278 protein-coding genes, 4 tRNA genes and 6 pseudogenes (2 of these 288 cut by a window edge) are annotated in these 461373 nt (G+C 40.4%); 104 read left to right on the top strand and 184 right to left on the bottom strand.

Features of this window, described 5'->3' with window-relative positions:
- From H9L23_RS08310 to pbpC, 3 genes are all read left to right on the top strand, one after another.
- Positions 1-4425, top strand: partial view of an alpha-2-macroglobulin family protein gene (locus tag H9L23_RS08310; protein WP_187594517.1) — the 3' portion only. It extends 1167 nt beyond the left edge of the window; the window shows 4425 of its 5592 coding nt (coding positions 1168-5592); its start codon lies off the left edge, out of view; its stop codon occupies positions 4423-4425.
- Positions 4426-4630: 205 nt separating this feature from the next.
- On the top strand, positions 4631-5044 hold the full coding sequence (locus tag H9L23_RS08305) for a hypothetical protein (RefSeq protein WP_187594516.1): 414 nt from the start codon (positions 4631-4633) through the stop codon (positions 5042-5044).
- A 72-nt stretch (positions 5045-5116) separates the two neighbouring features.
- On the top strand, positions 5117-7498 hold the full coding sequence (pbpC, locus tag H9L23_RS08300; RefSeq protein WP_187594515.1) for a penicillin-binding protein 1C: 2382 nt from the start codon (positions 5117-5119) through the stop codon (positions 7496-7498).
- Between the two features lie 285 nt (positions 7499-7783).
- On the opposite strand, the gene H9L23_RS08295 is transcribed toward pbpC, so the two are convergent.
- Together H9L23_RS08295 and H9L23_RS08290 are read right to left on the bottom strand one after the other, a co-directional pair.
- Complete coding sequence (locus H9L23_RS08295; protein ID WP_187594514.1) at positions 7784-8476, bottom strand: lysoplasmalogenase; 693 nt, start codon at positions 8474-8476, stop codon at positions 7784-7786.
- Positions 8466-9683, bottom strand: coding sequence for a sterol desaturase family protein (locus H9L23_RS08290; protein WP_187594513.1), 1218 nt, complete (start codon positions 9681-9683; stop codon positions 8466-8468). Before H9L23_RS08290 ends, H9L23_RS08295 begins: the two co-directional genes overlap by 11 nt.
- A gap of 194 nt (positions 9684-9877) precedes the next feature.
- On the opposite strand from H9L23_RS08290, the gene H9L23_RS08285 reads away from it, so the two are divergent.
- The gene (locus H9L23_RS08285; RefSeq protein WP_187594512.1) at positions 9878-10228 is read left to right on the top strand and encodes a hypothetical protein; all 351 of its coding nucleotides are present in this window, start codon (positions 9878-9880) and stop codon (positions 10226-10228) included.
- Between the two features lie 492 nt (positions 10229-10720).
- Here H9L23_RS08285 and H9L23_RS08280 read toward each other — a convergent pair whose 3' ends face one another.
- Both H9L23_RS08280 and H9L23_RS08275 read right to left on the bottom strand, forming a co-directional pair.
- Positions 10721-11251 carry a metalloprotease family protein gene (locus H9L23_RS08280; RefSeq protein ID WP_223191061.1) on the bottom strand — a complete coding sequence of 177 codons (531 nt, stop codon included), beginning with the start codon at positions 11249-11251 and terminating at the stop codon, positions 10721-10723.
- Between the two features lie 15 nt (positions 11252-11266).
- Complete coding sequence (locus H9L23_RS08275; RefSeq protein WP_187594511.1) at positions 11267-12310, bottom strand: tetratricopeptide repeat protein; 1044 nt, start codon at positions 12308-12310, stop codon at positions 11267-11269.
- Between the two features lie 201 nt (positions 12311-12511).
- Here H9L23_RS08275 and H9L23_RS08270 point away from each other — a divergent pair, with 201 nt between their 5' ends.
- On the top strand, positions 12512-13087 hold the full coding sequence (locus H9L23_RS08270) for a phosphatase PAP2 family protein (protein WP_187594510.1): 576 nt from the start codon (positions 12512-12514) through the stop codon (positions 13085-13087).
- Here H9L23_RS08270 and H9L23_RS08265 read toward each other — a convergent pair.
- The gene (locus H9L23_RS08265; RefSeq protein ID WP_187594509.1) at positions 13077-13691 is read right to left on the bottom strand and encodes a Crp/Fnr family transcriptional regulator; all 615 of its coding nucleotides are present in this window, start codon (positions 13689-13691) and stop codon (positions 13077-13079) included. The two genes, H9L23_RS08270 and H9L23_RS08265, sit on opposite strands and share 11 nt — an antisense overlap.
- 216 nt (positions 13692-13907) lie before the next feature.
- On the opposite strand from H9L23_RS08265, the gene H9L23_RS08260 reads away from it, so the two are divergent.
- A complete protein-coding gene (locus H9L23_RS08260; RefSeq protein WP_187594508.1) occupies positions 13908-14573 on the top strand; it encodes an HAD family hydrolase in 666 nt (221 codons plus the stop codon).
- A gap of 71 nt (positions 14574-14644) precedes the next feature.
- On the opposite strand, the gene H9L23_RS08255 is transcribed toward H9L23_RS08260, so the two are convergent.
- Complete coding sequence (locus tag H9L23_RS08255; RefSeq protein WP_187594507.1) at positions 14645-15817, bottom strand: aldose epimerase family protein; 1173 nt, start codon at positions 15815-15817, stop codon at positions 14645-14647.
- A 622-nt stretch (positions 15818-16439) separates the two neighbouring features.
- Here H9L23_RS08255 and mgrA point away from each other — a divergent pair.
- Positions 16440-17429 carry an L-glyceraldehyde 3-phosphate reductase gene (gene mgrA, locus H9L23_RS08250; protein ID WP_187594506.1) on the top strand — a complete coding sequence of 330 codons (990 nt, stop codon included), beginning with the start codon at positions 16440-16442 and terminating at the stop codon, positions 17427-17429.
- Positions 17430-17602: 173 nt separating this feature from the next.
- Positions 17603-18544, top strand: a complete 942-nt coding sequence (locus H9L23_RS08245) for a cation diffusion facilitator family transporter (RefSeq protein ID WP_187594505.1) — start codon at positions 17603-17605, stop codon at positions 18542-18544.
- 262 nt (positions 18545-18806) lie between these two features.
- Here the strand turns inward: H9L23_RS08245 and H9L23_RS08240 are convergent.
- From H9L23_RS08240 to H9L23_RS08190, 11 genes and pseudogenes are all read right to left on the bottom strand, one after another.
- Positions 18807-19735: pseudogene (locus H9L23_RS08240) on the bottom strand (NADP-dependent oxidoreductase).
- Between the two features lie 11 nt (positions 19736-19746).
- Positions 19747-21120 (bottom strand): NAD-dependent succinate-semialdehyde dehydrogenase, encoded by a 1374-nt coding sequence (locus H9L23_RS08235; RefSeq protein WP_187594504.1) that lies wholly within the window; start codon positions 21118-21120, stop codon positions 19747-19749.
- 54 nt (positions 21121-21174) lie between these two features.
- Complete coding sequence (locus H9L23_RS08230) at positions 21175-22323, bottom strand: PAS domain-containing sensor histidine kinase (RefSeq protein WP_187594503.1); 1149 nt, start codon at positions 22321-22323, stop codon at positions 21175-21177.
- Between the two features lie 97 nt (positions 22324-22420).
- On the bottom strand, positions 22421-23596 hold the full coding sequence (locus tag H9L23_RS08225; protein ID WP_187594502.1) for a DUF3095 domain-containing protein: 1176 nt from the start codon (positions 23594-23596) through the stop codon (positions 22421-22423).
- Positions 23597-23684: 88 nt separating this feature from the next.
- Positions 23685-24152 carry an RICIN domain-containing protein gene (locus H9L23_RS08220; protein WP_223191058.1) on the bottom strand — a complete coding sequence of 156 codons (468 nt, stop codon included), beginning with the start codon at positions 24150-24152 and terminating at the stop codon, positions 23685-23687.
- A 64-nt stretch (positions 24153-24216) separates the two neighbouring features.
- Entirely contained in the window at positions 24217-24414 is a 198-nt protein-coding gene (locus H9L23_RS08215) for a hypothetical protein (protein ID WP_187594500.1), read from the bottom strand.
- A gap of 103 nt (positions 24415-24517) precedes the next feature.
- Positions 24518-24838 carry a hypothetical protein gene (locus H9L23_RS08210; protein WP_187594499.1) on the bottom strand — a complete coding sequence of 107 codons (321 nt, stop codon included), beginning with the start codon at positions 24836-24838 and terminating at the stop codon, positions 24518-24520.
- Positions 24839-24970: 132 nt separating this feature from the next.
- Complete coding sequence (locus H9L23_RS08205; RefSeq protein WP_187594498.1) at positions 24971-25267, bottom strand: Dabb family protein; 297 nt, start codon at positions 25265-25267, stop codon at positions 24971-24973.
- Between the two features lie 49 nt (positions 25268-25316).
- Positions 25317-28013 (bottom strand): DNA ligase D, encoded by a 2697-nt coding sequence (ligD, locus tag H9L23_RS08200; RefSeq protein WP_187594497.1) that lies wholly within the window; start codon positions 28011-28013, stop codon positions 25317-25319.
- 10 nt (positions 28014-28023) lie between these two features.
- Positions 28024-28197 (bottom strand): DUF3606 domain-containing protein, encoded by a 174-nt coding sequence (locus H9L23_RS08195; protein WP_223191057.1) that lies wholly within the window; start codon positions 28195-28197, stop codon positions 28024-28026.
- Between the two features lie 104 nt (positions 28198-28301).
- On the bottom strand, positions 28302-29513 hold the full coding sequence (locus H9L23_RS08190; protein WP_187594496.1) for a glycosyltransferase family 87 protein: 1212 nt from the start codon (positions 29511-29513) through the stop codon (positions 28302-28304).
- A gap of 281 nt (positions 29514-29794) precedes the next feature.
- On the opposite strand from H9L23_RS08190, the gene H9L23_RS08185 reads away from it, so the two are divergent.
- Positions 29795-30016 carry a DUF3606 domain-containing protein gene (locus H9L23_RS08185; protein WP_187594495.1) on the top strand — a complete coding sequence of 74 codons (222 nt, stop codon included), beginning with the start codon at positions 29795-29797 and terminating at the stop codon, positions 30014-30016.
- A 215-nt stretch (positions 30017-30231) separates the two neighbouring features.
- On the opposite strand, the gene H9L23_RS08180 is transcribed toward H9L23_RS08185, so the two are convergent.
- From H9L23_RS08180 to H9L23_RS08155, 6 genes are all read right to left on the bottom strand, one after another.
- On the bottom strand, positions 30232-31377 hold the full coding sequence (locus H9L23_RS08180) for a serine hydrolase domain-containing protein (RefSeq protein WP_187594494.1): 1146 nt from the start codon (positions 31375-31377) through the stop codon (positions 30232-30234).
- 66 nt (positions 31378-31443) lie between these two features.
- The gene (locus tag H9L23_RS08175; protein WP_246474886.1) at positions 31444-31905 is read right to left on the bottom strand and encodes a VOC family protein; all 462 of its coding nucleotides are present in this window, start codon (positions 31903-31905) and stop codon (positions 31444-31446) included.
- A gap of 451 nt (positions 31906-32356) precedes the next feature.
- Entirely contained in the window at positions 32357-33187 is an 831-nt protein-coding gene (locus H9L23_RS08170; RefSeq protein ID WP_187594493.1) for an aldo/keto reductase, read from the bottom strand.
- Positions 33188-33526: 339 nt separating this feature from the next.
- Positions 33527-34960, bottom strand: a complete 1434-nt coding sequence (locus H9L23_RS08165) for a TolC family protein (protein WP_187594492.1) — start codon at positions 34958-34960, stop codon at positions 33527-33529.
- Positions 34953-38123, bottom strand: a complete 3171-nt coding sequence (locus H9L23_RS08160) for an efflux RND transporter permease subunit (protein WP_187594491.1) — start codon at positions 38121-38123, stop codon at positions 34953-34955. Before H9L23_RS08160 ends, H9L23_RS08165 begins: the two co-directional genes overlap by 8 nt.
- 24 nt (positions 38124-38147) lie before the next feature.
- Positions 38148-39230: an efflux RND transporter periplasmic adaptor subunit gene (locus tag H9L23_RS08155; RefSeq protein WP_187594490.1), complete on the bottom strand. Its 1083-nt coding sequence runs from the start codon at positions 39228-39230 to the stop codon at positions 38148-38150.
- Between the two features lie 677 nt (positions 39231-39907).
- On the opposite strand from H9L23_RS08155, the gene H9L23_RS08150 reads away from it, so the two are divergent.
- From H9L23_RS08150 to H9L23_RS08125, 6 genes are all read left to right on the top strand, one after another.
- A complete protein-coding gene (locus H9L23_RS08150) occupies positions 39908-40510 on the top strand; it encodes a hypothetical protein (RefSeq protein WP_187594489.1) in 603 nt (200 codons plus the stop codon).
- Positions 40511-40542: 32 nt separating this feature from the next.
- Positions 40543-41277 (top strand): AAA family ATPase, encoded by a 735-nt coding sequence (locus H9L23_RS08145; protein ID WP_187594488.1) that lies wholly within the window; start codon positions 40543-40545, stop codon positions 41275-41277.
- A 125-nt stretch (positions 41278-41402) separates the two neighbouring features.
- Complete coding sequence (locus H9L23_RS08140; RefSeq protein ID WP_187594487.1) at positions 41403-41957, top strand: hypothetical protein; 555 nt, start codon at positions 41403-41405, stop codon at positions 41955-41957.
- Positions 41958-42146: 189 nt separating this feature from the next.
- Positions 42147-42761, top strand: a complete 615-nt coding sequence (locus H9L23_RS08135; protein ID WP_187594486.1) for a Crp/Fnr family transcriptional regulator — start codon at positions 42147-42149, stop codon at positions 42759-42761.
- Between the two features lie 312 nt (positions 42762-43073).
- Complete coding sequence (locus tag H9L23_RS08130) at positions 43074-43688, top strand: hypothetical protein (RefSeq protein ID WP_187594485.1); 615 nt, start codon at positions 43074-43076, stop codon at positions 43686-43688.
- 20 nt (positions 43689-43708) lie between these two features.
- The gene (locus H9L23_RS08125) at positions 43709-44572 is read left to right on the top strand and encodes an alpha/beta hydrolase family esterase (protein ID WP_187594484.1); all 864 of its coding nucleotides are present in this window, start codon (positions 43709-43711) and stop codon (positions 44570-44572) included.
- A 31-nt stretch (positions 44573-44603) separates the two neighbouring features.
- Here H9L23_RS08125 and H9L23_RS08120 read toward each other — a convergent pair whose 3' ends face one another.
- From H9L23_RS08120 to H9L23_RS08080, 9 genes are all read right to left on the bottom strand, one after another.
- Positions 44604-45947, bottom strand: coding sequence for an ATP-binding protein (locus H9L23_RS08120; protein ID WP_187594483.1), 1344 nt, complete (start codon positions 45945-45947; stop codon positions 44604-44606).
- Positions 45937-46857, bottom strand: a complete 921-nt coding sequence (locus H9L23_RS08115) for a hypothetical protein (RefSeq protein ID WP_187594482.1) — start codon at positions 46855-46857, stop codon at positions 45937-45939. Before H9L23_RS08115 ends, H9L23_RS08120 begins: the two co-directional genes overlap by 11 nt.
- 61 nt (positions 46858-46918) lie before the next feature.
- Entirely contained in the window at positions 46919-47755 is an 837-nt protein-coding gene (locus tag H9L23_RS08110; RefSeq protein WP_187594481.1) for a hypothetical protein, read from the bottom strand.
- A gap of 24 nt (positions 47756-47779) precedes the next feature.
- Entirely contained in the window at positions 47780-49573 is a 1794-nt protein-coding gene (locus tag H9L23_RS08105; protein WP_187594480.1) for a hypothetical protein, read from the bottom strand.
- A 104-nt stretch (positions 49574-49677) separates the two neighbouring features.
- Positions 49678-50211: a contractile injection system tape measure protein gene (locus H9L23_RS08100; protein WP_187594479.1), complete on the bottom strand. Its 534-nt coding sequence runs from the start codon at positions 50209-50211 to the stop codon at positions 49678-49680.
- 67 nt (positions 50212-50278) lie between these two features.
- Entirely contained in the window at positions 50279-50578 is a 300-nt protein-coding gene (locus tag H9L23_RS08095) for a PAAR domain-containing protein (RefSeq protein ID WP_187594478.1), read from the bottom strand.
- A gap of 19 nt (positions 50579-50597) precedes the next feature.
- Positions 50598-52451 carry a type VI secretion system tip protein VgrG gene (gene vgrG / locus H9L23_RS08090; protein WP_223191056.1) on the bottom strand — a complete coding sequence of 618 codons (1854 nt, stop codon included), beginning with the start codon at positions 52449-52451 and terminating at the stop codon, positions 50598-50600.
- A gap of 55 nt (positions 52452-52506) precedes the next feature.
- Positions 52507-52971 carry a phage tail protein gene (locus H9L23_RS08085; RefSeq protein WP_187594477.1) on the bottom strand — a complete coding sequence of 155 codons (465 nt, stop codon included), beginning with the start codon at positions 52969-52971 and terminating at the stop codon, positions 52507-52509.
- Positions 52972-52999: 28 nt separating this feature from the next.
- Positions 53000-54580, bottom strand: a complete 1581-nt coding sequence (locus H9L23_RS08080) for a phage tail sheath family protein (RefSeq protein ID WP_223191055.1) — start codon at positions 54578-54580, stop codon at positions 53000-53002.
- 335 nt (positions 54581-54915) lie between these two features.
- Between H9L23_RS08080 and blaB3PEDO the strand changes: the two genes are divergently transcribed.
- Positions 54916-55776 carry a PEDO-1 family subclass B3 metallo-beta-lactamase gene (blaB3PEDO, locus tag H9L23_RS08075; RefSeq protein WP_187594476.1) on the top strand — a complete coding sequence of 287 codons (861 nt, stop codon included), beginning with the start codon at positions 54916-54918 and terminating at the stop codon, positions 55774-55776.
- Between the two features lie 128 nt (positions 55777-55904).
- On the opposite strand, the gene H9L23_RS08070 is transcribed toward blaB3PEDO, so the two are convergent.
- From H9L23_RS08070 to H9L23_RS08035, 8 genes are all read right to left on the bottom strand, one after another.
- Positions 55905-56045 carry a hypothetical protein gene (locus tag H9L23_RS08070; protein WP_187594475.1) on the bottom strand — a complete coding sequence of 47 codons (141 nt, stop codon included), beginning with the start codon at positions 56043-56045 and terminating at the stop codon, positions 55905-55907.
- A gap of 171 nt (positions 56046-56216) precedes the next feature.
- Complete coding sequence (locus H9L23_RS08065; RefSeq protein WP_187594474.1) at positions 56217-57224, bottom strand: YncE family protein; 1008 nt, start codon at positions 57222-57224, stop codon at positions 56217-56219.
- A 46-nt stretch (positions 57225-57270) separates the two neighbouring features.
- A complete protein-coding gene (locus tag H9L23_RS08060) occupies positions 57271-60324 on the bottom strand; it encodes an efflux RND transporter permease subunit (RefSeq protein ID WP_187594473.1) in 3054 nt (1017 codons plus the stop codon).
- Positions 60325-60326: 2 nt separating this feature from the next.
- A complete protein-coding gene (locus tag H9L23_RS08055) occupies positions 60327-61253 on the bottom strand; it encodes an HlyD family efflux transporter periplasmic adaptor subunit (protein ID WP_223191053.1) in 927 nt (308 codons plus the stop codon).
- A 2-nt stretch (positions 61254-61255) separates the two neighbouring features.
- Positions 61256-62503, bottom strand: a complete 1248-nt coding sequence (locus H9L23_RS08050; RefSeq protein ID WP_187594472.1) for a TolC family protein — start codon at positions 62501-62503, stop codon at positions 61256-61258.
- A 206-nt stretch (positions 62504-62709) separates the two neighbouring features.
- Complete coding sequence (locus H9L23_RS08045; RefSeq protein ID WP_187594471.1) at positions 62710-63501, bottom strand: phosphatase PAP2 family protein; 792 nt, start codon at positions 63499-63501, stop codon at positions 62710-62712.
- Positions 63502-63566: 65 nt separating this feature from the next.
- Positions 63567-64820 carry a sensor histidine kinase gene (locus H9L23_RS08040; RefSeq protein ID WP_187594470.1) on the bottom strand — a complete coding sequence of 418 codons (1254 nt, stop codon included), beginning with the start codon at positions 64818-64820 and terminating at the stop codon, positions 63567-63569.
- Positions 64817-65494, bottom strand: a complete 678-nt coding sequence (locus H9L23_RS08035; RefSeq protein ID WP_187594469.1) for a response regulator transcription factor — start codon at positions 65492-65494, stop codon at positions 64817-64819. Before H9L23_RS08035 ends, H9L23_RS08040 begins: the two co-directional genes overlap by 4 nt.
- A 358-nt stretch (positions 65495-65852) precedes the next feature.
- Here H9L23_RS08035 and H9L23_RS26565 point away from each other — a divergent pair, with 358 nt between their 5' ends.
- The 6 genes from H9L23_RS26565 to H9L23_RS08005 all read left to right on the top strand — a co-directional run bounded on the left by H9L23_RS26565 (position 65853) and on the right by H9L23_RS08005 (position 73909).
- Positions 65853-66062 (top strand): winged helix-turn-helix transcriptional regulator, encoded by a 210-nt coding sequence (locus H9L23_RS26565; protein WP_246474885.1) that lies wholly within the window; start codon positions 65853-65855, stop codon positions 66060-66062.
- A gap of 361 nt (positions 66063-66423) precedes the next feature.
- Positions 66424-69393 (top strand): SusC/RagA family TonB-linked outer membrane protein, encoded by a 2970-nt coding sequence (locus H9L23_RS08025; protein WP_246474884.1) that lies wholly within the window; start codon positions 66424-66426, stop codon positions 69391-69393.
- Positions 69394-69409: 16 nt separating this feature from the next.
- Complete coding sequence (locus tag H9L23_RS08020) at positions 69410-70918, top strand: RagB/SusD family nutrient uptake outer membrane protein (protein WP_187594468.1); 1509 nt, start codon at positions 69410-69412, stop codon at positions 70916-70918.
- 417 nt (positions 70919-71335) lie between these two features.
- Complete coding sequence (locus tag H9L23_RS08015) at positions 71336-72142, top strand: MlaE family ABC transporter permease (RefSeq protein WP_187594467.1); 807 nt, start codon at positions 71336-71338, stop codon at positions 72140-72142.
- Positions 72143-72152: 10 nt separating this feature from the next.
- A complete protein-coding gene (locus tag H9L23_RS08010) occupies positions 72153-72926 on the top strand; it encodes an ABC transporter ATP-binding protein (protein WP_187594466.1) in 774 nt (257 codons plus the stop codon).
- A gap of 2 nt (positions 72927-72928) precedes the next feature.
- Positions 72929-73909 carry an MlaD family protein gene (locus H9L23_RS08005; RefSeq protein ID WP_317175290.1) on the top strand — a complete coding sequence of 327 codons (981 nt, stop codon included), beginning with the start codon at positions 72929-72931 and terminating at the stop codon, positions 73907-73909.
- A gap of 125 nt (positions 73910-74034) precedes the next feature.
- On the opposite strand, the gene H9L23_RS08000 is transcribed toward H9L23_RS08005, so the two are convergent.
- On the bottom strand, positions 74035-75165 hold the full coding sequence (locus H9L23_RS08000; protein ID WP_187594465.1) for a DEAD/DEAH box helicase: 1131 nt from the start codon (positions 75163-75165) through the stop codon (positions 74035-74037).
- Positions 75166-75382: 217 nt separating this feature from the next.
- Between H9L23_RS08000 and H9L23_RS07995 the strand changes: the two genes are divergently transcribed.
- Positions 75383-75868 carry a PRC-barrel domain-containing protein gene (locus tag H9L23_RS07995; RefSeq protein WP_187594464.1) on the top strand — a complete coding sequence of 162 codons (486 nt, stop codon included), beginning with the start codon at positions 75383-75385 and terminating at the stop codon, positions 75866-75868.
- A 194-nt stretch (positions 75869-76062) separates the two neighbouring features.
- Here H9L23_RS07995 and H9L23_RS07990 read toward each other — a convergent pair whose 3' ends face one another.
- Positions 76063-77391 (bottom strand): putative sensor domain DACNV-containing protein, encoded by a 1329-nt coding sequence (locus H9L23_RS07990; RefSeq protein ID WP_187594463.1) that lies wholly within the window; start codon positions 77389-77391, stop codon positions 76063-76065.
- A 274-nt stretch (positions 77392-77665) separates the two neighbouring features.
- Between H9L23_RS07990 and H9L23_RS07985 the strand changes: the two genes are divergently transcribed.
- Together H9L23_RS07985 and H9L23_RS07980 are read left to right on the top strand one after the other, a co-directional pair.
- Positions 77666-80233 carry an ATP-binding protein gene (locus H9L23_RS07985; protein WP_187594462.1) on the top strand — a complete coding sequence of 856 codons (2568 nt, stop codon included), beginning with the start codon at positions 77666-77668 and terminating at the stop codon, positions 80231-80233.
- 364 nt (positions 80234-80597) lie between these two features.
- Positions 80598-82181, top strand: a complete 1584-nt coding sequence (locus H9L23_RS07980) for a sensor histidine kinase (protein WP_187594461.1) — start codon at positions 80598-80600, stop codon at positions 82179-82181.
- Positions 82182-82466: 285 nt separating this feature from the next.
- Here H9L23_RS07980 and H9L23_RS07975 read toward each other — a convergent pair whose 3' ends face one another.
- The 3 genes from H9L23_RS07975 to H9L23_RS07965 form a co-directional block, all read right to left on the bottom strand.
- Positions 82467-83711 carry an arsenic transporter gene (locus H9L23_RS07975; protein WP_187594460.1) on the bottom strand — a complete coding sequence of 415 codons (1245 nt, stop codon included), beginning with the start codon at positions 83709-83711 and terminating at the stop codon, positions 82467-82469.
- A gap of 89 nt (positions 83712-83800) precedes the next feature.
- On the bottom strand, positions 83801-85066 hold the full coding sequence (locus tag H9L23_RS07970; RefSeq protein ID WP_187594459.1) for an MFS transporter: 1266 nt from the start codon (positions 85064-85066) through the stop codon (positions 83801-83803).
- A gap of 76 nt (positions 85067-85142) precedes the next feature.
- Complete coding sequence (locus H9L23_RS07965) at positions 85143-86804, bottom strand: hypothetical protein (protein WP_187594458.1); 1662 nt, start codon at positions 86802-86804, stop codon at positions 85143-85145.
- A 496-nt stretch (positions 86805-87300) separates the two neighbouring features.
- On the opposite strand from H9L23_RS07965, the gene H9L23_RS07960 reads away from it, so the two are divergent.
- From H9L23_RS07960 to H9L23_RS07935, 6 genes are read left to right on the top strand one after another with little or no spacing between them, the layout of a single operon-like run.
- Positions 87301-88023: an SDR family NAD(P)-dependent oxidoreductase gene (locus H9L23_RS07960; RefSeq protein ID WP_187594457.1), complete on the top strand. Its 723-nt coding sequence runs from the start codon at positions 87301-87303 to the stop codon at positions 88021-88023.
- Between the two features lie 46 nt (positions 88024-88069).
- Positions 88070-88684, top strand: coding sequence for a MarR family winged helix-turn-helix transcriptional regulator (locus tag H9L23_RS07955; RefSeq protein ID WP_187594456.1), 615 nt, complete (start codon positions 88070-88072; stop codon positions 88682-88684).
- Between the two features lie 18 nt (positions 88685-88702).
- Positions 88703-89539 (top strand): phytoene/squalene synthase family protein, encoded by an 837-nt coding sequence (locus tag H9L23_RS07950; protein WP_187594455.1) that lies wholly within the window; start codon positions 88703-88705, stop codon positions 89537-89539.
- A gap of 34 nt (positions 89540-89573) precedes the next feature.
- A complete protein-coding gene (locus tag H9L23_RS07945; RefSeq protein ID WP_187594454.1) occupies positions 89574-89720 on the top strand; it encodes a DUF2256 domain-containing protein in 147 nt (48 codons plus the stop codon).
- Positions 89721-89757: 37 nt separating this feature from the next.
- The gene (locus H9L23_RS07940; RefSeq protein ID WP_187594453.1) at positions 89758-90906 is read left to right on the top strand and encodes an FAD-binding domain-containing protein; all 1149 of its coding nucleotides are present in this window, start codon (positions 89758-89760) and stop codon (positions 90904-90906) included.
- A 54-nt stretch (positions 90907-90960) separates the two neighbouring features.
- Positions 90961-92511, top strand: a complete 1551-nt coding sequence (locus H9L23_RS07935) for a cryptochrome/photolyase family protein (protein WP_246474883.1) — start codon at positions 90961-90963, stop codon at positions 92509-92511.
- A gap of 105 nt (positions 92512-92616) precedes the next feature.
- Here the strand turns inward: H9L23_RS07935 and H9L23_RS07930 are convergent, their stop codons facing one another.
- The 4 genes from H9L23_RS07930 to H9L23_RS07915 form a co-directional block, all read right to left on the bottom strand.
- Positions 92617-92862, bottom strand: coding sequence for a DUF3253 domain-containing protein (locus H9L23_RS07930; RefSeq protein WP_187594452.1), 246 nt, complete (start codon positions 92860-92862; stop codon positions 92617-92619).
- A gap of 10 nt (positions 92863-92872) precedes the next feature.
- A complete protein-coding gene (locus H9L23_RS07925; protein WP_223191052.1) occupies positions 92873-93559 on the bottom strand; it encodes a hypothetical protein in 687 nt (228 codons plus the stop codon).
- Positions 93560-93903: 344 nt separating this feature from the next.
- Complete coding sequence (locus tag H9L23_RS07920; protein ID WP_187594450.1) at positions 93904-94557, bottom strand: hypothetical protein; 654 nt, start codon at positions 94555-94557, stop codon at positions 93904-93906.
- A gap of 446 nt (positions 94558-95003) precedes the next feature.
- Positions 95004-97400 carry a sensor histidine kinase gene (locus H9L23_RS07915; RefSeq protein WP_246474882.1) on the bottom strand — a complete coding sequence of 799 codons (2397 nt, stop codon included), beginning with the start codon at positions 97398-97400 and terminating at the stop codon, positions 95004-95006.
- A 511-nt stretch (positions 97401-97911) separates the two neighbouring features.
- Here H9L23_RS07915 and H9L23_RS07910 point away from each other — a divergent pair.
- Positions 97912-100284, top strand: a complete 2373-nt coding sequence (locus H9L23_RS07910) for a phosphoketolase family protein (protein WP_187594448.1) — start codon at positions 97912-97914, stop codon at positions 100282-100284.
- Between the two features lie 86 nt (positions 100285-100370).
- Here H9L23_RS07910 and H9L23_RS07905 read toward each other — a convergent pair whose 3' ends face one another.
- Positions 100371-101087 (bottom strand): DUF92 domain-containing protein, encoded by a 717-nt coding sequence (locus H9L23_RS07905; protein WP_187594447.1) that lies wholly within the window; start codon positions 101085-101087, stop codon positions 100371-100373.
- Positions 101088-101392: 305 nt separating this feature from the next.
- Between H9L23_RS07905 and H9L23_RS07900 the strand changes: the two genes are divergently transcribed.
- The 8 genes from H9L23_RS07900 (at position 101393) to H9L23_RS07865 (ending at position 106555) form a co-directional block, all read left to right on the top strand.
- Positions 101393-102226, top strand: coding sequence for an XAC2610-related protein (locus H9L23_RS07900; RefSeq protein WP_187594446.1), 834 nt, complete (start codon positions 101393-101395; stop codon positions 102224-102226).
- A 112-nt stretch (positions 102227-102338) separates the two neighbouring features.
- Entirely contained in the window at positions 102339-103211 is an 873-nt protein-coding gene (locus tag H9L23_RS07895) for an AraC family transcriptional regulator (RefSeq protein WP_187594445.1), read from the top strand.
- A 61-nt stretch (positions 103212-103272) separates the two neighbouring features.
- Entirely contained in the window at positions 103273-103665 is a 393-nt protein-coding gene (locus tag H9L23_RS07890) for a nuclear transport factor 2 family protein (protein WP_187594444.1), read from the top strand.
- 444 nt (positions 103666-104109) lie between these two features.
- Positions 104110-104370, top strand: a complete 261-nt coding sequence (locus tag H9L23_RS27175; RefSeq protein ID WP_187594443.1) for a hypothetical protein — start codon at positions 104110-104112, stop codon at positions 104368-104370.
- 57 nt (positions 104371-104427) lie between these two features.
- Complete coding sequence (locus H9L23_RS07880) at positions 104428-104805, top strand: hypothetical protein (RefSeq protein ID WP_187594442.1); 378 nt, start codon at positions 104428-104430, stop codon at positions 104803-104805.
- A gap of 21 nt (positions 104806-104826) precedes the next feature.
- A complete protein-coding gene (locus H9L23_RS07875; protein WP_187591635.1) occupies positions 104827-105345 on the top strand; it encodes a helix-turn-helix domain-containing protein in 519 nt (172 codons plus the stop codon).
- Complete coding sequence (locus H9L23_RS07870; RefSeq protein WP_187595431.1) at positions 105282-106187, top strand: IS3 family transposase; 906 nt, start codon at positions 105282-105284, stop codon at positions 106185-106187. Before H9L23_RS07875 ends, H9L23_RS07870 begins: the two co-directional genes overlap by 64 nt.
- The gene (locus H9L23_RS07865) at positions 106175-106555 is read left to right on the top strand and encodes a hypothetical protein (RefSeq protein WP_187594441.1); all 381 of its coding nucleotides are present in this window, start codon (positions 106175-106177) and stop codon (positions 106553-106555) included. The genes H9L23_RS07870 and H9L23_RS07865 overlap by 13 nt, the downstream gene beginning before the upstream one ends.
- 8 nt (positions 106556-106563) lie before the next feature.
- Here H9L23_RS07865 and H9L23_RS07860 read toward each other — a convergent pair whose 3' ends face one another.
- Complete coding sequence (locus tag H9L23_RS07860; RefSeq protein WP_187594440.1) at positions 106564-107298, bottom strand: Cthe_2314 family HEPN domain-containing protein; 735 nt, start codon at positions 107296-107298, stop codon at positions 106564-106566.
- Between the two features lie 189 nt (positions 107299-107487).
- On the opposite strand from H9L23_RS07860, the gene H9L23_RS07855 reads away from it, so the two are divergent.
- From H9L23_RS07855 to H9L23_RS07845, 3 genes are all read left to right on the top strand, one after another.
- Positions 107488-108261 carry a hypothetical protein gene (locus H9L23_RS07855; RefSeq protein WP_187594439.1) on the top strand — a complete coding sequence of 258 codons (774 nt, stop codon included), beginning with the start codon at positions 107488-107490 and terminating at the stop codon, positions 108259-108261.
- Between the two features lie 155 nt (positions 108262-108416).
- On the top strand, positions 108417-109292 hold the full coding sequence (locus H9L23_RS07850; RefSeq protein ID WP_187594438.1) for a hypothetical protein: 876 nt from the start codon (positions 108417-108419) through the stop codon (positions 109290-109292).
- 14 nt (positions 109293-109306) lie between these two features.
- On the top strand, positions 109307-110401 hold the full coding sequence (locus H9L23_RS07845; RefSeq protein ID WP_187594437.1) for a DUF2971 domain-containing protein: 1095 nt from the start codon (positions 109307-109309) through the stop codon (positions 110399-110401).
- 44 nt (positions 110402-110445) lie between these two features.
- On the opposite strand, the gene H9L23_RS07840 is transcribed toward H9L23_RS07845, so the two are convergent.
- Positions 110446-111201: an RteC domain-containing protein gene (locus tag H9L23_RS07840; protein ID WP_187594436.1), complete on the bottom strand. Its 756-nt coding sequence runs from the start codon at positions 111199-111201 to the stop codon at positions 110446-110448.
- A 182-nt stretch (positions 111202-111383) separates the two neighbouring features.
- On the opposite strand from H9L23_RS07840, the gene H9L23_RS07835 reads away from it, so the two are divergent.
- The 5 genes from H9L23_RS07835 (at position 111384) to H9L23_RS07815 (ending at position 116816) form a co-directional block, all read left to right on the top strand.
- Positions 111384-112037: a Crp/Fnr family transcriptional regulator gene (locus H9L23_RS07835; RefSeq protein ID WP_187594435.1), complete on the top strand. Its 654-nt coding sequence runs from the start codon at positions 111384-111386 to the stop codon at positions 112035-112037.
- A 443-nt stretch (positions 112038-112480) separates the two neighbouring features.
- The gene (locus H9L23_RS07830) at positions 112481-113599 is read left to right on the top strand and encodes a hypothetical protein (RefSeq protein ID WP_187594434.1); all 1119 of its coding nucleotides are present in this window, start codon (positions 112481-112483) and stop codon (positions 113597-113599) included.
- A gap of 15 nt (positions 113600-113614) precedes the next feature.
- Complete coding sequence (locus H9L23_RS07825) at positions 113615-113971, top strand: hypothetical protein (protein ID WP_187594433.1); 357 nt, start codon at positions 113615-113617, stop codon at positions 113969-113971.
- Between the two features lie 114 nt (positions 113972-114085).
- The gene (locus H9L23_RS07820; protein ID WP_187594432.1) at positions 114086-115675 is read left to right on the top strand and encodes a hypothetical protein; all 1590 of its coding nucleotides are present in this window, start codon (positions 114086-114088) and stop codon (positions 115673-115675) included.
- Between the two features lie 79 nt (positions 115676-115754).
- A complete protein-coding gene (locus H9L23_RS07815) occupies positions 115755-116816 on the top strand; it encodes a M78 family metallopeptidase domain-containing protein (protein WP_187594431.1) in 1062 nt (353 codons plus the stop codon).
- 803 nt (positions 116817-117619) lie between these two features.
- On the opposite strand, the gene H9L23_RS07810 is transcribed toward H9L23_RS07815, so the two are convergent.
- The 3 genes from H9L23_RS07810 to H9L23_RS07800 all read right to left on the bottom strand — a co-directional run bounded on the left by H9L23_RS07810 (position 117620) and on the right by H9L23_RS07800 (position 123727).
- Positions 117620-119080 (bottom strand): S41 family peptidase, encoded by a 1461-nt coding sequence (locus tag H9L23_RS07810; RefSeq protein WP_187594430.1) that lies wholly within the window; start codon positions 119078-119080, stop codon positions 117620-117622.
- A 377-nt stretch (positions 119081-119457) separates the two neighbouring features.
- Positions 119458-122529, bottom strand: a complete 3072-nt coding sequence (locus tag H9L23_RS07805; RefSeq protein ID WP_187594429.1) for an ATP-binding protein — start codon at positions 122527-122529, stop codon at positions 119458-119460.
- A 4-nt stretch (positions 122530-122533) separates the two neighbouring features.
- The gene (locus H9L23_RS07800; RefSeq protein WP_187594428.1) at positions 122534-123727 is read right to left on the bottom strand and encodes an AAA family ATPase; all 1194 of its coding nucleotides are present in this window, start codon (positions 123725-123727) and stop codon (positions 122534-122536) included.
- A gap of 294 nt (positions 123728-124021) precedes the next feature.
- Here H9L23_RS07800 and H9L23_RS07795 point away from each other — a divergent pair, with 294 nt between their 5' ends.
- Positions 124022-125230: a hypothetical protein gene (locus H9L23_RS07795; protein WP_187594427.1), complete on the top strand. Its 1209-nt coding sequence runs from the start codon at positions 124022-124024 to the stop codon at positions 125228-125230.
- Positions 125231-126420: 1190 nt separating this feature from the next.
- Here the strand turns inward: H9L23_RS07795 and H9L23_RS07790 are convergent.
- The 4 genes and pseudogenes from H9L23_RS07790 to H9L23_RS07775 all read right to left on the bottom strand — a co-directional run bounded on the left by H9L23_RS07790 (position 126421) and on the right by H9L23_RS07775 (position 130695).
- Positions 126421-129138 carry a carboxypeptidase-like regulatory domain-containing protein gene (locus tag H9L23_RS07790; protein WP_187594426.1) on the bottom strand — a complete coding sequence of 906 codons (2718 nt, stop codon included), beginning with the start codon at positions 129136-129138 and terminating at the stop codon, positions 126421-126423.
- 9 nt (positions 129139-129147) lie between these two features.
- Positions 129148-129992: pseudogene (locus H9L23_RS07785) on the bottom strand (GLPGLI family protein).
- Between the two features lie 85 nt (positions 129993-130077).
- Positions 130078-130347: a hypothetical protein gene (locus H9L23_RS07780; protein ID WP_187594425.1), complete on the bottom strand. Its 270-nt coding sequence runs from the start codon at positions 130345-130347 to the stop codon at positions 130078-130080.
- A 69-nt stretch (positions 130348-130416) separates the two neighbouring features.
- A complete protein-coding gene (locus H9L23_RS07775) occupies positions 130417-130695 on the bottom strand; it encodes a hypothetical protein (protein ID WP_187594424.1) in 279 nt (92 codons plus the stop codon).
- A 138-nt stretch (positions 130696-130833) separates the two neighbouring features.
- Between H9L23_RS07775 and H9L23_RS07770 the strand changes: the two genes are divergently transcribed.
- A complete protein-coding gene (locus tag H9L23_RS07770; protein ID WP_187594423.1) occupies positions 130834-131181 on the top strand; it encodes a helix-turn-helix domain-containing protein in 348 nt (115 codons plus the stop codon).
- 751 nt (positions 131182-131932) lie between these two features.
- Here the strand turns inward: H9L23_RS07770 and cysC are convergent.
- The 49 genes and pseudogenes from cysC to H9L23_RS07515 form a co-directional block, all read right to left on the bottom strand.
- Positions 131933-132541 (bottom strand): adenylyl-sulfate kinase, encoded by a 609-nt coding sequence (gene cysC, locus H9L23_RS07765; RefSeq protein WP_187594422.1) that lies wholly within the window; start codon positions 132539-132541, stop codon positions 131933-131935.
- A gap of 258 nt (positions 132542-132799) precedes the next feature.
- Positions 132800-132991, bottom strand: coding sequence for a UDP-galactopyranose mutase (locus H9L23_RS27055; protein ID WP_187594421.1), 192 nt, complete (start codon positions 132989-132991; stop codon positions 132800-132802).
- Positions 132992-133172: 181 nt separating this feature from the next.
- A complete protein-coding gene (locus H9L23_RS27050) occupies positions 133173-133292 on the bottom strand; it encodes a UDP-galactopyranose mutase (RefSeq protein ID WP_187594420.1) in 120 nt (39 codons plus the stop codon).
- A gap of 1 nt (position 133293) precedes the next feature.
- Positions 133294-135153 carry a biosynthetic peptidoglycan transglycosylase gene (locus H9L23_RS07750; RefSeq protein WP_187594419.1) on the bottom strand — a complete coding sequence of 620 codons (1860 nt, stop codon included), beginning with the start codon at positions 135151-135153 and terminating at the stop codon, positions 133294-133296.
- Between the two features lie 20 nt (positions 135154-135173).
- Complete coding sequence (locus tag H9L23_RS07745; RefSeq protein WP_187594418.1) at positions 135174-136052, bottom strand: polysaccharide deacetylase family protein; 879 nt, start codon at positions 136050-136052, stop codon at positions 135174-135176.
- 65 nt (positions 136053-136117) lie between these two features.
- Positions 136118-137926, bottom strand: coding sequence for an ABC transporter ATP-binding protein (locus tag H9L23_RS07740; protein ID WP_187594417.1), 1809 nt, complete (start codon positions 137924-137926; stop codon positions 136118-136120).
- A gap of 97 nt (positions 137927-138023) precedes the next feature.
- Positions 138024-139634 carry an MBL fold metallo-hydrolase gene (locus H9L23_RS07735; protein WP_187594416.1) on the bottom strand — a complete coding sequence of 537 codons (1611 nt, stop codon included), beginning with the start codon at positions 139632-139634 and terminating at the stop codon, positions 138024-138026.
- Positions 139635-139660: 26 nt separating this feature from the next.
- Positions 139661-140305, bottom strand: a complete 645-nt coding sequence (locus tag H9L23_RS07730) for a 4'-phosphopantetheinyl transferase family protein (RefSeq protein ID WP_187594415.1) — start codon at positions 140303-140305, stop codon at positions 139661-139663.
- The gene (locus H9L23_RS07725) at positions 140283-141008 is read right to left on the bottom strand and encodes a thioesterase II family protein (protein ID WP_187594414.1); all 726 of its coding nucleotides are present in this window, start codon (positions 141006-141008) and stop codon (positions 140283-140285) included. The genes H9L23_RS07730 and H9L23_RS07725 overlap by 23 nt, the downstream gene beginning before the upstream one ends.
- 46 nt (positions 141009-141054) lie before the next feature.
- Positions 141055-142482 (bottom strand): condensation domain-containing protein, encoded by a 1428-nt coding sequence (locus H9L23_RS07720; RefSeq protein ID WP_187594413.1) that lies wholly within the window; start codon positions 142480-142482, stop codon positions 141055-141057.
- Positions 142421-143017 (bottom strand): class I SAM-dependent methyltransferase, encoded by a 597-nt coding sequence (locus H9L23_RS07715; RefSeq protein WP_187594412.1) that lies wholly within the window; start codon positions 143015-143017, stop codon positions 142421-142423. Before H9L23_RS07715 ends, H9L23_RS07720 begins: the two co-directional genes overlap by 62 nt.
- Before the next feature lie 9 nt (positions 143018-143026).
- Positions 143027-143905 (bottom strand): glycosyltransferase, encoded by an 879-nt coding sequence (locus H9L23_RS07710; RefSeq protein ID WP_187594411.1) that lies wholly within the window; start codon positions 143903-143905, stop codon positions 143027-143029.
- A 28-nt stretch (positions 143906-143933) separates the two neighbouring features.
- A complete protein-coding gene (locus tag H9L23_RS07705) occupies positions 143934-145391 on the bottom strand; it encodes a trehalose-6-phosphate synthase (RefSeq protein ID WP_187594410.1) in 1458 nt (485 codons plus the stop codon).
- 58 nt (positions 145392-145449) lie between these two features.
- A complete protein-coding gene (locus H9L23_RS07700; RefSeq protein ID WP_262892391.1) occupies positions 145450-151425 on the bottom strand; it encodes a non-ribosomal peptide synthetase in 5976 nt (1991 codons plus the stop codon).
- A complete protein-coding gene (locus H9L23_RS26860) occupies positions 151398-152258 on the bottom strand; it encodes a condensation domain-containing protein (RefSeq protein WP_187594408.1) in 861 nt (286 codons plus the stop codon). The genes H9L23_RS07700 and H9L23_RS26860 overlap by 28 nt, the downstream gene beginning before the upstream one ends.
- Positions 152195-153490 carry a condensation domain-containing protein gene (locus H9L23_RS26855; RefSeq protein ID WP_187594407.1) on the bottom strand — a complete coding sequence of 432 codons (1296 nt, stop codon included), beginning with the start codon at positions 153488-153490 and terminating at the stop codon, positions 152195-152197. Before H9L23_RS26855 ends, H9L23_RS26860 begins: the two co-directional genes overlap by 64 nt.
- Positions 153448-156219 (bottom strand): non-ribosomal peptide synthetase, encoded by a 2772-nt coding sequence (locus tag H9L23_RS07685; RefSeq protein WP_187594406.1) that lies wholly within the window; start codon positions 156217-156219, stop codon positions 153448-153450. The genes H9L23_RS26855 and H9L23_RS07685 overlap by 43 nt, the downstream gene beginning before the upstream one ends.
- Entirely contained in the window at positions 156216-157958 is a 1743-nt protein-coding gene (locus H9L23_RS07680; RefSeq protein WP_187594405.1) for a condensation domain-containing protein, read from the bottom strand. Before H9L23_RS07680 ends, H9L23_RS07685 begins: the two co-directional genes overlap by 4 nt.
- Positions 157916-159724 carry a non-ribosomal peptide synthetase gene (locus H9L23_RS07675; protein ID WP_262892385.1) on the bottom strand — a complete coding sequence of 603 codons (1809 nt, stop codon included), beginning with the start codon at positions 159722-159724 and terminating at the stop codon, positions 157916-157918. Before H9L23_RS07675 ends, H9L23_RS07680 begins: the two co-directional genes overlap by 43 nt.
- A 29-nt stretch (positions 159725-159753) precedes the next feature.
- The gene (locus H9L23_RS07670) at positions 159754-171837 is read right to left on the bottom strand and encodes a non-ribosomal peptide synthetase (RefSeq protein WP_262892390.1); all 12084 of its coding nucleotides are present in this window, start codon (positions 171835-171837) and stop codon (positions 159754-159756) included.
- A gap of 59 nt (positions 171838-171896) precedes the next feature.
- Positions 171897-172904: a condensation domain-containing protein gene (locus H9L23_RS27045; RefSeq protein ID WP_394355254.1), complete on the bottom strand. Its 1008-nt coding sequence runs from the start codon at positions 172902-172904 to the stop codon at positions 171897-171899.
- Between the two features lie 66 nt (positions 172905-172970).
- Positions 172971-176176: pseudogene (locus tag H9L23_RS27040) on the bottom strand (amino acid adenylation domain-containing protein); the annotation flags it as partial.
- A complete protein-coding gene (locus tag H9L23_RS07655; protein WP_187594400.1) occupies positions 176173-183624 on the bottom strand; it encodes a non-ribosomal peptide synthetase in 7452 nt (2483 codons plus the stop codon). The pseudogene H9L23_RS27040 and the gene H9L23_RS07655, both read right to left, overlap by 4 nt.
- An 81-nt stretch (positions 183625-183705) precedes the next feature.
- Positions 183706-185556, bottom strand: coding sequence for a non-ribosomal peptide synthetase (locus H9L23_RS07650; protein ID WP_187594399.1), 1851 nt, complete (start codon positions 185554-185556; stop codon positions 183706-183708).
- 137 nt (positions 185557-185693) lie between these two features.
- Positions 185694-186992: a condensation domain-containing protein gene (locus tag H9L23_RS07645; protein ID WP_187594398.1), complete on the bottom strand. Its 1299-nt coding sequence runs from the start codon at positions 186990-186992 to the stop codon at positions 185694-185696.
- A 115-nt stretch (positions 186993-187107) separates the two neighbouring features.
- On the bottom strand, positions 187108-191199 hold the full coding sequence (locus H9L23_RS07640) for a condensation domain-containing protein (RefSeq protein ID WP_187594397.1): 4092 nt from the start codon (positions 191197-191199) through the stop codon (positions 187108-187110).
- 48 nt (positions 191200-191247) lie between these two features.
- Positions 191248-191658, bottom strand: coding sequence for a phosphopantetheine-binding protein (locus tag H9L23_RS07635; protein ID WP_187594396.1), 411 nt, complete (start codon positions 191656-191658; stop codon positions 191248-191250).
- Complete coding sequence (locus H9L23_RS07630; RefSeq protein WP_246474950.1) at positions 191616-192923, bottom strand: non-ribosomal peptide synthetase; 1308 nt, start codon at positions 192921-192923, stop codon at positions 191616-191618. The genes H9L23_RS07635 and H9L23_RS07630 overlap by 43 nt, the downstream gene beginning before the upstream one ends.
- 176 nt (positions 192924-193099) lie before the next feature.
- Positions 193100-195040: pseudogene (locus H9L23_RS26550) on the bottom strand (condensation domain-containing protein); the annotation flags it as partial.
- Between the two features lie 44 nt (positions 195041-195084).
- Positions 195085-197727 (bottom strand): non-ribosomal peptide synthetase, encoded by a 2643-nt coding sequence (locus tag H9L23_RS07620; protein ID WP_187594393.1) that lies wholly within the window; start codon positions 197725-197727, stop codon positions 195085-195087.
- Between the two features lie 111 nt (positions 197728-197838).
- On the bottom strand, positions 197839-198729 hold the full coding sequence (locus H9L23_RS07615) for a sulfotransferase domain-containing protein (protein ID WP_187594392.1): 891 nt from the start codon (positions 198727-198729) through the stop codon (positions 197839-197841).
- 23 nt (positions 198730-198752) lie between these two features.
- Positions 198753-199712 carry a Rossmann-fold NAD(P)-binding domain-containing protein gene (locus H9L23_RS07610; RefSeq protein ID WP_187594391.1) on the bottom strand — a complete coding sequence of 320 codons (960 nt, stop codon included), beginning with the start codon at positions 199710-199712 and terminating at the stop codon, positions 198753-198755.
- Between the two features lie 53 nt (positions 199713-199765).
- Positions 199766-199921, bottom strand: a complete 156-nt coding sequence (locus H9L23_RS27035; protein ID WP_394355253.1) for an acyl carrier protein — start codon at positions 199919-199921, stop codon at positions 199766-199768.
- A 438-nt stretch (positions 199922-200359) separates the two neighbouring features.
- Positions 200360-204219, bottom strand: a pseudogene (locus H9L23_RS07605) (type I polyketide synthase); the annotation flags it as partial.
- Positions 204206-207157 carry a non-ribosomal peptide synthetase gene (locus H9L23_RS26840; RefSeq protein ID WP_187594389.1) on the bottom strand — a complete coding sequence of 984 codons (2952 nt, stop codon included), beginning with the start codon at positions 207155-207157 and terminating at the stop codon, positions 204206-204208. The gene H9L23_RS26840 and the pseudogene H9L23_RS07605, both read right to left, overlap by 14 nt.
- A gap of 86 nt (positions 207158-207243) precedes the next feature.
- Positions 207244-210009: pseudogene (locus H9L23_RS26535) on the bottom strand (beta-ketoacyl synthase N-terminal-like domain-containing protein); the annotation flags it as partial.
- A gap of 49 nt (positions 210010-210058) precedes the next feature.
- On the bottom strand, positions 210059-211741 hold the full coding sequence (locus tag H9L23_RS07580) for a carbamoyltransferase N-terminal domain-containing protein (RefSeq protein ID WP_187594388.1): 1683 nt from the start codon (positions 211739-211741) through the stop codon (positions 210059-210061).
- Between the two features lie 11 nt (positions 211742-211752).
- On the bottom strand, positions 211753-224058 hold the full coding sequence (locus tag H9L23_RS07575; protein WP_187594387.1) for a non-ribosomal peptide synthetase: 12306 nt from the start codon (positions 224056-224058) through the stop codon (positions 211753-211755).
- Positions 224055-228548: a MupA/Atu3671 family FMN-dependent luciferase-like monooxygenase gene (locus H9L23_RS07570; RefSeq protein ID WP_187594386.1), complete on the bottom strand. Its 4494-nt coding sequence runs from the start codon at positions 228546-228548 to the stop codon at positions 224055-224057. Before H9L23_RS07570 ends, H9L23_RS07575 begins: the two co-directional genes overlap by 4 nt.
- The gene (locus H9L23_RS07565) at positions 228508-235029 is read right to left on the bottom strand and encodes a non-ribosomal peptide synthetase (protein WP_187594385.1); all 6522 of its coding nucleotides are present in this window, start codon (positions 235027-235029) and stop codon (positions 228508-228510) included. Before H9L23_RS07565 ends, H9L23_RS07570 begins: the two co-directional genes overlap by 41 nt.
- Positions 235026-235649 carry an acyl carrier protein gene (locus H9L23_RS07560; protein ID WP_187594384.1) on the bottom strand — a complete coding sequence of 208 codons (624 nt, stop codon included), beginning with the start codon at positions 235647-235649 and terminating at the stop codon, positions 235026-235028. Before H9L23_RS07560 ends, H9L23_RS07565 begins: the two co-directional genes overlap by 4 nt.
- Before the next feature lie 224 nt (positions 235650-235873).
- Entirely contained in the window at positions 235874-237004 is a 1131-nt protein-coding gene (locus H9L23_RS07550; RefSeq protein ID WP_187594383.1) for an AMP-binding protein, read from the bottom strand.
- A 131-nt stretch (positions 237005-237135) separates the two neighbouring features.
- Complete coding sequence (locus tag H9L23_RS07545) at positions 237136-237630, bottom strand: UpxY family transcription antiterminator (protein WP_187594382.1); 495 nt, start codon at positions 237628-237630, stop codon at positions 237136-237138.
- Positions 237631-239148: 1518 nt separating this feature from the next.
- Positions 239149-241368, bottom strand: a complete 2220-nt coding sequence (locus H9L23_RS07540) for a transglycosylase domain-containing protein (protein ID WP_187594381.1) — start codon at positions 241366-241368, stop codon at positions 239149-239151.
- A 1425-nt stretch (positions 241369-242793) separates the two neighbouring features.
- Positions 242794-244032, bottom strand: coding sequence for a site-specific integrase (locus H9L23_RS07535; protein WP_187594380.1), 1239 nt, complete (start codon positions 244030-244032; stop codon positions 242794-242796).
- 260 nt (positions 244033-244292) lie between these two features.
- A tRNA-Pro gene (locus tag H9L23_RS07530) sits at positions 244293-244366 on the bottom strand.
- Between the two features lie 54 nt (positions 244367-244420).
- Positions 244421-244494 (bottom strand) — tRNA-Pro (locus H9L23_RS07525).
- Positions 244495-244590: 96 nt separating this feature from the next.
- Positions 244591-244680: transfer RNA gene (locus H9L23_RS07520), tRNA-Ser, on the bottom strand.
- An 82-nt stretch (positions 244681-244762) separates the two neighbouring features.
- On the bottom strand, positions 244763-246769 hold the full coding sequence (locus H9L23_RS07515) for an HD family phosphohydrolase (protein ID WP_187595430.1): 2007 nt from the start codon (positions 246767-246769) through the stop codon (positions 244763-244765).
- A 190-nt stretch (positions 246770-246959) separates the two neighbouring features.
- Between H9L23_RS07515 and H9L23_RS07510 the strand changes: the two genes are divergently transcribed.
- The 9 genes from H9L23_RS07510 to H9L23_RS07470 all read left to right on the top strand — a co-directional run bounded on the left by H9L23_RS07510 (position 246960) and on the right by H9L23_RS07470 (position 257615).
- Complete coding sequence (locus H9L23_RS07510) at positions 246960-247817, top strand: SPFH domain-containing protein (protein WP_187594379.1); 858 nt, start codon at positions 246960-246962, stop codon at positions 247815-247817.
- A gap of 3 nt (positions 247818-247820) precedes the next feature.
- The gene (locus tag H9L23_RS07505) at positions 247821-248342 is read left to right on the top strand and encodes a hypothetical protein (RefSeq protein ID WP_187594378.1); all 522 of its coding nucleotides are present in this window, start codon (positions 247821-247823) and stop codon (positions 248340-248342) included.
- Between the two features lie 2 nt (positions 248343-248344).
- The gene (locus tag H9L23_RS07500; protein WP_083505516.1) at positions 248345-248512 is read left to right on the top strand and encodes an Arc family DNA binding domain-containing protein; all 168 of its coding nucleotides are present in this window, start codon (positions 248345-248347) and stop codon (positions 248510-248512) included.
- A 583-nt stretch (positions 248513-249095) separates the two neighbouring features.
- Positions 249096-250271, top strand: coding sequence for an acetyl-CoA C-acyltransferase (locus tag H9L23_RS07495; protein ID WP_187594377.1), 1176 nt, complete (start codon positions 249096-249098; stop codon positions 250269-250271).
- 39 nt (positions 250272-250310) lie between these two features.
- Positions 250311-251207 (top strand): hypothetical protein, encoded by an 897-nt coding sequence (locus H9L23_RS07490; RefSeq protein WP_187594376.1) that lies wholly within the window; start codon positions 250311-250313, stop codon positions 251205-251207.
- Positions 251208-251306: 99 nt separating this feature from the next.
- The gene (locus H9L23_RS07485) at positions 251307-252968 is read left to right on the top strand and encodes a peptide MFS transporter (protein WP_187594375.1); all 1662 of its coding nucleotides are present in this window, start codon (positions 251307-251309) and stop codon (positions 252966-252968) included.
- 38 nt (positions 252969-253006) lie between these two features.
- Positions 253007-254641: a peptide MFS transporter gene (locus H9L23_RS07480; RefSeq protein ID WP_187594374.1), complete on the top strand. Its 1635-nt coding sequence runs from the start codon at positions 253007-253009 to the stop codon at positions 254639-254641.
- A gap of 64 nt (positions 254642-254705) precedes the next feature.
- The gene (locus H9L23_RS07475; RefSeq protein WP_187594373.1) at positions 254706-256187 is read left to right on the top strand and encodes a peptide MFS transporter; all 1482 of its coding nucleotides are present in this window, start codon (positions 254706-254708) and stop codon (positions 256185-256187) included.
- Positions 256188-256853: 666 nt separating this feature from the next.
- Positions 256854-257615: a polyprenol monophosphomannose synthase gene (locus H9L23_RS07470; RefSeq protein WP_187594372.1), complete on the top strand. Its 762-nt coding sequence runs from the start codon at positions 256854-256856 to the stop codon at positions 257613-257615.
- Positions 257616-257763: 148 nt separating this feature from the next.
- Here H9L23_RS07470 and H9L23_RS07465 read toward each other — a convergent pair whose 3' ends face one another.
- The 6 genes from H9L23_RS07465 to H9L23_RS07440 form a co-directional block, all read right to left on the bottom strand.
- Positions 257764-258273, bottom strand: a complete 510-nt coding sequence (locus H9L23_RS07465; protein WP_187594371.1) for a YdeI/OmpD-associated family protein — start codon at positions 258271-258273, stop codon at positions 257764-257766.
- A gap of 245 nt (positions 258274-258518) precedes the next feature.
- The gene (locus H9L23_RS07460) at positions 258519-261530 is read right to left on the bottom strand and encodes a DNA polymerase III subunit alpha (RefSeq protein WP_187594370.1); all 3012 of its coding nucleotides are present in this window, start codon (positions 261528-261530) and stop codon (positions 258519-258521) included.
- A 2-nt stretch (positions 261531-261532) separates the two neighbouring features.
- A complete protein-coding gene (gene dinB / locus H9L23_RS07455; RefSeq protein ID WP_187594369.1) occupies positions 261533-262843 on the bottom strand; it encodes a DNA polymerase IV in 1311 nt (436 codons plus the stop codon).
- A 1549-nt stretch (positions 262844-264392) separates the two neighbouring features.
- Positions 264393-266354: an OmpA family protein gene (locus H9L23_RS07450; RefSeq protein WP_187594368.1), complete on the bottom strand. Its 1962-nt coding sequence runs from the start codon at positions 266352-266354 to the stop codon at positions 264393-264395.
- A 43-nt stretch (positions 266355-266397) separates the two neighbouring features.
- Positions 266398-267369, bottom strand: a complete 972-nt coding sequence (locus tag H9L23_RS07445) for a PorP/SprF family type IX secretion system membrane protein (protein ID WP_187594367.1) — start codon at positions 267367-267369, stop codon at positions 266398-266400.
- Between the two features lie 59 nt (positions 267370-267428).
- Complete coding sequence (locus H9L23_RS07440) at positions 267429-291293, bottom strand: Calx-beta domain-containing protein (RefSeq protein ID WP_187594366.1); 23865 nt, start codon at positions 291291-291293, stop codon at positions 267429-267431.
- Between the two features lie 789 nt (positions 291294-292082).
- Between H9L23_RS07440 and H9L23_RS07435 the strand changes: the two genes are divergently transcribed.
- Positions 292083-292256, top strand: coding sequence for a hypothetical protein (locus H9L23_RS07435; RefSeq protein ID WP_187594365.1), 174 nt, complete (start codon positions 292083-292085; stop codon positions 292254-292256).
- Positions 292257-292284: 28 nt separating this feature from the next.
- Here H9L23_RS07435 and H9L23_RS07430 read toward each other — a convergent pair whose 3' ends face one another.
- The 7 genes from H9L23_RS07430 to proS all read right to left on the bottom strand — a co-directional run bounded on the left by H9L23_RS07430 (position 292285) and on the right by proS (position 317837).
- Positions 292285-292932 carry a response regulator gene (locus H9L23_RS07430; RefSeq protein WP_187594364.1) on the bottom strand — a complete coding sequence of 216 codons (648 nt, stop codon included), beginning with the start codon at positions 292930-292932 and terminating at the stop codon, positions 292285-292287.
- Between the two features lie 112 nt (positions 292933-293044).
- Positions 293045-294019, bottom strand: coding sequence for a PorP/SprF family type IX secretion system membrane protein (locus H9L23_RS07425; RefSeq protein WP_246474878.1), 975 nt, complete (start codon positions 294017-294019; stop codon positions 293045-293047).
- A gap of 11 nt (positions 294020-294030) precedes the next feature.
- A complete protein-coding gene (locus tag H9L23_RS07420; RefSeq protein WP_187594363.1) occupies positions 294031-312783 on the bottom strand; it encodes a DUF7507 domain-containing protein in 18753 nt (6250 codons plus the stop codon).
- 523 nt (positions 312784-313306) lie between these two features.
- On the bottom strand, positions 313307-313921 hold the full coding sequence (locus H9L23_RS07415; RefSeq protein ID WP_187594362.1) for a Crp/Fnr family transcriptional regulator: 615 nt from the start codon (positions 313919-313921) through the stop codon (positions 313307-313309).
- A 119-nt stretch (positions 313922-314040) separates the two neighbouring features.
- Complete coding sequence (locus tag H9L23_RS07410; protein ID WP_187594361.1) at positions 314041-314892, bottom strand: TIGR02757 family protein; 852 nt, start codon at positions 314890-314892, stop codon at positions 314041-314043.
- A gap of 216 nt (positions 314893-315108) precedes the next feature.
- Positions 315109-316248, bottom strand: coding sequence for a cystathionine gamma-synthase (locus H9L23_RS07405; RefSeq protein WP_187594360.1), 1140 nt, complete (start codon positions 316246-316248; stop codon positions 315109-315111).
- Between the two features lie 116 nt (positions 316249-316364).
- Positions 316365-317837 (bottom strand): proline--tRNA ligase, encoded by a 1473-nt coding sequence (gene proS / locus H9L23_RS07400; RefSeq protein WP_187594359.1) that lies wholly within the window; start codon positions 317835-317837, stop codon positions 316365-316367.
- A 199-nt stretch (positions 317838-318036) separates the two neighbouring features.
- Between proS and H9L23_RS26960 the strand changes: the two genes are divergently transcribed.
- Both H9L23_RS26960 and H9L23_RS07390 read left to right on the top strand, forming a co-directional pair.
- Positions 318037-319053, top strand: a complete 1017-nt coding sequence (locus tag H9L23_RS26960) for a hypothetical protein (RefSeq protein ID WP_187594358.1) — start codon at positions 318037-318039, stop codon at positions 319051-319053.
- 21 nt (positions 319054-319074) lie between these two features.
- Positions 319075-320613, top strand: coding sequence for an OmpP1/FadL family transporter (locus H9L23_RS07390; RefSeq protein WP_187594357.1), 1539 nt, complete (start codon positions 319075-319077; stop codon positions 320611-320613).
- A gap of 50 nt (positions 320614-320663) precedes the next feature.
- Here the strand turns inward: H9L23_RS07390 and H9L23_RS07385 are convergent, their stop codons facing one another.
- The 5 genes from H9L23_RS07385 to H9L23_RS07365 form a co-directional block, all read right to left on the bottom strand.
- A complete protein-coding gene (locus H9L23_RS07385; RefSeq protein WP_187594356.1) occupies positions 320664-323045 on the bottom strand; it encodes a hypothetical protein in 2382 nt (793 codons plus the stop codon).
- Between the two features lie 145 nt (positions 323046-323190).
- Entirely contained in the window at positions 323191-323850 is a 660-nt protein-coding gene (locus H9L23_RS07380) for a response regulator (protein WP_187594355.1), read from the bottom strand.
- On the bottom strand, positions 323843-324628 hold the full coding sequence (locus H9L23_RS07375) for a sensor histidine kinase (RefSeq protein ID WP_187594354.1): 786 nt from the start codon (positions 324626-324628) through the stop codon (positions 323843-323845). The genes H9L23_RS07380 and H9L23_RS07375 overlap by 8 nt, the downstream gene beginning before the upstream one ends.
- Positions 324595-325251, bottom strand: coding sequence for a hypothetical protein (locus tag H9L23_RS07370; RefSeq protein ID WP_187594353.1), 657 nt, complete (start codon positions 325249-325251; stop codon positions 324595-324597). The genes H9L23_RS07375 and H9L23_RS07370 overlap by 34 nt, the downstream gene beginning before the upstream one ends.
- 9 nt (positions 325252-325260) lie before the next feature.
- Positions 325261-326091 (bottom strand): hypothetical protein, encoded by an 831-nt coding sequence (locus tag H9L23_RS07365; protein ID WP_187594352.1) that lies wholly within the window; start codon positions 326089-326091, stop codon positions 325261-325263.
- Between the two features lie 366 nt (positions 326092-326457).
- Between H9L23_RS07365 and H9L23_RS07360 the strand changes: the two genes are divergently transcribed.
- From H9L23_RS07360 to H9L23_RS07350, 3 genes are all read left to right on the top strand, one after another.
- A complete protein-coding gene (locus H9L23_RS07360; RefSeq protein ID WP_187594351.1) occupies positions 326458-326775 on the top strand; it encodes a hypothetical protein in 318 nt (105 codons plus the stop codon).
- Between the two features lie 66 nt (positions 326776-326841).
- Positions 326842-327216 (top strand): hypothetical protein, encoded by a 375-nt coding sequence (locus tag H9L23_RS07355; protein ID WP_187594350.1) that lies wholly within the window; start codon positions 326842-326844, stop codon positions 327214-327216.
- Positions 327213-328097 (top strand): hypothetical protein, encoded by an 885-nt coding sequence (locus tag H9L23_RS07350; protein ID WP_187594349.1) that lies wholly within the window; start codon positions 327213-327215, stop codon positions 328095-328097. The genes H9L23_RS07355 and H9L23_RS07350 overlap by 4 nt, the downstream gene beginning before the upstream one ends.
- Before the next feature lie 38 nt (positions 328098-328135).
- Here the strand turns inward: H9L23_RS07350 and H9L23_RS07345 are convergent, their stop codons facing one another.
- Together H9L23_RS07345 and H9L23_RS07340 are read right to left on the bottom strand one after the other, a co-directional pair.
- Positions 328136-329971 carry a UbiD family decarboxylase gene (locus H9L23_RS07345; protein WP_187594348.1) on the bottom strand — a complete coding sequence of 612 codons (1836 nt, stop codon included), beginning with the start codon at positions 329969-329971 and terminating at the stop codon, positions 328136-328138.
- A gap of 105 nt (positions 329972-330076) precedes the next feature.
- On the bottom strand, positions 330077-330556 hold the full coding sequence (locus H9L23_RS07340) for a Dps family protein (protein ID WP_025142845.1): 480 nt from the start codon (positions 330554-330556) through the stop codon (positions 330077-330079).
- Positions 330557-330839: 283 nt separating this feature from the next.
- Here H9L23_RS07340 and H9L23_RS07335 point away from each other — a divergent pair, with 283 nt between their 5' ends.
- Entirely contained in the window at positions 330840-332363 is a 1524-nt protein-coding gene (locus H9L23_RS07335; RefSeq protein ID WP_187594347.1) for a muramidase family protein, read from the top strand.
- Entirely contained in the window at positions 332360-333010 is a 651-nt protein-coding gene (locus tag H9L23_RS07330; protein WP_187594346.1) for a uridine kinase family protein, read from the top strand. Before H9L23_RS07335 ends, H9L23_RS07330 begins: the two co-directional genes overlap by 4 nt.
- 188 nt (positions 333011-333198) lie before the next feature.
- Here H9L23_RS07330 and H9L23_RS07325 read toward each other — a convergent pair whose 3' ends face one another.
- The 5 genes from H9L23_RS07325 to H9L23_RS07305 all read right to left on the bottom strand — a co-directional run bounded on the left by H9L23_RS07325 (position 333199) and on the right by H9L23_RS07305 (position 339324).
- Positions 333199-333858, bottom strand: coding sequence for a CoA transferase subunit B (locus H9L23_RS07325; protein ID WP_187594345.1), 660 nt, complete (start codon positions 333856-333858; stop codon positions 333199-333201).
- 78 nt (positions 333859-333936) lie between these two features.
- Positions 333937-334641 carry a CoA transferase subunit A gene (locus tag H9L23_RS07320; RefSeq protein ID WP_187594344.1) on the bottom strand — a complete coding sequence of 235 codons (705 nt, stop codon included), beginning with the start codon at positions 334639-334641 and terminating at the stop codon, positions 333937-333939.
- 295 nt (positions 334642-334936) lie between these two features.
- On the bottom strand, positions 334937-336025 hold the full coding sequence (locus H9L23_RS07315) for a PQQ-dependent sugar dehydrogenase (RefSeq protein ID WP_187594343.1): 1089 nt from the start codon (positions 336023-336025) through the stop codon (positions 334937-334939).
- Between the two features lie 350 nt (positions 336026-336375).
- Positions 336376-338754, bottom strand: a complete 2379-nt coding sequence (locus H9L23_RS07310) for an endonuclease MutS2 (protein WP_187594342.1) — start codon at positions 338752-338754, stop codon at positions 336376-336378.
- A gap of 6 nt (positions 338755-338760) precedes the next feature.
- The gene (locus H9L23_RS07305) at positions 338761-339324 is read right to left on the bottom strand and encodes a DUF4296 domain-containing protein (protein ID WP_187594341.1); all 564 of its coding nucleotides are present in this window, start codon (positions 339322-339324) and stop codon (positions 338761-338763) included.
- Positions 339325-339393: 69 nt separating this feature from the next.
- Between H9L23_RS07305 and H9L23_RS07300 the strand changes: the two genes are divergently transcribed.
- The 4 genes from H9L23_RS07300 to H9L23_RS07285 all read left to right on the top strand — a co-directional run bounded on the left by H9L23_RS07300 (position 339394) and on the right by H9L23_RS07285 (position 343162).
- The gene (locus H9L23_RS07300; RefSeq protein ID WP_187594340.1) at positions 339394-340095 is read left to right on the top strand and encodes a YggS family pyridoxal phosphate-dependent enzyme; all 702 of its coding nucleotides are present in this window, start codon (positions 339394-339396) and stop codon (positions 340093-340095) included.
- Position 340096: 1 nt separating this feature from the next.
- A complete protein-coding gene (locus H9L23_RS07295; protein WP_187594339.1) occupies positions 340097-340564 on the top strand; it encodes a GNAT family N-acetyltransferase in 468 nt (155 codons plus the stop codon).
- A 1-nt stretch (position 340565) separates the two neighbouring features.
- Entirely contained in the window at positions 340566-341828 is a 1263-nt protein-coding gene (locus tag H9L23_RS07290; protein WP_187594338.1) for an aspartate kinase, read from the top strand.
- Positions 341829-341974: 146 nt separating this feature from the next.
- Positions 341975-343162, top strand: a complete 1188-nt coding sequence (locus H9L23_RS07285; protein ID WP_187594337.1) for a class I SAM-dependent methyltransferase — start codon at positions 341975-341977, stop codon at positions 343160-343162.
- A gap of 472 nt (positions 343163-343634) precedes the next feature.
- Here the strand turns inward: H9L23_RS07285 and H9L23_RS07280 are convergent, their stop codons facing one another.
- The 4 genes from H9L23_RS07280 to H9L23_RS07265 form a co-directional block, all read right to left on the bottom strand.
- Positions 343635-343832, bottom strand: coding sequence for a cold-shock protein (locus tag H9L23_RS07280; protein WP_029276380.1), 198 nt, complete (start codon positions 343830-343832; stop codon positions 343635-343637).
- 211 nt (positions 343833-344043) lie between these two features.
- Positions 344044-344679: a peroxiredoxin gene (locus H9L23_RS07275; RefSeq protein WP_187594336.1), complete on the bottom strand. Its 636-nt coding sequence runs from the start codon at positions 344677-344679 to the stop codon at positions 344044-344046.
- Between the two features lie 163 nt (positions 344680-344842).
- On the bottom strand, positions 344843-345937 hold the full coding sequence (locus H9L23_RS07270; protein ID WP_187594335.1) for a S1C family serine protease: 1095 nt from the start codon (positions 345935-345937) through the stop codon (positions 344843-344845).
- 8 nt (positions 345938-345945) lie between these two features.
- Positions 345946-346512: an RNA polymerase sigma factor gene (locus tag H9L23_RS07265; RefSeq protein ID WP_187594334.1), complete on the bottom strand. Its 567-nt coding sequence runs from the start codon at positions 346510-346512 to the stop codon at positions 345946-345948.
- 204 nt (positions 346513-346716) lie between these two features.
- Here H9L23_RS07265 and H9L23_RS07260 point away from each other — a divergent pair, with 204 nt between their 5' ends.
- From H9L23_RS07260 to H9L23_RS07235, 6 genes are all read left to right on the top strand, one after another.
- Positions 346717-346935, top strand: a complete 219-nt coding sequence (locus tag H9L23_RS07260; RefSeq protein WP_025142863.1) for a hypothetical protein — start codon at positions 346717-346719, stop codon at positions 346933-346935.
- A gap of 146 nt (positions 346936-347081) precedes the next feature.
- On the top strand, positions 347082-347300 hold the full coding sequence (locus H9L23_RS07255; protein WP_184464707.1) for a hypothetical protein: 219 nt from the start codon (positions 347082-347084) through the stop codon (positions 347298-347300).
- Between the two features lie 131 nt (positions 347301-347431).
- Complete coding sequence (locus tag H9L23_RS07250) at positions 347432-347653, top strand: hypothetical protein (protein WP_187594333.1); 222 nt, start codon at positions 347432-347434, stop codon at positions 347651-347653.
- Positions 347654-347793: 140 nt separating this feature from the next.
- Entirely contained in the window at positions 347794-347991 is a 198-nt protein-coding gene (locus tag H9L23_RS07245) for a hypothetical protein (RefSeq protein WP_183764586.1), read from the top strand.
- A gap of 115 nt (positions 347992-348106) precedes the next feature.
- Positions 348107-349453 (top strand): adenylosuccinate lyase, encoded by a 1347-nt coding sequence (gene purB, locus H9L23_RS07240; RefSeq protein ID WP_187594332.1) that lies wholly within the window; start codon positions 348107-348109, stop codon positions 349451-349453.
- Positions 349454-349540: 87 nt separating this feature from the next.
- Positions 349541-350092 (top strand): NifU family protein, encoded by a 552-nt coding sequence (locus H9L23_RS07235; protein ID WP_025142868.1) that lies wholly within the window; start codon positions 349541-349543, stop codon positions 350090-350092.
- Between the two features lie 190 nt (positions 350093-350282).
- Here H9L23_RS07235 and H9L23_RS07230 read toward each other — a convergent pair whose 3' ends face one another.
- The 5 genes from H9L23_RS07230 to H9L23_RS07210 form a co-directional block, all read right to left on the bottom strand.
- Complete coding sequence (locus tag H9L23_RS07230; protein WP_187594331.1) at positions 350283-351071, bottom strand: inositol monophosphatase family protein; 789 nt, start codon at positions 351069-351071, stop codon at positions 350283-350285.
- Between the two features lie 59 nt (positions 351072-351130).
- Positions 351131-352279 carry a prolipoprotein diacylglyceryl transferase gene (locus tag H9L23_RS07225; protein ID WP_187594330.1) on the bottom strand — a complete coding sequence of 383 codons (1149 nt, stop codon included), beginning with the start codon at positions 352277-352279 and terminating at the stop codon, positions 351131-351133.
- Positions 352280-352721: 442 nt separating this feature from the next.
- Entirely contained in the window at positions 352722-354044 is a 1323-nt protein-coding gene (gene mtaB / locus H9L23_RS07220; RefSeq protein ID WP_187594329.1) for a tRNA (N(6)-L-threonylcarbamoyladenosine(37)-C(2))-methylthiotransferase MtaB, read from the bottom strand.
- A 161-nt stretch (positions 354045-354205) separates the two neighbouring features.
- A complete protein-coding gene (locus H9L23_RS07215) occupies positions 354206-354772 on the bottom strand; it encodes a UbiX family flavin prenyltransferase (RefSeq protein WP_187594328.1) in 567 nt (188 codons plus the stop codon).
- 444 nt (positions 354773-355216) lie between these two features.
- Positions 355217-355864: a Crp/Fnr family transcriptional regulator gene (locus H9L23_RS07210; protein WP_187594327.1), complete on the bottom strand. Its 648-nt coding sequence runs from the start codon at positions 355862-355864 to the stop codon at positions 355217-355219.
- 291 nt (positions 355865-356155) lie between these two features.
- On the opposite strand from H9L23_RS07210, the gene H9L23_RS07205 reads away from it, so the two are divergent.
- Positions 356156-358003: a PAS domain-containing sensor histidine kinase gene (locus H9L23_RS07205; RefSeq protein ID WP_187594326.1), complete on the top strand. Its 1848-nt coding sequence runs from the start codon at positions 356156-356158 to the stop codon at positions 358001-358003.
- 15 nt (positions 358004-358018) lie between these two features.
- On the opposite strand, the gene H9L23_RS07200 is transcribed toward H9L23_RS07205, so the two are convergent.
- Positions 358019-358243, bottom strand: a complete 225-nt coding sequence (locus tag H9L23_RS07200) for a cold shock domain-containing protein (protein ID WP_187594325.1) — start codon at positions 358241-358243, stop codon at positions 358019-358021.
- Positions 358244-358627: 384 nt separating this feature from the next.
- Here H9L23_RS07200 and H9L23_RS07195 point away from each other — a divergent pair, with 384 nt between their 5' ends.
- On the top strand, positions 358628-358828 hold the full coding sequence (locus tag H9L23_RS07195) for a DUF3606 domain-containing protein (protein ID WP_187594324.1): 201 nt from the start codon (positions 358628-358630) through the stop codon (positions 358826-358828).
- Positions 358829-359048: 220 nt separating this feature from the next.
- Here the strand turns inward: H9L23_RS07195 and H9L23_RS07190 are convergent, their stop codons facing one another.
- The 5 genes from H9L23_RS07190 to H9L23_RS07175 all read right to left on the bottom strand — a co-directional run bounded on the left by H9L23_RS07190 (position 359049) and on the right by H9L23_RS07175 (position 365421).
- Positions 359049-359369: a hypothetical protein gene (locus H9L23_RS07190; protein WP_187594323.1), complete on the bottom strand. Its 321-nt coding sequence runs from the start codon at positions 359367-359369 to the stop codon at positions 359049-359051.
- A complete protein-coding gene (locus H9L23_RS26835) occupies positions 359359-359490 on the bottom strand; it encodes a hypothetical protein (protein WP_262892384.1) in 132 nt (43 codons plus the stop codon). Before H9L23_RS26835 ends, H9L23_RS07190 begins: the two co-directional genes overlap by 11 nt.
- Positions 359491-359793: 303 nt before the next feature.
- Positions 359794-360657 carry an OmpA family protein gene (locus tag H9L23_RS07185; RefSeq protein WP_187594322.1) on the bottom strand — a complete coding sequence of 288 codons (864 nt, stop codon included), beginning with the start codon at positions 360655-360657 and terminating at the stop codon, positions 359794-359796.
- A 72-nt stretch (positions 360658-360729) separates the two neighbouring features.
- Positions 360730-363243, bottom strand: coding sequence for a beta-L-arabinofuranosidase domain-containing protein (locus H9L23_RS07180; protein ID WP_187594321.1), 2514 nt, complete (start codon positions 363241-363243; stop codon positions 360730-360732).
- Between the two features lie 192 nt (positions 363244-363435).
- Positions 363436-365421, bottom strand: coding sequence for a sialate O-acetylesterase (locus H9L23_RS07175; RefSeq protein ID WP_187594320.1), 1986 nt, complete (start codon positions 365419-365421; stop codon positions 363436-363438).
- A 216-nt stretch (positions 365422-365637) separates the two neighbouring features.
- Here H9L23_RS07175 and H9L23_RS07170 point away from each other — a divergent pair, with 216 nt between their 5' ends.
- Together H9L23_RS07170 and H9L23_RS07165 are read left to right on the top strand one after the other, a co-directional pair.
- A complete protein-coding gene (locus tag H9L23_RS07170) occupies positions 365638-365952 on the top strand; it encodes an RNA recognition motif domain-containing protein (protein WP_025142881.1) in 315 nt (104 codons plus the stop codon).
- A gap of 187 nt (positions 365953-366139) precedes the next feature.
- Positions 366140-367393 (top strand): Na+/H+ antiporter, encoded by a 1254-nt coding sequence (locus H9L23_RS07165; protein WP_187594319.1) that lies wholly within the window; start codon positions 366140-366142, stop codon positions 367391-367393.
- A gap of 401 nt (positions 367394-367794) precedes the next feature.
- On the opposite strand, the gene H9L23_RS07160 is transcribed toward H9L23_RS07165, so the two are convergent.
- From H9L23_RS07160 to H9L23_RS07150, 3 genes are read right to left on the bottom strand one after another with little or no spacing between them, the layout of a single operon-like run.
- Positions 367795-369471: a sodium/sugar symporter gene (locus tag H9L23_RS07160; RefSeq protein WP_187594318.1), complete on the bottom strand. Its 1677-nt coding sequence runs from the start codon at positions 369469-369471 to the stop codon at positions 367795-367797.
- Positions 369472-369509: 38 nt separating this feature from the next.
- Positions 369510-370661 (bottom strand): galactokinase, encoded by a 1152-nt coding sequence (locus H9L23_RS07155; RefSeq protein ID WP_187594317.1) that lies wholly within the window; start codon positions 370659-370661, stop codon positions 369510-369512.
- 12 nt (positions 370662-370673) lie between these two features.
- Positions 370674-371735 carry a UDP-glucose--hexose-1-phosphate uridylyltransferase gene (locus tag H9L23_RS07150; protein WP_187594316.1) on the bottom strand — a complete coding sequence of 354 codons (1062 nt, stop codon included), beginning with the start codon at positions 371733-371735 and terminating at the stop codon, positions 370674-370676.
- A 160-nt stretch (positions 371736-371895) separates the two neighbouring features.
- Between H9L23_RS07150 and H9L23_RS07145 the strand changes: the two genes are divergently transcribed.
- A complete protein-coding gene (locus H9L23_RS07145) occupies positions 371896-372594 on the top strand; it encodes an NUDIX hydrolase (RefSeq protein ID WP_187594315.1) in 699 nt (232 codons plus the stop codon).
- An 80-nt stretch (positions 372595-372674) separates the two neighbouring features.
- Positions 372675-374486, top strand: a complete 1812-nt coding sequence (locus tag H9L23_RS07140) for a glycoside hydrolase family 15 protein (RefSeq protein ID WP_187594314.1) — start codon at positions 372675-372677, stop codon at positions 374484-374486.
- A gap of 1 nt (position 374487) precedes the next feature.
- Here the strand turns inward: H9L23_RS07140 and H9L23_RS07135 are convergent, their stop codons facing one another.
- Positions 374488-375258, bottom strand: coding sequence for an SDR family NAD(P)-dependent oxidoreductase (locus H9L23_RS07135; RefSeq protein WP_187594313.1), 771 nt, complete (start codon positions 375256-375258; stop codon positions 374488-374490).
- A 234-nt stretch (positions 375259-375492) separates the two neighbouring features.
- On the opposite strand from H9L23_RS07135, the gene H9L23_RS07130 reads away from it, so the two are divergent.
- Complete coding sequence (locus H9L23_RS07130) at positions 375493-376020, top strand: OmpA family protein (protein ID WP_187594312.1); 528 nt, start codon at positions 375493-375495, stop codon at positions 376018-376020.
- Positions 376021-376394: 374 nt separating this feature from the next.
- Here the strand turns inward: H9L23_RS07130 and H9L23_RS07125 are convergent, their stop codons facing one another.
- The 3 genes from H9L23_RS07125 to H9L23_RS07115 all read right to left on the bottom strand — a co-directional run bounded on the left by H9L23_RS07125 (position 376395) and on the right by H9L23_RS07115 (position 383739).
- Positions 376395-376682 (bottom strand): SelT/SelW/SelH family protein, encoded by a 288-nt coding sequence (locus H9L23_RS07125; RefSeq protein ID WP_187594311.1) that lies wholly within the window; start codon positions 376680-376682, stop codon positions 376395-376397.
- A gap of 672 nt (positions 376683-377354) precedes the next feature.
- Positions 377355-382205, bottom strand: a complete 4851-nt coding sequence (locus H9L23_RS07120) for a chemotaxis protein CheB (RefSeq protein WP_187594310.1) — start codon at positions 382203-382205, stop codon at positions 377355-377357.
- A gap of 4 nt (positions 382206-382209) precedes the next feature.
- A complete protein-coding gene (locus H9L23_RS07115) occupies positions 382210-383739 on the bottom strand; it encodes a GAF domain-containing protein (RefSeq protein ID WP_187594309.1) in 1530 nt (509 codons plus the stop codon).
- A 339-nt stretch (positions 383740-384078) separates the two neighbouring features.
- Here H9L23_RS07115 and H9L23_RS07110 point away from each other — a divergent pair, with 339 nt between their 5' ends.
- Entirely contained in the window at positions 384079-384495 is a 417-nt protein-coding gene (locus tag H9L23_RS07110) for an SRPBCC domain-containing protein (protein ID WP_187594308.1), read from the top strand.
- Here the strand turns inward: H9L23_RS07110 and H9L23_RS07105 are convergent.
- Positions 384470-385585: a PepSY-associated TM helix domain-containing protein gene (locus H9L23_RS07105; protein ID WP_187594307.1), complete on the bottom strand. Its 1116-nt coding sequence runs from the start codon at positions 385583-385585 to the stop codon at positions 384470-384472. The genes H9L23_RS07110 and H9L23_RS07105 overlap by 26 nt on opposite strands.
- Before the next feature lie 3 nt (positions 385586-385588).
- Positions 385589-387940: a TonB-dependent receptor gene (locus H9L23_RS07100; RefSeq protein WP_246474877.1), complete on the bottom strand. Its 2352-nt coding sequence runs from the start codon at positions 387938-387940 to the stop codon at positions 385589-385591.
- Between the two features lie 161 nt (positions 387941-388101).
- Between H9L23_RS07100 and H9L23_RS07095 the strand changes: the two genes are divergently transcribed.
- From H9L23_RS07095 to H9L23_RS07080, 4 genes are all read left to right on the top strand, one after another.
- Positions 388102-388893, top strand: coding sequence for an SDR family NAD(P)-dependent oxidoreductase (locus H9L23_RS07095; protein WP_187594306.1), 792 nt, complete (start codon positions 388102-388104; stop codon positions 388891-388893).
- Between the two features lie 953 nt (positions 388894-389846).
- The gene (locus H9L23_RS07090; protein ID WP_187594305.1) at positions 389847-390653 is read left to right on the top strand and encodes a phytanoyl-CoA dioxygenase family protein; all 807 of its coding nucleotides are present in this window, start codon (positions 389847-389849) and stop codon (positions 390651-390653) included.
- A 158-nt stretch (positions 390654-390811) separates the two neighbouring features.
- A complete protein-coding gene (locus H9L23_RS07085) occupies positions 390812-391501 on the top strand; it encodes a CDP-alcohol phosphatidyltransferase family protein (RefSeq protein WP_187594304.1) in 690 nt (229 codons plus the stop codon).
- Positions 391498-391965, top strand: coding sequence for a GtrA family protein (locus tag H9L23_RS07080; RefSeq protein WP_187594303.1), 468 nt, complete (start codon positions 391498-391500; stop codon positions 391963-391965). The genes H9L23_RS07085 and H9L23_RS07080 overlap by 4 nt, the downstream gene beginning before the upstream one ends.
- A 417-nt stretch (positions 391966-392382) precedes the next feature.
- On the opposite strand, the gene H9L23_RS07075 is transcribed toward H9L23_RS07080, so the two are convergent.
- The 4 genes from H9L23_RS07075 to H9L23_RS07060 all read right to left on the bottom strand — a co-directional run bounded on the left by H9L23_RS07075 (position 392383) and on the right by H9L23_RS07060 (position 397405).
- Positions 392383-393474 (bottom strand): phosphotransferase enzyme family protein, encoded by a 1092-nt coding sequence (locus tag H9L23_RS07075; RefSeq protein WP_187594302.1) that lies wholly within the window; start codon positions 393472-393474, stop codon positions 392383-392385.
- A 115-nt stretch (positions 393475-393589) separates the two neighbouring features.
- On the bottom strand, positions 393590-394942 hold the full coding sequence (locus tag H9L23_RS07070) for a Gfo/Idh/MocA family protein (protein WP_187594301.1): 1353 nt from the start codon (positions 394940-394942) through the stop codon (positions 393590-393592).
- A gap of 136 nt (positions 394943-395078) precedes the next feature.
- Entirely contained in the window at positions 395079-395738 is a 660-nt protein-coding gene (locus H9L23_RS07065; protein ID WP_187594300.1) for a discoidin domain-containing protein, read from the bottom strand.
- 14 nt (positions 395739-395752) lie between these two features.
- Positions 395753-397405, bottom strand: coding sequence for a glycoside hydrolase family 35 protein (locus tag H9L23_RS07060; RefSeq protein ID WP_187594299.1), 1653 nt, complete (start codon positions 397403-397405; stop codon positions 395753-395755).
- Between the two features lie 515 nt (positions 397406-397920).
- Between H9L23_RS07060 and H9L23_RS07055 the strand changes: the two genes are divergently transcribed.
- The 10 genes from H9L23_RS07055 to H9L23_RS07010 all read left to right on the top strand — a co-directional run bounded on the left by H9L23_RS07055 (position 397921) and on the right by H9L23_RS07010 (position 412895).
- Positions 397921-400035, top strand: a complete 2115-nt coding sequence (locus tag H9L23_RS07055) for a hypothetical protein (RefSeq protein WP_187594298.1) — start codon at positions 397921-397923, stop codon at positions 400033-400035.
- A 10-nt stretch (positions 400036-400045) separates the two neighbouring features.
- The gene (locus H9L23_RS07050; protein WP_187594297.1) at positions 400046-400729 is read left to right on the top strand and encodes an SMI1/KNR4 family protein; all 684 of its coding nucleotides are present in this window, start codon (positions 400046-400048) and stop codon (positions 400727-400729) included.
- Between the two features lie 473 nt (positions 400730-401202).
- Positions 401203-401730 (top strand): hypothetical protein, encoded by a 528-nt coding sequence (locus H9L23_RS07045; protein WP_187594296.1) that lies wholly within the window; start codon positions 401203-401205, stop codon positions 401728-401730.
- A gap of 553 nt (positions 401731-402283) precedes the next feature.
- Positions 402284-404098: a type VI secretion system Vgr family protein gene (locus tag H9L23_RS07040; RefSeq protein WP_187594295.1), complete on the top strand. Its 1815-nt coding sequence runs from the start codon at positions 402284-402286 to the stop codon at positions 404096-404098.
- Position 404099: 1 nt separating this feature from the next.
- Positions 404100-404300: a hypothetical protein gene (locus tag H9L23_RS07035; protein ID WP_187594294.1), complete on the top strand. Its 201-nt coding sequence runs from the start codon at positions 404100-404102 to the stop codon at positions 404298-404300.
- 24 nt (positions 404301-404324) lie between these two features.
- Positions 404325-405134 carry a hypothetical protein gene (locus tag H9L23_RS07030; RefSeq protein WP_187594293.1) on the top strand — a complete coding sequence of 270 codons (810 nt, stop codon included), beginning with the start codon at positions 404325-404327 and terminating at the stop codon, positions 405132-405134.
- Between the two features lie 11 nt (positions 405135-405145).
- A complete protein-coding gene (locus tag H9L23_RS07025) occupies positions 405146-408718 on the top strand; it encodes a PAAR-like protein (RefSeq protein WP_187594292.1) in 3573 nt (1190 codons plus the stop codon).
- Positions 408715-409959: a hypothetical protein gene (locus tag H9L23_RS07020; protein ID WP_187594291.1), complete on the top strand. Its 1245-nt coding sequence runs from the start codon at positions 408715-408717 to the stop codon at positions 409957-409959. Before H9L23_RS07025 ends, H9L23_RS07020 begins: the two co-directional genes overlap by 4 nt.
- Positions 409960-410592: 633 nt before the next feature.
- On the top strand, positions 410593-412524 hold the full coding sequence (locus H9L23_RS07015; protein ID WP_187594290.1) for an LTA synthase family protein: 1932 nt from the start codon (positions 410593-410595) through the stop codon (positions 412522-412524).
- 5 nt (positions 412525-412529) lie between these two features.
- A complete protein-coding gene (locus H9L23_RS07010; RefSeq protein ID WP_187594289.1) occupies positions 412530-412895 on the top strand; it encodes a helix-turn-helix domain-containing protein in 366 nt (121 codons plus the stop codon).
- 11 nt (positions 412896-412906) lie between these two features.
- On the opposite strand, the gene H9L23_RS07005 is transcribed toward H9L23_RS07010, so the two are convergent.
- Entirely contained in the window at positions 412907-413401 is a 495-nt protein-coding gene (locus H9L23_RS07005; protein WP_187594288.1) for a DUF416 family protein, read from the bottom strand.
- Positions 413402-413584: 183 nt separating this feature from the next.
- Here H9L23_RS07005 and H9L23_RS07000 point away from each other — a divergent pair, with 183 nt between their 5' ends.
- Both H9L23_RS07000 and H9L23_RS06995 read left to right on the top strand, forming a co-directional pair.
- On the top strand, positions 413585-414391 hold the full coding sequence (locus tag H9L23_RS07000) for a helix-turn-helix domain-containing protein (protein WP_187594287.1): 807 nt from the start codon (positions 413585-413587) through the stop codon (positions 414389-414391).
- Between the two features lie 74 nt (positions 414392-414465).
- Positions 414466-415422, top strand: coding sequence for a nitrilase family protein (locus tag H9L23_RS06995; protein WP_187594286.1), 957 nt, complete (start codon positions 414466-414468; stop codon positions 415420-415422).
- A 150-nt stretch (positions 415423-415572) separates the two neighbouring features.
- Here H9L23_RS06995 and H9L23_RS06990 read toward each other — a convergent pair whose 3' ends face one another.
- On the bottom strand, positions 415573-417954 hold the full coding sequence (locus H9L23_RS06990) for an ABC transporter permease (protein WP_187594285.1): 2382 nt from the start codon (positions 417952-417954) through the stop codon (positions 415573-415575).
- A 334-nt stretch (positions 417955-418288) separates the two neighbouring features.
- A tRNA-Lys gene (locus tag H9L23_RS06985) sits at positions 418289-418361 on the bottom strand.
- Between the two features lie 431 nt (positions 418362-418792).
- Between H9L23_RS06985 and H9L23_RS06980 the strand changes: the two genes are divergently transcribed.
- Entirely contained in the window at positions 418793-419425 is a 633-nt protein-coding gene (locus H9L23_RS06980; protein ID WP_187594284.1) for a Crp/Fnr family transcriptional regulator, read from the top strand.
- A 113-nt stretch (positions 419426-419538) separates the two neighbouring features.
- On the opposite strand, the gene H9L23_RS06975 is transcribed toward H9L23_RS06980, so the two are convergent.
- From H9L23_RS06975 to H9L23_RS06945, 7 genes are all read right to left on the bottom strand, one after another.
- On the bottom strand, positions 419539-420597 hold the full coding sequence (locus H9L23_RS06975; protein ID WP_223191049.1) for a cellulase family glycosylhydrolase: 1059 nt from the start codon (positions 420595-420597) through the stop codon (positions 419539-419541).
- 59 nt (positions 420598-420656) lie between these two features.
- A complete protein-coding gene (locus tag H9L23_RS06970; protein WP_246474876.1) occupies positions 420657-422495 on the bottom strand; it encodes a glycoside hydrolase family 35 protein in 1839 nt (612 codons plus the stop codon).
- A 110-nt stretch (positions 422496-422605) separates the two neighbouring features.
- Entirely contained in the window at positions 422606-424123 is a 1518-nt protein-coding gene (locus tag H9L23_RS06965) for a glycoside hydrolase (protein WP_187594283.1), read from the bottom strand.
- Positions 424124-424147: 24 nt separating this feature from the next.
- On the bottom strand, positions 424148-425848 hold the full coding sequence (locus H9L23_RS06960) for a RagB/SusD family nutrient uptake outer membrane protein (protein WP_187594282.1): 1701 nt from the start codon (positions 425846-425848) through the stop codon (positions 424148-424150).
- 5 nt (positions 425849-425853) lie between these two features.
- The gene (locus H9L23_RS06955) at positions 425854-429027 is read right to left on the bottom strand and encodes a SusC/RagA family TonB-linked outer membrane protein (protein ID WP_187594281.1); all 3174 of its coding nucleotides are present in this window, start codon (positions 429025-429027) and stop codon (positions 425854-425856) included.
- Between the two features lie 233 nt (positions 429028-429260).
- Entirely contained in the window at positions 429261-433385 is a 4125-nt protein-coding gene (locus tag H9L23_RS06950; protein ID WP_187594280.1) for a hybrid sensor histidine kinase/response regulator transcription factor, read from the bottom strand.
- A 204-nt stretch (positions 433386-433589) separates the two neighbouring features.
- Positions 433590-437456 (bottom strand): TIM-barrel domain-containing protein, encoded by a 3867-nt coding sequence (locus tag H9L23_RS06945; protein ID WP_187594279.1) that lies wholly within the window; start codon positions 437454-437456, stop codon positions 433590-433592.
- 802 nt (positions 437457-438258) lie between these two features.
- On the opposite strand from H9L23_RS06945, the gene H9L23_RS06940 reads away from it, so the two are divergent.
- On the top strand, positions 438259-438492 hold the full coding sequence (locus H9L23_RS06940; RefSeq protein ID WP_187594278.1) for a DNA-binding transcriptional response regulator: 234 nt from the start codon (positions 438259-438261) through the stop codon (positions 438490-438492).
- A 158-nt stretch (positions 438493-438650) separates the two neighbouring features.
- Here H9L23_RS06940 and H9L23_RS06935 read toward each other — a convergent pair whose 3' ends face one another.
- The 11 genes from H9L23_RS06935 to H9L23_RS06890 all read right to left on the bottom strand — a co-directional run bounded on the left by H9L23_RS06935 (position 438651) and on the right by H9L23_RS06890 (position 453113).
- Positions 438651-439394 carry an NIPSNAP family protein gene (locus H9L23_RS06935; RefSeq protein ID WP_246474875.1) on the bottom strand — a complete coding sequence of 248 codons (744 nt, stop codon included), beginning with the start codon at positions 439392-439394 and terminating at the stop codon, positions 438651-438653.
- Between the two features lie 191 nt (positions 439395-439585).
- Positions 439586-441880: a S9 family peptidase gene (locus H9L23_RS06930; RefSeq protein ID WP_187594276.1), complete on the bottom strand. Its 2295-nt coding sequence runs from the start codon at positions 441878-441880 to the stop codon at positions 439586-439588.
- 76 nt (positions 441881-441956) lie between these two features.
- Positions 441957-443402, bottom strand: a complete 1446-nt coding sequence (locus tag H9L23_RS06925; RefSeq protein ID WP_187594275.1) for an APC family permease — start codon at positions 443400-443402, stop codon at positions 441957-441959.
- A 50-nt stretch (positions 443403-443452) separates the two neighbouring features.
- Complete coding sequence (locus H9L23_RS06920; RefSeq protein WP_187594274.1) at positions 443453-445231, bottom strand: DUF885 family protein; 1779 nt, start codon at positions 445229-445231, stop codon at positions 443453-443455.
- A gap of 85 nt (positions 445232-445316) precedes the next feature.
- Complete coding sequence (locus H9L23_RS06915) at positions 445317-446219, bottom strand: AraC family transcriptional regulator (RefSeq protein ID WP_187594273.1); 903 nt, start codon at positions 446217-446219, stop codon at positions 445317-445319.
- Between the two features lie 188 nt (positions 446220-446407).
- The gene (locus H9L23_RS06910; protein ID WP_187594272.1) at positions 446408-447649 is read right to left on the bottom strand and encodes an NAD(P)/FAD-dependent oxidoreductase; all 1242 of its coding nucleotides are present in this window, start codon (positions 447647-447649) and stop codon (positions 446408-446410) included.
- Between the two features lie 37 nt (positions 447650-447686).
- On the bottom strand, positions 447687-448688 hold the full coding sequence (locus H9L23_RS06905; protein WP_187594271.1) for a 4-hydroxyproline epimerase: 1002 nt from the start codon (positions 448686-448688) through the stop codon (positions 447687-447689).
- Complete coding sequence (locus H9L23_RS26390) at positions 448681-449352, bottom strand: aldehyde dehydrogenase family protein (RefSeq protein WP_223191048.1); 672 nt, start codon at positions 449350-449352, stop codon at positions 448681-448683. Before H9L23_RS26390 ends, H9L23_RS06905 begins: the two co-directional genes overlap by 8 nt.
- Complete coding sequence (locus tag H9L23_RS26385) at positions 449304-450266, bottom strand: aldehyde dehydrogenase family protein (RefSeq protein WP_223191047.1); 963 nt, start codon at positions 450264-450266, stop codon at positions 449304-449306. The genes H9L23_RS26390 and H9L23_RS26385 overlap by 49 nt, the downstream gene beginning before the upstream one ends.
- 14 nt (positions 450267-450280) lie before the next feature.
- Positions 450281-451198, bottom strand: coding sequence for a dihydrodipicolinate synthase family protein (locus H9L23_RS06895; RefSeq protein ID WP_187594270.1), 918 nt, complete (start codon positions 451196-451198; stop codon positions 450281-450283).
- Between the two features lie 508 nt (positions 451199-451706).
- Positions 451707-453113 carry an aminopeptidase P family protein gene (locus H9L23_RS06890; RefSeq protein WP_246474874.1) on the bottom strand — a complete coding sequence of 469 codons (1407 nt, stop codon included), beginning with the start codon at positions 453111-453113 and terminating at the stop codon, positions 451707-451709.
- Between the two features lie 239 nt (positions 453114-453352).
- Here H9L23_RS06890 and H9L23_RS06885 point away from each other — a divergent pair, with 239 nt between their 5' ends.
- Complete coding sequence (locus H9L23_RS06885) at positions 453353-455719, top strand: glycoside hydrolase family 127 protein (protein WP_187594269.1); 2367 nt, start codon at positions 453353-453355, stop codon at positions 455717-455719.
- Between the two features lie 687 nt (positions 455720-456406).
- Here H9L23_RS06885 and H9L23_RS06880 read toward each other — a convergent pair.
- Together H9L23_RS06880 and H9L23_RS06875 are read right to left on the bottom strand one after the other, a co-directional pair.
- Positions 456407-459172 (bottom strand): DUF5695 domain-containing protein, encoded by a 2766-nt coding sequence (locus tag H9L23_RS06880; RefSeq protein WP_223191046.1) that lies wholly within the window; start codon positions 459170-459172, stop codon positions 456407-456409.
- A gap of 521 nt (positions 459173-459693) precedes the next feature.
- A protein-coding gene (locus H9L23_RS06875) for an aminopeptidase P family protein (RefSeq protein ID WP_187594268.1) crosses the window boundary here: on the bottom strand, positions 459694-461373 show its 3' portion. 96 nt of this gene lie beyond the right edge of the window; 1680 of the gene's 1776 nt are visible here — the last part of the coding sequence; its start codon lies off the right edge, out of view — the gene reads right to left on this strand; its stop codon occupies positions 459694-459696.

The following is a 461373-nucleotide window of genomic DNA, read 5'->3' as shown; positions in this document are numbered from 1 at the left end:
TTCCAAACCAATAGTTACAAAGATGGTAACGAGCTGCGCAGGGTGGCGAAACCTATTTTACAGAAAACTGTACGTTTAGATGAGGATAAAGCACTAAACCTGCACAAAAAGAACCGATTTACACTCGATCTGGATAAAATGATCCGGACTGAACCTGGAGCCATGTACCGTGTTACCATTGCTTTCAGACAGGAATATAACGCTTACAATTGCAAAGCCGGAGTAGAAAAAGGCGATAGTAACGATGAAGAAAGCGAATATGGTGATGATGAAGGCTATGGTGAAAAGATTGATGAGGATGACGATTTCTGGCAGCGTTACAACAATTATTATCCATCAAATTACAGGTGGAATGATAAGGACAATCCTTGTACCCCTTCGTTCTATACCAACCAACGTTGGGCCAGCCGAAACTTAATTGCTTCAAATATTGGTTTGGTGGCCAAAAGAGGAAATGATAATTCAATGCTGATTATCGCAACAGATTTATTGACTGCTAAACCATTGAGCGGGGTTAACCTGGAACTAATGGATTACCAGAAACAGATTATATTTACCACTAAAACCGATGGTGATGGTTTTGCAAAATTTGATTTAAAACGTCAGCCTTTCTTATTAATTGCCAAGAATGGCTCTGAAAGAGGATACCTCAAACTGGATGATGGAAGTTCACTTCCGTTAAGTCGTTTCGATGTAGGTGGTGATGTGGTTCAAAGTGGCCTGAAAGGTTTTATTTATGGCGAACGCGGTGTTTGGCGCCCTGGCGATAGTTTGTTTGTTTCCTTCGTTCTGGAAGATAAACTTAAAAAGCTGCCAGCCAATTACCCGGTAACCATGGAGTTTTACAATCCAAAAGGACAATTGTATAAACGCCTCATCAATGGTAAACCCACAAATGGATTTTACACTTTCAAAACTGCTACCGAAAGTACAGCGCCTACTGGTAACTGGATGGCAAAAGTTAAAGCAGGTGGTGCTACTTTTACCAAAACTTTAAAAATTGAAACGGTAATGCCAAACCGTTTAAAAATTGATTTCAACATTGGTAACAGGGCATATTTAAGCTCAGGTACTTCTGCCGCTACCCTATCGGCCAAATGGTTGTTTGGTGCAGTAGCTCAAAATTTAAAGGCAAAGGTTGATGTGAATTTAAACACTACCGAAACCAAGTTTAAGGGTTTTGAAGGTTTCAGTTTCGATAATCCGACGGTTAACTTCGAATCGCAGTTAAAAACCATTTTTGAAGGTACTTTAAACCAGAATGGTACCGCGCAGATTAATACCAATTTAAATGAGAATAATACTGCTCCAGGTGTATTAAGGGCAAATTTCACCACAAAAGTTTTCGAACCGGGCGGTAATTTCAGTATAGATAATTTCAGTATTCCTTACCACGTGTACAATAGCTATTTAGGCATCCGTGCTGAAAAGGGCGATCGTTTAAGTGGTATGTTGGTTACCGGAAAAGAACATAAAATTGAAATCGTTAATGTAAATACCGATGGAAAATTATTGAGTGGCACCAAAACCGTTACGGTGGAATTATATAAAACCCAATGGCGCTGGTGGTGGGAACAGGATAACCAGGATACTTATGCCAACTTTACCCAAAATCAGTTTAATAAACTGGTAGAAAGCCATCAGGTTAACTTATTTAATGGCAAAGGAAGCTGGAATTTACGTGTTGATGAACCAGAATGGGGACGTTACTTGATTTTGGTGCGCGATGTAAACGGCGGCCATGTTACCGGAAAATCAGTTTATGTAGATTGGCCAGGATGGGCGCAGCGCGAGCAAGGCAGTAACCCTACTGAAGCTTCTATGCTTTCTTTCACCGCCAATAAAGAGAAATTCACTGTGGGCGAGGATATTACTTTAACTATCCCAACGGGTAAAAACGGCAGGGCACTAATCTCTATTGAAAATGGAAGCCGCGTTTTAAAAACTTTCTGGGTAGATACCAAAGCCGGACAAACGCAATTTAAGTTTAAAGCGGAGAAGGAAATGGCACCGAATGTTTTTGCCAATATTACCCTATTACAACCTCACGCACAAACGGTGAACGATTTACCAATCAGGATGTATGGTGCCATTCCACTTTCGGTAGAAGATCCGCAAACCATTTTGAAACCAACAATAAAAATGTTGGATAAAATTAAACCTGAAACGGAAAACACCATAACCGTTGGAGAGCAAAACGGCAAGGCGATGACTTATACCATTGCTTTGGTTGACGAAGGTTTACTGGATTTAACCCGTTATAAAACACCAGACCCACATGGCGCATTTTATGCCCGCGAAGGTTTGGGTGTTAAAACATGGGATTTGTTCGATTATGTTTTAGGTGCCTGGGGTGGAAATTTAGAGCGTATTTTAAGCATTGGTGGTGACGGAAGCATCAATAAAAACCTCAATCCAGCTAAAGCGAATCGCTTTCAGGCAGTAGTTAAATTTATGGGGCCATTTACCATTGGTAAAGGCGAAAGCAAAACACATAAGTTTAAATTGCCTCAATATATAGGTGCGGTGAGGGCTATGGTAGTTGCCGGACAGGATGCGGCTTATGGTTTTGCAGAAAAATCAGTTCAGGTTAAAAAACCGTTAATGGTGCTGGCTACCCTGCCAAGGGTAATTGGTCCGGGAGAAAGTTTTACATTACCTGTAACTGTTTTTGCCACAGAGAACAACCTTAAAAATGTATCCGTACAGCTTCAGGCCAGCAATTTAATTGTTCAGGGTACTAATAAACAGCAGCTTTACTATAAACAAACGGGCGAGCAGATGACTTCTTTTGAGGTAAAAGCACCGAATAACGTAGGTATTGCCAAAGTAAAAGTAATTGCGCAGAGTGGAGCTGAAAAAACAGTTTACGATGTAGAAATGGATATCCGAAATCCAAATCCTTATGTAACCAATGTAGTTTCGGCGACGGTTCAGCCACATACCAAATGGGCGGTAAACTATTTACCAATAGGAATGACGGGAACCAACTCCGGATCATTGGAAGTTTCCTCTATCCCGGCAATCAACCTGGGCAAACGATTAGGCTATCTGATCCAATATCCTCATGGTTGTATCGAACAGACTACCTCCGGTATTTTCCCTCAATTGTTCCTCGATAGATTAAGTCCGTTGAATGAACAGCAGAAAGCCACAACAGAGAAAAATATCAAAGCAGGTATAAACAGAATTAAAGGTTTCCAAACTACCGAAGGGGGTTTATCTTACTGGCCAGGCGAAGGTACTGCTGATGAATGGGGAAGTAATTACGCGGGGCATTTCCTGGTAGAAGCGCAAAATGCTGGTTATACCCTTCCTGTTGGCCTATTGGATGACTTGTTACGTTATCAAAAATCAAAAGCAGCAAACTGGGCTCCAAACAGCAACAATTTTTATGGTGGCGATTTATCTCAGGCTTACCGCTTATACATGCTGGCGCTAGCTAAAAAGCCAGAAATGGCGGCAATGAACCGGTTAAAAGCTTTTGAATATTTATCTGTTGCCGCAAAATGGCGGTTGGCAGCAGCATACAAACTTGCCGGACAAAATGATGTGGCTCAAAATATGATCAGAGGATTGGATACTTCTATTCAGGCCTACAAACAGCTGGGTGGCACGTATGGGTCTGATGTTCGTGATCAGGCCATGATTTTAGAAACCCTTACCCTACTTGGTCAGAAAGCAAAAGCAGCCAGTTTATTGCAACCTTTAGCGGCCAAGCTAGGCGAAAATACCTGGTACAGTACACAAACAACAGCTTACAGTTTATTGGCTATTGCAAAGTTCTGCGGTTCAAATCAATCGGCAAATAAATTGCAGTACCAATATGTTCTGGATGGAAAAACTGCTCCAGTAAACTCGAACCAGTACATTAATAGTACGCCTGTAACCTTTAAAGGCAATACGGCATCAGTTACCAATAATGGAAATAATGTATTGTTTGTGCGTTTGGTTTTAGAAGGACAGCCTGTTGCAGGTCAGAACAACTTCTTACCTAACCGACCTGAGGTTTTGGATATGAATGTGATTTACAAACGATTAAACGGTAAAGTTTTAGATCCAAGCATTTTAAAACAAGGCACTGATTTCTACGCAGAAGTAACGGTAAAAAATCCTGGCAGGATGGGTTATTATGAACAAATGGCGCTAACCCAAATTTTTCCATCTGGATGGGAAATAATCAATACCCGTGTTAACGATAACCAAAGTATTTTGGCCTCATCTCCATTTACTTATCAGGATATAAGAGACGACCGTGTTTTCACTTACTTTAACGTAAGAGAAGGTGAAAGTCTGGTTTATAAAGTGTTACTTAATGCTTCTTATTTGGGTAAATTTTATTTATCAGCTGTGCAATGCGAAGCGATGTATAATAATGATATTTCGGCTACAGAAGCTGGTAAGTGGGTGCAGGTGGTGAAATAGGTATATTTAACCTCGCAGGTTTTTGAAACCTGCGAGGTTTTTATTTCCATAAATAAATTATATTCATTGCTGCCAATAATGCACTAAACACTTAGATATTAGCATCGAGCCATTTCATATTTATGTCAAATAAACGAATTACTCTTTTTACCGTATGCTTTATTTCATTCATAATTCCAGTACGTGGCCAAAATGCCGAAAAAAAATGCAAAAACATGTTTTGGAACAGGCAATAATCAATAAATTATATATAGATGGAAAGTGGACACAAAGTGGTGGAACTGAAACTCATCTCAAATATTTAGGTAAAATTAAAACACAAGGCGGTCAGACATTCAAAATCATGAATTCTATATGGCTCTGGGGTTTATCACATAGGGCAACCTCTCGGATTTTAATTTTTAACAATAAAAATCAGTATATCGGAAATTATTATTTGAATTCAATCAGAGATTTACCAACTGAACTGAAAAATGGAGCATTAATATTTAAAAATTCAGATGTAGAATGTAATAAGAAGACACAAACAATAGTTAATTTCAGAAACGGAATTCCTAAACAATTTTTCAGAAAATGCAATGAAAAATCTGGTGACATTTATAGTTTTGATAAAGAATAAGATCATATGTGTCGGTATCTAATCTTTATGTATACCTTGGAATATAAGTAAGGTTTCTATTACAAAAAACAAATGAACAAAATCCCAAAAGCATTTCTCATTTCTGATCTCATCTGTATTGTCCTGCTTTTGACGTTTTTATTTTCACTGCCTTCAAAACTTTTCAAAACACCTACTTCCTTTGTAATTGAAGCCAGCAATGGCAAATTACTGAGTGCTGCGATTGCCAGCGATGGACAGTGGCGTTTCCCGGTGGCCGATAGCGTTCCGGTAAAATTTAAAGATTGTATTATCGCTTTCGAAGATAAACGGTTTTACAACCACTTCGGTGTAGATATTTTGGCCATGAGCAGGGCTATGCGTCAGAACTGGCGGGCAAAAAGTGTGGTAAGTGGCGGAAGTACCTTAACCATGCAGGTAATCCGCCTTTCTAGAAAACAAGATCGGACCGTTTGGCAAAAGCTCCTGGAAGTAATTTTAGCCTTGCGCTTAGAACTCAAATATTCAAAAGCAGAAATTTTAGGTTTGTACGCTGCCAATGCCCCTTTTGGAAGCAATGTTGTCGGTTTAGAAGCAGCTAGCTGGCGCTATTATGGCCGCGATGCCAAAACATTGTCATGGGGTGAAATGGCTACTTTGGCAGTTCTTCCTAACAGCCCGTCTTTGGTTCACCCTGGTAAAAATTCGACCAGACTAATCAAAAAAAGAAACGATTTACTAGACAAACTTGCCCAACTTCATTACATCGATCAGGCTACAGCTAATTTATCAAAACTAGAGCCTGTTCCGGGTAAACCCATGCCCCTACCACAAAATGCGCCACACTTATTAAACCGTTTTAAAACAGAAAGGGTAAGTCTTAAAATCAACTCTACGAGAATTACCTCCACACTGGACGAAAATATTCAGTTAAAGATAAATACGATATTAAAGCGTTACAACAACCGCTATAGGGCCAACGACATCAATAATATTTCGGCCCTGGTGCTTGATGCCAGAACAGGCCATGTAGTAAGTTATGTAGGCAACATCTATCAACCGGAAAATGCTGATCTGCAAAGTCATGTTGATATGATTAAAGCGCCGCGCAGCCCGGGCAGTACCTTAAAACCATTGCTTTATGCCAGCATGATGAATGATGGTTTTATATTACCACACACATTAATCCCAGATATTCCAACTCAAATAGCAGGTTATTCGCCACAAAATTACGATCTGGGTTACGATGGTGCCATCGCTGCAGATAAAGCACTGAGCCGCTCCCTAAACATCCCGGCGGTAAAAATGCTGCAGCAATACAAATACGAACGTTTTTACGACAAGCTTAAGAAATTAGGAATTGGCACATTAAACCAACCGGCAGATCATTATGGCCTGTCGTTAATTTTAGGTGGTAGCGAAGTAACCATGTGGGATTTGGCCAATACCTACATGGGCATGGTACGCACATTAAACCATTTTAATACTTACAAAGGCCTTTACAATCCTGATGATTATAAACCAGCCACTTATTTCCAAAATGAAAGCAAGGATGAAAAAGATGAGCAACGCAATTCATTTTTAGACCACGGTTCGATTTGGGTAACTTTTAATGCCATGGAAGAGGTTATGCGTCCTGGTGATGAAGGTTTGTGGGAACAGTTTTCATCATCACAGAGAGTGGCCTGGAAAACAGGAACCAGTTTCGGTTTCCGCGATGCCTGGGCTGTAGGTTTAACCCCTAATTATGTAGTATGTGTTTGGGTAGGCAATGCCGATGGTGAAGGAAGACCAGGTTTAGTCGGTATAGAAGCAGCAGCACCCGTTTTATTTGATATTTTTAGATTATTGCCCAACGGAAAATGGTTCGAAACGCCCACCACCAAACTCAAAAAACTTAAAATCTGCAAACAGAGTGGTTACAAGGCAGGAGAATACTGCACAAATGTAGTAGAAGAACTAGTTCCGGTTTCAGGAGAAAAAACAATGGTTTGTCCATATCATAAATTGGTTCATTTAGATAAAACAGGTACTTACAGAGTAACTGATCAGTGCGAAAGTGTAACCAATATGCAGCACAAAAGCTGGTTTATTTTGCCGCCGGCCATGGAGTATTATTATAAAATTAAAAACAGCGATTATAAAAATCTTCCACCTTTTAAAGAAGGTTGTAACCCATCTGGAGGTAACAGTGTAATGGAAGTGATTTACCCTAAAAATAATGCTATAGTATACATTCCATTAGAATTAGATGGTACAAGAGGCAAAATTGTAATTAACGCTGCACACCGAAATTCGAGTTCAAAAATTTACTGGCATATTGATAATGAATATGTAGCTACAACGACTAACTTTCACCAATTGGCCATTAGTCCACCGCCGGGCAAACATACTCTAACACTAGTGGATGAGAATGGAGAACGGCTGGTGCAGGTTTTCACGGTTTTGGATAAGGAAAAAAAAGGTGGAAGGTAGAGGGTGATCAGCTTGAAGGTTCAGGTAATGATATATATTTTTATGTCCTCTACTGCCTTGAGTTTTATAAACCTGATAAAGTGGAAATCCTTTTTAATTTGCAGCCCCCATAATTACACTATCATGCTGAGGCACAGCCTGTCCCGACTTTCGGGAAAGCATCTGTAACCGATACGCTCCTTCCGTATTCAATGCAATGACAGTGCCTGATTAAAAAGATTGGAACGATAGCAGGACTACAGCAACCGATTAGCACAGAACCTTGCTTTTCAAAAAAACAACAAACTATATTTCCGTCCTCGTTACCAATAATTTTCTCTCAATAGTGCCATAAACAATCAAATACTGGGCAATCATGTAAGTAGCCATAATCAGCGCATCGCCTTGTGGAATAGGCTGCGCAAATTTGTTCACAGCTAAAACACTGTCAGACAGCAAGAAAAACAGGGAACCATAAAGAATAAGTTTAAAGCTAAAAATATTCACTTTCCCGTAACGGTTAACAGCCATTAAGGCCATCACACAGATGATAATGGCATACATTAAAACCGGAAACTGCATAATGCCAAGGTGCGGTTGTAAATAGAAAAACAAACCTGAACAAAAAATAGCAAAAGCGCCTACTGCCCACAGAAAATATGGCGTTTTATGGCTTGGGTTGGATTTATGATCGAGCGTAAAGGCCCTGATATAAAAGATATGGCAAACTAGAAAAGCAACCAAACCGAAGATAAAAAAACTTGTCCTGCCGTTTTGCAACATCAGCAATATATCTCCTGCCCATGCGAAAATTAAACCTGTAAAAATCCTTTTATGGAAACGGCCTTTCAAGTTTGTACCCACATAAAGCCATACCAGAAGTACCATAACAATTAATGGTTTAGAAAAGGTACGCAAGCCGGCATTATTGGTATATTCAGCATAGAGTTGAATTACAAATACCAGAAAAAAAATAAATGAAAATAACTTAGTCTTCATTGGGATTAGGATTTGCATTTTGCAAATTAAAGAACCAAATTACGGATATTAACTGGATAGCCACAAAAATTACTTGATACCCGACAGCGATTTTAAAAACCAGCACTAACAAAACGCCAAATATCAGCCTGAAATATTCGAACTTAATTTGCCATGCTTTCTGCTCTAACAAAGCACCACAGGTGATTAAGGTCAATATCGTAAAAAAAGATCCCGATACTACGGCGATGGTTTCCATTTTATGATAGGAGAACAATAGAACAGAACCCGCGGCCAATGCTACTAAAAACTGTATAAGCACATAACCCGTTAACTTGCTTTGATAAACCGGATTATATTTTTGATAAGTTAGCGGATTAATTTCAGGCGCAGACTGAAACCCACCTAAATGTGAAGGAAACCATCCGGGAGGTTTTAAAAAAACTTTAACTTTATCACTTATTTTAGGCGATTGTTTAGCCGTTTTAACCAGGTCATCCCAATAATGCAGGTTTGCCCAAACAGGGTTCCAGCTGGCCAATGGTTTGGTAATGCCATAATAAACTTCTTCTTCCTCTTTTTGAAAAGTCCCGAAAATGCGATCCCAGATAATTAAGGTACCTGCATGGTTCTTATCGATATATTTAGGGTTAGAACCATGGTGTACCCGGTGATGCGATGGCGTATTTAATATAAATTCCAGAAAACCCATATTTTTAATTGCCCTGGTATGGATCCAGAACTGATAAAGCGTATTAAAAGAACTCAGGGTTAAAAACATAATGGGATCGAAACCCACAAGGGCCAACGGTAAATAAAATAGCCAGCTAAACCAACCCTGAAACCAGCTTTGGCGTAAAGCAACAGTTAAGTTATATTCTTCCGATTGGTGGTGTACAATATGCGCGGCCCACAAAGCATTTATCTGATGGCTCATCCGGTGGAACCAGTAGTAGAAAAAATCGACACCGATAAATAGCAGCATCCAGATCCAGACGGTTTTTGGTAATTCAAAAAAGCGCCAATGCTCAAAAATATATTTATAACCAAAAAACAAGGCCGTTTTCATGAAAATCCCGGTAAGCTGCTGCCCTATACCCTGACTTAAATTGGCAATACTATCGTTAAGCCGGTAGTAGTTTAGTTTTTTATAGAAATTATAGGCGAGTTCTATCCCAATCAGGATAAAAAAAACCGGCACAGATAACGCAATGTAATCCACTTTCATACTGGCTTAAAATATTTGGCTAGTGATATGATTACAATTTAGATAATATTCCTGTGAAGATAAAATCCTCTTCATGTAAAATTTATGCGTGTTTAATATTTGTTATTGATTTCTGTCAAATTCAGCTTAACTTTGACTTGCAAAAAAAATGGATCTGGCACTGCTGCGCAATCTGTTTTATTCATCCCATCGATATGAAAAAATTATCTCTCCTTCTGTTTGTATTGGCCACTGCATTTGCAGCAAAAAGCCAAACTTTAGTATTGGCTAAAGATGCAGCCCAATATGTAGGTAAAAATGTAACCATCTGCGATTCGGTTTACAGCACAAAGGGATTGGAGAAATTAACTTTGATTAATTTAGGGGGTGCTTATCCAAAAGAACTGATTACGGTAGTGATTAACAAAGAAGATGAAAGCAAATTTCCATCTGAACCATCCAGCATGTTTATGGGAAACAAAATCTGTGTAACCGGCATTGTGAGCGAATTTAAAGGGAAAAGGCAAATTGTAGTTACTGATCCTAAACAGATTGTCGTAAAATAATAACACATTATATTCTGGTATAATAGAGGTTTTTACAGCTTCTATATAAAGTAATACCTGATCTGCGAAACTGACTAAATTTTCGTTATCTCACGTTTCCAAAACCTCATTACGATGTAACCTTTCGTAGCTAGCAAATGGTTTATATCCCTATCGTGCTCGCTAGTTTAATAGCCTGATCTTAACATGGCCTAGCTACTGGTTTGATACCCAAAGTAAAAACAACCTAAGCTCCTCCCTGTTTAAAGGAGGTAGGCTTCGGCCGGAGCGTTAACACTAAGCTATTATTTATAGAATAAATTTCGGTGGGTGGTGCTTCTTCAGTCGGCAGGAAATTAATCCTGCCAACCTCGTAAGCATAGATATCCTTATTATCTGGTTCGAAGATTCAAAATCCTTTTAATATTTCATAACGGTTTATACATATAGGCATATTTCCTTGATGAATCGTTTTATTTCCTTGATGAATATTTCTCACCACTGTAGTTTTTATTAAACCAAAAATTTAATGATCAGATACGGTAAGCCTAAAGCTACGGCCCCACCATAAATAATATCGAGCCAAAAGAAAGATCCCAATGCACCCGCGTATATGAAACCGACTATAGGAATTACCACAATTTTAGACAACCAGGAAGTAGTTTTTGATTTTACAACCGCATTCCACAAACTGTTTGCATCGCCTGTGCTTGGAAATGCATGCGCACCGATGGAAATGGCCAGATACATCAATAAATAATCTAAAATATTTGCCGAATTGAATTTAAACTGCAGCGCAGCAGAAAAACCTATAACAAAACACAAGAGTGAATTAATAATAAAAGGACCTACAGAAATAAATACAGTTTGATAAACCTTTGGCGCGGGCTCATGTAAAACATAACCTACAGGGTTTTCGGTTCTGAAATAACAAACCTCGAACACCGGAACCTTAAATAACCTGCAAAAAAGCTGGTGGGCAAGCTCATGTACAATTACACCCGGAAAAGTAGCGATACTGATTAATATACCTGGAACAAACATGATTTTATCTTTTAATTACCTATAAATTTCTGAACCCAAAATAATGGGTGATAAACGTTTTGATATGGTGCTATCGCCCGATTGGGCTTCATGGGCCTTTATTTTGGACAAACTCGCCAAACTTGCCTTTTTCCTGCCGGCAAAATAGTCTACCATCGCCGTGGCTTCAATAGCACAGTCATTCTCAGGATCAAGGGCGAGTGCTTTTGAAGCAAAAACAGCAGCATCCTTATCATGTTTCCGTTTGAGTTCAATCCTTGCCTTTTGCGATAAAACATAAATATCTTCGGCGTTAAATGCCAGTAACCGATCGCAAAGTGCCAAAGCTTCATCGTATTTGGCCGTGTTTCTTTTAACAGCGGTTTTCAAACTTAAAGCCTGATAAAAATTAGGATCAACTGCCAAAACCTTGTTTACAATACCATCCACTAGATCATAATCTTTTGTCTCGAATAAAAAGTTGGCAATGTGCGTTTTTAATACAATTTCGTCCGTACTATCAACCATGGCCAATAATTTTTCCTTATCCTTTGCAACGGCAACAATACGTTTATACATTAACGTATCTTTAGGGAACGATTGGGCAATATATTCAGAGGCTGCATTTACCGTGCTCAACAAGGCTTCATCCTCTGTTTTTATATCTGCTACCTTATCAAAAGCGATCTGGTACGCTTCAAAATCAAAATTATAGGCACTTGCTACCATCATATAGGCATTGGCATTGAAATCTTTCGGAAATTTATTCAATACTAAACTCAACTCGCGCTGTGCGGTTATAAAATGTTTTTGATCGATTGCGTTCTCTGCTTTGCCTAAATGGACTGCTGCAGAGATATATTGCTGCGTACGCACCAAACTGATTACCATAACGGCTAAGATGCCGAGCGCGAAAAATTTAATCCATTTGGGGATGGGATATTTAATTAAACTTTTCCGGCAATCAGAACATAAATTAATGGCATAACCAGGTTCGTATACGTTTAACTGACAGTTTGCGCACAGGCTTTCGTTAAAATGGCTTTCTGGCGCACCTTCTGTGGAATGATTTTCCTGCATGTGAGATTCGTTAAAAGAATAAAGATAATATTTTTTAACAATTTCGTCTGTTAAGACGTATACAATTTAAAAAGCCTGATTATTTTTTATTTCTATTGGCATAAAATCCATAGTTTTGAATTTTCCCTGCCTATGAATCTCCTTTTGAAACGAAATACCTTAATTTTTATACTCGCCGTACTCCTTGTATCCTTTGCCACTTTGAGTTTTTTTATCGCGCAACACCCTATTCTCGCTTTTGATATTAAAACTTCACTGTTTATTCAGCAATATCACGCTGATTGGTTAGATAAAGTAATGCTAGCCATTAGTTTTTTTGGTGAACTCCCTTATTCTTTACTTTCTGTTATAATTGTCGCTGCCATTTTTTATTGGCAGAAATATAAACGCGAGAGTATATTTATTTCAACCGTTTTACTATCGGGACTGATTATTTTAGGAATAAAAAATGTGATTAACCGTCCAAGGCCAACTGCATTTTATGTTCGTTTGGTGGAAGTTAACCGTTTTCAGAGTTACCCAAGCGGGCATGTATTGTCCTATACTTTATTTTTCGGTTTCCTGATTATCCTGATGAATACTTCGAAAAACATCCCGAAAAACACTAAAAACATCGTTACATACCTATCAGCATTTTTGATCGTGACGATTGCGCCATCAAGGATTTATTTGGGCGCACATTGGTTTACCGATACGGTTGGAGGCTTTTTACTCGGCCTGATCTGCCTTTTCCCCTTGTGTTATTTCTATTTTAAGAAAAAGCAGGTTAATCCTTAAGATTTGCTTCAAGCTTTTCCTTTCTCCTGATCCTGCTCAAAGTTTCGATGCGGATGCCCAGGTAACTGGCTAAAAACTTTAATGGCACCCTGAATTTTATGGTTGGGTGGCCATCTTTGAATTGCCTGTAACGTGCTTCAGCAGAAGGGATCCTGGATAAAATAGAGCGTTCCTGCGACATGTGATAATGTATGGCTAAAAGTTTTCTGGCCAATATATTGGTTTCGGGGAATTGTGCATACATTGCATCAATAAGGTGGTATGGAAGTATAAGCAGATCAGAATCTTCTAATGCCTGGAACTGTTCTTTGTAGGTGGGTTTAACGCTACCTGGATTCCGGATACTCCCGATCAGGTGATTTTCATCAATTAACCACGAGGTAATGTCTTTACCTTCATCCACGATAAAGCCACGTACCAAACCTTTAATAATGAAAAACAAACAATCGCCGTGCAGTTCATTTAAACAAGGTAAAATATCATTTTTACGCACAGAAACCCTAAATGTTTCCGCTTTTGCCCGTTCGATTATTTCTTCGCAAAGGGGCTGCAGATCATTTAAATAGTTAATAAGCGGTTCACTTTCATGCCTGGCAGCATCCATAACATTTATCCGTTTTTTAAAACAATGCAAGCTATTACATGTATCGCGGATTTCCAAATACCCAAACGGAAGCAACAGGCAAAAAATTACAACTCAGCAGGCTTTTATTTATTAACATCTCTCTATCTGTAGGGTAAGGGATAATTTAAATGTTAAATTTCGGATTGATGACCCGATTTTAACTTAATCATAAAAAAATCTGATAATTTTGCCGCCATGATAACCCCTAAACCCAAAGCTTTTCTTTTCGATTTAAATGGCACCATGATTAACGACATGGCTTTTCATAATCAGGCATGGCATAACATCCTCACGAAGGATTTAGGCGCCAGCATCAGCTTCGATGCGGTAAAAAAACAGATGTACGGTAAAAATCAGGACCTGCTAGAACGCGTTTTTGGTGTAGGTCATTTCTCACAGGAACAGATTGATCAGATTTCTATTGAAAAAGAACACCGGTATCAGGCCGCATATAAAAAACATCTGGCGTTAATTGACGGCTTGGGCGATTTTATGCAAAAGGCAAAACAATCGGGCATTCAAATGGCGATTGGTTCGGCTGCAATTCCTTTCAATATTAATTTTGTACTCGATAATTTAAATATTCGTTCGTATTTTAAAGCGATAGTAAGCGCCGAAGATGTAGCAAACAGCAAACCAGATCCTGAAACTTTTACTAAAGGTGCTGAAATTTTAGGGATTGATGCCAGCGAATGTATTGTTTTTGAAGATGCCCCAAAGGGTGTTGAAGCGGCACAAAATGCAGGGATGAAGTGTGTAGCGCTTACCACCATGCACACCAAAGAGGAATTTTCGGCTTATAATAACATTATTGCTTTTATAGAAGATTATACCGATCCGGTTTTACAGGATCTTTTCTAAACAGATACGGCCTGTGTTTCCACAGACCGTATACCATGTTATCATCAAGGAGATGCAGGGATTACCAATTGTTACTTGGTAAATTTATAGATTGAACTTGTTTTGTATAATTGCCCGGGTTTTAATACCGTAGAAGGAAATGCAGGTTGGTTCGGAGAATCCGGAAAATGTTGAGTTTCCATTGCAATCGCAGTTCTGAAATCATCTTTCGCTCCTGATTTAAAGGTATTTTTACTCTGCATGAAATTACCACTATAAAACTGTAAACCAGGTTCTTGCGTATAAATATCCATTACAATACCCGATTTATCTCCTTTAACGGTAGCAGCATGAAACATGCCCATCGCTTTAGTCTTATTGAGTACGTAATTATGGTCGTAGCCTTTTCCGAAGGTTAACTGTTCATTTTTATCATTTATACGGGCACCGATAGTTGTGGTTTTGTTAAAATCGAAAGGTGTTCCTGCTACTTTTTCAATTTTTCCGGTCGGGATCAAGGTCGAATCTACCGGGGTGTATCCATCAGCATAAATTTGCACCTCATGGTTTAAAATGGTTCCGCTTCCATCACCATTTAAATTAAAAAATGCATGATTGGTTAAGTTTACCACGGTAGTTTTATCTGTTTTGGCTTCATAGTCCATTTTTAATTCATTATTATCGGTTAAAATATAAGTTACCTTAACATCTAAATTGCCAGGAAAATTTTCATCTCCATCTTTTGATAAATAATGTAATACTAAAGTATTTTCGGCGGGTTGAGTTGCATCCCAAACCACGTATTGATAGCCTTTTTTACCACCATGAAGTGTATTTTGACCATTATTGGTAAATAACGAATAGGTTTTACCTTCAAGCGTAAATTTTCCTTTAGCAATACGGTTGCCATAACGACCAATGGTTGCGCCAAAGTAAGGCTCTGTCGATTTTTCGTAATCGCTTACGCTTTTAAAACCAACCACTACATCTACCAGTTTCCCATCTTTGTTTGGCACCAATAAGCTCACTAAACGTCCACCGTAATTGGTAAAAACTGCCTCCGCATTATTCTTGTTCTTTAAAGTGTACAAAGCAGTTTGTTTACCATCAATTTCTTTTTTAAAAGAATCGGGAACTAATTTAACAACTGCTGCAGCGTCGCTTTTCAAACTATCTGTAGAGGAAGTTTTTTTGGTTTCAGATTGGCATGATGCAAACCCGATTGCAGCCAGAACGCCGAGGCCCGCTAATGATTTTAATTTCATAAAATGGAATACTTGGTTTAGATTTTTTTTATTTTTTTAAATATAAGGATATCACTTAATATTACAAATAAAACGATTTAGATGATTGCAAAGACAGATAGTAAAGAATAATTTACGCGAAACAATACCAATGATACGATTTGTAGAAATGGTGATAACAAAATGTAGAAATTTATAAAGAGAGAATTAATCTGCTCAAAAGGACGATGTCATTAACTTAAAGTGAAAAGATCTTCAAATGCTAATATTAACAAATTCTCTTATAAGGATCGTCTTCTCGACCGAAGCAACGCGAAGTGGAGAGATCTTTGGATTATTGGTCAATTGGAGATTTTAAAGCCTATTGCCTTAAGATTCCCGCCTGCGCGGGAAAGACGATTGCCCTAATGTAATCTGTCAAGTGTAATCTGTCGAAAAACAAATGATTTATGTGTTCGACTATAAAAAGTCTTCAACCAACTGTCTTCATTTATTGGGAAGCTTAGATTAACAACAGTTGTGTGAAGCAATCATTAAACTTACGCTCGTAAATAGCTAAACCAAAACTGGTCGATAATTTTAAGTCATTATTCATTAAAATCCGGTAAAACTGAGTATTATTGCGTGCAATCAAATCCCAAATATGAATCAAAATATATCAGTAGAACGTTACGATAAAATGTTATACCGCCGCTGTGGCAAGAGCGGAATTAAATTACCGGCCATTTCATTGGGCTTATGGCATAATTTCGGACATGTAAACGTTTTTGAAAACAGTAAAAATTTAATTTACACCGCTTTTAATAATGGCATCACCCACTTCGACTTAGCAAATAATTATGGTCCGCCTCCGGGTTCTGCAGAGGAAGTTTTTGGTAAAATTCTTCAAGAAAATTTTAAAAGCTACCGCGATGAAATGATTATTTCGAGCAAGGCCGGATATACCATGTGGGATGGCCCGTACGGCGATTGGGGATCAAAAAAATACCTGGTATCGAGTTTGGATCAAAGTTTAAAACGCATGAAACTGGATTATGTTGATATTTTCTATCACCACCGCCCTGATCCTGAAACTCCGCTGGAAGAAACCATGGCTGCTTTAAGCTTAATGGTTCAGCAAGGAAAGGCTTTATACGTAGGTATATCAAACTACCAGGCGGAAGATGCTGCAAAGGCCATTAAAATTTTAAAAGATAACGGTACGCCATGTTTAATCCATCAGCCCAAATATTCGATGTTCGAACGTTGGGTAGAAAGCGGTTTGCTTGATGTTTTAGAAAACAATGGTGTAGGCTGTATCCCCTTTTCGCCTTTAGCACAGGGACTGCTTACCGATAAATATTTACATGGTATCCCTGCCGACTCGCGGGTGGCTACCAGTGGTGTTTTCTTAAAAGAGAGCAATATTACCCCGGAGAAAATTGAAATAATCGGCAAATTAAATGAGGTAGCAAAATCGCGTGGTCAAAAATTGGCGCACATGGCTTTATCATGGATTTTAAAAGATAATCGCATTACAACAGTATTGATAGGTGCCAGTAAACCAGAACAGATTACAGATTCAATTAAAGCTTTAGATAACATCATATTTAGTGAAACTGAAATCAAATTAATCGATGAGATTTTAGGTTAAAATTCTCAAAATAGTCGTTATCTCGACCGGAGCATCGCGAAATGGAGAGATCTTTGAACTTTGTTAAAGATTTCTCTACTGCGGTCGAAATGACGATCCTATTCGTTTGTACTTTTCAAAACCAAATCAATTAAAAACCGTTTAAGAAATGAATCCTTTACGTTTCTTAAACTATGGCAAGAGCCAATAATTCTATTTACAGCGCACTAGCGGCCAATTTATTAATTGCAGTAACTAAATTCATTGCGGGGGCATTTACCAATAGCTCATCAATGATTGCCGAAGGCATTCACTCAACAGTTGACACCAGCAACCAACTTTTATTGCTCTATGGATTAAAAAGAAGTGTGAAACCACCTGACAAATCACGACCTTTTGGTTATGGTAAAGAGCTGTATTTCTGGTCGTTTATTGTATCCATCATGATTTTTGGTTTAGGTGGTGTGGTCTCTATTTCACAAGGGATTTCGCACATCCGTCACCCGGAAGTTTTAGGCAACCCAACATGGAATTATGTGGTATTGGGTTTATCTTTCTTATTCGAAGGTGCTTCTTTGATCATTGCTATGAAGGAATTTAATAAAACACGTAAAGGACTACCCTGGTGGAAAGCCATTATTAAAAGTAAAGATCCATCTGGCTTTTTAGTACTGTTTGAAGATGGAGCTGCCGTTTTAGGATTATTGATCGTTTTTATATTTATGGTGCTCAGCCACAACTTAAATCTTCCGTTTTTAGATGGCTTGGCTTCCGTATTGGTGGGTACGCTTTTGATTTTTGTTTCCTTTATACTGGCAAGAGAAAGCCGTAGTTTATTAATGGGCGAAGGCTTAACGGCAGAAACACAGCAAAAAATAAAAGAACTGGCAGAAAATGATCAGGATGTGATTACGGTAACAAGTATTTTATCTCAATATCAATCTCCAAAAGAAGTATTGCTGGTGCTTATCCTAACATTTAAATCAGAATTAAATACCACCGACCTAACCACGGCCATCGACAGGTTGAGGGATAAAATAAAATCTGAATATAATGTGATTAAGTTTGTGATTATCCAGCCACAATCTGCTGATGTAAAAGAAAATGATTTTAGTAAGGATATTTATCTGGGGTAGCTTTTTTTTACATTAATGGACGCAAATAAAAAGCAGTTAATATCAAAATGTGATCGTCATTTCGAGCGGAGTATAAATAAGCCGAGAAACTTTAAAGATTAGTGCTATTAACACCACACTATATACAGATTTTAAAAAATTATCATTCTTACTAAGAATAAGGGATCTTAAAGCTTATGGCATTAAGATCCCAATCGAGTTGGGAATGACGATTATTCTATTTAATAATAATTGTCGGACATCCGACTTCCGACTTTATCTCTTAAATTACCTGCAATACAATCTTTCCCCTTGTATGTCCTTGTTCGCTTTCGGTTTGAGCTTGCCTGGCGCTGGTAAAGGGCAAAACTTTTTCTATAATGGGTTTAACTTTACCAGAATCGATCAAAGTAGCTATTTCAGAGAGCTGATCAGGAATTGATTGTGCGGTAAAACCAATCATGTGCACATTCTTTGCCTTTGCTTCTGCTACAAACTCAGGCATTAATGTGGTAATCACCCTTCCCCTGCTTTTAATATATTTAACGATTTGAGTTGCGTTTCTCCCCCTATCGTATCTAAAACCAGGTCAACATCACTTAAAGCAGTCTCAAAATCTACCATTTTATAATCGATTACCTCATCGGCACCCAAACGCTTCAAAAAATCGATGTTGGCACTCGATGCGGTGCCGATTACATAAGCTCCTTTCCATTTTGCGAATTGTACGGCATAAGTGCCTACACCACCAGCTGCAGCGTGAATCAATACTTTTTGTCCGGCTTTTAACAAACCATGGTCAAATAATGCTTGCCATGCTGTTAAGCCTGCCAGGGGCACTGCGGCAGCCTTGGTATGCCCAATGCTTGTGGGTTTAATGCTGATAATGTTGGCCTTTACCACAATATATTCGGCATAAGCACCATTTTTTGTTGGATCAGGTCTGCCATAAACTTCATCTCCCTTTCTAAAAGCACTCACTTTTTCACCTAATGCTTCAATTGTTCCAGAAACATCCCAACCCAGGGTCAAGGGTAATTTTACTGGAAATTTCTCTTTCCTTTGTCCTTCTCTAATTTTCCAATCCACCGGATTTACGCTTGTTGCATGCACTTTAATCAATACTTCATCTGGTGCTGGCTGGGGAACCGGAATTTCATCTATAGATAAAACTTCTGGTCCGCCAAACTTATGGATTCTAACTGCTTTCATATTGGATATAATTATTTAATGTACACGGTTTTAATATTCACGAACTCATGAATACCGAACATACTTAATTCACGGCCGTAGCCAGATTGATTGATGCCTCCAAAAGGCAATGCGGGATCTGATTTAACGCCTTCATTCACAAAACAAGAGCCTGCTGAAAGCTTATTCCGCGCTATATCTTCTGCTAATGATGCATTTTCAGTAAAAACGGCTGCACCCAATCCAAAATTGGTGTCGTTGGCAATGCGGATGGCATCTTCAGTATCTTCTGCGGAGATAATTGCAGCCACCGGACCGAATATTTCTTCATCATAAGCCAATACGCCCTTTTTTACATTAGTTAATATAGTGGGCTGGTAATAAGCATGTTTACCTTCAATGCCGGGGATTTCGCCTCCTAGAACACATTTTGCACCCTGTTCAATACTCTTTAAAACCTGCTGATGCAATTCATCACGAAGATCTGCCCTCGCCATTGGTCCTAAATCGGTATTATTCTGCAAGGGATCTCCAATTTTCTTACTTTCCATTTCTGCTTTGAAAAGTTTGATAAATTGCGCTTCAACTGTTTTGACCACTATGAAGCGTTTCGCAGCAATACAACTTTGCCCGTTATTGATTAACCTGGCCTCCGCACATATTTTTGCCGCCTTTTCCAAATCGGCATCTTCCAAAACCAAATAAGGATCGCTCCCACCAAGTTCCAAAACTGTTTTTTTGATCAATTTCCCTGCTTGTTCGGCTACCTTTTTACCTGCTTCGGTGCTTCCGGTAAGGGTTACGGCTTTGATGCAGGGGTTTTCGATTACCTTTGAAATGGCTTTACTGCTACAGATCAGCGTTTTAAAAACATGCTTAGGAAAGCCAGCATCTTCAATTACTTTTTCTATTTCGATGGCACAACCCGTAACGCCCGATGAGTGTTTTAAAACACCGCAATTACCGGCCATTAAAGCCGGAGCCAAAAAGCGAAACACTTGCCAAAATGGAAAATTCCAGGGCATAATGGCCAATACCACACCAATTGGCTGAAAGCTCACATAACTCTTAGATGCACTTGTTTTTATGGTTTGATCGGCTAAAAATTCAGCACCGTTTTTAGCATAATATTCGCAAACGGAGGCACATTTAAGAACTTCGGCAACACCAGCTTTTAAGGGTTTGCCCATTTCTAATGCCATAAGTTCGGCCAGCTGATCTTTACGTTCGTTTAAAAGTTTCGAAACCTGCAACAATAGCTTTGAGCGGCTTTGAAAATCGGTGTCCCTGTAACTCAACCATGTTTGATGCACCTGATCGATTTTCTGATCAATCAAATCTTCAGTATCTTTCTGGTAAGTTTTTATGATTGCCCCGTTTACAGGGTTTATAGATGAAATGCTCATTTAACAGTAACAAATGAGCATTTAAGATTGTGTTTTTTATTTGAATTTAATCAGCTAAACAACAAGAGGAATGTCAAAATGAAAGGTAGAACCTTCGCCATACTTACTTTCTACCCATATTTTGCCGTTATGGCGGTTAATAATTTCGGCACTGAGGTATAAACCGATGCCAAAACCCGAAATGCTTTTGGTCAGTTGATTTTCTACCCGGTAAAAGCGGTCGAAAAGCCTTTCCACATCTTGTTCCTGAATACCAATTCCGTTATCGGTTACACGCACGTTTACTTTATCGCCAACAACTTCAGATTCAATCCATATAGTGCTGCCCTGCGCCGAATATTTTATGGCGTTACTGATTAAATTTGAAATCACAGACGACATTTTTTCCCGATCGGCATTCACCATTTTAGGTTCACCTTCAATAAAACTGATATGATAGGAAGAATCGATCAAACGGGCATCTTCCACTACATCACAAATAAGTTTATCGAGGTCAAAATCAGACCTGATGAGTTGAATTTTTCCAGATTCAAGACGTGATACATTTAAAAACGAACCGATCATGGTGGTCATCTTTCGGATCTGTTTCTGCACTTTATCCAGCGTAGTAATTAAAAAACCATCTGTTAAAGGTTTACTTTGCAATAGCTGTACATAAGCGCTAATAGAAGTAAGCGGTGTTTTTAACTCATGGCTTACCATGCTGATGAAATCATGTTTCTGCTGGTCTTCTTTAATACTGATCATTAACTGTTCTTCATCCAGGGCCTCACGCTGCAACTCAGTTTCTTTAATAATCTGCCGGGCGAGAACCATATCACTAACATCGCTTGCCGTATGTAAAATACAATATGGCAAGCCCGATTCGTCTTTTATTGCCTTGTATTCGTAACTATAATAAGCGGTGTGCAATTGCCCATCTTTCATGGTTTGAGCCGGAACGGCATCCCCCTGATCAGTAATACCAGTCAACAGCACATTTTTGAGCATATCGATAAACGGTTGTCCTTTCAGTTCCGGTACAGCTTCTTCCAAAGGTTTACCGATAATCGACCGGTCTTTTCCCCAAAAAGCAATCATGGCATCATTTGCCATTTCGATCACAATATCTTCCGAAGTATAAATGGCCGTTGCATCTTTTGATAAAGCAAGTACATTTAATAATTGATCGCTACTTAAAACGCTGGAAGAATGACGGCCCATGGATATTTGAAGATTAAAATGCTTATCGTGATTTACCTTTTGTAATATTTTAGGTATATAACATACAAGTAGCCGTCGTAAATGTTTGGGCGTACTCTTAAATGTTATCCATCTTTTGCATTTTTCCGCGTATTTTTTGTTTCAATATTCCGGCTGCCTGGGTGTAACCTCCTTCTGCCCCATCAACAAAGTGAATGTGATCATCTTCCAGATCCCTTACGTAACATGACATGATTGACTCACCGCTTACATAGAGCGCATATAAAATTTCTTGTTTGTTTTCCAGTATATCCAATTCCTTATGTAAGGCTAAACGCTGTTTTTCCGTTCCGGTAATCACGGTGTTGATCCTTCCATCCATTACCAAAGTATCAGACATGGCCACGAGTTGTTTAAGGTAATTTTTGCCGCGCTCAGTGCGAAAATAGATGTAACCGTAAATATTGATGAACCAGGATTTAACGAGTTCAAAAAATTTAATCTTCCCTAAACGGTGTTTCATTTCCTGCCCCAGGCTATTAAAACTTGTCCTGAAAATTAGTTTAGAAACCGAAATTGGCTGGCGTTTTTCTGGGGTACCATAAATCTGATCGAGGTGACGGATGACCTTACTGAATACTTCTGCCTGCTGCCTGTAATCCTGGGCAATTACAATCAGGGTTACAATTTCTTCGCTATTCTCTGGTGGTTCAATTTTATCCCAACGGCATTGCATGCCGCTTAAATCTATTTCTTCGTTGGCAGTATCGTGACCCGACAATAAATAATCATCCCCCTTTATCATTTTTTCGGCATAAGCCAAACCATCACCCAAAACAATCGGGATTGAAAAGGTTTCGGAGCTATTAAATTTGCAGATCTGAAGGCTATTTCCTTTTGCGTAAATTTCGGCTAAAGGTACAATCCCAACCCTTAAATCGAGATTAAAATTTTCGCGGGTGTTACTCTTATATCTCAATAACGATTTCATCACCTCATCTACAATACCAGGTGGTACGATAAAAGTTGCACCATCACCCCCAAAGAAAAACGGCACCGTAATACTGGCCTTAAAAGCAATATTGAGCACAGCAACAATGCTACCTGTGGCAATAAGATTTACATTTTCGTGCAAACCTGCATTAACGGCAGCTGTAGAACTTTTAATATCAGTGATAATGACATGCCAATCTGCAGGTACATGCCTAAATAGCTGCTTTTTAACCAATAGCCGGTGTAAAGGAATTTTATTTGTTGGAAGATTGGAATAGAAATGATCTTGATTATTTGGCATAGTTCTAATACGACAGTTCTAATATACGTATTCAAAAGCGATGTGTATTTAAAAGCTATAAATTGCACTATTTATGTAGCAAATTCATCTACATGGTCGGTGCTTGTTCGTATATCGTCCATTGCTGTTCCTTGGTTTTCGTTTTCTTTGGCAGGATAATGGCTGAGTTTATAGCTCCTTTTTTATCTTCGGGCGTAAGGTAAAGATCTGTTCCTTTGAGTTTGATGAAATAAATATCTTTTCCGGCAGGTTCAAATTCATATTGCTGATTACTGTTACCTAAGGTTAAAGGCTGTTCCTCTAAAATTAGCTCAGCAGATTTTGGCTGAAAAGTTTTCCCGGTGAATAGATTTTTTAACTGATAAGTGTTATCCTCAACAGCAATAAAGTTCCAGGTCATACATTTCCAGTTCTGCGGTTCATAAGCCACCAATGGCGTTCCATTTTTACCACTGGCATCTTTAACACGAAGCAACATACCTGTAAGCACGTTTTTAATGGCGAAATTCCCTTTAATGCTTTGGGCTAAAATAACCTGATTAACAAATAATAACAAACACAATGTTATAAGACATTTTCTCATAACACGAATATAATCAATTTGTTAAAGGAGGAAAGAATTAAAGAATAATCAGGATGGTACCTGATTTTAGCAGCTTAAAGTAGTAATGATATTCGCCATGACGGTTTATTTTTTCAATTTCACAAACCTTACCGGATTTACCATATTCATCAGCCAATAAATCGCCGATTTTAATGCTATCCAACACATTTACATTGATAGATGCTCTTTTGATTAGTGTAGCGCTTTTTTCCATGAGATTGCCGTTTGTCATACTTACGCAATCCAAAATGCTTTGGTTTTGTAGTATCATAAATTACTTATAAATAAGTAACGAATATACACAATTGTAGTTTTAATTAGCAACACATCAATTCATAAATACGTTTCATGTAGAGGGCCTCATCTATCTTGGTAAAAAATTCGAACCATTCATTTCTTGTAAAAACCAAACTGATATCAGGAAAGGGCGTAGATAAGATCACTACCTGTTTACCATCGGGCCGGTTCTCTACATAATCATCAAAGTTTAGTTTTTTGGTAGCCAGGTAAAAAGCATCAAACTGCTCAAAAGAAAAGTTCATCAGCACACCTGAACGCCATATATTTAACACTTTGCAATTATTGCATTGGGCAATGGTAATGTTTGCATTTTGGGCCAGAACAGTTGTTTTACACATAATTGATAACTTTTGAAATAATCGATAGATTACACAAATATCATATTATTTAGAATAATTCCAAATAATAAAAATCGATTATTTATAAAAGCTTTAAAAAAAATGCCCCCATTTTATTGGAGGCATTTTGTATTATTCTGCGTCGTAAATAACAACCTTTTCAAAATAAACCCTGAATTCGTCTAAGAAAGCTTTGTGCAAAGGGTGAACCTGGTAAACATCATGCGCTGCCAGATCTTCAAAGAACAAAATCAGGCTGAAAGTATAAGTGGTATCTACCACAGCACGCTCAATTGGTGCAGGTACGCCAATATGAAAAGTTTTAACAACTTCAATTTTTTCTAATGTTTGTAAACTATTGCGAAAAGCAGTTTTTTGCTCTTCAGTGGTATCGGCTTTAAGCCAGAATAAAACGTGGTGTGCTATCATTTTTTAATTTTTTTCAAATATAATGAAAGCGGGAAAAGATCATTCATCTTTATCCAAAAACACTTTTTGCTTTATTGATAGCTTTTTTCAAGTCAATACCTTTGCCTAAAACTCCTTTAAAAAGATCTCCTTCAACTTTTAAACGCTCTAAGGCATTAAAAATATTAAAGTCTTTCATTTTCAAGCCGGGTTTTACTTCATCCCAATGCAAAGGCATGGAAACCGTTGCCCCTACTTTTGGCCGCAAAGAATAAGGTCCTGCGATGGTTGCCCCTGGCCTGTTCTGTAAAAAATCAAGATACATTTTACCTTTTCTGGCAGCCACCATTCGTTCTAAAGATGTATATTCAGGAATCTGTTTATGCACCAGGTTCACAATGATTTTAGCAAACATCTGACTCTGGTCATAATCGTATTTAGCATTTAAAGGAATGTAAATGTGCATGCCGGTTGAGCCTGAGGTTTTACAATAACTTGGCACATCAATGGCATCCAATACTTTTTTGGTTTCAAGGGCAGCTTCAACTACCTGATCGAAAGTGTGTTTATCCGGATCAAGATCAATTACGCAATAATCAGGGTTATCGGGGTGCTGTACGCGGCTAAACCAGGGATTCATTTCTATACAGCCCAAACTTGCCATCCATAATAAAGAAGCTTCATCAGTACCTACCAGGTATTCCTTTTTTTCCCCCTCGCCATTTTCATAAGGAAAAGTTTCCGCCCATTCCGGTGCCTTTCCCTTAACATCTTTCTGGTAAAAACTCGGCCCGTGGATCCCTCCCGGAAAACGGTTAAGCGATTGGGGCCGGTCTTTAAGATAAGGTAAAATATATTCAGCAACCTGATAATAATAATTAAACATGTCCCTTTTGGTTACTTTATCTTCTGGCCAATAAACTTTGCTCAGATTGGTAAATTTCAACTCGTGGCCTTTTATTTTTCTCACCTGCGTTTCATCTTTTGGGTTTAATAAGGTTTTGGGTTCTTTTCCTTTAGGTGGTTTTATGGCATCGGTATGTTCCTCTTTTTCTTTAACCTCATCAACAACCTTTTGCGTAGGTTTTTCCTCTTCACGGACTACTTCTTTCGCTTTTTTATCCTCTCTCATACCCTGAAAAGATGGATGACGGAAAACGCCATCATCGGTTACTTCGGTAAATGCTACTTCGCAAACCAATTGCGGTTTTAACCAGGTGGCTTTTGCCTTTGGCGGATTTGGCCTAAACCGCGAAGGTTTATTTACATCAGGGATACTTTCGAAAGGACTTTTATCTATTATAATGGGCTTAAACTGCTCCATCATTGTTTTTTGCAGTTTATCCGAAAACCCGGTACCAACCTTGCCTACATACTGCAATTTTCCTTTTTCATATACGCCCAGTAAAAGCGAACTGAAAGATTTGGAGGTATCGGCATTTTTTGTAAAACCGGCTATCACCACCTCCTGGCGCTTGTGTACTTTAATTTTTAACCACTCTTTCGATCTCCGGTCGGGAGCATAAGTACTATCCGTTTTTTTAGCGATGATGCCTTCCAAACCCATTCTTTGAGCGGCATCAAAAAAATCGACTCCACTGGCTTTGAAAACTTTCCCTAAACGCACACGATCATCATCAGTTGGTAGCACATCATTTAAAATGGCCTGGCGCTCATCAAGCGGCAACTCCATCAGGTTTTTGCCCTCATACCAAAGGATATCGAAAACATAAAAAACAAGTTCCCCATCTGCCTCACTTCTCCAGTTTTGTAATGAACCGAAATTGGATATGCCCCTATCATTCAACACTAAAATTTCTCCATCCAAAACGGCATTAATTTTCCATTCGTTAAGCAGGTCGTAAATGGGATAAAATTTTTCGTTAAATGATTTATTATTCCTCGAAAACAGTTCTGCTTTTCCTTTGTTGATAAAAGCCAAAGCGCGGTATCCATCCCATTTTACTTCGTATTGCCAGTTTGGATCATCAAATGGTTCATCCACCAATGTAGCCAACATGGGCTTAATGTTTTTCGGCATGGCCGATTTTGGTGCTTTTTTAAGAATGGCTTTTACATTAATGCTTTTATCATCTCCTACAGGTTTTGTTTCTTTTTTAACCTTTGGCTCAGGATTTTTTTTTTCAGGCTTTATTTTTTGCTCTTTTCCTTCCTTCCACACCTTATCTGATGTTTTTTCCATCTTTTCGATGGTTTTTCCGGAAAGCACCGATTTATCTTCTTTGGTTATATCTTTTGTGGAGGCATAATCATCTTTGTGTTTGATGAGTAGCCAGCCATTTTCGCCCATTCCATGTGTTTTAACCAGCGCAAATTCGCCGTGAAGTTTTTCTCCATTCAATTTAATTTTTAAAGAGCCTTCATTTAACTGTTTTAACAGATGTTTTTCCTGTGCTTTTTTGCCTTTTATAACCTCAATCGGCTCGTAGGTACCTTCATCCCATACAATCACGGTTCCGCCTCCATATTCACCCTGTGGGATAATGCCTTCAAAATCCTTATAATCGTAAGGATGGTCTTCTACCATCATGGCTAAACGTTTGGTTTTGGGATCGGTTGAAGGACCCTTTGGCACCGCCCAGCTTTTTAAAACGCCTTCCATTTCGAGTCTGAAATCGTAGTGCAGGCGAGATGCATCGTGCTTTTGGATCACAAAGTGTAACTTGCTCCGATCGCGGCTTTTACCTGATTTGGGTTCTGCCGTTTTTGAGAAATCGCGCTTGGCAACATATTTTTCCAGACTCATAATAAATATTTTATTTTTTTAAAAAATCTTCTACCGCGTGGGCAGAGGTACCAACCGTTTGCACTGCTGCTTTTAGTTTATCTTTGCTCACACCAAATTTATTAGACCAATAATCAAGCTCATAACCTTCGTTAATGTTGATCCTACCGCGATCAGCACTCCCGTTTTTTTGTTTATCATCCATAATATTTTTGATTAGATTGCTATAAAACAGCCTGATAACAAAAAAGGTTTTAACATCCATTTTATAACGGACATCAAAACCTCTAAAAAAATAAAAATTTAAACTTAATCTATTAGCGCAGTAACCATTTCGGGTTCTGTTTCTTCTGCATAGGCGAACCTATTTTTAGTAGCGGTATAAATAACCCTAAGCCAAACGAGGAAATAAGGTAAACTGATGATCGCAAGCGATAAAGGATGCGATTTGGCAAAAGCCGGGAATAATAGTAAGGGAAAATTACAGGTAATGAAAAGCAAAACAGGCAACAACACTCTTTTCATGGCTTTATTATTTTCTTTTACATACCATATCCCCACCCCGGTAATGGAAATGATAAAAGTACAATCTTCAGCACCCGTACTAAACAACACCGGGAAAAGTAACACAGAAGATAAAATCATCAGTTGAAACTTTTGTTTTTCAAAATTAGTGATGCGTTTAAAGGGCAACATGAATATCAAAGAGCCAAGCGCCAGGAAAAGAAAATTGGATATTCCGGGTTCATCTAAAAGTTGCCTGAAGAAACCCATGATCGAAATATCGATTCCTTCGCCTAAAACATTGAGCATATTTTTACCAACGAGTGAGTTTTTCCAATCCACATAACAATGCGCCACATAATCAGGCGAAGCAAACAACATGGGCAATAAGAATATAATGAGCGACCATATAATAAGCCATAAAATGAACTCGGGTTTTTTCTTTGCGAAAAAGAAAAACACCAGTCCAACAATACCATAAAGCTTGATAAATGTGCCCAAAACGATACAGAGTGCAGACCAAAGGCCTTTATTTTTGTTAAGAAGTGTGTAACTGAATATCATTAAAGCACCTTCTCCGGCATTAAATTGCTGGTTCAGCATAGATTCGATCAAACAGGGAATGGCAATATAGCCAATCACTACCTTTTGATCCTGAGTTAAGGGCAGGGTTTGGATGGCTTTAAAAAGTAAAAAACAATTAAACAAATTCCACAATAGCAAGCCTACCCAATTGTGAAAAATGGCAAAGGGGGCAATCAATAAGCTAAAAATTGGTCCATAGTGGTTGGTATCGTCATGATAGGCTGGATAATGGGCATATAATGACCTTTCGTGAAGGAGATTTCTAAATGTATTTTCGAATATGAGGTAATTATTGTACCGATGCGTTGCCCACGAATCGATTACAAAAATCAGGGTAATCACAACCCAGATGGATAATACAAAACGATTATCCTGATAAAACTTTTGGCGCAAGGATAGACTTGGAGCGCCGGTTAGAAAATGATTTAGCATTGTAAAAATTATATTACAATACAATAATAATCAGGCTAAATCACAAAAGCAAATGTTTTGTAAGGAAAATGTTACTCTTTTTTAAAGTAAATATTATCCTGCTATAGATATGCTGAAATCTAACATTTTGATGTTTTTTTTGACGAAAATTCATCAATGTTCACCAGTTTTTAACCATCCGACAATAATGTTGATTTATCTGAGAATTTACTGACAAAACTCCAAAACCAAAAGCAATTTATTACTGTTTCTTGAGTATTACTAACCAAAAATTCATAAAAATGGAATATCAAATAAATTCGATGAATGCGAGGAAAGAATTTATCGAAATCGCAGACGAACAAGACCGCAATTATTGGGCTGCCCGCTTAGGGGTAACAGGTGAGAAACTAAAATCGGTTGTAAAAGCCATTCAAAGCATGGAGTTTTCAATATTGAAAGAGTATTTAATGATGGAGAAAATTAAATCTGGAAGTACTTATCAAAGATTTGCAAATCAATAATGGAGAAGATGGATTACAAGATTAACGAAAACAGGAATCTGATAAAAACGGAAAAATTCCCAATTACAGATTGTTCACATTTAATAGATTTGGCTCCTGTGAAAAGTGTTTTTGATGATAAAGTGAAAGGCGATAACATCAATCATCCCAAAGCCTGCATTAAAATTCTAACGGCCTTTTCCAATAAAAACGGCTTGTCAAGTTTACTATAAGCGTTACTTAACGAAAAATTGGTATAAACTGTTAATTGCTGCGCGGCTAAAATCAGGCAAACCATCTGTATAGGTGGCATTGATACCATTGGTGATGATTACGAATCCAAATTTTTCTTTCGGATTAAAAAACATGGTGCTGTATAAGCCATAAGCAGAGCCTGTGTGCCCCTTAAGCTTAACCCCCGGAATAAGGTTATCTGCTGTTCTGATGGCAAAACCATAACCTTCATCATCAGTTAAAGCGGTTTGCATTTGCTTAGCGCTTTTTTTGCTTATAATTTTAACGCCATTTGCGGTGCCATAGTTCATGTGCATGATCATGTATTTAGCCAGGTCGGTTGCAGAGATTTTCATCCCTCCTGTTGGTGAAAAAATAGGCGTGCTATAACCCATCACATAATTTGCAATTTCAGCTCTCCTTGAAGCATAAGCGGTTGGCGAAGGACTATAAGATTTTGTATCAGCATGATATTCGTACAGGCTCACAAAACGGGTGCTATCTAAAGAATCGACACAATAACCGGCATAAAGCCCTAAAGGTTTAAGCACGTGGTTTTTTAAATAATTATCGAAACGCTCGCCCGATTTTTTCTCTATGATGGTTCCGATCAGGTTAAAATTGAGGTTACAGTAATCAAATTTACTTCCGGGTAAATAATCATTATAACATTTTGCCCAATCTGGGTTTTTATCCGGATTAATTACATCGAGGTTTAAATAACCCTGCGAATCGTTTAAACTGGAGGTATGCGATAAAGCCATTTTTAAGGTAATTTTCTGATCAGGAAATTTTGGATTTCTGATTTTAAAACCTACCAGATCACCGAAATCATCATCTAAATGGATTTTTCCCTCCTCTACCAATTGCATGATGGATGTTGCTGAAAAAGATTTCGAAATGGACGCGATCCTAAAAATATCCTGATCGCTTAATGCCTGTTTATTTTCGAGGTTTTTTAAGCCAAAGGAGTGGGTATAAATGATTTTTCCTGCCTTAACCACCGCCACTGAAGCACCAATAGCACTGTATTTCTCCATAACCTGTTTGAAATCAGCTTCTGCTTTTTCATTTTGGGCATTTGAATGTTGCGTTACCACAACAAGTAAAAGGAGTGCAAAAAGATGCTTAAGGCAAGATATTTTCATGAGTTATAGGGCTAGGCACTAAAGATAAGTGATGAGACCAAAGAAAGTTAACACGTAGTAAAAAATTTACTTCGCGTCGTTTACTTCAAGCCAGTGACCATCAGGATCTTTGAAATAAATCTGTTTTACGCCATCAACACGTATGGTAATGCCTTTTTCTTTGCCCGCCCAATCTTCAAAACTGATGTTTTTAGCATTCAATTTCTTTACAAAATCATCAACCGATGGAACACTAAAACATAAATGTCCGTTTTTATCAAATGTTTCATTGCCTTTTGCGCCCTGAATCAAATGTAATTGTCCGGCAGCTCCTAAAGTAAACCAGGTATGGCGGTTATCTTTAAAAGGCTCTGGAATGATTTTCAGGTTGAAAACACTTTCGTAAAAAGTAGTGGCTGTGTTTAAATCGGCTACATAAACAGCGATATGGTTTAAAACTGCAGGTACATTTTCTGTTTTATTTTGCGCCATGGATTTTTGAAATAGTATAGAAAATAAAATGATGGTGGTTAGGAAGACTTTTTTCATGTTTAAATATCCTACAAAATTTTCAATAAATGATAAAATATAAGATTTAACTATGGCTATGAGAAGCTAAGTGAATTTCATCATTGCGTGGCACAGCAAGTGCCGATTTTCAAGGAAATAATCTTAACGGGCCCACTTCTAGCGATCGTTGTAAAGATTGCTTCGTCGGCTAAAAAAGCCTTCTCGCAATGACGATTCCTCGCTGCCTATCAATCAGTTGCTCTCTCCTGTATAAAACAAAAGTCTTAGCGAGACGCTAAGACCAGTGAAGGCGCTAAGTCTAAAAATCACAAGAAAGATCGTCATTGCGAGGAGGAACGACGAAGCAATCTTTGATGCATGAAGTTTCTTCTATAAAGATTGCTTCGCCGGCTGAAAAAGCCTTCGCAATGACGATTTCTCGCGGTTTATCTTTCTGCTGAAAATGACGATCGCGGGGAATTTTCCATTCTTATTGCGCTAAACTTTCAAATTCTGCTTGAGTCAACTCGATTTCTGCGGCTTTTAAGTTTTCTTTTAGATGTTCTACAGATTTTGTTCCAGGGATCAAAAGGATATTTGATGATCTTTTTAATAACCAGGCCAAAGCAATCTGTGCGGTTGTAGCCTTGTGTTCTTCGGCAATGGCTTTAATTTTATCCTCTAACTTATGCGGACCGGAAGCCAAGGGAAACCAAGGGATAAAAGCCAGACCTTGTTCTGCAGTAAAATCTAAAACACTCTCCCACTCCCTGTTGCTAAGGTTATATAAATTTTGTACAGAAACTATAGGCAAAATATCCTGTACCTGCTTAATCTGATCGATGGTAACTTCTGATAATCCTACATTTTTTATTTTACCTTCTTTTACGGCCTCTACCACTGGCGCAAGGGTTTTAGCAATATCCACATTAGGATCAATACGGTGCAACTGCCATAAATCGATTGAATTTACTTTTAAGCGTTGTAAACTTCCTTCAATATCTTCTCTGATTTTTTCTGGCGCACCGTTAGGCACCCAATTGTTTGGACCTGGTCGGTCAAAACCGCCTTTAGTAGCTATAAAAACATCTTTTTGAAAAGGTGATAATGCATCGGCAATAAGCGATTCGTTAAATTTTGGTCCGTAAGCTTCAGCTGTATCAATAAAATTAACGCCATTTGCAACTGCTTCGCGTAAAACCGTTATTGCATTTTCGCGGTCTTCCACTTCGCCAAAAACACCTTTACCTGTTAATTGCATCGCTCCATAACCTAAACGGTTAACTTCTAATTCGCCAAATTTAAATGTTGTTTTTCCCATTTTATTTCAGATATAATGATAAATTCTATGATACAGATAACCGCAGACAAATGGCATTGTTTGCAAAATGAATTTTATGATAAATAAATGAACAAAGGGAAAAAAGGCTATTCCAGTTCGAAACGGAATCGCGAAATACTCAACGTATTTTAGGAATAGGTGTTGGTGAAATTGCGAGAAGACACCCCGTCCTGGCGGACACCCTCTGAAAAAAACCGGAGCAGACACTCTAAAAGAGGGGAATAAAAAAGGCTGCTCCAAATGGAACAGCCTGATTGAATATAAGGATAATAAGACTTCAAAGAATATTGTATTTATTTAATGATTACTGGTATTAACCTAGTTCCATCCGCCTCCCAGGGCGTGATAAATATCTACCACAGCGTTTAACTGTTGTTTTTTGGTTTCGATCAACTCTAATTTCGATTGTAATGCATCACGTTGGGTCATCAACACCTCAAAATAATCTGCCCTTGCCGATTTAAACAAATCGTTCGAAATATCGATCGACTGTGTAAGTGCAGCAACTTGTTTCGATTTCAGGTCGTAACTTTTTTGCAAATTGCTGATTTTTGACATTTGATTGGCGACTTCAATATAGCCATTTAAAATGGTTTTTTCATAATCAAAAACTGCCTGCAACTGTTTGGCATTCGCTGTTAAATATTCTGCTTTTATAGCATTTCTGTTGATCAGTGGTCCGGCTAAATCTCCTGCTAACGAATAGATCAAAGATTCTGGCGTTCTTAATAAATAAGAAGGATTAAAAGCCTGGTAACCGATGGTTGCAGAAATGCCTAAAGATGGATAAAACTGCGCTTTGGCTACTTTAACATCCAATTTAGCTGCTGCAAGTTCGAATTCGGCCTGTTTAATATCCGGGCGGTTAGCCAATAACTGCGAAGGTAAACCTGTTTGCACGGTTGGCGGAACCAGATCGGTAAAATTAGATTTATCCCTGATGATCGGCTGAGGATAACGGCCTAACAGGAAATTAATTTTATTCTCTGTTTCGGTAATGTTCTGCTGAATATCAAATTCTAGACTTTTTGAGCTTAATACTTCTGCCTCAAATTTACGCACAGCAAGCTCGTTAACCCTTGAAGCCTGTTTTTGGATTTTCATCAGCTCTAAAGCATTGCTCTGTAGTTCGATATTCTTTTTTACCGTTTCTAACTGATTGTCGGCCGCTAACAACTCATAGTATGAATTGGCTACTTCGGCAATTAAATTGGTAATGACAAAATTCTTACCCTCAACCGTTGATAGATAGTGGCTAATGGCTGCTTTTTTAGAGTTGCGTAATTTGTGCCAGATATCTGCTTCCCAATTGGCTTGTAAGCCAAAATGGTAGTCAGGCAATACTTCAGGTACTTCTTTACCAGGTGTAATTTCTGTTGAAGCATCACCTGCACCCGAACTGGTATAACGGCCAACTTTATCAAATCCAGCACCTACACCATAGGTTACACTCGGTAAAAGTTCTCCTTTTCTCGCCTTGATTTCATTTTTGGCAATTTCGATATCCTGAAGCGTGATATTCAGCTCCTGGTTATTTTTAAGTGCGGTATCAATCAGGTTGACCAGGTTTGGATCGGTAAAAAAGTTACGCCATTTAATGCTGGCCGTGTTTACTGTATCCTGCGAGCCATTAAAGGCTGCAGGTACATTTTTATTTTCGGAGCGTTGGGCCACTTCTGGCAATTTACAGGCGGTATATGCAGCGCATATCAACACCAATCCAATGCCTTTATAAATATTTTGCTTAAACATTGTTTTCAATTTCTTCAGTTAATGGATGTTCTTCTTCAATTTTGATCAGCTTGTGTTTTGCTGCAATTGTTCCGAATATGAAATATAAGCCCGGGATTACAATTACCCCGAAAATGGTACCGAAAAGCATACCTCCTGCAGCCGCAGATCCGATGGTACGGTTACCGATTTTACCTGGTCCACTGGCAATCATTAATGGAATCAAACCTGCAATAAAGGCAAAAGAGGTCATTAAAATCGGACGGAAACGCACGCTTGCACCTTCCATGGCCGCCTTAAGCACCGTTGCCCCCTGTGCATGGCGCTGCGTAGCAAACTCCACAATCAGCACGGCGTTTTTACCAAGTAAACCGATGAGCATCACCATGGCTACCTGCGCATAAATGTTGTTTTCCAATCCTAATAATTTAAGGAAGAGGAATGCACCAAAAATACCGGCTGGTAAAGAAAGGATTACCGAAAGCGGTAAAATGAAACTCTCATATTGCGCTGCCAAAACCAGGTATACGAACCCTAAACAGATCAGGAAGATGTAAATGGCTTCATTACCCCTTGATACCTCATCTTTAGAGATACCTGCCCAATCGATACCAAATCCCCTGGGCAAGGTTTTCTGAGCTACTTCAGTAATGGCTTTAATGGCCTCACCCGAGCTGTAACCGGGAGCCGATTGTCCGCTGATCTCCGAGGCATTGTACATATTGTGACGGGTAATCTCCGATAAACCATAAACTTTACGCATTTTGATGAAAGCCGAGAAAGGTACCATCTCATCGCGGTCGTTTTTAACCGACAGTTTTAAGATATCCTCTGGTAAAGCCCTGTACTGAGGTAAAGCCTGAACGATTACTTTATATTGGCGATCGTATTTAATAAAGCTGGTTTCGTAATTACTGCCCACAAATGTTGACAGGGTATTCATTGCATTATCGATACTTACTCCTTTTTGTTGCGCAATATCATTGTCAACATCTAACATGTATTGCGGGAAACTCGCGCTGTAGAAAGTAAATACTGATGAAAGCTCTTTACGTTTGTTCAGCTCACGTACAAACTCGTTGGCAACCGTTTCCATTTTTTTGTAATCGCCACTACCTGCTTTATCTAATAAACGAAGTTCGAAACCGCCTGCTGCACCATAACCTGGTACTGCTGGTGGCTGGAAAAACTCGATGGTTGCACCAGGAATAGATTTTGATTTTTCTTCAAGTTCTTCAATAATCTCTGCTGCTGAGTGTTTACGCTCACTCCAATCTTTCAGGTTAATTAAACAGGTACCTGAGTTCGATCCTGTACCTTCGGTTAAGATTTCATATCCTGCCAATGATGAAACTGACTTCACACCATCAATGTCTTCACACATTTTTTGCAGTTTCTCTGCAATCTGGTCGGTACGCTCTAAAGTAGATCCCGGAGGCGTTTGGATAATGGCATAAACCATTCCCTGATCCTCATTAGGAATAAATCCTGATGGTACACTTCCACTTAATGCCCAAACACCCAAACAAAAGGCAACCAATACGCCAAAGGTTAAAATCCTGCGGCTCACTACCTTGCTCAATACCAGTTCATATTTACCCGAAAGTTTGTTAAAACCATTATTAAAACCATCTAAGAAACGGTCAATAATGGTTTTCTTTTTGGTAGAACCGTGATTGTTCTTCAACATAATGGCACACAATGCCGGCGTAAGCGTTAAAGCCACAATACCCGAAAGGATAATGGCCGTTGCCATGGTAATGGAGAACTGACGGTAGAAAATACCCACCGGACCCGACATAAATGCGACCGGAATAAATACCGAAGCCATTAAGAAGGTAATCGCAATAATTGCCCCACCAATTTCTTTCATGGCCTGTTGCGTGGCCTTTAATACCGAAAGGTGCCTGTCGTGCTCCATCTTGGCGTGCACCGCTTCAATTACCACAATTGCATCATCTACCACCACCCCGATGGCCAATACCAAAGCAAATAAGGTAATTAAGTTGAGTGTGATACCGAAGAACTGCATAAACACAAAGGTTCCGATTAAGGATACGGGTACAGCAATCGCTGGAATAAGGGTTGAACGCCAGTCGCCAAGGAATAAGAATACCACTAAACCTACCAGAATAAAAGCTTCTACCAAAGTGTGGATTACCTTTTCGATTGATGCATCCAGGAATTTAGAAACGTCGTAACTGATTTCGTAATCTAAACCTTTTGGAAATGATGCCGATTTAATCTCAGCCATTTTGGCTTTAACATCTTTAATTACCTGACTGGCGTTACTGCCGTAAGATTGTTTCAAAACAATCGCAGCAGATGCTTTTCCGTTTAAGGTAGAGTACAAATTGTAGGCAGAAGCACTAAAATCGACATCAGCGATATCTTTTAAGCGAAGCAATTCTCCATTGGGAGTTGCCCTAACCACTATATTTTCATATCCCTCTTTGGTATTAAAACGACCTGAATATTTTAATACATATTCGAAAGCCTGCGAACGTTTACCAGAACTCTCTCCTGTTTTACCCGGAGAGGCTTCTAAACTTTGCTCATCAAGCGATTTCATTACCTCATCAACAGAGATTTTATATGCCTGCATACGGTCTGGTTTAAGCCAGATACGCATGGCGTAATCCCTGTCACCCAAAATATCGGCAAAACCTACCCCATCAACCCTTTTCAACTCCGAAAGCAAGTTGATATCGGCATAGTTGTACAGGAAGTTCTGGTTCATTTTAGGATCTTTACTATACAAGTTGATGTACATCAACATGTTAGATTCCTCGCGTGTGATTTTCACCCCTTCGCGAACCACTAAAGGCGGAAGTTTATTGGTAACGGCCGCTACACGGTTCTGTACGTTAAGCGAAGCCTGATTGGGATCGGTACCCAGGTTAAATACTACCTGAATTGATGCTTCACCATCGTTACCGGCATCAGAAGCAATATATTTCATCCCTGGTACACCGTTAAGTGCACGCTCGAGCGGAATAACCACCGATTTAATTAATAACTCGTTGTTTGCCCCAGGATACTCTGCCGTAATATTCACTTTAGGCGGAGAAATGGATGGGAATTGTGTTACTGGCAGGTAGCTGATGGCTAATACCCCAAGAAACACAATAATAAGCGATATTACGATAGAAAGGACGGGCCTTTGTATGAATTTACTAAACATAAAATAAGTATGGAGGGGTTTAGATTATTCTGTTTTCAATCTCAATTGTTTCATCACATCCTGAGGCTGCTGGAATTTAAAGGCGATTTTATCATCGTCTTTAACTTTCTGTACACCTTCAAGTAAGATCTTATCTTCTACGGTGATTCCGTCGCCGATAATGTATAAATCCGGCAGCTCGCCTGCAATGGTAATGGCCCTGGAGTGCACTTTATTGTTTTTATCGATTACGAAAACATAAGTTTTATCCTGAATATCGTAAGTTGCTTTCTGTGGGATAACAATTGCATTTTTCAAGGGAACAACCATCTGGATTTTACCAGTTTCGCCGTTTCTAAGCAGGTTATCAGAATTGTTAAACCTTGCCCTGAAAGCAATGTTTCCGGTCTCGTTATCAAATTCACTTTCAATTACCTCCACTTTACCTTTCGATTTTAGCAGTTCGTTATTGGCCAGTAATAAACTAACTTCTTGCTGTCCTTTTGCTTTTGCAGCACTCTGATAGTTTAAATATTCAGGTTCCGATACGTTGAAGTAAGCAAAAACCTGGCTGTTATCTGAAAGGCTGGTTAACAAAGCACCTTCATCAACCAAACTACCCAGTTTTAAAGGAATACGATCGATGGTACCATCAAACGGTGCCCTGATTTCGGTATTGGATAAATGGAATTTTGCCAGTGAGGTTTCAGCATTTGCAGATTGCAGTTTTGCTTTGGCCATCGCCAGTTCGTTTTTGGAAACAATGTTTTTATCAGACAGTAATTTGGTGTTTTCCAGTTCAATTTGTGCAGATTTGGTTTCAGCCTGTGCCTTTAACAATTCAGACTGGGCTGCTTTCGGCATAATTTTAAACAACAACTGACCTGCTTTTACATGCTGACCTTCATCTACATAAATATTTTGGAGATAGCCCTTTTCCTGGGCCCTAACTTCGATATTCCGAACAGATTTAATCTGCGAAACATATTCCTTGGTAAACGAAGTATCCATTCTCAGCGGCGTGGTTACCGCATAAGTAGCTACTTCTTCTTTTTCTTCTTTTTTCGAGGTACAACCCGTTACGTAAAGTAAAGTACACAAGCCTAAGCACATGAGAACTCTTTTCATTTTTTTTCCTTAAATGGTTTAATCTGATTTATTTTTTTCTCTAACTAGTTTCGTTGAGGAGTCTTTTTTTTAGAAAAGCAATCTGCAACCGCGGTGCGGAGACGAATTGAATTCAATAAATGATGGTTACTCAACGATTTAATTCGATAGCGAAATAAATACAGATTTATGAAGTTTAAATGAAGTTGAAATTCATTTTTCCATTCTGAAAATCGTGGTTTAGTGCATAAAGAGCTAATTTATAACCACAAACTGAATATTACGGATGCTTTTTTGCCCGTTTAGAGAATTTATAACCTTTTTTAAATGGTTAAACAATAAAATACACAAAAATGGCTCTTATTTTTGGAAGATCTGAATATTTTAACAATAATGATAAAACGGAATTTATGACTGTTAAACTACAGATTTAATTTTCTATGAGTTTGATTTGGGGTACGCGCTGGTTTGAAAACCAGCGCTATGAAGTTAATTTTATCGATAGGATTATTAGAGATAAAGAGAATTATCAGTAAGTTTTCAAAAATTTGCTTTTCAACAGATTAAATAATTCATGCTATACAACCTATAAAATCGTAGTTTTTCTTTGCGATGGTTTGAAAACCAGTGCAAATGAGGAGAACTTTTATGGAATCTAACCTATAAAACCATCGTATCATGAAACCTGATACCGCTCCATGAAAAAAGTTTCTCCAACCTTAATTTCCATGTTTATTGCTTTTTTGGCTTTGGGCTGCAACTCTACAGATAACACGAAACAATGGGATAACGCACACCTCGACCCGGGATTACCTAAAAACCTGATCTATAATGAAATGAATAAAGAAGAAGAAATATATTCATTTTTCGAAAAACATAACGGATCCAAACGGACCAGTGATGTGAGTTACTTAAGTCGTAACTTAAACGAAAAACAGGATTCACCAGCGTCTAAATTGAATAATTGCAGGGCATATTATTCTGGATCAGATACTTTATTTATTGATATTGGTATTAGCGATGGTTTTACCGGAAGCGGATTAAATATCAAGTATAAAAACAAACGCTTTAATGCCGAAGCATACGAATTTACAGATGTAATTATTGAAGGAGAAGTTAAGCCAAAACAAAAAGTAATCAACCAGAAACTGGTGCTAAATAAGGCAAATTATAAAATCGGCGACAGTTTATTTGGAAGAATTGAATTTAAATCTATTGAAATCAATAATCAGGGTGACACTATTTTACACATCAGTAACGGAAATTTCAGGACCAGAGTGCGCTCATCATTTTCCGATTGATTATATTCGTTAAAGAAAATTACACATCATAAATGCCTTTTTTATCACAGATATTGTTACACCGGATAGCTGACGGAGGTTATACCTCTCAGATTCCCAGCCTGCGCGAAGGATTGCAACTGAACTTAAAAAGCAACGTAACGTTTTTTGTAGGCGAAAATGGTTCAGGTAAATCTACCTTACTGGAAGGGATAGCCGAAAGATGTGGTTTCAGCCTCAAAGGTGGTAACCGCAACCATAATCTCAATGTTGGTCATCGTTTCGAGGGTTACGAATCGCCATTAACCCAGCTCATACAATTATCATGGACACCAAGGAGGATAAATGATGGTTTCTTTATGAGGGCCGAAAACTTTTTCAATTTTGCAAGCTATATTGATGAACTGGCATTAGAAGATAACCGCATTTTAGATGCATACGGTGGTCGTTCGCTACACGAGCAATCGCATGGAGAATCTTTTCTATCGCTCTTTAATAACCAGTTTGAATCGGGTATTTACATCCTGGATGAGCCTGAAGCAGCCTTATCGCCTGCAAGAATTTTAGCTTTTATATCAGTAATTAATCAGCTGGAACAAAGCGGCCGGGCCCAATTTATTATCGCCACGCACTCCCCTATGCTCATCTGCTATCCCGGAGCCAGCATTTATCAGTTTGATGAATATGGTATCTCAGAAATCGGTTACGAGGATACGGAGCACTTTACCCTCACGAAATCCTTTTTGGATAATCCACAGCTTTACCTTCGTCATTTAACAAATAATTAAAACAGTTAGTAATAAAAAAAATTAACCCGTTAAAAATAAAACACTTAGCGGCAAACATTGTATTTATTTAAACGATAATTACCCGGCACCGCAGGCAAGCGTTACCTTTGCAAAAAAATACCATAATGAACAGTACCCAATCAAAAGCGCTCGAACTTGTTGTAGGCATCATAAAAGATACCATTAGCGATATTAAAATTGAAAAAACATCTGCAAGCACCGTTACCCTAAAAGACGGTAACGCCACTATACAATTAACACAACAGGCAGGTGAAAGTGCGGATAAGGAAACGGTTGTGATCCTGGATCCAAAAGATATTATTTACAGTGAAGATCTTCTTCCGGAGCTTAATGATCTTACCTCGGTTATGGTAATTATAAATGGTTTGGATATAGAAACGCACCTGGTTTTTCAGGCGGTTAGAGATTGTTTTGATCAGATCAGCAACAGTTATGAATTTTTGAAAATCTTCGAAAAAGACGTGATCAGAATAAAAAGCGGATTTAAGTTTGGAAGCAACGCTTTTGTTCTTAATGTATTGAATGAAAAAGAGGAGATTTTTGTGAGTGCAGAGTTTGCGGCTTCATTTGATGCAGCGGTTAGGAAAACAGTTGAAACAGACGTAATTAAAGTACAAAAAGCCATTAACAAAATGGTTAAAGAAGACGGCGCAATTTAATTCTCCGCATTTTAAATAAAAAAAAATAAATATTTTGATAGCCCTGTGCAAAAGCATGGGGCTTTTTTTTTGTCGACAAGCCAAAATTTGAAAAAAATAAGAATGTTTAACTTTTTTTACAAAACAGAAAACCCCTTTTAGGAATACTTCGTATATGCGACATCAAACAAACTTATATTTCCGATACGAATGCCACAATTTTCCGCATATCATAACATATTACCACTCATCAAATACTTTGAGCAGTATCATCCACTATCAAAAGGATTTATTGCTGACCATGTGCTGCATTGCAGACGATTACAGGTAAAAAAGAACAAATTTATCCTCTCACCTATTGACCACAATGCATCACTTTATTTTATAACCAGTGGCCTGGTAAGGGGATTTATTAAAGATAACGGTAAAGATATTACCACGAGGTTCAGTTTTGAGAATGAAACCATAGGTGCTATCCACCATCCTGACCAAACCTCCAACCATTCTGTTGAGTACCTGCAGGCGCTTGAAGACTCCGAACTGATCTCGATTCCCTTCGCCCTGATTGATTCCGTGTATTCGCTTTATCCTGAAGCCAATGTAATCGGAAGGAAAATGCTGGCCATTCAATACTATGCTGCTTCGGAGCGGTCTATTTTAGCCAGAATTACGAATGCTGCAAGTCGTTACCAAAAATTTGCCAGTACTAAATCTGTAGCAGTTGACAGGATACCATTGCGACATTTGGCGAGTTACCTTGGCATGCGCAGCGAAACTTTAAGCAGGATAAGAAGCAAAGAAATAAAACCATCAACCCGTAAATAAGGCCATTTTTATCGATGACTAAAAAAAATAAAAATTTAAAAACAAAGTAGCTTTTAGCTGGTTTATACTGTACACCTACTTATTTAGAACATGATCTGCTGCTTTGGTTAGTTGACAGATCAAAAAAAGGTTATCATCCACGATGGTAACCTTTCCTATTTTACAGGATTAATATAGCGCAATTTATTTTTTCTTAACCCACATATATTGAGCTGTTTACCAATCAAAACCGATCTATTTTACAATAAACATTTTTAACTGTAGCATTAGTTGGTCTACTTTCGTTTTACCAACAAATACAAACGCTTAAACATGAAAAAAATCATCGTACTTTTTTTTGCTATCAGCCTCTTTTCTTGTAAAAAAGAAGAAGTATATGGTCCGCTGAAACTTAAAGACGGACAGGAAGTAGAACTTCTTGTTGACCACCGTTACGGCTCGGATCAAGATCTATTAATAAAATTACCGGAAAAAGAACTTGCGGGTGCATCGCTTGTTGGCTTTGACCAAAGAGAAATAGGTTACACCTACCGTGTTAAAGCAAGGTTCCATAATGATGATAATCCGCCACAAGACGCTTCCTCCTACTCTTTTATTTTCACTAAAATTGTGAGTAAAGAACAATATAAAGGAACTGAATCTTTTGATATTCAACTCATCACCTCTTATATCCCAGGTGGCCCGGTGATCAGGCTGAGCAAAACCGGAAATGATTATTATTTTGTTCCTGATAAGCTTCAGTTAACTTATGCAAACAGCACTGTTCAGAGTCAGCTCGAAGAAATTTATCAAAATGTTTTAGAAGTGCGGGCCAACTGGCAAAAAGGACAACTTCCAAAATGGAAAGCAATTAAAGCAACAGTAACGCACGATCCGCAGAAATTTGGTAAAGCTTACCTGGTACAACAGATTCAGTTTACGCCATAAAATCCAATTCAAGATCAATAATGATTAAACCATGCGAGGCAATTCTGGTCAATATGGGTATGATCAACAAAACAAACTATAAGGTACTTAATTTCATAATCCTGGTCTTTATATTTATCTATATACCGGTTTTATTGGTGAGGGGTGAACAGCCAACATCAGAAGTTAAAAAGATGCTGTTGACCGTTGGCGATACAAAGCGCGAAGCCCTGGTTTATATTCCCTCTACTGCAAAAACAAAAATGAGTCCGCTTATTTTTGTTTTTCATGGTCATGGCGGAACAATGGAAAATGCCTACCGAAGCCACCAGTTTGAAAAACTCTGGCCTGAAGCCATCATCGTGTACCCACAGGGATTAAATACGCCCGGACAGCTTACTGATCCGCAGGGAAAATTGCCCGGGTGGCAAAAGGAAGCCGGAGACATGAACGACCGGGACCTGAATTTCTTTGATCAGATGCTGAAAACCCTCCAAACTAATTATAAAGTAGATGATCAACGCGTTTATGCCACCGGACATTCTAACGGAGGTGGATTTACTTACCTGCTCTGGGCTACACATGCTGATGTATTTGCGGCTTTTGCACCTTCATCTGCTGTAAGCAGAAAAGCCGCAGGAAAGCTTAAACCAAAACCTGCCATGCATATTATGGGTGAACAGGATCCGCTGGTAAAACCTGAATGGCAAAAAATGATGTGTAATATGATCTTAAAAGTAAATAGTTGCGATACTGATGGAAAACCTTATGGGGAATATGCCACCCACTATCCTTCTAAAAGTGGGAACCCTGTTGTTTTATATGTTCATCCCGGCGGACATGTGTACCCAAAAGAAGCTGATGAAGTAGTGGTTAAATTTTTTAAGGAAATTAAAAAGAAGTAAGGCCTTACTGGAAATAGCTTTACTTTGTAATTTACTTAGGTTTATTTTCTTTCTGAAGTTCCCGTTTTATGCCTGCAATTAATTCTTGTTCGGTTACTATGGTATCGTTTCGGCTAATCACCAATAAAGCGCAATAACGCAATACGTTAATGATTGATCCACCAGTGAGTTCGTATTCCTCTGCAATGGCTTTAAGATTAATATTTTCATCCAGTTTACAAACCCCTGAAAAGGCTTGTTGCCAAAGCTGATAGCGTTCTTGTACAGCAGGCATAGTAAAATGAATAATGGATTGAAACTTTCTTAAAAAAGCCTCATCTATATTGGCTTTGAGGTTGCTTGTCAGGATAACCAGCCCTGGAAAATCTTCGATCCGCTGTAAAAGATAAGCAGTGTGCTGATTGGCATACCGATCATTGGCAGAATCGACATTGCTACGTTTTCCGAACAATGCATCGGCTTCATCAAAAAACAAAATCCAGTTTTGATGCTGGGCCATATCAAAAATTTCAGACAGGTTCTTTTCCGTTTCGCCGATATATTTGGAAACAACCATAGAAAGATCGATTCTATAGACTTCATGGCCACTTGATTTACCGATCAAAGTAGTGATTAAGGTTTTTCCTGTTCCTGGAGGTCCATAAAATAATGCCCTGTAGCCCGGTTTCAGTTTCCTGGCCAATCCCCAATCTTCCATCAGGGTATGGCCATGCGCTAACCAGGTAGTAATTTCATTAATCTGCGTTAGCACCAAATGATCGAGCACTACATCATCCCAATCCATCGCCGTACTGATTTTTTGGGCAGGGAAAGAAGCACTGTTTTCGGCTATCAGTTTTTTCCCGGTGAGGAAATAATTAAACCAACTTTTGTTTAAACTCAATTGACCGCTTAATAAGGGCAGATGACTTTCTGTTTCGGCAAGATTAAGCACATCTTCTTTATAGAGAACATGCTCCTTTCCGAGCAGGTACATTACCTGGTAACGCATTTCGGGACGGTTTACGGTAAGCAGAAAACATAAGGTTTCGCCTGTTGGTAAAAAGCCGTTATGATCTTTACCGGACACACCCCCAAACTCAGTAAAACCACGATCGTACACTTGGTTTTTGCTTAAAAAAACATCCAGTATTTCAGGACGGAGGTGTGGTGCCATAGCAAGTGCAATGGCCAACCTTGCATAAACATCCAGGTTCCATTTTTTAATAAAATCCGCATAAGGACTGCCGCTGAGGGAAAGATCTGGTATTGAAATTTCAGTCCAGTCTTTTTCATGCCCTTCCTGCACAAAATAGGTGACCATACATTGCCTGATTGCGGCTTCTAACCAATCCAGTTCCTGCCTTAAGGCTGTTAATGCGGTATTATTCTCCATAATTAATCAATAATTTTTCTACATCATCCAAACTGGTATCTGCCCATTTAAAATAAAGCAGTGCTGTGCTGGGATTAAGTTCGTTTGGAGGAAGAAGATCGAGTAAGTTATCCTGCGAATGGGTTCCCATGTTATTGACATATTGATAATCGAAATGAAAATCCTGTTCGTAAAAACCCTGTGCCCATTCATTATGCCCCTCCCATTGCGCAATGAAGTTAGCTGCTAAAGTTTCGGTTTTTTCTTCCCGCACCACCAGCTTTTTCGCTTTATAAAAAGAGGATTTCCGTTTTTCTTCCCGATGATAAAATTCAATGTCTTTTGATTGGATGGTTTTTGAGGAATGATGACCGAAAATATCAACCAGCCCAAAATTTTCCTGATCTGTTACAATTTCCAGTTCTGCCATATTTCCGCCCGAAACGGCCAAGGTCCAATCGGCTGCAGCAGCACTTTCGGTAACCACATAAACTTCCCTGAAAGAATAATGGGTTTGAGTAAGCCTGATGATCAATGTCTGCTGAATGTCGCTCCAATTGAGTATCCTGATTGATTCAGGGTCGCTGGCCTTGAAAATAAAATTCCCTCTTTCGGCAAAGGCAAGGATCTGTTTACTAAACTCAAATTCTCCTTTCAGCGGGTCATTTCCATTTCCCCTGCCTGCATAAGGTTTAGATACGCCATCACTAAAGCTCCAACCCTCTGGATTTAGTTTATTGTGATTCGCTAGCGCTACCTCTTGCGGTTCTATCAACCCATTGCGGAAAATATTTCCGAGTGCGATCATCTGACCGTTCCGGATCTGGAAAAAATCACCTGGATAAACCGTTTTTCCTAATGGCGACACAGGTATAAAGCCATTTGTGCGCATGTAAAAGTTCCGGTAAAAATTTCTGTATACATTTCCCATATCAGATTGACAATATATTTATTTAATCCACTGTTCAAAAAAATAGCGGATGATCATTTAATTAAGAAGCTAAAGCCGCTGCATTGGCTGCCGCCAAACCCGATTGAAGCGATTTAAGTTTAAGCTGTGCGGTATTGAGGTTTGCATTTGCCATATTCAATTGTGTAAGCGTAGCGGAATTAGCTTTATCTGCCAAAGTATAATTCACTTTTGCAGTTGCGGAGGCCTGGTAAAAAAGTTGCTGAAGGGAAGCTGAATGGCTATCATCACCCGATCCGGTAAGCAGTTTTTTTAAGGCGATAGCTTGCATGTACTCCAAGCCAATTGCCTTTTCTGCTTCCATTTCTGAAGCTTGTGCGGCAAAAGTACTTTGCAGGGCCACCAGCGTTAAAGCCACAGCATTACTGGCATCCGTACCAGCTATATTGATCATATTAACCAGGTCATCGGAAATTAATGGGTTCAGCGCTTTTTGCCTTACAATCAGGTTGGCGAGTTTATTAACCATTTCAGCACAGTAAATCAGTTTCCCCATCACCATGTTTATCTCTGCGGCAAGTTTTTTAGTTTGTGAACTGGCTTTAAGCATTTCGTTAAAAGCAATATTGGAGTTGCTTTCCAGCTCGGCACCACGCTGCACCAGTTGATCAATCAGTATTTTGTTGTTATAAGCCTGCGTTTTATTACTGCTTGCAATAGCTAAAAAACTCTGTAAATTATTTGATTTCGTGGTTAACGCGCTAACAACAGACTGATATTTCTCTACTTCACCCTGCGCATCCATTACCTGGATGGCTAATGCATCAAGTTCATTCTTTTTATGTTCAGTAACACCATATTTTTTAACGCGGTGGGCAACAGGTACGGATATATCTTTTGTTGATTTTTGAGTTTTCATAATGTGATATGATTTAGCGATCCGTTAATAATGAAAATAATCTGTTTCGGACATTTCTGACAGGGCATTCAAAAAACACATATCATTTTCTTTTGCAACTGTTGAATAAGAAAGCACTACCGGAAGATACTGTTCCCCTTTAATAAGCTTATTTCCAAAGTTATCTGTGCTATCCGGATTAATAAAAGCAATCCATTGTGTTGCCCCATTAGCCGCAGCATCTTTTTTCTTATGGGCAACAGTATAATTGCCTGTAGAAACCTGTTCGGCTATAGGCACATTAAACAAAAAACCAGGTTTGGCCTTATCTAACCTGGACAATGACGGTATTGCTTCTAAACTGCCAATTTCATTTTCGATGAGAAAATGAGGCGGTTCGATATTAGGCAAACGATCTGAAGCATTCGCACTGACAGGCAAAAACAGACAACGGTATTCAACTTCAACAGCTGCAGGCTCATTACTTTCAAAACTCATAACATGCTCGAATTCAAATAAAAAAGGATCATCAATTAAACCATTAATACTTTTTAAGTATTCTTTTTTAATATTTTCTGCTAAACTGCGTTCTTCATCAGAAAGGTCTTTTTCTTTATAATGTGTAAGCTTAATTGATTTTCCAGCCACTTGTTGCAGTTTGGCTATTAGGATAAATACCTGCGATGGCGCCGATAAATAATCATCGTAAAAATTGATTTTTCTTTTGTAATCGTCGGTAAAAACACCCATTACAAACACCACATAATTTTTACCAGGTTCAATTGGCTCCTGATCTGAATCGGTTACCAAAGCTGCATTTTTATCCGCAGCATAATTGTACACTTTTATCTCTTGCTGTGCTGTTGAAGCTTTAGGCGGCATTACAGCAATGAAGTTACTTTTGCCCGATAACAGGATATTTTCTGCATTAGTGATCGAAAAGGTTTGTTTGTTCTGTTCTTTAACCACCATGATGTAGTATTTTTCTACAGGGTACATGGGATGATCGTTTGGTTTTTCACCGGGAAATGGACTTTGAATCAGGTCAAAATTCACCGAGAAACTCAATGGATCAGTTTCGCTGGTTTTTACATTCAGGTTAAGATTGAGTTTAGCATCGGCAAGTGCATAAGCCGATTTAGTTGCACTGTAGGAGGTACTGACCATTTGCAGCGCGCCTTCATTCAGTTTTTCTGTCGATTGTACCGCGACCATTGCATTATTATGCGTTATCAGTGCCTGGTTAGCCGCATTAAAATCTGCTGTTGTAATTTCTAAAATGGAATTCATTAAATCACTGGTCGTTTTGGCCATATCGAGCACGGCTGACGCGGATACTTCGGCTGTTAAGATAGAAGCTTCCATGGCCAGTTGTGCGCTTACTTCAGCATCGCAAGCGGTTTCATTCAGCAGTTCTCTCGCTTCTTTTGCCAATGTGTAAATATTGCTAACAAAATCTTCGGCATGTAAAATGTTATAAATGCTATCCACATCACCAGCTAAACGAACAATTGCATTGGTTGCCACCTTTACGTTGGTTGCAGAAACAGCTACACTGCTTGTTGATTCGTTAACGTATTGGTTGGCCTGTGTGGCAGCGCCTACAAGGTTTACCAAAACATTACTATCCTTTTCTGCCTCACGCTGCGTTATAACTTTTGTTTTATAAATGTTCGTTGCTGCTACAAGATTCTGTTCTGCCGTAATGGTAGCTCCCTCGGCGTAGTAAAGGTTAAACATGGCCGCATTTACCTGCGATTTAAGTCGCTTTTCTTCAAGATCTAAACCCTGTAAAGTGTTTACGGTAGCTGATCGAAGATTTTCGTTGTAAGCGTTCATAATTTTTATCTTAATTCGTTAAATTAATTTAAGGTACTACACATCTTCAAAAACATAAGTACTAAGATATTTCGCTAGCATTTACCGTTTTTATGCTTTCAATACTAATATGGCCAGTTTACATGGAGGAGCTTATCCATCCATGGGTGTTTGATAATTGAAAATGAAAAAGGAGATCTGTGGATCAAAAGATCATAAGGGTGTTTTTCTACGGTTAATTCCCACCTATCATGTTTCTCAGTAAGCAGGCCATCCCTTACCAGCCAATTCCCTCTAAAACCATCTATAGAAGAACTGCCAATGGCTGGCCAATAACCGATCGCAGCCTTTATTAATCCTTCTATCAATTGGCGATTTTGTGCTGAAATATTAATACCCTCCATTACCGTCTCAGCCAGCGGTATTCCGCATAATAATTTATTGAGTGGTAAAAATGACTCTTCGGTTTGTTCTTGTCCGGTTACAATATATTGCAGATAGTGCACTGCTTCAAGCTGGCTTTCAGCGCTACTGAACTTATGGTTGTGAGTAAGTCCAAGGCGCTCAAAAAGAATGGAAATATAAGCGTTAATTAAAACCAGACCGGCATTTCTTACGCTAATTTCCGCTTTTAAAATGTCATTTTTTTCTGCTGTCATAATGGGTCTAAAGGTCACATTGGTATTTATTACGGAGTCAATAATTTCTATTTTGATTGTTAATGACCTAACCTCCAATCATGACATTAAATGCGCCGAGCGTAATTGTGCCTCCGTGCGCGGTTGCATCACCCAATCGGGCGGCCGGCATTCCACCGATTTTAACGGTTGCCGAACCTTTTACAATGCTATCGGGAGGACCAACACAAACGAGCATGTCGCCCACTCTAGCAGCCGGCAAGCCAGCTATCAGTACGGTAGGCTCGCCAGGCCCAGCAATTGGTCCGCCAACATGAGGTATAGGTGGAACTCCGGGTGTTTGCATTGGACATTCGTGAAAATCAGTTAATCTTGCTGCTGGTGGCATATTTTCTTCTGTTTAATAATTAATTAATCATAATCATGGCGCTCTTCAGGCTCAGTTGCGCCCCACTTTTTATTTCTGCGGTCATTGATCCTTTTGCCGAAAACTCATTGTCGGCTACATGGCTGATGTTCATACCACTTAAGTCAACATCTCCTGTAGGCGCCTTTATGTCTATTCCCTGATTACCTGTAATGTTTACTTTCTGATTTGCCTGGATATTGACATCGGTAGCACTTTTGATCGTAATCCCATCCGCAGACATTACAATGCTGTTGTTGTGTTCGTCCTGAATGGTGATTTTTTTATCCTTATCGCTAAAAATTATGGTATTCTTATCAGGCGTGGCCAAAGTGAGCACCTTATTTTCATCGTCGAATTCGATGTTGATTTTTGATTTGGAAACAATTGCCTTTATGGCGTTTTTTTCGTTCGGGTTAAAGCCTTCGTAAGGTCTTAGCTTTGGACTGCTATACATGCTCCCCAATATCACCGGACTGCGCGGATCTTCATTTAAAAAGCCAAGCACCACTTCATCTCCTACTTCGGGAAGAAAAAAGGCACCTGCGCCACTGCTGGAGTAAAAATTGGCCAATCTTGCCCATATACCCTGTCCACTTTGATCAAATAGAGGCACATCGACCAAAATCCGGTATTGCGAATCAGGATCATCATACATTTTTTTAACAGTACCGTTAAATAAACCACGTACGCCTGGCAACATGCCCGAGGCTGTAGGCGCTACTATATCAGGCTGTTCAATAAACCACTGAGGAGAAAGCCCTAATGAAACTTCAGTTAGCCAGTTCCCTTCAGAAAGGTTATGAACAAGACCAGAAATGAAGTAATCGCCGTTAAACCTATCCCCAATACCATTTAAATTGATAAACTTACCAGGATCAGCCAAACTGTTCCCCTGAAACTTTGCCTCGCCGGTTATTTTTGCATACTCACTCTTTAACATCTGTGCCTTGGCCCAGTTGCTCAGTTCAGCAGTTTCCATTGGTGCTGTGGTCTGCAAATTGTATTCCGGCAGCCCCACAACTTCTGCTAATGTTTTTGAAGAGATATTGCCTGGTCCGGCATAAGTATGTAGTGCATCTGCGCTGGCTATGGCTTGTTGTTTATAATCCCAGGTACTGGCTCTCACACTTTCCAGTTGACTAAGCGCGTTCATATTTGCCCTAAATTCCAGCAAATTATTGCCATAACTTATGCTCAATACCGGGCTAGAATTGGCACCCGGTTCTTTTACTGCAACAGTTCCGTTAAGGGTGGTTACCAAAAGCCCGTTCTTTTCTGCCAACGAAAGTATAAAATCCCAATCACTTACATAATATTGTACCTGTTCTGGCCAAACTGTTGCAGTTCCGCTTACATCGGCTGTAAGCGAAGGATAACTACCAATAATAGCAGCAATTACTTCACTGTCTTTTTTCCCGGCAAAGGTCAAACTCTTTCTGCCTACCGTCATTCTTACGGCCTCATCCCAGCATTCTACTTCAAGGGTTGAACCTACTCTACTATCAATACGGATTGACTGGCCCGTAATAATGCCTTTAAAGATTACGGTGTTGGTTCCATCGTAACCTGCCTCAATACTGATCAGGTTGCCAGGTACGAATGTGGATGAAGAGCTGGCCTGGAATGTTCCGGAATTTGCTTCACCATCAACAATTACAATTTTTGCCGTTGAAACATGGTTTACCCGTTTTTCTACCCGCACTGAAAGCACTCTTATTTCATCAAGTATGTTACTACCTGCAACTTTAATGGTATAAGTGGCTAAACCACCGCTTGGGATATCTGTTGATGAGGCCATTATATTTTGGTCTATTTTTGTTTTAATATCGAGTTCTCTTATTTCTACAGGCATAATGATTAATCAAAAAGGTTAGAAGTGTTATTTTCGCTGTTCTAACGGGTAGCTGTTATCTGCCATTTGTAATGGTCAATTGTTCATGAGCAATTTCCAATGTATCGATGGCTACTTCATTTCCTTCTGATTTTAAATCGGTACTGCTGATTTTGGTTGGCCAGGCGTTATCCAATTGCCATTGCATGGTAATGTTGCCCGCCTCATCAAGAAGTTTAATCAGCACTGTTCTTCTTTTAATCAGGTTCATTTTAATCTCTGCATGCCAATCCCAGAAGGTATTATCATTCACAAAAATCCCGCGTTTCATGGTTACGTTACCATATTTTACCAAACCGGGCATTTTCTCTGTAGAAAAAAGCGGACTGTTGCTTTTGCGGTACTTGATTACCTGGTTTTCGACATCCAATCCGGATACTTCCTGAAATGCGACGCCTTTTAATTCTGTTCCAAGGTCCACTTCAAATCTAAATTTGGGCATGGGCCACGTTGCGCCTTGTGCGCTTCCATCATCAGCCATAATATTGTTTTTATTATTGATAAATCTGTTAACCAGAAACTGTCATTTCCTGTTGGAAAGTTATTACAATGAACTCTGCAGGATGTACAAGGGCTACTCTAACGGCTATCTTCATAAATCCGTTTAAAATATCGTCAGCGGTCATGGTTGTGCCCAAACCGCAGTCTACTGAAAAAGCATCTGCAGCGGTAGCGCCCATTAAACCACCTTCTTTCCAGAGGCTGGTTAGAAAACTACCGATCATCGCCTTCACTGCCTCCCAGGTATTTTTTGTGTTGGGTTGGAAAACATAGGCTTGTGCTGCCAGTTTACACGATTGTTCAATCATGATCATGGTCCTTCTTACCGAAATGTACCGCCAATCCTGGCTATTGCCATCGAGTGTTCTGGCACCCCAAACCAAAATACCAAGGCCATTAAAAAAGCGGATGGCGTTGATCGATTTACCTGAAACAGAATCGACATTAAGGCTACCCTGCTGACTTTCTGATAGGTTGATGGGTAATGATACTGCACCAACGATAGAAGTATTTGCCGGAGCCTCCCATACGCCTTCCAGATTATCAATGGTAGTCATTACCCCTGCCATACCTGCGCTTGCTGGCAGAATGTTGGCCAGTGCCAATACGTTTTTAATGATGGCTGTATATAGCTCGCTGGCATTGATCAGGGCATTGTGATATTGACTTGCCGTTAGTGGTGCTCCCGGAGGACTTTCGATGTTATGAAGAATGGTAGCAGCAATTGGGTTAGGATTTGATGGCGGATTGAGTAAAGGTGCTAACTGCTTCACATCGCCACCAAAAAGATTGGTATAATTGATATCGTTAATCCCCATGATGGAAGTACCGATAAACGGATAATAAGCCGTGCCATAGTTCAGGCCCTGCTGGCCTGTATTGTTTCTGAAAGCTTCAATATCAGCTGTATAATTTAAAGGATCGGGGTTACGGCCGCCAATGATATCAAATATACAAATTGCGGTTTGCATAGCTTCGCATTGTGCAAGCATATCCTGCATGAGCGTTCCATTATCTGCTACCGATAATAATGTAGCTTCGGGACAAATATACATGGTAGGCTCTTGCTCATTGAGTAAAAGCTGAAGCCCTCCTGTTAAAGCAGCCAGTGATACATTCGGGTTAACAATCTGTTTGCCTATACCCATTGGCTGTGCAGATGGTGGTCCGTAAGTACCTACTGATACGATGTAAGCATTGCTGCCACCATTCTGATAAAACAGCTTGATACTGTTGTACAGGTAATAAATGGTCTTGGGATCGGGCAAAATAGCATAGTACAAATCATTTATGACCATGTATTCATTATTTTCCGGTTTGCTTTTTTGCTCAACCAAATAATATTCCGGACTGTACTGTACCGCGTGACTTGCTGGCGGAGCCTGATTGGAATAGCAATATATAGCCTGAAAATCAGCAAAAGAGGTGATTTTTTGCGCCAGATTAATATAAGATTTACCATTATATTCGGCCTGGGGGGTATAACCTATAAATGCCGGCACAGCAGTAGCCACGGGCACCACCGAATTGGGAAAAGCATTTTGCTCATTGATGTAAACACCGGGAGACTTAATGTTTGATTGAATCATAAATAATTTGGCAGTTATAGGGTCTGAAAATAGGTTTAAAATAACAGGATCAGTTTGCATTGAGTAATCAGGCCAGTATTACAGCTATTACTTTGTTTTTTAAAATGTTATTGTTTGGTTGATATTAAAATAGTGCCTGCCCACACCATAATTTCTCGTTATATCAAATATCAGCAAAAGAAACAGAAAGAAGCTAATGATTTAAAGCGTATTTTCACCCTGTTGCTAAAAGGTAAAATACGCAGGTTTCCTTAAAATATCTTTAGCCATACTTTACGGAAAAACATAATTTTAATTAGTTTTGGAGGATCAATCTACATCACTATCCCTGTGCTATGAAAATTAAATTTATTTTTTGCCTCTTGCTTTTTCCGCTCTTTGTATTTTCACAAAATGTACAAGAACCTACCGATACGCCAAAAGAGTGGTCGGCTGCTTATGCCCCATTCCGCATTGTTGGGAATGTTTATTATGTTGGCACTTACGATCTGGCCTGCTACCTTATTACCACTCCGAAAGGAAATATACTGATCAATACCGGACTGCGTTCCTCGGCTGCGCAGATCAAAAAAAACGTGGAACTTTTGGGCTTTAACTTTAAAGACATCAAAATCCTGCTGACCACACAGGCACATTACGACCATTTGGGTGCTATGGCGGAGATCAAGAAACTTACTGGTGCAAAAATGATGGTTGATGAAAAAGATGCCAGTGTGATGAAGGATGGCGGCCGTACGGATTACGCACTGGGTAACGGAAAAACAACCTACGCTCCTATTATACCAGACCTTTTATTAAAGGATGGAGATCAGATCCAGCTCGGAAATACCAGTATTGTAATGCTCCACCACCCCGGCCATACTAAAGGATCATGCAGTTTTATGCTTAAAACTAAAGATGAAACAAGAGACTATTCGGTGCTGATTGCGAATATGCCCAGTATTGTTACCGAAAAAAAGTTTTCTGAAATACCAGCTTATCCGCAAATTGAAAAAGATTACGCCTATACTTTAAGTTCGCTCAAAAAATTATCATTTGATATCTGGTTGTCGTCTCATGCAAGCCAGTTTTGTCTGCACGAGAAACATAAACCTGGCGATAAATATAATCCTACCGCTTTTATAGATCGTGCAGGATACGACAAGGTATTAAACAGCCTTCAGCTCGAATTTGATAAAAAGATTGGCAAGAAATAGTTGCCAGTCTCCATCCTTTGTGCAATCTTTCGAACTTACAAATCGAAGCATAAGAATATAATTTAAATTATATTCTTATGCGCGATTATTCCTTCAGGATGAATACAAGAAAATAATGAGGTTGAATATTAACGCCTGAATAAAATTAAAGCAATCAGTATTATACTCAACAGGATGATAAAAAGTACCATCTTACCCGGAAATCCATCTCCGTTGTCCTCATCTTCTTTTTTATCCTGAGCTATTAAAATTCTTGTCTGGGTTTTCATTAGTATCAAAGTTGTATGACTAAGCCTGAATGAAAAGGATTAAAAAGACAGAACTACATTTGTTGAGAAATATCAACTTAAATCTACATTTCTTCTATAATTACAAGGCCAATTTTAGGTAAAAAACAAGTTATGGTTTAAATCTCAGGTGCTTCCTGCTAAAATTTTAGTCTATCTTCCAAATTCAAGGATTCTAAATGTACCCAATACTCTTTTTGGGCGTTGGGCAGCAACTATACTTTTTTCAAATGTTGCTGTTGGAAGAAAAATATGATGGGTATGCAGATCAAGCGCGATTGTTCTGGCACCAGGTTCTGATCTGAGGGTTTCCTGAATCACGAACTTATCGGCCGAAACTTCTTTAACCACTGTGATCGTCCCATCGCCATTTGAGCTATAAGCCGTTTTAATTACAGGATCGAAAACTACACCATCTGCTCCATCCCCTATCGGTAAAGCGGCAACCTGCTTTCCTGTTTTTGCATCAAGAATAATCATCACCTTATTTGCACATACCGTAAAAAGCCTTGACGTATTAAGGTCAATCGCAAGGCCTGAGGGCTCTTCGCCACCTTTCAGTTTATACCTTGACAGCACTTTATAAGCGTTCATATCAAAACATACAATTTCACCCGTATCTTCAATATTGACGTAAATCCTGCCCTTTCCGTCAGAAACACCTGCTTCGGGTTTTCCTCCCAGCGGAATTATTGACAGTACTTTATCAGTTGTTGGATCGATTATGCTGGCGTCACTACTCTTGCCGTTAAAAACAATTACTTTTTTAGAAAAATCATCATAAAAAGCAGCATCAGGATTTTGGCCTACTTTTACAGTCGCTGTTATCTTAAAATTTTTCAGGTCGAATACCGTACAGGTGCCTGCTCTGCCATTGGTGGTGTAGCCCTTGCCAAACGGAGTGGCTATCACAATTCCATGAACCCCAGGTGTATTGGGAATCACCCCTACCGAATCACCATTTGTTTTGTTTAGTATATTTACCTGGTTGCCATGAGATACATACAGGTTATTGTTCGCATGATCTATGGTGAGGTAATCCCAACCGCCATCGCTCTTGATTTTATGCGTGGCCAACAGATGCATACCTGGCTTTTGCTGTGCAGAAGCGGATATAATAATGCCCAATAGCAAGGCTGTACTTAAAAATTTCTTTTTCATTTTGTTTTTATGTTGAGCTGGTTATGATATAATTAAGGATAGGTTATCAAACATGAACTGATTTATCCTTTTCATCTCTTTCGGTATAAAACCTCCTGATTAAACTTGGCAAGGCAATCAGCAACAACGGTAATGCCACAATAAATCCACCGATAACCGCAATGGCCAATGGTTGATGCAACTGTGCACCCGCTCCTATGCCAAGGGCCAAAGGCATTAAGGCAATAATTGCGCCCAGTGCCGTCATCAGTTTTGGCCTTAACCTGGTCGAAATCGCAAAAGTAATCGCATCGTCCATGCTTTTTTCCTGCAGGGATTCTTTAAACTGCAAAAAGGTAAATACTGCGTTCTCTCCAATAATTCCCACAATCATGATCAGGCCGGTATAACTGCCCACGTTTAAAGGCGTACCAGTTAACAGCAAAGCCAGGTAACTTCCCGAAATACCCAATACCGAAATTAACAGGATTAAAAAAGCGACCTTAAAATCTCTGAAAAGGAAAAGAATTACACTGAACACCAGTAAACTTGAGGCAATTAAAATGGTAAGCAGTTCGGAAAAAGACTGTTGTTGTTCTTTGTAAGCTCCACCATATTCGATATGGTAACCTGATGGCAGATTAACTTTTCGGTTAACCTCCGATCGGATATCTTTCATTACACTTCCAAGATCCCGGTTTTCTAACCTCGCGGTAATGGCGCCAATGGTCTGCAGGTTTTCGCGTTCTACTTCAGCATTACCCGCCTGGAGATCTACTTTGGCCAGATTCTGAATCGGAACCGCCATTCCGTTAGGGAGAAATATTTTAAGGGCAGCAATATCTGATACGCCAAAGTTGCGGCTTCCGGGATAAACCATCCTGATGGGCGAAAGCTGTTGTTTATCATAAAGATCGCCAATTACGTTGCCTTGCATGGCGGTTTGAACCTGCGACTGAAAGGAAAGCGGTGTAATGCCATATTGAGCGAGCATGGCAAAACGAGGATGAATATTTACCGTTGGACCAGACAGGATAATGCCATCAAATACATCGGCTGTTCCGCTTACCTTGGAAACTAGGCCGGCAACCTGTTTAGACAATACCTGCAATTTCTGTTGGTCATTTCCAAAAATTTTCACCTCAATGGGCTGTGTTGAGCTCATCAGGTCGCCCAGCATATCGCCGATTACCTGGCCAAAATCGACAACCAATGCGGGCTGGGTATGTTCAATGTGGCTCCTGATTTCAGAAATCACCTCTTCGGTACTTTTTTTATGATTAGGTTTCAGCTGAATCAGGTAATCTCCGGTGTTGGGTTCGGTGATAAAAAATCCCATCTGCGTACCTGTTCTCCTCGAATAGGCCTGTACATCCGGAATTTTAACAATTTCTTTTTCCACCTCTTTTAATATCCTGTCGGTTTCTTCAAGCGAGGTTCCCGGAGGAGATGCGTAATCTAATACAATACTGCCCTCGTCCATTTCGGGAAGGAAGCCCGTTTGCAGCCTCGGAAAGACCAGCACAATGGAGGCGATAAGCACAAGGATAAACAAATAAGAAATATATGGCCGTTTAGTGAAAAAACGCACCCAGGTCTGCGACTTCACTTCATGAACAATAACTTGTTTTCCAGAGGCATTACTGTGATAATCTTTGGTAAGCAGCAGGTAAACCACTGGCAGGCCGATCCAGGTAACAAAAAACGAGCAGACCAGTGTAATAATCATCGTATTGGTCATCACCTGAAAATAAGATCCTGCCACGCCTGTCATCAGCACAAATGGAACAAAAATGACAATGGTACTGATGGACGAACCCAACATGGCCGGAAAAAGGTAACTGATGGCCTTGCTGATTAAAGGAGCCGTTGGCTTGTCGGGATGCTCTTCATGTGTACGGTGGATCTGTTCAACTACTACAATCGCATCGTCTATAATCAGTCCGATGGCCGCTGCAATGGCCCCCAGTGTCATGATGTTCAGCGAATATCCAATGAAATAAAGCACGATGACGGTTAAACAGAGTGTTACCGGAATCGTAATCAGAATCGTTGCACTGGCTTTTAACGATCGTAAAAAGATAATGGCAACAATGATGGCGAGTGCAAGTCCGATCAATAAACTATCGCGTACACTTTTAACCGATTCGTTAACGAAATCGGCCTGTACATAATAGGGTTTAATGCTCACTCCTGCCGGAAGAATATGTTTTAACGCTTTAACCTTTGCATCCATTTCAGCAGAAAGATCAACCAGGTTTGCATTTGGCTGTTTAATCACGGCAATCAGTATCCCATCTTTTCCGTTGGCATTAATGCGGGTATATTCTACACTCTGCTGAATATTCACTTTTGCCACATCCACTATCCGTACCGTCCGGTTTCCTTTTCTGGTGAGCACCAATTCTTCCAGGTCATTCCTGGTTTTTACCGTGGCATCCGTTACCGAGAGGTAAAGAAAATTGTTATCAGACAAGTAACCATTTGATTTTATAAAATTGGTTTGTGAAAGGGCGGCCGAAATCTGATCGGGAGAGATCCCCAGCGACTGCATCTTCTGTACATCCAGTTCAAGCCAGTATTCTTTTGTTTTTCCGCCAATTACGCGAATTTCCGAAACGCCATCAACCTGTGATAAAAAAGGTTTTACAGTATAAGTGGCTATTTTTTTAAGTTCGGCAGGAGAATAATTATGACTTTCTAAACTGTATCCACTAACCGGAAGAATAGAGGGATTCATTTTTTCTACCGAGATATTTACTCCGGCAGGTAGCGAGGCAGAGATTTTGGCAATCTGCGATTCGATCCGCTGCTGACTTAGGTCGATATCTGCTCCAGGGTTCATGTAGGCAGAAAGCTCGCAGCTACCCCGGCTGGTGGTACTTCTCACCAATTGCAGATCAGGCACCTGTTTTACCGCATTCTCTAAAGGGCGGGTAACAGTAACCACCATTTTATCTACCGGCTGAAGTTCAGCATCGGCTATGATTTTGATCTTTGGAAAAGTAATCTCTGGAAAAAGGCCAGTTTTAAGCTGCGTAAAGGAATAAACACCACCAATGATGATGATGATCAGCACCGCCAGAATGGGATTTTTATGTGAAATAAAGAATTTATTCATGGCTATTGCTGTATTTTCACCTTAGCAGTATCAGCAATACCATAATTTCCGGTCTTGATGATGCGGTCGGTTATTGAAAACCTGGGTTCGAGTACTTCAATCAATGAACCGCTTTCTATCCCCTTTTTCACCTTTACTTTGATAGCGGTTGAATCGTTGATCATTTTCATTACCCAAAACTCATCTTCCGTTTCATTTGATAAAACGGCCGATTTAGGCAACACCTGCGCCTGCGCATGGCTAAGCTTGGTTAACCTCACCCTGGCAATAAGTCCCTGGGGAATATCTTTGCCAGTAGGCACTTTGATGATGTAACGTTGGGTTTGTGCAAGCGAATCAACAGAGGGCATGGTACCTGAAACCGATCCGGGCAGTTTGGTCCCGTCAGGCAAAAGCACATCAAGGCTCTTGTTCTGAGTAATGATCTGATTGAGTTCGTAAGGAAGATCGAGCAGAAAAACCAGGCTGTTGCGGTTACTGACGGTGGCCAGTGCCTCGCCATCCTGAACATAATCACCATTCTGATGGTTCACTTGTACAATAGTACCTGCCTGGCCAGAACGGATATTGGAAACACCCGAAAATTTAAAACCGGGATCGAGTTTGTTTACCGTATTGCCTATGGAACGGGCTTCTTTGGTAATGAGGGTAAAAAGTAAAGTTCCGCTGCCTACCTGCTGCCCAGTTTTTGCACTGGCGCGCTGTACGTAACCATTAATATTAGCCTTTACAAAGCTTTTTTCCAGATAGGCTGAAACTGCCGATAGCTCTACATATTCGGAAAGTGAACTGTCTTTCGGAGTGGTTATTTGCACAGGGGTAACCGGTGAGGGGTTATCAGTCTCCTCTGTAGGTTCACTGCTGTGGCAAGCCGATAGACAGGACATTGCTACCAAAGCACCTAAAATGGATTTTAAATATTTTTGCATGGTTATCTGTTCCAGTAGTTAAATTGATTGATCAGTTTCAGTCGGTTAATATTGGTCTGCCTCAGCAGGTTTTGAGCAGAAAGGTAATTATTAATGGCAATAATAAAGTCCGACACTCTTAAATCTCCGGTATGTAGCAATTTGCTGTCTACATCGATGAGTCCCTTGCTAAAACGAATCTGTTCATTGATTTTCCCAAAAAGGGCATCGGTCTGCACCATCTGCTGGCGGATGAGGTTAAGCTGCTGGTTTTGTTGACGGATAAAAAAATTACGGTAACCCGCAATTGTATTCGACGAAAGGCTCAGTTTATCGTACTGCATTTTCCGTTGGTGGCCATCGTATATCGGCACCGAAAAGGTAAAACCTACACTGGCACCAAAATTTTTATAAGGCTGAAGCACCAGCGACGAATTATAACCGCCATTGGCATAAATACCAAGTTTTGGTTTATAGTTAAGGTCGATGCCGTTTTTAAGGTTCGTATTTTTTAAGCTATCCAGTTCGAAACGCCTGGTAAAGAAACTTTTTTCACCAGCAAATACCACGTTCTGCAGTTGAGGTTCAGCAAGTTTAGACTGAGTGGTATCGGCTATGCCAGCAAGATAATTGAGTATGGCGTAATCGTTTTTAAACTGTAGTTCTGCCTGTTTTAAACTGAGCTGTTGCTGCTGGAGGGTAACCAGAAAGGTCAGGTATTCTGATTGTTTATAGATATTGCTCCGTGTGAGGGTTTTAAGCAGTTTTTCTTCTTTATCCAATAGCGTAACCACTTCACGGTTAAAATCAACCTGCTGCTGACTGGCAAAAGCGGTGATGTATTGATCAATAATTGATCGGTTAAGGTCGAATAACGACAGCTGACTTGCATATTTTACCGAATCGCTCTGAATTTTAATGCCTTCCAGCTGGTTATTGATCTTTTTTTTGTTCAGGAGGTCGTAATTTACATTTAACATGGCATCCAATGCCTGCCCATTGGTAAGCACTTCATCATAACCATAGCCGCGTACCACTGGTGCGTAAAGACCATTGCCTGTGCCGGTTACCTGTGGTTTTGCGCTTGCCCGAACAATCAGGCTGTCAATTCCAGCAGATTTGCGCTGGTTTTCAAAATCTTTAAGTACCGGGCTTGATGATTTAGCCTGCCCCAGATAATAATCCAGGTTTTTTACCGGCGCCTGTGCCCAAATCCTGGTTCCCGAAACAATCAGTAAAATGGTAGCGAGCAGTTTATAGATCATGTTCATTTGTATTGTCTTACTCCTTTCAGGATTTGAATTTCAATTGTTACACAGGCTAAATTAATATTCAATTATGAAGTAATTCTGTAGTTATTTTTTTGGGCTTGTACTTTAAGGAAATAGGTGCGGTAATATAAAATGCACAGGCTATTATATAAAACACGAATGCAATAAAACAAAGTTCAACAGCTCTTGTTATCGTTTTAAAGCGACTAAAATCTACCTGAAAGCATCAGCCCGGTGCTTCCCGGCTGGTGAAAAGGCATTAAGGTAAATTTACCTTCTTTTTTTGTGGTAAAAAGGCTTTTCATATAAGGATAAAGGAGATAGGCGATTTTAGTAGAGGCTATACCGAAACCGGCACCTGCTACCACATCGCTAAACCAGTGTTTGTTATTGTACATCCTGAGTGTACCTGTAGCAGTGGCCACAAAATACCCTGCATAACCAATCCAGGGATTTACATCTTTATATTCCTGATGAAGAAATTCTGCCGCCATAAAGGCCGATGCGGTATGGCCTGATGGAAAAGAATTGGTACCCGAATCATCGGGTCTCTCCCTGCCTATGCCCTGTTTTACAAAATGGGTAGAAACACCCATAATGGCTGCAGAAGTTACGTAAAGCATAGAAGCATCAAAGAGATTATGTTTTCCTTTAACACCTGAAATATTGAGTGCATAAACCGCAGCAGCCGGGGCAAACTGCAAATAATCATCAACGTGTGCGGCAAAAAGCGGATGGTCTTCCTGTAATTCATCCTTAGTACTCACATCGAGCTGTTTGAGCGCACCATGATCATAAACCGCAGCGAAACCATAACCCATCAATACCGCTGGTGCAATAAAGGTAAGTGGCCTGAATTTAGCCTTTGGGATGATATTTCCCGCATACCATCTTGCAGTAGAATCTGCAGGAGCAGCTAAAGCAGAATCAATAACCTGCGCAGAACAAAAAGATAGGGCAGTGATAAAAAATATGGTGGAAAGAATTAATCTACGCATAGCCTTAAGTTTAATTTTAATCAAAACTATGATGCAATTATGAAGCAATCCTGTAGTTATCTGCCTTAAGCTAAATAAATTGTAAAAATATGCAGATTTTCAACTTGACCGTATTCAATACTGAAACCGTAAAGATTACAGATCTGCTTGCTGATGGCCAATCCAAGCCCCATTCCTTCTGATGTTGCCGATTTCGAAAAACGGTCGAACATGCGGTTTTGGATATTGAGTTTTTTACCGGTATTGGATACCATTAGTTTCTCTGCGTTTAATTCGATCAATATCTTTCCACCGCTCATATTGTGCCTTACGGCATTGCTGATCAGGTTATTCAAAAGAATATCGGCCAGGTAGCGGCTCATGGTTAATTTTCGTTCTGACAGCTTTACCTCCACCTTTAAACCATCGCATTCAAAAAGTTCGGAAAACTGACGAATTTTTGCTTCGATTAATTCTTTCAGATCTACCTCCTGCACATCCGAAATAAGGTTGTTTTCGATTTTGGCCAACAATAAAAGCGACTGATGCAATCTCGAAAGTCTGCCCGTGGCCTGGTAAATATCTTCCAGTAATGCGCCCTGCTGTTCGGTAAAAGATTCGGTCTGCAAAAGCGAGTCGAGTTTAGAATTGATTATGGCCAGCGGCGTCATCATTTCATGCGAAGCATTATCGGTAAAACTTTTAAGTTCTTTATAATCCTGTTTCACCTTTTCGGCCATTGCGTTTACTGATCTATTGAGCTCGTTAAACTCATCTATCTTCGTAGGCTCCTCTTTGATGTTATCCATTCGCGTCACCTCAAAAGCTTTCATCCGGTTTAGCACCTGGTAAAATGGCTTCCATAACCTGCTCAACACAAACCTGTTAATCAATAGCAATGAAACTAAAAGTAAAACAGTGATGCCCAAGGTAATCAATAAAATAATCCTGACCAGATCTTCTGATTCTACACGCGATTTTGTGATGGTAACAATTACCGTTTTTCCGTTAAGGTTCACCGTGGTTACCAGGCTTCTTCCCGGCTCCAATTCTTTCTCTTTGGGGTTTAGATACGTGGTATAACTAAATTCGCGGATGTCAGCACTATCGCCTCTAGGCTCGCCGTAAGAAACCTGTTGATCAAGATAGGTGGCCGGCAGCGGCAGTTTCTTATAGGTTTGGGTATATTGCCTGATCTCATTTTCTTCAACCGCAAGGTCTCTATCAAGCTTATTGGTTAATATAAGGTGGATCACCAGATAATAGATGATCCCGGTAATGATTAGCACAATGATGGAGGTGATGATGTTTGCCCTGTTATAACGGCTGGAGAGTTTCATTGGCTGCTAAATTTATAACCAATTCCATAAACAGAACGCAGATAGTCTTTTGCACCTGCCTCGCTAAGCTTTTTCTTTAGGTTTTTAACATGAGTATAAATGAAATCAAAATCATCCGAAAGGTCCATTTCATCACCCCAAAGGTGTTCGGCCATGGCATTTTTAGTGACTACTTTATTTTTGTTGGAGATGAAATAAATTAACAGGTCGAACTCTTTTTTGGTGAGTGCAACAGGCTGATCGTTTACCGTAATTTTCATCGCCGAAACATCAACCTTGATCTCATTAAAGCTAATTACATTATTTCCATCAAAATTCTTTCTTCTTACAATTGCACTTACCCTGGCTTTCAGCTCAGAAAGGTGGAAAGGTTTTACCAGGTAGTCATCGGCACCAAGATCAAGTCCGGCCAAACGGTCATCGAGCGAATGCCTGGCCGAAATAATCAATACCCCATCTTTTTTATTGGTACTCTTCAGCTGGGTCAACAGCTCTAGCCCCTCACCACCAGGCAGGCCAAGATCAAGCAAAATGCAGTCGTAATGGTAAACTGCTATTTTTTCGGAAGCCGAAGCAAAATCTCTTGCGAGTTCACAGATATTGCCCTCACCAGTAAAATAGGCAAGAATACTATCAGAAAGTGCCTGTTCATCTTCAATGACCAAAATTTTCATGGTGTAAATTATTAAATTAAGCCGGCTTTTTAAAGTAAATCTCTTACTTACATTCGCTCATCGTATGTTCAAGCTTGTAGAAATACATTTTTTTTTTTGAAAGCTGGTTTTTCAACCGGTCTTCCACAAACGATTCTGTCCGGGCAATAATTTTTCTTCAGCCTTATCTATGCAGATTAAAGTTAATCGTACAATAATAAAGCTTAATTCTGGAGAGAATCTGTAGGGGTTTACCAGTTGATTTTGCATTTCAGCGGATCGGCGGGAAATACCGCGGGCGGATACTTTGGTATTTAAATGACAAGAAGATTCTTCGTTATGAGAACTTAAACGCCAGCTCAGCGGAATTACAACAAAAATGCTTACCCAGACTTTACAAGATGAATTGGTGAATAGAAAAGTATACCTCGAAGTTCTCCCAAAAGTAGAATATTCCCTCACCCCTGCAGGCGCAACTTATTACCTTAGGCAATGGGCAGAGAAAAGGATTATGGAACAGCCTTCGCAAGGAAAAAAAATAGTTACTCTACTCCATATATATTGTTTTCTACAATTGTATCATCCTTAATTAGCTTTAAAAAGACAAATTAAGACCAAATATTATTTAAATTAATAAATACAATACATACTTACATGTATTACATTTTTAGTAATTTAACAAAAATGAATTCCAGATGATGAGTTAGAGGATCGGGCAATTAAAAAACCCGGTAAGCGGCTAATCAATTCATGAAAATCAATTATTAACTAAACTAAACATCATGAACAATTACGGCAAAAATAAATCGCCCTAGGTTTTAGCGCTCACCTATACAAGATCAGCTAATTTTTCTAACCAAATAATTAAATCAACTATGAACATTATTTTACCAAAAAGCAATTGGGCTGTTTTATCCAACAAACAGAAATTGCATTCTTTGCAAAAACTTATGATGATAAGTTGCTGCATGCTGCTGCTCAGCGCATCAGCTTTTGCACAAAGCGTAGTTAAGGGCGTTGTACTCGACAATGAAAAGATACCAATGGCCGGTGTAACCATTCAGGTAAAACCAGGTACGACCAAGGCGCAAACCGATGTTGAAGGGAAATATGCCATTACTGTTCCAGCAGGAGGCAGCCAGCTTGTTTTCAGCTTTGTAGGGATGGAAACACAAACCGTTAGTATCAATAACCAAACTACAATCAATATCACCATGGCCTCCTTAAATAACCTGGATGCAGTGGTGGTTATCGGCTATGCTTCTGTAAGGAAAAGCGATTTAACCGGTGCAGCAACCACTGTTTCTGCAAAAGATTTTAACAAGGGCCCTTTAAATGCCCCCGATCAATTGATTCAGGGTAAAGTGGCCGGCGTACAGATGATCAACAACAGCGGTCAGCCGGGAGGCGCTTCTACAGTACGCATCAGGGGTAATTCGGCCATAACAGGTACCGGACAGCCGCTTTATGTGGTGGATGGTGTTGCCCTGGACGGCAGATCGGCCAGGCCGTCAACCAATGCTGGTGTTGGAGGCTTAACCGCCAGCGCAGGTACAGGTACCACACCTGATGGCAACCCTTTAAACTTTATCAACCCGGCCGACATCGAATCGATGGAAATCCTTAAAGATGCATCTGCGACAGCCATTTACGGTTCGCGTGCAGCTTACGGTGTGGTTTTAATTACCACAAAAAGAGGAAAATCGGGCGAAACTAAAATTGATGTAAACGCATCAGCAGGTGTTGGAAGTATTGCCAGAAAAGTGGATGTACTAACGGGTGATGAATATAGGGCAGCGCTGAAAAAGTACAACCTTACTGCAGGCGATTTTGGCACCAGTGTTAATGCATTAGATGAAGTGTTGCGTACGGCTTACAACCAAAACTATTCGGTAGGGATTAGCGGAGGTAATAACGGCAATACCTTTAGAGCATCACTCGCCTATCAAAATCAACAGGGAATTATTAAGGCATCGGACTTTAAAAAATATAGTGCAGGTTTTAACGGCAATTTCAAATTCCTGGAGAGCAAAAAACTGGGGTTGGATGTGAACATGATTAGTAACCAATACTTAGAAAACATTGCTCCAATTACTACTGATGCAGGTTTTACAGGCAGTTTAATCAGTCAGGCTTTATCCTGGAATCCTACCCAGTCATTTTATAACCCAGATGGCAGTTTATTTATCGATTATGGCTCAACCACCATAAATCCATTAGCGGCTCTGGCTGCAAACAGCGATAAGGCAAAGGTTTCTACCATTTTAGGAAGTGTATCCCCATATTACAAAATTACGCCCTGGTTAGAGTACAGGATGCTGGCCAGCGTGAATTATAGTACGGGTATTAGGAGGTCTTCTACCAGAAGTACCTTAAATCTTCAGGGTATTCAACCTGATGGGGCGTTTAAAGGTGGTTTTGCCAGTTATTCGAATACCGAACTGTTAACACAACAGTTTACCAATACCTTAAATTTCAATAAAGAAATTGCCAGTAAACTAAATTTAAATGCCGTTATTGGTTATGAATATTCTAATTTTATTAGTAAAGGCGCCATTAATACAGCTACCGGCTTTGGTGATATTGCGGTAGATTATACCGATGCATTTGAAGCCACCATACCGGTTAACCGTACTTTTGTAACCAGTAATGACCCCACAACGGAGTTACAATCTTATTTTGCCAGGGCTATTTTTAATTATGATAGTAAATATATCTTAACAGCTACTTTCAGGGCCGATGGATCAACTAAGTTTGGAGCCAATAATAAATATGGCTATTTCCCCTCTTTTGCTGCTGCCTGGGATGTTAAAAAGGAAAGTTTTTTAAGTGACGCGCAATGGCTTAACCAGTTAAAATTAAGATTGGGCTATGGCAAAACAGGTAACCAGGATTTCCCATCAGGATCTTCTCAACAGCGTTTTGTAATCAGGGGCGTTGATGGTTTAGTGGGCATCAATAACGCCAATCCGGATTTAAAATGGCAGGAAGATAAACAAACCAATATTGGTGTTGATTTTGGCTTCTTAAACAATAAACTAACAGGATCTATTGATTACTTTAATAAAGTTACCTCCGATTTATTGTTTCCTCAGAGCGCCTTCTCACCTGCTGCACCCAATGGTGTAATTACCTGGTATAATTTAGATGGAGAAGTGCAGAACAAAGGGCTGGAAATTAGCCTGAATGCCAATATCATAGATAATGATAAGCTATCATGGTCTTTCGGCGGTAATGTTACTTTTATTAAAAATACAGTTAAAAACCTTACCGGATTAATCAGAACAGGATCATTAAGTGGCCAGGGATTAAGCGGGGTAAATTTAGAGGTGATCAAAAATGGCTTGCCATTATTTGCCATGGTAACCAGACAATACAATGGTTTAGATGCAAGTGGATTTTCTACCTATACAGATGATGGTTTCACCAAATATTACCTTGGAAATCCGAATCCTAAAGCAATTATGGGTTTAAGCACTAGCCTGAGGTACAAAAAATTCTCATTAACAGCCAATTTTAATGGCTCATTTGGTCAGAGCATTTATAACAATACGGCAAATTCGGTTTTAGCCATTTCAAATCTGGGTACGAGGAATATTTCTTCAGCACTCGTTAATTCGGGCATTCAGGAATCATTAGCAAACCCTATTGCCGCTTCATCAAGATATATTGAAAAGGGAGATTATGTAAAATTAGCCAATGCCACCATTAATTATAACATTGGTAATATTGGTAAAGCCATAAAATCACTCAATATCTATGTTAATGGTCAGAATCTGTTCGTCATCACCAATTATACAGGTTTCGATCCGGAGGTAAATGTAAATAAAAGCATCAATGGCGTACCATCAGCAGGCATAGATTATACGGCCTATCCTACTGTCAGAACTTTCAATTTTGGTGTTAATTTTTCACTTTAATTTCAAATATAATCACATGAAAAATAAATATATCATCAGCTTCGTAGCCGCTACCCTTGCGCTATCGGGCTGTACCAAACTAGATGAAAACTTAAATGGCCAGGTGAATTCAGGTGCACTGGGATCAAATGACGTTCCCGGATTAATTACAGCTAGTTATACCGCCATGAGGGGCCCTTACCAGGCACCATGGAACTGGTCTGCCCTGCAGGAAGTAACCTCTGATGAAGTAATTGTACCCACACGTGCAGGCGATTGGGATGATAACGGCGCCTGGCGTGCCCTTCATTTGCATAAATGGGCAGCAGATGATGCCAGGATTTCGGATGTTTTCAGAGATTTAAACAGTATTAGCTACGTAAGCACAAATGTATTGGGTTTTAATCCTACGCCAGCACAGGCCGCAACTGCACGTTTCATCAGGGCATTTTCTGAGTTTTCGGTTTTGGATGGCTGGGGCCAGGTACCTTATCGCGATCCGGGAGAAGGTGTAACCAAACCATCGAGGGTTAGAAATGCAGCCGATGAAATTGCTTATTTAATTAATGAGTTAACCGCCATTATTCCGCTGTTGCCAAATGGTCCGGCGACTGAAGCCAATAAAAATGCAGCCCGAACGCTGCTCATGAAGATTTACCTCAATAAAGGAGCAATTTTAAACCGTGCGGCACCAACTTTCGATCAGGCAGATATGGCCAAAGTAATTTCTCTTGCGGATGAAATTGCAACTGGCGGATACAAGCTTACAGCTAATTATTTCGATAATTTTGCTCCTTCAAACAATACACTTTCTACAGAAAATATTTTCACCTCGCAAAACTCTGCTGGTGTAACGGGCAGCGATTTAGACGGTATGTGGAAATGTACCCTGCATTACAACCAAAACCCCAATGGATACAATGGTTTTTCTACATTATCTAACTTCTACAATAAATTCGAGGCTACTGATACCCGAAGAGGAGGAAATTATACAGGGCAAACCAACATCTCCGGAATCAGGGTAGGCTTTTTAATTGGTCAGCAGTTCGATCAGAAAGGGGTTGCATTAAAAGACAGGAAAGGCAATCCTTTAGCCTTTACCCCTGAAGTGAGCATCATCGAACGCGATCCTAACCACCTGGAAGTTGCCGGGATAAGGGTTGTTAAATATCCCATTGATTATGCCAATACCGGATCAAAAAAACCAGATAACGATTGGGTTTATTACCGTTATGCCGACGTATTGTTAATGAAAGCAGAAGCATTGTTAAGAACCTCTCAACCTGCACCGGCATTGACGATTGTTAACCAGATCAGAACAACCAGAGGTGCTTCGGCATTTACCAGCTTAACATTGGATAACCTGCTTGATGAACGTGGAAGAGAACTTTATTGGGAAAGCTTTAGAAGGCAGGATTTGATCCGCTTCGGAAAATTTCTTGCAGCCTGGCAGGAAAAACCCGCCAGTGAGGCAAAATACCTGGTATTCCCGATTCCGGATAACCAGCTTGGAAATCCAAACCTTGTTCAGAATCCGGGTTATTAAAATTTATTTTTTCATTACAAGATTATCATAAAAATAGATTTGTCATCATGAGCCTGTCGAAGGACTGTTTTAAATATATTAAAACGCTTCAGCAGGCTCAATGTGGCAGTTCTAATCAAAATTAAATTATCATAAAATCACGGTGTGCCCCAAAACACCATCAAAAAAGGATAATCCTTTACAAGGATCATTATTTCTTCCTCTGAATAATTGTTTTTAGATGCTTAAAAGCATTCATCGTTTAGATACAGCCATTGTAAGATTTAACAAAATTTAAAGTTAAAAAAACAAACAATTTGCACACTTTTATGTATAGGTAAGGATATTAAGCTATTGTACATCGGGTTAACTCAAAAGCAAGAAAAAAATAGCCTATAAAACATTGATCAAATAGATGAAAACAGGAACCCAAAAACAATGGCAACAGAGAAAGATTTAAATGCCAATCAAGACGAGCTAAAGCCAGTTGGGCGTTTTGCAGCCTGGTTTATTACACTTTACGACGTTTTTAAATTTATAGGCAGGTTTTTTAAAGAAGCCTTCCTCCCACCTTACGAATTAAAAGAACTGGTGAGGCAATGTTATGAAATTGGTTATCGTTCTGCCCTATTAATTTCCACAACCGGTTTTATTACCGGTCTGGTATTTACGAAGCAATCGAGGCCATCGCTTTCTGAATTCGGTGCCACATCCTGGCTTCCATCACTGGTGGGAATCGCTTTATTGCGGACGCTGGCACCTTTACTTACCGGATTAATTGCTGCCGGAAAAGTAGGATCGAGTATCGGGGCAGAACTGGGCTCGATGAAAGTGAGTGAACAGATTGATGCCATGGAGGTTTCGGCCACCAATCCTTTCAAATTTCTGGTGAGTACGCGTGTACTGGCGGCTACGATAACGATGCCTATCCTAACGTTTTACACCGCTATGGTTGGTATGCTGGGTGCACTGCTTAATGTTTCGGTAAATGAAGGAACAAGTGCCACCACCTTTTTTCAAAGCTCACTCGAAAGCATTACTTATCTGGATATTATTGCTTCTACCGTTAAAGCGATCCTTTTTGGCTTCACCATTGCTATTGTAGGCTGTTATCAGGGCTACAATTCCTCAAAAGGTACCGAAGGTGTGGGTAAAGCGGCTAACTCATCAGTAGTAATCGCCATGTTCCTCATTTTTGTGGAAGAAGTAGTGTGTGTACAGATATTCAGTTTGTTTAATACCTAAGCCATCGGTTATGAAAGAAAAACCATTTACGGACGAAAGCGTCGAAAAAGTAATCGAGATCAAAGGGCTGAACAAATCTTTTGGCAACTATACCGTGCTCGAAAATGCCTCGCTTGATTTATATAAAGGCGAAAACCTGGTGGTTCTGGGCAAATCGGGAACAGGAAAATCGGTACTGATTAAAATTATTATTGGCTTGCTTAAACCCGATTCGGGACTGGTGCGCGTATTGAACCAGGTGGTGGATGAAATCTCCTACGAAGAACTGCTTGCCCTTAGGTTAAGGGTTGGTTTTTCATTCCAGAACAGTGCGCTGTATGATAGTATGACGGTAAGGGAAAACCTGGAATTTCCTTTGGTGCGCAACCGGAAAGACCTGAGCAAAGAGGAAGTAAAATCATCAGTAGAAGAAATGCTGGATGCCGTAGGCCTTTCGCAAACCATTAACCAGATGCCATCAGAACTTTCGGGCGGACAACGGAAACGGATTGGTATTGCCAGAACTTTAATTCTAAGACCCGAAATTATGCTTTATGATGAGCCAACTGCCGGTCTGGACCCGATTACCTCACGCGAAATCAATAAACTCATTAACGACGTACAGGAACGTTACCATACCAGTGCCATCATCATTACCCACGATCTTACCTGCGCCAAAGAAGTAGGCAACAGGGTAGCCATGCTGATTGAACGCAATTTCGACAGAAAAGGCACTTTCGAGCAGGTGTTTAACTCGGGTGATAAACAGGCACAACCATTTTTCGATTACAATTTTATACAATAACCATGAACGAAAACAGAAAAAAAATAACAGTAGGTATTTTCATCGCGATAGGTATCCTGATTTTTGTACTGGGCATATTTACCCTTGGAAGTCAGAAGAAAACATTTGTTAAAAGTTTTACGCTCAGTGTGGTTTTTAACGATATACAAGGTTTAAAAAAGGGAAATAATGTATGGTTTTCGGGTGTAAAAATCGGAACCATCAAAAAAATCGACTTTTTTGGCACTTCACAGGTAAAAGTATTGCTCAGCATTGAGGAAGATGTACATAAATACATCCATAAAGATGCCGGTGCAAGCATTGGCGCCGATGGATTGATTGGTAATAAAATTGTGGTATTAACAGGGGGTAATCCTAAATTTCCTTTTGTTGAAGATGGAGACATGCTAAAAGTGAATACTTCACTTTCTACCGACGATATTATGAAAACTTTGCAGGTAAACAATAAAAACCTGGTGGATGTAACCGGCGACTTTAAAATACTGGCCAGAAACCTGATTGATGGAAAAGGTGCTGCAGGTGCTTTATTATCCGATCAGGAGCTTGCTACAAATTTCAAATCGATGGTGGCCAACCTAAACCGTACCTCTATTGCTACTGCACAAAGTGCCGAACTTTTAGGCCGTTTTGGAAAAACATTGAATACCAAAAACGGACTAATGGATAAAATGCTGACGGATACAGCGGTATTTAAAAAACTGGAACGATCGGCTGCTACCTTACAAAAATCTGTAGAATCGGCATCCAGTTTAGCGGCTAACCTCGATGCAGCATCTGCAAAACTAAAAACTTCAGACAATGCTGCCGGATTGTTACTAAACGACCAGAAAACAGCAGAACAGGTGAGAACAATTATGCTCAACCTGGAAAAAAGCAGTAAAAAATTAGACGAAGACCTGGAAGCTGTACAAAGCAATTTCCTATTGCGTGGTTTTTTCAAAAAGCGGGCAAAAGATTCATTGGCATTAAAAAAACAACAATAGTTTGTTTTAACTTAAAGGCCTGCTTAGCTCATGAAACAAAGCGCTAGGCAGGCCTTCAAAATTTAATATTGTAAAAGATAGAACTGTTATCCGTGATTACTGAATAATATTAATCCATTGTTTAGTTATTTGACGCGTTCACTATCAATCATATCGACCTTTTTACCCATCTTTTTTTCTATTACCTCAAAATGGTGTAATTCATCCGGACTAACCAGAGAGATGGCCTCTCCTACACTTCCGGCACGTCCGGTTCTACCAATGCGATGAATATAATCTTTCGGTGATCTGGGTAATTCATAATTAATGACAAATGGAAGTTGATTAATATCAATTCCTCTCCCCATTAAATCTGTGGCAACCAATATCCTGAGTTTTCCTGATTTAAAAAGATACAAAGCTTCATTCCTGGCCCCTTGACTTTTTTTGCTATGGATAGCTTTTGCATCGAAATTATTTTTACGCAGTTTATTTACAATAGCATCGGCAGTATGAACTGAAGAGGCAAATATCAGTACTTGCTGCATTTCATGATGATTGATCAGATAACGCAAAAACGGGCCTTTCTTTTCATCAGAAACGATATAGGCCACCTGATTAATCTGTTCAATTGAATCTTCCTGAGCCTCAATTTTGATCACCAGGGGATCATGTAACAAAACCTGATGAATCGCTTGAAGATCTGCATTCAAAGTAGCTGATAATAATATGTTCTGACGTTTTTCAGGTAAAAGGGAGATGATTTTATCCACTTCTTCTTTAAACCCCAGGTTAAGCATCTTGTCGGCCTCATCAAGCACTAAAGTTTCGATAAGAGATAAGTATACCGCATTTGAATCTACCAGCTCTAGTAGCCTGCCCGGAGTGGCAATAAGTACATTTACCCCTTGCAGGGCAGTCATTTGTGGATTAATGGAAACACCGCCATATACCGCTAATGTTTTAACAGGAATAGAGAGCCCCAGGCTAAACGTCCGGAAAACTTCTTTTACCTGCTCTGCAAGTTCGCGGGTAGGTACCAAAACCAATACATTAACATGTCTGTTTTTAAGCCTGGGCGCTTTTTGCACGTTCATTAACAAAGGCAAAACATAGCTGGCTGTTTTTCCAGAACCTGTTTTAGCAATGCCCAAAATGTCTTTATTACTTAATATTGCCGGTATGGCCGATTGTTGAATTGGTGTAGGCGCAGTAAAATTCTGATTTGATAATACTTTTAATAAATCTGGTGATAAACCCAGGGCGGTGAATGACATATTATATTTTTTGCTAAAAATAAACAAAAATCATCACTAACTGGATTCTACCTGGTATGCTTTTCGCCTGGAACAATACAAAATGCATCTAAATTACAACTTAAATGAGATTGTTAAATATGCTTATTACCAGCAGTTAACGGATTTTAATCCAAAAACTGCAAACTAATCGCTTTCGGCAACTGTTGTAATTATTTATGCTTTAATCTATTTTATTATGAACAACCACCAGATCATTTACAGTAATCTTCAAGAATTATCCATTAGTAATTATACACTCACCGCGGGTGAGGCAGATATTACCGGCTGGCCGGTAAAGAGCGGCGAAAACCGCATTGGTAAAGTGCATGACTTACTTTTCGACCCAGAAGCAGATACCGTACGTTACGCAATCGTTGCCCTGGATGAAGGCACCACAACGGTAGAAGATAAAAAAATACTTATCCCTATCGGCCTTGTTGAGCTTGACACCAGCGAAAAAGAAATCATTACCCCCGATTTTCACCAGGAGCAGCTGGAAGCCATGCCCAGATATATTATCGGTGAGGTAACTCCAGAAATGGAAGACCACATCAGGATGGTTATCGGCAGTCCTGCCGCATTGAAACTAGAAGAAGAAACAGTAGAAATAGACAGGCAAAACTTCTACCGTCACCACCATTTCGATAAGAATATTTTTCCGCAGGAACGCAGAGATAGCTAAGATATAATCCATTTCTTTTTAGCGAAAGATTCAAAAAAACCTCTTAATCATTTGATTTAGAGGTTTTTTTTCGAGATTTCATTGATTTCAGATTCTTAATTTCTTCTGGAGAGCAGGCTGTTTATTCATGGTAATTGGCAATAAACATCAAATGTAAAAAACAGTAACAGGTTGCCTAAGGTTAAAAATTACGGCTATGCTTTACGTTGCTTTTGGCTCCTTCCGGTCAGGTATTGCTGGGTTTTTATATTCTCCCACATAATCAGTTTATCCTCCACTTTTGAGAAAGCCCTTATATCACCATCCTGCGAGATAACCAATCCGAGCGAAGATGGATGGTTCCAGCAGTAGGCGATCATAGACCGGTGCCTGGTGCCATAGTGCCTGGGATCATGAGGCTCCAGCGACTTAGGCGTTGCGGTTGCCGTAGAAGAAACGTAGATTTTACGTGGCATCTTCTTCGCCCGGAGTACTGCACCGAATCCATTGCTGACCATGCTGCGATTAAACAATACCACTCCATCTACACAGGTTTGCGAAGCTATAAAACTGATCGCACCTTTAATCTCATCGCCTGTGCCCTTTTTATCATAAAAAGAGCCTGTCTCCCGCAGGTATAGTGATTTGCTTACCGATCTTTTTCCTGAGCTCAAATCACCTTCAATTTTACTCTCTGCAACAAAGTTATCAATCGCAGCCCTGGCGTGTGAAACCATTGCCAGGGTCAGACGTTCATAGTGGATCCTGTATTTTACATCTAAATCTGCACTATCATCGGCAATCAGGATAGCACCACCATGCTGGTAGTTCTGTATCTTAAGCAAAAGCCTGGAAAAGGTCTGAATCCAGAGCCCATCCAAAAAGTTTTCCCAGTCGGTATAACTTTCCCCAGGATGATTCTGCTCGATATAATTCTTCACGGCAATTTTCAAAAAATCAGCATTCTTCCTCAACATCTTAGAAATAGGCCCAATGGTTAACACATCCAGGTAACGCTTAACAAGAACATTGTGTTTTAATGTGGCCAGAAGCTCGTAATCAAAAAGCACATTCAGCGTCCCGATATCACTTATAGAAACCTGAAAAAGGCCAGGCTGCTCTGAGCCTGTGTCAGATTCATAGTTCAGAAAATTCTGATAATGCATCGCCTGATCGATCATGCCCCAGATGTAAATGCAACCCTTCTCATCATAATATACCGCAAGCGAAGAGCTGGCAGGATCTGCAGCCTTGGAAAGCTTTGCAAGTGACTTTGTCGTCATCATAACATGATGATCAAAAGCAACGCAGCTCCATCTTTCCGGAACGATATGCCTTGGTGGAGCAGGATCCGGGTTTTTTGGATCGATGAAAGTCACTGTTACCCTGATCAGTTCACTTTCCTCTTTACACATACTAGAATAGAACAAACAGTCAAAAAGATCCTCAAGAACTTTAAGCTCAGGAAGGGTTGAGCTGCTTTTGGTCAGACGGAGCTTATGCTGCACCAGAACTGCCAGATCATTTGGGCGGGAATTTTCCAAGATATTATCGTTTACAAAACAAACAGAAAAAATTAAAAATCGTTTGATGAATAATTTGTTAAATAACTAAGTTAATCTAATCTGAAGATTTTTTCTGCTCCTGATTATTTATGGCCGCCAGTATTGTCCAGTTTCCAGGTAATTCAATATAAGTTTATTAATGAAATGATGAAACGCTTTAGCAAAAAAACAGCTGATGATTTACAGGCTTATGACCAATATGTCTTTAGCCATTGCAATAAAACATTAACTTTACGGGTTTAATCCCAAGTCCATGCCAACTACTCCTCCCTTTCTGGATCCGCTGCAAATTATCGACATATTTTCCCAAATCAAGACAGCTACAGCACTACATATTGGTGAGGATGCCCATATTCAGTTTGCCAATGATGCAATGCTAAGGATATGGGGCAAAGACCGGTCGGTTATAGGCAAACCCCTAAAGGATGCCCTTCCCGAACTAAGAGGTCAGCCATTTATCGAAATGTTCGCAAAAGTGTGGCGTGAAGGGCTGACCATATCAGGTTCAGATACTCCCGCCGAACTTCACGTGGATGGCAAGGACCAGGTATTTTATTTTGATTTCGAATACAAAGCCATTCTTGATGAAAACGGCAAAACGATCTGTACACTACACACTGCCACCGACGTTACCGACCGGTTTCTAAAACAGAGCGCTATGCAGCAGGCGGATGAACATGCAGCTTTCCTAAAAATAGAACAGGCACTCAATGAAGAACTTAATGCTAAAAACGAGGATCTTGCTGCCGCATTGGAGGAAATTAGGGCAACCAATGATGAACTCCATGCAACAAAGGAAAATCTGCAGCTACTAAATAACGAACTGGATGCACGCGTAAAGGAAAGGACAGAAACGATTTCTTTTCTTAATCAGGAACTGGAGGCTTCTAATGAAGAAATCAGGGCATCAAACGAAGAGCTGATGGCCTCAAATGAGGAAATGCTGGAATTTAACCGGCAGCTTACAGTAGTTTATGAAAAACTAAAAATCAGCCAGGATGAGGCAGCACTTGCCATAGATGCTGCAGGTCTTGGCACTTTTGACTTCGACCCTCTTAATAATAGCTTTTCAGCAAATGATATGCTCCGGAAATGGTTCGGAATTGAAGGAGATTCGGTTGAACTGGAAAAAGCACTACAGGTGATAGCAGAAAAAGACAAGGAAAAAGTAAGGGCAGCGATAGCGCATTCACTTGACTTTAACTCGGGAGGAGATTATGAAATAGACTATCAGATCATCAATCCAAAAGACCCCAGGCCAAGGATAATTAAAGCTAAGGGCAAAACACATTTTGATATCGATAAAAAGCCCGTACGTTTGAGTGGGGTATTGCAGGATGTCACAGAACAGGTTACCGGTCAGGAAAAGATGGAGCTCCTGATTAGACACCTGGCAGCCAGCGAGCAGAAATTCCGTAGGCTGATCCAACAGGCACCCGTTGCAATCAACGTTTTTAGGGGGCGTGAACTTATCGTGGAAAGCGCCAACGAAAGAATGCTTGAAATCTGGAACAGAACCGCTGAAATAGAGGGAAAAAGATTTGATGAAGTATTACCCGAGATCGCAGACCAGCCCTTCATTAAAATACTACATGGTGTTCTGGATTCAGGCATACCATATCATGGTCTGGAAAGCAGGGCGGTTATCATCAAAGATAACATCCCACATGAACGCTACTTCAATTTCATTTATCAGCCTATAGAAGAAGAAGGCAAGGTCTCCAGTATCCTGCAGGTAGTTACAGAGGTTACCGAACAGGTAAATGCAAGAAAAGAGATATTAGAGGCCAACACCAGACTGAGCATCGCAATGGACGCCGGCTCTCTTGGATCAACAGAGGTTGATCTGGCAAGCGGTACAATGAAATACAACGAGCAGTTTAAACGCATATTCGGGAAAACGGCAAACGAGGATTTCGTATATTCCGATATGTTCGAGGCGATGCTTCCCCATTACCGAGATAAAATCAGGGAGCTGGTAAGCATTGCCAAGGAAAACCACAGCATATACAAAGGAGAATATGAAATCATGTGGCCTGATGGATCGATCCACTGGATTAGTGCCCACGGCAGGGCGAGGTATGACGATCAGGGAAAACCGGTAAAAATGGTCGGGGTACTTTCAGATATTACAGAACTCAAAGCAGACGAGCAGCGTAAAAACGATTTTATCGGAATGGTAAGCCACGAGCTAAAAACGCCTTTAACATCCCTTACCGGTTATGTTCAGCTCCTGTATAGCAAAGCTCAAAAAAGCGGTGACAATTTTGCCTCCGCAGCGTTAGAAAAGGCCAATAACCAGCTAAAAAAAATGACTGTTATGATCAACAGCTTTCTCAATGTGTCAAGGCTCGAGTCAGGAAAAATCCATATTGAAAAACAGAACTTTGATCTCTCGGGACTGGTAAGTGAAATGGAGGCCGAATTCAAGGTAACAGCCAACAGCCACCATCTCATTTTTGAACAAAATGGAGAAGTACTGATAAATGCCGACCGCGATAAGATCGGTCATGTAGTAACCAACCTGATCAGCAACGCCGTAAAATATTCTCCTGCGGGAACCACAATCAATATTACCTGCAAAAAAGAAGGTAGTAAAGCAATCGTTTCGGTTAGCGATCAGGGTAATGGGATCAGAGAAGAAGATAAGGATAAACTTTTCGAGCGCTACTATCGCGTATCTGATCAGTCTCTTACGATCGCCGGATTTGGAATCGGTCTTTACCTCTGTGCAGAGATAATCAGCAGGCATAACGGCGAAATATGGTTAGATAGCGAACTCGGCAAAGGATCCACCTTTTATTTCAGCCTGCCATTATAGCATTTAAAACAGCCTGTCTTTACAAAAATCCCCTTAAAGATCTCCATATACTTTCGGGCCCAGGCTGTGATGGAACTTAACCGCTATTATTTTTAAATTATGAAATTTAGCATAGAATAACCCTGCTGATTTACAAACCAAAATGACCCTTCCATCCTGGATGCAGGGTTTTACTGTCAGGAAAATTCATTAACGGTACTTTTTACAATCACGCTTTAAGTTGATAACAAAATTAAAAACTATGGTTTCTCTTCTATGAATAGATATGATAATTTTAAATTCCCAAAACATCATTAGCATATTACTGTTAGATTATCATTAAAGATGACTTATAGGACAAGGGTTTACACATAAAATACAACTAATGGGCCAGCAGAATGGGTTAATGAGCAGTGAGGACTTATTGGGAGTGTATAGCTTAAGCAAAACGGCAACTTCAGTACACTGTGGAGAAAACGCAGTGATACAAAGTGCCAATCAGGCAATGCTAAAAATCTGGGGAAAAGATAGCAGTATTATCGGCAAACCCCTTCTGGATGTACTCCCTGAACTAAAAAACCAGCCCTATCCAGAAATGTTCCGCAAAGCATGGATGGAGGGCACTACTTTTACTGGTGAAGGATCGCCAGCTGAATTGGAGATTGAAGGAAAAATAAACACCTACTATTTTGACTTTGAGTATCTTCCGGTAAAGGACAGCGAAGGTAAGGTAATTGCAGTGATGAACAGTGCTGTAGATGTAACCCATCGGGTACTCGAAGAACAGGCTGTTGAAAAAGCAGAAAGTACAGTCGAATCACTAAAAAAATCCCAGCAGGCAAATAAAGCATTGGAAGAAGCCAGAAAAGAACTCCATGAACTGAATGCAGAACTAGAAGAGCGTGTAGAGGGCCGGCTTATCGAACTCTCCGAAAGCGAAGAACGGTTTCGAACCATGGCTGAGGGTACCGAACTGCTGATCTCTGTGGGCGATGAGGACAATAACAGAATATATTTCAATAAACGCTGGGAAACGGTAACAGGCAGAAAGATGGACGAGTTATTGGCTAATGGTTGGGTAGATCTGATTCATCCTGATGAAAAACAGGAATTTATAAAAAAGTACATGGCAAGCTTTAAAGAACGTACCGTTTTCAATATGGAGTTCCGTATGCCTGATAGCACAGGCGAATACCGGTGGTACCTCTGCCAATGTCCGCCCCGCTTCCGTTCGGATGGATCCTTTGCCGGATATATCGCTTCCTGCCTGGACATTACCATGAGAAAAAATGAGGAAATCAGAAAAAACGAATTCATAGGCATCATCAGCCATGAACTCAGAACACCCCTTACCTCTCTTAATGGATTTCTTCAGGTTATGAAAGCAAAGCTGGATGCTATGAATCGCAACCATTTCGAACTCGCCTTGAACAAATCTCAGATCCAGATCAATAAAATGTCTAAAATGATCGCTGGCTTTCTCGACATATTAAGGTTAGAATCAGGAAACATGAACTTCCACCACGAGTCTTTCCGGCTCGATGAACTGCTTCAAGAGGTTGTAGAAGAACTTTCGTTCATGCACAGCACACACAAAATCTCCTTCCAATCAACATGCAACAGTAAGGTTCTTGCAGATCGGAACAAAATCTCTGCGGTGATGTATAACCTGGTCGGTAATGCCATCAAATATGCGCCATGCGATAGTAACATTAAAATATTGTGCACTAAAAACCGAGAGGGCTTAATGGTTAAGGTAATTGATGAGGGACCCGGGATTACAGCCGGAGAAGAAGAAAAAATTTTCGACCGCTACTACCGTACTATGGGCAACCCTACAATTTCTGGCTTCGGAATCGGACTGTTTCTATGCCGTGAAATCATCACAAAACATAAAGGCAATATCTGGGCGGAAAGCGAAAAAGGAAAAGGCGCCACGATCCTTTTTACCCTGCCAGAGCATAGCTAACAAGGTTTAGCTGACGTTCTTGTTTTTTTTACAATGCTTTGATTAACAGAATATTAATACACAAAAATACAAAAAAAAAGAATCCAGTTGTATTGATTTTAGCTAAAAATACGCACAATTTCATCTCAAGCTCCCACCTCATTTTTTATCATCTGATTTTTTTTACGCATTTAAATTTACTATCGGATTTATCCTTACTGTTTTGAGTTGTAATGAATAACAATCATAATTATTGAAGTAAAAATCATTTCCTCTAAGGAATCGCTTTACCATACCATATACGTGCTATATGAAAAGCGAAGCCAGAACGAGCAATAATGGAACTGTCATCACAATGGCCCCCAGCTTTAAAAAGCTCCAGCCATTAACACTCAGGTTCTCCCGGCGAAGGGCGACCAGCCAAAGTATGGAAGCGAGAGAGCCAGTTAGCGAAAGGTTGGGTCCAAGGTCAATACCAATAAGAATAGCGCGTCTGATGATTTCAGGGGGAGCTGAGCTATGTACGATACTGGACGCGGTTAGTCCTGCAGGCAGGTTATTCATCAGGTTACATACTACTGCGGTTATGATGCCGCTTCCCCATGCCGCGCCGGCAACATTGCCCTGTGCATAAGAAGTAAGTAACTCAGATACAGATCGTGTAAGGCCTGTCTTTCCGAAGGCTTCTACGATGATGAACAAACCAGCCACCAATGGCAACACATTCCAGGATACCCCTTTGGCAATAGTTAAAGGAATCCTCCGCGTTCCAATGCATACAATCATAACGGTTACCATGCCAGAGATAAAAGTGGGCAGCCCCAGTGAAATGCCCCAGGCTGAGGAAACGGTCAAAATTACCGCAGATAAAAATATCCCGCCGATGGCAGCTTTTCCACCGCCAGATAATATTGGGATGTTTATATCGGTGCTGAGCGACTCTCTCAATGCTTTACGCTGAAGAAAATAAAGAACAATAAAAGTTGCGATGATGGAAACAATGGATGGAATTAAAAAGCTTGAAAGCCATCCTCTAAGATCGGGAAGATGGGAACCATAGATAACCAGATTTGCAGGATTTGAAATGGGTAGCACAAATGAGGCTGCATTGGCAATAAAAGCGCAGATGAAAAGGTAGGGCAATGGATTTTTCACTTTACTGGCCCTCACTGCTGCGATTACCGCCGGGGTGAGTACCACAGCAGTTGCATCATTGGATAGGAAAATCGTTACGAGCGTGCCCACCAGATAAATAAGAAAGAAAAGCCTGGTGGAAGACCCTTTTGCCAGCCTTGCTGCATGGGCCGCAAGCCAGTCGAACATCCCCTCAATCCTCGCCGTTTCTGCCAGCATCATCATTCCGGTCAGAAAAAAATATACATCTATCCCTTTGCTAAAACCGGAAATCCCCTCTGAAAATTTTAGCAGCCCTGAGAGTAGCAATATGGCCGCCCCGGCACAGGCAGAGATATATTCGGGAATTCCAAATGGCCTGACGATTACCCCTGCTATGGCAAGCAGCGAAATAAGCAGGATAAGGGTTGAAGTCATTATATTATAATATTTAAGGAAAGATAAGAATATTTTGGAACGGTCATTTTTTTTAAAGCTTTAGGATAAGAAAGCCACGGGGGGCTTCACTATTCTGCTATGTCCAACCTTCGGGCAGGAACATTTATGGTTTCTGGCATCATGAAGTAGAAGATAATAAAGGCTGCAAACGCAATGGCCGAGAGGATAAACATGCCATAATTAAAACCAGCATGTGATACGATATACCCGCTAACTACATTGCTCAGTGAGGCACCGATACCAACTGAAGTTGCCAGGATGCCCTGCGCAAAATTATCTTTACCCGAACCTCTGAAAAGATCGGCAACCATTAGTATGGATACCACGCTAAAGATCCCGCCTGCAATCCCATCGAGCACCTGTATACTCACCAGGTACGGAGCACCTTTGTAGAGGGTATAAAGCACTCCCCTGATGGGTAACATCACGAAGGCTAAAATCATCAGTTTTCTCCGCCCTTTTTTGGCCCACTTGCCACTCATAAAGGCTATCGGTATCATAACAGCCTGTGCAAGCACAATACAGGCAGACATGTAGAGCGAAGCATTGCTCCCCTCGTCCCTGCCTAATTCCTGACCAACCAGCGGAAGCATCGCTGCATTGGCAAAGTGGAATAGTATAGCAGAAAATAGCAAAATCAAATACCCCTTATTTTTCAGCATATCCAGCATTCCGGTCTTTCCGCTTTTCTTCCCTGCCACCGGCTCGCTGCTCTGGTGCGAAATATCATTTTCTCTTATCCCCAGGGTAAAAATAATGCTCATTGCACAAAAGATGGCAAGTCCGTAAAAAATCCCCTCATTGTGGGTAAACTTGCCCAGCAGTCCGATGATGACTGCAGAGGCTACATTGCCTGCATGGTTAAAGGTTTGGTTACGGCTAATGGTATGGTCAAACCTGTCTGCACCGCCTATTCCCATGGCCAGAGAAATCAGTACAGGTCCAAAGAATGCCGCTGCTACCCCGATTGCTATCTGACAACCGATTACCGCGTAGAATGCCGGAAAAAAAAGCATACAAAACCCGGCGATACAGATGGTAAGGGTAACGATCACAATCCCTAGTCTTTTCTTATCACTCACATCGCAAAACCAGCCGGCAGGCGATTGTGCGATGACGGTAGCGAGGCTCATTGCCCCAATGGCTATGCCTATTTCGGAAGGATCCCATTTTAAGTTCGACGCAAGATACACGGCCAAAAAAGGACCTAGACCTGTGGCTACGTCAGCTGCAGAAAAATTAAGCCAGTTTAGGCAGTTCAGGCTCCTGGCCTTTGAAGGTGTCGGATTTTCCATATTACTGGCAGTGGTTGCCCTGCCAGGGATTAAAACCAAATTAGAAGGAAAATGTTTATCAACAGGATCTGATATGAGGAAAAATTAATTTCGTTTTATCCATCGCATGGAAATACTACTGATCCGTCATTTTAAGCATTAGCGCATCAGCCTGCGGCTTTATACGAAAAACACTACCATTTGATGGTTTTTCAAAGCTGCCTTTTATGGCCTTCAGTTGATAGGGATGATTTTCGAAGAGATAGTCCGTGTGGTCTGTTTGAATACCGGTAATCGGTAAATCATTTCGATTTGTTGCATTGAAATCGAGAAACCAGCTAGTGAGGGATTTACCTTTAAACTTCACCACGACAGACTTTTCTTTAAGATCAATCTCAAAGCTCCCGTTTTGAACAGGCCACGAAATATGTGCGGTACTCTTTCCCGGATTTGTAAATATTGGATTACCGCCTTTTATGGCTTGCTCCTGCCCCGCGGCATTGTACATAAACATAAGCCCTGCCGGGTTACCTGCCTTGCCCCATAAAAAACCATCTACAACAGGCAGGGTGTAGAAAAAGCTTTGATTGGTTGTAGTTACCGCATTGAGGTATTTATCCGGAACAGTCTCATTAAATAAATGAATATCAGTGATGCGCAGGCTGCTGTTTTCCCATAGCAGATTGATTCTGTAAAAACGGCTATTGTACCATATCGTTTTCTTATCGCTATTACCTAAATCTTTGGTTACCGTAAAAGTTGTTGCCGGCGTTACCTTATATGTTTTTTTAAACCACTGCCCAGACTGGGCCATGGTTTCTACCTTTACCTTGCCCTGTTCCTTAAGCTGCGCAATGATCGGCATTTGTATTTCAAGTCCTTTTTTCATGGCATCCCAGGTAAACGAATTTTCCTGACCTGCCTGCGTGTAATTAAAGCCAAGCGACGGGTCGTTAGAAAAAGTCTGAAAAAACCAGTTGATCCATTGGAGATTACCACCTGCATGGCTATACACGGGTTCGAGGGTTGTTACGGTACTCCCATCAGCGTACTGCCTGATCGGGTCGCTTCCAAGCAATCTAAAAACCGGAACCGGAAGCTGCTTTTCGGCATGTTGTGCAGGCATATATGCATTAACACGGCTTGGATAATAGGCCTGGTTCCAGTATCCGCCCCAAAGTGTAAATCCATCTGTGCCCACCTGGTCCTTACAATTTGCCGATGCCACAATCTTATACTTATCGTACATATAATTTAGCGAATGCGCATCGATAACCCACGAAGCAACAGATTTGGGATAGTACCCAAATATCTTTTTAAAATCTGCAAAATAGACATCGATAATTTTTTCGCGTTCTGCAGGGCTGTATCCTACGGAGAAACCAACGTCAGAATGCCAGTCCCATGAATATTTTCCCCGCCATTTTATACCTGCCTTTTCAATAAGCGGTTGCGGAAGTTCCCACCATGCACCAATTTCGAATGACCCTTTGGGAAGCGTGGATAAGAGTTTTTGATATCGCGGATCCATCAGGGCATCATATTGAAGCAGAAAAGTACCAGGCAGCCTATATTTTTTCATGATTTCTACCTGGCTTACAACTGTCTGATAAAGTACATCCTGGGTAATCCGGGCATCTCTGGGCTCAAGAAGCCTGATAAAATTTACAATGTTCACAATCTTCCGGCCTTCTTTAGGCTCAATATCGTGATGCCCGCCAATCAATGTGAATGATGATAGTGTAACCAAAAATATAAGGCCGATAGTAAGTAGCCGGAATTTGTTTTTACTTTGCATGATATGTTCTGGTATGATAATTATTAAATTAAGGACAAACAGAAGTAGAAATCATTGTTTCAGCCTTTGTTTAAAAACTGAACACAAACACGACGTTCAGCTTGATATGTAAACTTAAATATTTCTATGCACTTAAAAAATAAGAGCGCTGCAATCAATATTTAATTTAAGATTTATAAGAGGCAAAAAATGTGTGCATAAGCATGTTTTTTTTTAAAAAAGAAAGATCAATGCTGTATATCGATGATCTGCCTGCATAGTGAACCAGCTGCTAAAACCCGCCTTCCATTTATTGCCGAGCATAACACAATTGTTCAAATACCCATTTAACCCTGCACTCTGCTTTTATCTTATTCAAGCCGCTATAAACCATTAAATCAGCCTGATGAAACTGATAGCAAGATTCGGCGGATACATGTTTAAAATTTAGTTTATAAATGAACTATATTTTACATATTTTTACATATAAATATATTAATTGAAAAAAAACACGATCATGAAATTTCATCATAAAAACATCCTGATAATAGGTGCAAGTTCAGGTATAGGGCTTGAGCTGGTCCATTTGTTGAGCAGCGAAGGTGCCCATGTTTTCGCCGCTTCCAGAAATCGCTCTGCCAGCTGGCCTGAATCGGTTTCTTATGCTGAGCTTGATGTACTGCACGACATGGAACCACTGTCTTCCTTTTTGCCTGAAGTACTTCATGGATTGGTATACTGCGTAGGAAACATCAACCTTAAACCTTTTAACAGAATAACCGAGAGCGACTTTATAAATGATTTCAGGCTTAATGTGGTTGGGGCAGCCTCATCAATACAGCAGGCACTAAAACCACTAAAAAACAGTGGTTCGGCATCCATCGTACTGATCAGTTCGGTGGCAGCCCAAACAGGAATGGGTTTTCATTCCAGTATCGCGGCATCAAAGGCTGCAATAGAAGGGCTGGCCATCTCCCTCGCGGCTGAGTTATCTGCAAGCCAGATCAGGGTTAATGTGGTTGCACCTTCGCTAACAGATACACCATTGGCCTCCAAACTCCTTAACAGCCCGGAAAAAATGGAGGCTTCCGCGAAAAGGCATCCTTTAGGAAGGTATGGGGCAGCAAAGGATATCAGTGCAGCTATCGGATTTTTATTGTCGGCAGATAGCAGCTGGATAACCGGTCAGGTTATTCCCGTTGATGGGGGGATGAGCAATCTGAAGACCACTTTTCAATAAGATTAAACTTAAAACAGATTACAGACCGGCTTAATCAAAACAAAATATGATGTACAACCTTGTAAATGAACTTTTATCATTGGTTAAAACTTACGAAAATGATTCGTTAAATCCATCTGAAGATTTAAATGCCTTTCGCAGGTGGCTAAACGAACGTGATCCGGGCAAAGCAACATCTAAAAAGCAATCGCCTGTATGGAAGGGTAAGGCTAGCGGCAGGTCGGCAGATAGCGTCATCAACACCTCCCTTGTGCACCTTTACAGATATGCAAAAATGCATGCAAAGGCAGCAATAGCAGGTAGTGCATTTTCTACCCCCGATGAATTTATATACCTGATTACCCTCACTTCGGCCGGAGAAATGAGCAAAACGGAACTTATCAAACAAAACATCCATGATAAGCCTGCAGGGACATTGATTATCAAAAGGTTATTCGACAAAGGTCTGATCGTTCAGAAATCATCCGGTATTGACAAAAGAAGCACGATTGTACAGATTACCGAAAAAGGAAATGATGAGCTGAAGCAGAGCATGGATAAAATCCGGCTCGCATCAGCTAATGTTACAACCCCACTTTCCGGAAATGAAAAGATCGAACTGATAGCCCTGCTTGGAAAACTTGAAGATTTCCACTACGCAAAGAATTTTGAAAAGAATTAATCAACCGATAATACCCACATGAAAATTATCTTTGATAAAGTATCTGCACAATGCAGTAAAATCGTTACCAAAAATTACAGCACCAGTTTTTCGCTTGGCATCCAGTTCCTGAATAAAAAACATCGCGATCCAATATATGCGATATACGGTTTTGTAAGGCTTGCCGACGAAATCGTAGATAGCTTCCATAATTATGATAAAGCGTTGCTGCTCTGCAGATTTAAAAGAGACACATTTGAGGCCATCAAAGACCAGATCAGCCTTAACCCAATCCTTAATGCATTCCAGCAGGTTGTAAATAAATATAAAGTAAAGATAGAGCTCATCGAACTTTTTCTGGAAAGCATGCGAATGGATCTCGGAAAGGAAATTTACACAGAAGAAAAATATGAACGTTATATACTGGGCTCGGCACAGGTTGTAGGCTTAATGTGCCTGCACGTATTTGTAGAGGGCGATACAGAAAGTTATGAACAGTTGAAGAATCCGGCCATGAAATTAGGTTCGGCCTTTCAAAAAGTCAATTTTTTAAGGGACGTTAATGCAGATTTTTACCAGCTGGGCCGGAACTACTTTCCCGGGGTAAATTTGGCTAAGTTTTCAATTGATGAAAAACTTGCCATAGAAAAGGAGATCGCAGCAGAATTCAGGGAAGCGCTCGACGGAATAAAACAGCTGCCAAAATCATCCCGAAAGGGCGTATATCTCGCCTACATTTATTACGAAGAGCTCTTTGAGAAAATCAAGAAAAAAACTGCAGAACAGATCATGGGCGAACGGATCAGGATTTCGAATGCGAAAAAATTTGCACTCATGTTTGGTTCAGTGGTGAGGAGCAGCTATAACGGAATATAAAAGTAAAGACAAACATTGCCTTTAAACATCCGATATGAAAGCCATAAAAAAGCAAAACCTGCCATCAAAAATCTGCCTGGTATGTAACAGACCCTTCAACTGGCGAAAAAAATGGGCAAAGGTGTGGGCTGATGTAAAATACTGCAGCGATAAATGCAGGAACAACAAATCAGCATCATAAATTACTGACAAAAGAAAAATTAACCAAGCGATAGCAAATGAGCGAAACAAAATTCCCTACCGATTATAGCGAGATTTTGAAAAGGATCGAAGATCTGGACCCCTTGCAATATGCAAAAACGAGAAATTTTATAAATGGTGCAGTGAGTTATCTCTCTCCGTATATCTCCAGAGGAGTAGTGAGCCTGAAGCAGATCCAGCAGGAAATTTCAAAAAAAGGATTTGGACTAGATAGGGCCGAAAAGTTTTTGCAGGAGCTCGCCTGGCGCGAATATTACCAGCGTATCTGGCAGGAAAAAAAAGAGCTCATTTGGAAAGATTTGCAGCGGCCCCAACCCGATGTTGAGGAACATGATATGATATTATCGATACTGAAATCGCAGACAGGCATAAGCGCAGTCGATAACGGAATAGGGCTCCTGTACAAAACGGGTTACATGCACAACCACATCAGGATGTATGTTGCCTCTATTGCATGCAACATCGGTAAAACCCACTGGAGCACGCCATCAAAATGGCTATACTATCACCTGCTTGATGGAGATATCGCAAGCAACAATGCCAGCTGGCAATGGGTTTCAGGAGCATTCTCCCAAAAAAAGTACTACTGTAATCAGGAGAATATCAACAACTATACGCAAAGCAATCAGAAAGGCACTTTTTTGGATAAAACCTATGAAGAGCTCCCGCTCATCTCCATACCCGATGTGCTGAAGGGCAGAACAAAACTGCAGTTAAAAACCATTCTCCCAGAAACTGTTTTACCAGAAATAGACATTTACAAGCCGACGATAATTTACAACAGCTACAACCTTGATCCCAACTGGAGAAAAAGTGATAAAGCCAACCGTATACTCCTGCTGGAACCCTCACACTTCTCAAAATACCCTGTAAGCGAAAATGTAATCGCTTTTTTAACAGGGCTTTCCAGAAATATTCCCGGAATCAAGATTTTCAGCGGTGAGCTTTGTGAAATAGCATTACTTTACAAAGAGAGCACAATACCGGCAGAGGAAAGGTTTATTTCAAAAGAACATCCGGCATTCAACCATTATCCGGGCATAAAGGACAGTTATGAGTGGATGTTCCCCGAAGTTACAGGAGAATATCCTTCTTTCTTTAAATACTGGAAATTGTGCAGGCCCTATCTTGAAAAAGATAGGTTAAGTGCTATGGAAAATCAATAAAAATCTGACCGGCAATAACAGCCAAACAAAAGGAACCGACTTCTCCTGATAAAGATGATGAAGAAAAAATACAAGATACTAAGGCTAATCCTGGGCGATCAGCTCAACCTGCAACATTCATGGTTTTCTCAAAGCACCCCCGACATACTTCATGTACTGATGGAAGTAAAAGCAGAGACGGATTATGTATGGCACCATATTCAAAAAGCATGTGCTTTTTTCGCTGCAATGGAGAATTTCGCTGAAACGCTTAATGATAAAGGATTTGAAATCCTGTATCTCCATCTGGATGATCCAGAGAACCACCAGAATTTTTCAGGCAACTTAGCTGCGCTCATCCAAAAATTTGAAATCGAAGAATTTCAGTACCAATTACCCGATGAGTACCGCCTGGACCACGAAATCGAGCGCTTTTGCAATGGTCTGCAGATTAAATACCGCGCTTTTGATACCGAACATTTTTTCACCAGCAGAGCAGAACTGGGCCTTTTTTTTTCGGACAAAAAAGAAATGGTGATGGAAAACTTTTACCGGCACATGCGTTTAAAACACCACGTTTTACTTGATGAAAGTGATGACCCTCAGGGCGGAAAATGGAATTTTGATGCTGAAAATCGAAAAAAACTCCCCAAAAATCATAAACCAAATCCGCCCTTGCTATTTGAGAACGATGTTAGCAAACAATTCAATAAGATCAGAGACGCCGGAATCAGAACGATAGGCAACATCGACCCTGCACATCTGCCCTGGCCGCTTAACAGGACGCAGTCTTTGAAACTTCTGCAGTATTTCTGCGAAAACTGCCTGCAACTATTCGGGACTTTCCAGGATGCCATGCATACCGGAGAATGGTCCCTTTACCATTCCCGCCTATCCTTTAGCCTGAATACTAAAATGATTTCACCAGTTGAGGTGATCAGTACAGCAATTGACTACCGGCGAAACAACAAAAAAGCGGTAGCAATAAACCAGATCGAAGGATTTATAAGGCAAATTTTGGGCTGGCGGGAATACATGAGGGGCGTATACTGGATGAAGATGCCCGGGTTCGGAAAACTGAACTATTTCAATCATCAAAAAAAACTTCCAGAGTGGTACTGGACAGGCAAGACGAAGATGAACTGCTTAAAACATTCCATAACTCAATCACTCGATTTTTCGTATGCCCATCATATACAACGTCTGATGATCACCGGAAATTTCGCACTGCTCGCAGGGATAAATCCTGATGATCTGGATTTCTGGTATCTCGGCATTTACATAGATGCCTTACAATGGGTTGAAATTACCAACACCAGGGGCATGAGCCAATATGCCGATGGAGGACTCATAGGTTCAAAACCCTACACGGCATCGGCCAACTATATCCATAAAATGAGTAATTACTGCGATAGCTGCAAATATGATCGCAGTGATAAAACCGGTGAAAATTCCTGCCCCTTCAATAGCATGTATTGGGACTTCCATGTCAGGAACAGAGAAAAGCTTGAGCATAACCATAGGCTGTTAATGGTTTACAGGATCTGGGACAACATGGACGCTCAGCTTAAATCTTCAGTATTAGATAGGGCAAAATATTATCTTGAAAACCTGAATGAGTTATGATATCAGGAGGCAAAAAACTAGCCGTCTCAGAAATAAATTATCAAAAAAACCGTAAAGGCCGTCATAAAAACAAATAAACATGACAAAAAACCGAATCAGTCTGGGTCAGATCATCTTAATGCGTATAGGTCCTTTAATGTGATTTACATCTACAGGTATCCCCTTTTGCGTGATCACTACTTTATGTTGGTTATGCAGGTCAATTGCAGCATTAACTACATCGCCCATACGCTTACGCCAATCAGATGGAAACAACATGCGGGCAATCTCCGATGGACAGGTGCTTTTTTCAGAGCCACGTTGAGTAGCAGTAGTTAAGATGGCTGCTGATATATCCGGGGATTGTTGCATAGTGTTTAAATTACATACTATGAATTGAATGTTTCCGGTTTTTCAAACCACTATGGATAACGAAGGCAAGTATAATAATACTCACCGCATAACAGGTGTAAACAATGTTCTTACCACTAGGATTAGTATTATTGGAAACAGAAATAGCCATTAATGCCCAGATCCCCACCACTGCAAATTCGCGCAGGTTTCTGGTATAAACCATCATGATATTAACTAATCCTGCTGTGCAGATCATGATAATAGCCCATCCGGCATTAGAAATACCCCATCCCTGCCAACCAATTTTAGTCAGATAAGCAGAAATATTTGCTATAAAAGCTACAGTAATCCATCCCGAATACAACGCAAAAGGCCAGTAGATGAAAAGATATTCTTTCAACGGATGAGCATCCAGCTCCATGCGGGTATTTACAACAATTTTTAGCAAAGAAAAAAGAAGAACACCCATAATCATAACCGAAATACCGGTATAATCATATAACCAGGCAACTACCCAAAGGGAATTCGCCAAACAAGACAGTACAAACCACCAGCCAATTTTTGTTAAGACGCCGGATTTGTCCGGATTTTTCTTACCATTAATTCCTGTATAAATAACAAAACCAAGCAACCCAAGATAAATAAGACCCCATATTGAAAATGCATAGCCAGCCGGCGTAAAATAATTGAAATACCTATCGGAAACCGTTTTCATACTATTGCCATTTAACAGTCCGGCATTGGACAGGTAGTTGACGGCAATTGTTAAGATTAAAGAAAATCCATTGGCAAAAGGAAGAATTTTTTTCGCGTTGTTCATAGTAAGATTATATAATTAGCCTATAAAGTGGAAAATCCAGTTGAAATGCATAATAATTATATGCTCAACACGCCTGGCACAGGATTGTTTGTCATGCACAACACAATCCATCCTACCTATATGCTTACCCTCAGTCTACCTTACTTTTCACTTACCACCACTCATATCCCTAACTGTAACATACAAAATGAATATTTTTATCCAGACATCATCCTGGCAGAAAGGTAAAGGGATCATCTTTAATTTGTGGAAGATAAAGACATATTAAGTTTATGGTCGGGAGTTTTGCCAAAATGAAGGGTGTACCATTCAATGAATTTAGGAGATTTAAACTGGTCATTCCCGTTCACAGCCCTAATGAACCGCTTTGCAGATTTAGTCCCGTCTTCTCCTTTCATGGCCTGATAAAGAACATAATCTACTATAATTTTATCATCTGGCTTCGGTCCTTTGTAAGCCAGTATTGCACCATCTTTTCCAATGATGAACGGTGCCGGATCGCTAATAGACAAAATCTTACGGAATTCGGCCGACGAAGCATCATCACCCAGCCTATTTGTGTTTGATAAGGTATCTGAACCGACATATAGATTGGAGAAAACTACATCTGGATATTTAGCAAAACGTTCTTTCAGCTGTTGATATGATTTTTCTTGATGAGTTGATAATTTCTTATTTCCCAAAACGTATAGATAGACTGTCTTGCCTTTGTACAAATTACCGAATGATTGACCTCTTCCTTCCGCATCTATGATTTTTACATCAGAAATATGAGTTCCGGTGTAATCATTGTAATCTTTAACCAATAATTTGGCGATCCCTTTCACCATCATCGTACAGGAACTACATAAAACGCAAAGGGTAAAAATAAAAAGGTAAGTGGTTTTTTTCATCGTTTTAAAATTTGTTTGGTACTGCCAGGACATATCTGTTTAATGTTTGCAGGAAAGACGATAAGAATTGATTAGAGGTTGCATTAATAACAAAAGAATTTATTTGACCTACCTAAACAACACTTAACATAATGACTTACAGTGTTTTGTGTTTTTTTTCCAGAGAAGTGTGGTCAATCTCTCCCGGTTTATCCATATACAATATAGACCGGTTTTACCGAAACATAGTTTATATTATAAAGCCTGTCAACAAATATTCGCAAGCAAAAAAAGTTTAAGTAAAATTATAAAAGCCATACCTGATTATGATAATCAGCATTCAGACTAAAAAAACATTTGAAAGGGATACATCCCCTCAACATCTATTTGGCGGGGTATGGCTTTTTCTATCCTGCTTTCTATTTAAATTTGTTTTCCAACAATTCCGGCCCTGTATGCTATCACGCTTACTCACCATTGGCAATAGGAAGACTAAAATAAAATGTTGAACCTTGATCCAGTTCACTTTCAACCCATATTTTCCCACTATGCCTGTGAATGATCTCGGCACACAGGTATAATCCGATGCCGAACCCCGCAATGGTACTTGTTTGTAAACTCTGCACCCTGTAATAACGTTCAAAAAGCCTTGGTACATCATGGGCATGGATTCCCATGCCATTATCTTTTACACTCAGCACAACCAGATCTCCTTTTAAAGTGCAGTTGATTTCAATTGAGGTGCCGGATGGAGAATATTTTACTGCATTACTCAAGAGGTTGTTAATTACATGTTCAATCTTGTCTTCATCAGCGTGAACCAGGGTGGCTGTACAATGATTAAAAACAAAACTGTGCGTTGAAACCAGGGTATGGTATTCTTCCACAAGCCGGGAAGTAATATCTGCGATATCAAACTTTTTCCTGGCCAGTTGTATTTTTCCAGATTCAAGTCGCGATATACTCAAAAAACCATTAATCATGGTGGTCATTTTTTTAAGCTGGGTCTGTATTTTATCCAGAACAGGTTTTCCATCATAGCTGCTGCCTTGCCTCGTTTTAAGGTCAAGAAGCTGAACATAACCCGATATCGAAGTAAGTGGGGTCTTTAGTTCGTGGCTTACCATGGCGATAAAATCATTTTTCCGGATCTCATCCTCTTTCTGCGAGGTTACGTCCATAACAACGGCATATATCCTTTCGTTCACTCCATCAGCACCCTGATAAACTTTACCAACAACGCGCATCCACCGCCGCTCACCTGTGGAAAGGTTGCGTATAGCATAGGTGCTATCTACTGGAGCTCCATGATTAATGGCATTTTCCAGGACGAGGTTTACTTCATTTAAAAACTCTGGTTCTACTGAGTCTAGTAACATTCCCCATGAAATATCACCTTGCTGGGGAAGTCCGTAAAGGTGCCGGTATGTGGGTGACATCTCCGCCCTTCCTGTCTTTAGGTCAAGGCTACAGCTTCCCAATCCGCCCGCATCAAAGGCCGTTTTAAGATTTTCTTCACTTTCCAATAATTTCAGATTTGCATCTGAAAGCTGTTCATTGGAAAATATAAGTGCCTTATTGATATACTCGATTTCCAGCAAGCGCTGTTTCTCCTCAGTTACATCTATTCCAGAAAATATGAATCCGTTAAAAGACTGTGTACTGTCAAATCTGGGTATTCCCTTTATCCTGAGCCACCGGTATTCATTTTCTTTGTTCTGCAGTCTGAATTCATTTGTAAACTCCTGTTTGTTTTCAAGTCCATGAAGGAACTTTGCCGTAACCGCTTTCCTATCATCGGGATGGACAAATTCATCCCAGCTAAGCTGCTTTAAGTTATCACGTGCCCAACCTGTCATATCTGCCCAGGAGGCATTGAGATATTCGAGCGCCCCATGCTCATCTGTTAGCGATATAAATATATCGCTACCTTCCGCCATATTCCGAAAACGCTCTTCACTCTCCAAAATAGCCTGTTGTGCAAGAATCTGCGGGGTAACATCAATTGCAATCCCGAGTACTCCTGTCACTTCACCATCATCGTAAAGGGCGCGATAAATCACATCGTAATATCCTGTTTCACTTATGCCATTGCGCTCAAGAATTACTTTTTCCCCATGTAGTTCCAGGGGTTTTCCTGTCCTGTAAACCCCATACAGGACATCAACAACAGGCTGACCTATTATTTCAGGCACACCCTGAAAAAGTGTTTTTCCGATAATATCACGGTCCTTACCCAGAAACCTGAGCATCGAATCGTTAACGATCTCAAAAGTCATATCTTCTCCCCTGAATACCTGCATGGCTACCGGACTATGCTCAATAAGATTCCTGTATTTGCGTTCACTCTGTTCAAGCTCGAGCGTACGTTTCGCCACCTCCGATTCGAGTGAAAGGTTCATCACCTGCAGGGTATCATGTGCAGCACTAAGACGCCTGTTTACTAAATCCAGTTCCCTTAAACTTTCCTCCCTGTCAGCACGGCTCTGTTTTGCTTCGGCCCGGCTCATGATCTCCCCGGTAACGTTTTTTACCGACTGTATGATATAGGAAAGTGACCCGGTATCATCAAACACGGGTACGTGCAGGGGTTCCCAGTAGCGTACGATGAAAGTTCCCGGAATCGAACGGTCAGGAACATCGTAACGCTGTACCGGCATAGCATGCTGCTTTCCCGTAGCTATCACTTTCCTGAGCGAAGATAAAATATTTTTGACCCCATCTGCGCCTTCCAAATCCGGATTACCTGGAAAGGCATCAAAGATATAACTACCGGCAATTGTATCTCTCCGCGTTCCGGTAGCCTCCAGAAAAAGATCACTTGCTGTAAGGATATACAGATTTGGAGATAAGATCATAAACATAGCAGGTGCTGTTTCAAACGCCCTGAGTGTGTCCAAAGAAGGACTATTATTTTGCCCCATTAATTCTCTAAGTGAAAATACCCACGTGTAAATATAAAAAGATGTATCCTATTATCCTTAGCGTGTTTACACCCAGGAAGAATGAAAAACTTTAAAACAGATAAATTGTTTGTAAAAACTTAGCATTCAGGTAATAAATCTTGATTCCTCACCATTCTATATTTCTATAAAAAAAGGTAAAGAAAGCCTTTCCTGTTAATGGTTTTGAAATGCTTAGTGTGTAACAACTGATTTTTGATATTCTTTTCCAGGTGCTGATTCTGCACCTATGGGTGTATTCTTTACTGGCATGAAATTCGGGAATCGACGGAAAGTTAATAAGATAACATAAGAAATTTTCGTCTATAATTTTTTGATGCGATATTCATGAAAAGACACAAAAAAACATGACTTAATGCGAAAAACAATCGCGACCTTTAATCACTACTGCTATCAACCTATTAATAACATTATGAATAACAATGAATTATCATCCGAAACCCTGGCCGGACTGGACGCCTATTGGCGTGCATCAAATTATTTAGCTGTAGGGCAGATATATCTTAGGGCAAACCCGTTATTGAAAGAGCCCTTGCAATCAGAACATATAAAGCGGGTTTTACTAGGCCACTGGGGTACTACACCTGGTCAGAATTTTATATACACCCATCTTAACAGGATCATTAAAAAGCATGACCTGAATATGTTTTATATCTCCGGACCTGGCCATGGAGGCCCGGCGATGGTTGCGCAAACTTATCTGGAAGGAACTTATTCGGAAATCTACCCCGAAATATCACAGGATGAAAAGGGAATGACCAAACTATTCAAACAGTTTTCGTTCCCTGGCGGGATTCCCAGCCATGTTTCTCCCGAATGTCCGGGCTCCATGCATGAAGGTGGCGAACTTGGCTATTCGCTCAGTCATGCATTTGGTGCTGTTTTTGATAACCCGGGACTCATCGTTTCCTGTGTAGTTGGCGATGGGGAGGCAGAAACCGGTCCGCTGGCTACAGCCTGGCATTCTAACAAATTCCTTAATCCGATTACAGACGGTGTGGTTTTACCTATTTTACATCTAAATGGCTACAAAATTGCTAATCCTGCAGTCCTGGCAAGGATCCCTGAGGAAGAATTGAAAGATCTTTTTAAGGGCTACGGCTGGAAACCCTATCTGCTTTCAGGCGATGAGCCTTCTACCATGCACCATCAAATGGCCAATGTGCTTGACCAGGTGATGGCAGATATAAATGAAATTAAAGAGCAGGCGCAAAACGGTAATATAACACGGCCATGCTGGCCAATGATTATTTTACGGACACCGAAAGGATGGACGGGACCGAAAGTGGTAGACGGCCTACAAGTAGAAGGATCATTCCGGGCACATCAGGTACCGCTTTCAGATCCCGCCCATTCGCCGGAACATCTTGCAGCACTGGAAAAGTGGTTGCTTAGCTACAAACCTAATGAACTTTTCGATGAAAATGGCAGGCTCCTCCCGGAACTGGCTGCACTGGCTCCTGTGAACGAACGGAGGATGGGCGCTAATCCACACACCAATGGCGGCATTTTGCTTAAAAATCTTCATATACCCGATTTCCGGGAATATGCCATTGACATTCAGCAAAAAGGTATAACCGGACAGGGTGATACGTTGATTTTGAGCAGTTTTATCAGGGATGTGATTAAATTGAACATGGAATCGAGAAACTTTAGACTGTTTGGTCCAGATGAAACACTTTCCAATAAGTTAAATGCTGTTTTCGAGGTAACCAACAGGCAATGGAATGCCCTTAAAGAGGAAAATGATGACTTTTTAGCAAACGATGGCAGGGTGATGGAAATGCTCAGTGAACACCAGTGCGAAGGCTGGCTCGAAGGATATTTACTAACCGGACGGCATGGCCTGTTTAACTGTTACGAAGCATTTATACACATTATCGACTCGATGTTTAACCAACACGCCAAGTGGCTAAAGGTTACGGCAGGATTACCATGGAGAAGAAAACTTGCATCCCTGAACATACTGCTCGCATCGCACGTTTGGCGACAAGACCATAATGGTTTTACCCATCAGGATCCGGGTTTCATTGATCATGTGATTAATAAAAAAGCTTCTGTTGTCCGTGTTTATCTTCCACCTGATGCCAATTGCCTGTTATCGGTAATGGACCACTGTTTGCGTAGTAGGCATTATGTAAATGTAGTAATTGCTGGCAAACACCCTTCACCACAATGGCTTTCTATTGATGAGGCCACTATACATTGTACTAAAGGTATTGGCATCTGGCCATGGGCCAGCAGCGATGCGGGACAGGAACCTGACCTGGTTATGGCCTGCGCAGGTGATGTGCCTACTCTGGAAATACTTGCTGCAGTAGAAATTTTGAAAAAACATATTCCTGAGTTAAAAATCAGGGTTGTAAATGTGGTCGACCTAATGAAACTTCAACCAGAATCAGAGCATCCACACGGATTGAACGATGAAGAATTTGATTCATTATTTACTTCGAACAAACCCGTTATTTTCTCTTTTCATGCTTACCCATGGCTTATCCATCGCCTTACTTATCGCCGTACCAATCATCATAATATCCATGTGCGCGGATATAAAGAAGAAGGCACCATTACCACACCATTTGATATGACGGTACTGAACGAAACGGACAGGTTCAACCTGGTTATGGACGCACTGAAACGTTTGCCTCAATTAGGGAATAAAAGTGCCTATTTAAAACAGGAAATGGAAGACCAGCTCATCAAACATAAATTATATATCCGTGAACATGGTATTGATATGCCTGAGATCAGAGACTGGAAATGGGGAACTGATCTTTTCAAATAATACCTCAAAAGCGGTTAATAATACTAATTATCTAAAAATATTCAACGATAACCAATAATGGCCAGAATATTCATTCTGGCCATTTATCATAGAAAAAGTAATATCAGGACGACCATCACCCCCATTGCAGCCAACGTATTCAAAAAATTGACCACATCATTCCCGATCATCCCCCTGCGCTCGAGCACTGCCCCCAATACAGAATCAGTGAGATTCCCTACCGTTCCTGCCAATACAATAAATAAAAAGCTAATGTCCCATCCACATCCCAGCGCATAAATGCCCGCAATAATACCGCTGCCACCAATACCGATCAGGGTTCCTTCCAGACTAATCACCCCATCCATCCCGCAACTGTCGGGCCTGAACGAAATAACATTAAAAAACCGTCTTCCATAAACCATACCCAGCTCTGAGGATAAGGTATCAGCTGTAGCCGAGGCAAAAGCTGCTGCCATAGCCGGAAGCATCAGATAATCGAGCCGTGGATAACATAGAATCAGGATACCTGCAACGGCAGCTGCTCCGGCATTGGCCAGTACCTGAAGGGCATTACGGCCTTTACCTGTTTCCTCTCTAAGCGCAAAAGCTTGTTTTTTATGCTTCTGCCAGGAAGTGGCGAAAGAACCCAGGATGAAAAAGGTTGTCATCATCGCAAAACCCGTGTAACCTGCAGCACTAAAAATAATAACTGCCAGTATCCCGCCTGTAAAGGCAGCCGTAACGGTCAGCTTTCTTGCCAGTATGCTGTAGACCATACCTGAAATAATGATGATAGGCAAAAGGATGCCGTTACTAAACATACTACAAATATATCTGAATTATATTTGTGCAAAAGCACATGAAAAATATTAAATCAGTGACAAGTTATCAAGAAACCTGATCAGGAAAACCAAATGGGATAATATTGTAAGCATAGCTATATTTACTACGGAATTTAGTATTGCCAAGAGACCCAATAAAGATATGTTGCGGGTATTTTATTTCCCGGATTCGGGAAATAAAAAAATTAGATTATAATTTTATATCTTCATTGATGAGGTTAGCTATACTGTAACATCCCATAAAGTAGCGGTATCAAAAGTCTAATAAATTAAAACCGAAAAGCATGAAATTTAATTATGTGGCCTGTATCATCCTTTTGCTCTTTTTTTCACGGGCGAGGGCCCAGCCTTACCTTCTGAAATCCACCGACAGCGGGAAAAATTTTCAGTTGAAAATCTATTATGGGACCGAAGGAAAAGGGGCGTTTGTGCAGTACGTTGGACAAAAAGGCATTATCCCTCTTAGGATAAGAACAATGGATATCAAAAAAAATAACGAAAATAATATTTCAACTGTTTACTATAGGTGGGATGAGCTGATTGACGGAAAAATTACCGGAAATTATAGCCTCAGTGAAACAAGCAGAAACATTTCAGGAGCAGTTTATAAACGCGCTAAAGACGGAAAGATATTTAATCTTGAACAGACTGCAGGTGGCTCCCCTGATAACAGACAGGAAGACAGATTATTCATCAACCATATCCTGATAACTTTTAGCCATCATGAAAATACTGCACTAACATTTACATATCAGGACGGGCATAAGGAAACTTTACAGCTTGAAAGCTTTGATAATCCACAGCAAATTAGGCGGAGCCATATAGCCGACTACAATTTTGACGGGTATGATGATGTAGGATTTTCCATCCCGGATGCTGGCATGGGCGTCTATCGGACTTTTACAATCTTTCTTTATGATCCGGGATCAAAACGTTTTAAAAAGCTTAAAGAACCAGCCAGTAACAATGCGAATTGCATCGGGTTCTGTGATGTGACCATTGACAAAAAAAACAGGCTCCTTTCTACCTCATGCCGTGGCGGGGCAAGGTGGTGGAGCGAGATTTATCGGTTTGATAAAGCGAATAAACTGATATGGGTACGCTCGAAAAAAGAGTAGTAATGGCAGTATTGTATTTTACATTTAAATAATACCGGGCTACTACCCGATTTATCACTGGTTTCTTCAGCATATAAGCCATTTTCAGCACCTGATTCTATATTATTACTTTATGAGCAAAAAGAAAGCTCCCATCCCCATTTACACTTTAAACACGCTAAAACATACAGATATCTATCTGCGGCCACTGCATGACTATATTAACAGTCGCCCTCCACTTGAAACCGCGCACAGCGACAGCTATTACATATTTATTTTTCAGCAATCGGGAGAAAGCCATATAATGGTAGATTTCGAAGCAGTTTCTTTAATTGGTCCCTGTGGTTATTTTATCATTCCTGGTCAGGTTCACCATTTTATAGCCTCCAGGAACACCACTGGTTGGATCTTGGCAGCTGAACCTCTGTTAATCGATCAAAATTATCGGGATTTAGCAGAAAAGGAATATGGGAATCAAAAACCAATGGGATTAGAAGGCTCAATCAATTACACATTCGGGAACTGTCTGAAGTCCTTATCAGATTTGCTTGCAAATAGAATGGATGGTCACCTTCAGGTATCACTTTTATCACACATGGTATCGGTATGCGCCGGGCTCTTCATTTCAACTCTACCGAAGGGAAACGATCAGCCACACCCATCTCGCAGTCTTTACCTCAACCAACAGTTCCGGGTATTGCTTAAATCTCACTTCAATATTGAAAAGAAGCCATCAGGATACGCCGGTTTGCTTAATGTATCGCCCAGCTACCTCAACGAGTGTGTAAAATCTGTCTCCGGCAGGCCTGTCAGTTATTGGATAAATCAACAGATTGTGCTTGAAGCCAAAAGACTCCTGGCTTACAGCAAGCTTGATGTAAAAGAAATCGCTTATAAGCTTGGCTATTTGGATGACACTTATTTTATACGTTTATTTAAAAGGTCGAGTGGTGTCTCTCCGGCAGCATTTAGGAAAGCAACCCTATTTAGTCCAGCTTTTACCTGATTCATTACTTATTTTGAACTGTGTTTAGGAACTAATTTTGTATCAACAAATCCTAAAAAAAATGAACAGTTACAAAGAATTGATCAGAAATGCCTTCAAGGCAGTTGTAGAGAATCCAACCTATGACCCGACTACCATCGAAAAATACTTCAGCCGTGATTACCGTCAACATGTTGACGGGGAAGAGCTGGATTTCGATAATTTTTGCAAACATATGAAAGCGCAGAAACTCGCTATCAAATATTCCCTGATTGATTTTCAGACCATGGTGGAAGAAGGTAATATCATCTTTACGAATCACGCTGTCAAAATTCAGACGAATGAAGACCGGCATGCACTTATCCATGTGATAGCTGAATTCAGGGTTAATGATGGTAAGATAACCTATTGCAATGAATTGACTCGTCTCGTTAGTGGTGATGAGCGTGAACGCGACCTGGGTTCCCGCCGGTAAGGTACATAAGTGATTGAAAATATCCGACTCAGAAAATCTACAATGATAGAAATAAGATTTTGGTGCTGGAACAGGTGCTAAATAGGTTGATATTTATAGCACCAAACTGATATGGAATAAAAACAAAAAACCCTCTAATCAATTGATTTAGAGGGTTTTTGACGGATTTTGAATCCTTGTTTCGTCGGGATGGCAGGACGAAAAACTCCCATATAATAAATTGATTATCAGTATTTTAAACCTATATATTTCTAGTGGTGCCATAATAAGGGATTGCCATTTTTGGCCCACTTTTCAGCTTGCAAAACCGCATTTTTACCAGGGCATTTTCCCAAGTCTAAAACTGTTTTAACTGAGGTAAAGTTAATCAAAATAATGCATTTTGAGCTAAATATTTCATCCGTTTTTTGAATCTTAGTAAGACAAAAACTTGGTTTAAAGACAATGGGTAACTACATTATGATTTCAATGAAACTGGTTCTTCATCACTTTTGCCGAAATACCCAAAAAGGGAAACAAAGCAGCTGGAACGCGTTTGCGCAAGGCCTATCAGGAAATCATAGTTTTGAGCCAGCCGGAATAGCTGAAGTAACTAAGCTTAAAAAGAAAGTAATAAAAACAGATAAGCTGTTTTGGGAAATGATAGTCCTGCTTCTATTTGGAGCAGGGCTTTTTTGTTTGTTGTGGAGTCCTAAAAAAGGTTGAATAAGCTTCAATGACATGAATGAGAGGCAAATCCACTTATTTTGGTATTTTTAGTTTATGTTTGATAAAGAAGAATATAGGAAAACCCTAAAAGACATGTCGCCTAACCTGAGCGACGATTTTATTGATCGTCAGATCGAGATCAAAGCCAAAAACCATGCTACACTGAAGAGGGGACCCAATGTGGTGCACCTAGATTATTATGGTGGCATTATTTCTGATGGCGAGATCGTGCAGATCGAAGAAATCCTCAGCCGGAATGGCCTTGAACTGAGCAGGTATGATAAAAGCGGCGTTATCTATGGAAACCTTCAAGATTTTTCCCTTCAGATAGCCATTGCATTCGGACCAACCCTTGTGGTAACATTGATGCAGAGTGCAGTTTGGGATGCTATTAAAGCAGTCACCAGGATTACACTGCCCCCAAAAAGTTAGACACTTTATGGGGGCATTTTTATGAGTAGAAAAATTAAATACGGTTTAGAGTTAAAATTACTGTTGGTAAAACAGGCGATCAATGGAGAAGGTTCGGTTCGTGCTATTGCTAAGGAAAACCAGATTAACCATACGATTTTGGATAAATGGGTTAGTTTTTATAAAGCCTATGGAATTGAAGGATTACAATTGCAGCCACGTCAATACGATGGCGATTTTAAGTTAACAGTAATAGAAACATTAAGAACTGAAGGCTTATCTTTATACCAGGCCTGCATCAGATTCAAACTTCCTTCAGTCAGTATGCTCAGCAATTGGCAAAAGAAGTATGAAAGTGAAGGTGTGGGGGCACTTTTCAAATCATGTAGGGAAAAATTTATGGATGCACCCGATAAAAAATCTAAAAAGAATAATCCTAAACAAACCAGGGAGCAGGAGTTGGAAAAGGAAAACAATTTTTTGCGTGCCGAAAATGAATATCTAAAAAAGTTGTATGCCTTAATTCAGAAGGAAGAAGCAGAGAAAAAGAAAAAGCGCTGATCATCCAGGGATTAAGGCAGAAACACGATCTTAAAATGTTGCTACAGGCAGCAGATATGGCTAGGAGTACGTTCTATTACCACATCCAGAAAAATAAAAAAGCAGATAAATACGATCATCTTAAAATACAGATCAAGAACTTATATGACCAGCATAAGGGCAGATTAGGGTATAGACGGATGGTCTATGCCCTAAGGGAGCTGGGCTTTCATCTCAATGATAAAACAGTTCTGCGCCTCATGAAGTCGATGGGGCTGAAAAGTGTGATCAGGGTAAAGAAATATAAAACCTATAGGGGGCAGTTCGGTAAAGTGGCCGAGAATGTATTGCAGCGTAACTTTAGAGCAGATAGGCCTTTCCAAAAATGGGCAACAGATGTTACAGAGTTTAAAGTAGGCGTACAAAAGTTATATCTTTCGCCTATAATAGATCTTTTTAATGGTGAGATAATAAGTTACAAATTGTCGGAAAGGCCGAATTTTAAGCAAGTAACAGAAATGATCAAAGAAGCTTTTATACGCATACCCAAGCAACAAACAGCGCTTATCTTACATTCCGATCAGGGATGGCAGTACCAAATGAAGGCGTACCAAAAGCTCCTTCAGGAAAAAGCTGTTATACAGAGCATGTCAAGGAAGGGAAATTGCCTGGACAATGCAGTCATTGAAAACTTTTTTGGAACTATAAAATCCGAACTGTTTTACCTGAAAAAATATCAAACCATAGAAGAACTAAAAATGGAAATCAAATCTTACATAAGCTATTATAATAACGACAGGATCAGACTTAACTTAAAAGGAATGAGTCCGGTAAAGTACCGAACTCAAATGTGGAAAAATTAAATTATTTTTGTCCAAACTTCTGGGGGCAGTCCAGGATCAGTTGGGAGGCAGTCCGTTCAAAACTGATCAGGAAGTCGGCAACTGGAGAACTACATACCCCAAATTTTGGGCTCAGGATAATCTTTGAGAACAATCAGGTAAAAGAATTTCAACTTCCGGCAGGTCTGAGTCCTACAGATTACGATAAAGCCATGGACAAACTTTTCGATTTTATTTCCAGACAAAAAGAAATACCTACCCAGCCCCAAGCTATGGCCGACACCATGAAATTCGACACAGAATCAACAGAATGGGGAAAGGTGGATGTAATTGCGGCAATGAAGGCACTGGCTGAGGGGCGCAGAAGCCAAAATGGCCCAACCGAATAAAATAGAGCCTAAATACCACTTATCTTCTGAGGCAATAATATTTTCAAAGTGTCGAGCAATCCCGCGAGTGCGACAAAGGTAGATTCCATGTTATCCCTGATAACAGATGATTTCACAAAATTATGGTTTGCAGAGCCATAAATCAGGCTGTCACCGGTGTGGTCAATCGTGCTACGCGAGTCAGGATAATTGATCGGTGTACGGTGCGTAAAGCTGTTGCGGTATTCAGTGGTCACCTCTGTCAGTACATTAAAATCCGTTATGGCCTTTAAAACTGCCTGATCTGGAATTTTGGCCAAAACGTTTTTAAAAAACAGTTTTGCCACGTCGAACCCCATCGAATAATACACATTTAAAAGCTGCCCAATGGTATCTTTTACCGTTGAAAAATGATAATAAAATATTTCAGCATATTGATCAAACTGTATTCTGTTGATATAATGTTCATGTTCGAAGGCACTTTCATCGTCCGGAAAGCCGCGCATATAATGTACCATGGCATTGTGGTAAGTACGGGAAAGCATGCCGTTCCTGTTCAGCAACACACGGTCCCAATATTGTAGATGGTCATCCCGGTGAACCTCCTTGATACCCTTTTTCATCGATATCAGAGCAGTCATCGGGTATTCCGACATATAGCCGAAAGCATGTAAATCAGGGTTGATATTGTAAATCTCCCGCAGCTCATCCCTACTTGGATACCGATAATCGGAGGCTTTTATTCTAATGGTCTTTCTGGGCATAATTATCGCGTTTTAGTGTTTAAATATAGTATCATTCCATTAAAAACCACATTATAAAATATCCCACGTATGTTTAAAACACCAAACTTTCCGCCATTGACTTGCAGCATCATGTTTGCACTGATGGTGCAAAACCTTTTTTGAGTATCAAAACCTCCTTTGCTATCTTTGAAAATCTAAATTTATTTTATGAACCCTTTTTATGATATCAGTGAGAATACTGAGCTTCCTGAAGACTCACTGAAATTGAGAAACCTCGGCACACAACAAGTATCGATGATTACTGGAACAAGGAGCCGGGGTGGCTGGGGTGAACGGGATAGCTACAGCAGTAAACGTTATTATACCGAAGTTACTGCAGCAGATTATGATAGAGCTTTCGTCACGAAAATCCTCTACACCAGGCCTTCCTATAATATCGACAAGCTATTGGACCACCATTTTCATCATTACCTCCAAAAGACCGGAACAGCCGGTGAACTCTTCATCAGGCACATGCGCTTTGAGGTAAAGGACTTACTCATCGCAAGGAACCCATCAAATGCCTATCTCGAACTTTTTCAGGAATGGCTTGACCAGATTGAACCTAAAAAAAACCATAAAATTATCCCGCAAAATATCACCAACAACAACATCACGGTGGGCAACATCAATGCCCCGACGCAGTTACAGCAGGATTCTGTTCACTCCAATCAGACCCAGCACAATAAAATCAAAAAAGACGAGCTGTCGCAAGTGCTTGAGCTGATCAGACTGGACATCAAAAACATGGATGAACAGATCCGCAAAGATTTCGATATGGAACTTACCTATGCTGCCACGAAGTTGCAGAGAGAAAGAGATATCCAACCGCAATTGATCAATCTTGGGGGATTAATAAAAGATGTGGGTGTCAACCTTTTTACCAGTCTCATATCCGCACCGATTTACGACAGCATCAAGCCATTACTTGGCCTGGGCTAACCAATTAGATTACCAGTCAAACTAACTTCTGTCATGTATCAATCCTGTTAGGGCTCGTCGTGGAGATCCTGCGCAGCAGATCGCAGCTAGAGCCCGGGGCGCAGGCAACAGCAAAAAAACTATTACATTAAGTGCATTAACCAATACATTAATCAATGGGTAAAACAGGAACCTGTCAGCTATGTAAAAAGGAAACGGTGCTGGAATTGAGCCACCTGATACCCAAATTTATTTTCCGGTGGATCAAGGAAACCGGAACAGGCTACATGCGAACTAGCGATAACTTTAATAAAAGGATCCAGGATGGCTTCAAAGAATACTTTCTTTGTGCCAATTGCGAGGATCTTTTCAGTAGCGACGAAAACTATTTTGCCAAAAATATCTTTCTGCCTGTGGTGAAAGCTGATACTAAAGTACTGGAATACGATCACCGGTTTTATCGCTGTGTAGTTTCCATATTCTGGCGCGTGCTAAAGCATAAGATCTTAGCGGAGGAAAAAGATCAGATCTTCTACCCCGTCTTATGTGCCCTGGAAGAGAAGTGGAGGTTAGGATTACTAAATCCAGAATGGAAACCGCAAGATAACAGGCTACACTTGTTATCCGGAGTGGATGTTGTAGAGGTTATAGAGGATGATCCTGTCGAAGTTCCCGAGCTCATGATACAATATATGGGCAGGATGGTAGATGCCGGGATCGCAGATTCAGATACAAAATGTATGCTATTTCTGAAAATGCCGCGATTTTTGTTTATTTATGAAATCTTTGGTTTCGACCAGGTTGATTTCATCCGAACATGCATCAATCCAAAAGGTGGCCACTATGACCGGAATTCTGCAAAAATAACAGACACCGATGTTGGCGGCTTCTTTCTGGAACGGGTAAAAATGGTCGAAAAAATGTTTAATGACATGTCTCCGTTCCAGAGAGAAAAGATCCAGAATTTCACGGACCAGAAACGTAGTGAGGTGCAGGATAAAGATCTCGGAAAAATCCTCGGTTATACACAGAAAAAGTCAAATAAAACCTAATTTTAAATTAACAGATGCCGACACGGAAACTTTATAAATACAGGTCACTTAGCCATTTCCTTTATAAGGAACTTGACTATCAGGAACTTTATTTTGCATCCTGCACAGAACTGAACGATCCGTTGGACCTGCGTACTCAGGTCGAATTTATGCTGGAAGATAAAGAACACATCTCCGCACTGACCCATTTTCTTTTCCGGGAATCAATTGTACTATCGGAAAGCGGTGATGAAACCATCCTGTCAAATACCAGGAAAGTTGTTGCCTTCTGCCAGGACAGGCCCAAAATGGACAATTTCGAAAAAGAATTGGCAGAAAGGTTCACCAAGGCTGGCAAGGACGGTGGATTTATATATGAAGACCAGGCACGTGCACTGACCATGGAAATGGTAAAAAAACAGCATTTCGACTTCAAACTTCACGTAAACGCCTGTTTCGACCGCATCAACCAATTGATAAAAAGATTTCTCTTAAACAGTTACACCAGTTGTTTTTCGAGCGATCCCCTTGCTTTTCTGATGTGGTCCCATTATGCAGGAAGCCACTATGGGATCTGCCTAGAATTTACATTGACAAAAAATGGCAAGTTCCCATTTGAGGAAATGGGAAGACGAAAATTCCTAGAGGGAGGGTACGGCCGTGACCTGGCAAAAGGACAGATTGAAACTATTTCATACGGAGAAAACATCTGGCCGGTCAACTACCATGATGAGGAAAGATGTATCAATTTCTTTGATTTTGCCCCGGTCTTTCTTAACCCTGACGATATCGACCTGCAGCAACTATCTAAATCGCGCTGGCATGGCTTCGCAGACCATTTACAAAATGTTTTTGCCACAAAGAAAAAGACATGGGAGTATGAGAACGAGTGGCGCATTATTGAAGTAAATTTCGCAGGAGAGAAACAGCCGGAAGAGCGGATCAGGCATTATCCTATTGAAGCGCTGACGGGCATTTATTTCGGCACTAATACCCCTGAGCGGGACAAAAAACGGATCTATAAGCTTATGAAAAATAAAGGACATTTGTTAAACTACTGGGAATGCAAACTTTCGAACAGTCAAAAACTTATCTCCCAGCCCTGGGAGGTTCCTGACGAATGGGAATAATTTAGCTTTAGCAATCTATGGCAATTAAGTAAGCCTATTTATGGTCAGGCCGAGTGTTCGCAGAACGCGAGGCCCCCGGGCCGTCCAAAGGACGGCCGCCAATGGATTCCATCAGCTACCCCGGCCTGCCCATTATTGAACTGTCCACTTAATACCAGCGCATATCCCAGTTCTGCCAGATTCACGCTATCCCCGGTCCACTTCAACTCTACCGCCTCTGATCCCGGAACATAAGCCATCGCAGGATTCCTTGCCAGGTAATCCAGCCTTTCAAAAATCCATTCCTTCAACAAACCATAAGCCCGGAACTGTGAAAACAGGTAATCCGCTGGCGTAGAAAACGTCCTGTCAAAATCCGAAATATCCCCAACCAGTAACCCATTACATTCGGAAGAACGCAGGAAATACTCGCTGTCCAGCTCAGCCGCTCCCAGACGGTAATATTCATACGCCAGTGGATGTGACAGAAAAAAGCGCTCCACATAAGCCAGTTCGGCCAGTAAATAAAGCCGCTGCGCTTCCGCATCCCTGTCAGGCATATTCCGTTCGAGCGTATAGCGCTGGATCACAAAAATCTGCTGGCAGTAAAAATCGGGTTTGATGTGCTTAAAAAAATAAACCTCGTCTTCCTCAGTTTCAAAACTATGCTCCACACATAACATGCGGAGTTTCAACAAAGCAGCCCTGATCGGTTTGAGTGAAGATTTCATTTTTTCGAGCGGATCGCCCACCTGGTAGTCAATAGCGTGGAGCTCATCCATAAGCTGCGCCAAAGCGCGCACTGAAAATTCCTTAATCATAGATAATCGGTCTTAGTGAACAAAAAGCGCACGGCCCCTGGCCATGCATTCAGTCCGCAACACAAAAATGAATGCCCAACTGATCAAAATTATTCCGATATTCATTTCTGTATCCCGTCTGACAAGACAAATCTATTTCCTGGATTTAAGAAAAAAGTTGGTTTGAATCACAATCGAACCACATGGAAAACACCCAAAGCGAGGCTACCGAACTGCTTGCTGCATTTTCATTTATTACCCCCATTTCGCAGCCTTTCCAGCAGCGGCTCGCCGAGCAGCTCATCACCGCTAAATTCCCCAGGCGCCACATCCTGCTTCGCCCGGGAGAAACTGCCCGAAACATCTATTTCATCAGAGAAGGTTTCCTGCGAGCCTATTTCCTTGACCGGGACGGCCGCGAATGTACCACCTGGTTCATGGGCAAATATGACCTGATGATATCAGTATACAGCTTTTTCACCCAAAAACCCGCATACGAATACATCGAAGTCCTGCAGGATTCCACCCTGCAATCCATCACTTACCTGCAACTCCAGAGCTATTATGCAGACTTCCGCGAAGGTAACCTGATCGGTAGATCAATGATGGAACGCTATTATATCATGAGCGAGGAAAGAGCAATCTTCTTGCGCTGTAAAACCCCATCCGAGCGCTACGAGCAACTGCTCAAAACCTATCCTGATATCACCCAAAAAACCACCCAGATTATCATCGCCTCCTACCTCGGCATTGGCCGCGAAACGCTCAACAGGCTAAACGCCCAAAGACTAAAAAGTGATCCTGAGCACAAAAACGGTGTCAGAGATGAGCAGTCCAGGCACCCTGAAAAAACATAAAATCAAATATTCCACTATGTAAATCAGCTAACCAAATCAAAAACCATCATGAAAAACTTTAACCTCAAACCCCGTCTAAAGCAACCACTTTTTGCAAACCATGGATCCCTGTCCTGCTTATTACAGGTCCTTACATATCATTTTTTGATATACCTGGTATTTTCACTTGGTTCATGCAAAAAGCCTGATCCCAGCCCTCTGCCCGGCGATAAAACAAATGAACATGAACGGTTATCTGTTTCTAAACAGGAAGCCATACGCTTTATAGAAAACAGTATCACCACCGCCAAACAAAATCCTGCGGATAGTTCCAACCGTTTCCTGAGTAATTTACATCCCGATTATAACAAACTCTACCATAGAAAAACTCCGGCACAGATTCCTGGAACCTTGCCATTAACGGTTCGCCTATTTACCACGGTCAGAAGCTTGGTTACCGCAAAATGCGCATCTTCCTTGATGCTGCAACCAAACAGATATCGGCCGAAATCATCGAGGTACTTCCGGACCCGATAGCCCTGCAACTCGGAAAAATCAAAAACCTCCAATCCTTCACCGGAAAAGTCTTCCGCTACGACCTTGGCTACAGGTTTAAAGGCGGCTCCATAATATCAGCCGGAAAAACCACCGGCGAAATCCGACCTGGGCCTGCCCCTATGAGCGATCTTTTGATGGGCAAACTCCAAAACCCAAACTTAAAAGGTTCCAGTCCCAAAGATCCCCTGATGTTAATCACCGAATCCTGCGGCTGGAGCCAGGAATGGTACATCGACGGCGAAGGTGGCCTTACCATCCACAGCTACATGAGCTGCTCCTATAATTTCTATCAGGACATGATGTGGAGCATCAGCGACGACTTTGGTGGAGGTGGCGGCGGAGGGGAATATTATTATGAATACGGCAGCGGCGGTTCTGGCAGTACAGGTCCGGTAAACCCGGCGGTTCCCGAACCCTCCAACCTTCCCATGGAGGATGCCAAACCCGTGGACCCCAAAAAAATGATGGACTGCTTTTCATTGATCACTACACCAAATGCTGCCTTTACCGTAAGGGTTCTGGTCCTCGAACCCTTTGCCGGCACCAGCTTCAATGTCGGCCCGAACAGTTTCGGTCATGTAGCGATCCAGCTCTCCAAAACCGGTAACGGCCAGACCATTACCCAGACCATGGGACTTTATCCAACCGGTACAGGCATTGACAAACTGGAGTCAAGGGGCCAGATCCTGGACAATGGCGACATGCGTTACGAACTCAGCGCCACCTATGCGGTAACCGGCGAGACATTCGGTAAACTCATCAATTACATTTCTGGCGAACGGAAGGACTACCATTTTACCGACTTCAATTGCGCCAGCTACGTCTACCAGGCCGGCCAGGCAGCAGGTATCCCCATTCCAAACCCCATTACCCCTGTCGGCATCTCAGGCCCCGGCGGCGCAGGTTTTGCCGATACCCCGGCTGGTATGGCGGCGGCCCTGCGCGAACAGAAATTCAAAAACCCTGCGATGGACCTCAACCAGGGAGGGGGAACAATCGGCCCAAGCAAAGGTCCATGTAAATAACATAAACAAATAACCATGAAAAACAGCGAAAACAAAAAACGTAAGGTCCGCAACACCATTATCCTATTGCTCTGCTTCATCGCCATCAGCAATACCTCGCCTGTCCAGTTCTTTACCCTGGACGGCTATCACTACAGGAACGCGGACAGTAGTTTCAGCTATACCGAATATCCCGGCAAAGGCCTTGATTTTGAAACCGGACAGACCCGTTGGGAACGCTTTAAAAAACTAAACCGGCAAAATCCCAACAAAACCCTCTACCGAACTTTCCGGATCAATCCCCTGAAGTTCTGGGAGTGGTGGCAGTTTATTGCACACAACGGGCGCTACCGGCTTCCCTACATAACAAGCGCGGAAACAGCTCAACCTTAAACAATTCAAAATAAACGCAGTACAGTAAATACCTAATAATGGGTATTGCAAAAAACAACTTTAAGGAATAAATTTATTAGCATATACCAAACATCTAAAATGATCTCAAAACCCATGAAACACCTGATCCTATGTGGCACATTGTGCCTTGCCACCCTATCTGCTGTGGCCCAGACCGTAGAATACAAAAATCTTGATTTTAAAAAGGATACCAGCCAGATCAATACCCTTAAGATCAAAACTGGCTCCAGGCTGGGCCTGAAGATCAGCAACATCAACAAAAAACTCTACACCATCAACAATGCGGTAACCCAGACCAGCTACAATGAAACAGCGCCGGGACTTTTTGACCTATTCAGCAAAGCCAAACTGCCAGGGGAAAATGCAGCATCATCCGGTTTTAAATCTGAAGAGTTTAAGCTCTTTACCCCAACACAGATCTCGGATGCCAAACTACCTGCGCCGGTTGCCAAAAAACTCACCGAGCTGGCGGACCTTTATGTTCGCAATGCCGATACCCTGAACAGCAATGACATGAGACTGATCGCCTTTGGGGAAACCTACAAAGAGGTAAGAAATGTCCTGCGATACCAGATGATCCTGAAAGGCCTCCAGAATGACTGCGACAAACCGTTTACCCAACTCCGTACCCAGGTATATGACGAAACCAAAAAGGCCTTTTTAACCTCGACCATGGCCGACGAAGACCGCAACCTGTTGGAAACGCCCGATTATGCCATTATCCCCGGCGTATTGGAACGGTATTTTGACAAACTCATCGAAACGGACATGAGGCCTGCTTATAAGGAGCTCTCCAGCGCATTCGCGCTCAGTAAACGCGAACAGCTTGGCAAAAATGTAACGAAGGCCGCAGCGCTGATCACCGAACTCATCGGCCTGATCGAAAAAGAGAAAAAAACCACCGAACCAGCCAAAGAAATCCTGAAGACATTGAAAGGCGAAAGGGATAATTCGAAACTTTCCCGCCTATACAAGGACAATATGGAACATTATACCAAAACCGATATTACCAAACTCAGCAGTGACATGGAAGCATTCAATGCAACAGCCAGGTTCGAGGTAATCAATGACTTCAAATACTTCAATGAAGGCAACTGGACCTATATTGTAGATCCCCAACCGATCGAGGATGACCTGACAGTAATTACGGTGAATATCAAGGCAAAGGAATCAGTTACCTGTTCCCAGCTGATGAGGAGCTATGTTTACAAGGTACGCCCTAAGGGAGGACTGAAGATCGACTTCAGCACCGGGCTTTTCATCAACTATGGCGGAAACGATTTCAAGGACCAGACCTACCGCTACGATCCGATCGAGGGAAATACCACCCAGCAGAAGATTGTAAAAAACGACGCTAAAAATGCCATATTTCCATCCGTAGGTGCATTGATGCATATCTACAGGCGTACGGCCAGTGATGTTAAACTCGCCGGCGCTTTCGGTCTCTCCACGCGTGACCTGGAACGGATCAATTACCACGCGGGTGCTTCGCTGATCTTCGGGACCAGCAAACGCTTTATCCTTAGCGCAGGGGCAACGCTCACCAAAGCGACACTGATAGCTGACAAATACCAGGATGGGCAGGTAATCGACAAAGCTGGTGCACCCGAAACGATCCCGACCTCATCTTTCAGCAGGTTCGGCTTTTTTGGGGCATTCACTTATAACCTGAGCGCGAAATGAAAAACTTGGCCATTCTTGTCTACATGATCGGACTATCCTCCATTATCCTCCCCGAGCCAGCGCACAGGTCTGGCCGGCGTTGAAGAAACAGGATCCAATGGTCTGCTCATTCAACTGCAGCAATACCTATGAGGAACTCCAAAAAAGATGCAGCGCTACCCTACAGACCAAAATTACCATCGATCCACTGGCCAGCGTCAACCCTTTCACCGAGTTTGATAACATGATCGCTACCCTCAAAGCCGATCCTGCCAACCCATACCCCCTGAGCTACACCTTCAGGCAATGCGAGGCCACCTGTAATGCCGCCAGTACCCTCGACAGGTCCTCCCGCGAGGTGATCTACTACAACCAGGCTTTTCTGGACGGGATCAAAGGCCCGGACACCAAAGTGCGCTGGGCAGTAAGGTGTATCATCGCCCATGAAATCGGCCACCATTTCATGGGACATACGCTCCCTTCAACCCCTGCGGGTGACAGCAATACACGCAGAAAACGGGAAAGGCGTGCCGATTTCTTTACCGGTTTCGTCATCAGCCGTTTTCCGGGGGCTACCGAACAGGATGCCATCGAAGGTATACTCAGCCTTGATCCCCAGAGTTATCGTCCCAGGGATGCGGCGGAAGAAAAGTTCAGCATTTATCCTACCCTCCAAAACCGTATAGCAGCGGTAAAGGAAGGTTTTAAAGCCGCAAACAACCCCAAAGACCCGCTGAGGATCGATATGTTCAAAAAGATTGACAGCGTGGCCAGGATACAGATGGCCAGGAACGGAAGGTCATCCATTTACCATGTGATCGATTTCAAGATGTCAATGGGGGATTTCACCGGGGCGAAACAACTGACCGAGGAACTGCTGTTAAAACCTGACTTTTCAGATAAAGGCCAATTGTGGGAATACAAGTCCATCGCCGATCAGCAGCTCGGTAATCTGGCTGAGGCCATTGAAAGCCAGCGAAAGGCCACCGAGCTGAACAAAAACAATATGGATAAACTCGAGCGGTTGCAATTATTGCTGGACAATGGCAGCCCTGCACAGAAACTGGAATCCAGTGAGATCAAAAAACGACTGGAATCCCGGCAGATCCAACAAAAAATTGACACCAAAAAACTAAAGCAGAAAACCGGCAGGATCCAGTAGAAGCAGAATAAATATTAGGCCAAAGGCTAAAAACCATTTTACACCTTTGGCCAAATGAAATTGTATTTCCTCAACCGTTAAGCATGTCGGTCAGTTCCAAATTAAATCCTGCCAAACCAACCTAAAAAAAACCAACGGACTTATCTTAAACATAACCTTTTCCCATCCCTCCAGCATCCGCATCTTTGCGCCAGTTTAATAGAGATATCCCGGTCTGCCAAAGATCAAATGTTTCATCACATCATGGGCTATCAGAAGTTAGTAATGATTAGTGGCTATTTGCGGTGCCGGCGGATGCTGCACCGCTATGCTCATCCCTTATTGTAAATTAAGGTATCCCGGATGGGTGCCAAGGAGTAATATTTCGACATCGAAATTATTTTGTTTTTTAGGCCGGACAGTTCACGCTGCTCCGGCCATGTTGTTTACACTAAAGTCCGCCGACCTTGAGGCCATAACCTACTTTCCTTGTGATACACCAAGCGAAATCTTCTTACCGGCCTATTAACGGCCAGCGCATTACAGTCTCAGGATAGCACAATTATTGCCCGCCCAACATTTTCTCCAGTGTCTGCTTCGGCCCCTCATTCCAGGGTTAATCACCAGCTGCTTTTTGAACATTGCTATCGCCTTTTTCCTTTGGCCACCTTGCGATAAAGCTTCACCGTGTCCCTTGATTTGTTCACCCCCAAAAAACTACAATCCCCGAGACTGATCATTTCCATTGGCCAATATGTTTATCCGTGCCATAACAAAAACGGTTAGCTGAAAGTATTCCCGGCCAATACCCGATCACCTCCTTTTTACTTTTCATTCAACACCCCGTTTACATAGTCAACCCATTTGTATTTTGGGATACTCCTGTCTATAAAATAATCCGGCTGTATCCCCTTGGCGTCTATTGTGAAATCAGGGATCCGCATACTCTTGGTCAATGAATACCCCAGTTCAAACTCCTTGCAGGGTGAATCTACAAAATACATATTCGAAATATCCAGTACCCCAAATGTGGTCACGCCGAACAATTTCACTTTCCTGCTCTGTTTTGCCGCCAGCAGGAACTGTTCATCCGTACTTCCGTTTCCCTCATTGATAATGATCCCGACATTTTTGGGATAGGCAGATACAGCACCAAGCTTTTCCACGCTGACTACAGCGGAATCAAGGTTAACGAATTCGCCAAGCCGGGCATTTAATTTATCATAGGACGCTTTTGCCCATTTTTTATCTGCCTCACTGGCACCAAATTCCGGCTTGTTGATAAAATCCAGCATCCTTTGGTTGTTCAGTCTGGTAGAAAGGTACTCGACCCCAACGGTGCGTATCGGACCGGTATAAATCAACGGGATCAGACTTTGGTAACTCGCATCGCTCCCCCCGGTACCGCTCCTGATATCGATAATGAGATTGGCCGTTTTCAGGATCTTTGCCTTGTTGGCCTGGACAATACTGTCGATATCCTTTTTGGAACCCGGCTGAAAAGAGGGGATCCTGAGGTAAAGCGTTGTTTTGTTGAGCTCCTCCAGATAGGGCCTGGCGGCACTGAGTAATTTCAAATAGGCAGCAATTTCTTTTTCCTCCCTTAACTCCGGAAATACCCTGTGCAATGAAAAATTACCGATCCTCAGGTTGTCCTTTCCCATGAGCACTACGTCCACTGATTTATTGGCAGAATGGTCGCGCGAATAAAAAACGGAACTGACCGAATCCCTGCCAGGCGTGATTTTAAGTTTTACCTGCCCCCTGCTCCAATTGGGTGCCCCGGACTGTATGATGAACCCTAAATATTCCCCATTGATCTTCTTGATCCCGATCTGATAGGGAGCAGAATCCCAAATCCCCTCATAATCTATCTCCTTTTTTGCCAAAAGATAGGTTTTAAAACTGTCCAGATCAACATTTACCTTTTCCCAGTCCGGAAAAACCTTATCCGAAACGGTCGAAGCCGGTGTATTTCCATTGACCCCGTTTTGGGCTTTGAGCTTGATGGCAATATGGCCCGAGCGGAAAAACGTAAGCCACTCGTACAAAATAGGTGTACAATCCGTTAGGGTTTTCACCGTTCCGGTTTTGGCAAGTATCCTCTGGTTATGCTCTTGGTAGGCCTGCCTGCCCTTGGTATCGATCACGTACTTAAAACCCGCATCGTTCTGCTCAAAGGTACTTTTGACCCACTCAAAATTGGCCTCACAGTTGCAGGCCTGGCCAAAAGCCACGCTAAAACTAAATATGGCTAAAACTGTTAAAAAATAGCTTTTTTTCATATTCAATGGCTTAAAGGCGATGCAAGAGTAAAAATAAGCGCGGTTGTTTATCAATGGCGGTTTGTAACAGAAAAAAAACGCAAAACATAGGATTCCCTTTCCGCTCACTGGAACTCAACATCAAAACCTTTTCCAGCTGCCGGTAAATCCGTTAAAATGACTCAACGTAAATGTGCCAACCATTAAGTCTTAAAAGATTTACAATTCCCCACGATTCTGGATAAAAATAAAGCGGAACTTCGCCTTTTCGGCGAATGTTCCGCTGCTTGAATAAACGCGCTAGGCGAAAAATGTATTAAAATAGTTTGCATGGTTCGACCTGGACCAAACAAATGCGTGGAAAAATCCTGCAACACTTATCTAGCACAAATAGCGAACTAGTGGCCGCCCATCTCCTGATAATTTTTCATCTGCACATATAGTTGCATGGCAGTATCAGCAACTTCGGGTGCTATGTTCAGAAAATAATCCGTAGAACCGGCAATTAATGCTTTGATTGCCTCATATACCGGTCGCAATTCCCTGTCCTTACCACTTTCTTCAAAAACCAGCGCGAGGGTATCGGTAAAACCCAGCTGTGATGCCGTAGCGGCTGCACGCCATAAAGCTTCCAACCTTCCCTCACTTATTTCACCCTCAAACTTAAGCGCGGTCATCCAGTGTTTTTTTGCATCGCCAAGATTATGGTCATAAAGGGCAAAAAGTGCCTGCTGCAAACCCCTTGAAAAACCGTCCCGGCTGAAAAGCTGCTGATGTTGCTCAAATATAGCGAATGCCTCCTCTCTAAGCCCAATCCTGTCCCTTAACAGTATGACATAATCATCAATCACGTCTATATCAGGTTCAGCTATGGAAATCGACTTTTCATAAGCTAATCTTGCCTCCTTGAAATCCCCAATTTTATACTGTAGCAAATTTCCGTAAAAATACCACACCTCATCCTGTTCAGGATCAAGCTTGAGCGCTTTCCTGTAATTCTTCAAGGCAGGATCAATTTGCTTTAAAAATATCTCCTGATGCATCGCAAGTCCCGCATAGGCTTCTGCATAATCCTTCTTAAGACTTATCGCTTTCTTAAAGGCCCATACGGCTTCCTCATGCCTTGCTAGAACGGAAACTGAGGCAGCTAGCTGCAAATATAATTTGGCAGACGGCTTAATTTCTATTGCACGATAAAACACTTTTGCCGCTTTCTGAAAATCTTCTTTGCACGCAGCTAGAAACCTGCCATACCCTGCAACATAGTCAACGTTATCAGGTTCCAGTTCAATGGCTTTCTCATAGGAGATCTGAGCCTGTTCCACCTGACCTTTTTCCCGTTGGCATAACCCCAGATAAAACCAGTAATTAGCAGCATCAGGAGCTAACTGCACAGCAGCCGCAAAGTTATCAAGGGCGTCCCCGCTCTTTTCAGACCATTGGCAACGGCCCAAAAAATAATAGGCATCCGCGGGTGCATCCCCCAGATCAACTACCCTTTGAAGCATATCAATCGCTTTATCGAGCTTGGTACCGCTCATGTAGTAAAATGCCAGTGAATTTATCGCATGGACATATTTAGGATGCAGTTCAACTACCTCCTTCAATATTTCTTCCCCTTTTTCTTCTTTTCCATTTTTGAGATAAAATTCTGCCAATAACCATGGATAGAACGGGTCATCAGATAGGCCAGCTGCTTTGACGTAATTTGTTTCTGCCTCATCAAGTTTCCCTAGTTCCTCCTTTAACCTCGCCATGTGCGAGTGCGCCCATGCATCCTCAGGATCAATATCGAGAGCAGTAGCATAGTGTTTTTCTGCCTGCGAAATATTGTCAAGCTCCTTATACACCTGTCCAAGTTTGACATTCAGATAAGCACTATCGGAAAATTTTTCCATATCGATCATGCACAGGAGCAGTTTTTCCAGTTTTTGGTACTCACCTTTTTCCATCAGGATCTGAATGTAATCAAAAAGCAGGTCGGTATTTCCACTCATGAAATCGGCCAGAACCTCATGCGGAATAATATCCGGATCAAGGTATTTCGAAATCTCTCCCAGGTCGCCCTTCGTTTTTGAAAGGACCTCTCTGTAAATTTCTTCTTCCATCTGGTTGTATTTACCTTTGTTGAAGGCTTTGGAAAGCGCCAGCGCATAGGTAATCCTGTCGCTATCAAGATTTTCCCTGAGCAACTGGATAATACGCTGCTTCTCAATATCCAGATGTTGGGGCGTATAGAAGGTTTCCAAAAAACAGGTAAGGCTTTTCAGGTCTCCCCGCTGTCTTCGGCTGGCACGGCGCATGATGTACCAGATATTGAAAAAACGCTCCCTCACCGCATAATTTTTCACCTTTCCGAGCATCTTGTTTTTTTCAACCGAAAATCTGTTCCCCCGTTCTACCCATCCCTGTTTGATCAAGCGCTCAAGCTGCGAGCTGAGCTGATTATTTTCCAGCCTGGTTGCCCTGCTTAAAGTATCCAGGTCACTGGGATCCCAGTTCAATGCCAGGGCATCGACAATCACCTGTGCCTGTTTGCTGAGCTGTTCAAAATTTGCCTTATAAAGCGGAGTGATTACATCGAGCAAAGCGTTCAGGTTTTCAAAAATCTTATCACTAAGTCCATTTGCGATAAGATGAAACATAAAAACCGCTATCCTAGGATTACCACCCGTGAGGTTGTGCAGTGCATCAAGCTGACCGGTCTTTTCGTATATAGCTTCAAAACTCTTGTCTTCCCCTGTCCGCTCGGCGAGATAAAGCAAAAGTTCCCGCATTTCAATCTGGCTGAGCCTTTCCAGGTAAATGTTGTCGAATGCATCATAAAATGCCGCATCATAGTCCTGGCTTTCCGCAGGATTGTTTGTACTCGCCGCGATAAAAATCGGCGCACCGTTTTCGGTAATGACTTTGCGGAGCTTGAACTGTTCATCGGGAGAAATACCCTCGAAAAGAATGTCAATGTTGTCCAATAGGAAAACCGCACGCCTTCCCATCTTTTTACATATTTCCATAAGGGCATCATAGGCCATTTCAGTAAGCCGTTCTTCATTAGAGACACTATCCATGTCGCGGATAATGGCATCGATCTGATCTGCTTCATCATGTTTCTGCTCAATCTCCAGGCTATCGGCAAGCGCATCCAGGCTGTTGAGCCAGAACTTAGACAGTCTGTCGATGTTATATTGTTCCTCTGGAAACAGTATGGGCACGAACTTGTCACGGAACCGCTCGGACCTGATGGAAATCTCCAGACGTCTCAATAAAGTGCTTTTTCCCATCCCACGGCTACCGATGATCATATAATGCTGGGGAATGCTGTTTTTGGGTTCAGAAAGCACACCATCTTCAAGTTCTTTTAATACCGACCTGCGGGCGATAAAAGTATTCACGATATCTTCCGCACTCCTGGTGTGCGCATTGAAATAGTGCAGGCTGTTTACCGAAATCAAATTATCTTTATTTTTCATTTCTCTATCTCACTTTCATTTTGTACCAAAAATCCCTCAGTAGCGGGGATCTGAAGCTATAATTACCGTTAACTTCTATAATGTAGCCATCACGGTCCAGCATTGCGATATATGAGGCCAATGCATCCTCGCATTTCTGGACGTCCGAAAAACTATTATATAGCAGATCAAAGAGTTTCTTTCTTGAAAGCCCTTTTTTTGATTTACATAAATTCTTGAGTATTACCTTGCAATGGCCGGCATCAGACGATGGCAATTGATCGTCCAGCCTTTCTTCCCATGTTTTAAGCGAAGAGGTATCACGTATAATATTTGCATAGGCCTGTTTTATTTCATCAGATGTCACCGGTTTTCTCATATCCTGTGATTTGATGCGCTTTAACTGTTTAAAATGGGCTTGAAGGAAATAAGGCAGCGGCCAACCGATTACCTCTATTATCTGTTCTGCCACCTCTTGGGAAATTGCCAGACCATTATCGCTTCCTAACTGGATCAAAAACCTGATCGCGGTCGCATCATCAAACGCACTTATGGGAAAGTTCAGGACATCATTGAAAGCGCCTGAAAGTTTGAGCCGTTCTGTAAAAGTATCCAGACCAATGGAGCCACAGAATACCCATCTTATCCCACTGCCCTTTTTTTGCCTGAAAGAACGTAGCCAGTGTAAAAAATCCGAAACGCGTAACGGTCCATCGGATTCCTTTTCCAATCTGGCCAGAAAAAAGGGCAGCTCATCAATTGCTATAAGCATATCTCCGCACCCCTCCAGCAATGCCTCTATGCCATCACGCAGGTCCTTAACTTCTTTGCTGTTATAAGACAGCTTAATATTTATATCGTTTGCCGCTACAGAAACTTCAAACTTCGAAAGCACATTGCCGATCCCTTCAAGCACCCTTTGCCTGTTTTTCACGAACCAGCCTGTTCCATCCTTCTTGAGATGTTCGGTAAACACCTTATAAAATTCAACTTCGCTTCCTAACCCCTGTACGTCGACATAAGTGGATTTCCAGCCCTGGCTATCGGCCTCAGAAAGGAGACGCTTCACCAATGAACTTTTACCAATCCTCCGTGGCGCGGAAATCAGGAGATGGTTTCCGTCTTCCAGATCCGACCAGCTGTCATTCACCTCACTTTCCCTTCCAAAAAAATCCGCTCCTTCAACAGGCGGTCCGACTTTATTATGCAGTTTTGCCATTTGACTCAATGTTAGAAAACAATTATACAAACAAAAAATTATACAAACAAAAATGTTTGTATAATTTTTTGTTTGTATATTAGCTGGAAATGAACGGTACAGTTTTAACGAAATGATTACCCATCCTATACAGTGGCGTTTCGATCTGCCTGTAGGCCGGCAAAAACAGTAGAAAATTTGAAAACAAGATTTTGCCTGCCACTAGCAAAACCAAGTAAGTTGTTGGCAAAAGGCTTTTAGTTTTTAAATTGCAAATAAATTAACCATATATATATATATATATATACTCAGCAAATGAATGATTTAAACACATTCCTATCCGACGCCTTTCAGTACAGACTAAAAGAAAAAGCCTCAGATCAATCCTCCAACCGTTTTGAAAACACGTTGGAAAATTATTACCAATTATTTTTCGAGTCCTTTGACAACCTGGTATCCGCACATAAAGTTAAATATTTTGACCATCTGCCATACCATTCCAAAGATACCTTATACGACTGGATAGATGGTGCTTATAAAGGCTTACAGACCAAAAAAGATGAATTTCAAGAATTTTTTAGTGATTTGATAAAATCCTACCAACTATTCATAGATGGTAAACATTACAAGGCTACAATACACATCTTCGATGTACTTGAAAAGTACGATATAGCAGATGTGATCAGCCCCGGTGAACTCGGGATATTCTACAAGGGCAGAGCCAAGCCTGAAGGTAATGCAAAAATCGGTGAGGACTACTTCTATCATATCCCCTTTGATAAGAGATTCTTAATCGGCAACCAACGTTTCAGTTTTTCAGGTCAGCCCATACTTTACATTGGATCCTCGATATTGGATGTACTCTATGAACTACGCCATTCAGTGGACAATTTTAATGAGATAGCCATTGCGTCATTCGCTTATGATCAAATGATAGAAAACACCATCAACAAAAACACTCAGCTACCTTTCCAAAAATTAAAAATCTATGATGTCAGCAACCATATCCATAATCTGATCAACGGCGTGCTCAACAACCTGATTAGGTCTGGTGGCGGCATTCCAAAGTTCAACGATCCGCTTTATAGTCCAAACCTGAAAGATATTATCAGAGACTTCAAAAAATTCATTCTTACCCAAATCTGTACTTTCAAAAGAACCCACGGGCAAACTTTTATAGAGGAATACATACCAGCACAAATCCTGACAGAGGCCCTTAGAATAAACGGCTATCATGGGGTCAAATTTCCCTCTACGCAATTCGATGGAAAAGATATTCAAACTACCTCAATACTTTACCCCTCAAACATCCAGGCCAACTTAGCATTATTCACCAGCTATTCCTGCAAGGAAAACTATGACCTGGACACGATGAAGTACTTTTTCATCAAACCACTGGATTTTGAAATTTCGGATAAAAAATCGGTTGACGAGTACAACACAGAATATTTAGAATTACAGAATGAGATCATGAAAAAAGGACATCCAGCACTTCAGAACTTGCGCTGGGGATTTCGGCAATAGTAGACAGAGGATTCCGTTCCAAACTGTACACCCGTAGATTAGCCCGACTTTGAGCAGGACATCTTGAGAAGAGTCCCAAATATATCCATTCCTATCAGAACCACCGCAAAAGAAATTTTGTCAATGCTCTGCCTTCCATCCGCACAAAACTCCGCTCCACGGCATCCCGGATATGATTATCCAGTTAATAAAGCTGTTCTGGGGCACAATTACATCCAAAAACCGACAGACAAAAAACTCCAGCAACACCCTTTCTAAAAAAACCATTTTTAAGCGCTTTAGCGCTCCACTGAAGCTGCCTTGAGCACAAAAACAACCATTGAACCAGGTTGGCTTTAAACAAGCCTTAAAACCGCTTAAAATGAGCCGATTGACCACTTTTAAGCGAAAACAGTGGCCATTTTGAACCGAAAAAAGTGGCCACTTTGCAGAAAAACAAGTGGCCACTTTTGGAATAATCCCCAATAAGCGACTGAAAATCAGTTAAAAATATTTTCACAGATCAGATTCATAGTACAAAAAAGCCAGTCTTCAGGCAACAACCGGCTCTACACATGGCTGTAGAAGATAGAATCGGGCTGTTTATTCATATCAATTTTTCTTATTCCTGTTAAGTGTTTACCTGAACTTCTCCTGTTTTTTCTATTTCCTGTAAAACGGTTTTCACCTGCAGTGGTCAAAAGACCTTCATTTGATTAATATTTTGCCAAGGTCTGATGACACATAGATCGAAGATCTTGGTAAAATCTATCCTTCGCCTGTATACGAACTAGCTTATCTTAGGCCTAGGGGTTGATCATTATTAAAATAACAATTGGAGCCAAATTAATTTTTGTATTCTTCTTGTCATTGTTACCAATGTTTGAAGTCATTGAAAGTATGCCAATTATCTGCTCATTTGATAATTCATTAACCTTAAGATTAAGTTGACTATACCATGATTCAATTACAAACTCCGACCGCTTGTCTAGCTTTCGGATCTGACCGGCACGATATCAAAGGATCTATCCTTTTCCGATGTAAAAATATACTTCGAAGAATCAGGAGATGAAAAATAATTCTGGGCAGTTGCCAAAGGGATCGGTCTATCCCCGTGAACAAAGTTTTTGGCAATCATCTTATACCAAGGGCTGAACCCTTGAGTAGTCAGAAGCCTTTTTCCGTTTGGCAGCACCATATGATGATTTAAATCAATGTTTGGCTAAGTGAAAGCGATAATAAACACCTATCAGAAAGGTATTTGGGACCAAGTTATAGCTCTGTGTACTGAACTGGTTCTGCGAAATGGAGTCAAAAGTCAGGCTTTTATTGTTCAAGATATTAAGTGCAGTAAAATTCAAGCTCCAGTCCCTATTTTTCAACTGATATTTTGCTTTCACATCGAAAAACACAAGCTGCTTAAACCTACTGTTCACAGGCAAGAAGTACTGTTCCATATCAAGTTCAAGATTAAACCTGTCCCCAGGTATAAAAAAAATGCTTAACTTATTTTCTATGCTTTCTGTCTTGGCCAAATTCTCCACTATAGCAGTTGTTTTCTGTCTGTTTAAACGTAAGGCAGTGTTTGCATCAAAGCTAAGCCAACCCTTGAAGCCTGATTTGTAACCCAAAAGTAGCGAAGTGGTGTTGAAATCGATCAGGTTGGCAATATTATTGGCCGTACCTGCTATTTTGGTAAAAAAAGAGTTGAAGTCAACAATCAAATTTCCCTTAAAGGGGTCAATATATTTTTCCAATCGGCCATATGCAAGATAATTTGCATAATTATGTTGTGCAGGGTTCTTTGTATAAACCTGATATAAAGGGGTAAACTGCTGGTTAGTAATATAATTTGTCGGATTCGTACTGTAAACGAACCCTGTTGTTAAAAGCATTCTAAGTTTATTATAATCTGCAAGGCTGTAAAAAATAGAAATGCTTTGTCCCCCTTTTTTGACCAGGGTACCTGAGCCCTTTAAAAAATTCTTATAGTTATTCATCCAGTAAACAGGTATGACATCGGTAAGTAACGGCAGGTTGATATTGTTGTTGTACTGTAGGTTTACAGTCCCAAAATTTTCGAGTTTATATCTTAGATTGACCTTATTTAATAGATAATCATAGTTTTCATTTATAAGTTCTGCTGATGGTCCCGCCACTTTTAATTTATAGCGTTCCAAAGTATAGGTACTGTTCACGGTCAGCGACAGATTCGACAAGATATTCCAATCGTACGCCCCATCGAAATAGATGTTTTCGGTTAAGTTATCATAGGTGCCACCAAAACCATCTGCTGTGATTGCACCTCCAGTGTTAAGGCTATATAAAAGTGAATTGAAATTTCTTTCTACATGGTTAAAACCAGCATTAAAAGTTAAAGCTTGTCCATATACCTTGCCCAAAAACCTTGCATTTCCAGAAAACTGTCTTAATGGAAATTTTGAATCTTGATAAATATCCCTATCCCCAGTCATGCCTTCAGGCAAAAACCCCATATAATTTGAGGGATTAATACCTAAATATTGTTTATTATTCCTGTTGTTATACAGGACTTCTACAACAATTGCCGTTTCATCTGCCAAACGGTCGGTGAACTCCAAACGCTGTTCAGTGCTGTAGCCATTTTCAGCTAAGTTCTGATATAAAGGTCCCGTTGCAAGGCGTACTTCATTTTGTTGATCAAGGCTATTGAAGCTAAACTTGCCCACATATTTGAACTGTTGTCGTTTATTGGGTCTATAGGTCAGCGTGAGATTGTAAGCCTGATAAAGCTGCTGTTTATTTAGGTTATTCACCTCGTTGAAAACAACCGGTGGTTGATTATCGATAGCAAATCTGGTATCGTTATACAGCTGCTGCCTATTATTATCATTAAGAAAATATGCAGCTAACTTTACCTCAAGTTTTTTTAAAGGCCTGAACATAAAATTGCCTGAAGCAATTTTGGTATCATTAAAATTATTACGGTTCAGGTCAATTCCTTGATAATATAGGTAAGGTATTTCCACCAACCTGTTATTGGCTTGTAGAACTATATTATCCTCCAAGTTGAACCGCCTTTGGTTGGCTACCGGTTCAGCAATATTTAGCATGGAAAACGGGTTGATACCTACATTGTTTCCCGCCCCTAAGAGTATGCCCTTTAAATTTGGCGAAATTGAAATCAGGTTTACTTTACCCTCGTACTTATCCTTTGGTAGACCGGCGTTCAGATTTACATTGCCGTTAACATTCAGCAGTTTATCTTTTTTTAATTTAAGATTCAAGACCTGTTTGTCAGTTTTGGTCAGCCCGGATAGCAAAGGGTTATCATTGTAGTTGTCTATAGCCTGTATCTTTTCCACCATATCTGCAGAAAGATTTTTTGTCAGCATCTTAAAATCTTTTTCGAACAGATCACCGTCCTCCACCAGCACCCGCTCAACCTGACGTCCGTTATACTTGATGTTGCCGTCTTTATCGACGCTCATACCAGGCAGGCGCTTAATCAGGTCTTCAACCGTCTGCTCGTTTTTTTTGCTGAACTTCTCTACCAAAAAAGTAGTGGTATCGTCCTTCACCCTTACCGTTTGTTTGGCTGTAATATTTACCGGGTCCAACTTGATTACGCTGGGCTGAAGTACAAAATTATAATCTGTTCTTATAGAGTCCAGGTCAATGTACTGGCTTTGGAAGCCAAGGGCAATGCACTGCAGGCCCGGCTTTAGTGCTCCTTCAACCAGACTGATACTATAGGTGCCGTCAGCTTTTACTAATGTGTATTTTGTTTGGGGGTTGCCTTCTTTGGTATACTTCAGTATTATGCTGGCACTAGAAACAGGTTTGCCAGAAGCATCTGCTATTTTTCCTGTGACATTCCGCTGTGCATAAAGAAAAGAAAAGGTAAATAAGGTAAAAAAGATTAAGAGAGAGCAGAAAATTTTAAGCATTTAAATATTCTAGTTTTTATTGAGTTCTATCAAAACGGATCTGCCCCCGCTCTTGGTAATTACTGTATGTCCCGCGGCCTTCATCATAGCATCATGTTTTTCTTTATTTTTGGTGAGATTGGAAGTGTTCAGCTCAACAAATTTAGAGGCAGTTACCGTATCGCCGGTGAGGTTTTCCGGTATCTCAAAACCAGTGGCAGGTATTTCAATTTTTGTGGCTTCGAAGAATATCTCCTTTTTATCATCACTGGCAGCTAAGATAAGACCAGGAAGCCCTCCCAATTTCCAGGGGCCTGTCTGCAGCGGGATCTGGGTAGTAAACCACGCCGTATAGTTGCGCCCCTAAAGCTGCCTACCGCTTTTTGACAGCTATAACTCAATATCACCTTGGTTTCCTCAGAAACCTGCCAGTTAATTTCCGGAACGGTATCAAGGATCAGGTACTTCTCATTTGTGGTGCCTATTTCCTGCCTGGTCAATAGCCTTGAACCATACTTTTTCAGGTAATTGGTTTCCCTGCCTTTAGCATTCGAAGGTACAACTTTACTTATTTCCTTATAAACAAGATCCCTTGCGCCCTTGTTCTTGAACAGTTCGGCTGTATCGATTCCACTGGTGAAATTTACAGTATTCACCGGCCTGCTGATCAGGCTGTAAAGAGATGAGTTCTGACCAAACAACAGCCTATAGTTTGCAACCTGATAGGACGTGGGGGCAACAATACCGCTATCGGTCTTGATATAAGCCGTTCTGAACGCGTATGTTACCTGCCCCAATGCCGGATTGTTTCCTTGGGCAATCGCACCACTGGCGGTGCAGAGGAGCAAGAAGAATATTTTGAATTTTTTAAGCATAATCTGATTGTGATCTAAGATATAAAAAATAAAAGATCCATTAGCTAATTAAAACAAATGGATCTTTAGGAATGTCAACATTTAACTATTGTAAGCCAGCCATCCTGTATAAACAGCCAAGATCTAAGGAGTCAAGAGACCATATTGTATAGCTGATCTGTCCCCCATCGGAATCATATTCTGTATAGGTTGTCGCGGAAATTGTTAAACAGATTTCAGTTTTCTTGTCTTTCAGTTTACCGGCTATTTTTTTAACAGTTTGTTTACTGGAACCGGATTTTACCGTTTTTGTAGCGGCAAATGAAATTGTTGCTACTGAAAACATCAAGGCGAGCATTAATAATAGTTTTTTCATAAAGTTTTGTAATTTAGATGGAATATTAAATTGTTTTTTACAAAATTAATTTTGCATGATCTGATGGGATCAGTACCCATAGATCAGGCTAAGAAGACAGGGACCGTCAATCAAAGCGGTAACGATGTGGTGTTCGCTAACAGTCCCATCGGATTCATAGTCCCAAAAAGTTGTTTCAACAATAGTAACTGGTACGCATGTAAACGTTTCGTTAGTCAACTTTGTTTCTTTTATGGTCTTAACAATTTCCTTTTTAACGGACATTTTCACAGCCTTTGTTCCGGATTTTGCAAATGTTAAACTTGCAAATCCAAACATAACTGTCATGAGGAGCAATAATTTTTTCATAATTTTTTTAGGTTTTTAAAAGATTGAGTTTTTTAGTTTTAAAGTAACATTCCTTTTACTAATTTAACGCCAAATATAGAACTGAACAATCTATATTATGAATAAAATTTAATCCTCTCATAAATAAAAATCTAAATAATGACTCAAATCGGCTTAACAATAAGAAAATTGCGCGAAGAGAAGAACATCTCGCAAGAAAAAATGGCATTAGAACTTAACCTTGCTCAAAGTAACTACGGCCGTTTAGAAAAAGATGACAGAAGATTAACGGTACCGAAACTTTTGAAAATTTCTGAGGTACTTAAGGTCTCTATTTCGGACCTCTTCAATGAAAGAAAAATTACTCATCAGCAAAACAATGATAAGCTTACCATTGCATGTAACGCTGGTCCATTCCATGACCAGGAAGCCATAAAAAAGCTTATCGAGCAATATGAACTTAGGATCAAAGAAAAAGACGAGCTAATTTCATTGCTAAAAAAATAACCTAGCCCTGAAGTATCGTTCTGGATAAGTGGAATTGATCACTTTTAAGACGTAGAAAAAAATGGAGTTTTCCTACCACTCATTTTGCAAGTCTAATTTGATCTTTTTTTTTCGAAACACGGTATAGTAAAATGACAATTCCAGTCAGGTCATTTCTTTTTTTGTATGGTCCAACCTAAATATCGTTAAAAATGGATGCCCTGGCCTTAAATTTAAAGCAAAACGAAAATGATGTATTTTGGCTTACTTATATCAGGGAAAAATTGATTGTAATCAAATAAAAAATAATACGTTTTACCCTGTGGGTTTTTCGTATTTTTTCATTTTATCAACAAAATCCCTTTTTACTGATTATAGAATCTATCGGAATGGTAGCAAAAAATATTACAGAGAGCTTAAAAAGTGGTGACTTGAGCGCAGAATAACTAATAAAGCCTTTATGTGTATTTGGCCTGGCTTCGAAAAAACTGAATGCGGAAGCACATGGGAACTAACGCACCGATGTAATCAAAACATTTTATAAAGACTAGCACTGGGCAGAGGGAAACACACATTTAGGTCAGCCTTGATTCCGGAACACAATGATAGTCCAATCTAAATCGCAAGTTATCGCAAAACCCATGACAATTCTCCAGTAATAATTTATATTCTTTTCTTTTGGAAAGGCCAACTTGGTTATTCCCGATTGCCTAACGGCACAAAACAAAAGTATTAATCAACAGATTATTCTTATCGGAGCAGAATCAGTTGGTTATGGCTTTTTGCCCGTAATAATTGTTTGAACAAATTGAATCAGGATATTTAAAGAGGCTGTCTCACTTAATATCTCCGTATTCAGGGTTAATGAAGTCGATTCTGGAATCTCGAATAGACTATCAATTCCTGTAAAATCTTTTAATTTGCCTTCACTTGACAGTTTATATAATCCTTTTACATCACGTTTTTTGCAAACTTCGATGCTGGCATTAATATAAACTAGATGAAACCATCTTTTTCCTATTATATTCTCCGCAATAGACCTGTCTTCTGAAAAAGGCGATATAAATGATGCTATAACAATAATTCCAGAATCATTAAATAATTTACAGACTTCAGCAGCTCTTCTAATATTTTCTGCTCTGTCTACTTTTGAAAAGCCAAGATCACGATTCATACCCTGTCTAATACTGTCGCCGTCTAATCGATAGCAATTATAAGAGTTATTGAAAAGCCATCTTTCTAAGCTTATCGAAAGGGTAGATTTTCCAGCTCCAGATAGCCCAGTCATCCAAATTGTGAAAGCATTTGCACCATTCCTATTTTCTCGTTGTTCTCTAGTTATACCGCTATCTTGAATAAACAGATTAATTTTCTCTTTCATTATATTATCATTAAAATTCTGAATTGTCCTATATCTAAAATCCGATCTTAATATTAAGATTATTTATAAAAACTTGTCTTCCGTGAGTTTTTTCACTTTTGGCAAATGCGGAGGCTATAACTTGTTGCATATCATAATAGCCATACTCAGTGAACATACCTCCAAAAATGACGCTTGATTGAGTGTTGAGTTACTTTAAGTTTCTTAGACTTATCTGTTAACTTAAATTTGTTTTATCACACAAAGTATAATGAACTTCTAACCTTTCTGATACGGAATTAGGAATTCTTTTTTAATCACTGTATTATCCTGATTTCCAAATTCGAAATGTTTGTGTTCATAAACTAGATTATGTGACTTCTTAGAACCTGTAAGGCTAACCACAGCATTTAATTGATAATCAAAAACATTACAGATAACACATCTTAAACTTAAACTTCTATATTCCAATTGAGGAAATTATGACCAAAATATTCATCAATTTTCCCAGTAAAAAAATTTCTAGCAAAGACGTTAAACTACCTCCTATTTCCGAAAAAGTCAATTCCGAGTTTAACTTCATTCCTGGTTAAAAGACTTCTAATTAAAAAACTATACCTCCAATGGATATAACCTGATATCCATTATTAAATTAATTGTTATTAAACGCAAATCTTACTGGAATTATTTTTATTATGGAAACTGGCAATTTTGAGGGAGACTTTCCCCAATGTTTAAAGGTGTAATGCTTAACTAATTTCTGGCTCGACACATTAGACTTCACGAATATTGATCTCACCCAGATTATTACTAAATATTATTACCTTTTCTAAGTTTTCAATTTCCTCAATACACACCATACCGTTTTTAAGCATCTTTTTTGACAGATACTGAAAATGCCTAAAAAGATTCACTGCTAGTACAGGGCTTTTAATTCTAACCGCATCCAAAAAAAATTTTGGCCTTGGAATTATATATGTGAGTACAAATGATTGAGTGAGTGTTAGTTCGTTAGCTGATTTAGAAAAATAAAAGTTAGAAGCTTCCTCTATTCCATATATATTGGGACCTAGTTCTATAATGTTTAGATAAATTTCTAATAACCTATTTTTTTTAATTTTGAAAACATCTTCCAACAGCCAGGTAATCATATATTCATCAAGCTTTCTGAAGCCATTTTTTTTGTGGTTAAGATATAAATTTCTAGCAAGTTGCATTGTGATTGTACTCCCACCCCTAGAAAATTTACCAGTTGCAATATTGGTAAAGATGGCTAAAGCTAGCCCCTCTGTATCAATGCCTTTATGCACATAAAAATTTGGATCCTCCAGGCAGATAACCGCATCTATGAGACTTTTAGATACTTTCTCAAGGTTAGTATATTTAGGATTGGATTTATCTAGTTGTATCGTTTTTATTAAATGACCGTTATCAAATATTGAATGATAGAACGGGTAGTTTAAGTAGAGTAAATCAAAATCGCCTTTTGATTCCAACACTAATCCACCTTCCTTTGTTAAACTGATAGTTTTATCGTTTGGATTATTCAATAAAAAGTTTAATTCAAAAGTTATTTCGACAGCACCTAAAAAAAATGAGTCTTTCATCTTTTTTGAAAAAAACATTTCAGGAAAGGAGGTCAGAATCTCCAACATCTTTGATTTATTTAAATTCAGGAACAACTCAACACGATCCTGAGAAAGAAATCTATGTTCAAACCCTATATTAATAAATAAATTATTGTACCCAAAACTTGAGATCTTATCGATAAAGAAACCTTTATCATCTTTTTTAGATTTTATATCGAGATGCATATCTTGATTAGAAATTTCCTTATCAGATAAAGCATCCCAATTAATGCTAAAACCTCTTATTACTATATTAACATACAGATATTTTTTTGTTTTACTATATATTTGAAATGATGATGAGATTTTTAATGCATCAATTCTCAACTTGTTTAAATGAACTTTTTCACGACAGGAATTATAAAAAAATATTTCTTTTGCAGTAAGCGAGAAATGAATGCTTTTCTTCAAAGGCATTAGATCACCTTCGATAATTATTCGGCTTGGATCTAAATTGGCAATTTTCACAATTAAATCACAATAGTACTTATGATCTGTCAATTTGAATTGAGCAATATCTGTCTCAATCAGAGTTCTCTTATCTATTACCAGGAATTTCTCAACATTAATAGCCTTAAAACTTAAAACAATAATCTGGGTTAGCATATTATCCACTGAAGCGTAAAAACCCCGCAAAAAGGCTTGCGGATTAAATATCTTTTCGGTTTTTAAGGTGGTCTCACGGTTAGGATCGGATTCAGATTTTATCGATAGGTTACCATTCAGTATTTCTAAATTTAGGATTCGAAATTTATCAGCTAAAAAAAAACCAAATTTCACATGGATTATAATAGTTTGGACTGAAAGCACCATCCCATCCTTAAAATCTTCATAGAGAAAATTGTCTATTTGGATAGCATTAACTTTGACAAATTTTATCCTACTAAACTCGATTTTTTTTTTGTATTTGATTTTGATTTTTGTCGAATACTTCAGTCTTCGGGACTTGCTAAACGAAAAATTTGAAATCAATATCCAAACGAGCAATTTTACTTTGTTTTTCATAACCATCAACTGAGCATAGATTATGCTCTGATTTTTTTGAACAATTCCGAAATTGTAAGAAAGTTTAATTCAACAGAATTTTTCCCAGCTTGGTCTTGCATCCTATCTATATCAGAAACTATCTTTACTAAATCTTCTAAACTTGTGTCATGCGCTAAAACTATTAGAGACCTTTCGCAGCCAAATTCTTTTACACTATACAGATATTGCTCAAACATCCCAAAATTTTGTTCAATAACACCGGCTCTTTTTCTTGCCGTCGACTGGTTTAGAGTTAAATTATCCGCACCCCTTCCAATATTTATCCCCGAGCATTCTGCTTGCCAGCTATTATAAAAAAAACCACCTCCACCAAGCAATGGAAACCCTCTAGGCGCACCTGACCAGATTTTCAAGCCAAGCGTATTCAATTCACTTATCAAATAATCATAATCATTTTTAACTTGAGAAAATTCCATGGGAAGTGGATTTCCATCAATTACGCTGGTAGTCAAAAAATGCGCTTGATGAGTTGGGCATCCCTTTGCAATCAAATATGAAATAATTTCAGAATATTCCCCACCCGGCAAGCGGACAAAGCGTAAGTTAATATTGTGAGCAGACATCTCCGAGAGAAAAATTTTCAAATCCTCTACAGCTGATTTTACTGTCTTGTAAGAGTTAGAACTTATTGGGAACCAATTCATATTATCCTTACTATCATGGATTTCATGGATTCCAATTTCACCTCCCAAACTTTGCAAGGCTTTTAACTTATCAACGTAATTAAATTTCGAAACTTGCTTGCGAGATACAAACCAAGTTACATTTTTGATAGAACGTTCTAAAAGCTCCTCTATAAGTTTTTCGGTGTAAACAGAAGGCCCATCGTCAAATGTCAAAGCAATATTTATCATCATTTACTTAAATTATGTAGCCAAAACGTTATAATCATGTCATGAATTTGTTGTTCTACCACATCTGTTTAACGAAATCCGAGCGCCTGCAGATTAAACAATTCCGCATAATGTCCATCGATCTCCAATAATTCATTGTGAGTTCCCGATTCCTTTATTGCACCATCCATAAGTACTATTATTTTATCTGCTGTTCTGACAGTAGAAAATCTGTGAGAAATTATAATAGAGGTTTTGTCTGAAGACAGCTTTAAAAATCTTTGAAAAGTTTCATATTCCGACTTTGCGTCCAATGCCGAGGTGGGCTCATCGAGAATTAGAAATTGCGCCTCCCGTATATAAGCCCTGGCTAAAGCTATTTTTTGCCATTCGCCGCCTGACAAATCAACACCATTGGGAAATCTTCTTCCCAACAACTGTCCATAATTAATATTAAGTTTTCTCAAAATACTATCTGCCTGACTAGCAACAGATGCTAAAATCATTTTATCAATATTTTTTCGCTCAGCAATATTCCCGATAGTAATATTCTCGCCAAAAGACATCTGATATCTGATAAAATCTTGAAAGATTATTCCAATATTTTTTCTTAAATCTTCAAGATCGTATTCCTTGAGGTTTATTCCGTCTAAAAAAATGCTCCCTTCAGTTGGTTCATACAATCGGGATATCAATTTAACCAATGTCGTTTTACCAGCTCCATTTTTGCCAACCACAGCTACTTTTTCTCCAACCGAAATCGATAAATTTAAGTTTCTAATCGCCCAAGAGTTTGATTTTTTATACTTAAATCCAACATTATCAAAATAAAAACCTATTTTCATTGGAGTGGGAAACATCAAGCCTTTTGCAGATTTCGGTGTTGGTTGAACATCGAAGAACTCAAAGAAATCTTTTAATGAAACTGTTGATTGATATATAACAGAAAATCTAAATAAGATTACTTCCAACTGCCCTTTTAACTTGTTGAAAGAACCTGCCAAAAAAACTAAACCTCCAATTGTAATATGCTGGTTATATGCCTGATAAATTACGTAGATATAACCAATATAATACCCAACAACACTGATGACAGAAAATAATCCCCCCCAAAAAGTTTTACTTAGCAATAATTTTTTATTACTTAGAAAAAATTTATCGGCTATTTTTCTGTAATTCTCAATGAGGTAATCGGATAGACCGAACAATTTAACTTCCTTGATTGTGTCATCGCTTGCACCAAGAAATTGATAATAATCCAAAAGCCTCCTTCTTACCGTTTGCCTTCGATACAGCTTATATAACTTATTATTGAAATGGAATTCGCTTAAGAAAGTTGGAGTTATAGCTATTAACAAGATCAGAGTTGTAATAGGACTAAAAATGATTAGTCCAAATGCCAAAAACAAGACCATTATGATGTCTTGAAATTGGGTAAAAACCTGCGTGACGAGCATAGTCCGCCTCCCTGTTTGACTTTTTGCTCTTTCGAGCTTATCAAAAAAATTTGAATCTTCAAAATATTCAAAATCTAGTTTTGATGCATGATTCATTATTTTTATGGCACTTTCATTTGTAAATAAATCACCAAGCAGGGTATCAGCCAAATTAGTTAGTCTGGAAATAATATCTGCTAGGACAACTAAACAAAATTCGATAATTATCAATTTCCAAAAAGAACTAAAGTAACTCAATTCAGCCCCCTGATTTAACGAAACGATTTTGTCTAGTATAAGTTTACCTACATAAAGTTGTAACAATGGAATCGGCGCCCTCAAAACCCTTAAAAAGGAATTTGCAATCATCAACTTTGGACTGGTTTCCCAAACCATTCTGAAAAACTTCACTAGATAAGACAACGAATTAAATATTCGTCTAAATCTTTTTTCTTTTTGCATAACCCACTACTTAAGGATTTTAATGTTCAATGTAAAATATTATACTCTTTATGTAATAGTCACAGCGAATGGTTCTCAATAAAATGTTGAAATATTTTTATTTATTTTGAGATACCGTTGAATAAAATATTTCTTTTTCTCCAAAGAGCCTCTCTGCAATTATCCCTGCTGATTCACATTCTTTAATAAGAATATCCGATTGAATAATGGGATTGGATTCGGGAGTATATTTTATACTGCTGATAAATTCCAACCAAGGTTCTTGGCCCATTGCATATACATAAACTTCTTTGGGATTAAAAATATTGACAAGACTCATACCTTTTTCCGCATCAGAGCCTGAAAGTCTTCTTGACTGATCTTTATCTCTGGCTAGGTCTTGAGTCAGCAATGGCCCATACAGCCACGATAACGGAGCTCCATCACACTCCATACCAAGGAAAATCACATCAATGTTACCTAATGTTTTGTAAATATGCTCGTATATCTTTGGCTCTACAATTCTAGAATCTGCCACAAAGAGGAAACTAAAATCATCAACCGAAACATGATAGCAAGTCTTCGCAATGATATTTAAGTCACTATGTTCTCCTGTGAAGGGGACTCCAGTTATTACGCAATTCCCCAAATTAATTTGCTCCATATTGTCAACCTCAATCACATTAGTAAATCCAACAGCATTGAATGCATATTTCAAGTTGGGATCTTGTAGGGAACCAGAATTTGTAGAAGGGACAATTATATTTTTAATTTTATGTCTAAGGGGCAATAAAGTTTCAAAGAGAATATGGTCTTGATGATTATGGGTTATAAGAACATAATCGATTTCTTCTGGCAGATCCATATCTGAATAGTGATTAATTTTCGATTCATAGCCGTAATAGCTTATCAATGGATCAACTAAGATGCTGATATTATTAAATTCGATAAGTATACAAGCATGACCAAAGTATCTCATTCTTGCTTTTTCACCGCTATATTTTTTATATGGTGGCGGAGCCTGCTCTGTAAAAAGTGAATTAAACAGGGCTTGTTTTTCATCCGGAATTTCAAAAAGAGAAAATATTTCAGCCAAATCATTCGGGTAACGTTTCATTTTACTCAATAGATCAATATTTGGATGTTTTAGTGGCAGATTCAAATGTATTGTATCTGGATCATCCAATCTTGCAGTACTGAGGCAGAATGGGCGTTCATCATTATCCGTCAACCATAGAGCGATGCTTTGCGTTTCCTCATTATAAAATACACTTTTATAAAGCAGGCTTTCAAATATCCTATAGGAAGGATTATTGTTTAAATCATACACTAATTCAACGTATCCTTTTAGTAGCTCAGGAACATTACTGTATAATTCTTCCACAGAAAAACCTTTTGCGTTATCTTTTAGCATCTGATCTAGCTCTTTTATAGCACTAGCTAATTCAATCAAGTTACCCTGTATCGACAAAGTTTCATCCCTGAGCACTTTCACTTCATCAACTCTTCGTGGCCTATAATCCATAAATGGGCCACCCAACATTTTCGGATTGGATACCGCTGCTTCGTGAATTTGTGGTGCTTGAATATATGAGTTCATAATTTTCAAGTGTCTATTAACTACATTCATAGCGGCGGTTGCAGGAGAAATCAGATGGGACCAAGCGTACCATCTTGAAATCAAAGGTTCAATTACGACATTTGGCTTAAGATAAGTTGTATTTTTCATATGCTTCTGTTATGGTGGAGTTAGTATTACAGTAGTGTTTTTAAATTGACAATATATTTGCTTATATGAATTTGGGGATTACTCTCTAAACAACAGACAAAAGATTCATACTCCTCAGAGATATCAATTCTATGAAAAAACCACTCTTTGTTCAAATAAAATATGGATTTATTAGAACAGTTATATTTTCTAATGTCTATTGTTAAACCAATACCAATAGCCTTCAAAAAAGCTTCTTTTTTTACCCAAATTTCAAAGAAAGCAGACTTAATAGAGGCTGAATTAGAAATCTGGGATATTTCTTGCTCATGAAAAAAATCTATCAATTCATCAAAATTTAGATCGGATTTGAATTCCACATCTATTCCAATTGGCAGATTTGATGTCGCAAAAAGTACTATATCTCCTGAATGGGATATATTGAAATTAATTCCATTCGAGATAAATGGCTTATTATGGATATCCCGGTTCCATGAATAAATCAGGCTTGATTGATTAGAAGAATAAAGATGAGACTTTAACATCAATCTAGATATCAGTCGAGATTTCCTATCATTTAAATTTCTATACCTTCTAATTTCATCTTGCATCTGTGTCGGCAACAATTGCAAATAGGACTCAAAATCAATATCCAAAGAATTATCTAATTCATGATATAATATTTTCATCATAACATTTTCTAATTATTCCAGCAAGAAGTTCAGGATTTTCTCGAATAAAGAAATGTCCACCTTTCATGATTTTAAAATCAAAGGAGCCGCTAGTAAATCTATTCCAATTTGATATTTGTTCACATTTTTCTTCTTGATCGCCCATCATTGCAAAAATTGGAACATCTGAAGCTCTTGTTGAATCAAGGTTATTATTTTCTGCGACTTCGAAGTCAGCTCTTAAAATAGGTAAAAAATAATTCAGAACCTCATTATTTGCGAATATTTCCGAAGGTATCCCTCCTATTTTTTTTAGTTCGCGAATGAACTCACAGTCATCTAAAAGATGTCTTTGTAAATCATCCTTGATACCGGGCCCAGGATTACCGCTGACAATTAAACATACCGGCTTTTTATTAATTCCATTTAACATATCTGTGATCTTCAAACCCAAATATGCACCCATACTATGACCGTAAATTAAAAATTCCTCTTCCTGAACCTGATTGAGAATTAAATTATAAAGGTCAACAGAAACCTCTTCGAATAGTTTTAACAGAGGTTCTTTTGCCCTTTTCCCCCTTCCCGGGAGCTCCAGTGGAATTACATCAAAATCATTTAATAGAGGGATTAAAAACTGGTATGAGTAAACATTTCCACCAGCATAATGAAGGAGAAAAAGCTTAGCTTTCTTCTTTATAAATGAAATGTTTGAATCTATCATTCTTATTTTAAAAAAGTTATATTCACTATAATTTGGATATTTGTGGTTATGCGGTCAATAAATTTCTATCAGAAAACATAACCATTTTCGAAAGCAGAGAAAGATGAAGCGAGCTGATTACTTTTATCATTTCAAAATTATAGTAGGATAAATGGTAAGACCAATTTATTACGTAACAGTTTGAAAATTCAATTACCTCGCATACCAATGGTGATTCAACTCTCGACTTCATTAATGTATTTTTACCTGCAAGATAAATTGGCCCAACCTCTCTTTCTTTGTTGATAAAATTTAAAAACACAAAACTAGAAGTTACTAAATTTAGTTTTTTTAGTGTCTCCGAGTTAAAAACTATCTTATCAATAGAATCGACAAAGTTTTGACTTGCAGTAATGATGGATTCCTTAAACGAGTCTTTCTCATTTAGTTTCGTATGATGAATTAGCTTTCCTATTAAATTCCCTATGATGCTTTGGGTTCTAACCTCATGCCGATTTGAGAAATGAGAAAGTACCACGAGGTCGTTCCGACCAGTCAATCGATGATAGAGGATGTTGAGTGATGTAAGTAGGATACTGAAAACACCAGTATTTATTTGTTTTTTATAAGATTGGAGCCTGGAATATATCTCGCCCTTACAAATAACACTATAAGACTCCCCATCAGGATTTTTCTCGAGTTCAAATCCAGAAAGAAATGTTCGATCTCCCCTCATATAATGTTCCGGAATTAGATTTGGAAAACTCGCAGAAAGTTTTTGGTAGATGACATTATAATCTACTTTCCAGCTGTCCTTACTTAAATCCATGAGCCAATGTTGCAAACTTTCCTCATGGATGGAAATCCTGTGTTCTTTAAAATATGCAGTATAATGGCGTAGTTGTAATTGTTCTTCATCTATTTCAAGAATTGCATTTTGGGTGAGGTGATTATAGAAAGCTAATAAATCTTTTTTGATAATCTCAATTGACCACATGTCGGAAACTATATGATGAATGATTAAAAAAAATTCATAGCCTTCTCCATCTTGATCTATCAAAATCCCATGGAGAAGGGATCCATTCTGGATATTTTTGAGAGAATTTTCTAAAGAATAAATGAAATCTGAAATATTATTAATTTCTTTTTTGTTGTACACTCTTAGTTCATATATAGCACTATATTCGTTGATTTTCTGTTTGATTTTTCCATCAATTAGAGGGAAACAAGTCCGTAAGCTTTCATGTTTCTGAACTAACATTTTAAACGCCATTCTAACATTTTCTACATCACAGTTGGGAAATCTATGCCTTATTTTCATAATACGCGGCTTTTGCTTTTTTTTCAAACTATAATTATAGTGCCAATCTTCAATCTGCTTAGGCGTTGTATCTAATATCATAACATCCATTTTGTCTCTAAATTTTAAGCTCTTATATTTTATGCACATGACAATACCAGCTTCCCCGCTTATTATTGCTTCTTGTAGTTTCAATGGCAGGAAAGTCCTTTTGCAATCCCCTTATTAAGTTTAAATGATTTTTAGCCTCAAAAATGGAGAAAATAAGATATCCGCCTTTATTCAAAAACTCAACATAACGGTTTATAAGTTTGTGAGGATTTTTAGAATAATATAATGATTCATTGAAAATAATCATATCAAACTTGGTAGCTGAATAATAATTTTCCATATCAGCACATATGTATTTAATATTTGATTTCTTGTTAGTGCGTGCTCTTTCTATCGCTACATTCGAAATATCAATCCCAATATATTGATCAAATATGCTATGTTTGGCATTCTTCAGCAATAATCCTGCTCCACATCCAACATCTAAAACTTTGGATTTCTGATTACAATGTTTATCAATTGAATTCCTTACAGCTGCAAAACGACATTCTTCAAGTTCTGAAGCCAAACAATCCCAATCCCCATTTAAATACTGCTCGTTCCACGCCCGTTGTGATTTGAGATTATTATTATTTAAATACCACAGTATTTTCCGAAAAACCCATCCAAATCGAGTCATTATCCATTTTTAAATTTCATCAATTATACTTTCCAGTACATCTAATTTGTCATTTAAGCAAATTGCTGTACATGATAAAAACGTTCTTGAAGCTAAAATTTGATGTTTATTATCAAAATATCTTTTATTTATTTTTTCCTGTTCAAGTTTGCCTCTTGTATCACTATAGTGAGGGTAATGCAGGGACAGGGCAAGTCTATTTAATTTAAAAAAAGCGCCCTTTAAAAACAATCTATACCCCAGATCAATATCTTCAACTCCCCAGTTTTTATCAAAAGCAATGTCAAATTCCCCTACCTCAATTAACATGCTCCGCCTGAGCGACAGGTTACCAGTCCAGCACAATGCCCAGGGAGCCTTTAAGCTCATCAAGTTATCCAGACAAGATTTAAATACTTTTTCTCTTATATCAAGATATATATTTTCAGATTGAATTTTAGCTATTGTATTCTCAATAGCGCTAAGATCAATTTGTTTTAACAATGTTTTGTTATTATCATACTCTTCCTCGACTCCTAGAACAGTTCCTATTACAACACTATTCAAACTACCTTTGTGAGAGGATATATGTTGAGAAATACAATCTTTACTTAGTAAGATCCCTGAATCGACAAAAAATAAAATCTCCCCATTTGCATTTGTAATACCCAAATTTCTTGCTGATGCTACTCTATATCCTTCATCTTCCTGGTAATAATATGAGATGTTAAGAATACCGCTATATTTTTCTACCAATTCTTCTGTATTGTCCGTTGAACCATCATCGGCAATAATAACTTCTATTGTTTCGAGGTCAATTTTTTGATTAGTAATACTCATCAATGTGTGATCCAGCAATCCTTTTCTGTTATATGTTGGTATAATTACACTTAATATTGGGTTCTTCATGGGAATTCTTAAAATATATTACGATTTACTATTTAATTATTTGTTTTGACCAGAAACTGACATCTGATTTCTTAATAGAATTATACATGGTTTCAGCTCTTTCTTTGATTTCTGGAATTGAACTCGATAAAGCGACATTAAAAGCTTGGTCTATGCAGCTATCAGAATATGGATTTGTAATAATCGCACCTTTCAGTTCTACTGATGCACCGACAAACTCAGATAAAATAAGTGTTCCCGATTTCCCTTTTTTTACAGCAATAAATTCTTTACATACCAGATTAGTACCGTCTCTTAATGAAGTAACACACATAATATCGGTTACCGAAAATCGACATAGCATCTCCTGAAAATTAAAGGAGTCAGTCAAATAGATTACCGGAGTCCAGTCGTTACCACCAAAGCGGCTATTAATTTTATTTACAAGCATAAAAACTTTACTTTCCAGCTCATTAAACGCTTTTATGCCACTGGCTGGAGACACTGCTATTAAAGTTAAGGTGATTTTATTATGTATTACAAAATTACGCACCAACAATCTGTAGTAGGCCTCCAAAAGTGTATCAATCCCTTTTATATAATCTAATCTTGAAGCTGCTAATAGACTTACACGTCCTTTTTGTTCTTGACGTAATTCCTCTATCCTTTTTTTACTGGCTTTAAGGTTTAGCATCCGATTTATGTTCTTTTGGCTCGTACCAGGAGGATAGGCATCTAATTCTATAATATTACCATTAAAACTAATCTTTTTAGTCATTTCATGCTCTATCAATGCACCTTTATTCAAAAATCTATTAGGGACCTTAGTTCTCATTTTAATTTTAATTTTAAAATTAGACTTAAGCGTGCTAATGAAATTCTCCACGTACCTTGGAATTGCAAATGTTATTTTATTGCAGGAAAGCAAACTCAGAAGAATTTCATCTCTCCAGGGTAAAATATTAAAAATATCGGCAGATGGAAAAGGAGTGTGTAAGAAAAAAATTATTTTAACAGCTGGATTTTTTTGTCTTATATAAAGGGGGACCAACCATAAGTTATAATCATGAATCCAAATTGTACTTTCGTCGCCCACTTCTATCAACGCAGAATCTGCGAAGCGTTTGTTTATAAGGACAAAATTTTCCCAATCGATATTTTTTGAGTTAAATTTATCTTGTGATGAATGTAAAATCGACCAAAATCCATTTTTTGAAGTTTCGTGATAAAATTTTTCATTTTCCTCTTTTGTTATTAATACTTTTTTTATTCTACATTCTCCATTGTAGTCCTCAAATTTCACTTTCTCATATTGTTCTTTGCCTGACATTTCCGCAAATTCACTTCCCGCAATCCATAACCCACCTTTGATGGAGGAAAAAAAACTCATCAATAGGGGAATTATTCCGTTTGGTTTATTTCCTTCTTTGTAAAAAACTACTTTACCATTTAAAGCTTTCTCTATATAAGGTTGTCTGTGATAAATTACTATATTTTTCTGATCCATAATTTTATATTCGGTATTCAATTTCCCGTTGACTCTGGTATTATATCAGTTTTTTATTTTATTTATATAGTTCTGTATTGTTTTGCTTTTGATTCTCATTTCTGTTTTCCATTAGTATAGACATTTGGAATATTGTTGAATTTAGAAGTAATTCTTTTACTTCCAGCTTATAGCTCATCTTATTTTTTAAAATAACAATAAATTTAATCATAGATAAAGAATCCCCCCCAAGCTCGAAGAAGTTGTCTTTTACCCCAATCCCCTCCTTTCCAAGTACATCCTGCCAGATTGAAACCAGTGCACGCTCCGTCTCTGTGCGCGGAGCAACATACTCCCTCCCGCTGCCAAGCTCAAGCCCCTCTGGATCCGGAAGGGAACGGCGGTCCACCTTACCGTTTGGCGTCAGCGGAAGAGAGGCAAGCCCCACATAATGGCCGGGAACCATGTACTGGGGAAGGATGCCCCCAAGGTAGCCCCGCAGGACCGATACGTCAAGGCCTTCCGAACCCACCACATAAGCGATAAGGTCCTTATCCCCCGAACTGTTCTCACGTGCAACCACAACACACGAATCAACATCCGCATGACCCTGGAGAACACTCTCGATCTCACCAAGCTCGATCCGGTAACCACGGACCTTCACCTGGTCATCAGCACGCCCAAGGAACTCAATGTTACCGTCAGGCAGCCAGCGCCCGATGTCACCCGTAAGGTACATCAGCTCCCCAGCCAGATAAGGGTTCGGAACAAAACGCTCCGCAGTCAGCTCGGGACGGTTAAGGTAGCCCCGCGCTAGCCCCGCACCGGAAACACAGATCTCACCCGGAATGCCGATACCGCAAAGATGGCCCGAAACGTCAAGTATATAAACACGGCTGTTTGAAATAGGACGCCCGATAGGAATCGATGAAACATCTGGATCAACCTTTTCCACTTCATTCACGATGACACCCACGGTTGACTCCGTAGGACCGTATTCATTATAGATACGCATCAAAGAACCGCCAAGTTCTTTCAGTGTTTTTATATGAAAGGATAATACCTGCTCACCGCCAATAATTACGCGGGACACAGTTGATGAACTGAGACTGAGATGCGCTAATACATGGATATGCGAAGGCGTCAGCTTAATACAGTTAACAAAACTATCATCACTAAAAACAGAAGAAAAAATATCCGTAAGTTCTTCATACGAACCATACACAGTTAATATCCCACCCTGCGTTAAAGAACAAAAAATACTCGTTATGGTAAGGTCAAAGGACAGAGAGGTATAAAAACCGAAATTCACCGACTCAAGGCCCTCGAAATAATAACCGTTACTCCAATGAACATAATTGAAAAGACTCGACATCGTGACTGAACAGCCTTTGGCCATACCCGTCGAACCCGAAGTGTAGATCACATACGCAAGGTCATCAGCCCCAGAAACTCCTACAGGGTTCTCTGCCGAGGTATCCAGACCTGACAGCTGGATATCGACAGCGAAAAGTTCGCCCGGAAAAGACTCCAGACCAAAGACATATTCGGTCTGCGTGAGAAGGATTCCGCATCCACTGTCCCTTAGCATGTAATCAATCCGATCCCGGGGATAGTCAGGGTCGATGGGAACATAGGCCCCTCCAGATTTAAGAACACCCAGAATAGAAACGATCAGCAAATCACTGCGGTCCTGAAGGATCCCCACAAGATCGCCCGCACCGATGCCATGGACCTCCCGGAGATAATGGGCAAGACGGTTGGAAAGCATGTTCAGTTCGCTGTAGCTCAGACGCACTGAACCAAAAACTACTGCTGTATGCTCGGGGCAGAGCAGAACCTGCTCCTCGAAAAGATCAACTATACTGCGGTCCCGCGGATAGTCTGAACCTGTCGAATTGAAATCCCCCAATAACAGCGAACGCTCCACAGTACCAAGGTAATCAATATCCCCAACGGGAGCATCCGGACTGGACAACAGGCCGGAAAGGAGATGCTCAAAATGGCCAGACATACGCAACATCGCCGGCTCATCATAAATGTCACTGTTGTATTCAATGGATAAACCAAGCCCTTGAACAGATAAGCTAAAATAAAAAGTTATATCATACTTACTGATACCGCGCTCTATATTTTTATATGGCTCGACATTTAGACTATTGTAACTCAATTCTTTTATTGAACCCCGCTCTCTTAGGTCATGAAAATCCACCAGTATATTGAACAGGGGGCTCCTGCTCATGTCACGCTGCAGGTGAAGTTCTTCCAGCAGCTCATCGAACGGATAGGCCTGGTGCTCATAGGCCCCAAGGCTTACCCCACGGACATGGTCAACCAGTTCAAGAAAACTATCCGAACCCGAAAAACGGCTCCGTAGTGCTACCGTATTCACATAGAAACCGATCTGGTCCTCAAGGTCAGAATGCTCACGACCGGCCATAGGCGTACCTATGATCAGATCGCTCTGGCCGCTGTAGCGGTATAGCAGAACATTAACGCACGCCAGTAGGCCCATGAAAAGCGTAGCGCCCCGTTCCTGGCTCAAAGATCTCAGGCCACTGCTCAGATCTGAGCCGAGCATACGGTGTACAACACCACCATTGTATGTCTTTACCGATGGGCGGGCTCGGCCGCCTAAGAGCTCAAGAACTGGAAGCTTACCCGACAGATGGTCCAGCCAGTAGGAACGGTGTTCCTCATAACGGGAACCCGACAACTCGGCCTGCTGCCAGGCGGCGTAATCCCGGTACTGGATACGCAAGGGAGACAAAGCGTTCTCTTCACCAAGAACATAACTGTTGTAGAGAGAAAGAAGCTCACGGATAAGTATACCCATGCTCCAGCCATCGCTTATGATATGGTGCATCACATAGGTGAAGACCCAGCGGTCCTGCGATACACGGTAAAGACCAGCCCGGAAAAGAGGGCCTGACGAAAGATCAAAGGGACGAACAAAATCGGACTCAACAACCGAATCGACAAAAGAAGCATCTTTTCCCTGAAGGTCCCGCTGCTCAAGAAAGAAACCGCTCTCAGACGAAGTAAGAACAACCTGACGGACAACACCCTCACCATCCTCCCGGAAAACCGTACGCAGGATCTCATGCCGCTCCTGCAGCTGTGAAAAACTGTGAAAAAGACCATCCGCGTTCACCGAACCGCTGAAAACATAAACACCGGGCATATTGTATGCCACATTCGCCTCAGGAAACTGGCTCAATATCCATAATCGGCGCTGGGACGATGACAAAGCATAAGAACCAGATCCGGGAACAGCGGAAATGAAAGAAAAAGAATCCTTTTGGGCCTGCTCAATTAGCATCGACTGCTCTTCAAGCAGCGGATGTTCAAAAAAATCTTTCAGGGCAAGCCGTATGTCCATTTTTTTGTGTATCTGTCCGCTAAGAAGGATAACTTTCAAACTATGCCCCCCAAGCTCGAAGAAGTTGTCTTTTACCCCAATCCCCTCCTTTCCAAGTACATCCTGCCAGATTGAAACCAGTGCACGCTCCGTCTCTGTGCGCGGAGCAACATACTCCCTCCCGCTGCCAAGCTCAAGCCCATCTGGATCCGGAAGGGAACGGCGGTCCACCTTACCGTTTGGCGTCAGCGGAAGAGAGGCAAGACCCACATAATGGCCGGGAACCATGTACTGGGGAAGGATGCCCCCAAGGTAGCCCCGCAGGACCGATACGTCAAGACCTTCCGAACCCACCACATAAGCGATAAGGTCCTTATCCCCCGAACTGTTCTCACGTGCAACCACAACACACGAATCAACATCCGCATGACCCTGGAGAACACTCTCGATCTCCCCAAGCTCGATCCGGTAACCACGGACCTTCACCTGGTCATCAGCACGCCCAAGGAACTCAATGTTACCGTCAGGCAGCCAGCGCCCGATGTCACCCGTAAGGTACATCAGCTCCCCAGCCAGATAAGGGTTCGGAACAAAACGCTCCGCAGTCAGCTCGGGACGGTTAAGGTAGCCCCGCGCTAGCCCCGCACCGGAAACACAGATCTCACCCGGAATGCCGATACCGCAAAGATGGCCCGAAACGTCAAGTATATAAACACGGCTGTTTGAAATAGGACGCCCGATAGGAATCGATGAAACATCTGGATCAACCTTTTCTATTAAATAATTAGTTGAATCAATAGTATTTTCTGTTGGTCCGTAACTATTATATAGCTTACATGAAAGTTTAGATAAAACTGCCGAAACGGTCTTTAACGAAATTTTATCCCCACCGGAAACCAGGTGCTTAAGCGACTTAAGTTTAGAAATTATTTCTGGCTGATCACTGTTAATTATTTCCCCCAGTAAAGCAGGTGGCATATTTATTTTTGTAACACTATTTAGCTCAATAGCATTAACTAAATTATCCAATAAATTCAACTTAAAATCTGAAGAAGCAAGGTAGCATTTTGCACCAATCATCAATGGCAGTAAATATTCTTCAATAGATCCGTCAAAACTAAAGGATCGATAAAAGAACATTACATCAAGGGTAGTAATTTCATAATACTCCTGAAAGTAAATAATCCTATTGGAAAGACTACTGTGTTCAATCATCACTCCTTTGGGATTACCCGTAGAACCCGAGGTATAAATAACATAAGCCAAATCATTCAAACCCGAACGCTTTTTATTATTCAGACAATCTAGTTCTTTCCGACATTCAATAAATTTGAGAATTTGAGAATTATCTAAAATTAACTTACATCCACTGTCCTTTATTATATAATTAATTCGATCATTAGGATAGTCGACATCTATGGGAACATAAGCCGCACCAGATTTGAGAACTCCAAGAATTGAAACTATCATCCAGTCACTCCGGTCTAAGAGAATACCTATAAGATCTCCTCTTCTAATATTGAAATTAATATGGAGATAATTAGCAAGCTGATTCGCTCTGATATTTACCTCATTATATGTTAACGAATTGCCCTCAAAATCAAGGCATAACCCATCGGGACTATTTTTAACTTGTTCTTCAAACATATCGATAACGGTCCTCTTTTCTGAAAATAAATTTGGCGTATGATTGAATGAATAAAGTATTTTTTGTTGCTCTTCTAGGTCTACAAAATCAAAACAACTGATGTCGGCATGAGAGTTTAGGATTAATTTATGAATGATCGCTTTTAGATGTCTGCATAACTGTCTAACTGACTCGTCTGAAAACACATTCTGGTCATAATGAAATTGTATATTAAAATTTGTATTAGGTAAGATTATGAGAGCAAAGTCATAATTACTTGTCTCCATCGTTTTTGAAGACAGAAGTTTAAGTTTTGGTTGTTTTGATTTATTATCGGGAATAATTTCCTGTACGGGGTAGTTTTCGAATACCAGTATATGGTCGAAAAGAGCTCCCCCAACCCCAGACAAAGACTGGATTTCTGCCAGTTGAACATAATGGTGTTCCATCCCGGAAATCGCCTCCTGCTGAACCTCTTTCAGCAGATCCCGGAAGCACATCCCGCCACGGGCACGGACCCTTACCGGGATCGTGTTGCTAAATAGCCCAACCATATCCTCAATCCCCTCTATATCTGCCGGACGGCCCGATACGACCGAACCGAAAACAACATCATCAGTATTGTTATAGCGGCCCAGCAGAAGACCCCAGGCTGCCTGAACAAAAGTATTCTCGGTTACCCCCAGCTCGATGCACAGCGAGCGGAGGCTGGAACGGATGTCCCCATCAATTGTAAGAACCTGCTCTTTTCTGGCACCACCATTACCTTTCTTTGATTTGGGCAATACCGACAAGGTATTATATCCATTCAGATAGTCCGTCCAGTATCCCAGGCTCTTTTTCTCATCGACAGCACCTAGCCATTCTATATATCTTGAGTAAAGGTGGGGACGCCCCAGTTCGGTAGGCATACCTTCCAGTGAATTATAATAAAATCCAAAAAATTCCTTGATCAGTATGCCCACGCACCAGCCGTCCATCAATATGTGGTGGTGGCTCCAGACAAACTCATACCGGCCATCCCCAAGAAAAACAACACTCAGGCGCATCTGTGAGCCCTGATGCAGGTCAAAGCCAAGGGAACGGTCCCCCTCCTTGAAATCCGAAATAGAGAAATGGGGATCCCCGGAAGCATCAATATAACTGAATCCCCCGAAAACGACCTGGCCACAACCTGAAGCAGGCGGTCTCCATAATCCTGCGTAAAGAAAGTACGAAGAACAGCATGACGGGATACAAGGGAACGATAGCTAGATTCGATCTTATCCACATCAAGAAGCCCTTCAACCCGATAGCTCATCTGTTCAAAATAAACCTCAGAAGTAGGCGAAGAGGCCCAGTGATAATATAGCCCCTGTTGAAGGGGGCTCAAAGGATACACATCCTCCAGACCGACAGAACTGTCCAGCTTCAGTACATCCTCTATCTCAAGCCCCTTAAAGGTAAGGTCCACAGGGGTCGGATGATGGCCGGTTTCAGATGATAAGATCCCGATAAGGCTGTTCAGACGTGACCGGTAGGCAGAGAGGAGCCCCTGAATTGTTTCCTCATGGAACTGCTCCCTACTGTAATTAATCGAAAGGTTCATACGGCCATCCACCATAAGACCAGAAACAGAAAGTACAGAATCCCGTTCCCGGTGACCGGAAACAGGGCTGCCATGGTAATCCCCGGAAAAACGGAAAAGAGAACTGCCCTGCCCATTGTCCAGCCCAGAGCCAAAGTCCCCAAGGTAATTGAAGCTTATCCCGGGAGATAGACGGTAGTCACATCCGCACAGATAACGGAGGATGCCGTAACCGATGCCCTTATTGGGAACCCGGTGAAGGCTCTCCTTCACCTCGATAAGCTGACGGACTGTATCTGTACGGTAACCCATATCGAAAACAACAGGGTACATCGTGGTAAACCAGCCCACCGTGCGGCTAATATCCGTATCCCCCCTATATCTTCACGGCCATGACCCTCAAGCTTAACCATAACACGGTCAAGTCCAAAAACATCTGTCAGCCCAAGGCTCAGCGCAGTGAGCAAAATATCATTTATATCGGTACGGTATGAACTATAACACTCCGTAAGCAGGCGCGAAGTCTCCTCCAAACCAAGGGTAAAGGAGCAGGAAGCCCCATCGGAAACAAGATTGCTGCCCCCGGGCTTGTCCATTGGAAGCAGATCCGCACCGGCATCCTCTAACGAAGACCAGTAGGCAGACTCCCCGGACAAGCGCGGACTGAGAGAATAATCCATCTGGACCGATTGCCAATAACCAAAGGAATCAGTTTTAGCTGGAAGGACCAACGCATTGCCCGAGCTGTACTGGCTATAAAGAACCGAAAGATCCTCAAAGAGAATACGCCAGGAAACACCGTCCACAACCAGGTGATGTACCACCAGAAGAAGGCGATCGGAACCGTCGCCCTGAAAAAGACAGGCTTTCAGTAGAGGTCCCGTACCAAGATCTATACCAGACTGAACAGACTCACAGGCTGAAACAAAGGATGCCCCGGGCTCATATGGCAGTATATCCAATGAAAAGCCCTGCTCACTGCCAAGATTCTCCTGAACCCAGCCATGCTCATCCTGAAAGTATACCATACGGAGGCTGTCATGGTGAAGAACAAGGTGCCCAAGGCATGCGCGGAGACCTTCGGGCGAAATAGGCTCACTGCTGCTCAAAAGAACAGACTGGTTATAATGGTGCTTATCCCCAGAGCTGCCTCCAAGGAAATAATGCTGGATAGGGCTCAAGGGAATAACCCCCTGGAAAACCCCCTGGTCTACAGAACGGCTGACAGACCGAACATACAGAGATAGTTCCTCTATGACAGGATAGAGCAAAACATCCTGGATCGTCAGCGAATAACCCTGTTGTTTCAATCGGGAAACCACCTGGATGGATTTTATCGAATCCCCTCCTAAAGCAAAAAAGTCTTCGCGTATGCCAATACCTGCTTTTTTGAGCACGTCCTGATAAACAGAAACCAGTGCACGCTCCGTCTCTGTGCGCGGAGCAACATACTCCCTCCCGCTGCCAAGCTCAAGCCCCTCTGGATCCGGAAGGGAACGGCGGTCCACCTTACCGTTTGGCGTCAGCGGAAGAGAGGCAAGACCCACATAATGGCCGGGAACCATGTACTGGGGAAGGATGCCCCAAGGTAGCCCCGCAGGACCGATACGTCAAGGCCTTCCGAACCCACCACATAAGCGATAAGGTCCTTATCCCCCGAACTGTTCTCACGTGCAACCACAACACACGAATCAACATCCGCATGACCCTGGAGAACACTCTCGATCTCACCAAGCTCGATCCGGTAACCACGGACCTTCACCTGGTCATCAGCACGCCCAAGGAACTCAATGTTACCGTCAGGCAGCCAGCGCCCGATGTCACCCGTAAGGTACATCAGCTCCCCAGCCAGATAAGGGTTCGGAACAAAACGCTCCGCAGTCAGCTCGGGACGGTTAAGGTAGCCCCGCGCTAGCCCCGCACCGGAAACACAGATCTCACCCGGAATGCCGATACCGCAAAGATGGCCCGAAACGTCAAGTATATAAACACGGCTGTTTGAAATAGGACGCCCGATAGGAATCGATGAAACATCTGGATCAACCTTTTCCACTTCATTCACGATGACACCCACGGTTGACTCCGTAGGACCGTATTCATTATAGATACGCATCAAAGAACCGCCAAGTTCTTTCAGTGTTTTTATATGAAAGGATAATACCTGCTCACCTCCAATAATTACGCGGGACACAGTTGATGAACTGAGACTGAGATGCGCTAATACATGGATATGCGAAGGCGTCAGCTTAATACAGTTTACAAAACTATCATCACTAAAAACAGAAGAAAAAATATCCGTAAGTTCTTCATACGAACCATACACAGTTAATATCCCACCCTGCGTTAAAGAACAAAAAATACTCGTTATGGTAAGGTCAAAGGACAGAGAGGTATAAAAACCGAAATTCACCGACTCAAGGCCCTCGAAATAATAACCGTTACTCCAATGAACATAATTGAAAAGACTCGACATCGTGACTGAACAGCCTTTGGCCATACCCGTCGAACCCGAAGTGTAGATCACATACGCAAGGTCATCAGCCCCAGAAATTCCTACAGGGTTCTCTGCACGGTAATCTTCAGAACAGGAAACAAAACGGCTGATCTCATCCGAATCCAGAACAGCACGGCATCCACTGTCCTTTAGCATGTAATCAATCCGATCCCGGGGATAGTCAGGGTCGATGGGAACATAGGCCCCTCCAGATTTAAGAACACCCAGAATAGAAACGATCAGCAAATCACTGCGGTCCTGAAGGATCCCCACAAGATCGCCCGCACCGATGCCATGGACCTCCCGGAGATAATGGGCAAGACGGTTGGAAAGCATGTTCAGTTCGCTGTAGCTCAGACGCGCTGAACCAAAAACTACTGCTGTATGCTCGGGGCAGAGCAGAACCTGCTCCTCGAAAAGATCAACTATACTGCGGTCCCGCGGATAGTCTGAACCTGTCGAATTGAAATCCCCCAATAACAGCGAACGCTCCACAGTACCAAGGTAATCAATATCCCCAACGGGAGCATCCGGACTGGACAAGACTGAAGTTATTAAGGTTAGCAGATGTACTTTGAGACGTTCAATCATAGCGTCTTCATAGATACTGTCGTTATATGCCAGCTTGACAACCAGATTGTCCCCGGGGATTATAACAACGGTAAGGCTATAGTTACTCTGTTCAAATATTTCGAAAGAAAGGAGCGAAATCTTTTCATTAGATGTCTCTTGTCCCTGGGAAATAATTTCCTGTACGGGGTAGTTTTCGAATACCAGTATATGGTCGAAAAGAGCTCCCCCAACCCCAGACAAAGACTGGATTTCTGCCAGTTGAACATAATGGTGTTCCATCCCGGAAATCGCCTCCTGCTGAACCTCTTTCAGCAGATCCCGGAAACACATCCCGCCACGGGCACGGACCCTTACCGGGATGGTGTTTATAAATAGCCCAACCATATCCTCAATCCCCTCTATATCTGCCGGACGGCCCGATACGACCGAACCGAAAACAACATCATCAGTATTGTTATAGCGGCCCAGCAGAAGACCCCAGGCTGCCTGAACAAAAGTATTCTCGGTTACCCCCAGCTCGATGCACAGCGAGCGGAGGCTGGAACGGATGTCCCCATCAATTGTAAGAACCTGCTCTCGGAATCTACCCGGCTTCAATCCTGTTGAAAACTTCGGTAAAGAAGCAAGTGATTTGAATTCTGATAAGTACTTTCCCCAATAGGTAAAGCTTTTGGCTCTATCGATTTCTTCAAGCCATTTTATATAGCTAGAATAAGGTTCTATACGATTTAACTGCAATGACTGACCAGTACTGAGATTTCGGTAGAATTCAAAAAATTCCTTGACCAGTATGCCCACGCACCACCCGTCCATCAATATATGGTGAAAACTCCAGACAAACTCATACCGGCCATCCCCAAGAAAAACAACACTCAGGCGCATCTGTGAGCCCTGATGCAGGTCAAAGCCAAGGGAACGGTCCCCCTCCTTGAAATCCGAAATAGAGAAATGGGGATCCCCGGAAGCATCAATATAACTGAATCCCCCCGAAAACGACCTGGCCACAACCTGAAGCAGGCGGTCTCCATAATCCTGCGTAAAGAAAGTACGAAGAACAGCATGACGGGATACAAGGGAACGATAGCTAGATTCGATCTTATCCACATCAAGAAGCCCTTCAACCCGATAGCTCATCTGTTCAAAATAAACCTCAGAAGTAGGCGAAGAGGCCCAGTGATAATATAGCCCCTGTTGAAGGGGGCTCAAAGGATATACGTCTTCTATCATAATTTTTTGTTTAAAAGGTTTAATTGTTCTACACTCAGCCCCTTAAAGGTAAGGTCCACAGGGGTCGGATGATGGCCGGTTTCAGATGATAAGATCCCGATAAGGCTGTTCAGACGTGACCGGTAGGCAGAGAGGAGCCCCTGAATTGTTTCCTCATGGAACTGCTCCCTACTGTAATTAATCGAAAGGTTCATACGGCCATCCACCATAAGACCAGAAACAGAAAGTACAGAATCCCGTTCCCGGTGACCGGAAACAGGGCTGCCATGGTAATCCCCGGAAAAACGGAAAAGAGAACTGCCCTGCCCATTGTCCAGCCCAGAGCCAAAGTCCCCAAGGTAATTGAAGCTTATCCCGGGAGATAGACGGTAGTCACATCCGCACAGATAACGGAGGATGCCGTAACCGATGCCCTTATTGGGAACCCGGTGAAGGCTCTCCTTCACCTCGATAAGCTGACGGACTGTATCTGTACGGTAACCCATATCGAAAACAACAGGGTACATCGTGGTAAACCAGCCCACCGTGCGGCTAATATCCGTATCCCCCCCTATATCTTCACGGCCATGACCCTCAAGCTTAACCATAACACGGTCAAGTCCAAAAACATCTGTCAGCCCAAGGCTCAGCGCAGTGAGCAAAATATCATTTATATCGGTACGGTATGAACTATAACACTCCGTAAGCAGGCGCGAAGTCTCCTCCAAACCAAGGGTAAAGGAGCAGGAAGCCCCATCGGAAACAAGATTGCTGCCCCCGGGCTTGTCCATTGGAAGCAGATCCGCACCGGCATCCTCTAACGAAGACCAGTAGGCAGACTCCCCGGACAAGCGCGGACTGAGAGAATAATCCATCTGGACCGATTGCCAATAACCAAAGGAATCAGTTTTAGCTGGAAGGACCAACGCATTGCCCGAGCTGTACTGGCTATAAAGAACCGAAAGATCCTCAAAGAGAATACGCCAGGAAACACCGTCCACAACCAGGTGATGTACCACCAGAAGAAGGCGATCGGAACCGTCGCCCTGAAAAAGACAGGCTTTCAGTAGAGGTCCCGTACCAAGATCTATACCAGACTGAACAGACTCACAGGCTGAAACAAAGGATGCCCCGGGCTCATATGGCAGTATATCCAATGAAAAGCCCTGCTCACTGCCAAGATTCTCCTGAACCCAGCCATGCTCATCCTGAAAGTATACCATACGGAGGCTGTCATGGTGAAGAACAAGGTGCCCAAGGCATGCGCGGAGACCTTCGGGCGAAATAGGCTCACTGCTGCTCAAAAGAACAGACTGGTTATAATGGTGCTTATCCCCAGAGCTGCCTCCAAGGAAATAATGCTGGATAGGGCTCAAGGGAATAACCCCCTGGAAAACCCCCTGGTCTACAGAACGGCTGACAGACCGAACATACAGAGATAGTTCCTCTATGACAGGATAGAGCAAAACATCCTGGATCGTCAGCGAATAACCCTGTTGTTTCAATCGGGAAACCACCTGGATGGATTTTATCGAATCCCCTCCTAAAGCAAAAAAGTCTTCGCGTATGCCAATACCTGCTTTTTTGAGCACGTCCTGATAAACAGAAACCAGTGCACGCTCCGTCTCTGTGCGCGGAGCAACATACTCCCTCCCGCTGCCAAGCTCAAGCCCCTCTGGATCCGGAAGGGAACGGCGGTCCACCTTACCGTTTGGCGTCAGCGGAAGAGAGGCAAGCCCCACATAATGGCCGGGAACCATGTACTGGGGAAGGATGCCCCAAGGTAGCCCCGCAGGACCGATACGTCAAGGCCTTCCGAACCCACCACATAAGCGATAAGGTCCTTATCCCCCGAACTGTTCTCACGTGCAACCACAACACACGAATCAACATCCGCATGACCCTGGAGAACACTCTCGATCTCACCAAGCTCGATCCGGTAACCACGGACCTTCACCTGGTCATCAGCACGCCCAAGGAACTCAATGTTACCGTCAGGCAGCCAGCGCCCGATGTCACCCGTAAGGTACATCAGCTCCCCAGCCAGATAAGGGTTCGGAACAAAACGCTCCGCAGTCAGCTCGGGACGGTTAAGGTAGCCCCGCGCTAGCCCCGCACCGGAAACACAGATCTCACCCGGAATGCCGATACCGCAAAGATGGCCCGAAACGTCAAGTATATAAACACGGCTGTTTGAAATAGGACGCCCGATAGGAATCGATGAAACATTACCGGATATCTCATAGGTCAACGAAAAAGTTGTATTTTCTGTAGGACCATAACCATTTATAAGCTTCAGATAAGGATATACTGAAACTAGCTTGTTAATATGTAAAACAGATAGCCTATCTCCTCCCGCAATCAGTGTTCTCAATCCCCTGAAGATTTCAATATCAGCATCAACCAATTGATTAAGCCACCCGGAAGTAAACCACATCGTGTTAATCCCATGAAGGCGCATTTCTTTTGAAAGCTCTACAGGATCTAATAAAACCGACTGCTTACACAACACCAATATACAACCATTTAACAGCATCCCCCAATACTCGAAAATTGTAGCGTCGAAGGAAATTGAACCTGTGGAAAGAAGTACCTCATCTCCCGAGAAATTTATGTAGTTCGTATTTTTTACTAAACGAACCACATTACTATGTTCGGTTAAAACCCCTTTGGCTAATCCAATAGAACCAGAGGTATACATTACATACGCAAGGTCATCAGCCCCAGAAACTCCTACAGGATTCTCTGCACGGTAATCTTCAGAACAGGAAACAAAACGGCTGATCTCATCCGAATCCAGAACAGCACGGCATCCACTGTCCTTTAGCATGTAATCAATCCGATCCCGGGGATAGTCAGGGTCGATGGGAACATAGGCCCCTCCAGATTTAAGAACACCCAGAATAGAAACGATCAGCAAATCACTGCGGTCCTGAAGGATCCCCACAAGATCGCCCGCACCGATGCCATGGACCTCCCGGAGATAATGGGCAAGACGGTTGGAAAGCATGTTCAGTTCGCTGTAGCTCAGACGCACTGAACCAAAAACTACTGCTGTATGCTCGGGGCAGAGCAGAACCTGCTCCTCGAAAAGATCAACTATACTGCGGTCCCGCGGATAGTCTGAACCTGTCGAATTGAAATCCCCCAATAACAGCGAACGCTCCACAGTACCAAGGTAATCAATATCCCCAACGGGAGCATCCGGACTGGACAAGACTGAAGTTATTAAGGTTAGCAGATGTATTTTGAGACGTTCAATCATAGCGTCTTCATAGATACTGTCGTTATATGCCAGCTTGACAACCAGATTGTCCCCGGGATTTATAATAATGGTAAAGCTGTAATTACTATGTCCAAAATTATCAAAAGAAAGGAGCGAAGCTTTTTTATTAGATATGTCTTGTCCCTGGGAAATAATTTCCTGTACGGGGTAGTTTTCGAATACCAGTATATGGTCGAAAAGAGCTCCCCCAACCCCAGACAAAGACTGGATTTCTGCCAGTTGAACATAATGGTGTTCCATCCCGGAAATCGCCTCCTGCTGAACCTCTTTCAGCAGATCCCGGAAGCACATCCCGCCACGGCACGGACCCTTACCGGGATCGTGTTGCTAAATAGCCCAACCATATCCTCAATCCCCTCTATATCTGCCGGACGGCCCGATACGACCGAACCGAAAACAACATCATCAGTATTGTTATAGCGGCCCAGCAGAAGACCCCAGGCTGCCTGAACAAAAGTATTCTCGGTTACCCCCAGCTCGATGCACAGCGAGCGGAGGCTGGAACGGATGTCCCCATCAATTGTAAGAACCTGCTCTTTTCTGGCACCACCATTACCTTTCTTTGATTTGGGCAATACCGACAAGGTATTATATCCATTCAGATAGTCCGTCCAGTATCCCAGGCTCTTTTTCTCATCGACAGCACCTAGCCATTCTATATATCTTGAGTAAAGGTGGGGACGCCCCAGTTCGGTAGGCATACCTTCCAGTGAATTATAATAAAATCCAAAAAATTCCTTGATCAGTATGCCCACGCACCAGCCGTCCATCAATATGTGGTGGTGGCTCCAGACAAACTCATACCGGCCATCCCCAAGAAAAACAACACTCAGGCGCATCTGTGAGCCCTGATGCAGGTCAAAGCCAAGGGAACGGTCCCCCTCCTTGAAATCCGAAATAGAGAAATGGGGATCCCCGGAAGCATCAATATAACTGAATCCCCCCGAAAACGACCTGGCCACAACCTGAAGCAGGCGGTCTCCATAATCCTGCGTAAAGAAAGTACGAAGAACAGCATGACGGGATACAAGGGAACGATAGCTAGATTCGATCTTATCCACATCAAGAAGCCCTTCAACCCGATAGCTCATCTGTTCAAAATAAACCTCAGAAGTAGGCGAAGAGGCCCAGTGATAATATAGCCCCTGTTGAAGGGGGCTCAAAGGATACACATCCTCCAGACCGACAGAACTGTCCAGCTTCAGTACATCCTCTATCTCAAGCCCCTTAAAGGTAAGGTCCACAGGGGTCGGATGATGGCCGGTTTCAGATGATAAGATCCCGATAAGGCTGTTCAGACGTGACCGGTAGGCAGAGAGGAGCCCCTGAATTGTTTCCTCATGGAACTGCTCCCTACTGTAATTAATCGAAAGGTTCATACGGCCATCCACCATAAGACCAGAAACAGAAAGTACAGAATCCCGTTCCCGGTGACCGGAAACAGGGCTGCCATGGTAATCCCCGGAAAAACGGAAAAGAGAACTGCCCTGCCCATTGTCCAGCCCAGAGCCAAAGTCCCCAAGGTAATTGAAGCTTATCCCGGGAGATAGACGGTAGTCACATCCGCACAGATAACGGAGGATGCCGTAACCGATGCCCTTATTGGGAACCCGGTGAAGGCTCTCCTTCACCTCGATAAGCTGACGGACTGTATCTGTACGGTAACCCATATCGAAAACAACAGGGTACATCGTGGTAAACCAGCCCACCGTGCGGCTAATATCCGTATCCCCCCCTATATCTTCACGGCCATGACCCTCAAGCTTAACCATAACACGGTCAAGTCCAAAAACATCTGTCAGCCCAAGGCTCAGCGCAGTGAGCAAAATATCATTTATATCGGTACGGTATGAACTATAACACTCCGTAAGCAGGCGCGAAGTCTCCTCCAAACCAAGGGTAAAGGAGCAGGAAGCCCCATCGGAAACAAGATTGCTGCCCCCGGGCTTGTCCATTGGAAGCAGATCCGCACCGGCATCCTCTAACGAAGACCAGTAGGCAGACTCCCCGGACAAGCGCGGACTGAGAGAATAATCCATCTGGACCGATTGCCAATAACCAAAGGAATCAGTTTTAGCTGGAAGGACCAACGCATTGCCCGAGCTGTACTGGCTATAAAGAACCGAAAGATCCTCAAAGAGAATACGCCAGGAAACACCGTCCACAACCAGGTGATGTACCACCAGAAGAAGGCGATCGGAACCGTCGCCCTGAAAAAGACAGGCTTTCAGTAGAGGTCCCGTACCAAGATCTATACCAGACTGAACAGACTCACAGGCTGAAACAAAGGATGCCCCGGGCTCATATGGCAGTATATCCAATGAAAAGCCCTGCTCACTGCCAAGATTCTCCTGAACCCAGCCATGCTCATCCTGAAAGTATACCATACGGAGGCTGTCATGGTGAAGAACAAGGTGCCCAAGGCATGCGCGGAGACCTTCGGGCGAAATAGGCTCACTGCTGCTCAAAAGAACAGACTGGTTATAATGGTGCTTATCCCCAGAGCTGCCTCCAAGGAAATAATGCTGGATAGGGCTCAAGGGAATAACCCCCTGGAAAACCCCCTGGTCTACAGAACGGCTGACAGACCGAACATACAGAGATAGTTCCTCTATGACAGGATAGAGCAAAACATCCTGGATCGTCAGCGAATAACCCTGTTGTTTCAATCGGGAAACCACCTGGATGGATTTTATCGAATCCCCTCCTAAAGCAAAAAAGTCTTCGCGTATGCCAATACCTGCTTTTTTGAGCACGTCCTGATAAACAGAAACCAGTGCACGCTCCGTCTCTGTGCGCGGAGCAACATACTCCCTCCCGCTGCCAAGCTCAAGCCCCTCTGGATCCGGAAGGGAACGGCGGTCCACCTTACCGTTTGGCGTCAGCGGAAGAGAGGCAAGACCCACATAATGGCCGGGAACCATGTACTGGGGAAGGATGCCCCCAAGGTAGCCCCGCAGGACCGATACGTCAAGGCCTTCCGAACCCACCACATAAGCGATAAGGTCCTTATCCCCCGAACTGTTCTCACGTGCAACCACAACACACGAATCAACATCCGCATGACCCTGGAGAACACTCTCGATCTCACCAAGCTCGATCCGGTAACCACGGACCTTCACCTGGTCATCAGCACGCCCAAGGAACTCAATGTTACCGTCAGGCAGCCAGCGCCCGATGTCACCCGTAAGGTACATCAGCTCCCCAGCCAGATAAGGGTTCGGAACAAAACGCTCCGCAGTCAGCTCGGGACGGTTAAGGTAGCCCCGCGCTAGCCCCGCACCGGAAACACAGATCTCACCCGGAATGCCGATACCGCAAAGATGGCCCGAAACGTCAAGTATATAAACACGGCTGTTTGAAATAGGACGCCCGATAGGAATCGATGAAACATCTGGATCAACCTTTTCCACTTCATTCACGATGACACCCACGGTTGACTCCGTAGGACCGTATTCATTATAGATACGCATCAAAGAACCGCCAAGTTCTTTCAGTGTTTTTATATGAAAGGATAATACCTGCTCACCGCCAATAATTACGCGGGACACAGTTGATGAACTGAGACTGAGATGCGCTAATACATGGATATGCGAAGGCGTCAGCTTAATACAGTTAACAAAACTATCATCACTAAAAACAGAAGAAAAAATATCCGTAAGTTCTTCATACGAACCATACACAGTTAATATCCCACCCTGCGTTAAAGAACAAAAAATACTCGTTATGGTAAGGTCAAAGGACAGAGAGGTATAAAAACCGAAATTCACCGACTCAAGGCCCTCGAAATAATAACCGTTACTCCAATGAACATAATTGAAAAGACTCGACATCGTGACTGAACAGCCTTTGGCCATACCCGTCGAACCCGAAGTGTAGATCACATACGCAAGGTCATCAGCCCCAGAAACTCCTACAGGGTTCTCTGCCGAGGTATCCAGACCTGACAGCTGGATATCGACAGCGAAAAGTTCGCCCGGAAAAGACTCCAGACCAAAGACATATTCGGTCTGCGTGAGAAGGATTCCGCATCCACTGTCCCTTAGCATGTAATCAATCCGATCCCGGGGATAGTCAGGGTCGATGGGAACATAGGCCCCTCCAGATTTAAGAACACCCAGAATAGAAACGATCAGCAAATCACTGCGGTCCTGAAGGATCCCCACAAGATCGCCCGCACCGATGCCATGGACCTCCCGGAGATAATGGGCAAGACGGTTGGAAAGCATGTTCAGTTCGCTGTAGCTCAGACGCACTGAACCAAAAACTACTGCTGTATGCTCGGGGCAGAGCAGAACCTGCTCCTCGAAAAGATCAACTATACTGCGGTCCCGCGGATAGTCTGAACCTGTCGAATTGAAATCCCCCAATAACAGCGAACGCTCCACAGTACCAAGGTAATCAATATCCCCAACGGGAGCATCCGGACTGGACAACAGGCCGGAAAGGAGATGCTCAAAATGGCCAGACATACGCAACATCGCCGGCTCATCATAAATGTCACTGTTGTATTCAATGGATAAACCAAGCCCTTGAACAGATAAGCTAAAATAAAAAGTTATATCATACTTACTGATACCGCGCTCTATATTTTTATATGGCTCGACATTTAGACTATTGTAACTCAATTCTTTTATTGAACCCCGCTCTCTTAGGTCATGAAAATCCACCAGTATATTGAACAGGGGGCTCCTGCTCATGTCACGCTGCAGGTGAAGTTCTTCCAGCAGCTCATCGAACGGATAGGCCTGGTGCTCATAGGCCCCAAGGCTTACCCCACGGACATGGTCAACCAGTTCAAGAAAACTATCCGAACCCGAAAAACGGCTCCGTAGTGCTACCGTATTCACATAGAAACCGATCTGGTCCTCAAGGTCAGAATGCTCACGACCGGCCATAGGCGTACCTATGATCAGATCGCTCTGGCCGCTGTAGCGGTATAGCAGAACATTAACGCACGCCAGTAGGCCCATGAAAAGCGTAGCGCCCCGTTCCTGGCTCAAAGATCTCAGGCCACTGCTCAGATCTGAGCCGAGCATACGGTGTACAACACCACCATTGTATGTCTTTACCGATGGGCGGGCTCGGCCGCCTAAGAGCTCAAGAACTGGAAGCTTACCCGACAGATGGTCCAGCCAGTAGGAACGGTGTTCCTCATAACGGGAACCCGACAACTCGGCCTGCTGCCAGGCGGCGTAATCCCGGTACTGGATACGCAAGGGAGGCAAAGCGTTCTCTTCACCAAGAACATAACTGTTGTAGAGAGAAAGAAGCTCACGGATAAGTATACCCATGCTCCAGCCATCGCTTATGATATGGTGCATCACATAGGTGAAGACCCAGCGGTCCTGCGATACACGGTAAAGACCAGCCCGGAAAAGAGGGCCTGACGAAAGATCAAAGGGACGAACAAAATCGGACTCGACAACCGAATCGACAAAAGAAGCATCTTTTCCCTGAAGGTCCCGCTGCTCAAGAAAGAAACCGCTCTCAGACGAAGTAAGAACAACCTGACGGACAACACCCTCACCATCCTCCCGGAAAACCGTACGCAGGATCTCATGCCGCTCCTGCAGCTGTGAAAAACTGTGAAAAAGACCATCCGCGTTCACCGAACCGCTGAAAACATAAACACCGGGCATATTGTATGCCACATTCGCCTCAGGAAACTGGCTCAATATCCATAATCGGCGCTGGGACGATGACAAAGCATAAGAACCAGATCCGGGAACAGCGGAAATGAAAGAAAAAGAATCCTTTTGGGCCTGCTCAATTAGCATCGACTGCTCTTCAAGCAGCGGATGTTCAAAAAAATCTTTCAGGGCAAGCCGTATGTCCATTTTTTTGTGTATCTGTCCGCTAAGAAGGATAACTTTCAAACTATGCCCCCCAAGCTCGAAGAAGTTGTCTTTTACCCCAATCCCCTCCTTTCCAAGTACATCCTGCCAGATTGAAACCAGTGCACGCTCCGTCTCTGTGCGCGGAGCAACATACTCCCTCCCGCTGCCAAGCTCAAGCCCATCTGGATCCGGAAGGGAACGGCGGTCCACCTTACCGTTTGGCGTCAGCGGAAGAGAGGCAAGACCCACATAATGGCCGGGAACCATGTACTGGGGAAGGATGCCCCCAAGGTAGCCCCGCAGGACCGATACGTCAAGACCTTCCGAACCCACCACATAAGCGATAAGGTCCTTGTCCCCCGAACTGTTCTCACGTGCAACCACAACACACGAATCAACATCCGCATGACCCTGGAGAACACTCTCGATCTCCCCAAGCTCGATCCGGTAACCACGGACCTTCACCTGGTCATCAGCACGCCCAAGGAACTCAATGTTACCGTCAGGCAGCCAGCGCCCGATGTCACCCGTAAGGTACATCAGCTCCCCAGCCAGATAAGGGTTCGGAACAAAACGTTCCGCAGTCAGCTCGGGACGGTTAAGGTAGCCCCGCGCTAGCCCCGCACCGGAAACACATATCTCACCCGGAATGCCGATACCGCAAAGATGGCCCGAAACGTCAAGTATATAAACACGGCTGTTTGAAATAGGACGCCCGATAGGAATCGATGAAACATCTGGATCAACCTTTTCCACTTCATTCACGATGACACCCACGGTTGACTCCGTAGGACCGTAATGATTCATTATCCTAATCCGATTACTCTGAGTCATTATTTTCACGACATCATTAATATCGATCTTTTCACCTCCTATTACCAGTAACTTCAAATTTTGGGCATTTGCAATAATTTTGAAGCTTTCTTCCTTAGAGAGTAAAACTTTTAAAAGAGAGGGTATGATTTTTAGAAAGCCTATATTATTTCCAGCGATATAGTTAGACAGATCAATAGGATTATAGAGCAGGTCTTTTGCTATCACATGAACACTATTTCCAGATAATAAAGCTCCAAAAAGAGCAGTTTTTACTCCGTCAAAATTAATATCAGCTAATAATACCGTATTATAATTATTGTTTTTATTTCTAATAAACCACCAAATATAATTAACTATATTTCTATGTTCTATCATTACACCTTTTGGATTTCCCGTTGAACCCGAAGTGTAGATCACATAGGCAAGGTCATCAGCCCCAGAAACTCCTACAGGGTTCTCTGCACGGTAATCTTCAGAACAGGAAACAAAACGGCTGATCTCATCCGAATCCAGAACAGCACGGCATCCACTGTCCTTTAGCATGTAATCAATCCGATCCCGGGGATAGTCAGGGTCGATGGGAACATAGGCCCCTCCAGATTTAAGAACACCCAGAATAGAAACGATCAGCAAATCACTGCGGTCCTGAAGGATCCCCACAAGATCGCCCGCACCGATGCCATGGACCTCCCGGAGATAATGGGCAAGACGGTTGGAAAGCATGTTCAGTTCGCTGTAGCTCAGACGCACTGAACCAAAAACTACTGCTGTATGCTCGGGGCAGAGCAGAACCTGCTCCTCGAAAAGATCAACTATACTGCGGTCCCGCGGATAGTCTGAACCTGTCGAATTGAAATCCCCCAATAACAGCGAACGCTCCACAGTACCAAGGTAATCAATATCCCCAACGGGAGCATCCGGACTGGACAAGACTGAAGTTATTAAGGTTAGCAGATGTACTTTGAGACGTTCAATCATAGCGTCTTCATAGATACTGTCGTTATATGCCAGCTTGACAACCAGATTGTCCCCGGGGATTATAATAACATTAAGATCAAAACTATTTTCGTTATAAATGCTGGATTGATCAATACAAAGGTCATTCTCAGCATTATCTTGTCCCTGGGAAATAATTTCCTGTACGGGGTAGTTTTCGAATACCAGTATATGGTCGAAAAGAGCTCCCCCAACCCCAGACAAAGACTGGATTTCTGCCAGTTGAACATAATGGTGTTCCATCCCGGAAATCGCCTCCTGCTGAACCTCTTTCAGCAGATCCCGGAAGCACATCCCGCCACGGGCACGGACCCTTACCGGGATCGTGTTGCTAAATAGCCCAACCATATCCTCAATCCCCTCTATATCTGCCGGACGGCCCGATACGACCGAACCGAAAACAACATCATCAGTATTGTTATAGCGGCCCAGCAGAAGACCCCAGGCTGCCTGAACAAAAGTATTCTCGGTTACCCCCAGCTCGATGCACAGCGAGCGGAGGCTGGAACGGATGTCCCCATCAATTGTAAGAACCTGCTCTTTTCTGGCACCACCATTACCTTTCTTTGATTTGGGCAATACCGACAAGGTATTATATCCATTCAGATAGTCCGTCCAGTATCCCAGGCTCTTTTTCTCATCGACAGCACCTAGCCATTCTATATATCTTGAGTAAAGGTGGGGACGCCCCAGTTCGGTAGGCATACCTTCCAGTGAATTATAATAAAATCCAAAAAATTCCTTGATCAGTATGCCCACGCACCAGCCGTCCATCAATATGTGGTGGTGGCTCCAGACAAACTCATACCGGCCATCCCCAAGAAAAACAACACTCAGGCGCATCTGTGAGCCCTGATGCAGGTCAAAGCCAAGGGAACGGTCCCCCTCCTTGAAATCCGAAATAGAGAAATGGGGATCCCCGGAAGCATCAATATAACTGAATCCCCCCGAAAACGACCTGGCCACAACCTGAAGCAGGCGGTCTCCATAATCCTGCGTAAAGAAAGTACGAAGAACAGCATGACGGGATACAAGGGAACGATAGCTAGATTCGATCTTATCCACATCAAGAAGCCCTTCAACCCGATAGCTCATCTGTTCAAAATAAACCTCAGAAGTAGGCGAAGAGGCCCAGTGATAATATAGCCCCTGTTGAAGGGGGCTCAAAGGATACACATCCTCCAGACCGACAGAACTGTCCAGCTTCAGTACATCCTCTATCTCAAGCCCCTTAAAGGTAAGGTCCACAGGGGTCGGATGATGGCCGGTTTCAGATGATAAGATCCCGATAAGGCTGTTCAGACGTGACCGGTAGGCAGAGAGGAGCCCCTGAATTGTTTCCTCATGGAACTGCTCCCTACTGTAATTAATCGAAAGGTTCATACGGCCATCCACCATAAGACCAGAAACAGAAAGTACAGAATCCCGTTCCCGGTGACCGGAAACAGGGCTGCCATGGTAATCCCCGGAAAAACGGAAAAGAGAACTGCCCTGCCCATTGTCCAGCCCAGAGCCAAAGTCCCCAAGGTAATTGAAGCTTATCCCGGGAGATAGACGGTAGTCACATCCGCACAGATAACGGAGGATGCCGTAACCGATGCCCTTATTGGGAACCCGGTGAAGGCTCTCCTTCACCTCGATAAGCTGACGGACTGTATCTGTACGGTAACCCATATCGAAAACAACAGGGTACATCGTGGTAAACCAGCCCACCGTGCGGCTAATATCCGTATCCCCCCCTATATCTTCACGGCCATGACCCTCAAGCTTAACCATAACACGGTCAAGTCCAAAAACATCTGTCAGCCCAAGGCTCAGCGCAGTGAGCAAAATATCATTTATATCGGTACGGTATGAACTATAACACTCCGTAAGCAGGCGCGAAGTCTCCTCCAAACCAAGGGTAAAGGAGCAGGAAGCCCCATCGGAAACAAGATTGCTGCCCCCGGGCTTGTCCATTGGAAGCAGATCCGCACCGGCATCCTCTAACGAAGACCAGTAGGCAGACTCCCCGGACAAGCGCGGACTGAGAGAATAATCCATCTGGACCGATTGCCAATAACCAAAGGAATCAGTTTTAGCTGGAAGGACCAACGCATTGCCCGAGCTGTACTGGCTATAAAGAACCGAAAGATCCTCAAAGAGAATACGCCAGGAAACACCGTCCACAACCAGGTGATGTACCACCAGAAGAAGGCGATCGGAACCGTCGCCCTGAAAAAGACAGGCTTTCAGTAGAGGTCCCGTACCAAGATCTATACCAGACTGAACAGACTCACAGGCTGAAACAAAGGATGCCCCGGGCTCATATGGCAGTATATCCAATGAAAAGCCCTGCTCACTGCCAAGATTCTCCTGAACCCAGCCATGCTCATCCTGAAAGTATACCATACGGAGGCTGTCATGGTGAAGAACAAGGTGCCCAAGGCATGCGCGGAGACCTTCGGGCGAAATAGGCTCACTGCTGCTCAAAAGAACAGACTGGTTATAATGGTGCTTATCCCCAGAGCTGCCTCCAAGGAAATAATGCTGGATAGGGCTCAAGGGAATAACCCCCTGGAAAACCCCCTGGTCTACAGAACGGCTGACAGACCGAACATACAGAGATAGTTCCTCTATGACAGGATAGAGCAAAACATCCTGGATCGTCAGCGAATAACCCTGTTGTTTCAATCGGGAAACCACCTGGATGGATTTTATCGAATCCCCTCCTAAAGCAAAAAAGTCTTCGCGTATGCCAATACCTGCTTTTTTGAGCACGTCCTGATAAACAGAAACCAGTGCACGCTCCGTCTCTGTGCGCGGAGCAACATACTCCCTCCCGCTGCCAAGCTCAAGCCCCTCTGGATCCGGAAGGGAACGGCGGTCCACCTTACCGTTTGGCGTCAGCGGAAGAGAGGCAAGACCCACATAATGGCCGGGAACCATGTACTGGGGAAGGATGCCCCCAAGGTAGCCCCGCAGGACCGATACGTCAAGGCCTTCCGAACCCACCACATAAGCGATAAGGTCCTTATCCCCCGAACTGTTCTCACGTGCAACCACAACACACGAATCAACATCCGCATGACCCTGGAGAACACTCTCGATCTCACCAAGCTCGATCCGGTAACCACGGACCTTCACCTGGTCATCAGCACGCCCAAGGAACTCAATGTTACCGTCAGGCAGCCAGCGCCCGATGTCACCCGTAAGGTACATCAGCTCCCCAGCCAGATAAGGGTTCGGAACAAAACGCTCCGCAGTCAGCTCGGGACGGTTAAGGTAGCCCCGCGCTAGCCCCGCACCGGAAACACAGATCTCACCCGGAATGCCGATACCGCAAAGATGGCCCGAAACGTCAAGTATATAAACACGGCTGTTTGAAATAGGACGCCCGATAGGAATCGATGAAACATCTGGATCAACCTTTTCTATTAGAAACCACGTAGAAAGAGTTGTATTTTCTGCCGGCCCATAAAGGTGTGTTAGCTTAATTTGTTTATTTTGAATCTTAAACTTTTTTACGTGGTTCACAGAAACCTTTTCGCCACCAAAAAATATATTTTTGACATCTGTATCTTCAAGAATTAAATTCTCAGCAAGCACATTAAATAAAGCAGTCGTAACTAAAAATTGGCTTACATTATTGGCTTTAATTACACTTTTTAAGTTATCTAAATCAGTTAAAACATTACTTGGAGTTATGACGATTGATGCACCATTTAAAATAGCTGTAAAAATATCAAACGCAAAACCATCGAAGGAAAAATTCGATAAACTTAAAATAACATCATCTTTTTCAATTAAAATATAATTTGTTTGTCTTATTAAACGCACAACACCCTTTTGTTCAATCATTACACCTTTTGGGGTTCCGGTCGAACCCGAAGTGTAGATCACATACGCAAGGTCATCAGCCCCAGAAACTCCTACAGGGTTCTCTGCCGAGGTATCCAGACCTGATAGCTGGATATCGACAGCGAAAAGTTCGCCCGGAAAAGATTCCAGACCAAAGACATATTCGGTCTGCGTGAGAAGGATTCCGCATCCACTGTCCTTTAGCATGTAATCAATCCGCTCCCGGGGATAGTCAGGGTCGATGGGAACATAGGCCCCTCCAGATTTAAGAACACCCAGAATAGAAACGATCAGCAAATCACTGCGGTCCTGAAGGATCCCCACAAGATCGCCCGCACCGATGCCATGGACCTCCCGGAGATAATGGGCAAGACGGTTGGAAAGCATGTTCAGTTCGCTGTAGCTCAGACGCACTGAACCAAAAACTACTGCTGTATGCTCGGGGCAGAGCAGAACCTGCTCCTCGAAAAGATCAACTATACTGCGGTCCCGCGGATAGTCTGAACCTGTCGAATTGAAATCCCCCAATAACAGCGAACGCTCCACAGTACCAAGGTAATCAATATCCCCAACGGGAGCATCCGGACTGGACAACAGGCCGGAAAGGAGATGCTCAAAATGGCCAGACATACGCAACATCGCCGGCTCATCATAAATGTCACTGTTGTATTCAAGATTAAAAGCAAGGTGATGTCCTACCCAGTAAAATTTGAAGGTCAAGTCAAATTTACTAATCTGATATTGCTTAGTATTATGGTTGGAAATGGAAATTCCTTGTATATTTTTAGAGGTTTCGCTTTCTTCATTTTGCAAAACTACCATAATATCAAACAGGGGGCTCCTGCTCATGTCACGCTGCAGGTGAAGTTCTTCCAGCAGCTCATCGAACGGATAGGCCTGGTGCTCATAGGCCCCAAGGCTTACCCACGGACATGGTCAACCAGTTCAAGAAAACTATCCGAACCCGAAAAACGGCTCCGTAGTGCTACCGTATTCACATAGAAACCGATCTGGTCCTCAAGGTCAGAATGCTCACGACCGGCCATAGGCGTACCTATGATCAGATCGCTCTGGCCGCTGTAGCGGTATAGCAGAACATTAACGCACGCCAGTAGGCCCATGAAAAGCGTAGCGCCCCGTTCCTGGCTCAAAGATCTCAGGCCACTGCTCAGATCTGAACCGAGCATACGGTGTACAACACCACCATTGTATGTCTTTACCGATGGGCGGGCTCGGCCACCTAAGAGCTCAAGAACAGGAAGCTCACCCGACAGATGGTCCAGCCAGTAGGAACGGTGTTCCTCATAACGGGAACCCGACAACTCGGCCTGCTGCCAGGCGGCGTAATCCCGGTACTGGATACGCAAGGGAGGCAAAGCGTTCTCTTCACCAAGAACATAACTGTTGTAGAGAGAAAGAAGCTCACGGATAAGTATACCCATGCTCCAGCCATCGCTTATGATATGGTGCATCACATAGGTGAAGACCCAGCGGTCCTGCGATACACGGTAAAGACCAGCCCGGAAAAGAGGGCCTGACGAAAGATCAAAGGGACGAACAAAATCGGACTCGACAACCGAATCGACAAAAGAAGCATCTTTTCCCTGAAGGTCCCGCTGCTCAAGAAAGAAACCGCTCTCAGACGAAGTAAGAACAACCTGACGGACAACACCCTCACCATCCTCCCGGAAAACCGTACGCAGGATCTCATGCCGCTCCTGCAGCTGTGAAAAACTGTGAAAAAGACCATCCGCGTTCACCGAACCGCTGAAAACATAAACACCGGGCATATTGTATGCCACATTCGCCTCAGGAAACTGGCTCAATATCCATAATCGGCGCTGGGACGATGACAAAGCATAAGAACCAGATCCGGGAACAGCGGAAATGAAAGAAAAAGAATCCTTTTGGGCCTGCTCAATTAGCATCGACTGCTCTTCAAGCAGCGGATGTTCAAAAAAATCTTTCAGGGCAAGCCGTATGTCCATTTTTTTGTGTATCTGTCCGCTAAGAAGGATAACTTTCAAACTATGCCCCCCAAGCTCGAAGAAGTTGTCTTTTACCCCAATCCCCTCCTTTCCAAGTACATCCTGCCAGATCGAAACCAGTGCACGCTCCGTCTCTGTGCGCGGAGCAACATACTCCCTCCCGCTGCCAAGCTCAAGCCCCTCTGGATCCGGAAGGGAACGGCGGTCCACCTTACCGTTAGTCGTCAGCGGAAGAGAGGCAAGACCCACATAATGGCCGGGAACCATGTACTGGGGAAGGATGCCCCCAAGGTAGCCCCGCAGGACCGATACGTCAAGACCTTCCGAACCCACCACATAAGCGATAAGGTCCTTATCCCCCGAACTGTTCTCACGTGCAACCACAACACACGAATCAACATCCGCATGACCCTGGAGAACACTCTCGATCTCCCCAAGCTCGATCCGGTAACCACGGACCTTCACCTGGTCATCAGCACGCCCCAGGAACTCAATGTTACCGTCAGGCAGCCAGCGCCCGATGTCACCCGTAAGGTACATCAGCTCCCCAGCCAGATAAGGGTTCGGAACAAAACGCTCCGCAGTCAGCTCGGGACGGTTAAGGTAGCCCCGCGCTAGCCCCGCACCGGAAACACAGATCTCACCCGGAATGCCGATACCGCAAAGATGGCCCGAAACGTCAAGTATATAAACACGGCTGTTTGAAATAGGACGCCCGATAGGAATCGATGAAACATTACCGGATATCTCATAGGTCAACGAAAAAGTTGTATTTTCTGTAGGACCATAACCATTTATAAGCTTCAGATAAGGATATACTGAAACTAGCTTGTTAATATGTAAAACAGATAGCCTATCTCCTCCCGCAATCAGTGTTCTCAATCCCCTGAAGATTTCAATATCAGCATCAACCAATTGATTAAGCCACCCGGAAGTAAACCACATCGTGTTAATCCCATGAAGGCGCATTTCTTTTGAAAGCTCTACAGGATCTAATAAAACCGACTGCTTACACAACACCAATATACAACCATTTAACAGCATCCCCCAATACTCGAAAATTGTAGCGTCGAAGGAAATTGAACCTGTGGAAAGAAGTACCTCATCTCCCGAGAAATTTATGTAGTTCGTATTTTTTACTAAACGAACCACATTACTATGTTCGGTTAAAACCCCTTTGGCTAATCCAATAGAACCAGAGGTATACATTACATACGCAAGGTCATCAGCCCCAGAAACTCCTACAGGATTCTCTGCACGGTAATCTTCAGAACAGGAAACAAAACGGCTGATCTCATCCGAATCCAGAACAGCACGGCATCCACTGTCCTTTAGCATGTAATCAATCCGATCCCGGGATAGTCAGGGTCGATGGGAACATAGGCCCCTCCAGATTTAAGAACACCCAGAATAGAAACGATCAGCAAATCACTGCGGTCCTGAAGGATCCCCACAAGATCGCCCGCACCGATGCCATGGACCTCCCGGAGATAATGGGCAAGACGGTTGGAAAGCATGTTCAGTTCGCTGTAGCTCAGACGCACTGAACCAAAAACTACTGCTGTATGCTCGGGGCAGAGCAGAACCTGCTCCTCGAAAAGATCAACTATACTGCGGTCCCGCGGATAGTCTGAACCTGTCGAATTGAAATCCCCCAATAACAGCGAACGCTCCACAGTACCAAGGTAATCAATATCCCCAACGGGAGCATCCGGACTGGACAGCAGGCCGGAAAGGAGATGCTCAAAATGGCCAGTCATACGCAACATCGCCGGCTCATCATAAATGTCACTGTTGTATTCAAGATTAAAAGCAATGCCATCCGATAATTCTGAAAAACTAAATTGCAAATCAAACTTGCTGATGATGTTTTTTATTGGCTTATATGAATCTACTAAAAAACCATTAGGCTTTTCTCTAGTTTTCGAAACCTGTCCATCATTACTAAGAACCACCATAACATCAAACAGGGGACTTCTGCTCATGTCACGCTGCAGGTGAAGTTCTTCCAGCAGCTCATCGAACGGATAGGCCTGGTGCTCATAGGCCCCAAGGCTTACCCCACGGACATGGTCAACCAGTTCAAGAAAACTGTCCGAACCCGAAAAACGGCTCCGTAGTGCTACCGTATTCACATAGAAACCGATCTGGTCCTCAAGGTCAGAATGCTCACGACCGGCCATAGGCGTACCTATGATCAGATCGCTCTGGCCGCTGTAGCGGTATAGCAGAACATTAACGCACGCCAGTAGGCCCATGAAAAGCGTAGCGCCCCGTTCCTGGCTCAAAGATCTCAGGCCACTGCTCAGATCTGAACCGAGCATACGGTGTACAACACCACCATTGTATGTCTTTACCGATGGGCGGGCTCGGCCACCTAAGAGCTCAAGAACAGGAAGCTCACCCGACAGATGGTCCAGCCAGTAGGAACGGTGTTCCTCATAACGGGAACCCGACAACTCGGCCTGCTGCCAGGCGGCGTAATCCCGGTACTGGATACGCAAGGGAGGCAAAGCGTTCTCTTCACCAAGAACATAACTGTTGTAGAGAGAAAGAAGCTCACGGATAAGTATACCCATGCTCCAGCCATCGCTTATGATATGGTGCATCACATAGGTGAAGACCCAGCGGTCCTGCGATACACGGTAAAGACCAGCCCGGAAAAGAGGGCCTGACGAAAGATCAAAGGGACGAACAAAATCGGACTCAACAACCGAATCGACAAAAGAAGCATCTTTTCCCTGAAGGTCCCGCTGCTCAAGAAAGAAACCGCTCTCAGACGAAGTAAGAACGACCTGACGGACAACACCCTCACCATCCTCCCGGAAAACCGTACGCAGGATCTCATGCCGCTCCTGCAGCTGTGAAAAACTGTGAAAAAGACCATCCGCGTTCACCGAACCGCTGAAAACATAAACACCGGGCATATTGTATGCCACATTCGCCTCAGGAAACTGGCTCAATATCCATAATCGGCGCTGGGACGATGACAAAGCATAAGAACCAGTTTGAAAGTCAATCTTTGGAATTTTTGTATCAACTGTATGAGTTGAAAGATAATTGATTAGCTCTTCTCTGTATAGCAACACCTCTTTCCTGATCAGATCATCTACAGAATTCTCGTGTGTGTGAATTTTTAGCCGTCCACCTTCAAGAAAGATAGAAATGTTATTTTGGGCTAATTTTAAAATCAAGTCAATTGCGTTCTTCATATCTCAAAAGTATTTCCGTTAGTTAAATCAGACTGTGGTTTTGATAGCCATTGGTTAGCTTTTATAACTTCGCTAAGTTTTTCGATTGTAGGATTTGCGAAGATCTCTTTTACACTAATCTTAACACCAAACGCTCTATGTATAGAGGCAACAAGATTTGCAACTTTGAGACTATGCCCTCCTAAATCGAAAAAACTATTCAAAATCCCTATTTTGGGCACATCCAAGATATTTTGCCAAATGTCAATTAGTCTACTCTGTATTTCGTCACCTGGACCAATAAATTCAATAAGATCATTAGATAATGATATATTTAATAACAACGATCTTTTATCAACCTTTCCATTATGATTTAAAGGAATGCTTGAAACCGGAATAAAAAAATCCGGTTGCATATAATCAGGTAAAAATCTAGTCAAGGATTGATTAAGATATAAGTTAAAAGAACTGAGACTATACCACTCCTTTTTATCTTTACCGATTTGAATTTTCCTAGGAATATTGTCATTAAAAGACTGAGAAAAGGCAAAAATATTATATAGTTTAGTGTTCGTTAAATGTTTACTCTGTTCAACCAAGTAGCTGAAATTTTTCAAAGTCAAAATTTCCCGAATTATGTCGAGTCTTCCGTCAACATCATGAACTTCAATTACAATCTGATTGATTTTTTTCCAATCTTCTTCCGATATCCCATCTAAAACATCTAATTCAGCCATCTCTACATCAATTTTTAAAAGATCTATCTTCGTGATGTTATTTTGAAAAATAACATCTGAAAGACTTTTCAGTTGACATTCGCAAGCTTCAAAATAGAGTTTATCATCAATTAATTCTGCGATCTCTTCTTCATATCTAACACTCAAATCGTTACTATTTCTAAAGTATGTTTTTAGAGTGTTGGGAAGGTCTGCTTCATTAGAATATCTTCCAGAAAAAATACTTGCGTTTGGATAATAATTTAACGCAACTGTTTCACTTTTTCTCGAAATACCAAAATTGAAGACTCGAAAATCACCTCGATACAATTCAGTATTGAGTTTTAATATCTCAAATATTGCAGGGATTGGCTCAAATGCGAATATTTTTAAATTTGGAGCTTGTAGGTTAGCATAAATACTGAATAAACCAACATTTGCACCAATGTCTATTATTGTATTCCCCTCAGAAAGTACAATTCCATGTCTATTATAGATAGCATCAGTAAAAATCTCGTTATATAGGTAATGTAGTTCTGACTTATTAGTGGAATAAAAGGACATTTGATCTACCTCATACAAAATCGGGTTACTGAAAGTGGAGCGATTTTTAACAATTCTATTTAAGGTAAAACAACTATTGTTGTCAGTAACATAATATGCCGCGAGGGCATTAGTGCCATCTTTATCTTTTAGGGTCAAAACTTTGGCCTGCTCGATTTCACTTACATTTGACAGTGCATATTCAATTTCACCCAGTTCGATTCTATGACCCCGGACCTTTACCTGGTCATCAGTCCTTCCTAAAAACTCAATATTTCCATCACATAGCCATCTTCCTACGTCTCCCGTTTTATACATCTTTTGTGCTGGGAAGAAGGGATTGGTCACAAATACTTTAGAAGTCAGTTTTTCATTATTATGATATCCCCTAGATAAGCCAACACCACTTATGCAAATTTCACCAGGAACGCCGACCGGACATAACTGATTTCCTCCGTTTAGAATAAAGATTTGGGTATTCCATATTGGTTTTCCAATTAAAATCTTCAAGTCATCTCTACTTGTATCAAAAAATGTTACGTCAATTGCTGCTTCAGTTGGACCATACAAATTATAGATTGGTGTCATAATTTTGGAATACCATTTCTTTGTTGTTGACAATTTGAGTTCTTCTCCACTAGTGATAACTAAACGTAAACTTTCTAGGCTTCGAACCAGCTTATCATCATTAAATACTGAAAACATAAATGAATCCAAAGCGCTTGGCACAAAATGAATACACGAAATTCGATTTCTCTCCACTAGCTTCAACAGCCTCAAAGGAGATACTATGTCTTTCTTATTACAAACAACCATAGATGCTCCGAAACAAATTGGCATCAAAAGTTCCCAAACCGAAACATCGAATGTAAACGATGTTTTTTGCAAAAAAACATCATTGGAAGTAAAGTTATACTTCTGCCACATCCATTCTATTCTGTTTATGATGCTATTGTGCTGAAGCATGCAGCCTTTGGGACTACCGGTTGAACCTGAAGTATACATCAAGTAAATTAAATCTGTCGGTTGATTTACTCTAGGCAAATCATGATCTGTCCCTGTCTTATCTACAGCCTTAAATCTATTCAGAAAGGACCTGTCAATTATTAATTTGCAATTGGAATCGTCTTTAATAAAATCAATCCGTTCTCTTGGAAAATCAACATCTATTGGAACATAAGCGGCACCTGTTTTTATAACTGCTAAAATTGAAACAATAATCCATTCGCTTCTTTGTAGAGCTATCCCAATAAAATCTCCACGTTTTATTCGATAATTATCTATTAAAAAAAAGGCCAATTGATTCGATATGGTATCTAGCTTTCTATAGCTTAGTTTTTGGGTTCCAAAATGTACAGCAACATTCTCTGGATTTTGAATTACCTGCTGTTGAAAAAGTTCGATCAAAGTTCGTTCATTTGAATAAGGTGCCGCTGGTGGATTGAATCGATATAGTATTTCCTCCTGTTCAGTTGATGATAGATAATTTAAAGAACTGAAGCGTAAATCTGGAGTCAAAATCAGAGCGGATAGAATCGCGGAATATGTCTTACAAAATTTCTCTGAACTAAAATTGGATTTTAATTTTTTGTTTAGACTAACACCGATACCGAATTGCCCCCCAGTGACATTGACCGTAAAATCTAAATAAGTATTCGTTTTACCAAAACTGCCGATCTCCATTTTTGATAACATTTTTTCATTTTCTTTTTCTTCGTGTAGGATATCGTTATAGCTGTGGAAATCGACATAGTTAAAAATCACATCGAAGAATGGATTACCTGATTTCGATGGTTTGTCCTCACCCTTTGCAATTTCTAACAGGCTCAATCTTTCGTAGGCTTTTAGCTCAATTAATTTCTGGTTAATATCAGCCATAAAGGAAGAACAGGATTTGTCCTCATCAAATTTTACCCTGAAAGGAATTGTATTTAGAAAGCAACCTAAGATCTTGTCACTATCCTCACATGTTGGACGCGTATTGGTTACAACACCTGTGATTACTTCTTCTCCGTATTCCAGAACCTTTAACAGGTAAACAAACGCACTTAATGCAACTGATTTGACGCTAATCTTTGATTTTTGTGCAAAATCTGTTATTGCCGCAACAGTATCGCTGTCCACAGAGAATGAGTAGCGCTCCGTCTCCTCCTCACCCGCAAAGATGTCTAAGCGTGTATGCCCTTCCAATTCCTTTTTCCAGAAAGATTTTATAGAAACATTGCTCTTGTCTAGTTCATGTTGGAGTATAAAATCTCTATAACTTGTTTTTAGCTTGTCTGGCCTATAATCAGGTTCCTTTTCTAAACGTAAATATAAATTATTCAGTTCAGTCAAAAACATGGATTCACTCCATCCGTCTATTATCGCATGGTGGGACTGAAAAACAAACACTAACTCATTTTCACCTAAATTAAAAACATTCATCTGCCAAAGAGGAGCCCTTGATATATCGTTAAAACTGCCTATTTCCGCCTTCATAAACTCCTGTATAGCAATTTCCTGTTCTCCCCTTGAAATATCTGATATATTTTCATAGGTCAATGGGATTGATACTTTTTTATAGACGATTTGAATTTCAGTTTCGTAATCTGTAAGATTGAATCCGGTTCTCAAAATAGAATGTTTTTCAATAAGAAAGTCTAATGCGGAAGAGAAACGACCGATGTCAAAATCGCTGAAAATTTTTCTCTGAACCATTTGATCATGGTAAACGCTGGAGTCCCGATTTAAAACCGATCCATATGTCATTCCCTTCTCAATATCGCTCATTGGGTAGATATCTTCTATATTTTCCTTATCTAAAAAGTTATCTACAGAAAGAATTTTAAGCTTGAGCTCTTCAATCCAATTATCGATCTCCAGTAATCGCAGCCCATTATCTTCACGAATCATATGTCCCAGAGAAGACTGATTTAGTATACTCTCAATAGTTCCCCCTTTGTAAACTTCTGATATGCTCAGATCAATATGCATGGTATTACGAAACTCACTTATTATTCGCAGGATCTTTATAGAATCCCCCCCAAGTTCGAAAAAGTTGTCTTTTACCCCAATCCCCTCCTTTCCAAGTACATCCTGCCAGATCGAAACCAGTGCACGCTCCGTCTCTGTGCGCGGAGCAACATACTCCCTCCCGCTGCCAAGCTCAAGCCCCTCTGGATCCGGAAGGGAACGGCGGTCCACCTTACCGTTTGGCGTCAGCGGAAGAGAGGCAAGCCCCACATAATGGCCGGGAACCATGTACTGGGGAAGCATGCCCCCAAGGTAGCCCCGCAGGACCGATACGTCAAGGCCTTCCGAACCCACCACATAAGCGATAAGGTCCTTATCCCCCGAACTGTTCTCACGCGCAACCACAACACACGAATCAACATCCGCATGACCCTGGAGAACACTCTCGATCTCCCCAAGCTCGATCCGGTAACCACGGACCTTCACCTGGTCATCAGCACGCCCCAGGAACTCAATGTTACCGTCAGCCAGCCAGCGGCCGATGTCACCCGTAAGGTACATCAGCTCCCCAGCCAGATAAGGGTTCGGAACAAAACGCTCCGCAGTCAGCTCGGGACGGTTAAGGTAGCCCCGCGCTAGTCCTGCACCGGAAACACAGATCTCACCCGGAATGCCGATACCGCAAAGATGGCCCGAAACGTCAAGTATATAAACACGGCTGTTTGAAATAGGACGCCCGATAGGAATTAAGCGAACATTAGTGAGTTTATCTATAACTTTAAATACTGAAACACAAATACTACACTCAGTTGGGCCATAGGCATTGAAATAGTTTCCGTATTTCGAAAATTCTTTAGCATCTTGTAAATCTGCGGATTCACCAGCAGAAATTAATGTATCGAGAGTTTTGATTTTATCCAAATTAAGCAATCGAAGGTAAGATGGTGGAAGGGTTAGAATATCAATCACATTGACCTGAAGATAATCTTCAAATAATGACGGGTCCAATTTAGTGACCTCTTCGACAACAAAAAGGGTTCCACCCGATGTCAGTATAATAAATATCTCTGAAACAGAAGCATCAAACGACGATGAAGCGAACTGAATCCCCGAAGCTTTTGCCTTAATCTTAAATGTCTTTATTTGGCTTAAAATTGTATTTACAATAGCTCCATGTTCAATCATTACACCCTTTGGGATTCCCGTGGAACCCGAAGTGTAGATCACATACGCAAGGTCATCAGCCCCAGAAACTCCTACAGGGTTTTCTGCCGAGGTATCCAGACCAGATAGCTGGATATCGACAGCGAAAAGTTCGCCCGGAAAAGACTCCAGACCAAAGACATATTCGGTCTGCGTGAGAAGGATTCCGCATCCACTATCCTTTAGCATGTAATCAATCCGATCCCGGGGATAGTCAGGGTCGATGGGAACATAGGCCCCTCCAGATTTAAGAACACCCAGAATAGAAACGATCAGCAAATCACTGCGGTCCTGAAGGATCCCCACAAGATCGCCCGCACCGATGCCATGGACCTCCCGGAGATAATGGGCAAGACGGTTGGAAAGCATGTTCAGTTCGCTGTAGCTCAGACGCGCTGAACCATAAACTACTGCTGTATGCTCGGGGCAGAGCAGAACCTGCTCCTCGAAAAGATCAACTATACTGCGGTCCCGCGGATAGTCTGAACCTGTCGAATTGAAATCCCCCAATAACAGCGAACGCTCCACAGTACCAAGATAATCAATATCCCCAACGGGAGCATCTGGACTGGACAGCAGGCCGGAAAGGAGATGCTCAAAATGGCCGGACATACGCAACATCGCCGGCTCATCATAAATGTCACTGTTGTAGACAATACTTAATCCTAACTTCTCATTGTTATCGACAAAACTAAAAACAATATCAAACCGACTCGTTTTCAAGCTTACATCGTATTTTTCTACATTTAGCTCAGAAAGATTCCTGTTTTCTTCTTTGATTTCATTTAAGACAACCTGAACATCAAACAGGGGACTTCTGCTCATGTCACGCTGCAGGTGAAGTTCTTCCAGCAGCTCATCGAACGGATAGGCCTGGTGCTCATAGGCCCCAAGGCTTACCCCACGGACATGGTCAACCAGTTCAAGAAAACTGTCCGAACCCGAAAAACGGCTCCGTAGTGCTACCGTATTCACATAGAAACCGATCTGGTCCTCAAGGTCAGAATGCTCACGACCGGCCATAGGCGTACCTATGATCAGATCGCTCTGGCCGCTGTAGCGGTATAGCAGAACATTAACGCATGCCAGTAGGCCCATGAAAAGCGTAGCGCCCCGTTCCTGGCTCAAAGATCTCAGGCCACTGCTCAGATCTGAACCCAGCATACGGTGTACAACACCACCATTGTATGTCTTTACCGATGGGCGGGCTCGGCCGCCTAAGAGCTCAAGAACTGGAAGCTCACCCGACAGATGGTCCAGCCAGTAGGAACGGTGTTCCTCATAACGGGAACCCGACAATTCGGCCTGCTGCCAGGCGGCGTAATCCCGGTACTGGATACGCAAGGGAGGCAAAGCGTTCTCTTCACCAAGAACATAACTGTTGTAGAGAGAAAGAAGCTCACGGATAAGTATACCCATGCTCCAGCCATCGCTTATGATATGGTGCATCACATAGGTGAAGACCCAGCGGTCCTGCGATACACGGTAAAGACCAGCCCGGAAAAGAGGGCCTGACGAAAGATCAAAGGGACGAACAAAATCGGACTCAACAACCGAATCGACAAAAGAAGCATCTTTTCCCTGAAGGTCCCGCTGCTCAAGAAAGAAACCGCTCTCAGACGAAGTAAGAACGACCTGACGGACAACACCCTCACCATCCTCCCGGAAAACCGTACGCAGGATCTCATGCCGCTCCTGCAGCTGTGAAAAACTGTGAAAAAGACCATCCGCGTTCACCGAACCGCTGAAAATATAAACACCGGGCATATTGTATGCCACATTCGCCTCAGGAAACTGGCTCAATATCCATAATCGGCGCTGGGACGATGACAAAGCATAAGAATTAGTTTGAAAGTCAATCTTTGGAATTTTTGTATCAGAATATGTATACGTAGCTAACAAATACTGAATGATATTTTGTTTGTTATTCTTAATTTCGTTTATCAAAGATGCACTAGTTTTTCCTTTAGGAAATTTAACAATCAGTTCATCGTTTACTAATTTCAGCAAAACATTATGACTTTTTAGTTTAGTTAGAAGTTCTTTCACCATAGGAATAAAAATTTGATTAGAAATGTTGGGACATCAAGTTCTAGTATGATACCACTCGATAATAGAGTCTTTGAGGGCTTTTCAAAGTTTAATCTCGTCGTAACCATTTCCATGGTCGTCTATTTTTGATGTGTTTAGCCATAGATCTAAGCTAATAGCTTCCATTAAAGCACTAATAGTTGGTTCCATCAAGACTCCTTCAAATTTCAGGTTGATATTGAACCGTTTTCTAACGGCCATAATTAGTTTGGTAATTCTTATACTATCTCCCCCCAATTCAAAGAAGTCATCATTAATTCCTACAGAATCATGCTTCAAGATGCTTTGCCAAATTTCTACCATTGCCATTTCAAGCTCATTTCTGGCAGCTACATATTCTCTTCTCTTTCCTTTGGTTTTTTCGGGTTCAGGTAAATTCCTCTTATCTATCTTACCTGTTGGACCGATAGGTAATTTCTCTAAGAATACGTATTTATTTGGAACCATATAGCCCGGAAGATAACTCAGCAAATACTTCTTGATCTCATTGATATCAAAGAGTTCACTGGTTTCGATATATGCCACGAGTTCCCTTTCCTCAGAGTCCAATTCACTAACAGATACCACTGCCTCATTAATATTATTGAAGCCACGCAAAGCTATTTCAATTTCTTCTAATTCGACTCTGTATCCATTTATCTTTACCTGATCATCTTCCCTCCTCAAGTACTCTATATTTCCATTCGAATCCCATCGTCCTACATCACCACTTCGGTACATCATCCCCTTGCCAAAATAAATATCCTTGAGAAACCTTTCCTCAGTGAGGTCAGGCAGGCCGCGATAACCCTTTGCAACATGCATCCCACCAATATAAATTTCCCCCTCAACTCCAATTGGTGCTAAATTCATGTGTTTATCCAAAATATAAATGTTAGTGTTATCCACAGGTCTACCTATGCTTGCTTTTTCTGGGATCTCTTGGTTTGAAAAACTATAGGTAATACCAGTAACGACATGGGTTTCAGATGGACCGTATAAATTTTGAATCATGACATTTGGATTATTCAACAAAAAATCTCTGATTCCCCCAATAATAAAAAGTTGTTCCCCAGCACAAATAATCCTACTCAACTGATGGTTTAAAAATTCACCTAAAGATCTATCAAAAAAGGTTCTCAAAATAGCACAAGGAATAGAAACTATTGTGATGTTATTCTCTTTTATATATTTCCTCAAACCAAACATATCTGAACGCAGGTAATTACTTAATATATGAAGCTCGCTGCCGGTGCAGAGACTATAGAACACATCATAAATAGACATGTCGAAATTGAAGGAAGAAAACTGCAAATATTTATCAGGTCCATTAGAACTATTGTCTGATATAGCCCAATTAATTAGATTGAAGAGTGTAAGATGGCTCTGTTCTATCCCTTTTGGCTGACCTGTTGAACCCGATGTATGGATTATATATGATGATTGATTAGCGGTAATCACAGTTTTCAAATCCTTTGAATTCTCATTTTGTAAAAATTCATAAGTTGGAAATAAAACAATGTTGGGACAAATATGTGAAAAATCGCTATTTGATGAATCCCTTAGAAGAAAGGTAATTCCACTCTTCTTTATTATCTGTTCTATTCGGATGGAAGGATACGAATCATCAATAGGAACGTAAATACATCCTAGCCTCAATACTGAAAGCATACACAAAACACTCCATAATGAGCGCTCAAGAAGTACTCCGATACATTCACCTTCTGTTACACCTGAAGACAGAATATAGTTACATAATTGGTTACTTTTTACATTTAGCTCTGCATAAGTTAAACGCTCCTCTTCAAAAACTATCGCAACAGAGGAAGGATTAAGCCAAACTTGCTTATCGAAAAGATCCAAAACAGTCATCTTCCCATCATAAGGAATGTAAGGCGGGTTGAACTGATACAATAATTTTTCCCGTTCAGTTGACGATAGATAGTTTAAAGAACTAAGGGATAAACCTGAATTAAAAATAAGAGCTGATAAAATTGAGGAATATATATTACAAAATCTCTCGGCGCCAAAGTTGGATTTTAGCTTTTTGCTTAGATTAACACCAATACCAAATTGCCCCCCGTGACATTGACCGTAAAATCTAAATAAGTATTAGTGCGGTCGTTACCAAAAAGATTAATTGACTCAACATTTTCGTTATCTTTTTCTTCGTGTAGGATATCGTTATAGCTGTGGAAATCGACATAGTTAAAAATCACATCGAAGAATGGATTAACTGATTTAGATGGTTTATCCTCACCCTTTGCAATTTCTAACAGGCTCAATCTTTCGTAGGCTTTTAGCTCAATTAATTTCTGGTTAATATCAGCCATAAAGGAAGAACAGGATTTGTCCTCATCAAATTTTACCCTGAAAGGAATTGTATTTAGAAAGCAACCTAAGATCTTGTCACTATCCTCACATGTTGGACGCGTATTGGTTACAACACCTGTGATTACTTCTTCTCCGTATTCCAGAACCTTTAACAGGTAAACAAACGCACTTAATGCAACTGATTTGACGCTAATCTTTGATTTTTGTGCAAAATCTGTTATTGCCGCAACAGTATCGCTGTCCACAGAGAATGAGTAGCGCTCCGTCTCCTCCTCACCCGCAAAGATGTCTAAGCGTGTATGCCCTTCCAATTCCTTTTTCCAGAAAGATTTTATAGAAACATTGCTCTTGTCTAGTTCATGTTGGAGTATAAAATCTCTATAACTTGTTTTTAGCTTGTCTGGCCTATAATCAGGTTCCTTTTCTAAACGTAAATATAAATTATTCAGTTCAGTCAAAAACATGGATTCACTCCATCCGTCTATTATCGCATGGTGGGACTGAAAAACAAACACTAACTCATTTTCACCTAAATTAAAAACATTCATCTGCCAAAGAGGAGCCCTTGATATATCGTTAAAACTGCCTATTTCCGCCTTCATAAACTCCTGTATAGCAATTTCCTGTTCTCCCCTTGAAATATCTGATATATTTTCATAGGTCAATGGGATTGATACTTTTTTATAGACGATTTGAATTTCAGTTTCGTAATCTGTAAGATTGAATCCGGTTCTCAAAATAGAATGTTTTTCAATAAGAAAGTCTAATGCGGAAGAGAAACGACCGATGTCAAAATCGCTGAAAATTTTTCTCTGAACCATTTGACTATGGTAAACGCTGGAGTCCCGATTTAAAACAGATCCATATGTCATTCCCTTCTCAATATCGCTCATTGGGTAGATATCTTCTATATTTTCCTTATCTAAAAAGTTATCTACAGAAAGAATTTTAAGCTTGAGCTCTTCAATCCAATTATCGATCTCCTGTAATCGCAGCCCATTATCTTCACGAATCATATGTCCCAAGGAAAACTGATTTAGTATATTCTCAATAGTTCCCCTTTGTAAACTTCTGATATGTTCAGATCAATATGCATGGCATTACGAAACTCACTTATCATTCGCAGGATCTTTATAGAATCCCCCCAAGTTCGAAAAAGCTGTCTTTTACCCCAATCCCCTCCTTTCCAAGTACATCCTGCCAGATCGAAACCAGTGCACGCTCCGTCTCTGTGTGCGGAGCAACATACTCCCTCCCGCTGCCAAGCTCAAGCCCCTCTGGATCCGGAAGGGAACGGCGGTCCACCTTACCATTCGAAGTCAGCGGGAGCGTGGACAGACGAACATAATGACCGGGAACCATGTACTGGGGAAGGATGCCCGTAAGGTAGCCCCGGAGAGCCGATACATCAAGACCATCCGAACCCACCATATAAGCGATAAGGTCCTTATCCCCCGAACTGTTCTCACGAGCAACCACCACGCACGAATCAATATCCGCATGCCTCTGGAGAACATTCTCGATCTCCCCAAGCTCGATCCGGTAACCACGGACCTTCACCTGGTCATCAGCACGTCCCAGGAACTCAATGTTACCGTCAGGCAGCCAGCGGCCGATATCACCTGTAAGGTACATCCTATTATAATCCTTGGTGAAGGGATTTTTCTTTTTAGTTCCATGAAAAACATGTAGTGTATAATCCTGCAAACCATTCTTGCTTTGAACGGTATTCTTTATTTTATGAATCTGTATATCATTAATATCAAAATCGATTAAAGTAGCAAGGAGATAATATTTATCTTCTCTTTCATTGTTGCCGGGGGAAATCTTATTTTCTTTTCTTGTATACCTATCAATACTTTGATCCAGTCCATCTTCAAATTCTATTACCGGCAATAATGTTCCTAAAATAAATTCACCGCCTTCTCTAAGCAATAAAGACATGTTTTGAATTAAATTTAAGGGATATTGTACTCTATCTAAAGTTAGTATACTAACAACAACGTCAAAAGAAGCATGAGTTAACCCTTTCTGAGAAAAAAAATCGTTTGACTTACAATCTATTCTAGAACTAATACAATTAATATCTTTTCCTAATAAATTTTGGACAAAGAAGGGGTTAGTATCAATACCTACAATATTTTTAAATCCATGTTTTTGGATGTTTATCAATAATTCTCCATTTCCACATCCTAGGTCAACAATCTTTGATGATGTCGATAATGTAACACCTAGGATTTTTTGTAACAAATCCCATGTAATTCCTTCAGAATGATAATTGTTTAGTTTTCCTTCGTAATAGTATCTTATAAACCCCTGTTTGAATTCCTCATCGTGAAAGTTTTCTCTAATAATTTGTAGGGTTTTCTCTCTTAATTCATGATCAAAGCAATGTCTAACGTCCGAAATAACTTCTTCAACAGTATTAGTTTCAATCAGTTTATTCACTAAATTGATTGTCTCTGTAGCTTTAGATACATTTATTGAACGTAAAGCTATTTCCTGAACAAGCTCATCCTTATCAAAACATATTTCGTTTAAATAGAAATAATTTGGTATAAATGCTTTAAAAGTTTTCTCTGTATCATTAAAATAACCTCTTGCAACACCTGGTCCACTTAAATAGATTCCACCATATGCGTTAATAGGGGCCAAGTTCAAATATGGATCTAAAATATAGGTTTTAAGGTTAAACCTAGGTTTCCCAATGGGCACAGTATCAACGCCTACCTCACCATGCCATACATGTGAGTAAACAGTATATTCCGTCGGCCCATAGCCGTTTATAAAATAACAATTATTTTTCCAGGCATTAAACAGTTCTGCCGAACATTTTTCACCAACAGATATGATTTTGGGATTAGTATACAATTCACGCGGATTTAATTGTTTTAGCAAGGATGGAACTGTTACAACAATATCAATATTATGTTCGTTTATAATGTTTATCAGATTAAAGAATTCACGATTTTCAATAATAATTAGTTCACATCCATTAGTAAGTGACATTATGATTTCTCCAACGGATGCATCGAAACTCAATGACCCCATTTGAGATATCCTATTTCCAATTTTTAAATTAAAATATTTTTTCTGCCAAACCGATAGATCAACCAAAGCTCCATGTTCAATCATTACACCTTTTGGGGTTCCGGTCGAACCCGAAGTGTAGATCACATACGCAAGGTCATCAGCCCCAGAAACTCCTACAGGGTTCTCTGCCGAGGTATCCAGACCTGACAGCTGGATATCGACAGCGAAAAGTTCGCCCGGAAAAGACTCCAGACCAAAGACATATTCGGTCTGCGTGAGAAGGGTTTTGGGGTTTGTTTCCTTTAGCATGTAATCAATCCGATCCCGGGGATAGTCAGGGTCGATGGGAACATAGGCCCCTCCAGATTTAAGAACACCCAGAATAGAAACGATCAGCAAATCACTGCGGTCCTGAAGGATTCCCACAAGATCGCCCGCACCGATGCCATGGACCTCCCGGAGATAATGGGCAAGACGGTTGGAAAGCATGTTCAGTTCGCTGTAGCTCAGACGCACTGAACCAAAAACTACTGCTGTATGCTCGGGGCAGAGCAGAACCTGCTCCTCGAAAAGATCAACTATACTGCGGTCCCGCGGATAGTCTGAACCTGTCGAATTGAAATCCCCCAATAACAGCGAACGCTCCACAGTACCAAGGTAATCAATATCCCCAACGGGAGCATCTGGACTGGACAGCAGGCCGGAAAGGAGATGCTCAAAATGGCCGGACATACGCAACATCGCCGGCTCATCATAAATGTCACTGTTGTAGACAATACTTAATCCTAACTTCTCATTGTTATCGACAAAACTAAAAACAATATCAAACCGACTCGTTTTCAAGCTTACGTCGTATTTTTCGACATTTAGCTCAGAAAGATTTCTGTTTTCTTCTTTGATTTCATTTAAGACAACCTGAACATCAAACAGGGGACTTCTGCTCATGTCACGCTGCAGGTGAAGTTCTTCCAGCAGCTCATCGAACGGATAGGCCTGGTGCTCATAGGCCCCAAGGCTTACCCCACGGACATGGTCAACCAGTTCAAGAAAACTGTCCGAACCCGAAAAACGGCTCCGTAGTGCTACCGTATTCACATAGAAACCGATCTGGTCCTCAAGGTCAGAATGCTCACGACCGGCCATAGGCGTACCTATGATCAGATCGCTCTGGCCGCTGTAGCGGTATAGCAGAACATTAACGCACGCCAGTAGGCCCATGAAAAGCGTAGCGCCCCGTTCCTGGCTCAAAGATCTCAGGCCACTGCTCAGATCTGAACCGAGCATACGGTGTACAACACCACCATTGTATGTCTTTACCGATGGGCGGGCTCGGCCACCTAAGAGCTCAAGAACAGGAAGCTCACCCGACAGATGGTCCAGCCAGTAGGAACGGTGTTCCTCATAACGGGAACCCGACAACTCGGCCTGCTGCCAGGCGGCGTAATCCCGGTACTGGATACGCAAGGGAGGCAAAGCGTTCTCTTCACCAAGAACATAACTGTTGTAGAGAGAAAGAAGCTCACGGATAAGTATACCCATGCTCCAGCCATCGCTTATGATATGGTGCATCACATAGGTGAAGACCCAGCGGTCCTGCGATACACGGTAAAGACCAGCCCGGAAAAGAGGGCCTGACGAAAGATCAAAGGGACGAACAAAATCGGACTCAACAACCGAATCGACAAAAGAAGCATCTTTTCCCTGAAGGTCCCGCTGCTCAAGAAAGAAACCGCTCTCAGACGAAGTAAGAACGACCTGACGGACAACACCCTCACCATCCTCCCGGAAAACCGTACGCAGGATCTCATGCCGCTCCTGCAGCTGTGAAAAACTGTGAAAAAGACCATCCGCGTTCACCGAACCGCTGAAAACATAAACACCGGGCATATTGTATGCCACATTCGCCTCAGGAAACTGGCTCAATATCCATAATCGGCGCTGGGACGATGACAAAGCATAAGAACCAGATCCGGGAACAGCGGAAATGACAGAAAAAGAATCCTTTTGGGCTTTGAGAATATGTTCAATTAGCAGTAGCTTATATTTATTGATACGGAATTTCAAATCCTGATTAATTACTCCAGCTTTCGCATCTACGATCAACCGCCCTTCGCTTACAGATACAATTGCATTCAATGATTTTAAGGTCTGCAAAATTTCTTCTATCCCATCAATATTATTTCTTATCATATATTTAATTATAGATTTGTTAAATAATTATAAAACACCCAATTCAAATTAAAATATGAATCGTTCATTATCAGAAGTTAAACTATTGGTATCGTTAGTATTCTTCAACCAAAACTGAATTTCAATTTTTCGTGCAAATTCATCTAAAACTGGATACACAAGAATTTCATTAAAATTTACTTCTATCCTAAATCTGTTCCTCAACTTAATAATTATTTTGAGTATACTTAAGCTATTTCCCCCAAGCTCGAAGAAGTTGTCTTTTACCCCAATCCCCTCCTTTCCAAGTACATCCTGCCAGATCGAAACCAGTGCACGCTCCGTCTCTGTGCGCGGAGCAATATACTCCCTCCCGCTGCCAAGCTCAAGCCTCTCTGGATCCGGAAGGGAACGGCGGTCCACCTTACCGTTTGGCGTCAGCGGAAGAGAGGCAAGCCCCACATAGTGGCCGGGAACCATGTACTGGGGAAGGATGCCCCAAGGTAGCCCCGCAGGACCGATACGTCAAGGCCTTCCGAACCCACCACATAAGCGATAAGGTCCTTATCCCCCGAACTGTTCTCACGCGCAACCACAACACACGAATCAACATCCGCATGACCCTGGAGAACACTCTCGATCTCCCCAAGCTCGATCCGGTAACCACGGACCTTCACCTGGTCATCAGCACGCCCCAGGAACTCAATGTTACCGTCAGCCAGCCAGCGGCCGATGTCACCCGTAAGGTACATCAGCTCCCCAGCCAGATAAGGGTTCGGAACAAAACGCTCCGCAGTCAGCTCGGGACGGTTAAGGTAGCCCCGCGCTAGCCCCGCACCGGAAACACAGATCTCACCCGGAATGCCGATACCGCAAAGATGGCCCGAAACGTCAAGTATATAAACACGGCTGTTCGATATCGGACGACCGATAGGAATCGGTCCATCGAAATTATCTCCGTCTTCTATAACTGACATAGTTACACAAATGCTACACTCGGTTGGACCATATGCATTATAATATTTACCATACTTTGAAAAATTTAATGCATCTGGTATAATCGCAGGTTCGCCAGCAGTTATAAGTTTCTTAATGGTCCGTATTTTGTTAAAATCGAGAAGGTGTAAATATGATGGGGGGAGTGTCATTACTTCAATTGCGTTGATAGAGAGATACTCAGAAAATAAGATAGGGTTCCGCTTGGCTGCTTCATTCACTATATAAAGTACTCCTCCGCTGCATAGGATAATGAATATTTCTGAAACAGAGGCATCAAACGAAGCAGAAGCAAACTGAAGTCCTGCTTCCTTTTGCTTTATATCAAAGAAAGCCTGCTGAGCAAAGATTGTATTAGCAACGCCCTTATGTTCGATCATTACTCCTTTAGGTGTGCCAGTCGAACCGGAGGTATAGATCACGTATGCAAGATCGGTAGGAATGCATATAGCTACTGAATCTGCGGCGGAAAAACTATCCATTACCTGAAAGAAACGCAAAAGCTCTGTACTGTCTATAACAGTCCTGCAGCCACTGTCTGAAAGTATGTAGGCGATCCGATCAGCGGGATACTCAGGGTCAATGGGAACATAGGCCCCGCCAGACTTTAATACACCAAGAATAGAAACAACCATCCAGTCGCTGCGATCCAAAAGGATCCCAACCAGCTCGCCGCGACGGATCCCGTGCTCTTTACGAAGATAATGCGCAAGACGGTTCGAACGGGCGTTAAGCTCTGCATAGCTGATGCGATCGCTGCCGAAAACAACAGCTGTAGAATCCCCATCAACAATACCTGTTCCTCGAAAAGATCCACGATCGTCTGCTCGGATGGAAAGGCTGTTGAGGTGGCATTGAACTCCCCAAGCAGAACGTCACGCTCTGCCTGGCCAATATAATCGGCCTCACCCACAGCGCCATCAGGAGAGGTTAGCAACTGGCCAAGGAGAAGGCAGAAATGACCAGACATCCGCTCGATGCTTATAATATCATACAAGTCGCTGTTATACTCGATATTCAGGGCTATGCCGCCATCTACCTCAAAGAAGGTAAATGTGAGGTCAAACTTGCTGATTGTCGTCTGGCCTGCCTGGTACGCCGAAACCGTAATCCCAGGAATGCCGCTACCGGCCGGAGAATCGGTATTTTGTAACACGACAGCAACATCGAACAGAGGGTTTCTGCTCATATCCCGCTGCAGGCCAAGTTCCTCTACAAGCTTATCGAACGGATAGGCCTGGTGCTCATATGCATCAAGGCAGACCCCACGCACATCCCCCAGTACCTCACGGAAGCTCTTACTTCCGCTGAGGCGGGTCCGGAGCGCAAGCGTATTCACATAGAAACCGATCTGGCCCTCAAGGTCAGGGTGCTCACGCCCGGCCATCGGCGTGCCAACAATAATATCGTCCTGGCCACTATAACGGTAGAGAAGGATGTTCACCACAGAAAGAAGCCCCATGAAAAGCGTCGATCCGCTCTGGTGGCACAGCGAACGGAGGCTATCCGACAACTCTCTGTCAAGTATACAGTGAACTACACCGCCAGTATAGGTCTTCACTGCAGGACGCGGGCGGTCGCTCCACAGATCAAGAACGGGTAGATCCCCGGAAAGCTGATCCAACCAGTAATCACGGTGCCCGGCATAAACATCCCCCGAAAGGTTAGACTGCTCCCAGGCAGCATAGTCACGGTACTGGATGCCAAGCACCGGAAGATCTGCGGGAATGCCCGTAACCTCGCCATTGTAAAGATCCAGAAGCTCGCGGACCAGAATACCCATCGACCAGCCATCACTGATGATGTGGTGCATCACATAGGTGAACACCCACTCATCATCTCCGGTACGGTAAAGGTGAGCACGCAGAAGCGGACCTGACGAAAGATCGAATGATGTACCAAAGTCAAGTTCGATGAGACCATCCACAGCATCCCGACCAGATCCACGGTGGTCACTCTCGACCAAAGAAAGCCCCAGGAAATCCAGTTCGACAACCACTTGGAGCACATTGCCCTCATCGTCCCCCCGAAAGACAGTACGCAGGATCTCATGACGCTCCAGAAGAGAAAGAAAACTCCGGGACAGTGCCATGCTATCAAGTGCTCCGGAGAAAACATAGGCTCCAGGCATGTTATAGGCAACGTCCGCATTCGTTATCTGACTTATTATCCATAGGCGGCGCTGGGATGAAGAGAGTAGATAACTACCCGTTTTCTCAATCCTACGGATCGGAATGTGCGGCATATTCATATCCTCAGATAACAATATGGCCTGGTGCGCAAGGACTGGATGCCCGAAAAGATCTCCCAGACCGATCTTGATGCCCGTTCTTCTGTGTATTTGCCCGCTTAGCAGCACAGCCTTAAGGCTGTGTCCCCCGAGCTCGAAAAAATTGTCCATGACACCTATGCCCTCACGGCCGAGCACCTCTTCCCAGATAGATACCAGCTCCCGCTCTATATCTGTCGAGGGAGCAACATAATCCATGCCCGTGGAAACACCAAGTCCCGCAGGGTCCGGAAGTGCACGGCGGTCCACCTTTCCGTTACCCGTAAGGGGAAGCGATGCAAGGAGCACATAGTGCCCGGGCACCATGTAAGATGGAAGTAGACCGGAAAGATAGGAACGGAGATCCCCGCTGGAAAGCTCAGAAGAGCCGGTAAAGTAACATACAAGCTCACGATCCGAACCGATGCCGCGAACGGCAGCAACACAGCTCTCAATACCGGGATGTCCAACAAGCACGTTCTCGATCTCGCCCAGCTCAACACGGTAGCCCCTGATCTTGACTTGATCGTCAGAACGGCCAAGGAACTCGATGTTGCCATCAGGAAGCCAACGGCCAAGGTCACCCGTTAGGTACATCCGCTCCCCTGGGAAATAAGGGTCGGGAACAAACCGTGATAAGGTCAGTTCAGGAAGGTTAAGGTAACCCGGGCGACCCCTGCACCACCAACACAGATCTCCCCCGGTACACCGATACCGCTGAGACCACCAAAACCGTCAATTATATAAACCCGGCTGTTCGATATCGGACGACCGATAGGAACAAATTTCTCGAAACCAGAATTGTTGTTCAGTTCAAACATCGTTACACAGATACTGCATTCCGTGGGGCCATATGCATTATAATATTTACCCTGTTGGAAAAAACGTGATGCATCCGATATGATTGCAGGTTCGCCAGCAGTTATAAGTTTCCTAACAGTCCCGATTTTGTCGAAATCAAGAAGATGCAAATAAGATGGCGGAAGTGTCAGTATATCTATCGAATTGGATGAAAGGTATTCACAGAAAAGCACAGGATTCTGCTTTACAGAATCCTCAACTATATAAAGTGTAGCCCCGCTGCACAGGATAATGAATATTTCTGAAACAGAGGCATCAAATGAAGCGGAGGCAAACTGAAGGCCAGCCTCTCCTGGTTTTATGCCAAAAAAAGCCTGCTGACCCAAGATCGTATTGGCGACCCCCCTGTGCTCGATCATCACCCCCTTAGGGGCGCCCGTTGAGCCCGAGGTATAGATAACATATGCAAGGTCCGTAGGAGCACAGGTTACAAAAGGGTTTAAAGAGGGAGTCGACAGACAAGACAGTTGGAGGTCAACGGCAAAAAGCTCACCTTGGTAACCCTCAAGAACGAACATATGTGCCGTCTGGGTCAGTAATAGGCGGCACCCGCTGTCCGAGAGCATATAGGCAATCCGTTCAGAGGGATACTCAGGGTCAATGGGAACATAGGCACCGCCAGACTTTAATACACCAAGGATAGAAACAATCATCCAGTCGCTGCGATCCAGCAGGATCCCAACCAGCTCGCCGCCACAGATCGCGTGCTCATTCCGAAGGTAATGCGCAAGACGGTTCGAATAGGCGTTAAGTTCTGCATAGCTGAGCTGATCTCCGCCAAAAACAACAGCCGGAGACTCCCCCCTCAGCAATACCTGTTTCTCGAAAAGGCTCATAACTGTCTCTTCGGAAGGATAGGCTGTTGAGATAGCATTAAACTTCTCAAGAATAATGCTATGCTCCACATCGCTAACATAATTAGCCGACCCTACAGCAGCATCTGGACAGGTTACCAGCTGGTCAAGGAGAACAAAGAAATGGGATGACATTCGCTCGATGCTCGCAAAATCGTAAAGATCACTGTTGTATCTAAGTGTCAATTTTATAGCATTCTCAATTACAGAGAAACTAAAGACCAAATCAAAGATGGAAGTTTCCTTAGATAGATGGTAATTTGCAACTAAGAAATCTTCAAAACCATGCACAGAAAAACTTTTTACATCAACATCTAGTATTACCTGAACATCGAACAAGGGATTGCGCCCCATGTTGTGCTTTATTCCAAGTTCCTCTACAAGTTTATCGAAAGGATAAGCCTGATGCTCATATGCATCAAGGCAGACACCACGCACATGTCCCAAAATATCACGGAAGCTCTCGCTCCCGTTGAGACGTGTACGGAGTGCAACCGTGTTCACATAGAAACCGATCTGGCCCTCAAGGTCAGGGTGCTCACGGCCAGCCATCGGAGTGCCAACGATAAGATCATCCTGACCGCTATAGCGGTAGAGAAGGATGTTCACTACAGAAAGAAGCCCCATAAAAAGCGTCGATCCGCTCTGTTGACATAAGTTACGGAGACCATCGGATACATCCTTTTCAACCATACCATGTACAACGCCACCGTTATAAGTCTTCACCGCAGGACGGGGACGGTGGCTCCAAAGATCAAGAACGGGAAGTTCTCCGGAAAGTTGTCCAAGCCAGTAATCCCGATGCCCGGCATAAACATCTCTGGAAAGGTTAGACTGCTCCCAGGCGGCATAGTCCCGATACTGGATGCCCAACGTGGGAAGTTCTATGGGAATACCCTTAATCTCGCCGTTGTAAAGTTCGAGAAGCTCACGGAAAAGAATTCCCATCGACCAGCCATCGCTGATGATGTGGTGCATCACATAAGTAAACACCCATTCCTCATCACCTGTACGGTAGAGGTGGGCACGCAGAAGCGGACCTACCGAAAGATCAAAAGGGGAACCGAAGTCATTACTAATACGTCCATCTATTTCTCGATCGATTCTACAATCAGAAATACCAAGACTAAAGGCAATATCAAACAGATTCAATACAACCTGGCATGTATTTCCAAAATGTTCTTCTCTGAAAACTGTACGTAATATTTCATGTCTGCCTATAAGTGACCAAAAGCTATGGGAAAGCGCAGTGCTATCGACCTTTCCAGTAAAAATATATGCTCCAGATACATTATACGCAGAACCAGCCTCAGAAAATTGGCTCATTATCCATAATCGATTCTGGGCAAATGACAATTGATAACTGTCTTGATCTGGAAGCCTTGGAATAGACTCATACTCAAGGATAGATGTAAGATACTCTACTAATTCTTTCTTATAGTGCCTGATGGTGGCTAACAGATGAGACGGAATTTTAAATTGGTCAAAACTAACAAGAAGTTCGTCACCATCAACTGAGAGATCGATTCCATTACCCTTGATTTTTTGGACTAAATTTTTAATATCCATAAAACATTATAAACAATCCTATTTTTTTTGATCTATGAAGTGGATTTCCAGCCAAATAGCATTTAAAAAATCACAAAACTTATTGAATTTTACCAAAATAATTTCACTTTGCTAATCGGGCATATATTCCCTGAGAAGTTCGAACTTTGATAACTGTTTAGTGAATTGCTTTTTATAAGACCGGATTAATTCATCATCATAATACGTACTTCCCTTTCCAGCTTTGCCTATTCGAATAAAATTTCTAAGGATGTCAAAATTTGGTCTAGGTGCACCAAATTTATCTTCATGTAACTTCATATAGTCGAACGAACACTTCTTAAGTATTCTGGGCATTTCGTCTTCATTGATTGATAGTCCACAGAAATCGGCTATCTTTAATAAAACCTCTTCAAAATTAGCTATCAAATCCTCATACTTAATATATAATATATTTAATTTCTTCCGGTTTTCCATCCAGCGTCGAGTATACTCGAACCAATTTTTATGCCCACTATCACCTGCAAAAAATTTATGAAAAGATTCCTGAAAGGTCAAGTTTGGCATCCCCCAGTCTTTGAAATGATGATATTGAGATACAGATGCATCCATACCATTCCGCAAAACGACAATAAATTTTCCTGAAAATTTCCTAGGGAAAAGTCTATAGTCCAAATGCGTTTTAAAAAACATCAAGCTAGATTTGAATTTAATTCTTTGATCACGTTCCATATAGAGTTCAAGCCAAGGGGATATTTCATATATATGCTTAAAATCCATTTCACCATGTGATGTTAACTGATAAAGAATCATTTGCATCCAAGTCGTTCCAGATTTCATGAAAGTAGATATATAGATATCATTTCTGGAAGAAAGATTTAGTTCTTCGAGATACCTCCTATATTTTACTATTTTGCTAAGAGCAGCCAAATGCGCCGAAAAATATCGAATCGGTACTTCGAAAAATTTTAAGACCGACAATCTCATCCTGCCAAACGAAAATTTATTTTTAGCTATAACCATAATTGCATTTTAATTGACTGACACTACAACTTACCTAAAATTTCTTTTAATATGATTTGTGCAGCATATACTCTATTTCCTGCCTCTTTAATAACCAATGAATTTGGTCCATCAAGTATCTCATCTGCAATATCAACTCCTCTTCTTACGGGAAGGCAATGCATAACATAAGCATCATTAGTAAACTTTAGCTTCTGGTTATCAAAAAACCAATCTCCCCCATTGGAGAAGTTTTCACCATAATCGGAATATGAGGACCAACTTTTCACATACACGAAATCTGCGTCGGATAACGCATGGTTCTGATCATAATCAATTGTTGCACCTTCCGTAAATTCTGATTTAAGCTCCAAACCTTTTGGATGTGTAATAACAAAATCTAGAAGACCTTCTCTTTGTGCCCGGCACATCCATTCTGAAAATGAATTGGGAACAGCTTGAGGGAGAGGCTTTATATGTGGGGCCCAGGTAAGCACTACTTTTGGTTTTTTGATTCTTTTATTTTCTTCAATCGTAATTAAATCTGCCAGGCTCTGTAGTGGGTGTAATGTACCGCACTCAAGACTTATTACAGGTACATCCGAATATTCAATAAGTTTCTTTAGGAAATTCTCACTATAATCATCATCTCGACTCTTCATCTTTGGAAGATCTCGGACTGCGATTATGTCACAATATTCCCCAAGTACCGCTGCAGCTTCTTTAATATGCTCACCTGCTATTTCGTCCATAATAACATTGTCTCTAGTTTCTAATGCCCAACAATCTTTTTCCATATTAATAACAATTGTATTCAAGCCTAAATTCATTGCGGCTTTTTGTGTACTGATACGGCTTCTTAAACTTGGGTTCATAAAGATTATTCCCAAAGTTTTACCTATACCTAATTTCGAATCTAAAAGTGGTTTTTCTTTTAGTTCAATTGCATCCCCTACAATCTTGTGGATATCTGCAACATCTTTCACTGAAGTAAATTTTCTCATTTATTTTAGATTTTGATAAAAAATATTATAATTAGGAAGCAGCGGTTGAGTACCTAGCTAATCCTCAAGGTTTTTTTATTGCTACGTGTATAGCTAGAGGTTAGCCCTTCAATTTGAATCGAAATCTCCTTAACATTCTTGAACTCAAAAAGATCCTTGAGAGAAAATTTTATACCGAATTGTTTTGTTATCTGTCTTAGTAAAACCATAGCTTTGAGAGAGTCACCGCCCAAGTCGAAAAAATTGTCTTCAATTCCAATGCCCTGAAAACCAAAAAGGTTTTCGATAGTTTTTATCAATTCTATCTCAACAACGGACTGTGGCTCTACGTAGGTTGATATCTGTTCGGGGCGTTTAACCCTTACAATGCCCTTCAGAATAAAATCGTCACCAGTCTCAGACTTAGTGATATCCAATTTAAAATTTTCATTTATTATTCCATTAGTGCATTCATGCAAAACCGAAATTTCTTCAAATTGTAGGGAGATCTTATATGAATTCAAAAACTCGTCTCCCTTTTCAATTTCCAGCTCATTTGGTTTAAAGGATATTCTGTCAAAACCTATACATTTCCAGTTTTTCAGGGTCCTACACTTTTCTAACATAAAATACTCCATATATGCATTTGCAGACGAGTAAGATGAATGACTAATACCCCCAAGAACAGCCGACAAACTGGATATTATGAGACAGAAATCTAAATTTTTATCTTTGAAAACATCATAGATATTATGTATACCTTGGATTTTGGGTAGAAAAAGTTTTTCGCTGTTTGAAAACCCTATATCCTCAATCAACTCAAAATATTTATGACCCACCTCACCTGCAGAGTGAATTACAGCATTAACTTTAGTATGCAGGCCTTCAACCACTTTTTCTAATTCACCCTTAGTAGAAATATCCGCAGTAACGTATTCTGTATTTGGATTCATACGTTTTAAATACTTTAATCTGTCCAGATAAATACTGCGAAATTTAGAATCAACTCCTTCAGATTCAAGATCAGTTCTACCAATTATAATTATCTGCGCTCCGAAACTATAAATTAAATCCCTCGCAATATTATAACCAACACTTCCTAGCCCCCCAGTAATCAAGATTGTACTGCCTTTTCTAATTAATGATATTTCCTTTGACGGGTTAATTTCAATTGGCTGAAAAGAACGAATCCATTTGCAACCGTTTCTAATACCTATGATCTTTTGAACTTTACTGTCCTCTATAATTCTTAAAAAAGCTTGAAGATCACTACCAAGAAACCGTTTAGACAAATCGAGGTCTATATTGGAGCATAAAACATCATATTCCTGTGGTAATGAATTTAAAATCCCTAGAACCATTGATTGTTGACTATAGATAGCCTCACTTTCAAGTATCCTATGTAGTCGATCGGTAACTATATATAACGACTTAAATGAAATAATACTTTCATTTGCAAACGCTTGCAGCAATTTTACAACATTAAAGTATGTAAAATCTAATGATTGATTTCCATTTTTTACCTCAAGCTCAAATTCTTTTGCAAGTATTGGCCATGAATATATAACATCAGAAATATTAATATAATTTTCTTGCAAGAAAAAATGTAATTTCTCATAATCCTCAACAGAAACTGGATTTATAGAGATTTCATCGGAAGATTTCTGTTTGAAAGTTTCCCCAACTATAACCTCAATTACTCTGTTTTTTAGTCTTAAGCTTTCAATGGCTTTTTGTATCAGCTTGTTATTGACGGAGAAAAACAGATAGATTTTGGATCCCTGGGTCAAGTTGGGTGAAAAAGTTCTATCCTGAGCCCAAATTGGAAAATATACTTTTGCTCCGATTTCTTTTTCCCCAAGTTTATCAAAAAAAAGATCGTTAGAGGAAAGAGATACCTCCGTAGGGAATTTATTTTCTTCAAATGAATATGTAGGAAGAGAAGTTTTATATAAGCCAGTATTATCTTGGGATTGCCAATCGATTTCTATACCTAACTCCCAAAGATCGGCGATTTTACGAGAAAAGTATTTAGAGTCATCTGTCATGAAATTAGACGGTCTTACGAGATTTGTAACATTGTACTCTACTTCAGCGGGGGCATTATCCTTAACAAGGTTAGTGAGAATATTTCCCGCTCCGATCTCGATAAATAATTTTCTTCCTTTTATAGAAAATACCTTTGCGATACATTTTTCAAAATCAACTTCAGTCGTTAAATGTGAAGCCCAATAATCAGCCGATGTCAGTTCCGTGTCCAAAAATCTACTATCTGAAATACCCGAGATATATCTAAATTTTGACTTATGTAATTTTACATTTTCGAATTCGATATTGAAATCTTCCAAGTTTGGTGAATGCTCTGCTGAATGAAATGCATGAGAAACATTTAACAATATATTTGGGATACCTATGGAATTAAGTTTTTGCCTAAGAATCCCAATATCTTCTACGCTGCCTGAAAATACGACCTGAGTTGCGCTATTGACAGCCGCAATTTTAATTCCATTAACGGCAAAAGATGCGGCAACCTGTTTATTCATATTCGCACTCAACATTCCTCCGACTGGCAGTCTACCCATAACTTCTGCGCGCTTAACGACAATTGCTACGGCCTGCTCAAAATCAAATACTTCGCCTATACAGGCGGCGGCATATTCCCCTAAACTATGTCCAAGTATATAATCAGGAGATATCCCGAAAGACATGAGAAGTTTACATAGGGCATATTCAAAAATAAATATCAGGGGTTGAGTAAACTGGGTGTTATTGATTTCATCACTAGTCCCTTGCTCTTGATACAAGACCTTTTTAAAACATTTACCAGTTAGTTTTTTTAGTAGGTCAAAACCTTGGTCCATATGCATTCTGAACAATGTCTCGGTCCGATATAAATCGGCGCCCATATTTCTATATTGGGTTCCTTGCCCAGAAAACATAAAAACAATTTCAGGTTGATTAACGTTACATTTTTTTTGATCGTTATAATTTATTAACTGGTTGACAAGAGAATTCCTGTCATTGAATACAATAGCCTTTCTAAAGAGAAAATCTTGTCTACCTACCTGAAGAGTATAACATAAATCATTCAAGTTCAATTCTGGATATTCGCTGATAAACTTTTTTAAATCCTCAACATTACGTACCAAGGATTCTTTTGTCTTTGCCGATACTTTTAGTATTTTGTAGTTATTCTTTTGGGGTAGTTTCTCAATGATAGGTGTTTCTTCGAGGATCATATGAACGTTAGTGCCTCCAATGCCAAAAGAACTTACTCCAGCTTTAAGCCTATCAGTTTTTTTATTATCCGGCCAATTTATCAGATCCTTATTAATGTAAAATGGTCCTTTTCCAAACTCGATCGCAGGATTCGCAATGCTGTAATTAATTAAAGGCGGAATTTTTTTATGGTGAAGAGATAATGTAGTCTTTATAAGGCCGGCAATACCGGCCGCAACGCCAGTATGACCAATATTTGTTTTTATAGAACCAATTGCGCAAAACTTCCTGCTGTCAACGCCAAATGCTTCATTCAACGCCCTAACTTCAATTGGATCACCTAAAATTGTAGCTGAGCCGTGGGCTTCCACGTAGGAGATTTCATCGCCTGATATCCCCGCAAGTTTATGAGCTCCTTTGATACACATCATTTGACCTTTTACACTTGGCGCCGTATATCCAACCTTATCACTTCCGTCGTTATTTACAAAGCTTGATTTTATGACGGCATAAATATTGTCGTTATCCTTTATTGCATCACTTAATCTCTTCAATAAAACTATTCCTAACCCCTCAGTAAAAATTGTCCCAGATGCTTCGTGATCGAATGATCTGCAATAACCATCTTTGGAACCGACTCCCCAGCCTGATAATAATAGCCACTTTGTTTTATACTCCTCAAGGAAATCCCTCCCGCAAGAGCCATCTGACATTCAAAAGTCAATAAACTTCTGCAAGCAAGGTGTACAGCAACCAATGATGATGAACATGCTGTATCTACAAATATTGATGGCCCCCTTAGATTTAGTTTGTTTGAGGTAATGGTATGTATATTTCGTGCGTTGGAGATCAGGTGCAGATAATATGGATCAATCAAGCTTTCTGCACTCTTAGAATGTACGTACAATTTCCAATTGTCGTTTTCAGATGCAGAAGCGAACAGGCCAATTTTTAATTTATCCCTTTGCGATGAATAGCCTCCGTCTTCTAATGCATTCCAGCTTGATTGTAAAAAATGTCTAATTTGTGGATCCATCAGAGATGCTTCCAGCGGACTATAATCAAAAAAATAATTATCAAAGCAATCCTTATTGATTATCCTGCTGCCCCTATTTATAAAAGGTTTATTAGGTGCACCATTGCTACCAAATTCATTTGCGATTATGTCGTCCGAAGATAAATCCTCTATTAGTTCTTTCCCATGTTTGAGACTTTCCCAAAGCTCTCTGTAATCATTACTTTTAGAGAACTTTGCAGATATCCCAATTATAGCGATTTCTAAGCCATTATATTTGCTAGTCGGATTCATTTGTTTTGAACTTATTTAAGTTAGAAAGGAGTTCGTTGGCTGAGATCTCTTCATCTAGATAAGACGAACTTTTATTTAACAGCTCATCAACAATTGTACGAATATTTACATGCTGAAACAGATCTGTTGGTTTTATCATAAAGTTTAATTGTTTAGACATATGTTTAGCTGCCCTTATAATTTTTAAGGAATCTCCTCCCAGTTCGAAGAAATTGTCCCTGACACCTATTCCCTCACGGCCGAGCACCTCTTCCCAGATAGATACGAGCTCCCGCTCTGTATCTGTCGAGGGAGCAACATAATCCATGCCCGTGGAAACACCAAGTCCCGCAGGGTCCGGAAGTGCGCGGCGGTCCACCTTTCCGTTACCCGTAAGGGGAAGCGACGCAAGGAGCACATAGTGCCCGGGCACCATGTAAGATGGAAGTAGACCGGAAAGATAGGAACGGAGATCCCCGCTGGAAAGCTCAGAAGAGCCGGTAAAGTAACATACAAGCTCACGATCCGAACCGATGCCGCGAACGGCAGCTACACAGCTCTCAATACCGGGATGTCCAACAAGCACGTTCTCGATCTCGCCCAGCTCAACACGGTAGCCCCTGATCTTGACCTGATCGTCAGAACGGCCAAGGAACTCGATGTTGCCATCAGGAAGCCAACGGCCAAGGTCACCCGTTAGGTACATCCGCTCCCCTGGGAAATAAGGGTCGGGAACAAACCGTGATGAAGTCAGTTCAGGAAGGTTAAGGTAACCCCGGGCGACCCCTGCACCACCAACACAGATCTCCCCCGGGACACCGATACCGCTGAGACCACCAAAACCGTCAATTATATAAACCCGGCTGTTCGATATCGGACGACCGATTGGTATACTGCCCATTTGTTCACCATTAATAGCGAATGATGTAGAGAACACAGTGGTCTCTGTAGGACCATAACCATTTACTATATTTAATAAAGGATATCTCCCTACAAGCCTGTTGATATGGTCAGGGGATAGAATATCACCGCCCGCGATAAGTGTCCGGAGTTTTCCAAACATCTCGATATCGAAATCTACCAGCTGATTCAGCCAGCCTGAGGTCAGCCACATCGTATCGACATTCTCACTGATCATTTCGCCGGAAAGACGCGCTGGTTCCAGCAGGATATCGGTTCCGCAAAGTACAAGCTGACCACCATGGGCCAGGATACCCCAGTATTCATAAACACTAACATCAAATGATGTACCTGCAGTACAAAGTAGAGTCTTGTTGCCTTTAAGTTCCAAAGGCCCTTGCGACCTCACAAGATGCGCCATGTTCCGGTGCTCGACCATCACTCCTTTAGGTGTGCCAGTCGAACCGGAGGTATAGATCACGTATGCAAGATCGGTAGGAATGCATACAGCTACTGAATCTGCGGCGGAAAAACTACCCATTACCTGAAAGAAACGCAAAAGCTCTGTACTGTCTATAACAGTCCTGCAGCCACTGTCTGAAAGTATGTAGGCGATCCGATCAGCGGGATACTCAGGGTCAATGGGAACATAGGCCCCGCCAGACTTTAATACACCAAGAATAGAAACAACCATCCAGTCGCTGCGATCCAAAAGGATCCCAACCAGCTCGCCGCGACGGATCCCGTGCTCTTTACGAAGATAATGCGCAAGACGGTTCGAACGGGCGTTAAGCTCTGCATAGCTGATGCGATCGCTGCCGAAAACAACAGCTGTAGAATCCCCCATCAACAATACCTGTTCCTCGAAAAGATCCACGATCGTCTGCTTGGATGGAAAGGCTGTTGAGGTGGCATTGAACTCCCCAAGCAGAACGTCACGCTCTGCCTGGCCAATATAATCGGCCTCACCCAAAGCGCCATCAGGAGAGGTTAGCAACTGGTCTAGGAGAAGGCAGAAATGACCAGACATCCGCTCGATGCTTGTAATATCATACAAGTCGCTGTTGTACTCGATATTCAGGGCTATGCCCCCATCTACCTCAAAGAAGGTAAATGTGAGGTCAAACTTGCTGATCTGATACTCCTTCGTACCATATTTAGAAACAAGAAGGCCGTTAAAATTCCGTTCCAAAACGGCCTCGGTATTTTGTAACACGACAGCAACATCGAACAGAGGGTTTCTGCTCATATCCCGCTGCAGGCCAAGTTCCTCTACAAGCTTATCGAACGGATAGGCCTGGTGCTCATATGCATCAAGGCAGACCCCACGCACATCCCCCAGTACCTCACGGAAGCTCTTACTTCCGCTGAGGCGGGTCCGGAGCGCAAGCGTATTCACATAGAAACCGATCTGGCCCTCAAGGTCAGGGTGCTCACGCCCGGCCATCGGCGTGCCAACAATAATATCGTCCTGGCCACTATAACGGTAGAGAAGGATGTTCACCACAGAAAGAAGCCCCATGAAAAGCGTCGATCCGCTCTGGTGGCACAGCGAACGGAGGCTATCCGACAACTCTCTGTCAAGTATACAGTGAACTACACCGCCAGTATAGGTCTTCACTGCAGGACGCGGGCGGTCGCTCCACAGATCAAGAACGGGTAGATCCCCGGAAAGCTGATCCAACCAGTAATCACGGTGCCCGGCATAAACATCCCCCGAAAGGTTAGACTGCTCCCAGGCAGCATAGTCACGGTACTGGATGCCAAGCACCGGAAGATCTGCGGGAATGCCCGTAACCTCGCCATTGTAAAGATCCAGAAGCTCGCGGACCAGAATACCCATCGACCAGCCATCACTGATGATGTGGTGCATCACATAGGTGAACACCCACTCATCATCTCCGGTACGGTAAAGGTGAGCACGCAGAAGCGGACCTGACGAAAGATCGAATGATGTACCAAAGTCAAGTTCGATGAGACCATCCACAGCATCCCGACCAGATCCACGGTGGTCACTCTCGACCAAAGAAAGCCCCAGGAAATCCAGTTCGACAACCACTTGGAGCACATTGCCCTCATCGTCCCCCGAAAGACAGTACGCAGGATCTCATGACGCTCCAGAAGAGAAAGAAAACTCCGGGACAGTGCCATGCTATCAAGTGCTCCGGAGAAAACATAAACTCCAGGCATGTTATAGGCAGTATTCCCAACTAATAACTGCCCGAGTATCCATAGGCGGCGTTGTGAAGAAGAAAGGACAGACTCTTCTCCAACATTTATCTTTGGTATATATTCCGATTTATTATTCTGGATAAGCTCAAGATTCTTGATAAGCAAAACAAACTCGCCAAAAGTTCTATTAGTAAAGATATGTTCAAAATTTAACCTGATTCCAAACTGTTTCCATACTCCATTTATAAGATTATTAGCGATAAGTGAGTGTCCCCCAAGGCTGAAAAAATCATCATCATCTTTGATAATGTCAATTTTGAGATATCTTTTCCAGAGCTGTTTTATGTAAAATGAAGTATCGATTCTGTCAACGACAAATTTTGTAAGCTTAACAACCGTTGAAAAATCAAACATGTCTTCAAAAGCTAATGAGAGTTCAAACATTGAATTCAATCTTATTATTACTTTTGTAGCCGCAAGCGAACTTCCTCCTAATTCGAAAAAATCATCCTCGTTAGTTGAAGGAAAAAGTTTAGCTTCTTCTTCCCACACCCTCAAAATGATTGACTCAATATCATTAATATCAGAGCTGACACTTTTAATAACTGTATCAGTTGCTTCGGTAATTGGACTTCTAGGTAGTTCTCTTAACCAACAATGTTTCCTCTCAAATGGGTAACCTGGCAAAACAATCTTGTTACCTGGATTCAAGTCCGAAACGTATGACCAATTTAAATTACCACCCAACTTATACCAATGGAGTAAAACGTTCAATAAGGGGTCGGTTAATTGATCTGCTACTATTGTAAACTCCTCACCAAATTTATCATGTTTCTTCAATATTTCCCCTACAACGCTGCTGCCACATAGGTCAATAAAAAATGGATATCCGAATTCTTTTTCACGCAATAACATTTCCTCCGTTCGCACTTCCAAATCATTAATCTCCTGATAATCAACATTATGAACTACTGATAATGCCGTTGCAAGAGATATAGTATCGTTTTCTATCTGTAAGATAACGTCTCCCAACCCAACTGACAAGATCGTCCTCGCATTGATACCGGTTTGTTTTAAAAGCTGTAGAAAACTGTACTCATATGCAAGTTCTAACACCATTGGGTTCTCCGGATACTCAGAGAATGACAAGCATCTTTTGTATACTTCATTGAACAACGGGTAGTGGGCTAAGAGATTGGCCTTATCAATATAGCTAACTGGCTGAAGGGATAGTAACACCGGATTCAGTTTACAATCAAAAGGAAGGGAATGGGACTTATTTTCAATGTATTCGTTTAAAAAAGTTGTTACGTCTTTTTTATTACGAACAATAATTGCTTCTCTTACCTTAAAATGATCGCGACCGACAATCAGTGTATGGCAAAGATCGTGTATGTTTACCATATCAAGATTCATCTCAATAAGCTGTTTGACTTTTCCTCTAACTGCTGCTTTTGAGGTACCTGAAATGAACAAGAGTTGTTGCCTACCGCTGTTTTTGTCTTCCCGTTGAGGTGCCTGTTCGATAATCGAGTGATAATTCGTACCACTTAATCCCATTGAACTCACCCCTGCAATTCGGAGCTTATCTTCTGCCGTTGACCACTCCTCTAGCCTTTCCTGAATTCTAACGGCAGAATTTTGAAAATTGATCAACGGATTGGGTTTCGTGAAATGTAGGTTTTTGAAAAGCTTACCGTTTTTCACCGACAGGATCGCTTTAATAAAACCTGCTATTCCAGATGCCTTTCCTGCATGACCGATATTAGTTTTTATTGTAGATAACGAACAAAAATGAATGTCCTGAATGCTTTTTTTAAATGCTAAGTCTATACCTGCAACTTCGATAGAGTCACCAAGTTCGGTCCCAGATCCATGCCCTTCTATCAATCCAATATCTCGTGGAACTATACCCGCCATACTCCATGATTCTAGAAGTAGCGTCGCTTGAGAAAGACTATCCGGAGCTGTAGGGCTTGCGGACATATTCCCATTGTTATTTCCCGCAATGCTTCTAATAACAGCATGAATATTATCTTTATCGCGTAAAGCTTTCACTAGTGGCTTAAGTAATAAAACAGCAGCAGCTTCTCCAAGTGCCATTCCATCAGCATCGTATGAAAATGATCTTGATCTGCCCTCTTTTGAACTCAATCCTAGGGGATGGGCATTGTTTTTGTTGGGAAATAAGTTAAGACAGGTACTAACAACAAGAGCGTAATCCGAACGTCCTAAATTAATCGAGTCACAGGCTATCTGTATTGCAGAAAGACTAGAAGAACAAGATGTGTCCACTACGATAGAACTTCCCCTCAAATCAAATTTACGACTTATTGCCGCAGAGAGAAATGCTGGGGTATTCCCGGTAACCAATGACGAATTGAATTCGTCAGCATGACGATAATATTCTAAAGATGATACGGAACTTACGACTATTGTATTGCTTCCTTTAAAAAACTCAGGAGCATATCCTGAATTTTCAAAACAGTGATAACTGTTTTCCAACGACAGTCTGATGTGCGGGTCCATTGAAATTGCTTCAATTGGCGCGTAGTTAAAAAAGTTGTAATCAAATTTATCTATATCCTCTAGAAAACCACCAACTGTATAAGTGTCTTTCATATTTAAAGTTGTATCTACTTTCCTTTTTGTAGACAATTCATTTACGGCATCTCCTCCACTACATAATATCCTGTATAAATCGTCTAGATTTTCGGCACCTGGAAACCTACCCGACATTCCAATAACAGCAATCTTTTCAAATTTTGAACTCATATGCGCCTACAGTTTAATTTTTATAATATAGCGTGTTATCACACCAAACATATCTACACATGCCCCACTCGGTAGCTGAATAAACATCTGGAAAAAAGCCTCGTCCGTTAAAGTTGGCACTGGTATTACATATCAACGGAATGCCGCTTAACAAATAATATTCATATATCAATTCAGCCAAAAAAGGATTCTGTAACTTATTGATTGTTTGTAGCCGAGAGGAGTTATCCAAATGCACGATGCCTGGCACCCTATCCTTCCATTTATCTTTTACCTGGTGATCAAACAGCATATAAGGGTCAGGTGTACCTGGCACAAATATCTCACCTGCAAATTGTTCTAAGCATATCGGTGATATCGGCCGGTAATCTTCCCGTAATTTTATTAAGTTAAGTTTTTGCCGTATATCCTTAGCTACGGCGGGAGCTATTATACTTCTGTTCCCAAGAGCTCTTGGCCCCAGTTCCGCTTTTCCACTTAGGACTATTATAGGATCCCCATCGCTGAATAAAAGTTGAGCTAATTGCTTCTTATCAAAAGCCTTACTGCCCCAACCTGAGGTCGGATTGTTCTTGATAATAGTAGGCCCACTATAAACATTCCATTCTAATGACATTTTATTGGATGTTTCAACCATTTTTGCACACGCTACCCCTATGGCACTACCAGAGTCGTTCGGAAAGGGTGGTACGTAGACGTGTTTAAAAATACCAGAATCCCGCACTATACTATTCCACTTAATATTGAGCGCGCAACCGCCTGCCAAGCATAAATTTTGGGGAGCCCTGTCTGTCCGCTTTACTTTCTTTGATAATTTCTCCACCAACATTTTACCCATATATTCGTGAAATGTTCTAAGTATATCTTGATCTTCATAAACGATCTGTTGATTATTTAATTCTTTTTTAAGGTCATTTGCAAAAACATTTGCATATCCCATCGCATTCTTGAAACCCCTCCCAATTAAATCATCAAAGATGTCAAACAGTTGAGGTTTACAGTCTCCTAAAGCTACATATGCCATTATTTTCCCTGCGAGTCCAAGATCATCTTTAGCGAAAACACCTGTTGTTTTAAAAGGATGGAAATGTTGTGAAAAGATGGTATACGTATTCCCTATTAAAAGAAATAATGGCCCCAAATTTACTATCGTATTGGTTTTATATTCAACGTGATATAAGTTTGGAAACATTCCGCCGTCCCAAATCAACACAAATGCATCTTCTCCATTTTGAGCAAAAGGGCTTGTGCAATATGAGCTTAATACATGCCCTGTAACATGTAAGTAGCTTTCGTAAGAGATCTGATGCTGTTTAATTTTCAATCCGTCAAATTTCAAGGGCTCAAGGATATTTCTCTTTAAATTTTCCTCTTGATATTGGGCCACTTTCAATTCGTAGATGTTATTATTATTAAAGATCGAGAGATAATTAAACTCCTTCCCGAGTTTGAGACGAGGTTGTATTGCAAGTTCATCAGGATTATAGCCTCCCCAACCATCTATCACAAAATGGTCTATTTGTGAAATCTCGTATCCCTGTTCATTTAAGATTTCTTCAATTATGGAAGCCTCATCGATCATACTATATCTTGAATTGTTATCTAACTTTTCAAGCTCCATACAAAAGACCAACCTATTATCTTCAATCAAAGCTATAGCACCGTCATGTGTAAGTTTCAATCCGCAAATTCTCATAAAACAATAAATTAAAAATTTCCTTTTTTAAGTATATTTTCATCCAGTTCCAAGTTATTTTTTATCCGTATCAGCTTATTTAGTTGGAAAATTGTTGGGTTACTGAATATTTCATGTATTTGTATTTCATCTAAATAACGCTTTTTGATCTCGCGATATAGATAAATTACCTTTATAGAATTGCCCCCGAGCTCGAAAAAATTGTCCATGACACCTATGCCCTCACGGCCGAGCACCTCTTCCCAGATAGATACGAGCTCCCGCTCTATATCTGTCGAGGGAGCAACATAATCCATGCCCGTGGAAACACCAAGTCCCGCAGGGTCCGGAAGTGCACGGCGGTCCACCTTTCCGTTACCCGTAAGGGGAAGCGATGCAAGGAGCACATAGTGCCCGGGCACCATGTAAGATGGAAGTAGACCGGAAAGATAGGAACGGAGATCCCCGCTGGAAAGCTCAGAAGAGCCGGTAAAGTAACATACAAGCTCACGATCCGAACCGATGCCGCGAACGGCAGCAACACAGCTCTCAATACCGGGATGTCCAACAAGCACGTTCTCGATCTCGCCCAGCTCAACACGGTAGCCCCTGATCTTGACTTGATCGTCAGAACGGCCAAGGAACTCGATGTTGCCATCAGGAAGCCAACGGCCAAGGTCACCCGTTAGGTACATCCGCTCCCCTGGGAAATAAGGGTCGGGAACAAACCGTGATGAGGTCAGTTCAGGAAGGTTAAGGTAACCCCGGGCGACCCCTGCACCACCAACACAGATCTCCCCCGGTACACCGATACCGCTGAGACCACCAAAACCGTCAATTATATAAACCCGGCTGTTCGATATCGGACGACCGATAGGTATACTGCTGCACACACTCCCGATCTCATATGTTAAAACACCAACCGTGGTCTCGGTAGGACCATAATGGTTGATCATTCTTATTTCTCGCCCACAGGCCCTGAGCTTTGAAACATCCCCTAGATCAATCGCATCCCCACCTATAACAAGAAGTCCCAGTTCTCTAGATCTGGCAAGGAGATCAAAACTTTCGACCTCGGATACTAGCAATTTCAGCAAAGAGGGGATAATTTTTAAAAAACCGATGCCATTGTCAAATATATATCTTGTTAGCTTTAAAGGAGCATATAACACATCCCGCTCGACCACGTGCAGGGTACTTCCACTCAATAAAGCCCCAAAAAGTGCGGTTTTTACCCCATCAAAGGTTATGTTCGACAAAAGCAAAGTATTGCAGTTATCTCCGAAATTGGTGATAAACCAAGAAATATAGTTGACCACGTTCCTATGTTCAATCATTACACCCTTAGGTGTACCCGTCGAGCCAGAGGTGTAGATCACATACGCAAGATCCGTCGGAATGCAGCTCAAGATAGGATTTGAAACGGAAAAACCATCCATCACAAGGAAGAAACGTGCAAGCTCCGCACTGTCTATAACAGTTCGGCAGCCGCTATCTGAAAGTATGTAGGCAATTCGATCAGCGGGATAATCAGGGTCGATGGGAACATAGGCACCCCCAGACTTTAGTACCCCAAGGAGAGATACCACCATCCAGTCGCTGCGATCTAAAAGAATTCCAACCAGCTCGCCGCTACGGATCCCGTACTCATCCCTAAGATAGTGTGCAAGACGGTTCGAACGGGTATTTAGCTCATCATATGTAAGACGATTGCTCCCAAAAACAAGAGCTGTAGAATCCCCTTTCAGGGATACCTGTTCCTCGAAAAGGCTCACGAGCGTCTTTTCAGAAGGATAGGCTGATAAGGTAGCATTGAACTCTCCAAGTATAACTGCACGCTCTGCATCGCCAACATAACCAACCTCACCAATAGAACGGTCGGGATGGGATAGCACTGAACTGATAACTTCAAGCAGGTGCTCCCCAAGACGGGAAATAGTTCTATCTGAGTAAATATTGTTATTGTAAGTAAACCTTATACCAAGCTTTTCCCCAGGAACCACAACTACCGTAAGATCAAAACTGTTTTCATTAAACATATCGGTTCGGGATACCAAAAAGCCTTCACTCCCACTTGACGTCGATACAATCTCCCCGATGGGATAGTTCTCGAATACCAATATATGATCAAAAAGTATCCCGCCAGTGCTGCTGCAAGACTGTATCTCGGCAAGTTGCACATAATGATGATCAAGACTGTCTATGGCCTGTTCCTGTACCGCCCTTAAGAGATCACGGAAACTTGTACCGGGCACAGAGCGTACCCGTACTGGTATGGTATTACTGAACAGACCGACCATCTCCTCGATGCCAGCAATATCCGGGGGACGTCCGGACACAACAGAACCGAAAACAACGTCACTGCTTCCGTTGTATATCCCAAGAAGCATTCCCCATACCGTCTGGATAAAACTATTCTCAGTTACACCCATTTCCCCTGACAGCAAGCGGAGCTTATCATACAGCCCGTCACTTATCACAAGAGCTTGTTCTTTACGGACAGGGGGACCGGCCTTTCTCGACTTTGGAACCTCAGAAATACTATCGTACCCCGAAAGATAGCCCCGCCAGTAGGAAATACTGCTTTCCCTGTCGATGGTTCCGAGCCATTTGATGTAATCAGAATAAGGATAGATCCGTCCCAGCATTGGGGAATCTTCAACAAGATGACTATAATACATCTGGAAAAATTCCCGGATCAATATCCCAACGCACCAGCCGTCCATCAGTATGTGATGGTGGCTCCAGACAAACTCATATTCTTTGCTGCCCAGACAAATAACGCTCAGGCGCATCTGCGAGCCTCTGTGGAGGTCGAACCCACGCAAACGATCAGCTGACTTGAAAGAGTCCATCGAGAAATTCTCGTCCCCTGAAACATCAAGATAGTTAAAGCAGCCATCGATGCTATGGCTAACCACCTGTAACAAACGATCCCCATAATCTTGGGTAAAGAAAGTGCGCAGGACCGCATGCCGTGAGACCAGAGTGCGGTAACTCGACTCTAGGCGAAAAATATCCAGCTCGCCATACACGCGGTAGCTCATCTGTTCGAAGTAGGCGGGAGAAGAAGGCGAAGAAAACCAATGGTAATAGAGACCCTCTTGGAGAGGGCCTAGCGGATAAACATCCTCCAGGGTATGGCCACTTCCAATCTCACTTACATCGGGTACGGAAAGCCCCTTGTAGGTCAGGTCAACAGGCGTGATATGCCGCTCGGTTTCGCATGAAAGGATATTGATCATGCTAACCAATTGGGCGCGGTAGCTTGAAACAAACCTTGAAATTGTTTCCTCCCGGAACTGGGCATGGCTATAGGCGACTGAAAGGCTAATCCTTCCGTTCACAAGAATGCCGGAAACCGAGAGCAATGAGTCACGCTGGCGCAGAGGCGACACTGGACTCCCATGGTATTCACTGGAAAAGCTGAAAAGGGAGTCATCACCGTCGCCGCCCACACCAGAACCGAAGTCTCCAAGGTAGTTAAAGCTCACCTCAGGTGATAGGCTATAGCCAGACCCGCAGATATAGCGTAAGATTCCGTAGCCGATACCTTTATTGGGAATGCGGTGAAGAGCCTCTTTAACCTCGATCAGATGACGCAATTTATCGCCTCGGTGCAACATCTCGAAGACAACAGGAAATATCGTGGTAAACCAACCGACTGTACGGCTTACATCCGTATCACTGTCGATCGTCTCTCTGCCGTGGCCCTCGAGCTTTAAACAAACTCGGTCAAGATCGAAGACATCGGAAAGTGCAAGCGACAGTGCGGACAGAAGGATATCGTTAATATCAGTATGGAAGGAATGGTAGCATTTGGTAAGCAGAAGTCTAGTTTCCTCCCTATTCAGAACGAAAGAGAGAGAGGACGCATCGCCTACCAGATTGCTTCCTGAGGGATCATCCAGAAGAAGGACGGCCGGCTTAGAAGAATCCACGGCAGACCAGTATTCACGCTCTATTGCAAGGCCAGCGCTGTGTCCATAGGAAACCAGCTTTTGCTGCCAATACCCAAAAGAGTCGGTCTTCGCTGGAAGAGAAAGGATGGTCCCAGTAAGGTACTGGCGATAAAGCGTTGAAAGATCCTCAAAAAGGATACGCCAAGAGACACCGTCAACAACAAGATGGTGCGCAACAAGAAGAAGGCGGTCTGAGCCACCGTCCCTGAAGAGCACCGCCCGTAAAAGTGGTCCTTTCTCCAAGTCTATCCCAGATTGAACCAGCGAACAGGTCGCCGCGAAAGATTCGCCAGCAATATATGGAAGCACGTCAAGAGAATAACCCTGCGCAGACCCCAGGTTCTCCTGCTCCCAACCCTCTGGGCCCTCCCTGTAGACCATGCGTAGAGCATCGTGGTGCAGGACAAGGTAGCCAAGGCACATTCGAAGGGCCTCCTCAGAAACAGGAACATTGCTATTTAGAAGTACAGAATGGTTGTAGTGATGCTTATCGGGCGAATCATCGGCAAAAAAGAAGAGCTGAACAGGCCCAAGTGGAACAATACCTTGGTAAACACCCTGCTCCGAACTCCGTCCCAATGGCTTGGCGCGCAGCGAGAGATCCCGTACAGTGGGATATAGCATGACATCCTGGATCGTCAGCATATAGCCCCGTTGTTTAAGCCTAGAAACTATCTGGATCGACTTAATAGAGTCCCCACCAAGAACAAAAAAATCATCAAGGGCACCAACAAGCTGTCGTTTCAGCACATCTCCATAGACCTCTGACAACTCCCGCTCTATATCTGTCGAGGGAGCAACATAATCCATGCCCGTGGAAACACCAAGTCCCGCAGGGTCCGGAAGTGCGCGGCGGTCCACCTTTCCGTTACCCGTAAGGGGAAGCGACGCAAGGAGCACATAGTGCCCGGGCACCATGTAAGATGGAAGTAGACCGGAAAGATAGGAACGGAGATCCCCGCTGGAAAGCTCAGAAGAGCCGGTAAAGTAACATACAAGCTCACGATCCGAACCGATGCCGCGAACGGCAGCTACACAGCTCTCAATACCGGGATGTCCAACAAGCACGTTCTCGATCTCGCCCAGCTCAACACGGTAGCCCCTGATCTTGACCTGATCGTCAGAACGGCCAAGGAACTCGATGTTGCCATCAGGAAGCCAACGGCCAAGGTCACCCGTTAGGTACATCCGCTCCCCTGGAAAATAAGGGTCGGGAACAAACCGTGATGAGGTCAGTTCAGGAAGGTTAAGGTAACCCCGGGCAACCCCTGCACCACCAACACAGATCTCCCCCGGGACACCGATACCGCTGAGACCACCAAAACAATCAATTATATAAACCCGGCTATTTGATACAGGTCGACCGATAGGAAGAACGTTGGTAGATGCCAAATCAATTTCATTCAAATCCAATGTGGTTGAGGTAATGGTACATTCTGTAGGGCCATATCCGTTAACAACCTTGACATCATAATCAAGCAATAATGAGATATCAGTTACCCTGATAGACTCAACCCCAGCAATTACTTCTTTTAGGAAGAAATCGGTTTTCTGGGCAAGAAAGCTAGCTATTTCACCAATGTGAAAGGGATGGATGTAGCAATGTGTAATTTTATTTGAATAGAGAAACTCTGCATAATCATTAGGGGAGTAAACCAACTCTCGCTCAGGAATCACTAAATTCCCTCCGCTTAGAAGAGTTCTAAAAATCTCCAGCACTGAAACATCAAAGATATAATTACATGTTAAAGTACAGTTGATAATGCCCTTAACAGAGTAAAATTGCATCAGATTTGATAGACCACGATGTTCAATCATAACGCCTTTTGGGGTTCCTGTTGATCCTGATGTAAAAATAACATATGCTAGATCGGACATCTTATTTGCATAAGATAAGTTCTTCGATGAAAGACTAGAAAGGAAGAACATAAAACGCTTAATTTCCTCTTCATCGATTATAAGTCTACAACTGCAGTCACTAACAATATAATCAATTCTATCTTTGGGGAAATCTGGATCGAGCGGCACATATGCTCCACCTGCTTTCAAAATTGACAATATGGAAATTACCAGCCATTCACTTCGATCAAGCATTATCGCAACGATCTCATTAGGCTTAATACCATAATTATCTCTGAGGTATCTAGCAAACTTATTAGAAATATCATTTAGTTGCGAATAGGACACAGTTCTCGTATCATATGTAATTGCGGTTTTACCTGAATTGCCTTTGAATGACTTATCAAGCAATTGAAGTATGGTATCATTAGGAGGGAATTCTACAAAAGTTGCATTAAACTTTTCCAGTATTAATTTTCTTTCATTATTTGACGTAATTGATATCTCACATAAATTAATTCCCGGATCAACGAGTACAGAGCCTATGGTTGCAAGAAAATGATTCCTAAGAATTTCGATCTGGTCTTTTCCATAAACATGACTGTTAAAATTAAACTGACACTTAATTTCATCATCAGGAACGATGATCAAAGTGAGGTCATAATTGGTTTCGACAGCTATATCTGACGATACCAGTGAAATCTTATCACCAGACGTTTCATTTGCTATATTATCATTTAAACTATCCTGTATAGGATAGTTTTCAAAAATCATTATATGATCAAATAAATCTCTTCCGAGAGAACTCAATGCTTGAATATCTGCCAACTGAGAGTAATGAAAATCTGCAGATTCAATTGAACGTTTTTGGCATCCAATAGCAAATTCACTAAACGTAGAACTTGGTATAATTTCATTTCGAACCGGAACCGTATTGATAAATAGGCCTATCATCTGTTCCACATGCTCAATCGTAGGCGGCCTTCCTGAAACTACCGTGCCAAATAAAATATCGGTTGTATTATTATACCTGCTTAAAACGATCGACCAGACTGACTGAAAGAAAATGCTTTCTGTTATTCCAAGTCCTCTTGTAAGGTGCCTGATTGATAGACTTAAACTTTCTTCGATTGAGAATTTAAGTTTTTCTTCAGTAAAACCTGCTGAGCTTTGGGCCTTCTGTCTTGGCACTCCTGTTACCTCATTGAAATTTAAAAGGTATTTCTTCCAGTAATCAAGGCTCTTTGTCTGATTGACACCACCTAACCAGTCTATATATCGGGAGTATGGAATTGGTAAAGGAAGATCTATGGCCGTTTTGGAAATTACTCCCTGATATATCATAAAAAATTCGGTTATAAGCCTATTCAAGCACCAGCCATCCATTAAAATATGATGATGACTCCAGATAAATTCATGGTGATGGTCATCCAATCTAATTACAGTAAGTCGCATTTGTGAACCACGATTTAGATCAAAGCCCTTTAATTTATCCTTTCTTTTAAAATCATCCAGTGAAAAATCTTTATCTGAGGTGGAATCAATATAAATAAAGTTTGATCCTACATTTTTTACGACAATTTGTAAAATTTCGTCCGAAAGCTCATCAGTGAAGAAGGTTCTGAGCACCTGATATCTGGCAACTAATCTATCGTAGCTAATATTCAAATCTGGAACACTAATCTCTCCCCTTATTTTATACGTTAATTGACCAAAATAGGAAAAAGAATACCTTGAATATAGCCAATGAAAATATAGTCCCTTCTGCATATGGCTCAGCGTATATACATCTTCTATATTATTCTCTTTATTAAACTTCAATAAATCGTCAATGTTTATATTTCTGAAGGTTAAATCACTGGGAGTTACAGAAGCAAAGTCAAATGCGGCAAGATTGTTTATCAAATCCAACAGTCTATTTTCATACGCTTTTGCCAAGCTGTCAATAGTTTTAGTCTTGAATTGTTTACGACTGTAGTTAACAGATAGAGACATCTTTCCGTTTACAATGATTGCATTGAAATAAAGTATGTGGTCCCGCCTCCGCTTCTCTGATACATCACTCCCATGATCATCTTTAGAGAATCTAAAAATTTTGGTATATTCTTCATTGTTGTTTTCCCCATCTTTAAATTCCCCCAAATTATTGAAAGCAATGTCAGTATGGTTTTTGAAATCAACCTCATTTAAGTACCTCAATATACCATAACCAATTCCTTTATTTGGTACATTTCGCAATGTTTCTTTGACCTCAAGTAATTGACGAGTGGGTTCGTTGGAAAATTTCATTTTTAATATGACAGGATACATAGTAGTAAACCATCCCACGGTTCTTGTCACATCCATATCACCATCTATATCTTCTCTACCATGGCCCTCAAGATATATCCCCACGTCCTGCATCTGGAAAGTATCTAGGAGCGCAAAGTTTAGTGCAGTAAGAAGTATGTCATTAACTTCTGTACTATATGCCGAGTAACAATCGCTGGTAAGCTTTTTAGTAGCTATTTCAGTCAGAACAAATGTCAAAATCGAAGAATCTTTCTCCAAACTTCCCCTTTCTTCATAATCCATCGGTATACTATCTGAATGAGCCTGATCGATTGTAGTCCAATAAGTTTTTTCTTTTAATAGGGTAATACTTTTGGCATATTCCCACTGTTGTTTTGACCAGTGCTGAAATGATTCGGTTTTAGCAGGTAACCTCAAGGCTTCATTTGATAAATATTGGGCATATAAAGTAGATAAATCTTGCAAAATTATTCTCCAGGATACACCATCGACAATAAGATGATGAATTACGATCAACAGACGATCCTTGTCCTTACCTTTGAAAATAATAGCTTTAACAAGAGGACCACGGCCTAATGTTAAGCTCTTTTTAACCTTTAATGCAGATTTTCGCACATTATCTTCTTGGTCCGTCATAGCAACTTCCAGATGTACCTTAACATTTCCGTTACCTATGTTCTGAATCCACCCATCTTTTGTATTCCTAAAAGTTATCCTAAGTGCATCATGATGAAGTAAAATTTCATTCAATGAGTTTTGCAGCCCTGCAAATACTATCGGATCATTAAAATCCAACAAGATCGATTGGTGGTAATACTCTTTATCTGGTGAATCATTAGCAAAAAACCTTTTTTGAATCGGAGTCAATAAAATTTTTCCAGTTACAGGATTTTGAATTGAAATTTTATGCTGGAGTAAAACTCTAGAGTTAAGATTTTTAATTTTGGGATAAAGCAGAATATCTTGAATCTTTAATGCATAGTTGTATCCTCGTAATCTGGAAGCGATTTGAATTGCCTTGATACTATCTCCTCCGAGTTCGAAGAAGTCGTCATTAATACCGACACGTTCCCTGCCCAGCACTTCTGACCATATCTTGGTCAGGATACGCTCCAGATCATTACCTGGAGCAACATATTCGGTTCTCGCGTCCCAGGTATCTAATGGATCGGGAAGCGAGCGCCGATCGAGCTTGCCGGTAGCAGTTAGAGGTAGGTTTTCCAAGAACACATATTGATTGGGAACCATATAGCCCGGCAGCATTTCACTTAGGTAACTGTGGAGCATATCCTTCTCCAAATTTGCCGATCCCGTTATATATGCAACTAGATATCTGCTTCCACTCTCTAATTCGTTCACCGTTACCGCAGTTTCCCGAACCTCTGGGTGGCCTCTCAAAACAGTCTCTATTTCCTCTAGCTCGATCCGATATCCATTTATCTTCACCTGAGCATCCGATCTTCCTAAGTATTCGATATTTCCGGCAGCATCCCAACGTCCAATATCTCCACTCCGGTAAACCCGGCCTTTAATTACCGGATTATTGATAAATCGCTCCAGCGTCAGGTCAGGCCGGCCCAAGTAACCCTTGGCTACATTCATCCCTCCTATATAGATTTCCCCCTCCATTCCTTTGGACACAGGTTTCATTCCACTGTCCAGAATGTAGATCTGAATATTATCTATGGGCCTTCCTATACTTGCCTTCTCTGGAACATACCCTCCTGAAAAGCTGTATGAAATGCCCGTGACTACATGTGTCTCGGAAGGCCCATAAAGATTCTCGATAACTACCCAAGGATTATCCCGAAGGAAGTCTCTTAGCTCTCCGTCGATATACAGTTGCTCTCCGGCACACACGATCTTATTTACCCTATGTCCAGAAAATGACCCTACATCCCCATCAAACATAGTTTTAGCTATCGCACACGGAATAGATAGTATGGATAACCCGTTATCAAGGATATAGGTACGGAGAGAATACATATCTGAACGCCTAAGATCACTAATTACGTGCAGCTCTCCGCCAGTACATAATGAATACAAAGTATCGTAGATGGACATGTCAAAGCTAAAGGAGGAGAACTGGAGATATTTTATTACAGGGCTGGGACTACCGTTCCGCATACTCCAACTTATCAAGTTATAAAGAGTACGATGGGTCTGCTCTATACCTTTCGGAACACCTGTAGAACCAGAGGTATAGATAACATATGAAGAGTGTTCCCATTCGATATTGAACCCTAGATCGCTAGTAGAAAAACTGTTAAGACCTGTCTCTAAATCAGAAATGGAAAGACACAAGCATATGTCAGAAAAATTCCTAAAATGTGGCCCCTCTGTCAAAAGTACTTTAGCGCCACTTTCCCGTAGTATCGCCCTGACCCTTTCCAACGGGTAACCTGTGTCTATCGGGACATATACACAGCCAAGTTTAAAGACAGACAGCATCGCGATGACGTTCCAAACAGAACGCTCCAAGAAAACACCAATACAGTCCCCGGGAGAAACAGATGTCATTGAAAGAATATAATGCCCCAGCCGATTTGAGACAAGATCAATATCAGAATAACTAAGAACTTCACCCTCAAAAACCAGCGCAGGAGCATCTGGACTGATAATTACCTGATCACGGAAGAGGTCAACAACCGTTCTCTCACTTGAATAAATAAATGCTGTTGAATTGAACTCCTCAACGACCTCGCGGAACTCATCATCACCCAGATAATCCAGATCCATTATCCGAACATCGGGAGAGTCGATTATGGCGGTCAAAAGTTTATTAAAGTGAGCAACTATCTTTTGGGCAGTTGGTTGATCATAAAGATCTGCATTATATTCAAAATCAATTGTCAATCCTTCAGTGCATTCGATAAAATTGAACAAAATGTCATATTTGCTTTTTCCACTGTTGACAGCCTTGAACTCACTAAAATTAAGGTTATCCATAGCGGGTAATGATTCCTGCGGAATATTCTGTAATGCCACCATCACATCAAACAGAGGGTTTCTACTCATGTCCCGCTGCAGGTCAAGTTCTTCAACAAGTTTATCGAACGGGTAAGCCTGGTGCTCGTATGCCTCAAGGCAGACCCCACGTACATGTCCCAGTATCTCTCGAAAGCTCTTGCTTCCGGCGAGACGTGTACGGAGTGCAACAGTGTTCACATAAAACCCGATTTGGCCCTCAAGGTCAGGGTGCTCACGCCCAGCCATTGGAGTGCCAACGATAACATCATCCTGACCACTATAGCGGTAAAGAAGGATATTCACCACAGAAATAAGTCCCATAAAAAGCGTCGAGCCGCTCTGATAACATAGGTTCTGGAAACTGTCGGATAAATCCCTGTCAAGCATACTGTGAACTATACCCCCGTTATAAGTCTTCACTGCAGGACGTGGACGATCGCTCCAGAGATTCAGAACCGGAAGTTCTCCGGAAAGCAGTCTCAACCAGTAATCCCGGTGTCTGGCATAAATATCCCCGGAAAGGATAGACTGCTCCCAGGCGGCATAGTCCCGATACTGGATATTCAGCACGGGAAGCTCTACAGGCATGCCCGTAACCTCGCCATTGTAAAGCTCCAGAAGTTCGCGAAAAAGAATCGTCATTGACCAGCCATCACTGATAATATGGTGGAGTACGTAAGTTAACACCCACTCCTCGTTATCTGTACGGTAAAGGTGCACGCGTAGAAGTGGACCCGACGAGAGATCGAACGGTAAACTGAAGTCACTCTTGATGACCCCCTCTAAAGCATCCCGATCAGATCCACGGTGGTCACTCTCCCCCAGAGAAAAACCAATCATGTCTACATCAAGAACTACCTGAAATACACTGCCGTCATCGTCCCCACGGAAAACCGTTCGCAGAATCTCATGACGGCTTAGAAGAGAAAGGAAGCTGCGATATAGTGCCCCGCTATCAAGCGCCCCGGAGAATACATATGCACCGTATGTATTATAAGCTTCATTTGCACCAATAAACTGACATAATACCCATAACCTAGTTTGTGATGATGACAGAATAAACCTGCCTTGACTAATGGTGACAGGGATAGTTCTAGTAGATCTGCTTTGAGATTGTAAAAGAATATATTTAAGCAAACCATCTTTATTTGCCTTAATCTTTTCGATCAATTCTTTTTGGAGGATACCCTTAGGAGCTGTAATATTCAATTTCTCTCCTACAACACTTAGGCTAACATTTAATTCTTTTAACCTCAAATAAAGCTCTTCTATCATATTGAAAATGTTTCAAGATCGTTAGTATCAGCTGTTAAATTTCCACCATCCGGAATCAGCCTTAAAATTTCAGCACTTACATTTTCAATTGTTGGTATCTGGAATAGTATCGATGGTGCTAGAGTTACATCAAATTCTTTATTTATTTTAGAGATTAGGCGAATTGCATGCAAGCTATTCCCTCCAATCTCAAAAAAATTATCAGTAATATTAATATTATTTTTCTTCAACAAGTCTACCCAAATATCTCTTACAATGCTCTCCAAGCGATTTCTTGGTTCAGAGACAATAACATTATTCTGAAGGTCAACTCTAGATAATTCTGGCAACACTTTCCTATTAATCTTTCCACTTTTAAATAAGGGGATATTCTCGACCTGATAGTAATGATTTGGAAGCATAGCAAATGGTAATCTGGTTGTTAAGAATTTCCGTAGCTCAGAAAGACTTAACGGCAAATCGGTACTGATATAGGCTATTACCTGATCAACCTCACCGGGTAATCTTTGCAAAACTACTGCAGATTCAATATCACTGAAAGAATTTAATAGATTCTCAATTTCTCCAAGTTCAACGCGATGTCCATTAACCTTAACTTGGTCGTCTTTCCTACCTAATATTTCTACTTCACCATTTAAGAGCCATTTTGCCATATCTCCTGTCCGATAGATCCTATCGGCTACTGTACTAAATTTGTTATTTACAAACTTATCTGAAGTCAAAGCTTCATCTTTGAAATATCCGGCGGACAGCCCAGCTCCTCCGATATACAATTCACCAGCAACACCGATTGGGCACAGATTTCCAGATTCATCTAAGATATAAAACCGTGTGTTTGAAATCGGCTTACCGATGGTAATTTTATCCGCACGGGTAATGTGTTTGTAAGAGGACCAAATTGTCGTTTCAGTTGGCCCGTACATGTTATATAAAATTGGGCCGTTTAACTTCAGTACTCTGTCCGCGAGCTCTGGAGTAAGTCGTTCACCACCTACAATTATATGTTTTAGTGATTTGAGAAATAACAAAGAGTCGTCATCACTAAGCATCAATCGCAGATAAGAGGGCGTGAGCTGAATGGAATTAATATTTGCAGCGCCAGTTATCCCGTCCAGGTCCCGTTTCTGAAACCTTTTTTTCAATAGACTTAGAAATGTCAGATTTTTAAAGGCTTTTTCTTCATCGACGCCAAAATCAACCAAGCATGCAATCTCGGTAACTCCAATTTTTTTCAAACTATTTAGCAGTTCGGTGCAGGATTCTACAGTACCAAATAGCGTATTTGTTTGCCAATATCTCTCAAAAAAAATCTCCAAAGTTCCCTCAATACTTTCCTTGTTCATTTCTTGTTCAGAAAATTCTTCGGACATTTTGCTTAAAAGATTAACACTTGCTTTTAAATACTGCAAAAAAGGTTTATGCACTTCCGATTTTATTTTTTTTAAGTCTTCCCCGACAAAAGTGTGTAGCATTATCGTCACCTTGGCATCATCAACCGAAAAACCATTTTGTATAAGTGAGTTCCGATATATTGAGATATTTTTTTCAAGTTCAATGATATCCTGTCCCAAAAGATGAGTAAGTACATTCGCACCAAGTTTACCTGCAGCCTCAAAGGTTTTCGGATTACCAGTAGTTGTAATCCACATAGGAAGTTTGTCCTGGATAGGTTTAGGAAACACTTCTACCTGTACATCCATCCCAGCACCATTTCTTCTAGTAATTTTATCACCGTTCCATAGAGTTGAAAGAATGTCAATCTGCTGAAAGAAAATCTCCTTTCTTGTATAATAATTTTCTGGAAATAGTACAAAATCATCTGGATGCCACCCATAGGCAAATGACAAACCAATTCTTCCGTTTGATAGATTGTCGACTTGAGACCATTCTTCAACTACCCGGATAGTATCATGCAATGGCAAAACAACACTTCCGGCACGGATCTGGATTTGATTGGTAATCATTGAAATTGCACTAGCTAATATCGCAGGATTCGGAAATATTCCACCGAAGGGGTTGAAGTGCCTCTCTGGCAACCAGACGCTTTTGAACTCATTTTCATCAGCAAAGACTGCAGATTTCTTTATGAACGAATATTTGTCTTTTATTTTATCGGTTTGGGCAGCAAAATAAAACAAGCTAAAATCCAAATACTTATTATTGGCAACATCCAGTTTCGGAAGATCTAATTTATTCTCTTTAATTGTTATTGGTACACCATTACATATTGTCCATAAAAGTTCCAGTATAGAAATATCGAAAGATAATGTAGTCATAGCCAACAGATGATCACCCCCATCCAAAGGCATAACTCTATTCATTGCAAACAAAAAATTTGCAAGAGCAGAGTGCTGAATCATAACACCTTTAGGAATCCCAGTGGATCCTGATGTATAGATCAGATAAGCAATGTCCTCTGGTTTTGGCTTATCAATAGTAATAAAGTCATCTTTAAGTTGCAACTCACCAATAAATTCGGGATCAATCAATTCCCAATGTCCTTCGGGAAGTCGTTTCTTAAAGCTTTTACTAGTGATAATCATATCACACTCGATTTGGTTTAGAATGAGTTTTATTCTTTCAATAGGTTCTTCAGGATCTATTGGAACATATCCGGCCCCAAATTTTAAAACTGCTAAGACACTAACCAGCATGTCAATTCCTTTTTCAATAAATACAGGAATTAGCTTTCGTTTAGAGGAGCATTTATGGTATAGTACACTTGCAAGCCTATCAATGCGACGATTGAGTTCTGAATAAGAAAAATACTCTTCTCCAAAAACAACAGCTTTATTAGCTGGGAAACGGGATACCTGTTCCTCGAAAAGATCCACGATCGTCTGCTCGGATGGATAGGCTGTTGAGGTGGCATTGAACTCCCCAAGCAGAACGTCACGCTCTGCCTGGCCAATATAATCGACCTCACCCACAGCGCCATCAGGAGAGGTTAGCAACTGGCCAAGGAGAAGGCAGAAATGACCAGACATCCGCTCGATGCTTATAATATCATACAAGTCGCTGTTATACTCGATATTCAGGGCTATGCCGCCATCTACCTCAAAGAAGGTAAATGTGAGGTCAAACTTGCTGATTGTCGTCTGGCCTGCCTGGTACGCCGAAACCGTAATCCCAGGAATGCCGCTACCGGCCGGAGAATCGGTATTTTGTAACACGACAGCAACATCGAACAGAGGGTTTCTGCTCATATCCCGCTGCAGGCCAAGTTCCTCTACAAGCTTATCGAACGGATAGGCCTGGTGCTCATATGCATCAAGGCAGACCCCACGCACATCCCCCAGTACCTCACGGAAGCTCTTACTTCCGCTGAGGCGGGTCCGGAGCGCAAGCGTATTCACATAGAAACCGATCTGGCCCTCAAGGTCAGGGTGCTCACGCCCGGCCATCGGCGTGCCAACAATAATATCGTCCTGGCCACTATAACGGTAGAGAAGGATGTTCACCACAGAAAGAAGCCCCATGAAAAGCGTCGATCCGCTCTGGTGGCACAGCGAACGGAGGCTATCCGACAACTCTCTGTCAAGTATACAGTGAACTACACCGCCAGTATAGGTCTTCACTGCAGGACGCGGGCGGTCGCTCCACAGATCAAGAACGGGTAGATCCCCGGAAAGCTGATCCAACCAGTAATCACGGTGCCCGGCATAAACATCCCCCGAAAGGTTAGACTGCTCCCAGGCAGCATAGTCACGGTACTGGATGCCAAGCACCGGAAGATCTGCGGGAATGCCCGTAACCTCGCCATTGTAAAGATCCAGAAGCTCGCGGACCAGAATACCCATCGACCAGCCATCACTGATGATGTGGTGCATCACATAGGTGAACACCCACTCATCATCTCCGGTACGGTAAAGGTGAGCACGCAGAAGCGGACCTGACGAAAGATCGAATGATGTACCAAAGTCAAGTTCGATGAGACCATCCACAGCATCCCGACCAGATCCACGGTGGTCACTCTCGACCAAAGAAAGCCCCAGGAAATCCAGTTCGACAACCACTTGGAGCACATTGCCCTCATCGTCCCCCCGAAAGACAGTACGCAGGATCTCATGACGCTCCAGAAGAGAAAGAAAACTCCGGGACAGTGCCATGCTATCAAGTGCTCCGGAGAAAACATAGGCTCCAGGCATGTTATAGGCAACGTCCGCATTCGTTATCTGACTTATTATCCATAGGCGGCGCTGGGATGAAGAGAGTAGATAACTACCCGTTTTCTCAATCCTACGGATCGGAATGTGCGGCATGTCAAAATTCAGTCCATTGCCAATAATGGAAATGATCAAAGCTTTGTTAATAGTTATAAATTGCTTATCAGACTCCGTAAGTGCATCTGTAAGACCCCGGGCAGATATTTTCGTTCTATCCTCATTAGGAATTATGAAAATCCCCTGCTCTCTAAGTCTCAAAAGTGTAGCAACAACTTCATTTATTTTAGAAGATAATTTCATTTTCCGCATTTCCAATATTTTCATTAGTATTCATCCACTGCATAATCTCAATGTAATCTGATAAATTCTCTATGGTTGGGCTTTGAAAAAGACTTTTCAGATCTATTTTTACATTGAAATCATTTTGGATCCTAGAGATAACACGTATCGCTTTTAAACTGTGACCGCCTATATCAAAAAAGTTGTCAGTAATCCCAAAATTTTTGATATTTAAAACTTCCTGCCAGATCAATACTAATTTTTCATCAATTAAATTTCGAGTAGCCACGTAGTCATTTATGGAAACATTTTGTCGATCAACATCCGGCAATCTTTTTTTATCGATCTTACCATTGCTATTATAAGGTATCTCATCTAACTTTACCCAATGAGCCGGCATCATATAACTTGGCAGGATGGATGAAAGATAACCGATTAGATCAGTTTTTTGGACCTCATCACCGCCAACCCAATAGACCACTATCTCCCTATCTTCTTTCACATCCTGTACAACAGCAACAGCCCGTTTCACTCCAGGAAAACTTTCAACCCCATACTGGATCTCAGAAAGTTCAATACGGTATCCCCTGATTTTAACCTGATCATCATTCCGTCCCAGAAATTCCACATTGCCATCCTCTAGCCAACGCCCCCTGTCTCCTGTCTTATACATCCTTAGGCCCGGCACAAAAGGATTTTCAAAAAAATATTTCTCAGTCAGATCTGCCCGGCCATGATAACCTTTGGTAATACAGTGACCGCTGAGATAAATCTCACCTTCTACTCCAACAGGCAACAGGTTATGACAGCTGTCAAGTATATAGATATGGGTATTGTCTATTGCCTTACCGATAGGTACCGTATCAAGGTCTCTTTTATGAAATCTGTACATAGTACTATACACTGTATCTTCGGAAGGACCATATAAGTTTCGAACCTCAATTTCTGAAGTGTCGATCTCGGATATCAATTTCTTGGAAATCTGCTCCCCCGCCATATTGAGCGCAACGACATTATTCCACTCTATCCCCTCTTCCAGGAGTGTCTTTACCACCGAAGGAACTGTATTTATCATTATCTTCTGATCTATGCCTAAAAAATCAGATATATACAAAGCACTATCCAACAGCCTTATGGACTTACCTTCTACCAATGGAAATAAAAACTCAAAAACGGAAAGATCAAAACTATAAGAGGTTGTAGCGTACATTACCTCGAAAGGAGTATCTGAAAACTCTTTGGCTGACCACTCTAAAAATGCCGCCAGATTTCCACGGCTAACATCTACACCCTTAGGACTTCCCGTCGTCCCAGATGTATAAATAAGATATGCAGAATCATCAGTACCTGTGCCTTCTGGAAGCCAGCTATCCCAAGAATCAGGGATTTCGGATAAGTCAAGATCATCGAGGTGTAATACCCGCCCTTTATAAGAACTCGGAACAACGGCGGAACCGGCCCCGTCAACAATAAGTAGATCAAACGCAGCATCATTAATTATATAGTCTATCCGTGAACTGGGATAGTTTATATCAATCGGGACATACCCCTTTCCAATATTCAGAACGCCAAGTATACAGGCTATAGTCCACGGGGAACGTCCCATTAACAATCCTACAAAAGAACCTGAAGCCGTCCCAAGCCGGGATAGATTAGAGGAAATAGCTGAACTATTAACCCGCAGTTCCTTATAACTCCAGCAAGAATTGCCATAAATGACAGCCTTCCGGTCTAATCGCCCTGAAAATGAACTGCTGAGAAGATCCGAAAGGCCCCTGCCTCCCGAATCGCATATCGGCCGGTTGAATTCTTCTAAAATGACATGGCGGTCGACACTACTCAACAAACCTATAGAACCGATTGCAATATCAGGAAAATCTAAAACCTGACGGAAGATATTGTTTAGCTTTTGTAAAATATCAGAAACAAAGAATTCCTTGAACAGATCTGTATTATATTCCAACTCCAAAGACAACCCTCCGTCCATTACAAACATAAAAGTCAAATCGTATTTGGCTGTCGCCCCATGATTTTTTACAATTTGAAATGCAATATCATCGGAGGATTCGTTAAGGTTTAAGTCCTCGACGTCATCTAAAACCAATAAAATATCAAACAGAGGTGCCCGAGTTATATCACGTTTTGAATCAATGAGGTCAAGCAATACTCCAAATGGCGTTGACTGATGTTCCAAAATCTCAATAAAATCTTGTTTCTGTTTAGCTACAAGGGCCCTAAAACTATCAGTATCATTTAATACAGTCCGGATTGGAAGTAAATCAACAAAGAAGCCCATTTGTTTTTCAAGCTGAGCATTATTTCTTCCAGAAATAGGAGTGCCTATGACAATATCATTTTGATTGGAATATTTATATAAGAGAATATTAATTGCTGATAAAATCGACATAAACAATGTTGAATTAGATTCAATCGCAAATCCTTTCAATTTAGTAAAGATTTCATCAGAAAAGTTCATTGCAGTCACTTCTCCGCAATAAGTCTTAACTGGAGGCCGTTGAAAGCTAGTGGGAAAATCTAATGGTATATTTTGACCACCTAAATATTTTTGCCAGAATGACACACTTTCTTCACTATTATACTGATCAATATTATTTTTTTGCCACAATGCAAAGTCCTTGAAATGAAGTTTCTTGCTGTCATTAATGTTTATTGTCTTTCCCTTACTGATAAGACGATAATAATTTTGAAGCTCTTCGATTAATATATTGATAGATGCCCGGTCACTTATTATATGATGTATATTTAAAAACAAGAAACTTTTTAAATTAAAAGTGATCAAGCTACAAGAAAAGAGTGGAGCTTTTTCTAAATTGAATGTTATTTTAGAGGCGAGTTTTAAAAACCTTTCAAAAGCCACGTAATCACTACAATCCGTTTCAGTCACACTGAAATTAACCTCTTTGGATTCAATGATTACCTGTGCAGGTCCATCTGATGATTCAATAAATACCGTTCTTAATATTTCATTATCTCGTATTAGTTCTACAAAGGCGGCTTCCAAGATTATTTTTTCCAATTTCCCATCGATTGATAGGCAAATTGGAATGTTATAGGCTGATGATGCGTCCTCAAACTTTGATAAAACCCAGAGGCGCTCCTGGGAAAATGATAATGGATAACGTTCTGCAAAAGGAGCTGGTGTTATCTTTCCCAATTGAGCTTTTTTTTTGCTTTCTATTATCTTTGCCTGTTCTTTCAAGATGCAAAATTGAAAAAGCTCATTCAAGCTTACTGTGCGATGAAATCTTTCAGAGATTAACGTTCTTAGCCTTAAGACCTTTAAGCTCTGCCCTCCCAGTTCGAAAAAGTTGCTTTCTGAATTAATTTTATTAGTATGTAGAATATCAGACCATAACTGTATCAAAGAACTTTCTAAGTCTGTATAATTATGTTCAAGCAGTTCATCAAACACCTCAGTTATGTCGGGCAATCTTTTTTTATCGATCTTACCATTGCTATTATAAGGTATCTCATCTAACTTTACCCAATGAGCCGGCATCATATAACTTGGCAGGATGGATGAAAGATAACCGATTAGATCAGTTTTTTGGACCTCATCACCGCCAACCCAATAGACCACTATCTCCCTATCTTCTTTCACATCCTGTACAACAGCAACAGCCCGTTTCACTCCAGGAAAACTTTCAACCCCATACTGGATCTCAGAAAGTTCAATACGGTATCCCCTGATTTTAACCTGATCATCATTCCGTCCCAGAAATTCCACATTGCCATCCTCTAGCCAACGCCCCCTGTCTCCTGTCTTATACATCCTTAGGCCCGGCACAAAAGGATTTTCAAAAAAATATTTCTCAGTCAGATCTGCCCGGCCATGATAACCTTTGGTAATACAGTGACCGCTGAGATAAATCTCACCTTCTACTCCAACAGGCAACAGGTTATGACAGCTGTCAAGTATATAGATATGGGTATTGTCTATTGCCTTACCGATAGGTACCGTATCAAGGTCTCTTTTATGAAATCTGTACATAGTACTATACACTGTATCTTCGGAAGGACCATATAAGTTTCGAACCTCAATTTCTGAAGTGTCGATCTCGGATATCAATTTCTTGGAAATCTGCTCCCCCGCCATATTGAGCGCAACGACATTATTCCACTCTATCCCCTCTTCCAGGAGTGTCTTTACCACCGAAGGAACTGTATTTATCATTATCTTCTGATCTATGCCTAAAAAATCAGATATATACAAAGCACTATCCAACAGCCTTATGGACTTACCTTCTACCAATGGAAATAAAAACTCAAAAACGGAAAGATCAAAACTATAAGAGGTTGTAGCGTACATTACCTCGAAAGGAGTATCTGAAAACTCTTTGGCTGACCACTCTAAAAATGCCGCCAGATTTCCACGGCTAACATCTACACCCTTAGGACTTCCCGTCGTCCCAGATGTATAAATAAGATATGCAGAATCATCAGTACCTGTGCCTTCTGGAAGCCAGCTATCCCAAGAATCAGGGATTTCGGATAAGTCAAGATCATCGAGGTGTAATACCCGCCCTTTATAAGAACTCGGAACAACGGCGGAACCGGCCCCGTCAACAATAAGTAGATCAAACGCAGCATCATTAATTATATAGTCTATCCGTGAACTGGGATAGTTTATATCAATCGGGACATACCCCTTTCCAATATTCAGAACGCCAAGTATACAGGCTATAGTCCACGGGGAACGTCCCATTAACAATCCTACAAAAGAACCTGAAGCCGTCCCAAGCCGGGATAGATTAGAGGAAATAGCTGAACTATTAACCCGCAGTTCCTTATAACTCCAGCAAGAATTGCCATAAATGACAGCCTTCCGGTCTAATCGCCCTGAAAATGAACTGCTGAGAAGATCCGAAAGGCCCCTGCCTCCCGAATCGCATATCGGCCGGTTGAATTCTTCTAAAATGACATGGCGGTCGACACTACTCAACAAACCTATAGAACCGATTGCAATATCAGGAAAATCTAAAACCTGACGGAAGATATTTCTAAAATATCTATAAAACCGTTTAATTGATTCCGGCATAAATATATCTGTCGAGAACTCGATCTCTAAAATAAAATCCCCATCTGGATCTAGTTCGAAATGGAAAGTCAAATCAAATTTTGAAGGCCTTTTAATGTATTTAGTCGTCGGCTTATCCAAAAGATAATTGTCTAAAGTTGATAATTCAAATCCATATTGATTCTTTAGATCGATACTTCCATCTGCAATTGCAGTATTTTGAAATACAATCATTACGTCGAACAATGGGTTTCTTGAGGGATTCCGGATAGAATCCAAATCATCAACGATTTTATCAAAAGGGTAGTTTTGGTACTCAAACATCTTGAAGACATCATTTCTCAGCTCAATCAGCAAATGAATAAATGACTTGCCATAATCAATCTTGGCTTTTAAAGGCAATGTATTTACATATAAGCCAATTTGATTCTCTAGCTCTAACTGACTTCTACCTGACACAACAGTTCCGACAACAATTTCTTTCTGATCCGTAAGTTTATTTAAAAGTATTGCAAGACATGTATGAAAAAAATTAAATAATGTGCAGTTATTTTCAGAGCAGAACTGGCTTACTTCTTTAAACAAAGAGGCTTCAATATGAAAACGGTTGTACATTCCGTTAAATGACCTTACTGGTGGGCGTAGGTAATCAATTGGTAGATTTAGTGGAGGAGTGGTGTCATTGAGAACATTTTTCCAAAATATCGATGAAAGTTGATCATTTTCAGTATTACTACCTTGGATTTTCCAGGATACGTAATCTTTATAGTTAATTCTTAGCGGTGGTAATTTTGTAGACTTTTTCTGTACGATGCATTCATAGAGGTACATTACCTCTTTCATAAGTACTCCGATTGACCATCCATCACTTATTATATGATGGAGACATAAAATAAGGGAATATTTGTTTATGTCAATTTTTATTAATTTTACCTTAATTAATGGCCCATTTTCAAGATCAAAAACATAATAGTTTGCCTTTTCAATCTCCACCAATAAACTTGAAGGAATGTCTTTTACTTTACTGTAGTCATCGGATTCCATGTAAAAATGAAGATCCTGTAAAATGACTTGGTCCACTGTTCCATCAACATCTTTAAAAATAGTCCGAAGACTTTCATGCCTATTTATCACCATCTGGAATGAATCACTTAGTGCTTTCTCCTCGACAATTCCATTTAGATGCAATGCTGAGACAATATTATAGACAGCTTCACCACCTTCAAATTGGCTTAATATCCATATTCTCTTTTGTGCGTTTGATAATGGATAACTTTGTTTTTTCAAAACCTTTTTTATTACAGATTCCTTCGGCTTCCCCACGGATTGCCTCAAAAGTTCTAGTAATTCCTTCTTAGTTGATTTTATCAACTGCATTAAATCGTCGGATATGTTTTCAATTTCACCGATAAGCCTTATGTTTTCGCCATCTATTTTAGCGATTACCTTATTCTCACGAAGCTTGTTTACTATTTCTAAAGGACTCATAGAATTATTTCCTTATCTGCATCATTCTGCTGTTTTAGCCAAAGTAGCGTTTCAATTAAATTGATTACATCACCTATAGTACTATTTAGTAAAAGACTGTTAACTTGTAAATTTATTTGCAAATCGTTATTTATCCGATTAACAAATTCAAGGGATTTCAATGAATCCATACCAAGATGTAAAAGACTGAGATTATCTTGAATATTACTGACTTCACCGGAAAATAAACTGGATACTAGATAACTTTTGATAGATTCTTGATTGCTCAGCTTTAACCTTTCGGAATTCAAGACAAATAAAGACTCCTCCCTAAACATACCTAGCTTTGATCTGGCGATCTTAAAAGTACCTGCTAGATACATGTCGCTGCAAGAATGCCTCATAATTTTGCCGCTTGAGGTCCTGGGAATGCTCCTAGTAGGAGTAATTAAAATATCATAGGGTGCAATATCGAATTGCTCCAGCAGTTCTTTATTAATATCCCGTATCACTGAATTTAAAGACAAACTTTTAATTAACAAACGGCTCAACTCAATGACGATTATCAATTTCTTACCACCCAAATCCACAGAAAAGGCACCAACTCCATTCCTCTTAATTTCACTTTGACCTGCACACACAGCATTCTCTAAATCATAGGGATATAAATTCCTGCCATTTATAATAATTATATCCTTCGATCTACCAGTAATAAATAAATGTGATCTGTAAAAAAAACCAAGGTCACCCGTCTTAAGGTATCTCTTATCATCGACTTCAATGAAGCAGTCTTTTTCATGGTTATTCCAGTACCCAACAGTAAGGCTTTTACCTGCGATACATATCTCACCCTCTTGTAAATCCCCTATAACAAAATCCCCCCCCCAGATATTAACCTAACATGTACCCCACTAACAACTAGTCCAGAGCTAACATATTTTCTAGTAAGGCCTTTTTGCTTAATTGTATAACTTCCAGCTGAAGATCTAGAAGCAGTAATAATACTTGGATATTTAGATTTTTTTTTCCCACTGACCAACAAGGTATTTTCCGCCAAACCATAACATGGTGTGAAAGCACTTTTACTAAATCCACAACGCGAAAAATATCTCACAAATCTTTCTAAAGTCTCGCTACGAACATCCTCTGCTCCATTATATGCTACCTTCCAGCTTTCTAGGTTTAGATCGGCCTTTTCCTCTTTAGTTATATAGTCAACACATAAATCGTATGCAAAATTAGGCGCGCCTGAGTGGGTAGCTCTATATTTAGATATAGCCTTTAGCCAGTTACTGGGCTTTCTGATAAAACTTGATGGAGCGATTGCAACGCAGGTACAACCAATAAATATTGCATGTAATATATTACCTATCAAGCCCATGTCATGATAGAATGGCAGCCATGAAAATATTATGGACTCGCGATTGCAGCCGAATGTATCAGCTATGGAAATTTGATTTTGAATTAAAGCATCATGTGTAATGATTACACCTTTAGGTATCGAAGTGGATCCCGAAGTATACTGTATTAAAGCAATGTCGTTAATTAAAGCACAAGGTATATCGGAAATAACTATGTTATCCTCCAAAGAGTCAGTAGAAATAATAATATTTCGATTGAATGCAAACTGATCGGAAAAGATATTCTCAAGTTTCAGTTTTGTTCCCTCTGTTGTAAAGATCGTATCAGTATTTGAATCTTTCAATATTGCTTTCAAATGAGCCGACTTTCTCGAATAATTTAAAGGTACAGCCGTGATACCCAAATATTGGCATGCAAGAAAACATATAATAAAATCTCTGGCGTCCTCATAAATCAATAATGCTTTTGCATCGGTAATGTTATATTTTTGGAGTAAAAATGCAAGTGACTTAACCGACGAATATAGATTTTCATAAGAAATTCTCTCTATTTCTATGTTGAATTCATCTAAAAAGATAAACGCATCTTTTTCTGGCATCTGTTCAACATGGTTCCTGAGATAATCGATAATCATAAGTAAAGTTGGTTGAAAGTCACACTAGTATGTTTCCGATTATCATCAACCACTGTATTTGTGTTTAGATAAAATAGAGTTACTGTATTTGAGATATTGATACTTTACACCAAAATCTATTTAATTGTAACCTAATTCATTAAAAATTCGGGACTTATATTTAAAATAATGCTCCGCTTCAAAATATCAATACGCACTAATAACTTCGATTCGTTTGTCTTGCTAACAATTTCACAGTTCAACCCCGTGAATGGACCATCCGTTATGATTACGTTTTGTCCTGGCAAGAAAAAATCCTCTGAAACTTCCAGTCCAGATTGTTCATTTTCTAATAATATTAGGTTATTGATAACAATTTCTGGAACTGTAGCTAATTCTCTCCCGATTTTTACAAAACCTAAAACCCCTTCTAGTTCAAGAGTCTTAAAGTAATCAGCCTGATTGCGGATATTGACAAAAATATATCCAGGAAATAATGGCAACTTAACTACTTTTTTTCTATCATGCCATTTCCGAATTTCACGTTTAAGAGGCAAGAAATGTGGAATCTCGTTAGAATCTAATCTAGTAGTAACTTTCTTTTCGTACTTTGATCTTGTAAAGACCAAATGCCATTTTGGAAGCATGTGCATAGGAAAAATATTAACAGCAAGTGAAAACTGGAAGGTATCATTATAATGACTACAAAATGTATAGCTATCGCTACAACCGGTAACAGAAGCTTAGAATTGAGTGCGTTATAATTCGATCTTGTTTACCAAATATAAAATTTCAAACCCGCAATAACAAAGTAAACAATAAAAAAATTACAGAATACTTTCTATAATTTCATATTGGTTAGTCTCATCAATAACATAAGAAAATCACAACAAATAATACATAGCCATACGTCGTTCAGACAGCATTTACATTAAAACATTATTAATATAGCTTTGAAAAAAAATAGATAAACATCTACTTAGGCTTATTAAATCTACTTAGACTTATTAAATTAATATAACGTTTATGTGGAGAACTTTATTACTAATAATTCCTTAAATAGTCTTAGTAGTAATATGACAGAAATTCTCGAAAAGCGAGATCAGAGGATGCAGCTTAATAATTTGAAAAATTTTGATTGAAAAAGTTTAATTCCAGGTATTTATCCTGAATTCTTTCTTACTAGATTTTTTTCATAAAAACTGCAACGCCAGATCAATTACCATAACACAGGTAAAAAATAATCTTGTCAATTAATAGGAGCTTGAGATCCAGAAAGTAAATTGTCTTGACTCAGGTATTACAGTCCTTGTCAAAATTAAATTGTCACATTCTATGTCGGATATAAACCTCATGAAAATAATGTTCTTTAAAGTTTGGAATAATAAGGCTAATCAACCTATAATATGATCTAGACGATTTGAATATCTATACAATTATTAACGACAATATCAGTTTACGAGGGACAGGAATGTGGCTATTTTTCAGGATGTATGCAAATATAATTGAATAGAATATCTTAAAATATACAGAACTGCAGACGACTAATGCGTAAAACATCTTAATCATTACAAGCCATTGACAACATTAGAAAAATCTGATGATGATTTTAATCCTTCTTCTATAAATCTAATAATATTTAGCAAGGGGAATGCTTATGCAGTTATAAGATTTACAGCTAAGTCAAGTGTTACAAGCTTTTACGTCGAAAGGCCAAGATGCGGTTCCTCCTGAACTTGTTGGTCCTCCCCGCTTCAAAAAATATGATCACCGGTTTCCCAATAACAAATAGACTTAACCAATGAATAGTTCAAAAATTTTATGGATTTTTAGGCAATAATGAACTTTACCGATAAGAGTATGGTATTCACTTTTGGCATACTTTCTATTGATTTTCTTTGTAACGAGAAAGATTTTGAGATATTTTAAGCCAAGTGGGAATACTTATAAATATAACAGCACAGGGATATGCCCGAGAATTTATTTATGTCCTAAAAGCTATTAGGAGTAATAGGAAAAAGAAGATAAAAAGCAATCTAAGGCATATTAAGGAAAAAGCAAATATGGCAGATTGATACAATAATAATAGACATCAAAAACTCTGAAGCATTTGAAAAAAATATTATATATTGAAATGAGTTAACTTTGTATTAATTCATACCAATTTAAAAACCTAACTTTTCATCTAACTCTGTTGTTACATCTTCCTGTTTTTGATATTGATCACAATCATACGTAATTGTAACTCCCGATTTAGGAGCTTCAAAATCTGCATGGCTAATTTTTAACGAAGGATTAGCGTAAACACGCTTAATAAAGCCAGCAAATATAGGTAAAGCTGTATTTGCGCCTTCGCCCTGACTAGTGCTGATAAAGTGAAATGCCCGATCTTCACAGCCGGTCCAAATCCCTGTTACTAATTGCGGAGTAATTGCCATAAACCATCCATCGGAGTTATTTTGAGTGGTACCGGTCTTTCCTCCGATTGGGGCGTTCACTTTATACTTATAGTTTAATCTAGATCCTGTACCACCTGTAACCACTCCTTTCAACATTCTGGTCATTACATATGCTACTTCTTCACTCATTACCGGTTTCGGAATGTCCTTTTGCGAGAAAAGCACTACACCATTCTTATCCTCAATTCTAAGTAAATAGATTGGCTTGATATAAATTCCCTTATTTGCGAATGCACCATACGCACCAACCATGTTATATATTGACGAATCAAATGATCCAAGACAAATTGACGGGTACGCTGGTACATCAGGAATCCCCATTTTGGTAGCCAGATTTGCCACAGCCACAGGCCCTACCTGTTTCATTAAATAAGCAGCAATATAGTTCTGAGAATAAGCTAAAGCTTTCTGCAAAGTAATTGATCCCGGTAAAGGCTTCCCAGACGAACCTGGTATATAGGGTTTACCATACCCCTCAATAGTTACCGGAACATTTGGTACTGTATAACATGGCGAATAGCCGTTTTCGATTGCTACAGCATAGGTAAAGGGCTTTGCAGTTGAGCCCACCTGCCTGGTTCCCATTTTAACCTGATCGTACTTAAAATGTTCGTAGTTAATACCACCAACCCATGCTTTTACATGTCCATTGGTCGGGTCCATGGTCATCATGGCATTGCGCAACAACATTTTGTAATAACGTACAGAGTCAATCGGCTTCATCACCGTATCAATATTACCTTTCCAGGTAAAAATGCTCATTTCTGTTTTGGTATTAAAATCGTCCTTAATTTCATCATCAGATTTACCATTTAATTTTAATGACTTATAACGGTCAGACCTTTTAATCCCCTGCTCAATCTGTAAAGTTTTATCCTTAAACGGATTTCTGCCTTTCCAGCTGGCGATAAACTGCGCCTGTAAAATCTTCATGTATTCTTTTTGTGCTTCCTCGGCATATACCTGCATATCATAATTCAATGTGGTATAAATTTTCAAGCCATCGCGGTCTAAATCGTAAGGGGTGCCATCTGGTTTGGTAATGGATTGTTCCTGAAAAATGGTTCTGATATCATTCTTCAGTACAGAACGGAAGTATGGTGCAATACCATCATTAACGGTTGCGGCATTGAAATGCAGGTTTAATGGTTTTTCTTTTTGTTCATCAAATTCTTGTTGGGTTAAAAACTCAGCTTTAACCATTAAAGCCATTACGGTATTTCTACGGTCTCTAGAACGTTCGGGATGGCGGGTCGGCGAATACATGGTAATCCCTTTCTGCATACCAACTAAGGTTGCTGCCTGTGTTAAGGTCAGCTTATCGGGTGTCGTATTGAAATAAACCCTCGCTGCAGATTTAATACCATAAGCCTGGTTGCCAAAATCAACCGTATTCAAATACATGGTAATAATTTCTTCCTTGGTATAGTTACGTTCCAGTTTAACGGCAACAATCCACTCTTTAAACTTGGTTAACACCAGTGAGAAAAAGTTAAGGTTCGATTCCCTAGGAAAAAGATTTTTGGCCAATTGTTGGGTAATTGTACTCGCTCCCTGCTTCTTTCCGATTAAATTATAACCGATAATAGTAAAAGTACGTTTGAAATCTATCCCCGAGTGTTCTTTAAAACGGGTATCTTCTGTGGCAATTAATCCGTTAATTACATTTTCAGAGATATCTTTATATGTAACATTCGATCTGTTTTGAACAAAATAGGTGCCTAATGGCCGACCATCTTCAGCGATAATTTCCGAGGACTGATTACTTTTCGGATGTTCAATATCTCTGAAAGAGGGTAAGGCTCCAAATGCTCCAACTGCTACTAGTGAAATGAATATTGCAAAAATAGCTATACAAGAAACTAAGATTTTCCACAAAAAAAGGCTATATCTTCTAATTTCGGTTTTTGAAAGTGATGAGGCCATCGGCAGAATACAAATTAAAAATGTGAAAGAATAGCAACAAATAATTGGATTTTTATTCCAATAATCGTGTTCAATTCGATCAAATATACGCGGTATATTTCTTTTTATCATAAACTTTCGTGGCTAATATCGATTCCTTCAGGCTGTTATTGACATTTTCTGTCTTGTATTATGAAGTATTTAGTAGCTAAATTCACTATCAGCTAAAAGCTTAGACTTTGGCGAATACGGGGTACCGGATGATTATTTACTGGATCAACCCGTTGCTGGAAGAGGAACTGATACGTACCTAGAAGTATCAGATTTCCAAACTTGGATAGACGGCTTCACGGCTATAACAGTTGAAGTTTTAGAAAAAAGGCTTCTTTGATATTCGAAGACACCAAAACAGCGACTCCAAAAAAAACGAGATAAATAAAGTTATGGAGTAACTGAACTTAACTCCTTGAGGATCGGCTATAGAAAATTTCAGTTTGCAAACTTCATGCAACCTAATGAAAATGGGCCAATTCCTGATTTATGAACTGCCACATTTCCAAAATGGATTTTTTCAATTTCCTTTGATATTTTGCAGGCTATTGACAATATTCAGTCTCTTAAATACCGTATTCTTTTTGAGCCTGATTTTCAGGAACTGTTCCATAACTATATTTTCGACCATATGAAGGTAAGCACTATCCTTTCATATCTATTGTTGAACTTGTCATGACCTATTTCTGTGAGACTAGGGGGTACCATGACACTATCAGTGAAGGGCACCTATGTAAAATAAAGAACAAATAGGATTGCGAATTAAGTGAACTTATTCCCCATATATAGGCGACTAAGACATTTGTTGGATTTTGGTCACCTAAGAAATTTATCCAGAATGTACAGAAATTTTGTACATCCGGGCAAGGAATTCAAAAACCCTTTAGATCAATGGAAAGCTAACGTGTGCTTAATATCTGACACATCGTACTGAATTTACTTGGAGAAAAGTCTGATACGGGTTTCCCTTATAAGCAACTAAACTAAAGTTTGAGGATTTGGAAAGTGTAAAAAATCCCTATTCAAGAAATCTGATTTAGGTGGAGCATGGATTTGTTTAGCAATATTTAAATGACCAGATAATTTTGAAAATTTTAATCGTTTCGCTATTTTTAAACCTAATAATTTGCATTCGAAAAAATAAGAGGTGAGTATTTGGTGCCTTAACGCGAGGAATAAACTACAAAATACTGATTTACAGACAAATAAACCGAAAGGTTCGACTCCCTTCGGCTCCATACAATAATAATAAAGCAAATAGCAAAATATAACCTTCAAAGGTATAGTAACATGCTCATACATAGCGTAAACACAAATCGTTGATTTTAGGAAAAGAGGACTAACCCTTATTCCTAAAATCATTTCTTAATCATTCAAAGAGATTATGAGAACAAATTATTTTAATAGGACATGTTGCGACATCATCAAATGCTTCATCTCGCTCGCAACCTTCTTTTGTTTAACCTTTGAATAAATCTGGGTGGTCCGAATGCTTGAGTGTCCAAGCATGTGAGAAACACTCTCTATTGATATGCCTTTTTCCAGGGTTACGGTTGTCGCAAAAGTATGCCGTGCCACATGAAATGACAATATCTTTGTTATTCCGGCTTTAGCTCCTATCAGTTTTAATTTTCGGTTTGTATACTGATTCGTAGGGCATGGAAAAATTGTCGCCTTATTAATAGATTCAGGATGACATTTATACTTTTGAATTAAATTTAAGGGGATTGGAAGAACAAGTACATGAAATTTTCTTTCAGTAGTATGAAATGTCTTTTGTCTTTTCATTTCTAGCCAAACACCACCATCACTATCATTAGTAAGGTGATTGACAGATAATATATTGATTTCGCTGTAGGCTAGGCCCGTATAACAACTAAATATAAACATATCCCTGATTACTTCTTGAATAGGGTTGGCAAGCGGCAGATTTTTGAGAATATCCAATTCATTATCATCAAGCACCTCCCGGTCTTTGGAAACTATATTTCTTTTAAAATAAATAAATGGGTCTCTCACAATCCAACCAAATTTCAAGGCTAGTCCCATCATCTTTTGGAATCTTTCCATATGCTTCATTACGGTATTATTGGAACAGACCCTTTGTCCTTTATCAGGTGTTTTGGTACGGAGATAAATGCTAAAATCTGTTAAAAACTTAAAATCTATTTTAATTAGCATAATATCTTTTAATTTTTTCTTTTTTAGAAATTCTAAAATAAAACGCTCAGTCGAATAGTAATTTTTCAAAGTTCCTGTTGCTAGAAGTTTTCCTGGTTCCGAAAAATGATACCTTATGAGCTCTGTTAAGGTTCTACCATCCTCCTCTCCTTCAATCTTTGCCCTGATCTTTGCGGCGGTTACTTCCTGCTTCTGATACCGCAACTCATCGTACGCCGCGCCGATTTCGTTTGTGAGTTGCCTCATTCTATCCCGAATAGCATTGCTCACTTGATCAGTACCTCTTAAACGTTGGGATTTTTGATCCCATTTTGATACTTCAACAGTTTTTTTTGTTGCAAAAAAAACAGCCCTTCCATCAACGGTAATTCTAACTGATAACGGAGCCTTCCCAAAGGCTTCCCTGTCCCTTCTAACGAAGAAAGTGACGCTAAAACTGTGGCTAGATTTCATAAAATCTTCTCCTATTTTTTAACCCAAATCTGCACCCAAAAAACAGCTAAAACGGCAACGATCTGGTCTGTTGTCCAAAAATTAATAATTGTAATAAATTTCAGTTTTCGTTGAAAAGACAATGTTAAGAAGAAAATTTGGGTGCAGATTTGGGTTAAAAATGGTTGATATTCGTTAACCCATTATAAACCCAATAAAAAAACAAAACCCCCTAAATGAACCATTTAGAGGGTTTTTGATACAGTTTGTATCTGTTTTTGTCGGGATGGCAGGATTCGAACCTACGACCTCCTGCTCCCAAAGCAGGCGCGATACCGGGCTACGCTACATCCCGAACTTGGTATCGATCTTTTTTGTAATCCTGTTTTAAAAGTGGATTAAACTTTTGTCGGGATGGCAGGATTCGAACCTACGACCTCCTGCTCCCAAAGCAGGCGCGATACCGGGCTACGCTACATCCCGAACTTGGTATCTCCTTTTTTTATTCCCTGTTTCCAGGGGCTGCAAAGTAACGGTTTTAAAATGACATTTTCATTTTTTTTATTACTTTTTTTTTCTTGGCGGAGAGGGCGGGATTCGAACCCGCGGTACCGTTACCAGTACGACAGTTTAGCAAACTGTTCCTTTCGGCCACTCAGGCACCTCTCCTTCTCAACCTCTGTTTTCCGTCCTACCGACGTTGTTTTGAGGTCTGCAAATATAGTAAAACAAGTTATTCTGCAAAAAAAAATTATGATAATTGTTGATAATCTATGCGAACATGATAGATACTCATCAGCATCGTCTTGAATATCAATTTGATAGTTTCAATATCTTTTAGCGTTAAATCGCAATCATCAAGCTGATTTTGTTCCAATTTGTAGTTAATTATGCGTTCAACCAGGTCATTTATGTTCTGCGCATCGGGATTTTTCAGACTTCTTGAGGCAGCTTCGACCGAATCTGCCAACATTAACACACCAGTTTCTTTGCTAAAAGGGATCGGTCCCGGGTAGCGGAAAATGTTTTCATCGACGAATTTTTCAGGAGAATTTTTCAAAAACGACTGATAAAAATAATCAACCCTTGTATTTCCATGGTGTGTTCTGATAAAATCGATAATCGCTTCCGGAATCTGGTTTTTTCTTAAAATCTCAATTCCTTTATGCACATGCTGAATAATAATCTGCGCACTTTGCTCATAAGGCAATTTATCATGCGGACTTACAGCAGTATTCTGGTTCTCTATAAAATACTGCGGATTATCAACCTTCCCGATATCATGATATAATGCCCCTGCCCTTACCAGTACCGAATTACCGCCTATTTTAAAAATGGCAGCCTCGGCAAGGTTTGCTACCTGTAGCGAGTGCTGAAACGTTCCGGGCGCTTTAAAAGCAAGCTCCCTTAACAGTTTATTATTGGTATTGGTGAGCTCAATCAGTGCCACATCTGAAGTAATGCCAAAAATACGTTCGAACAGGTAAATTAAAGGGTAAGCCAGAAGCGACAATAAAACGCTAAAAACAAAAGGAATAAAATTAATCCATTCTATTTCTCGGAAAGATCCTTCACGCAATAAAGCGATCCCCACAAAAGAAACAAAGTAGGCCAATAATATAAATAAGGCCGAAACCAGAAATCTTTCGCGCTTAACAAAGTTTTTAATGCTGAATATCGCCACCATACCCGCGGTAACCTGGTAAAACACAAACTCGAAACTGTTGGCCACAAAAAAACCGGCAATCAAAATTACCAGCATGTGCAGGTAAAGCGCCAAACGGGTATCGAATAAAATCCTGATGATGATCGGCACCACACAAAACGGTATGTAATACAAACTCGGGATCTCCATTTTAATGGCCCAGGTTAGGGCCAGCAACATCCCTGTGGTTACAATCAGTATTAAAGAAAGCTGACGGTTATCGGCGAAAATATCCTTCCGGAAAAGAAAAAGGAACGACATTAATATGGTAAGAATAAAACCCACCAGCACCACCTGACCAAGGTAAACCAGCGCCCTGCTGCCTATGGTTTTCGTCTGCGCATCATAAGTAGCCTTGTACGATTCCAGTTTCTGGTAAATTTCTTCATCAATCACATCGTTTTTAGCTACAATTAACTCCCCCTTTTGCACCATCCCTTTAGTGGTAGAAATATTATTGATGGTATTATCCTGTATGGTCTGCGTTAAACGCTCGTCGAATACAATATTTGGTGTAATATGATCAATAGCCAAATTGGCTATCAAATCGCCCATTACCGGGTTGGGTGCCTTAAAATTACCTTTAAAAAAGTTCAACGCCGTTTCTGCCGTAAATACATCCAGTGTATTTTTTACCTGCGATACGTTATTTTCCAGTAAAGAGAAATCGTAATTTTTACCGCCTGCCTGATGTTTCACATTTAAGCCGATAATTCCTTTTTGATAAATACCCTGAAGTAAACGGTAGGCAGCCGCCTTATACACTTCTTTTTCTTTTTCATCCAATTGCTTCGATTTCCACTTGATGTCGAATTCGTTGGCAAATTCATCTAAAGCGGTGGCCGTAATCCCCTTGTCGTACTGGTAAACCGGTAAAATATCTTTTAGCGCATTTTTTTTATCGGCACTTACCTGAGGGTTCGTTTTTAAAATGGCAAAACTGAAGGGAGAAATCAGATCCTTGTTTTTCCAAACGGCATTTTTTTCAAATTCGTACCTAAATCTCGGTTGTTTCGGAAGGAATAGCGTAATAATGAAAACGGTAAATATCATCATCACATATTTCAGGTTTGATGAATATTTCCGGTAAAGGATTTTGTGGGAATTTCTCTTGATTTTGGCCAAAACGATCTAATTATTGTATTGTCAAAAATAACATTTTTATCTAATATACATTTTAGGGATTTTGTTTGCAATTACCAGATTTTATATTTTACTTTATGATATCAAATTAATATCAATTATGTATCAGGAAAAAATCATCAGCCCACCATCTGGGTATTTAACATTCGCAATAAGCATCGCTTTATTAGTGGCTTCAATTTTCTGTTTTATTTCAGAGATCTTTTTATGGGGAGGAATTTTATTGGCTGTGGATATATTTTTAATCTTCCCGGGCTTTTTAATCATCAATCCCAATCAATCAATGGTATTAACCTTATTTGGAAAATACCTGGGCACGGTAAAAGCCGATGGATTTTTCTGGGTGAATCCCTTAACCGCTAAAAGAAGGTTATCGCTAAAAGCAAACAACTTAAACGGTCAGCAGTTAAAAGTGAACGATAAACTGGGTAACCCGATCGAAATTGCTGCCGTTGTGGTATGGAAAGTAAACGAAACGGCCAAAGCTGTTTTTTCGGTCGAAAATTACATGCAGTATGTAAATATTCAAAGTGAAGCCGCGGTAAGGCACCTGGCCAATATTTTCCCTTACGATCATGCTGAAGGTGAAGAAACCAGCATTACTTTAAAGGACGGGGCCGAAAAAGTGAGCGAGTTATTGGAAAACGAACTGAACGAACGTTTATCAAGAGCAGGGATTGAAGTTTTAGAAGCCAGGATTTCGCATTTGGCTTATGCGCCCGAAATTGCCAGCGCCATGCTACAGCGCCAGCAGGCCACAGCCGTAATTGCAGCCCGTAAATTAATTGTAGAAGGTGCCGTAGGCATGGTGGAAATGGCTTTAGAGAAATTATCGCAAAAGGGAATTGTTGAGCTGGATGAAGAACGCAAAGCCGCCATGGTCAGTAATTTATTGGTGGTACTTTGTGGCGACCGCCATGTACAACCAGTGGTAAATACGGGTACCTTATATAATTAAAATATGGAGTTTGAGGAGAAACATGGCTTAAAGATATGGTGGTTATACCTCGTAACCGGGGTAAGCATATTCCCTGCATTAGCTATACTGATCTTCGATAAAGGCGGACCAAGTTTAGCAGAATTGCAAAAAATGTACTTTGCACCTTTATTGGCTGTATTTCCTCCTTTTTTAATCATTTTTATAGTACAGCAGAATAAGCTAACACTAAAAATAAATGCCGAAGGCTTATCCTACCGGTATTTTCCTTTCCATTTTAAGCCAAGCCATTTGAGATGGATAAGTATTGAAAAAGCCTACATCCGCAAATATGATGCATTTTCGGAATACGGAGGTTACGGCGTTAAAACACGGCTTTGGTTTAAATTTAAAGATAAGGCTTACATTTTAAACGATAAAAACCGGGGATTACAACTGGAGTTTAAAAATGGCAAAAAACTTCTGTTCAGTTCAAATAAAATAGAAGACCTGGAAATGTTCCTCATTAATTTAAAAACGAGGTATAATATACAAGCAATACAATAAGAATGGCGGAGAAAGATAAAAAAGCTTTTGTATTAAGAATTAGTCCTGCTTTATTAAAAGAAGTAGAAACCTGGGCTGCAGATGAGTTTCGGAGCACCAACGGGCAGATCGAATTTTTGCTTACCCAGGCGTTGAAATCGAGGAAGAAGGGTAAAACGAAGGAAGAATAAAACTGCAAATTGTGAATTGCAAACTGAAAATAATATGGGCGTTCCCCAAGGGGCGGGCTTTGCAAGGCTGCGCTGCGCTCCGGTACCGATAAAGACCTGTGAAACAAGCAAGCATACCATAATTAAATAAAAAACAGATGCTTAATCGGTACTGAACCCTTACAATCCCTAACGCAAAACCCATAGCATTAAATTAAACCTCGCAGGTTTTAAAAACCTGCGAGGTTTAATCGCCACCAAAAACCCTTGCCATTGTTAAATAAACCTGATAGAACGGATGCCGGTTTTTTCTATCGGCAAGAGAGATAGCAGGGCTAACCCTCTGCCATTAACACCGAACCACTCATTTTCAAAAAAAATATCGACCACCTAAGCAACCTTAGTACATTTATGTTGTTATGCACAGCTAAAAACTATTCAAAACTTATGATAATCAAACGTGCTAAAATCCATTTCTATACGTTATTTTTAAACTTCGCAGGTTTTGGAACGGCAGATCGTCAATAAGACTGATGAAGACTTTGTTTAATATTTAAAATGCATAACTTAGCGGCCTAACCAAAAATTCATAAAAATTTTGCAAATGAAAGAAGTTGTTATTGTATCAGCTGTAAGAACCCCTATTGGAAGTTTCGGAGGCTCATTAGCCCAATTTTCTGCTACCCAACTTGGCGGCTTCGCTATTAAAGCGGCAATTGAAAAAGCCGGATTAAAACCCGAACAGATCCAGGAAGTATATATGGGCAATGTGTTATCGGCCAATTTAGGTCAGGCACCTGCAACCCAAGCTGCAAAATATGCCGGCTTACCAGATTTACCTGCAACCACCATTAATAAAGTATGTGCATCGGGCACAAAAGCCATTATGCTTGCCGCACAAAGTATTGCCAACGGCGATAATGATATTATTGTGGCCGGAGGTATGGAAAGCATGAGCAATGTGCCTTATTACCTTGATAAAGCAAGAAATGGCTACCGTTTAGGTCATGGACAAATTACCGACGGACTTGTAAAAGATGGTCTTTGGGATGTATATAACGATTACCACATGGGTTCTGCCGCCGAACTTTGCGCTACCGAATGTAATATTAGCCGCGAGGCACAGGATAATTTCGCCATCGAATCTTATAAAAGAGCGCAGGCTGCACAAACATCGGGCAAATTTGCCAGCGAAATTATAGCGGTAGAAGTGAAAGACCGTAAAGGTGAAATTACATTAGTTGATACCGACGATGAACCAACCGCAGTTAAATTTGATAAAATCCCATCATTAAAACCCGTTTTCAAAAAAGATGGAACGGTAACGGCGGCAAATGCTTCTACCTTAAATGATGGTGCAGCAGCTTTGGTTTTAATGAGTGCCGATAAAGCAAAAGAACTGGGTTTAACACCACTGGCTAAAATTTTAGGCTATGCTGATGCGCAACAAGCACCTGAATGGTTTACCACAGCACCTTCTAAAGCCATTCCATTGGCTTTACATAAAGCTAATATCGATATTAAGGATGTTGATTTTTTCGAAATCAACGAAGCATTCTCTGTAGTTTCATTAGCGAACAACCAATTATTAAATTTAAACGATCATCAGGTAAATGTAAATGGTGGTGCAGTTTCTTTAGGTCACCCGCTGGGTGCATCAGGAGCAAGGATTGTAGTTACCCTCCTTTCGGTACTGGCACAAAATGATGGAAAAATCGGTGTTGCGGGCATCTGCAACGGCGGTGGCGGTGCGAGTGCATTGGTGATCGAAAAATTATAATCGTAGGGTTTTACTTATATTTTGGCATTTGATCAGGAAATGAAATACATCAAATTCTATACTCTTTTAATGCTGGGCCTGTTAGGCACTAATTTAAAAGCACAGCAAAGCACCAATAAATTAGGCGTTTTTCAGGATTCGCTCATCAAAATATCGGTAAACGCTGTTGCGTCGCAAAGCGATGCGCAGAAAATGGAATTAAATGGCAGATTTGTAAAAACCCTGGTTGAAGCGCTGAAAACACCAAATTCTTTTTCATTTGCCTTCGATTCGCTTAAAAATGTATCGGTAATTAAATCGCCAGATCAGGCATTCAGGATTTTAAGCTGGTACATGCCGCTAGAAAATGGCACTTACCGTTATTATGGCGCCATACAGATAAATACCAAAAGCGGGCCCTTAAAGCTGTTTCCGCTGATAGACCAGACCGAAAATATAGCCGATCCCAATATCATTACCAACAACCAGAAATGGTTTGGCGCGAGGTATTATGAAATCGTTCCGGTAACGAGCGGGAACCGCCTGCCCTATTATGTACTTTTAGGCTGGAAAGGCAATACACAGGCAACCACTAAAAAGGTGATCGAAATCCTTTCGTTTGATAAAGAAAACCTCGTTTTTGGCGCGCCTGTTTTCGACGGAAAAGAGTTGAAAGGAAAGAACAGGATGATATTTGAATATGCCAAATCGAATGCCATGACTTTAAAAAGCGATCAGAAAGCGGGTATGATTGTATTTGATCACCTGGCATCATTTGATCCGGAAATAAAAGACAGGTTTGAATATTATGGCTCGGACGGTACTTTTGACGGATTTAAAATCATTGGCGGAAAATTGAAACTTCAGGAAGAGGTAACACTCAATAACGATCCGAACGCGAGCGATGAGCTTTATGCCGATCCAAAGAAAAATGTAAAACCTATCAGAAAGTTCTGATTTTAATAGACCTTAACAAATCATTTACCTGCCAGATGGCCTAAAAATTTGCCAGAATGGCCTTCACTCGCTATATTGCGCCTTAAAAAATTTTCTTAAATGCCCACAACAAACCAAACCAAACACCCAAAAGGCTTAAAATTCCTTTTTTTATCAGAAATGTGGGAACGTTTTGGTTACTATTTAATGATCGGCATATTTACGCTCTATTTAAAAGATGTAAAAGCCGGTTTTGCGATGACGGAGGCCGAATCGGCCGATTTATACGGAACTTTTATTGCTTTGGTATTTTTAACCCCCTTTTTAGGTGGCTTATTGGCAGATAGATACCTCGGCTATGCCAAATCGATCATTATTGGCGGTTTGATGATGGGTTTAGGCTATTGTTTAATGGGGGTGCACAGCTTACCGATGCTTTATCTGGCTATGACCCTTGTTATTTTAGGAAATGGCTTCTTTAAACCCAATATTTCTACCTTATTAGGCAATATTTACTCAACCCCTGAATATGTTGCCAAAAAAGACGACGGTTATAATATTTTTTACATGGGTATTAACGTAGGTGCGTTTATCTGCAACTTTTTTGGTGCTGCATTATATATTATGCTCGGTTGGGAATATGCGTTTTTTGCCGCTGGTGTAGGCATGTTTATTGGCGTGGCGGTATTTATTAGCGGACTTAAACATTACCGGGCTTTCGATATTAAAAAAGGCATGGTTGATGGTGATATGTCTTTCCTTAAAATCAGTCTACTCATCCTCCTGCCGTCCATCATCGCAGGGATTATTGGTTGGGTTTTGCCAACCAGATTAATCGGTCACCCTTTAGTGGGTTCTACCAGCACCGATGCTTTTATATTTGCCTGTTTTCCGGTTATCTATTTTTACAGCACTTTATTTTTTAAAGCCAGCAAAGAAGAAAAACGACCTATTGCAGCCTTATTGACCATCTTTGTGGTCGTAATATTATTCTGGGCCGTATTTAAACAAAACGGGACCGCTTTAACCACCTGGGCCGACCGTTATACCGACCGGAGCCTCACCAATACCACCGCAAAAAATACCTTCTCAAACTTAAGTCTATCACAAAATTTAATCTACAAAAAAGACAGCGTGGCACTTTACGATCATGCTTTCCGTTTACAAAAAGTGGATGGTGTGGTGCAAAAAGAATACAATTACCCTGTTTATTTTAAAAATGTACCCACTGCCGAACTGCCTGCCGAAGGTGGCGATGTAGAATTATGGGCTACAAATCTGAGTCAGTCCATTAATCCGGCATGGGTAATCCTCTTAACGCCGTTGGTGGTTGCATTTTTTACCTGGCTACGCAGCAGAGGAAAAGAGCCAAGTACCGCCAGTAAAATTATATTCGGCATCTTCATATCCGCTATTTCGGTACTGGTGATGATTACTGCCGTTTACATCGGCAAAAATGGATCAGAAAAAGTTTCGGTGCTCTGGTTGATGGGTACTTATGGCATCATCACCATTGGCGAACTGTTTTTAAGTCCGATGGGCTTATCGCTTGTATCAAAATTAAGTCCCGTACGCATCACCTCATTAATGATGGGTGGTTGGTTTGTTTCTACCTCCATCGGCAATAAACTATCGGGTGTACTGGCTACCCTGTGGGATACTTACGAAGACAAATCTAATTTCTTTTGGGTAAACTTTTCTCTTTTAATGGCTTCGGCAATCATCGGCCTGGTGTTATTAAAATGGTTAAACAACATCATGAAAGAATACGGCATAAAATAAATTTTATCTCATTCAACAAACAAACTAAAACACTGAATATGACATCAATACCAAATCAATCTAAAGGCCACCCGAAAGGATTATACGTGCTTTTTGCCACAGAGATGTGGGAGCGTTTTAATTACTACGGCATGCGGGCGATCCTTGTCTTGTTTATGACAAAGGCCTTGTTATTCGATAAAGCTTTCGCCTCTAACCTGTATGGCAGTTATACTGGCTTGGTTTACCTAACACCTTTAATTGGCGGCTACATTGCCGACCGTTACTGGGGAAATAAAAAATCGATTATCACAGGTGGTTTAATGATGGCACTTGGTGAGTTTATCCTCTTTTTCTGTGCATCATTGTTCCATAGCAACCCATCCTTATCTACTTTCCTGTTTTTTACAGGATTAGGCTTTATGATTGCAGGAAATGGTTTTTTCAAACCGAACATTTCTTCTCTTGTTGGCCAATTATACCCAAAAGGTGATAAAAGAAGCGATGCAGCTTATACCATTTTTTATATGGGTATAAACGTTGGTGGCGCACTAGGGCCAATTGTATGCGGCTTTTTAGGCGAAACAGGTAATGTGATGGATTACAAATGGGCCTTTTTTGCAGGCGGTGTAGCCATGCTTTTAGGTGTTTTGGTGCAGATCCTCTTCCAGAAAAAATATGTGGTAGCCCCTGATGGTAAAGAGTTAGGCGTTGTTCCGGCGGGAACACCTAAAGCAGCTTTAAATCCTTTGGTTATCGGTTTTGGTCTTGCAGCTTTCTCTGCATTGATGATCGGTTTATTTTATATCGATGCAAAAGTATTCAGCTTTTTAACCTATTTATTGGTGGCATCAGTATTATTTATCGCATTTATTATTTTCTCTGATAAATCTTTGAATAAGATTGAAAAACAGCGTATCCGTGTAATTTTTATTGTTGCCTTTTTCGTAATCTTTTTTTGGAGTGCATTTGAACAGGCGGGTGCTTCGTTAACCTTTTTTGCCGCAGAGCAAACACAAAGGGATTTAGGCTTTTTAACGGTTCCGGCAAGTATTTTTGCGTCGTTAAACTCTATATTCGTGGTCGCATTTGCACCTATTTTTGCCTGGCTGTGGATTAAATTGGGTAAAAACGAACCTGCATCGCCAACTAAAATGGCATTGGGTTTATTCTTACTCGCGCTGGGTTATTTATGGATTGCTTTTGGGGTGAAAGATGTTTCATCGTCAACCAAAGTAAGTATGATGTGGTTAATCGGTATGTATGCCCTTCACACTTGCGGCGAGCTTTGCCTGTCTCCTATTGGTTTATCGCTGGTAAACAAACTGGCTCCGTTAAAATTCGGTTCATTATTAATGGCAGTTTGGTTTTTAGCCAATGCTGCTGCCAACAAATTTGCCGGAATTTTAAGCAGTTTATATCCTCCGGGAACTGCAGAAATTAAACAGGCTGCTGATGCAGGTATTAATCTTCAACCCATCTTATCAAAAACAGTTGTGCCAAGCGCTCAGGAACTGGCCAAATTAAAAGATTTAAAAATTCCATTTGAATATCAATCTATATTAGGCTTCCAGATTAATTCGTTATACGAGTTTTTCATGATGTTTGTAGTAATGGCCGGAATCGCATCGCTTATCTTATTTGCGATTACTAAAAAACTGCAAAAAATGATGCACCAGGATATTTTAGATTAATTTAAAACATAATAATACAGAAAGCCCGGCTCCGATCGGGCTTTTAATTTTTAAACCAATTTCAATGGAAAAAACAGTTTCAATAGAAGAGATTCAGAATTTTGAAGGAAAATACCCTAAACAGCTCTGGCATCTGTCGTTGGTAGAAATGTGGGAACGTTTCTGTTTTTATGGCATGCGCGGTGTACTGGCGTTTTTTATGGTAGAACAGCTGGGTTTAAGCGATCAGAAATCCAACCTGCAATATGGTGCAATACAAGCTTTTGTGTACGCATTTACCTTTATTGGTGGTATTTTTGCCGATAAGATTCTTGGGTTTAGGAAATCGCTGTTTTGGGGTGGTTCGTTGATGATTATCGGTAACCTGGTTTTGGCATTTTCTCCTCACGATCTCTTTTATATAGGTATAACCTTATCCATTATTGGAACTGGCTTTTTCAAACCAAACGTATCTTCAATGGTGGGCGAACTGTACCATGAAAAAGATAACAGAAGAGATGCAGGCTACGGACTCTTTTATGCCGGCATTAATGTAGGAGGTTTATTGGGCGGTGCAATGTGTATTTATTTAGGTAAGTATTATAACTGGCATTTATGTTTCTTATCTGCCGCCCTGGTAATGATGTTTGGGTTAGGCACCTTCATTTTTACTAAAAAACATTTAGGCCCCATCGGAAATTCGCCCTTATTGCACCTTAAAAAATCAAAACAACAGCTATCAGAAATAGCCGTTTATGCAGGATCTATAGTCTGTATCCCATTGATTTATATCATGGTGAAAAACACGGCCTTTACCGATTATTTCATGTATACCATCGGTATTATTGCACTGGTTTATTTCCTTTACGAAACGTTTAGTATAAAAGATAAAACAGCACAATATAAATTGCTGGCGGCCTTTGTATTTATCTTTTGTTATTTCATATTTATGGCTATATCCGAGCAAAGCGGTGGTTCATTGTCGCTGTTTGCAAAAGATAACCTCGATCACAAAATCCTGTTCCTCAATATGGATCCCAACGTGGTTAATAATAGCGCGAATTCTTTTTTTGTGATTGTGTTTAGTCCCATTGTAGGTATTTTATGGTTAGGCCTTTACAAACGTAAAATTGAACCGAATACCGTAGTAAAATTTGGAATCGGTTTCCTTTTACTGGCTTTAAGTTTTTATGTTTTTTATGCCACCAGGTTTTTTGCCAATGCGCAGGGCATTAGTTCGCTAAATGTATTTACGTTTGCCTATTTGTTGTTAACGCTTGGCGAGCTTTGCTTAGGTCCGATAGGGATGTCGATTATTACGAAACTATCGCCAAAGAAAATGTTCGGGATGATGATGGGACTTTGGTTTTTATCAAGTGCTTTCGGGCAGCTGGCTGCAGGGAAGCTTGGGGCAGAAATGTCGAGCATAGATCATGCCTCTTTAACCACCAAATTAATGGCCTATACCGAAGGTTATAAAGCCCTGGCCTTATACTCTTTAATTGCAGGTTTGGCATTGATTATTTTTTCGCAATTGGTAAGGCGCCTGATGCAGGAAGTGAGGTAAGAAAAAGATTCGTCATTTCGACCGCAGTGGAGAAATCTAAAAGGATCAATCTCTATCTTTTAATAGCAAAAATTTTTAATCAGTAGGATTTGAAAACGAGAGGACAGTAATTCCTGGAGGCTTACTGTCCCGCTCTTCGCTCCAATTCCTCGCCCTCATGCTTCGGCCTGCGGGCTTTTCACTACGATCGGGTTTAGGTACAATGGTTCTGTGCTTTAGAATCTAATTCTGCGCAGATTTTAATAAATTCGTCATTTCGACCGCAGTGGAGAAATCTAAAAGATATATCTATGTATTCCATTAGCGAGAAATTCATAATCATTAGGATTTGAAAACGAAAGGACAATAGTTCTTGGCATCTTTAGTACCGCCATTCGCTATAGTTCAGATGAAAAACCGGAAGCTACCGCTGCTGTCGGGTTTAGAAACAATGGTTCTGTATTTTGAAATTCACTTCTGCGGTGATCTGTGAAATCAGCGGGAACAATTAAATTTAGAATCCATCGAAAATAAATCCTAAACTAAGTTTATCAAGACGAATCGTTTGGAATTAATGAAAATTCATGATGATTTCATATTAAATCTTTACTTTCGCCTTTTGAAAGCAAATTGCAACTTATAAATACAAAAGCAGCAGCTTACCTTATTTAAAAAACCACAACAAACGTGTCAGATAGTTTAGTCATCATTCCAACCTACAACGAGAAGGAAAATATCGAAAAGATCATTAGAAAGGTTTTTTCTTTAACCCAGCCTTTTCATGTTTTAATTATTGATGATGGTTCTCCGGACGGAACTGCCGAAATTGTAAAATCGTTACAGGCTGAATACGACGGACATTTATTTATCGAAGAACGTGCTGGTAAACAGGGTTTGGGCACGGCATATATTTATGGTTTCAATTGGGCATTACAAAAGAAATATGCTTACATTTTTGAAATGGATGCCGATTTCTCCCACAATCCTGATGATTTGGCACGCTTACGCGAAGCTTGTGTAAATGGTGCAGATGTGGCCATCGGCTCACGCTATGTTAAAGGTGTAAATGTGGTAAACTGGCCAATGGGCAGGGTTTTAATGTCGTACTTTGCATCTATGTATGTCCGCCTTATTACCCGGATAAACATTCAGGATGCTACTGCTGGTTTTAAATGTTACCGTAGAATTGTCTTAGAAACCATTCCGCTCAACAAAATCAAGTTTGTAGGTTATGCTTTCCAGATCGAAATGAAGTTCACTGCCATTAAATTTGGTTTTAAAGTAGTCGAAGTTCCAATCATCTTCACTGATCGTACGGAAGGCACTTCCAAAATGAGCACGCGTATTTTCAGGGAAGCCTTTTTAGGTGTTATTCAAATGAAAGTTTCGAGTTGGTTCAGGAATTATAAAAGAGAGTCGGGAGTCGGAAGTCCGAAGTCGGAAATCTAAGGTACATAGCTCAAAGTATTCAGTTAATGAGTTATGGCCTATTGGTCATAGTTAATGACTGATATCCTTTTCGCTAAGTCTGTTACTATAAAATTGATCTTTAACCCATATCATTCCAGTTCAAGACTAAGGACTACAGACTCAGGACTCAAGACTTTCCCTGCGATTCCCTCATCATTGTCCCGAAATCCTGTCCTTTATCCATTGCTTTAATCGTCATTACAATTCTTTTGGTTCGGGTGGGTTCTGTTTTCGCCTGGTTAATCCAGTTGATATAGTAGTTTTGATGCGATTTAGGTTGTTTTAAGAAATTCCGTATGAGGTGCTCTTCTTCGGAAAGGCAGATTTCAAGATCCTCGGGCATTTCTATTTTAAAATTTTTATCCTCTTCCAAATATAGCTCTACAGTTGCTCCGGCTTTTTTTTTTAGTTTTTTACGGAGTTCACCTTTTAAGGCAATTATAAAATCGCCTTCGCCCATAGGCATGGTTGCCAATCCGCTTACTTCTAGCTGATCTATTTTTCCTTTTACCCTGAAACTCTTTTTGCAGCCGGGCTTCATTTCACTGGCTAAAGCAGCAGGGATAAATACATAACTCCAGCCGGTTTTTTCGCCCATGGTTTCGAAACGTTCTATTTCCGCTTTAAAGTGGATCATGGTTTAAATATAAAAATTATGTTTTAACTGGTAAACGATAAAATCGTTAAACTATTGATGCTTCTACTAGAGCAGCCGTCATCTCGACTGAAACAATGCGAAATGGAGAGATCTGTAAATAGAAAGAATTATCAGTACGCCCGTCATTCCCGCGCAGGCGGGAATCTTAAAGCGAACGTTTGCATCTACCGTTTTAAGATTGCTTCGTCGGCTGAAAAAGCCTCCTCGCAATGACGATGAAAAGATTAAATCGCCACCGGGTTCATCCGGATATCCAACTTGGCAAACTTTAATACCTCAATGCTCTGGAAGCCAAAATCTTCTACTACTTTCCCTAAAATGAGGTAACAGCCTTTTCCTTTAAAAGGATACATTGGTGTGGTGTTGGGAAAATGGGTGGTATCAAAGAAATCACCGTTGGCATCTAAGAAGGTACCGAACCACATTTTGGTATTTTTAATGGTATGTACCGTTTTTTCGCACACATAATTGCCCACCATCCTCACCGTTTTGCCTAAATGTTTGTGCAAATCGGCGGTCATTACATCGCCACGGTAAGGTGTTTTTAAAAAATTGAACATTTTGTAATTAAGCGGATAACCTAATAATTCCAGTTCGGTATAAGCGTTTTCCAATTCAGAATCCATCAATGCAGGCAGCTGATAAGTTTTGTAGCTTATCTTGAAAAGCTCCGCATGGTTTACCTTTTTCTGTTTAAAGCCAAGGTAATTGTGCACATCCCAAAGCAGGGTTTTACGGTCTTTTCCGGCAAAGCGCAATGCACCCAAGCGGATTAAAATAATGGCCTGTTCGAGAGAAATGCAGCTCCTTTTCACAAAATCTTCAAGATCGAGGTACTGGCCATTCGCTTTACGTTCCTGCGGGATAGTCCTGATATTTTTTTCTTCCAATCCCTGAATGCCGATAAAGCCCAGGTAGGCATCTTCACCTGTTATGGTTACCACCTCATCGCTTTGGTTAACACAGGGTAAATGTACCCTCGCCCCTGTTTTTTGCAATTCGTGTACATAAACCCATCTGCTATAAAAACCCCCATAATTATTGAGCACAGCGACCATAAACTCCATTGGGTAATATGTTTTGAGATACAAACTTTGGTAACTTTCTACGGCAAAAGAAGCTGAATGCGCTTTTGAAAAACTATAACCCGCAAAAGATGAAATCTGTCGCCACACTTCATTAATGAGTTCTTCTGAATGACCTTCTTTTCTGGCCGAAAACTTAAACTTATTTATCAGCTCATCAAAAGCGAGTTTAGAACGGTATTTACCGCTCATGGCCTTACGGAGAATATCGGCATCAGCCAGATCCAGACCTGCAAAATAATGGCAAACTTTAATCACATCTTCCTGATAAACCATTACGCCATAGGTTTCGCTAAGCCGTTCTTTCATCACCTCACAGAGGTACACCACTTTTTCGGGCGCATGATAGCGTTCGATATAGGATTTCATCATGCCGGAACTGGCCACACCGGGGCGGATAATGGAACTGGCGGCCACAAGCGTGAGGTAATTGTCGCATTTCAGCTTTTTTAGCAATTGCCGCATAGCCGGCGATTCGATATAAAAACATCCAATGGGCTGTCCCTGTTTAAGGATGTCATTTAGCTTATGGTCTTTTTTAAAAGCTGGAAAATCATGAATATCAATATCCTTTCCTTTATTTTTTTTGATTAATTGCACTGCCTCCCTAATGTGCCCAATGCCCCGCTGACTTAAAATATCGAATTTTTCGTAACCTATGGCTTCGGCTTCGTACATGTCCCATTGCACCGTTGGAAAACCTTTTGGCGGCATATCCAATGCGGTATAATAAGTAATTGGTTCCTGGGAGATTAAAATCCCACCGGCATGGATAGAGCGCTGGTTGGGCATACTCTTCATGTAACGGTGCACAGCCAATAATTTCTGATAAGTGGCATTAAGCAGGTTTTCGCGTTCTTTGGTAGGATCGGTAAAACTGTCTATTTCTTCTTTGGGCAAACCCATTACCTTACCGATTTCCCTGATGATGGCACGATCTTTAAAAGTACTCATGGTACCCAAAAAAGCAACATGCCATTTAGGATAACGTTCAAAAATATAACGCTGAATCACTTCTCTTTCATCCCAAGAAAAATCGATGTCAAAATCTGGCGGACTGGTTCTTTTTTCGTGCAGAAAACGTTCGAAATAGAGGTCGAGATCGATCGGATCTACATCAGTAATGCGTAAACAATAAGCCACAATGCTGTTGGCGCCCGAACCACGGCCCACGTGATAAAAACCCCGCTCGTACATCGCATAACGTACAATATCGTAGGTAATGAGGAAATAGGCACAGAAATTTTTAAGTTCAATAATCCGCAGTTCTTTTTCCAAACGTTTAATGGCTATGGCATTGTTCTCACCATAACGGCACTTCAGTCCTTTTTCGGCCAGTTCGCGGAGCATTTTTTTATCGCCCTCAAAATCCTCGGTATAAAAAAACTTATTTTTTGAAGAAGGTGTGGCCGTATCTTCGAAATAAACGCTTAAATCGCAGCTATTAATTAGTTTTTGCGTGTTCTGAACAATGAAGGGATACTGCTCAAATTGCTGTGTAAGTTCGGCTTCGGGGATTAGAAATTCATCCGGATCGCATTTTTGTTCTTCAGGTACTTTACTTAAAAGGGTATTGAATTCTATGGCCCTAAAATATTCGTGCAGCCGGTAAGTAATTTTGTCGGCCACTGTAACGGGATGCCACACCAGCAGTTTTTCTTTTCGGGCCAAAAGCGGATGTTTATACAAAAGATTCAGCTGTTTTCCACGGATGCCTACATATTCGTTTGCTTTTAACGTTTGATTAAAAGTTTTATGAAAGGGATAAATGATGTACACATTTTCCATTTGGGGCGGAACTTCTGGCAATGGAATGTTGTAAATATTATGGTGACTCAAAAACTCATTCAGCTCACGCATGCCTTCTTTATTTCTGGCAATCCCCACATACAACAACTTATTATCGATGCGAAATTCGATCCCGGCAACAGGTTTAATCTGGTAAGGAATATTGCCCCTGTGTATTTCGTCGGCTTCTTTGGCAATGCCCTGTTTGTAACACTCGCGAATAAACTCTACTGCCCCGGTTGAGTTGTTGATATCGGTAAGCACCATTTGGTGGATCCCTAAATGCCGCGCAGTAGCAATCAGTTGATCAATGCTCTGTGTACCATATTTCAGGCTATAAGAAGAATGAACATTCAAAAACATAACTATTCGTAAGATTTGCTGCCTGTTATTCCTTTTTCACTCATAAAACTTCTGATTTTAGAACGTTTTCTTACTTCCGGCTCTTCTTCTTCGGTATTTTCGATCAATGTTTTCTTTTTGCGTGGATTATACTTGATTATTTTACCCTTTTCATCGCGGGGTGGCTGGGTAACAATACAGGCTTTAACCACGGCTTCGGCACCATAGTTATTGCGAACTTTATCCATGGCCTGGTAAAGGCTATATTCTTCTTCGGCAATATTATAAAGACCAATCTGTTCGTAACCACTTACCAGGTGCGAAAGTTTTACGCCTACAAGGCGCAGTAACATCCGCTTTGAATATACTTTATCGAACAGGCTATGTGCTTTGCTGATCAAAAAGGAATCGAGTGAGGTATAAGGGATCCGCTCCTGCTGGGTAACGGTTTCGAAATTGGTATAACGTACGGTTACGGTGATGCAGGCAGTCAGTTTTTTCTGGTTGCGGAGCTGAAAAGTTAAACCGGTAACCATACCCGTGATGATGGCTTTCAGTTTACTCATATCCATGGTATCACTTTCAAAAGTGGCCTGTGTACCGATCGATTTTCTTTCGCGGTAAGGTACTACGGGCGCCAGGTCGATTCCGTTTGCTTTTTGCCATAGGCTCAACCCATGCTGTCCCAGAATTTTAAACATGAGCTGTTGAGGAATCTGTGTGAGGGTAAGGATTTCGCGGACGCCCATTTCGCTCAGTTTTTTATAGGTAGCATGGCCGATACCCGGAATTTTATGAATGGCAAGCGGATCGAGAAAGGGCCGTAACTCTGGATAGGTAACCTGTAATTCGCCTCCTGGTTTGGATTCGTTGGTGGCAATTTTGGCTACGGTTTTATTAATGGACAGGCCAAAGGAAATGGGTAACTGCATTTCTTTGATAATAGTTTGCCGCAATTCTGAGGCGAATTTCATACAGCCAAAAAAGCGGTCCATACCGGTCATATCGATATAATGTTCATCGATACTGGCTTTCTCGAACAAGGGGACTTTATCGGCGATGATTTCGGTAATCTCATGCGATGCTTTGGAATATTCTTCCATATCGCCCTTCAAAAATATAGCCTGCGGACAGAGCAGTTTTGCGGTACGTCCGGGCATGGCGGAGTGAATGCCATATTTACGGGCTTCGTAACTGCAGGAAGCTACCACGCCCCGATCGCCTCCACCACCGATGATCACGGGTTTACCTGTTAACTTTGGATTTTTTCTAATTTCTACCGACACAAAAAATGCATCTTGATCCATGTGAATAATCTGCCTTTCCTTTTCCATTTCTGTACAATTGGGATGATTGAAAACAAAAATACTAATATTTTTAGTTTTAAGATGTAAATAAAGATAGCTTTTCTTAACAAGATACTAACAATTTTAGTTTTTAATTCGCTATATGATTAAGTGAAAACCTCATTTCTGACCATTAAGAAGTTAAGAACATTAATCAGAGCCGTCTTTCCCACGCAGGCGGGAATCTTAATGAAAAATACGGGATAGCTAAAGCATTAAGATTTCCAATCGGGTTGGGAATGACGAAACGCAGTGGTGCGTGAGGACACGAACCACGGAAAGATAGTTTAACCATATAAGGCATTTAAGGACATGTAAGTTATTTTATCTACTGAATTATTATTCCATTATCCACTTTACATTTCACATCATTTCTGACCATTAAGAAGTTAAGAACATTAAGTAGAATCGTCTTTCCCGCGCAGGCGGGAATCTTAATGAAAAATACGGGATAGCTAAAGCATTAAGATTCCCAATCGGGTTGGGAATGACGGATCGTGGTGGTGCGTGGGGACACGAACCACGGAGGCTAAGCTTAGACTGACAAATCATGCTCACAACTCTGTTTTCTCTGTGATTTTTCTTTGTGACCTCTGTGGTTAAACCGTTTGCAGTATGGAAGGGCAATCATAGAAAGTAAGATATTCCGTGTTTCTGTGCATCCGTGGCAAAGAATAGGGATCGGCGGGCTAACTCCCCTGGAGTAGAGGCGTTAAAAGTAACGCGGTGGTGCGTGGGGACATGAATCACGGAATTATAGTTATTGAACAGAGTTTTCGACTACCCTCAGACTGACAAATCACGCCGTCAACTCTGTTTTCTCTATGATTTTTCTTTGTGACCTCTGTGGTTAAACCTTTTGCAGTATGGAAGGGCAATCATGGAAAGTAAGATATTCCGTGTTTCTGTGCATTCGTGGCAAAAGAATAGGGATCGGCGGGCTAACTCCACTGGAGTAGAGGCGTTAAAAGTAACGCGGTGGTGCGTGGTGACACGAACCACGGAATTGGCTAAGCTCAGACTGATAAATCATGCCCTCAACTCTGTTTTCTCTGTGATTTTTCTTTGTGACCTCTGTGGTTAAACCTTTTGCAGTATGGAAGGGCAATCATAGAAAGTAAGATATTCCGTGTTTCTGTGCATCCGTGGCAAAAGAATAGGGATCGGCGGGCTAACGCCCCTGGAGTAGAGGCGTTAAAAGTAACGCGGTGGTGCGTGGGGCACGAACCACGGAATTGGCTAAGCTCAGACTGACAAATCACAGCACTCAACTCTGTTTTCTCTGTGATTTTTCTTTGTGACCTCTGTGGTTAAACCTTTTGCAGTATGGAAGGGCAATCATAGAAAGTGAGATATTCCGTGTTTCTGTGCATCCGTGGCAAAAGAATAGGGATCCGGCGGGCTAATTCCCCTGGAGTGGAAGTCTTGAAAATAAAGTGGTGCGAGAGGACACCAACCACGTATGAAACAAAAAATGCCCCAATTTTCATCGGAGGCATGTACTAAAAAATTGAATATATTGTTTCCTTATCTGTGTTTATTGCTTTACGATTTTAAACTCGGTACGTCTGTTCAACTGGTGTTCTGTTTCGGTACAATCTACCCCATTGGCACATTTGTTTAACAATTGGGTTTCGCCGTAACCTTTAGCGGCAATACGGTTTTTATCGATTCCCCTGGAGATGATGTACTGTACAGCAGATTCGGCTCTTTTTTGAGACAGGTTTAAGTTGTAATTATCTTTACCCCTGCTATCAGTATGTGAACCTAATTCGATCCAGATGGTTGGATTATCTTTCATGATTTTAACCAGTTTATCCAGTTCAACCGCAGCATCCGGGCGGATATTCCACTTATCGAAATCGTAGTAGATGTTTTCCAGCCTGATTGCTTTATCAATCACCACACCTTCCAGATACAGGTTTTGGGTAAGTACGCTTGAAGTGGTTAAACCAATGGTTGCCAGGTTTTCTACGTCAGACCGATAGTCTGTTTTTTCTGCTGAAACATTATATTCGGTTTCTTTGGCCAAATTAAATTTATAACCACCGTTATCGTCGGTTTCAGTTTTTAAGATCGATCCGTTTACCTTTGCTAAGGTTACCAGTGCACCTGCAATTGGCTGATTGCTGTTTTTATCAAAAACACGACCTTCTAATTTAAAGGCCAGAATCATTTTCTGATCGATGGTGTAAATATCATCGCTACCTAAACCACCATCACGGTTAGAAGAAAGATAAACGATACCACCTTTTTCGTTCAGGCTAAAACCGAAATCATCCTGTGGAGAGTTAAAAGGATAACCCATATTTTCGACCCTACCAATGCCACCACCTTCTCTCAGGGCCTGATAAACATCTAAACCACCCATACCAACCCTGCCATCGCTGGAGAAATAGAAGTTGTCTTTTTCATCAAAAACCGGACTGCGGTCGTTGCCTTCGGTATTTACCTCTTTCAGGTTAATCGGTTTGCCCCATTCGCCTGCATCAGTTTTTAAACACACATAAATATCGGTACCGCCTAATCCGCCGGGCATGTTCGAAGCGAAGTAAAGGCTGTTTCCATCTTTGGTAATAAAAGGATCACCAACAGAATAATCGTTTACATTATTATAAGCGAATGAAACCGGCTCGCTCCATTTACCATCAGCATCTTTGGTGCTGCTGTAAATTTCTACGTTTACAGTACTGGGTTTATTTTTTACTTTTTCGAGTTCGTTAGAGATGCGTGTTAAGGTAAAATACATGGTTTTTCCATCACCTGTAAAACTTGCCGAGCCTACATGGTATCTTGTCCCGGCTTTAATTGGAAATAACTGAAGGCTATCTTTTGGTGAAGCTTTGAAATACAGTTTCAAATATCCGTTACCTGTCCAGCCATAAACTTGTTTATCAGGTTCTTTCGATCCGTCGAAGCGTAGGAAAGGTCTGCTTTCTTCTGATTCCAGTCCTTTAGCCGATCTATCGGAAGTAAATACTACCCCACCCTGGTAATTAACTGCCCCCCAATCAGACTGGGCACTGTTTAAGGCAACCTGATTGATCAGCTCGATTTTCTTTGGATTTTTTATCCATTTTAGGGCCGAATCGCAGGAAGCAATCCAAACGGCCTGTTGTTTTTCGGATACGTTTTTCTTTTTATCGATGTAATTTAAATACTGAAGTTTGGCTTCGCTGTATTTAGAATTGCTCTGCAGGGCTTTGGCATAACCCAAAATGTTTTCGGGTTTGCTATCGGGCATTTTAGAGGTAATGCCATACCAGCTTTCAGCCTGTTTATAATCATAAACCAGCGCATAAGCACTGGCTAAACGTTCTGCTACGTGTAAGGATTTTTTCTTTTTATAGGCCTGTTCGTATAAATCAATCGCCTTGCTATAATTAAACAGTTCGTACTGTTTATCGGCATCTTTCAAAACATATTGTGCTTTTGCTGAAAAATTGAAAGCGAGTAAACAATATGCAGAAAGGCAGGTACCTATTAAAATTTTCTTCATTATGTTGTTTGGATAATTTAGTCAAAAATACTGAAATACTTGGTTAAAAAACCCTCGGGGTTGCTAACCTGATGTTTGGTTTTATGAATGAATAAGATAGCGAGATCTCATGCGTTCCGCCGCTGTAACCCTGCAAAGGACCAACGGAAAAATCATAACCATAACCAATCCTGATTTTCTCTGAGGGAAAAATCTGAATGGCGGCAACGGCAGAGTTGCGGGGTGTAAGGTCTTTTTGAAGATAACTTTTATCATACAGTTTTACGCCTGTACGGTACGAGCCACCTACCCATAAAAAATCTTTGATCAATAAAAAGGCATTTACATCTAAACTGGTCGGGCCGCCACGATCATCTTTTAACAGGAACGACGGTTTGATCTGAAAATCTTCAGATAGCGGGAATAAAGCCCCCGCAGTTAAATAATAATGTGGTTTTGGCTGTGGGATAAAAGCATATCGGTCGATATTAATATAAGTGGCAATCAGGTTGTCAACCGAGAAACCCGCATAATATTTATCATTGGCGAAATACACCCCTGCCCTGGCATCGGGTACGATTGTACTCTGTACACCTACGGGCTGGTTAGGTTCCGGATTGTTCGGGTTGAGCATTGATCCATCGATACCCAGTTGCACCATCCCTATCCCTAAACCTAAAGCTAACCTCGAACTGCCATCGTCGTTCATCCTGATTCGGTAAGCATAGTTACCATAAATACTCAGGTTGGTTTGTGCACCCAGTTTATCGCTGGCCACCTGCAGCGCAAGGCCTACATTACCGCTGTTGGCAATGGCATCTACCGCCAGCGACATGCTTCTTGGCGCGCCGGTAATGCCCGTCCACTGGCTACGGTAAAAACTGTGTACATTAAGCACTTCTTTATAACCCGCATAGGCCGGATTGATGTAAATTCCGTTAAACATGTACTGACTGTACTGGGCGTCTTGCTGTGCAGATGCGGGTCGCGAAAGCAACAAAAACGAACCTGCTATTAACCATATTAATTTCTTCATTATCTTAATATCTTAATGTTCAACCCGGTTTTATCAACCGGACTGAACTAAGTCTTATCTTATTTTTTAAATGCCCTGATTAATGTGATGTAACCTTTATACACTTCAAACTCATCGCTGTTTGCTTTTTTAACACGCAGCAAGTAGTAGTAAGTACCTTCGTTCAATCCCTCGCCTGTCCAGTTGTTCTGGTAACCTTTGGCATGGAACACTTCATTACCCCATCTGTTTATGATCTGCAATTCGTTGGCCTGATATTGGTTAAGACCAATAATTTCGAAGGTATCGTTAATACCATCGCCGTTTGGCGTAAACAGGTTAGGAATGGTAATGCCCGTGAAGTTAGCCGTTAAGGTTACAGCTGCAACATTGGTATAATATCCGTAAGCATCTTTTACGCGGTAGGTAAATACATCATCACCCACATAACCCGGATCTGGTGTATAAGTTACCGTACCATCAGCATTTACTTTTACAGTACCATGTTTAGGCTGGCTTACAATCTCAACCGTTAATTTATCGAAGGTAGAGTTGCCCGGATCATCATTCGCCAGTACATTAATCACCACTGGTGCATTGGCTACAGTTTGTCCTTTATCATCAACAGCAATTGGCGATTTAGGGAAAGTGGTAACCGTTGGCGTATTGTTCGTTTCTGCTGTTCCTGAAACATCGGTTACATTAACACCGCCCATTGTTTTGGCATTTACGGTTGCGGTATTGGTTACCGTACCTAAATCCTTATCAGCCTGGATTAAAGTGTACACTTCAACATCGGTTACGGTTGCACCCGGAGCAAGTCCGCCGGCAACGGTAATCACCTTGTTGTTTAATCCCAGTTTGGCATCGGTTAAGGTTATGGTATTTAAAGTAATGGTTCCTGTATTCTTGATGGTGAATGTATAGGTTACTTTATTACCATTAAATACCGCCGTTTTAACCAATGCTATCGATCCGGCATTAGGAATCAATGTTACTGTTGGTGTATTGTTGTTCTCGGCCGTACCGGAGATATCGCTAACCGAAACATTGGCTGGTGTTTGACCGGTGATGTTAGCACTGTTGGTTACGCTACCCGCATCTTTATCGGCCTGCGTTAACTGATAAACATAACTATCAGTTACGGTTGCGCCTGGAGCCAGTGTTCCTGGTATCACCCTGTTCAGTCCAAGTTTAGCATCCACCAATGTGATGATATGTAAGGTTACGTTTCCGGTATTTTTAACACTGAAGTTATACGTAATGCTATTTCCATCAGCACTTAAGGTACCGGTTTTAACCAGGGTAATGGTAGATGCCGGAGCGATTACCGTTACGGTTGCATCACCAATAGCCGGTGTATTCGGATCATCAGATTGTTTGCTGATGGTACCACCGTTTGGCGTTTGTGCTGTTGCAGCTGCCTGGTTTGTAAACGAACCATTATTTACCTCTGTTAAGGTAACGGTGTGTTTAGCCGTTACGGTTACACTTGCACCTGGCAATAAGCTTGTTATACCTGCCGGAGTGATAGATCCAACATCGGCACCAGCGTCAGTAACGGCAATATTTGTTAAGGTTACGTTACCCGAGTTGGTTACCACGATGTTGTAATTGATCACATCGCCAACCTTGCTTACCGTGTTGGTAGCCACTTTGGTTAAGCTCATGGCCGGTGCTGCTACCAGGGTTATATTTACCGGGATAGTTACCGTTGTGGTGCCGCCTTTGCCATCGCTTACGGTTATGGTGAAGGTATCGTTACCTACGTAACCCGCAGTTGGGGTGTAAGTATAAGTACCATCAGGGTTCACCACTACTGTACCATGTGCAGGAGCTGTTGTTACCGTGAAAGTAAGTGCATCACCATCCACATCGCTTGCAGTAATGGTTCCGTTAACCGCTGTATTCTGCGGAGTAGTAATTGCTGGTGCAGTTGCCACTGGTGCATCGTTCACCGGGTTGATGGTTACCGAAATGGTTATGGTAACAGTTCCACCTTTACCATCGCTTACCGTTACGGTAAAAGTATCCGTACCGTTGTAGTTTGGAGCAGGTGTATAAGTGTAACTACCATCAGGGTTTACCACAACTGTACCATGTAGCGGCGGCGTGCTTACTGTGAAAGTAAGAGGGTCGCCATCAGCATCGGTAGCTGTAATCTTTCCATTAACCGGGATATCCTCGTTAGTGCTAATGGCTGGTGCAGTTGCTACTGGTGCAACATTGGTTGGATTAACGGTTACGTTAATGGTTACCGTAGTTGTACCGCCTTTACCATCGCTTACGGTTACCGTGAATACATCCGGACCGCTGTAATTATTGGCCGGAGTGTAAGTATAGGTTCCATCAGGATTAACCATCACTGTGCCATGCGCAGGGGCTGTACTTACCGTGAAAGTAAGCGGATCGCCATCTGCATCGGTAGCCGTGATTGTTCCGTTAACCGGTGTGTTTTTATTGGTGGTAATGGCCGGTGCAGTTACCACTGGTGCAACATTGGTTGGATTAACGGTTACGTTAATGGTTACCGTGGTGGTACCACCTTTACCATCGCTTACGGTTACCGTGAACACATCCGAACCGCTGTAGTTATTCGCCGGAGTGTAAGTATAGGTTCCATCAGGATTAACTACTACTGTACCATGTGCAGGGGCTGTACTTACCGTGAAAGTAAGCGGATCGCCATCCGCATCGGTAGCGGTGATTGTTCCGTTAACCGGTGTGTTTTTATTGGTGGTAATGGCAGGCGCAGTTACCACTGGTGCAACATTGGTTGGATTAACGGTTACGTTAATGGTTACCGTAGTTGTACCGCCTTTACCATCGCTTACGGTTACCGTGAATACATCTGTACCACTGTAATTGTTCGCTGGAGTGTAAGTATAGGTTCCATCAGGATTAACCACCACTGTACCATGTGCGGGGGCTGTACTTACCGTGAAAGTAAGCGGATCGCCATCTGCATCGGTAGCGGTGATTGTCCCATTAACCGGCGTGTTTTTATTGGTGGTAATGGCCGGTGCAGAAGCAACTGGCGCCACATTGGTTGGATTAACGGTTACGTTAATGGTTACCGTAGTGGTACCGCCTTTACCATCGCTTACGGTTACCGTGAACACATCCGGACCACTGTAATTGTTGGCCGGAGTATAAGTATAGGTTCCGTCAGGATTAACCACTACTGTTCCGTGTGCAGGGGCTGTACTTACCGTGAAGGTAAGCGGATCGCCATCCGCATCGGTAGCAGTGATTGTTCCGTTAACCGGTGTGTTTTTATTGGTGGTAATGGCCGGTGCAGAAGCAACTGGTGCAACATTAGTTGGATTAACCGTTACGTTAATGGTTACCGTAGTTGTACCACCTTTGCCATCGCTCACGGTTACCGTGAATACATCCGGACCGCTGTAGTTGTTGGCCGGAGTGTAAGTATAGGTTCCGTCTGGATTAACCACTACTGTACCATGTGCGGGAGCTGTACTTACCGTGAAGGTAAGCGCATCGCCATCTACATCACTTGCGGTAATGGTTCCGTTAACCGGGGTATTTTTGTTGGTTGTGATGGCTGGTGCTGTTGCAACAGGCGCATCATTAACCGGATTAATGGTTACCGGAATGGTTACCGTAACTGTACCACCTTTACCATCGCTTACGGTTACCGTGAAGGTATCTGTACCGTTATAGTTTGGCGCTGGCGTATATGTATAAGTACCATTAGGGTTTAGGGTTACCGTTCCGTGTGCTGGTGGTGTAGTTACCGTAAAGGTAAGCGGGTTGCCATCAGGATCGTTAGCAGTAATGCTTCCGTTAACCGGGATATCCTCATTAGTGGTAATGGCTGGTGCAGTTGCAACAGGCGGACGGTTATCGATAATGTTAACTGTAGCTGGTGCGGTATTAGCGGTAATCAATGCATTATTTGTTGTTGCATTCAGCGTTAATATTACCGTTTCGTTTCCTTCGCTGATGTTGTCATCAAGTACGGGAACTGGAAGTGTTACCGAAGTTTGTCCTGCAGGGATGGTGATCGTTGTGCCGATTGAAGTATAATCTGCACCACTGGTTGCCGTACCAATTACGGTGTAGCTAACCTGCGTATCTGTTGTAGATGGATGACTTAAGGTAAAAGTAAACTGACCAGGAGTTGATGGTTCAGCACCATCAGCCGTTGCAGTTACCGTAACTGTAGCCGTTGTACCATCTATAATGTTGATGGTTGCAGGAACATTGCTTACGGTTACCGCAGGGTTGGCCGAACTGCTTAAAGTTGCAATTACGGTTTCTGGTCCCTCTACCAATGCATCGCTCAATACCGGAATGGTAATGGTTGCAGTGGTTTGACCAGCAGGGATGGTAATGGTTTTAGTTACAATCGCGCTGTAGTCGCTGCCTTCTGTAGCTGTTCCACCCAAGGTGTAGGTAATCTGCGTATCGGTAGCCGAAGGATTGCCCAGGGTTACTGTAAATGTTCCATTGATCGGACCACTTTCATTACCACTTATTCCAGGCGTAATGGTAGCTACTGTTACGTCGTTATCTACGATGATAGTAGTTGCCGTGTTTGTGGCAATGGTTATCAGATTATCAGATATATTGCTGATTATAGCGTTAAATGTTTCATTCGCTTCAACCAGGTTATCGTCGATAACTGGAACGGTAAACGTTAAGGTTGCACCCGCTGCTGAACCTGCTGGGAAGGTTAATGTTCCACTGGTTGTAGTGTAATCTAAACCTGCAATTGCGGTACCGTTGGTTGTGGTGTAATCAACCGTAAATGCATTTTGAACCGCAGCACTTAAAGTAACGGTAAAGGTTGCTGTTCCGGCGCCTTCGTTAACTGTTGTAGCGGTTGAGATGCTTACACTAGCCGCATTGTTATCGGCAATGTTAATGGTTGCAGGAACGTTGCTCACGGTTACCGCCGGATTACCAGAGGCCGTTAAGGTAGCAATTACCGTTTCTGTACCTTCTAAAATTGCATCACTCAATACCGGGATAGTAATGGTAGCAGTAGTTTGACCGGCAGGAATAATAACTGTTTTAGTTACAATCGTACTGTAATCGCTGCCCTCTGTTGCTGTACCACCTAAAGTATAGGTAATCTGTGTATCGGTAGCCGATGGCTTACCTAAAGTTACGATGAATGTTCCGTTTGCAGGACCATTTTCGTTACCATCAACACCAGCCGTTATGGTAACTACCGACGAATCGTTATCGATTATGGTGGTGCTTGCCGTGCCTGTACCAATGGTTACCAAATTACCGCTTACGCTGGTAATTACACCATTAAACGTTTCGTTCGCTTCAACAATATTATCGTCGGTAACCGGAACAGTGAACATTAAGATTGCACCCGCTGCAGCACCTGCAGGGAATGTTAAGGTTCCACTGGTTGCAGTATAATCTAAGCCGGCTGTTGCTGTGCCATCGCTTGTGCTGTAAGCAACAGTAAATGCATTTTGAACGGCAGCGCTTAGGGTTACGGTAAATGTAGCGGTTCCGGCTCCCTCATTAACTGTTGGAGGAGTAGAAATACTTACCGTAGCGGCATTGTTATCGGCAATGTTAATGGTTGCCGGAACGTTGCTGGTGGTAATCTGTGGATTGCTTGAGGCCACCAAAGTAGCAATAACCGTTTCTGTCCCCTCTACTACCGCATCAGCCAATACCGGAATGGTGATGGTTACAGTGGTTTGACCCGCTGGGATGGTAATGGTTTTAGTTACAATGGTTGAGTAATCGCTGCCTTCGGTTGCGGTTCCACTTAAAGCATAAGTAATCTGTGTATCGGTAGCCGATGGATTATTTAAAGTAACCGTAAATGTTCCGTTAACCGGACCGTTTTCGTTACCGTTTGTACCCGCAGTTATCGAAGCAATAGAAGAACCGCTATCGGTAATGTTCACTGTTGCAGGCGTAGTGCTTGCAATGATCGAACCGTTATTGGTAGCGGCATTCATGGTTAAGATTACGGTTTCAGTTCCCTCTACAACGTTATCGTTCAATACCGGAACTGATACGGTCGCAGTGGTTTGTCCGGCCGGGATGGTTACCGTATTGCCAATTGGCGTGTAATCCGTTCCGCTGGTTGCTGTTCCATTTACGGTATAAGTAATCTGTGTATCGGTAGTAGAAACATGACTCAGGGTAAAGGTAAACTGACCAGGAGTTGAAGGCTCTGCCCCGTCTGCCGTTGCCGCTACCGTTACAATTGCTTCGGTATTATCGGCAATGTTAATGGTTGCAGGCGTATTGCTTACGGTTACCAATGGATTACCAGAGGTTACCAGTTTAGCAATAACGGTTTCTGTACCTTCTACTATAACATCGGTTAATACCGGAATTGTAATAGTTCCAGTGGTTTGACCTGCAGGAATGGTGATGGTTTTGGTTACAATGTTGCTGTAATCGCCACCTTCGGTTGCTGTTCCTGCCAAGGTATAAGTTAACTGGGTATCGGTAGCAGCAGGATTGCTTAAGGTTACGGTAAAGGTTCCGTTAACCGGTCCGTTCTCGCTACCGTTTGTTCCGGCGGTAATTGTAGCTACTGATGAATCGTTATCGGTAATGGTTACGGTTGCTGTACCATCTGCAATGGTTACCAATCCGCCTGTTACATTACTGATGATACCGTTAAAGGTTTCGTCTCCTTCAACAATGTTATCATCGATAATTGGAACAGTGAAAGTTAAACTCGCACCTGCGGCAGAACCTGCAGGGAAATTTAATTTTCCGCTGGTTGCCACATAATCCAATCCTGCTTTTGCAGTACCATCAGCTGTAGTATAATCTACACTGAAGGCATCCTGTACCGATCCGCTTAAGGTTACAGTAAAGGTTGCAGTTCCGGCAGCTTCGTTAACATTGGTCTGTATAACAGAAATACTTGCCGTTACCGAATTGTTATCGATAATATTAATGGTTGCAGGTATATTGTTAACCGTTACCGCCGGATTATTGGTTCCGGTTAAGGTAACTACAACGGTTTCATTACCTTCTACAACATTATCGCTGATTACAGGGATCACAATGGTTCCGGTGGTTTGACCAGCCGGGAGGGTAATGGTTTTGGTAATGGTGGTATAATCGCTACCCTCGGTTGCGGTTCCACCAACGGTAAAGGTAATCTGGGTATCAGTTGATGATGGATTACTTAAACTTACCATATAGGTTCCATTTACCGGACCGTTTTCGTTACCATTTGTACCTGCAGTAATGCTGGCTACCGACGTATCGTTATCGGTAATGGTTACGGTTGAGGGCGAAGTACCAATGGTAACTACATTACCGGTAATACCGCTTAGTGCAGCACTAAATGTTTCCGAAGGTTCAACCAGGTTATCATCGTTAATTGGAACGGTGAAAGTTAAGGTTGCACCTGCTGCAGCATTGGCAGGGAATGTTAAGGTTCCGCTGGTTGCAGTATAATCAAGTCCTGCTATTGCTGTACCATTTATTGTAGCATAGTTTACGCTAAAGCTATTTTGTACATCGTTGCTTAAGGTAACCGTGAAAGTGGCAGTGCCCGCATTTTCGTTGATTACCGGTGTAGTTGATATACTCACCGTTGCCACATCTGCATCAAGGATGTTGATGGTTGCAGGTGTATTGTTCACCGTAATAGCCGGATTGCTGGAAGCCGTTAAAGTTGCTATTACCGTTTCGGTACCTTCTGCCACCCCATCGGCCATAACCGGAATGGTGATGGTTCCGGTAGTTGCGCCAGCAGGAATGATGATGGTTTTGGTAACCGCACTGTAATCGGCACTTTCTGTTGCTGTTCCGGTTAAGGTGAAGGTTAATGTAGTAGGCGTAGATGACGGGTTGGTTAACTTAACGTTAAACACACCATTTATCAATCCATTTTCGTTTGCGTTGGTACCTGCAGTGATGCTTGCAATAGCGCTGTCATTATCGGCAATGATTACTGTCGCCGGACTTGCGCCAATGGCCACATCAGCACCCTGTACGTTGCTTAAGCCCACCGTGAATGATTCTGAATTTTCAATCAGGTTATCATCAATAATCGGGATCACTACGTTAAGCACGGTACCTGCAGGTGAATTTGCAGGGAATGTTAAAGTTCCGCTTGTTGCAGTATAGTCTAATCCTGCCAGGGCTGTGCCGTTTGCTGTTGTATAATCAACAGTAAAGCTGTTCTGAACCGCTACGTTTAAGGTAACTGATAGGGTAACCGTACCTACTGATTCAGGAACACTTGCAGCATTGATCGAAATACTTACGTTAGCCGTATTGGCATCAAGAATATTGATGCTTGCAGGGGTGCTACTTACAGTTACTGCAGGGTTGTTTGATGTACCCAGGGTCGCAATCACCGTTTCAATACTTTCTGCTACTGCATCGGCAATAACCGGAATGGTAATCATTCCTGTGGTTTGGCCGGCAGGGATGGTGATGGTTTTGGTTACAATTGCAGTATAATCGCTGCCCTCTGTTGCTGTACCACCTAAAGTATAGGTTAGCTGCGTATCGGTAGCCGATGGATTACTTAAGGTTACGATAAATGTTCCGTTAACCGGACCAGTTTCGTTACCGTTTGTACCCGGTGTTATGCTGGCTACAGCTGTATCGTTATCAGTAATGGTAACTGTTGCTGTGCTGGTTGCAATGCCTACCAATGGTGTACTTACGTTACTTAAAGTAGCACTAAAGGTTTCAGATGGCTCAACAATGTTATCATCGTTAATTGGAACAGTGAATGTTAAGGTTGCACCTGCAGGAGAGTTTGCAGGGAAAGTTAATGTTCCTGTTGCATTGGTATAATCTAAACCAGCTGTCGCAGTTCCATCTGTTGCTTTATAATCAACACTGAATGCGTTTTGTACCGCTGCACTTAAGGTTACCGTAAAGGTTGCCGTGCCAGCGTTTTCGTTAATCACTGGTGTGGTAGAGATGCTTACCGTTGCCGAGCTGTTATCAAGAATATTGATGCCCGCTGGTGTATTGTTTACATTAATTAACGGGTTGTTTGTGCTGCCCAGGGTAACGGTAACCGTTTCTGTTCCTTCTACTATCGCATCGGCCAATACCGGAATGGTAATGGTTCCGGTGGTTTGACCAGCCGGGATGGTAATGGTTTTCACAATTGGGCTGTAATCGCTTCCTTCGGTTGCTGTTCCGCCAACGGTATAGGTAATTTGTGTATCAGTTGATGACGGATTACTCAAAGTAACGGTAAATGTTCCGTTAACCGGACCGTTTTCGTTACCGTTTATGCCTGGCGTAATGGTTGCAATTGCCGTATCGTTATCGGTAATGTTAACCGTTGCAGGTGTTGTGCCTGCTGTAATTGAAGGATTGCTGGTTGCAGCAGCCATGGTTAATACCACGGTTTCTGTTCCTTCAACAAGGTTATCGTTCAATACAGGTACACTAACCGTTGTAGTGGTCTGTCCGGCCGGGATGGTTACCGTTATACCGATCGAAGTATAATCCAATCCGCTGGTAGCCGTTCCATTTACCGAATAGGTAATCTGTGTATCAGTAGTAGATACATTGCTTAAGGTAAAGGTAAACTGACCAGGCGTAGATGGCTCTGCCCCATTTGCCGTTGCTGCTACCGTTACTGTTGCAGTGCTGTTATCAATAATATTAATGCTGGCAGGGGTGTTGCTCACACTTACCAATGGATTATTAGCAGTACCCAAAGTTACCACAACGGTTTCGGTACCCTCTACCAAATTATCGGTTAATACCGGGATGGTGATGGTAGCAGTGGTTTGTCCTGCCGGAATGGTTATTGTTTTAGTAACAATGGTTGAGTAATCACTTCCTTCGGTTGCTGTTCCGCCTACTGTATAAGTAATGGTAGTTGGCTGCGAAGAAGGATTGCTTAAGGTTACCACAAATGTTCCGTTTGCAGGTCCGTTCTCATTACCGTTTGTTCCGGCAGCAATTGTAGCTACCGAAGTATCGTTATCAGTAATGTTAACCGTAGCAGGTGTTGTATTTGCTGTAATTGAAGGATTGCTTGTTGCAGCAGTCATGGTTAAAATAACCGTTTCTGTTACTTCAGCAATATTATCATCAATTACCGGTGCACTTACCGTTGCAGTGGTTTGTCCTGCCGGGATGGTTACCGTTGTACCAATTGAAGTATAATCTACACCGCTTGTTGCTGTTCCGCTTACGGTATAGGTAATCTGTGTAGGTGTGGTAGATGCATTGCTCAACGTAAAGGTAAACAGCCCAGGTGTTGCAGGCTCTGCCCCATTGGTGGTAGCCGCTACCGTTACCGTTGCAGTGGTATTATCATCAATATTGATGGTAGCAGGTATATTGCTGATGTTAACCAATGGGTTGTTCGAGTTGGTTAAGGTAGCAATTACCGTTTCTGTACCCTCTACCAGGTTATCGGTTAATACCGGAATGGTAATGGTGCCAATGGTTTGACCAGCCGGGATGGTAATTGTTTTGGTAACGATGGTTGAGTAATCGCTTCCTTCGGTAGCTGTTCCTGTTAACGTATAAGTTAAAGTAGTAGGTTGCGATGATGGATTGCTCAGTGTTACCGTAAATGTACCATTTGCAGGTCCGTTTTCGTTACCCGGTGTACCAGCTGTAATGGTCGCTACCGAAGTATCGTTATCGGTAATATTAACAGTTGCCGGAGTAGTACCAGCAGTAATTGAAGGATTGTTGGTTGCAGCCGTCATGGTTAAAATCACCGTTTCTGTTCCTTCAGCTATATTATCGTTCAATACCGGTACACTTACCGTTGCCGTGGTTTGTCCGGCAGGGATGGTTACCGTTGTACCAATCGAGGTATAATCCAATCCGCTGGTTGCTGTTCCGCCAACAGTATAAGTAATCTGCGTATCGGTTGTAGATACATTGCTTAAGGTAAAGGTGAACAAACCTGGTGTGGTTGGCTCTGCTCCATCGGTTGTTGCGGCTACGCTTATTGTTGCCGTAGTGTTATCAAGAATGTTGATGCTTGCAGGTGTATTGCCTACCGTTACCAATGAACTACCAGAAGCTGTTAAAGTAGCCATTACCGTTTCAGTACCTTCAACCAGGTTATCGGTTAATACCGGGATGGTGATGGTTGCGGTAGTTTGACCTGCCGGAATGGTAATGGTTTTGGTAACAATAGGCGAGTAATCACTACCCTCCGTAGCTGTGCCACCCAAAGTATAGGTGATCTGCGTATCAGTTGATGATGGTTTGCTCAAGGTTACGGTAAACGTTCCGTTAACCGGACCGTTTTCGTTACCAGGTGTACCAGCCGTTATCGTTGCTACAACTGCATCATTATCAACAATGGTTGCCGTTGCCGTAGCATTACTGATAATTACTACCCCGCCAGTAATACCGCTTAATGTTGCAGTAAAAGTTTCGGATGGCTCGGCCAGGTTATCATCAATAATCGGAACGGTGAAAGTTAATGTAGCACCAGCCGCAGCATTTGCAGGGAAATTTAAGGTTCCATTAGTTGCTGTATAATCTGATCCTGCTGTTGCGGTTCCGTTTGCAGTTGTATAATTAACACTAAATGCATCTTGAACAGCGTTGTTCAGGGTTACCGTAAAGGTAGCCGTTCCAGCACCTTCATCAACCGTTGGCGTGGTAGAAATACTTACACTTGCAGTATTTGCATCAAGGATATTGATGGTTGCAGGTGTTGTACTGGTGGTAATCGATGGATTACTTGAAGTACCTAATGTAGCAATAACAGTTTCCGGACTTTCGGTAATGGCATCGGTTAATACCGGAATGGTAATCGTTCCGGTGGTTTGACCAGCAGGAATGGTGATGGTTTTGGTTACAATAGCAGAATAATCACTTCCTTCGGTAGCAGTTCCACCCAAAGTATAGTTAATCTGCGTATCGGTAGCCGATGGATTACTTAAAGTAACCGTAAAAGTTCCATTTACCGGACCAGTTTCGTTTCCGTTTATGCCAGGTGTAATGGTGGCAACCGAAGTATCGTTATCGGTAATGGTTACCGTAGCAGTTGCAGTTGCAACAGTTACCAGGTTGGTACTTACGTTACTAATGGTTGCGCTAAAAGTTTCGTTTGACTCAACCAGGTTATCGTTGTTAATAGGAACGGTAAAGGTTAAAGTTGCACCAGCTGCAGATCCTGCAGGGAAAGTTAAAGTTCCGTTTGTTGCAGTATAATCTAATCCTGCACCGGCAGTTGCTGTTCCGTTAGCTGTTGCATAATCAACCGTAAATGCATTTTGAACTGCTGCACTTAAAGTTACGGTAAAGGTTGCTGTTCCAGCTGCTTCGTTAACACTGGTTGGGGTAGCAGAAATACTTACCGTTGCCATATTGTTATCAAGAATGTTGATACTTGCCGGTGTATTGCTTACGGTTACCAATGGATTGCCAGAGGTAGCCAATGTAGCAGTTACAGTTTCGGTACCTTCTACTATCGCATCGGTTAATACCGGAATGGTAATCGTTCCGGTGGTTTGACCAGCCGGGATGGTAATGGTTTTGGTAACGATGGTAGAGTAATCGCTTCCTTCAGTTGCTGTTCCACCTAAAGTATAAGTAATGGTGGTAGGTTGTGAAGATGGATTGCTTAAGGTTACGGTAAATGTTCCGTTTACAGGACCATTTTCGTTTCCAGGCGTACCTGCGGTAATGGTGGCTACCGCCGTATCGTTATCGGTAATGTTAATGCTTGCAGGTGCTGTGCTTGCCGTAACCGATGTATTGCTTGTTGCAGCAGTCATGGTTAAGATTACAGTTTCAGTACCTTCAGCAATGTTATCGTCCAATACCGGTACCGAAACCGTTGCAGTAGTTTGTCCTGCAGGGATGGTTACCGTTGTACCGATCGAAGTATAATCTGCTCCGCTTGTTGCGGTACCGCTTACGGCATAAGTAATCTGCGTATCAGTTGTAGATACATTACTTAAGGTGAAGGTAAATTTACCTGGTGTATTAGGTTCAGCACCATCGGCAGTACCGGCTACAGTTACGGTAGCAGTTGTATTGTCGGTAATGTTGATCGTTGCAGGTGTATTGCTTACTGTTACAGCAGGGTTGTTGGTATTGCTTAAAGTAGCAACAACCGTTTCGGTACCTTCTACAACATTATCGGTTAATACCGGAATAGTGACGGTTGCCGTAGTTTGACCTGCCGGGATGGTAATGGTTTTGGTAACGATGGACGAATAATCGCTTCCTTCTGTTGCTGTTCCACCCAAAGTATAGGTAATCTGTGTATCGGTAGCCGATGGATTACTCAAGGTAACGGTAAAGGTTCCGTTAACCGGACCATTTTCGTTTCCTGGGGTGCCCGGGGTAATGGTTGCAACCGAAGTATCATTATCGATAATGGTTACAGTAGCGGTATTGGTTGCAATGCCTACCAAAGTACCGCTTACATTACTAATGGTTGCGTTGAAAGTTTCGCCTGGTTCAACTACATTATCATTGATAATTGGAACGGTGAAGGTTAAGGTTGCGCCAGCGGCAGCGCCTGCAGGGAAGTTTAATGTTCCACTGGTTGCTGTATAATCGCTGCCAGCAGTAGCTGTTCCGTTTGATGTTGCATAATTAACACTAAAACCTGCCTGTACCGCATTGCTTAGGGTTACCGTAAATGTTGCGGTACCTGCTGCTTCGTTTACACTGGTTGGTGTAGCAGAAATGCTTACTGTTGCAGGGTCGTTATCGATAATGGTACCGATACCTTCTGCCTGTGTAATGGTAACCGGAGCAGTTGCATTGCTTAAGGTTACTTTAAAGCTTTCAGTACCTTCGCTAACGTTATCATCCGTAATCGGGATCAGAATGGTTTGTGTAGCTCCAGAAACTGATCCGGCAGGGAAAGTAACTACACCTGTTTTAGCGGTATAGTCTGATCCTGCAACGGCCGAGTTATCAGAAGTTGCATAATTGATAGAAAGTGCATCCTGTATGTTTCCTGTTAAGGTTACGGTGAAGCTCATATTGCCAGCGCTTTCTAATGCAGAAACACTGTTAATGGCCACACTTGCAGCATCATCGTCGGTAATGGTTGCTGTTCCGGTTGCACCTCCCGCTGGGATGGTTACTACCGATCCGGCACTTACACTGTTCAATTTAACGGTAAATGTTTCGGCCAGTTCGGCGATGTTATCATTTATAACAGGAATATTGAAAGTTTGAGTTGCACCGCTAACAGAACCTGCAGGGAAAGTTACGCTGCCTGTTGTTGCCGTATAATCAGAACCAGCTAAAGCCGTTCCGTTTGTTGTGCTATAATTTACGGTAAATGCATCCTGAACGTTACCGGTTAAGGTTACGGTAAAGGTTGCGTTACCTGCATTTTCTACTACCGAAATACTGTTAACCGCTACCGTTGCATTATCGTTATCGGTAATGTTTACGGTTGCAGGGGCTGTAGCAGCAATAATTGCCGGGTTATTGGTGGCAGCAGTCATCGTTAAGATCACTGTTTCCGTTGGCTCGGCAAAAGTATCATCCTGTACCAGAACCGGTACAGTTGCAATGGTTTGTCCGGCCGGGATGGTTACCGTTGTACCAATCGAAGTATAATCTGTTCCGCTGATGGCTGTTCCTGTTACCGCATAAGTAATCTGAGTATCGGTTGCAGATACATTACTTAAAGTAAAAGTGAACAAGCCCTGCGTATTTGGCTCTGCACCGTTGGTGGTAGCTGCCACAGTTACTGTTGCAGTGGTATTATCGGTAATGTTAATGGTTGCTGTTTTATTAGCCGGTGTTGGAGTTACCGTTACCAACGGACTGTTGGTAGAAACCAATGTTGCCACTACAGTTTCTGTTCCTTCAACAATATTATCGGTTAATACCGGAATGGTAATGGTTCCGGTAGTTTGACCAGCCGGGATGGTAATGGTTTTGGTAACGATGGTAGAATAATCGCTTCCTTCGGTTGCGGTTCCACCTAAAGTATAAGTAACCTGTGTATCGGTTGAAGATGGATTACTTAAAGTAACCGTAAATGTTCCGTTTACCGGACCGTTTTCTTTACCAGGTGTTCCGGCAGCGATAGATACTGTTGCGGCATCGTTATCAACGATAGTTGCCGTTGCAGTAGCATTGCTGATTACTACTATATTACCCGTAATACCACTTAATGTAGCAGTAAAGGTTTCGTTGGTTTCAGCGATATTATCGTTGATGATCGGAACGGTAAAGGTTAATACTGTACCCGCCGGAGAGTTTGCAGGGAAATTTAATGTTCCGCTGGTTGTGGTATAATCAGAACCTGCTGTTGCGGTTCCATCAGCTGTGTTATAATTTACGCTGAATGCATTTTGAACTGCATTGTTCAAGGTTACCGTAAAGGTTGCCGTACCTGCAGCTTCGTTAACTGTTGGTGTGGTAGAAATACTTACGCTCGAAGTATTGGCATCAATAATATTGATGCTTGCCGGCGTAGTATTTACGGTTACTGCATTGTTCGATGTCCCTAAAGTTGCAATTACCGTTTCTGTACTTTCGGTTAGGGCATCAGGTAATACATCAATGGTAATGGTTCCGGTGGTCTGCCCTGCCGGAATAGTAATGGTTTTGGTTACAATAGTGGTATAATCACTCCCTTCGGTTGCGGTACCACCTAAAGTATAGGTAAGCTGTGTATCTGTTGAAGCCGGTTTGCTCAAAGTTACAATGAAAGTTCCTTTAACTGGGCCAGTTTCGTTACCGTTTATACCTGGGGCAATACTGGCTACAGAGGCATCGTTATCGATAATGGTTACCGGGGCACTACCTGTTCCAATGGTCACCAAGGCACTATTTGTGCCTGTTAATGTTCCATTAAAGGTTTCACTAGGCTCAACCGTGTTATCATCGATAACCGGAACGGTAAAAGTTAAGGTGCTTCCTGCCGGAGAATTGGCAGGGAAGTTTAATGTTCCACTGGTAGCGGTATAATCCTGACCAGCTGTGGCTGTTCCATTGGTTGTAGCATAATTAACGCTAAATGCATTTTGAACAGCTGTGCTTAAAGTTACCGTAAAGGTAGCTGTTCCGGCACCTTCGTTAACACTGGTTGCGGTAGCAGAAATACTAACGGTTGCCGTGTTGTTATCGAGGATGTTGATGGTTGCCGTTTTATCAGCAGGTGCTGTGGTAATGGTTACCAACGGACTGTTAGATGAAACAAGGCTCGCGATAACAGTTTCAGTTCCTTCCACTACATTATCAGCCAATACCGGAATGGTGATCGTACCTGTAGTTTGACCTGCAGGGATAGTAATGGTTTTGGTTACGATGGTTGAGTAATCACTTCCTTCGGTTGCTGTTCCAGCTAAAGTATAAGTAATCTGCGTATCAGTTGATGATGGATTACTTAAGGTAACGGTGAAAGTTCCGTTAACCGGACCGTTTTCGTTCCCAGCTGTTCCTGCTGTTATGGTTGCGATAGAAGTATCGTTATCAGTAATGGTTGCGGTAGCTGTACCAGTTCCAATAGTTACAGATCCTAATCCGCCTGTTACATTACTTAATGTTGCCGAGAAAGTTTCAGTTGGCTCTACTACGTTATCGTTTATAACCGGAACGGTAAAGGTTAAGATTGAACCTGCCGCCGAACCTGCAGGGAATGTTAATGTTCCGTTTTTAGCAGTATAATCTGATCCGGCTTTCGCAGTACCATCTACAGTAGTATAATCAACTGTAAATCCATTTTGTACCGCTGTGCTTAAGGTTACGGTGAACGTTGCATTACCAGCAGCTTCATCATAACTGGTTGGTGTAGCAGAGATGCTAACGGTAGCTGTATTCTTATCAATGATATTTATCGTAGCCGTTTTATCAGCAGGTGCTGTGGTAATGGTTACCAACGGACTGTTAGACGAAACAAGGTTCGCGATAACCGTTTCATTTCCTTCAACTATATTATCAGCCAATATTGGAATGGTAATCGTACCTGTAGTTTGACCTGCAGGGATCGTAATGGTTTTGGTTGAGATAGTAGAGTAATCACTTCCTTCAGTTGCTGTTCCGCCTAAAGTATAGGTAATCTGCGTATCTGTTGAAGATGCATTACTTAAAGTAACGGTGAAAGTTCCGTTAACCGGACCATTTTCATTTCCGTTAACTCCCGAAGTAATACTTGCGATAGATGCATCATCATCGGTAATGGTGCCTGTGCCGGTAGAAGTTGCTATAGTAGTCGGACCTGTACTGATGCCAGAAAGTACAACGGTAAATGCCTCGGTTGATTCACTGATCGCATCGTTCAAAATAGGAACGGTAATCGTTCTGGTTGTGCCTGTTGGCGAGTTTGCTGGGAAGGTTAAAGTTCCTGTGGTATTGGTATAATCTGAACCGGCAATGGCAGTACCATTTGCTGTAGCGTAATTAACTGTTACCTGGTCCTGGATAGCGCCAGTCAAAGTCACCGTAAATACCATGTTGCCGCCGCTTACGTTCTCGGCAACACTTACATTGTTGATTGCTAAGCTCGATGCATCATCATCGGTAATGGTGCCTGTGCCGGTAGAAGTTGCTATAGTAGTCGGACCTGTACTGATGCCAGAAAGTAAAACGGTAAATGCCTCGGTTGATTCACTGATCGCATCGTTCAAGATAGGAACGGTAATCGTTCTGGTTGTGCCTGTCGGCGAGTTTGCCGGGAAGCTTAAAGTTCCTGTGGTATTGGTATAATCTGAACCGGCAATGGCAGTACCATTTGCTGTGGCATAATTAACAGTTACCTGGTCCTGGATAGCGCCAGTTAAAGTCACCGTAAATACCATGTTACCGCCGCTTACGTTTTCGGCAACACTTACGTTGTTGATCGCTAAGCTCGATGCATCATCATCGGTAATGGTGCCTGTGCCGGTAGAAGTTGCTATAGTAGTCGGACCTGTACTGATGCCAGAAAGTACAACTGTAAATGCCTCGGTTGATTCACTGATCGCATCGTTCAAGATAGGAACGGTAATCGTTCTGGTTGTGCCTGTTGGCGAGTTTGCCGGAAAAGTTAAAGTTCCTGTAGTATTGGTATAATCTGAACCGGCAATGGCAGTACCATTTGCCGTGGCATAATTAACAGTTACCTGGTCCTGGATAGCGCCAGTTAAAGTCACCGTAAATACCATGTTGCCGCCGCTTACGTTTTCGGCAACACTTACGTTGTTGATCGCTAAGCTCGATGCATCATCATCGTTAATGGTGCCTGTGCCGGTAGAAGTTGCTATAGTAGTCGGACCTGTACTGATGCCAGAAAGTACAACAGTAAATGCCTCGGTTGGTTCACTGATCGCATCGTTCAAAATAGGAACGGTAATCGTTCTGGTTGTGCCGGTCGGAGAGTTTGCCGGGAAGGTTAGCGTTCCTGTAGTATTGGTATAATCTGAACCGGCAATGGCAGTACCGTTTGCTGTAGCGTAATTAACTGTTACCTGGTCCTGGATTGCGCCAGTTAAAGTCACCGTAAATACCATGTTGCCGCCGCTTACGTTTTCGGCAACACTTACGTTGTTGATCGCTAAGCTCGATGCATCATCATCGGTAATTGTTCCGGTTCCGGTCGAAGTTGCTATAGTAGTCGGACCTGTACTGATGCCAGAAAGTAAAACAGTAAATGCCTCGGTTGGTTCACTGATCGCATCGTTCAAAATAGGAACGGTAATCGTTCTGGTTGTGCCTGTTGGCGAGTTTGCCGGAAAAGTTAAAGTTCCTGTAGTATTGGTATAATCTGAACCGGCAATGGCAGTACCATTTGCCGTGGCATAATTAACAGTTACCTGGTCCTGGATAGCGCCAGTTAAAGTCACCGTAAATACCATGTTGCCGCCGCTTACGTTTTCGGCAACACTTACGTTGTTGATCGCTAAGCTCGATGCATCATCATCGGTAATGGTGCCTGTGCCGGTAGAAGTTGCTATAGTAGTCGGACCTGTACTGATGCCAGAAAGTACAACTGTAAATGCCTCGGTTGATTCACTGATTGCATCGTTCAAAATAGGAATGGTAATCGTTCTGGTTGTGCCGGTCGGAGAGTTTGCCGGGAAGGTTAGCGTTCCTGTAGTATTGGTATAATCTGAACCGGCAATGGCAGTACCATTTGCTGTAGCGTAATTAACTGTTACCTGGTCCTGGATTGCGCCAGTTAAAGTCACCGTAAATACCATGTTGCCGCCGCTTACGTTCTCGGCAACACTTACGTTGTTGATTGCAAGGCTAGATGCATCATCATCTGTAATTGTTCCGGTTCCGGTAGAAGTTGCTATAGTAGTCGGACCTGTACTGATGCCAGAAAGTACAACGGTAAATGCCTCGGTTGATTCACTGATCGCATCGTTCAAGATAGGAACAGTAATCGTTCTGATTGTTCCTGTTGGCGAGTTTGCTGGAAAAGTTAAAGTTCCTGTAGTATTGGTATAATCAGAACCGGCAATGGCAGTACCATTTGCCGTGGCATAATTAACAGTTACCTGGTCCTGGATTGCGCCAGTTAAAGTCACCGTAAATACCATGTTGCCGCCGCTTACGTTCTCGGCAACACTTACGTTGTTGATCGCTAAGCTCGATGCATCATCATCGGTAATGGTGCCTGTGCCGGTAGAAGTTGCTATAGTAGTCGGACCTGTACTGATGCCAGAAAGTACAACGGTAAATGCCTCGGTTGATTCACTGATCGCATCGTTCAAAATAGGAACGGTAATCGTTCTGGTTGTTCCGGTCGGAGAGTTTGCCGGGAAGGTTAGCGTTCCTGTAGTATTGGTATAATCTGAACCGGCAATGGCAGTACCGTTTGCTGTAGCGTAATTTACAGTTACCTGATTTTGGATAGCGCCAGTCAAAGTCACCGTAAATACCATGTTGCCGCCGCTTACGTTCTCGGCAACACTTACGTTGTTGATCGCTAAGCTCGATGCATCATCATCGGTGATGGTGCCTGTGCCGGTAGAAGTTGCTATAGTAGTCGGACCTGTACTGATGCCAGAAAGTAAAACGGTAAATGCCTCGGTTGATTCACTGATCGCATCGTTCAAAATAGGAACGGTAATCGTTCTGGTTGTTCCTGTTGGCGAGTTTGCTGGAAAAGTTAAAGTTCCTGTAGTATTGGTATAATCTGAACCGGCAATGGCAGTACCATTTGCCGTGGCATAATTAACAGTTACCTGGTCCTGGATTGCGCCAGTTAAAGTCACCGTAAATACCATGTTGCCGCCGCTTACGTTTTCGGCAACACTTACGTTGTTGATCGCTAAGCTCGATGCATCATCATCGGTGATGGTGCCTGTTCCGGTAGAAGTCGCAATGGTAGTCGGACCTGTACTGATGCCAGAAAGTACAACTGTAAATGCCTCGGTTGATTCACTGATCGCATCGTTCAAGATAGGAACAGTAATCGTTCTGGTCGTGCCTGTCGGCGAGTTTGCCGGGAAGGTTAAAGTTCCCGTAGTATTGGTATAATCTGAACCGGCAATGGCAGTACCGTTTGCTGTAGCGTAATTTACAGTTACCTGGTCCTGGATAGCGCCCGTTAATGTCACCGTAAATACCATGTTGCCGCCGCTTACGTTTTCGGCAACACTTACGTTGTTGATCGCTAAGCTCGATGCATCATCATCGGTAATGGTGCCTGTGCCGGTAGAAGTTGCTATAGTAGTCGGACCTGTACTGATGCCAGAAAGTACAACTGTAAATGCCTCGGTTGATTCACTGATCGCATCGTTCAAAATAGGAACGGTAATCGTTCTGGTTGTTCCGGTCGGAGAGTTCGCTGGAAAAGTTAAAGTTCCTGTAGTATTGGTATAATCTGAACCGGCAATGGCAGTACCGTTTGCTGTAGCGTAATTTACAGTTACCTGATTTTGGATAGCGCCCGTTAATGTCACCGTAAATACCATGTTGCCGCCACTTACATTCTCGGCAACACTTACATTGTTGATCGCTAAGCTCGAAGGATCATTATCAGCTATATTTACAGTGGCAGTAGCATCAGCTGTTACTGGCGTAATCAAGACCCCATTATTGGCCGAAGTTAATGTCAATATAACATTTTCAGTTCCTTCAGAAATCACATCGTCCACAGGAGAAATATTGATCGTGGCAGAAGTGCTGCCTGCCGGAATTACAACAGATCCAGAAATAGTTGCATAATCTGTAGTATTGGTTGCGCTTCCACTAATGGTATAGTTAACCGTTACAGGGTTGGCATTTACATTTTGAATACTAACCGTAAAAACACCAGGCGTTGCACTTCCTTCAGCAGCATTTGGTGTTGTTGCTACTATACTTGCATAGTTGTTAACCGAAACTGCACTATTATTTAAAATATTATTACACGTTCCTCCCACCCCATTGTTTGCACATTCGGTATCAGGATTTGTAGGAGTTGTAGTTGTTGCAGGATCAGTCGCATCAGGGTCTGTGGTATCAGCTGGCCGCAATATGGTTGCCTTAACTGGAATAGTTGTTCCTGCCAATGCGGTCCCTACAGTTCCAGTTATCGTATAAGTAACCTTCGAACCACTGGTCATGTCCAACTTGGAATTATAAGAAGTTGTTCCCGTAGTTGCCGAACTTTCTGTAATCGTTCCTGCATTTACAACTTTTGCAACTGTAATACCGGTCAACCCAGCAGGGAAGTTAAAAGCAAAGGGAGCGCCAGTAACAGCACTTACACTATTCAGGGCTGGATTAGCATTCGGGCTGTTTTTATTTTCTACAACTACCGTATAAGTAATCTGATTACCTGCATTAACTACTGTAGAAGCTGTAGACAATGTAGTAACGGCTAAATCTGCAACTGCTACGTTAACACTCACAGGTTGTACCGCATCAGCAGAAGGAATATAAGCCCAGGTATCTAGTGACTTAGTATCACCAAAACTTGTTGATCCTGTACCGGCATTGCTCGTACCGCTACCATTCCCTGATGCCAAATAAGTTCCCCATTTGTGGCCATTTACAGTATTTGTTGGTGTCGCAGTACTACTTAATCCAGTTAAATTTGTTACTGGTATGGATGATTCTGTAGAAACGCCAGCATTATCAATTGCCGAATCATCCCAATATACTTTAGAACTGTATATTGTTTCGTTTGTTGAAGCACTGTTTATATTATATGTGGTGTTATTATCTGTAAGTTCAATAATAATTCCTTTTGGATTAATCTCCATATCTATAAAAGGAAAGTGAACTTCAGCAGAAAATAGAGTAACCGTAATAGAGCTTACGGTGGTGCCCGCAGCCAAAACATTACCGGCCCCGTCTTTACCATCCCAATCTACATTATTCAAACCTTGAACAGCACTTCCAGTAATAACCCTATTTGTTCCTGAAGATACCGGAATCGTAATGCGATACGATCCCGCTGTACTTGCAGTAAAACTAATTGTACCTCCTTTTTGACCTGCCTTATTGGGAGTTCCCTCTTTACCCACCAACTGGGTGCCTGTAATAGATGGATTAACAGGTGTATTTTTCAACCAGGTTGTGGTTACACTACCAGTTGTTGCACCACTCACATCATTTAAAGCAACATTCGCTGCTGCATCCTGTGGAAGATCAGAAGCCGGGGCTGAGTAAAATATCTTATGAGTAACATCTGTACCACTATCCTGGATTCGTGGATCTTGAACAGCAGCAGCCACTGTTGCGGCAGTAGAAGAGTTTAAACTTTTAAAAGATGAATTACCATCACTTCTTAAAAAGCCTTTATTATTTGCGAAAAAAGTAAAACCGACTCCATTATTACCATTATTATTAACCCGATAAGCCCTACCATCTTTTGTAAGCACATAGTTAATACCTTGATATCCCTTGGTACTTACAAAGTTGTTACTACTACCATTAGCAGTGGCCGGGAACAATAGTAAATTTAATATATTGGCATAGGCTCTTCCAGGTTTAATTACTCCGGAACTTAAAACAGAGACATCCCATGAAGCAATAAAGGCTGCGTTGGTTCCATCCTGACTCTGCGTCCAGCTTGCATTTGCAAGTACATCAACTGCACCAGTAGTACCTCCATTTGTTGCTGGGGCAATAAAATCTACCCTGTATATACCATCAACAGTAGCTGTTAAATTAAAAGGCTCATATCCAGATGATATACCTGCCAATTCCTGTGCCCTATTATATATTCTTCCCACCGCACTATTTAATGTTGATGAGGCTTGTGTTCCATTAGGTCTGGTAATCACTATTTGTCCAGAGCCATAGCCTTGAGCACTTGAACCTGTACTAATAACCTCTCCATTTTTCGCGTACACATAATGGGTTCCTTTTGTTATAAAAGGCCAACTATTATCTGTTGCAGAACCAAATGTACCCGATTTACTTAATAAGAATGCTCTATTTCCTGTAATACCGTTTGGATATAAATCCCTTGATCCTGAACCATTATTAACATAAGGCCTGATCGAAATTTTACCATTTGCTCCATCACCTCCAAGCCCAACAGTACCAACAGCGCCACCGCCGCCACCACCTGGAATCACTCCTGCACTGCCATTGCCATTATTTGTTCTACCTGCACCACCATTACCACCACCAAATAAAGCTACGCCACCAGTTGGAACACCACCTGCCGCACCATCACCAGCCGAACTTGCCGAAGCACCACCACCACCACTTGTAGTAGTCGTACCAGTACCCCCGGCACCTCCTGCAAATAAATAAGCGCCCTTCGCACCCGTAATTGATCCGCCTGCTCCCCCGGCAGTTGCATTTGTTACTCCTGTTCCTCCATTGGCCAACACTGATGAAGCAGTTGCTGTTGTACCACCAAACCATGTTTGTCCACCAGAAGTTGTTACACTTGTACCTCCGGCACCAACGTTATAACTAATAGATGCTCCGGATGTAACGGTAACAATGCTCATAGAATAACCTCCGGCACCACCACCACCAGATCCACTAGCAGCTGCGGGTGTACCACCTTTACCTCCAGCTCCCCAAACCTCTACAACTATAGAAGTTACACCGGCAGGAACATTATATGTACCGGCGCCAGCAGTTGTTACCACAGTCTGTGCTTGAGCTCCAAGTAAAGAAAATAAACTAATTATGAGTATTACACAAAGTTTGTTTATTAGCTTACTATCAAGAATGGAAGAAATTGGATGCAAAACAAAACATTTACCGAATTTGTTCGTTAAATAATTATTAGTCCTAGAAAAAGCTCGTGCAGGGATACACGAAGAGAGTAAATTTTTATTCATACACGGGATGATAGAGCGGTTGCCTCATTGGGGATAATGCAACCATTAATAGCTATTTGTCGGTTTTAGAACCACATACGTAATTTCAAAACCTATGGTTTTAAAAAAATGAACAAAATGTAAATATTTCACTACACATTATTCATTCTGTTCATTTCTGGCGACAAAGATATATTATTCAGCATCATCCTTTTTACTTAAGTACTTATAAACGTAGTATAAAAACTACAAAAAACACAATATCTGACATTTGTCAAAAAAAATATGTCATTAATGCATTTAAGAAGAGTTTTCTAAAATCCTCTAAATCAAATATGTTTGATTTAGATCAAACAATTGACCACAACCAATAGCTATATAATATTTTTGTCATTTTGATTAGCTATCTAAAGCTTAATCATCAGGAAGAATTTTCCCATACGATTTTAATCGCATCTATTTATTGAATAGTTAAATATCTTTCAATAAAGTCTGAAAGCATGAGTGAAATTGGGTGAAATAGGCAAAAAAGTTTCCAGTCGGAACAAATACATTCTGCCCAACATAAAACTTTAGGTGCTTTAGGCTGTTATATAAATATCAATACTGATTAATATGGAAACGAAAAATAAAGGAAACGAGAATAAAACCAAGGGGAGTTCGAAAGAAAAGGCATCATTTGACCAAAATGGAAAGGGTGCATCAGACAAATTTGGCCAAGCTGGATCAACCCCGAACGAATCAGGAACGGCAGGCGCCGGCACCGTTAATAAGGATAAAAAGGCTTAGAAAAGATAAAAAGAGTAAAATACTCTTTTTATCTTTCGTAGATACTCATCTTTTCAGCAAGTTCTATAATACTTTTTATTTTCAGTTTCTGAAAAAGTCTAAGTTTATATGTACTTACAGTACCCATCTGAAGGTTAAGCTGATTGGAGATTTCCAATACGCCAATACCTTTGGTTAATAATTCTGCAACTTCTAATTCTCTGCCCGAAAGTTTGGTAAAAGGATTATCTGCATCATTACCCAATATGCTATTGAACATATTTTCTTTCACATTTCTGCTCGAGTAGCGGCTGCCAGCTAAAATGGTAGTAATCGCGGTTACAATTTCTGATTCTTCTGCATTTTTAGTCAAATAACCTGATGCACCAGATTTCAGATAAGGAACTGCATAGATATTCTCATTTAAAGATGAAAATACAAGGATTTTAGCATTTGGCTGAACTAATTTTAACTGATCAATTACCTTAAGGTTGTTGCCACCAGGTAAATTAACGTCAATAATAATTAAGCTTGGCGCTTTTTCTGTTTCGATAAGCGCCTGCTCCAAAGTGGATGCATGGATGATTTCAACACCAGGCCAAAAGTCTGATATTAAACCCTTTAAACCACGACGGATGATTTCATGATCATCAGCGATGAGCACTGTAAAAGTACTTACGGCATTTTTTGTTTTCATTATTTATAAGAATATTCTGCAAGTTAGTAAAAAGTTATTTTTTTGTACGCAATTGTAGTAAATTTTTCGCCCAAATGTGTAAATATTATTATACACAATCAAAAAATTTTGTTTAAAACACCCTGGGGGTTGCCAACCTGATGTTCGGTTTAATGAACGAATAAGATAAAGAGATCTCATGTGTGCCACCGCTATAACCCTGCAACGGACCAACGGAGAAGTCGTATCCGTAACCAATCCTGATTTTCTCCGAAGGAAAAATCTGTATGGCAGCGACTGCAGAATTTCGCGGAGTAAGATCACGCTGCAAATAGCTTTTATCATACAACTTTACTCCCGTCCGGTACGAACCGCCTACCCAAAGGAAATCCTTGATCAATAAAAAGGCATTTACATCCAAACTGGTCGGGCCACCACGATCGTCTTTTAACAGGAACGAAGGTTTGACCTGAAAATTTTCGTTAAGTGGAAATAAAGCCCCGGCGGTTAAATAATAATGTGGTTTTGGCTGTGGGATAAAGGCATAACGGTCGATATTGATATAAGTGGCAATCAGGTTGTCGACAGAGAAACCTGCATAATATTTATCATTGGCAAAGTAAACCCCTGCCCTGGCATCAGGTACAATGGTACTCTGTACGCCTACCGGTTGGTTGGGTTCCGGATTGTTCGGGTTCAACATCGATCCGTCAATCCCCAGTTGCACCATACCTACCCCTAAACCTAAAGCTAACCTTGAACTACCATCGTCGTTCATCCTGATGCGGTAAGCATAGTTGCCATAAATGCTCAGGTTGGTTTGTGCACCCAGTTTATCGCTGGCCACCTGCAGTGCAAGCCCTACATTACCGCTGTTGGCAATGGCATCTACGGCCAGCGACATGCTTCTTGGTGCCCCGGTAATGCCTGTCCACTGGCTACGGTAAAAGCTGTGCACATTAAGCACCTCTTTATAACCCGCATAAGCCGGATTGATATAGATCCCATTGAACATGTACTGACTGTACTGGGCATCTTGTTGTGCCGCTACCGGCTGCGAAAGCAATAGCAACGCTCCTGCTATTAAGCCTAATAATTTCTTCATCATATCTCCGCTCATTAATTTTTAAACGCCCTGATTAGGGTGATATAGCCTTTATAAACCTTCCATTCATTACTACCACCTTTTCTGGCGCGAAGCAGGTAGTAATAAGTACCCTCGTTCAGCCCCTCTCCTGTCCAGTTGTTTTTGTAAGCTTTGGTACGGAACACTTCATTTCCCCAACGGTTAATAATGGTTAGCTCGTTTTCTGCAAACTCAGAAAGGCCGTTGATTTCGAAAGTATCATTTATACCATCACCATTTGGTGTAAACAGGTTCGGGATCAACAGGTCATCACCCGAAATGGTCGCCGCATCGGCAAGTACCAGGTTATTGTTGCTCACCGGATCCGGCTGATCTGCTTTTACCGTTGCTGAATTATTTAACACACCTGAAGCCAATGTTCTTGATTTAAAGGTTAAGCTTGCACTCTGGTTTAAATCCAAACTTCCAACCAGCCATACCAAATCTCTTGTTGTAGTAGAATAGGTAGTGGCACCGATGGTAACCGTAATTTCTTTCGGCGCATCGATAATGGTAGAAAGACGATCGTTAACAGTAACCCCTGTTGCCCTGTTCGGACCTTTATTGGTCACTGTAATCTTGTACATTACATCCGATCCTGTTTTGATATCTCCTTTGGTTAACAACTCTTTGGTCACCATTAAATCGGCAGATTGATCTACATTGATGATGGCTTCCGGATTTAAGGTTTTTCCGTTTGGAGCAGTCATAATGGCCACGTTTTTAATGGCATTGTAACTGTTTACATCTGGTGCAACTTTGGCGTCCAGTGTTAATACCGTGCTCGAATTGGCCTGCATGTTAATGGTCCATTTTAAGCTGTTGCCCATCACGGTACCATAACCAGAAACCGAACCTGGCACATAAGTTAATCCTGCCGGAAGTTCGTCGGTAATGGTTACGCCGTTCAATGCAGATCCACCTGTATTCTTAACCGTCAACGAGTAAGTTAAAATTTCGTTGGCCTGCGCTTTGCCATCTTTATTCCCTTTGTTATCAGCTACTGATTTGCTGCCTTCCAGGGCACCTTCAGTAGGAATTGAAACTGCCGGATTTAAGGGCGTTGATGCATTTGCAGGATCGGTAACCGTAGCACTATTGTTGATGGCCAAGGTACCTGATGGTAGCGTTGCATTAACGGTTACTTTAAAATTAACCACCACCTGTCCGTTGGCCGGAATGGTTAAATTATTCCAGTTGAGGGCATTACCAACCAGTACACCTCCATTATTGGCACTTGCACTTACATAAGTGGTATTTGCAGGAATCGGATCGGCAATTTTTACCCCGGTACGTGCGGTATTACCATTGTTTTTAACCGTAATTGTGTAGGTTAATACTTCGCTGGCTTCTGCCCTGCCATTGTTATTGGCATCGGCAACCGTTTTAGTACTTACAATTTGAGGCAACTCTAAAATGGTTGGATAATCATTGTCTTCTTCTGTTCCGGAAACATCAGTAACTGAAGTTCCAGCCGAACTAGTTGCAGTTAAAGTAGCAGTATTCCGTACTGAACTCGCATTTTTCTCTGCCTGACTAATGGTATACACTGCAGTGGCTGTGGCAGTTTCATCAGGTGCTATACTTGAAGGTGCAAAGGTAATGGCCGATGAAATTTTCGGATCAACCAAACTGAAATTGGTCAACGTAACATTACCGGTATTTTTTGCAATAAAGATATAGGTTACCGAATTTCCATCGGCACTTAATACACCTGTTTTAACTAAAGTTAAACCTGGCGCTTCTTTGATCAGGAATACGGTAGGATCGTCTAAGACCGGGGTTCTCGGATCATCAGAAAGTTTGTTCAATTTACCAACGCTGGCAAATTTCGCTACTAAACTGGCCTGATTTACAAACTTACCGTAATCAATTTCCGACTGAACCAGTGTGTGTCTGGCCAAAATCATAGCCGTTTCGGCAGGCTCCAATTTACTGATTACCGATGGGGTAATACTGCCTGCATCTGCTCCCGGATCGGTTACCACGATATCGGTTAAGGTAATATTTCCGGTATTGGTTACCTGGATGCTGTACTCAATGGTTTTTACAATACCCGCACTGTTGGCAACCATTTTGGTAAACCTTACAGATGGATCAGGAATAATTTTGGTAAAAGTTGCATCGTCTGCAGCAGGTGTTGACGGATCATCAGATACTTTTGTAAATGTATTTCCTTTAGGATCTTTTACCGTTGCACTTACCTGGTTGCTAAAACCTCCAGCATTAACATCACTTTGTTTTACAGTATGTTTAGCCGTAATACTCACCGTAGCACCTGGCAATACCGAAGTAATATTTGATGGCGTTAAACTTCCCGCATCTGCATTGGCATCAACTAAAGCGATATCCGTTAGGGTTACATTACCTGTATTTTTAAATACAATGCTGTAATTAATGATATCGCCGGCTTTATTTGCTGTGTTTGTGGCCGATTTGGTTAAAGTAAAACCTGGTGTTGGCGTTAATTTGGTTACGGTTGGATCATTTAGCGCCGGAGTTGAAGGATCATCAGATACCTGATTAATGATATTACCTTTATTATCGGCCACTTTTACTGAAGCCTGGTTCGTAAATGATCCCTGATTCACATCATTTTGAGTTAATGTATGTTTTGCGGCGATCGTTACGCTGGCACCAGGTGCTAAAGTTGAAATATTTGCAGGACTGATCGAACCGGCATCTACAGCAGCATCCGTTATACTTAAATTATTAAGTGTAACCGTTCCTGCATTGGTTAAAGTAAAGGTATAACTGATTGATTCGCCAACTTTTGTTCCGACAGCACTGGCTACTTTGGTGAAAGTAAATTTCGGGCTACCTGAGATCGGGGTTTCGGTAGGATTATCATTCGAATAATCTGTTCCCGAAACATCTGTAATCGCATTTCCAACAGGTGTTTTAGCACTTATAGAAGCCGTATTGGTCACCAAGGCAGCATCTTTATCGCCCTGGGTTAAAATATAAACCTGACTATAGGTAAAGCTTGCCCCTACTGCTAATGCGTTAGGGAAAGTTTTGTTTAAGCCCAATTTGGCATCCGTTAATATAATATTGTTTAGTTCTACATCACCAACGTTTGTAACTTTGAAAGAATAAGTGATGTTATTGCCATCTGCACTTAAAATTCCTGTTTTAATCAAGGCAACTTTTCCCTTTAACAATGGCGTGGTAATGGTTGACTGGTTATTTCCGCTTTCAGGATCGGTTGTTCCCTGAGCTGGTGTTAATGCAACACTATTGGTTAAACCCGAACCTGTAAAACCAGCTGCAATACGACCGTTTACGGTTAAACTCACCTGTTTACCAACAGTTAAATCTGCAGCCAGGGTAAAGGTATTTGCTGTTGAACTATATGTTCCTCCAACGGCATTATAGGTGATATTTTCCAGTCCGGAAGGAAGGTTTTCGGTCAAACCAATAACCTGACCACTTAATAGGGTAGCTGGTCCATTATTCTTAATATTAATGGTATAGCTGATTGTTCCATTACTTTCAACGCCGGTAACATTTGCCGTTTTGCTGATCTGAAGATCTGCTATCCAGTTAGGGATGGTTACCGTTACTACCGCAGTTGAAGATTTGCCCGGATCTAATTTATCGGTTATCTGGTAAGATAAGGTATATACTCCTGGAAGTGTACCCGCAGCAACATTTACTTTTCCGGTTGCTAAATCTAAGGTCACATTTGCATTTGAAGTGGAAATCTGACTGATTGCAATAATTGTTGTATTTGCTTTTGAGTTATTATTATAGGTATCGTTAAACAAAATATTCTCGATGGCCACGCCTCCGGTAAATCCGTTCGCGGTTCCGGCATCATCCTGAGCTAAAATTGTGCTGGTTCCAACCGTTACAGTAACAGTAGCCGTTTTAGTCTGACCTGGGTTCAATTTGTCTTCGATCTGGTAAACAACTTCGTAAGTACCTGCAGGAGTATTTGGAGAAACGTTCACTTTTCCGGTGGTTACATCTAAAGTAACGTTAGGATTGGTAGTTGAAACCTGGCTTAGTTTTACTTCGTTCAAGGTAGCCGGGTTACCGTTGTAAGTATCGTTCAACAATACATTTTCAACTGCTGTTCCACCGGTATAGCCGTTTGCATTTCCTGAATCGGCTGTAGCAACCATTGCAGGAGCACCAACAGTTACAGTAACGATAGCCGTTTTGGTCTGACCAGGGTTCAGTTTGTCTTCGATCTGGTAAACTATTTCGTAAGTTCCTGTCGGAGTATTCGGCGCAACGTTCACTTTTCCGGTGGCTACATCTAAAGTAACATTAGGATTGGTAGTTGAAACCTGGCTTAATTTAACCTCGTTCAAAGTGGCCGGGTTACCGTTGTAAGTATCGTTCAACAATACATTTTCAACTGCGGTTCCACCAGTATAACCGTTTGCATTTCCTGAATCGGCTGTAGCAATCATTGCAGGAGCGCCAACAGTTACAGTAACGGTAGCATTATTCGTCTGACCAGGGTTCAGTTTGTCTTCGATCTGGTAAACAACTTCGTAAGTACCTGCAGGAGTGTTTGGAGAAACGTTCACTTTTCCGGTGGTTACGTCTAAAGTAACGTTAGGATTAGTGGTTGAAACCTGGCTTAATTTTACTTCATTTAAAGTGGCCGGGTTACCGTTGTAAGTATCATTCAACAATACATTTTCTACTGCTGTTCCACCGGTATAGCCGTTTGCATTTCCTGAATCGGCTGTAGCAACCATTGCAGGAGTACCTACAGTTACAGTAACGGTAGCCGTTTTAGTCTGACCTGGATTCAGTTTGTCTTCGATCTGGTAAACTACTTCGTAAGTACCTGCAGGAGTGTTTGGTGCCACGTTCACTTTTCCGGTGGTTACGTCTAAAGTAACGTTAGGATTGGTAGTTGAAACCTGGCTTAATTTAACCTCGTTCAAAGTGGCCGGGTTGCCGTTGTAGGTATCGTTCAACAATACATTTTCAACAGCTGTTCCACCAGTATAGCCGTTTGCATTTCCTGAATCGTTTGTGGCAACCATTGCAGGAGCACCAACAGTTACAGTAACGGTAGCATTCTTCGTCTGACCAGGGTTCAGTTTATCTTCGATCTGGTAAACTACTTCGTAAGTTCCTGCTGGAGTATTCGGCGCAACGTTCACTTTTCCGGTGGCTACATCTAAAGTAACATTAGGATTGGTAGTTGAAACCTGGCTTAATTTAACCTCGTTCAAAGTGGCTGGATTACCGTTATAGGTATCGTTTAATAATACGTTTTCAAAAGCTATTCCACCGGTATAACCGTTTGCATTTCCTGAATCGGCTGTAGCAACCATTGCAGGAGCAACAACAGTTACAGTAACGGTAGCCGTTTTAGTCTGACCAGGGTTCAGTTTGTCTTCGATCTGGTAAACCAGAGTATAGGTACCAGCCGGAGTATTCGGAGCAACGTTCACTTTTCCGGTGGTTACATCTAAAGTAACGTTAGGATTGGTAGTTGAAACCTGGCTTAGTTTTACTTCATTTAAAGTAGCCGGGTTGCCGTTGTAAGTATCGTTTGTTAATACATTTTCTACAGCAATTCCACCGGTATAACCGTTTGCATTTCCTGAATCGTTTGTAGCAATCATTGCAGGAGCGCCAACAGTTACAGTAACGGTAGCATTATTCGTCTGACCAGGGTTCAGTTTATCTTCGATCAGGTAAACCAAAATATAGGTACCAGCCGGAGTGTTCGGTGCAACGTTCACTTTTCCATTGGTTACATCTAAAGTAACATTTGGATTAGTGGTTGAAACCTGGCTTAATTTAACCTCGTTCAAAGTGGCTGGATTACCATTATAGGTATCGTTCAGCAATACATTTTCAACTGCGGTTCCACCGGTATAACCGTTTGCATTTCCTGAATCGCTTGTGGCAACCATTGCTGGTGCTGAAACGGTTACAGTAACAGTAGCATTCTTCTTCTGACCTGGGTTCAGTTTGTCTTCGATCTGGTAAACCAAAGTGTAAATGCCCACAGGGGTATTTGGTGCAACATTCACTTTTCCGGTGGTTACGTCTAAAGTAACGTTAGGATTAGTGGTTGAAACCTGGCTTAATTTAACCTCGTTTAAAGTAGCCGGGTTGCCGTTATAAGTATCATTCAACAATACATTTTCAACAGCTGTTCCACCAGTATAACCGTTTGCATTTCCTGAATCGGCTGTAGCAATCATTGCAGGAGCGCCAACAGTTACATTTACCGTTGCCGTTTTAGTCTGACCAGGATTAAGTTTATCTTCGATCTGGTAAACCAAGGTATAAGTTCCAGCCTGCGTGTTAGGTGCAACATTCACTTTTCCAGTAGTTACATCTAAAGTAACATTAGGATTGGTAGTTGAAACCTGGCTTAATTTAACCTCGTTCAAAGTGGCCGGGTTGCCGTTGTAGGTATCGTTCAACAATACATTCTCCACTGCTGTTCCCCCGGTATAACCGTTTGCATTTCCTGAATCGGCTGTAGCGACCAAAGCAGGAGCACCAACAGTTACAGTAACAGTAGCTGTTTTGGTTTGACCTGGGTTCAGTTTATCTTCGATCTGGTAAACTACTTCGTAAGTTCCTGCCGGTGTATTCGGCGCAACGTTCACTTTTCCAGTGGTTACGTCTAAAGTAACGTTAGGATTAGTGGTTGAAACCTGGCTTAATTTAACCTCGTTTAAAGTGGCTGGATTACCGTTGTAAGTATCATTCAACAATACATTTTCTACCGCAGTTCCACCAGTATAGCCGTTTGCATTTCCTGAATCGGCTGTGGCAACCATTGCAGGAGCACCAACAGTTACAGTAACGGTAGCCGTTTTGGTCTGGCCTGGATTCAGTTTATCTTCGATCTGGTATACCAGAGTATAAGTTCCTGCCGGTGTATTCGGCGCAACGTTCACTTTTCCGGTGGTTACGTCTAAAGTAACGTTAGGATTAGTGGTTGAAACCTGGCTTAATTTAACCTCGTTCAAAGTGGCTGGATTACCATTATAGGTATCGTTCAGCAATACATTCTCCACTGCTGTTCCACCGATATAGCCGTTTGCATTTCCTGAATCGTTTGTGGCAACCATTGCAGGAGCACCAACAGTTACAGTAACGGTAGCATTCTTCGTCTGACCAGGGTTCAGTTTGTCTTCGATCTGGTAAACTACTTCGTAAGTTCCTGCCGGAGTATTCGGCGCAACGTTCACTTTTCCGGTGGTTACATCTAAAGTAACGTTAGGATTAGTGGTTGAAACCTGGCTTAGTTTTACTTCATTTAAGGTAGCCGGGTTGCTGTTATAAGTATCGTTTGTTAATACATTCCCCACTGCTGTTCCACCGGTATAGCCGTTTGCATTTCCTGAATCGTTTTTGGCAACCATCGCTGGTGCTGAAACGGTTACAGTAACGGTAGCATTCTTCGTCTGACCAGGGTTCAGTTTATCTTCGATCTGGTAAACCAAAGTGTAAACGCCCGCAGGGGTATTTGGCGCAACGTTCACTTTTCCGGTGGTTACATCTAAGGTTACGTTAGGGTTAGTAGTTGAAACCTGGCTTAGTTTTACTTCATTTAAAGTGGCCGGGTTGCCGTTGTAGGTATCGTTCAACAATACATTTTCTACAGCAGTTCCACCGGTATAGCCGTTTGCATTTCCTGAATCGTTTGTGGCAACCATTGCAGGAGCACCAACAGTTACAGTAACGGTAGCATTCTTCGTCTGACCAGGGTTCAGTTTGTCTTCGATCTGGTAAACTACTTCGTAAGTTCCTGTCGGAGTATTTGGAGCAACATTCACTTTTCCAGTGGTTACATCTAAGGTAACATTAGGATTGGTAGTTGAAACCTGGCTTAATTTTACTTCATTTAAATTAGCCGGGTTGCCGTTGTAGATATCGTTCAACAATACATTTTCTACAGCGGTTCCACCAGTATAACCGTTTGCATTTCCTGAATCGGCTGTCGCAACCATTACTGGCGCCGAAACGGTTACAGTTACAGTAGCATTCTTCGTCTGACCTGGATTCAGTTTGTCTTCGATCTGGTAAACCAAAGTATAAATGCCCGCAGAGGTATTTGGCGCAACGTTCACTTTTCCAGTGGTTACATCTAAGGTTACGTTAGGGTTAGTGGTTGAAACCTGGCTTAGTTTTACTTCATTCAAGGTAGCCGGGTTACCATTGTAAGTATCGTTTGTTAATACATTTTCTACAGCAATTCCACCGGTATAACCGTTTGCATTTCCTGAATCGCTCGTGGCAATCATTGCTGGAGCACCAACAGTAATAGTTACAGTAGCCGTTTTGGTCTGGCCAGGGTTCAGTTTGTCTTCGATCTGGTAAACTACTTCGTAAGTACCTGCAGGAGTGTTCGGCGTAACGTTCACTTTTCCGGTGGTTACATCTAAAGTAACATTAGGATTGGTAGTTGAAACCTGGCTTAGTTTCACTTCATTTAAATTAGCCGGGTTGCCGTTGTAGGTATCGTTCAACAATACATTTTCTACAGCGGTTCCACCAGTATAACCGTTTGCATTTCCTGAATCGGCTGTAGCAATCATTGCAGGAGCAACAACAGTTACAGTAACGGTAGCCGTTTTGGTTTGACCAGGGTTCAGTTTATCTTCGATCTGGTAAACTACTTCGTAAGTTCCTGCCGGTGTATTCGGCGCAACGTTCACTTTTCCAGTGGTTACATCTAAAGTAACGTTAGGATTAGTGATTGAAACCTGGCTTAATTTAACCTCGTTTAAAGTGGCTGGATTACCGTTGTAAGTATCGTTAACCAGTACATTCTCTACCGCCGTTCCACCGGTATAGCCGTTTGCATTACCTGAATCGGCTGTAGCAATCATTGCAGGAGCGCCAACAGTTACGGTTACCGTTGCCGTTTTAGTCTGACCTGGGTTCAGTTTATCTTCGATCTGGTAAACCAAAGTATAGGTACCAGCCGGAGTGTTCGGTGCAACATTCACTTTTCCGGTGGTTACATCTAAAGTAACGTTAGGATTGGTAGTTGAAACCTGGCTTAGTTTCACTTCATTCAAAGTAGCCGGGTTGCCGTTATAAGTATCGTTTAATAATACATTTTCAACTGCTGTTCCACCAGTATAACCGTTTGCATTTCCTGAATCGGCTGTAGCAACCATTGTTGGTGCTGAAACGGTTACAGTAACAGTAGCTATTTTGGTCTGACCCGGGTTCAGTTTATCTTCGATCTGGTAAACCAAAGTATAAATGCCCGCAGGAGTATTTGGCGCAACGTTCACTTTTCCGGTGGTTACGTCTAAAGTAACGTTAGGATTAGTGGTTGAAACCTGGCTTAATTTAACCTCGTTCAAGGTAGCCGGGTTGCCGTTATAAGTATCATTCAACAATACATTTTCTACAGCTGTTCCACCGGTATAACCGTTTGCATTTCCTGAATCGGCTGTAGCAACCATTGCAGGAGCAACAACAGTTACAGTAACGGTAGCATTCTTTGTCTGACCTAGGTTCAGTTTATCTTCGATCTGGTAAATAACTTCGTAAGTACCTGTAGGAGTATTTGGTGCTACGTTCACTTTTCCGGTGGTTACATCTAAAGTAACATTTGGATTAGTGGTTGAAACCTGGCTTAGTTTTACTTCATTTAAAGTGGCTGGATTACCGTTATAGGTATCGTTTAATAATACGTTTTCAACAGCTATTCCACCGGTATAACCGTTTGCATTTCCTGAATCGCTTGTAGCGATCATTGCAGGAGAACCAACAGTTACAGTAACGGTAGCATTCTTCGTCTGACCTGGGTTCAGTTTATCTTCGATCTGGTAAACCAGAGTATAGGTACCTGCCGGAGTGTTTGGCACAACGTTCACTTTTCCGGTGGTTACATCTAAAGTAACATTAGGGTTAGTGGTTGAAACCTGGCTTAGTTTTACTTCATTTAAAGTAGCCGGGTTGCCGTTATAGGTATCGTTCAACAATACATTTTCTACTGCTGTTCCACCGGTATAGCCGTTTGCATTTCCTGAATCGTTTGTAGCAACCATTGCAGGAGCGCCAACAGTTACAGTAACGGTAGCCGTTTTGGTCTGACCAGGGTTCAGTTTATCTTCGATCTGGTAAACCAGAGTATAGGTACCAGCCGGAGTATTTGGCGCAACGTTCACTTTTCCGGTGGTTACTTCTAAAGTAACGTTAGGATTAGTAGTTGAAACCTGGCTTAATTTAACTTCATTTAAAGTGGCCGGGTTACCATTGTAGGTATCGTTTGTTAATACATTCTCTACAGCGGTTCCACCAGTATAACCGTTTGCATTTCCTGAATCGGCTGTAGCAACCATCGCTGGTGCTGAAATGGTTACAGTAACGGTAGCATTCTTCGTCTGACCTGAGTTCAGTTTATCTTCGATCAGGTAAACCAAAATATAGGTACCAGCCGGAGTGTTCGGTGCAACATTAACTTTTCCGGTGGTTACATCTAAAGTAACATTAGGATTGGTGGTTGAAACCTGACTTAATTTAACCTCATTCAAAGTGGCCGGGTTGCCGTTGTAGGTATCGTTCAACAATACATTCTCCACTGCTGTTCCACCGGTATAGCCGTTTGCATTTCCTGAATCGGCTGTAGCGACCAAAGCAGGAGCACCAACAGTTACAGTAACAGTAGCTGTTTTGGTTTGACCCGCATCTAATTTATCCGAAATTTCATAAATCAACGTATATACTCCTGCTGGAGTATTAGGTGCTACATCTACCTGGCCCGTTGCAACATTTAACTTAACATTAGGGTTTGAGGTAGAAACTTGTGAAAGATTGACATCATTTAAAGTTGGAGCGATGGTAGTTCCATTATAACCATCATTAGCGAGTACATTCGCAACAGCTAACCCTCCTACCAGGCCATTAACATTTCCAGAATCATCCTTAGCTAATAAAGCTCCCGAAGCAACCGTTACTTTTACCATTGCGGTAGAAATTTTAGACGCATCCAGTTTATCGGTGATGGTATAAGTTAAAGTGTAAACACCTGCTGGGGTATTGGTTGCAACAGTTACTTTACCAGTAGCAGGATCAAGCGTCACTTTGCCATTGCTGTCGTTGGTACCATTGGTGATCGTAACGTTTGCCAAAGAAGCCTGCGTTCCACCGTTATAAGTATCGTTGGCAAGTACATCGATGATGTTTGCTCCGCCGGTTACAGCATTCGCTGAACCAGCATCGTCTTTTGCTAAAATCGCACCCGAAGCAATAGTTACTTTTACCGTAGCGGTTGAAGTTTTGCTCGGATCTAATTTATCGGTGATGGTATAAGTTAAAGTGTAAACACCTGCGGGGGTATTCGCGGCAACGCTTACTTTACCGGTTAATGGATCAAGTGTTACCTTGCCATTGCTATCATTCGTACCATTGGCGATGGTAACGTTGGCCAAAGTAGCCTGAGTTCCGCCATTATAGGTATCGTTTGTTAGCACATCGATGATGTTTGCTCCGCCTGTTACCGAGTTCGCTGAACCAGCATCGTCTTTAGCCAAAATCACTCCAGAAGCAACCGTTACTTTTATTGTTGCAGTAGAAGTTTTACTTGCATCCAATTTATCAGTGATGATATAGGTTAAAGTGTAAACACCTGCCGGGGTATTGGCGGCAACACTTACCGCTACAGTAGCAGGATCTAAAGTTACCTTGCCATTGCTATCGTTCGTACCGTTGGTAATAGTAACATCAGCCAAAGTTGGAGCAGTAGTTGTTCCATTATAGCTATCATTTGCTAAAACATTTGTTACAGCTGTGCCTCCGGTTACTGAATTGGCTGAACCTGTATCGTCTTTTGCCAAAATAGCCCCCGAAGCAACCGTTACTTTTACCGTTGCGGTTGAAGTTTTGCTCGGATCTAATTTATCGGTGATGGTATAAGTTAAAGTATAAACTGCTGCAGGAGTATTCGCAGCAACGCTCAATTTACCAGTAGCAGGATCAAGCGTCACTTTGCCATTGCTGTCATTGGCACCATTGCTAATCGTAACATTGGCTAAGCTTGCCTGCGTTCCGCCGTTGTAGGTATCGTTGGCCAGTACATCGACGATATTTGCTCCGCCTATTACCGAGTTCGCTGAACCAGCATCGTCTTTTGCAAGGATGGCTCCTGAAGCAACCGTTACTTTTACCGTAGCGGTTGAAGTTTTGCTCGGATCTAATTTATCGGTGATGGTATAAGTTAAAGTGTAAACACCTGCGGGGGTATTGGTTGCAACAGTTACTTTACCAGTTAATGGGTCAAGTATTACCTTGCCATTGCTGTCGTTGGTACCATTGGTGATCGTAACGTTTGCCAAAGTAGTCTGCGTTCCACCGTTATAACTATCGTTGGCCAGTACATCGATGATGTTTGCTCCACCACTTACTGAATTTGCTGAACCAGCATCATCTTTTGCCAGTATCGCACCCGAAGCCACGGTTACTTTTACCGTTGCAGTAGAAGTTTTACTTGCATCTAATTTATCGGTAATAGTATAGGTTAAAGTGTAAACACCTGCTGGGGTATTGGTTGCAACGCTCACTTTACCAGTAGCAGGATCAAGCGTCACTTTGCCATTGCTGTTATTGGTACCATTGCTAATCGTAACATTGGCTAAGCTTGCCTGGGTTCCACCGTTATAACTATCGTTGGCCAGTACATCGATGATGTTTGTTCCACCAGTTACAGCATTCGCTGAACCAGCATCGTCTTTTGCTAAAATCGCACCCGAAGCAATAGTTACTTTTATCGTAGCGGTTGAAGTTTTGCTCGGATCTAATTTATCGGTGATGGTATAAGTTAAAGTGTAAACTGCTGCCGGGGTATTCGCGGCAACGCTCACTTTACCAGTAGCAGGATCAAGCGCCACTTTGCCATTGCTGTCGTTGGTACCATTGGTGATCGTAACGTTTGCCAAAGAAGCCTGCGTTCCACCGTTATAAGTATCGTTGGCCAGCACATCGATGATGTTTGTTCCACCAATTACAGCATTCGCTGAACCAGCATCATCTTTTGCTAAAATCGCATCCGAAGACACAGTCACTTTTACAGTTGCGGTAGAAGTTTTACTGCCGTCCAGTTTATCGGTTATGGTATAAGTCAAAGTGTAAACACCTGCCGGGGTATTAGTTGCAACAGTTACTGCACCTGTAGCAGGATCAAGTACCACCTTGCCATTGCTATCGTTCGTCCCATTGGTAATCGTTACGTTAGCTAAAGTAGCCTGAGTTCCACCGTTAAAAGTATCGTTAGCCAAAACATTTGCAACAACAGTGCCGCCGGTTACTGAATTGGCTGAACCGGTATCGTCTTTCGCTAAAATCACTCCAGAAGCAACCGTTACTTTTACCGTAGCGGTTGAAGTTTTAGAAGCATCAAGTTTATCGGTAATGGTATATGTCAAAGTGTAAACAGCTGCAGGGGTATTGGTTGCAACAGTTACTGCACCTGTAGCAGGATCAAGTGCCACCTTGCCATTGCTATCGTTCGTCCCATTGGTAATCGTTACGTTAGCTAAAGTAGCCTGTGTTCCACCGTTATAACTATCGTTGGCCAAAATATTTGCAACAGCAGTGCCGCCGGTTACTGAATTGGCTGAACCTGTATCGTCTTTTGCCAGTATTGCGCCTGTAGTTAAGTGAACTGTAACCGTTGCCTGTTTTACATTTCCTGGGTTCGCCTTATCTTCGATCTGATAAACCAAAGTATAATCACCAACAGGAGTACCAGGAAGCACATTAACTTTTCCTGTAGCTGGATCAATGGAAATATTCGGATTTGTACTCGAAATCTGACTAATCGTAACATTGGTCAAAGTAGCCTGATTACCGTTAACCTTATCGTTAGCCAGCACATTGTTCACCGCAACACCACCGGTTACAGCACTCAAGGTACCTGCATCATCAACCGCATAAACACCGGTATTGGTTACCGTCGGGTTGTCGTTGCTTTCCGTTGTACCCGAAACATCAGAAACATTAGCATTTGATGGCGTTTTTCCATTAACGGTAGCGGTATTGCTAACCGTTCCGGCAGCTTTTTCTACCGCAGAGATCGTATAAGATGCCGTTGCTGTAGTGCTTGCTCCCGGTGCTAAGGTTGTAGTACCCAAAGTAATTGCACCGGTAACTTTGCTATCTGTTACGGCAAGATTACTTAAGGTAACATTACCCGTGTTTTTAACCGTAAACAAATAACTGATCGTATTACCATTGATGTTCAACGTGCCTGTTTTTACTAAAGTAACAGCAGGATTCAAAGCAATATTAACATCGGCTATCGCTGTTTTTGCTGTTGGCAGTTCAGTGGTGGTTACACTTGCAGTATTACTGATTTTGCCTGAATTATTGGTTGGCTTACCATTATTGTTTAAGTCTGACTGTAAAACGGTATATGATCCGGCATAAGTCCAAACCTCTCCTTTTTCTAAAATATTATCCGTATTTCCAGTTTTAACGGGATTGTTTAGATTGCCTCCCAGTAAAGGATCGTTAAGCACTACATTATTTTGATTGGCATTTCCTGTGTTTGCAACCGTAATGGTATAATTAATTACATTTCCAGCTTGGTTGACAGCCGCTACATTTGCCGTTTTTGTGATCGATATAGACGAACATACCGGTACATTTACGGTGATGGTAAATGGATTACCAACGCAGGCTCCGGTAACTGTAGCTTTAGGGGTTACCGTATAAATTATAGTTTGTACACTATTGCTTGTATTTACTAAAGTCTGATTGATCGTGTTTCCCGATCCGCTGGCTGCTCCGGTTACATTCGCATTCGAACTTATCGTCCAGGTAAACGACGAAGGAACAGAATTGCCACCATTAGCCGTATTATTGATATTCTCAGTTTGGATATTGTAACTTAAAGTTCCCGCACAATCCAAAGTTTTTGTATCATTAAATCCTTTAGGACTTTGATAAATCGTCACTGTGACCGAAGCGCGGCTTGCACTTTCACAACCATTCACCGTTTGACTTGCGTAATAAGTTCCATTGGCCAAAGCAGTTGTCGAAGTTAAAGCAGTTCCACCAGTAGACTGGGTATACCATTTAACCGCAGTTCCAGTTGACGATAAACTGGCAACTGTCGCATTCGAAATTTCACAGAAAGTTTGATTGCTAGCCGTTGGTGCAGGCGTAGCGGTAATGCTTACCGTAACCGAAGCGCGGCTTGCGCTTTCACAACCGTTAACCGTCTGACTCGCATAGTAAGTTCCATTGGCCAAAGCAGTTGTCGAAGCTAAAGCAGTTCCGCCAGTAGACTGGGTATACCATTTAACTGCAGTTCCGGTTGCAGCTAAATTGGCAACAGTAGCATTCATAATTTCGCAGAAAGTCTGGTTGCTTGCGGTTGGTGCAGATGTAGCAGTTCTTACAATAATATCGAAAGTAAATGTTGCACCAGTACATCCATTATAAACAGGTGTTACCGTATACCTCACAGTTACATCAGCACCTGAAGTATTTGAAAGTGTTTGCGAAATTGGTCCGGCAACTGCTGTTGATTGATTTGAAAAGCCTGTTGCAGTTCCATTGGTCAACGCTGCAGTCCATGTGTAATTCGTGCCGTTTACATTGCTAACTGGTGTAACACTAAATGCAGCTGCCGAACAGATCGTCTGTCCCGTTGCAGAAACAGAAAGCGTTGGCACAACATATACCGTAATCTTAAAAGGATTTCCACTGCACGATGCGTACGTTGGTGTAACCGTATAAGTTGCCGTTTGCAAGGCAGTACCCGAATTGGTTAAAGTCTGATTTACCGAAAGCTGTGCACTGCCCGATGTTCCACCTGTAATATCTGTTGATGAAAGTACAGGAGCAGACCATGTATAAGTTGTTCCATTAGGAACATCAACCGGTGCAAAAGTAAAACTACCTGTTTTACAGATATAATAAGTTTGATCGGCAATTACCGGACGCGGTGTTACCGTAACCGTTGCAGTACCCGAAATTGCATTAGTACAGCTACCACCTGAAACAATTGCCCTGTAAATAGTGGTAATACCAATGTTGGTATAATTTAAAGTTTTGGTGGTATTTGAAATTGCTCCCCAGCTAATGCCATTATCTGTTGATGATTCCCAACGTACTACTGTAGCAGGAGCGCCCGTTAATGTTAACGTTCCGTTAGATCCTGAGCATTGCGTTGCAGATCCCGTAATAATTCCTGTTGAGGTAACCGTTACCGTATGGTTTGCGGTTTTAGTAGAACATGTATTAACTGCTGTAGCCGTGATTGTAGCAGTACCATTATAATTGGCCGACCAGGTTACATCACCCGTTGAAGAATTGATTACCCCTGCATTTGAAGGAGATAAACTATAAGTGATCGAGTTGCTGTTTGTTGCCGTAGCGCTATAGTTGTCTACTCCGGCTCCCTGACACCTGGATGAAGAGGAACCACGTGTAAAGGAAGGGGCACCTAAGGTAGCCATAACCGTTATATTACCTTCGGTTGTAACTGACCCGGATTTAACCGTATAAGTATAAACAGTGTTAGAAAACAACAAGGCAGTGGTTGTTCCAGATATAGTCAATCTTTTTGTAGATGAATCAAAGGTATAACTAACCCCCAATGGCAAATTATCAACTTTTGCGCTACCAGCAGTTGCAGAAGCAGGCATCTGATAAACAATGTCGGTTATCGCACTTCCTGCGCAAACCACCTGAGCATCATTGCCACTAAATAAAGATATTGCAGATGGAGTTACGCTTACTGAAGCTGTATTATTGCTTAAAACCGGATCATTCTGTGGCCCAGTAACTGTAACCGTGTTTTTATAGGCATTTGTGGCGCTTGATGAAACAACCTTTGCGTTGATGGTTAATGTTTTTGTTTCACCAGCTGCCATCGATCCTATCGACCATAGTCCGGTAGAAGGATTATATGAAGTTCCGGTACTGGATGTACTTGAAACGTAAGTATATCCTGCAGGCAATAAATCTGCTGCTGAAACTCCAATTGCATTACCAGTACCAGTAACCGTTCCTGAAGCAACATTCGAATTTTTAACCGTTACCGTGAAAGCAACCGTTGTTCCGATACCGGGCGAAGAATCGCTAACGGTCTTACCTGCAATTATATCAACATTACATAAGGCGACAGTAATAGGCAAAGATTGCGCACTCATTCCGCAATCTAATTTCGATGTAACCGTATATGTTCCTGAAACTGGTGCTACATAGGTGTTACTGGTAGCACCGGAGATGGCTGTTCCATCTAAATACCATTGAAATGGAGCAACACTCGAAGGATCCGCAGTTAACAATGCCGAAGCACAATCGCTTTGCGTAAAAGTCGGTTTCAACGCTTTTTCTGGAAAAGGCGAAAGAAAATTCGACATCGAGAATCCCCCACCCTGCTGAACCATATTAACCGTTAACCTGGCAGTACTGGTTAAAGTAATTACATTTGGTGTGCCTATTTCTGTGTCATCAAAATCAATGATATATTGCCCGGTCGATCCCATTTGTCTTCTGATTCCAACTCCAGCAATAGTTTCGATATTTTTATTGGTATAACCATTATCTGTTGACAGTAAAACCGGCGCAGTAGGATCTTGTAAAATGATATAAGAGAAATAAGGTAGATTCTTAGTTTCGTTTAAGTCACGAAATTTAACCGTCTCTACTCTTTTCGATCCGCCACAGGAAGAGATTGGAGCAAGTGTTGCCACATCTACTTCACATTTTTGTGCGGTACCTGAATAAGCCACCACATTTTTATTGGCTACAATGCGGCTTGCAGAATATACCTGTCCGTCTTGTCCATTGATATTGCCAGCTCCGGCGATTCCATTCGGAAAAGTAACAAAACTACCGGCAGCAACTAAATTATAGGTATTGGTGCTCTGTAAAACACCTGCCGTATTAAAATTGTAAACGGTAATAGATGTATTCGCTTCCGACGCAATTACTGTGGTTTGCTCTGCAATGTTGTTTCCAGCTCCCCTAACTACTACGTATTCATTCCCCAATGACGTTATAGGCGGCACAGGATTACTCGCACTATCATAACATTCAGTAGTGTAAGTTGGAGCATCAAATTGAGCACTGGTGTTCATTACTGCTGGCCCTGATGTTTCCACCAATGACCCCATGTTGGCATTAAACAAATAACTTTGGCCGGCATTTAATGTGGTAGTAGCTACACCATTAATGCTCACCACTGTATTATTTTCAATAGCCATAACACTATAAATCACATTATGCTGCCTGGTGTTATAATTGGGGTTATTGCTTGTATAAATTTCTCCATTCCGGTAATACCCTACTCTGAATTTATTACCTATCGCTGCATCGCCAAAACTGAACAATGAAGAGTTGCCTTTGATATAATCATCATTGCTTTGATCCGATGCTACGTTCCTGATATTTACACTGATTGCTGATGTTCCTTCTACAATAAGCCCAGCCGCATTAATATTGGTATTTAGGTTTAAGTATGGAAAACTGGTAACCGCACCTGCAAAGCGGTATTTTGCCGGACTGCCTGCCACAACATTGTTCAATGTTGTAATTAAGCTCCCATCGCTCTTTTTTACAGTGACAGAAATTGGCGTTGTACTTACCGTTGAAACAATTAATTCGTTAGCAACAGTAAAGTATTGCCAAGGCGCAGGGGCGATATAATGCGTTTTGTAGGTTTGTGCAGTAACAGACGAGACAGAGATAAGCAAAAACACAGATAAAACCATGAATTTAAACCAGGTTTCCTGCTGAAAATCATTAAAAAAGCGTTGTATAAGTTTATTCATTCTGCCCATTGGGATAATAGGGTTATTACTGCTTAAAATTGGTCTCATCCGATGAGCACAAAATCTTCCTAAAAAGCTTGTTTGTTTATAAAAATTTCTCTTTAGGGAATGCAGCAAAATCAGCGCATACACGCTGATTATAAAACACTTTTGAAGAGATAGACACTATAAAAAAACGTTGTTTTTGAGGGCGGCAAAAGTATGTTATTTTTCACACTCTTACAAGTAGCAAAAAGGGCTAAAAAGAATAGCATTTTCTGTACTTAAATTGTCAAAAACTGTCTTTCCAATAATACAAAGTAAACAAAAAAAGAAATTGACTTCCTACACCTACATATCCGACTACCGTTAGCCTGGATGATTTTTTGACAATAATCAACAACTATATAACAACTTGACTTATTTATCATACAGCCAAACAGAAAAACTAAAAAATTGGAGACAAAAAAGGGGTTAAAATGATCTGCCATTTTAACCCCTTTTTATTGGAGAAGAATAAGAAAAATAGGTGATTCGCAGGTTGCTAAATTTTAGCCCTGATTCTGCTCAATGTTTCTAACCTGATGGCTAAAAATGAGGCGATATATTTTAACGAAACCCTGTTGATTAAACCTGGAAAAGAAACCAGAAAACGCTTATACCTTTTCTCTGCCGACGAAATGCGGCAAAGGTAGGCGCGTTCTTCGGCAGAACGGTAATAGAGCTCCATCATCTTTCTGCCCACAATATTGGCCTCTGCAAAGTTTTCGTATAAAAACTCCGATAACACATGTGGTATAGCAATTAAATCTACATCCTCTAAAGCCTGAAGATACTCTTCCGAATCACCTTCTACCCACAGATTACGTATAGTACCAATCACCTCGTTCTCTTTGGCTATCCAGGTGGTAATTTCTGACTTTCCATCTTTAACAAACCCCCTTACTACTCCTTTTACAATTAAAAAAAGGAATTTATTACGGTCGACCGGGGAGACCAGGTATTTATTTTTTTTATAACTGACCGGAAATGTATGCTGATTAATGCGTTTTTCGATTTCAGCATTAAGGGGATGAATTTTTTTAAAAATCGAGACTAGAGGAGAAAAGTTATTGTATTTTTTCCACCTATCTTCATCAGATAAATTAACTGCAAGCATAGAGATAACGATTGGGATAGACTGTAATTATACTGAAAACAGTAGAATTACTAGGTAAGTATAAGAAGATTAGAATTGAAAAAAGAATTTTTTTTGACTTTAATCAATTTTATATATCCCTAAAATACCTTTTCAACACCTAAGCCAAACAACGCAAAATCGTATTTCACAGGATCTTCGGGATCAAACTGCTTTAAATTTTCAGTTAACTCAACTGCTGTTAACCAATCGGTCTGTTTCCGGGTAATTAATCCTAATAGCCTTCCTACGCGGTCTACATGTACATCGCAGGGGCAGATCAGCTCTTTTGGCTTAAGGGTATCCCAGATTCCAAAATCAACCCCATTGTCATCAGCCCTGACCATCCAGCGCAAAAACATATTTAAACGCTTGCAGGTTGATTTCTGCTTTGGTGAAGAGATATGTTTTTTGGTACGGTGTGGAAAATCTTCCAGCGAGAAAAAATAGGCCCTGAAATGGTTCAGTGCCTGCTCTATTGTAAAATGAAGGTCAGCAGTATAACAAACTTCAGAAGAAACTTCTACACTTCGCGTTGTTGAAGAAACCTCCAGGTATTCTGTGCTATAAATATCTTGTTGAGGAATAAAGGCCTGCTCCAGGCTATCAAAGTTTTGATAATGATGTTTAAAAAACGAGATAAAATAGAGCAGATCTGTATCGTTAAAGGTGCGGTGTTTAAAACTCAGCAAACGCTTTAAATCATCATCACTATGGTTGAGCACAAAATCGTGCGGTGCATTATCCATCCGGTTAAGCAACTCCCTACACTTATTGATAATGGTTTTCCGCTGTCCCCAGGCCAAAACCGCAGCAAAAAAACCTGAAATTTCAATATCCTGTTTTTTCTCGAAAAGATGCGGAATACAAACCGGATCGTTTGCTATAAAATTAGGTTGATTATACTGTTCAACTTTGCTATCAAGAAAATTTTTCAGCTCCAGAAATTGCATATAAGTAATTATTTAAACGAAAATAGCAGCACAACATTAGCCACCTAAACCGGATTGAAACGGTATCCTTTTTTGTTTGCAGATTTTAATGAAGCAGGTACTTCAACAAAAAAGATTTAGTGTAAAGCCGGACAAACATTAACTTTAGAATAGAACTGGCTTTACAAAAAAAATAAAAAACCGGGCAAATACTAATCATAATGCCCGGTTGAAATTTTATGCCAATGCCCTTTCGAGATCTTCCAGAAGATCGTCGATATCTTCTACCCCAACACTTAAACGAAGTAAATTATCAGTAACACCAACTTTTTCTCTCTCCTCTTTCGGAATAGAGCCATGTGTCATGGTAGCCGGGTGATTAATCAATGATTCTACCCCACCTAAAGATTCGGCAAGGGTAAATACTTTAAAATTAGAGGAGATTCTGAACGTTTCTTCCAGGTCAGCACCTTTCAGAGTAATCGAAATCATACCGCCAAAACCACGCATCTGCTTTTTAGCAATGTCATGATTAGGATGATCTTCAAAACCCGGCCAATAGATTTTATCAACTTTTGGATGTGTTTTTAAATAGTGCGCAATCCGTTCTCCGTTTTCGCAATGTGCTTTCATTCTTAAATGAAGGGTTTTAATCCCCCTCAAAACCAAAAAAGCATCCTGCGGACCTGGCGTTGCGCCACAGGCATTGTAAATAAACCAAAGGTCTTTATACAACTGCTCATCATTGGTTACCAAAGCGCCCATTACCACATCAGAGTGACCGCCAATATATTTGGTTACTGAATGCATTACAATATCAGCCCCTAAATCGATCGGATTTTGCAGGTATGGCGATGCAAAAGTATTATCAACCGTAAGGATTAAATTTTTCTCTTTGGTGATTTTTGCTACCCCTTCAATATCGATAATCTGCATGGTTGGATTGGTTGGTGTTTCAATCCATACCAATTTCGTTTTATCATTAATATACGGCAACATATTCTCTGGCTTAGAAAGGTCCAGAAAATGAAATTTGATTCCGTATTTAGTATAGATTTTAGTGAAAATACGGTAAGAACCACCATAAAGATCATTCCCGGTAATTACTTCATCGCCCGGTTGCAATAATTTCAGCACCGCATCCGTAGCGCCCATCCCACTCGAAAAAGCCAGACCGTATTTAGCATTTTCTAAAGCTGCTAAACAATCTTCCAAAGCTTTACGCGTTGGGTTGGTTCCCCTCGAATATTCATATCCCTTATTGTCTCCGGGAGATTTTTGCCAATAAGTAGAGGTTTGATATATCGGTGTCATTACAGCACCTGTTGTTGGATCAGGCTCCTGGCCTGCATGTATGGCTTTAGTTGCGAATTTCATTTTTTTTTAATTTGAGATGTGAGACAATAGACATCAGATTTGAGACATGAGATGTGAAATGTGAGATGTGAGATTAGATCTCGTCTCAAATCTCAAATCTCCCCTCTCACATCTAACTAATAAGCTCTTGCGAACAATACTCTCTGAATAGATGGTTTGCCTGAATAAATACAAACACCATCTTCCAGTTTATTATCTAAAGGAATACAACGGATTGTTGCTTTTGTTTCCTCTTTAATTTTTTGCTCCGTTTCTGGTGTTCCGTCCCAGTGTGCAGCAATAAAACCAGCTTTTGTATCCAACAGCTCCTTAAACTCCTCGTAAGAATTTGCTTCCGTAATGTGTTCATCGCGGTAAGCCAATGCTTTGTTGAACATGCTTTGCTGAATATCTTCCAATAATTTTACGATGTAAATATCCAATCCTTCCTGAGGTACGGTCTGCTTTAATTTAGTATCCCTACGGGCAACTTCTACAGTTTTATTCTCCAGATCGCGGCCACCTATTGCAATACGGATCGGCACACCTTTTAACTCGTAATCGGCAAATTTGAATCCAGGACGTTGCGTATCCCTGTCATCGTATTTCACCGAAACACCTAAACCTTTTAAGCGCATGGTTAATTCGTTTACATAAGAAGAAATTCTGGCCAGATCTTCATCACCTTTATAAATCGGAACAATTACCACTTGTATTGGAGCAAGTTTTGGTGGTATAATCAATCCGGAATCATCACTATGTGCCATAATTAAAGCACCCATTAAACGTGTAGAAACACCCCATGAGCTTGCCCATACGTGATCTAACTTACCATCTTTACCTGTAAATTTAACGTCAAAAGCTTTTGCAAAATTCTGACCTAAAAAGTGCGAAGTACCCGCCTGCAAAGCCTTACCATCCTGCATCAATGCTTCAATACAATAAGTATCCAAAGCACCGGCAAATCTCTCGTTAGGTGATTTACGCCCTCTTACTACAGGTACTGCCAACCAGTTTTCTGCAAAATCGGCATAAATGTGCAACATGCGTTCTGTTTCCTCAATGGCCTCCTCAGCAGTAGCATGGGCAGTATGACCTTCTTGCCATAAGAATTCTGCAGTACGCAAAAATAACCTGGTACGCATCTCCCATCTCACCACATTGGCCCATTGATTGATCAATATTGGCAAATCACGGTATGATTGGATCCATCCTTTATAAGTATTCCAGATAATGGTTTCAGAAGTTGGGCGAACGATCAATTCCTCTTCCAGTTTGGCAGTTTCATCAACTACAATATTCCCGTTACCGTCATTTTTTAAACGATAATGTGTTACAACGGCACATTCTGTCGCAAAGCCCTCAACGTGAGAAGCTTCCTTAGAGAAAAATGACTTTGGGATGAATAAAGGAAAATAGGCATTTTGATGGCCTGTATCCTTAAACATTTTATCTAAAACAGCCTGCATTTTTTCCCAAATAGCATAGCCGTTGGGCTTTATAACCATACAACCACGTACCGCTGAATGTTCTGCTAAATCTGCTTTAATCACGATATCATTATACCATTGGGAATAATCGGCTTCTCTACTTGTAATTTCTTTGCTCATGTTATGTATTTGGAACGTAATTTGTGTGTTAAAAAGTGTAAAATTCGATAGCAAATTTATAAATTTATGCCTACAAACGATTAAGAATTAATATCAATTATAATTTAACGTTTTTAGACTAAGTAAATAGTTAAGAATTAATTACTTTTGAAACCTGTTTATCAATATTCGTGAACACACACAACTAAATATAAACACAATGAAACCAATTAAATTTTTACCCATTGTTATGATTGCTGCTGCTGGGTTGGTGGCTTCATGCACTACATCAAAACTGGCTCAAACCAAGCCTGCTGATGATGTTTATAATTCTGTGGCGAAAGCCAGAGAGGTGGAAATGGCACCTCAACCTCAGAACCGACAAGGCCAGCAATATCAGGCCCAGGGTCAGGAAGAATATGATGAATATTATGGCACCAGTAATCCTTATTACGATATGGATTATTCATCAAGGATCAACCGTTTTTATAATGGTTATAGCTTCCAAGGCTATTATGATCCCTATTTCGATAATTATTACTACGGCAGCAGCTACGGACCATCTAATTATTTAGGTATTGGTTTAGGTTGGGGCAACGGTTACGGCTTAGGTGGCTGGGGCGGTGGATTCGGTGGCGGTTATGGCTACGGAAGCATTTGGAATAACCCGTTTTATTACGGCAACTATGGCTACGGCTGGAACAATCCTTACGGCTGGAACTCATGGGGACCTAACTCTTACTACGACCGTTATGGTTGGGGCGGCGGCGGATACTACGGCGGTGGCTGGGGTATTGGCGGTGGCTACTATGGTGGTGGCGTTTATACCAACAGAGGAAATTACAGACCTAGGCCAGGAAGTGATGACAGAGGCGTACCAAGATATGGAAACGGTAACGGAGGAAATGTTGGCAGACCAAGCAGATCTGGTGTAAGCAATCCAAACGGAATATCTTATGCACCAAACAATAATGCAGGCAGACCAGCAAGAAACCAGGGTGGATATACTCAAAACCAAGGTAATCAAAGCGGAAGACCTACCAGGAATGATGGTTATGCACCTCAAGGTACACAAGGCAGCAGACCTACCAGAAATGAAAACTATACTCCTCAACAGCCTACAAGGACCGAGAGCAGACCAAGTTATTCTCCACCACCATCAAACGGCGGCGGAGGCGGTTCTAATGGCGGCGGAGGCGGTGGTGGTTCACGTCCATCAAGAGCAGGAAGAGGTTAATTTTAAAATCTAAACACACAAATGAAAAAAATCATCTTAGCTTCTCTAGTAGCTACAGTAGCTGCTATGGGAACAACATACGCCCAAAGTTATGCGCCTGATGCCTTCCGTTTCTCGCAAACCAATTATGGTAGCTCGGCAAGGTTTAAAGGAATGGGCGGCGCCCAGATTGGTGTTGGTGGCGATATCGGTTCGATTAATGCCAACCCTGCTGGTTTAGGTTTATTTACCAAATCGGAGTTTAGCATCACACCTGAATTTAATTCGGTATCCAATGGTAGTACTTATTTAGGAAACAATACCTCAGCAAATAAAAGTCAGTTAAACCTGAACAATATTGGTGTGGTATTTTATAGTCCAGCTGCCAAAATGAAAGGTGCTGATACAGATAAGGGATTAGTAAGTAGCGTTTTTGGTTTAAGTTATACCCGCAATAATGATTTTTTAAATAACATCAGTTATAATGGAACAAATACCAATACGTCTATCAGGGATTCTTATGCCGAGCAGGCCAATAACTTTGGTACAAGTAACAGTATTGCCGGAGATGCTTATAACAGTTACTTGATTAATAAAAACACACCTACTTTTCCAAATCAATTTTCTGCAGAACCCTACAACAATGCTAATTTTAAGCAAAACTGGGATGAAGCACGTTTAGGCTCTACCTCCGAATTTAACGTGGCTGGCGCGCTAAATTTTGGCAACAAGGTATATATTGGTGCAACAGCGAGTTTTGTAAATGTTAAATATACGAGCGATGCTACATTTACCGAATCTGGTATCCTTAATTCGTATGATGACGATGCAACGTTACCCAATGTACCTAAATACAACGGAAACGAAAATTACAACCTTACTCATTTCAGAAATCAGGAAACTAAAGGTGGTGGTTTCAATTTGAAATTAGGTGCTATTTTCAGACCAGTAAGCGAGTTAAGGATTGGTTTAAACTTCCAGACTCCAACCTGGATGAACATTGAAGATAATACCAGCGAAACATTACAGGCAACTACTGCGGGAAATGCGAATACTGCTCCAACTAAATCAAATAACCCTACTCAATATTATTCATTTACTTATAATTTACGTACCCCTTTAAAAGCTTCGGCTGGTATCAGTTACGTAATTGCAGGTACTGCATTAATATCTGCTGATGTGGATTATGTAGATTATTCTTCAATGCGTTTTTCTGATTCTAACGGATCTGACCGTACAACCATTAATGATAATAATGCTTTTATTAAAGCATCTTATAAAGAAGCGGTTAACTACAGGGTTGGTGCGGAAGTAAAAGTTACGAATGAATTGAGTTTACGTGCGGGTTACGGTGTAAACGGAAACGGTGTTAAAGGTGGTGATAATAAATTTTATCAGGGTCAGTATTACACTGGTGGACTTGGCTATCGCATCGACAACTATTATTTCGACGTAGCTTATCAAAACTACCAAACCAATTTCAGTTCAAGTCCATATTTATTGGATAATTATACAGAACCGGTTGCCGATGTAAAAAGCAATAGAAACAACGTATTTTTAACTTTCGGAGTAAGATTTTAAATATAATAACACCATAAAAAACGGCTTCAGTTAAATAACTGAGGCCGTTTTTATTTACTCCTAACCATAATCTCTTTCTCTCCATAAACCACTCCCCCGTCCGTTACACCCTGTACGATAATTTTAAATGGCCCGGTCAAATCGCCGGTATTAAAACTAATGGGTGTTTCACCGTTAATCATCACCTGATAGTTCCAATAAACTGTTGAAAAATTGATAGGTTCATTTTTGTTGGTAATATCAGATATATAAAATTCTTTTGGAAGATTGATTCCTTTTAGGATGGTAATATTAGGCTTACGCTCTGCCTCCAAACACCCTTGGTAAGTAATTTTACTTCCTTTCCCATCAGAATAAGTTTTACCTGTTACAGGACTACTGTTGCCAGCATCTGCAATATGATTGGGGCAGTTTAGAATGTTATACCTGCAAACATAATCCCCACATTTATTATAAGTTCTTTTGGCGTAATCGGTATTTTGATTGTTTTTAGTAATTACCACTTCTTTAAGTTTGATTCCAGCAGCCGAAGTTATACTTTGAGTACCACTATTCATTACCTCAGCTCTGGTATTTGGAAGTTCAAAATGTTGCTGAACAATATATTTTGCCAATTCCTCTTGCGGATTATTTATGTCAAGCGAGTATAAATCACTCTTATCGGTAACCATTCCCAGCCAAACCGGTATCTTCGGTTCTTTAATTAGAAGGTGATCATACGGAATATTAAATCTTCCAGTACTGTCTGTATCCAGAAAATTAAGGTTTTCTCCTGCTATTGTTGTTAAGCCTACGGGACTGACTAAAGGCTTTTTTCTTCTGGTAATTTTACCATGGTATTCAAAACTCGAAAGCGCTGCTTTTCTATTTAACACTTCGGCTGCAGGCCATTTATAACGGCTCCAGGTTTTAACCAAAAGTACATCATTCAGATAATCCTGATCCACGTACTTTAAACCCATCGGTCGGTTAGGAAGGGATTTTAAATGTTGTTGTAAATAAAAATAATCGATAATATTCTGGTTATTCGCAACTGATATCCTGTTGGCTTGGGTACACGAAACAGATATCAGTGCAGTCAGGGGAGCTTTGTTTTTACCGGTTATATTCAATTTTAAATTCACCTGGTCTCTTGTGCTATATTCATTTTTATCTGTATATAAATCAGTCTGATTAAGCTGATCGTAATGTGCAAAGAAAATCCTTTCGGTCATTGGGCGGTAATTACTGTCGAGAATGGTTACGGCATTTAATCCAATAGGCACAGAATCTAATTTAAACCTTATGTTTTGGGTTTTGTTGGCTGCTAAAATCAGATTGGTGTGTAAAAAAACATCAGCGAAATTATGCACCAGAACATGAACTTTTTGATTGTTATTCGCCTCCAGGTGTAGCCTGAAATCATTTTCGGCTATTGCTGTACCTGCTGTTAAAACAGTTCCATATTTTAATGCCGCAGGTAAATCATTACTGATGCTTTTCTGTTCGCGGCCTAAAAGTTTAACATAATATTTTTTTGATGGCTTTGGGCAGATTGAAAATGAACCAAGCCCCGTAGAATTGCTCCGGAGCGTATCAATCACCATATCATTTTCATATAAAACACCTGTTGCTTTTATTGCAGTGCCTTCCAGGTCTTTAATTTCATAACCTACTTTCGAAGTTAAATGGTCAACCAGGTAACCACCTTCGGGGTAAAATTGAATCTGATAATTGGAACGGTTCCTCACGGGAAGATTAAACTTAATGTGTCTGATATCTTTACCTTTTTTAATAGAAATGTTAAGTTGATTATTATCGGCCGTAATCTTATCAGCAGGAAAATTGATCATCAGTTCGCCGATTATACTACTTTTAGCTGAACCGGTGAGCAATGTTTGTTTGTCCTTACCGATCTGATATTTTATTTCTGCATTTTCAACAAAACGGTTATCACTGGATAAAATTTTTAACAATGCTGTTCCATTTTTGCTCTGTTCATCATAAGCTTTAAAAATAGAAATATTGGTTGTTAATGGATTTACAGTAGTAGATTTAATTGTGATGGGCTGTAAAAATTCGCCATCTGGCTGATTATCCTTTTTAATATTGGTATTCGCCACAAAACGATATGAACCGCCCGGCAGCGAATCAGGCAAGCTAAGTGCACCGAATACAAATCCTTTTTCAATCAGGAATTTATCCTGGATTACGACACTACTATCGCTGTTATTAATTAGTGATAAATAAAGTGTATGGTATTGATCTAAGTTGGTAATGGTTTTTAGCAGATACCCGCTAAACCAAACCTGATCATTATTGGTATAAATATTTTTGTCGAAATGGACGAACAGATTAGATTGAGCCGTTTTTAAGCCATATTGGTTAATATTTAACGCCACACTATCTAGTTTTACATCCTGCGCTTTTGCCTTAACTAATAAAAGCATCATACAGGTGAGGAGAATTTGAAATTTTGAAAGCATATTTGGATGATCTAGCTAAAAATCGAAATTTTTAGCTAGAATCTCAAATTATCTCCAATTAGTGATTTGACATTAAGCACATTTTTTGAAGATTATACCATTAAAAGATATCTTAAATTTTAACTATTCCATGTTTTACTGCATACAATGCCAATCCTGTACGGCTTTTTAACTGTAATTTTTCGCACAAAGAATTTCTATAACCGTCAATGGTACGTGGGCTTACAAACATTTCTGCAGCAATTTCATTGTATGTTTTTTCGGTGCAGGTATATTTCAGAAACTCCATTTCCCTTTCGGTAAGTTTTACAAAGTCTGATATTTTCGAATTTGTAGCTAACGAACTTAACGACTGCATGACTTTCCTCGTTACCAGGTCATTATAAAAATATCCTTTACTAATCACCTCGTCAAATGCACGTTTAAGTTCTTCAGGCTCAGCATCTTTTAACACATAACCTTTGGCACCATTGGTAATCATTTTAATAATGGCAGTTTCTGCATCCATGGTACTTAAAGCAAGTATGTTTACTTCCGGATGATTTGTGCGTAGCCACGAAGCCGTACTATACCCATCCATCTCGGGCATGTTGATATCGAGCAATACAATATCAGGTACATCGTATATTTTTAACTGCCTGATAAAATCTTTTCCATTGCCAGCCTCAAATAAAATATTGTAGGATGGGAAATAGCTGATCAAGGCGGCTAATCCCTTTCTAAATAAGATATGATCATCAACTAAGGCTATATTTTTAATCTGGTCAGACATAAGGAATAGTTAAGGTAATTTTAGTTCCATTATTAATAATGCTGTTGATTGTAGCTTCTCCATTAATCAATGTAGCGCGTTTTACAATATTCTGAAGCCCCAATCCGGTCTCAATTTTCACTTTTTCGCCTGCACTAAAACCAACACCATTATCTTCGATGATGATGTTTAGCTGCTCTGAAAAATCAAATTCAACATTGATTGTGGTGGCCTGCGCATGTTTTAATATGTTTTGTAAACTTTCCTGCACAATCCGGAAGATGATTATTTTCTTTTGTTCTGCAATCTGCTGTTCGTTACCAGTTACCGCGACCTTGCAAACAATAATTCCTGCCCTACCTATGCGTTGTAATTCCTGTTCTACCGCCTGCAACAAACTTAGCTCCTGAATGCGGCTAGTACTTAAACTTTTTGCAATATCACGTAAATCGGTAAGGGCATTACCAACATTTCCTTTAATTTCAGTGATCAATGATTTATCGCTGATTTCATTTTGCTCCAAAATACTCAATTGCAGTTTAGCCAAACTTAGTAATTGTCCAACGTTATCATGTATTTCATCACTTATCGTTTCAAATGTTTGCTCCTGCATTTCGAGTCTCGATTGCAGCAATTGCTCGCCATACTGTTTTTCCAGTTCTCCTCTTTCTTTTGCGTACTGAAATTTCTTTTTCTGAAAATAGAGCATCAGGAAAACGATTGCTATTGATAGGAACAGAAAAATAACTGTAGTGAGTAAAACCGCTAAGAATACTTCATTATAATGGTCTTTTTGCATAAAAAAGCATACGTAAATAAAGAATACATAATAATATTGGTTACCTGAAGGCCAACCTGAAAGTTCATAATCAATGATGGATAATTAACGATCAGAAAATTGTATATCCCCATAAAGGGAACCTGGCAAGAATAAAAAATAATGATGCCAAGTGCTATCCAGAACTCACCACAACTACTGAGGCTCACATTTTCTATAGAGGTTAACAATTGATAGCAGTAAATTAAAGCCCACATAATTGTAAAAGTTCCACCTACCAGAAAAATATAGCTATTCCACTCTGTAATTTTAAATATAAAGAATACTGAAATATACCAAAATGCAGGGAATAAGATCATGAAGAGGGTTATTATCTTTTTTATCCATACCGAAATAATGATTTCCTTAAAAAAACAGGCGTAAACCAGAAACTCGATTAATAGAATGATATTGTATTGAGGTAATACATTCTGACCTTTAATCAGGTTTCTGAAAAATGCTGCGCCAATTTCTACCAATAAAATATAGGGCATCATTAAAATGATGCCCTTTAAATGAACCGGTAAGCTACTACGGAATTTTAACAATCCGGTTATTGCCGCCGCGGCTAGTGATGCGAGATAGATATACGTTAAAATAGGCATGATAATTAATTACATTTGAATATCTAGTGCACCCCTGTTATCATCTCCTGAAGGAGGTGGAGCTGGTATACCGGTATCAAAGGTGTCACTTAAACCTTTATCTCTTGTTATGTTAAGTCTTTGAGCGAACTCTACAGGATCGATATCCTCAATTCCAATATCACCGTTAGCACCTATAAATGTAAAACAAATAGTAAGTCGTTCTCTCCTTTTAAACACAGGAGATTTAGATCCTAAAAAAATATAATCCTGGTTGGTGTATGATGTAAAGCAGATACCAAAACCTTTTACAATACTACTGTGGTTTTTATTTTGATATTCCATTTCTTTGACTGTTTGCGTCATTTGTTCCAAACTAAACCATATATGTTTGGTTTCTTTACAGCCATCTAATCGGTCCTGATGGGATAAAGTTTTAAAAAGATAATCTCTTTTTATTAATTGATAATTATGAACCCCATTTTCAGCATCCACTAAATCAATTGGAACAAAAGTTCCATTTTCAAACTTATAATAAGGTAATTCCTCCTTCTTATCAACGCCAATGGTTACGACAAGAATGAGTGTCAGTTTACCGCATTTACCTTTATTCACTGTACCATCATTAGCAGGAGACGCAAAATACACCCGAACGCCATCTTCTTTTTTAAGATTTTTAATAAGTGGATTAAAAAAATCAATAGCGGTTTTTATATCAGTAAAATCAAGTCTCTTTTCTTCGACTTCTTTTTCTTGCCTCAATCTCAAATCATTGAGCACAGGTAGTTTATACTTGTCAAACCATTCCTGTCTTTTTTTGCTTTCTACATCAGTGATGTAAGTAATTGGTAGAGGTTCCATAGCTTTTAATTTAGGTTTAGATTAATAAAATAACTTATACCTAAATATACACTAACCTTATTTGAATTCGAAAATTGCAAGATTAACAAAACGCTCAACAAACTCATTTTCAAGCAACAAAAACCACCTCAATAGCCTCTACCCTACTTTTCTAATAATTACCCTACATCTAAGTATTTTAAAATACCGCGATTTTACGGTATCCTATTGCGCTTTTCACGCGTATAAATTGCAATGTTTTCACGCTTGATTTGGATAGCCTTTCAAAACTAGCTTTGGTTAAGAAAATGGTTCAATAAAACTGACCATTTTTTGAACCCGATATTAAAAATATGGGTAATTAATCGAAACCTAAAAGCTAAAGTCATGACAAAAAAAGTATTATCAGTAATTAATATTACTTTCGAAATTCTCGAAAAAAATCCTCCTACCTTAGTAATTGAGGCTAATGGCACAGTTAATTCTAGTGGTTGGTTAAATGCACAGCTAAATCCTTTTGTTTATGTTGTCCCTCCGATAGATGGCATATATGAATTTAATTTTGTAGCGAATAAACCTACAGGCATTGTTCTAGAGGTAATTACAGTAATTCATTCTAAACCATTTTTCTGGGATAACTTCCCTCCAGATTTAAAAGGAATTAAAGTATATGCTGAAACAGATGATGTAACAGTAAAACTTTAGACTTTATGCTCACAGTATAATTATACATAGTTTAAAATATTAAATAAATAATTAATCAATTTAAATATGAAACGTAAAATTTATTTATCAGTAACTGATTCTGATATTGATCAACTTAAAACATTTCTTCCCACATTAAAATCAGATAATTTAAATTCATTATTTAATCTTCTAATTGAGAAAGAAGATGTAGATGAATACATCAGGCATTATACATATTTGGCACTTTCAGATATGAGCGGATTTGAACCAAATGATTTCAAGGATAACAGTGATTTAAAATTTGATCTCGGATTAAGCTTATATCAAAAAAGAGCTTTAAAAAATTATTTCCAAAAAATAACTAATGATTTGGGATCTCAAAAAAACATTACTGTAAAAGAATGTGAAGATTTAAAAAAAGTTATGGATTGTTTAAAATTAATTAAATCAAAGTTATGAAAAGATTATTACTCACATCGTTCTGCTTTTTATGTATTCTTTTTACTTATGGCCAGAGTAAATTTATAGACGGTTTTACTTTGAGACAATCCTTTCAAAGCAAAAATGATCAAGCGGAACCAGCTGTATTGTCATTTACAAAACCAAAAGACAAAAGTGCATCTTGGTTAGTTAATGCAGCAATTGGCTATGATTTTCTAAAAGAAAGTAAATCCGTACTATCTTTAAGCCCGTATTTTGAATTCCATAGAAATACTTTAATAGATAAAATCCAAAACAATTGGCAAGCAGGTATTTCTTCTGAATGGCAAAGTAGGGATTTATCACAAAAAAAATGGTCTCCGATATTTATCACAGCTTTTAAATACAATGAAGATAATATTAAAAAGAACACTTCATTTCAGGGTAATTTATATTTCACGCCAGTATTTAAAGGAAAAGCAAAGGACCCTAAATACTTTTGGATCCCTAACAATACCTCCGATTTTGGTAATGTATTCCAATTTCTGTATTCTCCATATATTGGATTAGAAAACGAAAATAGAATCGAAACTAAAGATGAAAATTCAGCCGGTAGCATTTACCGTGCTTTATTTCGCGTAACTTCTATAATTTCACTGCTTCCAAAAGATGAAAATTTACGCGAAAAATTTGAATTTAATTTTGACTGGCAGTATAGATATGATTTAAATGAAAATATTATTGAATTAACGCAGACTGAGCATAATTTCATTACAACAAGTTTCAACTATACATTTTTTCGTTCAGAGGATGGTAAAAAAACATCAAAAATTGGCATTGATTATACAAACGGAGAAAATCCAGCGAAGAATTTCGAGAAACAGTCTTTCTATGCATTAAGCTTAAAAGTTAAACTGTAACATTATTTTAATGACAAATAAGATCAATACTATTTCCATCAAACCACTCCGAACAACGCTCCACCTTCTTTACCCATTTCATCAATCTTAGCCTCTACCACTCCATCCTTAATCAATTCGGGTGCGTGGTGAGGCTTTTTTCGTGCATCGATAATCATAGAGCCCTTACAGCCCCAATGTTTATTGATCGTAAAATCGTTAATACCATAAATATCAGCTGCCGGATTGCTTCGTGTAAAAGCTACCCAAACAAAGTTATCAGTCGTTGCAGCGGTAAATTCAGCATCATCGGCCAATATAATCAAAGGCAGACCAGATAAATCCTGATCAATCAAGGCTATGTTCAGCATTGCAATTTCTGCAGCTGTCTTTTCTGGATTTAAGTATTTATTAGCTGCTAAAACCAAAACGCCTGGCATGGCAATTTTGGGCTGATAAAATGCCTCACTCAGTTTCAGTCCCTCGGGAACATGACTCCACAATTCCCTTTTCTGAGTACCTGCGGCAGCAATTACAACTTTCGAACCGCTGTTTAATCCGTCTCCACTGTAATCCAGCGTATCGATGGTGGTATTGGTATAAAAATGGATGTCTCTTGTTAAATCAATCCGCTCTAATATATGTTTGATAAAATCTTCAATATGATGCGTACTCAGTTGTTGGTCATCTTCTTTCGCCGCTATAAAAAGGTACTTGGCTAAACTCAACTGGTTTTTACCCAGAATGTGGTTGGCAATGGTCAAAATCTCCTGTGGTCTTCTTTCCTTTAAATATGGTGTATAACGTTCGCTACCGATAGCAAAAAGCAAGGGATGAACACCGGCAGCATCTACTGCGTGAACTTCTTTTAAACCATGTATTTCCTGTGGAATGGCCGAACCGGTAATTTCGTGAATTAAGGCGCCAAAACTGGTATCTTCCTGCGGCGGGCGACCAACCACCGTAAACGACCATATCGCATCTTTTTTATGGTACACGTTGTGTACTTTCATTAAAGGAAATGGATGTGTTAAGCTATAATAGCCCAAATGATCGCCAAAAGGACCTTCTGGTTTATTTTCGTTTGGATAAACGGTGCCGGTGATGATAAAATCTGCATCTGCAGAAATACAGAAACCTTCATCATCGTAAAAATAACGGAAGCGCCTGTCGCCAAGAGCACCCGCAAAAGTCATTTCCGACAAACCTTCCGGTAATGGCATTACTGCAGCTAAAGGGTGCGACGGTGGGCCACCAACAAAAATACTCACTTTTAACGGTTTGCCTAAAGCATTTGCTTTTGATTGATGCACCCCTATTCCCCTATGAATCTGATAATGCAAACCGATTTCTTTATCCTGGATATAATCATTCCCCACCAATTGAATACGGTACATACCCAGATTGGCATTTAATACACCAGGTTTATCTACATCTTCGGTATAAACCTGAGGCATGGTAACAAAAGGGCCACCATCCATTGGCCAGTTTACAATTTGCGGCAACTGACTGATGCTTGTTTTTAAAAATTTACTTTTTGCAGAAGGTGTTTTAAGCGGCAAAGCAGATAATGCCGACATGGCAGAACCAGCATATTTAAAAGGGTTTTTTAATGCTTTAATGGGGTCATTTCTTAATGATACCAGTTGCTGAACCTTTGGCAAGGTATCCCTGAAAATGAATTTAGAACGTTCTAAAGTTCCGAACAGATTAGAAACTGCTGGAAAAGGGCTTCCTTTAACTTTTTCGAATAACAGCGCCGGTCCTTGCTTTTCATATACCCTTAAATGGATGGCGGCCATTTCTAAATAGGGATCTACTTCTTCTTTGATTCTGATTAAATGACCATGCTTTTCCAGGTCCGATACACATTCTGCTAAACTTTTGTACGCCATGCCCAAAGATAAATATTTAGATTTCCAATGAAACAAAAAAGCCTCATATAAGCAGATTTTACAATAAAGCTACTTACACGAGGCCTTTAACCTATCAATACCCGGTTATTTTTTTCCGGCAAAAGAACGTAACATCCAGGTATTTTTTTCTTTAAACTGCATAAAACGGTTCACCATATCATTAGAACCATCGTCACCAGCCTCATCAGTTGCTTCTAAAAGCTCTCTTTCCAGTTCAATCAGGTTAGCCATATCATCTAAAATGGCATCAACCATATCAAGATCTTTTAAGCCAATCGTATCAATTTCTTTAATTTTCGATTCTTTAATATAATCAGCAAAGCGGCTATGTGGTGCTTTACCTAAAGTTAAAACACGCTCAGCAATTTCATCGATGGTGAGCTGCGCGTTGGTATATAACTCTTCAAACTTAACATGAAGGGTAAAAAAGTTCTGTCCTTTAATATTCCAGTGGCAGCCTCTTAATTTTTGGTAATGGATATGATAGTTAGCCAAATAATCGTTCAACAGATCTACAACTGGTTTAACTTCTTTTTCGTTTAAGCTTATTTCTTTAGCGTCCATTTTATTATAATTTATGATGTATTTTAATGTGTACCTAACAACTCAAATTTAGAAAAGTTTTGCTCATTTTTGTCTTTTGAACAATACGTTATTTATTAAACCGTTTAATATTCATTATCAATCAAATTACAATTTTATAAACATTTGTTAATGAATAGCATATCGAAATAATGGGGTTAAAGTCATCTTATTTTTACTTAAAAACGAGTAGTATAAGATAAGACGGTTAACAATATTATTCGTATAATTGCTCCCTTTGACTTAGAAATTTAGATAAAAATAAATGCATAAAATATATTTATCTGCTGTAGTGTTATTTGCGCTCAATATTGCAAATACCAAAGCCAACACAGCAAGAGACTCTATCGGTGTAGAAAATAATAAAGGCAAAAAACTGATCGTTCACCAAACCGTAGCAAAAGACACTTATTATTCTATCGGAAGAAGATACAATGTATCGCCAAAGGATATCATGGCTTTTAACGACAACAAATACCTACAGGTTGGCGTGATCATTAAAGTCCCAACCAATGTTCCATTTACAGCTAACGGATCATCAAATACAGAAACAACTTCTTCAACGGCCAATGTGATAGAACATACCATTAAGCCAAAAGAGAATTTAAACATGCTGGCTGAAAAATATGGCACAACAATAAATGAAATTAAAGCTTTAAATAATTTAACAAGCAGCAACCTAAGCATTGGCCAGGTTATAAAAATCCCTGCAAAAAACGGAGAGCAAACTGCAACAGCTAGTCCATCTACTCCACCAGCAAAAAATAATACCGAAGCGCCTATAACCAATACGCAATCTTCAGATCAAACCATGATCGAGCATACCGTTGCACCTAAAGAGTTTTTAGGGAAAATTGCCGAGAAATACGGCACTACGGTTGAAGAAGTAAAAAAAGCCAATAACCTTTCGGGCAATAACCTCCGTATTGGTCAGAAACTGAAAATCCCTGCAACAAAAAACATCGACGAAAATAAAGTAGTTTCTGCTGCTGTTGAAGAAAAGCCGGTACAAGAGAATAAATCCAGTGACACAGCGGGTACGCATACCGTTTTAAGGAACGAAACCATCTTCACCATTGCCAAGCAATATGGCATTACCGCTTATCAGATCAGAACAATGAACAATCTTCCTGATAATGCCATTACCATCGGGCAGGTTTTAAAGGTCCCGGGCGGCATTGTTGCGGATGTTCAGGTACCCAAAGAAAAGCAGGCTGAAACCAAAACAAAAGAAGTACCGGTAGTTACAAAAGACGAAAGTTTTATCCATACTGTAGCAACTGGCGAAAATATTTTCTCAATTGCTAAAAAATACAATTTAACGGCCTTTCAGATCAGAACAGCAAATAAACTGGAAGATAATAACATTAAAGTTGATCAAAAACTAATTATCCCGAGACCACCTCAACCAAAATCGGTAAATGATGCTTCAAAAGAAGAACAGGAAAATGAACCTGACAGCACCATGGTTAAAGACCCTAAACTGCGCCGCGACCCTAGCGTTTATGGCTTAAGCCAGATCGAAGAAAAAGGCACAGCGGTTTGGATTGCTGATCAAGACCTTGATGGCACAAAAATGTTGGTTTTACACCGTACAGCACCTGTTGGCAGGGTAATCAAAATTACCAACCCGATGACCAACCGTACTACATTTGCCAAAGTTGTTGGTAAATTTACAGAGAACGAATCTACAAAAGATGTTATCATTGTAATGACTAAAGCTGTAGCCGATTCATTGGGTGCTTTAGACAAACGTTTTTTCTGCAATTTAACCTATAGTGCTCAATGAGTTCAAACAAAAAGCCTTTTATAATTGGTATTGCCGGCGGTAGCGGATCAGGCAAAACATTTTTCTTAAACTGCTTTCTCCATCATTTTAAACAAGATGAAGTAACACTGGTATCACAGGATGATTATTACATCCCTGCCGGCGACATGACTCAGGAAGAAAACAAGTTATACAATTTCGATCTTCCTTCAACCATTGATAGCGAACAGTTTTTGAGAGACATTAAGCAATTAATGAGTGGTGAAGTGGTTTATAAAAAAGAATACAACTTCAATAACCCATTGGCTGTTGTTAAAATACTGGAAATTAAATCAGCACCTATTATTATTGTTGAGGGTCTTTTTATCCTGCATTTTAAAGAAATTGCGGCTGTATTAGATCATACTATTTTCGTAGATGCGGATGAACAGGTAGCTTTAGACCGACGTATTAAGCGCGATGGTTTAGAACGGGGTTATCCGGAAGATGACGTATTGTACAAATGGCACAACCATGTAGTACCAGCTTATAAAGAATACCTGCTACCCTACCGCGAACAGTGCAATAAGGTAGTAATGAACAATACCAATGAGCCAGATGAAATTATCGCCATCACAGAAGATATTTCGAATGATTTGAGGAATAGTATTTTAGTAGATATACAGTAAATACCAAAGGAGTCAAGCTTTAAAAGCTTGACTCCTTTTTTGTGATGAATCGTCATTCCCAACTTGATTGGGAACCACGAAGTGCTCATGAATACCTTTGAAAACATGAAAACTTATGAATAATCGTAATGCCTTGATAGGTTTACACGATCTGTAAAGCCGTGGTTTGTGTCCCCACAAACCACTAATTAATCCAGTCTCATTTCCGGAATTTCCCCCTCTACAATCAGTCTACCAGCTGTAGATTGCTGTATAAATTCGATACTCACACCAGGTGCGCGCTCCAAAAGTTTAAAACCACCTTCTGGTAAAATATCTAAAACCGCCAGTTCGGTTACAATTTTTTTAATGCATTTCACACCAGTTAATGGCAATGTGCACTTTGGCAATAATTTACTTTCGCCAGCTTTGTTAACATGCTGCATAGCTACAATAATGTTTTTGGCCGAGGCGACCAAATCCATTGCTCCTCCCATTCCTTTTACCATTTTACCAGGAATTTTCCAATTGGCAATGTCGCCATTTTCTGAAACTTCCATCGCGCCCAGAATGGTTAAATCTACTTTTTGTGCACGGATCATCCCGAAACTCATCGCCGAATCAAAAATAGATGATCCAGGTAAAGTGGTAATGGTCTGTTTTCCGGCATTTATTAAATCAGCATCTTCTTCTCCTTCAAAAGGAAATGGCCCCATGCCCAACAAACCGTTTTCTGATTGCAATACCACATTAATTCCTTTTGGAATATAATTAGCTACCAGCGTAGGTATGCCAATGCCCAGATTAACATAGTATCCGTCTTTTATTTCTTTAGCGATGCGCTGTGCGATCTCTTCTTTTGAAAACATAAATTTTAATTGATTGAGTGAGTAAATAATTGAATGAGTGAATGTTCTAATCTCCTATTCGACTTCGGACCGCCGACTTCAGACTTCGGACTTTCTAACCGTTCTCTGTTCAATTCTTTTCTCGTAATCTTTGCCTTGAAAAATCCGGTGAACATAAATACCAGGGGTATGGATATAATCAGGATCCAGTTCGCCAGCTTCTACCAATTCTTCCACCTCGGCGATGGTAACTTTCCCCGCCATAGCCATTACCGGATTAAAATTACGGCTTGTAGACCTGAAAATTAAATTCCCTGCGGTATCGCCTTTCCAGGCTTTTACAATGGCGAAATCGGCATCAAATGCATATTCCATCAAATAATCCTTACCATCAAAATTACGTATTTCTTTACCTTCAGCTACTTCAGTTCCTACACCTGCGGGAGTAAAAATCGCCGGCATGCCATATCCTGCTGCAAGACAACGGGTAGCCAAAGTACCCTGGGGAATAAGGTCTACTTCCAGTTCGCCGCTTAACAACTGTCTTTCAAACTCTGCATTTTCACCTACGTAAGAAGAAATCATTTTTTTTACCTGACGTTGTTTTAGCATTAAACCGATACCAAAATCATCCACACCAGCATTATTGGAGATACAGGTTAAATTTTTGACCTGTTTGCTTACCAAAGCATTGATACAATTTTCTGGAATGCCACAAAGACCGAAACCGCCTAGCATAATGGTAACACCGTCTGATATATCATTGATGGCCTCTTCGGCACCAGATACCACTTTATTTATCATCTTATGAATTTTTGGTTAGTGCGCTAAATTACAAATTGCCATCAAAAATGCAGCAATTATAATTTTAAATCTATTAGGAATATTAATTGATTGGAATTAATCTAAATAACCGTTACCTTTGTGTTGCAATGATTTACGAGAGAGAAGAAAGCCTATTCATATTACCCACAGATCCCGAATTTCAAAAGGGTATGGGTTTTATTTTCAGCTGTACGGCTGAGCACAAAAAATGTTGTGAAAAGTTTAAAAAAGGTAAGCGCTGTAAAAAGTGCCCGGGCAATAAAAAGAAATAAGCTTACTTCGCTATTTCTACAATCTTATCATCACTTCCATTACTGGTGCAGATATAAACTTTCCCTTCCGGCGATTGGCACACAGCTCTGATCCGGCCATAAGTATTCACATAAAAATCTTTTGTTGAGGTAATCTTAGTTTGCGCATCGTCCAGTTTCAGTTGCATTAGTTTAGTTCCTTTCAACACCGCTAATAACAACGAATTTTTAAACTGAGGAATATAATCATTGTTATAATAAGCCAAACCACTTGGTGCAATGGTTGGGGTCCAGTTAATTAATGGCTCTGCCACATTGTTCGAACTACAGAAAGATTGTTCGCCGCTTTCATTACAAAAACCTTTAATATTCGGCCACCCATAATTTCTTCCTTTTTCGATGATATTGATTTCATCATCAGAATCCGGCCCATGTTCTGAAGAAAATATTTTATTACCCACCTGAACTAGACCTTGTGCATTGCGATGTCCTAAACTCCAAACCGGATTATTTGGATAAGGATTGTCTGCAGGAATGGAACCATCTAAATTAATTCTTAAAATCTTACCCGCTAAAGAGTTTATATTTTGTGGGTTGGCCGTATCGGACGCATCTCCCGTACTGATAAACAATTTACCACCACTGATCAACAAACGCGAACCATTATGAATGGAAGCTGCAGGAATCTGATCGAGTAAAACCAATGGACTGCTTAAATTCCCTCCGCCATAAGTATAACGAACTACTTTAGCTTTATAAGTACTTCCATATCCGTAAATTAAGTAAACATAAGGATTGCTTGTAAAATCAGGATGTAAGGCCATGCCCAATAAACCTCCTTCGCCATTGGTACGTACTTCTGAAATGGTAAGTAATAGTGAAATTTGTCCTGTGGAAGGATTTAAACGGCTGATTTTACCTGCTTTTTCAGTAAACCAGATAAAGTTATCTGGTCCATATACCATTTCCCATGGAAGACTTAATCCAGAAGCAACAACTTTTGCTTTTAATTCGACATCAGGTAAGGTACCTGGATCTTCATTACCATTGTCAGTCTTTTTGCAAGTTGTGGTAAATAATACCACAAAAAGGCAGAGTAAGATTTTTTTCATAACCGTAACGTTTTAAAAATAACACAGTTACGGCCATAAAGTTTTGTTTGTGCTGTCAAATGGTAACATCCAACACCAACTAAAAGCAAACTTAATGCGTTCTCCATTACCCTATCGTCAAGCAAGAAAGATTGCTTCACTCCATCGCACATTCCCCTTCTTCAGTTCGCAATGACGAATCTAATCGGAACAGTAAATCGATTTTCCAATCTCACATCTCACATCTCACATCTCACATCTCACATCTCACATCTCACATCTCACATCTCACATCTTACATCTCACATCTTACATCTTACATCTCACATCTTACATCTCACATCAAGTATCTCCTGTCCCAAATCTAACCATCAATTCAAATAAACATAAGTAATCCCATCTCCTCCTCTATCTTGATGCTCATCTTCCATCCTGTTTACCTGGCTATATTTACGCAAATACTCCCTGATCATTTTCCTCAAAATTCCGTCACCTTTACCATGTATCAGTTTAATAGACGGGAAACCAAGCATAATGGCTTTATCCAGGTATTTTTCAACTTCAAATAAAGCATCTTCTGTCCGTTTTCCGCGCAAGTCCAATTCGGCCCTAAAGTCTGATACCGCTTCATTCATACGTCCGGCAAAAGAATGTGCGCTGCTTTGAATCACTTTTTTAGCTTCCCGATTACTTACCTTTTGTACACGGTTTTTCTTCACTGTCGAACGTAGATCGCCAATGGCTAAAATCAATTCATTCCGGTTAATTTCTAAAACTTGTCCAATGGTTTCGCTATCTGTAAATTTAACCAGATCGCCCACTTCAATTTCACCTCCTATAACCACTGGTGCCGGTTTAGGACGCTCTTTTGGTACAGTATTTTTTTCCAGTTCGCGCTGCAGGTTCTGACGGAGTTCTTTAGTTACCTCTTTCTCGGCCTTTTTTTCCTTAATCTCAGCAATGGTATTCTCTACCAGCTTATTGGCGTTTTTAATAATATTCTGCGCCTCTTGCTTTGCTTCTTTAATCAGGATCTTCTTATTTTCCTCTAAAAATGTTTTTAACTTTTCATTTTCAGCAACCAGGTTTTTGGCCTTATTCTGTTGATTGGCCAAACTGACTTTCGCATCGTAAACGTTTTTCTTTTCACGCTCCAGATCAACCAACATCGTATCTACCCGGTTCTGGTTAGAGCCCGTTTTCTCTTTGGCCAGCTGGATCACCTCTTTTGGCAAACCAATATTCTGTGCAATTTCGAATGCATAAGAACTACCTGGTTTGCCCATTTCTAAAATATAAAGCGGTTTCATCTTTGCATTATCAAAAAGCATCGATGCATTTTCTAATCCAGGCGTATTCCCTGCAAACAGCTTTAAATTAGAATAGTGGGTGGTAATTACCCCTCTCACTTTTTTATTGTTCAGCACCTCTAACACGGCTTCTGCCATTGGTCCGCCAAACTGTGGATCGGTACCGGTACCAAACTCATCAATCAGCACCATCGTTTTCGGCGAGGCATGCTCTACAAAATAGCGCATCTTTTTCAAGTGTGCACTGTAGGTACTCAAATCACTTTCTATCGATTGATCGTCGCCGATATCGGCAAAAATGTTTTCAAAAATACCAACTTCACTATTCGCATCAACAGGAATCAACAAACCTGTTTGTAGCATAATCTGGAGTAAACCAACCGTTTTCATGCAAACCGATTTCCCACCAGCATTTGGTCCTGAAACCAAAACCACACGCGTTTCGGCGTCAATATGGATATTTAATGGAGTAACGGTTTTCTTTTCGGCTGCGAAAGAGATTGATAACAAAGGATGCCTCGCATTAATCAGTTTGGTTTTTGGCTCTTTTAACAAACCAGGCATTTCGGCTTCAATATCTAAAGCAAACAATGCTTTTGCACGCACAAAATCCAATTTGGTAAGGAAACCATGATAAGAAAGCAATAACGGCGAATACGGACGAAGATCGTCTGTTAACGCAATTAAAATCTTAATAATTTCGCGGCGTTTATCAAATTCTAAATCGCGTAGTTTGTTATTTAAAGTAAAAACCTCTTCCGGTTCGATGTAAACGGTTTGCCCTGTGGCCGATTCGTCATGCACAAAACCTTTAAGCTTGCGTTTGTTCTCTGCCAAAACCGGGATACACATCCTGCCATCACGGATAGTTAAACTGCCATCGGCAACCCAATTATTGGCAATGGCCTGTTTGTAGATCGAATCCATGCGCTTTCGGACATCTTGCTCAGCTTTAGAAATGGCCGAGGTAATCTCCTGAAGTTCTTTCGATGCATTGGGTTTAATCTTTCCTTTGGCATCAATTACCGTTTCTATTTTACGAAGGATCGTTTTTTCAATCGGTAAATGTTCAAATAAAGCTTCGAGCGTTGGGTAAACTTCTGCCCTTTCTTCAAAAAAGCGTAACACCGAAAAAACGGTTTGCAAGGAAGTATATACCTGAAACCACTCATCCTCTAAAAGATAAGTACCTTCTACCCTGATTTTTTCAACCAGCGATTTAATATCAAAAAAAGTATTAATCTGTAAGGGCTCCTGATTTTGAAGGATACTCTTGAACTCGTTTGTTTGCCGTAAAAATTTATCAATCTGATCAAAACGGTTCATCACCTGCATCTTGCCAACCATCGTTTGTCCCATGGGGCTCAAACAATGTTTGCTGATCAGCTGCCTGATCTCTACAAAACCTAAACGTTCTAAACAATTATCGGGATATAACATATTATTTTATTGTACCGGTGTCGGTGTCGTGGCCGAAACCATTTCCATTGCTCCGGTCTTCTTAATATTAATGAGTGAATCGGCCTGTTTCTTCTTTTTCGCAATCTCAGCTGTAGCTTTTACTTTCGATAAAGAATCTGGTTTCATTTTTTTCCTGATTGCAAGAGAATCGGCCTTAAACTTCTTCGCAATCACCAATGAATCTGCTTTAAATTTTTTCTTTTGAATCATCTTATCCGCTATCTCTACAGCCTTTTTCTGCTGGATTAAAGATTTCTGGATGTTTTTATACATCGGTTCGAGTTCTTTAGGATTGGTATTGTACCACAACAGACTTTTATTATATTCGGCAGAGTCTATACCGAATTTTTTATAAATACCTTTATAATAAGCAGCGGCCACCTTCTTTGCAGAATCTACCACATAGATATTTGCAATATAACCGTCAACAATGTGCATATCAAATAAAATCTTTTCCATCTTATCAGGTTTTATAATGTCGTCAGGTATGCCTGGCTTGCAACCAAACCATAATGTAGCCGTCATTAAAACCCATATTAATCTCTTCATGTTTAATTAAAATATTATTTTTTGCCCAAATTGCGGCAAGGTTATTAATTTTACCAAAAATAGTTATAAATGAGCATAGCTGATAATCTTAAAAAATATAAAAGCGAAGTTGAATCAGATGGGGTAAAACTGATTGCAGTTTCAAAAACACAGCCAATAGAATCAATTTTAGAAGCATACAACGCCGGACAGCGCATTTTTGGAGAAAACCATGTACAGGAAATGGTTGAAAAAGAAGCGCAGCTCCCTAAAGATATCGAATGGCACCTGATTGGCCATTTACAGACCAATAAAGTTAAATACATTGCGCCTTTTGTAAAACTGATACATGGAGTAGACAGCTTGAAACTTCTGCAGGAAATAGATAAGCAAGCCGCAAAAAACAAACGCATAATTGATTGTTTATTGCAGGTTTACATTGCTGATGAAGATACTAAATTTGGACTTGGCTTCGATGAAGTGATTGAATTACTACGTTCGGAAGAATATGCAGCTTTAAAAAATATCCGTGTAGTTGGGTTAATGGGAATTGCCACCAATACCAAGAATGAAAAACAGATTACGATCGAATTTCATGAGTTAAAAGTATTTTTCGATGGTGTTAAAGTGAGTTTTTTCCGTAAAGAGGATTCTTTTAAAGAAATATCAACGGGAATGAGTGCCGATTATAAAATCGCAGTTGAAGAAGGCAGTACCATGGTACGAATTGGAAGCAGTATTTTCGGAAAAAGAGTAATTAAACATTTTAAAAACGATATTTCTGCCAATTAGTATGGATTTTAACATCAGATTTGCAACCGCTGAAGATTGCCCGAGAATATTAGAATTAATTAACGAATTAGCTGTATATGAACGCGCACCAGAAGAAGTAACCGTTACTTTAAATCACTTCATCGATGCCGGTTTTGGTAAAACCCCGGTATGGAAAGCTTTTGTTGCTGAATTAGACAATAAAATTGTTGGTTTTGCCTTGTATTATACCCGTTACTCCACCTGGAAAGGCTGCAGGTTATACCTCGAAGATTTTATCGTAACCGAAGAATTCCGCGGAAAAGGTTTAGGCAAAATATTATTCGAAAAAGTTATAGAAGAAGCCAAAAACGGCAATTATAGCGGTATGGTATGGCAAGTATTGGACTGGAACGAGCCAGCCATCAATTTTTACAATAAATATAAAGCACATCTAGAAAGCGGCTGGTTAAATGCAGCCCTCTCTACAGAACAAATCAAGGCATTTTAATATGGATATTTTTAAGTTTGGAGGTGCCTCGGTAAAAGATGCGGCAGGTGTAAAAAATCTGGCCAATATTGTTCGCGATTATAAAAAAGGGAACCTGCTGATTGTAATTTCTGCCATGGGCAAAATCACCAACAGATTGGAAGACCTCACCCATGCTTTCCTCTCACAAAATGATGAAGCACATGCAATTTTTGAAGAAATTAAACATTTCCATTTCAACATTATAGACGAACTTTTTCAAGGGAAACACCATCCGGTTTATGATGATGTGGCCAATACCTTTGTCGAAATTGATTGGTTGATTGAGGATGAACCTGATAACAACCCCGATTATATTTATGATCAGATTGTATCCATTGGCGAGGTGGTTTCTACTAAAATCGTAGCAGCTTGGTTAAATGAAACGGGAAATAAGGCGCTCTGGGCCGATGCACGCAATTACATCCAAACCGATAATACCTACAAGGAAGGAAAAGTAGACTGGGCAAAAACAAATCAGATTATACAAAGAGATTTAGTGCCGCTTTTAACCGATAATATCATTGTAACACAAGGCTTTATCGGCGGAACAAGTGAAAATTACACCACCACATTAGGTCGAGAAGGTTCTGATTACTCCGCTGCTATATTTGCTTCTTGTTTGGATGCAGCGGCTTTAACCATCTGGAAAGACGTTCCGGGCGTATTAAATGCAGATCCAAAATGGTTTGATGAGACAGAAAAAATTGCACAACTTTCTTACCATGATGCCATAGAACTTACTTATTATGGTGCAACGGTAATCCATCCAAAAACCATTAAACCGCTTCAAAATAAGGGTATTCCACTTTTTGTAAGGTCATTTATCCAGCCAGAGGGTTCTGGAACCGCCATTACCAAAGAGAATAATCCTTTACCAATCCCCTCTTTTATTTTCAAGGTAAACCAGGCGTTGATTTCTATTTTCCCGAAAGATTATTCCTTTATTATTGAAGAAAACCTGAGCAATATTTTTGAGCTTTTCCACAGGCACAAAATCAAAATCAATACCATGCTTAATTCGGCAATCAGTTTCTCGGTAAGTATTGATGATCATCCTGTTCAGATTGAAAAATTGATTAAAGACCTTTCAAACGAGTTTACGGTAAAATACAATAAAGGCTTGGAACTGGTAACCATCCGCTATTACAACCAGCAAACAATTGATCGTGTAACCGTAGAAAAAGATATTTTACTCGAAGTGAAAAGCCGCCATACCTGCCAGATGGTAATGAAAAATAAATAGTTAAAAGTCTCGAGTCCGAGGCCGGAAGTCCGAAGAGATGAGTTCATCTTGATACTTGCTACTTGCTACCTTCTACTTAATACTTGCTACCTGCTACTTAATACCTGCTACCTGCTACTTAATACCTGCTACTATCACCTTAAACAATGAACAACAAACTTTTAGCCATAGCCGTACAAGATTACATCAACGCCAACTTAAATGCCGATGTCAATCAAATTGCTTTAGCTAAAACTCCTTTTGAAGGTATTACTTCGGCAGAATTAGCTACACAGATTACTGCAAAGAAAAAATCAGAAAGGAAATTACCCACCTGGTTCCATACCGAAAATATCTATTATCCCCCTGTTTTATCCATCGAACAAACCTCTTCCGAAATCACGGCAAAATATAAATCAAAACTGGCCAAAGGAGATACTTTAATAGACATTACAGGAGGTTTTGGTATAGACACTTACTATTTTGCTAAAAAAGTAAAGGAAGTAATTCACTGCGAAATCAATCCTGAATTATCGGCAATCGCACAATATAACGCGCGGGCATTAAATGCAAAAAATATCGAATTCAAGGCAGAAGATGGCATTACGTATATTCAAAATACTGCTACCACCTTCAATACCATTTATGTAGATCCGGCCCGAAGAGCAGAAAAGGGCAAAGTTTTTATGCTGAAAGATTGCACACCTGATATTGTAGGCAATCTGGATGCATTATTAAAGAAATCGTCAAGGATTATTGTCAAAACTGCTCCATTGCTTGATATTTCTGCTGGGTTGGCCGAATTAAAACAGGTGAGTGAAATACACATTGTAAGTGTAAAAAACGAATGCAAAGAACTTTTATGGGTAATTGATAAGGGATTCGACAAAGACACTAAAGTAATCGCAGTAACGCTTAATAATGAAGTTGAAAAAGACTTTTCTTTTTACAGGTCGGTAGCAAATGGAACCGTACAATTTGCCGAAAGTCTAAGTATCAATAATTATTTGTACGAGCCGGATGCTGCGCTATTAAAATCAGGTGCCTTTAACTTAATCGGTTCGACTTACGGTATTTCAAAATTACATCCTCAAACACAGCTATTCACTGCTAATATTACTAAAACTGATTTTCCTGGACGTATATTTAAAATTGAGGCCATATTAAGTACTGCAGAACTGAAAAAGGAGACAAATTTAAAAGGAAATGTAATTGTCCGTAATTACCCTGCAAAGCCGGAAGATTTAGTGAAGAAATATAAAATCAAGTCTGATCAGGAGCAGTTTTTGATTTTTACAAAAATTGCCAACGGAGAAAATGTAATTTTAAAAGCGTCGATTATACAGTATTACTAATTGTTATTCTAAATGAATTGGCTGTCATTCTGAACCCAGTGAAAAATCTGTAGCCTATAAAATATTAAATCAAAAACCAGTTACTTTTTTTGGAAAGCAGGTTCAAAAGCTTTTAGGATTCCACAGCCCCCGCTCCCGCTTCTGCCGATGAAAATATCGGCATCTCGCTAAGATCGGGTTTAGCTGGCTTAAATAGTACAATTATTGTTTGTTAAATAAACCCGGCAGACAGCGTTATCCCGATTTGAGTATTATATTTTATCCTTAAATGATTTCAATCGGGATTAAGCAAATGGCGGGACTATCTGACCCAATGTACCACAGCTGCTGCTTTTCAAAAAAAATGTAGGAACTGTTCAGTAGAAATGCCGACGAAACTTTAAGAATGACAAACGAGGCGCTACAAAATACAAAAAGCCCTTCTACCGAAAGGCTTTTTGCAGGGATGAAGAAATAATGATTATATTATCGCTTAAACTTTTTTAACGTTTACTGCCTGTAAACCTTTTCTGCCTTCAGCTACTTCAAATTCTACTGTGTCGTTTTCTTTCAAGCTTTCGATTCCACCTAAAACATCTTTAAAATGTACAAATAAGTCTTTATTGTCTTCTTGTACAATAAATCCAAAGCCTTTTTGAGTGTTAAACCACTTAACTTTTCCGGTTGCCATAAAAAAATAAAAAATTGTATAAAATAAATAAACCTTTTACGCTTTGATCAGCATTTCATTCAACCAATTGACTCTTAAAAATGGGATAAACAATCAGTTAGAGCGTTAATATTGAAACAAAACTATCAAATATAATAATTTACACCTATAATGCAACCCCTTTTTGGCCGTTCAACAAGAATGTTGCGTTTCAAAAAGCATATTACCAAAATTATTTATTCGGTTGAGGTGTAGTACGTAAATATGGCTTGATTACTTTGTGTCCTTTTGGAAATTTAGCCGGAATATCTTCGGTTTTGATGCTGTTAACTACAATTACGTCTTCCCCATCCTTCCAATCGGCTGGTGTAGCCACGCTATAATTGGCGGTAAGCTGTAAAGAATCGATTACACGCAATACCTCATTAAAGTTTCGGCCTGTTGAAGCTGGATAAGTAATCATCAATTTTACCTTTTTATCAGGACTGATAACGAACAATGACCGAACCGTTAATGTTTCTGAAGCATTCGGGTGGATCATATCGTAAAGGTTGGCAACAGTTTTATCCGGATCGGCAATAATCGGGAATTCAACTGAAGTATTTTGCGTTTCGTTAATATCGTTGATCCAGCCTTTGTGCGATTCGGCAGAATCGACACTTAGTGCCAAAACTTTAACATTCCTTTTTTCAAACTCACCTTTTAGCGCAGCCGTTCTTCCCAATTCTGTGGTACAAACCGGGGTATAATCTGCAGGGTGCGAAAACAGTACTCCCCAGCTATCACCTAAATATTCGTAAAAATCGATTTCTCCAATGGACGTATTGGCCTGGAAATTCGGTGCGATATCGCCTAGTCTTATGCTCATAATATGATAATTTTTAAGTTGATTAAAACAAATCTAAACAATACTATAGTAAATACATAGACATAATATGATTTTAAGACCTCTAAATTACAATTGCAATAAAAAACCCTGAAGATTTTTGATCAACAGGGTTTAAGCATATTAATTTGTTTGGGGGTTTTACTTAGTAAGCTTTGATCATGAATACATAATCCTGTATTTTTTCAATCTGCTTAGTGCGTTTTAGGCCAGAAAGCAAACTCTTTTTATTAGCAGAAAGCTTATTTGCACCTAATGAATCCTGAGGGATCGCCCTCATGGCTTCTAAAATGTATTTTGATTTAATTGCAAAAGCTGCACCTTCTGTCTGATCAGGTTTACCGCTGATAATCCCCACTAAATTTCCGTTGTTATCTAAAACTGGTCCGCCACTGTTTCCAGGATTAACCGAAATGGCCACCTGGTATTGAGTGGTATCGCCAATAAAACCATTTTTCGAACTCACATAACCTTCGCCTAATACTGCATCATCTTTTGGATAACCCAAAGTATATACCATTTCGCCAATACTGCTCATGCTTCTTTTAATACTATAAGGTATAGATGATAAATTACTGAAATGTTTATCGCTGATTTTTAAAATCGCAATGTCGTTCTGTGGATCCGTATAAACCGATTTTACTTTAAATGATTCACCTTTACTGTTCTGCACATACAAAGAATCGGCACCATTAATAATATGTAGATTGGTTAAAATATAACCATTGGTAGAAATGGCAAAACCTGTACCGCCGAAGCTGTTCTGTACGCTTGGCTTATCAGATGTGGTGGTATTATTATTAATTTTTCTGATCAGGCTATTTTGCGTTTTTATGGCCTTATTTACCTGATTGCTCAATTGCCTGTAGTGTTCTTCCTGTTTACTGCTATGCTGGATAGAATAAATAGAAACCAGTGAAAGTACTAAAAATGAAGCGGCTACCGCAATTGCAGATTTATGTTTACGCCATAACTGCACCACCCTTGATGGATGCGGCCTAAGCGCATTAGCCAAGCTTTCCACATCAATTTCTGCATGGATCTGGTTCAATTGTTCCTTTAAACGCAACTGCCCGGCAAACGTCCCCATAGATTCTAAAAAGAATTTATGCGAAACTACTTTATGATCTACTGTGGCATCATTACGACGTAACTGTTCAAAAGCTTCAGTTTCCTGTGCATTAAGTTTACCTAAAAGATAATCTTCAATAATTGCATCTAACTCCAAATCGTTTCTCATTTCAATTATTATGGTTGAAAAAATATTTTCTTTAACCTTTGCAGGCATTTATATTTCTGTGTTTTTGCATTATCAGTATTGGTATAACCAAACTTTTCGCAAATATCCTGCATGGATAAATTGTGGATATAAAAATCCTGAATAATGGTTTTACAAGGTTCGCCTAGGTGATCGAGCGCCGATTGCATTTTCACAAAAGCAGCATCTTTTTCTTCATGTTCCTCTACATCTTCCTCTACTGCAAACACATCTTCATAATCGGTAATATTGCCGGCCTTTTTACTATTCAGGCTGAGTTTCTTCAACCAGATACGGCGGCATACCGAATAAATGTAGGTTTTGAGTTTGCTGCTTAGTTCAAAATTACCTTCCTTAATTTTGTTATATAATATAATGATGGCTTCCTGGTAAACATCTTTTGCATCATCTTCATCGCCATTATTATTAAGGATAAATTGCAAAACCATTGCATAATAAGCCTTGTATAACTTGTTAAGTGCATCTTCAGAGTTATTTAGAATACCTAAAATAACCTCTCTATCTGTTGGAACTGAACTCTTTAAACTGTTATTCACTAGTTAATACATTTTTCGGTAAATAGTAACCCAATATTAGACAAAAAAATATTTATAGCTACTATAATTGCTTAATACAAACTTAACGCCATCGGTAACCCAAAAGCCCGATAAAAAATATTTCAACTTTTTTTCTGATTATCGGGTTACCTTTCTACCTTTGCGGCATTAATAAGAAATTAATTACTTTAAAAAAATTCAAAAATGAAAAATGCATTCAAATTAGGCTTTTTAGCTTTAGCTTTATCTTTATCAGTTGTTGCTTGTAACTCAGAGAAAAAAGCTGAAGGTGCTGATACAACTTTAACTGATTCTTCTACTATCGTTACTGATACTACTGCAAAAGATACTACAGTTAAAGATTCTACAGTAAAAGATACTACTGTAAAAGCTACTACTACTACTACTGAAGTTAAACACTAGTCTAACTTTACCATATAAAAAAGGCTTCTGATTGTACATCAGGAGCCTTTTTTATTTTTTTTCATTTTTTTCTATTTTTTCGGGTTACCTTTTTCAATAATGGGTATTAACAGGTAAATTAATTAATTACTTAAAAAATATTCAAAATGAAAAATGCATTCAAATTAGGCTTCTTAGCTTTAGCTTTATCTTTATCAGTTGTTGCTTGTAACTCAGAGAAAAAAGCAGAAGGTGCTGATACTACAGCTACTGATTCTTCAACTGTTATCACTGATACTACTAAAAAAGATACAGTAGTTAAAGATTCTACAGTAAAAGATACTACAGTTAAAACTACTACAGAAAAAACTGAAGTTAAACACTAGTCTAACTTACCCATAAAAAAAGCCTCGCGATGTAAAAATCGGGAGGCTTTTTTATTTTCAGATCAATCATGGGTTACCTTTTACATTTTTTGGTATTAATGGTATATATTAACCCTAAAACATATATCAAAATGAAAAATGCATTCAAATTAGGCTTTTTAGCCCTGGCTTTATCTTTAACAGTTGCTGCTTGTGGTGGTTCAGACAAAAAAGCTGATGGCGCTGATACTACAGTTACCGATTCTTCTACAATTGTTACTGATACAACTAAAGTTGATACTGTAGTTAAAGATTCTACTGTAAAAGACACTACAGTTAAAGCTACTACTACTAAAGAAGAAGTAAAACACTAGTATTTTAACTAAATAATATAAAAAAGGTCGATATTTTTACATCTCGACCTTTTTTATTTAAGAATATCGGGTTACTTTTCAGTCTTTTTTGTATAAATTAGTAATTAATTAATTTTTAGAACCAAACAAATTAAAAAAAAATGAAAAATGCATTCAAAATGGGCTTTTTAGCTCTTGCTTTATCTCTATCTGTTGTAGCTTGTAAATCAGAAAAGAAAGATGGCGGAACAGATTCATCTAAAGTTGATTCTACAGTTGTAGATACTACAGTTAAAGATACTACTGTAAAAGACACAACCGTTAAAGACACTGTAAAAGCTGATACAACTAAAAAATAGTTTTATCAAACCATTTGAAAAAGCCTTAGCATACCTAAGGCTTTTTTTATTTTAAGCATCGAGACCTTAAAATCCATCAATTGTAGTAAATTTGCGCAAAAATATAATCCGCATAATGAATTTAACCTCACTACAAGCTATTTCACCTGTTGATGGCCGTTACAGAAAAACAACCGAAAGTTTAGCTGCTTACTTTTCGGAAGAAGCATTGATTAAATACCGTGTTTTTGTAGAAGTCGAATATTTTATCGCACTTTGTGAGATCAACTTGCCTGGCTTGGAAAGTTTTGACAGAAGTCTTTATGCAGAATTACGTAAAATTCACGAAAATTTCTCAGAAACCGATGCCCTGGAAATTAAAGAAACTGAAAAAGTAACCAATCATGATGTTAAAGCGGTTGAATATTTTATCAAAAGTAAATTCGATGCCCTTTCACTCCAAAACTATAAAGAGTTTATCCATTTTGGTTTAACTTCTCAGGACATTAACAATACGGCCATTCCTTATTCTATTAAGCTGGCTTTAAATGAAAGTTATTATCCGGCGATTAATACTTTGATCGAAAAAATATATGCACTGGCTACAGAGTGGAAAGATATTCCGATGCTGGCACATACGCATGGTCAGCCGGCCTCTCCTACTAAACTGGGAAAAGAATTTTTGGTTTTCGCCGAACGTTTAAGCATTCAGCTGGAAAGTTTAAAATCTATTCCGAACAGCGCAAAATTTGGTGGTGCAACCGGAAACTTCAATGCACACCATATTGCCTATCCTCAAGTAAACTGGGTTGATTTTTCTAACCGGTTTGTAAACGAAACTTTAGGCTTAACCCGTGCACAACACACCACACAGATTGAGCATTACGATCAGTTTGCCGCGCAGTGCGATGCTTTAAAACGCATAAATAACATCATTATCGATTTAGACAGAGACATCTGGACCTATATTTCGAAAAATTATTTCAAACAGAAAATCAAAGCGGGAGAAATCGGTTCATCGGCTATGCCACATAAAGTTAACCCGATCGATTTCGAAAATGCAGAAGGAAATGCAGGCATTGCCAATGCCTTATTCGAGTTTTTCGCCGCTAAATTGCCTATTTCACGTTTGCAGAGAGATTTAACCGATTCTACCGTTTTAAGAAACGTTGGCGTTCCTTTCGGTCACACGCTAATTGCCATTAACTCGACTTTGCGTGGTTTAAATAAAATTTTATTAAATGAAGCTGCTTTACACGCCGATTTAGATGAGAACTGGGCAGTAGTAGCCGAGGCAATTCAAACGGTGTTAAGAAGGGAAAACTATCCGAATCCTTATGAAGCTTTAAAGGAACTGACCAGGACAAATTCAAAAATTAATGCGGCAAGTATTGCAGAATTTATTGAAGGACTGAATGTTACTGAAGAAATAAAAGCGCAATTGAGAACGATTACCCCTTTCAATTACACCGGCGTTTTTTAAGCCGATTAAATTGACGTTAAGCAGACAGCAGTTAAAGGTTTTATTAATGACTTATTGTTAATTTTGTTTATTCAAATTGATTAAGACATGACGATTAACGTATATACAGAACAGACTCCAAATCCAGCTACCATGAAATTCATGGTAAACAAGCTGTTAATTAATGGCAGTGAAGATTTTGCGACTAAAGAAAGTGCAGAACATTCTCCATTTGCTAAAGAGTTATTTAAGTTCAACTTTGTTTCTGGTGTGTTTTTCGCCAGTAACTTTGTTACCATCACTAAAACTGATGATGCTGAGTGGGCAGATATTGAAGCCATTTTAAAAGAATTTGTTAAGGGAGCGGTAGAATCTGAATTAAAAATTAAAGAAGCAACAACTGAAGAAGCTCCGGCTTTTGAGGGTTCGGAAACTGAAATTAAAATCCAGCAGATCCTTCACGATTATGTTCGTCCGGCTGTAGAGCAGGATGGCGGTGCCATTACCTACAAATCTTTTGATGAGGGTGTGGTAACCGTAGAATTACGTGGCTCTTGCAGTGGTTGCCCATCATCTACGATTACGCTTAAATCAGGTATCCAGAATTTATTACAGCGAATGGTACCAGAAGTTACAGAAGTGGTTTCTGAAGCACTTTAAATTGCATTTTTCATAGTACATATATAATGAAAAGGTCCCGGTGTAAACCGGGACTTTTTTTTGTGTGCTCATTTTCCTCATCTCCATCCGATAGCTATCGGATGTGGAGCGACGGAATTGAGAGATCTTTTAACAATGTTTAAAAGATTTCTCCACTGCGGTCGAAATGACGATTTACCTTAACCTTATTTTAAAAATACTGCTTAATCGCAGTTAACATTTCAGCAGTAAGTTTCCCATTGGTAGCCAATATCTCCCTTTTCTCAAAGTAATCATTACCTCCGGCGAAATCGTACACCTCTCCTCCTGCCTGCTGAACAATAAAACATCCGGCTGCAAAATCCCACTGTTGAAGGTTGAACTCGAAAAAAGCATCAAAACGTCCGCAGGCGGTATAAACCAGGTCTATGGCTGCTGCACCAATTCTACGTACCCCATGGCTTTTCTGCATCATTTCGGCCAATAATTTCAAATATTGAGGTTGTTTATCAAACTGGTAGTAAGGAAAACCCGTAGCCAATAAACTCGATTTCAAATCAGGATTAACAGAAACTTTAATTTCTTTCTTATTCATAAAAGCTAAACCGCCTTTGTAAGAATAAAACATTTCTCCCCGGTTTAATTCATAAACTACACCTACAACAGGTAAACCATCTTCGTAAAGGGCTACACTGATGCCGTAAGCGGGTATACCATGGATGAAATTGGTTGTTCCATCTAAAGGGTCGATGATCCAGGTATAGGTTTTTCCTGCCCTGCTAATGGTTTTCTCTTCAGTAATAAAACCTGCATCAGGAATTAATTTTTCAAGGTTTTGAACAAGTTTCTGTTCTGCTGTTTTATCAACATAAGAAACCATATCATTTAATCCTTTGTATTCGATTTTTTGCGCATCAAACTGCATCGCTTCTTTACGGATAAAGTTTCCGGTAAGCTTTACAATCGATATCACTTTATTGCATAGTAATTCGTAATTCATAGCTATTTAACAACCAAACAAAGTTGTTGTTGGATTTTAAATGAATTTATAAAAAAGTATTAAGCGAGTTGATTCTTGTTCCTTAAGGCATAAGCACTTAGTGCAATACCACCAACTACAAGGAAGGTAGAAATCATTTCGGCCTGGGTAAAGCGAAGACCAAAAACATGGTATTTTGAATTTACACGGATCAATTCGATACAGAAACGCTCTATACCGTTTAAAATCATATAAATACCAAACATCAAACCAGGTGCTTTTATTTTATCCCTGATTTCCCACAAGAAGGCAAAAAGGATCAGACAAATAATTACTTCATAAATTGGGGTTGGATATACACCCTGGGCCAGTTCATTACAGAATTTACCGTTACAGCCCGGGATCGGAATGCCTTCTCCTACCACATTATTTGGATATTTGTACGACCATAACCAATCAGGCAGCCACGAAAAGGGTTTTGGATCTGGATTCACAATTCCCCAGTCGCCATCGCCAGCTAAATGGCAACCAATACGTCCAACTGCATAAGCCAACATCATTCCCGGACCACCCACATCAAGCATGTGCAGGGGTTTTATGCCGTTTCTTTTAGCAATGATCAATACAGCTGCGCCACCACAGATTAAACCACCGTAAAAGGTTAAGCCACTAAAAGATAATAACCTTTCTATAGGGTGTTGAACAAAATCATCCCAATACTCTAAATTATCGAAGAATTTAGCCCCTAAGAAACCCCATATCGCTGCCCAAACAATTAGGTTGCTCATGGTTTGATATGGGTGAACGATAACCAACGTTTCTTTTGGTTTATCTAATTTATGCTTATTTTTTTCAGTATAATCCCAGTAAGCAAATAAACCAGCGAAGAACAAACCGCCGATGATATTTCCTTTGGCCGACATGAGTATGCCCTGCGCATCGCTTACAAAAAGCCTGTAATTTAATAGGGCGTAAACCAGTTTATAACCAATAACAAAGCCAAAAAGGCCGTTCATAATCAGTTCTGATGTAGTAGCAGGTTTGCCGATTACTACTGTTTTTTTAATTGGATGAAGTATGCCCAGCGCTTCTTTACGCTTAAGTTCTTTGGTAAAAGCCCAGTAGCCGGCCACAAATGCCAGTGCCACAAAAACACCGAATGTATTAAACGGAAGCGGTAAATTAATGCCGAAAAGGTATTCTAAAAAATGGGAAACGGTAGGAAACATACAAATAATTTGAAGCGAAGATAGTAAAGAAAGACCAAAGCTGAAAGATTAAAGACCAAAGCTGAAATACTAAAGCAGAAAGGCTAAAGATCAAGATCTAAAGTTTGGAGAAAGAGGTAAAAATCAATCTTTTTTATTTAGAAAAGAGAGGTTTGGTATTTTATCGGTTATTGCAGTCCTGCTCTCCACTTTACTCACCCGATTGAAAGAATCGGGATTCGTGCTCGCTCCGATCAGGTTTAATTAACTTATTACAGTAGTGCTTAGGAAATGAACGACCAAAGATATAACATAATATTTGTTGGTCAGCGTGGCATCAAGTCCATCATCCATCTTATATTTTCCATACTTAAGATCCTTCAACTACGCTCAGGATGACAAATCGAGGGAATGACAGGCTATAATTATAGACTTCGGACTAAGGACTTCCGACTAAAGACGCTTAATGATGTGCGTAAACCGTTTCCAGTTCAGCAACTTCTACCTCACCATCGGCAGTAATTTCTAAAAGCTTAACGGCTTTTAATTCGTTAACCATTAGGGGATCGTATTTTGCACGCACTTTCACATAGTTTTTGGTAAAACCATGCATATAACCCGATTTTTGATCTGCTTCGAAGAGTACTTCGCCTTCGCTGCCAATTTGAGATTCGTAAAAAGCCCTGCGTTTTTTGTCAGATAAAATGTGAAGCATTTTGCTGCGTTCGTTTCGCTCACTTCCAGCTACAACACCTTTCATTTCAGCTGCAGCCGTTAATTCGCGTTCCGAATAGGTAAATACATGGAGGTAAGAGATATCAAGCTGATTTAAAAACTGGTAAGTATCCAGAAAATCTTCTTTTGTTTCACCTGGAAAACCAACAATCACATCCACACCAATACAACAGTGCGGCATTACTTCTTTTATTTTAGCTACACGCTCTACATATAAATCGCGACGGTAACGGCGACGCATCAGGCCTAAAATTTTATCAGAACCCGATTGTAAAGGAATGTGGAAATGCGGCACAAATCTTTTTGAAGTAGCCACAAATTCGATGATTTCGTTACTCAAAAGATTAGGTTCGATTGATGAAATACGGATCCTTTCGATTCCTTCAACTTCATCCAAAGCTTTAACCAGATCAAAAAACTTATCTTCCCTCTCGCCGTTACGGATACCGAAATCGCCCAGGTTTACACCTGTTAACACAATTTCTTTCACACCGCTTTCGGCAATCATTTTTGCGCGGTTAACTACATTTTCAATGGTATCGCTACGGCTTGCGCCACGTGCCAAAGGAATGGTACAGTAGGTACAAGGGTAATCGCAACCATCCTGCACTTTTAAGAAAGTACGCGTTCTATCACCGATTGAATAAGAGGCAATGAAATTATGATTTACTTTTTCAATATTCTGCTGATGAACAACAGCTTTAGGCTGTTTGGTTAAATCGGTAATGTATTCAACAATCCTGAATTTTTCTGCAGCACCCAAAACCATGTCAACTCCTTCAATTTCGGCAATTTCCTGTGGTTTTAACTGTGCGTAGCAACCAACAATGGTTACAAATGCATTTGGAGAATATTTTAAAGCTTCTTTAACAACTTTACGGCATTTTTTATCCGCGTGATCGGTAACAGAGCAGGTATTGATTACATACACATCGGCCTGATCCTGAAATTCTACCACTGCATAACCTGCATCGGTAAATAAACGACCGATGGTTGATGTTTCAGAGAAATTAAGTTTACAACCTAATGTATAAAATGCGACCTTTTTCATTGAGCCTGCAAAGATAAGAAATTTGTTTGGAGTTAGGCGATTAAGGCCGCAACACCTCACAAATTACAGTGAGTTAACAAAAGATTGGTTTGGAGTTGGGTGTATGGAAATTTAACAGAGCAGATTGGCTTACTCTAAACTCCCAACTGAAAACTCCAAAATTATTCATTCCACCGGTAACTTTCCTGCTCAAAACCAGCCAGATCCAATACCCTGCTGATTACTGTCCCCGCCACTTCTTCGATGCTTTTAGGCAGACTATAAAAAGAAGGATTAGCCGGACAAATAATGCCACCGGCTTCGGTAACGGTTTTCATGTTGTTGATGTGAATCAGGCTAAAGGGTGTGTCGCGTACTACAGCAATCAGTTTTCTCCGCTCCTTTAATACTACATCTGCAGCCCTTGAGATCAGATCGTTCGATATTCCGTGTGCAATACGTCCTAATGTACCCATTGAGCATGGAACGATGATCATGGTATCGTATTTTGCCGAGCCTGATGCAAAAGGTGCGTTAAAATCGTTCTTATTATAAAAAGTAAAGTTTTTAAAGTCGTTATAGTTTTGATTGCCGAGTTCAAATTGCCAAACCTCTTTGGCATTATCGCTCATTACCACGCCAACGGCTTCAATCTGATCTTTCAGTACCGATAACTGATCGAATAAAACCTTGGCATATATGGATCCACTGGCACCTGTAACTGCAACAATCACTTTCTTTTTTATCATGAAACAAAAATAGGTTTTCTGGAAGGGATTAAAAATAAAAAAGGGCCAGAACATTGTTCTGACCCTACATCTACCTATGAAAAACATACCCTCGAAAGGGTAAGAACAAATATATATAAATTTTTAAAAAAATATAAGCAAGAAATGTTAAATCGTGTAAATGACGTATTTAAATCGAAAACAAAACTTAAAAGCCTGATTAACAACAAAATAATTTTTATTAAAAATATATAAAAATCAATTTATCACACTAAAATGAGGTATTTTAGATAACATTATTGAATAAAATGTATTACAAATCAGTCACTTTTAACATATATGGCAATACATTCAAAATTCAATACCTAAATTCTGTTTATTTTACTTTACATTTTTTTGATATTAAAATAACATTCGGGAACTTATTATTTGAGTAAAATAGACGTCAAAAAATGTTACCAACAGTTATGATGGATGTATTTCTGTAAACTGCATTGCCAGTTTAGACCTGATTCGGCTTAAGGTTTCCAATCGCATACATAAAAACGAAGCTATATATTTTAAAGGAACCCTGTTAACCAGTTCAGGATAGGATTTTATAAACCGTAGGTACCTTTTCTCTGCAGATTGTAACCTCGAAATAAGTGCCCTTTCGCAGGCTTGCAGATAATGTAATTGGGTCATTTTCCGGCTTACATAATTTACAACCTGATAATTGAGGTACAGCAGTTTCGACATGGTATACGGAACAGCTATGGCTACCACATCCTCGAGCGCTTGTATATACTCGTCAGAGGGTTCGCTCTCATCCCAAAAATTACTAACGTTGCCTACAAATTCATTTTCTTTTGCAATCCAGGTGGTTATTTCCTGGTTATCTTCTTTCATAAATCCCCTTGCAATACCATTTATAATAAGGTAAGCGCATTTATCGCGGTGCAATGGTGAGGTGATAAACTTATTTTTTTTAAAGGTTACAGGAAAAGTATGAGAATTGATGATAAATTCTATTTCAGGCGTTAGATCGTGAAAAAGTCTGTATACTTTTATCAGTGGGGAAAAGCCATTAAAAGGTAGCCACTTATCTTCTGAATAAATGTTTTCGGGATTCATGTTTTATCTATTGTGTAACTGCAAACTAATCGTTCAAAAAAGAACGACAAACGAAAATAATATCTACCTATTTCTGAAAACACAGATTTAGGAAAAATGTTTAGCTAAAAAATCTAATATACCTATAAAAATAAGTGCTCTAACCTCTTTTATGATCATTTTATATTGAAAAGTTACATTAATAGCCTACATCTACTACATTTTTGTAGTATAAATATTATGCATTCACAGTAAGTCTGTTGGCAATTAGCAACCTAAAGATTATATTTGGTAAAGCGTCAATTCAATTTTATGATCGATTTAACCTCTTCATTCCTAAAAGCATTATTAAAACATTCTAAAGCACCACTGATAATTTTTAAAATAAAACCGGTATTGGTGGTGGTAGAGCACAATGATGCTTATCAGGCTTTAATAACGCGGATTGGAGGAGAATTAAAGTTTTACGACATTGATGCGATCCCAAATCTCTTATCAAACAGAGAAAAAGATTTACTCAACAAAACGGTACATCACGTGAGTGAGCTTAAAATAAAAAAACGTTTAATTATTCATCCCATTTATTCCAATTCGCCAAATGTAAACTGGGAACTGGAATTTTCGCCAGTAATACAGGGTGCAAACCCTGTTGAGTATATCGTTTGTTCTCTTAAAGAAGTCCCTACCAATGAAAATGACCTGGAACATATTTTATTAGAACTTTCTGAAAGCGAAGCAAGATTCAGGGGCTTTTTTGAACAGGCACCTTTAGGTATGTGCGTATTGCGGGGCAGGGAGTTAATTACGGAATATGCAAATGATAATATTTTAAAACTTTGGGGAAAAACCCGGAAAGAAGTGATTGGTATTGCGCAAGAAGAATCGCGACAGGAGCTTGGCTTACAAAGGCAGATACTGAGCCGCGTGAAGGATATTTTTAAAACAGGTGAACCTTTAACTTTAAATGAGTTAAAAATTTCAACGCACATAGCTGATGGTTATTTTATTGCGATGTACCAGCCGCTAAAAAACGACAAAAATGAAGTCACAAGCATTTTGGTAATTATTAAGGACATTACGGAGCAGGTAAACTTTAAAAAGGAATTACTTAAAGCAAAAGATATTTTAAAAATTGCAATGGATGCTTCGGAAATGGGCTCATGGAATATCGATATTGAAAGCAAAAAAGTGCTGTTATCAGAAAGGGCTCAACAGATTTACGAGCTGGAAAGCAATACACTAAGCCTTGATGAAGCAAAATCGCTGATCAGCGCTGAAAACTTAAGCTTCCTCACCAGCAACATCAGAAAAGCACTACATAACAAGGAAGCATTTAACATTGAATATCAGATTAATATAAACGGGATCAAAACCAAAACAAAGTGGTTAAGAACTGCAGGCAAGGCCTATTATAATGAACAGGGAAAGGGTGTTTACATTGCCGGCGCCGTTCTGGATATTACCGAGCATAAACAGGACGAGATCAGAAAAAATGATTTTATAGGAATGGTAAGTCATGAACTTAAAACTCCGCTGACTGCTCTAAACGCTTATGTGCAACTGTTACAGTTTAAACTTAAGGAAACAGGAAACGATTTTACGACAGAAACACTCGAAAAAATCAATGTTCAATTGAAAAGAATGTGGCTGATGATTGATGGCTTCCTGAATGTGTCATTACTGGAATCGGGCAAAATTCAGCTGAATAAAACAGATTTCGACCTGGTAGACCTGATTAAAACCATTGCTGAGGAAAACAGGGTAATTTTACCAAGTCATTTTATACAGGTAATTGGACCTGAGGGATTGATTGTAAATGCTGATAAGGAAAAGATTGGTAATGTGGTGAACAATCTGATCAGCAATGCAGCCAAATACTCAAAAAAAGAATCTTTGATTGCCATTAAATGCGAAAAAAGAACAGGAGAATTTGTGGTGAGTGTAGAAGATGAAGGAATAGGCATTAAAGAAAATGATATTCCCAAACTTTTTGAGCGGTTTTTCCGCGTAGAAAGTTTAATTACACAAACCATTGCCGGTTTTGGCGTTGGTTTGTATATCTGCGCGGAAGTAATAGAAAGACATCGGGGAAAAATATGGGCAGAAAGTAAATTTAATAAAGGTTCAACCTTTTATTTTAGCTTACCCACTGCAGAATAATTATTGATATCTAAATTATATAGACTGGACTAAAATTTCCTCTTTTTCTACCTCAACATTCATGGCTGATAGACCTTGAGCTGTTAATTGTATATCAAAAGTTACTTTCGAGTTTATTTCAATTTCATTGGGCATTGTGTGCAGACGAAAATGAATATCCTGACCATTTTCGTCCATTATGGTTCCAATGCCATGTTCATTATCAATCCGGATCACTACTCCCCTTCTTTTATCATTCATAAATATTCTTAAAAAATTCGACAATTATAGTTAAAAAATGTATAATTAAAAATACAAAAATATAAATTATTGAATAATTTTACACTATACTAAAACGTTTTCTTTAATCTGATTAATATAACTACATCAATTCTTTTTTCCAATTACCTGTGTAAGGCATAATAGCCACTAAAAATTACTTATCTGTTCAGTATGGTTATAAATGCTATCCAATTTGACCACCGAGAGAGCAGATTTTATCATGACCAGATCATATCAATATCTAAAATCAAACACACGAACTGCAACCCGTTACTATACAGCTTGTTATTCCAAGGATAAAATATTATTTTTACCAAACAAAACGGGCTTGTAATTGTTATATGCTATTAAATCATCCCATCTATGAAAAATCTCAATCAAACCACAGGCATCAAAGAAGAAATTATCCTATTATCTGAAGAAACTGACCGTAATTATTGGGCAAACCGCTTAGGCGTAAGTTCAGAAGTACTGAAATCAGCTGTTAGAGCGACCAGGTGCATTACATTAGACCAGATTACTGCTTATTTGAACCAACAAAAGGAATCGGTTAGTATTTCCTAATTTTTAGAATTTTTTATAAAATTCTTCTCTCGCTGCATGACGCAGAGGCATGATAGTTTATACAGTTCTGACTATTGGGATTGATCGGCATACTTCGGCGAAGTCTATTATTTTTCAAAGCGAGTTAAGGACAACGTCCCTAAATAACTCTAATAAAGATGTTTCAAACTGATAGCGCAGATGGGGATTAAAGCTACTACAATACTTTAAGTACCTATTTTTAATATTTTAACCTAGCCACGCAATAAGCCAATAAATTGGTAGATTCTTTAGAGATCTTTTTACTCCCAAGGGTATCTTTGATATTATTAACTGCATATCCCAGTTTTTCTTCTAAAAGATCGAGCATAGTCATGATATTTTCTGGTGCTACGGTTAATGATAAAATAGGATAATATTTGTTCTCGAGATCTTTTTTCTGCGTATTTGTTGCTAAATCCAATGTCCATTCTTCTTTAGCCGAAAAGCCATATTCGTGCCTGGTATTGTTCAATTCGTACAAAAAAACTTTTGCCTGCACTTTCTGATCGTTATTTACCATTTTTACCTGGTTTTTTGGCGAACGGATCAATTTCAGTTTTTGCGGTTTTACCTTTTCCCGATTGATAATCTGAGGGTGCTTTTTTATTTACACTGGCCTCTTTCTTCTTGTCTCTGCTCATGAATATTTAACATTTATTTTTGGATAAGACCCATCATCATTGCATAAACAATTTGGTGACGGGAATAATAAATACTCATCTAAATAAAAGATTAGCGAATACCGTAATGGTACATCAGTGAGAGAAAAGAAAGTAATAAGATTACTGATATAATCAAATATACATTTATAAATGGCTAAAAGCGTCATAGAATTATAGTTATCCTGATATATTTTAGGCGATTTCAGAATTAATAAAATAAGCAATGCATAAAAAAGGGCTGAAAATTTAATTTCAGCCCTATAATCTATATCAATGATGATTTTATTTTTGCGATTGCTCAGGCGCTTTTCCAATCAGATCCATGAACTGATCTAATTTAGGCGTAATGATAATCTGTGTACGTCTGTTTTTGGCTTTTCCTCCTGGTGTTGTATTGTCTGCAATCGGGTTGAACTCGCCACGGCCACCAGCTGTCAGGCGTTTAGGATCAACCGCATATTTGGTTTGCAATACCTGAACCACTGATGATGCCCTTAAAGCACTTAAATCCCAGTTGTTGCGGATATTGGTCTGGGTAATTGGCACGTTATCTGTATTACCTTCAATCAATACGTCATAAGTGTCGTAATCTTTAATGATTTTAGCGATTTTACTTAAAGTTTCACCTGCTTTATCAGAAACTTCATAACTGCCTGATTTATAAAGCATATTATCAGCTAAGGAGATATAAACCACCCCTTTAAGTACCTGTACGTCAACATCACCAAGTTCTTCCCTGCTTAATGAACGGGTTAAATTATTGGTTAACACCATATTAAGCGAGTCGCTTTTATTTTTGGCATTTACCAGTTGTTTAATGTATTTATTTGAACTGTTAATTTCATCAACCAGTTTAGAGATATTAACGTTACCCTGGTTACTCGAGTTTAAACATTTGTTCAAGGCATCTTGCAGGGCGGTAACATTTGCCCTTTCGGAAGCAATCTGTTCTTCTAAACTTTTAACCCTACTGGTGCTTCCGCTCAGTTCGCGCTGGCTATCCTGGTATTTATTGCTTAATTCCTGGTTTCTTTCTCTCAGTTTTGCGTAAGTATCCTGAAGTTCAGCATACTTTTTATTGCTTACACAACCGGTTGCAAGCGCAAGACCAAAGAGCATTATAGGGATTGATCTGTAAAATTTCATAATTTTATTTTTTTTATGCTAATACGTTAACAAATTTCCTGCCGTAAAGTTTAATATAGCCTTTAAGCCATGTTAAAAAGCGTTAATCTTTACTGAATCGAAACTGGCTAACGCTTTATAAGCCCTTAAGCCAATACTACCTGACTGATACTGACTATCACTTGCAGAAAGAATGGCTTTAGTTGATCCGTTTATAAAAATATCAAATTTATCTCCCTTTGCCACAATTTTTAGGTTGTATATTTTGTTCATTTCAACAGGATATTTTGTGTAGCTTAAAACAATCCATTTTTGGTCGCTTGCTTTCCCCAACAGTACCGTGCCGTCAACCTGGTTTAGGCCTACGTAATAGCCCTGGTAAGCATCCGGGCCGATTGCGGGATTGGAAACCCTGAACATTAAACCAGCATCGCCTGCAGTATTGATCTTTACATCAGCCTGATAGGTAAAATCTTTAAAGTCAGTTCCATTGGCCACATATTTAGAACCGTTGATGCCGTAACCGCCTGAACCGGCATTTGAAGCAGAATTGACCTGCCCGTTTTTCCAGAACCAGCCGCCTCCATAAAAAACCCAATCGGTAGCCATTCCCTGGTCAAAATTTTCAGTCAGGTTTTTACTTATTTTTTTAGGCTCACCAATTACCGGAAAACAACTCAGGCGGATATTTTCAGAGCCGTAAGGGACTAAAGTAATTTCTTCGTCTTTTTCGTTAGAAGCAACCGGACTAAAAGGCACATCAAAAGCAGATACTTTGTTATATGCTAACCCCCAGGATGGGATTTTCCTGGCCTGAACCTTCAATTTTACAGGAGAGGCAGCCGCAATAAAAGGGTTTTCGGGCATAGCGGACTTTTCAACTTTAACCAGGCTGTTTAAATTGTCTTTAGCTAATAACAGGCCATAATTCCATGGTGATGTAGGGTGGATTTCGTAATCGGTAAAACCTGCAACAGGATGTGCTTTGGTTGTTTTATTTTCTGCCGCGATTTCTAATGCATATACAATTGGTCCGCGGCTTACGCTTACCGAATTATTTACCTGTTTTTGCATAGTTACTTCCATTGGGAAGTTCAGTTCCAGTTGATCCTGATTTTTCCACTCGCGGCTGATCGTGAACATGACTCCGGGTTTTACCCCATTTAGTTCTTTTCCATTTAATTTTATGGTCGGTTTAATGCTCCAGGTAGGAACTCTCAGTATTAAAGGAAATGATGCTGAAACGGCAAGACCAACTTTTAACTTAATCTGTTCTTCGAAAGGGTAATTGGTTTCCTCGGTTATTTTTATCTTTTTGTTTCCAGCTACTAAAGTTTCTATTTCCATTGGTCCATAAGTAATTACAGCAAGTCCGCGATCTGGCGTAGCCATCACACTGCTTTTCACAAAATAAGGCCAGCCCATGTGCATATTGTAGCGGCAGCATCCAAAACCGGAATACGGGCTCGAAACGGTGCCAGAACTGTAATCCTGATTAAAACCATGATCGCCATATATGCTTTGCACCTGATTGGGCAAGGTATAATAAGAATGATTTTTAAAATCTCTGCTAAACTGCGCCGGCAAGGCATTAAATGCGACTTTTTCGAGCTGATCGCCTATTTTAGCTTCATGGATAACCTTTGCAGCGGTTTCTAAACTCTGCATCCATTCTACCACAGTACAGGTTTCGACGCCTTCTATACTGCTGGTGCCTGCAAGAAATTCAGTTCCGGAGCCTAAACCTTCCGGCTGACCATGATCGTGCATGATGTGTTGGATCCCTTTTAAAAGCGCATCACGATTGGCAGGCAGATTGTTCAATTGTGCGTAAACAACCGGAAATTTTAAGGCCTGGGCGACGTTAACCATGTGTTTCGGCTGAAAATCATCGCCATAAAAGTAAAATTCGTTATTGGTATAAATATCAATCCAGGGATAAGCCTGTTGTTTTAATTTTTCGACCAGTTTTAGCAGGTCCTTGTCTCCTGTTTTGTTATAAAGCCAGATGGCAATTTCCATATTATCACCAGCCCTTGCCTTGCCCCATTCTTTTAAAGGATCGGCATCGAGATTAGCCAGTTCATACTTAAAATACCTGGAAAGGAAAGGAATTACCCTTTTATCATTTGTAGCCTCGTAATAACTCTGTAAAGCATACATCATAGGCATACGCGGCCACCAGTCTTTCATTTTTGGCGGACCGAACAAACCATTAGGCTGCTGGCTATTTAAGGTCCAATCGATGTATTTTTGTGCTTTTGCTTTTAAAGCAGCATCATCTAAAGTATAAGCTAAAGCCACTAAACCTTTAACGTAGTAAGGCACCCGTTCCCAGCTATTACCATCTCCGCCAAGCCAATCGTTACTTTTACCCAGGTTATCTTTCTCCGGATAGAGTTCTTCAGCCATTCCTGTTGCACCATCGCGCTGCTGCTCCAGCTGTTTTAGCAACCATCCTTTTGCTTTTATACTACCAATGGGTAACTGCACATAAACCTCTTTTTTTAATGGTGTTTTATTAAATTCGGTTAAACTTTGTGCCTGTAAATATGGGATGGATAAACCGGAAATCAGTAAACATAAGGGGATTGCTACTCTCTTCATAAAAGCATTATTGGTTAGATCATTATTGCTATAAAACTAAGAAATATGCCCGAATAATAAAACGATTTAGTAAAAATCTAATTAAACAATTAAAAACCTGGCAATCAAAAATTTAGTCGTCATAAAAAACATAAGCCTAACAATTTATATATGATAAATTGTTGGGCTTTAGAAAAGAGGTCTTTTTAAAATTTATTTTTTGCCGAAAGTGATGCCTTGCCAGGTATCCGTTCTAAATGGCGATGCCGGAAGGCCATCGTTAGCGATAAGATTTGCTACAGGATTATTTCCCCATGCATAGCGAACAGCAACCGGATTTGCAACCTGATCGCTGCTAACGATAACCTGATTGCCCAGGATGCTTGCTTTGGCCCAATGAAATTTCTTATCTGCACCTGCAATAGCAAAACCGGTAAGCGCGGCACCATCTGCTGCTTTTAATCCATTTTCGGTATTGCTAAAAGTTAAACGGATCTGTTTTCCTTCTACTTTAGCCGATTGGTAAACCGGCCCTGAATAATTATTTTTTTGACCATAAGTTTTGGCCAGTGCGATTAAACCCAACCTTCGCCCAACTTCCTGTTTATTTTTAGGATGGATATCTTTTGCATCGCCAATATCGATAATGGTAGCCATTCCGGTATTTGGCAAAGCAAGTGTTTTTTGTTGAGCCTCTCTCAGTTCTGCCCATGCCGATTCAACGGGGGCATTATCTACCTGCATATAATTAGCCAGTTGAACAAAATAAAATGGAAAATCACCCTGCCCCCATTTTTGACGCCAGTCTTTGATCATGAGTGGAAATAATTCGCGGTACTGGTAAGCGCGATCGGCGTTACTTTCTCCCTGGTACCATATAGCGCCTTTAATAGAAAACTGGATAAAAGGATGAATCATCGCATTGTATAACACTGTTGCCCGGTTCGGACCGCTTTCGTCAGCAGGTTTTGGTCCGATGTTATTAAAATTAAGCCCAACTTTATATTTCCAGTCTCCAGCAAGCGAAATTTTTTCTCCCGCATTATTTATTACATTTAAATCTTTGGCATCGCCATAGATGCCGCCACCGCCACCGCTATCAAAAACACGTACAGTAATGATATTTTCGCCCGGTTTGAGTAAATCCGAAGGTATGGTATAACTTCTACCAACGTTATAGCCAACCGTTTCGCCAACTTTTACACCGTTTACATAAGTGATATCGTTATCATCTATGGTTCCGAGATTAAGCTTTATACCACTAGTTTTCCAATTTTCCGGAACACTCACTTTCCTGCTAAACCACAAAATACCATCGAAATTTTTAAGTGCAGCTTCTTCCCACAACGTTGGCAAAGTCATACTTTTCCAGTCTGTAGTTTCAGCTGTAGCCCATTTAAGTTGTCCGGCTTGGTAACCAGAATCCTTTTCGGTGGTCATTTTAACCCAGCTGGCTACTTTTTCGTCGTAAGAAGTTGTTGAAGTGTTTTTAGCTGCTTGCTGGATTTTATCAACTGCAGCAGAAAAATCGGACATCTTTTTAAGCGATTCGGCACTGGTCCAGGCTTCTGCAATGGTTCCGCCCCATGAGGTGTGGATCAATCCGATCGGGATTTTTGTTTTTTGGTACACTTCGCGGGCAAAGAAATATGCTGTTGAAGAAAATTCGGCAATGTATTTTGGACTGCATTCCTGCCAGCCATTGTTGGTTACTTTAGCATCGTTTAATGCAACATTACTGGTAATATGTTCTACCTGTAGTAAACGGATATTGGGGAATTTAGCATCAGCAATTTCTTTTTCATAATTGCTGATTTTTCCCCAGCCAGCCAAAGGCATTTCCATATTGGATTGGCCTGAGCAGATCCATACATCACCAATAAGCACATTGTTAAGCACCAATAATTCTCCATCCGAAATGGTGATGGTATATGGGCCGCCATAACCTGGTGTGGCAACTTTAATTTTCCAGTTTCCATTAACATCAGCAATGGCACCATAATTAATTTTATTCCACGAGACATTAATTTTAACCGCTTTACCAGCAGTGGCTTTTCCCCAAATGGCCGCATTTGTTTTTTGCTGTAAAACCATATTATCGCTAAAAACCGATGGCAACAAAATTTTCGCCTGTAAAAACTGGAAACTGAAGAGTAATAATGTAATTAGATATATAGATTTTAATCTCGGGATGCTCATATTGACCTGTTTTTGGATGACTAGAAAGCGAATTTACATTTTCTGCAGGTCAACACCAATACATCCATCAGCACTTCGCAAATTTATGTTAAAAATGAGGCAAAATTCGTTTAATTGTTTGGGTAAGAATATCATTTTGCTTATTTTGCAGGTCTAAAAGAACAGCTCTGGGTTCAAGATCGAATTTGCCGGACGTTCCCTCAAATTACTGAATTAATGGTTAAGATTTTTATAGGCGGCCTTCCTGACAACATCCAAGAGATGGATTTGGCAATACTGGTTAGTCTTCACGGCAGGGTAGAAACAATTAAAATTGTGCGCGACAGGGCTACGGGCAAGTGTAAGGGTTATGCTTTTTTGGAAATATACAGTCTTCCTGATGCCAAAAACATTGTATCCACTTTAAATGATGAAACTTTTAAAGGCAACGTTATTACGGTTAAAATCTCGGAAGAGGACAGTACGGCTAAAGCAGCTAAACCAAAAACCAACCAGCCTTTTAAAAGTAAAAGACCAAGGTTACAGCGTTAATTTTTCTTTAAAGCTCTTTATTACATCCTTATTCTTTCAATTTTCTTTGCTTTTATAGCAACAAATATTGATCAATATTTGCTTTCTGTTAATTAGTTTTTGACGATAAACTTTTTTATCCGGTTCTAAACCTATATTTTGCCGTCACTGTTCCCATGCCCATTTAAAACAATCGACATAAACAGATATGGAAAATTATGCCATTGTAATATTTATTTTAGCAGTAATGATCGGTTTATCATCCATAGCCGATCATATCAAAATCCCCTATCCAATTTTATTGATTATTGCCGGTATAGCGGTCGGTTTTATACCTTCTCTCCCCCCTATTGATATTAATCCGGAGATTATTTTCCTGATTTTCTTACCGCCGTTACTGTACGATGCTGCCTTTAACATTTCCTTTAAAGAGTTTAAAACCAATATTAATACCATACTTACTTTGGCTATATCGCTGGTGTTTATAACCGCAGTTGGCATTGCTGTGGTGGCACATTACATGATTCCAGGAATGAGTTGGCCGGTATCGTTTGTATTGGGTGCCATACTTTCTGCTACAGATGCGGTTGCCGCCATGAGTATAACAAAGGGATTGGGCTTATCACATAAAACCAATACCATTTTAGAAGGAGAAAGTTTGGTTAATGATGCTTCTGCGCTGGTAGCATACCGTTTTGCCGTAGCCGCAGTAACAGGAACTGCTTTTGTATTTTGGAAAGCATCGTTAGAATTTGCGGTTTTAATGGCGGGAGGCTTTTTGATTGGTATGGTGATGTCGAGAATTTTAGCTTTTATCCTTAAAAGGATACATGATAACCACCTGGCAACCATTAGTTTTATGTTATTGATGCCTTTTGTTACCTATCTAATTGCAGAAGAGGTGCATGTTTCGGGTGTAATCGCAGTGGTTATATTAGGGTTGGGTATTTCGAGATTCAGCAACAAGGTTTTTCCAGAACAGCTTAAAAACCAGTCGAAAAATATTTGGGACATTATTATTTTTTTACTAAACGGCCTGATTTTTATTTTAATCGGTTTGCAGTTTCCCTATGTGTATAAAAACATCAACAGCGCTGATATTTTGCCTTATATTGGTTATTCTTTGGTGATTACCATTGTAGCTTTGTTACTGAGGATGGCACGTGTTTTTCTACAGCGGTTTAACCTTCAAAAGGCTTTTCAAAAAGGAAAACACAAGATTACAGAAGATGCTTTACTGGATTTTAAAAACAGTTTGATCATTAGCTGGTCGGGCATGCGTGGTATTGTTTCACTGGCTATTGCCATTGGATTGCCTGCAACTTTATCAGATGGAAGTGCTTTCCCACAGCGTAATGCTATTATTTTTATTTCGGTTGTGGTGGTACTTTTTACGCTTATCGGGCAGGGGCTTACTTTACCATGGTTGGTAAAGAAACTGGCGACGGAGGATGAAGGATAATTTTGTTTTTTAACCGCAAAGGGCGCGGAGAGCAATACGCAAAGATCACAAAGCTGGGCGACTAATTAATTCCATCATCCATCTTACATTTTCCATCATTTAACCACCGAGTTCACGGAGAAGAAATCACAGAATTCATAGAGATAAATAAACTTTGACAATCTTATAGGCACTGTGCACAAAAGATTGTCAAAGTAATTAATTGGACTTATTGCTTAATCATTAAGGAATCAAGGCAGTTAAGAAAACTTTGACAATCTTACAGGCACTGCACCCAATGATTGTCAATGTAATTAATTGGACTTATTGCTTAATCATTAAGGCGGTTAAGAAAACTTCGACAATCTTACAGGCACTGCGCCCAAAGATTGTCAAAGTAATTAATTGTTGATCTAAATGGCTTACCAATACACGCTGTAAAGGGCAACCAATAAACCGATAATTAATAATGCGCCAACGGCAAAACTGGTTGATGTTTTAAACATTTTTGCATCGATGGCCAGTCCTTTAGCTTCAGCCTTGGCTTTGTTGCTCAATAAACTGATGATTACCATACCAAAGATACAAAATATGAACACAAAACCCATACGATCTAAAAATGGAATTTCGTAAACGCCAACTGCGTTTTTAACTGAGAAACCACTTCCAGATAACCACGAAAGATCGGTAAGGTTAGGTAGAAATTTAAGGAAAATCGAAAGGGCAAAACCACCAATGGTTGCAAATAATGCGGCACCAGAAGTTGTTCTTTTCCAGAAGAAACCTAAAATAAACATGGCAAAAATACCTGGGGAAACAAAGCCTGTATATTCCTGAATGTATTGGAAACCACCTTTTTTATCGATACCCAGGTATGGCGCAATTACTACACCCAGGATCATGGCCACAACAATTGAGATTTTACCAGTTGTTACCAGGTTTTTCTCTGATGCTTCAACATTTAATACTTTCTTATAAATATCCAAAGTAAAAATGGTGGCAATACTGTTTGCTTTACCTGCCAGCGAAGCCACAACTGCAGCAGTTAATGCAGCAAAAGAAAGTCCTTTTAAACCTGCAGGCAGCAAGTTTAACAATACCGGATAAGCGCGATCGGGATTTACCGAACCGCCCTGAATCATTTCTGACTGGAAAGCACCATCTTTATACAATACATAAGCTGCAATCCCCGGAAGTACCACAATAATTGGCATTAATAATTTCAAGAATGCAGCAAAAAGAATCCCGCCACGGGCAGTTTCTAAATTTGCACCCAAAGCACGCTGGGTAATGTATTGGTTACAGCCCCAATAGTTTAAATTCACAATCCACATACCACCGACCAATACACTTAAACCTGGTAAATCGATATAATTTTCGTTATCCGGTTTTAAGATCATGTGGAAATGCTCTGATGCTTTTGAAGTCATTAAACTATAACCTTCGAAAATGCCTGAAGTACCGTAATGGGTAGAAACCAGGTTTAACGCCAGATAGGTAGTAGCTAAACCACCTAAAATCAGAAAAAATACCTGAATAACATCTGTATAACCGATTACTTTCATTCCACCTAGTGTAATAATGATGGCAAAAACAGCAATGGCATACATACAAAAACGCAGATCGAAACCTGAAATACTGCTTACAGCCAAGGCTCCTAAATAAAGGATTGAAGTTAAATTAACCACCACATAAAGTAATAACCAGAACACCGCCATAATCATCGCTACCGTTCCATTATAGCGCTGATGCAAAAATTGCGGCATCGTAGCGATTTTGTTTTTCAAATAAACAGGGATAAAGAATACCGCGACCACCACTAAGGTTAACGCGCCCATCCATTCGTAGGTTGCAATGGCCAATCCCATTTTAAAACCCGAACCACTCATACCGATAAACTGCTCAGCAGAAATATTCGATGCGATTAATGATGCACCAATGGCCCACCACGTTAGAGAGCCTTCGGCGAGAAAATAATCTTTAGAGCCTGTAGACTCAGATTTTTTCTTGTTGTAAATGTAGAGCCCGTAAGCGGCTACAATAACGAAGTAAATTGCAAATACAATGTAATCCTTCGTGTCTAATAAATTGTTCTTCATTGATTTATTTTGGTTAGTGTACCTGAGGTAATTTTATATTAATTGTATAAACTGGTTCCGTTATCGGTTTGTACCGTATAGGCATCTAATTTTAGTCCGAATTCTAACTGGTATTTAGCAGCCAGTTCTTCAACCAGATCAGCAATTTTTTCTTCTTTAACAATGTTAATGGTACAGCCACCAAAACCACCGCCCATCATCCTAGCGCCCAATACCTCATTAAGCGGTTTAACGGCATCAACCAAAAAGTCGAGTTCTTTACAACTCACTTCGTAATCTTTGCTCAAACCTTCATGTGTTTCGAACATCAGTTTACCCAGGCCTTCCAGGTTTCCGTTTTCCAATTGCTCTGCAGCAGTAAGTAAACGGCCAATTTCTTTTACCACGAAACTACATTTGGTGTACACCTCTAAATCTTTCGGTTTAACATAAGTTTCTAACATGCTTAAATCAACATCACGGAGTGTATTTACATTCGGATAATGTTCTTTAACCCAGGCAACCCCTTGCTCGCATTGTGCCCTTCTTTTGTTATAGGCAGAATCGGCCAGTGCATGTTTTACATTGGTATTTAATAGCAGCAGTTTATAACCATCCAGTTTTAATGGAATATAGATGTGTTTCATCGATCGGCAATCGAGCATAATGGCCTGATCCTTTTTACCAAACACTGAGGCAAACTGGTCCATAATGCCGCAGTTAACCCCTGCAAAAGTCTGTTCTGCTTTTTGGGCAATTAAAGCAATATCCATCTTCGGAACGGAAAGCGAAAAAAGCTGATCGAGTGCAAAACCTGTAGCACACTCAACCGCAGCTGAAGATGATAAACCGGCACCTAAAGGCACATCGCCATCGATATAAAAGTTAAAACCACCTAATTTATAACCTCTTTCTTTTAACTGATCAGCCACGCCTAAAATGTAATTGGCCCAGCTGTTTTCTGATTTTTTTAAATCTTTTACAGAGGAAATATCAAATTGCTGATAGCTTTCTGAAAATAAATGGATTTCATCATCTTCTCTTTTTGAAATAGCTACATAAATAGCCTTATCAATAGCGGCCGGCATTACAAAACCACCATTATAATCGGTGTGTTCGCCAATAATGTTAATCCTTCCGGGAGAGCGCACCAAAATCGGTTCAGCGTTGAAAAGTTTTTTAAATGTATTTTTTAAATGTTGTGCATTCATTATCAAATATTTTTAGTCTTCAGTCTTGCTGATTTTATAGTGTACGGTAGACATTTCCTTTAAGCGGTTGGCTGCAAATTCAGGTGTAATATCACGCTGAGGATTCGCCAGCATCTCGTAACCCACCATAAATTTCTTAACAGTTGCCGAGCGCAACAATGGTGGATAAAAATGCATGTGCCAGTGCCATTCAGGGTAATATCCGTTGTTTACCGGCGTTTGGTGCATGCCTGCAGAATATGGGAATGAGGTTTCGAAAAGGTTATCGTATTTGGTTGTGAGTACTTTAATTGCCCCGGCCAATGATTTCTTTTCTGCTTCGCTAAACAATTTGATGCTGTTTACATGGCGTTTGCTAATAATCATGGTTTCATAAGGCCAAACTGCCCAAAAAGGCACCAGTACCACAAAATGATCGTTTTCAAATACAATACGCTCATTTTTTTTCAATTCCAGCTTTAAATAATCGGCCAATAAACTTCTCCTGTGAATGGCGTAGTAAGTTTTCTGACGTTCAGTTTCTTTGGCAATTTCTAACGGTATATCGCCCTGCGACCAGATCTGCCCATGCGGATGGGGATTGCTACAACCCATTATATCTCCTTTATTCTCAAAAATCTGGATGTATTTAATCCAATCGTTTTCGGCAAGGCTATTGAATTCGTTTTGCCAAACATTTACCACTGCGGTGATGGCTTCCACACTCATTTCTGGCAGTGTAAGGTTATGCTTTGGACTAAAACTGATTACCCTGCAAAGTCCGCGCTGATTATTGGCAACCAATAAATCATTCTCGTTCATATTTCCTGCAGGGGTGTCTTCCAACAAGGCTGCAAAATCATTATTAAAGACAAAGCTTTCGGTATAGTCAGGGTTGCTATCGCCATCTGCCCTGCCATTGCCCGGGCATAAATAACATTTAGGATCGTATTCGGGGCGGTTATCGGGTGCTAGCGCTTCAACCTTACCCTGCCAGGGCCTTTTAGTACGGTGTGGGGAAACTAAAACCCACTCTCCGGTTAATATATTTAACCTGGTGTGCGGGTTACTGTCGAGTTCGAATGTCTGGTTCATCTTATATTTTCAATTGGTTAGAAAAAGGAAGTCATTTTACTTCGCCCGTCTAAACCGCCAAATTATAAAATTAATATTAATTGTCAAATAGACAATTAATATTAATTTTTATATTCGTGAAAAATTGAACATATTAAGGCCTTTAAACCTCTTATAAAAAATGATTGAATATTCCAGACAGCCGCATTACCTTGTTGCTGTTGATTGTATCGTATTTGGATTTGATGGCGAGCACCTTAAAATTCTTCTTGTAAAACGCGGTTTGGAGCCCGAAATAAATAAATGGAGTTTGATGGGCGGTTTTGTTGGTGCTGATGAAAGCCCTGACGATGCCGCGAACAGGGTATTAAAAAAAATGACGGGTTTGGAAGGCGTGTACCTGGAACAGCTGCAAATTTACGGCGAACCTAAGCGCGATCCGATAGAACGTACGCTTTCTGTTGGTTATTTCGCCCTGATCGATATCCATAAATATGAAGCGCAGTTAAATGACGATTATGAGGCAGAATGGTTTTTGATCAACGACAGGCCTAAACTGATTTTCGACCATAATGAAATGGTTGCAGATGCAAGGAAAAAACTGAGGTACAAAGCAGCCCTCCACCCCATTTTGTTCGAAATGTTGCCTAAAAAATTTACCATTCCGCAATTGCATATCCTTTTTGAAGAGGTAAATGATACCAAGATTGATACCCGGAATTTCAGCCGTAAGATTACTTCAACGGGATTGTTGATTAAACTAGCTGAAAAAGATAGAACAGGCTCGAAAAAAGGCGCATTTTATTTCAAACTGGATAAAAAGAAATATGCTGCCAATGCACAGGCCTTTTTAAACCTGATGCCCAATCTGAAAGTTTAGGTTTTACTTCTGGTTGTGCTATAAAAGGTAAAACAAAAGCAAAGCATTATTCCTTTGCTTAGGTAGTTTATACCTCAAATATGGCAAAGCACAAAAAAAGACCTTTTCAACCCATAGAAAACTATGGCGTTATCGGCAATTTAAAAACCGTTGCACTGGTTTCGCTGCAGGGATCAATCGATTTTTTGTGTGCGCCAAGATTTGATTCGCCTACCGTTTTTGCCTCCATGCTCGATTCGGAAAAGGGCGGTTATTTTTCAGTTGAACCACAATTGGAAAACTGTACCAGCAAGCAACTTTATTTGCCAGGTACAGCGGTACTCCTCACTCGTTTTTTCGCTGACCAGGGCATTGCAGAGCTTACGGATTATATGCCTTTATCAAAGGAAATAGATTTTCCAAGTGCCATTGTAAGGCAGATCAAAGCCATCAGGGGCAGTATTACTTTTAAAGTTTTTTGCGTACCGAGTTTTGGTTATACCAAAAGTACCCATACTGCTCAGCATGAAAAGGATGAACTGGTATTTTTTTCCAAAGCTGAAAAAATCACGGTTAAATTGAAGGCAGATGTTCCCCTGCACATCAAAAAGGATACGGGTTATGCAGAATTTACGCTTGAGGAATCGGGAATGGCGCATATCATCATGGAAATTATTGATGAAAAGCAATCAGCAGCTGAATTAAAACATTATATCACGCACGGTTACCGCAAAACCGTTGATTATTGGCGGGAATGGATCAACCAGACGACCTACAAAGGGCGTTATGATGAAATCATCAGGAGATCGGCGATCACCCTCAAACTCCTTACTTCAGCAGAATTCGGTTCGGTAGTAGCCGCACCAACTTTTGGACTGCCCGAAACCATTGGCGGGGACAGGAACTGGGATTACCGTTTCACCTGGATCAGGGATGCGGCTTTTACCATGTATGCTTTTTTAAGACTCGGCTTTTTTGACGAAGCTACTGCATTTATGGACTGGATATTTAACCTATGCCAGAAAGCAGACCTTCAACTGGTGTACCAGATAGATGGAAATGCGAAAATAAAAGAAGCAGAAGCGGATCAGTTTGAAGGTTACCATTCATCTAAACCTGTTCGAATTGGCAATGAAGCGGCGATTCAGTTGCAGATCGATATATATGGCGAACTGATTGATACGGTGTATATTTACAATAAATCGCACAAACCGATTACCTACGAATTCTGGACATTGATTGAAAAACAGGTTGAATGCGTAATTAAACAGTGGAAGAAACCCGATCATGGAATCTGGGAAATCAGAAGTGAGAAAAAGGAATTCTTACATACGCGTTTGATGTGCTGGGTAGCATTGGACAGGGCGATTAAAATTGCCGAAAACCGATCGTTCCCCTACCCTGAAAGTGAATGGCACAACATCCGCAGCGAGATTTACGAAGATATTTACCATAATTTCTGGAATAAGAAACTGGGGGCCTGGGTACAGTATAAAGGTGCTACACATGTAGACGCGAGTGCGCTGCTGATGCCTTTAACACATTTTATTTCGCCATTAGAACCCCGATGGCTCTCTACCATGAAAGCAATTGATGAAGAACTGCTGTTGGATGTACTGGTTTACCGCTATAAAAACGGCATGACCAAAATAGACGGATTAGATGGAGAAGAAGGTACTTTTAACCTATGCTCGTTCTGGTTTATAGAAGCACTGGCCAAAAGCGGGGAAGTGGAACGTGCCGTAGAAAACTTTGAAAAGATGATCGGTTATTCCAACCATCTTTTATTGTTTAGTGAAGAATTAGGCAGAAAGGGTGAACATTTAGGCAATTTTCCCCAGGCTTTTACCCATCTGGCTTTAATTAGTGCAGCTGTTGAACTGAATAAACAACTAAGTCGCGAAACTGCATAGTTTATTGTTCTTCGTAGTGATAAGTTAAACCGCCATCCACAAAATAAGTTGATCCGGTAACATAAGCAGCTTCGTTTGAAGCGAGGAAAGCCACCACATTAGCTACTTCTTCCACTTTACCCATCCTTTTTAAAGGAATGTTCTGTAATACTTTTTCCAATTGTTTTTTATCTTCCAATAAATCCTGATTGATAGGTGTAGAAACGGCTCCTGGTGCTACATTGTTGATCCTGATATTGAAAGGGGCTAATTCTGTAGCCAGATTTCTCGTCAGCATTCTCAAACCACCCTTACTGGCACAATAAGCTGCAAAATGTGGAAATACAATTTCTTCATGCACCGAGCTCATGTTAATTACCGTACCTGCTATTTTATGTTTACGGCAATAGTTTACAAAAGACTGGATCCCGAAAAAAACACCTTTTAAATTGGTATCCATTACCAGGTCGTAATCTTCTTCAGTTACTTCCCAAAAATCGGCCTTCTTCTCTACACCTGCATTATTGATCAGAATATCGAGCTGACCAAATTCTTTCACCGCATCGTTTACCAGTTTAATGGCTTCTTTCGCCTTACTTAAATCGGCAGCTAGAAATACCGCTTTCTGTCCCATTTTTTCGATCTGGGCAATCAGTTTTTCACCACGTTCATCAAATTTATGTCCATTTAAAATAACATTACAGCCTTCGCTAGCTAATTTTAAGGCACATGCAGCACCAATTCCCTGACTGCTTCCGGTAATTAAAGCAACTTTATTTTTGAAACGATCCATATCTATATTTTATAATAGATAAAGAAATTTAAGCGGAATATGTTTGAAGAAAATAGCATTAAAACGGTGTTGATTTAAAATAAGTTACCCTAAAATCGACCGGAAATTAACAACTAAATCGTTATGATTAATACAGAAAACATAACTTCTTAAATAAAACACCGTTATACGTGTAATCATTTATTAGTATGTTTGGGCAACAAACACACAATAAACTTAAATTAATCTTAAAACATGAACATTACCAAAAATCTCCTATTTACTACGCTTATTGCTTTGGGTACGCTTACCATGTATTCTTGTAAAACCAAAAAACTGGTGGCAAAACCAGCTCCGGCTCCTGTTGAAAAACCAAAGCCACCTGTTGAAGAGAAAAAACCAGCACCTGAGCCAGAACCAGAAAAACCAGAACCAATTGAAAAACCAAATTTTAATTTAGATAACATCCAGTTCGAATTTAACTCATTTGTGCTTAAAACTTCTTCATTCCCAATTTTGGATAAAGCAGTAATGGAAATGAAAAAATCGCCTGATACCAAATTTGTACTTAACGGTTATTCATCTGCAGAGGGTACCCCTGAGCATAACATGTCGCTATCTATCGACCGCGCAAATGCTGTAAAATCTTATTTTGTTAATGCGGGTTTAAAAAGCGAAAACTTTACCATTGTGGGTCATGGTGATAAAGATCCAATCAGTGCAAATACGACTGAAGAAGGCAGAATCCTGAACCGTAGAACTGAAATTAAGGTTCAGAAGTAAGGATAAAGAATAATTAATAAGACTATTTAAACCCCGCAGATTTTAAAAACCTGCGGGGTTTAAATTTCACAATTTATTACTAAAACCACTAAAATACCTATCAATTTTAGTTTGGAAAGCAGTTGTAGCAGCATTTGGCTTAGTGCAGTCCTGCCACCGCTTCTGCCGCTGAAAAATCGGCATCTCGCTAAGGTCAGGTTTAGTTGGCCGCCATTGTGCAACTATCCATGATCTATAAACCCGATAGAAAGCGGTATTCCGATTTTTCATTGGAATTTAGCAAAGAGCGGGGCTGAAAACCCCTATAAAAAACTGAACTTCCATTTCCAAAAAAAAATCCAGCAGTTTTTTGACTTTAGATTAGTAACCTTAGATTACCCTTGTTTAACATCAGAATGGCCAAGGTTCATACATGGATTCACTTCATCACGGATAAGCTGTTTTAATTCTTTAATCTCCGGAAAGCGCTGCATCTGTTTCCTGTCGAAAATCAATTTTTCATTCACGGTTATTGTAAACACACCCGAGGTTTCACTTGGCAATAAAGTCACGCCTTTTAATTCATCTACAAAAGTTGTTAAAATTTCCTGCGCCATATATGCCGAACGCAACAACCAGCCACATTTGGGGCAATAAGTGATGTTTATGATTGGTTTTTCCATGGATTCTTTTTTTACAAGAATACGTAAAGTAATGGAAGATGTAAGATGGAAAGGGGTGATGAAAGTTAATAATCAATATGCACAAATCAGACAAATGACTTTGACAATCTTTTTTTGCTCAATACCCGGAAGATTTTCAAAGTTTTCTTATCTACCTTAATTCCTTAATGATGAATAAATTAATCAAAAAATTAGGATTCGAATACCTGAAATTTGAGGTGTAAAATAAAGCTGCGATCTCAGCGCCTTCTCTTCGAGCCTTTGAGGTAAAAAATGGAAGAAGTCTGATTAACCTTTATCTTCTCTTTTCCCGATCGGGCCTAAAAATAATATAGAAAACAAATATTCCTGCCAACAGAAAAACAATACCTAAAATTAAATTTGCCCTATCATCCATATTAAAGCAACACCACGATGCTCAAATAGTTGGGATTAATTACACAACCTGAAGGAGTATTTGAGTAACACTGAACAAAATGAACTAAACAAGTTTTAAACTAACATGTTATTAAAACAGAAAAGGGGTATCCACATCCATGTTTACCCCATTTCAAATTACTCCCGTGTTAGAGGAATTATAAAGACATCAACAAAGCACATTTTGTTTGCTTTATCTTGATTATCATACAATAAAAATCTCAATAAGAGGTTAAAATCAATAATAACAACTGGTTATTTCAAACTATTTTCCTTCAATGGAATTTTAAACCAGAATTCAGAACCTTCCCCTTCTTTACTGTTAACGCCGATTTCGCCACCATGTCTTTCAACAATTTCTGCAGAGATATATAAGCCAAGGCCTAAGCCAGAAAAACTGTGCGATGAAGCTTCCACCCTGAAAAACCGATCGAACACAAACTGCGATTTATCTTTAGGAATGCCAATACCGTAATCCTGAACGGAAACTAGCAGGTAATCCTGCTCGGTTTTTGCCCGCACTACAATCTTGTCAGCACCTGGTGAATATTTAATGGCATTGGAGATAAAATTACTCAGCACCTGTTCAATACGGTTACGATCTGCGTGTACCTCCACATCGGTAATTTCCTGTACAATATCATGTCCGTGCATACTCTCCTGCAGGCCATCAATGGCATCTTCAATTACCCCGGCTATATTAAAATCAGAGAAATTAAAAGTCATTTTACCAGCCTGTATTTTGGTTACGTCCAGTAAATCTTCCACCAATGCGGTCAGTTTTCCGATTTGACGGTTCGCCTTATCTACAAATTCATAAATCTTTTCGAATTTCTGCTGTTCAGCCATTCTTAAGGCAAATTGTAAAAAGCCTTTGATACTGGTAATAGGGGTTTTGAGTTCGTGACTGGCAATACTCATAAACTCATCTTTACGGTGCATCAACTCTTTTGTTGCCTGTTGCGCTTTCATTAAATCGGTTACTTCAAAACCAAAGAAAGCAATGCCATCAATCAGGCCCTGATCAGAAAATACCGGATTTAATATAATATCGAACCATTTTTCAACCGATTTACCAGTAGTTTTATTTACCTGATCGATACGGTAAGCATTGGCCACATAAGTTTCGCCAGTTTGCAACACACGCTTTTCAATGTCCAATAGTTCGGACGATTCGAATTTAGAACCATTGCCTATCCTGGAGTGACCGATATAATCGTTCCCGCCATCAAATGTTTTAAAGGCTTCGTTCACAAATTCGTATTTAAGCCCTTTACCCCTGCGAATGGTGATTAATGCAGGTGCGTTTTTAAAAATGCTATAAAACTCGTCCTGTTGTTTTTTTATGAGTTTTTGAAGCTCAATACGTTTTTTCTCGGTATGTTTTTGTTTACTGATGTCAATCACATAAGTTACGGCACCGTTTGGTACTTCCTCATCGAGCAGTGCAGAACCAACTAAAACATCTACAGGAACCCCATCTTTATTAAGGTATTGTTTTTCGAAAGGCGGACAAAAGCCTTCTTCTTTTAATAATTTAGCGGATATTTTACTGATCGGCATAAAAGCTTCAGGGGTAATCTGCATCCAATCAATATTTCCATTTTCGAAATCAGACCGTGTGTAGCCCAATAATTTCAAGAAAATATCATTGGCATCATCTATCCTTCCGGTTTCGGTATTGCTAAACAAAATCCCGATGACATTGGATTCGAAAATCTTTCTGAATTTACGCTCAGTGGAGTTTAGTTTCACCTCGGTATCAACCAGTTTCGAAATATCCACAATAGAGCCTACCATTCGGTAAGGCGTTTGCAGGTCATCCAATAAAATACTTCCACGATCAAGCAATGTAGCATAAGTGCCGTCGGCTTTTTCTAAACGGTACTGTGCAGACCATTGCGTTTCGTTGTGGTTAATGGCATCGTAAACACTGGTTTTTACCCGTTCGCGGTCATCCGGATGGATTTTATCAAACCAAAAGGCAATATTTTGGGTTTCCAAATCTTTTTCATAACCAAACATGCTGGTAAAATTGTCGCTTCGCCACATGGTGTTATGCGCTAAGTTCCAGTCCCAAATGGTATCATTTGTGGCATGCGATACGAGGTTGAAACGTTCTTCACTTTCGGAAAGTTTCATGGTACGTTCTTTTACCTTCAACTCCAGATCAGCGTTAAGCTGACGCAGGTTTTCGCGTGTACCCAATAGTTCGTTATAGTTTTTCTTCAGCTTCTGTTCAGCCAGCTTTTGCTGACTGATATCAGTTATGGTGGCTACGAAACCATCAGACATTTTTACGGCAATGAGCTGGCACCATTGTTCTTTAGAAAGCTGTAGCTCTGTTTCGAGCACTTTTCCGTTTTCTACAACACCAACATATTTATTAAACAGGTTACTTACAGCCAGTTCTGGTATCATTTTTACCAGCCTGGCTCCAGTTAATTCTCCTTTATTTTTATTTAAAATGCTCAGTGCAGAATCATTAAAGGTGCTGCATTCAAAATCTACAATAAAATGTTTGGCATCCCTAACTGCCCTGAAAGCCAAAATACCATTTAAACTGGCATTGAAAACGCCACTGATGATGTTGTTCAGTTCGGTAATTTTCGAAATATCAACGAAAGAGATTACCACGCCATCCACACGCTTATCTTTCCTTAAATAAGGCATAATACGCATCAGGCAGCGGGTACTGTTCTTCAGCTGTACTTCTTTTTCGATGATCTGACCGTTTAACAATACTTTTCTGATATCACCGGTAAAGCTTTCCGCCTTGATATTATTCGAAATGTGCTCTATTGAACGGCCAATATCTGCTTCAATCAGGTTCACCATACTGATGGCAGCAGGGTTAAATTTGCGGATAATCATTCCGGCATCCAGAAAAATCTGACCGATGTCGGTACTCCTGAAATAGTTGTCCAGATCATCATTCAGCTCAATCAGTTCTTTAATTTTAAGCTGATGCTCGGTGTTCAGGGTATGAAGCTCCTCATTAAGGGATTGTAACTCCTCATTGCTGGATTGCAGCTCTTCGTTAGCCGAAAGCAGTTCTTCGTTACTGGATTGAAGCTCCTCATTGGTGGTCTCCATCTCTTCAACGGCCATCTGCAGGTTCGAACGGGTTTCGTTCAGTTCGGCTTCGAGCTCAAAAACATATTCGGATTGCGTAGCATCATGAAAACCGGGCAATGCCAGTTCATCTTTACCGGCAACAATTTCCAAAACATGTTCGGCAAAAACAACCATGGTAAAACCATTGGTATTGGCTGGATCAGACGGTACGACAGAGATATTAACAAATACATTATCCTTAAAACGGATCTTTTTTAAGGCTACTTTTTTATTTTCTTTCCAGGCTTTTCTCAGTCCTGTATTAAGCACTACCGATACCTCTCTGGGTACCATTTTTAAGATATTCAGCTCAATGCTTTGCTCAGGCAGGGATAAATACTGACGATAATCGCCAACAGCATCCTGCATAATATAGCCCTTATCTATAAATACCGCAACATAACCGAGATCTGTAGAAAGAAAATCGGCCAGGCGTTTTTCTAAAGGACTTTGTATAATATCGGTATTGCTTCCTTTTTTACGTTCTTGTCCAAGGGCCGTCCTTGAACCTGTATTATAGGTATTGTAAGTAGAATAATTTATTTTTCCTGTTTTCTGATAGATTTTTGATTTACCCGAAATTTCAGTCAACCCTGCTTTCATTGAAGATGCTGTTTCACTTGATCCAAGGAACAGGTAACCATTGGGCAGAAGTGAAAAATGGAATATCGAAAGAATTTTTTCCTGAAGGATGTTATTTACGTAAATGAGCATGTTCCTACAGGTAACAAGATCATTTTTTATAAACGGTGGCGATTTTATAACATCATGTTTGGCAAATACCACTTGCTTACGCAAACTCGCAGTTACGCTGATGAATTTACCATCCTGTACAAAGTATTTTTTGAACAGACCGGCCGGAATTTCTTTTTTTACGCTAAGCGGATACTGGCCTTTTGAAGCAATTTCGATGCTTTTTTCGTCGATATCGGAAGCAAATATTTTAATTTCGATCTTTTTACCCGAGCGGTCTACACAATCGTTAACCATTGCCGCAACAGAATAAGCTTCTTCTCCGGTGCTACAGGCGCAGATCCAGATTTTGATGACATCACCATCCTCTTTTCTTGATACAATATCCTGTAAGGCATATTCGCTCAGCTGTTTAAAAGCCTGTTCATCCCTAAAAAATTTGGTTACACCGATCAGAAAATCCTGAGCTAAAATTTTCACCTCATGCTCATTCCCGCGCAAAAAGGCCACATAACGGTCTAACTTTTTAATCCCCCTCTCATTCATTCTCCGGCCAATACGCCTGATAATGGTGGGTGTTTTATACAGGTTAAAATCGTTTCCGCTACTATTGTGAACCAGCTTAAATATCTCATCAAGCAGTTCTTCATTTACTTTACCATTTTCGAGAACTTTAACAGGTTCTTCATTCACATAACTAAAAAGTTCTTCCTGCATGCGTGAAGGAACCATTACATGATCGGCATTGCCTGATGCAATGGCTGAATTGGGCATACCGTCGAATTTGGCAGATGCGGGATCCTGAACGATCACCATTCCTCCGTTTTCTTTAATGCTCTGGATGCCTTTAGTGCCATCAGTGCCAGTTCCCGATAGGATAATGGCAATGGCCTTTTCCTTTTTATCTTTGGCCAGGGTATATAAAAAATGGTCTATTGCTGTATTTGGTGCTTTAACCTGCGATTTATCGGCCAGTCTCAACCTCCCCTTTACCAAAGTCATGAGTTTGTTATTGGGGATGATATACACACAATCTTGCTGAATGGCCATATCATTTGCGGCTTCAAACACCTTCATGTGGGTATGTTTGCCTACCAATTCTACCAGTAAACTCTTATAATCAGAAGAAAGGTGCTGGATTACAACAAAGGAAAAACTAGAGTTCGCGGGCATGTGGTCGAAAAATTCGTGAATAGCCTCTAAACCACCTGCAGAGGCACCAATGGCCACAATATATTTATCGTAACGCTTATTCAATACCAGATCCTGCTTTTCCTTTTCCTGCTTTTTTTCCATCAGGTTAATTATAAAGTTGCTTTGTTCTAAATTCAAATATAAAATTCCTCAATGATTCGGCAATCTCCAGTTCATTGTTGTTCCACGGCAATGATTGACCATAAACCGTTTGCAACCAAAGTTTAAACGAATTTCGTGGGTGATAGTTTTTCCCATCCTTATCAAAATTGATGACCTGCTCAGGATCTCCACCCCATTTAATTTCTCTTATTACCTCAGGACGAAAACAGATTACATAATCGCCACTTCTTTCATCAACCGGGATGACCAAAATGCCGCTTCCTATTTGTTCATAAGCCTTGGCTTCTTCATATACTTCGCTGAGGTAGCTACTCGAAAAAACCTTTTCAGTACCTTTTCCTTCAAGCCATAACATCAGGTTATACACTTCGCTTTTATCAGGAGTATCACCAAGGTATTCCAGGCGATTTCCAATCTTTACCACCGCTCCACCAGCATTAAACAAAGAAAGTATATTTAGGTTTTTGTCATCCAGCAATCCTTCGATAATATCATCTTTAGCATATATAAAATCAGTAATGGCAGTTCGCTTTTCTAATCTGGAGGCCGATTGATTATAATCTTCCAGATTTAAAATGGCCGCAATTCTATTCGAAATCTCTACGGAGAGCCATTCGAAAAGATAACGCATATCTACATTGGGGAAGTTTGGCCCGATATGATGACATGAAATCAAACCCCAAAGTTTGCCTTCGCGCAAAACCCTGATCGACATGGACGCGCTTACATTCATATTCTGCATATACTCCAGGTGCACCGAAGCCACACCACGCAAATTACAATCAGAAAGATCGATAAAGGCATTGGTTAAAGGATTGATCACCGGATATAACCGAACAGGTTTATAATTGCGGTTTGGAATAAGCCTGAAAGGATTTTTAAGATAAAGTGCCCTGGCTTGCCTGGGCACATCAGAGGCTGGAAAGGTTTGTCCAAGGTAACTTTCTAAAGCTCCCGAAATTTCTTCAGCAATTACCGTCCCATTCCAATTGGCATCAAATTGATACATCCTAACCCCATCAAAGCCAGAAACTTCCCGCAATTGTTTAATGGCTACCTTACACACTTCATCTAATGTTGAAACGCTTTCCATAGCTGAAATAAACTGCCTTACTTCCTGAAAAACATCCGAAAAGCTTTTTTGTCCATCTTTTAACGAAGCTTCTATTTCAAGTAGGGAATAATCACTTTTAATATGGATCAAACCATCAAATGATAATGATTCGCCTTCATTTTCAATTGCCAAACTCAATGGGATCCTATCTTTTGCCTTGCCATTGATGAGTTTGGTAATATTTTCTACATCATGGCTGCTGATAAAAGAAGACAAATGTTTATTCACCATCTGTGCTGGGGCCTGACCGGTAATGAGGTTCAGGTTTTCGCTGACCTGAATAATGTTCAGGGTTTTATTATCGAGAACCAGCAGGTATCCGTAGTCCTGAATGGAGTTAATGTGGTGTATGGGCAGGTTTCCGCAGAATTCTGCATCATAGTTTCGTATTTCTGACATTTCCGACTATCGTTGATGGCTAAGCTTGTGAGGGGAAAACACAAGATTCCATTTTTTAACAATTATACTGCCAACAAATTTACATTTTGAGATAATTTCTATTATGATCAATTTTCAATGGCATATTATGGCTAAAATATAAATTAAGGGCTTTACTGAAAGAAAAAACGTAGAAATAATATCAAAGAAACAACCTTAAGGAATGTCATTTTAAATCTTATGAAAGACTGAAAAATCCATAAAATCAACTTTTGTACGCAAAACAGCCCTTAATCTGTCTCCAATGGCCGCCTAAAATTAGATTCTTCAGGGCTAACTTTATGGTATAACCTAAAATATATGAAAAGCGAAAATATTTTAACAGCAAGTGTTTCGATTAACAAACCGATTGAACTGGTTTGGAAACTTTGGAATAAAGCCGAGCACATTGCCAAATGGAATGCTCCATCGGCAGATTGGATCAACAAAAAGATTGAGAACTACCTGGTTGAAGGAGGGGAATTTTTATATGCCATGGTTAAAAAAGATGGCAGCGAAAAGTTCGATTTTAAAGGAACCTATACCGAAATTATTTTGCACAAAAGCCTTTCATACACGTTGGATGATGGCAGAAAAACAACCATTACTTTTACAGGAAACGAGCCTGTTAATTTAACCGAAATCTTTGAGCCCGTTACAGGTCTTGATTTGACTATGCAACAGGAATTTTGCCAATCGGTATTGAACAAGTTTAAAGTCTACGCTGAGCAGTTGTAGCCGTTTTCTTTACTGGTTTCTTCCTTTTTTTCCACCAGATGATAAAACCGGTGACGGGTAAGCTCGCCGCAATTAAAGCCGCTAGGAAGGAAACAATTTTGTTAGGCATTCCCAAAAGCCTACCGGTATGCAGGTCGTAATTAGTGGCTTCAATCAAATCAGCCCCGTTAAAATCTTTATACAGTTTCGCCCTTACTATTGCTCCTGTAGCTTCTTCGTAAAAAAAAGTATTCTGATTACGTGCCCATCGGTAAGGGTAGATCATCCTTAACCTAAGTTCTCCCTTTCCACGTACCGAAAAACTGGTAGAAACGGCACCTGGATATTTAATTTTAGCCTCGGTATAAATTTTATTGTAGCGTAAAGGCAACGGATCGATCTGTAAAGGTTTAGCCGCAACAACGGCTTTTCCTTGCCCTAATTTAGTTCCTGTAAAAAAACTTGCTGTATTTTTAACGCTTTTAAAAGCAAAATATAAACCACTTAAAGCAGTAACCAGTAATACAATTGAAGCATAAAAGCCCAATACATTATGCAGATCGTAATTAAGCCTTTTAAAGGAAGCTTTTCTTTTAATCGTTAACGATTGTTTTAATAAACGCATCTGCCCCGGGAACCAAAGTACCAACCCGGTAATGAGCATCAGCACAAAAATAACCACCGACCATTGCATGATAAACTCACCTGTTTTGCCCAGCAATAATGAGGTGTGGATATGTTCTACAACTTGAAGCCAGTCTTCACCACCTTTTTTTACTAGTGATGCATCATAAGGATTAAAATAGTAAACAGCAGCTTTTTTAGTGGTAATTTCTACTGTTGCATTTGGTATGGCATCTTCAATCCTGATTAACCTTAATTTATCTTTTGGAGAAAGTTTTTCAAAACTGGAAATAACCTTATCCAACCCCACAAAAGGCTTCTGCTGAAGCGTTACATAACGGAAATCTTTTTGCGTATAATCCCGGATCTCTTCTTCAAAGATGTAAAGCGCGCCGCTAATGCTGATTATTATTACCACCAGGCCAGTTGCCAGACCTAACCAAAGGTGAATGTTCCTGATGGCATTTTTAAAGTTTCTGTTCTTCATGGCTTAAAAAGCGTAACCCAGGGATAGGTTAAATCTACGTCCATTTCCCCGCACATAATTTACATTGCTACCATAAAACTGAGATATAGCAGGATAATAAACTTTATTCAAAAGGTTTTCTACACCCAGCGATAATTTTAAAGCTTCTGTAAATTGATAAACCGTAGCAATATTAAATAAATTGTATGCCTTTACAGGTCCTTCACCAATAAGATATTTACCAGCCGCATTGGTTTTAAAACGGTCGCGGTTTCCTACACGCATCCAGTTTACATCTACACTGAGGTTTTTAACACCTGAATATTTAAAGTAAACGGTCGTTTTTGATGGCGGGATCCGTGTGGTATTCAGGTACACATCTTTTTCGCCGTTATAATTGCCATCATTATCAACATCGCCTTTTCCTTCAACCTGTGCATAGTTACCTCCAATGCTCAGAGCAGGTAAAACCTGGTAATCTGCCTGGATTTCAAACCCGTAAACACGTTCGGGGATACGCTGAGAAATATAGGTCCCGTTAACCTCTAAAAGATTGGCGCCTAGTTTTGATGTACTGTAATAATATGCAGCACTGAAATTCAGCTTTTCAATGGTACTGCTGAAACCTGCTTCATAGTTGTTTACAATAATAGGCTTGGTTTCTAACTGAGATAAAGTATTGCTTTTTGCCGCCCTCAATACCCTTCCTAACTCGAACACCGAAAATGACTGTGCATAACTCAAAAAAGGGTTAAAGAATTTGAATTTAGAATAACGCGCACCTGCATTAAAAACTAAGGCATTGTAGTTTAATTTACCACCTTGAACAGCAATACTTCCGGCACCATTAGCACCAGTAGCCAAAGTATTAAAATCATCAACATCAATATTGATGTTTTCTACCCTTAAACCTCCCTTAATGGTTAAATCGTTAATCAAAGTTGCAGAAGCCTGTAAATAAGGTGCAAAGTTGACCATATTCATATCAGGCACCCATAAACGGCCATCGGTTAAGCTTTGTGCGGTTTTATCATTCATTAAATCCAAACCATAGTTAAATTGCATCGGCACTTGCGCTGTAAGGTTAAATGGCGTATTTAAATTAACCCTGGCTCCTTTTTTGGTTGAAGTAATGGCTGATTGACCGCTCCCGAAAAATGATGCTGAGTTAGAATAAATGGTATAAAAATCCTGGTAGTATACATTAGCCGTTAAATCGGTTTTACCGAAAATCTGCTGGTTGGTATATTGTAAATTGGCATTGTGGTTAAATCTTGTTCCTTCATCTTCACCCAATCTTGTTCCAAAAATTCCGATGGCCGGCGATTGTCCGTAAACACCATCTTTGGTTATATATTTAGAATGCTGCCTTGAACTGAAATAATTATACATCACCTGCAGACGTTGCTTTGCCGTAAAATTATAACCTAATTTCACGAAACCGTTATAAGATTTAGTTTCTCCCAAACCGTATTCGGGCGAAATCACCAAACCATCCGCATCACGAAAAACACCGGTTTTTTCGAACATTCCGCTTACCAGGTAATCGAATTTACCAGTTTTGCCATAAAGCTGTTGCGAAAAACGGTAACCTATCGTGCTATCGCCTTTTAAATTTCCGGTAATCCCGGCCTGCGTGTAACCCCCGAATGATTTGCCTTTATCGGCTTTTTTGGTAATATAGTTGATCAATCCACCTTCTGCTCCATTTCCATAAATCGCTGTTGCACCTTTAATTACCTCAACACGTTCAATAACCGAAGGATCGATACTGCGGATATCTCTTCCACCAGCCCTTAATGGCGTAGACTGTGGAATACCATCTATCAGCACCAATACATTTCTACCACGCAAAGTCTGACCTGAATTACCAGTCTGATTGGTAGAAAGCCCTAAACCAGGAACACTATAAGAAAGTATATTGGCCAAATTCGGACTAATGGTTGATTGGGTATTTAATTCTCTTGAAGTTAGTACCGTTACAGACGATGGCGTTTGCGATAGCGATTCTGGCCTTCTGCTTGCTGAAACTATTACATCATTTAGTCCTTCACTTTGCTCTTTTAATACAAAAATTACCTTAGCGGTATCATTTAGCGTAACCAATACGTTCTGTTCAAACTGTTCATATCCGGTGATTGAAACCCTAACCTGCTGATTTCCGACAGGTACAGCAACGAATTTAAACGCACCTGTTTTATCTGATGTGGTTTTAAGATGCTGCTTCCTGATCTGAATATTGGCAAAAGGGATGCTGTTTCCCAACGAATCGACAAGCTTACCACTCATGGTTCCTTTATCTGTTTGTGCAAAGAGTGAAATCGATGACAGGCAAAAGAGAATAAGGGCAAGAAATTTTATGTAGGCGTGTTTCATGAAATTTGAAATTTCGGCAAAGCTAACATTATTTAGACTCGTTAAAAATAATAAATCAAAAAAGATGCTTACATGGTGATTAATCGTTCATGCTTTTTAAAATAATTAAGACATAAGTTCTATTTTATTTGATATTTGCGTTAACTGTTTAAACTAAAAAAATGTTGGAAACGCAGATTAAATACGCAATGGTGACGGGAGCCAGCAAAGGCATAGGTAAATCGATGGCTGTAGCTTTAGCCAAACGAAAAATCAATCTTTTGCTTATTGCCCGATCGGCTGATGAATTGAGTACACTACAAACCGAGATCAAAAATCAATATGGTGTTGAAGTTGATATTCTGCCGATTGATCTCAGCCTGCCTGATGCTCCGACAGAAGTGAAAAATTGGGTAACTGGCAAAAATTATGCTGTTTATATCCTCATCAATAATGCAGGTTATGGTTTATGGGGGAAATTTGCTGATCTGGGTTTGGCTGGTCAGCTAGAAATGTGCCGGTTAAATATGAATACTGTTACTTCTTTATCCCATTTGTTCCTTCCAACCCTTTTTAAAGAAAAGCAAGCTTATATCCTTAATGTTTCAAGTACGGCTGCATACCAGGCGGTGCCTACCCTAGCCATTTATTCGGCGACCAAAGCCTTTGTATTATCATTTACGAGGGCATTGCGTTTCGAACTTAAAGATAGCAATGTTTCAGTAAGCTGTTTAAGTCCCGGGCCAGTTGATACGGGTTTCGCCAGCCGTGCAGGTTTAGATGCTTTTAGTAAAATGGCCGAAAAGTTTAACATGCAGCCGGAAGAAGTGGCTGAAATAGCCATAAAAGGAATGTTTGATAAAAAGTCGGAAATTATTCCAGGTTTTACGAACATCATCAGTGTATACGCCAACAGGATTTTGCCAAAGGGATTTATAGAAAAAATGGCGGCTGGGATTTATAAGACGAAATAAGATGGAAATGTGAGATGGATGTTGGAATTAATGACCAATAATCAATTTCCAATTTTCAATAACGCCCGATTCTGATCTCGTTGGGTCACCCTGAGCGAAGTCGAAGGGCCTATTAGTTGTCGATTACTTTGACAATCTTTTGGGCTCAATGCCTATAAGATTGTCAAAGTAATTTACTTAAATTAATGACCAATAATCAATTTCTAACGTTCAATAACGACCGATTCTGATCTCGTTGGGTCACCCTGAGCGAAGTCGAAGGGCCTATAAGATTGTCAAAGTTATTTACTTAAATTAATGACCAATAATCAATTTCCAATGTTCAATAACGACCGATTCTGATCTTGTTGGGTCACCCTGAGCGAAGTCTAAGGACCTATTAGTTGTCAAAGTTATTTACTTAAATTAATGGCTAATAATCAATTTCCAATGTTCAATAGCGACCGATTCTGATCTCGTTGGGTCACCCTGAGCGAAGTCGAAGGGCCTATAAGATTGTCAAAGTAATTTACTTAAATTAATGACCAATAATCAATTTCTAACGTTCAATAACGACCGATTCTGATCTCGTTGGGTCACCCTGAGCGAAGTCGAAGGGCCTATAAGATTGTCAAAGTTTACGCTAATTTCTCAAGAGTAAATAAATGGAATTAATTAGCCACCCAACTTTGTGTTCTTTGCGCCTCCCCTCTGCGTTATTTGAGGTTAAATAAGCCAAACTCCCTGAACAAAGAAAAAATATTTTCAAATATTTCAAATAAAATTCTTTGGAATATTAAAAATATGTTACGTTTGTATTAAATACTACTAATTCTATAGACTATGTCGAATAAAACTAACCTGTTTTATTTTCCTTCAGTACCGAACCACTCGCCCATGCGAATGTGCTGTTGTTGCGCATAATTCTATTTCTCCAATTTATTCTTTTTCCTAAACTTTTAATTTTTTTTACAATGGCCACATCGTATCCAACCTTTACCCTATCTGAACAGTTAACCGAGCAGCAACTTGACTTTTTTAACACGCATGGGTTTATCCATTTCAAAAATTTTATCAAACCAGAAACCGTTTCTTCTATTATCGATGCCTCTAAAGAGGTAGAAAAAAAATGGATCGAGCAAGATATCAAAAAAATAAACGGAGTGCCCATTAAATATGGAAAAGACCTCGACGGCTCGCCGATTGTACAACGTTTCGCTTTTCTTAATCAACAACACCAAACGTTGAGCGGTTTATTGTTGGATCCGCGTTTTAATGCACTGCTTCAGCTGGCTGGTGATGGTGCACGCCTGGGTACCGAAGAAAAAGACGGTATGGTATTTAACCATTATATTAATGGTCCAGACAGCAAATTCAGCAAAATGGGCTGGCATACCGATGGTTTAAGAGACATCTTCTATGGCACCAAGCTAAACCCGATGTTAAATGTAGGCATCCATTTAAGCACCTTAAAACCTGAAAACGGCGGGCTAAAAATTATTCCGGGCACACACAGACAAAGTATCTACCAGATGTTGTTCCGCAAGAAATACTTTTTGGATAATAAACCGGATGCAGAGGAAGTATCGATATTGCCTGAGGCTGGTGATTTAACCATACACGATGGCAGGTTATGGCACAGGGTTGCAGAAGCGGCCGTTCGTGGCGAGGAAAGCAGACGCCGTGTAATATACATCCCGATTATTGCAGGCAAGTATGCACCAAAAAATGAGAATAGTCCGACGGTGTTTTACCAGCGTTTTGCAGGGATTGTAAAATAAATATATGTTATTTGTACTTTTATTCAGTTACCTGATCAGATCAGGGAAGCTAAAGCGGGTAAGCGACTTTTCTAAGGCCATACCGAAGAAAATCAGTTTAAAATTTTACCGACCGGGAACCGCAATAATATTTAGCGTAATACTGGTTGGGGTATAAATTGGAGGATAACATTAAACAGAACGAGGACCATACAAAAGGCAAAAGGGTATTTGCAGATCGGGAACGGACGAATATTTTACGTAAGGGCGAGCAAAGCCTCATTCTTTTTTTATTAAAAAAAGTTCCCGCATGGGTATCTCCCAATATCATGACGGGCATAGGAATGTTTGGGTCTTTAATTGTATTCTCCGCCTTTATTTTAGCGCATTTTTACGATAGAAATTACTTACTGCTCGGAATTTTAGGGTTTTTCATCAATTGGCTTGGCGACTCATTAGATGGTCGTTTGGCTTATTACCGCGAAACACCCCGAAAATGGTACGGATTTGCACTCGATATTATTATGGATTGGCTCAGCATTATCCTTATTGGTTTTGGATATTATTTTTATGCGGAAGGGTTTACCCAGATTTTAGCCTTCCTTTTTGTAGTACTCTACGGCTGGTCGATGATCATTAGTCAGCTCCGCTACAAAATAACAGGGCATTACCAGATCGATTCGGGTCGTTTGGGTCCAACTGAATTGCGCGTAATTATTTCGATTATCCTGATGGCCGAAACCTTTATTGAGGGCAGTATTACCTATTTTGCTGTTGCAGTGGTAGCCTTGTTATTAACGATCAATATCATCGATACCTTTAAACTTTTAAAAGCAGGAGATGCTAAAGACAGGGAGGAAAAAGCATGATCAACTGGCCATCGGTAAAGCTTTTTTTAAAAGCGCAGGTATCGGCATTTTCTGGCGGATTAACCGATTATGGATTAATGATCCTCTTAACTGAGTGGCTTCATATCCATTTTACCATTTCAATCTTAATTTCAGGTACTGTTGGCGGAATTGTTAACTTTTGCATCAACCGTTTTTGGGCTTTTAAGGGCAGTGGCGATTACTGCAGCTCAGCGAGTGGCCAACTCATCCGCTTTTTTACGGTGGTTTTGGGCAGTATTTCACTTAAATCAGGTGGAACATATTTACTACAAAAAAGCCTGAATTTAGACTACAAAATCGGCAGATTGCTGATTGACAGTGTTGTTTCTTATGGATTTAATTATCCATTGATGAAATATTGGGTATTCAAGATTAGTAAATCAAGTGAATTTGAGGATGAAGAGGAATATTTTGACCCGATCGGGAGAGAGCAAAGGGCTTAGTTACTTTGCTACTATTTTTTTGATGATGTACTGTATAATAGCCCTACCATATCTAACTGGCAAGCGTTTGCGCTTTATTCGTTAAAATAAAGCTATTTAAAGGTTAATTTCTTTAAAAAAGTATAACGATAGGCTTTTAAGGAGATGATTTGTCACGATAAATCGTCTTTGCGAATCCAATTTCTCATTGGATGAAGCAATCTCTGTTGTATTATTAAAAGCATGAAAGATTGCTTCGTCGTTCCTCCTAGCAATGACGACTTTTCTATTTAAATCTGTCGATGGTAAAAGTAAAAATTTCAAATTCAACACACCGTTGATTATAAATGTATGTATGTTTCTAATTAATAAAGGTAAAAAGGATGTCCAGCTCAAACGATGAAGCATAAAAAACCGAACACCTTACCTTTTACCTTATCAGTTTAATATTGTTTTAGATTCGCTTAACCTGTCCTGGTTAATTTTCTTTATAATTTCTTCAAATTCAGGCTCTTTTGCAATATATTTATTCAATAAATCGATCTGATTTAAGCCCCTCACCAGGTTATGATCAGCATAATTGGTTTTATAGTAAGTATCACCATTTAAGAAATCGGCTATAAATCTTACCGCCTGCATGTAAATCATAAACTTACCGGCATAAATGAAGAACTGTTTTTCGGTAAAATTTAAAACCGGGTCCATTTCTTCCATATATCCTTTATGTATCGCTGCAAATACATCTTCCCTGATGGCTATTTTACTAAAATCCTTCTCCTCTTCGTTTGCTTCTGATAAATAAGTACGCATCATATCGCCCACGTCGCTTATAAAATAGCCTGGCATCACCGTATCAAGGTCGATAACACATAAGCCAACACCGGTATCTACCTGCAACAGCACATTACTGATTTTAGTATCGTGGTGAACCACACGCAGGTTAAGTGCACCGCTATCTACCATGTGACCGTACTGTTCTTCAATATCGTAATGCCTGATGATTTCATCGATGGCAAATTTCGCTTCTTTTATGCGCTGCTGAGAGGCCTGTTCCAGTGCCGTTTTAAACTGCTCTACACGTAAGGGCAGGTTATGAAAATCTTCGATGGTGGGCTTTAACTTTTTCACATTGAAAGCGCATAACATCCTTGTAAATTTACCAAACTGCTTTGCAGCGTGATAAGCCTGCTCCGGACGGTGCACAAAATCAATTGAACAAGAGTTCTCAACAAAAGGGAAAACGCGGTAAAAATGATCATCAATTACCACAAAATCATTCCCGTCTGAAGTTGATATAGGCGCAACAAACAAATACTTGGGAGCAGTTTGATCCAGGTATTTTTTTATCGTCTCGATATTTTGGGCAATATTTTGAGGCTGACGAAAAACCTCGGTATTTACTTCTTGTAAAATATAGGCTAATTCTTCACTATAAACTTTCCAGGTATGGTTGATTAAACCCGAGCCGAAAGGTTCAATTTTAAATTTTTCTACGTTAAGTCCATAAGCACCTAAGACTTCTTGAAACATAAGATGTTAATATATTTGAATGAAAATTGTTCCAGGCTAATCTAAATTGATATACCCGGATAAAGTTGCGTGTTAAATATGCGGGCAGGCTATAAGGCACTACCCGCAACCGAGACTAAAAGCCGCTATCGTCTAAAGCGAAAGTATTTTTACGGTCTTTCCATTTTCCTTTGGTAAAATCAGGGAATTTTTGTGGCATATTTCCTTCTTTTAACGATTTGGTAGAAAGTGGTGTAATTACGCTCATGGTAACTGAATCATATACATCAATTGGCGTTTGTTTTTTCTGTTTTACCGCCTGGATAAATCCATTAAATACAAACCAATCCATACCGCCGTGACCAGCTCCTACAGCTTCTGCTTCATATTTTTTCCAAAGCGGGTGATCATATTTGGCAAACCACTCCTGAGCCGGATCCCATACATCATCTTTTTTCGATTTATGGTCGATATAAACCGATTTGTTTACATCCATCCAAAGTCCTTTTGTGCCCTGCACCCTAAAACCGATCGAGTATGGGCGGGGCAAGTGGGTATCATGACTTAATAAAACGGTTTCGCCGTTTGCACAGTTAATCATGGTAGTGGTTACATCGCCATTTTTATAATTGATTTTGGCATTTGGGTGGCCTGGCGACATTTCTTCTACGTAAGCCGCCAATCCTTTAGCTTTAGAGCTAAAGGATACCAAACTGGTAAAGCTATTACCCCTGTTGATGTTGGCATACTGCATTAGCGGGCCTACACCATGGGTTGGATATAAATCGCCATCCTGATCGATGTTGAATTGTGTACGCCATTGTGCTTCGCTTAAAGCTTTTGGTCCGTACTCTACCCCACCGCCATAATAATCTTTGCCGTTGTTAAACAGTACGTTTCTTAAATTATGCTGATAACCACCTTCCAAGTGTACCAATTCGCCAAAAAGCCCTTGTCTAACCATGTTTAAAGCAGCCATAACATCTCTGCGGTAGCAAACGTTCTCCAGGGTCATGTAAGGCATGCCTGTTTTTTCTGAAGTATTTACAATATCCCAGTGATCCTGAACGGTTAAACCAGCAATAACCTCACAGCCTACATATTTACCGGCTCTCATGGCATCAACTGCCTGATCGCGGTGAAACTGCCATGGGGTTGCAATAATTACCGCATCGATATCTTTACGTTCTATCAGTTTTTTATAGGCATCTACCCCGCCCGTATATTCGGTTGCAGCTGGTCTGCCTTTCTTAGCAATAAAAGCACGGCAAACTTTAAGCGAGCTTTCCTGGGTATCGCAAATTGCTACAATTTCCACGTCATCCCTTAAAGCACCTTCAGAGATATGGCTCATGCCACGTGCACCTACACCGATATAGCCTAATCTTACTTTTCCACTGTCTGATGATGCAAATAAACTTCCGGTTGGCAGGATGGTTAAACCAGCAGCCGTAAATGCACCATTTTTGATAAAATCTCTACGTTCCATTTGTGTTGTTTAATATTTATTGTTTAGTTTTTTAATTGATCCGGTTATTTCTGAACAAACGTTTTACTAGCTATTATTTCGCCCTTTTTCTTTACAAAACCACTTCATCTACAGTATATTAATCGGCATTTCTATGCTAAAGGTTTTTAAATGGTGCCTGATTAAAATATAATCTGTAATCTTTAATCCTTCCATTTGCATTATCCTGCCTTGGCAGCAATTTTAATCCTTTAATGTTATAACTTTTACCCAGGTCGATTACGATCTGGTGCGGTGGTTTTGGCGATTTATTTTCCCACTGGGTATGCCATATACTGGTAAACTGTAGGTCGAACACATTGGCTGCGTTTCCGTCGTCGCTACCAAGCTCTTCACTATCGGCAAAAATAATTTTCCAATCACTGCGCGGAATTTCATTGCCTTTATCATCAAGCAGTACAATTTCGGCCACAGTAGTATATGGTTGTCCTTTTTGCTCTGATAATGCCTCTAGGCAGAAATACCTGGCCGTAACCGGTTTAAAACTCACCGTTTGCCATTTTTTATCGTTGGCGAAGGCTCCTTCTGCATAAGGTTGCTGCGCTTCGGCTACCCATTTCTGATTGGGCTTGCGGTGCAGTTCGGGCTGTTTCTCATTCACCACATCTAAAATCGGCTGATCTAAAAAGTTGAGCACTGGTTTTTCGTTTCCAAATAGATCGAAAACCACCACTTCATTTTTGCCTTTTTTGAGCCAGCTACCCGGCACCAGCATGGTTTGTGTAGGGCCGATATTCCAGTACCTGCCCAAACACATTCCATTTAACCAAACTAATCCTTTGTTCCATTTCCCATATCGAGGTAAGTATCTTCCAGTTTACCGGCATTAAAACTTCCTTTATAAAAAGCTGCCGCTGCAGGCTGGTTGCTAAGTTTTTCGTAACGCAGAGGAATGTTCACGTCGCCCATCCTGATTGGATAATTTTTCCAGCCTTTTAATGCGGTCTGTTTACCGTTTTCGGCTAAATAAACCTCCCCGTGTATGCCTTTTCTATCGTGCATCTGGTAACCATAGTTTACCCTTCCGGTAGCCTCTACCAAAATCCTCAAGGTACTTTTGGCGGTTCTGGCTGGAATTTCGATGCTGAATTTATTTTTTCTCCGATCCAGCTCACCTATCTTTTTACCATTGAGGTATACCAGTGCATAATCATGAATATCTTTAAAAACCAGTGTAGCTTTTTTGCCCGCAGCCAAAGCCGTTTCGTATAATACTGCGCCAAAATCCTGGTTTAAATCTTCCATTAGCATTGCTGTATCTGCTAATACCGGCTTAGGCAGGTTTTTATCAAGCACAGCAATTGAGGAGAAAATAACCGGCTGTAGTTTTTGTATCTTGTTTGCGGCAGGTACCTCAGGCAGTACCTCCCCTGCTTGCAGGTAACTGGCAAAAAGTTTACGGATGGCATAAAATTTTTCAGTCGCGTTACCGGCCTCATCAATAGGCGCATCATAATCGTAACTACTGGTTTGCGGCAGGTAAGGTGGTGCATTGGCGCCGCTATAAGTACCAAAACTGGTACCACCATGTGCCATATAAATGCTGAAGGATGCTTTCTGATCGAGCATGTATTTCAGTTCATCCACAATGCGCTGGGTATTGCCTTTGTGGTGTGGCCTGCCCCAGCTATCAAACCAGCCCGGGTAATATTCTCCACACATCAGCGGGCCGGTGGGTTGTATAGCCCTTAGTGCTTTAAAATTGGCTTCAGGGTCGCTGCCAAAGTTTACCACCGCAAATAAACCTTCAGGATGATCGTTTTTTAACTGCGAAGGTCCATCGCAATGAAATAAGGGAACAGTAAAGCCGGCTTCTTTTAAATCGGCTTTAATGATGTTCATATAATCTTTATCGTTGCCATAACTTCCGTATTCATTTTCTACCTGCACCATAATGATGTTACCGCCGTTACTGATCTGTAAGGGTGCCAGCTGTTTACCAACGGCTAAAAGGTATTTTTTCGATCTTTCTAAAAAGTATGGATATTGTGTGCGCAAACGGATGTTTTTATCTTTAAGCAGCCACCAGGGGAAACCGCCAAACTCCCACTCGGCACAAGAATAGGGCCCTGGCCTTAATATTACATATAAACCTACCTCTTTTGCCAGTTTACAAAACTCGGCAGCATCGCTCTGCCCTGTCCACGTAAACTGATCGGGCTGTTTTTCGTGCATGTTCCAAAATAAATAGGCACATACGGTATTTAAACCCATGGCTTTGGCCATTTGTAAACGCTGTTTCCACTCGGCCTTGGGTATACGTGCAAAATGCATTTCGCCACAACGTATTACATAAGGCTTGCCGTTAAGCTCAAAAGCATCGGCACCAATGGCAAAGGTAGTTTGCTTTTGGGCCCAGCCATTTACAGTCAGGCTGATTAAAAATGCTATAACAAGTATATTTTTAAGCAAAAAGGCACGCATTTGTTTAGGTTATATTGGAGTTTGTTGATTTGTATTTTTTAAAAGTAGAACAAGCAAATGAGCAAAACAACATAAATATCAGCGCAAACGATTGACTAATTTTTAATCCCACACATTTTAATTAAACCTAAACGGTATGCTGATTTTGCAATTGGGTTTAAACCATTTTTAAAGGAATAAAATCATTTTTAAAAGGCTGGCTTGTTAACGGGGAAATAAAACCAGGATGAAATATCATGGATATTGAGGTTTTTGATATAATCTAATTTAAAAAGATGTAGAAGTATTTCCACTTCGCAACCATAACGGGGAAAATACACCCCTTACCCCAAATTTAATCTATCTAGCCAACCTAAAATCAGATAGTTATTTTATAAAAATTGATCGTCAAAAATGGCTATACAGCGATGAGAAGCAACTATAATAACTTAACGCACTAAAAATAAATCATTTACAACTTAACACCAACAACATCGGCTTCAGTTTTGCCTAGGTATAACAAAACTAACCAAACAATGAAAAAATTAACTCTCTTTAAAAGCAAAGCCATAGCTTGCTTAATTCTAATGTGCCTGGCCCTGGCGCAAGGCTGTAAAAAAGATCTGCTACAGCCAAATTCAAAAGACTTTCAAAATGGGCTTTCTATTGTCGAGGCTAAACAGTATTTCGATGCCAATCTAAAACAGCTGGCAAAATCGAAAAAACTCATGGGTACTGGTTCGGGAGTTCAAGATACTAAAATACTTACACTTGATGATGTAAGGAACAGCAAACAGCCTATCTGGGAAAAAGCCCATCAGATGATGATATCAAACGGGACATCTGTAAAAATCCCCATCGACTTCAACCAGGCTCTTGCAGTGGTTGGAACAAAAAAAGATGTGCTACCAATGAGTTCACTGAACTATCTATTGATGTACAGAGACAGCCTGAAAGAGATACATGCGGAATGGGTATTTCTGCAGCCAGATTCTTTATGGCTTTATGGATCGAGGGATACTTACCACGGTGATGTCTACGTGAGCGAGTGGAACGGAAAGCCTATTAAAAAACTATCCTTTCCACGACATACTTCAGCGAACAAATCTTCGAAGGCACCTGGCGGATCACATGGAAAACTAATGTCGGTTGCAGAGGAGCCTATCCTGGTCCCAGGTGGGAACATATCTATATGCATTAGGTATAGGACTGGCGTATGTACTTGCACCTCCGGCCCATGCGACTGGATGACCTGCAATGTCTGTGGTGTAACATCCTGCGGCAAAAACCTGACGGTATGGATAATAGACGATAAATTCCCTGATGGGCCGGACAAACCGCCTACCACGGGCAGCGGCGGCGAAAGCCCTAGCCCGGGCAATGGGATCGGTGGCGGAGGCTCTCCAAATCCAAACGATTATGTTCCTTTGAACTGTAATCCCGATCCAAACTACGTCGACCCACATATCATAAACGCTGATGGATCAATGAGTGTTCCAGCATGTAGTGATATTCCTATACCTCAATGTGAGAATTGTCCCACTTCAGGACCAGCACAACTAACAACTTTAACCAAATCAGAGTTTTTAACACTTGCCTTGGCTATACAGCCATTTGAAACCGATTTAAGGAATTTTGTTGATAACCCAGCTAACGAATTCGTTGTTGAAAATATGATTTCTTACCTTGATAACAACGGAGGTAATACACAAGAAAATATTGGTTTTCTAAGGTGGTCGATTGAGTATTTAATTGGAAATCCCAATAGTTATAATCAAGCATTTAAAGATGTACTAAACGGTAGATACAACGAAAATTCACCAATCTATATACCCAATAATTTTGATGTTATCTACGATCAACAGTGGTATGATGATGAAGATGAACTGGGTATCATTGATTTAGAACTACTTCAACAAGGGCTCCCCAATACTGATCCCATTCCTGAAGCCTACTATATAAAAAACATGGGTATTGACATGACGCCAGCATCACCTAGAAATGGCCATACCGTTTATGGTAATCCAAGAAATGCAAAATATTTTTGGGACCAACTGATTAAAAAAAGACCCGAAATGTTTAGTAAAGAAAATAGAACCTTTATTCGCAATAATCAATTTAACAAAGTTAATGCCGATGATCAGTGGATCAAGTATAATCCTACACATAAGTCTTACAGGTTTAACCAACTTGTCCACCATCATCACAAACAACGTAACATGGCATTCGCTATTCCAGCCAAGGTGCATCAAAAGTGGACAAGCAGATTACATCTAACAAGAATAAACAACCTATCAAAAGTAAAAAATAGGTTAAATTCACTAGGGCCATTCACAGAATTGTTTTCCATCTTTACTGATATTAGGACCGGCAACCCTGATGCATGGGTAAATGGTTTTGGCGCTACCGATGAAATTGGCAAGTTGTACAAAGAACAGTTACAAAATTTTTATTTTGAAATTATCGATCAACGTGTATTTAAAAATTCAAGCGGTACAGTAATTAGAGCAATTGTTACTTATGATGCTTTTGAAGACTATATTTGGGATGAAGATGAAAAGCGCTACATGGGAGTTTTTAAAATAGCAACTTATGAAGAAGATATTGATGTAACTAATCATCGTACAAATAGCTTAAAAAAATTAAATTAAATTGCCAAACATGAATGAGACAATCGACCGCTTTTTTAAGGCTTATTTCAATTATTCCGATTTTCTGATAGGATATGATCATGAGAAAACTCCCAAACCTATGGTTAATTCGACCGTTAATCAGAACGGGTATTATGAATGGAAACCAATTAATGGAACGCTAACAGTTGCAGATTATTCTAAAATAGAACAAAAATTCCATGTAAAATTCCCTGAAAGTTTTATAGAATGGCATAAGCAATACTTTTTTCTCGATTGTTCTTGCCAACTTATGGGCCTGCCTATTTCATCCCCAACCGAACCTCTTCAGCACATTATTGATAATCTTGATTATGACCTTGCAAAAGAACTTATTGATGCAAAACTGTATCCATTTGGTGACGAGGGTAATGATGCAGGTCCCCTAGTTTTTGATGGCAGGTATGAAGTTGAGGACAATGAATACCCGATTAGGATATACGATCATGAATATGGAGGAGATATGGAAGGATTAAGTGAAATTATCTTTTCATCATTCCCTAAACTTTTAGAATGCTTTATACATTACATACAAGAGTTAAAAACTAGGAAGAATTTTGAGATCATCCCTGATTTTTTTCAGATTGACCCTACTGGTGCAGGTAAAACGGGGGTTGATTATTGGTTAGAGTGGGTAGCAATGGAAAAGGAAAATGATGAAATGTTTGGCGATTGATTAAAACATTCAAGAGGTAACCAATAAACTTTAAATTTTTTTCTGCTGAATGTATACTTTAATTATCTTGATGTGAAAGGTTTAAAAATTATCTATCTCGTAGCATTATCAATCTGCGCAATTCAATTAATTCATTTTCTATTTGGCTCACATAGCATCTTTTATTCAAGTAAAGATGCCATGTTTACACCAGTAAAAGATGGCCGGATAATTTCGATAAGTGCACATTATACTGCCGACAGTAATTATGTCAGACTCCTCAAATTATTGAATAAGCTTAATACGATAGGCTATTTTCTATCTTTGATAGGAGCATGTGTATCCCCTTTATTTTATAAACTAGATAGAAAAACCAAATATATCATTGGAATTGCATCTTTCGTCGCATCACTAACATTCTATTTTATTGGTGGGCACATCTGGAGGCATCTTATTCAAATAAATCATTTTTAATGATATAGATAATGTAGCAAATGAAAATAATTACCTCAATCATATCTTTATTTTTCTTAAATTATTATACCGTAATGAGCCAATCGATAGATAAAAACCTGATGGTGACAGTAACAGATTTTGATCCCAATATTTCTGATTATCTAAAAAAACATCCACAATTAGAAAGTTTAATATTACTTAATCCTGGGCAGACCATTTTTCCACCAGGTAATGTTATGCCAATTAATCCATATTATTATAAACTGACAGAGAAGATTAATGATTTCAAAAATTTAAAGCACCTCAGATTACAGAGTCTGTATGTATTAGATCTTCCAAGTGGCATTACAAAGTGCAAACTGGAAACATTAGCCATTCCATTCTGCCCTGATTCTGATATGGAATCAATTGTAGCTAAATTAAAAAAATGCAAATTTTTAAAAGAAATTGATTTGGTTAGCGTGGTTCTTCCTGATGATAAAATTGCTTTATTGAAAAAAAGCCTACCTCATGTAAAGTTCATTAGTTTGATGGATGATCTTTCTTTCGATGAAATGGAGAATTGAAAGACTGTATAATTGGTTATTTTTTCGTCAAACGTATATTGTCATGTAAACAGGTTGCCTCAATTCAGGCAACCTGTTTTGTTTTAATCCTTTTAGATTTCTGTAAACGCAGATAGGTTACAAGTTGCGGATTAATATCCTATGATTTCAATTCAAATACTTGCATTTTTTATTAATCAGGATTTTATCTTCGATAAGTTTTTCTTCGCAATAGCCATTTTTCATTCAAAATTACACCCAAATTATAGGCTACCTAATTTTAGAGTATGTAGAAGTATTTCCACAACTACAAAACAGAGTGTAGAAATTAGTAAATCACCCAATACATTTTCCAAATAAAAACCAAAGTATTTTGTTTTTATTTATTGCACGGAGATTAAATCAAAACTGGCCAAATAAGCTAAAAAACCAATATTTCGCATAATAAAACTCATTACCTACAAATCCAAATTGCTAAAATTAGATGTCACCAACAAAAATTGGTCAATGTTTTGCCTTAATAACATAAATAATTGCACTTGCATTTTTATTGGTTTTCTAAAATACGCGCCTCATGGAAGACAAACTCATTACCGAAATTAACATCGAAGGCAAAGCCATCGAGCATTTTGACTCGTTCGACCTGCAACAACATTTTAACGGACATCATTATTTCGAACTTCGGTTTAAACACCAGCAATTGGATTTGCCAGGATTAATTACGCTTGATAATAGCCGTGATTTTGTTGGTAAAACACTTACTGCTTCTTTTGGTTATGAAACCGATAAATTGCAGGAATTTACAGGCATCATTACCAAAATATCCCTCGATCAAAGTCATGGCTACCATGGTGTATACATTTTGAGTGGTTACAGCCCTAGCATTTTAATTGACCGTGGAGCTGATCTGGGATCTTACCTTGCTAAAAATTTTGAAGAAATAGTAACACTGCTTACAAAAGATACACCTGAAAATGATCTTAAAATTACAACCAATACCAACCGAAAAGCACCCATTGATTATCTTATTCAATATAAGGAGAGTGACTTTCAGTTTTTAAACCGTTTATCTGCCGAATACCAGGAATGGTTTTTTTATGATGGAAAACAACTCAATTTTGGCAAACCTGATGAACAAAAAGAAATAGAGTTATTTTATGGTCGTGATGTGCAGGATCTGCAGTATGCCATGGAGATTTCACCGATCAAAAATAAAAATTTCGCATACATTGCTGAGGAAGACGAGATTTTGCAAAGTGAAAGCACAGGCAAAACAGATGGTTTGCCTGATTTAGCGCATGCTGTTCAGATAGCCAACCGAACTTTTAGCAAAGCTTTCCATCAACCCGCGATGATCGCTATTCGTACCAATAAAGAAATTAAAACCTATACAGAAAATAACGAGAAAGCCAATGCATCCGAGCTTTTAAAAATCAGTGCCAAAGGTGATAATCCCGCACTAAGCATAGGTTGTATTGCCGAAATCACCATGAGTATTAAACAGGAACTTGCTTTTGCAACCGAAAGTCTGGGTAAATTCCTCATCACAAGCATTAATCACCATATTGATGTGGCTGGTAAGTATCACCATACTTTTGAAGGTTTATTAGCCTCAACAGAATGTATTTTGGTTAAAAATTATAAAAGGCCTAACCCGCTTATGCAGCTGGCTGATGTTGTTGATAATAATGATCCCCAGGGTCACGGCCGGGTTAAAGTAAAATTTAAATGGGAATGCCTTAATAATGATGTAACAGATTGGTTAAGGGTAATTACGCCAGATGCGGGCAGCAGTGCGCAGGTCAATACAAACAGGGGTTTTGTATTTATTCCCGAAATTGGCGATCAGGTGGCTGTAACTTTTGAAGAAGGAAATATTGCCAGGCCTATTGTAATGGGTAGTATTTTCCACGGTTTGAATGGAGCAGGAGGTTATGACAACAATCATCTAAAATCAATTGCAACAAGAAGCGGGCATATAATAGAATTTAATGATACTTCTGGCGCTGAAACCATTACCATTACCGATAAAAGCAATAATATTATACGATTTGATACCAGCTCATCGAGTATAGAAATCAGCGCACCAGAAAACATCAACATTACGGCTAAGAACATCTCTATCAGTGCTGAACAAAACGTTTCAATAGCTGCAGGTGAACACATTTACAGTAATGCAGGAGGAAATATTGCAAGCAATGCTGGCGAAAATCATTCGGTAATGGCCGAAAACATCAGCATGGTTGCCAACGACAACATCAATAAAACGGCTTCTAATATCGAAAAAACTGCAGAACAGATAAATTTAAATAGTACTAAAGATAATATTGAACTGCATAGCAGCAAAGAGATTGTAAACAAAAGCGGCAGCAAAGTTAAATTGTTTTGAGATGGGTACGATCAAATACATCAGCAAAAAAATAACCGAAACTGCAGCAAGCACTAAATGGTCTGCAATCAACGGTGACATTAATTTTAATGCAACAAAAGAGGTGATGCTACAGAGCGGAGATAAGGTTAAATATGATCGGTATGAGCCTGATGAAAATGGCCTGAAAATAGAATATGTGATAAAATCTCACGTAGAATAGGAGATTTTCTAACTAAATGAAAAAATGAGTAAAATTCTCTATAAACCTTTAGAAAAACCCTTAAGCATGCTTTGCAAGGTTGAGATAACCGAGAAAACGGGTAATAAGGAAGATTATTTTTTTAAAACTTTTAGTGTAGAAATTTTTCCACACAAAACTTCTTTTTGGTCTGGAAATCAAAATATAGATATTGTCCGTAAACCAATTTCACCCAACAATTTACCAGATAATAATGCTGATGCATTTGCACAACAGATTTCGGCAGTCCTGTATCAGTTAACCATAAAGCTCGGATTAAACGGGGTACCAAGCGCAGTTGAGAAACAACACGAACTGTGGCAAAAGTGGTTGAATATTAGAGAAAATTTAGCCGATACTTTTACAGGAGATTGGGTTGAACCGGCCCTAACAAAATTGGATGTAAAAATGTTGCCTGGCGAGACCCTCACTCCATACATCATGCAAGACATATTTCTGAATGAATATTTTAGAAATATCTACGATGCTGCTTTTATCGGAAATAATTTCTATTGCAAAAGAACTGTATATGGCTTATGCCCCTCGCCTATCCAGTTTAACGAAAAATGGTTACTTCAGGATTCAGCAACCGGACAATCAATTAAATTTTCAGGCAAATGGGATAAAATCCCTGATCAAGCTGGCTTTGACGATTGGCTTAAAACCAAAACGGATGATCATCTCAGCGAGATCCGCATTGAGGGACTTTATCAGCTGGATCATATAACGGGTTGGTGTAATGCGATCGAAAGCTTTTATACCTTAACAACAAACAGATACAGAAAAACGCTAACCATTACTTTAACAACCAATTAAATATAACCAAAATGAATTGGAGCACAGATCCTGAACCAATTAATGATAAAGATCATATCATTGATATTGAAGTTTCCGATATCCCAAAGGTATCAGGGCAGCCTGCCACACAAGACTCGGCCAGCTCCATACCAAACACAGAAATTACCGAGATTTTGGCATGCCATGGTGCAAAATATACTTGCGATAAAGCGGTCGATTCTTCGCCCAAGCCATTGAAAGTACTTAGCCATAATAAATACGTGATCAACGATAACGGTGAAACCAAACTGATTGCAACCACTTTAGAAAATAAATTGCTCAACCTGAACTTTGGCCAATGCAAAGTACCAGATCCAAGCAAACCCGTACCATGCACGGCCAAACTACAATGGAAAGATTATTATGAAAAAGTAGAACTTCCAAATGGCGCTTATGTGTTAACCGACAAAAGTACGGCAATATGCACGGCCAAAGGCGGAAATATAAAAATTGTACAGCATGGTCAACAGGTTAATATTACTTCGCCTGAACTCGAAAATGCCAATGCAGGCAACTGGGCAGCTGATGGTCCTTTGATTACAGAGGAGTTAATTTATACCACTGCTGTGGCAAAAAATGAGGACGAAGACGGTGCAACCGTAAAATCAATTGCCCCACTAAGCTATGGTAAACTGCAACCGCTCAATAGCCCTGTTACCTTCAAGGCAGCGTTTAACGGACAGCCCAGCGATGCAGAAAAACAGGGTGTAAACTGGGTTATTTACGACGTAAATGGCGAGCCCATGCAATTGCGGAGCGATGCCGGCGAAACCATCACTATCACTTTCAAAAAAGCCGGAACATACCTCATCGAGGCTTATGGCAAAACCAATAGCGATAAAAAAGTAACTAAAACTTATACGGTTAAAGAAAACGGGATCGAAACGGTTAGCACAGTTGATGGAAAAACTAAAGTGAGGATACAGGTACCTATAGAATTCAGGCTTAAGAGCCTTTTTCCAGCCCTGCCTGTACCTGGCGATATCAGCACCATTACCTGGGAAGTAACCAAAACAGGTGGTCCGGGCTTACCTACCCTGTTAACCCCTACCGGGAACATTACACAGGTAATCTGTAATGATGAATGTTCATACATAGTATCAGCCTGTTTTAACGGTGTTCCAAAACAATCAGAGCAAATTCAGGCCATCAAGAACGGGCTTACATCGGTCATCGCTTCTGTTGAAAGCACAAGGATAAAAGAATCGGTCACATTTAGCGTAAAAGACCGCTTTAAGATTTTGCCTGCCCTTCCCGAAGAAGGTGCTGCTGTAAAGTGGATTTGTAAAGACAATGAAGGCAAGCCTGTTGAAGCATTTAAAACCAAAACAGGTGAAACAGTAAGCCATCAATTCGAAGAACCCGGCGAATACACGGTACAGGCCTATCTGGTACAGCCAAGTGCAAAGGTGGTGGTTAAAATAACCGTGGCCCAGCCCGAGCTTATACTTGCACAATGGGAATACCCCGAAGGATGCAAAAAGACAAAAACAGGCTGGGGAGAAAAAAACCACGCTTACCTCAAATTTAAAGCGGCAGAGGGCATTAGCGTTAACCTGGAATACGGCTATATCGATCGTGATGGCAATGCCAGAGCCATACATATCATTAATGGTTTCAAGGTGCCCCAAAACCAGATACTGGATACCGGAAAATATGCTTTTGTACCACATGCCGCCCAATATTCAAAACTGTTAAAAGAAGGAACAGAGTTTTATTTCAAGGTTCATTCTGCCGATAAAAAATATGAAATTTTAAACGGGAATATCCCCCAGCCCCTTCAAAAACTAAAACTGGTTACGGATGAAGAAATTGTAAGCATTGAATTTTTAACCGAAGGTAAAGCAGTTATACAGGCCTTGTACGGCAGTAAGATGAAATGCCGTATCCGCACCCGGAACCTCAGTGCAAAGAACATCTCCGTAAAAATATACCGTAAAGAAAGTCGCTTAGGCATGGATAACCTGAGAAAAGACACGTTGGTACATCATAAAGAATATCCTTTAAACCCTGACGGCATAGTTGAATTTGATTTTACCCTGGCCAAAAGCTGGGAAAAAAGTTATAGCGAAAAACTGCACCGTTTTTATGCCGTGATCGAAGAAATGGAGTTTTTTGGCATCAGCAACACCTTGGTGGCTTTTAAAAATGACGTACCCGCAAATGGTGGTAAGGTGCTGGTGGGGATTGGGAGACAGGAAGGACACAATAGCGGCAGCTGCCCAAGGTGCAATAAAGATATTACCCCTGCAGAATTGAAACAGATATTTGGAGATGCAGATAATGAAATACTCACAACAGTTGCCAATACCTACAATAAATATATGGCAGAACTTGGCATGAATACTTGCTGGGTAAAAGCACATTTCTTTGCCCAGATCAGGGTCGAATCAAGCACTAAATTACATTTAAAAAGTGGTGAAAGCATGAATTATAGTGCTGATACACTCATCAATGGCAACCTGAATAAAAAAACAGGCGAGCGCGACAGTCCCCCGTTTTCTTATTTCACCAAACATCATGAAGATGCTTATAAATACGGGCGGACCAAAGACCATGCGGCGGATCAAAAGGCGATAGCCAATTTAGCCTATGCCGATAAAAACCGAAGTGTAAATAATAGGGTCGGAAATACCCAGGAAGGCGATGGCTGGAATTTCAGGGGCAAAGGTTTGATCCAGCTTACCGGAAGGGAAAATTATACCAAAGCAAATGCCTATACTTTAAAATATGAAAAAACTGATATTCTTAAAAATTCTGACATCGTTTCGAAGGATATTAAAATCGCTGTATTAACCTCAATGGCCTTTTTTAAATGGAAGGGGTTGATAGGGATGAGTAATGGTAAAACTAAGAACATTAAGATATCTATGGGGGTAGGTCACGAGGTTGGGACTAGTCACACTCTAAAACAAAATGCATTTGATGATTTTACTTCAAAGACATTTAAGACTAATCTTTGTACATGGGGCAAGGTAACAAATATGAAACCCAATAAAAATAGAGCCCCTTGGATGGTGTATGCGATAAATGAAATTGGTCAGAAAGCACTTAAAGGGAGCATTAATAATAAAAGAATAACAGAATACTTTAACGCATCAACTAATGGAAAGGGATCAAATGAAGAAACAAATTGGTGTGGGGCATTTGCAAGTTGGTGTTTTTATAAAGCTTCTTACACACCTCCTCCTTTATCTTGTAGGGCTGCGATGTGGCAATTTTGGAAAAAATCTAAACCTATTTATGGATCAGCGGCAGTTATCGATTGGGGTGCTAATGGTTTGGCAAAGCCAAATGGTCTTAATCTTGCTATTGGAGGTGATGGCCACATAACTTTTGTCATTGGGATTAGTGAAGATGAAAAATATTATTACTGTGTAGGTGGAAATCAGGGAGGAACCAAGGGGGCTAGAGAAGTTAGTATTTCGAAATATCCAAAAGCAGTTATTGATTGGTTTGTTATTCCACCAGATTACATACCCGAAAAAAATGAATATAATTTAAAAATTATGCATAATACAACTGATATAGGAACAGAATTCACAACCCGAACTGAAAAATGAAAAGTAACACAAAAAAAACAGCGATATATTTATTAATAATTATAATCTTCTCTTGTAAAAGCGGAAATAAATCTACCCTTAATAAAGATACCAGTAAATTAACAATGGAAATTTTGAAAAAACAAATTGAAGCTGGAGCTTCCGCTGAAAAATTTGAAACTGACTATCCTAATTATAAATACTCAGAACAGGATCTCTTGGCTACCCTACCAATTTTGAAAGAACGATTGAAAGCCAGTGGTTTTAAATTTTTAAATCAAAAAGAATTCATTGACAAAGTGAACTACGTTTTTGGAAGAAATATCGATACAACTTCAAAATATCCTTTTCTCATTTTAAATGCTGAAGATAGATGCAATAAAAAAAAACAGTTTAGCAGAAATGATTTTTCGATCGAATTAAATCCATTTTTATTTTATATCGCAAAAAAAGAAAAACTACTGACAGAACTATATGCATTACCTGAAATTTTTAGTTACAAAGAGGAATCACCAGAGATTTCAGCTTTTGAGAGTACTATGGTATTAGTAAAAACTGATACTGATGGTGAAAAAATCAAAATATATCCTTGGAAGGATATAGAATCAATTAAAGAAAAAGGAGAAAAAAATCTTCAAACCTTTATTCATCGCAACAAATATATCTTTAACAATGATAAAGCTAGCCTTGCCTGGTTATTAAATAATGATAAAATATTTTTGAAGATACTCGCTCTAAATTTTGGTTACGATAAGGATCCGAAAATAAACAAGATGGTATTATCTTCTATCATTAAAGAACACATTAACTCTACAGAATTTGTTGGACAATTCTTTTTTACTAAAGATTGCAACAATATTTTACGTATAAAAAAGAATTTATTAAAGTACGTAGAAGAAAACACCAGCGCTACGGACAATCGATTTATTTATGCACTAGGTTATTATATGTTATCTATTTACTCTGAAGATCTCGATAAAATTTTCGATGAAGACCCCTCCAAAAAATTCACTGCTATAGAAAAAGCAGAAATTGTAGCTAATATTGCCAATATCGAAAACCCTGCTATAGAAAAATATAAATCTCCGGCATCATCTGATGTTTGGAATATACCTGGCTCATCCTTATATAATCTTTCGGTTTCGCATCCCGAGGTAATTAAAATAATTGAGCAGCACAACTATTTCGGCCTGCCTAAAATGAAAGAGATTATAGCAAAATTGCATGAAGAGGCACCACCGATAGGTGCAGATCCTGAATAATGAAAACTTGAAATACATTAAGACAAAAGATATAATTGTCTAGAAAATATCATCATACATTAGACCATTTAATTTAGGAGCCACAAAGAAAAATGTCATTATGTTAGGGTGAAAAAAAAATAATCATTCGGTAGACTCAGGATAGCTTTTTTTTCATTTGACAATCAAAGGTCTTCGCCTACCCGTATTAATTTATCGGGAGGGGCTTTTTGCATTTGCCAAATGCAAAAAGCCCCATCTGCCCTAAACCCGGTAGCAACGGAAATCCTTTTTATTGCCAATAGTATTTTATTACTATACCTGTGGCCTGTTGCGTAAAATTTGCAATAAAAAGATTGCAGTGTATAACGGGGCTACAGTACCCACAGTGGCAGTAATGTTCATTTTCAAATTAAACTGCTCACTAAAATTGAAGCCACCCCATAAAACCTTGCAATAGCTTAACCGCCATAGCAATAAAACCGCCAAACGATAAGCTTAAGGCTAATATTAATTAAATATTAACTTAACAATTTATTAATATCTTTATACGCTAACCAAACCTTCAGAATTCCTTCAGAATTGAAACTTACCTTCGCTGGTTAATATACAAAGCGGGGCAGCTAAGTCAAATACTTTGAATTCAACCTTAAAATGAGCTTTAAACAACAAACCAATAAATTACTGAATAACAGATTCGGCCCCGTTTTTTTAGTTGCCCTGCTGTTATGCGGCATCTCGTTACTTACCCGGCTAAGCTTACTTATCTATAGTGCATCATCTGTTGATTGGTCGGTGCTTAACCTGCTTAAAATTTTTGTTATCGGCTTGTTTTACGATCTGGCTGCAGCATCATTTGCGGTAATACCCATTGTAATTTATTTATGGCTGCTGCCCTCTAAATGGTATGGGCGTAAATTTAGCCGGGTATTGTTGTTTATTTATTTCTTTTTTGTTGTTTTCAGCCTGATTTTTAATGCCATATCGGAATGGTTTTTTTGGGAAGAATTTTCGGTACGTTATAACTTTATAGCGGTCGATTATTTGGTGTACACTACCGAAGTAATCGGGAACATCCGCCAATCGTACCCTATTAACAGCATAATGGTAGCTTTAGTGCTGGTAACGGCCGCAGTTGTTTACCTGTTAAGGCGTTACATTACACAATCAACCCATATAAAAAGCAGCTTTGGTAAAAGGACAAAAATTGCAGTGATGCTATTACTCTTACCGGTTTTTACCTATTTCTGCGTTAGCCATAAACTAAAGTATTTGAGCAAAAACCAGTATGTAAACGAGCTTTCGGGTAATGGCATGTACGATTTCGGTTTTGCTTTTTGGAATAACCAGCTCGATTACAATACTTTTTACAAAACGCTACCCATTAAAAGTGCCGAATCTATATTGGGCCATTTACTTCAGCAGGATAGCAGCCGGACCTTTAAAAATACTTCGAGAACGATTACCAATGCCGGTACCGAAAATAAAATGAATGTGGTACTGATTAGTGTAGAAAGTTTAAGCGCCGAGTTTTTAGGCACTTTTGGCAATACACAGCACATTACTCCCCAGCTCGATTCGCTGGCCAAAGAAGGTTTGCTCTTTAACAATTTATATGCCTCGGGTACGCGCACGGTACGCGGTTTGGAAGCCCTTTCGCTTTGCATCCCTCCTACGCCTGGCCAATCGATTGTTAAACGCCCCGATAATAAAAACCTGTTTACTTTGGGCAGCATATTCCGCAATAAAGGTTATAACAGCCGCTTTATTTATGGCGGTTATGGCTATTTCGATAACATGAACGAGTTTTTCTCTAACAATGGTTATGAGGTAACGGACAGAAGCGCGCTACAGGATTCGGAAATACATTACTCCAATATATGGGGTGTGGCCGATGAAGACCTGTTTACCCTATCGTTACGCGAGCTGGATAAAGACTATAAAAACAACAAGCCGTTTTTTGCACAGATTATGACGGTTTCGAACCACCGCCCTTACACTTACCCTGAAGGCAGGATTGATATTCCATCGCACACGGGTAGAGAAGGTGCCGTAAAATATACCGATTATGCAATCGGGAAATTTATTAGGGAGGCAAAACAAAAACCCTGGTTTTCGAACACCCTTTTTGTTATTGTAGCCGACCATTGTGCCTCCAGTGCGGGTAAGGTAGAATTACCGGTTGATAAATACCACATTCCAATGATTTTCTATAGTCCGGGGCACATTACACCGGGTAAATTTGAAAAACTGACGGCCCAGATCGACATTGGCCCTACTATTTTGGGTTATCTGAATTTTAGTTACGACAGTAAATTTTTCGGTCAGGATGCATTTAAAATGAAAGAGGGCGATGAGCGGGCATTTATCAGTACCTACCAAAGCCTGGGTTACATTAAAAACAATAAACTGGTAATCCTCGATCCGAATAAAAAAGTGGCTACTTATCAACCCGATTTTACTACCGGAAGTGCCACAAGCCTGCCAGCCGATCAGAAACTGATTAACGAAGCGATATCGAATTATCAAATGGCCTCGTACCTGTATCAAAAGGGATTATACGGTTCCGTACCTAAAAACAAATAAACGGCATGAGCATTAATATTGGATTGCTGATATGGAAAGAGATGAAGGCGAAATCCATCAGCAGAGAAGAACTTGCCGAGGCAGCCAGCATTAGTAAACACCGGGTAGGCACTTTACTTAAATCGACCTCAATTGATACTGAAATATTAAAGCGGATTTCGCTAAAACTTAAGCTTAATTTTTTCGAATTTTACCGCAAAGATGAAGACCTGGCCAAATTTGAAATGGATACCCTAATGCAAAACCAGCAGGAACTGAATGAGTTTAAGGCATTGATTAAAGAAAAAAACAGGTTGCTCGAGCTTTGTGATGAAACCATTAAAAGCCAGAAAAAGGTGATTGCCACTTTAGAAAACCTGCGAAAACTGTAAACATTAAGCTTTTATTTGCTTAATTCCAGTTGATTGTCCCACTCTTTGCGTATCTCGGGGTGTTTTAACAATTCTTCTTCACTTAAATCCGTTTCAAGCTCACTTAATTTAAAATCAATGGTATCGGTAATTACACTACTGATATTTAATAAATGGTCTATTTCTGGATCGATCAGGTATTCTAATAGTTCGAACACAGCACAACCGGCATTCAGGGCGTAAGTACCCAATGGATCGGTAAATTCTTCGGTATCAGGTAAAACTTCTTCCAGGCTGCTTAAAAGTTGATTAACTTTTTCTGCGTCAGCTTTATTTCCCATTGAATCTTTAATATAATGGATGCATTCTTTTAATACTTCAGAATTTCCCCAGTTAAATTCCCTATGAAAATCGACGTAATCAATTAAAAGTCTTTCACAGATATTTAAACCAAAGCCAATTAACCTGTTTTTAGGTAAAACCGTTAATTGTTTGCTCAAAAGATCGTAAAACTGGGCAGCATCCATTAATTATATTATTTTGTATCAAATCATGACCATCAAGTAGTTAAGAACATTAAGAAAAATACTTCTTAATATTCAAATACATCAACGTGCCAGGCCGCAAAGATATACGTTATTTCTACAGACACAATTTTATTGCAATTAAACGTTTTGCCTATACTTTGATTCTCTTACATTTGTTTACCTATGCAGTTACCTCCGCATCATTTATTACAGGATTTGGTTAAACATTATTTAATTATAGACCAAAAAATCGGTAAACAACAATCTTACCGGATGTTTTCTGATGGAAATCCAGGTATTGTTTTTCATTTAAAAGATCCTTTTTTGAAATGGAATGAGGAGAATTCGACAGCTGCTCCCCAAGTGCAGAGTTTTGTTTATGGTCAACTGAGCCATTATAATACCATCGTTAGCCATGCCGATTTAAAAATGATTGTCGTGGTTTTACAACCTTATGCCTTATTTACCCATTTAGGCATCGCAGCTTACGAATTAAATGATGATACTGTGCCTTTAAGTATTTTTTTTGGACAGGCAGCGCGTGATGCTGAAGAACAAATTGTGGCGGCCTTATCAACAACTGAAGCCATTGCCATTATTGAACGGCTTTTAATCAAGCGGCTAATTGCATCAAGATACCTCACTACGGATTTTAAGCTGGCTATGCGCAGTATATATGAATACCATGGACTGATTAGCATTGATGATTTACTCCAAACACTCCCCATCACCGAACGACAGCTGGAACGTAAATTCCGTGAACATATAGGTACCTCGCCTAAAAAATTTACAGATACCATTAAACTGCAGCACTTTCTTAAATTACTTCAAAAACAGCCCAATAAGGATAAAATAGCTGATTTGATTTATATTTCGGGTTATTACGATCATGCCCACCTTAACCGCAGCTTTAAAAAAATGACCGGTTTTACCCCCATCCACTATAAACAGGCCCAGCATGTACTGGCCATAAACCTGATGCAGGTATAAGCAAACAGATTGTCGGTTTTATACAAATTTTTCCTGATGGCACTGATTAGTTTTGATCAGTTAAAAAACCAACAATGAAAAATTTTAAAATAGCTACCGTTCAGTTCGAAAACAAGAGTGGCGACAAGGCATATAACCTTTCGATAATTAAACAATTAAGTATGGAAGCAGCAAAGAAGGGCGCACAGGCAATTGCCTTCCACGAATGTGCGATAACGGGTTATACTTTTGCCAGGCACCTTAATAAACCGCAGATGCTAGAACTGGCAGAATTTATACCTGAAAGTAAGAGCATAACCACGCTGATCGAAATTGCCAAAGAATTTAACATTGCTATCCTTGCCGGATTATTCGAAAAAGATGAAAACGACAACCTCTTTAAAGCCTATGTTTGTGTTGACGGAAATGGCCTGATTGCCAAACACCGAAAACTACACCCTTTTATAAACCCACATCTTTTACCTGGTGAAGCTTTTACGGTATTCGATTTATATGGCTGGAAGTGCGGCATTTTGATTTGCTATGACAACAACATCATAGAAAATGTACGGGCAACCACGCTTTTAGGCGCTCAGATTATTTTTATGCCCCATGTTACCATGTGTACCCCCTCTACCCGCCCCGGAGCAGGCTTTGTGGATGCCAGACTATGGGAGCATAAAGAAGCAAATGCTGAACTTTTACGCACCGAATTCGATGGACTTAAGGGCCGCCAATGGCTGATGAAATGGCTTCCTGCACGGGCTTATGATAATGGAATATATGCGGTTTTCTCCAATCCGGTTGGTATGGATGATGATCAGCTCAAAAACGGATGTTCGATGATTGTGGACCCTTTTGGAGATATAATGACCGAATGCAGGTCTTTAGGTAATGAATTTGCAATAGCTGAATTAAGTGCCGATAAACTTACAGCTTCCGGAGGATACCGGTATATCCAAGCCAGAAAACCTGATCTTTACAAAAAGATACTTGGTAAACCGCATGAAAGCAATCAACAGGTTGCCTGGCTTAAAAAGAAAGATCGCTGATCGGTAAAATAAAATACGAATGGATCATCAAGTTAAATCCGATTTGGATCCGCCATGTTGAGCTTGTGGATGAATACTATCGTATGTTGACGTTCAATAATTTAAACCATATAAGCTTAAATGGAGCTTATATCCATTATATGGATAACTTTATCCAGGCTTACTCATATTTAAAGCCTCAACCGGATTGGCTCTTGCTGCTTTATAGGCTTGAAAACCAACAGTTAAAAATGCAACCATTGCTGTTCCCACTATCGAGATGATTATAATCGAAAATGATATGCTTATTCTAAATTCAAAACCAGCAAGCCATTTACTCATTAGATAATAAGCTAAAGGCGCACCAACAAATGCCGCGACAAATACCATTTTCAGAAAAGAAACCGAGAGCAGCTTTATGATATTGCTCACTGAGGCGCCCAATACACGGCGCACACCAAATTCCTTCGTGCGCTGTTCCGCACTGTAAGCCACCAGGCCATAAAGCCCCATACATGAAATAAATATCGCTATGCTCCCAAAGAGGTTGGCCAGTATACCTAAAATTTTCTCAGAATGCAGTTTTTGAGCGTACAGATTGTCTACAAACTTAATGTCGACCGGATAAGCTGGATTTAGCCTCTTTGCCACTGCTGAGATCAGTGCCACGTTCCGGCTCAGACTGTTGGATGGATTCAGACGCATGTTGATATTATTGCTATTGAACCTGTTGAAATTGATGACCATTGGTTTTCCAGCCTGATAAGGCGAATCCCAAATAAAATCTTTAAACACCCCAATTACCTTCAAATCTTTGCCATTCAATTTTACTTTAGTGCCCAGTGGACTTTGAAGATTCATCACTTTTACAGCTGAGCTACTCAGCAAAACTCCTGCTGTATCAGAAGCAAAGTCTTTAGAAAAATCACGTCCCGCAACTAACTCCACTCCGCTTGTCTTCACAAAATCGTAAGTTGTTTCCAAACGGTTAAAAACAATATCCTGTCCTCCTGGAGCCCTATTGGGCCATTCGAAACCCGCGAACCAGTTACTCACACTGGAAAAGCTGCCCGCAGCCTGGTTTACAGCGGTGACAGCACCTGTTTTCAAGACCTCCGATTTAAATACCTCAAATTTGTGGGAGAGCTCTCCCTCCTGCGGCATTTCTGCGAGTAAATTTGCCTGATAACCAATCGGCCTGTTCTGAATGAAGCTAATCTGTTTGTAGATCACAAGCGTAGCGATAACTAGCATAATGGCAAAGCAAAACTGCCCCACAACCAATACCTGTCTTAAATTAACAGGGATTGCGTTTGCCCTAGCGGTCCTTCTTTTTAAATTTTGAATTGGTTTAAAAGCAGACAGGAACAAGGCAGGATATAATCCTGATAATAATCCGGTTGCCAATACCACTCCAAAAATAACCAACCAATACCAAATATTGATATAGTTTATTGTGATTTCTGTACCCAGCAAATTGTTGAACACGGGCAAAGTAAGTTCGACAACAGTTATAGCCAGCAAAACACTTCCCATTGTCAGTACCATAGCTTCGGTAAAAAATTGCATGATTAATGAAGTCCTTGTAGCACCAATAGTTTTCTTGATGCCAACTTCCTTGGCCCTGCGCTCGGATTTCGCAGTCGCCATATTCATAAAATTGATGCAAGCGATTAACAGAATGCCAAAAGCCAGACATACAAACAGGTAAATTCTTTCAATGTCACCACCAGCGCTTTTTCCGTTAACAAAATTGTTGTAGAGATGTGTTTTGGCGAATGGAAATATGAAATTCTCCGCCTTAGTATCTGAACTTCTCTCATTAAATATGCTTTTGATCTTGTTGTTGATTAAATCGACTTTTGATGGGTCATTCACCTTTACCATCACTAACCAGCTGAAGCTGCCCCAATCCCAGTTTTTGGCATTTTCATTGATCTGCTGGTAAAAAGACCAGGGCAGGACGCAATCGAACTTAATGGAAGTATTGCCAGGAAAGTCTTTGATTACACCAGTGATGGTCAAGTCACTTTGATTTCTGTATTTGATGCTTTTGTTGAGCACATTGATCCCCCCATATAACAACTTTGCGGTCTGTTCTGTTATTACGATAGAATTGGGAAGATTAAGCGCAGTAGCAGGATTACCTGCTATAAATTCGTAATTGTAGATTTTTAGTATTTCAGGATCCGCAAATATTTCAACCCGTTTGAAGCTTGTTCTTCCATTGGCAAGGAGCGCCTCGCGGCCTCCGCCGATTCTTGATACCGCATCAACTTCCGGGATTCGTTTTCTGATCTCACCGTCGATGCCATTGCCTGGTGCGCGACCAGTGCTAGTAATTTTTCCTGATGCATCCTGGAAATTGATCATCACCTGATAAACCTTGTCGACATCTTTGAATCCTCTGTCAAAATTCCATTCATAGTTCACGTACAATAGCAGTAAAAGGCAGGAAGCCAAGCCTATTGCCAGACCAATAATATTAATCACCGATGAAGTCTTATTTCTCCAAAGGTTTCGCAAAGCTATTTTTAAATTGAGCCTGAACATGATATTGCAGATTTATCAGTTAAACAAATATAACTAAGCCAACCACAACCAAGTACGTGCCAAGAGAAGAAAATGCATTATACATTTAATGAAGCATATATTTAGATTTATTTATCTATAAAATCGTTCATTATCGAACAACTATTGTACGCCAGCGAACAGTTTAACATTGCACCTTCGCATCTTAAACAATAATTTTTTTTTACAACATTTGAGCTTTTAAAATTTTATAGTTCCATTTTTTCAAACAGATGATCACCGAAAAGAAGTATTTTATTATTTTATGACGGAACACTTGAAACAAAAAAGCCCCACATTTCTGTGAGGCTTTCTGTGATCCCGCTGGGATTCGAACCCAGGACCACTACATTAAAAGTGTAATGCTCTACCAGCTGAGCTACGGAATCATTTATCCCCTTGCGGGGCTGCAAAGATAGAAATTAAATTCATTCGTGCAAAGGATAAATCCAAAATATTTAATAGAAAATTAACGTTAACTAAATAAAATGAAGTTAAATATTTAGGAATCATTACGTTAAACGTGAACAAAAAAAATCGTTATTATCATTTTTTTAGCTACTTTGATCATAAATTAATAAACCCTTAAAAGGAATATGTTTTTAATTGTCCCAAAAATCACTTTTCTATCTGCTCTTATCCCACTTTCCACTGAAGAAACAGCTAAAAAGCGAAATCATCAGCCCTATACGCTGCCATAATTTTTATAAGCCTTATACCAGAAAAATAAATTAACATTCCTCTTGGTTGTAAGGATAATTGTTGACTTTTTTATTTTCATTATTATTTTCACTTTTACATATACATTCGCTTTTCCCTAATGAATATTGAAAATATTTATGGTGAAGATAAATGGGCTGCATTTGGTGGTTTTTCGCCACTTATTACGGTCTTTAAGTCTTACCACCCGCTCAGTCCTGAAATTGAAGACATTATTAACCGTTACACATTTCCTGTCCGTTTTGCTAAAAACAAACACATTGCTTCGCCATTAAAACACAACCGTTATATTTTCCTCATTTTAGAAGGGGCCGTACATGGCTACCTAAAAATGGGAAATAAAAAAATTACCACCTGGATTGCTGCAGAAAATGAACTGGCAGGAACAATCAGAAATTTATGGGAGAATGAAATCTCAGACGAGTACATCGAAACCATCGATCCGGTATTTGCAATTGCCATTCCGCACGTAATGTCTAAACTGCTTTACGAAAATTTCCCTATAGCAAACTACGTAGGTAGGAAGATGACCGAAATTTATTTTCAGGGCGCAACTGAAAGGGCGTACATCTGCAGGCTTCCTACCGCATTAAAACGCTATCAAAGGTTCTTGATTTCTTATCCTCACCTGATTAACCGTGTACCATTAAAGTATGTGGCTTCATTTATAGGCATGCGACTTGAAACACTGAGCAGAATCAGGAAACAAGCCATAATTGAAACCGAAAAATAATATTTTTAATATTGATGTATATAACGTTTGCTCAGCAGAGATTTTATTTTGATCAAGCAAAATCCGTCTCTTAAATCATTATCCGGGAGACGGATTCTTTTCTTTAAATCTTATTATAAACCCCAACCATACCTGATACGGGTTAATCCCGATTGATTGGTGGTAGTTAAGGTAATATTTGTTCCGCTTCCGCCACGGTTCTGAATACTGTAACTGTCGTTATCTCTAAGCCCTGGCCAGTACACGCTGGCAACTTTATCGTTTCTAAATACATTGGTAGAACCAACTATATAGGCAATCTCATTATCGCTACCAACCGAACCGGTATAATTTTTACCTGTAGTCATGGCTGCACCATATTCCGTAACCACAGTACGGCTTGCATAACTTCCAAAACGGCTTCGCCAGTCGGCTTCCCAGGCCGATTGTGTTCTGGTAGCCCAAAATGCATAATTATGCAGGGATAAGAGGCAACTCGAAAAGCGGCTGTCTGCCCCAACAGCGGTTACATTTTCCGAATAGCCGGTACCACCCAAAAGAATCCGGCCTTTGCTTACATTGGGGTAACGGGAAAGCCATTCGGCATAAATAGTGGTTAACTGAGCTAAGGTATAACCATAGGGCTCATTCATAGGTTCGAAATATACATTAGCATTACTTCCGTATTTGTTAACTACGGTTTGCCACATGGCCCAAAACTGAGTGGTATCATCAATAGTACCATTATGAGAAGATGCACTCTCCCAACAAGCCAAAATCACTTTCATATTCTTGCTTAGTGCACGATCTATTGCACCAGTATATGCACCCCACCATGCTTCTGCTACGCTAGGCGGATTAATTGGTAATCTTACGGTATTTACACCCGGCATATTATTTTGAAAACCTGTCAATATCGCATTGGCCTTTGCCGATACTGTGGTATAATTATCACCAGCGGTTAAGCCTGAGGGGATTACCCAGCCATCAACAAAATTGTCGCGGCCATCGGCCCAATTTACACCTGCAATACCCGCAGCACCAACCGATTCTACATTTGCCTTTTGAGCATCTATAACTTCTGTTTTTCCGATATCAGGCGGAGTTTCTGTAATTAATTCTTTCTTTTCACAGCCCATTAAGCACGCGCTTAACATCACGGCCATCATTGCGATTGACGTTTTAATTTTCATAGGTAATGATTTAATATTTGGTTAGTGAGGCGTTAACCAGAAGAAAATCGAAATGTTTTTTATTTTTTTAGTTCATTTAAAATAGGTTTAGCTAAGCTGCTTAATGTATGCTGCGTAGGTTTAAGCAGTTCGAAAACTACAATTTCATTCTTTCCCTTTTCAAGCCACTCTGCAGGTAAATAAATGGTTTGTTGTGGTCCAATAGCCCAATATTTACCCAAATTATGTCCATTAACCCATACCAGTCCTTTTCCCCACTGGCGCATATCTAAATACGTGTCGGCAACTTTTGTTAAATTAAAGGAAGCCGATTTAAGTACCGCCGCAGACTGGCTATTTACTTTAGGCTGTATTTTTTGGTTATCTATTTTATCAAATGGCAGGGGGTACATTTTCCACGACTTAATCTCTTCACCATTAAAAGTTACATTTTTGGTAATCCCTTTGTTATTTTTAAGCAGGTAAGGCCCAAAATTAATCCGACCCATGTTTTCTACTAAAATATCCAATTGCACATTGCCAGCAGGAAGATCAAGCACTAAACTATCCTGATAAAGGCGTCTGTCTAAAACACCTGCAAGTTTTTTATTGATATACACTAAGCCGTAATCACGCAGCTCGTTGATTTTAATTACGCCTTTACGTCCACCTTTTATTGTGCTGCTGTATAATACAAAACCATAAGGCTGGTTAAGGGCTTCGAAGGTTAATGGATTTTCATTTAATTGCGGTTTCCCAATAAGGTTAAAGATGTCTGTTGATTTGTTAAAGGTGATTACAGGCAATGCTGCAGCCGGCTTGGCGGCAGGTACAGCAGGAAGTGTTTGGTTTGCGGGTAAATTCTTTTTAATCGCTTCGCGGAAAAGCTTAAACTTTGGCGTGGCGTTCCCTGCCTCATCTAAAGGGGCATCATAATCATAACTACTAATCTGCGGTTCGTAAGCGGTAGAATCGTTATAGTTTGCCCCATTCATAAAACCTCTGGTTGTACCGCCGTGAAACATATACATGTTAATAGAAATCCCTCCTTTAAGTACGGTATCTAGTTTATTGGCATACACTTTTGGATCTACCTGATGGTGTTTTGTACCCCACCAATCGAACCAGGCCGGGTACCATTCTGGCACAAAATAAGGTCCGGTACCATTGTTATATTTCTTGATCAGCGTTCTAATCTGGGCGGGGTTATCGATACCATTTACACCTGGAAGCAAACCCGCCAAATGACCACCTTCTAATGCAGGAACAGGATCGCAGGTAGAAAGCACGCCATCAAAACCGGCATCTTTAAAGAGCTGGGTATTGATCTTCAGGTATTCTTTGTCATTCCCATAAGATCCATATTCGTTTTCTACCTGTACCATTAAGATGTTGCCACCATGGTTAACCTGCAATGGTGCTAAACGTTTACCAATCTCGGTAAGGTATTCTTTGTATTCTTTTAAATATTGTGCTTCTTTACTCCTTACCTGCAAACCTTTGATGTTCTGTAACCAAAATGGATAACCGCCAAACTCCCATTCGGCACATACATAAGGACTGGGACGAAGCAATACCCATAATCCTTCTTCTTTTGCGATACGTACAAATTCTGCAATATCATTATTGCCAGAAAAATCAAACTGGTCTTTCTGTGGTTCGTGTACATTCCAAAATACGTAAGTACCAATGGTATTTAAACCCATTGCTTTAGCCATTTTCATTCTATCGCGCCATGCTTCTCTCGGTATCCGGGGGTAATGCATTTCGCCTGAGATGATTTGGAAAGGCTTATTATCGAGCAAAAAAACAGAATCAGCAAGTTTGAAAGTATGCGGAGACTGCGCGTAACCCTTAAAGCTCGTTAAACAAGTAATCAGGATTACGAAGGGCATTAAATTTTTAATAATAGGCTTCATTGTGTGTTATCGTTAAGGTAAAGTTTAAGACATGGCATAGCCATATCGATCTAAATACAGTCTTTGGGCGTTAAAATCAAATGGAAATGTAATATTGAGTGCGTTACAAATTAATCACTGAGCACAGTGGTAACCGATTTAGCCGGAATGCGGATTTTTTTAGTGTTTGTATATTGTTTATAAGGCGCCAAACTATATTCAGCAGAAGTAACATAGGTTTGAACCGAATTTTGCAGCCGTCCTTTAACTTCCACATCAAGATCCACATCAGTATCAGTAGTGTTAACGGCTACGGTTACCATCTTTTTATTCTGCAAGTAGGATGATACATAAACCGGGGCAGCTTTTTCGTTTAACATTTTAACCTGAAGGCGTTTACTTCCCTCTTTTATAAAACGGCTGTAATTGCCTAAAGCCCATAACATTTTGCTCTCGTACACTTGCCCGTCGGTTTTATTTTGATCGATATAAACCAGACCATCCTTGTAATCGCCGGTTGATACCGCCAGCCACCATTGCCATGATGTAGCATTTGACAAAACAAGATCATGGTGGATCAACTTTGCAATAAACAAAGCGGTTACCATGCCCAGGTCACGTTTCTCGCCCTTAAGCACATCATCACCAAGCACACAATATTCAGACATCCAATACCTTAAACCTTTTATCCGGGCTACTGCTTCTGCTGTTTTTATACGGGTATTAATAAATTTTTGTTCAGGACTTGTGGTAAAATAACTATGAGCAGAAATTGATTGATCTATATTGGAAAGGTTGCCTACATAATTAGGAGATGAAGCATTAAAGAACTGATATACCTGATTTCCCTTTGTGGTATTTCCATTATCATATAAATAATCGAGTTGCCCTGCCTCTCCTATCTGTATTTTGGTTTTGATCTTATTTTTAGCAAATGCATCATTTACACCTTTATAAAGCTGGGCCAATTCGGTATTGTTATAAGGACAGCCTTCCTGATTGTGCTCATTCCATTTCCACTGTGGCTCATTTGCAGGACTGAGGTAATCCAGTTCTATGCCAGTTGTTTTTTTTATTCCATTAATTGTAGCTACCAGATCGGCAGAAAATTCGGGAAGTTTATTAAAATTCAGGTTGCAGTTACCATCGGTAGAGTATGCTTTTCCGTTTTTGGTGAAAAGTACATTTGGACTATTTACAAAGCCGATAAACTGTTTTACGCCACGGGTTTTAGCAGCTTTTAAAAACCAGGTTTGTCCTGGCATTGCGTTCCAGTCATAACGACCATCTGGCTGCAGAAAAGCGTACTGACGACGCCATTCGTCGCCAATATCGCTTGCCTTACCTTGGGCGGCACTGCCACCACCAATGCTGAAACGCCACATATTAAGGCCAATACCCAGGGGCTGACCCGTTTTTGTAGTTTGGGTACTAAAAAGTAAATCAGCCATCTTATCCTTTTTCGCTGCAGGCCATAATCCGGCAAACTGACAAGTCCATGCATCAGAAGCACCAAAGCCTTCCATGGTCTGGAATGTGATGGACGGATCGATTTCAATTTTTACAACTTCTTGTGCAAAAGCAGTTCCGCCATAAAAAAACATGGCCAGGCAGACAAACAAACGATCAAGATGTTGATATGGCTTCATTATGTACAATTTAATTTCTATTTATTAATAACCCGGGTTTTGCTGTAATTTTCCACCTGAAGCTAAAATCTCTGCCCGAGGGATGGGAAACCAATAATGTTTGGTTTCAAACTTACGCCCATCTAAAGCAACTTTCGGTGTATATGTAAATCCAGTAGCTGTTTTGGTAACAATTACTCCGGCAGCAGGTTTGTTTTCAGTTACATCTGCAATTTTCCATCTCCTTACATCGTAAAAGCGATGTTCTTCGAAAGCAAGTTCTACCCTGCGCTCATAACGAACCGCATCGCGCATTTGTGTCTGGGTAAGTCCAACAGCCAGTGCAGGCATATTCACATCAGGTCTTGCCCTCACCATGTTGATGGCTTGTCTTGCCGATAGTGTTGATCCGGCCGGAACAGCATCTGGGCCATAAGCTTCGTTTGCAGCTTCGGCATAATTAAGCAAAATTTCTGCATATCTAAAATAGATCCAGGGCTGAAAACCTGCATTGCCCCAGGGGTTTTGCAATGGATAGGCATTATTCATGAATTTTTTAAGGTAATATCCGGTTTTTGTGGTATTCCAGTTGTCAATTCCATCTTTACTGTCTTTTCCTCCCGGAATAAAGGTTTCTACATTACGCTCGCGGTATGCTGCGCCATTGTATAAAATAGTTGCTGCAAAACGAGGGTCACGGCCTTTGTAAGGTTCATTGCTATCGTAACCAGAGGTAGGGTCGGTAATCGGTTTTCCATTGGCCATTTCGTAATCGTCAACCAGGTTTTGCATAGGGAGATTTCCACCCCAACCACCATAACCGTTTGGGCCGTTAGCAATTTCCAAATGGGTGTGATTTGCATTTTTGGTAAACAACCTCGCAAAGATAATTTCATTACTTTGGTCGGTTAAGAATAAATTTCCATAACCGCCAGTATATATTCCATATTTATTTAAAGAAATAACGGCCTGGGCTGCCGTAACAGCCGCCTGCCAGGTACCAGCATTATACAATGGACTTGCTGCATATAAAAGTAAGCGGGATTTTAGCGCAAGTGCTGCGCCTTTAGTTGCCCTTCCTACCATCCAGCTGCTGCTATTATCCAAAGGTAAATCTGTTGCAGCCTGGTCTAGCTGAGCTGCCACATAATCTATACATTCTTTAATCGAGGCACGTTGAAACAAAGCCGGATCCTGCAAATTATCGGTCAGGTTGGTAACCTTATCTCCCATCAAAACTACACCTCCATAATTCCGGATCAAATCCTGATAACGGAAAGCTTTAATAAACTTAAGTTCTGCAACCAGTTGTTTTTTATGTGCTGCACTCATGCTAATTTTACTGAGCACTTCGAGCGCATAATTACATTCTCTGATGCTTTTGTAACTCCTTCCCCAATACACACCAGCACTACCTAAATTTTCCGGAGCCAGCTGTCCCCTTTGGATCAACCAGGTGGCATCATCGTTATTATAAATAGATTCATCAGTAAATGAGCTCCACATACTATATTCAAAACCTCTGCCGAAACCCGGCGAAGAACCATCGCCCTCTTTATCCTGTAATCTGCTGGCGATATAACGGTTGGTTACGTATGCTTCAAAAACAGCGGTGTCGGTTTCTATAGCAGCTGTAGAAATCCTATCTGTTGGTTCTACATTTAAAAATTCTTTTTTACAGCCCACAATACTCATAGAGAAAAGAGACAGGCCTAAAAGTGATATATATATTGATTTGTTATTCATGATATTTAGAATTTAATGTTGGCGCCTAAATTAATAATGCGTTGCTGTGGATAAAATTGTCCGCTGCCACTGGTTCCTTCAGGATCGTAATCTTTTACTTTAGAAATGGTAAACAAGTTAAATGCACTCGCATAAAACCTTAATCCCGATATATTGATACGATCTAAGAAACTGGCTTTAATGTTATAGGCAATTTCTACATTTTTAAGCCTTAAGAACGAGGCATCATTTAACCAGAAAGTATTGTTAAACTGCCCACCGCTAATCGCATTCGATGCCCGGTCGGTTACCCTTGGATAAGTTCCGTTCGGATTTGCCGCACTAAACCTGTTATCGGCCCAGCTGCTATAAAAATTACCTACACTACCCGATTCTGGCAAAACGTATTGACTAACCTGCGTTTGCCCTGCCAATACCATCGATACATCAAAGTTTTTATAAGATGCGCCAAGTGTAAAACCATAGGTAATCTGAGGAATATTGCTATATGGTGTTCTGGTTTGGTCATCCGCTGTTATTTTGCCATCGCCATTATAATCGAGGTACTTAAGATCGCCTATTTTAGCGCCACTTACGTGTGGGTAAGCATCCAACTCTTGCTGAGTTCTGAATATACCAATGCTATTGTAAAGCAGATTGGCATTTAATGGTCTTCCGGTTTGGCGCTGATAATCTAACGTACCGCTGGCCTCATCAATAAAAATTACTTTGCTTTTTGCGTAAGTAATGTTACCTGATGCATTCCACTTAAAGTTTTCGCCATTGTGGTTATACCCTAAGGTAGCTTCAAAACCAGCGTTATTAACCTTACCAATATTTTCTGAAGGTACCAGCGGATCGGAACCAAAAGGGTTTACAATTCCTGAAGAACCAGGTAATGATGCATTACGCGTGGTTAGGATATCAGAACGTTTCTGCTGAAAATAAATCGCTTCGATACTGAAGTTTTTGAATAACACGGCATTGAAACCAATATCAAGTTTTTTTGCTACCTCCCAGGTAATGTTCGGGTTTGCAAGTTTAACTAAGTTCACCCCCGGCTGTATGGTTGATGAGGTTGCACCCGGGCTTTGGGCTACAAACCCATTCCCAACCAACACATAATTATCAAAATACTGGAAACCATTTACATTATCGTTACCCAGCGCTCCGTATGAAGCACGGATTTTTAAATTATCAACAAACTTAATGCTTTCGCTAAACCATTTTTCTTTTGAGATTACCCATCCTGCAGAAACAGAAGGGAAATAACCATATTGTTTGCCCTGGGGGAAAATTGATGATCCATCTACACGCAACTGGCCTTCAAAAAGGTATTTATCATCATAGCTATAGGCCAGGCGACTAATAATGCTTCGGCGGTTATAGTTTGTGCTGTAGCCTGAGTTTAAAAAGTCGGTAGCAGCAGTACCTCCCTGAGAAAGCTCAGGCAAGGATGTAGAAAGGAAGTTAAAACGTTGTGCATCGAAATATTCTAAATGATTCTCGCTCTGCTCATAACCCACAAAAGCATTAATGTCGTGCAGGTTAAAACGACGGGCATAATTTAGTTTGATATTTGAAGTAAGCAACGATTCATTTCTGTGACTTTCGGTCAACGTAGCTTTTTGGTTGTTACCCCCGGTAATTACGCTATTATAGGTATTAGATGTAGGATCGTATTGATATAACAGATATGGTTTGCTGAAACTTTTGGTAAACACATTGGATTTATCAGCAGAAAAGAAACCATCAACTGAAAGGCCTTCAACCCCTGGAATAATAAAAGTAGCTCTTAAAATACCGTTTAAAACCTGTGTTGGTGATTTATTCGTTCCGCCTATATCGGTAACCTGCACCGCAGGATTTGCATTTTCTATACCAGTTGTTGGTAAACCATTTGGATAATATGCAGATACAATTGGTTTTGCCCTATAAATAGATCTAAAAACGTCACCAGCTCCTACCTGAGGGAACAATCTGTTTTCTTGCCTGCCTGATACCGATAAACCAACTTTAAGGTACTTAGAAACATTGGCATCTATATTCGTACGAAAATTGTACTGATTGTATTTGGTTACTCCATTTTTATACAAACCATCTTGAGAAACAGTTCCTAACGACATGTAATACTTTACATCTTGTCCGCCACCATTAATGGAAAGGCTGTGTTGGCTTTGTAAAGCTGTTTTTTCTAAGGTTTGGTCAATCCAATCGGTGTTAGGATATAACAACGGATCGGAACCATTACGGAATTTTTCGATCTGATCTGCCGAGTACGACTGATTAAGTCCACCTGAAGGATTTGAATCGAAACTGATTTCGTTCATAATCTGCGCATAAGTTGCGGCATCTGCCATTTTAGGCAATCTTGTTGGTGAGCTGAAACCCTGGTTAAAACTATAATTGATGGTTGGTTTACCCGTTTTACCCTTTTTTGTAGTGACTAAAATTACCCCGTTGGCTGCTCTGTTACCATAAATAGCAGCAGAAGCATCTTTTAGTACAGACACACTCTCAATATCATTGGGATCTAGACGTTCTAATCCACCAATTTGTCCGGGAATTCCATCTACAACAATTAACACGCTGTTGCTCCCGGTTGTAGCCAAACCCCTGATAGTAATGTTCGAACCATCAAAACCTGGTTCACCACTTCTGTTGTTAATTACGACACCAGAAAACCGGCCCGCTAATGAATTGGATAAATTGGGTTGCGGACTCTTTACCAGGTCGGCGCCTTTTACCTGCGATATTGATCCGGTAAGCGTTGCTTTCTTCTGTGTTCCATAACCCACCACTACCAGTTCGTTTAGTGTTTTGGTATCAGCGCCAAGCTGAACATTAATGGTTGTTCTATCACCAACCGTTTGCTCCTGATTGGTGTAGCCTACAAAAGAAAAAACAAGTACGTCTGTTGTGGCTGCAACGCTGATGCTAAATTTACCTTTAGCATCGGTTTGCACAGCTTTTTCGGTTCCCTTGATCTTAACTGCTACACCTGGAAATGTAGCACCAGTTTCGTTTGTTACCGTACCTGTGATTACAATTTCGCGCGCCGGGTTCGTTTTTTCTACCCCTGCAGAAAAGGAAGAAGCGGCTACAGGTAAACTAATGGATAGGATAAATAGAAAAGCCAGGGCTTTAATTTTAAAGAATTTTAAAGGCGAAAATTCCTTCAGATTTTTTTTCTTGCTCATTTTGGTTTGCACGTTTAATATTTGGTTAGCAGACCAGGCCCATACTTTACCTAATAATAGTTTGTTATTAGATTTTATAGTTATAGCGCTGCTTTGTGGAGGTCTAAATTAGTTCCAACAAACAATATCAATGGGGTACAAACAATCCAAATTAGAGGGGTAAACGAACCGAATTAGGGCTGAAATGAGGTTTTAAGCCACATCACAGAAAAATGAGCAACTAAACACGTCTTTTATTTACCTTTTTTAATGGTCGCATTTAACTGGATATTATTGGAAAATGGCTTCCTGAATTTTTTAATGTATTGTGATGGATTCATGTTAAACAGTTTATAAAACTGCTCTCTAAAATATTTAGGATCGTTAATGGCTACCATGTAAGAAGTTTCCTGAATGGTTTTATCGGTATTGATGAAAATTTCGGCCGCTTTTCTTAACCTGATGAAACGGATAAAGCCATTAGCAGACTGACCTGAAATGGATTTTATTTTACGGTACAAATTAGATCTCGATATACCTAAGGCGGTTGCCAGAGTATCGATATTAAAATCAGGATCGATAAGGTTTTCCTCTACAATGCGGATACAGTTATCTAAAAACTCTTTGTACTCGGCAGAGATTTTGGTGTTGTTGGTATTGAGTGTAATTTCGTTATAGAAGTACTTTTGCAGGGCATTTTTACTCTTTAATATACTGGCCACCCTTGCTTTTAAAAAATCCTTATCAAAAGGTTTACTAATGTAATCGTCGGCCCCACCTTCTATTCCTTTAAGTTTAACCTCCGGTGCTGAAATAGCTGTAAGCAGAATAATAGGAATATGAGACACGGAAACATCTTCCTTAATCTTACTGCATAGCTCTATACCCGTTATGCCGTCCATCATTACATCACAGATCACAATATCAGGCAGCAGCTCTTTTACCATTTCATACCCGGTTTCTCCATTACTGGCTTCATAAAGATGGTAATCCATTCTAAAAACCTGTTTCAGGTATTCTCTGATTTCGATGTTATCATCAATAATGAGCAACGTTTTTAATTCGAGAGCAAGCTGGTTATCTACTACCTGTTCTTCTGCAGCTTCTACAATTTTGTTTGCCGTTATTTCATCTTCTATCAATTCTTTAAATAAGGATGAATCTGTATCTACCAATGCTTCCTCCAATATTATGGCGTCCTTAAAATGACTTGTCCCCCTTAGTAAAGCAATATTAAAGGTTGTGCCCTTATTTTCTATACTGGAGTAGTTTATGGTTCCTCCGTGCATTTCAATAAAATTTTTAGCGAGGTATAAACCAATACCAAAACCACCTTTAGCTGATTTGTTCCCAGGATCCTGATAAAATTTTTCGTACAATTTTTCTCCCGCTAAATCTGTGATACCACAACCCGAATCTTCAATACTGATGATCACATTTTCTTTGCTGTTATCTACAATCATCTTCACTGTACCACCTTCTGGCGTAAATTTTATCGCATTAGAAAGCAGGTTAAAAAACACGATTTCAATTTTTTCCCTATCAGCATAAAAAGCAATCACTTCATCGGTACAGCTAAATTCGAGGGTTACATTTTTTGACCGGGCCTGGTGTACAAAACAAAGGAATACCTCTTTGCACAAGCTAACCAGATTTACTGGTGCAACTTTTAACTTTTCGCCATAAGTATCTGCTTTTCTAAACAACAACAGTTGATCTACCAGGCTTAAAAGCCGCTTGGCATTACGGTAAACAATATTTAAATCAGTAGTGTCAACATTATTATCGTTTTTATATAAAAGTTCTTTTACCGGATTGATAATTAAGGTAAGCGGCGTACGAAACTCGTGTGATACGTTGGTAAAAAAAGATAGTTTTTTCTCGCTAAGCTCTTTTTCTTTCTCACTTTCTACATGGGCCAGTTTAATCTGAAATTTTAAGTTAGATTGATGCTCACGATATTTAAGATAGGCATACACTACGCCAAAGAAAGCCAGGCCATAAAGACAAAAAGCCCACCAGGTACTGTACCAGGGAGGTGTAATAATAATCTGGAGCGAATTGCCCTGTATATTCCAGATCCCATCATTGTTTGATGCCCTTACTTTTAGGGTGTATTTACCCGGATTTAAATTGGTATAGGTAACCTTATGCTCGCTGCCACTGTAATTCCATTTTTTATCAAAACCTTCGAGAAAATAAGCATACTGGTTTTTTTCTGAAAGTGTATAGTTTAGGGCTACAAAACCAAAAGAAAGCACACTTTGATCGTAAGGTAAGCTGATGGTCTTCGTCATATAAAGCGGCTGCTTTAATGGAGAATTTTCTCCAGGGAGGATCAGTTTATTAAAAACCGAAAAATCAGAAAAGTAAACCGCAGGAGCTTCTTTATTGTACTTAAGCTGTTGCGGATTAAAATAAACGATGCCTTTATTGCCTGCAAGGTAAATTTCTCCTTTTTCATTTTTACAGATGGCAGCATTTGCATAAACACCATCCTTTTCATCGTAATTTCGAACGGCTTTGGTTATCGGATCAAAAAGTGAAATACCCTGCTCAGTGGTTACCCATAACTTGCCATTATTATCTTCTACCATATCGGTAAAAACATTGCTTGCAAAACCGTTCTGTTTTGAATATATTTCGAAAGTGTTCGTTTTGGCTACATATTTATTTAAACCATCTCGGGTACAAACCCAAACATTTTGATGAGAATCCAGATAAATACTGTTTACAATGTTATTACTGATACTGCCTTTCCTGGAGTTATTGATCAGGTAGTTATTAAATTTTTTGGTTTTAGGATCAAACCGGCTAAGGCCGCTTCCATAAGTACCTATCCAGATATTTCCCTCCGCATCTTTTAAAAGGCAGTACAAATGATTATTACTCAGCGAGGCCAGGTTTTTAGGATCATTAAAATAATGGGTATAACTTTTGGTTTTATCGTTATAGATTTTTAGGCCGGCATCAGTGGCCAAATAATATTCGCCATCATTTACCTCGATAAGATCTCTAAAAACATCTTCATTAAAAAAACTACCAAGTGCCGAACGGTGGTGATGGTGAACAAATTTATTCTCTTTCTCGTCGTAACGGTCGAAACCATTTTCGCCCATTACCCAGAGCCTGCCATTTAAATCGGTAGATAGGTTAATAATGTCAGAACTGGATAAACTATTAGCATTACTGGTATGCTGCAGTTTAATTACTGAACGATTATCGGGATTATATTTAAACAAACCTTTATTTGTACCTACCCAAAAACCCTTGCCATTACTTATAATGGATTTGATTTCTGACTGCCCCAGTGAAAGTGAAACAAAATTAAATTTATACTGATTAAAATCGATTTTGGTGAGGCCATTTTTACCACAAAGCCATATCATACCTGTTTTATCACGGTAAAAACTCCCATTGGCAAAAAACTCGAGGTCATCTATTTTCTCCCATTTATTTAGCTTGGTATTTACCCAGAATATACCTGCGCTTCCACCTACCAGTAATTTTGCTGCACCTAAATTTAAAACACTAAATATTGAAGCATTACCTGTTCCTTTACCGGGATAGGTGGTAAAGGATTCATTTTTTGGATCAAAACGAAACAGGTCGCCTTTCCAATAACATCCAATCCATATCATACCGTCATTATCTATACAGAGTGTCCAGATATCGTTTGGATTTTTTTCATTTGCGATCTCTTTTTGTGTGTAATTCGTAAACCGATGTGTTTTTTGGTCGAATTTATTTAAGCCCTTGCTCCAATTGCCTAACCATAAATTGCCATATTTATCTTCTGCAATGGCATTAACCGATTTCCCCTTAATAGCATATTGATTTTTAGGATCGGGCTGATAAACCTTAAAAGTTTTTGAGTTTTTGTTAAAAAGGTTAAATCCATCATCGGTACCTACCCATAGTTTATTTTTTTTATCGATAAGTATAGACCATACTTTATTATTACTGAGTGAGGTTTTGTCGTTCTCTCTATGGTAAAAACGTTCAAATTTTTCGGTAACCGGATCAAACCTGTTTAAACCATTCATCGTACCTACCCAAAAAATCCCCTTGCTGTCTTCTACTACAGCATTGATATAATTATTGGTTAATGAAGTGCTATCCCCTAAAATATTTACATAAATTTTAAAAGAGTAGCCATCAAATTTACAGAGGCCATTTTCTGTACCCACCCACACGAAACCTCTCTTATCTTTTAAAGCAACTGTTGTACTTTTCGATGGAAGGCCATCGTTAATACCGTAAGTTTTAAGCACATAATGTTCGGGAATAGAAGTTTGATTAACTACCTGAGCATTAACGCTACTAAAAAGCAGCCAAAATTGCACAATAAAACAAAATGCTCTAATTAATCTCATCATTATAGGGGCAAAACTGATAGGGATAGCTGAATAAAAATTGGGGCTGACGTATTGTAAATATACAATTTGATAAATTATTATTTAATGTATTCTATCCTGATGGCAAATGATGCAAAAATAATGCTTTTTCAACATGAATCTAAAAAAAAGAGGCCGGTAAAAACCGACCTCTTTGCACTAATCACTAACTAACTAACTAACTAATTAAAATTTAACTGAATTGAGATTCTTATCTACTAAAATGCCTTCACTAATCTTAAGCCCGAACTGTAGCTTACGTTTTGCTTTAAGCTTCAGGATAAATAAATCGCTGGTTCCGTTTAATGGCTCTTTTGCACCAACATTTACGAAAGCTGGGTATAGAACTTTGTCTCCGCTAGTATGCAGTCTATCGTTAGTAAGGTTATCCATCTGTTTGGTGTTTAAACTCTGAACGCTTACAAAATCATAATCCTGTGCATTGTATGGTAGCGCAAAACTTAAAGCATTTACTGATTTCAGGTTTATTCCTTTTACCTTAATTTCAATAATTTCATCTTTGTTGTAAGCTTGTTTAGGAACACTGATTTCCAGTTTACCCGCTAATTTATCAATTTTGCTGTCGTCTGCCCCACCATCAAGCTGAGTGGCTACCACCGAAATATCGTAAGCATCAATCAGGTTGTTTTTGTTGATATCACCATTGCTGATGTAACCTTCAAAATCGGCATCTCCTTTACGTAATCCGGTATAATTGATGTAAGAAGTTAAATCATTCCGGTCAATCAGGCGGTCGTTGTTGATATCGCCAGGCAGGTAACTTTCTGTTCCCGGAACTTTAAATACATATAATTCGCGACCAGATCCAAAACCACCTACCGCATCGGCAACTGCAATTTTAAGATAACGCGCAGTAGGGTGACCGGCAAAATTAAAGATTTTAACATCCCCATTATTGGCCCACTCAAAAGTTCCGGCGTCAGTCCAGTTTTCTTTATTATTGCTGTAAAACACTTTACCTTTTAACAAGATCCCGTTACCTCTTCCACTGCGTGGCAGGTAATGAAATTTATCCAGTTTATTGATTGATTTAAGATCAATCACCATATCAAAAGGAACTGATTTTACGCCCCATTTAGTATGCCACATATTGCCCTCATCAAAATCGAAAAGGTTGTTAACCTCATCACCACCCTGATTTTCGGCTGTAGTTTGGGCTACAATCCCCTGAATGGCAAACTCTAAGGGATTAGATTTAGTGGTGGCCTTAATTTCGGTCCAGTCAGAATAACCATCCTTATTTACCGCACGTAATTTAAATATATAAGGTGTTTCGGCCGATAAACCATCAAATAACAAGGCCGTATCGCGGATGGTGGTATAATGCATCCCGTTGAAATCGATTTCATAAAAATCGGCATTGTTCACTTTGCTCCATGTTGGGGTAAGGGTATAAGCTTCACTGTTTTTATCAGTGATGCTCGCATGAGCCGGAGCAGTCAACTTACCTGTTGATACACGTTGTTTATTTACAGGTTCAAATTTAAATCCATCTATATTAATGGTTACCGGGTTGACTGTAATGTCGGTCGACTGGATTTTAATTAAAACTTGCGGATTTTTCGTGATCACAACTTTTTCAAAATCGCTTCCTTTTGTAGCAAAACGGTTTAAATTTGGGGAGGCATCGTAGAAATAGACATCAGACTGTTTTAAAAACTCTTCTTTTGAGTTTACTTCCGTCAATTTTATTTTACTGTTTCCAACTTTTGCCGTTAACTTTTTAGGCTTTTCGGTTACATTCACCACTAATTCGGTTGTTTTTTCTTTTATAAAGCCATCAAAATCACCTTTGGTGGCATTAATCGTTATTAATGCATTATTTTTTTGATCTGCTATTGATTCGATTAGTGTTGAAGCGCCTTTTCCTATTTTATAAGCTTCTGTTGCTCCATCATCATCATATTCGGTAAATGAGGTATTTCCAGATGGATAAAGCTCATAAATCCGGTTGGCTTTGTTGATTTCAGAAACATTGTTATTTGGGTTTGTCATTGGGATAATAGCCCCATTTTTCACAAAAACAGGTAATTTCCAAATTGGAGCGGCAAAACTATTGAGGATGCAGTTTCCAGCGTATTTTTCACCAGTAAAATAATCAATCCAGTTTCCTTCCGGCAGGTAAATGCCGTTGCGGATGTCGTTTCCTTTATCATCTGATTTAGTTGCCTGATAAATAGGCGCAACCAGGAAAGACGGGCCATACAAATACTGGTATTGTGTAGAAATACCATTGGTATAAGCATTTGGATACTCGAGGAACATAGCTCTGATCATCGGCAAGCCTGTTAGTGCTTCTTTGGCAATGCTATAAGTGTAAGGGATTAATTCGGATTTCAGTTTTAAGTAATTGCGGTTAATGGAAGCAACAGGCTCGCCCAAAGCATGCGGATATTTCTCATTGGCACCCCAGCCATCCATGTTCAACTGCATTGGGGTAAAGGTTTTCCACTGAAAATCGCGGGTGTTGATGGTTTGATTTTTACCACCGAAAATACCGTCCATATCGGAAGTAATATTTGGCTGACCGGATAAACCAGAACCTAAATAAGTTGGAATGTGGAAACGGATATACTCCCAAACCCCACCGGTTTGATCGCCCGACCAGATGCCTGCATAACGCTGTGTACCTGCCCAGCCATCCAATGAAATGATGAATGGACGGCTACTGTTGCCATAATAAGGCATAATCTGCGCAACATCGGCTACTCCGTTCAACCCGAAAGAATAACCCGCACCCACCCATGCCACATCGGTTTTTAATACGCGAACACCAGCATCCCTGGCTTCTTTAATAATGTCTCGTTGCAATAAGGGGCTTACGCCTGTTTTGGGATGCAGATCGGATTGGGTCCACAAACCGATTTCTACACCATTTTTACGGGCATAATCGCCAAAACTTTTCAGATTTTGAATATTGCCATCCAATGTTTCGGTTTGGCCGTACCCTGCCCCATAACCATCGTTAGGGAGTACCCAGCCCAAAGGCATATCATTTTTCTTATACCTGTCGATCACAGCCCGCGCCGAAAACTGGTAATTGTTTTTTTCGCCATTAAGCGATTCTTTTATACCGCCATTATCTTTTTGGCTTTCCTTATAACGTTTACCATCTTCGAATAACGTTCCTTTTTCGTCTTCTTTCCAAAAATCGCGGTTATAGGCATTTAAATGTCCTTCATAAAAACCGAATTTTGGCAATAATATAGGATTTCCTGTCAGCTGGTAAAAATCGTTCAATAAAGGAACCGCACCATTGTTTACCATAAAAAAGGCATCAAGGTAGCTGGTTTCGTGTGCCAGTTTAACCAATCCTTTTTCTTTAGCACCGAAATTGTAATTTCCTTTACTAAAGGTATACCACATTACGGCATAGCCATTTGTTGACCAATAATAAGGTGTTGGCGAAGCTACACCGCCATCGGTCCAGCTGTTTTGGTTTTCAATAGAAATGGCTTTCCCTTTATGTGAAAAACGGCCATTCTGTACGCCTCCGCCATAAAAATATTCCTGTGGATTTTCTTTAAGGCTCAGAGTTACTTTTCCTTTTTCGAATTGAATGGGTGCAAGCTCTTCTACAGCCACTGTCTGCGTAGCAAGGTTAATAATTTTGATTAAAGAAGTGTTTTTATCGATCAGAACGGTAATCTTGGCTGTAGAAATGAACAATTGATTATTTTCATCCTTAATTTCCAGTTTTGAAACCGGTCTGCGCGGATTTTCTACCAGAATTTTAGCTTCCGGTTTTGCTTCGGGATCACGGATAAATCCACCTGTAGGATCCTGAAAAAGGCGAAAAATATTATCGCCATAAAAATCGAGTGTTAAGCGCTGATCATCGGTAAGCAATAATTCAACTGTGGTCGAATTAATCTTTTTTACATCAGTTACCTTGATGCTTTTTTGAACAGTTTGATTGTTCTTTTGAGCCGTTTCCTGTGCAGATACAAAGCCTGGAAATGCATAAAAAAGTGAAGGAAGTGTAAACAGAATTATGGTTTTAGAGCGTTTGTAAAAGGATTGCAGGGCCATTAAAATTTGATTTGGTTATGTGATATGATTAGCAAGTTTTTGCTGTTAGCTGCTGTTGGCTAAAGTTAGCAATCGTGCGTAAGGAAATGGTGTGTTTTTAAGGACAAACACCGCGCAATCGTTTGTCTATCATGTTTTTTACTTTTAGGTTGGTGCGTAGAGCGCGCAGAGTTTGGCGTTGATTAACTGATGAATGGGTTTGGCGTTTAGGGTCTGGCGTTTGGCATCAATTAACCGATTTAAACAATTAACCAGTTAACCATCCTAAGCGTTTGGCGTCGATTAACAATTAGCAAATGATTTATTTTTCATCATTAAGGAATTAAGGGCATTAAGATTTAACGGGTTAACCTTAGTTGCTTGGCGTTTGGCTTCGATTAACTGATGAATGGGTTTGGCGTCTGGCGTTTGGCGTCTGGCGTTTGGCGTCAATTAACCGATTTAAACAATTAACCGATTAACCAGCTAGGCATTTGGCGTCGATTAACCGATGAACGTGTTTGGCGTTTGGCGTCTGGCGTTTGGCGTCAATTAACCGATTTAAACAATTAACCGATTAACCAGTTCTGCCTCAATTAGACAATTAACCGATTAACCTACCTAAATATTACAATTAGCAGCCATTTATGGCAAGCATTTTGCTTACAGATGCCAAAATCATACTAATGAACCTTTTATCCCCCAACCTTACAGTTGCGTAATCATCGATGATAGCCGCGTAAGTAAACCACTTTTCGAAAATTTCGTTTCTCAAATAGATAAACTTGAACTTAAAGGCAGTTTTACAGATAAAGTGGATGCGATGGCAGCCTTTTGGACTTTCGGTAAAATCGATTTTCTTTTTTTAGATGTACAGATGGATATGTCGGGGATTGATGTAGCCAGGATGTTAAAAAACAGCGTAAAATATGTTGTAATTTTAGGTTCACAAGGCACACAAGCCATTGATACGTTTACCAATAAGTATAAATTTTTACCAAAACCGCTCGATTTTAAAAAATTCTTAAACGCTATTGAGCAGTTGGTTTCGGGTTAGTCCAAAGTCGGGAGTCGATTATCCGTGTAGAGCAAATAAGTTAAAGGAGAAAGACCAATTAAATAATCAATAATGGTTAATAACCAATTATCAATGACCAATTTCCAAAGAACTCATGTACAAATGACTAATGACCACTGAACCAGTGAACCATTGAACTAAATATCCGAATAATCAGTAGGATAGATAAATTTGGTGTCGTTTTTTGAAACATTGTGCTGATACTCAGGCATAGCAGATAGTTTTTTCCAGTAATCATCTGCAGAGAAAGCCTTCCAATGCTCATCCCTATCGGCTTTATTTTCGAAAGTGGTGAGGTACATCAGGTTGGGCATACGACTACCAGAAATTACCTCTCCATAAAATACAGCATTAAAATTAAGCCGCTTAAACAAACCTATTTCATCGCCTTTATTAAACATTTGAACTTTGTTATGGTAATACTTTTCGGTTGGCGATTCGTAACTCCTTAACTCATAAACCCGATCTTTCATTGGTGATTTTAACTTGGGTAACATAAAAACAGGCGCACCTTCAAAAGCTTTTAAAACGACAGACTCTAATCGCTCATAAGGCACATCGTTATATACCGCATCTAAATAGGTTTTGCCATCAATACCATATTGCTGATCTTTTGCCAGTTTTTTATCAAGCTCTAAAATACCATTGAATGATTTTAAAGGGATAAATACATAAATAAGTTTTTCTGTAACTGCCGTCTGATCGCTCACAATTGGCTTAAATACGCCCACTTTGGCAACCCCCGAACGGTGGAGTGCCGGTAAATAAGCATGCTGCAAATATTCATCAACCGTTTTTTCCTGCGCATCGTTTTTTAGATGATAAATTTTAATCTGATAGAAATCTACCTTATCCGCATGAGCAACAAATGCATTAAACATTAAAAAAAACAAAAACAAGCAGGGTACTTTGATTTTTGGCAACATATTTACTGATGATTAGAATTATTTGGCACTAATGTACCAATTATCAGTTAAAAAGGAACCAATGACCAGTGAACCAATAAACTAATGACTAATGAACCAATGACCAATTAATCAATGACTAATGACTAATGAACCAAAAAACCTTTCTACTTTGAAACATTCGGATTTGGCGGTTCGGCATTAAGCAGGTGTTTCACAAAAAAATCGCGTTTACGCCTGCGGCCGTATACTCCTCCATCGCTATGGCCCATGCCCGGGATACTTAAGATGTCGAAATTTTTATTGGCTTTAATCAATGCGTCAGCCAGCCTATAGGTAGATTCTGGTGGTACATTTTCGTCAGCTTCGCCAACAATCAGGAGTAAATCGCCCTGTAATTTAGCTGCATTTGTAATGTTGGATTGTTCTTCATAATGTTTTGCTACAGGATAACCCATCCATTGTTCATTCCACCATTGTTTATCGATCCGGTTATCGTGACAACCGCATGCAGAAACAGCCGCTTTATAAAACTCAGGATGAAATAATAACGCTCCTGTTGAACTTTGTCCACCGGCTGAGGTTCCATAAATCCCTACCCTGGTAATATCAGCATTTGGATATTTTACAGCCATTGCTTTTAACCATAATATCCGGTCAGGAAAACCTGCATCGGCAATGTTTTTCCAACACACATCATGAAAAGCTTTAGATCGGTTAGCCGTGCCCATTCCATCTATCTGTACTACAATAAAACCCAATTCTGCTATGCTCTGCATTTCGCTACTAGGAAGAAAGTTTTTAGGTACAAAACTATCGTGAGGACCTGCATAAATATTTTCGATAACCGGATAGGTTTTGTTCGCATCCATTTTTGATGGGAAACAAACGATGCCCCAGATGTCGGTTTTACCATCACGTCCCTTAGCCACAAAAACTTCGGGTAATTTAACCCCGGTAGCCAGAAAAGCATCTTTTTGTCCATGTTCTATCTCCGCAATCTTTTTGGTACTCGCCGTTAACCTCAGTTCTGTAACCGGTGGAATATTTACCTGCGAATAGGTATCGAGGTAATATTTGCGATCAGGAGAAAAGCTAAGGTTATGGTTTCCTTTTTCGGGCGTAAGATCTATCAAACCCTTTCCATCAAAACCGATCCGGTAATAGTGGATAAAATAAGGGTCTTCATTGGCATTCATTCCGCTCGCCCTAAACCAAACCTGACGTTTTACCACATCGACACTATCTATATCGCGAACTACATAATTGCCTTTTGTAATCAGCGATTGTTTTCCTGTAAGCGTATTAACAAGATAAAGGTGTTGCCATCCATCCTGTTCACTGGTCCACAACATTTCATTTGTTTTAGGCAGATAACGGGTATAAATGCGGCTTTCGTAAATAAAGGTTTTCGTTTTTTCGTCGATAATATTTCTGGTTTTTCCGGTAAGTACATCCACTTCTATTACCCTAAAGCGCTGATGCCCCCTATCTACTTTTTCGTAGGTATAATACCTACTATTATTATTGCGCCAGTGCAATTCTTGCGGACCGAAAAAATCTATTGGATCGGCATCAACCTTTACCGCCTTTTTAGTGGCCACATTAAAAATATAGGGTTGATAGGATGTAAAATCATCTCCTGGCTGCATGTACTCCCTTGATTTTAGTTCTCCTCTGGTTGTGCCCGGAACAGAACTTAATACATAATGCACCTTTTTAATTTCTTTGGGATCAGTTTTATAAGCAATGATGTTTTTGCTATCTGGCGACCATGAAAAATCGCCAAAAGGTTTGTCGGCATTACCATCGGTACTCAACTGCGTTTCTGCTTTTGTCTCCGTATTCACTACCAAAAGGTTCCCACCCCTGACTAGGATTTCATATTTGCCATCCGGCGATTTTATCGATTCGCGGTTTCTTTGCCAACGCGATCTACGCTGTTGTAAAGCTTTTTTAGCAGAATAGCGGTAAATTGTGGTGTCGCTGGTATTGGTTAAACTATAATCGCTAAGATTGAGCTGGTACCAGTTATCTTGTATTTTTATTTTCGCGGTATTTCCCTGATCGGCGAAATACAGTTCAGCAAATTGAAGTTTTAGCGGATTTTGCTTTTTGCCCGTAATTTTTTCGATGTTTTTGGCTACGATATCATGATCGAATGCTACTTTACGCTTCCCGTTTGCGGCATCTACATAATAATATTCCCATGTTTTATTAGGGAGGTTCTTTTTATACCAGAATGCACTTCCATCTTTTTTCCAGAAAGGAACGATGTCGTTATTGGTGGGGATATTGCGGATTGCAGTATCGAGTTTATTGGATAATTGATAGGCATTAGCCATTTCGAGCGGAGTTGGCGCGTAAGGTCCTAGTGCCGCCTGCTGTGCTTTTGTTTGAAAAAATGCTAAACTTAATAAAACGAAGGCTATTGATTTTTTAGCGATGGGGTAAATCGTCATTACAGGTTTTTTGTGGTAAATATAAGTTTAGGTTTTTTCAGTTTTCCTTTTGATATTGACGGATAACATCAATATTTTAACCGCTAACATCGGCCGCATCATTAGCCCTTAAATCCTGGCGGGCAATACTTCCTTTAATGATGTAATAAACTGGAATACCAATGAGGGTAATAATTAATCCCGGCCAGGTAAACCTGGGTTTAAACATAATCAACAAGATACAGAAGGCAAGCCCCATCACGATGTAAATAACAGGTAGTACAGGGTAACCAAAGGCTTTGTATGGGCGTTGAACATCGGGACGTTTTTTACGCAGGATAAAAATCCCGAAAATGGTGAGCATATAAAACATCACTACAACAAAGGAAATCATGTCGAGCAGGTCGCCATATTTACCACTTATGCACCAAAGGCAGGCAAAAACACATTGGATCCAAAGGCCAAAACCAGGAACAGCATTTTTATTGAGCGTACCCACTTTTTTAAAGAAAAGTCCATCTTTGGCCATCGAATAATATACCCTTGCACCAGCCATAATTAAACCGTTATTGCAACCGAAGGTAGAAACCATAATCATCAGGGCAATAATGATGGTACCGGCTGTGCCAAAAATATGATTGGCTGCAGAAACCGCAACGCGATCTTTATCGGCATAAGCAATATTGTGCAGCGAGAGTACGCCAGTGTACATCACATTGGTGAGCAAATAAAGTACTGTGACAATAATGGTCCCTAAAGCTAAACTCAAACCGATATTACGTGCCGGATTTTTAATCTCTCCGGCGATAAAGGTTACGTTATGCCATGAATCACTACTGAATATCGACCCCACCATAGCCGCAGCAATGGCTCCAAAAGCAGCCAGGGTAGTATAAGAACCGATGCTTCCATCTTTGGATAAAGAACCTAAAGCCCACATATTTTCCCAGTTGGTTTTCCAGATTCCTTTGTCGAGGAAAAAAAGTCCGAACATTATAAGGCCAAATAAACTGAGCAGTTTGGCTACTGTAAAAGTAGTTTGAATTACCTTACCGCCATTTACACCCCTGTTATTAATATAAGTAAGCAGTATAATGACGGCAATGGCCAATAACTGCGCCGGCGAAATGGTAAAGAATCCCAGATCGATTGCCACCAGATCTTCACTTAGGGACGGGACCAGATAGGCTGTAAATTTAGCAAATGCCACCCCTACCGCAGCAATTGTTGCCGTTTGGATAACTGTAAAAAAACTCCAGCCATATAAAAAACTGATCAGCGGATTGTAGGCTTCTTTTAAATAAATGTATTGTCCGCCAGCTTTTGGGAACATGGCACTCAATTCGCCATAACTTAAAGCAGCAGTAAGTGTCATAAAACCGGTGATAAGCCATACCACCAATAACCAACCCGAACTGCCCACATTACGTGTAATATCTGCACTTACAATAAAAATACCTGATCCGATCATACTCCCGGCGACAAGCATAGTGGCATCCATTAATTTGAGGGAGGGTTTAAATTGTGTGGTTTCCTGATCCATAGTCTGTTTGTTTGGTTGTTTGGTTGTTTGGTTCGGTATTTTGCTATTGGTTATTTAAGCTGATCGTAAAAATGCCAGGTAGTCATAAAATCGCGTGTGAGTGGCTGATTGGTTAAAGTAGCCCTGATCATTTCTACCGGAATAAGGTTTTCTTTAATCACCGCATCATGAAAGGCTTTAAAACTCATTTTACCACCATCAACCAGTTCTTTCTTTAAGGCAAAAAGCTGAAGGCCGCCAGTGAGGTAGGCCACCTGGTACAATGGACTGTAGTCGCCTTTGAAAGATCTGCGTACCTCGCCTTCTGCATTGGCGCGTTCGTGCCCTACACGGTCGACTAAGAAATCGACGCATTGTTGTGGTGTCCATTTACCAAGGTGGAAGTTTAACGAAAAGAGAATCCTAGCACAGCGGTGCATGCGCCAGAAAAGCATGCCCATCTTTTCTTCCGGAGTTTTGGCAAAACCTTTATCATAAAGCAATAATTCCCAATACAATGGCCAGCCTTCTACACTAAAAGGTGTTGTAAACGGCTCCCGGTAACTTTTATAACGGTTGTTAATGAAATACTGGTAATGATGCCCCGGCAATAGTTCATGTTGCACCGTTCCCCTCGAAAAATACGGATTGTTGCCACGCATACTCATCAATTTATCGTCTTCTTCCATCGAATTGGTGGGATAAGAGATACTGATTTCTCGCCCTCCGGTAAAAAACGGGTTAACCAACTGGCGTTCGGCCGACATCATAACCATGCCCCAGGTTTCTTCGGCCAATGCAGGTATATTGATGAGATCATTGTCTTTTATAAAAGTTAAGGCATCGTTCTGCAGTTTTACAATTAATTCGGCCTGTTTGCCCAAAGGCACGTAACTGTTTTTTATTTTTTCCTGCGCTTTTTTCCAGTCCTTTCCATAACCCATAGCTGCCGAGGCCTTTAGCAATTCTTCATCGCAATATTTAAATTCTTTTTCGGCAAGCTGGATCAACTGTTCTGGCGTATAAGGAATAAGCTCTGCATTTAATTGCCTGATTAATTCCTCCCGGCCAATCGGCGTTCCTTTTATTTCGGGTTTATCTAATTTAACTAAACCTGTATCGCTTTTATCGGCAAACAGTTTGGCATAATTGCTTAATGCCAGATCGAGTCTTTCGTAGGGTTTAGGCGCCCACCAGGTAAAACCCGGCTCATAATCCATATAAAACTGATAAAAACCTTTTAACCGTTGTTTTAAACTTAAGGTAACCTCAGCAGCCATTTTTAGCTGATCAGGCTTGAGTTTACGCCCCTTTTTAAAATTTAAGCTAAGTGTATCCAGCTGTTTTGCCGTTTCACTCATCTGAAGGGCCAGTACAGCACCCTCTTTATAAGTACCACGCCGTCTTAATTTTTCCAGTTCATAAATAGAATCAGCAAAAGTAAAATACCTGGCCAGTTCATTATATTCTGCAGTTTCTTTATTCAGCAACCATACCGACGATTCTATCTCCTTTTTTAGCAGGATATAATCTACTTTGCCATAAATGCTAAAAGTTTCGAAAGGGGCTGATTTTAATTTTTGCAAATAATCGTTATTGATATCCTGTAACCTTTTTCTTTGCTCCGGACTTTTAAAGGTGGTCATCGGATAAGAATAATAACCTCCTGCAGCATAAGGGTAATAAAAATCATTAATGGCATCCACATCCTTTTGATAACCAACTATTAAAGTCCCCATTTCGCTTGTTTGCTCATAAATACTAGCATTTGTGGATTGGGCAGAAGCTACAACACTTGAAAACAGGATTAAAATCAATAAAAAAGCAGAAAAATGGTACTCGCGTTGCATATAAATCGATTAAAATTGGCTAATAACATTCCTTCCATCTGAAAAAATGGTTAGCTGTAATGAGAAATAAAAATGGTTTTTTGGCTTAAGCGCCTACGTAATTTACCCTGCTTACACTATTGTAAGTATCAATATAAGCCCTTGGCGATTGTCCGATGATGCTTTTAAACACCCTGTTAAAATTGGTGATACTATTAAAACCCGCTTTATAGGCTACACCCGAAATACAATCCGCTTTTTCGCCGGAGATAAGACTTTTACAGGCATCGTTAATCCTTACCTCATTTAAAAACGACACAAAAGTATGTCCTGTGTGTTTTTTAAAGTACCTGCAGAAAGCCTGCGGCGTCATAAAAGCAGCATTGGCTACATCTTCTAAAGAAATTTGATTATTATAGTTTTCGGTAATGAAGTTAATGATCTTGCTCAGGCGCATCCCTTCGTTTTCACTAACGTTTGAAGAATACATATCGGAGCAAAGCGACTCTACATTCTCATTTAAATCCTGAAGGCCATTCACCAGTTTCAGAAAATTAAACAGTACATCTACCCCTGATGCCTGATGAACATCGAACAATTTGGCAACAATATCTTTGGTAAAACCGACAGGAATTTTAAACCCATGTTTGTTTTTGGCCAAAAAAGCACTCGCCATTTTCATTTCGGGAAGATTAAACAGCGAAGCGAGAATACCATAGGGATTGAAATAAACCGAACAAGCCTTGATGGTTTTATGATTATTCGGAGCAAAATATTCAGGATTGCTTTTAAATAAGTGTGGTAATTTTGCACCAATTACAAAAATATCACCCGAACGGAAGGCATGCATATCATTACCTGCAATTAATGTCCCTTCACCCTTTTCTATATAGGTAATCTGCCATTCATCGTGTCGGTGCAGATATTGATAAAAATATGGCAGTTCTATATGCTCCGATATTACGCTCTTGTCGTCGGGCACAAGCATGGTAAATGGTAGTACTTTCATCTTTTGGTCGGTTGATTTGGTTTGTTGATTACGAATTGAATATATAGATATTAACTCAAAAAAACCAATAAATCATAAATAAGGTTAAAATCCTGCTATAACCTGATAATATTTGATGAAAGGTTTGCCAAAGAAATCAAGTTTAAACTAATGTTGTATACAAGAAAAGTACAAACTTGACTTCTTTTTTATCGCGCCACAACAAAAGGTTTCAACTCCAACTCGGTAGCTGCTCCGTCAATTAGCTGACTCACAAGCAATCCCGTTGCAGGGCCTAAACTTAAACCCATCATGCCATGACCTGTTGCTATTACTAAATTTTCTCTTTTGTTGCTTCTGCCAATGTAGGGCAAACCATCCGGAGAAGATGGGCGGAAACCGTACCAGATATCCTTTTCGGCAGGTATTGCAGGCTTCAAATCCGGAAAATAAGCCGGCACCGACTCTACAATTCCTTTAACCCGCTGCATATTTATCCTGGTATTAATTTTATCCAGTTCCATCGTACCACCATACCTGATCTGTCCGTTCATTGGCGTAATGGCAACCCTTGCCTCACACAATAATGCCGGAATCGTTAAACGGTTTTGAGGTTCTGGCTCCATAAAAGAATAACCTTTACCTGGCATTAAAGATATTTTAATGTCGGCCATTTTTGCTACTGCCGGCGACCATGATCCTGTAGCAATCACATACTGATCTGCATCCCAGGCCTCATTACCGGTAAAAACCTTCATAATGCGGTTGCCTGCAGTTTCAATCTTATCAACCTCTTTGCCACGCTCAATTTTAACCCCATTAGCGGTTAAGTATTTTAGCAAGGCGTTCATCAGTTTTGCAGGGTAAAGATGCGCATCACAACGATAGTGCACCGCCCCCAAAACATCTAATTTTAAATCTGGCTGTAAAACACTGCATTCTGCAGCACTTAGTACGGCCATATCCAGGCCCAGTTCAATTGCCCTGGCTGCCAAATGCGCTTCCTCTTCTCCTGCCTTTTCTGTTTTATAATAAGCAAGAATACCATTATGGGTCAGTTCGAAATCGAAATCGGGTTCTTTAGCCAGGTCTTCATATAGTTTTTTGCTCAGCAATGATAAATCGCGCAAAGGTTCTGCTGATTGACTTACATGTTTCGCGGTGGCATATTTCATAAATTTTAAGCCCCAGTTAATGAGGTTGCCATTTAGAGATGGACGAACATAAAACGGACTTTTACTGTCGAACATCCAGCGAATGCCTTGTTTTAACATGCCCGGAGCCGCCAAAGGCACAAAATGGCTTGGCACAATCATCCCTGCATTACCGAAAGAACAGTTGTCGGTAATATCTCCCTTATCCAGAATGGTAACCTCATAACCTTTTTTCTGCAGGTAATACGCAGAGGTTAAACCCACAATTCCGCCACCAATAATTAATACTTTCGACATTCTTTTAATTTATAATGCTGCTATTCTTTTAAATTTACTAAATCACCTGAAAACCATGTGCATAAGGATCATCTTCGGCATCAATTTTAATGGTATTGTACCCATAAACTTTTGCCCAGCCCTCTACACTTGGTATAATCGCTTTAATGCCGTTCAAGTCTACCACTTCCTCTACCTTTCCGATAAACTTACTGCCAATGAAACTTTCGTGGATAAAATCTTCCCCCTGTTTTAATTTTCCTTTGGCAAACCACTGCGCCAGTCGTGCTGAGGTACCTGTTCCGCATGGAGAGCGATCGATGGCTTTATCGCCATAAAAAACAGCATTTCGGGCGGTTGATGTAGGGTCGATGGTTTTTCCTGTCCACAAAACATGGCTACAGCCATTTATAGTCGGATCTAAAGGATGTACGAACGTATATTTTTCGTTAATGCGTTTTCTGATCGTTTGGCTCCAGGTAATCAACTGTGAAGCGGTATAATTTTCCAGTCCCGGAAAATTATCCTGAGGATCAACAATTGCATAAAAATTACCGCCATAAGCCACATCGAAAGTAAGGGTCCCCAAATCAGGGCATTCAATCTCGAGGTTTTCGGCAGCAAGGTAGGAAGCAACATTTTTAAGTTTAACCGACTTTACTTTTCTACCTTCCTGTTTATATTCAATGAGTACCAATCCGGCAGGGGCTTCCATTCTGATCACACCTGGTATTTTTGGTTTGATTAGTCCTTCTTCTATGGCAATGGTAATGGTACCGATAGTACCGTGACCGCACATTGGCAGGCAACCGCTGGTTTCGATAAAAAGAACAGCAACATCATTGGCCGGATCGTGAGGTGGATAGAGGATACTGCCCGACATCATATCGTGTCCGCGTGGTTCGAACATTAAACCTGTTCTGATCCAATCAAATTCTTTTAAAAAATGTTGCCGCTTTTCGCTCATATTTGAGCCGATAAGCTGAGGACCACCACCTGCTACCAATCTAACCGGATTTCCGCAAGTATGCGCATCTACACAAAAAAAAGTTTTACTCATGAGATTTCGTTAATTTCTGGTTTATCGTTCTGAAAATACCCAATGGGTTCTCATCTTTCAATTCATCCGGCAATAAATCCTGTTCCCAATCCTGGTAAGCCAGTGGTCTGGCAAAACGATTAATCGCGGTAGAACCTACAGATGTAAAACGGCTATCGTTAGTTGCCGGGAAAGGCCCGCCATGTTGCATGGCTGCACAAACCTCCACTCCGGTAGGTACACCGTTTAAGATTATCCTTCCGGTTTTATCCGTTAATTTGTTTACCAGTTCCTGATAATGCTGAAGTTCTTGCTTTTCGGCCATTAAGGTTACAGTCAATTGTCCTTCTAATACATCGATCGCTTTTTCAAGTTCAGCAACATCATCAGCCACAACCAACAATGAATAGGGGCCAAAAATTTCTTCGCGAAGTTTTGGGTTCCTGATGAAATCTGCCGCACTTACCTGCGCTATTTTGGCTTTAGATTGATTCTTTAATTCATTATTATTCAAATCAGATACTGCAATTACTTCAACTCCTACTTCATTTGTAATTGCTGAAGAAAGTTTACCATAATTACCCGCAATACCTTCGGTAAGCATGGTTGCTGATGGAACAGCTGCGATAGCTTCTTTTAAAACCGTTTTAAATTTATCGAGTCCCGGAGACTGAACAGCCAGCAATAAGCCCGGGTTGGTACAAAACTGTCCTGCCCCAGAGTAATAGAACCTGCATATTTTTTGGCCAGTTCTTCTGCCTGCTTTTCTATGGCCTGCGGAAGGAAAATTACGGGATTGATACTGCCCATTTCGGCAAAAACCGGAATAGGCTGCTCGCGCTGTTGCGCTAAATTAACCAAAGCCATTCCACCTTTAAACGAACCTGTAAAAGTTACCGCTTTAGTTAACGGATGTTGAACCAAAGCAGCACCAATGTTATAACCATCATCGTACAACAAAGAAAAAACGCCTTTAGGCATACCTGTTTTTTCTGCCGCTCTGATAATGGCTCCACCAACTAAAGCACTGGTGCCATAGTGTGCAGGATGTGCTTTTACCACAACAGGACAACCCGAAGCCAGTGCCGAAGCCGTATCGCCACCTGCTACTGAAAAGGCAAGTGGAAAATTACTTGCACCAAAAACCACAACAGGCCCTATTGGGATCAGCATTCTTCTAATATCAGCACGTGGTAAAGGTTGTCTTTCAGGCAGTGCGGTATCAATGATCGCATCCACCCAGGAACCTTCGGCAACCACATTGGCAAATAACCTTAACTGCCCAGTAGTTCTTCCCAACTCGCCCTGTAACCGTGCTAATGGCAAACCGCTTTCTGCAGATGCCCTGTTAACCAGTTCTTCGCCAAGATTGCCAATTTCGTCGGCAATGGCATTTAAAAAAGCGGCCTTAATATCCTTATTTAAATTTCTATAAGTGTAAAAAGCTGTTGTTGCAGCTGTTAAAGCTTCATCAACCAGGCGCTCGCTCGCTTTAAAAAAATCACCTTCAAGTGTTAATCCCGTGGCGGGATTAACAGCCTGAAGGCTTTTTTCATTAACTTCTACATAGGTACTAGCTACAATATTTTTCCCGTTCATATTTGGTTTTTAAACTATTTGCCCCAACTACCAGCAGGTAACTCTGGACGAACAGCTAATGCATCGTTTATAATTTTCAATACTTTTTCTCTTTCTGCGCCACTTATAGGTAAACGTGGTGCACGCACCGCTTCGGTCCCCAATCCAGTGGCTACTTCTGCCAGTTTAATGTATTGTACCAATTTAGCGTGAATATCCAGTTCCAATACGGGCAAAAACCAACGGTAAATGGTTAATGCTTCTGCAATGCGGTTTTGTTTAATTAACCTGAAAATGGCTACGGTTTCTCTTGGAAAGGCATCAACCAAACCTGCAACCCATCCGTGTGCGCCCATTACAATACTTTCCATTGCCAATGGATCTACTCCGGTGAAAATAGCAAAGCGATCGCCAAAGCGGTTGATCAAACGCGTTACATTTGAAACGTCCCTTGTTGATTCTTTTATCGCCTGGATGTTATCATATTTAGTCAAAACCTCGAACATATCCAATGTTACCTCGATTTTATAATCAACAGGATTATTGTAGATCATGATCGGCAGTTTTGTACTTTCTGCAATCGCACCAAAATATGCAAGGGTTTCATCTGCCGCTGCATTATAACGCATTGGTGGTAATAACATCAATCCGTTTGCACCAAGAGATTCGGCTTTTTTAGCTACTTCAATCGCTTTTTTTGTGGTAGACTCAGCAATATTTAACAAAACCGGTACACGGCCGTTTACGAGGCTTAAAGTATGCGATAGCAGTCCAAATTTTTCATCATCGGTAAGCACGCTGGCTTCACCAAGCGATCCACCCAGGATAATACCTTCTGCACCTGCTTCTAACTGCGCTTCGATATTTAAATCGAAAGCCGGAAAATCCAATTCATCATTCGCTGTAAATTTAGTTGTTACAGCAGGGAAAACCCCAGTCCATTTAATACTCATTTATTCTTATAATTTTAATATTATGATTGATATGCTTTTTAATTAAATTTAAGGTTTAATTAATTAAAACACCTTTAATTTGGTTTTTTACCTTTAATGAACCCATTAAATGTTTTTCAAATTTAGGGGATAAGCACAAGCTAATGTTGTTGGATTTTAACCAATACCGACCGAAAATAGACCATTTGGGATGGCTGGTAGAAATGAGGAGAAAACAATCGGATGGAAACCTCAAATCACATCAAATATAAGAGACTCGATTATGAAAAGTATCGGTCAGCTTAGATGTTCTCAGGTGACTAAGGTGGTCAATAAAAATAAACGTGTACTGTTTAAATTTGACCACCTTAGACACCTTAGCTCACCTGAGTTTTATATGTTGCTTAACACATAAAACGAAAACATTCGATTACAAAAAACGGTATCCTTGAAAAAGGATACCGTTAGTTAAATTTGTTAGGTGTTACTACCTGACCGTACGAATATCAAAACACTTAATTGCATCTTTTTAATAGGCATTGCTTCTGATCGATTCGATTTCTTCTGTGGTTAATGCGAGGTGTTTACCTAACATTCTGCTTCCATTTTCAGTAACCAGAAAATCGTCTTCTACCCTGATGCCGCTAAAATTCCTGAACTGCTCCAGTTTATCGTAGTTAATAAATTCGGTAAATTGATTAGCCGCCTTCCAACGGTCAATCAGTTCTGGGATAATGTAAACGCCAGGCTCAACAGTGAGTACATAACCCGCTTCGAGTGCTTTGCCCAACCTTAATGATTTTAAACCAAACTGTGTGGTATTTTTAACAAGATCATCGGTATAACCTACGTATTGCTCGCCTAAATCTTCCATATCGTGTACATCTAGGCCCATCATGTGCCCTGTACCGCATTGAAAGAACATGGCATGTGCACCCGCCTGTACCGCATCATCTATATTGCCTTTCATCAAGCCGATATCTTTTAAGCCCTGAGCAAGCATTTTACAGGAAGCCAAATGTACATCCAAATACCTTACACCAGGTGCCAATAGGTTTTTGGCATGGGTATAAGCATTGAGCACGATATCGTAAACATCTTTTTGCTCCGGGCTGAATTTCTTACCTACCGGAAACGTACGGGTAAGATCGCCGGCATAACCTAAAGCGGTTTCTACACCAGAGTCGTTTAAAACCAATTGTCCTTCCTGAAGCTGGTTGCCATGGTAATGGTTATGCAAAATTTCACCGCGAACAGTCAAAATTACCGGATAAGCTAAATCGCCACCGGAAGCCAAAGCGGCACCCTGAATTTTAGCGGCAAGATCACGCTCATACATGCCAGGTTTTGCCTGTTGCATTACCATGAGGTGAATGTCTGCTGATATAGATGCTGCACGATCTAGCTCTACTATTTCTTCAGCTGATTTAACTGAACGTTGTGCAACAACGGCTCTTATGAAAGGAAGAGAGGCACGCTCCTTAAGTTCACCGATAGGGATATTGAACCAGGCGGCTAGTTTAATTTTATTCTCAGGACGGTAAGGCGGCAGGAAATGAACAGCCTGTTTTTTTGCCTGATATTGGTTGAGGTAGCTATCGAGTTGATCTAATGGCAATACTTTTGTTAAGCCAGAATCTTCACTTTTTTCAGCTAAAGTTTTTTGGCGTCCCATCCACACGATGTCGTCAATGCCCATTTCATTTCCGAACAGGATGGTTTCATCTTCATCCAGGTTGATAATTGCGGCTAATGAAGGTTCGCTGATCCCAAAATAATACAGGAAGGTACTGTCCTGCCTAAAATGGTAGGTATTGTCTTTATAGTTCATCGGGCTTTCTTCATTACCCAAAAAGAGTAATATCCCCGAATTTAGTTTTGATTTTAATGCTGCTCTGCGTTGCAGATAAACTTTCTTTTCAAACATATTTTTCATGTGTTAGGCAAATATCCCAAAAGTGATCTTTATTCAATAACCATTAAACCGAATGGCTAAAATATGGGTTGTATCTGCAAATTATAAGCTATGATTAGGGCATAAAAGTCACAATAAATTTCTGTTTATCGAAAAATAAGGGTAAAATATGCACAATAGTGGCAAAATAAAGGGCTTTTATGCTATGCACAATTTCATAATTTTATTGCGTTAACAGATCCCTAAACCACCCTAATATCATGAACCCAAACATTGGTAAAAGCTTGCTTGGCTGTGCATTGTTTTTTGCGTTAAATGCAAATGCGCAAAATTATGTCCCTCATTTTAACGATAAGCGCATAAAAGTTAAAAATACAACACCGATTAAGGCTTATGCTTTCGACCTCTCGCAGGTAAGTTTATTGGAAAGTACTTTTAAAACTGCAATGAAAGCCGATGAAGCTTATTTATTGCTTATCGATCCTGACCGCTTACTCTCGGGTTTTAGAAAAAATGCGGGACTAACGCCAAAGGCCAAGATTTATGGAGGATGGGAAGGCGATGGTTTGGCAGGACATTCGTTAGGGCATTACCTTTCGGCAATATCCATGCAATATGCCTCTGGCAAAAATCCTGTTTTTCTGCAAAAGGCAAATTATATTGTAGATGAGCTCACCGATTGCCAACAGGCCAGAAAAAGCGGTTATTTGGGTGCTTTTGGCAACGAAGACAAAATATGGGGCGAACTGGTAAAAGGCAATGTTAAAACCGGGGGTTTCGATTTAAATGGTGGCTGGGCACCATGGTATACGGTGCATAAAATTATGGCTGGTTTGCTCGATGCCTACCTTTATACCAATAACAGAAAAGCATTAACCGCCTGTGAAGCGCTGGCCGACTGGACAGGAACAACCATTGGAGGCCTAAATGAGGAATTGTTACAAAAAATGCTTTTCTGTGAATACGGAGGCATGGCTGAGGCACTTGTAAATCTTTATTCCATTACCGGAGACAAAAAATACCTCGATTTATCCTACAAGTTTTATGATAAACGCATTCTAGATCCTTTAGCCAAACAAACCGATATCCTTCCGGGAAAACATTCCAATACACAAATCCCGAAAATTATTGCCAGCGCCAGGCGACATGAAATTACCGGCGATGAAAGGGATAAAACAATTGCCGATTTCTTTTGGAAAACGATTGTTTACCACCATTCTTATGTAACCGGAGGAAACAGCAATTACGAATACTTAAGTGAGCCTGATAAACTGAACGACAAGCTTACTGAAAACACAACCGAGACCTGTAATACTTACAATATGCTGAAGTTAACTGGTCATCTTTTTGCAGAAAACCCATCTGCCGAGCTATTTGATTATTATGAAAAAGCACTTTACAATCATATTTTAGCTTCGCAAAATCACGATGATGGCATGACCTGTTACTTTGTACCACTCCGCATGGGCGGCAAGAAAGAATACAGCGATAAGTTTAATACTTTTACCTGCTGTGTGGGTACCGGAATGGAAAATCATGTCAAATACAATGAAAGCATTTATTCAAGGGGAAACGATGGCAGTTTATATGTGAATTTATTTATTCCATCGGTTTTAGACTGGAAAGAAAAAGGACTAAAAATTACACAGCAAACTGCCTTACCGCAGGGTGGTCAAACCAGTTTAACACTTAGTTTAACCAAAGCTTCAAATTTTTCTATCCGGATAAGAAAACCAAAATGGTCTACCGGAACCACCATTGCAGTGAATGGGGCATTGCAAAAAATTACGCCTGATGAAACTGGTTATTACGTGATTACCCGAAACTGGAAAAATAACGACAAGATAACTTACATCACACCAGAAAAACTCTACACAGAGGCAATGCCTGATAATGCCGATCGGAGGGCTATTTTTTATGGACCAGTACTTTTAGCAGGCGCTTTAGGAAATACAGAACCTGATCCTGTTAAGGGTGTACCAGTATTTGTGAGCGCCAACAACGATCCTAAAGATTGGTTGAACGTAGTAAATAAACAGGACCTTGAGTTTGAAACTAAAAATATTGCCCAACCACAAGATGTTAAGCTTATTCCCTTTTACCAAACCAAAAACCAATACTATAGTGTTTACTGGGATGTGTTTACGCCAGAAAAATGGACGGTACAGCAAAAAATTTATGATGAGCAAAAGCGTAAACAAAAAGAACTGGAAGATAAAACAACTGATGTATTCAGATTTGGCGAAATGCAGCCCGAACGGGATCATAACTTTAGTGCAGCCAAAGAATATATGGGCGAAGACCATGGGAGTAAGTGGCGTGTTGCAGGCGAAAACGGTTTCTTACAATTTGATGTTAAGGTAGATCCAACTTTACAGAATACGATCATTGCCTCTTACTGGGGAATGGACAACCGGGGCCGTAATTTCGATATCCTGGTTGATGGTGTAAACATTGCAACAGAGGATCTGAATAAGTATAAGGAAAGTCGTTTTTACGACATCAGTTATAAAATCCCTGTAGAATTAACCAAAGGCAAAAACAAAGTGACGGTAAAGTTATTTCCAAAAACTAAAAACAGTGCCGGCCCTATTTATGGGGTAAGGGTGATTAAGGAAAGTTTGTAAAACTTGTTTTAACCTTTAGCCAAGTAAGCGCAGAAAGCGCGCACACAAAAGTTAATTTGATCTAAATTGTCACGTTGAGCTTGTTGAAATGCACTGTCAAGGGTATTTAATGTTGCCCTTCACAAGCTATTCTATTAATGACAAATTTCATAAGAAAGATCGTCATTGCGAGGAGGAACGACGAAGCAATCTTTCCTGCTGGCGATCCTCGCTGGAAAGATTGCTTTCCCGTAAAAACGGGACAGGCAGTCGGCTGAAAAAGCCTTCTCGCAATGACGATTCCTCGAAGCCCGTTACTGAAAAAAGCAACTAGTATTCATCTATTAGAATGACAATCCTATATTTTGATACAGCGTCATCTCGTTAATCGTCGTTTGTAAGGAGAATGGCTTATAATTTAAATGGATTATATTACTTTATTAAAACATAGTTAGTTAATAAGCAAAAAATTGAACAATTTAATATAAAGTATCAATACATATAGAAAATGAATCACTTATGCTTCATAAAAGCTTTGATTAAATAAAAAATTTGAAATCAATTAACTGATAATCAATTAATACACACTAACAACATAAACTTATATCATTAATAAAGCCTACATCTATTTGGTTATCTGATGATAATGATAATAAAAAGGCCTCGTAAATTTCATTATACGAGGCCCCGACAGTAGTTGAATTGATATTATTTTTGAATAATGATTTCGGTTGTATTTGATTTTGATAATGAAAACTGGTAGGCTCCCCTACCCTTAATCCTATTGCCTTTTACGGAATAATTACCTACCCCATTAACTTTTGCAGGCTGCGATAATCTTAACACTGCATTGGGTGTATACTCGTTAGCTTTATTCAATTTTAAACGGATTTGGCCGGTTGAAGTATTGTAAACAACCTCATCAATCGTTCCTGCATCGAGGGTAATCCAGAGTCCGGCCGGAGCAATGTAAACTGATGATTTTGCTGCCGTGGTTAACTTAACAGTGACGGTATTTCCGGTTTTGTTTAAGTTACCTCCAAAAGCCAGCCAACCAAACTCGGAATGATTTAAAATATAGGATGAAGTATTAATAGCATAACCAAAAAAGCCAGAGCCATAATCGCCGGTGATGCCATCATTTTTTAAAGTAGAGGGATAGGCATGAAAGGCTGCAGGAGCAAAACCTTCCTGAGTGATATTTGAAATGGAACCTAACAAGCCACCATACCCCGTACGCAATAGGTAAAAATCATCAGGATGTTTGCGGTAATCCATTAATAGCGGAATGGCGTTAAGTGCCGAGCCATAATGATGGATCATGCGTTCGATACGCGATAGTTTACCCCCATAAAGGAAGTCCCAATAACGGCGGGCATTCCCGTTATATGCCCAATGTGGCACAACAGGCATATATGCCAATATCGCATCGAGCGTAACATTTGCCTTGTCCTGGTAACCAAAATAACTCGACCACACATAAACTTCTTCTTGACCTGTAGAGTCCCAAGGCATCTCACTGCCAAATGGATATTGAAGCGAACGCCAATGATTAGCACGCTTTTTCATTTCGCTTTCCAACCGGGCTGCCTCATCTGTTAAACCTTCGTTTTTAAGGTCGGTTAAAATAAGGTAAAAGATGGTTCCTTCCATCTGACCAAACTGTGCATAATAAGGAGCAATGTTAACCATGGCCATACCCGTTTCCGCAGCATCGATCAGGTGCTGTTTCCAACTCTGCTCCTCCACCAAACCTTTGTAATTACGTGCCAGGCGGTACATTACCCAATGCGCAGCTGCCACATGTGGATAGTTATAAGATCTACCCAAATTATCAGCTTCTTTTTTTGGCCAGGCCGACCAGGTTTTGAAATTAATATTAGAAGCATAGGTATTTTTGGGCAGCGAATCTGGCGCATAATAAAACAGGCTCTTTTTTACTCCGTATTTTTGTGGTCCATCTTTTAGCTGAATCCTCCCAAACATCACCGTATCCACAAACTGTTTTAGTTTATCTACTTCTTCTTTTTTCGGTTGCACCAATTGCTTCATCATGGCACCTAACCAGGATCCTGCTCCACCTTCATCACTTAAGCCAGCAATCCACGCCCTGTTATCCTGCGTTACCTGCTCTTTTTTCTCCTCATCGTAAGTAATCACCGATGGATTTCTTTTAAAGATGGGATCTGGTTGGTTAAACCATTGTTTGGTGGTTAAAAAATGTCCGTAGCTGGCAATCACTTCGCTTTCGGGTTCAATTACCTTATAATTTATCGTCTGCTCTAATCCATCTTCATATACCACAGATAACCTGGCCCTGCCCCAGCTATTGGCTTTAACCAAATAACTTTTCCAGCCGTTTTTGGTCAGCTCTAAGGCGGTTACATTTAATGCATTTTCTGGCTGAACCTGAATGAATTTAACTTTTTTCGGATAATTAAGGAATAATTTTGCCTTTACATCTTTTGGCAGCACATAACCCGGAACCGACATAGCTACCGGTCTCTTATTTTCGATGAGTTTACTTTCAATATTTTTTGCCGTTCCGGAAAGGATAAACTGAAGGGCATAACTACGGGTTTCGCCTGGTTTTAAAACGGTTGAAGTTGGTGTATTCCATTGCTCAGCATTTTTCCATTCATTTTCGGCATACGCTTTACTGTATACCATCCATTCGTAAAAACCTTCGAAGGCAATCCCTCGAGGCGTTTTATCATCATTAAGGGGATTATATGCTTCAAATGGGGTATGACCTACCGGTGCAACAATTAAAGATGGTGCGTGCCCACTGAGCCTGGTTACCTGTAAATAACCGGCATCCTTACCGATATAGGGATCGTAGAAAACATTTTTTGCATGGGTTTGCTCTAATGTACGGCCTTCCAGAATATTATCGAATATCATTGGAATACCCAGTGCGCCAATTTCTATGCTTTTGCCGGTTTTATTTTTCAGTTCGAAACGGAGCAGCAGTTTTCCATTTTGCATTTCCCATATCCGTTTAACCTGCAAAGGGATATCGGCAGGAAGTGTCGCCGCAAGATCGGCGGCTGCGAGTATGTTTTTACCGGCAGGAATATTTTTTACGGGACTTCTTTTTGCAGCTGTACTATAGCTTTTCCAGGCTTCATCACCGGTATTCCGTAATTTTAAATTGAGATCGCCTAAATGATATAAGCCATCTGAACTGCGCACTTTTAAACTATCGCCGGGTACGAAATCAAAATCTTTAACCATTTTAGGTTGAAGACCAGCAACCGTTTGCGACGACTTAACCAATTTAAGGTTAAATGCACCCGCATTATACGTTAAAAACCCATTTTCTAAACCCAGTGTTGATGGCTTTTTTCCAAGCGCAATCCATGGTGATTGAGCAAAAAGAACCTCAACATTTATAAAAGATAGGATACAACAAATTATTGCTTTAAAAGCTATTATAGATAACTGTTTAGGAGGTATAGGTTTAATGATCATGATAATTTAGGGATATATTCAAAAATATACTTTAAAAGATAAAGCAGACATTGATCTTAAAAATAACGCAAAATCGGTAAAGGATTGGTGTATTTATTGGAAGTTATGTAGGAAAAACATGATAAACAAATAGATCCCGCTGATGACGCAAAAGGCGCAGATTTTGAGATTTGATGTTATTTCTTGAAAGTTTGGCGATCAGATTACCTGCAAATCGTATTTATTGTGCGATTGAGTGGAAAACTACCCCATTAGCACAACAGCAAGTACCTAAACGCGATTGCAGCGGCAGCCCCGAACGCAGGGAGGGCTACAGCGTAAAGCGCGACGGACATTAATTGAAATGCAGTTATTGCTTTCCTTATCCTTCAATTAACTCCCCTCAGCGTGGTATTGTAACTCCATGTTTTGACTCATACGGTAACCAGCATCCATATACAGTCATCATTCCCGCGCAGGCGGGAATCTTAAAGCGCTTGCCTTAAGACCATAAATTAATTCAGTATAATAGTAACCCGAAATTAAATTGGGTAACACTTCGCTTTCAGCCACTCCGATTCTTCAGTTGATAGCAGCGGTTGAAGCTGATCGAAAACCTGCTGATTATATTGATTTAGCCAGGTCAGCTGATCGGGTGTTAAAAGCGATTTATTTATAAGGGTAGTATCGATAAAACATAAGGTTAAGGTTTCAAAGGCCAGAAAATCTCCAAATTCGCTACTTCCATGCGGAACGCATAACACCAGGTTTTCGATCCTTACACCATGCTTCTCAGGACGATAAATACCCGGTTCGATAGAGGTTACCATACCTGGCTTAAAGGGTATATCTAAATTAGCGGGGTTAATGCTCTGAGGGCCTTCGTGTACATTGAGAAAAAAACCGATACCGTGACCTGTACCATGCCCAAAATTGATAGCATGTTCCCAAAGCGGATTTCTACAAATGGAATCGATCTGATAACCTTTTGTACCTGTCGGAAAAATCAGTTTAGAACCTTCTATCAAACCTTTCAATACCAAAGTATAATCATCAGCCTGGCGGGCTGTACAATTTCCTACAGGCATCACCCTGGTAATATCGGTTGTACCATAATGATATTGTCCTCCAGAATCGACCAGGAACAAACCATCTCCGGTAATTTCCTGATCGCTCTCTGCCGTTACGGTATAGTGTGGCAGTGCGCCATTGGCATTGTAACCCGATATGGTATTAAAACTTAAGCCAACAAAAGATGCCTGTTCTGCCCTGTAAGTTGCTAATTTTTCTGCTGCAGACCATTCTGTAATCTTTTCTTTGCCTAGATGATCTTCCAGCCATTTAAAAAACCTGGTTAAAGCTACGCCGTCTTGCAGCATGGCTTTACGGATATGGCTGATTTCTGTTTGATTCTTTAAGCCTTTAAGGTATGTGCTCGGGTTAATTCCTGAAATAATCTTCGCTTCTTTTGGTAAAAGCTGGTACAAGCCAAAACTGGTGCGTTTAGGATCGATAAAAATCCGGGTATATTCTGGCAATTGTGTCAATGCGCCGGCCACATCCTGGTAAGGATATAAATTAACACCTTGTTCTTTTAGGATTTCCTTATCGCTTTGCGAAAGTTTTTGTTCATCGATAAAGAGTTTTACCTCTTCAGGTGTAATCAGGGCGAAAGCCAAAGCAACAGGATTATAATCTACATCTTTTCCCCTGAGGTTAAAAAGCCAGGCAACATCATCAAGTGAAGAAATTAAATGATATTCCGCTCCATTTTGTGCTAAAACGGCCCTAACTTGTTCTATTTTGGCCGAAATACTGAGCCCGGCCGCTTCCTCGTTAATTAAATAAGCTTGTTCCGCTGGCAGCCCTACCCTATCGGTCCAAACGGTACTGATAAAGTCTACGTCCTTCACGGCAATTTCCTGTTGTTCGAGTTTGTTTTTGATATCAATAGCCAGGGCTACGGTAATGAGCTGGTGGTTAAAACTAACTGTTGCTCCTTTAGATAACACTCCAGGCAACCAATCGATGTATTCGGGCGTGTGTGGCACAATTAGTTTCACCAATTCATAGCCTGTACCTTTCAATTGCGTTTCTGCCTGGCTAAAATATCTTGAATCTGTCCAAAGACCAGCAAAATTCTGTGTAATTACAAGTGTACCTGCAGAGCCGGTAAAACCGCTGGCAAAAGGGATGGCTTTATAATGTGCGGGCAAATACTC

Origin of the sequence: Pedobacter roseus (genome assembly GCF_014395225.1) — a bacterium.
In the GTDB taxonomy this organism is placed as follows: domain Bacteria; phylum Bacteroidota; class Bacteroidia; order Sphingobacteriales; family Sphingobacteriaceae; genus Pedobacter; species Pedobacter roseus.
The sequence above is the reverse complement of the archived record's forward strand: the minus strand, read 5'-3'. Positions and strand labels throughout refer to the sequence as shown.

Excerpts from the sequence above, each read along its gene's own strand:
- H9L23_RS07035 (WP_187594294.1), top strand. The coding sequence starts at position 404,100 with ATGGGTACGATCAAATACATCAGCAAAAAAATAACCGAAACTGCAGCA.
- H9L23_RS07735 (WP_187594416.1), bottom strand. The coding sequence starts at position 139,634 with ATGAAAAATACAACTTATCTTAAGCCAAATGTCGTAATTGAACCTTTG.
- H9L23_RS07860 (WP_187594440.1), bottom strand. The coding sequence starts at position 107,298 with ATGCCCAGAAAGACCATTAGAATAAAAGCCTCCGATTATCGGTATCCA.
- H9L23_RS08170 (WP_187594493.1), bottom strand. The coding sequence starts at position 33,187 with ATGGGAAAAACAACATTTAAATTTGGCGAATTAGAAGTTAACCGTTTA.
- H9L23_RS07725 (WP_187594414.1), bottom strand. The coding sequence starts at position 141,008 with ATGATAGATTCAAACATTTCATTTATAAAGAAGAAAGCTAAGCTTTTT.
- H9L23_RS07940 (WP_187594453.1), top strand. The coding sequence starts at position 89,758 with ATGAGCGAAACAAAATTCCCTACCGATTATAGCGAGATTTTGAAAAGG.
- H9L23_RS07915 (WP_246474882.1), bottom strand. The coding sequence starts at position 97,400 with ATGTTTATGATCTTATCTCCAAATCTGTATATCCTTACAGCAAGTGAT.
- H9L23_RS07965 (WP_187594458.1), bottom strand. The coding sequence starts at position 86,804 with ATGCAAAGTAAAAACAAATTCCGGCTACTTACTATCGGCCTTATATTT.
- H9L23_RS08195 (WP_223191057.1), bottom strand. The coding sequence starts at position 28,197 with ATGGATGATAAACAAAAAAACGGGAGTGCTGATCGCGGTAGGATCAAC.
- H9L23_RS08035 (WP_187594469.1), bottom strand. The coding sequence starts at position 65,494 with ATGAAAATTTTGGTCATTGAAGATGAACAGGCACTTTCTGATAGTATT.
- H9L23_RS07320 (WP_187594344.1), bottom strand. The coding sequence starts at position 334,641 with ATGATAAATAAAGTGGTATCTGGTGCCGAAGAGGCCATCAATGATATA.
- H9L23_RS06920 (WP_187594274.1), bottom strand. The coding sequence starts at position 445,231 with ATGCAACGCGAGTACCATTTTTCTGCTTTTTTATTGATTTTAATCCTG.
- H9L23_RS07050 (WP_187594297.1), top strand. The coding sequence starts at position 400,046 with ATGAATGAGACAATCGACCGCTTTTTTAAGGCTTATTTCAATTATTCC.
- H9L23_RS07505 (WP_187594378.1), top strand. The coding sequence starts at position 247,821 with ATGGAGTTTGAGGAGAAACATGGCTTAAAGATATGGTGGTTATACCTC.
- H9L23_RS07380 (WP_187594355.1), bottom strand. The coding sequence starts at position 323,850 with ATGTCTGACCAGATTAAAAATATAGCCTTAGTTGATGATCATATCTTA.
- H9L23_RS08145 (WP_187594488.1), top strand. The coding sequence starts at position 40,543 with ATGCCTTTTTTATCACAGATATTGTTACACCGGATAGCTGACGGAGGT.
- H9L23_RS07250 (WP_187594333.1), top strand. The coding sequence starts at position 347,432 with ATGAAAAATGCATTCAAATTAGGCTTTTTAGCCCTGGCTTTATCTTTA.
- H9L23_RS07995 (WP_187594464.1), top strand. The coding sequence starts at position 75,383 with ATGAACAACCACCAGATCATTTACAGTAATCTTCAAGAATTATCCATT.
- H9L23_RS07795 (WP_187594427.1), top strand. The coding sequence starts at position 124,022 with ATGAATGATTTAAACACATTCCTATCCGACGCCTTTCAGTACAGACTA.
- mtaB (WP_187594329.1), bottom strand. The coding sequence starts at position 354,044 with ATGAAAAAGGTCGCATTTTATACATTAGGTTGTAAACTTAATTTCTCT.
- H9L23_RS07715 (WP_187594412.1), bottom strand. The coding sequence starts at position 143,017 with ATGACTCGATTTGGATGGGTTTTTCGGAAAATACTGTGGTATTTAAAT.
- H9L23_RS07750 (WP_187594419.1), bottom strand. The coding sequence starts at position 135,153 with ATGAAAAACAAAGTAAAATTGCTCGTTTGGATATTGATTTCAAATTTT.
- H9L23_RS08160 (WP_187594491.1), bottom strand. The coding sequence starts at position 38,123 with ATGTTTAGTAAATTCATACAAAGGCCCGTCCTTTCTATCGTAATATCG.
- H9L23_RS08255 (WP_187594507.1), bottom strand. The coding sequence starts at position 15,817 with ATGAAATTAAAATCATTAGCGGGCCTCGGCGTTCTGGCTGCAATCGGG.
- H9L23_RS08245 (WP_187594505.1), top strand. The coding sequence starts at position 17,603 with ATGGCAAGAGCCAATAATTCTATTTACAGCGCACTAGCGGCCAATTTA.
- H9L23_RS26960 (WP_187594358.1), top strand. The coding sequence starts at position 318,037 with ATGAAACCAATTAAATTTTTACCCATTGTTATGATTGCTGCTGCTGGG.
- H9L23_RS07040 (WP_187594295.1), top strand. The coding sequence starts at position 402,284 with ATGGAAGACAAACTCATTACCGAAATTAACATCGAAGGCAAAGCCATC.
- H9L23_RS27175 (WP_187594443.1), top strand. The coding sequence starts at position 104,110 with ATGGGTAACTACATTATGATTTCAATGAAACTGGTTCTTCATCACTTT.
- ligD (WP_187594497.1), bottom strand. The coding sequence starts at position 28,013 with ATGAGTCTGGAAAAATATGTTGCCAAGCGCGATTTCTCAAAAACGGCA.
- H9L23_RS07685 (WP_187594406.1), bottom strand. The coding sequence starts at position 156,219 with ATGATAGAAGACGTATATCCTTTGAGCCCCCTTCAACAGGGGCTATAT.
- H9L23_RS07010 (WP_187594289.1), top strand. The coding sequence starts at position 412,530 with ATGAGCATTAATATTGGATTGCTGATATGGAAAGAGATGAAGGCGAAA.
- H9L23_RS06885 (WP_187594269.1), top strand. The coding sequence starts at position 453,353 with ATGAACCCAAACATTGGTAAAAGCTTGCTTGGCTGTGCATTGTTTTTT.
- H9L23_RS08180 (WP_187594494.1), bottom strand. The coding sequence starts at position 31,377 with ATGAAAATATCTTGCCTTAAGCATCTTTTTGCACTCCTTTTACTTGTT.
- H9L23_RS07925 (WP_223191052.1), bottom strand. The coding sequence starts at position 93,559 with ATGAAAACGGTTTCCGATAGGTATTTCAATTATTTTACGCCGGCTGGC.
- H9L23_RS07425 (WP_246474878.1), bottom strand. The coding sequence starts at position 294,019 with ATGATGAAGAAATTATTAGGCTTAATAGCAGGAGCGTTGCTATTGCTT.
- H9L23_RS07325 (WP_187594345.1), bottom strand. The coding sequence starts at position 333,858 with ATGTTTTCAAAAGAAGAGATCGCACAGCGCATCGCTAAAGAAATAAAA.
- H9L23_RS07980 (WP_187594461.1), top strand. The coding sequence starts at position 80,598 with ATGGGCCAGCAGAATGGGTTAATGAGCAGTGAGGACTTATTGGGAGTG.
- H9L23_RS06935 (WP_246474875.1), bottom strand. The coding sequence starts at position 439,394 with ATGTTTAATGCATTTGTTGCTCATGCGGATAAGGTAGATTTCTATCAG.
- H9L23_RS06890 (WP_246474874.1), bottom strand. The coding sequence starts at position 453,113 with ATGAAAAATATGTTTGAAAAGAAAGTTTATCTGCAACGCAGAGCAGCA.
- H9L23_RS08065 (WP_187594474.1), bottom strand. The coding sequence starts at position 57,224 with ATGAAAAAGAAATTTTTAAGTACAGCCTTGCTATTGGGCATTATTATA.
- H9L23_RS06930 (WP_187594276.1), bottom strand. The coding sequence starts at position 441,880 with ATGACGATTTACCCCATCGCTAAAAAATCAATAGCCTTCGTTTTATTA.
- H9L23_RS07260 (WP_025142863.1), top strand. The coding sequence starts at position 346,717 with ATGAAAAATGCATTCAAATTAGGCTTTTTAGCTTTAGCTTTATCTTTA.
- H9L23_RS07900 (WP_187594446.1), top strand. The coding sequence starts at position 101,393 with ATGAAATTTAATTATGTGGCCTGTATCATCCTTTTGCTCTTTTTTTCA.
- H9L23_RS07370 (WP_187594353.1), bottom strand. The coding sequence starts at position 325,251 with ATGCCTATTTTAACGTATATCTATCTCGCATCACTAGCCGCGGCGGCA.
- H9L23_RS08265 (WP_187594509.1), bottom strand. The coding sequence starts at position 13,691 with ATGGATGCTGCCAGGCATGAAAGTGAACCGCTTATTAACTATTTAAAT.
- H9L23_RS27045 (WP_394355254.1), bottom strand. The coding sequence starts at position 172,904 with ATGCTAATTGAGCAGGCCCAAAAGGATTCTTTTTCTTTCATTTCCGCT.
- H9L23_RS07305 (WP_187594341.1), bottom strand. The coding sequence starts at position 339,324 with ATGAAGAGATTAATATGGGTTTTAATGACGGCTACATTATGGTTTGGT.
- H9L23_RS08110 (WP_187594481.1), bottom strand. The coding sequence starts at position 47,755 with ATGAAAACTCAAAAATCAACAAAAGATATATCCGTACCTGTTGCCCAC.
- H9L23_RS07365 (WP_187594352.1), bottom strand. The coding sequence starts at position 326,091 with ATGGAACCTCTACCAATTACTTACATCACTGATGTAGAAAGCAAAAAA.
- H9L23_RS07935 (WP_246474883.1), top strand. The coding sequence starts at position 90,961 with ATGATGAAGAAAAAATACAAGATACTAAGGCTAATCCTGGGCGATCAG.
- H9L23_RS07880 (WP_187594442.1), top strand. The coding sequence starts at position 104,428 with ATGTTTGATAAAGAAGAATATAGGAAAACCCTAAAAGACATGTCGCCT.
- H9L23_RS08100 (WP_187594479.1), bottom strand. The coding sequence starts at position 50,211 with ATGACAGCAGAAAAAAATGACATTTTAAAAGCGGAAATTAGCGTAAGA.
- H9L23_RS07145 (WP_187594315.1), top strand. The coding sequence starts at position 371,896 with ATGATTGAATATTCCAGACAGCCGCATTACCTTGTTGCTGTTGATTGT.
- H9L23_RS07090 (WP_187594305.1), top strand. The coding sequence starts at position 389,847 with ATGGCCACATCGTATCCAACCTTTACCCTATCTGAACAGTTAACCGAG.
- H9L23_RS07460 (WP_187594370.1), bottom strand. The coding sequence starts at position 261,530 with ATGTTTTTGAATGTTCATTCTTCTTATAGCCTGAAATATGGTACACAG.
- H9L23_RS07415 (WP_187594362.1), bottom strand. The coding sequence starts at position 313,921 with ATGCTTGCAGTTAATTTATCTGATGAAGATAGGTGGAAAAAATACAAT.
- H9L23_RS07310 (WP_187594342.1), bottom strand. The coding sequence starts at position 338,754 with ATGTTATATCCCGATAATTGTTTAGAACGTTTAGGTTTTGTAGAGATC.
- H9L23_RS08275 (WP_187594511.1), bottom strand. The coding sequence starts at position 12,310 with ATGCAGGAAAATCATTCCACAGAAGGTGCGCCAGAAAGCCATTTTAAC.
- H9L23_RS06950 (WP_187594280.1), bottom strand. The coding sequence starts at position 433,385 with ATGATGAGATTAATTAGAGCATTTTGTTTTATTGTGCAATTTTGGCTG.
- H9L23_RS07375 (WP_187594354.1), bottom strand. The coding sequence starts at position 324,628 with ATGCAAAAAGACCATTATAATGAAGTATTCTTAGCGGTTTTACTCACT.
- H9L23_RS07020 (WP_187594291.1), top strand. The coding sequence starts at position 408,715 with ATGAAAAGTAACACAAAAAAAACAGCGATATATTTATTAATAATTATA.
- H9L23_RS07110 (WP_187594308.1), top strand. The coding sequence starts at position 384,079 with ATGAAAAGCGAAAATATTTTAACAGCAAGTGTTTCGATTAACAAACCG.
- H9L23_RS07950 (WP_187594455.1), top strand. The coding sequence starts at position 88,703 with ATGAAAATTATCTTTGATAAAGTATCTGCACAATGCAGTAAAATCGTT.
- H9L23_RS08130 (WP_187594485.1), top strand. The coding sequence starts at position 43,074 with ATGAAAAAAATCATCGTACTTTTTTTTGCTATCAGCCTCTTTTCTTGT.
- H9L23_RS07245 (WP_183764586.1), top strand. The coding sequence starts at position 347,794 with ATGAAAAATGCATTCAAAATGGGCTTTTTAGCTCTTGCTTTATCTCTA.
- H9L23_RS07295 (WP_187594339.1), top strand. The coding sequence starts at position 340,097 with ATGGATTTTAACATCAGATTTGCAACCGCTGAAGATTGCCCGAGAATA.
- H9L23_RS06955 (WP_187594281.1), bottom strand. The coding sequence starts at position 429,027 with ATGAGCAAGAAAAAAAATCTGAAGGAATTTTCGCCTTTAAAATTCTTT.
- H9L23_RS06975 (WP_223191049.1), bottom strand. The coding sequence starts at position 420,597 with ATGAAAATTAAAACGTCAATCGCAATGATGGCCGTGATGTTAAGCGCG.
- H9L23_RS06945 (WP_187594279.1), bottom strand. The coding sequence starts at position 437,456 with ATGGCCCTGCAATCCTTTTACAAACGCTCTAAAACCATAATTCTGTTT.
- cysC (WP_187594422.1), bottom strand. The coding sequence starts at position 132,541 with ATGAAAGAGAAAATTAATCTGTTTATTCAAGATAGCGGTATAACTAGA.
- H9L23_RS07150 (WP_187594316.1), bottom strand. The coding sequence starts at position 371,735 with ATGAACCAGACATTCGAACTCGACAGTAACCCGCACACCAGGTTAAAT.
- H9L23_RS07975 (WP_187594460.1), bottom strand. The coding sequence starts at position 83,711 with ATGACTTCAACCCTTATCCTGCTTATTTCGCTGCTTGCCATAGCAGGG.
- H9L23_RS07330 (WP_187594346.1), top strand. The coding sequence starts at position 332,360 with ATGAGTTCAAACAAAAAGCCTTTTATAATTGGTATTGCCGGCGGTAGC.
- H9L23_RS08060 (WP_187594473.1), bottom strand. The coding sequence starts at position 60,324 with ATGAATAAATTCTTTATTTCACATAAAAATCCCATTCTGGCGGTGCTG.
- H9L23_RS08015 (WP_187594467.1), top strand. The coding sequence starts at position 71,336 with ATGGCAACAGAGAAAGATTTAAATGCCAATCAAGACGAGCTAAAGCCA.
- H9L23_RS07905 (WP_187594447.1), bottom strand. The coding sequence starts at position 101,087 with ATGTTTAGTAACGGCATCCTTTTGCCTATCATCATTATTTCAGGTATG.
- H9L23_RS07170 (WP_025142881.1), top strand. The coding sequence starts at position 365,638 with ATGGTTAAGATTTTTATAGGCGGCCTTCCTGACAACATCCAAGAGATG.
- H9L23_RS07045 (WP_187594296.1), top strand. The coding sequence starts at position 401,203 with ATGAAAATAATTACCTCAATCATATCTTTATTTTTCTTAAATTATTAT.
- H9L23_RS08215 (WP_187594500.1), bottom strand. The coding sequence starts at position 24,414 with ATGGAAAAAAGCGCTACACTAATCAAAAGAGCATCTATCAATGTAAAT.
- H9L23_RS07115 (WP_187594309.1), bottom strand. The coding sequence starts at position 383,739 with ATGTCAGAAATACGAAACTATGATGCAGAATTCTGCGGAAACCTGCCC.
- H9L23_RS08155 (WP_187594490.1), bottom strand. The coding sequence starts at position 39,230 with ATGAAAAGAGTTCTCATGTGCTTAGGCTTGTGTACTTTACTTTACGTA.
- H9L23_RS07070 (WP_187594301.1), bottom strand. The coding sequence starts at position 394,942 with ATGGAACGTAGAGATTTTATCAAAAATGGTGCATTTACGGCTGCTGGT.
- H9L23_RS07515 (WP_187595430.1), bottom strand. The coding sequence starts at position 246,769 with ATGATATTTACCGTTTTCATTATTACGCTATTCCTTCCGAAACAACCG.
- H9L23_RS07510 (WP_187594379.1), top strand. The coding sequence starts at position 246,960 with ATGTATCAGGAAAAAATCATCAGCCCACCATCTGGGTATTTAACATTC.
- H9L23_RS07095 (WP_187594306.1), top strand. The coding sequence starts at position 388,102 with ATGTTGGAAACGCAGATTAAATACGCAATGGTGACGGGAGCCAGCAAA.
- H9L23_RS06925 (WP_187594275.1), bottom strand. The coding sequence starts at position 443,402 with ATGGATCAGGAAACCACACAATTTAAACCCTCCCTCAAATTAATGGAT.
- H9L23_RS07185 (WP_187594322.1), bottom strand. The coding sequence starts at position 360,657 with ATGAAATTTTACAGATCAATCCCTATAATGCTCTTTGGTCTTGCGCTT.
- H9L23_RS07255 (WP_184464707.1), top strand. The coding sequence starts at position 347,082 with ATGAAAAATGCATTCAAATTAGGCTTCTTAGCTTTAGCTTTATCTTTA.
- H9L23_RS08230 (WP_187594503.1), bottom strand. The coding sequence starts at position 22,323 with ATGGGCCGTCATTCTTCCAGCGTTTTAAGTAGCGATCAATTATTAAAT.
- H9L23_RS07420 (WP_187594363.1), bottom strand. The coding sequence starts at position 312,783 with ATGAATAAACTTATACAACGCTTTTTTAATGATTTTCAGCAGGAAACC.
- H9L23_RS27035 (WP_394355253.1), bottom strand. The coding sequence starts at position 199,921 with ATGGTTTTACTAAGACAGATAACAAAACAATTCGGTATAAAATTTTCT.
- H9L23_RS07140 (WP_187594314.1), top strand. The coding sequence starts at position 372,675 with ATGGCAAAGCACAAAAAAAGACCTTTTCAACCCATAGAAAACTATGGC.
- H9L23_RS08115 (WP_187594482.1), bottom strand. The coding sequence starts at position 46,857 with ATGGGAAATGTATACAGAAATTTTTACCGGAACTTTTACATGCGCACA.
- H9L23_RS07490 (WP_187594376.1), top strand. The coding sequence starts at position 250,311 with ATGAAATACATCAAATTCTATACTCTTTTAATGCTGGGCCTGTTAGGC.
- H9L23_RS06970 (WP_246474876.1), bottom strand. The coding sequence starts at position 422,495 with ATGAAGCCTATTATTAAAAATTTAATGCCCTTCGTAATCCTGATTACT.
- H9L23_RS08055 (WP_223191053.1), bottom strand. The coding sequence starts at position 61,253 with ATGCAAAAATATTTAAAATCCATTTTAGGTGCTTTGGTAGCAATGTCC.
- H9L23_RS08235 (WP_187594504.1), bottom strand. The coding sequence starts at position 21,120 with ATGAGCATTTCATCTATAAACCCTGTAAACGGGGCAATCATAAAAACT.
- H9L23_RS07910 (WP_187594448.1), top strand. The coding sequence starts at position 97,912 with ATGAATAACAATGAATTATCATCCGAAACCCTGGCCGGACTGGACGCC.
- H9L23_RS07280 (WP_029276380.1), bottom strand. The coding sequence starts at position 343,832 with ATGGCAACCGGAAAAGTTAAGTGGTTTAACACTCAAAAAGGCTTTGGA.
- H9L23_RS08120 (WP_187594483.1), bottom strand. The coding sequence starts at position 45,947 with ATGGAGAATAATACCGCATTAACAGCCTTAAGGCAGGAACTGGATTGG.
- H9L23_RS26860 (WP_187594408.1), bottom strand. The coding sequence starts at position 152,258 with ATGTACCCTGTTGTTTTCGATATGGGTTACCGTACAGATACAGTCCGT.
- H9L23_RS06990 (WP_187594285.1), bottom strand. The coding sequence starts at position 417,954 with ATGTTCAGGCTCAATTTAAAAATAGCTTTGCGAAACCTTTGGAGAAAT.
- H9L23_RS07125 (WP_187594311.1), bottom strand. The coding sequence starts at position 376,682 with ATGGAAAAACCAATCATAAACATCACTTATTGCCCCAAATGTGGCTGG.
- H9L23_RS08045 (WP_187594471.1), bottom strand. The coding sequence starts at position 63,501 with ATGCGTAGATTAATTCTTTCCACCATATTTTTTATCACTGCCCTATCT.
- H9L23_RS07225 (WP_187594330.1), bottom strand. The coding sequence starts at position 352,279 with ATGTTTCCTACCGTTTCCCATTTTTTAGAATACCTTTTCGGCATTAAT.
- H9L23_RS07025 (WP_187594292.1), top strand. The coding sequence starts at position 405,146 with ATGAATTGGAGCACAGATCCTGAACCAATTAATGATAAAGATCATATC.
- H9L23_RS07120 (WP_187594310.1), bottom strand. The coding sequence starts at position 382,205 with ATGGAAAAAAAGCAGGAAAAGGAAAAGCAGGATCTGGTATTGAATAAG.
- H9L23_RS06995 (WP_187594286.1), top strand. The coding sequence starts at position 414,466 with ATGAAAAATTTTAAAATAGCTACCGTTCAGTTCGAAAACAAGAGTGGC.
- H9L23_RS07775 (WP_187594424.1), bottom strand. The coding sequence starts at position 130,695 with ATGAAAAAATTATTGCTCCTCATGACAGTTATGTTTGGATTTGCAAGT.
- H9L23_RS07845 (WP_187594437.1), top strand. The coding sequence starts at position 109,307 with ATGCCGACACGGAAACTTTATAAATACAGGTCACTTAGCCATTTCCTT.
- H9L23_RS07960 (WP_187594457.1), top strand. The coding sequence starts at position 87,301 with ATGAAATTTCATCATAAAAACATCCTGATAATAGGTGCAAGTTCAGGT.
- H9L23_RS08290 (WP_187594513.1), bottom strand. The coding sequence starts at position 9,683 with ATGAAAGTGGATTACATTGCGTTATCTGTGCCGGTTTTTTTTATCCTG.
- H9L23_RS07550 (WP_187594383.1), bottom strand. The coding sequence starts at position 237,004 with ATGATTATCGATTATCTCAGGAACCATGTTGAACAGATGCCAGAAAAA.
- H9L23_RS07270 (WP_187594335.1), bottom strand. The coding sequence starts at position 345,937 with ATGAGAAACGATTTGGAGTTAGATGCAATTATTGAAGATTATCTTTTA.
- H9L23_RS08105 (WP_187594480.1), bottom strand. The coding sequence starts at position 49,573 with ATGAACGCTTACAACGAAAATCTTCGATCAGCTACCGTAAACACTTTA.
- H9L23_RS08095 (WP_187594478.1), bottom strand. The coding sequence starts at position 50,578 with ATGCCACCAGCAGCAAGATTAACTGATTTTCACGAATGTCCAATGCAA.
- H9L23_RS26855 (WP_187594407.1), bottom strand. The coding sequence starts at position 153,490 with ATGGTTCCCGGCCATTATGTGGGTCTTGCCTCTCTTCCGCTGACGCCA.
- H9L23_RS07360 (WP_187594351.1), top strand. The coding sequence starts at position 326,458 with ATGACAAAAAAAGTATTATCAGTAATTAATATTACTTTCGAAATTCTC.
- H9L23_RS07065 (WP_187594300.1), bottom strand. The coding sequence starts at position 395,738 with ATGTGTTTGGGCAGGTACTGGAATATCGGCCCTACACAAACCATGCTG.
- H9L23_RS08295 (WP_187594514.1), bottom strand. The coding sequence starts at position 8,476 with ATGAAGACTAAGTTATTTTCATTTATTTTTTTTCTGGTATTTGTAATT.
- H9L23_RS08070 (WP_187594475.1), bottom strand. The coding sequence starts at position 56,045 with ATGAAAACCCAGACAAGAATTTTAATAGCTCAGGATAAAAAAGAAGAT.
- H9L23_RS08135 (WP_187594486.1), top strand. The coding sequence starts at position 42,147 with ATGCCACAATTTTCCGCATATCATAACATATTACCACTCATCAAATAC.
- H9L23_RS07165 (WP_187594319.1), top strand. The coding sequence starts at position 366,140 with ATGGAAAATTATGCCATTGTAATATTTATTTTAGCAGTAATGATCGGT.
- H9L23_RS07675 (WP_262892385.1), bottom strand. The coding sequence starts at position 159,724 with ATGGAACACCATTATGTTCAACTGGCAGAAATCCAGTCTTTGTCTGGG.
- proS (WP_187594359.1), bottom strand. The coding sequence starts at position 317,837 with ATGAGCAAAGAAATTACAAGTAGAGAAGCCGATTATTCCCAATGGTAT.
- H9L23_RS08010 (WP_187594466.1), top strand. The coding sequence starts at position 72,153 with ATGAAAGAAAAACCATTTACGGACGAAAGCGTCGAAAAAGTAATCGAG.
- H9L23_RS07485 (WP_187594375.1), top strand. The coding sequence starts at position 251,307 with ATGCCCACAACAAACCAAACCAAACACCCAAAAGGCTTAAAATTCCTT.
- H9L23_RS07030 (WP_187594293.1), top strand. The coding sequence starts at position 404,325 with ATGAGTAAAATTCTCTATAAACCTTTAGAAAAACCCTTAAGCATGCTT.
- H9L23_RS07805 (WP_187594429.1), bottom strand. The coding sequence starts at position 122,529 with ATGAAAAATAAAGATAATTTGATTTCGGTAAACAGCCTGCACTATTTC.
- H9L23_RS06940 (WP_187594278.1), top strand. The coding sequence starts at position 438,259 with ATGGCAGCCTTTTGGACTTTCGGTAAAATCGATTTTCTTTTTTTAGAT.
- H9L23_RS07825 (WP_187594433.1), top strand. The coding sequence starts at position 113,615 with ATGAAAAACAGCGAAAACAAAAAACGTAAGGTCCGCAACACCATTATC.
- H9L23_RS07215 (WP_187594328.1), bottom strand. The coding sequence starts at position 354,772 with ATGATAAAAAAGAAAGTGATTGTTGCAGTTACAGGTGCCAGTGGATCC.
- mgrA (WP_187594506.1), top strand. The coding sequence starts at position 16,440 with ATGAATCAAAATATATCAGTAGAACGTTACGATAAAATGTTATACCGC.
- H9L23_RS08205 (WP_187594498.1), bottom strand. The coding sequence starts at position 25,267 with ATGATAGCACACCACGTTTTATTCTGGCTTAAAGCCGATACCACTGAA.
- H9L23_RS26385 (WP_223191047.1), bottom strand. The coding sequence starts at position 450,266 with ATGAACGGGAAAAATATTGTAGCTAGTACCTATGTAGAAGTTAATGAA.
- H9L23_RS07920 (WP_187594450.1), bottom strand. The coding sequence starts at position 94,557 with ATGAAAAAAACCACTTACCTTTTTATTTTTACCCTTTGCGTTTTATGT.
- blaB3PEDO (WP_187594476.1), top strand. The coding sequence starts at position 54,916 with ATGAAAATTAAATTTATTTTTTGCCTCTTGCTTTTTCCGCTCTTTGTA.
- H9L23_RS08050 (WP_187594472.1), bottom strand. The coding sequence starts at position 62,503 with ATGAACATGATCTATAAACTGCTCGCTACCATTTTACTGATTGTTTCG.
- H9L23_RS07230 (WP_187594331.1), bottom strand. The coding sequence starts at position 351,071 with ATGAATTACGAATTACTATGCAATAAAGTGATATCGATTGTAAAGCTT.
- H9L23_RS07195 (WP_187594324.1), top strand. The coding sequence starts at position 358,628 with ATGAAAAATCTCAATCAAACCACAGGCATCAAAGAAGAAATTATCCTA.
- H9L23_RS07955 (WP_187594456.1), top strand. The coding sequence starts at position 88,070 with ATGATGTACAACCTTGTAAATGAACTTTTATCATTGGTTAAAACTTAC.
- H9L23_RS08175 (WP_246474886.1), bottom strand. The coding sequence starts at position 31,905 with ATGAAAAAAGTCTTCCTAACCACCATCATTTTATTTTCTATACTATTT.
- H9L23_RS07480 (WP_187594374.1), top strand. The coding sequence starts at position 253,007 with ATGACATCAATACCAAATCAATCTAAAGGCCACCCGAAAGGATTATAC.
- H9L23_RS08260 (WP_187594508.1), top strand. The coding sequence starts at position 13,908 with ATGATAACCCCTAAACCCAAAGCTTTTCTTTTCGATTTAAATGGCACC.
- H9L23_RS06895 (WP_187594270.1), bottom strand. The coding sequence starts at position 451,198 with ATGAGTATTAAATGGACTGGGGTTTTCCCTGCTGTAACAACTAAATTT.
- H9L23_RS07840 (WP_187594436.1), bottom strand. The coding sequence starts at position 111,201 with ATGATTAAGGAATTTTCAGTGCGCGCTTTGGCGCAGCTTATGGATGAG.
- purB (WP_187594332.1), top strand. The coding sequence starts at position 348,107 with ATGAATTTAACCTCACTACAAGCTATTTCACCTGTTGATGGCCGTTAC.
- H9L23_RS07180 (WP_187594321.1), bottom strand. The coding sequence starts at position 363,243 with ATGAAGAGAGTAGCAATCCCCTTATGTTTACTGATTTCCGGTTTATCC.
- H9L23_RS07055 (WP_187594298.1), top strand. The coding sequence starts at position 397,921 with ATGAAAAAATTAACTCTCTTTAAAAGCAAAGCCATAGCTTGCTTAATT.
- H9L23_RS07635 (WP_187594396.1), bottom strand. The coding sequence starts at position 191,658 with ATGGTTCCCGGCCACTATGTGGGGCTTGCCTCTCTTCCGCTGACGCCA.
- H9L23_RS06980 (WP_187594284.1), top strand. The coding sequence starts at position 418,793 with ATGAATATTGAAAATATTTATGGTGAAGATAAATGGGCTGCATTTGGT.
- H9L23_RS08140 (WP_187594487.1), top strand. The coding sequence starts at position 41,403 with ATGAACAGTACCCAATCAAAAGCGCTCGAACTTGTTGTAGGCATCATA.
- H9L23_RS07610 (WP_187594391.1), bottom strand. The coding sequence starts at position 199,712 with ATGAGAAAATTTACTTCAGTGAAAGATGTTGCAGATATCCACAAGATT.
- pbpC (WP_187594515.1), top strand. The coding sequence starts at position 5,117 with ATGAACAAAATCCCAAAAGCATTTCTCATTTCTGATCTCATCTGTATT.
- H9L23_RS07210 (WP_187594327.1), bottom strand. The coding sequence starts at position 355,864 with ATGAATCCCGAAAACATTTATTCAGAAGATAAGTGGCTACCTTTTAAT.
- H9L23_RS07060 (WP_187594299.1), bottom strand. The coding sequence starts at position 397,405 with ATGCGTGCCTTTTTGCTTAAAAATATACTTGTTATAGCATTTTTAATC.
- H9L23_RS07285 (WP_187594337.1), top strand. The coding sequence starts at position 341,975 with ATGAACAACAAACTTTTAGCCATAGCCGTACAAGATTACATCAACGCC.
- H9L23_RS08125 (WP_187594484.1), top strand. The coding sequence starts at position 43,709 with ATGATTAAACCATGCGAGGCAATTCTGGTCAATATGGGTATGATCAAC.
- H9L23_RS07135 (WP_187594313.1), bottom strand. The coding sequence starts at position 375,258 with ATGGATCGTTTCAAAAATAAAGTTGCTTTAATTACCGGAAGCAGTCAG.
- H9L23_RS08005 (WP_317175290.1), top strand. The coding sequence starts at position 72,929 with ATGAACGAAAACAGAAAAAAAATAACAGTAGGTATTTTCATCGCGATA.
- H9L23_RS08165 (WP_187594492.1), bottom strand. The coding sequence starts at position 34,960 with ATGTTTAAGCAAAATATTTATAAAGGCATTGGATTGGTGTTGATATGC.
- H9L23_RS07290 (WP_187594338.1), top strand. The coding sequence starts at position 340,566 with ATGGATATTTTTAAGTTTGGAGGTGCCTCGGTAAAAGATGCGGCAGGT.
- H9L23_RS07205 (WP_187594326.1), top strand. The coding sequence starts at position 356,156 with ATGATCGATTTAACCTCTTCATTCCTAAAAGCATTATTAAAACATTCT.
- H9L23_RS07770 (WP_187594423.1), top strand. The coding sequence starts at position 130,834 with ATGACTCAAATCGGCTTAACAATAAGAAAATTGCGCGAAGAGAAGAAC.
- H9L23_RS07615 (WP_187594392.1), bottom strand. The coding sequence starts at position 198,729 with ATGGTTATAGCTAAAAATAAATTTTCGTTTGGCAGGATGAGATTGTCG.
- H9L23_RS06910 (WP_187594272.1), bottom strand. The coding sequence starts at position 447,649 with ATGTCGAAAGTATTAATTATTGGTGGCGGAATTGTGGGTTTAACCTCT.
- H9L23_RS07740 (WP_187594417.1), bottom strand. The coding sequence starts at position 137,926 with ATGCAAAAAGAAAAAAGATTTAGACGAATATTTAATTCGTTGTCTTAT.
- H9L23_RS07835 (WP_187594435.1), top strand. The coding sequence starts at position 111,384 with ATGGAAAACACCCAAAGCGAGGCTACCGAACTGCTTGCTGCATTTTCA.
- H9L23_RS26835 (WP_262892384.1), bottom strand. The coding sequence starts at position 359,490 with ATGAGCAGAGACAAGAAGAAAGAGGCCAGTGTAAATAAAAAAGCACCC.
- H9L23_RS07200 (WP_187594325.1), bottom strand. The coding sequence starts at position 358,243 with ATGAATGATAAAAGAAGGGGAGTAGTGATCCGGATTGATAATGAACAT.
- H9L23_RS26565 (WP_246474885.1), top strand. The coding sequence starts at position 65,853 with ATGCTTACCCAGACTTTACAAGATGAATTGGTGAATAGAAAAGTATAC.
- H9L23_RS06960 (WP_187594282.1), bottom strand. The coding sequence starts at position 425,848 with ATGAATAACAAATCAATATATATATCACTTTTAGGCCTGTCTCTTTTC.
- H9L23_RS07535 (WP_187594380.1), bottom strand. The coding sequence starts at position 244,032 with ATGAAATCTAGCCACAGTTTTAGCGTCACTTTCTTCGTTAGAAGGGAC.
- H9L23_RS08020 (WP_187594468.1), top strand. The coding sequence starts at position 69,410 with ATGAAAAATAAATATATCATCAGCTTCGTAGCCGCTACCCTTGCGCTA.
- H9L23_RS08085 (WP_187594477.1), bottom strand. The coding sequence starts at position 52,971 with ATGGCTGATGATGGAAGCGCACAAGGCGCAACGTGGCCCATGCCCAAA.
- H9L23_RS07830 (WP_187594434.1), top strand. The coding sequence starts at position 112,481 with ATGCGCATCTTCCTTGATGCTGCAACCAAACAGATATCGGCCGAAATC.
- H9L23_RS07075 (WP_187594302.1), bottom strand. The coding sequence starts at position 393,474 with ATGTTTCAAGAAGTCTTAGGTGCTTATGGACTTAACGTAGAAAAATTT.
- H9L23_RS07620 (WP_187594393.1), bottom strand. The coding sequence starts at position 197,727 with ATGGATATTAAAAATTTAGTCCAAAAAATCAAGGGTAATGGAATCGAT.
- H9L23_RS07000 (WP_187594287.1), top strand. The coding sequence starts at position 413,585 with ATGCAGTTACCTCCGCATCATTTATTACAGGATTTGGTTAAACATTAT.
- H9L23_RS07435 (WP_187594365.1), top strand. The coding sequence starts at position 292,083 with ATGGAAACGAAAAATAAAGGAAACGAGAATAAAACCAAGGGGAGTTCG.
- H9L23_RS07800 (WP_187594428.1), bottom strand. The coding sequence starts at position 123,727 with ATGGCAAAACTGCATAATAAAGTCGGACCGCCTGTTGAAGGAGCGGAT.
- H9L23_RS07745 (WP_187594418.1), bottom strand. The coding sequence starts at position 136,052 with ATGATGATAAATATTGCTTTGACATTTGACGATGGGCCTTCTGTTTAC.
- H9L23_RS08150 (WP_187594489.1), top strand. The coding sequence starts at position 39,908 with ATGAAAAAAGTTTCTCCAACCTTAATTTCCATGTTTATTGCTTTTTTG.
- H9L23_RS08000 (WP_187594465.1), bottom strand. The coding sequence starts at position 75,165 with ATGTCATTCACCGCCCTGGGTTTATCACCAGATTTATTAAAAGTATTA.
- H9L23_RS07640 (WP_187594397.1), bottom strand. The coding sequence starts at position 191,199 with ATGATAAGAAATAATATTGATGGGATAGAAGAAATTTTGCAGACCTTA.
- H9L23_RS07405 (WP_187594360.1), bottom strand. The coding sequence starts at position 316,248 with ATGAAATTCGCAACTAAAGCCATACATGCAGGCCAGGAGCCTGATCCA.
- H9L23_RS08210 (WP_187594499.1), bottom strand. The coding sequence starts at position 24,838 with ATGTGTAAAACAACTGTTCTGGCCCAAAATGCAAACATTACCATTGCC.
- H9L23_RS07945 (WP_187594454.1), top strand. The coding sequence starts at position 89,574 with ATGAAAGCCATAAAAAAGCAAAACCTGCCATCAAAAATCTGCCTGGTA.
- H9L23_RS07015 (WP_187594290.1), top strand. The coding sequence starts at position 410,593 with ATGAGCTTTAAACAACAAACCAATAAATTACTGAATAACAGATTCGGC.
- H9L23_RS07390 (WP_187594357.1), top strand. The coding sequence starts at position 319,075 with ATGAAAAAAATCATCTTAGCTTCTCTAGTAGCTACAGTAGCTGCTATG.
- H9L23_RS07155 (WP_187594317.1), bottom strand. The coding sequence starts at position 370,661 with ATGAATGCACAACATTTAAAAAATACATTTAAAAAACTTTTCAACGCT.
- H9L23_RS08025 (WP_246474884.1), top strand. The coding sequence starts at position 66,424 with ATGATGATAAGTTGCTGCATGCTGCTGCTCAGCGCATCAGCTTTTGCA.
- H9L23_RS07655 (WP_187594400.1), bottom strand. The coding sequence starts at position 183,624 with ATGGTGAAAGAACTTCTAACTAAACTAAAAAGTCATAATGTTTTGCTG.
- H9L23_RS07430 (WP_187594364.1), bottom strand. The coding sequence starts at position 292,932 with ATGAAAACAAAAAATGCCGTAAGTACTTTTACAGTGCTCATCGCTGAT.
- H9L23_RS08190 (WP_187594496.1), bottom strand. The coding sequence starts at position 29,513 with ATGCTAAATCATTTTCTAACCGGCGCTCCAAGTCTATCCTTGCGCCAA.
- H9L23_RS07705 (WP_187594410.1), bottom strand. The coding sequence starts at position 145,391 with ATGGATCAGAAAAATATAGTAATTTATCACAGACAACCTTATATAGAG.
- H9L23_RS06880 (WP_223191046.1), bottom strand. The coding sequence starts at position 459,172 with ATGATCATTAAACCTATACCTCCTAAACAGTTATCTATAATAGCTTTT.
- H9L23_RS07465 (WP_187594371.1), bottom strand. The coding sequence starts at position 258,273 with ATGATCCACTTTAAAGCGGAAATAGAACGTTTCGAAACCATGGGCGAA.
- H9L23_RS07355 (WP_187594350.1), top strand. The coding sequence starts at position 326,842 with ATGAAACGTAAAATTTATTTATCAGTAACTGATTCTGATATTGATCAA.
- H9L23_RS07875 (WP_187591635.1), top strand. The coding sequence starts at position 104,827 with ATGAGTAGAAAAATTAAATACGGTTTAGAGTTAAAATTACTGTTGGTA.
- H9L23_RS08080 (WP_223191055.1), bottom strand. The coding sequence starts at position 54,580 with ATGATTCAATCAAACATTAAGTCTCCCGGTGTTTACATCAATGAGCAA.
- H9L23_RS07175 (WP_187594320.1), bottom strand. The coding sequence starts at position 365,421 with ATGAGCATCCCGAGATTAAAATCTATATATCTAATTACATTATTACTC.
- H9L23_RS06905 (WP_187594271.1), bottom strand. The coding sequence starts at position 448,688 with ATGAGTAAAACTTTTTTTTGTGTAGATGCGCATACTTGCGGAAATCCG.
- H9L23_RS08185 (WP_187594495.1), top strand. The coding sequence starts at position 29,795 with ATGGAATATCAAATAAATTCGATGAATGCGAGGAAAGAATTTATCGAA.
- H9L23_RS07410 (WP_187594361.1), bottom strand. The coding sequence starts at position 314,892 with ATGCAATTTCTGGAGCTGAAAAATTTTCTTGATAGCAAAGTTGAACAG.
- H9L23_RS07645 (WP_187594398.1), bottom strand. The coding sequence starts at position 186,992 with ATGATTCGTGAAGATAATGGGCTGCGATTACAGGAGATCGATAATTGG.
- H9L23_RS08280 (WP_223191061.1), bottom strand. The coding sequence starts at position 11,251 with ATGTTTGTTCCAGGTATATTAATCAGTATCGCTACTTTTCCGGGTGTA.
- H9L23_RS07300 (WP_187594340.1), top strand. The coding sequence starts at position 339,394 with ATGAGCATAGCTGATAATCTTAAAAAATATAAAAGCGAAGTTGAATCA.
- H9L23_RS07335 (WP_187594347.1), top strand. The coding sequence starts at position 330,840 with ATGCATAAAATATATTTATCTGCTGTAGTGTTATTTGCGCTCAATATT.
- H9L23_RS07130 (WP_187594312.1), top strand. The coding sequence starts at position 375,493 with ATGAACATTACCAAAAATCTCCTATTTACTACGCTTATTGCTTTGGGT.
- H9L23_RS07855 (WP_187594439.1), top strand. The coding sequence starts at position 107,488 with ATGAACCCTTTTTATGATATCAGTGAGAATACTGAGCTTCCTGAAGAC.
- H9L23_RS07100 (WP_246474877.1), bottom strand. The coding sequence starts at position 387,940 with ATGAAACACGCCTACATAAAATTTCTTGCCCTTATTCTCTTTTGCCTG.
- H9L23_RS07575 (WP_187594387.1), bottom strand. The coding sequence starts at position 224,058 with ATGATAGAAGAGCTTTATTTGAGGTTAAAAGAATTAAATGTTAGCCTA.
- H9L23_RS07005 (WP_187594288.1), bottom strand. The coding sequence starts at position 413,401 with ATGGATGCTGCCCAGTTTTACGATCTTTTGAGCAAACAATTAACGGTT.
- H9L23_RS07445 (WP_187594367.1), bottom strand. The coding sequence starts at position 267,369 with ATGAAGAAATTAATATGGTTAATAGCAGGTTCGTTTTTGTTGCTTTCG.
- H9L23_RS07350 (WP_187594349.1), top strand. The coding sequence starts at position 327,213 with ATGAAAAGATTATTACTCACATCGTTCTGCTTTTTATGTATTCTTTTT.
- H9L23_RS06965 (WP_187594283.1), bottom strand. The coding sequence starts at position 424,123 with ATGAAGCCATATCAACATCTTGATCGTTTGTTTGTCTGCCTGGCCATG.
- H9L23_RS07580 (WP_187594388.1), bottom strand. The coding sequence starts at position 211,741 with ATGAGAATTTGCGGATTGAAACTTACACATGACGGTGCTATAGCTTTG.
- H9L23_RS07570 (WP_187594386.1), bottom strand. The coding sequence starts at position 228,548 with ATGAAAATATTGGAAATGCGGAAAATGAAATTATCTTCTAAAATAAAT.
- H9L23_RS07345 (WP_187594348.1), bottom strand. The coding sequence starts at position 329,971 with ATGGCGTACAAAAGTTTAGCAGAATGTGTATCGGACCTGGAAAAGCAT.
- H9L23_RS07275 (WP_187594336.1), bottom strand. The coding sequence starts at position 344,679 with ATGAGCATAAGACTAGGCGATATCGCACCGAATTTCCAGGCCAATACG.
- H9L23_RS07475 (WP_187594373.1), top strand. The coding sequence starts at position 254,706 with ATGGAAAAAACAGTTTCAATAGAAGAGATTCAGAATTTTGAAGGAAAA.
- H9L23_RS07315 (WP_187594343.1), bottom strand. The coding sequence starts at position 336,025 with ATGAAAAAAATCTTACTCTGCCTTTTTGTGGTATTATTTACCACAACT.
- H9L23_RS07160 (WP_187594318.1), bottom strand. The coding sequence starts at position 369,471 with ATGAAGAACAATTTATTAGACACGAAGGATTACATTGTATTTGCAATT.
- H9L23_RS07340 (WP_025142845.1), bottom strand. The coding sequence starts at position 330,556 with ATGGACGCTAAAGAAATAAGCTTAAACGAAAAAGAAGTTAAACCAGTT.
- H9L23_RS06915 (WP_187594273.1), bottom strand. The coding sequence starts at position 446,219 with ATGAAAGTACTACCATTTACCATGCTTGTGCCCGACGACAAGAGCGTA.
- H9L23_RS07500 (WP_083505516.1), top strand. The coding sequence starts at position 248,345 with ATGGCGGAGAAAGATAAAAAAGCTTTTGTATTAAGAATTAGTCCTGCT.
- H9L23_RS08305 (WP_187594516.1), top strand. The coding sequence starts at position 4,631 with ATGCAAAAACATGTTTTGGAACAGGCAATAATCAATAAATTATATATA.
- H9L23_RS07080 (WP_187594303.1), top strand. The coding sequence starts at position 391,498 with ATGATCAACTGGCCATCGGTAAAGCTTTTTTTAAAAGCGCAGGTATCG.
- H9L23_RS07565 (WP_187594385.1), bottom strand. The coding sequence starts at position 235,029 with ATGAGTCCTTTAGAAATAGTAAACAAGCTTCGTGAGAATAAGGTAATC.
- H9L23_RS07545 (WP_187594382.1), bottom strand. The coding sequence starts at position 237,630 with ATGCTTCCAAAATGGCATTTGGTCTTTACAAGATCAAAGTACGAAAAG.
- dinB (WP_187594369.1), bottom strand. The coding sequence starts at position 262,843 with ATGGAAAAGGAAAGGCAGATTATTCACATGGATCAAGATGCATTTTTT.
- H9L23_RS07930 (WP_187594452.1), bottom strand. The coding sequence starts at position 92,862 with ATGCAACAATCCCCGGATATATCAGCAGCCATCTTAACTACTGCTACT.
- H9L23_RS07780 (WP_187594425.1), bottom strand. The coding sequence starts at position 130,347 with ATGAAAAAACTATTATTAATGCTCGCCTTGATGTTTTCAGTAGCAACA.
- H9L23_RS07710 (WP_187594411.1), bottom strand. The coding sequence starts at position 143,905 with ATGAAGAACCCAATATTAAGTGTAATTATACCAACATATAACAGAAAA.
- H9L23_RS08040 (WP_187594470.1), bottom strand. The coding sequence starts at position 64,820 with ATGAAACTCTCCAGCCGTTATAACAGGGCAAACATCATCACCTCCATC.
- H9L23_RS07190 (WP_187594323.1), bottom strand. The coding sequence starts at position 359,369 with ATGGTAAATAACGATCAGAAAGTGCAGGCAAAAGTTTTTTTGTACGAA.
- H9L23_RS07820 (WP_187594432.1), top strand. The coding sequence starts at position 114,086 with ATGAAACACCTGATCCTATGTGGCACATTGTGCCTTGCCACCCTATCT.
- H9L23_RS08285 (WP_187594512.1), top strand. The coding sequence starts at position 9,878 with ATGAAAAAATTATCTCTCCTTCTGTTTGTATTGGCCACTGCATTTGCA.
- H9L23_RS07235 (WP_025142868.1), top strand. The coding sequence starts at position 349,541 with ATGACGATTAACGTATATACAGAACAGACTCCAAATCCAGCTACCATG.
- H9L23_RS07680 (WP_187594405.1), bottom strand. The coding sequence starts at position 157,958 with ATGGTTCCCGGCCATTATGTGGGGCTTGCCTCTCTTCCGCTGACGCCA.
- H9L23_RS08225 (WP_187594502.1), bottom strand. The coding sequence starts at position 23,596 with ATGCCAAATAATCAAGATCATTTCTATTCCAATCTTCCAACAAATAAA.
- H9L23_RS07985 (WP_187594462.1), top strand. The coding sequence starts at position 77,666 with ATGCCAACTACTCCTCCCTTTCTGGATCCGCTGCAAATTATCGACATA.
- H9L23_RS07450 (WP_187594368.1), bottom strand. The coding sequence starts at position 266,354 with ATGAAGAAAATTTTAATAGGTACCTGCCTTTCTGCATATTGTTTACTC.
- H9L23_RS07105 (WP_187594307.1), bottom strand. The coding sequence starts at position 385,585 with ATGAAGAACAGAAACTTTAAAAATGCCATCAGGAACATTCACCTTTGG.
- H9L23_RS07895 (WP_187594445.1), top strand. The coding sequence starts at position 102,339 with ATGAGCAAAAAGAAAGCTCCCATCCCCATTTACACTTTAAACACGCTA.
- H9L23_RS07540 (WP_187594381.1), bottom strand. The coding sequence starts at position 241,368 with ATGGCCTCATCACTTTCAAAAACCGAAATTAGAAGATATAGCCTTTTT.
- H9L23_RS07385 (WP_187594356.1), bottom strand. The coding sequence starts at position 323,045 with ATGATGCTTTTATTAGTTAAGGCAAAAGCGCAGGATGTAAAACTAGAT.
- H9L23_RS07730 (WP_187594415.1), bottom strand. The coding sequence starts at position 140,305 with ATGATGAAAATATTATATCATGAATTAGATAATTCTTTGGATATTGAT.
- H9L23_RS07790 (WP_187594426.1), bottom strand. The coding sequence starts at position 129,138 with ATGCTTAAAATTTTCTGCTCTCTCTTAATCTTTTTTACCTTATTTACC.
- H9L23_RS07495 (WP_187594377.1), top strand. The coding sequence starts at position 249,096 with ATGAAAGAAGTTGTTATTGTATCAGCTGTAAGAACCCCTATTGGAAGT.
- H9L23_RS07810 (WP_187594430.1), bottom strand. The coding sequence starts at position 119,080 with ATGAAAAAAAGCTATTTTTTAACAGTTTTAGCCATATTTAGTTTTAGC.
- H9L23_RS07890 (WP_187594444.1), top strand. The coding sequence starts at position 103,273 with ATGAACAGTTACAAAGAATTGATCAGAAATGCCTTCAAGGCAGTTGTA.
- H9L23_RS07850 (WP_187594438.1), top strand. The coding sequence starts at position 108,417 with ATGGGTAAAACAGGAACCTGTCAGCTATGTAAAAAGGAAACGGTGCTG.
- vgrG (WP_223191056.1), bottom strand. The coding sequence starts at position 52,451 with ATGCCTGTAGAAATAAGAGAACTCGATATTAAAACAAAAATAGACCAA.